The 453,534-nt window shown below is 72.0% G+C and carries 398 protein-coding genes, 19 pseudogenes and 1 riboswitch (1 of these 418 only partly in view); of the genes and pseudogenes, 208 read left to right on the forward strand and 209 right to left on the reverse strand.

What is annotated here, in order from left to right; genetic code table 11:
• Positions 1-88: 88 nt before the first annotated feature.
• The 3 genes from ACFYXA_RS07185 to ACFYXA_RS07195 form a co-directional block, all read right to left on the reverse strand.
• A complete protein-coding gene (locus ACFYXA_RS07185) occupies positions 89-367 on the reverse strand; it encodes an orotate phosphoribosyltransferase (RefSeq protein ID WP_389031586.1) in 279 nt (92 codons plus the stop codon).
• 28 nt (positions 368-395) lie between these two features.
• A complete protein-coding gene (locus ACFYXA_RS07190; RefSeq protein WP_389029163.1) occupies positions 396-1,061 on the reverse strand; it encodes a hypothetical protein in 666 nt (221 codons plus the stop codon).
• Between the two features lie 112 nt (positions 1,062-1,173).
• A complete protein-coding gene (locus tag ACFYXA_RS07195) occupies positions 1,174-2,367 on the reverse strand; it encodes a protein kinase (RefSeq protein ID WP_389029166.1) in 1,194 nt (397 codons plus the stop codon).
• 314 nt (positions 2,368-2,681) lie between these two features.
• Here ACFYXA_RS07195 and ACFYXA_RS07200 point away from each other — a divergent pair, with 314 nt between their 5' ends.
• Complete coding sequence (locus ACFYXA_RS07200; protein WP_389029169.1) at positions 2,682-3,179, forward strand: YfbM family protein; 498 nt, start codon at positions 2,682-2,684, stop codon at positions 3,177-3,179.
• 34 nt (positions 3,180-3,213) lie between these two features.
• On the opposite strand, the gene ACFYXA_RS07205 is transcribed toward ACFYXA_RS07200, so the two are convergent.
• The 3 genes from ACFYXA_RS07205 to ACFYXA_RS07215 all read right to left on the reverse strand — a co-directional run bounded on the left by ACFYXA_RS07205 (position 3,214) and on the right by ACFYXA_RS07215 (position 4,991).
• A complete protein-coding gene (locus ACFYXA_RS07205; RefSeq protein ID WP_389029172.1) occupies positions 3,214-3,777 on the reverse strand; it encodes an AAA family ATPase in 564 nt (187 codons plus the stop codon).
• A complete protein-coding gene (locus ACFYXA_RS07210) occupies positions 3,774-4,574 on the reverse strand; it encodes a DUF6042 family protein (RefSeq protein WP_389029175.1) in 801 nt (266 codons plus the stop codon). The genes ACFYXA_RS07205 and ACFYXA_RS07210 overlap by 4 nt, the downstream gene beginning before the upstream one ends.
• A 63-nt stretch (positions 4,575-4,637) precedes the next feature.
• Entirely contained in the window at positions 4,638-4,991 is a 354-nt protein-coding gene (locus ACFYXA_RS07215; RefSeq protein ID WP_352246186.1) for a hypothetical protein, read from the reverse strand.
• A gap of 41 nt (positions 4,992-5,032) precedes the next feature.
• Between ACFYXA_RS07215 and ACFYXA_RS07220 the strand changes: the two are divergent.
• A pseudogene (locus ACFYXA_RS07220) lies at positions 5,033-5,851 on the forward strand (IS5 family transposase).
• 167 nt (positions 5,852-6,018) lie between these two features.
• Here the strand turns inward: ACFYXA_RS07220 and ACFYXA_RS07225 are convergent.
• The 5 genes from ACFYXA_RS07225 to ACFYXA_RS07245 all read right to left on the reverse strand — a co-directional run bounded on the left by ACFYXA_RS07225 (position 6,019) and on the right by ACFYXA_RS07245 (position 8,914).
• Entirely contained in the window at positions 6,019-6,507 is a 489-nt protein-coding gene (locus tag ACFYXA_RS07225) for a GNAT family N-acetyltransferase (protein WP_389029180.1), read from the reverse strand.
• A complete protein-coding gene (locus ACFYXA_RS07230) occupies positions 6,501-7,385 on the reverse strand; it encodes a protein kinase (protein WP_389029183.1) in 885 nt (294 codons plus the stop codon). Before ACFYXA_RS07230 ends, ACFYXA_RS07225 begins: the two co-directional genes overlap by 7 nt.
• Positions 7,301-7,999: a DUF6875 domain-containing protein gene (locus tag ACFYXA_RS07235; protein WP_352246182.1), complete on the reverse strand. Its 699-nt coding sequence runs from the start codon at positions 7,997-7,999 to the stop codon at positions 7,301-7,303. The genes ACFYXA_RS07230 and ACFYXA_RS07235 overlap by 85 nt, the downstream gene beginning before the upstream one ends.
• Positions 7,996-8,400: a hypothetical protein gene (locus ACFYXA_RS07240; protein ID WP_352246181.1), complete on the reverse strand. Its 405-nt coding sequence runs from the start codon at positions 8,398-8,400 to the stop codon at positions 7,996-7,998. Before ACFYXA_RS07240 ends, ACFYXA_RS07235 begins: the two co-directional genes overlap by 4 nt.
• A gap of 115 nt (positions 8,401-8,515) precedes the next feature.
• The gene (locus ACFYXA_RS07245) at positions 8,516-8,914 is read right to left on the reverse strand and encodes a DUF6415 family natural product biosynthesis protein (protein ID WP_389029187.1); all 399 of its coding nucleotides are present in this window, start codon (positions 8,912-8,914) and stop codon (positions 8,516-8,518) included.
• 181 nt (positions 8,915-9,095) lie between these two features.
• On the opposite strand from ACFYXA_RS07245, the gene ACFYXA_RS07250 reads away from it, so the two are divergent.
• From ACFYXA_RS07250 to ACFYXA_RS07260, 3 genes are all read left to right on the forward strand, one after another.
• Positions 9,096-10,307: a helix-turn-helix domain-containing protein gene (locus ACFYXA_RS07250; protein WP_389029190.1), complete on the forward strand. Its 1,212-nt coding sequence runs from the start codon at positions 9,096-9,098 to the stop codon at positions 10,305-10,307.
• Entirely contained in the window at positions 10,211-10,738 is a 528-nt protein-coding gene (locus ACFYXA_RS07255; RefSeq protein ID WP_352246177.1) for an HD domain-containing protein, read from the forward strand. Before ACFYXA_RS07250 ends, ACFYXA_RS07255 begins: the two co-directional genes overlap by 97 nt.
• A gap of 303 nt (positions 10,739-11,041) precedes the next feature.
• A complete protein-coding gene (locus ACFYXA_RS07260) occupies positions 11,042-11,437 on the forward strand; it encodes a hypothetical protein (RefSeq protein WP_352246176.1) in 396 nt (131 codons plus the stop codon).
• Positions 11,438-11,486: 49 nt separating this feature from the next.
• Here the strand turns inward: ACFYXA_RS07260 and ACFYXA_RS07265 are convergent, their stop codons facing one another.
• Entirely contained in the window at positions 11,487-12,014 is a 528-nt protein-coding gene (locus ACFYXA_RS07265) for a hypothetical protein (RefSeq protein WP_352246175.1), read from the reverse strand.
• A 1,198-nt stretch (positions 12,015-13,212) separates the two neighbouring features.
• Here ACFYXA_RS07265 and ACFYXA_RS07270 point away from each other — a divergent pair.
• The 3 genes and pseudogenes from ACFYXA_RS07270 to ACFYXA_RS07280 all read left to right on the forward strand — a co-directional run.
• On the forward strand, positions 13,213-14,487 hold the full coding sequence (locus ACFYXA_RS07270; RefSeq protein ID WP_389029194.1) for a sensor histidine kinase: 1,275 nt from the start codon (positions 13,213-13,215) through the stop codon (positions 14,485-14,487).
• Positions 14,475-15,125 carry a response regulator gene (locus ACFYXA_RS07275; protein ID WP_389029197.1) on the forward strand — a complete coding sequence of 217 codons (651 nt, stop codon included), beginning with the start codon at positions 14,475-14,477 and terminating at the stop codon, positions 15,123-15,125. The genes ACFYXA_RS07270 and ACFYXA_RS07275 overlap by 13 nt, the downstream gene beginning before the upstream one ends.
• A gap of 77 nt (positions 15,126-15,202) precedes the next feature.
• A pseudogene (locus ACFYXA_RS07280) lies at positions 15,203-16,423 on the forward strand (IS701 family transposase); the annotation flags it as partial.
• An 863-nt stretch (positions 16,424-17,286) separates the two neighbouring features.
• On the opposite strand, the gene ACFYXA_RS07285 reads toward ACFYXA_RS07280, so the two are convergent.
• The 6 genes and pseudogenes from ACFYXA_RS07285 to ACFYXA_RS07310 all read right to left on the reverse strand — a co-directional run bounded on the left by ACFYXA_RS07285 (position 17,287) and on the right by ACFYXA_RS07310 (position 20,017).
• Complete coding sequence (locus tag ACFYXA_RS07285) at positions 17,287-17,937, reverse strand: hypothetical protein (RefSeq protein WP_352246171.1); 651 nt, start codon at positions 17,935-17,937, stop codon at positions 17,287-17,289.
• Positions 17,938-18,410: 473 nt separating this feature from the next.
• Positions 18,411-18,788, reverse strand: a complete 378-nt coding sequence (locus ACFYXA_RS07290) for a fic family toxin-antitoxin system, toxin component (protein ID WP_389029201.1) — start codon at positions 18,786-18,788, stop codon at positions 18,411-18,413.
• A complete protein-coding gene (locus ACFYXA_RS07295; RefSeq protein WP_352246207.1) occupies positions 18,788-19,027 on the reverse strand; it encodes a hypothetical protein in 240 nt (79 codons plus the stop codon). Before ACFYXA_RS07295 ends, ACFYXA_RS07290 begins: the two co-directional genes overlap by 1 nt.
• A gap of 51 nt (positions 19,028-19,078) precedes the next feature.
• Positions 19,079-19,171 (reverse strand): annotated as a pseudogene (locus tag ACFYXA_RS07300) (IS5/IS1182 family transposase); the annotation flags it as partial.
• Positions 19,172-19,399: 228 nt separating this feature from the next.
• Positions 19,400-19,624 (reverse strand): hypothetical protein, encoded by a 225-nt coding sequence (locus tag ACFYXA_RS07305; protein WP_352246169.1) that lies wholly within the window; start codon positions 19,622-19,624, stop codon positions 19,400-19,402.
• Positions 19,625-19,786: 162 nt separating this feature from the next.
• Entirely contained in the window at positions 19,787-20,017 is a 231-nt protein-coding gene (locus ACFYXA_RS07310; protein WP_352246167.1) for a hypothetical protein, read from the reverse strand.
• Positions 20,018-20,248: 231 nt separating this feature from the next.
• Between ACFYXA_RS07310 and ACFYXA_RS07315 the strand changes: the two genes are divergently transcribed.
• A complete protein-coding gene (locus ACFYXA_RS07315; RefSeq protein ID WP_352246166.1) occupies positions 20,249-20,602 on the forward strand; it encodes a hypothetical protein in 354 nt (117 codons plus the stop codon).
• A 242-nt stretch (positions 20,603-20,844) separates the two neighbouring features.
• On the opposite strand, the gene ACFYXA_RS07320 is transcribed toward ACFYXA_RS07315, so the two are convergent.
• Complete coding sequence (locus tag ACFYXA_RS07320; RefSeq protein ID WP_389029206.1) at positions 20,845-22,203, reverse strand: glycoside hydrolase family 43 protein; 1,359 nt, start codon at positions 22,201-22,203, stop codon at positions 20,845-20,847.
• Complete coding sequence (locus ACFYXA_RS07325) at positions 22,200-22,421, reverse strand: hypothetical protein (protein ID WP_352246164.1); 222 nt, start codon at positions 22,419-22,421, stop codon at positions 22,200-22,202. The genes ACFYXA_RS07320 and ACFYXA_RS07325 overlap by 4 nt, the downstream gene beginning before the upstream one ends.
• 456 nt (positions 22,422-22,877) lie before the next feature.
• Here ACFYXA_RS07325 and ACFYXA_RS07330 point away from each other — a divergent pair, with 456 nt between their 5' ends.
• From ACFYXA_RS07330 to ACFYXA_RS07345, 4 genes and pseudogenes are all read left to right on the forward strand, one after another.
• Positions 22,878-24,302 carry a family 43 glycosylhydrolase gene (locus ACFYXA_RS07330; protein ID WP_389031591.1) on the forward strand — a complete coding sequence of 475 codons (1,425 nt, stop codon included), beginning with the start codon at positions 22,878-22,880 and terminating at the stop codon, positions 24,300-24,302.
• A gap of 173 nt (positions 24,303-24,475) precedes the next feature.
• A pseudogene (locus ACFYXA_RS07335) lies at positions 24,476-24,664 on the forward strand (PRC-barrel domain-containing protein); the annotation flags it as partial.
• 216 nt (positions 24,665-24,880) lie between these two features.
• Complete coding sequence (locus ACFYXA_RS07340; protein ID WP_389029209.1) at positions 24,881-25,450, forward strand: hypothetical protein; 570 nt, start codon at positions 24,881-24,883, stop codon at positions 25,448-25,450.
• A 143-nt stretch (positions 25,451-25,593) separates the two neighbouring features.
• Positions 25,594-26,007, forward strand: coding sequence for a DUF4383 domain-containing protein (locus ACFYXA_RS07345; RefSeq protein WP_389029212.1), 414 nt, complete (start codon positions 25,594-25,596; stop codon positions 26,005-26,007).
• Positions 26,008-26,136: 129 nt separating this feature from the next.
• On the opposite strand, the pseudogene ACFYXA_RS07350 reads toward ACFYXA_RS07345, so the two are convergent.
• The 3 genes and pseudogenes from ACFYXA_RS07350 to ACFYXA_RS07360 form a co-directional block, all read right to left on the reverse strand.
• Positions 26,137-26,282, reverse strand: a pseudogene (locus ACFYXA_RS07350) (IS110 family transposase); the annotation flags it as partial.
• Between the two features lie 855 nt (positions 26,283-27,137).
• Positions 27,138-27,302 carry a hypothetical protein gene (locus ACFYXA_RS07355; protein WP_389029215.1) on the reverse strand — a complete coding sequence of 55 codons (165 nt, stop codon included), beginning with the start codon at positions 27,300-27,302 and terminating at the stop codon, positions 27,138-27,140.
• A gap of 90 nt (positions 27,303-27,392) precedes the next feature.
• Positions 27,393-29,033 (reverse strand): carboxylesterase/lipase family protein, encoded by a 1,641-nt coding sequence (locus tag ACFYXA_RS07360; RefSeq protein WP_389029218.1) that lies wholly within the window; start codon positions 29,031-29,033, stop codon positions 27,393-27,395.
• A 221-nt stretch (positions 29,034-29,254) separates the two neighbouring features.
• Between ACFYXA_RS07360 and ACFYXA_RS07365 the strand changes: the two genes are divergently transcribed.
• From ACFYXA_RS07365 to ACFYXA_RS07410, 10 genes and pseudogenes are all read left to right on the forward strand, one after another.
• Complete coding sequence (locus ACFYXA_RS07365) at positions 29,255-30,175, forward strand: MerR family transcriptional regulator (RefSeq protein WP_389029221.1); 921 nt, start codon at positions 29,255-29,257, stop codon at positions 30,173-30,175.
• 111 nt (positions 30,176-30,286) lie between these two features.
• A complete protein-coding gene (locus ACFYXA_RS07370) occupies positions 30,287-30,499 on the forward strand; it encodes a hypothetical protein (RefSeq protein WP_389029224.1) in 213 nt (70 codons plus the stop codon).
• Positions 30,500-30,597: 98 nt separating this feature from the next.
• Entirely contained in the window at positions 30,598-31,044 is a 447-nt protein-coding gene (locus ACFYXA_RS07375; protein WP_389029227.1) for a hypothetical protein, read from the forward strand.
• A 283-nt stretch (positions 31,045-31,327) separates the two neighbouring features.
• Positions 31,328-31,753: a DUF3592 domain-containing protein gene (locus tag ACFYXA_RS07380; protein ID WP_389029230.1), complete on the forward strand. Its 426-nt coding sequence runs from the start codon at positions 31,328-31,330 to the stop codon at positions 31,751-31,753.
• Between the two features lie 347 nt (positions 31,754-32,100).
• Positions 32,101-33,054 carry a hypothetical protein gene (locus ACFYXA_RS07385; RefSeq protein WP_389029233.1) on the forward strand — a complete coding sequence of 318 codons (954 nt, stop codon included), beginning with the start codon at positions 32,101-32,103 and terminating at the stop codon, positions 33,052-33,054.
• Between the two features lie 223 nt (positions 33,055-33,277).
• A pseudogene (locus ACFYXA_RS07390) lies at positions 33,278-33,331 on the forward strand (transcriptional regulator); the annotation flags it as partial.
• A 264-nt stretch (positions 33,332-33,595) separates the two neighbouring features.
• The gene (locus ACFYXA_RS07395) at positions 33,596-33,835 is read left to right on the forward strand and encodes a hypothetical protein (RefSeq protein WP_389029236.1); all 240 of its coding nucleotides are present in this window, start codon (positions 33,596-33,598) and stop codon (positions 33,833-33,835) included.
• A 48-nt stretch (positions 33,836-33,883) separates the two neighbouring features.
• A pseudogene (locus ACFYXA_RS07400) lies at positions 33,884-33,997 on the forward strand (IS5/IS1182 family transposase); the annotation flags it as partial.
• 190 nt (positions 33,998-34,187) lie between these two features.
• Positions 34,188-35,475 (forward strand): annotated as a pseudogene (locus tag ACFYXA_RS07405) (MFS transporter).
• 10 nt (positions 35,476-35,485) lie between these two features.
• Positions 35,486-35,746 (forward strand): transposase, encoded by a 261-nt coding sequence (locus ACFYXA_RS07410; protein ID WP_389029239.1) that lies wholly within the window; start codon positions 35,486-35,488, stop codon positions 35,744-35,746.
• 26 nt (positions 35,747-35,772) lie between these two features.
• Here the strand turns inward: ACFYXA_RS07410 and ACFYXA_RS07415 are convergent, their stop codons facing one another.
• The 3 genes from ACFYXA_RS07415 to ACFYXA_RS07425 all read right to left on the reverse strand — a co-directional run bounded on the left by ACFYXA_RS07415 (position 35,773) and on the right by ACFYXA_RS07425 (position 39,457).
• Positions 35,773-36,345 (reverse strand): DUF4240 domain-containing protein, encoded by a 573-nt coding sequence (locus tag ACFYXA_RS07415; RefSeq protein ID WP_389029242.1) that lies wholly within the window; start codon positions 36,343-36,345, stop codon positions 35,773-35,775.
• A 392-nt stretch (positions 36,346-36,737) separates the two neighbouring features.
• Positions 36,738-38,276, reverse strand: a complete 1,539-nt coding sequence (locus tag ACFYXA_RS07420; protein WP_389029245.1) for a hypothetical protein — start codon at positions 38,274-38,276, stop codon at positions 36,738-36,740.
• A complete protein-coding gene (locus ACFYXA_RS07425) occupies positions 38,276-39,457 on the reverse strand; it encodes an FAD-dependent monooxygenase (RefSeq protein WP_389029249.1) in 1,182 nt (393 codons plus the stop codon). Before ACFYXA_RS07425 ends, ACFYXA_RS07420 begins: the two co-directional genes overlap by 1 nt.
• A 366-nt stretch (positions 39,458-39,823) precedes the next feature.
• Here ACFYXA_RS07425 and ACFYXA_RS07430 point away from each other — a divergent pair, with 366 nt between their 5' ends.
• Positions 39,824-39,949 carry a hypothetical protein gene (locus tag ACFYXA_RS07430; protein WP_352246148.1) on the forward strand — a complete coding sequence of 42 codons (126 nt, stop codon included), beginning with the start codon at positions 39,824-39,826 and terminating at the stop codon, positions 39,947-39,949.
• Between the two features lie 55 nt (positions 39,950-40,004).
• Here the strand turns inward: ACFYXA_RS07430 and ACFYXA_RS07435 are convergent, their stop codons facing one another.
• Both ACFYXA_RS07435 and ACFYXA_RS07440 read right to left on the reverse strand, forming a co-directional pair.
• Complete coding sequence (locus ACFYXA_RS07435; protein WP_389029254.1) at positions 40,005-40,208, reverse strand: WhiB family transcriptional regulator; 204 nt, start codon at positions 40,206-40,208, stop codon at positions 40,005-40,007.
• Between the two features lie 12 nt (positions 40,209-40,220).
• Entirely contained in the window at positions 40,221-40,577 is a 357-nt protein-coding gene (locus ACFYXA_RS07440; RefSeq protein WP_389029257.1) for a hypothetical protein, read from the reverse strand.
• Between the two features lie 259 nt (positions 40,578-40,836).
• Here ACFYXA_RS07440 and ACFYXA_RS07445 point away from each other — a divergent pair, with 259 nt between their 5' ends.
• The 11 genes and pseudogenes from ACFYXA_RS07445 to ACFYXA_RS07495 form a co-directional block, all read left to right on the forward strand.
• Positions 40,837-42,807 carry an ATP-binding cassette domain-containing protein gene (locus ACFYXA_RS07445; RefSeq protein ID WP_389029260.1) on the forward strand — a complete coding sequence of 657 codons (1,971 nt, stop codon included), beginning with the start codon at positions 40,837-40,839 and terminating at the stop codon, positions 42,805-42,807.
• Positions 42,808-42,854: 47 nt separating this feature from the next.
• The gene (locus ACFYXA_RS07450) at positions 42,855-43,436 is read left to right on the forward strand and encodes a class I SAM-dependent methyltransferase (RefSeq protein WP_389029263.1); all 582 of its coding nucleotides are present in this window, start codon (positions 42,855-42,857) and stop codon (positions 43,434-43,436) included.
• A 29-nt stretch (positions 43,437-43,465) separates the two neighbouring features.
• Positions 43,466-44,251, forward strand: coding sequence for a class I SAM-dependent methyltransferase (locus ACFYXA_RS07455; RefSeq protein ID WP_389029266.1), 786 nt, complete (start codon positions 43,466-43,468; stop codon positions 44,249-44,251).
• Complete coding sequence (locus ACFYXA_RS07460) at positions 44,248-44,538, forward strand: hypothetical protein (RefSeq protein ID WP_389029269.1); 291 nt, start codon at positions 44,248-44,250, stop codon at positions 44,536-44,538. Before ACFYXA_RS07455 ends, ACFYXA_RS07460 begins: the two co-directional genes overlap by 4 nt.
• A gap of 249 nt (positions 44,539-44,787) precedes the next feature.
• Positions 44,788-45,561 (forward strand): PIG-L deacetylase family protein, encoded by a 774-nt coding sequence (locus tag ACFYXA_RS07465; protein WP_389029273.1) that lies wholly within the window; start codon positions 44,788-44,790, stop codon positions 45,559-45,561.
• Between the two features lie 150 nt (positions 45,562-45,711).
• A pseudogene (locus ACFYXA_RS07470) lies at positions 45,712-45,939 on the forward strand (ISAzo13 family transposase); the annotation flags it as partial.
• A 220-nt stretch (positions 45,940-46,159) separates the two neighbouring features.
• Positions 46,160-47,140, forward strand: a complete 981-nt coding sequence (locus tag ACFYXA_RS07475) for a helix-turn-helix domain-containing protein (RefSeq protein WP_389029276.1) — start codon at positions 46,160-46,162, stop codon at positions 47,138-47,140.
• 160 nt (positions 47,141-47,300) lie between these two features.
• A complete protein-coding gene (locus tag ACFYXA_RS07480) occupies positions 47,301-47,786 on the forward strand; it encodes a rhodanese-like domain-containing protein (RefSeq protein ID WP_351095657.1) in 486 nt (161 codons plus the stop codon).
• Positions 47,780-48,064, forward strand: a complete 285-nt coding sequence (locus tag ACFYXA_RS07485) for a GNAT family N-acetyltransferase (protein WP_389029281.1) — start codon at positions 47,780-47,782, stop codon at positions 48,062-48,064. The genes ACFYXA_RS07480 and ACFYXA_RS07485 overlap by 7 nt, the downstream gene beginning before the upstream one ends.
• 276 nt (positions 48,065-48,340) lie before the next feature.
• Complete coding sequence (locus tag ACFYXA_RS07490; RefSeq protein ID WP_389029284.1) at positions 48,341-48,589, forward strand: winged helix-turn-helix domain-containing protein; 249 nt, start codon at positions 48,341-48,343, stop codon at positions 48,587-48,589.
• A 1,054-nt stretch (positions 48,590-49,643) separates the two neighbouring features.
• A pseudogene (locus tag ACFYXA_RS07495) lies at positions 49,644-50,293 on the forward strand (IS5 family transposase); the annotation flags it as partial.
• 471 nt (positions 50,294-50,764) lie between these two features.
• On the opposite strand, the gene ACFYXA_RS07500 reads toward ACFYXA_RS07495, so the two are convergent.
• Both ACFYXA_RS07500 and ACFYXA_RS07505 read right to left on the reverse strand, forming a co-directional pair.
• On the reverse strand, positions 50,765-51,991 hold the full coding sequence (locus ACFYXA_RS07500) for a glycoside hydrolase family 64 protein (protein WP_352246135.1): 1,227 nt from the start codon (positions 51,989-51,991) through the stop codon (positions 50,765-50,767).
• Between the two features lie 1,651 nt (positions 51,992-53,642).
• Complete coding sequence (locus ACFYXA_RS07505) at positions 53,643-54,665, reverse strand: helix-turn-helix domain-containing protein (protein ID WP_389029288.1); 1,023 nt, start codon at positions 54,663-54,665, stop codon at positions 53,643-53,645.
• A gap of 279 nt (positions 54,666-54,944) precedes the next feature.
• On the opposite strand from ACFYXA_RS07505, the gene ACFYXA_RS07510 reads away from it, so the two are divergent.
• From ACFYXA_RS07510 to ACFYXA_RS07535, 6 genes are all read left to right on the forward strand, one after another.
• Positions 54,945-55,292 (forward strand): hypothetical protein, encoded by a 348-nt coding sequence (locus ACFYXA_RS07510; RefSeq protein WP_352246133.1) that lies wholly within the window; start codon positions 54,945-54,947, stop codon positions 55,290-55,292.
• A gap of 42 nt (positions 55,293-55,334) precedes the next feature.
• Positions 55,335-55,754, forward strand: coding sequence for a DUF2690 domain-containing protein (locus ACFYXA_RS07515; RefSeq protein ID WP_389029292.1), 420 nt, complete (start codon positions 55,335-55,337; stop codon positions 55,752-55,754).
• 88 nt (positions 55,755-55,842) lie between these two features.
• Positions 55,843-56,376, forward strand: coding sequence for a hypothetical protein (locus tag ACFYXA_RS07520; RefSeq protein ID WP_389029295.1), 534 nt, complete (start codon positions 55,843-55,845; stop codon positions 56,374-56,376).
• A 508-nt stretch (positions 56,377-56,884) separates the two neighbouring features.
• Entirely contained in the window at positions 56,885-58,168 is a 1,284-nt protein-coding gene (locus tag ACFYXA_RS07525) for a hypothetical protein (RefSeq protein WP_389029298.1), read from the forward strand.
• Between the two features lie 269 nt (positions 58,169-58,437).
• Positions 58,438-59,016: a transposase gene (locus tag ACFYXA_RS07530; RefSeq protein ID WP_389029301.1), complete on the forward strand. Its 579-nt coding sequence runs from the start codon at positions 58,438-58,440 to the stop codon at positions 59,014-59,016.
• Between the two features lie 2 nt (positions 59,017-59,018).
• Positions 59,019-59,225 (forward strand): hypothetical protein, encoded by a 207-nt coding sequence (locus ACFYXA_RS07535; RefSeq protein WP_352246127.1) that lies wholly within the window; start codon positions 59,019-59,021, stop codon positions 59,223-59,225.
• Positions 59,226-59,296: 71 nt separating this feature from the next.
• On the opposite strand, the pseudogene ACFYXA_RS07540 reads toward ACFYXA_RS07535, so the two are convergent.
• A pseudogene (locus ACFYXA_RS07540) lies at positions 59,297-60,205 on the reverse strand (FAD-dependent oxidoreductase); the annotation flags it as partial.
• A 105-nt stretch (positions 60,206-60,310) separates the two neighbouring features.
• On the reverse strand, positions 60,311-60,514 hold the full coding sequence (locus ACFYXA_RS07545) for a ferredoxin (RefSeq protein ID WP_352246126.1): 204 nt from the start codon (positions 60,512-60,514) through the stop codon (positions 60,311-60,313).
• Between the two features lie 295 nt (positions 60,515-60,809).
• Between ACFYXA_RS07545 and ACFYXA_RS07550 the strand changes: the two genes are divergently transcribed.
• From ACFYXA_RS07550 to ACFYXA_RS07560, 3 genes are all read left to right on the forward strand, one after another.
• Complete coding sequence (locus ACFYXA_RS07550; RefSeq protein ID WP_389029306.1) at positions 60,810-61,385, forward strand: CGNR zinc finger domain-containing protein; 576 nt, start codon at positions 60,810-60,812, stop codon at positions 61,383-61,385.
• A gap of 242 nt (positions 61,386-61,627) precedes the next feature.
• Positions 61,628-62,020: a hypothetical protein gene (locus ACFYXA_RS07555; protein WP_389029309.1), complete on the forward strand. Its 393-nt coding sequence runs from the start codon at positions 61,628-61,630 to the stop codon at positions 62,018-62,020.
• Between the two features lie 287 nt (positions 62,021-62,307).
• Entirely contained in the window at positions 62,308-62,943 is a 636-nt protein-coding gene (locus tag ACFYXA_RS07560; RefSeq protein ID WP_389029311.1) for a LysE family translocator, read from the forward strand.
• Positions 62,944-63,236: 293 nt separating this feature from the next.
• Here ACFYXA_RS07560 and ACFYXA_RS07565 read toward each other — a convergent pair whose 3' ends face one another.
• The 3 genes from ACFYXA_RS07565 to ACFYXA_RS07575 are packed head-to-tail and all read right to left on the reverse strand — an operon-like array spanning position 63,237 to position 67,173.
• The gene (locus ACFYXA_RS07565) at positions 63,237-65,072 is read right to left on the reverse strand and encodes a GMC family oxidoreductase N-terminal domain-containing protein (protein WP_389029314.1); all 1,836 of its coding nucleotides are present in this window, start codon (positions 65,070-65,072) and stop codon (positions 63,237-63,239) included.
• Positions 65,069-66,490, reverse strand: a complete 1,422-nt coding sequence (locus tag ACFYXA_RS07570; RefSeq protein ID WP_389029317.1) for a hypothetical protein — start codon at positions 66,488-66,490, stop codon at positions 65,069-65,071. Before ACFYXA_RS07570 ends, ACFYXA_RS07565 begins: the two co-directional genes overlap by 4 nt.
• Positions 66,487-67,173, reverse strand: coding sequence for a FadR/GntR family transcriptional regulator (locus tag ACFYXA_RS07575; RefSeq protein WP_389029320.1), 687 nt, complete (start codon positions 67,171-67,173; stop codon positions 66,487-66,489). Before ACFYXA_RS07575 ends, ACFYXA_RS07570 begins: the two co-directional genes overlap by 4 nt.
• A gap of 228 nt (positions 67,174-67,401) precedes the next feature.
• On the opposite strand from ACFYXA_RS07575, the gene ACFYXA_RS07580 reads away from it, so the two are divergent.
• Positions 67,402-68,796, forward strand: coding sequence for an acyl-CoA dehydrogenase family protein (locus ACFYXA_RS07580; RefSeq protein ID WP_389029323.1), 1,395 nt, complete (start codon positions 67,402-67,404; stop codon positions 68,794-68,796).
• An 84-nt stretch (positions 68,797-68,880) separates the two neighbouring features.
• Here ACFYXA_RS07580 and ACFYXA_RS07585 read toward each other — a convergent pair.
• Positions 68,881-68,999, reverse strand: a pseudogene (locus tag ACFYXA_RS07585) (IS5/IS1182 family transposase); the annotation flags it as partial.
• Between the two features lie 371 nt (positions 69,000-69,370).
• Between ACFYXA_RS07585 and ACFYXA_RS07590 the strand changes: the two are divergent.
• Positions 69,371-70,369, forward strand: coding sequence for an STM4015 family protein (locus ACFYXA_RS07590; RefSeq protein ID WP_389029326.1), 999 nt, complete (start codon positions 69,371-69,373; stop codon positions 70,367-70,369).
• Between the two features lie 342 nt (positions 70,370-70,711).
• Here the strand turns inward: ACFYXA_RS07590 and ACFYXA_RS07595 are convergent, their stop codons facing one another.
• Positions 70,712-71,998 carry an ROK family transcriptional regulator gene (locus tag ACFYXA_RS07595; RefSeq protein ID WP_352246117.1) on the reverse strand — a complete coding sequence of 429 codons (1,287 nt, stop codon included), beginning with the start codon at positions 71,996-71,998 and terminating at the stop codon, positions 70,712-70,714.
• A gap of 163 nt (positions 71,999-72,161) precedes the next feature.
• Between ACFYXA_RS07595 and ACFYXA_RS07600 the strand changes: the two genes are divergently transcribed.
• From ACFYXA_RS07600 to ACFYXA_RS07615, 4 genes and pseudogenes are all read left to right on the forward strand, one after another.
• Entirely contained in the window at positions 72,162-73,478 is a 1,317-nt protein-coding gene (locus ACFYXA_RS07600; protein ID WP_389029331.1) for an ABC transporter substrate-binding protein, read from the forward strand.
• A 5-nt stretch (positions 73,479-73,483) separates the two neighbouring features.
• On the forward strand, positions 73,484-74,479 hold the full coding sequence (locus ACFYXA_RS07605) for a carbohydrate ABC transporter permease (protein ID WP_389029335.1): 996 nt from the start codon (positions 73,484-73,486) through the stop codon (positions 74,477-74,479).
• Positions 74,480-74,507: 28 nt separating this feature from the next.
• Positions 74,508-75,347, forward strand: a complete 840-nt coding sequence (locus tag ACFYXA_RS07610; RefSeq protein ID WP_389031594.1) for a carbohydrate ABC transporter permease — start codon at positions 74,508-74,510, stop codon at positions 75,345-75,347.
• 59 nt (positions 75,348-75,406) lie between these two features.
• Positions 75,407-76,759, forward strand: a pseudogene (locus ACFYXA_RS07615) (GH1 family beta-glucosidase); the annotation flags it as partial.
• A 622-nt stretch (positions 76,760-77,381) separates the two neighbouring features.
• On the opposite strand, the gene ACFYXA_RS07620 reads toward ACFYXA_RS07615, so the two are convergent.
• From ACFYXA_RS07620 to tap, 3 genes are all read right to left on the reverse strand, one after another.
• Positions 77,382-79,154, reverse strand: coding sequence for a coagulation factor 5/8 type domain-containing protein (locus ACFYXA_RS07620; RefSeq protein WP_389029338.1), 1,773 nt, complete (start codon positions 79,152-79,154; stop codon positions 77,382-77,384).
• Positions 79,155-79,497: 343 nt separating this feature from the next.
• Positions 79,498-80,055, reverse strand: coding sequence for a telomere-protecting terminal protein Tpg (gene tpg, locus ACFYXA_RS07625; RefSeq protein WP_389029341.1), 558 nt, complete (start codon positions 80,053-80,055; stop codon positions 79,498-79,500).
• 6 nt (positions 80,056-80,061) lie between these two features.
• Positions 80,062-82,326, reverse strand: a complete 2,265-nt coding sequence (tap, locus tag ACFYXA_RS07630) for a telomere-associated protein Tap (protein ID WP_389029344.1) — start codon at positions 82,324-82,326, stop codon at positions 80,062-80,064.
• A 727-nt stretch (positions 82,327-83,053) separates the two neighbouring features.
• On the opposite strand from tap, the gene ACFYXA_RS07635 reads away from it, so the two are divergent.
• Positions 83,054-84,292 (forward strand): choice-of-anchor Q domain-containing protein, encoded by a 1,239-nt coding sequence (locus ACFYXA_RS07635; RefSeq protein WP_389029348.1) that lies wholly within the window; start codon positions 83,054-83,056, stop codon positions 84,290-84,292.
• A gap of 128 nt (positions 84,293-84,420) precedes the next feature.
• Here the strand turns inward: ACFYXA_RS07635 and ACFYXA_RS07640 are convergent, their stop codons facing one another.
• The gene (locus ACFYXA_RS07640; RefSeq protein ID WP_389029351.1) at positions 84,421-85,083 is read right to left on the reverse strand and encodes a TetR/AcrR family transcriptional regulator; all 663 of its coding nucleotides are present in this window, start codon (positions 85,081-85,083) and stop codon (positions 84,421-84,423) included.
• Between the two features lie 116 nt (positions 85,084-85,199).
• Here ACFYXA_RS07640 and ACFYXA_RS07645 point away from each other — a divergent pair, with 116 nt between their 5' ends.
• A complete protein-coding gene (locus ACFYXA_RS07645; RefSeq protein ID WP_389029354.1) occupies positions 85,200-85,583 on the forward strand; it encodes an aldo/keto reductase in 384 nt (127 codons plus the stop codon).
• A 95-nt stretch (positions 85,584-85,678) separates the two neighbouring features.
• Here the strand turns inward: ACFYXA_RS07645 and ACFYXA_RS07650 are convergent, their stop codons facing one another.
• From ACFYXA_RS07650 to ACFYXA_RS07665, 4 genes are all read right to left on the reverse strand, one after another.
• Positions 85,679-86,203 (reverse strand): hypothetical protein, encoded by a 525-nt coding sequence (locus ACFYXA_RS07650; RefSeq protein ID WP_389029357.1) that lies wholly within the window; start codon positions 86,201-86,203, stop codon positions 85,679-85,681.
• 431 nt (positions 86,204-86,634) lie between these two features.
• On the reverse strand, positions 86,635-86,991 hold the full coding sequence (locus ACFYXA_RS07655; protein WP_389031597.1) for a lamin tail domain-containing protein: 357 nt from the start codon (positions 86,989-86,991) through the stop codon (positions 86,635-86,637).
• Positions 86,992-87,124: 133 nt separating this feature from the next.
• Positions 87,125-87,628, reverse strand: coding sequence for a hypothetical protein (locus ACFYXA_RS07660; protein ID WP_389029360.1), 504 nt, complete (start codon positions 87,626-87,628; stop codon positions 87,125-87,127).
• A gap of 5 nt (positions 87,629-87,633) precedes the next feature.
• On the reverse strand, positions 87,634-88,023 hold the full coding sequence (locus tag ACFYXA_RS07665) for an RHS repeat-associated core domain-containing protein (protein WP_389029363.1): 390 nt from the start codon (positions 88,021-88,023) through the stop codon (positions 87,634-87,636).
• A gap of 10 nt (positions 88,024-88,033) precedes the next feature.
• Between ACFYXA_RS07665 and ACFYXA_RS07670 the strand changes: the two genes are divergently transcribed.
• From ACFYXA_RS07670 to ACFYXA_RS07685, 4 genes are all read left to right on the forward strand, one after another.
• The gene (locus tag ACFYXA_RS07670; RefSeq protein ID WP_389029366.1) at positions 88,034-88,393 is read left to right on the forward strand and encodes a hypothetical protein; all 360 of its coding nucleotides are present in this window, start codon (positions 88,034-88,036) and stop codon (positions 88,391-88,393) included.
• 91 nt (positions 88,394-88,484) lie between these two features.
• On the forward strand, positions 88,485-89,747 hold the full coding sequence (locus tag ACFYXA_RS07675) for an MFS transporter (protein WP_389029369.1): 1,263 nt from the start codon (positions 88,485-88,487) through the stop codon (positions 89,745-89,747).
• Between the two features lie 272 nt (positions 89,748-90,019).
• A complete protein-coding gene (locus ACFYXA_RS07680; RefSeq protein WP_389029372.1) occupies positions 90,020-90,232 on the forward strand; it encodes a hypothetical protein in 213 nt (70 codons plus the stop codon).
• Positions 90,233-90,607: 375 nt separating this feature from the next.
• Complete coding sequence (locus tag ACFYXA_RS07685) at positions 90,608-90,970, forward strand: hypothetical protein (RefSeq protein ID WP_352246103.1); 363 nt, start codon at positions 90,608-90,610, stop codon at positions 90,968-90,970.
• Between the two features lie 336 nt (positions 90,971-91,306).
• Here the strand turns inward: ACFYXA_RS07685 and ACFYXA_RS07690 are convergent.
• Positions 91,307-91,592 (reverse strand): annotated as a pseudogene (locus ACFYXA_RS07690) (helix-turn-helix transcriptional regulator); the annotation flags it as partial.
• Positions 91,593-91,597: 5 nt separating this feature from the next.
• Between ACFYXA_RS07690 and ACFYXA_RS07695 the strand changes: the two are divergent.
• Positions 91,598-92,104 (forward strand): annotated as a pseudogene (locus tag ACFYXA_RS07695) (ATP/GTP-binding protein); the annotation flags it as partial.
• A 321-nt stretch (positions 92,105-92,425) separates the two neighbouring features.
• On the forward strand, positions 92,426-93,322 hold the full coding sequence (locus ACFYXA_RS07700; RefSeq protein WP_389029376.1) for a ketopantoate reductase family protein: 897 nt from the start codon (positions 92,426-92,428) through the stop codon (positions 93,320-93,322).
• A 173-nt stretch (positions 93,323-93,495) separates the two neighbouring features.
• Here ACFYXA_RS07700 and ACFYXA_RS07705 read toward each other — a convergent pair whose 3' ends face one another.
• Together ACFYXA_RS07705 and ACFYXA_RS07710 are read right to left on the reverse strand one after the other, a co-directional pair.
• Positions 93,496-93,966, reverse strand: coding sequence for a DUF4232 domain-containing protein (locus ACFYXA_RS07705; protein WP_389029379.1), 471 nt, complete (start codon positions 93,964-93,966; stop codon positions 93,496-93,498).
• A 783-nt stretch (positions 93,967-94,749) separates the two neighbouring features.
• Positions 94,750-95,373: a TetR/AcrR family transcriptional regulator gene (locus ACFYXA_RS07710; RefSeq protein WP_389029381.1), complete on the reverse strand. Its 624-nt coding sequence runs from the start codon at positions 95,371-95,373 to the stop codon at positions 94,750-94,752.
• 169 nt (positions 95,374-95,542) lie between these two features.
• Between ACFYXA_RS07710 and ACFYXA_RS07715 the strand changes: the two genes are divergently transcribed.
• The 7 genes from ACFYXA_RS07715 to ACFYXA_RS07745 all read left to right on the forward strand — a co-directional run bounded on the left by ACFYXA_RS07715 (position 95,543) and on the right by ACFYXA_RS07745 (position 106,630).
• Positions 95,543-97,747 (forward strand): MMPL family transporter, encoded by a 2,205-nt coding sequence (locus ACFYXA_RS07715; RefSeq protein WP_389029385.1) that lies wholly within the window; start codon positions 95,543-95,545, stop codon positions 97,745-97,747.
• Between the two features lie 40 nt (positions 97,748-97,787).
• On the forward strand, positions 97,788-98,504 hold the full coding sequence (locus tag ACFYXA_RS07720; protein ID WP_389029388.1) for a DUF2993 domain-containing protein: 717 nt from the start codon (positions 97,788-97,790) through the stop codon (positions 98,502-98,504).
• A 138-nt stretch (positions 98,505-98,642) separates the two neighbouring features.
• Positions 98,643-99,599: a cyclase family protein gene (locus ACFYXA_RS07725; protein ID WP_389029391.1), complete on the forward strand. Its 957-nt coding sequence runs from the start codon at positions 98,643-98,645 to the stop codon at positions 99,597-99,599.
• 155 nt (positions 99,600-99,754) lie between these two features.
• On the forward strand, positions 99,755-102,598 hold the full coding sequence (locus tag ACFYXA_RS07730; RefSeq protein ID WP_389029394.1) for a SpoIIE family protein phosphatase: 2,844 nt from the start codon (positions 99,755-99,757) through the stop codon (positions 102,596-102,598).
• Positions 102,599-102,702: 104 nt separating this feature from the next.
• Positions 102,703-104,250, forward strand: a complete 1,548-nt coding sequence (locus ACFYXA_RS07735) for a sugar ABC transporter ATP-binding protein (RefSeq protein ID WP_389029397.1) — start codon at positions 102,703-102,705, stop codon at positions 104,248-104,250.
• Positions 104,247-105,392, forward strand: coding sequence for an ABC transporter permease (locus ACFYXA_RS07740; protein WP_389029400.1), 1,146 nt, complete (start codon positions 104,247-104,249; stop codon positions 105,390-105,392). Before ACFYXA_RS07735 ends, ACFYXA_RS07740 begins: the two co-directional genes overlap by 4 nt.
• A 68-nt stretch (positions 105,393-105,460) precedes the next feature.
• On the forward strand, positions 105,461-106,630 hold the full coding sequence (locus ACFYXA_RS07745) for a substrate-binding domain-containing protein (protein WP_389029404.1): 1,170 nt from the start codon (positions 105,461-105,463) through the stop codon (positions 106,628-106,630).
• Positions 106,631-106,735: 105 nt separating this feature from the next.
• Here the strand turns inward: ACFYXA_RS07745 and ACFYXA_RS07750 are convergent, their stop codons facing one another.
• Together ACFYXA_RS07750 and ACFYXA_RS07755 are read right to left on the reverse strand one after the other, a co-directional pair.
• Complete coding sequence (locus ACFYXA_RS07750) at positions 106,736-107,476, reverse strand: GNAT family N-acetyltransferase (RefSeq protein WP_389029407.1); 741 nt, start codon at positions 107,474-107,476, stop codon at positions 106,736-106,738.
• A gap of 403 nt (positions 107,477-107,879) precedes the next feature.
• The gene (locus tag ACFYXA_RS07755; RefSeq protein ID WP_389029410.1) at positions 107,880-108,857 is read right to left on the reverse strand and encodes an AsnC family transcriptional regulator; all 978 of its coding nucleotides are present in this window, start codon (positions 108,855-108,857) and stop codon (positions 107,880-107,882) included.
• A gap of 116 nt (positions 108,858-108,973) precedes the next feature.
• Here ACFYXA_RS07755 and ACFYXA_RS07760 point away from each other — a divergent pair, with 116 nt between their 5' ends.
• From ACFYXA_RS07760 to ACFYXA_RS07800, 9 genes are all read left to right on the forward strand, one after another.
• Positions 108,974-110,428 (forward strand): carboxylesterase/lipase family protein, encoded by a 1,455-nt coding sequence (locus ACFYXA_RS07760; RefSeq protein ID WP_389029413.1) that lies wholly within the window; start codon positions 108,974-108,976, stop codon positions 110,426-110,428.
• A 14-nt stretch (positions 110,429-110,442) separates the two neighbouring features.
• Complete coding sequence (locus tag ACFYXA_RS07765) at positions 110,443-110,697, forward strand: hypothetical protein (protein ID WP_352246091.1); 255 nt, start codon at positions 110,443-110,445, stop codon at positions 110,695-110,697.
• A 407-nt stretch (positions 110,698-111,104) separates the two neighbouring features.
• Positions 111,105-111,728 carry a TetR family transcriptional regulator gene (locus tag ACFYXA_RS07770; protein ID WP_389029417.1) on the forward strand — a complete coding sequence of 208 codons (624 nt, stop codon included), beginning with the start codon at positions 111,105-111,107 and terminating at the stop codon, positions 111,726-111,728.
• Positions 111,729-111,847: 119 nt separating this feature from the next.
• Complete coding sequence (locus ACFYXA_RS07775; RefSeq protein ID WP_389029420.1) at positions 111,848-112,021, forward strand: hypothetical protein; 174 nt, start codon at positions 111,848-111,850, stop codon at positions 112,019-112,021.
• Between the two features lie 49 nt (positions 112,022-112,070).
• Positions 112,071-112,646: an NADPH-dependent FMN reductase gene (locus tag ACFYXA_RS07780; RefSeq protein WP_389029423.1), complete on the forward strand. Its 576-nt coding sequence runs from the start codon at positions 112,071-112,073 to the stop codon at positions 112,644-112,646.
• Between the two features lie 68 nt (positions 112,647-112,714).
• Complete coding sequence (locus ACFYXA_RS07785; protein ID WP_389029426.1) at positions 112,715-113,086, forward strand: nuclear transport factor 2 family protein; 372 nt, start codon at positions 112,715-112,717, stop codon at positions 113,084-113,086.
• Between the two features lie 194 nt (positions 113,087-113,280).
• Complete coding sequence (locus ACFYXA_RS07790; protein ID WP_389029429.1) at positions 113,281-114,900, forward strand: amidohydrolase; 1,620 nt, start codon at positions 113,281-113,283, stop codon at positions 114,898-114,900.
• 358 nt (positions 114,901-115,258) lie between these two features.
• Positions 115,259-116,386, forward strand: a complete 1,128-nt coding sequence (locus tag ACFYXA_RS07795; RefSeq protein ID WP_389029432.1) for a MerR family transcriptional regulator — start codon at positions 115,259-115,261, stop codon at positions 116,384-116,386.
• A 322-nt stretch (positions 116,387-116,708) separates the two neighbouring features.
• On the forward strand, positions 116,709-117,833 hold the full coding sequence (locus tag ACFYXA_RS07800) for a cellulose binding domain-containing protein (protein ID WP_389029435.1): 1,125 nt from the start codon (positions 116,709-116,711) through the stop codon (positions 117,831-117,833).
• 66 nt (positions 117,834-117,899) lie between these two features.
• On the opposite strand, the gene ACFYXA_RS07805 is transcribed toward ACFYXA_RS07800, so the two are convergent.
• The 5 genes from ACFYXA_RS07805 to ACFYXA_RS07825 all read right to left on the reverse strand — a co-directional run bounded on the left by ACFYXA_RS07805 (position 117,900) and on the right by ACFYXA_RS07825 (position 124,275).
• Positions 117,900-119,117 (reverse strand): cellulose binding domain-containing protein, encoded by a 1,218-nt coding sequence (locus ACFYXA_RS07805; RefSeq protein ID WP_389031600.1) that lies wholly within the window; start codon positions 119,115-119,117, stop codon positions 117,900-117,902.
• A 63-nt stretch (positions 119,118-119,180) separates the two neighbouring features.
• Positions 119,181-120,611 carry a glycoside hydrolase family 43 protein gene (locus ACFYXA_RS07810; RefSeq protein WP_389029438.1) on the reverse strand — a complete coding sequence of 477 codons (1,431 nt, stop codon included), beginning with the start codon at positions 120,609-120,611 and terminating at the stop codon, positions 119,181-119,183.
• Between the two features lie 58 nt (positions 120,612-120,669).
• Positions 120,670-122,250 carry a glycoside hydrolase family 27 protein gene (locus ACFYXA_RS07815; RefSeq protein ID WP_389031603.1) on the reverse strand — a complete coding sequence of 527 codons (1,581 nt, stop codon included), beginning with the start codon at positions 122,248-122,250 and terminating at the stop codon, positions 120,670-120,672.
• A gap of 439 nt (positions 122,251-122,689) precedes the next feature.
• Positions 122,690-123,142 carry a DUF5707 domain-containing protein gene (locus ACFYXA_RS07820; RefSeq protein ID WP_389029441.1) on the reverse strand — a complete coding sequence of 151 codons (453 nt, stop codon included), beginning with the start codon at positions 123,140-123,142 and terminating at the stop codon, positions 122,690-122,692.
• Between the two features lie 287 nt (positions 123,143-123,429).
• Entirely contained in the window at positions 123,430-124,275 is an 846-nt protein-coding gene (locus tag ACFYXA_RS07825; RefSeq protein ID WP_352246079.1) for an oxidoreductase, read from the reverse strand.
• Between the two features lie 107 nt (positions 124,276-124,382).
• Between ACFYXA_RS07825 and ACFYXA_RS07830 the strand changes: the two genes are divergently transcribed.
• On the forward strand, positions 124,383-125,300 hold the full coding sequence (locus tag ACFYXA_RS07830; protein WP_389029444.1) for a LysR family transcriptional regulator: 918 nt from the start codon (positions 124,383-124,385) through the stop codon (positions 125,298-125,300).
• Between the two features lie 116 nt (positions 125,301-125,416).
• On the opposite strand, the gene ACFYXA_RS07835 is transcribed toward ACFYXA_RS07830, so the two are convergent.
• Genes ACFYXA_RS07835 through ACFYXA_RS07850 form a run of 4 tightly spaced genes read right to left on the reverse strand, consistent with a single transcriptional unit; the run spans position 125,417 to position 130,429 of the window.
• The gene (locus tag ACFYXA_RS07835) at positions 125,417-127,060 is read right to left on the reverse strand and encodes an ABC transporter ATP-binding protein (protein ID WP_389029448.1); all 1,644 of its coding nucleotides are present in this window, start codon (positions 127,058-127,060) and stop codon (positions 125,417-125,419) included.
• A complete protein-coding gene (locus tag ACFYXA_RS07840) occupies positions 127,057-127,872 on the reverse strand; it encodes an ABC transporter permease (RefSeq protein WP_389029451.1) in 816 nt (271 codons plus the stop codon). Before ACFYXA_RS07840 ends, ACFYXA_RS07835 begins: the two co-directional genes overlap by 4 nt.
• Positions 127,869-128,894 carry an ABC transporter permease gene (locus ACFYXA_RS07845; protein WP_389029454.1) on the reverse strand — a complete coding sequence of 342 codons (1,026 nt, stop codon included), beginning with the start codon at positions 128,892-128,894 and terminating at the stop codon, positions 127,869-127,871. The genes ACFYXA_RS07840 and ACFYXA_RS07845 overlap by 4 nt, the downstream gene beginning before the upstream one ends.
• A complete protein-coding gene (locus tag ACFYXA_RS07850) occupies positions 128,879-130,429 on the reverse strand; it encodes an ABC transporter substrate-binding protein (protein ID WP_389029457.1) in 1,551 nt (516 codons plus the stop codon). Before ACFYXA_RS07850 ends, ACFYXA_RS07845 begins: the two co-directional genes overlap by 16 nt.
• Positions 130,430-130,694: 265 nt before the next feature.
• Between ACFYXA_RS07850 and ACFYXA_RS07855 the strand changes: the two genes are divergently transcribed.
• Genes ACFYXA_RS07855 through ACFYXA_RS07875 form a run of 5 tightly spaced genes read left to right on the forward strand, consistent with a single transcriptional unit; the run spans position 130,695 to position 136,576 of the window.
• Positions 130,695-131,684 carry a TauD/TfdA family dioxygenase gene (locus tag ACFYXA_RS07855; RefSeq protein ID WP_389029460.1) on the forward strand — a complete coding sequence of 330 codons (990 nt, stop codon included), beginning with the start codon at positions 130,695-130,697 and terminating at the stop codon, positions 131,682-131,684.
• A complete protein-coding gene (locus tag ACFYXA_RS07860; protein ID WP_352246072.1) occupies positions 131,681-132,703 on the forward strand; it encodes an ornithine cyclodeaminase family protein in 1,023 nt (340 codons plus the stop codon). Before ACFYXA_RS07855 ends, ACFYXA_RS07860 begins: the two co-directional genes overlap by 4 nt.
• Entirely contained in the window at positions 132,700-134,061 is a 1,362-nt protein-coding gene (locus tag ACFYXA_RS07865; protein ID WP_352246071.1) for a Y4yA family PLP-dependent enzyme, read from the forward strand. Before ACFYXA_RS07860 ends, ACFYXA_RS07865 begins: the two co-directional genes overlap by 4 nt.
• Positions 134,062-134,074: 13 nt before the next feature.
• Entirely contained in the window at positions 134,075-135,133 is a 1,059-nt protein-coding gene (locus ACFYXA_RS07870) for a cysteine synthase family protein (protein ID WP_352246070.1), read from the forward strand.
• Positions 135,134-135,175: 42 nt separating this feature from the next.
• Positions 135,176-136,576, forward strand: a complete 1,401-nt coding sequence (locus ACFYXA_RS07875; protein WP_352246069.1) for an MATE family efflux transporter — start codon at positions 135,176-135,178, stop codon at positions 136,574-136,576.
• A gap of 22 nt (positions 136,577-136,598) precedes the next feature.
• Here the strand turns inward: ACFYXA_RS07875 and ACFYXA_RS07880 are convergent, their stop codons facing one another.
• The gene (locus ACFYXA_RS07880) at positions 136,599-137,207 is read right to left on the reverse strand and encodes a dihydrofolate reductase family protein (RefSeq protein ID WP_389029466.1); all 609 of its coding nucleotides are present in this window, start codon (positions 137,205-137,207) and stop codon (positions 136,599-136,601) included.
• 365 nt (positions 137,208-137,572) lie between these two features.
• Between ACFYXA_RS07880 and ACFYXA_RS07885 the strand changes: the two genes are divergently transcribed.
• Positions 137,573-138,034: a hypothetical protein gene (locus tag ACFYXA_RS07885; RefSeq protein WP_351098156.1), complete on the forward strand. Its 462-nt coding sequence runs from the start codon at positions 137,573-137,575 to the stop codon at positions 138,032-138,034.
• 122 nt (positions 138,035-138,156) lie between these two features.
• Here the strand turns inward: ACFYXA_RS07885 and ACFYXA_RS07890 are convergent, their stop codons facing one another.
• Together ACFYXA_RS07890 and ACFYXA_RS07895 are read right to left on the reverse strand one after the other, a co-directional pair.
• The gene (locus ACFYXA_RS07890) at positions 138,157-138,918 is read right to left on the reverse strand and encodes a class I SAM-dependent methyltransferase (RefSeq protein WP_352246200.1); all 762 of its coding nucleotides are present in this window, start codon (positions 138,916-138,918) and stop codon (positions 138,157-138,159) included.
• A 75-nt stretch (positions 138,919-138,993) separates the two neighbouring features.
• Positions 138,994-140,118 (reverse strand): lipase, encoded by a 1,125-nt coding sequence (locus tag ACFYXA_RS07895; protein WP_352246067.1) that lies wholly within the window; start codon positions 140,116-140,118, stop codon positions 138,994-138,996.
• 378 nt (positions 140,119-140,496) lie between these two features.
• Here ACFYXA_RS07895 and ACFYXA_RS07900 point away from each other — a divergent pair, with 378 nt between their 5' ends.
• Complete coding sequence (locus tag ACFYXA_RS07900; protein WP_352246066.1) at positions 140,497-140,685, forward strand: hypothetical protein; 189 nt, start codon at positions 140,497-140,499, stop codon at positions 140,683-140,685.
• Here the strand turns inward: ACFYXA_RS07900 and ACFYXA_RS07905 are convergent.
• The 3 genes and pseudogenes from ACFYXA_RS07905 to ACFYXA_RS07915 form a co-directional block, all read right to left on the reverse strand.
• Positions 140,669-141,525, reverse strand: a pseudogene (locus tag ACFYXA_RS07905) (universal stress protein). The gene ACFYXA_RS07900 and the pseudogene ACFYXA_RS07905 sit on opposite strands and share 17 nt — an antisense overlap.
• Before the next feature lie 175 nt (positions 141,526-141,700).
• On the reverse strand, positions 141,701-143,248 hold the full coding sequence (locus ACFYXA_RS07910; protein WP_389029471.1) for a phosphodiester glycosidase family protein: 1,548 nt from the start codon (positions 143,246-143,248) through the stop codon (positions 141,701-141,703).
• 2 nt (positions 143,249-143,250) lie between these two features.
• Positions 143,251-144,006, reverse strand: coding sequence for a peptidase inhibitor family I36 protein (locus ACFYXA_RS07915; protein ID WP_389029474.1), 756 nt, complete (start codon positions 144,004-144,006; stop codon positions 143,251-143,253).
• 404 nt (positions 144,007-144,410) lie between these two features.
• Between ACFYXA_RS07915 and ACFYXA_RS07920 the strand changes: the two genes are divergently transcribed.
• Positions 144,411-144,635: a hypothetical protein gene (locus tag ACFYXA_RS07920; RefSeq protein ID WP_389029478.1), complete on the forward strand. Its 225-nt coding sequence runs from the start codon at positions 144,411-144,413 to the stop codon at positions 144,633-144,635.
• Positions 144,636-144,701: 66 nt separating this feature from the next.
• On the opposite strand, the gene ACFYXA_RS07925 is transcribed toward ACFYXA_RS07920, so the two are convergent.
• The 4 genes from ACFYXA_RS07925 to ACFYXA_RS07940 all read right to left on the reverse strand — a co-directional run bounded on the left by ACFYXA_RS07925 (position 144,702) and on the right by ACFYXA_RS07940 (position 148,510).
• Positions 144,702-145,508: a maleylpyruvate isomerase family mycothiol-dependent enzyme gene (locus ACFYXA_RS07925; RefSeq protein ID WP_389029481.1), complete on the reverse strand. Its 807-nt coding sequence runs from the start codon at positions 145,506-145,508 to the stop codon at positions 144,702-144,704.
• A gap of 211 nt (positions 145,509-145,719) precedes the next feature.
• Positions 145,720-146,523, reverse strand: a complete 804-nt coding sequence (locus ACFYXA_RS07930) for an SDR family NAD(P)-dependent oxidoreductase (protein ID WP_389029486.1) — start codon at positions 146,521-146,523, stop codon at positions 145,720-145,722.
• Positions 146,520-147,527 (reverse strand): NADP-dependent oxidoreductase, encoded by a 1,008-nt coding sequence (locus ACFYXA_RS07935; protein WP_352246058.1) that lies wholly within the window; start codon positions 147,525-147,527, stop codon positions 146,520-146,522. Before ACFYXA_RS07935 ends, ACFYXA_RS07930 begins: the two co-directional genes overlap by 4 nt.
• A gap of 155 nt (positions 147,528-147,682) precedes the next feature.
• On the reverse strand, positions 147,683-148,510 hold the full coding sequence (locus tag ACFYXA_RS07940; protein ID WP_352246199.1) for an alpha/beta fold hydrolase: 828 nt from the start codon (positions 148,508-148,510) through the stop codon (positions 147,683-147,685).
• Positions 148,511-148,587: 77 nt separating this feature from the next.
• Between ACFYXA_RS07940 and ACFYXA_RS07945 the strand changes: the two genes are divergently transcribed.
• Positions 148,588-149,187 carry a sigma-70 family RNA polymerase sigma factor gene (locus ACFYXA_RS07945; RefSeq protein ID WP_352246057.1) on the forward strand — a complete coding sequence of 200 codons (600 nt, stop codon included), beginning with the start codon at positions 148,588-148,590 and terminating at the stop codon, positions 149,185-149,187.
• Positions 149,188-149,295: 108 nt separating this feature from the next.
• Here the strand turns inward: ACFYXA_RS07945 and ACFYXA_RS07950 are convergent, their stop codons facing one another.
• Positions 149,296-149,688 (reverse strand): SgcJ/EcaC family oxidoreductase, encoded by a 393-nt coding sequence (locus tag ACFYXA_RS07950; RefSeq protein ID WP_352246056.1) that lies wholly within the window; start codon positions 149,686-149,688, stop codon positions 149,296-149,298.
• Between the two features lie 129 nt (positions 149,689-149,817).
• Positions 149,818-150,426 (reverse strand): histidine phosphatase family protein, encoded by a 609-nt coding sequence (locus ACFYXA_RS07955; RefSeq protein WP_352246055.1) that lies wholly within the window; start codon positions 150,424-150,426, stop codon positions 149,818-149,820.
• 180 nt (positions 150,427-150,606) lie between these two features.
• On the opposite strand from ACFYXA_RS07955, the gene ACFYXA_RS07960 reads away from it, so the two are divergent.
• The 3 genes from ACFYXA_RS07960 to ACFYXA_RS07970 all read left to right on the forward strand — a co-directional run bounded on the left by ACFYXA_RS07960 (position 150,607) and on the right by ACFYXA_RS07970 (position 153,907).
• The gene (locus ACFYXA_RS07960) at positions 150,607-151,563 is read left to right on the forward strand and encodes a helix-turn-helix domain-containing protein (protein ID WP_352246054.1); all 957 of its coding nucleotides are present in this window, start codon (positions 150,607-150,609) and stop codon (positions 151,561-151,563) included.
• Between the two features lie 110 nt (positions 151,564-151,673).
• Entirely contained in the window at positions 151,674-152,672 is a 999-nt protein-coding gene (gene gap / locus ACFYXA_RS07965) for a type I glyceraldehyde-3-phosphate dehydrogenase (RefSeq protein WP_389029495.1), read from the forward strand.
• 233 nt (positions 152,673-152,905) lie between these two features.
• Positions 152,906-153,907 carry a DUF6215 domain-containing protein gene (locus ACFYXA_RS07970; protein ID WP_389029498.1) on the forward strand — a complete coding sequence of 334 codons (1,002 nt, stop codon included), beginning with the start codon at positions 152,906-152,908 and terminating at the stop codon, positions 153,905-153,907.
• A 267-nt stretch (positions 153,908-154,174) separates the two neighbouring features.
• Here ACFYXA_RS07970 and ACFYXA_RS07975 read toward each other — a convergent pair whose 3' ends face one another.
• Positions 154,175-155,143 carry a TIGR01777 family oxidoreductase gene (locus tag ACFYXA_RS07975; protein WP_389029501.1) on the reverse strand — a complete coding sequence of 323 codons (969 nt, stop codon included), beginning with the start codon at positions 155,141-155,143 and terminating at the stop codon, positions 154,175-154,177.
• Between the two features lie 133 nt (positions 155,144-155,276).
• On the opposite strand from ACFYXA_RS07975, the gene ACFYXA_RS07980 reads away from it, so the two are divergent.
• Together ACFYXA_RS07980 and ACFYXA_RS07985 are read left to right on the forward strand one after the other, a co-directional pair.
• Positions 155,277-155,819, forward strand: a complete 543-nt coding sequence (locus tag ACFYXA_RS07980) for a hypothetical protein (RefSeq protein ID WP_389029504.1) — start codon at positions 155,277-155,279, stop codon at positions 155,817-155,819.
• Between the two features lie 64 nt (positions 155,820-155,883).
• Positions 155,884-156,543, forward strand: a complete 660-nt coding sequence (locus tag ACFYXA_RS07985; RefSeq protein WP_389029507.1) for an MSMEG_1061 family FMN-dependent PPOX-type flavoprotein — start codon at positions 155,884-155,886, stop codon at positions 156,541-156,543.
• Positions 156,544-156,630: 87 nt separating this feature from the next.
• Here ACFYXA_RS07985 and ACFYXA_RS07990 read toward each other — a convergent pair whose 3' ends face one another.
• On the reverse strand, positions 156,631-156,990 hold the full coding sequence (locus ACFYXA_RS07990) for a hypothetical protein (protein WP_351098134.1): 360 nt from the start codon (positions 156,988-156,990) through the stop codon (positions 156,631-156,633).
• Between the two features lie 172 nt (positions 156,991-157,162).
• Between ACFYXA_RS07990 and ACFYXA_RS07995 the strand changes: the two genes are divergently transcribed.
• The gene (locus ACFYXA_RS07995) at positions 157,163-157,714 is read left to right on the forward strand and encodes a hypothetical protein (RefSeq protein WP_389029511.1); all 552 of its coding nucleotides are present in this window, start codon (positions 157,163-157,165) and stop codon (positions 157,712-157,714) included.
• 47 nt (positions 157,715-157,761) lie between these two features.
• Here the strand turns inward: ACFYXA_RS07995 and ACFYXA_RS08000 are convergent, their stop codons facing one another.
• Both ACFYXA_RS08000 and ACFYXA_RS08005 read right to left on the reverse strand, forming a co-directional pair.
• Complete coding sequence (locus ACFYXA_RS08000) at positions 157,762-157,974, reverse strand: DUF4287 domain-containing protein (RefSeq protein ID WP_389029514.1); 213 nt, start codon at positions 157,972-157,974, stop codon at positions 157,762-157,764.
• Between the two features lie 273 nt (positions 157,975-158,247).
• Positions 158,248-158,649: a VOC family protein gene (locus tag ACFYXA_RS08005; RefSeq protein WP_389029517.1), complete on the reverse strand. Its 402-nt coding sequence runs from the start codon at positions 158,647-158,649 to the stop codon at positions 158,248-158,250.
• Between the two features lie 250 nt (positions 158,650-158,899).
• Here ACFYXA_RS08005 and ACFYXA_RS08010 point away from each other — a divergent pair, with 250 nt between their 5' ends.
• Positions 158,900-160,303 carry an alpha/beta hydrolase family protein gene (locus ACFYXA_RS08010; RefSeq protein ID WP_389029520.1) on the forward strand — a complete coding sequence of 468 codons (1,404 nt, stop codon included), beginning with the start codon at positions 158,900-158,902 and terminating at the stop codon, positions 160,301-160,303.
• Positions 160,304-160,372: 69 nt separating this feature from the next.
• Here ACFYXA_RS08010 and ACFYXA_RS08015 read toward each other — a convergent pair whose 3' ends face one another.
• A complete protein-coding gene (locus ACFYXA_RS08015; RefSeq protein WP_389029523.1) occupies positions 160,373-160,936 on the reverse strand; it encodes a GNAT family N-acetyltransferase in 564 nt (187 codons plus the stop codon).
• Positions 160,937-161,077: 141 nt separating this feature from the next.
• Here ACFYXA_RS08015 and ACFYXA_RS08020 point away from each other — a divergent pair, with 141 nt between their 5' ends.
• From ACFYXA_RS08020 to ACFYXA_RS08030, 3 genes are all read left to right on the forward strand, one after another.
• Complete coding sequence (locus ACFYXA_RS08020; protein WP_351098128.1) at positions 161,078-161,263, forward strand: DUF1737 domain-containing protein; 186 nt, start codon at positions 161,078-161,080, stop codon at positions 161,261-161,263.
• A 220-nt stretch (positions 161,264-161,483) separates the two neighbouring features.
• Positions 161,484-162,296: a TNT domain-containing protein gene (locus tag ACFYXA_RS08025; RefSeq protein ID WP_389029527.1), complete on the forward strand. Its 813-nt coding sequence runs from the start codon at positions 161,484-161,486 to the stop codon at positions 162,294-162,296.
• A gap of 30 nt (positions 162,297-162,326) precedes the next feature.
• Complete coding sequence (locus tag ACFYXA_RS08030) at positions 162,327-162,764, forward strand: hypothetical protein (protein WP_389029530.1); 438 nt, start codon at positions 162,327-162,329, stop codon at positions 162,762-162,764.
• Between the two features lie 9 nt (positions 162,765-162,773).
• Here ACFYXA_RS08030 and ACFYXA_RS08035 read toward each other — a convergent pair whose 3' ends face one another.
• Positions 162,774-163,169: a RidA family protein gene (locus tag ACFYXA_RS08035; RefSeq protein WP_389029533.1), complete on the reverse strand. Its 396-nt coding sequence runs from the start codon at positions 163,167-163,169 to the stop codon at positions 162,774-162,776.
• 145 nt (positions 163,170-163,314) lie between these two features.
• On the opposite strand from ACFYXA_RS08035, the gene ACFYXA_RS08040 reads away from it, so the two are divergent.
• Together ACFYXA_RS08040 and ACFYXA_RS08045 are read left to right on the forward strand one after the other, a co-directional pair.
• The gene (locus ACFYXA_RS08040; protein WP_389029536.1) at positions 163,315-164,295 is read left to right on the forward strand and encodes a helix-turn-helix transcriptional regulator; all 981 of its coding nucleotides are present in this window, start codon (positions 163,315-163,317) and stop codon (positions 164,293-164,295) included.
• A 221-nt stretch (positions 164,296-164,516) separates the two neighbouring features.
• Complete coding sequence (locus ACFYXA_RS08045) at positions 164,517-165,395, forward strand: hypothetical protein (protein ID WP_389029539.1); 879 nt, start codon at positions 164,517-164,519, stop codon at positions 165,393-165,395.
• Between the two features lie 3 nt (positions 165,396-165,398).
• Here ACFYXA_RS08045 and ACFYXA_RS08050 read toward each other — a convergent pair.
• Positions 165,399-165,943 (reverse strand): annotated as a pseudogene (locus ACFYXA_RS08050) (FAD-dependent monooxygenase); the annotation flags it as partial.
• Positions 165,944-166,116: 173 nt separating this feature from the next.
• On the opposite strand from ACFYXA_RS08050, the gene ACFYXA_RS08055 reads away from it, so the two are divergent.
• On the forward strand, positions 166,117-166,491 hold the full coding sequence (locus ACFYXA_RS08055; protein WP_352246035.1) for a hypothetical protein: 375 nt from the start codon (positions 166,117-166,119) through the stop codon (positions 166,489-166,491).
• A gap of 145 nt (positions 166,492-166,636) precedes the next feature.
• On the opposite strand, the gene ACFYXA_RS08060 is transcribed toward ACFYXA_RS08055, so the two are convergent.
• The gene (locus ACFYXA_RS08060) at positions 166,637-167,182 is read right to left on the reverse strand and encodes a hypothetical protein (RefSeq protein WP_389029542.1); all 546 of its coding nucleotides are present in this window, start codon (positions 167,180-167,182) and stop codon (positions 166,637-166,639) included.
• 242 nt (positions 167,183-167,424) lie between these two features.
• On the opposite strand from ACFYXA_RS08060, the gene ACFYXA_RS08065 reads away from it, so the two are divergent.
• Together ACFYXA_RS08065 and ACFYXA_RS08070 are read left to right on the forward strand one after the other, a co-directional pair.
• Positions 167,425-167,847 carry a hypothetical protein gene (locus ACFYXA_RS08065; protein ID WP_389029546.1) on the forward strand — a complete coding sequence of 141 codons (423 nt, stop codon included), beginning with the start codon at positions 167,425-167,427 and terminating at the stop codon, positions 167,845-167,847.
• Positions 167,848-167,983: 136 nt separating this feature from the next.
• Positions 167,984-168,253 carry a hypothetical protein gene (locus ACFYXA_RS08070; protein ID WP_352246032.1) on the forward strand — a complete coding sequence of 90 codons (270 nt, stop codon included), beginning with the start codon at positions 167,984-167,986 and terminating at the stop codon, positions 168,251-168,253.
• Between the two features lie 30 nt (positions 168,254-168,283).
• Here the strand turns inward: ACFYXA_RS08070 and ACFYXA_RS08075 are convergent, their stop codons facing one another.
• Positions 168,284-169,621: an MFS transporter gene (locus ACFYXA_RS08075; RefSeq protein ID WP_389029550.1), complete on the reverse strand. Its 1,338-nt coding sequence runs from the start codon at positions 169,619-169,621 to the stop codon at positions 168,284-168,286.
• Positions 169,622-169,885: 264 nt separating this feature from the next.
• Between ACFYXA_RS08075 and ACFYXA_RS08080 the strand changes: the two genes are divergently transcribed.
• A complete protein-coding gene (locus ACFYXA_RS08080) occupies positions 169,886-170,449 on the forward strand; it encodes a putative immunity protein (RefSeq protein ID WP_389029553.1) in 564 nt (187 codons plus the stop codon).
• Here the strand turns inward: ACFYXA_RS08080 and ACFYXA_RS08085 are convergent.
• Entirely contained in the window at positions 170,418-171,518 is a 1,101-nt protein-coding gene (locus ACFYXA_RS08085) for a hypothetical protein (RefSeq protein WP_389029556.1), read from the reverse strand. The two genes, ACFYXA_RS08080 and ACFYXA_RS08085, sit on opposite strands and share 32 nt — an antisense overlap.
• 202 nt (positions 171,519-171,720) lie before the next feature.
• On the opposite strand from ACFYXA_RS08085, the gene ACFYXA_RS08090 reads away from it, so the two are divergent.
• A complete protein-coding gene (locus ACFYXA_RS08090) occupies positions 171,721-171,891 on the forward strand; it encodes a DUF5670 family protein (RefSeq protein ID WP_011113206.1) in 171 nt (56 codons plus the stop codon).
• Between the two features lie 65 nt (positions 171,892-171,956).
• Here the strand turns inward: ACFYXA_RS08090 and ACFYXA_RS08095 are convergent, their stop codons facing one another.
• The 5 genes from ACFYXA_RS08095 to ACFYXA_RS08115 form a co-directional block, all read right to left on the reverse strand.
• Entirely contained in the window at positions 171,957-175,946 is a 3,990-nt protein-coding gene (locus ACFYXA_RS08095) for a CHAT domain-containing protein (protein ID WP_389029560.1), read from the reverse strand.
• Positions 175,943-176,944: a hypothetical protein gene (locus ACFYXA_RS08100; protein WP_389029563.1), complete on the reverse strand. Its 1,002-nt coding sequence runs from the start codon at positions 176,942-176,944 to the stop codon at positions 175,943-175,945. The genes ACFYXA_RS08095 and ACFYXA_RS08100 overlap by 4 nt, the downstream gene beginning before the upstream one ends.
• Before the next feature lie 4 nt (positions 176,945-176,948).
• Positions 176,949-177,872: an AAA family ATPase gene (locus ACFYXA_RS08105; protein ID WP_389029566.1), complete on the reverse strand. Its 924-nt coding sequence runs from the start codon at positions 177,870-177,872 to the stop codon at positions 176,949-176,951.
• A 7-nt stretch (positions 177,873-177,879) separates the two neighbouring features.
• Positions 177,880-179,145, reverse strand: coding sequence for a toll/interleukin-1 receptor domain-containing protein (locus tag ACFYXA_RS08110; protein WP_389029569.1), 1,266 nt, complete (start codon positions 179,143-179,145; stop codon positions 177,880-177,882).
• Positions 179,146-179,215: 70 nt separating this feature from the next.
• A complete protein-coding gene (locus ACFYXA_RS08115; protein ID WP_389029572.1) occupies positions 179,216-180,463 on the reverse strand; it encodes a hypothetical protein in 1,248 nt (415 codons plus the stop codon).
• 199 nt (positions 180,464-180,662) lie between these two features.
• Between ACFYXA_RS08115 and ACFYXA_RS08120 the strand changes: the two genes are divergently transcribed.
• A complete protein-coding gene (locus ACFYXA_RS08120) occupies positions 180,663-181,604 on the forward strand; it encodes an alpha/beta fold hydrolase (RefSeq protein ID WP_389031607.1) in 942 nt (313 codons plus the stop codon).
• Between the two features lie 32 nt (positions 181,605-181,636).
• Here ACFYXA_RS08120 and ACFYXA_RS08125 read toward each other — a convergent pair whose 3' ends face one another.
• The 6 genes from ACFYXA_RS08125 to ACFYXA_RS08150 all read right to left on the reverse strand — a co-directional run bounded on the left by ACFYXA_RS08125 (position 181,637) and on the right by ACFYXA_RS08150 (position 189,620).
• On the reverse strand, positions 181,637-182,329 hold the full coding sequence (locus ACFYXA_RS08125; protein ID WP_389029575.1) for a response regulator: 693 nt from the start codon (positions 182,327-182,329) through the stop codon (positions 181,637-181,639).
• The gene (locus tag ACFYXA_RS08130) at positions 182,326-183,546 is read right to left on the reverse strand and encodes a sensor histidine kinase (RefSeq protein ID WP_389031610.1); all 1,221 of its coding nucleotides are present in this window, start codon (positions 183,544-183,546) and stop codon (positions 182,326-182,328) included. The genes ACFYXA_RS08125 and ACFYXA_RS08130 overlap by 4 nt, the downstream gene beginning before the upstream one ends.
• Before the next feature lie 95 nt (positions 183,547-183,641).
• A complete protein-coding gene (locus ACFYXA_RS08135; RefSeq protein WP_389029578.1) occupies positions 183,642-185,873 on the reverse strand; it encodes an MMPL family transporter in 2,232 nt (743 codons plus the stop codon).
• Positions 185,874-186,127: 254 nt separating this feature from the next.
• Entirely contained in the window at positions 186,128-186,385 is a 258-nt protein-coding gene (locus ACFYXA_RS08140) for a hypothetical protein (protein ID WP_389029581.1), read from the reverse strand.
• Between the two features lie 236 nt (positions 186,386-186,621).
• Complete coding sequence (locus ACFYXA_RS08145) at positions 186,622-188,793, reverse strand: TerD family protein (RefSeq protein WP_389029584.1); 2,172 nt, start codon at positions 188,791-188,793, stop codon at positions 186,622-186,624.
• Between the two features lie 65 nt (positions 188,794-188,858).
• Complete coding sequence (locus ACFYXA_RS08150; protein ID WP_389029587.1) at positions 188,859-189,620, reverse strand: alpha/beta fold hydrolase; 762 nt, start codon at positions 189,618-189,620, stop codon at positions 188,859-188,861.
• Between the two features lie 62 nt (positions 189,621-189,682).
• Here ACFYXA_RS08150 and ACFYXA_RS08155 point away from each other — a divergent pair, with 62 nt between their 5' ends.
• Both ACFYXA_RS08155 and ACFYXA_RS08160 read left to right on the forward strand, forming a co-directional pair.
• The gene (locus tag ACFYXA_RS08155) at positions 189,683-190,090 is read left to right on the forward strand and encodes a MarR family winged helix-turn-helix transcriptional regulator (protein WP_389029590.1); all 408 of its coding nucleotides are present in this window, start codon (positions 189,683-189,685) and stop codon (positions 190,088-190,090) included.
• 299 nt (positions 190,091-190,389) lie between these two features.
• Entirely contained in the window at positions 190,390-190,917 is a 528-nt protein-coding gene (locus tag ACFYXA_RS08160) for a DUF1062 domain-containing protein (RefSeq protein WP_389029593.1), read from the forward strand.
• Between the two features lie 195 nt (positions 190,918-191,112).
• On the opposite strand, the gene ACFYXA_RS08165 is transcribed toward ACFYXA_RS08160, so the two are convergent.
• Both ACFYXA_RS08165 and ACFYXA_RS08170 read right to left on the reverse strand, forming a co-directional pair.
• On the reverse strand, positions 191,113-191,481 hold the full coding sequence (locus ACFYXA_RS08165; RefSeq protein WP_389029596.1) for a hypothetical protein: 369 nt from the start codon (positions 191,479-191,481) through the stop codon (positions 191,113-191,115).
• Positions 191,482-191,484: 3 nt separating this feature from the next.
• On the reverse strand, positions 191,485-198,861 hold the full coding sequence (locus tag ACFYXA_RS08170; protein ID WP_389029599.1) for a ricin-type beta-trefoil lectin domain protein: 7,377 nt from the start codon (positions 198,859-198,861) through the stop codon (positions 191,485-191,487).
• A 162-nt stretch (positions 198,862-199,023) separates the two neighbouring features.
• Here ACFYXA_RS08170 and ACFYXA_RS08175 point away from each other — a divergent pair, with 162 nt between their 5' ends.
• Complete coding sequence (locus ACFYXA_RS08175) at positions 199,024-199,302, forward strand: hypothetical protein (RefSeq protein WP_352246019.1); 279 nt, start codon at positions 199,024-199,026, stop codon at positions 199,300-199,302.
• A gap of 113 nt (positions 199,303-199,415) precedes the next feature.
• A complete protein-coding gene (locus ACFYXA_RS08180) occupies positions 199,416-202,595 on the forward strand; it encodes a DNRLRE domain-containing protein (protein WP_389029602.1) in 3,180 nt (1,059 codons plus the stop codon).
• Between the two features lie 80 nt (positions 202,596-202,675).
• Here ACFYXA_RS08180 and ACFYXA_RS08185 read toward each other — a convergent pair whose 3' ends face one another.
• The 4 genes from ACFYXA_RS08185 to ACFYXA_RS08200 all read right to left on the reverse strand — a co-directional run bounded on the left by ACFYXA_RS08185 (position 202,676) and on the right by ACFYXA_RS08200 (position 205,909).
• Positions 202,676-203,650, reverse strand: a complete 975-nt coding sequence (locus ACFYXA_RS08185; protein ID WP_352246017.1) for a teichoic acid biosynthesis protein C — start codon at positions 203,648-203,650, stop codon at positions 202,676-202,678.
• Positions 203,651-203,887: 237 nt separating this feature from the next.
• Positions 203,888-205,033: an RNA polymerase sigma factor gene (locus ACFYXA_RS08190; protein ID WP_389031613.1), complete on the reverse strand. Its 1,146-nt coding sequence runs from the start codon at positions 205,031-205,033 to the stop codon at positions 203,888-203,890.
• 8 nt (positions 205,034-205,041) lie between these two features.
• Positions 205,042-205,449 (reverse strand): YciI family protein, encoded by a 408-nt coding sequence (locus tag ACFYXA_RS08195; protein WP_351331965.1) that lies wholly within the window; start codon positions 205,447-205,449, stop codon positions 205,042-205,044.
• A gap of 214 nt (positions 205,450-205,663) precedes the next feature.
• Complete coding sequence (locus ACFYXA_RS08200) at positions 205,664-205,909, reverse strand: DUF2283 domain-containing protein (RefSeq protein WP_389029606.1); 246 nt, start codon at positions 205,907-205,909, stop codon at positions 205,664-205,666.
• A gap of 169 nt (positions 205,910-206,078) precedes the next feature.
• Between ACFYXA_RS08200 and ACFYXA_RS08205 the strand changes: the two genes are divergently transcribed.
• Positions 206,079-206,516 carry a glutaredoxin domain-containing protein gene (locus tag ACFYXA_RS08205; RefSeq protein WP_389029609.1) on the forward strand — a complete coding sequence of 146 codons (438 nt, stop codon included), beginning with the start codon at positions 206,079-206,081 and terminating at the stop codon, positions 206,514-206,516.
• On the opposite strand, the gene ACFYXA_RS08210 is transcribed toward ACFYXA_RS08205, so the two are convergent.
• The 5 genes from ACFYXA_RS08210 to ACFYXA_RS08230 form a co-directional block, all read right to left on the reverse strand.
• The gene (locus ACFYXA_RS08210; RefSeq protein WP_389029612.1) at positions 206,517-206,909 is read right to left on the reverse strand and encodes a GntR family transcriptional regulator; all 393 of its coding nucleotides are present in this window, start codon (positions 206,907-206,909) and stop codon (positions 206,517-206,519) included. It lies immediately after the preceding gene.
• A 6-nt stretch (positions 206,910-206,915) separates the two neighbouring features.
• Entirely contained in the window at positions 206,916-207,860 is a 945-nt protein-coding gene (locus ACFYXA_RS08215; protein WP_389029615.1) for a DUF1648 domain-containing protein, read from the reverse strand.
• 78 nt (positions 207,861-207,938) lie between these two features.
• On the reverse strand, positions 207,939-208,931 hold the full coding sequence (locus ACFYXA_RS08220) for an Acg family FMN-binding oxidoreductase (RefSeq protein WP_389029618.1): 993 nt from the start codon (positions 208,929-208,931) through the stop codon (positions 207,939-207,941).
• Positions 208,932-209,137: 206 nt separating this feature from the next.
• Complete coding sequence (locus tag ACFYXA_RS08225; RefSeq protein WP_389029621.1) at positions 209,138-210,151, reverse strand: 2-hydroxyacid dehydrogenase; 1,014 nt, start codon at positions 210,149-210,151, stop codon at positions 209,138-209,140.
• Between the two features lie 139 nt (positions 210,152-210,290).
• Positions 210,291-211,187, reverse strand: a complete 897-nt coding sequence (locus ACFYXA_RS08230) for a YhjD/YihY/BrkB family envelope integrity protein (protein WP_389029624.1) — start codon at positions 211,185-211,187, stop codon at positions 210,291-210,293.
• Between the two features lie 181 nt (positions 211,188-211,368).
• Between ACFYXA_RS08230 and ACFYXA_RS08235 the strand changes: the two genes are divergently transcribed.
• Complete coding sequence (locus tag ACFYXA_RS08235; protein WP_389029627.1) at positions 211,369-212,052, forward strand: GAP family protein; 684 nt, start codon at positions 211,369-211,371, stop codon at positions 212,050-212,052.
• Between the two features lie 10 nt (positions 212,053-212,062).
• Here ACFYXA_RS08235 and ACFYXA_RS08240 read toward each other — a convergent pair whose 3' ends face one another.
• The 4 genes from ACFYXA_RS08240 to ACFYXA_RS08255 form a co-directional block, all read right to left on the reverse strand.
• Positions 212,063-212,884, reverse strand: coding sequence for a methyltransferase (locus tag ACFYXA_RS08240; protein ID WP_352246008.1), 822 nt, complete (start codon positions 212,882-212,884; stop codon positions 212,063-212,065).
• A gap of 139 nt (positions 212,885-213,023) precedes the next feature.
• Positions 213,024-213,362, reverse strand: coding sequence for a VOC family protein (locus tag ACFYXA_RS08245; RefSeq protein WP_352246007.1), 339 nt, complete (start codon positions 213,360-213,362; stop codon positions 213,024-213,026).
• Positions 213,363-213,391: 29 nt separating this feature from the next.
• On the reverse strand, positions 213,392-214,888 hold the full coding sequence (locus tag ACFYXA_RS08250) for an NAD(P)/FAD-dependent oxidoreductase (RefSeq protein WP_352246006.1): 1,497 nt from the start codon (positions 214,886-214,888) through the stop codon (positions 213,392-213,394).
• Between the two features lie 44 nt (positions 214,889-214,932).
• Complete coding sequence (locus ACFYXA_RS08255) at positions 214,933-215,943, reverse strand: patatin-like phospholipase family protein (RefSeq protein WP_389029632.1); 1,011 nt, start codon at positions 215,941-215,943, stop codon at positions 214,933-214,935.
• A gap of 220 nt (positions 215,944-216,163) precedes the next feature.
• Here ACFYXA_RS08255 and ACFYXA_RS08260 point away from each other — a divergent pair, with 220 nt between their 5' ends.
• Positions 216,164-216,766: a TetR/AcrR family transcriptional regulator gene (locus ACFYXA_RS08260; protein ID WP_389029635.1), complete on the forward strand. Its 603-nt coding sequence runs from the start codon at positions 216,164-216,166 to the stop codon at positions 216,764-216,766.
• 114 nt (positions 216,767-216,880) lie between these two features.
• Positions 216,881-219,307, forward strand: a complete 2,427-nt coding sequence (locus tag ACFYXA_RS08265) for a SpoIIE family protein phosphatase (RefSeq protein ID WP_389029638.1) — start codon at positions 216,881-216,883, stop codon at positions 219,305-219,307.
• Between the two features lie 36 nt (positions 219,308-219,343).
• Here the strand turns inward: ACFYXA_RS08265 and ACFYXA_RS08270 are convergent, their stop codons facing one another.
• Positions 219,344-221,812 (reverse strand): SpoIIE family protein phosphatase, encoded by a 2,469-nt coding sequence (locus tag ACFYXA_RS08270; RefSeq protein ID WP_389029641.1) that lies wholly within the window; start codon positions 221,810-221,812, stop codon positions 219,344-219,346.
• Between the two features lie 112 nt (positions 221,813-221,924).
• The gene (gene cobN / locus ACFYXA_RS08275) at positions 221,925-225,512 is read right to left on the reverse strand and encodes a cobaltochelatase subunit CobN (RefSeq protein ID WP_389029644.1); all 3,588 of its coding nucleotides are present in this window, start codon (positions 225,510-225,512) and stop codon (positions 221,925-221,927) included.
• 52 nt (positions 225,513-225,564) lie between these two features.
• Positions 225,565-225,642: riboswitch (cobalamin riboswitch) on the reverse strand.
• A gap of 101 nt (positions 225,643-225,743) precedes the next feature.
• On the opposite strand from cobN, the gene cobG reads away from it, so the two are divergent.
• The 3 genes from cobG to ACFYXA_RS08290 are packed head-to-tail and all read left to right on the forward strand — an operon-like array spanning position 225,744 to position 229,185.
• Positions 225,744-227,030 carry a precorrin-3B synthase gene (gene cobG / locus ACFYXA_RS08280; RefSeq protein ID WP_389031616.1) on the forward strand — a complete coding sequence of 429 codons (1,287 nt, stop codon included), beginning with the start codon at positions 225,744-225,746 and terminating at the stop codon, positions 227,028-227,030.
• Positions 227,027-227,698: a precorrin-8X methylmutase gene (locus tag ACFYXA_RS08285; RefSeq protein ID WP_389029648.1), complete on the forward strand. Its 672-nt coding sequence runs from the start codon at positions 227,027-227,029 to the stop codon at positions 227,696-227,698. The genes cobG and ACFYXA_RS08285 overlap by 4 nt, the downstream gene beginning before the upstream one ends.
• Positions 227,695-229,185, forward strand: coding sequence for a precorrin-2 C(20)-methyltransferase (locus ACFYXA_RS08290; RefSeq protein WP_389029651.1), 1,491 nt, complete (start codon positions 227,695-227,697; stop codon positions 229,183-229,185). The genes ACFYXA_RS08285 and ACFYXA_RS08290 overlap by 4 nt, the downstream gene beginning before the upstream one ends.
• A 523-nt stretch (positions 229,186-229,708) precedes the next feature.
• Here ACFYXA_RS08290 and ACFYXA_RS08295 read toward each other — a convergent pair.
• The gene (locus ACFYXA_RS08295) at positions 229,709-230,473 is read right to left on the reverse strand and encodes a cobalt-precorrin-6A reductase (RefSeq protein WP_389029654.1); all 765 of its coding nucleotides are present in this window, start codon (positions 230,471-230,473) and stop codon (positions 229,709-229,711) included.
• A gap of 18 nt (positions 230,474-230,491) precedes the next feature.
• On the opposite strand from ACFYXA_RS08295, the gene ACFYXA_RS08300 reads away from it, so the two are divergent.
• Entirely contained in the window at positions 230,492-231,649 is a 1,158-nt protein-coding gene (locus tag ACFYXA_RS08300) for a cobalt-precorrin-5B (C(1))-methyltransferase (protein WP_389029657.1), read from the forward strand.
• A 21-nt stretch (positions 231,650-231,670) separates the two neighbouring features.
• On the opposite strand, the gene ACFYXA_RS08305 is transcribed toward ACFYXA_RS08300, so the two are convergent.
• The 6 genes from ACFYXA_RS08305 to ACFYXA_RS08330 form a co-directional block, all read right to left on the reverse strand.
• Positions 231,671-232,039, reverse strand: coding sequence for a glyoxalase superfamily protein (locus ACFYXA_RS08305; RefSeq protein ID WP_389029660.1), 369 nt, complete (start codon positions 232,037-232,039; stop codon positions 231,671-231,673).
• On the reverse strand, positions 232,033-232,782 hold the full coding sequence (cobM, locus tag ACFYXA_RS08310) for a precorrin-4 C(11)-methyltransferase (RefSeq protein ID WP_389029663.1): 750 nt from the start codon (positions 232,780-232,782) through the stop codon (positions 232,033-232,035). Before cobM ends, ACFYXA_RS08305 begins: the two co-directional genes overlap by 7 nt.
• The gene (gene cbiE, locus ACFYXA_RS08315) at positions 232,779-234,056 is read right to left on the reverse strand and encodes a precorrin-6y C5,15-methyltransferase (decarboxylating) subunit CbiE (RefSeq protein WP_389029667.1); all 1,278 of its coding nucleotides are present in this window, start codon (positions 234,054-234,056) and stop codon (positions 232,779-232,781) included. The genes cobM and cbiE overlap by 4 nt, the downstream gene beginning before the upstream one ends.
• A gap of 140 nt (positions 234,057-234,196) precedes the next feature.
• The gene (locus ACFYXA_RS08320) at positions 234,197-234,934 is read right to left on the reverse strand and encodes a flavodoxin family protein (RefSeq protein ID WP_389029670.1); all 738 of its coding nucleotides are present in this window, start codon (positions 234,932-234,934) and stop codon (positions 234,197-234,199) included.
• Positions 234,935-235,063: 129 nt separating this feature from the next.
• A complete protein-coding gene (locus tag ACFYXA_RS08325; RefSeq protein ID WP_389029673.1) occupies positions 235,064-235,519 on the reverse strand; it encodes a hypothetical protein in 456 nt (151 codons plus the stop codon).
• A gap of 44 nt (positions 235,520-235,563) precedes the next feature.
• Positions 235,564-236,820 carry a molybdopterin-dependent oxidoreductase gene (locus ACFYXA_RS08330; protein WP_389029676.1) on the reverse strand — a complete coding sequence of 419 codons (1,257 nt, stop codon included), beginning with the start codon at positions 236,818-236,820 and terminating at the stop codon, positions 235,564-235,566.
• Positions 236,821-236,933: 113 nt separating this feature from the next.
• Between ACFYXA_RS08330 and ACFYXA_RS08335 the strand changes: the two genes are divergently transcribed.
• The 4 genes from ACFYXA_RS08335 to ACFYXA_RS08350 all read left to right on the forward strand — a co-directional run bounded on the left by ACFYXA_RS08335 (position 236,934) and on the right by ACFYXA_RS08350 (position 240,813).
• Positions 236,934-238,295 (forward strand): hypothetical protein, encoded by a 1,362-nt coding sequence (locus ACFYXA_RS08335; protein WP_389029679.1) that lies wholly within the window; start codon positions 236,934-236,936, stop codon positions 238,293-238,295.
• A gap of 112 nt (positions 238,296-238,407) precedes the next feature.
• Entirely contained in the window at positions 238,408-239,409 is a 1,002-nt protein-coding gene (locus ACFYXA_RS08340) for an NAD-dependent epimerase/dehydratase family protein (RefSeq protein ID WP_352245990.1), read from the forward strand.
• Positions 239,410-239,491: 82 nt separating this feature from the next.
• Positions 239,492-240,205 carry a glycosyltransferase family 2 protein gene (locus ACFYXA_RS08345; RefSeq protein ID WP_389029683.1) on the forward strand — a complete coding sequence of 238 codons (714 nt, stop codon included), beginning with the start codon at positions 239,492-239,494 and terminating at the stop codon, positions 240,203-240,205.
• A complete protein-coding gene (locus ACFYXA_RS08350) occupies positions 240,202-240,813 on the forward strand; it encodes a DUF2064 domain-containing protein (protein ID WP_389029686.1) in 612 nt (203 codons plus the stop codon). Before ACFYXA_RS08345 ends, ACFYXA_RS08350 begins: the two co-directional genes overlap by 4 nt.
• Here ACFYXA_RS08350 and ACFYXA_RS08355 read toward each other — a convergent pair.
• The 4 genes from ACFYXA_RS08355 to ACFYXA_RS08370 form a co-directional block, all read right to left on the reverse strand.
• Entirely contained in the window at positions 240,806-241,777 is a 972-nt protein-coding gene (locus ACFYXA_RS08355) for an anti-sigma factor RsbA family regulatory protein (RefSeq protein ID WP_389029689.1), read from the reverse strand. The genes ACFYXA_RS08350 and ACFYXA_RS08355 overlap by 8 nt on opposite strands.
• The gene (locus ACFYXA_RS08360; protein WP_389029693.1) at positions 241,774-242,613 is read right to left on the reverse strand and encodes an MEDS domain-containing protein; all 840 of its coding nucleotides are present in this window, start codon (positions 242,611-242,613) and stop codon (positions 241,774-241,776) included. The genes ACFYXA_RS08355 and ACFYXA_RS08360 overlap by 4 nt, the downstream gene beginning before the upstream one ends.
• 207 nt (positions 242,614-242,820) lie before the next feature.
• Positions 242,821-243,180 carry an STAS domain-containing protein gene (locus tag ACFYXA_RS08365; RefSeq protein ID WP_352245985.1) on the reverse strand — a complete coding sequence of 120 codons (360 nt, stop codon included), beginning with the start codon at positions 243,178-243,180 and terminating at the stop codon, positions 242,821-242,823.
• On the reverse strand, positions 243,177-244,505 hold the full coding sequence (locus tag ACFYXA_RS08370; protein ID WP_389029697.1) for a PP2C family protein-serine/threonine phosphatase: 1,329 nt from the start codon (positions 244,503-244,505) through the stop codon (positions 243,177-243,179). The genes ACFYXA_RS08365 and ACFYXA_RS08370 overlap by 4 nt, the downstream gene beginning before the upstream one ends.
• A gap of 177 nt (positions 244,506-244,682) precedes the next feature.
• Here ACFYXA_RS08370 and ACFYXA_RS08375 point away from each other — a divergent pair, with 177 nt between their 5' ends.
• From ACFYXA_RS08375 to cpt, 4 genes are all read left to right on the forward strand, one after another.
• Positions 244,683-248,891, forward strand: a complete 4,209-nt coding sequence (locus ACFYXA_RS08375; protein ID WP_389029701.1) for a SpoIIE family protein phosphatase — start codon at positions 244,683-244,685, stop codon at positions 248,889-248,891.
• Positions 248,891-249,187 carry an STAS domain-containing protein gene (locus tag ACFYXA_RS08380; protein ID WP_352245984.1) on the forward strand — a complete coding sequence of 99 codons (297 nt, stop codon included), beginning with the start codon at positions 248,891-248,893 and terminating at the stop codon, positions 249,185-249,187. The genes ACFYXA_RS08375 and ACFYXA_RS08380 overlap by 1 nt, the downstream gene beginning before the upstream one ends.
• A gap of 65 nt (positions 249,188-249,252) precedes the next feature.
• Positions 249,253-250,353 carry a magnesium/cobalt transporter CorA gene (gene corA, locus ACFYXA_RS08385; RefSeq protein WP_352245983.1) on the forward strand — a complete coding sequence of 367 codons (1,101 nt, stop codon included), beginning with the start codon at positions 249,253-249,255 and terminating at the stop codon, positions 250,351-250,353.
• Between the two features lie 60 nt (positions 250,354-250,413).
• Positions 250,414-250,935 carry a chloramphenicol phosphotransferase CPT gene (gene cpt, locus ACFYXA_RS08390; RefSeq protein WP_389031619.1) on the forward strand — a complete coding sequence of 174 codons (522 nt, stop codon included), beginning with the start codon at positions 250,414-250,416 and terminating at the stop codon, positions 250,933-250,935.
• 91 nt (positions 250,936-251,026) lie between these two features.
• Here cpt and ACFYXA_RS08395 read toward each other — a convergent pair whose 3' ends face one another.
• Positions 251,027-251,668 carry a superoxide dismutase gene (locus ACFYXA_RS08395; protein WP_352245982.1) on the reverse strand — a complete coding sequence of 214 codons (642 nt, stop codon included), beginning with the start codon at positions 251,666-251,668 and terminating at the stop codon, positions 251,027-251,029.
• Between the two features lie 453 nt (positions 251,669-252,121).
• Here ACFYXA_RS08395 and ACFYXA_RS08400 point away from each other — a divergent pair, with 453 nt between their 5' ends.
• Both ACFYXA_RS08400 and ACFYXA_RS08405 read left to right on the forward strand, forming a co-directional pair.
• On the forward strand, positions 252,122-252,550 hold the full coding sequence (locus ACFYXA_RS08400) for a sortase (protein WP_352245981.1): 429 nt from the start codon (positions 252,122-252,124) through the stop codon (positions 252,548-252,550).
• Positions 252,551-252,665: 115 nt separating this feature from the next.
• A complete protein-coding gene (locus ACFYXA_RS08405; protein WP_389029707.1) occupies positions 252,666-253,460 on the forward strand; it encodes a class F sortase in 795 nt (264 codons plus the stop codon).
• Positions 253,461-253,486: 26 nt separating this feature from the next.
• On the opposite strand, the gene ACFYXA_RS08410 is transcribed toward ACFYXA_RS08405, so the two are convergent.
• From ACFYXA_RS08410 to ACFYXA_RS08420, 3 genes are all read right to left on the reverse strand, one after another.
• Positions 253,487-254,611, reverse strand: a complete 1,125-nt coding sequence (locus ACFYXA_RS08410) for an AI-2E family transporter (RefSeq protein ID WP_389029710.1) — start codon at positions 254,609-254,611, stop codon at positions 253,487-253,489.
• A gap of 91 nt (positions 254,612-254,702) precedes the next feature.
• The gene (locus ACFYXA_RS08415; RefSeq protein ID WP_389029713.1) at positions 254,703-255,428 is read right to left on the reverse strand and encodes an SDR family NAD(P)-dependent oxidoreductase; all 726 of its coding nucleotides are present in this window, start codon (positions 255,426-255,428) and stop codon (positions 254,703-254,705) included.
• A gap of 195 nt (positions 255,429-255,623) precedes the next feature.
• Entirely contained in the window at positions 255,624-256,175 is a 552-nt protein-coding gene (locus ACFYXA_RS08420; protein WP_389029716.1) for a YciI family protein, read from the reverse strand.
• Between the two features lie 87 nt (positions 256,176-256,262).
• On the opposite strand from ACFYXA_RS08420, the gene ACFYXA_RS08425 reads away from it, so the two are divergent.
• The 3 genes from ACFYXA_RS08425 to ACFYXA_RS08435 all read left to right on the forward strand — a co-directional run bounded on the left by ACFYXA_RS08425 (position 256,263) and on the right by ACFYXA_RS08435 (position 258,397).
• The gene (locus ACFYXA_RS08425) at positions 256,263-256,856 is read left to right on the forward strand and encodes a YdeI family protein (RefSeq protein ID WP_389031622.1); all 594 of its coding nucleotides are present in this window, start codon (positions 256,263-256,265) and stop codon (positions 256,854-256,856) included.
• Between the two features lie 19 nt (positions 256,857-256,875).
• Positions 256,876-257,724 (forward strand): class I SAM-dependent methyltransferase, encoded by an 849-nt coding sequence (locus tag ACFYXA_RS08430; protein ID WP_389029719.1) that lies wholly within the window; start codon positions 256,876-256,878, stop codon positions 257,722-257,724.
• 70 nt (positions 257,725-257,794) lie between these two features.
• On the forward strand, positions 257,795-258,397 hold the full coding sequence (locus ACFYXA_RS08435; RefSeq protein ID WP_389029722.1) for a VOC family protein: 603 nt from the start codon (positions 257,795-257,797) through the stop codon (positions 258,395-258,397).
• Between the two features lie 224 nt (positions 258,398-258,621).
• On the opposite strand, the gene ACFYXA_RS08440 is transcribed toward ACFYXA_RS08435, so the two are convergent.
• The 5 genes from ACFYXA_RS08440 to ACFYXA_RS08460 all read right to left on the reverse strand — a co-directional run bounded on the left by ACFYXA_RS08440 (position 258,622) and on the right by ACFYXA_RS08460 (position 264,317).
• The gene (locus ACFYXA_RS08440; RefSeq protein WP_389029726.1) at positions 258,622-259,023 is read right to left on the reverse strand and encodes a hypothetical protein; all 402 of its coding nucleotides are present in this window, start codon (positions 259,021-259,023) and stop codon (positions 258,622-258,624) included.
• Between the two features lie 137 nt (positions 259,024-259,160).
• On the reverse strand, positions 259,161-259,994 hold the full coding sequence (locus tag ACFYXA_RS08445; protein ID WP_389029729.1) for a VOC family protein: 834 nt from the start codon (positions 259,992-259,994) through the stop codon (positions 259,161-259,163).
• A gap of 52 nt (positions 259,995-260,046) precedes the next feature.
• Positions 260,047-261,792, reverse strand: coding sequence for a VanW family protein (locus ACFYXA_RS08450; RefSeq protein WP_352253184.1), 1,746 nt, complete (start codon positions 261,790-261,792; stop codon positions 260,047-260,049).
• Between the two features lie 170 nt (positions 261,793-261,962).
• Entirely contained in the window at positions 261,963-263,492 is a 1,530-nt protein-coding gene (gene glpK, locus ACFYXA_RS08455) for a glycerol kinase GlpK (protein WP_389029733.1), read from the reverse strand.
• A gap of 57 nt (positions 263,493-263,549) precedes the next feature.
• Positions 263,550-264,317, reverse strand: a complete 768-nt coding sequence (locus ACFYXA_RS08460; RefSeq protein ID WP_351089612.1) for an IclR family transcriptional regulator — start codon at positions 264,315-264,317, stop codon at positions 263,550-263,552.
• Between the two features lie 199 nt (positions 264,318-264,516).
• Here ACFYXA_RS08460 and ACFYXA_RS08465 point away from each other — a divergent pair, with 199 nt between their 5' ends.
• Positions 264,517-264,942: an ATP-binding protein gene (locus ACFYXA_RS08465; protein ID WP_389029738.1), complete on the forward strand. Its 426-nt coding sequence runs from the start codon at positions 264,517-264,519 to the stop codon at positions 264,940-264,942.
• A 36-nt stretch (positions 264,943-264,978) separates the two neighbouring features.
• Here the strand turns inward: ACFYXA_RS08465 and ACFYXA_RS08470 are convergent, their stop codons facing one another.
• From ACFYXA_RS08470 to ACFYXA_RS08505, 8 genes are all read right to left on the reverse strand, one after another.
• Positions 264,979-266,181, reverse strand: a complete 1,203-nt coding sequence (locus ACFYXA_RS08470) for a PP2C family protein-serine/threonine phosphatase (protein ID WP_389029741.1) — start codon at positions 266,179-266,181, stop codon at positions 264,979-264,981.
• A gap of 159 nt (positions 266,182-266,340) precedes the next feature.
• Positions 266,341-267,099 carry an IclR family transcriptional regulator gene (locus ACFYXA_RS08475; RefSeq protein ID WP_352253192.1) on the reverse strand — a complete coding sequence of 253 codons (759 nt, stop codon included), beginning with the start codon at positions 267,097-267,099 and terminating at the stop codon, positions 266,341-266,343.
• A 302-nt stretch (positions 267,100-267,401) separates the two neighbouring features.
• Positions 267,402-268,541, reverse strand: coding sequence for a pyrroloquinoline quinone biosynthesis protein PqqE (gene pqqE / locus ACFYXA_RS08480; RefSeq protein ID WP_389029745.1), 1,140 nt, complete (start codon positions 268,539-268,541; stop codon positions 267,402-267,404).
• Positions 268,529-268,798, reverse strand: coding sequence for a pyrroloquinoline quinone biosynthesis peptide chaperone PqqD (pqqD, locus tag ACFYXA_RS08485; RefSeq protein ID WP_352253196.1), 270 nt, complete (start codon positions 268,796-268,798; stop codon positions 268,529-268,531). Before pqqD ends, pqqE begins: the two co-directional genes overlap by 13 nt.
• Positions 268,798-269,547: a pyrroloquinoline-quinone synthase PqqC gene (gene pqqC / locus ACFYXA_RS08490; protein WP_389029749.1), complete on the reverse strand. Its 750-nt coding sequence runs from the start codon at positions 269,545-269,547 to the stop codon at positions 268,798-268,800. The genes pqqD and pqqC overlap by 1 nt, the downstream gene beginning before the upstream one ends.
• The gene (pqqB, locus tag ACFYXA_RS08495) at positions 269,544-270,458 is read right to left on the reverse strand and encodes a pyrroloquinoline quinone biosynthesis protein PqqB (protein WP_389029752.1); all 915 of its coding nucleotides are present in this window, start codon (positions 270,456-270,458) and stop codon (positions 269,544-269,546) included. Before pqqB ends, pqqC begins: the two co-directional genes overlap by 4 nt.
• 9 nt (positions 270,459-270,467) lie before the next feature.
• A complete protein-coding gene (gene pqqA / locus ACFYXA_RS08500) occupies positions 270,468-270,608 on the reverse strand; it encodes a pyrroloquinoline quinone precursor peptide PqqA (RefSeq protein ID WP_389029755.1) in 141 nt (46 codons plus the stop codon).
• Positions 270,609-270,672: 64 nt separating this feature from the next.
• The gene (locus tag ACFYXA_RS08505; RefSeq protein WP_389029758.1) at positions 270,673-271,830 is read right to left on the reverse strand and encodes a PQQ-dependent sugar dehydrogenase; all 1,158 of its coding nucleotides are present in this window, start codon (positions 271,828-271,830) and stop codon (positions 270,673-270,675) included.
• 649 nt (positions 271,831-272,479) lie between these two features.
• Between ACFYXA_RS08505 and ACFYXA_RS08510 the strand changes: the two genes are divergently transcribed.
• The 4 genes from ACFYXA_RS08510 (at position 272,480) to ACFYXA_RS08525 (ending at position 276,181) form a co-directional block, all read left to right on the forward strand.
• Positions 272,480-273,118, forward strand: a complete 639-nt coding sequence (locus ACFYXA_RS08510) for a hypothetical protein (RefSeq protein WP_389029761.1) — start codon at positions 272,480-272,482, stop codon at positions 273,116-273,118.
• A 195-nt stretch (positions 273,119-273,313) separates the two neighbouring features.
• Positions 273,314-273,541: a ferredoxin gene (locus ACFYXA_RS08515; protein ID WP_351089594.1), complete on the forward strand. Its 228-nt coding sequence runs from the start codon at positions 273,314-273,316 to the stop codon at positions 273,539-273,541.
• The gene (locus ACFYXA_RS08520) at positions 273,531-274,922 is read left to right on the forward strand and encodes an NAD(P)/FAD-dependent oxidoreductase (protein ID WP_389029765.1); all 1,392 of its coding nucleotides are present in this window, start codon (positions 273,531-273,533) and stop codon (positions 274,920-274,922) included. The genes ACFYXA_RS08515 and ACFYXA_RS08520 overlap by 11 nt, the downstream gene beginning before the upstream one ends.
• Positions 274,923-274,945: 23 nt before the next feature.
• Positions 274,946-276,181 (forward strand): cytochrome P450, encoded by a 1,236-nt coding sequence (locus ACFYXA_RS08525; RefSeq protein WP_352253212.1) that lies wholly within the window; start codon positions 274,946-274,948, stop codon positions 276,179-276,181.
• A gap of 98 nt (positions 276,182-276,279) precedes the next feature.
• Here ACFYXA_RS08525 and ACFYXA_RS08530 read toward each other — a convergent pair whose 3' ends face one another.
• The 3 genes from ACFYXA_RS08530 to ACFYXA_RS08540 form a co-directional block, all read right to left on the reverse strand.
• Complete coding sequence (locus ACFYXA_RS08530; RefSeq protein WP_389029769.1) at positions 276,280-277,401, reverse strand: enoyl-CoA hydratase/isomerase family protein; 1,122 nt, start codon at positions 277,399-277,401, stop codon at positions 276,280-276,282.
• Positions 277,398-277,535, reverse strand: coding sequence for a hypothetical protein (locus tag ACFYXA_RS08535; protein ID WP_352252535.1), 138 nt, complete (start codon positions 277,533-277,535; stop codon positions 277,398-277,400). The genes ACFYXA_RS08530 and ACFYXA_RS08535 overlap by 4 nt, the downstream gene beginning before the upstream one ends.
• 85 nt (positions 277,536-277,620) lie before the next feature.
• Positions 277,621-278,313, reverse strand: a complete 693-nt coding sequence (locus ACFYXA_RS08540) for a chaplin family protein (RefSeq protein WP_389029773.1) — start codon at positions 278,311-278,313, stop codon at positions 277,621-277,623.
• 307 nt (positions 278,314-278,620) lie between these two features.
• Between ACFYXA_RS08540 and ACFYXA_RS08545 the strand changes: the two genes are divergently transcribed.
• Positions 278,621-280,240 carry an alpha/beta hydrolase gene (locus ACFYXA_RS08545; RefSeq protein ID WP_389031625.1) on the forward strand — a complete coding sequence of 540 codons (1,620 nt, stop codon included), beginning with the start codon at positions 278,621-278,623 and terminating at the stop codon, positions 280,238-280,240.
• A gap of 143 nt (positions 280,241-280,383) precedes the next feature.
• Entirely contained in the window at positions 280,384-281,781 is a 1,398-nt protein-coding gene (locus tag ACFYXA_RS08550; protein WP_389029776.1) for a phosphatase PAP2 family protein, read from the forward strand.
• 22 nt (positions 281,782-281,803) lie between these two features.
• On the opposite strand, the gene ACFYXA_RS08555 is transcribed toward ACFYXA_RS08550, so the two are convergent.
• The 5 genes from ACFYXA_RS08555 to ACFYXA_RS08575 all read right to left on the reverse strand — a co-directional run bounded on the left by ACFYXA_RS08555 (position 281,804) and on the right by ACFYXA_RS08575 (position 302,345).
• The gene (locus ACFYXA_RS08555; protein ID WP_351089584.1) at positions 281,804-282,583 is read right to left on the reverse strand and encodes an alpha/beta fold hydrolase; all 780 of its coding nucleotides are present in this window, start codon (positions 282,581-282,583) and stop codon (positions 281,804-281,806) included.
• Positions 282,584-282,651: 68 nt separating this feature from the next.
• A complete protein-coding gene (locus ACFYXA_RS08560; protein WP_389029780.1) occupies positions 282,652-283,794 on the reverse strand; it encodes an alpha/beta hydrolase in 1,143 nt (380 codons plus the stop codon).
• A complete protein-coding gene (locus ACFYXA_RS08565) occupies positions 283,791-286,346 on the reverse strand; it encodes a thioester reductase domain-containing protein (protein ID WP_389029784.1) in 2,556 nt (851 codons plus the stop codon). The genes ACFYXA_RS08560 and ACFYXA_RS08565 overlap by 4 nt, the downstream gene beginning before the upstream one ends.
• 77 nt (positions 286,347-286,423) lie before the next feature.
• The gene (locus tag ACFYXA_RS08570; protein ID WP_389029787.1) at positions 286,424-300,481 is read right to left on the reverse strand and encodes an SDR family NAD(P)-dependent oxidoreductase; all 14,058 of its coding nucleotides are present in this window, start codon (positions 300,479-300,481) and stop codon (positions 286,424-286,426) included.
• 154 nt (positions 300,482-300,635) lie between these two features.
• Positions 300,636-302,345 (reverse strand): fatty acyl-AMP ligase, encoded by a 1,710-nt coding sequence (locus tag ACFYXA_RS08575; protein ID WP_389029790.1) that lies wholly within the window; start codon positions 302,343-302,345, stop codon positions 300,636-300,638.
• Positions 302,346-302,702: 357 nt separating this feature from the next.
• Between ACFYXA_RS08575 and ACFYXA_RS08580 the strand changes: the two genes are divergently transcribed.
• Together ACFYXA_RS08580 and ACFYXA_RS08585 are read left to right on the forward strand one after the other, a co-directional pair.
• Positions 302,703-303,797, forward strand: a complete 1,095-nt coding sequence (locus ACFYXA_RS08580; protein WP_389029793.1) for a chemotaxis protein — start codon at positions 302,703-302,705, stop codon at positions 303,795-303,797.
• A 111-nt stretch (positions 303,798-303,908) separates the two neighbouring features.
• Complete coding sequence (locus ACFYXA_RS08585; protein ID WP_389029796.1) at positions 303,909-304,922, forward strand: Gfo/Idh/MocA family protein; 1,014 nt, start codon at positions 303,909-303,911, stop codon at positions 304,920-304,922.
• A gap of 29 nt (positions 304,923-304,951) precedes the next feature.
• Here ACFYXA_RS08585 and ACFYXA_RS08590 read toward each other — a convergent pair whose 3' ends face one another.
• Positions 304,952-305,374 (reverse strand): SsgA family sporulation/cell division regulator, encoded by a 423-nt coding sequence (locus tag ACFYXA_RS08590; protein WP_352252518.1) that lies wholly within the window; start codon positions 305,372-305,374, stop codon positions 304,952-304,954.
• 435 nt (positions 305,375-305,809) lie between these two features.
• Between ACFYXA_RS08590 and ACFYXA_RS08595 the strand changes: the two genes are divergently transcribed.
• Positions 305,810-307,252, forward strand: coding sequence for a PP2C family protein-serine/threonine phosphatase (locus ACFYXA_RS08595; RefSeq protein ID WP_389029801.1), 1,443 nt, complete (start codon positions 305,810-305,812; stop codon positions 307,250-307,252).
• A gap of 33 nt (positions 307,253-307,285) precedes the next feature.
• Here the strand turns inward: ACFYXA_RS08595 and ACFYXA_RS08600 are convergent, their stop codons facing one another.
• Positions 307,286-308,788, reverse strand: a complete 1,503-nt coding sequence (locus ACFYXA_RS08600) for a hypothetical protein (RefSeq protein WP_389029805.1) — start codon at positions 308,786-308,788, stop codon at positions 307,286-307,288.
• A 232-nt stretch (positions 308,789-309,020) separates the two neighbouring features.
• On the opposite strand from ACFYXA_RS08600, the gene ACFYXA_RS08605 reads away from it, so the two are divergent.
• Both ACFYXA_RS08605 and ACFYXA_RS08610 read left to right on the forward strand, forming a co-directional pair.
• On the forward strand, positions 309,021-310,160 hold the full coding sequence (locus tag ACFYXA_RS08605; RefSeq protein WP_352252512.1) for an aminoglycoside phosphotransferase family protein: 1,140 nt from the start codon (positions 309,021-309,023) through the stop codon (positions 310,158-310,160).
• A gap of 249 nt (positions 310,161-310,409) precedes the next feature.
• The gene (locus ACFYXA_RS08610; RefSeq protein WP_389029810.1) at positions 310,410-312,383 is read left to right on the forward strand and encodes an N-acetylmuramoyl-L-alanine amidase; all 1,974 of its coding nucleotides are present in this window, start codon (positions 310,410-310,412) and stop codon (positions 312,381-312,383) included.
• 47 nt (positions 312,384-312,430) lie between these two features.
• Here ACFYXA_RS08610 and ACFYXA_RS08615 read toward each other — a convergent pair whose 3' ends face one another.
• From ACFYXA_RS08615 to ACFYXA_RS08650, 8 genes are all read right to left on the reverse strand, one after another.
• Complete coding sequence (locus ACFYXA_RS08615) at positions 312,431-312,928, reverse strand: hypothetical protein (RefSeq protein WP_351089562.1); 498 nt, start codon at positions 312,926-312,928, stop codon at positions 312,431-312,433.
• Between the two features lie 79 nt (positions 312,929-313,007).
• Complete coding sequence (locus ACFYXA_RS08620) at positions 313,008-313,610, reverse strand: CGNR zinc finger domain-containing protein (protein WP_389029814.1); 603 nt, start codon at positions 313,608-313,610, stop codon at positions 313,008-313,010.
• A 35-nt stretch (positions 313,611-313,645) separates the two neighbouring features.
• Positions 313,646-314,557 (reverse strand): universal stress protein, encoded by a 912-nt coding sequence (locus ACFYXA_RS08625; RefSeq protein WP_389029817.1) that lies wholly within the window; start codon positions 314,555-314,557, stop codon positions 313,646-313,648.
• A 180-nt stretch (positions 314,558-314,737) separates the two neighbouring features.
• Entirely contained in the window at positions 314,738-314,980 is a 243-nt protein-coding gene (locus ACFYXA_RS08630; protein WP_352248499.1) for a DUF397 domain-containing protein, read from the reverse strand.
• 82 nt (positions 314,981-315,062) lie between these two features.
• Positions 315,063-316,229, reverse strand: coding sequence for a thiolase domain-containing protein (locus ACFYXA_RS08635; protein WP_352248497.1), 1,167 nt, complete (start codon positions 316,227-316,229; stop codon positions 315,063-315,065).
• On the reverse strand, positions 316,226-317,314 hold the full coding sequence (locus tag ACFYXA_RS08640) for a thiolase domain-containing protein (protein WP_352248495.1): 1,089 nt from the start codon (positions 317,312-317,314) through the stop codon (positions 316,226-316,228). Before ACFYXA_RS08640 ends, ACFYXA_RS08635 begins: the two co-directional genes overlap by 4 nt.
• On the reverse strand, positions 317,311-318,252 hold the full coding sequence (locus tag ACFYXA_RS08645; RefSeq protein WP_389029823.1) for a Zn-ribbon domain-containing OB-fold protein: 942 nt from the start codon (positions 318,250-318,252) through the stop codon (positions 317,311-317,313). Before ACFYXA_RS08645 ends, ACFYXA_RS08640 begins: the two co-directional genes overlap by 4 nt.
• A gap of 9 nt (positions 318,253-318,261) precedes the next feature.
• Entirely contained in the window at positions 318,262-319,062 is an 801-nt protein-coding gene (locus tag ACFYXA_RS08650) for a crotonase/enoyl-CoA hydratase family protein (RefSeq protein WP_352248491.1), read from the reverse strand.
• A 165-nt stretch (positions 319,063-319,227) separates the two neighbouring features.
• On the opposite strand from ACFYXA_RS08650, the gene ACFYXA_RS08655 reads away from it, so the two are divergent.
• On the forward strand, positions 319,228-320,838 hold the full coding sequence (locus tag ACFYXA_RS08655) for an acyl-CoA synthetase (RefSeq protein ID WP_389029826.1): 1,611 nt from the start codon (positions 319,228-319,230) through the stop codon (positions 320,836-320,838).
• A gap of 49 nt (positions 320,839-320,887) precedes the next feature.
• Here the strand turns inward: ACFYXA_RS08655 and ACFYXA_RS08660 are convergent, their stop codons facing one another.
• Positions 320,888-321,736: an alpha/beta fold hydrolase gene (locus ACFYXA_RS08660; protein ID WP_389029829.1), complete on the reverse strand. Its 849-nt coding sequence runs from the start codon at positions 321,734-321,736 to the stop codon at positions 320,888-320,890.
• A gap of 75 nt (positions 321,737-321,811) precedes the next feature.
• Positions 321,812-323,308 carry an acyl-CoA synthetase gene (locus ACFYXA_RS08665; RefSeq protein WP_389029832.1) on the reverse strand — a complete coding sequence of 499 codons (1,497 nt, stop codon included), beginning with the start codon at positions 323,306-323,308 and terminating at the stop codon, positions 321,812-321,814.
• A gap of 155 nt (positions 323,309-323,463) precedes the next feature.
• On the opposite strand from ACFYXA_RS08665, the gene ACFYXA_RS08670 reads away from it, so the two are divergent.
• Positions 323,464-325,953 carry a penicillin acylase family protein gene (locus tag ACFYXA_RS08670; protein ID WP_389029835.1) on the forward strand — a complete coding sequence of 830 codons (2,490 nt, stop codon included), beginning with the start codon at positions 323,464-323,466 and terminating at the stop codon, positions 325,951-325,953.
• Positions 325,954-326,044: 91 nt separating this feature from the next.
• Here ACFYXA_RS08670 and ACFYXA_RS08675 read toward each other — a convergent pair whose 3' ends face one another.
• The 5 genes from ACFYXA_RS08675 to ACFYXA_RS08695 form a co-directional block, all read right to left on the reverse strand.
• The gene (locus ACFYXA_RS08675) at positions 326,045-327,670 is read right to left on the reverse strand and encodes an acyl-CoA synthetase (RefSeq protein WP_389029838.1); all 1,626 of its coding nucleotides are present in this window, start codon (positions 327,668-327,670) and stop codon (positions 326,045-326,047) included.
• Positions 327,667-328,776, reverse strand: a complete 1,110-nt coding sequence (locus ACFYXA_RS08680) for an NAD(P)H-dependent flavin oxidoreductase (protein ID WP_389029841.1) — start codon at positions 328,774-328,776, stop codon at positions 327,667-327,669. The genes ACFYXA_RS08675 and ACFYXA_RS08680 overlap by 4 nt, the downstream gene beginning before the upstream one ends.
• 124 nt (positions 328,777-328,900) lie before the next feature.
• Positions 328,901-329,092, reverse strand: coding sequence for a DUF2795 domain-containing protein (locus tag ACFYXA_RS08685; protein WP_389029844.1), 192 nt, complete (start codon positions 329,090-329,092; stop codon positions 328,901-328,903).
• A gap of 72 nt (positions 329,093-329,164) precedes the next feature.
• Complete coding sequence (locus ACFYXA_RS08690; protein WP_389029847.1) at positions 329,165-330,769, reverse strand: phytoene desaturase family protein; 1,605 nt, start codon at positions 330,767-330,769, stop codon at positions 329,165-329,167.
• Positions 330,770-330,825: 56 nt separating this feature from the next.
• Positions 330,826-331,284 (reverse strand): PPOX class F420-dependent oxidoreductase, encoded by a 459-nt coding sequence (locus ACFYXA_RS08695; protein ID WP_389029850.1) that lies wholly within the window; start codon positions 331,282-331,284, stop codon positions 330,826-330,828.
• Between the two features lie 382 nt (positions 331,285-331,666).
• Here ACFYXA_RS08695 and car(A) point away from each other — a divergent pair, with 382 nt between their 5' ends.
• Both car(A) and ACFYXA_RS08705 read left to right on the forward strand, forming a co-directional pair.
• On the forward strand, positions 331,667-333,322 hold the full coding sequence (gene car(A), locus ACFYXA_RS08700) for an ABC-F type ribosomal protection protein Car(A) (RefSeq protein WP_389029854.1): 1,656 nt from the start codon (positions 331,667-331,669) through the stop codon (positions 333,320-333,322).
• Positions 333,323-333,475: 153 nt separating this feature from the next.
• Positions 333,476-334,327 (forward strand): NUDIX domain-containing protein, encoded by an 852-nt coding sequence (locus ACFYXA_RS08705; RefSeq protein WP_389029857.1) that lies wholly within the window; start codon positions 333,476-333,478, stop codon positions 334,325-334,327.
• 12 nt (positions 334,328-334,339) lie between these two features.
• Here ACFYXA_RS08705 and ACFYXA_RS08710 read toward each other — a convergent pair whose 3' ends face one another.
• Entirely contained in the window at positions 334,340-335,182 is an 843-nt protein-coding gene (locus ACFYXA_RS08710) for an oxygenase MpaB family protein (protein WP_389029861.1), read from the reverse strand.
• A 173-nt stretch (positions 335,183-335,355) separates the two neighbouring features.
• Here ACFYXA_RS08710 and ACFYXA_RS08715 point away from each other — a divergent pair, with 173 nt between their 5' ends.
• Both ACFYXA_RS08715 and ACFYXA_RS08720 read left to right on the forward strand, forming a co-directional pair.
• A complete protein-coding gene (locus tag ACFYXA_RS08715; protein ID WP_352248515.1) occupies positions 335,356-335,787 on the forward strand; it encodes an NfeD family protein in 432 nt (143 codons plus the stop codon).
• 4 nt (positions 335,788-335,791) lie between these two features.
• Positions 335,792-336,829: an SPFH domain-containing protein gene (locus ACFYXA_RS08720; RefSeq protein ID WP_351089524.1), complete on the forward strand. Its 1,038-nt coding sequence runs from the start codon at positions 335,792-335,794 to the stop codon at positions 336,827-336,829.
• Positions 336,830-336,842: 13 nt separating this feature from the next.
• On the opposite strand, the gene ACFYXA_RS08725 is transcribed toward ACFYXA_RS08720, so the two are convergent.
• The 5 genes from ACFYXA_RS08725 to ACFYXA_RS08745 all read right to left on the reverse strand — a co-directional run bounded on the left by ACFYXA_RS08725 (position 336,843) and on the right by ACFYXA_RS08745 (position 341,545).
• Positions 336,843-337,913 carry a zinc-dependent alcohol dehydrogenase family protein gene (locus ACFYXA_RS08725; RefSeq protein WP_389029864.1) on the reverse strand — a complete coding sequence of 357 codons (1,071 nt, stop codon included), beginning with the start codon at positions 337,911-337,913 and terminating at the stop codon, positions 336,843-336,845.
• A 216-nt stretch (positions 337,914-338,129) separates the two neighbouring features.
• Positions 338,130-339,050 carry a DUF1918 domain-containing protein gene (locus ACFYXA_RS08730; protein ID WP_389029867.1) on the reverse strand — a complete coding sequence of 307 codons (921 nt, stop codon included), beginning with the start codon at positions 339,048-339,050 and terminating at the stop codon, positions 338,130-338,132.
• 58 nt (positions 339,051-339,108) lie between these two features.
• Complete coding sequence (locus ACFYXA_RS08735; protein WP_352248462.1) at positions 339,109-339,714, reverse strand: hypothetical protein; 606 nt, start codon at positions 339,712-339,714, stop codon at positions 339,109-339,111.
• 87 nt (positions 339,715-339,801) lie between these two features.
• Positions 339,802-340,980 carry an acyl-CoA dehydrogenase family protein gene (locus tag ACFYXA_RS08740; RefSeq protein WP_352248461.1) on the reverse strand — a complete coding sequence of 393 codons (1,179 nt, stop codon included), beginning with the start codon at positions 340,978-340,980 and terminating at the stop codon, positions 339,802-339,804.
• 190 nt (positions 340,981-341,170) lie between these two features.
• Positions 341,171-341,545 carry a ferredoxin gene (locus tag ACFYXA_RS08745; RefSeq protein WP_351089453.1) on the reverse strand — a complete coding sequence of 125 codons (375 nt, stop codon included), beginning with the start codon at positions 341,543-341,545 and terminating at the stop codon, positions 341,171-341,173.
• A 98-nt stretch (positions 341,546-341,643) separates the two neighbouring features.
• Here ACFYXA_RS08745 and ACFYXA_RS08750 point away from each other — a divergent pair, with 98 nt between their 5' ends.
• The gene (locus tag ACFYXA_RS08750) at positions 341,644-342,009 is read left to right on the forward strand and encodes a DUF6479 family protein (RefSeq protein ID WP_389029872.1); all 366 of its coding nucleotides are present in this window, start codon (positions 341,644-341,646) and stop codon (positions 342,007-342,009) included.
• Between the two features lie 80 nt (positions 342,010-342,089).
• On the opposite strand, the gene ACFYXA_RS08755 is transcribed toward ACFYXA_RS08750, so the two are convergent.
• The gene (locus ACFYXA_RS08755; protein ID WP_389029875.1) at positions 342,090-342,944 is read right to left on the reverse strand and encodes a fructosamine kinase family protein; all 855 of its coding nucleotides are present in this window, start codon (positions 342,942-342,944) and stop codon (positions 342,090-342,092) included.
• 135 nt (positions 342,945-343,079) lie between these two features.
• On the opposite strand from ACFYXA_RS08755, the gene ppk2 reads away from it, so the two are divergent.
• Both ppk2 and ACFYXA_RS08765 read left to right on the forward strand, forming a co-directional pair.
• Positions 343,080-343,883, forward strand: coding sequence for a polyphosphate kinase 2 (ppk2, locus tag ACFYXA_RS08760; RefSeq protein WP_389029878.1), 804 nt, complete (start codon positions 343,080-343,082; stop codon positions 343,881-343,883).
• 119 nt (positions 343,884-344,002) lie between these two features.
• Positions 344,003-345,931 (forward strand): PAS domain S-box protein, encoded by a 1,929-nt coding sequence (locus ACFYXA_RS08765; RefSeq protein WP_389029881.1) that lies wholly within the window; start codon positions 344,003-344,005, stop codon positions 345,929-345,931.
• On the opposite strand, the gene ACFYXA_RS08770 is transcribed toward ACFYXA_RS08765, so the two are convergent.
• From ACFYXA_RS08770 to ACFYXA_RS08790, 5 genes are all read right to left on the reverse strand, one after another.
• Complete coding sequence (locus ACFYXA_RS08770) at positions 345,921-346,940, reverse strand: RimK family alpha-L-glutamate ligase (RefSeq protein WP_389029884.1); 1,020 nt, start codon at positions 346,938-346,940, stop codon at positions 345,921-345,923. The genes ACFYXA_RS08765 and ACFYXA_RS08770 overlap by 11 nt on opposite strands.
• Positions 346,941-347,226: 286 nt before the next feature.
• Positions 347,227-349,611 (reverse strand): phosphoketolase, encoded by a 2,385-nt coding sequence (locus ACFYXA_RS08775; protein ID WP_389029887.1) that lies wholly within the window; start codon positions 349,609-349,611, stop codon positions 347,227-347,229.
• A gap of 177 nt (positions 349,612-349,788) precedes the next feature.
• A complete protein-coding gene (locus ACFYXA_RS08780) occupies positions 349,789-350,238 on the reverse strand; it encodes an RpiB/LacA/LacB family sugar-phosphate isomerase (RefSeq protein WP_352248447.1) in 450 nt (149 codons plus the stop codon).
• Between the two features lie 10 nt (positions 350,239-350,248).
• Positions 350,249-351,280: a DMT family transporter gene (locus tag ACFYXA_RS08785; RefSeq protein WP_389029891.1), complete on the reverse strand. Its 1,032-nt coding sequence runs from the start codon at positions 351,278-351,280 to the stop codon at positions 350,249-350,251.
• A complete protein-coding gene (locus tag ACFYXA_RS08790) occupies positions 351,277-351,888 on the reverse strand; it encodes a TetR/AcrR family transcriptional regulator (protein ID WP_389029894.1) in 612 nt (203 codons plus the stop codon). Before ACFYXA_RS08790 ends, ACFYXA_RS08785 begins: the two co-directional genes overlap by 4 nt.
• A 171-nt stretch (positions 351,889-352,059) precedes the next feature.
• Here ACFYXA_RS08790 and ACFYXA_RS08795 point away from each other — a divergent pair, with 171 nt between their 5' ends.
• Positions 352,060-352,740 (forward strand): hypothetical protein, encoded by a 681-nt coding sequence (locus tag ACFYXA_RS08795; protein ID WP_389029897.1) that lies wholly within the window; start codon positions 352,060-352,062, stop codon positions 352,738-352,740.
• Between the two features lie 75 nt (positions 352,741-352,815).
• Positions 352,816-353,556, forward strand: a complete 741-nt coding sequence (locus ACFYXA_RS08800; protein ID WP_389029900.1) for a DUF1775 domain-containing protein — start codon at positions 352,816-352,818, stop codon at positions 353,554-353,556.
• A gap of 189 nt (positions 353,557-353,745) precedes the next feature.
• Here ACFYXA_RS08800 and ACFYXA_RS08805 read toward each other — a convergent pair whose 3' ends face one another.
• Complete coding sequence (locus ACFYXA_RS08805; RefSeq protein ID WP_389029903.1) at positions 353,746-354,735, reverse strand: hypothetical protein; 990 nt, start codon at positions 354,733-354,735, stop codon at positions 353,746-353,748.
• A 188-nt stretch (positions 354,736-354,923) separates the two neighbouring features.
• Between ACFYXA_RS08805 and ACFYXA_RS08810 the strand changes: the two genes are divergently transcribed.
• The 3 genes from ACFYXA_RS08810 to ACFYXA_RS08820 all read left to right on the forward strand — a co-directional run bounded on the left by ACFYXA_RS08810 (position 354,924) and on the right by ACFYXA_RS08820 (position 357,491).
• The gene (locus ACFYXA_RS08810) at positions 354,924-356,327 is read left to right on the forward strand and encodes a Tat pathway signal sequence domain protein (protein ID WP_389029906.1); all 1,404 of its coding nucleotides are present in this window, start codon (positions 354,924-354,926) and stop codon (positions 356,325-356,327) included.
• 52 nt (positions 356,328-356,379) lie between these two features.
• Positions 356,380-356,733, forward strand: a complete 354-nt coding sequence (locus ACFYXA_RS08815) for a VOC family protein (RefSeq protein WP_389029909.1) — start codon at positions 356,380-356,382, stop codon at positions 356,731-356,733.
• 185 nt (positions 356,734-356,918) lie between these two features.
• On the forward strand, positions 356,919-357,491 hold the full coding sequence (locus tag ACFYXA_RS08820; protein ID WP_352248433.1) for a dihydrofolate reductase family protein: 573 nt from the start codon (positions 356,919-356,921) through the stop codon (positions 357,489-357,491).
• Positions 357,492-357,568: 77 nt separating this feature from the next.
• On the opposite strand, the gene ACFYXA_RS08825 is transcribed toward ACFYXA_RS08820, so the two are convergent.
• Positions 357,569-358,873, reverse strand: coding sequence for a DUF418 domain-containing protein (locus tag ACFYXA_RS08825; protein WP_389029913.1), 1,305 nt, complete (start codon positions 358,871-358,873; stop codon positions 357,569-357,571).
• Positions 358,874-359,003: 130 nt separating this feature from the next.
• Between ACFYXA_RS08825 and ACFYXA_RS08830 the strand changes: the two genes are divergently transcribed.
• The 12 genes from ACFYXA_RS08830 (at position 359,004) to ACFYXA_RS08885 (ending at position 370,834) form a co-directional block, all read left to right on the forward strand.
• Entirely contained in the window at positions 359,004-359,666 is a 663-nt protein-coding gene (locus ACFYXA_RS08830) for a response regulator (protein WP_389029916.1), read from the forward strand.
• Positions 359,666-360,781, forward strand: a complete 1,116-nt coding sequence (locus ACFYXA_RS08835; protein WP_389029919.1) for a sensor histidine kinase — start codon at positions 359,666-359,668, stop codon at positions 360,779-360,781. The genes ACFYXA_RS08830 and ACFYXA_RS08835 overlap by 1 nt, the downstream gene beginning before the upstream one ends.
• A 114-nt stretch (positions 360,782-360,895) precedes the next feature.
• Entirely contained in the window at positions 360,896-362,182 is a 1,287-nt protein-coding gene (locus tag ACFYXA_RS08840) for an APC family permease (RefSeq protein ID WP_389029922.1), read from the forward strand.
• A 348-nt stretch (positions 362,183-362,530) separates the two neighbouring features.
• Entirely contained in the window at positions 362,531-363,706 is a 1,176-nt protein-coding gene (locus ACFYXA_RS08845) for a glutathione-independent formaldehyde dehydrogenase (protein ID WP_352248424.1), read from the forward strand.
• Between the two features lie 207 nt (positions 363,707-363,913).
• The gene (locus tag ACFYXA_RS08850; protein WP_389029926.1) at positions 363,914-364,852 is read left to right on the forward strand and encodes an SRPBCC family protein; all 939 of its coding nucleotides are present in this window, start codon (positions 363,914-363,916) and stop codon (positions 364,850-364,852) included.
• Positions 364,849-366,024 carry a zinc-dependent alcohol dehydrogenase gene (locus tag ACFYXA_RS08855; protein ID WP_352248420.1) on the forward strand — a complete coding sequence of 392 codons (1,176 nt, stop codon included), beginning with the start codon at positions 364,849-364,851 and terminating at the stop codon, positions 366,022-366,024. The genes ACFYXA_RS08850 and ACFYXA_RS08855 overlap by 4 nt, the downstream gene beginning before the upstream one ends.
• A 266-nt stretch (positions 366,025-366,290) precedes the next feature.
• Positions 366,291-366,842: an RNA polymerase sigma factor gene (locus tag ACFYXA_RS08860; protein ID WP_352248418.1), complete on the forward strand. Its 552-nt coding sequence runs from the start codon at positions 366,291-366,293 to the stop codon at positions 366,840-366,842.
• Complete coding sequence (locus ACFYXA_RS08865; protein ID WP_389029931.1) at positions 366,839-367,663, forward strand: zf-HC2 domain-containing protein; 825 nt, start codon at positions 366,839-366,841, stop codon at positions 367,661-367,663. The genes ACFYXA_RS08860 and ACFYXA_RS08865 overlap by 4 nt, the downstream gene beginning before the upstream one ends.
• A 2-nt stretch (positions 367,664-367,665) precedes the next feature.
• Entirely contained in the window at positions 367,666-368,490 is an 825-nt protein-coding gene (locus ACFYXA_RS08870) for an ABC transporter ATP-binding protein (RefSeq protein ID WP_389031628.1), read from the forward strand.
• A complete protein-coding gene (locus ACFYXA_RS08875; RefSeq protein ID WP_389029934.1) occupies positions 368,487-369,875 on the forward strand; it encodes a hypothetical protein in 1,389 nt (462 codons plus the stop codon). Before ACFYXA_RS08870 ends, ACFYXA_RS08875 begins: the two co-directional genes overlap by 4 nt.
• The gene (locus ACFYXA_RS08880) at positions 369,872-370,453 is read left to right on the forward strand and encodes a hypothetical protein (protein WP_389029936.1); all 582 of its coding nucleotides are present in this window, start codon (positions 369,872-369,874) and stop codon (positions 370,451-370,453) included. Before ACFYXA_RS08875 ends, ACFYXA_RS08880 begins: the two co-directional genes overlap by 4 nt.
• Before the next feature lie 120 nt (positions 370,454-370,573).
• Entirely contained in the window at positions 370,574-370,834 is a 261-nt protein-coding gene (locus ACFYXA_RS08885) for a hypothetical protein (RefSeq protein WP_352248408.1), read from the forward strand.
• 76 nt (positions 370,835-370,910) lie between these two features.
• Here the strand turns inward: ACFYXA_RS08885 and ACFYXA_RS08890 are convergent, their stop codons facing one another.
• The gene (locus ACFYXA_RS08890) at positions 370,911-372,770 is read right to left on the reverse strand and encodes a helix-turn-helix domain-containing protein (protein WP_389029938.1); all 1,860 of its coding nucleotides are present in this window, start codon (positions 372,768-372,770) and stop codon (positions 370,911-370,913) included.
• A gap of 118 nt (positions 372,771-372,888) precedes the next feature.
• Here ACFYXA_RS08890 and ACFYXA_RS08895 point away from each other — a divergent pair, with 118 nt between their 5' ends.
• Positions 372,889-373,089 (forward strand): hypothetical protein, encoded by a 201-nt coding sequence (locus tag ACFYXA_RS08895; protein ID WP_389029940.1) that lies wholly within the window; start codon positions 372,889-372,891, stop codon positions 373,087-373,089.
• A 52-nt stretch (positions 373,090-373,141) separates the two neighbouring features.
• Entirely contained in the window at positions 373,142-373,639 is a 498-nt protein-coding gene (locus ACFYXA_RS08900; protein WP_389029942.1) for a hypothetical protein, read from the forward strand.
• A 34-nt stretch (positions 373,640-373,673) separates the two neighbouring features.
• Here the strand turns inward: ACFYXA_RS08900 and ACFYXA_RS08905 are convergent, their stop codons facing one another.
• Complete coding sequence (locus ACFYXA_RS08905) at positions 373,674-374,687, reverse strand: LacI family DNA-binding transcriptional regulator (RefSeq protein WP_389029944.1); 1,014 nt, start codon at positions 374,685-374,687, stop codon at positions 373,674-373,676.
• Positions 374,688-375,010: 323 nt separating this feature from the next.
• On the opposite strand from ACFYXA_RS08905, the gene ACFYXA_RS08910 reads away from it, so the two are divergent.
• Together ACFYXA_RS08910 and ACFYXA_RS08915 are read left to right on the forward strand one after the other, a co-directional pair.
• Positions 375,011-375,976: a glycoside hydrolase family 6 protein gene (locus ACFYXA_RS08910; protein WP_389029946.1), complete on the forward strand. Its 966-nt coding sequence runs from the start codon at positions 375,011-375,013 to the stop codon at positions 375,974-375,976.
• A 240-nt stretch (positions 375,977-376,216) separates the two neighbouring features.
• Positions 376,217-376,672: a hypothetical protein gene (locus ACFYXA_RS08915; RefSeq protein ID WP_389029948.1), complete on the forward strand. Its 456-nt coding sequence runs from the start codon at positions 376,217-376,219 to the stop codon at positions 376,670-376,672.
• Between the two features lie 57 nt (positions 376,673-376,729).
• Here ACFYXA_RS08915 and ACFYXA_RS08920 read toward each other — a convergent pair whose 3' ends face one another.
• Positions 376,730-376,888, reverse strand: coding sequence for a hypothetical protein (locus ACFYXA_RS08920; RefSeq protein WP_389029950.1), 159 nt, complete (start codon positions 376,886-376,888; stop codon positions 376,730-376,732).
• A 34-nt stretch (positions 376,889-376,922) separates the two neighbouring features.
• Positions 376,923-377,522 (reverse strand): aminotransferase class III-fold pyridoxal phosphate-dependent enzyme, encoded by a 600-nt coding sequence (locus tag ACFYXA_RS08925; protein ID WP_389031631.1) that lies wholly within the window; start codon positions 377,520-377,522, stop codon positions 376,923-376,925.
• A 68-nt stretch (positions 377,523-377,590) separates the two neighbouring features.
• Between ACFYXA_RS08925 and ACFYXA_RS08930 the strand changes: the two are divergent.
• The 4 genes and pseudogenes from ACFYXA_RS08930 (at position 377,591) to ACFYXA_RS08945 (ending at position 381,480) form a co-directional block, all read left to right on the forward strand.
• Positions 377,591-378,417: pseudogene (locus ACFYXA_RS08930) on the forward strand (NAD(P)/FAD-dependent oxidoreductase).
• A gap of 928 nt (positions 378,418-379,345) precedes the next feature.
• Entirely contained in the window at positions 379,346-380,338 is a 993-nt protein-coding gene (dhaK, locus tag ACFYXA_RS08935) for a dihydroxyacetone kinase subunit DhaK (protein ID WP_352248396.1), read from the forward strand.
• Between the two features lie 81 nt (positions 380,339-380,419).
• Entirely contained in the window at positions 380,420-381,019 is a 600-nt protein-coding gene (dhaL, locus tag ACFYXA_RS08940; RefSeq protein ID WP_352248394.1) for a dihydroxyacetone kinase subunit DhaL, read from the forward strand.
• Positions 381,020-381,069: 50 nt separating this feature from the next.
• Entirely contained in the window at positions 381,070-381,480 is a 411-nt protein-coding gene (locus tag ACFYXA_RS08945) for a PTS-dependent dihydroxyacetone kinase phosphotransferase subunit DhaM (protein ID WP_389031634.1), read from the forward strand.
• A 173-nt stretch (positions 381,481-381,653) separates the two neighbouring features.
• On the opposite strand, the gene ACFYXA_RS08950 is transcribed toward ACFYXA_RS08945, so the two are convergent.
• The gene (locus ACFYXA_RS08950; protein ID WP_389029954.1) at positions 381,654-382,367 is read right to left on the reverse strand and encodes a glycoside hydrolase family 75 protein; all 714 of its coding nucleotides are present in this window, start codon (positions 382,365-382,367) and stop codon (positions 381,654-381,656) included.
• Positions 382,368-382,681: 314 nt separating this feature from the next.
• Here ACFYXA_RS08950 and ACFYXA_RS08955 point away from each other — a divergent pair, with 314 nt between their 5' ends.
• Complete coding sequence (locus ACFYXA_RS08955; protein ID WP_351089390.1) at positions 382,682-383,221, forward strand: hypothetical protein; 540 nt, start codon at positions 382,682-382,684, stop codon at positions 383,219-383,221.
• A 19-nt stretch (positions 383,222-383,240) separates the two neighbouring features.
• Here the strand turns inward: ACFYXA_RS08955 and ACFYXA_RS08960 are convergent, their stop codons facing one another.
• The 4 genes from ACFYXA_RS08960 to ACFYXA_RS08975 form a co-directional block, all read right to left on the reverse strand.
• Positions 383,241-383,798 (reverse strand): PadR family transcriptional regulator, encoded by a 558-nt coding sequence (locus ACFYXA_RS08960; protein ID WP_389029957.1) that lies wholly within the window; start codon positions 383,796-383,798, stop codon positions 383,241-383,243.
• A gap of 30 nt (positions 383,799-383,828) precedes the next feature.
• Entirely contained in the window at positions 383,829-385,844 is a 2,016-nt protein-coding gene (locus tag ACFYXA_RS08965) for an FAD-dependent oxidoreductase (protein ID WP_389029960.1), read from the reverse strand.
• Between the two features lie 95 nt (positions 385,845-385,939).
• The gene (locus ACFYXA_RS08970; protein ID WP_351089384.1) at positions 385,940-386,308 is read right to left on the reverse strand and encodes a hypothetical protein; all 369 of its coding nucleotides are present in this window, start codon (positions 386,306-386,308) and stop codon (positions 385,940-385,942) included.
• Between the two features lie 136 nt (positions 386,309-386,444).
• Positions 386,445-387,323 (reverse strand): hypothetical protein, encoded by an 879-nt coding sequence (locus tag ACFYXA_RS08975; RefSeq protein WP_389029963.1) that lies wholly within the window; start codon positions 387,321-387,323, stop codon positions 386,445-386,447.
• A gap of 261 nt (positions 387,324-387,584) precedes the next feature.
• Between ACFYXA_RS08975 and ACFYXA_RS08980 the strand changes: the two genes are divergently transcribed.
• Positions 387,585-389,669 carry a SpoIIE family protein phosphatase gene (locus ACFYXA_RS08980; protein ID WP_389029966.1) on the forward strand — a complete coding sequence of 695 codons (2,085 nt, stop codon included), beginning with the start codon at positions 387,585-387,587 and terminating at the stop codon, positions 389,667-389,669.
• A gap of 7 nt (positions 389,670-389,676) precedes the next feature.
• On the opposite strand, the gene ACFYXA_RS08985 is transcribed toward ACFYXA_RS08980, so the two are convergent.
• Entirely contained in the window at positions 389,677-390,534 is an 858-nt protein-coding gene (locus ACFYXA_RS08985) for a putative protein N(5)-glutamine methyltransferase (RefSeq protein WP_389029969.1), read from the reverse strand.
• A 224-nt stretch (positions 390,535-390,758) separates the two neighbouring features.
• Here ACFYXA_RS08985 and ACFYXA_RS08990 point away from each other — a divergent pair, with 224 nt between their 5' ends.
• Entirely contained in the window at positions 390,759-391,256 is a 498-nt protein-coding gene (locus tag ACFYXA_RS08990) for a MarR family winged helix-turn-helix transcriptional regulator (protein WP_389029972.1), read from the forward strand.
• A gap of 14 nt (positions 391,257-391,270) precedes the next feature.
• On the opposite strand, the gene ACFYXA_RS08995 is transcribed toward ACFYXA_RS08990, so the two are convergent.
• Complete coding sequence (locus ACFYXA_RS08995; RefSeq protein WP_352248376.1) at positions 391,271-391,972, reverse strand: GNAT family N-acetyltransferase; 702 nt, start codon at positions 391,970-391,972, stop codon at positions 391,271-391,273.
• A 919-nt stretch (positions 391,973-392,891) separates the two neighbouring features.
• Here ACFYXA_RS08995 and ACFYXA_RS09000 point away from each other — a divergent pair.
• The 5 genes from ACFYXA_RS09000 to ACFYXA_RS09020 all read left to right on the forward strand — a co-directional run bounded on the left by ACFYXA_RS09000 (position 392,892) and on the right by ACFYXA_RS09020 (position 397,293).
• A complete protein-coding gene (locus tag ACFYXA_RS09000) occupies positions 392,892-393,497 on the forward strand; it encodes a sulfite oxidase-like oxidoreductase (protein WP_352248374.1) in 606 nt (201 codons plus the stop codon).
• Positions 393,490-394,254: a ferredoxin reductase gene (locus tag ACFYXA_RS09005; protein WP_389029975.1), complete on the forward strand. Its 765-nt coding sequence runs from the start codon at positions 393,490-393,492 to the stop codon at positions 394,252-394,254. Before ACFYXA_RS09000 ends, ACFYXA_RS09005 begins: the two co-directional genes overlap by 8 nt.
• 110 nt (positions 394,255-394,364) lie before the next feature.
• Positions 394,365-394,946 (forward strand): hypothetical protein, encoded by a 582-nt coding sequence (locus ACFYXA_RS09010; protein ID WP_389029978.1) that lies wholly within the window; start codon positions 394,365-394,367, stop codon positions 394,944-394,946.
• 101 nt (positions 394,947-395,047) lie between these two features.
• The gene (locus tag ACFYXA_RS09015; RefSeq protein ID WP_389029981.1) at positions 395,048-396,016 is read left to right on the forward strand and encodes an acetylxylan esterase; all 969 of its coding nucleotides are present in this window, start codon (positions 395,048-395,050) and stop codon (positions 396,014-396,016) included.
• A gap of 110 nt (positions 396,017-396,126) precedes the next feature.
• Positions 396,127-397,293, forward strand: coding sequence for a serine hydrolase domain-containing protein (locus ACFYXA_RS09020; RefSeq protein WP_389029984.1), 1,167 nt, complete (start codon positions 396,127-396,129; stop codon positions 397,291-397,293).
• A gap of 50 nt (positions 397,294-397,343) precedes the next feature.
• Here the strand turns inward: ACFYXA_RS09020 and ACFYXA_RS09025 are convergent, their stop codons facing one another.
• Together ACFYXA_RS09025 and ACFYXA_RS09030 are read right to left on the reverse strand one after the other, a co-directional pair.
• Complete coding sequence (locus ACFYXA_RS09025) at positions 397,344-398,084, reverse strand: class I SAM-dependent methyltransferase (protein ID WP_352248364.1); 741 nt, start codon at positions 398,082-398,084, stop codon at positions 397,344-397,346.
• 75 nt (positions 398,085-398,159) lie between these two features.
• Positions 398,160-398,912, reverse strand: a complete 753-nt coding sequence (locus ACFYXA_RS09030) for a class I SAM-dependent methyltransferase (protein ID WP_389029988.1) — start codon at positions 398,910-398,912, stop codon at positions 398,160-398,162.
• Positions 398,913-399,045: 133 nt separating this feature from the next.
• Between ACFYXA_RS09030 and ACFYXA_RS09035 the strand changes: the two genes are divergently transcribed.
• Positions 399,046-399,444 carry a nuclear transport factor 2 family protein gene (locus ACFYXA_RS09035; protein ID WP_352248360.1) on the forward strand — a complete coding sequence of 133 codons (399 nt, stop codon included), beginning with the start codon at positions 399,046-399,048 and terminating at the stop codon, positions 399,442-399,444.
• 28 nt (positions 399,445-399,472) lie between these two features.
• Here ACFYXA_RS09035 and ACFYXA_RS09040 read toward each other — a convergent pair whose 3' ends face one another.
• The gene (locus ACFYXA_RS09040) at positions 399,473-400,387 is read right to left on the reverse strand and encodes a hypothetical protein (RefSeq protein WP_352248358.1); all 915 of its coding nucleotides are present in this window, start codon (positions 400,385-400,387) and stop codon (positions 399,473-399,475) included.
• A gap of 370 nt (positions 400,388-400,757) precedes the next feature.
• Between ACFYXA_RS09040 and rho the strand changes: the two genes are divergently transcribed.
• Both rho and ACFYXA_RS09050 read left to right on the forward strand, forming a co-directional pair.
• Positions 400,758-401,900: a transcription termination factor Rho gene (rho, locus tag ACFYXA_RS09045; protein ID WP_352248356.1), complete on the forward strand. Its 1,143-nt coding sequence runs from the start codon at positions 400,758-400,760 to the stop codon at positions 401,898-401,900.
• A 107-nt stretch (positions 401,901-402,007) separates the two neighbouring features.
• Entirely contained in the window at positions 402,008-403,189 is a 1,182-nt protein-coding gene (locus tag ACFYXA_RS09050) for a D-alanyl-D-alanine carboxypeptidase family protein (RefSeq protein WP_389029993.1), read from the forward strand.
• Between the two features lie 143 nt (positions 403,190-403,332).
• Here ACFYXA_RS09050 and ACFYXA_RS09055 read toward each other — a convergent pair whose 3' ends face one another.
• The 12 genes from ACFYXA_RS09055 to ACFYXA_RS09110 form a co-directional block, all read right to left on the reverse strand.
• Complete coding sequence (locus ACFYXA_RS09055) at positions 403,333-404,271, reverse strand: glutaminase (RefSeq protein WP_352248352.1); 939 nt, start codon at positions 404,269-404,271, stop codon at positions 403,333-403,335.
• Between the two features lie 58 nt (positions 404,272-404,329).
• Positions 404,330-405,757 (reverse strand): aspartate ammonia-lyase, encoded by a 1,428-nt coding sequence (aspA, locus tag ACFYXA_RS09060; RefSeq protein ID WP_389029996.1) that lies wholly within the window; start codon positions 405,755-405,757, stop codon positions 404,330-404,332.
• 121 nt (positions 405,758-405,878) lie between these two features.
• Positions 405,879-406,889 carry an asparaginase gene (locus tag ACFYXA_RS09065; protein WP_389029999.1) on the reverse strand — a complete coding sequence of 337 codons (1,011 nt, stop codon included), beginning with the start codon at positions 406,887-406,889 and terminating at the stop codon, positions 405,879-405,881.
• Positions 406,890-406,978: 89 nt separating this feature from the next.
• A complete protein-coding gene (locus ACFYXA_RS09070; protein ID WP_352248346.1) occupies positions 406,979-408,418 on the reverse strand; it encodes an amino acid permease in 1,440 nt (479 codons plus the stop codon).
• A complete protein-coding gene (locus ACFYXA_RS09075; protein WP_351089347.1) occupies positions 408,415-409,146 on the reverse strand; it encodes a FadR/GntR family transcriptional regulator in 732 nt (243 codons plus the stop codon). The genes ACFYXA_RS09070 and ACFYXA_RS09075 overlap by 4 nt, the downstream gene beginning before the upstream one ends.
• Positions 409,147-409,245: 99 nt before the next feature.
• On the reverse strand, positions 409,246-410,082 hold the full coding sequence (locus ACFYXA_RS09080; protein ID WP_352248344.1) for an undecaprenyl-diphosphate phosphatase: 837 nt from the start codon (positions 410,080-410,082) through the stop codon (positions 409,246-409,248).
• Between the two features lie 91 nt (positions 410,083-410,173).
• Positions 410,174-410,539 carry a fluoride efflux transporter CrcB gene (gene crcB, locus ACFYXA_RS09085; protein WP_352248342.1) on the reverse strand — a complete coding sequence of 122 codons (366 nt, stop codon included), beginning with the start codon at positions 410,537-410,539 and terminating at the stop codon, positions 410,174-410,176.
• 16 nt (positions 410,540-410,555) lie between these two features.
• Entirely contained in the window at positions 410,556-411,062 is a 507-nt protein-coding gene (locus tag ACFYXA_RS09090; RefSeq protein WP_389030005.1) for a fluoride efflux transporter FluC, read from the reverse strand.
• 75 nt (positions 411,063-411,137) lie between these two features.
• Complete coding sequence (locus tag ACFYXA_RS09095; RefSeq protein ID WP_352248338.1) at positions 411,138-412,100, reverse strand: SMP-30/gluconolactonase/LRE family protein; 963 nt, start codon at positions 412,098-412,100, stop codon at positions 411,138-411,140.
• 121 nt (positions 412,101-412,221) lie between these two features.
• Positions 412,222-412,509 (reverse strand): ArsR family transcriptional regulator, encoded by a 288-nt coding sequence (locus ACFYXA_RS09100; protein WP_351089339.1) that lies wholly within the window; start codon positions 412,507-412,509, stop codon positions 412,222-412,224.
• Between the two features lie 227 nt (positions 412,510-412,736).
• The gene (locus ACFYXA_RS09105; protein WP_389030010.1) at positions 412,737-414,296 is read right to left on the reverse strand and encodes an arabinogalactan endo-beta-1,4-galactanase; all 1,560 of its coding nucleotides are present in this window, start codon (positions 414,294-414,296) and stop codon (positions 412,737-412,739) included.
• Between the two features lie 124 nt (positions 414,297-414,420).
• Positions 414,421-416,442 (reverse strand): beta-galactosidase, encoded by a 2,022-nt coding sequence (locus tag ACFYXA_RS09110; RefSeq protein ID WP_389031637.1) that lies wholly within the window; start codon positions 416,440-416,442, stop codon positions 414,421-414,423.
• Positions 416,443-416,662: 220 nt separating this feature from the next.
• On the opposite strand from ACFYXA_RS09110, the gene ACFYXA_RS09115 reads away from it, so the two are divergent.
• From ACFYXA_RS09115 to ACFYXA_RS09135, 5 genes are all read left to right on the forward strand, one after another.
• Positions 416,663-417,988, forward strand: a complete 1,326-nt coding sequence (locus tag ACFYXA_RS09115) for an ABC transporter substrate-binding protein (protein ID WP_389030013.1) — start codon at positions 416,663-416,665, stop codon at positions 417,986-417,988.
• Positions 417,985-418,959: a carbohydrate ABC transporter permease gene (locus tag ACFYXA_RS09120; RefSeq protein WP_389030016.1), complete on the forward strand. Its 975-nt coding sequence runs from the start codon at positions 417,985-417,987 to the stop codon at positions 418,957-418,959. The genes ACFYXA_RS09115 and ACFYXA_RS09120 overlap by 4 nt, the downstream gene beginning before the upstream one ends.
• Positions 418,956-419,861 carry a carbohydrate ABC transporter permease gene (locus ACFYXA_RS09125; RefSeq protein WP_389030019.1) on the forward strand — a complete coding sequence of 302 codons (906 nt, stop codon included), beginning with the start codon at positions 418,956-418,958 and terminating at the stop codon, positions 419,859-419,861. The genes ACFYXA_RS09120 and ACFYXA_RS09125 overlap by 4 nt, the downstream gene beginning before the upstream one ends.
• Entirely contained in the window at positions 419,858-420,892 is a 1,035-nt protein-coding gene (locus ACFYXA_RS09130) for a LacI family DNA-binding transcriptional regulator (protein WP_389030022.1), read from the forward strand. Before ACFYXA_RS09125 ends, ACFYXA_RS09130 begins: the two co-directional genes overlap by 4 nt.
• A gap of 104 nt (positions 420,893-420,996) precedes the next feature.
• On the forward strand, positions 420,997-421,386 hold the full coding sequence (locus ACFYXA_RS09135; protein WP_389030025.1) for a MarR family winged helix-turn-helix transcriptional regulator: 390 nt from the start codon (positions 420,997-420,999) through the stop codon (positions 421,384-421,386).
• Between the two features lie 76 nt (positions 421,387-421,462).
• On the opposite strand, the gene ACFYXA_RS09140 is transcribed toward ACFYXA_RS09135, so the two are convergent.
• On the reverse strand, positions 421,463-421,861 hold the full coding sequence (locus tag ACFYXA_RS09140) for an SseB family protein (RefSeq protein ID WP_351089329.1): 399 nt from the start codon (positions 421,859-421,861) through the stop codon (positions 421,463-421,465).
• Between the two features lie 126 nt (positions 421,862-421,987).
• On the opposite strand from ACFYXA_RS09140, the gene ACFYXA_RS09145 reads away from it, so the two are divergent.
• Positions 421,988-422,239, forward strand: coding sequence for a hypothetical protein (locus ACFYXA_RS09145; RefSeq protein WP_352248325.1), 252 nt, complete (start codon positions 421,988-421,990; stop codon positions 422,237-422,239).
• An 83-nt stretch (positions 422,240-422,322) separates the two neighbouring features.
• Positions 422,323-423,777, forward strand: coding sequence for a glyceraldehyde-3-phosphate dehydrogenase (locus tag ACFYXA_RS09150; RefSeq protein ID WP_389030030.1), 1,455 nt, complete (start codon positions 422,323-422,325; stop codon positions 423,775-423,777).
• Between the two features lie 83 nt (positions 423,778-423,860).
• Here ACFYXA_RS09150 and gndA read toward each other — a convergent pair whose 3' ends face one another.
• On the reverse strand, positions 423,861-425,303 hold the full coding sequence (gene gndA / locus ACFYXA_RS09155) for an NADP-dependent phosphogluconate dehydrogenase (RefSeq protein WP_352248323.1): 1,443 nt from the start codon (positions 425,301-425,303) through the stop codon (positions 423,861-423,863).
• A gap of 287 nt (positions 425,304-425,590) precedes the next feature.
• On the opposite strand from gndA, the gene ACFYXA_RS09160 reads away from it, so the two are divergent.
• A complete protein-coding gene (locus ACFYXA_RS09160; protein ID WP_352248321.1) occupies positions 425,591-426,100 on the forward strand; it encodes a hypothetical protein in 510 nt (169 codons plus the stop codon).
• A gap of 28 nt (positions 426,101-426,128) precedes the next feature.
• Here the strand turns inward: ACFYXA_RS09160 and ACFYXA_RS09165 are convergent, their stop codons facing one another.
• The 3 genes from ACFYXA_RS09165 to ACFYXA_RS09175 all read right to left on the reverse strand — a co-directional run bounded on the left by ACFYXA_RS09165 (position 426,129) and on the right by ACFYXA_RS09175 (position 429,117).
• A complete protein-coding gene (locus ACFYXA_RS09165; RefSeq protein ID WP_389030034.1) occupies positions 426,129-426,773 on the reverse strand; it encodes a YcxB family protein in 645 nt (214 codons plus the stop codon).
• A 73-nt stretch (positions 426,774-426,846) separates the two neighbouring features.
• Positions 426,847-428,130 (reverse strand): MFS transporter, encoded by a 1,284-nt coding sequence (locus tag ACFYXA_RS09170; protein WP_389030037.1) that lies wholly within the window; start codon positions 428,128-428,130, stop codon positions 426,847-426,849.
• Between the two features lie 423 nt (positions 428,131-428,553).
• Positions 428,554-429,117: a hemerythrin domain-containing protein gene (locus tag ACFYXA_RS09175; RefSeq protein ID WP_352248315.1), complete on the reverse strand. Its 564-nt coding sequence runs from the start codon at positions 429,115-429,117 to the stop codon at positions 428,554-428,556.
• Positions 429,118-429,545: 428 nt separating this feature from the next.
• Here ACFYXA_RS09175 and ACFYXA_RS09180 point away from each other — a divergent pair, with 428 nt between their 5' ends.
• The 10 genes and pseudogenes from ACFYXA_RS09180 to ACFYXA_RS09225 form a co-directional block, all read left to right on the forward strand.
• The gene (locus tag ACFYXA_RS09180; protein ID WP_389030042.1) at positions 429,546-430,562 is read left to right on the forward strand and encodes an NAD-dependent epimerase/dehydratase family protein; all 1,017 of its coding nucleotides are present in this window, start codon (positions 429,546-429,548) and stop codon (positions 430,560-430,562) included.
• Positions 430,563-430,595: 33 nt separating this feature from the next.
• Positions 430,596-432,230 carry a carbamoyltransferase gene (locus tag ACFYXA_RS09185; protein ID WP_389030045.1) on the forward strand — a complete coding sequence of 545 codons (1,635 nt, stop codon included), beginning with the start codon at positions 430,596-430,598 and terminating at the stop codon, positions 432,228-432,230.
• Positions 432,227-433,264 carry a glycosyltransferase family 2 protein gene (locus ACFYXA_RS09190; RefSeq protein ID WP_389030048.1) on the forward strand — a complete coding sequence of 346 codons (1,038 nt, stop codon included), beginning with the start codon at positions 432,227-432,229 and terminating at the stop codon, positions 433,262-433,264. The genes ACFYXA_RS09185 and ACFYXA_RS09190 overlap by 4 nt, the downstream gene beginning before the upstream one ends.
• Positions 433,261-433,842, forward strand: a complete 582-nt coding sequence (locus ACFYXA_RS09195) for a D-glycero-alpha-D-manno-heptose-1,7-bisphosphate 7-phosphatase (RefSeq protein WP_389030051.1) — start codon at positions 433,261-433,263, stop codon at positions 433,840-433,842. Before ACFYXA_RS09190 ends, ACFYXA_RS09195 begins: the two co-directional genes overlap by 4 nt.
• Complete coding sequence (locus tag ACFYXA_RS09200; RefSeq protein WP_389030054.1) at positions 433,839-434,846, forward strand: glycosyltransferase family 9 protein; 1,008 nt, start codon at positions 433,839-433,841, stop codon at positions 434,844-434,846. Before ACFYXA_RS09195 ends, ACFYXA_RS09200 begins: the two co-directional genes overlap by 4 nt.
• A gap of 2 nt (positions 434,847-434,848) precedes the next feature.
• Positions 434,849-435,811, forward strand: a complete 963-nt coding sequence (locus ACFYXA_RS09205) for a glycosyltransferase (protein WP_389031640.1) — start codon at positions 434,849-434,851, stop codon at positions 435,809-435,811.
• Complete coding sequence (locus tag ACFYXA_RS09210; RefSeq protein WP_352253663.1) at positions 435,808-437,061, forward strand: glycosyltransferase; 1,254 nt, start codon at positions 435,808-435,810, stop codon at positions 437,059-437,061. The genes ACFYXA_RS09205 and ACFYXA_RS09210 overlap by 4 nt, the downstream gene beginning before the upstream one ends.
• Positions 437,058-437,693, forward strand: a complete 636-nt coding sequence (locus tag ACFYXA_RS09215; protein ID WP_389030057.1) for an SIS domain-containing protein — start codon at positions 437,058-437,060, stop codon at positions 437,691-437,693. The genes ACFYXA_RS09210 and ACFYXA_RS09215 overlap by 4 nt, the downstream gene beginning before the upstream one ends.
• Positions 437,690-439,186: a D-glycero-beta-D-manno-heptose 1-phosphate adenylyltransferase gene (gene rfaE2 / locus ACFYXA_RS09220; protein ID WP_389031642.1), complete on the forward strand. Its 1,497-nt coding sequence runs from the start codon at positions 437,690-437,692 to the stop codon at positions 439,184-439,186. The genes ACFYXA_RS09215 and rfaE2 overlap by 4 nt, the downstream gene beginning before the upstream one ends.
• A gap of 29 nt (positions 439,187-439,215) precedes the next feature.
• Positions 439,216-439,866, forward strand: a pseudogene (locus tag ACFYXA_RS09225) (glycosyltransferase family 9 protein); the annotation flags it as partial.
• On the opposite strand, the gene ACFYXA_RS09230 reads toward ACFYXA_RS09225, so the two are convergent.
• Complete coding sequence (locus tag ACFYXA_RS09230) at positions 439,818-439,964, reverse strand: hypothetical protein (protein ID WP_389030060.1); 147 nt, start codon at positions 439,962-439,964, stop codon at positions 439,818-439,820. The pseudogene ACFYXA_RS09225 and the gene ACFYXA_RS09230 sit on opposite strands and share 49 nt — an antisense overlap.
• Before the next feature lie 17 nt (positions 439,965-439,981).
• The gene (locus tag ACFYXA_RS09235; protein WP_352253709.1) at positions 439,982-440,491 is read right to left on the reverse strand and encodes a DUF1360 domain-containing protein; all 510 of its coding nucleotides are present in this window, start codon (positions 440,489-440,491) and stop codon (positions 439,982-439,984) included.
• Between the two features lie 499 nt (positions 440,492-440,990).
• Here ACFYXA_RS09235 and ACFYXA_RS09240 point away from each other — a divergent pair, with 499 nt between their 5' ends.
• The 6 genes from ACFYXA_RS09240 to ACFYXA_RS09265 form a co-directional block, all read left to right on the forward strand.
• Positions 440,991-443,285 carry a VWA domain-containing protein gene (locus ACFYXA_RS09240; RefSeq protein WP_389031645.1) on the forward strand — a complete coding sequence of 765 codons (2,295 nt, stop codon included), beginning with the start codon at positions 440,991-440,993 and terminating at the stop codon, positions 443,283-443,285.
• 84 nt (positions 443,286-443,369) lie between these two features.
• Complete coding sequence (locus ACFYXA_RS09245; RefSeq protein WP_389030064.1) at positions 443,370-446,504, forward strand: tubulin-like doman-containing protein; 3,135 nt, start codon at positions 443,370-443,372, stop codon at positions 446,502-446,504.
• On the forward strand, positions 446,501-449,146 hold the full coding sequence (locus ACFYXA_RS09250) for a hypothetical protein (RefSeq protein ID WP_389030067.1): 2,646 nt from the start codon (positions 446,501-446,503) through the stop codon (positions 449,144-449,146). Before ACFYXA_RS09245 ends, ACFYXA_RS09250 begins: the two co-directional genes overlap by 4 nt.
• Positions 449,147-449,366: 220 nt before the next feature.
• Positions 449,367-450,398, forward strand: coding sequence for a hypothetical protein (locus tag ACFYXA_RS09255; RefSeq protein ID WP_389030070.1), 1,032 nt, complete (start codon positions 449,367-449,369; stop codon positions 450,396-450,398).
• A complete protein-coding gene (locus ACFYXA_RS09260; protein ID WP_352253723.1) occupies positions 450,398-451,531 on the forward strand; it encodes a hypothetical protein in 1,134 nt (377 codons plus the stop codon). Before ACFYXA_RS09255 ends, ACFYXA_RS09260 begins: the two co-directional genes overlap by 1 nt.
• 3 nt (positions 451,532-451,534) lie before the next feature.
• Positions 451,535-453,534, forward strand: partial view of a hypothetical protein gene (locus tag ACFYXA_RS09265; RefSeq protein ID WP_389030073.1) — the 5' portion only. The gene runs 253 nt beyond the window's last position; the window shows 2,000 of its 2,253 coding nt (coding positions 1-2,000); its start codon is at positions 451,535-451,537; its stop codon lies beyond the right edge, outside the window.

A 453,534-nucleotide genomic window follows, 5' to 3' on the forward strand; every position in this document is an offset into this window, starting at 1 on the left:
AGCAACCACAGCCCCGTCCTGCACCCCCTACCAGGACATCCACCCCGCGATCCCGCTGACGCCCACCCACTGCCACCCCACCGCCCACTCACACCAGGACGCACACGGCTGTGCCCACCAGCGCTCCGCCGATGCGCAGTAGGCGGGCGCTGCGCAGGAGACTGGTGCCGCTGCGGGCGGTGTCGTCCAGCAGGGCGGTTCGCCGGCCTCTCGGGTCGGCGCCCTCGATCTGCTGCAACGTGCCGTGGTCTTTCGGTGCCGGGCGCAGGAAGGCGGCGGGCAGACCGGTGTGCAGGGATACCGCCGTGACCAGCGGGACCCCGGCCAGCGCCGGGCCGGCCAGGGCCTCGGTGTCGTCGGGCAGCAGCTCCGCGAGTGCGGCTGCGGGGTGCGGGTCATGCCAGTCCTTCCTCGTGCTGCTGGTAGGCGCGGTACGCGGTGATTTCCTTGGTCAGCGAGTCGGTGACGTGCGGGGCGATCCGCTGCGCGAGGCGCACGATGCGGTCCAGGGCGTCGTCGGCCTGCGCCACGATGGGGACCGGCGGGCTGGTCAGCGCCTCGGTCAGCTCGGTCAGGCACTCTCGGCCGGTGGCGGTGCGGCCGACTTCGTCGGGCAGGTGGTACCAGCCGTGGTGCCGGGAATGCGGGACCAGCGCGGTGCGGATGACGTCCCGGCAGGTGGCGTTGAGGTCGTGCAGAAGGCCGTAGGCGATGTACTGCTGGCCCCGGGCCAGGCGCTTGCGGAGCATGGCGTGCAGCACCATCGCCTGGACCAGCAGTTGGCCGCAGTCCGCTGGCGCCTGTGCCGCGCGGGCGAGGTGCTGCGCCGTGCGCTGCTGGGTGACCGGGTCGGCGGTGTCGTCGGCGCCGGGGCCCCGCCACAGCAGGCGGGGGCCGATCCTGCGGCGCAGCGCCCCGACGGCGCTGGTCGGGCACAGGTACAGGTCGAGCTGGAGCAGGTGGCCGTCGTGCGGCAACAGGTAGACGAACCCGGCACCGCCCAGATTGCCGACGATGGTGTCCCGCCAGCCCGGCAGCAGCGTGCCGAAGGTGGTGGACATCAGCGCGTCCAGACTGCCCATCAGGGCGGGCAGCCAGTCGTCGCGGACGGCGACGACCAGGTCGACGTCGGTAGGTTCACCGGGGTGGCGGCTGGAGCGCGAACCTGTGCGATCACAGCCCCCCTGGAGCCACTAGCGCAACCACAATGGCCGTCAGGAGGAAGAGAACCACTCCTCCGTGAAGGACTATGGCGACAGTCGTCTTGATCTTGACGGCCTGGCTCCGTGGTGTGCCGTGCCGCAGCGCCGCCCAGCACGACATCCACAGCCCCGGCAGTCCGACGATGACGGCCCCTAGGGCCCCGGACACCGCCAGCCAGGCCGCATACGTCTGGGCTCCTAGCAGCCATGCGAGCAGGCAAACTGCTTGGGCGATGAGTAGCCGGCGGGCGCGTGACAGCCGGCCGCGGGGGACGACGGGCCGCGGGGGCTGATGCGGTCGCGGGGGCACGAAGGGTGGCTGTTGCGCCCGTGCAGGTTGTTGCAGCGCCGCACGCATCGCTTCCGCGTCCGGGTAGCGGTGGGCGGGCTCTTTCGCCAGGGCGCGGGCCAATACCGCCTCCACCGCTGGGTCTACCGCGATGCCCAGGGAGGCGAGGGTGGGCGGGACGGCTGTGAGGTGCAGGTAGCCGATCGCATAGTGGGAATCGGCCTCGAAGGGGAGTCGCCCGGCGAGCATCTGGAACAGCATCACACCGACCGAGTAGAGATCGGAACGGCCGTCGATGTCGGAGCGGCCCCGGACCTGCTCTGGTGACATGTAGTGCGGGGTGCCGATCATCCGGCCGGTTCGCGTGAGGGCCGTCCCCGCCCCTTGGGCGGCACGGGCGATCCCGAAGTCCGCCACCTTCGCCGTCCCGTTCACCGTGAGCAGCACGTTTCCCGGCTTGATGTCACGGTGGACCAGCTGGTGCACGTGGGCCACTGCGAGCCCGGCCAGCACCTGCGAGGCAAGATCGAGAGCCTGTGCCACCGGCAGAGCGTGCCGTTCGAGCAGTAGATCGGCGAGGCTGCGACCGTTGACGAGCTCCATCACGATGTACGGGACGGGCTCCTCCCCCATGTCGTGGACCGACACCACATGCGGATGGCTGATGGCGGCCATGGCCTGCGCCTCACGCCGGAACCGGGCCGGATACCCGTCATCAAACGACAGGCCGTTCCGCATCGCCTTGAGGGCGACCATCCGGGCGAGCTTCGTGTCGTAGGCCCGAAAGACGTCGGCCATGCCGCCGCTGCCGAGCTTTACCTCGATCCGGTAGCGGCCACCGGCCAGCACTGCTCCGGGTCCTAATTTGTCCCTCACCGGGCCGATTATGGCGCAAGTCACGTAAGTGCCGGCGGAGTCGGGCATTTCGTCCCGGAGGAGCCTGTTGATGCGATAGGGAACCGCCCGGTGTTGTGACCGCATCGACTCGCGCTCTAACCGCCAAACCGGTGAACCTATGCGGTCACGGCCCTAGCTAGCACCCCGCCACGAGGTCGGGCGAGTCCTCGCCACCGGCGAGGCATACGCCCGGCCAGCCCACGACAAGAAGGGCACCAAGCCCCGACGAACAGAGTGACCTGCGGCCTGGGGCCCAGCCCCGCTGCCAGATCTGCTCCGTATGCTGCGGCCCCATGAGCATGAACGGGGAGTACCTACGCGTCACACCTGCGGAACTGGACCGTGCCCTCAAGAATCCCGAATGGGCTCTGGACCTCGCCGAGAAGATTCAGGACGCGCAGGAGGAGCACGAGCCAGCACCGAACGAGGCTCGGCACTTCACCACGCACCAGACATGGGATCTGCTCGGCTTCCTCCTGCGACGCTCCGCCTTCCCGGTCGACATCGTCCACGGCGAGGAGCCCCTCGTTGCCGACGACTGGGGCTACGGACCGCCGCAATACCTGACTCCAGATCGGGTCCGGCTGACCGCTGACACCCTGCGCCAGACGACGTATGACCAGCTCATCCAGGGTGTCGATCCCTCCGAACTCGCCGAGGCCGAGATCTACCCCCGAATCTGGGACTCGCCCACCTCACTGGAGTGGGCACGCGACCTGTTTACTCCCCTGACAGAGTTCTTCCAAGATGCCGCATCCACCGGTCACGCAGTGCTGATCTGGCTCGACTGAGCCACCTCCGGCGGCCAGACGTTAAATGACAAGCTCAGCGGTCGATCGGGAGAATGCCGTCCAGGCCGCTCTCGGAGAGGATCTGTTGGACCGTGTCATCCAGGGTGCTGGCCGCGTCAACGACAGTCTCCAGGCCGTCGGGGAGCAGGTCCTGCTCTCGGTACCAGTCCCGTAGGTGGCCCTCGTGGACGTGCGCAAGGTACTCGGCATCTGGTTTCGTCGCGTGCCGGAGCACCGTCTCATCGAAGGGCACGTGGAGGTAGTAGCAGCGTGTGACGCCCTGATGGGCGCGCACCAGGTCCTGGAGCATCGCGCCGTAGCGGTCGGCGTACAGGATGCCCTCCAGGACGACGTGGAAGCCGTTGTCCAGGGCGTAGCGGGCGGTGAGGTCGATCAGGCCGATGTTCGCAGCCCCGGGCCGGTCACGTTCGCGCAGCACGATGCGGCGCAGGTTGTCCTGGGCGACGATGGCGAGGTTGCGGCCGAACTTCTCGCGCAGGCCGGCCGCGACGGACGACTTGCCCGAGGCGCTGTTGCCGCGGAGCACGATCAGACGCGTGTCGCCGGTCCCCACGGTGCCGTGCACGGCCTCAGTCACCCGCGGCTGACCTGGATGCGGTTCTCGTGGAAGTGCTCCCAGTCCATGACCAGGCGGAAGCGGCGGTGGGCCTCCAGGCGCTCCGCGTCGGCCGGCTCCTCGCCGCGCTGGACACGGGCGTCGCCGGATTTCACGAGTTCCGCGAGAGCGAGCCGGACGTCGTCGACGTCCTGGCCCGTAGCTGCCGCCAGCCGGTCCAGGGAGGTGAGGGTCTCTGCCGGTTCACCCAGATCGTCGACCAGGTGGTCGATGAGGGTGTCGAGCAGCGGACCGGTGCGCATCGTCCAGCGGATCCCATCTAGGCGCTCGGTGAGTTCAGGGTCCAGGGGCAGCAGGTCGCCGGGCAGCGGCAGCGCGGCGGGCATCGACCACCGGGTGCCGTCCGGCGTCTCCTCGCGGCGGGCCAGGCCCCACGTCAGGTAGAGCTCGGACAGATCCCGCACGGTGGTGGGCACCGGGAAGCCGGCGGCCGTCAGCATGGTGCTGAACTGCTCCCAGCGGGCCGCCTCGCATGCCTCGCGGCCCTCCGGCGCGGCCTCGTAGTCCCATTCCTCATCCGGCCAGGAGAAGGTGAGCGCGCCGTCGAGGTCGCCGCCGATCATGTCCCAGTGCCCGTCGAAGAGCTCGTGCACCAGGTCGGCCAGTGAGCCGGTGAAACCGGGCTGGCATGCCGTCCCGATCAGCATGGTCAGCGGGAAGCCCTGACGCGGCAGGACGTGCTCCCAGCCCGACACCCACCAGTCGTTGTGCATCGCCAGGTCCCGGCGCGGCCCGGGCACAGACGCCTTCTCAGTCATCCGCAGCTCTTCCTCGAAAACACCTCGGTGCTCGCAGCGTACGCAGCGAGACGCGGCAGGTTCTCACGAACGTCCCACCCACGCCTGGTGGTGCGGGGCGACGCGCAGCTGCTCGCGGAGGCGGCCGCACAGCACTCCGACGCGGGTGCGGCCCTCCAGGACCTGCAGTCCGCTGTCCGCCGGGTCCAGGAGGCGCCGGTCGATGAGGAGCGGCGGGCGCAGCCACGTCCCGTGGTCATCCCAGTGCCGGCCGACTTCCGGGGGCCGCACCTTGACCCAGTGCACCGGGTCGGCGGCGTAGCTCTCAATGCAGCCGGCGTCGCTCTCGCCGGTCGGCATGGTGGGGAAGGCCGCGGCCGGGATCGTCTCCAGCTTCCAGGTGATGGCGCGCAGATCGACGTGTCCGTAGTCGTGCACTAAGACCGCGTCCTACGTGGTGAGGGCTCGTTGACCTCGGTATGGGGCGGGGTAAGTGGAGTTGGATTGTTCCGGACGGGCTGTGGGAGATCGCGAAGCCGCTGATCCCTCCGTCGAGGGTGCGGCCGCAGGACGGCGGAACGCAGGACACGCCTGATGAGACGCTGTTCGCGGCCATCGTCTACGTCCTGATCCGCGGCTGCACCTGGCGGCAGCTGCCGCCCTGTTTCGGCATATCGAAGTCGACGGCTCACCGCCGCTTCCTGATCTGGTCGAGAGCCGGTGTCTGGGGGCGGCTGCACGAAGCCGTGCTGCACCAGCTCGACGACGCCGGCCTCGTCGATGTCACCCGCGTCGTCCTCGACACCGCCCATGTCCGCGCTAAAAAAAGGGGCGAACACACAGGTCCGAGCCCCGTGGACCGGGGCTAGCCGGGTTCCAAGATGCACGTCCTGTCAGACGCGAACGGACTGCCCCTCCTCGTCGGCGTCTCAGCCGGCAACACCCACGACAGCGAAGGGCTGAAGCCCATGATCGAGGGTCACCAAACGAGACACGACCCCGATCGCGGCCGCCACTTCAAGCCCCAGCGCCTCCACGCGGACAAAGCCTACGACCGCGCCGACCTGCGGAAATGGTTACGCGGCAAGCGCATCGGAGTACGGATCGCACGCAAAGGCATCGAGTCCAGCGAACGATTGGGCCGCCGCCGCTGGGTCATCGAGCGGACGATGTCCTGGCTGTCCGGCTACCGCAGACTCAGCCCCCGCTACGAACGCGATCCCCGCAACTACCTGGCCTTTCTCGGCCTCGCCGCCGCCCTCTGCTGCTACAAACGACTCGTCCGCCTCACCACGTAGGACACGGTCTAAGTGGCCGTTGTCGCCGTGGTCGAAGAGGAAGTCCCACCAGGACGTCGTTGGGCCATTGCAGGGCGGCCAGTGCCGGGTCTGCGCGGAAGCGGTCGAAGCTGAGGCCGCCGTCTTGGCGGCGGGCCATCAGCGGGCCGAGGTCGTTGAGCTTCATGTCAGGCACCGCTTTCCAGCGCGTACAGCTCGTAGGGGACGGTTCCGGTCTCGGTGTCTCGGTCGGCCGTGCCGATGCGGGTGAACCCGGCTTTGGCCAGGACGCGGCCGGAGGCGGGGTTGTCGGGGTGGTGCATGGCCTCCAGCCGGTTGAGGCCGGCGGTGGTGAAGGCGGCGGTGATGACCTGGTGGGCGGCGTGGGTGGCGTAGCCGTGGCCCCAGCTGTCGTCCCGGAGGATGTAGCTGATGGTGCCCATGGTCGGGGTGCGTCGGCGCAGGGAGATCAGGCCGATCACGTCGTTCTCGTGGAGAATGCCCCAGCTCCACTGTGCGCGCGGGGTTTCGGCGGCTCGGGCGAGGGCCGTGCGGATCTTGTGGTGGGCCTGTTCGAGGGTGAGGGGCTTGCCGGTGGTGTGCCGGATGGAGGCCCCGCTGTAGATGCGGGTGAGGGCGGGGGCGTCGTCGAGGGCCAGGGCGCGCAGGGTCACCATGCGGCTGTCAGCTCCTTCGCGGTGGGCCGGTCGGCGGGGTCGGGGGCCAGGCACGCGGTGATGGCGTCCTCGAACTCGGGGAAGGGCCATGGCCGGACGTCGTGCAGCGCGGTGGTGGCGCCCCGGGCGATGACGGCCAGTTTCTCCAGCCGGTCGAGGTCGTCGTCGTAGGCGACGGGGCGCTGTCCGGTCCAGCACCAGAACAGGGAGGCGCCCAAGCTCCAGATGTCGGCGGAGGGTTGTGCCTGGATGTGGGTGTCGGCGGGGGTGTCGAGGATCTGCGTGGCGAGCTCGGGGGCGGTGGTGTGGGTGAGGGCTCCCCGGTAGGGGACGCGGCGGTCGTCGCCGGGGCCGCAGGCGAGGGCGTAGTCGATGACGGCGGCGTGGCCGTCGTGGGTGACGAGGGTGTTGGTCGGCTGGACGTCGGCGTGGGCCCACCCGGCGGCGTGCATGAGCGCGAGCTGCTCTGTCCAGGTTCGGGCGATGCCCGCGAGCCAGGGACGGACCGAGGCGCGGTCTCCTTCCGGGCCGCGGGCGAGGGCGAGGGCCCGCCACAGGGGCACCCCGTCGATCCAGTTGACGGCCAGCCACCGGCCGCCTTCCCATGTTCCGGCGCTCACCCGGTAGTCGGGGCTGAGGGCGCCGGCGGCGGTGAGGCGACAAAGGTGGTCGTCCTCCTGGACCATCTCGGCGGCCTTGTCGCGGGCGTTGTCGCCGTCGGGGTTGTTGGCCTTCAGCGCGACGGCGCGCTTGGGGCCCTGGAGTTTCCAGGCCCGGGAGCCGCGCCGGTCGCTCAGGACGTGGATGGCGGTGGGCTCGCCGGTCTGGCCGGTGAGGAGGGCGACGGCTTCGCCGGGGGGAGCAGGTGTTGTGCCCATGTGCGGATCTCCATCCACTCGGTGGGGATGTGCTCGAACACGTCGCGGCCGTCGTCGTCGGCCGCGGCGAGCGCGGCAGCCAGGTCGGGGGTCGCGCTCAGGAAGCGGGGGTCGCGGCGACGGACGGCGGCCCTCACGGGGAGGAACGAGGCGGGGGCGGCCGGGATCCGGTGGCCAGCCGCGGTGACTTCCTCTTCTCCCGCATAGAACTTGCCGAACATCACCCCGACCGGGCCGTAGAGGTTCTTCAGCACCCAGTGCGGCCAGGCCATCAGGTCACGGTGCCGGGCACCGGGTACGTCGCCCAACAGGACGATGTTCTCGCACCGCAGGAGGCCGTGCGGCCGGTTCAGCAAGGGTCTCAGCCACTCCGCTGCCTGAGCGCCCGCGTGGAAGAGCTCCGCCTGGACGGCTTCGGCGTCGCCGTCGGCGCGGTAGACCGTCCAGGTCGTCAGACCCTGTTGGAGGGAAGGGGCGAGGTAGGGGCAGTGGGCGGTCATCTGCCGCGCGTAGCCGCTGATGTCCACGGAGGTCGGCCGGGTGGTGCTGGCCTCAACGAGGCGCAGCGCCCCGGCGGTGGGCCGGAGCGCTGCGCTGGTGCGGCCGGTGGTCACCGGCGGGCGGTCTCCGGCTGGTCGGGCGCGACGTCGTCGCCGTCGCCGCCGGCGGGGCCGCAGTCCCACTCCGCGACCACGGTGCCGGTCTGGCGGTAGCGGGCGACGGCGTCCTGGTCGACGTTGCCGTCGGCGTCGGTGAACCAGATCTCCGGCAGCGGCCCGTACGCCTCTTCGTAGGCGGCGACCCAGGCGATCGGGCCGTGGCCGTTGTTGGGGACGTGACGGATCGGCTGGCCGGCGGTCTCCAGGCACAGGGCCTCGTAGGCCGGGGTGCCGATCATCTCTTGCCACGCCTTGTCGACGGCCGGGGAGAACATCTCGGGTGCGGACTGGCCGGTGGTGAAGCGCTGGCCGGTGATGGTCAGGAACCGGCGCAGCTCGGTCGTTGCGGTACTCACGGTGGTGCCCCTCTCGGTGTCGAGTGGTGCTCGCCCGGCCCGGGTTGGGCCAGGCGGTGGTGCCGGTGCGCCGCGCACTCGGAGGGATCTGGTCCCGGCCGGGTGCGCGGGGGTCTCAGGGGGCCGTGACGGCCTGGGGTGCGACGCTCGCGAGGCGGTCCAGGCGCTCGTACAGAGCGCGTACGAGCCGGGCGTGGCTCTGGGCGCAGTGCGCGGTGCACTCCGCCGGGACGGACAGGCGCCGGTCGGCTTCCTCGAGGACGACGTCGGCGAGGGCGCGGGCGGCGTGGTCTTCAGGCAGCAGGTCCGCGGCGCGACGGACGTCGGCGGCGACGGTGCGAGCGGCGCCGGTGAGCAGCAGGGCGATCTGCTGGAGGTCCGCAGGCGGAAGACCGGGGTTGCCGGTCCACCCGAGCACGGCTCTGACCAGAGCTTTGTGGAGCTCCCGGTCGAGGGGCAGTTCGGTGTCGAAGCGCCCGTCGGAGTCGTGGAAGACCAGGTGTGTGCTGCTCATCGGGGCCTCGCCGGGTCGGTGGTCGCGGGCGGCACGGTCTCATTCGTCGGACATCGACCGCATCCCGACGGTAGGGGCGGGCCCGATGCGGTAGGACTGACGGTGAGTACGGGTTTCGGTGCGCAGGGCGACCGGGGAGCAGGCCGGTATGGGCAGGCCCAGGCGAACATCAGCAGGTGTGGTGAGCGGATTCGTGCTGCGCCTGGTCCGCGAGTCGATCCCGTGCACACAAGCCAGCCTGGCGGAGGCCCTGGGCGTGGATGTGGAGACGCTTCAGGGCTGGGAGTCGGGGCGGCGGCCGCTGGCGAACATGCGGGCCGGGGCGCTGCTGGAGCTCCGGCGGCGGCTGCCGACGCTCGGTGCGGACGTGGCGCTGGTGCCGTGGCTGGACGCGGCGATGGACGCGGACCGGATCATCGCAGCCGGACTGGAGGATGAGGCCGGCGGGCCGCACCCGCTGGCCGGGTGGGTGCACACCCGGGACACCGCGCACATGCTGGCCTGGGCGCTGAACGGCACCGTCCCGCCGGCGCTCGCCGGACGATTACCCCGCCCCAGGCGCGGCCCGGTCGCCGCCGCGCCGCAGCTGGCGACCGCGGACCGGGCGGTGTTCTTCGACCACCTGCGGAGCACGACCGAGGCGGCGGCCCGGCAGGGCGAGGGCGGGGTGCTGCTGCACCGCCAGGCGCTCTACCTCGCCTCGTACGACCGAGGCCCGGACGCGGCCGCGTGGACCGCGCACACCCTTCACCGCCGCCAGGATGTGCTGGCCCGGCGGGGCTGGTCCCCGCACTGGGCGGAGGCCCGCTCCACCGCCACCGCGCTCGCACGCCTCGGTGATCCGCAGCCGCTGCTGGACTTCATCGACCGCGCCCTGGCCGACGACGACACCGCGGAGGCCGCGAACCTGAACTACTGGGCGCTGTGGCTCGGGACGCTGCCGCTGCCGCAGCCGGACGACGCGTTCATGCGCAACCGGGACCTGTCGGGGTGGGATCCGGTGACCCTGCTGCGGGGACTTGCCCGCGGGCTGCACCTCGCGCCCGGCTACGTCGACCTGTACGGGCACTCGCTGTGGGCGCTGCTGACCGCTTTCCCATGGCTGGCGCAGGCCGCCGGGCCGCTCGCGGACCCGTTACGCGAGCAGGCCGGCCAACTCCTGGACGGGACCGCTCTGTCCGCGAGATCGCGGCGCGAACTGGCCCGCGTCCATTACGTTTTCGACCACAACCGCCGACACCGGAGGACCGCATGGCCGACGACACTCACAAGGGCACCGCGAGCTTCATCTCCGAGATGGGCGTGCTCAAGCGCGTCGCACGGACCGGCTGGTGGTTCACCGGCAACAAGGCCCCCGAATCCGTGGCGGAGCACTCCTTCCGCGTCGGGGTGATCGGCTCGGTACTCGCCATGATGGAAGGCGTCGACCCGGCCCGGGTCGCGCTGATGTGCCTCTTCCACGACAGCCAGGAGACCCGGGTCGGGGACATCCCGCACATCGGCCGGAAGTACATCAAGGCCGCCCCGAACAGCGAGGTGACCGCCGACCAGGTCGCCAACGCGCATCCGGCCGTGCGCACCGGGGTACAGAGCGCGGTCGACGAGTACGAGGCCGGCGAAACCCCGGAGGCGATCGTCGCCCGCGACGCCGACAAGCTCGAATGCCTGGTGCAGGCGGTGGAGTACCGGGAGCAGGGCTACAGCCTCACCCAGAACTGGATCGACACCAGCCTCGCCTCGCTCAAGACGCCGTCCGCGAAGGCCCTCGCCGACGCCGCGCTGAGCATGGACTCCCTCCAGTGGCAGCAGAACTTCCTGCCCTGACCAGCCGCCGTCCCTGGCGATGCCCCTGGCGGTGCCGGGGGCCTCTTGCCGTTCAGGCCTGTGCTGCTGCGTCCGGGTGAGCGAGTGGCCGTGACAGCGGTCTCCGGGTGCGCGGCCCCTTTAGCGTGCGGCCATGGAACACACTCCGATGCCCGAGCCGATGCGCCGCGCGGTCAACCAGCTGGTGTATGAGGCTGTCGAGCGCTGCCAGGAGGTCCTGAGCTACGCGGCCTCGGACGTCGCCCGGGACTGGAAACGGAGACGCTGTACCGGGCCACCGACGCGGCCGACACCATGGACAGCGTGGCCATGCTGATTGCCGCGTACTGCGAGCAGGTCGGCGTGGACCCGGAGACCCTGAACGGCTACCTCCAGATCAACCAGCAGCAAAGCCGGGCTGACGGACCGCAGGAGGACGACCGGGCGCACCTGGCGGGCCTGCTCGGTCAGGCGGCGCCCGCAGGCACCAACGAGCTCGGGACCGTGCGGATGATGTACGGCCGCGGGCAGCGCCAGGCGGAGGCTGCGCAGCGGCCTGAGGACCATCCGGAGGTGCTGTTCACGATGGCGTGCCTGCACGGGCTGCGGGCCAAGCTGTGCGACGACCTCGGATCGCTGGACCGGTTCCCGCCGGAGGTGGCCGCGATGGCGCGCCGGGTCGCGGAGTGCCTCGAAGTGCCGGAGCCGGCCACCGCGTGAGCTACGGGACGGGAGGGCGGGACGTCCACGCCGGTGTCCCGCCCTGCCGTCACCGCCCGGCGCGCTCGTAGCTGACGATGGCCTCGCCCAGGCGGCGCTTGAGCTGTGAGGGCAGATCGCCGTTCGACGTGTCCAGGAACGAGCCCTTCGTGAGCGGGTCCGGGGCGTAGGAGGACACATACTCCCCTTCGCGCTGGGGGCTGATGTCGTTGTCCAGCCAGAAGCGGCCCGCAGTGCCGTCTGCCAGCAGCAGGATCGGCGATTCCATCCAATCGTCTTCCATCTGGCCGTCTTCACCGCGCCGACGGCCGGAGAGGCGGGAGAGCTGCCAGCAGCGCTGTCGTGCGAACTGGCGGAAGCGCTGGCCGTTGGCGGTGTACTCGCCGCGGAACAGCGCGGGCTTCACCTGGACGAAGACCTCGGAGCCGTACGGCCTCAAGCGCTCTACCGCTTCTGCCAGGAGCCGCTGGACCTCCGCTGCCTCGCCCTGCTCCCGCTCGGCTCGCCGCTGGTCAGCGTTCGCCCAGGAGTCGGCGCGGGCGCGTGCTGCTCGGATCTCGTCATCAAGGCCACCCATGACCGGCAGCGTATCGGCAGGAACTGCCGTGCAGGAGATGGCGAGTTGGGCGCATGACAGGCCTCCTGCACGGTCGCTCCACCCGCTGATTCTTGCCGGCGTCGTAGCTCTGACGGCGGTCACCGATGGCGTCGTAGCTGAAGGTCTGCCAGTGCGAGCCCGCGGCGGTGGTGAGGGTGCCGGACGTGAGCGGGTTGGCGGCGCGGTTGTCGTTCGTCGGTTAGTCGGTCGAGGGCGTCGTAGCTGTAGTACTACTGGTCGGTGAAGGTGTGGCCGGTTTCCGACTGCTGGTCGGTGACGGAGGTCGGATTGCCGGAGGAGTCGTAGGCGTACTTGGCGTCGTTGACCGTCGGGCCGGGTGCCTGGGTCCCTTGGATGACACGGTCGGTGAGCCTGAGGGGTCTGGTCGTCTAGCCGTAGGTGGCTGGGGCCGGGTTGGTCGAGGAGCGACCTGGGGCAGGTACCGTAGGCCGTGTAGACGGTCGCGCTGACGTAGTTGTCGGCGCTGCTGCTGTGCGACATCCCGTGGGTTGCTCTGAGGGCCACTGAGTCCGCGACCTCTCAACGCCCGCAGCGCCAGCCGGCCGCACAGCGCGGCGAGCGGCAGCTCGGCGCCGAGCGCCATGGCGACCGCGGTGGCGATGTCGCCGCCCGGGGCGGCGGTCGTGGTGTCGAACCAGGCGTCCACCACAAGCAGCGTTGCGGTCGCGGCGGCTGCCAGGGCGTGCCGCCGGTCGCCGCGGACGGCGAGGAGGCCGGTGGCGATCAGGCCGAGCGCCTCCAGCGCGTCGAGCCCGACCCAGGCGACCGGCCAGTGCGCCGTGGTCGCGGTGGCCTGCAGGCCGGTGGCCAACACGTACAGCCACGGCAGCAGGGCGAGCCCGCAGGCGACCAGCAGCCACCCGACCCGCCGCACGCCCCGCACCGGGCGCGACTCCTTCGCCTCTTCGTGGAGCGGGATGACCTCGGCACCGTCGAAGCCCTCTCCACCGGCCAACTCCTCATCGCAAGCAACCAGTTGACGCATCGTCTTCCCCCGCTCCCCGCCGGCTCTTCCCTTCACGTGCTCCACCCTCCACCGCACACCAGGGCGCCGTCAGTCACGCAGGGTTCCGAGCTGGGGTGGAGATAAGTGCACCCCCGAACCGGGCGGGAGCGTCATGGCACGGGGATGGCCTGCGGCTTTACCGTATGGCGCATGCAACTCACGACGCGGCTGAAGCTGGTGCTGGGCCGGCCGTTCCGCAGGGCGGGACACCGGACCGCGCTCGTCGCCGCCGGCCTGCCGCTCCACTTCGCCGTGGTGCCACTGTGGCTCTGGCTGCTCGGCACGATGGCGGCATTGGTGCGCGCGCCCGCCGCGGTGGCCGTGACTCCGCTGCCCGTGCTGCTCACGCTCGTGGTGACACCCCTGCTGACCGTCGGACAGCGGCGACGCTACTGGGCGCTCGTCGGCAAGGACCTCCCGCGCCCTGCCGTACCTGGGCCCGGAAGCAACTGGAAGTCGGCGGTGCGCCGGTTGACCACGAGGGCCTTGTGGCGGCAGGTCTGCTACCACGCCGTGGCGGGCCCGCTGCTCGCCGTCCTGGACCTCGCCGTCCTCGCCGTCTGGGCCGCCGCTCTCGTGGCCGCCTCCATCTACGTGTGGATCTGGGCGCTGCCCCCGCAGTGGCGGGTCACCGACCTCGGGTACACCACGCAGGCCGCGTACATCACCGCCGGCGGCCTCGCCCTGCTGTTCCTCGGGCCCCGTCTGACCGGCGCTCTGGTAGGGCTGGAGACCCGAGCGGCCGAAATCCTGCTCGGCCCCAGCCGCACGGAGAAGCTGGCCCGCCGGGTCGTCGACCTCGCCGAGAGCCGGGCCGGCGTGCTCGACGCCGCCGACGCCGAGCGGCGGCGGATCGAGCGCGACCTGCACGACGGCGCACAGCAGCGCCTCGTCTCACTCGCCGTCAACCTGGGCCTGGCCAGGGCCACCCTCGGCGACCTGCCGGAGGACGCCCGCAAGGTGATCGACGAGGCGCACCGCGAGGCGAAAGAGGCGATCGCCGAGCTGAACAACCTGGTGCGCGGCCTGCATCCGGCCGTCCTCGAGGACCGCGGCCTCGACGCCGCGCTGTCCGGGGTCGCCGCCCGCCTCCCGATCCCGGTAGGTGTGGCGGTGGACCTGCCGCAGCGCCCCTCACCCACGGTCGAGGCCGTCGCGTACTTCGTGGTCTCCGAAGCCCTGACGAACGTGGTCAAACACGCCCAGGCGACCCGGGCGGACGTGACCGTGGAGCGGATCGGGGAGACACTGCTGGTGGTCGTCGCGGACGACGGCGCGGGCGGCGCGGATCTTGCAGCGGCCGGCGGTGGCACCGGGCTCGCCGGGCTCGCCAAGCGCGTCGCGTCCGTCGACGGCACGTTCTTCTGCCGCAGCCCCGCCGGGGGCCCGACCGTCATCACCGTGGAGCTGCCGTGCGCGCCGTGATCGCCGAAGATTCCCTCTTGCTGCGCATCGGCGTGGTCAAGGTGCTGGAGGCGGCCGGGTTCGAGATGTGCGCGCAAGTCGCCGACGCAGAAGGGCTGGTGGCAGCCGTCGAGGAGCACCGGCCCGACATCGCCGTGGTCGACGTGCGCATGCCGCCCGGCTTCACCGACGAGGGAGTGCGCGCCGCGCTGGTGATCCGCCGCCAGTACCCGCATACCGCCGTGCTCCTGCTGTCGCAGTACGTGGAGGAGCGGTACGCCGCCGATCTGCTCGCCGCCAACACCTCGGGCGTCGGCTATCTGCTCAAGCAACGGGTCGCCGACGTCGAGGAGTTCGCCGAGGCGGTACGCCGGGTGGCGGCCGGCGGCACCGCGCTGGACCCGCAGGTCGTCGCGCAGCTGCTGGTGCGCCGGCACAGCGATCCGCTCGACCGGCTGACACCGCGCGAGCGGGAGGTGTTGGAACTGATGGCAGGCGGCCGGTCCAACGCCGGCGTCGCCGCTGAGCTGGTGGTGAGCGAGAGCGCGGTCGCCAAGCACATCAACAGCATCTTCACCAAGCTCGACCTGCCCAAGGCCGACGCCGATCACCGTCGCGTCCTAGCGGTGCTGCGCTTCTTGGGCGTTGCGACTGCATAGTGCGCGGTCACGCCCGCGTGCCTAGTAGTGCTTCGTTACGTTGAGTGATCTCGGCTGATTGTGGGCAGCTTCCTGGAGTGAGGTTGGGGGAAGTGGAACGGCTCCGGGGCGAGTTGGCGGAGTTCGTTGCCGATGTGTTGGGGTCGTTTCCGCGGCGGGATCAGCGGCGGCGGGGCGAGTGTTATCTGCGGGGCCTGATGCTCGACGGGCGGCGCAAGTCCATCCAGCCGATGGCCGGGCGTCTGCCGGACGGGAACATGCAGGCCCTGCAGCAGTTCGTGAACCAGTCGCCGTGGGATCCGCTGCCCGTCAGGCAGCGGATCGCCGAGCGGTTGTGCGAGGCCATTCGCCCTGAGGTGTGGGTGATCGACGACGTGTCGTTCCCCAAGTGCGGCAAGGCGTCGGTCGGGGTGGCCCGCCAGTACTGCGGAGCGGTCGGCAAGCGGGCGAACTGCCAGGTCGCGGTCAGTGTCCATGCCGCCACCGACACCGCCTCGTGCCCGTTGGAGTGGCAGTTGTATCTACCGCGTGAATGGACCGACGAGCCGGACCGATGCCGCAGGGCAGGAGTCCCCAGCGACGACATGGTGCACCAGGAGAAGTGGCGTCTCGCGCTCGGCCTCCTGGACACACTCGCCGAGCGGCAGTTGAAGGCGCCTGTCGTGGTCGCCGACGCCGGCTACGGCGTCAGCACCCCCTTCCGGCTCGGTCTCCAGGAGCGAGGACTGTCCTATGTCCTGGCCCTGAACGGGAAGGAAGTCGCTCACCCGGAGGATGCCCAGCCGCACCAGCCTGCCTACGGCGGACTGGGACCGCCCACCCTTCCCCGCTACCGCACCCCACCGCGAGCCGTCTGCGTCCTCGCAACGCAGGCGGGTGCGCAGCGGTTCACCGAGGTGACCTGGAGGCAGGGCAGCAAAGGCGCGATGACCTCGCGGTTCGCGGTGCTGACGGTGCGACCCGCGGGCAAGCAGTCACTGGCCGCAGCGCAGGAGGCGGGCGGCGGCCGCAACCAGTGGGACGGCGTCCTGCCCGCCCAGACACTCCTCGTCGAATGGCCAGAGGGCCAGGACGCTCCCACGGACTACTGGATATCGAACCTGCCCGCCACCACACCGGCCGCTGACCTGGTGCGGTGGGCCAAGATGCGCTGGCGGATCGAGCACGACTACCGCGAACTCAAGCATGGCCTGGGGCTGGACCACTTCGAGGGCCGCACCTGGCGCGGCTGGCACCACCACGTCACCCTCGTCACCGCCGCCCAGGCATTCCTCACCCTCAGGCGGCTCGACCCAAAAGTCCACCTGTACGGCGCCGAGGGCTCCTCGCAGGCACAGCACGAGGGGCCGGTCCGGCCCGGCGGTGCCGAGGTCGGTGACGTACACGCGGGCCCGGGCCAGGCCGGTGGCGATCTGTGCGAGGCGCTCCAGCTCCGGCCAGTACAGGGCAGCAGGACGTCCTCCAGCACGGCGTGCGGGGCCGGCTGCCATGACGCAGCCCGCGGGCTGCTGTCCTCCCGGCTTATCCGTACGCCGATCACCGGCCAGGGCCCGCCGATCAACGCCGGGTGGCCGATCTCGTCTCTCGCCACGTAGTCCTCCGCACCGCATCGCCTCCCCGCAATATCCGCCGCGTCCCGCGGTGTTGGCCGTGGTCGCGGCGGCGCAGTGGCTCTGCAGCCCGTGGACAGGTCTTGCTCGCTTGTGGCAGTTGGGCTGCGACGTTGCGCCGGAGACGGAAAGGACGTCGCGTCCGGGCACCATCCGGTGGAGGTCGCGGGGACTGGGCAGGTGCTGCCACCATCGGCTCATCGCGCCGGACGCACCCACTGCCGGCCAGCCGCCGTGTCGATCGTCTCGGAAGGTACTGCTTCCTGCAGTGGGCCGGGCCGAGCGCCATGGGCACCCGCTGTTCCAGGTCAGCGGCCCGCTCCCCAACACCAGATGGGCCGGCTGTCACACGGAGACCTCGACGCCTGGTGCCCCGTCCTCTCCTGCACGGCGGCGGCCACAGGAACGCCCCCGTCAACCGGGCAGCCCTGCCGATGGGCGCCACTGCGACATCGGAGTCGCCCGCCCACCGCGCGAGCCGGCTTCATCCGCACCACCGTCTCGGCAGCCGCAACGACACGTACGGCGCCAGCGCTCCGCAGGGCGGTCGATCAGGTGAGTTTGAAGAAGAGGGTGTCCTGGGTGTACCAGCCGATGTTCTTCGTGGCGTACTCCCACTCGTTGTGCTCGGTCTCGAGCTTTTCGATCAGCTCTTGCACGTCGTACTGGAAGTCCGCGGGCATCCGGTCGAGGACGGCGCGGTAGGCCTCGGCGGCGGGCTTGGTCCTGGCGAGCGGCAGATGGCCGATGGCGGGGTAGCCGTCCACCGGGTGCGGTATGAACGGGAAGCCGTCGGGCAGCCCGCCGTAGAGGTAACCGTGGGGCAGCAGGTCGGCGGGGACTCCGAGGCGTCGCATCTCGTCGTCGACCAGGCCGAAGAACGTCGAGGGCTTGGAGTAGGTGCCCAGGTGCATCGGGTCGGACGCGTTGTGGTCGATGACGTGCTGCACAGCGCAGTGGTAGGCGTTGCCCGCGCACGGTGCGTCCGAGTCTGCGCGCCCGGCAATGAGGTGGTCGAGGGCGTCGGGGACGGACAGGCCCCAGTCGACGCCCTGGCGGTCAAGGTCGTCCTGGGCGGCCTGCGCCGCCTTGCGCATCGACTCCAGGCGGCGCAGTCGGTCTGCGCTCAGATTGCCGTTGCTGCCCAGATAGGCCAGGACGTCGGCCTTGTCCGCGGTGGAGTACGCGATGTTGTGACTCATGATCGCCATCGTGCCAAACGCCACTGACACCCGCTGATGCGTGCACCCGGTGCTCTCGCGTGGGCCTGCCTGGGCAGACCTGCGGGTGTGCCCCGCAGTGCGGCTCACGACGTCACTGGAGCGGAGGGCGCGGGCCGGCGGGTGCCTAATTTCGTGGCCGGACGGGGAACATCTGCGGGGCCAGGAAGCCGCATAACGGAAAAAATAGTATGCCTGGGCCGGGCGGCCGGAGCCGGGAGCGTGGAAGGCTGTGTGCCGCGCAGCCCGCTGCGCGGCAGGGCCAACTGCCTTGCGGGCTGTGCCACTTTGCGACCAGAGCCCGGGCCCCCCTGGACGGAGTCCTGCGCACCATGAGCCATGTCCCCCTCCCCCGCCCCGCCGGTCCCGTTGCGGCCTGCGCCTGTGTCACCGCCCTGCGCGAGCGGGCTGCGCCCGCCGCCCGATCCTGGGACTCGGTGGCGTGCCTTGGGACGTCAGGTGGTGGTCGGCCAGGTCCGCAGTAGAGCGGCGATCTTCCCCGCTGTGCAGGCGGGATCGAGGAGCAGGTCCTTCAGGGCGATGGCGTCCTCGCGGCCGGGCTTGACGGAGATCCCGGCGGCTTCGAGGTACATGAGGCCAGAAGCGGCGGCGACGGCCATGTTGGAGCGCTCCAGCCAGCGGCACCGGCCCAGGGTGTGCACCAGGGCGGCGGCCTTGGCGTAGGGGCCGTCGTACAGGGGGTGCTCGAACAGCTCGGCCCGGTGGCGGGCGACTGCCGAGACCGGGACACCGTAGTCGTCGGGGGCCGGGTCGTCCGCGCCGGCGGCCTCGGCGACCTGCAGGATCCAGGGAACGTCGATGTGCAGGTCCATCAAGCCGCGCGCGCTCCCCGGGGTGCCTGCTGGGCCTGTTCGGCCTCGTCGAAGACCGCTTGGTGGTCGGCCAGGAAGCGGGCGGCCGCCGCCACCGCTCGGGCGCGCAGCCCACTGGCGTCGTCCTGCACCAGCCGCGCGAGGTAGTCCCCGATACTCAGTCCCAGGTCGGCGGCGCGCTTTTTCGCGAGTTCCGCAATGTCCTCGTCCACGCGGGCGCCCAGTTGTGTCTTCGCCATGCCAGCATGGTAACAGCTGTTACCCACATGGGGGCCGCCTCCGGAACGGTTGTCCGCGTGGAGGCGCTGGGGCTTGAAGCGGCGGCCGCGAGCGGGGTCGGGTCTCGATTGGTGCCCCTCAGTCATGGGCTTCAGCCCTTCACTACGGAGGCCCGCAGCCGCTTCGGAGCTGACAGACTGCGAACGGTGGGACCTCGGATGCACCAGACCCCACCGCGTAACTGCGTTTTCGCTATTCTGCTAATGCTTGTCCCGTACCACCTGACCGCAGTTGAGATTTCTTCGGCATGCCTGCCTCCATGACCTGCTTCTCGAAGCTGAGGTTCTGCAGGTAGTGGCAGCTGCGGTCGGGCAGGGCGGATGCGGATCAGCTCAGGGCTCGAACGAGTCCTTCGTGCTGGGCCGCCGAGGGCGTTTGACACCGCTGCACGCCAAGAGCTCGGTCCCGGTGGCGTCGAGGTACAGCGCGGCCTCCGAGTCCTCCTGCACGAACAGGAGGTACGGCACGAGGACAGCGGGCACACCGAGCAGCAGACCAGTTGCGGTCCAGCGGCGGCGGTGACGCCCGCGGCGCCCACCGTTCGTGGGGTGGTTCATGGGGAGGCGTTCTCCTTGCGTGCTGTTCACGTGTACATCCGGATCCCAGCCACCGAACTGGCCGGATCCAATCCCTTGTGGTCACAGGCCGCGCAAAGGGTTGCCGTGATCCTGATGCTCTTTGGGTAGCCCGAGTCGTTGGGGTGCAGGGGTCGGCCGTGGTCAGGCTGCTCGTGTCGACGACGTGGGCGACGTGTCTGCCCGCCGCTTCCGCCTCGCTGACGATGTGGCGAGTGGCCTGGTCAGGCCTCCCCGGAACTGCTCCTTCTGGCTGTTGGTGGACACGACCAGGGAGGCGACGACGACGGTTGCGTCGGGGACGTCGACGGTGATCTGGTTGACCAGCGACTTCAGCCGGGCGATGGCGGTGTTGCATCTGAAGTTGCCGATCACGGGTCTGGCATGAGTCTCGGGAGAGTTACTCGTGCTGGTCGTCGACCGGTGTCCACTGTGAAGATCGTCTGACTTGCCGTTCGGCAAAGCCACATGCGGCCAGATCATGACGTGCACCGACCTGGACACGTTCCGCACCTGGCTCACCCGGGACCTGACGACCGGCTCAGCCGATGAGGTGTTCCCGGAGGGGGCGCCTGACGGACAGGGCCCCGTGCCTACGCTGAGGGCATGACAAGTGAAGGCGCTCAAAGCAGCAAGGGCTGGATGAGGAAAGCAGGTTGGGGGGCTCTGGCACTGTTCCTGATCGCCTTCGCGGGATTCGAGAGCGTCAAGTACGGCCTCCCGACGACAGCTGCCGCGCTGGTGTTCTTCGCGCTGCCCGACATGGCCCGGCTGGCGGGGGTCCGCCCACCGGGTCTCCTCTACCAGTCGGTGCATCGCGTATGGATCCCGCTGGTGGTACTGGTCGGCTACTCCGTCGGGCCGGTCGTATGGCCACCGCTTTTCACCGCGGGCCTCGGCTGGCTCACTCGGGTCGCCATCGACAGAACGCGCGGCAAGCGACCTTCCGCCGGACCCTGATCCGACGTGACGGCTCCCGGGAGATGCCGGCCGCCCACTGCGCGGGCGGCATCGCGCATTGGTGTGCCGACTGCTGACGGATCGTAGGCGGGAGGGGGTCGCGCAGCCGAACCCGCAATCCGCCGGAAACCCACCAGAGTCACCGACGCCGTCACCGTCATGCCGTGCTCCCCCCTCGCGCGCCTGTAGGTGTTCCGATTGGCGGTGGGTGGGTTCCGCGACGCCACGGCGGGGATGGACAGTCAGGCCCAGGGGGTGACCGCGGTGAAGGAGCTGTCGGCGCGGAACGTGTCGGTGTTCTGGTAGGGGTCCACGCGCAGCGCGTAGTTGTAGTGGCGCAGATAGCGGCCGGGGTAGTTGTAGGACTCCAGGCGGACGGAACCTGCGGTTGTGCCCGGGCGGGCGCAGTAGGTGGCGTCCTTGTTGAAGGTGGCGGTGCCGTTGCTGCTGTCGAAGCGGATCCGGAAGTCCCAGTGGCGCAGATAGCGGCCGGAGGAGTCGCGGAACGAGTAGCAGTTGGCGTCGGCGAGGCCCGGTACGACGGTGAAGGTGGCGCTCTGCTTGACGGCGATGCCGCTGGCGGAGCTCACCGGGTCGATGTAGCCGAGGTTGTCGGAGCGCACCACGGCATACCGGTCAGGGTAGTTGACCGACCCCAGTGACCTGGTGGTGTTGGTGGGCAGGGTGACACCGCCGGGGACCGTCTCCTTCAGCACGGTGGCGTGGCGTATGAAGCCGGACAGCCCGGGCACCTCGGTGCGCGTGGACCAGGTGGCGAAGTTGTCGTAGCTGTCGCTGTACCAGTACTTCCCCTCGCGGTAGCCGTCGAAGTAGATGCGCCAGCCACCGTTGTCCAGCTGGACGAGGGCCGGGCCCTCGACCCAGCTGCCGAATCCGGCCCAGTCGCCCGTCTTCAGGATGGTGTAGGGACCGGTGAGGCTGGAGGCGGTGGCGTACTCGATGTACTTGGTCGTCTCGTTTTTAGTGAACGCATGGTAGGTGGATCCGACCCTGACTACGAAGGTGTCGATGTTGTTCGGCCCGATGCCGGCCAGCTGGGTGGGCGCGGACCATGCGGTCAGCGCGGAGTTGGTCGCCGTGATCTTGTAGGCGGTGAAGTGGGTGGCGGTGCTCGCCGTCGTCAGGGACACGATGACGTTGACGCTGCCGTCGGTGTCGATGAACCACTCAGGCGCCCAGGTGCGGGTCAGCCCGCTGATCGGGATCGTGTAGTCGTACAGGAACGTCCAGTTCACCCGGTCGGTGCTCCGGGCGAAGCCAATCGTGTTCCCGGTCCAGTCGGTGGTGTAAGTGAGGTAATAGGAGCCGTCGGTGTGCTTGAAGATGCTGGGGTCGCGGATCAGAGCGGACGGCGGGGTGTAGGCGGGGCCCTTCCGCAGAGTGAATCCGGTGGCGTCCGGCGAGTCGTACACATACATGTTCGACTCACTGCTGTTGGTGAACGCGGTCATCGTGTATCGCGTGGCCTGCCCCGCCGGCGGGGCGGCGGCGGAGGCGGTGCCCTGAAGGGCGGGAACACCCAGCATGACCAGCAGCAGCGGGCCCAGCAGGGCGAGCAGCGTTCTTACGGTTCTTTTCAACTCTTCCTCCGGGGCGGGCATCGCGAGACGGTGAACATTTTGTGGCCGGCGCCGTCGAACGGGCGTTGTTCCAACGGGTCGCCCTGGGCACTGCCGGCGCTGAAGTAGAGACCGCGGTGGCGGTTGAGGAGCCGGACACGGCCATTGCCCGCGTCTTCCGCCAGCCATTCGTCGTTGGTGCTCGCGTTGGCTTCGTACGGGTACTGGACGGCCTTCACACATCTCCTGTCGTTCTGCCGTGGCGACGGCGGGGCCGGAGGGTGCGGTCGGCTGATCCGAGCACGGATGGCCGCTGCGCAGCAGGACGGTTGGCGGTTCCCGGCGACACCTGTCGGCTCGGCGGCGTTCCCTCCTGGCGGTCGGCCGGGAAGCCTCTGCAGCCAACTCGCCGTCCCGCCAGAGTTGTTCGACATATAGAACGATGTTCGTAAGATCGGGCAGACAATAGGTGGGTGAAACAGGGTGCGTCAATACATCCGACCTGACCGAACCCGTACGCCGGAATCTCCGCCTCCGCCACCTTCCAGACCTCGGACCGCCTTTTGCGACAGAAGCGTTGACCCGGGCAGGTGCAGGATCTATGTTCTGGCCGAGTTTGCGAACAGCGTTCGAAATATCGGCACCATAGGGAGTCCTCCGTGAGACCTGCGCTCACCCGTCGAACGGTCCTCGGCCTGATCGCCGGCTCGGCCGCCGCCACCGTCACCGGCGTCTCGGCCGGTACCGGCCACGCCGCCGTGCCCGCGTCACCCGGTGCGACGTACACGAACACCCTCGCCGAGCAGCGGGCGGACCCGCACATCTACAAGCACACGGACGGCTTCTACTACTTCACCGCCACGGTGCCGGCGTACGACCGGATCGTGCTGCGCCGGGCCACCACGATCCAGGGCTTGGCGTCGGCCGCCGAGACGACCATCTGGACCAAGCACGCCACCGGCGAGATGGGCGCCCACATCTGGGCCCCGGAGATCCACTTCATCGACGGCACGTGGTACGTCTACTTCGCCGCCGGCACCGCGAACGACATCTGGAGGATCCGGCCCTACGTCCTGGAGTGCACGGCCGCGAACCCGATCACGGGGGCCTGGACGGAGAAGGGGCGCATCGCGCTGCCGCTGGACACCTTCTCCCTGGACGTCACGACCTTCGTCGTGAACGGCGCCCGCTATCTCGCCTGGGCGCAGAACGACCCGGCCGTGGGCCGCGGCACCAACCTCTACATCGCGCGGATGTCCAGCCCGTGGGCCATCACCGGCACACCCGTCAGGCTCAGCAGGCCGACCGCCTCGTGGGAGACGGCCGGAGGCGAGACGGTCAACGAGGGCCCGGCAGTGATCCAGCGGGGCGGCAAGGTCTTCCTGACCTTCTCGGCCAGCGCCACCGACGCCAACTACTGCATGGGCATGCTGACGGCGTCCTCATCGGCCGACCTGCTGAACGCCTCGTCATGGGCCAAGAGCACCGGCCCGGTCTTCGCCAGCTCCGCCGCCACCAGCCAGTACGGCCCCGGGCACAACCAGTTCACGGTCTCCGAGGACGGCAAGTCCGACATCCTCGTCTACCACGACCGCGGCTACAGGGACATCAGCGGCTCCCCGCTCAACGACCCCAACCGCCGCACCCGCGTCCAGAAGATCTACTGGAAGGCCGACGGCACACCCGACTTCGGCATCCCCGTCGCCGACGGCCTCACCCCGATACGGCTCTCCTCCTACAACTTCCCCGACCGCTTCATCCGGCACTGGGAGTACCGCGCCAGGATCGAGGCGAACGTCGCCCCGCTGGCCGACTCACAGTTCCGCGTGGTCACCGGCCTCGCCGGCACCGGCACCGTCTCCCTGGAGTCGGCGAACTTCCCCGGCTACTTCCTGCGCCACAAGAACAACGAGGTGTGGGTGGAGAAGAACGACGCAACAGCGCTGTTCGCCGCTGACGCCTCCTTCACCGCCCGAGCCGGTCTCGCCGACTCCGCCGGGGTCTCGTACGAGTCGCACAACCTGCCGGGCCGCTACATCCGCCACTACGACTACCTGCTGTACGTCCAGGCTGTCAGCACGACGACCGCCCGGGCCGACGCCACCTTCTACACCCAGTGAGCCACCACTGCTGCCCTTTACCCCTAGGGCGGCTTCGCGGCCCGAAGTCAGAGCACCTCCGGGACGCACTTGCCGCTTCCCGATTCAACATGCTTGTCCGGTTCCACACCCTTTGTGGTGGTGAGCCGGACATGAAGCGAGCCGCACGCGAGAAGAGAGAGGGTGAGCAGACGGTGATTACCCGAGAGCAGATCCCGACTGTGCTCGACCACCCGGTCTACGCTACGGACGGCAACAAGATCGGCGATGCCAAGCACGTTTTCCTCGACGACGCCAACGGCCAGTCCGAGTGGGTCAGCGTCAAGATCGGCATGTTCGGCACCAGCGAGTCCTTCGTACGGATCCACGACGCGTCCATCGTGTAGGACCATCTGCTGAAACGGGCCTGACAGCTCCGCATCGGCTGGGCACCCAGCGGAGAGGTCGGCGCGGAGCGGGCACCGAGGAGAGCGCGTCCGCACCAGGCCGCTGGCGCGGGTCTCGGGGGTTGTGACGTAGGTCTGCGTCGGTCAAGCCCCTCCCCCCGCCTTGAAGCCCTCGGTAGATGGCGAGGGTGGGAAGTGCTGAGGAGCTCCGCCATGTCTGAACGCAACACCGTCATCCGCAGTCTGCACGATCTGGGTCTGGCGGCCTGGTTCGGTGGCTCGCTGATGGGGGCGGTCGGCCTTAACGGTGCGGCCGAGGACGAGGGCGGCACGGAGGCGACCCGGGACCGGATCTCCTCGTCGGGGTGGGCCAAGTGGGTGCCGGTCAACGCCGCCGCGATCGGCGCGCACCTGTTCGGCGGTGGCGGGCTGCTCGCCGTGAACGCGCACCGTGTCGCCACCCAGCAGGGCGTGGCCGCCTCCACCACGGCCAAGACCGTCGTCACCGCCGCGGCTCTGGCCGCCACCGCCTACGCCCGCGTCCTGGGCAAGAAGGTCGAGCTGGCCTCCTCCACCGACCCGGATGACGCCGAGAAGGCGGCCAAGCACCCGGCGGACTTGGAGAAGGCGCGGCGGCAGCTGCACCTGGCGCAGTGGACGGTGCCGGCCCTGACCGGATGCCTGGTGGTGCTCAACGCCCTGCACGGCGAGCAGCAGCGGCCGAGCGAGCAAGTCCCCGGCATGTGGGAGCGGGCCCGCTCCGTGACCCACCTGATGCCGTAAAACCCCACGGTAGGCAGGGGAGACAACTGGCAAGCCACAGTGCCTGCACCTGTGCGCTCCTGGTGGCTGTCGTGACATGTCTACGGCTAGGGGCACTCGCGCAGGGGTAGGGCGGACCGAACAGCCGAGGCCTGCCTCCGAACGTGCAACAGGCCGCCCTGGTCGTGGGCGCGGTCCTCCTGGTAGGAGTCCTCGGCTTCATTCCGGGCATCACCACGAACTACGACACCATGGAGTTCGCCGCCCACCATTCCGAGGCCCAACTGCTGGGCATCTTCCAGGTGTCCGTCCTGCACAACCTCGTGCATCTGGCCTTCGGCGTCGCCGGACTGGCACTGGCGCGCACCGCGGCGCCAGCACGGCTCTACCTCCTGGCTGGCGGCGCCATCTACCTGCTCCTGCGGCTGTACGGGCTGATCATCGATCATGACAGCGCCGCGAACTTCGTCCCGGTCAACACCGCCGACAACTGGCTCCACCTCGTACTCGGCCTAGGAATGATCGCGCTGGGCGCACTGCTCACCCGCAAGCCGACCCGGACACGAACTGTTGGCTGACCGGCGCAGGCACCTGATCACACTCATGAGCTACGCCATTTCGACGCTGCTCCATGCCGCGTCACGCCCGAAGCAGTGTTCTCCCCAACGTCCCGGTGAAGGCTGCACTCCGGCGGCCATGACAATCTCCAGCCCATGCTGGTCGAGGGCGGATGTGAGCGAGCCGGCCAGGCTCGGGACGATCAGCGCGGCGGCGTCCGTGCCGGGAACGACCCCGGTTGCTCGTCCAGCGCGGTGAAGATCTCTTCGACCAGTCGCTCGGCCATCCGTGGTGAGATCCGCCGCCGGTACAGGCCGCTGTCGGGGTCGGATTCGGCTCCGTCGTCCAGGCAAGGCGGTGAAGGGCACAAGGGTGGCTCCGCGCGGAGCGGAGGAGAAGACGCAAGCGGCGCTGGGGCGGCTGACCAAGGTGGCGGCTCGCAAGCTCATCACGGCGCTCGTCGGGCCATAGACGGAGGAAAGTCGCGCCGCTGAGCGGGCTCCGTCCGTGCGTGGGCACCCCTGAGAGGCGAATTGCCTCAAGCAGGTTCTGAGTCGCCATCAAGTTGTTACGCACTGTGTAGGTCCGATGCGTCGAGCTTTCGCGCACATAGCCACAGGCTCGTACCGAAGCGCACCTCGCTCGATTTCTGAAGTCTGCGAATTCCGACCGACACCGCGCGCCATGCAGCGCTCGCCCAGGCACCAAGGCCGTTGAACGGCACCGCCGCAGACTCGTCAGCGGCGGTGCAGCTCGTCGGAAGCGAAGTTGGTCTTCGAGGGCGAGGTTGTCGCCGCGGGCCACGTCTGGACCAGGATGGTGCACACGGTGGCTCCAGCGGCGGGAGCAGCAGGACTGCCCAGGACGGGGGAACACAAAGCAGCGGACTGAGCAGGGTCTTCCTGAGGAGGCACCGAGCCTGCCCCTGCTGGCCTGGCTGACTGGCCCGGCATTACCTGAAGCGGGCTATGTATGGCCGAGCCTCGTTCGCCCTCCTTTGGCTCCGGGTTCTGACCCAACCACGAGGGCTGCGACCCACGCTCGCCTCATGCGACGAGCCTGGTGGTAAAGGCCGCTGACAGGGTGTCCGCCCTCAGCAGCAGCTCAGGGTTGGAAGTTCCCGCCACGCGGACAGAAACCTCATCGCCGCCTACGCCTTGGCAAGGTGCACTGCCTCAAGACCGAGTTCGACCGCCTGCCAGTCGGGGCCCTGGATGGCGTAGTCGGCGTATCGCGCCAAGAGAGCCAAGAAGGGCTGGACGTTCTCGTTCCGGATCCAGCCCTCTACCCCGCGTTCCCCGTCGCTCTCCACCATCCGGTCAGAGTGCCACGTGCGGCACGTCCGCTCCCTGCCACATATCCGTTCACGGAACTGCGGACAGAGCCAGAATCCGGGATCCGCATCTCATTGGGCCAGGTGGTCCCAGAACGAGCATTGGTGTGCGGAATACGCGTCGACAGGGTGGATCCCGCCCGGTTCCGGAGCCAGTGACTGGACCGACGGCGCGTGAGGTGACGAAGCGCGGAGGGCGGGCCAGGGTGGGGCGTCGTTGGTGTTCGGGTTTCCGGTGCGGGCGAAGTTCGTCCAGTAGCCGACCATCCGGTCCGACAGGGCGCGCTGGACTTCGTTCAGCGGTCGTTCGGTGGGGAACGGAGTGAACAGGAACGGCATCTCGAAGCCGTGCGCCGCGCCGTAGGGGAAGCCCGGGTTCGCCGGCAGGCCGGCGAGGACGGGAGCGTGCGGATCGTTGAACTCGTAGCCGTAGAGGGAGAGGCCGGGGGCGTGCCCCGCGATGGCCCGGCCGGCTGCCAGCGTGGTGCATGTGAAGGACCGATCGGTCAGCACCGCCGCCCAGGCCAGCGCGGGAGAGGGATGGTGTGCTGCCCGATACCGCGCCTCGACGGCTGAGGCCGCGGCCCCGAGGGCCTCCTCCAAGCGAGCTCGGTAGTCGTTCTCGGTGCGGATCGGGAACGCGGCGAGCGACAGGCCGACGAACATCCGCATCTCGTCGTGGTTGGTGCCCAGGATGACCGGCAGGCGGTGGAAGCGTCCCGACGCCAGCGCCTGGGCAGGTGCCACGGGCAGCAGTCCGTTGCCGAAGGCGGGCCGGTTGAAGGACTGCATCAGCTGTGCGGTGGCGAGACGATCCGTGCTCCGCCCGCGCAGGCACGCCAGAACCTCGTCGCTGCCGCCCTCGGTACAGCCCAGTTGCCGGGCGGCTTCCGCACCGGCCGTCTGCACATCGGCTTGTGAGGCAAACGGCTCGTACGCCGGTGCTCCGGGGGCGAGCGCGCCGCGCGGGAAGGAGGTAAGGCAGGAACCGCTCTGGAGGACGGCCCGCTGGAAGAGTCCGGCGGCTGTCGGCGAGGTGAGGTGGGCACAGATGCCGAGGGCGCCCGCGGACTCACCGAACAGCGTGACATTACGCGGATCGCCGCCGAAACGCCCGGCGTTCGCCCGCACCCAGCGCAGGGCGGCCTGCTGGTCCGCCAGGCCGAACGGCGGGGCGGCGCCCAACCCGGAGTGGCCGAAGTAGCCGAAGATCCCCAACCGGTAATTGACCGTGACGACGATGACGTCACCCTGGACCGCGAGACGTTCGGCGCTGTAGTCACTGCCGGAACCGCCCAGGAACGCACCGCCGTGCATCCACACCATCACGGGCCGCTTCCTCGCAGCCTGCTCGGCCGCCGGCACGGTGACGTTCAGGTAGAGGCAGTCTTCCGAGCCGGTGACCCCGCTCGCACCCGGTGGCGGCATCTGCACACACCGTTCAGCCGGCCTCGTCGCGTCCCGGACACCCTGCCACGCAGTGGCGGCCACCGGAGCACGCCAGCGCAGCGGTCCGGTCGGCGGCGCGGCGTATGGAATGCCGCCGAAGGTGGTGTACCGGCCATGGGACACGCCCCGTACCGGGCCCTGTTCGGTCCGTACAACCGTACGGTCCTGTCTCTGGGAGTCAGGAGATTCCGGGACTGCGCCGACCGCGCGTGCGGCGGTGGCCGACACCAGCGCCACCGCGCACAGCAGGGGGAGGAGCGCCACGCGGAGTCCGACCTTTCGGTACGGACGCGGTGCTGACGTGGTCGGGGGCATAAGTACCACCGTTCTTGGTCGGGGAGGGAACGGGACGGGAAGCCACAGGACGCCGCGGCACGCGGCCACACCGGCTCAGGAGTCGGCAGGAAATCTGAGCTGCGAGAACGGACCGACCCGCCGGCGATCAATACGCTAGAACCTCCCGTGCACTGGAGGTTCAAGGGACTGTGACGCAAGACACGTGGAGCATCGGTGAACTCGCGGCCGCGACGGGCCTTCCCGTCAAAACGCTCCGCTACTACTCCGACGCCGGTCTGCTGCCGGTGGCCGCTCGCAGCACCGGCGGTCATCGGCGCTACGGCCCCGAGGCGTGGGAGCGGATCCGGCTCATCAGACGCCTGCGGGCGCTGGACACCCCGATCGCAACGATCACCCAGGTGGTCACGGGGGAGTGCACACTCGGCGAACTGGTGGCGACCGAACTCGAAGCGGTGCAGGAGCGACTGTCCGAACTGCGGTGGCGCGAGGCCACGCTCAAGGCACTGGACGACTGCCCGGGCGAGGAACGGCTCCGGCGCCTGGAGATACTCTCCCGCGTGCAGCGGCTGCCGGAGGCACACCGCACACTCACTGACCACTGGTACCGCGAGCTGTCCGCGGCCATGCCCCAACCTCGACTCGACATCATGGTCGCCATGCTGGCCCCCGCCCCACCGCAGGACCCCGCCCCCGCCTCGGCCCTGGCCTACGCCGAGCTGCACCTGCTCATTTCCACCCCCGATTTCACCCGCTGGACCCAGGACCACTACGAAGAGATGAGGGACGGCCCGGCCTTCTACGCCGAGATCGACGAAGCCGCCACGCTGACGGCCGCCGCTTTGGCCCAAGGCCTGCCGCCCGGCGCCGGGGACGCGGTGGACGCATTCGTATCCGCCCACGCCCGAGCCCGACGGGAGTCGGACACCCCCGCCTTCCGCGCACACCTCCACGGACTGGTGTCGCGGTCATCCGGCTTCGACCCCCGACTGGAGCGGTACTGGGCCCTGATCGGCACCGCCTCGGGCGGGCGCGTCCTGAACATGACCGTGGCGCACCGATGGCTCACCGACGGCCTGTCCACGTCGATCGCCGCAACGAATACCCAGTAGTGCTGTGACCCCCGCCCACTCCAACCTCCCCCTCACCGCCCGCGACCGCACGGGAATGCAGGACCACCCCGACGGCGGTCCGGGCCGGCCGATAGCAGCTGATCCCGGTATGTGCCCACCGGCGACGACGCCCTGTCCGTCGAGCAGACGTTCTTGCGTCGGCTCCGCGCCGCCGGGCAGGACATCTTCCTTACCACCGCCCACATGCCCAACGGCTGGACCGAGACGTTCGACGCCGCCCGCGTGACGCCCACGCACCTGCGGGACTCCATCCGGGAACACCAGACCACCCCGCCCCTGCCGCAGCCCCTGACCCTGTTCTAGGCCCCGCCCCTCAGGCGGTATCCACCGTTGCGGCACCATGATCTACGGTCTGCTATTGGACCAGCATCGATCAGTTCAGCCAACGGGGAAGTATGCACATGCGCAAGACAGCAACCCTCACCATCAGTCTGCTCGCAGCGGCGGTCCTGGTGACCGGGTGCGGCAGTGAGAAGGACGCCAGCCCGGCTAAGGCGAGTGAAACCTCGACGAGCGGCGAGGCGAAGGGCTCGTCCTCGGGGAAGAAGGGTGTTCCGCATCAGGTGGTCTTTGAGGTGGGCGGCACGGGCGCGGCTCAGGTCATGTGGAACGGGAACAGCAACCACTTCGAACAGGTGACGCTGCCCTGGACCAAGACGGAGGCCATGCAACTGGAGGGCGCCGAGCTGAAGGTCGGCGTCACGGTGTCGGTGGTGCCCGGCTCGGTCAAGGGCTCGGACGGGATGCTCAAGCCAGCCCCGTGCACGATCAAGGTCGACGGCAAGCAGGTCGCTGACAATCAGGACGGCAAGTCGGCCAAGCCCTGCGAGTACAAGCTCAAGGACTGACAGCCGGCACGCGCTTCGCCTCGATCCGGCGAGGCGTCTACGTATGCTCCGCCGCACCGCGGGCTGTAACCGCCCGCGATGTGGCGGGGGTCGGTCAGCCCCGGCGCTCGAGCGCGCAAGCGACTTCCATGAGGTTCCATCGAGCCGGCGAACCGCGTGACGGTCAGCAGGGCCCCATAGCACCGCACTGATCGCGGCAAAAGCCATGCCCATGCTCGAGTGCGACAGAGAGAGGGAGACCTGCCGCAGCAACCAACGAGGGCACTCAGGCGTCGAACACCACATGGAACGCGAATGGCTCTTCTCGCTCATACCGTTGCTGGTCGGGGTGAGTTTCCTTTGCGTTGGCGTGTACGGACTCCGCCGCGCCAGCGCGCTCCGCCGCAGCGGAATCACTACGGTGGGGCGAGTCCTGCGTCACGACAGCAGGCGGGACGACGACGGAGCCAAGTACCACCACCTGGTCGTCGCCTGGACGACCCCGGACGGGAGCGAATGCACATACCCCTCCGTGTTCGGCCGCGGCACAGTTCCCTCCGGCTTCGGCATCGGTAACTCCGTCACGGTCCTGTACGAGGCGGAGAATCCCTGCCGCTTCGAGATCCGAGGCTGGGATTCCAAGTCGCTCTACCTGGTATTCGCCGGGGTCGGGACGGTGCTCACAGCAGGCACGTTGTCGGTCCTCGTTGTCTTGCTGATCACCGTTTAATCACCTTGGGTTCCTCTCATCGCGCTTCTCTTCCGGAGGCCACATCCACCGCTCGGTCGGCGGCCAAAGCGGCACGGCATCGGGGAGCTCCTCGAACTTGTTCAGCCGCCTGTCGCCGGGTAGGCGCATCGAGCACACCAGGAGCCCGAAGTGCCCCAGGCGCAGAAACCCGACGATGCCCCTGGGGCTGACTGACTTGCGCACAATCGGGCGGCTCCTTGTGCTCCAGCAGTTCTATGTGCTCCCGTCGGCTGATTCCCACTCCTCCTGAGTGATGACGTGGATGCGCCCAGCGGTTGACGCCCGTGGGGGCAGTGATGAATCAGACTTGAACTCCGCTGTCTGAATTGGGAGTTCAGGTAGATCGGTGGGATCGGGTCGGGCGGGTCGCCGCGTACGGGGCAGCGCTGGCGCTGACGCCCTACTTGCTGATCAAGGTGTCGTGGGTGGTCGGTTCGCTCTTGGGGCTACTGCCGGTCGGGACCGGGTTCGGCAAGGTGGAGTGGGCAGTCCTCAACAGCGCAACGATCGGTATGGCGGGGATCGGGATCGCGGTAGCGCTCGCGCTGGTGCGGCCATGGGGGAAGCGCATACCGGGAGCGCCGTTGGCTTTCTGCGCTTGGGTGGGGACGGGGTTCCTCGTCCCGGTGTTGCCGTACGCCGTTCTCAGTTCGCTGCTGGGCTCGGCGGATGGCAATCCGAAAAGCGGGAGTGACGCCGGCCCGTCGATGCCGGTATGGGAGGCCGCGCTGGTTCAGATCGGGTTTGTAGGCATGGGGCTGGGTCTGGCCATCGCGCCGCCCACGTACTTGCGGCGGCGTTGGCCGGACGCGTTCGCGGGCCGGCTCGGGGACGGTGGGGAGGGCTCGCCAAGGGTGCTGCCATGGATGGTCGTGGTCGGCGCCGCAGTCGGTCTCATCTGGCTGTACTGGGCGGTGGGCGGCACCGCAGGTGTCGCCCACCGCGGCGAGCGGGACCTCGCTTGGTACGTGTTGTCTGGAGTCTTCGGGTTTTGGGCGTTTGTGGCGTCCGCCGCCACCTGGGCTGCCGTCCGAGGCCGGCCCGCACGGGTCCCACGGTGGGCCCCGATGGTGCTCGGCTGGCTCGGCTCGGGCTCGATGTTCGCCTGGAGCGGCTGGAAGCTTCCGTTCACCCTGTACCTGGCGGTCGCGCAACCGGCCGATGCGGCCCTGCCGGAAAACCTCGCGCTCGCGGCAGTCCTGCACCTCGCAGCGATGGGGGCGGGCGCCGCGATGCTGCGAGCTCTCGTTCGTAGGCGGCTGGTGTCATCGAACACGTAGCCGCCTCTCTCCCGTCACTCGACGGGTTGAGCGCTTCAACGGACGAAAGGCGCCGTGTGAAGGCGGCCAGGGTGCCGGAGAAGCGCGCACCTACGCACCGCGGGCGGAAGCGGTGGGGAACGGGGACGGCTAGCGTCGATCATCGGTTCGCCCAGTAGCCCCAGGACCTGAAGAAGAACGACTTCGGCACGAGTGTCCACGCACTGGCGCAGGAGACGGCCGCTCCTACGGAGGCGTGCACCGCCTGCTTATCGATGCCGGGGTCACCTTCCGCTTCCAAGGGCGGAGACCCACGCAGCGCCGAGTCCTGACCGCGGAGCCGGGCGTACGGTGGGGGTGTGGCGAGGTGGGAGCCGACCTACTTCGAGGCAGAGGACATCGCGGTCCGGCGCCTGATCTCCGCGCACCCCGAGGAGTACGAGCGGCTCCTGAGCGAAGCGAACGCCGAGTTGCCGGCCGAGTCCTGTCGAGAGTGCACGTACCTGGGCGCTGCGGCACTGGAGCTGGCCGATCTGCTCGGCCACGACAGCAGGGCCACCAGGTGCAGCGAGCCCTGTGGTCCCACCAGATCCGCAGCGTGGCGGCCCTGCTCACCGCCCTCGACGGCGACCTGGGCCTGTACTACCTCCACGGCCAAGGGCTGGGGACTGACGGCCTGGAGCGCGTCCACGACCGGGTACGCCAACTGGAACGTACCGCCCGCGTCGGGGACCCAGCCCCCCTCACTCTCCAGGAGCTGCGGCCGCGCACTGCACGCCCGCGCGGCGGTGCCTGCCCGTAGCACTGGCACGCTCAGGATCCCTGCCATGTACTGCTCTGCGGCCTGTCATACCTGTTCGTGGACACCAAAGGGCTGCCACTCTCCGTCAAGGCCACCCCCGCTGACATGACCGACCGCGAGGCGGCCAAGGAAGTGCTGTTCCGGCTGCGGCTGACGCGGCCAGTTCACGCTGGATCGCTTCGGTCGGGGCACAGGGATATTCCGCCCCAGTTCGGCCGCTGCACGCCAGCGCTTAGCGATCAGACCGCTCGAGAATGTCTATGAGAACTGGCAACGCTGGCGCATGGTTGCCGTCGTGGGGTGACCTGTTCCGGCATCGTCTGTCGGTGATCTTCACTGGTACGGTCCGGTCATGCCGCGCCTAGTGGAAGTTCCTGGGTACGTACGCTTCTGGACCGCCTCGGCTGTGTCTGCTTTCGGTTCTCAGGTCACGGGGCTGGCCTTGCAGATCCTCACCGCCGTGACTCTGAGCGCGTCCGCCACGGAGGTCGGCGTCGTCAACGCCGCCCGCTGGGCTCCGTATCTACTCTTCGGACTCGTAGCCGGCGTCGTCGTGGACCGCTGCCGGCGCAAGCCGATGATGGTCGGCACAGATCTCGCAAGGGTAGTGCTGCTCGGTGCGATACCCCTGCTGTATGCCCTGGATCAGCTCAGCATCCCTGCCCTGTGCTTGTTCGTCTTCGCGTTCGGGGTGCTGTCGTTGCTGTTCGAAGCGGCGAACCAGTCGTACGTGCCGCAGCTGGTGCCAAAGGAGCTCCTCAACGCGGGTACGCCCGAGTGGAACAAGCCGGTGCGGTGGCCGGCTCGACCGGCCCTCTGATCGCGGGGGTACTGATCAAAATCATGGGTGCGCCGCTTGCCGTGCTGGTGGACGCCCTCACCTACTGATATCCGGCCTGCTCCTAGCCTCGGTGAAGGCACCCGACGCCGTCCCTAATCGAGGCACACGACGCAGCCTGGCCGACGAACTGCGCGAGGGGCTCGCCTGGGTCTACCGGCATCGCACGCTGGCGTCCATCGCGCTGACCTCGCACGCGATGCTCCTCTTCAACAGCTTGGTGAGCACGGTCTTCGTGGTCTTCGCCCTACACGAGCTCAAGATCGGCGAATTCGGCCTGGGGGCCACCTACGCCTTCGCCAGTGTCGGCGCAGTCCTCGGCGGTGCGCTCTCCGGACGCGTGGCCAAAAGGCTGGATGTCGGCGCCACCCTGATCGCCTTCCGCCTGCTCGCCGCTATCGGCTGGCTGCCCCTGGTCCTGGCCGAGCGGGGACCGTGGGCGCTCGCCTCCGTGTTGCTCGCCTTCTTCCTCGTGTCGCTGGCCATCGGCATCGAAAGCCCGGTGGAGATGAGCTACCGCCAGGCGGTGACGCCCACCCGGCTGCGCGGGCGGATGAACGCGACGATCCGCTCGATGAACTGGGGAATGGTAGCGGTGGGGGCGCCACTTGGCGGAGTACTCGCCGACCAGGTCAGCTATCGCTTCGCCCTGTGGATCGGACTGTCCGGAGCAGTCATCCAAGCACTCGCGCTGGCCGCTTCTCGTACCCGCAGGGCCCGCACCACCGACGAGCTCAGTTGCTCGACATCCGACCTGGCACCTGACAGAGCAGAAGCCACGGGCAGGGAGAGTAAGGATTGATCAACTCGCGATGACGTCCTGGGCTCGGGCCGAGCGCGGATACCTGCTACTGGAGTGGATCCGACAGGCCGAGCAGGACGCACCGAAGTCCATGAAGGGCTTCGCCGGCTTCCTCCGCCAGGACCTCGACGCAGTGACCGCCGGCCTGACCCTCCCTTGGAGCTCTGGAGCCGTCGAAGGAAACGTGAACCGGGTGAAGACACTCAAGCGGGCAATGTACGGCCGAGCCTCGTTCGAACTCCTACGGACCCGCATCCTCACCCAGTCCTGAGCATCACCGACCTGCGGGAGTCCCTTTCAGGGGCTGGCGCCAAGGAACAGGGCGGCCAGACGTGGAAGCCGACGGCTCATCTCTCTGTCGTCGTCGAAGTCGAAATCCTCACCCATATCAACTGCGTTGTCGCTCTTTGTATCGGCCCCGCGGAAGCTGCGCCAGGCATCGTAGAAGGCATCCTCATCACCCGTTACCCGTTCGAACGCCCCGCTTGCTGCATAGTTCACGTCCTCGTAGAACAGCGCCTCGGAACGGTCCCGGACGTTCGCAGCCTGACCGACATCAGGGTGCGCAGCGAGGCTGTCAGGGTCAGCGGCCACGCGCTGGTACCACTGACAGCCCAAGGCGATCACACCGGCGCGGAAGTCCATGAAACTGTCGTCGGAGCACCCGCCCCCGATGGGGTAGGCAGCTGCCCACACATCCCAGCGATACAGGGCGTCGTGCAACTCATCGAAGCGTTCCGCATACTCCAGGATCTCCTGCCGCGGTCTCTCCGCGAGCTGCTTGACGAGAACCTCGTCAAAAGGCTCGCCCGTCGCGGCAGCCCCGGCTTGCGCGGCTTCGATGACGTCCCAGAACGTGTCGATCTCCATGACCGCGCACTCTGCCACGACCCGATGACATTCGATCCTGGCCACCTGCCGACGTCTGGCCGTTTCACGGAACTGCGGCCAGAGCCGATTTCAAAGAGCGTCATCAAGGCTCCGCGAGAACCCTTCAGGAGGTGTCATGGCGAAGGTCACCCTCAGCCTGAACAGCGATTTGGCCATCGAGGTCATGCTGCTGGCCGGCACCAGGAGTCCGCAGGATGCTGTCGAGTCGATCATCCGGGACTACCTGCACGCGGCCACCGCACCGAGGCTCGTGCCGGTGACGCCGCCGGCCAGAGCGCCTCACCGACCGGCGGTCGGCGCCAGAAGAGGGCCGATGAGCACACAACTGCCAGGCCGTGTATCGGTGGTGGAACGCTTGCCGGGGCGGCCCGTCAGTCCTTCGACCTCGCCGACGCCTTGGCACAGAGGTACGGATGCGCGAGCAGCAGGCCGGTCCCGGTCATGGCGATGCCGATGTAGACCGGCGCAAGGTGGATGAAGTCGTTGTAGTGGATCGCGACGTGTACCACGACAGTCGGCAGGAAGCCAGCGGCCGCCGCCACGGCCAGGGTCCAGAACACCCAGGCCTCGCCCCGCCGCCAGCCCCACGCGCTGAGCAGAATGATGGCTACCGCGGCGGCCATCAGCGCGCCGCCGAACCCGGCGCGGTCGTGGGCGATGAACGGCACAAGCCGGGGATTGACGGTTTCGAGCATCTGCGGGCTGGTGCCCAGGTAGGCCAGGTCGGTCGGTACGAAGACACCGGTCAGACCGACCAGTGAGATCACCGCTCCGCCGATGAGCAGCCCCACTCCCGTGACGATCAGCAGCAACTGGCCGACCAGCGCCCGTCGGCGCTCCGGCTCCGGTCCCTCGGGTGCCAGGCGCCATCGCGGTGCGTGCGGGGTCCGGCGGACCGCGGCCACGAACATCGGGAACAGCATGATGGTGGTGGCCGTGTGCAGTGGTTCCACGAAGCCGGTGGCCAGGAAGTAGAACAAGGTGGGGAAGCCGATCGCCCCCGAGAGCAGGTACACCTCGCGCGCCCAGGGCCAGCCGCGTCTGATCCCGCCCACGGCGAGGCCGGTGTAGAGGACGCCGATCGCTACCATCGTGCCGGCCATGGTGATCCGGTCGTGCTGGAGGAAGTGCACGAGGTGGTGGTTCGCGGCATGCAGTTCATGCAACGTCATGCCGAGATAGTCGCGGTCGTACCAGAGCAGCACGGGCCCGAGCGTGATCGCCGCGGCCCCGAGTCCGGCGCCCGTCATACCGAGCCCGACGAGCAGCGCCCACCACCAGGCGGGCCAGCGGCGCGGATCGCGCCCGATGTTGCGTAACGCTGGGGCGGGCTCGGTGGGCGTGGCTGCCTCGGTGACCCGTGCGAACCAGCCGGGTCCGGCCGCGACGAGCACCCCGGGCCGGGCGAGCACGACGGCGCCTGGATCCTCGAGCGCGACGGCCGCGGCCGTGGCCGACGGGTCGGACACGTGGACGACGTGCGGGTCATCGCTGCTGGTGAACCCGTCGACATAGGGCTTGAGGGCTGTCTCGACGTCCGCGTCGCAGGCGCGGACAACCAGCGGGATCGAGCGGTCGGCAGCAGCCTCGCGTACGGTCTCCGCGTCGGCCGCCGAGACGGGCGCCACCTCGACGACACCGGCCCCGAGCGGGGGCATGGCGCGTACCGCTTCGTGGGCGAGCGAGGGCGGGACGGATATACCGAGGCGGACGGCCACGGGCACGCCGGCGATCTCACCGGCGAGTCGCTTGGGCGGATGGCGATGGCCGAACCCTCGGGCGATCAGCCGCGCGCCAGCGGGACGTGAGCCGATCGAGGCCAGTAGCCGCAGCGCTGTGCGCTGCGAACGGCGCCGGCCGAGGACGGCAGCCGCCAGGCCGCGCAGCGGGTGATAAGTCCAGTCCGGCATCAGCGGCCCTCGCTGTTCGTCGTGGTCACCGGGCCACCGGGCGCGGTCCAGCCGAGCACAGGCTTCATGGAACGCAGCGTCAACCGGGTCGGCGTCAACCGGGCAGCCGTGTCGCGCAGCAGCACCGCCGGCGGCCACGACAGTTGGCCGACTGCGCCGAGCCGGGCGGAGCGGCGTGTGATGGCCTGGGTCCGCGAGCGGCGCAGCAGGTCGTACGAGCGCAACGCGGCGGCCACGTCCGGGGTGCCGCCGAGGCAGTGGGCGAGGGTGACCGAGTCCTCCAGCGCCTGGCACGCGCCCTGGCCCAGATTAGGGGTCATGGCATGGGCCGCGTCGCCCAGCAGCGCGACACGGCCGCGGACGAAGGAGGGGAGCGGCGGCAAGTCGTACAGGTCGTGCCGGAGCACCGCGCCCGCGGGAACGGCGGCCAGCAGGGCGGGGATGGGATCCGGCCAGGACCCGAAGCGGCGCAGCAGTTCGGCGTACTCGGACGAGCCGAAGGCTGCTCCCGCCGGCAGAGACGCCGTCGCGAAGCAGTACATCCGCCCGCGCGGGAGCGCCGTGTAGCCGAACCTCGCCCCGCGGCCCCAGGTCACCGCGCCCTCGCAGGGCGGCTCGGCGAGGGGCTCGGTGACCATGCGCCAGGCGGTGTAACCGGCATACCGGGGACCGGCCTCACTGGACCACAGGGCGCGGCGGACCGTGCTGCGCAGCCCGTCGGCGCCGACCACGAGATCCGGCCGGGACTCGCCCCTGCGGTGAACGACGACCAAACCGTGGCCGTCATCGCGGACCGCGGACACCTCGCAGCCCGACCGCAGACTGTCAGCGGGCAGCGCCTCGATGAGCGCACGCAACAGGTCCGCACGGTGCAAGACCACCAAGGGATGGCCGAAGCGGCGCGTCAGCTCCGCGTTGTCCGTACGGGACATCCAGCGGCCCCGTAGGTCGCGTACGCCACCTACGGCCTCGACTGCTCCGAACGCCCGGACGGCACCGGCCAGGCCGAGCACCTCAAGCGCGTGCAGCGCGTTCGGCCACAGGGAGATGCCGGCGCCGATCTCAGTGAACTCCTTGGCCCGTTCGAGCACCTCGACGCGCCAGCCCTGGCGATGCAGGGCAACGGCCGCCGCGAGACCGCCGATCCCGCCACCGACAATGGCCACGGCGCGCTGCGACATGAGTCCTCACTCTGGGTTCGGGGACGCCGTCCCGGTCAAGTGGCCGTCGATCCGTTGCCCGAGCGGCATGCGACGCGACGCAGGTCCGGCTGACCAGCGCTCATGGCAACATCTTGACAGACGCCTGTCAGGGACCGAAGGGGACCGGCCAGGTCGGTACCGGCCCATCACCGCCGCGCTGTTGCCTCTGCGCGCACTTCCTCGATGACGACATGGAGGGTGCACTGAGCTGCCGTGGCAGCGTCTGAGGTCGGGCTGTCGGCGCCGTAGTCGCATCCATGGTCGCGCCCGTGGCCAGGGGCCCTGGTCAGACCTCGATGTACGCCACGATCACCGGCCTCACCAACGACGGCGGGACCGTCGCGGATGGCGGTCACCATCACGGCCGCGCCGGCCATGGGCCGAGCGGAGCGCCAGAGTCTGCTGCGGGAGGTGCTGGTGCACATGGCCCGCGAGTTCGGGTACGTCGACGCGGAGGTGGAACGGCTGTAAGCCGGGACTCAGCCGCGCCGGTGCCGGGAGAGGAAGCGGCGGGACAGACCGGCTTTCATCCTGCGACGTCCGAAGCCTGTCCTTCGTCCGGAGCGGCGAGACGTTCGTGTTCCGACCGGGCGGCTTCAAGTAGGCGTCGCCAGGACGTGACCAGGGGGCGCCGTCGTAGGAGGGCCCGCCGTTCACGCTCGGTCATGCCGCCCCAGATTCCGTGCTCGATGCGGTGGTCGAGAGCATAGGCGAGGCATTCGGTACGCACCGGACAGCCGGTTCAGAGGGCCTTGGCGCTGTTCTGGGCCGCGCCGTCCACGAAGAGCTTGTCGGGATCAGCGGTTCGGCAGACCGCTCGCTCACCCCACGTCTCCTGATCGCCCCCCCCCAGTTCCAGGGGCAGTCCGTGCTCCGGGTCGGTGAGTGTCTGCACCAGCTCGGCCCGGCGCAGGCCGGTCTCGGAGTCGTGGTCCAGCTCCAGGATCCACCACTCCCCCAGCCGGGCCTCGTGACCGGTGACGACCTGCGGGACGGCGACGGTGTGCAGGAGCCGAGTCGCCGCAGCAGCCCGCTGGGGAGTCAGGCCGCGTCGCGCCAGGTGGATTCGTACGTGATCGGCTGGCGCTCGTCCTCCCACCGCCGCTCGTGGGCGGTCCAAATGTTGCCGGCCAGCCAGCTGGCCTCCCTCACCGCCAACCATGCACGAGGTCGTTAGCCGGCCCCGCCGGAGCGACCCTCGGCGATTCGGCCAACTACGCGACTCGGCAGACCCGTTGTGCCGGACCGGTCCATGCATCTTCCACGCGCCGCCACCCGCTCTATCTCGGGAAATCCGGAGCGGCTGAAACACGTCAGTTCGATATCACGGCTGGCTCGTTGAGCCTCACGGTTCAGCCATGACCGACAGATCAGGGGGCAGCTTGAGCAGGGGCAGTACATCCGCGCAGCAGGGCAAGGACGTATCGGAGGCGAGTCCTCCCCAGGACGCTGTGAGCACGCCGCAGGAGGAGGAGTTCCTCTACCGGGACGCCTCTCGGCTTCAGGCCGGGGCGCAGATGACGACCGTCACGATGGCGCGGCGCCTGCCCGCGCTGGTGCTGCGCTCCTTGAAGATGGCCTGGCGAGTGGACCGGGTCGCGACGGCCGGTCTGCTCGCCTGCCAGGTGGGCACCGGCGTGCTCGCGGCCCTGGGTCTGCTGGCCGTCACCGGGACCCTGACCGCGCTGATTTCCTCCGGCGAGATCTCCGACCGGCTGTGGGAGGCGGCCCCGCAGCTGGCCGTCATCGCCGCGGCGACCGGCCTTCGCGCACTGCTGGGCATCACGGTGACGTGGCTGACCGGGCGGCTGCGGCCTTTTCTGGCCCGGGCTGCGGAGCTCACCATGATCGAAGCCGCGCTCGGCGCCGAGCTCGCCGCGAACAACCAGCCCGGCTACAACGACTTCTACGACATCGCCGACCGCGGCTCCCAGGTCACCCCCGATCTCGTGGAGGAAGCCCAGGACGTGCTGGCCGCCACCGCGACCCTCACGGCCGGAGCCACCGTCCTCGCCGTGATCCATCCGCTCCTCCTGCCTCTGCTGCTGGCGTGTCTGCCGCAGGCAGCTGCGTACGTGCGAGCCGCGCGCGTGGTGTACCTGGCCGGGCTGGAAACCTCCGGCCGGCGCCGGATGCTGCACAAACTGCGCTGGCACATGGCTTACATGGAGTCCAGCGAGGAGATGCGGGCCTGCCTGGCCGGCCCGTTCCTCCTCGGCCGGTACCGGCGGCTCGCCGCCTCGGTCAACGCCGCCGAACGCAAGGCCGCGGACACCGGCGCCTGGATGGGACTGGCGGGCGCGGCCGCCGGTGGGGTGGCCTCGGCCGCGGTGTGGGCCGCGCTGCTGTGGCTTCTGGCCTCCGGGCGCATGGACCTGGCGGCCGGCGGCGGCGCGGTCTTCGCCCTCCAGACCGCGACCGGATCCGTCCGCGGGATCATCAACGGTGGTGCCCGGCTGGTGCGCACCGGCTGGTACGTGCAGGACTGGCAGAACTTCCTCGACAACGCCCACGGCCAGGCCATGACCGGCTCGCGCGGTACGAAGACGCTGTCCGCGGCCCCGGAGCGGTTCGAGGTCCGCGACGTCACCTACCGCTATGACGGCGCCGACCGGGACAGCCTGAGCGAGGTGTCGCTGCGGGTGCGGCGCGGGGAGATCGTGGCACTGGTCGGGGAGAACGGATCGGGGAAGTCCACTCTGTCGCGGCTGATCTGCGGCCTGCTCCTGCCCACCTCCGGCGAGGTTGCGTGGGACCACGCCACCACCGCCCAGATGGAGCCCTGGGAGGCGTGGAAACACGTCGCCCTGGCCCCGCAGCGGTACACGTACCTGCCGCTGACCTTGCGGGACAACATCACCTTCGGGCAGGGCGACAGCAGTGACGCCGCTGTCCTGGCGGCCTGTGCGGCGTCCGGAGCCGCCGACATGCTGCCCGCTCTCCGGTCCGGTCTCGACACGCTGTTGACCTCCGAGTGGTTCGGCGGCCAGCAGCTGTCCGGCGGGCAGTGGCAGCGCGTCGTGCTCACCCGGGCCTTCCACCGCGACGCGGCCCTGCTGGTGATGGACGAACCCACGGCCGCCCTCGACGCCCGAGCTGAGCACCACGTCTTCACCGGGCTGCGGGAGCTGGCCAAGGACCGGGCCATCCTCCTGATCACGCACCGGCTCGCCAACGTCGCCGTAGCCGACCGGATCGTCGTCCTCGACCAGGGACGCCTGGTGCAGGAAGGGACCTACACGCAGCTCACCCGGGAGCCGGGCCTGTTCCGGTCCCTGTGGGAACTTCAGCAGCGCACCGGCAGTGGCGAGGCGGGCGACACCGCGTGATTTCCAGTCCGCACGGCCGTGCCGCCCGCCCGCGAAGGAGCTCCTTCATGGCCACCTCGTCCACCGCAGCCGCGACCTACTGGGAGCCGCTCTGGTCCCAGGGCCGCCGCTACCGGCAACTCGACGACACCGAGAACCGGTTGCTGGAAGACCGACTCGGCCCCGGTCGCGACCGCCCCGCCCTCGACATCGGCTGCGGCGAAGGCGCGCTCGCCCGGCACCTCGCCGAACTCGGCTACCGCGCCACCGGCATCGACTGCTCCCCCAGCGCCATCGCGCTCGCCGCCGCCCAGGACGCGGGGCCCGGTCACGAGCCGGTGTGGCGGTGCATGGACGTCACCACCGACGACCTCCGTGCCCTGCCCGAGCCGGCGTACGCGGTCGTCACCTGCCGCCTGGTCTACCGATGGATCGACGACAAGGCCGCCTTCCTCGACCGCGTCCGCCACCTCCTTGCCCCGGGCGGGACCTTCTGGGTGGTCACCGAGATCGCCGGGCGCCGCCCCGATACCGACCCTTTGCAGAGCCTCGGCATCACTCCCGCCCAGGCGGAAACCCTCACCGCGGGCTGGTCCGCCGTCCGGACCGCCGACCTCGACGTCCTGCGCTGCTACGCCCTGCACCCCTGATCCGCTCCGGCTACAGGATGGAGACCTTGGTGACCACCGAATCGGACACCGTCGCAACCTGGAACGTCTACGGCGCCCACCAACTGGCCAGAAGGCTGGAGCTGCCCGAGCTGGACCGGTGGGACTGGGGCATCCCCGACATCGGTCCCGGCATCGAAGCCCTCGGCGACGTGAACGGGCTACGCGTCCTCGACGTCGGCAGCGGCCTTGGCCGGCATGCCGCTTACCCCGCCCCCCGGGGCGCCGACGTCACAGCCGTGGATGCCTCCCCCGCCCAGCACCAGCGCACCCTCACCCGTTACCCGGACACCCTGGGTCTGCACCTGGTGTGCGCCGACGCGGTGGCCCACCTGCGCGACACCGATCCGTACGACCTGATCTACTCCGTCGGCTCCATGCCCTACCTGGACCCCGACCGGCTGCTGCCAGTCCTGGCCAACGGCCTTGCACCGGGAGGCCGACTGCCCTTCTCGGCGCTGCACACCAACTCCGATGGCACCGGGCCGTCAGCTGAGTTGATGCTCCGCCCCGAGATCCTGCGGCTGCCCGGTACCACCGAAGACCACCGAGTGAACATGTGGGTTCTCACCCCGTACCTGTGGGAGGACCTCTTGGTGCAGCACGGGCTCAGAATGGAGGCGGCCACCGCGATCCACTCCCCGAAACCGGACAACCACGTTTCCTATCGGCTGTACGCAGCCCGGCGCCCGCAGCGGATACCCAGCCCGGGCGGTCACGCCGGGCCAGTCCACCGGAACGACCACCGAGCCGTCGACCGGAAGCCGACGGCGGTTCCAAGGGACGCGACGTCGTGATCGCGGTGACGGACGATCCCCGCTTCGCCGCGACAACGTTCGTGGAGATCGACTTCGAGGACCTCACCCCGGCAGGACGGCCCGCCGAGCTGATCGAGGTCGCGGCACCGGCGCTGCGCCCCCTGGAAGGCCGACTGGTGGAAACCGGCCGGTTCGAGGATCTGATGCGACCGCCTGCCGACGCGCCCGTGACCGCGCGGGACGTCCAGCTCAAGGGCATCACCCAGCGAATGCTCACCTCGGCCGCCCCCGCTGCCGAGGTGATGGCGCAGCTCAACGCGCCCTGACTACGCCGCCATACGGACTGGTCGCCCACCGCGCTTCCACGGAAGCCGGAATCGTTGCCCGCCAGGCGTGCGGCGCCCGGACCGCCGTCGTCACCGCAACCCGGGCGCCGGACACGGATTGCAGCCCACCCGACCGCCCCCGGCCCGGACGCGGAACAGGGAGCCCTGTTCTGACCGGCGGCCTTCCGCAGGGGGATGTCGCGCGGTTGGCGCCACCCCGGAACCACACCCATAAGGAGACTCTTCACCATGAACGTCCCGAACCTGCCTTCGCTGCTGGGGGTGTTCGCGCACCCGGACGACGAGAGCCTCCTGGCCGGCGGCGTGCTCGCCCAGCATCACGCCTCCGGCGCCCGTACCGCCGTCGTCACCGCAACCTGGGCGCCGGACAGCCGCCGCACGCCCGAACTCACCGACGCGCTATGTGTCTTGGGCGCCGGCGCCCCACGCCTGCTCGGCTACAACGACGCACGCAACCACGAGGCCGCGCCCGGTCAGCCCCGACTCGTCGACGCTCCCCTCGACGAAGCAGTCAGCCGCCTCGTCGCCCATATCCGGGATTTCCGACCCGACATCGTCGTCGGACACGACGCCCTGGGCCAGCTGACCGGCCACCCCGACCACGTACGCACGCACCAGATCACCTTGCTCGCCGTCGAAGCGGCCGGCCTGGCCCACCTGTACCCCGAAGCCGGCCCGCCCTGGCAGCCGACCGCCCTGTACGCGGCCACGCACCCCGAGTCCGGTGTCGGCCTGCTCGGCCCGCTGCTGCAAGGGGTGGGCAAGACCATCCTCGCGGTACCGGACTCGTACGTGACCACCAGCGTCGACGTCACACCCTGGGCCGACATGAAGTGGCGGGCGATCCTCGCGCACGGCGGCGAAGTCGCCCGCGAGCGGTCCCTGCCCGGCATCCTCGCCCGCCTCCCCGAAGCCGACCGCAACCGGATCATCCAGACCGAGAACTTCACCCGCCTCACCCCCGGCCCAGCAAAGGGCGACCCGGCCCAGCTGACCCACTGACACCTCACCCTGCGCCGGCCACCCTCGAACCCACGAGCCAGCACCTATCCATCGGAGAGCGATGACGACGACTTCCGCCCCCGACGAACGCCTCAGCGTGGCCCTGACGGCTCTTCCCCGGCCGCCAGCCCGTACAGCCGATGATCACCCGACGCGGGCGGCTCGAACGGCTACCGCACCCGGGCCTGGAAGCTCGAACTCGCCCGGCTCGCGGCCGAAACAGGACTGACGATCACCCTCTGTCACCTGCCGCCGGGCACATCGAAGTGGAACAAGATCGAGCATCGGCTCTTCTCTCACATCACCATGAACTGGCACGGCCGCCCGCTGACCAGCCATGAAGTCATCGTCCAGTCCATCGCCGCGACCACGACCCGCAAGGAACGATCTTGACCCTCGCTGAAGGTGGTGGGCAGTTGGTCGCTTGCGACGCCACAAGTGCGCTGGTCCGTTTCTTGGGTTCGCGCAGCATCCGCATCACGGTTGCCGGTGATGGATGCTGGCCCTTTAGGGCCCTGGCTGGGCCCCCTGCCCAGTCGCCCCATCTCACCGCCACGCGCCGTCATGGCTGGATCTTGATGATTATTAAGATGCAGCCATGGCGAAGACGCATGTAGTGGCCGTGCTGGCGTTCAATGGGATGGCACCCTTCGAGCTGGGCGTGGTGGTGGAGGTCTTCGGCCTGTCCCGGCCCGAGTTGGGAGACCTGCCCTGGTACGAGCTGCGGGTATGCGCCGAGGAGCCCGGCCGGGATCTGCGGGCGGTCGGCGGGTTCACTGTGCGCGTCGAGCACGGGCTCGATGCGCTGGCCGCGGCGGACACGGTGATCGTGCCGGGGGTGGCCAAGGCCGGGGCGGAGGTCTCGCCCGCCTTGGTGGACGCGCTGCTGCGGGCACATGCGCGGGGGGCTCGCCTGGTGTCGATCTGCTCGGGTGCCTTCGCGCTGGCCGCTACCGGACTGCTGGAGGGCCGGCGCGCCACCACCCACTGGCGCTACGCCCGCACGCTCGCCGAACGGCATCCCCAGATCGAGGTCGAGCCCGACGTGCTGTACGTCGACAACGGCGACGTCCTCACCAGCGCGGGCAGCGCGGCCGGCATCGACCTGTGCCTCTACCTCGTCCGGGCCGATCACGGTGCGGCCGTCGCCAACGCGGTGGCGCGCCGCTTCGTCGTCCCCCCACACCGCGAGGGTGGACAGGCCCAGTTCATCGAGGCGGCGGTGGGAGACGTCGGCCCCGAGGACGACGGCGTCATGCAGAGCATGAACTGGGCGCTGCGTCATCTGCACACGCCGCTGTCCGTGTCCGCCCTGGCCCGGGCTGCGCGCATGTCGGAACGCTCGTACTTGAGGCACTTCACCCGCCGCAACGGCGTGAGTCCCATGCGCTGGGTCATCGCACAGCGGGTGGCTGCCAGCCTGCCACTGCTCGAGTCCGGCGAGGGCACCGTGGACGAGATCTCCGCCGCGGTCGGCTTCGACAGTACCGCGACGTATCGGCACCACTTCACCCGCCGGATGCGTACGACACCGACGGCCTACCGCAAGACGTTCACCAGCGCCCCCGTGCACCCATAAGGGTCGCTCCGTACGACTGGCGGAAACTTGGAGACTTCAGGCGTTCACGCCACTCGTAGGGCGGGCTCAGGGATCAGAGGATGGAGTCGTCGCCGGCCGGGGAAACCCGGCACGGCTCACCAGACCCCGTCCCGACCAGCAACAAAGAGGTACCCGCCCTATGTCTGCCACCGCTTCCGCCGAGATCACCAGTGCTGTCCTGAGCGTGCCCGCCGCCGCTCCGGCCGAGGCCGCCGCCCACTACGCCGCCCGTCTCGCCTTCGAGGCGGATGTCTCCGACGTCCACGCCGACCTGGAATCCGGCGCCCCCGGCGTCGTGGTGGTCGACACCCGCAGCAGTGCCGGCTGGGACCAGGGCCACATCCCCGGCGCCCTTCACATCCCCACCGCGCAGATTGCCGAGCTGGTGCCGCAGCTGATCGATCCGGGCCAGACCGTGGTCACCTACTGCTGGGGTCCCGGCTGCAACGGCGCGACCCGCGCGGCGCTGGCCTTCGCCCGCCTCGGCTACCAGGTCAAGGAAATGCTCGGCGGCTTCGAGTACTGGGTACGCGAGGGCTTCGCCTACGACTCCGCCACGGGTGTCGAGCAGCGCCCTGTCGACGACCTGACCGCCCCGCGCTCCGGTATCTCCTGCGCATGCTGAAGAACACCGCACGGCCGGACGGCGTGATCCGCCCGGCCACCACGGCAGACCTGCGGGCGATAGCCCGCCTGTGCGCCGCCCACGCTGCCTTCGAGCGCGCCGAACCCGCGCCCGCTGATCTCGCCACCCGCCTGGAGCCCGTGCTGTTCTCGGCACATCCGAGAGCATGGGGCCTCGTGGTCGACCACGGCGAACTGATCGGCTACGCCACCTACAGGAAAGATGCTGCTGACTCAGAGGATCTAATGAGGTTGAACTCGTGGAGTCGTAGGGGCTGACGGCTCGTCGCCCGTGCGATTTCACCGGGGATGCGGGATTCACAAGCGGGCGGGCTGATCGCCGAACGGCAGCAGTTCCGCTCCGCGGGGAGTCATGGTTCCAGGCGGCCGAGAGGTTCGCCCAGAGTGAGGCGAGTTCGGTGATCGCCGAGGAGCTGCGGGTCGGTGTCCGCTTGGTGCACCGGTGGCGGCAGGTGTGGGACGAGGGCGGCTCCCGCGCTCTGCGGTCGCAGGGGCCTGCGTCGCTGCCGAGCTGAGCGAGAGCTGTTCGCGCAGTTGGAGGCGGAGCTGGCCAAGAGGCTGGCCGCGCACGGCTGGGAGGACCAGCGGTGGACGCTGCTACGGGTCAGGACGGTGATCGGCCGGCGCTTCCATCTGACGTACACGATCCAGGGCGTGCGCAAGCTCCTGGTGCGTAATGGCTGGTCGTGCCAGGTCCCGGCTCGACGTGCGATCGAGCGGGACGACGAGGCGGTGGCCGGGTGGGTCAAGGAGGTGCCGGCCGTCAGCCACCCACTGGCGTGAACATGCCAGCCGGCCGGAGCATGCTGCAGCAGCCCGGCGGGCTCACCACGTGCGTCGTGGAGTCCTCGCCGTGGACCGATGAGGTCAGCCAGTCCTCGAAGTCCTGCACGGCGACTCTGCGGTAGGCGCGCCATACGGCCGTGCCTCCGCGTCCTGTCCAGTCGTAGGCCATGTCATGCAGCAACATCACAGGCCGCGCAGCGGCCTGGAGAGCGTCCTGGTAACCGCTCCTCCCAGGCCGGCCCCTGCTCGTAAAGCATCTGCGCGCCCGCCGTGGCGTCCGGGCCGGCAAGCAGTCGGTGGGCCAGGACGGCGGTCGTCTTGAAGCGGGCTGGGGAGTGCCAGCCCACCTCGTCCTCCAGGGCCTCGGCCGCCAGGAGCAGCTGCCGCGCCGCCGCGTCCGTCTCTGCCGGGGTCTGCCAGGCCGGGCCCGAGCGGATGTCCTCGGCCGCGATCAGCAGCTCCCGCTCGGGGCCGGTGCTGGCCCGGGCAGTGGTCAGCCGCCACAGTCCATCGCCGCCGCGTCCCAGGCCGGACTGCCGTTCCGGTCACCGCCGGTCCCACCGGCTCGTCTTGGGAAGCGAGAAGGCGTCAGAAGTGTTCGCCGCGGCGCGGGTGCACGTCGATTCCGATGCCGGGCACCCACAGCTCGCCGTTGTCGCCGGCACTGATGTCCCAGGCACTCACTTGTGGGCTGGCCGCTACGCGCGACGATGGTCTCGCAGAGGGGCCGCAGGGCCTCACGTCGTTCGATGAGGCTGCCTGTCTGGCGGTGGGTCAGGATCGTGAACTGCCGTTCCAGGTCGGCATCGTCTTGAGTGAGGAGGCTTTCCGCGGGATCCGCCGCATCGTGGCGGACCATCCCCGTGGTGTCGGTCATGACGGTCATCCTGGCAGCCGCCGCCGACACTGCCTTCGGCCCGGCACAGGCCCCAGCAGGCCGGAGACGACGAACCCAGGAGCGAAGCAGCACGCAAACGACTGGCTGAATTGCGCAGACGTCACCGGGCGAGGCCATAGATGTGGCTACCTGACCGTAGAACCGGGCCGGGGGCCCCAGGAGCTCGGCTTCGGGTCAGGAATGACCTGCTGGCGACGCCTCGTGGCCTGGAACGAGGCCGGCGTCTGGGACCAGCTGCACCAGCTCCTGCTGAACAAGCTGCGGTCGAAGAACCAGCCGGACTGGTCGCGGGCGGTGATCGACTCCTCCCACGTCCGGGCCGCCCGCAGGGGCCCAAAAGCGGGCCCAGCCCGGTCGACCGCGCACGGCCGGGCAGCAAACACCACATCATCACCGACGGCCAGGGCATCCCGCTCGCGGTGTCGCTGACCGGCGGCAACCGTAACGACGTCACGCAGCTGCTGCCCCTGCTGGACAAGATCCCGGCAGTAGCTGGGGGCGCCGGCTGGCCGCGCAGGCGGCCCAACACGCTCTTCGCGGACCGCGGCTACGACCACGACAAGTACCGTCGCTTCCTGCGGCAGCGCGGCATCCGGCCCGCGATCGCCGAACGGGGACAACCGCACAACAGCAGCCTGAGCACCTTCCGCTGGGTCGTCGAGCGGACGATCTTCTGGCTTCACGGCTTCCGCCGCCTGCGGATCCGGTGGGAACGACGCGACGACATTCATGAGGCCCTCCTCGGACTCGCTGTCTGCCTGATCACCCATCGACACGTCCGGAGGCTTTGTCAGGGCCACTAAAGGGCTGTCCCACAAAGATCTTGGCTCCGAGTGCACGAGCAGCCTGAAGAGCTAGCGAGGTGCTCAGCCGGTGGTTCGTGAGGTGTCCAGAGACCGGGCGAAGTCGGCGAGCGGGTGGAAGTGCCGCATGACAGAGCGTGCGCCTGGGCCGGAGCTCCGTGGAGGAGGCCCGCATCAGGCGCACGCTGTTCCGCGAAGGGGGTGGCAGTCTTCCGTCAAGGTGATCGACCGGGCAGTGCCGGGCCATCAGGCCTTCAGGTCGATCCCGCCCCCGTTCCGCACCGCCGTCGAAGACAGCCAGGCAGACCTGTCCGAGCTGGCCCCACCCGAGCCCTCCCCGCCATGTTCTCGGACCGCCTACGCAGCCGCCCGAACTGATCGACCGGGCGTCGGTGAACGTCTACCACCCACACGCCGTCGCCCCTCACGCCACAGGAAAAATGCGCTGATCAGGGCCTCCGGCAACAGCCTTCAAGAGCCGACAGACAGGGTGAAGCGCCGTGGGTTCGGGTCGTGGGCCGCGCCCGAGACGTCGGGGCGCCCGTCCGGGCGCACGTCATCGTAGGGGAAGGCGTAACCAATCGGGGTGTGTTCATGGACCAGGCGGGCCCAGTGGTTCGTGGAGGAGTCGCGGTAGTAGTCGGACGGCGTCGGGCCGTTCGGCTGATCGGGGTGGGTCAGGAGAGTGGAGCGGTTGAAGCCGGCCGCCAGCCGGGCCAGAAGTGCCTTCCGGTCGTCCGAGTCGGCGGGGTTGTTGGCGAAGGGGCCGTGATTGCAGGTGAAGACGTCCTTGGAGGTCGGCTTGGTGAAGGTGTGGCCCCCGGTGAAGGTCAGCACGTCGCCGTTGACCCGTCCGGTGCGTACGCCGCGCCCGCCCTGCAAGTCGATGCGCAGGTCGGCGGTGCGGTACTTCTGCCAGACGCGGTCGATGTAGCCGCTGAAGGCGTTGCGGAAGGGCATCTGGTCGGGTCGGTCGAAGTAGGGCGCCATGTGGTTCTGCGGGGAGATCACTCGCAGCACGGAGCCGTTGGAGCGGATGACCAGTTTGTCCCAGGGCTGCCCGTCACGTGCCGCCTGTGCGACCAGCCCGTCAGATATCCGCTGGAGCGCGCCGGACGGAAGCGGAGCGACGGTGTGCGTGGCGTTGCCCCTGAGGGTGAGGCCGATGGGCAGCGCTGTCACGAGGTCGACGTAGCTGATGTTGGCGTACAGCTGTGAGGGGTTGAACGTGAACTCGGCGAAGGACCACACGCGGTTGAAGTTGGGGTCCGCTGGCGTCGCGAAGGAGGGTTCCACCAGCGCGGGGCCGGGGTTCAGGAAGAAGTCCAGCTTGTCGTTGCGCACGAAGTAGACGCGGGCGCCGTACATCTGTGGCAGCGTCAGGACAACCGGCCCTGCGCCCGCCGCGCGCAGGGGGATGGCGCAGTCGACGGGCAGCGGCGTCAGCGGGCGGGAAGGGGATTCCGGGCGGTACACACCGCCGCCCGGACGCAGCAGCAGCCAGCGGCCGGTGCCCTGCTCCAGTCCGGTGACGTAAGCGTGGACGGTACCGGGCAGCGACCGGTTCTCCAGGGCAAGTTCACATGTTGCGGCTGCGGCCGCAGCGGAGGCGGAACTCACGGCGGCCGTGGCCGCGACGGCGGCGGTGCCTGCGAGGAACGCACGACGGGTGAAGCGGCCTGGCTCGAACTCGGGCATGGCGGACTCCTGCCGGTGTGGGGAGTGGAGTGGCGCACACTCTCCTGGCGTCTGCAGGGCCCGTCAATACATCGCGTTGAGAGCGCTCTCAGAACTGCGATGTCTTCACAAGTTGACGGCGGGATTCAGCAGGCTTGCGGTAGACGGCCGTAGCCTTCGCACCCGTGCGAGGCATGGAGCGGACCTTTGCCGGCGGGCCCTGCAGGCGTCCACGTCGACCTGCATGCCGGCAGGGAAGGTGGCGCCCTGGCCGCGGTTGAGGCCCTGCCAGGCGGTAGAGGCCGCCACGGTTCGATGACGTAGTACACGGCGATCTCCGGGGTGGGGGCGCAGAGACGCTTCGACATCCGTCTTTCCTGCTCTTTTTGCGGCAGCGTCAGTCCAACGGAAGAGACGCCCTTGCGCGTTGCTCAAACAGGTATAGGGCTGCCGATAACAATTCGGCCGCACGGCGAAGGAAGCGCTTGGATTACTTGTCAGTAGTTCTCTCAGATGCACCTCTGCGGAGCGCGAGGAGCGCTTGAGGAATCCCTGACAGACGTCGCGAAGTGGTCATTTGCTCCGCCTGCGATGCCGCAATCCTCGCCGCAGTCGCCTTCATGCGAAATTTCGGCAGCGCCAACCGCAGGTCGGGCCCCGTGTACGGCTGGCGGCCAGCGCTGCTGAACTCCGTCATGCGCATCGCGCTCGAGTGGGACGCCACCGGTAGGGCCCAGTCGTTGCACCCGGGCCTGCGCACAGGCGGAAACCATCCGCACCCCGCGCATGGGATCCATCCGCCGGACAGCCGCCGTCTGCTGAGCCGTGCCTTTCACCAGTTGCCGGAGCTCGCCCAGTGCCTGTTGTGGCACACAGTGGTGGAAGGCGAGGACATCAGTGGGCCTGCCGCCTTGGTGGGCCTTGACAGGGAGCGCGCTGACCACGAGCTCGACCGTGCGCTGACGCTCCTGCGCGTCCTGCGTTCAGGCCCACCTCACCCTTGCCACCGACGCACTCTGCCGCCGTTACAACCGGCTCATCAAGGCCGTCACCCGCACAAGCCACCTGGACCACCTCCCTGACCTGCGCCGCACAGCCGCCAGTGCTCCCACTGCCGGCATGCGCTGGACCAGCTGGACCACTCACCGCAACAACTGCCCCTGCTCCTCTCCGAAGCTGTATTGGACTGGCGGGCCGGCGACTACCTCGCTGCGCGGCGCAACCGCCCATCCGAAGTCCTGCGCCCCGCCGGGCGGCGGCACCCGTTCTCCGGCGGCCCGCGACGAAGAAGGGCGATACCCGGCTGTGGAGCCGTTCCATGGCGTGGGCGGCGGCCACAGTCATTCTGTTGGCCGCAGCAGGCATCACGATCGTGGCGCCCTCGACGAGCGGAACAGCGATACACGCGTGGAGTCGGACCACGATGGAGACTCACCCCTCAGCGCGCCGCCGCCGGGCACCCCGAGTGCCGTGCAGCGGAAGCAGCCGAAAACCCGCGTCGCCGGAGCTGACAGAGCGCCCCTCCATGCCACCGTCCAGCGACCCCATCCTCGGCGTTCACCCACCTCACGGTATGACCACCCCCTGAGGCAGATCGCGCCTCGGACGGATTCTCGCGCTGCGGGACAGCGCCGGGGCGTGTTCGCGTCCCGTCCCCGGGATGTCCGTGCGGTCAGGTGGGGCGTATGACGAACCGCTGGTCGGCCGCGTCGGTGCAGCGTTCCTCGGTGGCCTCGGCCCCCTCGGCGGTGTCGTCGCCGGCGATGCCGACGCACCTGCTGCTGTCCGACGGGCGGATCCGGTAGCTCTCGCTGCCGGAGGGGGTGCGTTCCAGCCGGAACAAGGTGGCCCGAGCGCAGTCGTTGCGGGGCTCCAGCATTCCCCGCACCGGGCCCGTGCCGATGACGGTGAGGCATCCCTTGCCCTGCTGCGGGTGGTGCCACTGGATGCGGTACAGGCCTTCGCCGGCGGGCTCCAGGTAGGTGCGCGGCACGGCGGCCCGGGAGCAGGCGAGCTGGACGGCGACGGCACTGGCATAGGCGCCGTCGCGGTCGCGTCCGTCGGTCAGGCACAGTTCGGTCGTACGGGCGGGTCGGATGGTGACCCAGCCGTCGACGGGGGCCTGCGTTCCCGGACCGGCGGAGCCGCCGGGGAGCAGCACCCAGGCGACTGCGGCGAGGAGCGCGGTCACGGCTCCGGCCGCCAGTGCGAGCGTACGGGCCCTGCGCCGGCGTGACCGTGCGACCCTGCCGGCACCGGCGACTGGCAGAACCCCGGCCGTCGTCTCATCGGCCTCGAGTCCGGGGCGCAGCGCCGTCACTTCAGCCGGGCCGGAAGCCGTATCCGGAGCCAGACCGGAAGACGTGCCCGAAGCCAGGTGGGAAGCTGGGCCGGGAGGCGGGGCGGTGGCGGTGGCGTCCGCCGCGATCCGCTCCCGGGCGTGCAGCCAGGCACCGAGCCGCCGGCCCTCCCCGCAGGCGCGGACGAACGCGGCCAGGACGTCGGCCCGCGGCAGGCTCGTGCGTCTGAGGATGTCGGCCAGCGTGCTGCGCGCCAGCACGTCACCGTTGCGGTGCGCCCGCCGCTCCAGTTCGCGATACGTCAGCCCCGAGCGCTCCTTGAGCCGCTGCAACGCCTTGACGAAGTCGGCGGCGTCCCGGGCCTCGTCGGGCGATGGCTCCCCCGGGTTCCCCATGAAGTCATCCTGCTGCGGTCGCAAGCCACGGGACAACGGTGGATTCGGCCATGCCCTGCTGTCCGAGACACAGCCGGACAGGGCTCTGACCAGCCCGGACATGTTGTCGCTGTCCGGGACGGCCCGCTGTTGTTGCTGCGGACTGCGGGCGGTCGCCAGTCTCTGGAACACCCGCCGGCCGATCCGCCGGCACCGGACGGTGACACCACGTCGAGGGGTTCCGCGGGCCATGCCCACCCGTCGATCACGCGGTGTCCGAGCCGAAGGAGTAGGACGACGTTGAAGTCATGCACACGGTGGCTGACCGCGTCGGCCGCGGCCCTCACGCTGGGCCTGGCCATGAGCGGTAGCGCCTCCGCCGAGGACCTCGTACTGAGCACCGGATACGCCGACGGCGGATTCGTCAGCAACGGGGACAAGGTCTGGGTTGAGCACTTCGAAAGCGGCTACAGCACCATGTTCTGGTCCACCGACTACGGACGGACGGGAAAGTGCACGGGCACCGCTCTCGACGTGCCGAAGTGGTGCGACTACGACATGCGCGAAACGGGTCGCATCACCATGAAACTGTGCTCGTACCCCGTGGGCGGGTGTACGGAGCCGAGGACCGTCCGCATCAGTGACTGATCCGCTCAAACCGGGAGGGACTCCTTGAAGGCGAACCGACACATGACGCACCGGCTCGTGGGGACGCTGGCCGCCGTCGGCCTGTCCCTGGCGGGAATCGTCGCCGCGGCACCCAGCGCCCACGCCGCCACCTGCTACGCCGATGGCTGTCACCACAAGAGCCCCACCACCACGGGCTGCAATGGCGACGCCATCACCGCCCGTTCGAAATCCGCCCCGGACGGCACGATTGTGGAACTGCGGTACAGCGCCACGTGCCGCGCGGCCTGGGGCCGCGTACGCAACTCCCGCGTGGGGGCCGAGGCGTTCGTGGAGAACACCCAGGGCCGGTACGACAGCCAGTTCGTCAGCACCGGCAGGGACGTCTTCACACTGATGGTCAACGACAGGGGCGTCCAGGCTCGCGCCTGCTACGCCCCGAACGGCGGCTCCGACTTCACCGCATGCACCGGCTGGTACTGACGGAGGCGCTCATGCGCGCCTGCCCGGGTCACGACGGCCGGCGCCAGCCGTCACCACTGCGGAGCCACCACACTAAGGGGAGGGAACAGTGAGGAAGACGATCAGGAAGTTCGCCCTCGCATCGATGACGACGGGCATGGCGGCAGCCGGCCTGCTGCTCGGGGCCGTCACACCGGCGCAGAGCGCCACGGCGCACGGCTCCGTGCCGGCGGCCCCGATCGCCGCGCGGAGCGGCCAGGCGCCGGGCGTCGCCGCACCCGCGGTCGGTCCGGACCCCGGGGGCGTCTACATGAGCGGCGGCTACTGCCACTTCGGCAACTGGGGAGGCAGCTTCTTCTGCCAGGGATCGGGTCTTCACTTCGTCGCCTGGAAGAAGCCGGACGGATACATCCAGGTGTTCGTCATCGGCACCAACCGGCACGTGTTCACGCGCTGGGCCTCCGCTTCGGGGACCAGCGGCTGGCTGGACATGGGCGGAGTGTGCAACCCCGACTACGGCATGGACGCCGCGAGCAGTGGGTGGTCGATCAGCGTCGCGTGCGTGGGCACGGACGGCAGCTGGTGGCACAACACCAGGGCCACGAGCGGCAGCTGGTCGGGCTGGAAGAAGGGCGGCGTCTGAGCCGGAAGTCCTCCGTGGCCGCGACACCGAGGCGGCCTCCCGCTCCCCGGCCCACCCCGGGCTCCGGGGGGCGGCTCTCCGCTCCGCCCTGCCGCGCCTGCGCCCGGCCCCTGCGCCCCGGCCCCTTTCGGCCCCTACACCCCCGCCCTCTGTTCCCCTGCCCTCCGCACGGTTCCTGCCGACAGGGCAGACTGACCGGCCGGGCATCGTGTCCGGGGCCCGCGATCGAGGGCGGGTGACATCGGCCGCAAGGCAACGGGAGGTCCCTGTGCCGCAGTCATTCGTGTCGATGGCCGCGCAGTCCAACTCGGCTGATCCATCGTGTGATTGCCTCGCGCACGTGTAGGGCAACGCAGCCGACTGGCCCGGGCGGCAGCGCCGGTATCCGTCGGACATGACGGATGCGGAGTGGGTGGCCATCCGGCCGCTGCTGCCGGTGCCGGTACAACTCTGCGGCTCGGCTGAGGGTCTGATGGGCGTAACGCCTTAACCTGGAGAAGGGCCCGGGATGTTCACTCTCCGCACCGACCGCAAGCGACGCCGCAGGCCGACGCCGAAGCGTGCCATGGGCGCGCCACTCGCGGTTGCCGCGGCGGTGGTCCTGGCCATCTTGGGAGCGGCGGGTCCCGCGGCGGCGGAGCCCGCCGGACCCGACTACGGGATCTCACTGGAGCAGCGCTACCTCACCAGTGACGTGGGCGGGACCGTCGCCGTGCGGCCCGAGGTCTTCACCAGCCGGCCGGACGGTTCGCGTGTCCATGTGCCGGAGGGTGCGCCTGTCGGGGCGGGCATGATGCTCGAGTATGACCTGCCCTTGAACATCTCACCCGTCGGCCTCGGCGAGCACGAGAGCTGCCGCGTGGTGAAGAGCACAAGTGATCCGGGACGTCAGCACATCAGATGCGACACCGTGGTCGCGCTGACGATCCGCGTCGACAAAGCCTTCATCGCCCACGAGGGCCGCATCGATTTCTTCCCCCGGCTGGCACCGGACGAGAAGACGAACCGGCGGGACGACTCGGCGGGCTTCCTCGTCACCGCCCCGGCGCCCCGGGAGGAGGGCGAGACGGAGGACAGTCGAGCGCGCCGGGAGACCGTCGGTGCCGCGCTGCTCGGCGTGGCCGGCGGTTTCGTTGTTCTCACGGTTCTCGCACTGTTTCTGACCCGCGCCCGTGCACGCCGGACGGTGTGGGCGTCGTGCACCGCGGCTGTCCTCTGCGCGGGGCTGGGCACCTGGAGCATGGTGCACGGCCCACTGCTCGGTGCGAAGACCGTCGTCCGGGGGTATCCGGCCGGCCCGCCCGTCCTCGAGACGCCCGAAGCGATCTGGGACACCTCCCGGATTCTGGAGGAGAAGCGGCCGGACTATGTCCCGGCCATCGCCACGGCGCCGGATCCGGGCCACGAGAGGGTGACGGAGGTGTCCGCCTTCTACTCGGCGGAGGCGGCGGGAGCCTCGTCTGACCTCTGGGTGACTCTGGACGGGGCTTACGGCCGGATCGAGGACCCGCGGCGGGCCCGGAACCACATGCTGGAGACGGCCGCCGGGGCGCCAGGGGCGAAGGTGGTGAAGGAGCCGCAGTTGATCGTCCTGCGGGACGGCAGCGATGAGAAGCACCCCGTGCTCTTCAAGTGCCAGGCGCTGTCCATCCGGGAACAGACCGTCGGCATGTGTGCCTGGGCCGACAGCGGTGTCCGGGCCCTGGTCACCTCCCACGATGACGACCTGCTCAGGGCGGCGGGCACCGCCAGTTCGCTGCGTGCTTATGTGCAGATGGGCGAGGGGTTCTGAGAAGTCGTATCTCAACCGATCTTGGAACGTGCAGATCGAACGGAGTTCCTGGTCGGGTGATCTTCAGCCGGTACGCGCATGAAGGCAGGGCCTCCTGGTAGCTCGGGGGTGCGACCCCATTCCGAGCGGTTCCCGGAGGCCCTGTTGTCGTTGTTGTACGCGCCGAGCCCGTTGACTTCAACTCGCCTGCAGTGTCGTGCGATTGCCTCGCGCACGTGTACGGCAATGCGGCCGATCACCCCGATCAGGTGCGGCGGTATCCGTCGGACATGACGGACGCGGAGTGGACGGCCATCCGGCCGTTGCTGCCGGTGCCGGCCTGGCTTCAGGGGCGTGGCGGACGGCCCGAGAGCTACTGTCACCGGCAGCCGCTGGACGCGATCCGTTACCTGGTCGCGGGCGGGATCTCGTGGCGGGCGATGCCTGCGGACTTCCCCGGCTGGGGCCGGGTTTACGCCTTCTTCCGCCGCTGGCGCGAGCACGGGATGGTTGCCGAATTCCACGACCGGCTGCGCAGGAAGGTCCGTGAGCGCGAGGGCCGCGAGGGCCGAGCCCACGGCCGGGATCGTCGACGCGCAGTCGATGCGGGCCGCCGCGGCGGTGCCGGCCGCCTCACGCGGCTACGACGGCGGGAGAAGGTACCGGTCCGCAAACGCCACATCGTGACCGACACTCACCGTCTGCTCCTGGTCGTCGCGGTCACCGCCGCGAACATCGGCGACCGGGACGCCGCGGCGGGCCTGCTGACCCGGGGCTGCGCCGCCTGCACCGCGACATCACCCTCGTCTGGGCCGACGGCGGCTACACCGGCGGCCTCGTCGGCTGGTGCCGGGACAAACTCGCCCTGACCTTGGAGATCGTCGGGCGCACCGACGACATGACAGGGGTCGCCACCCACCTGCACCGGCGCACCGGCGGCTACATGAAAGCACTGTCCTGCCTGATCTGCCAGGCCGCCCAGGAAGCCATCGAAACCGGCATCGAATCGATCACCAAGGAACTGCTGGACAACCAGCTGGTGGGGCACTTCGACGACGATCCGATTCTGCAGTTCTGACTCGTGTCCGGGCAGATCCCCTCGCTGTTCGGCGTCCTCGCCGGTTCCCTCGAACCTCCAGCCGAGTCGCTTCAGCGCGATTTCAGCGACTGCAGAAGCTTGATGTATATGCCGTTGAAACGAGCGCCCTTGTCCATATAGGCGGCCCCGACCGCCACACTGCCGCGGAGGAACCGGACGAGCACCCCCTGGTCCGGCTGATCCAGGTCTCCGCACACGATCTCCGTGGAGTCGGCCGTCCTCGGGTTGCCGGCGATCTGGATGCGCAGCCCGAACACTTCGGTGGCCATGCTGGGGAAGTATCCGATCCGGGAGGTCCTCGCCTCGTGCCCCAGAGAGGACACCAGGGATCTGCCCGCGAGATCGCCGGTGTCGATCGCGTTCTTCCAGAACTCCATACGCGTATGGCTGCCGGCCGTCCACGGGGCTGGGTAGCGAGCGATGTCCCCGGCCGCGAAGACGTCCGCGCAGTCCGGCACGCGCATGTATGCGTCGACCCGCACCCCGTCGGATAGATCCAGACCGTTCCCGTGCAGCCATTCGACGTTGGGAACACTTCCGATCGCTTCCACGTAAAGAGAGCGATCCGACGCCTCGGGGCCGCGGCCGCAGAGCAACTCCCGCGCGGAATCGCCTGTCACAAACCTGACACCATGCTGAATGATCCAGCGCCTGAGCGCATGTGAGACAGGCCCACCCAGAAGGCTCTCGAGCGGCCCGCTGCGAAACACTTCCAGCATGAGCACTTCACAGCCGTACTCCGTGTCCAGCGAAGCAAGTTCGCAAGCGACGAAGCCGGCAGCCACTATCGTGACCTTCTCGGCCTTCCGCAGTTCTTCGTGGACGTGTTGCGCATCGTCCAGATCGCGCAGGGTCCCATGCATGTGAGAACTGCACTGCCTGCCACTCTCGACCGAGGTGCGCGGGCGCACTCCCGTGGCAATCACCAGGCGGTCGTATGCGTAGTTCTCGCGATCTCGTCTCCGAAGATGACGATCCTTGCGTCAGCCTTGCTTTTGAGTATCGCGTTGGCCGCCCGCAGCCCAGCGATGCCGGAACCGACTATTCCGACGACCGGCTCGCCGTCAGTCATCCGCGGTCTCGCGGTTCAGGTGGATCGCCTGCAGAGGGCAGGAGTCGATCGCATCCTCGATGTCGTCGAGGTTTTCCTCGTCGAACGATTCCTGGTATTGCAGCTCCCCGTTGCCGTCGAGCTCGAAGTTGGTCGGAGCCGAGATGGCGCAGTGTCCATGGTTCTGGCACTTGATCGTGTCAACGAAAATCTTCATGATCCCTGCTCCTTCATCGCGCTCGCGATTTCGCTGGATCGTCTCGATTGATCACGAGCCTATGAGCCTGGGCGTGGCCGAGGAAGAAGCGACGGGTGGCCTGAATCGGCCGCGGCCTGTTCAGGCCTCGGCGTGTGCCGGCCAAGGATCATGCCGAGCCGGGTTGCCGCAACGGGGAGCCGGGTACCCGATGCCGGCTTTGGAGGGTGCCACGAGGTCACCGACCCGCCGAGGAACCGGTTCACCAGGTTCCGTCATGCTTGTGTCAGCTGTCGTAACCACCTAAGTTGGTTCCATGGTTGTCGTGTATTTCCCTGAGTTCCGTCTCGGCAAGGTGCTGGCGACTAACTTCACGGGGACCCTGTCGGAGCGGTACGGCGAGGCGGCGGAGCGTATTCCGGTGCCGTCCCGGCTCGTGGACTGGCTGGCGATCCATGGGCTCGAGGTCGATTCCTGCACCCCGTCCCAGCTCGACCACGCCCGAAAACTGCGGGAAGCGATTCACGCAGCCGCCACCGCCGTGGCGAAGCAGGACCCGCTGCCCCCCTCGGCCGTCCAGGTCATCAATGACTGCAGTGCTCACGGCCTGGCCTCGGCGGTCCTGACGGCCGAGGGCGGTAGGGAGTGGCGCCTGGGTTCCGCCTCTGTGGAGGACGCACTCAGCGTGATCGCCGCGGACGCGATCCGTCTCCTGGCGGGAGAACGAGAAGGAAAGATTTCCCTGTGCGCATCACCCACGTGCCGAGCCGCGTTCTTCGACACCAGCCGGGGCTCCACCCGCAAGTGGTGCGACATGAACACCTGCGGCAATCGTGAGAAGAAGGCGCGCTTCCTCGCCAACAAGCGCAAGAACTCCAGCCTTGCCGGCTGACCACCCTCCCTTATACGCCGCAGTCTCTGCGGCGCTGACGGTGCGATCGCCTTCGGCCGGGTCGCCGCCGCCCACCGACCGGCGGCACCGCCGACCGGATCGGAGTTCACCCAGGACGACCGGGACGAGTTGTACCGCCTCAACGGGGTCGAGCGCGTCCGCGACTATATGGCGACCCTGTACGGCGAGGTCGAGGACGAGCTGCCGACATTCGCCCCGGGGGCGCCCAGACGGCGGCCAATGTGCGCAGTTCGCGGCCGCTCGCCGAGGGCCTGCTGGATCGCAATGTGCGGCTGCGCACGCTGTATCTGGACAGCGCCCGTAACGACCCCGCCACTGTGGCCCACACCGATCGGCTGGCCGCGCTCGGCGGGCGGATACGTACCGTCCCCTCGTTGCCGAACCGCATGATCATCTGCGACCGGAGGATCGCCGTCGTCGCCGTCGACAGCGACGACACCGCCGCCGGCGCCGTGGTCCTGCGGACGGCAGGCGTGGTCTCATCGCTCTACGCCCTGTTCGAGAGCGTCTGGCAGTCCGCCCCGCCGATGGGCACGACGGCCTCACACTGCCTGATTCCGAAGCACCGGTGCGAACAAGCTGCCGATCACCTTCACCCGGCGGGCCTGAACTGAAACGACGGAGTTCCTGGTGGATGGGTACCCGATCGTGCTCACCAGGAGCTCCGCGTGCTTCCGGACCTTGCATCACGAGATGGAACCACCTCAGCCGGTTGCTTCATGAAGTGCAAGCATGGTAGAACCGCCATAGGTGGTTCTGTGTCGACTCGGAGATCTCATGACATCCACCAAGGCCAGCACAGGTGACCCGGCCGCCGGCCACGGTGATCCAGCGGGGGGAGCGGTCACCAACAGCCCTGCGAAGTCCTCCCGCACCACGCCTGGACCGGAGGTCGGTGACGATGGTGGATCTGACGGTACTGCCGAGCTACATCGCGGTGATCCTGCTCTTCCTGGGCCCGCCCGGGCCTGATATGGCCTACATGCTCGCCGTGGGCCTCGAAGGCGGCCGCCGGGCCGCGCTGAAGGCCATTCTCGGCATCGGAACGGGCATGAGCGTGTACGCCGCGGCCGCCGTCGCCGGAATCGGCAGGATCGCCGAATCACACCCGTTGATATTCGATACGGTGCGCATCCTGGGTGCCGTGTATCTGCTGTGGGTGGCCTACGGCACGCTGCGCAATGCGCGTCGTGCACTCCATGGGCACAGCGATATCGAGACGGGTCGATGGTATGTGCGGGGCATGCTCGTCAGCCTGACGAACCCGAAGATCATCCTGTTCTTCATCGCGATACTTCCTCAGTTCATAGGAAGCGCGGAGAACCCTGAGGTACAGATGGCGATACTCGGTGCCATCGACATTCTGATGGAGATCATTCTCTACGGAGGCATCGGAGTGCTGGCGGGATTCTTCCAGGCGCGCCTCGTCGGCGCGACAAAGGCGACGGCTGTCCTGAACTACATCGCGTGCGCCGTTTATGTGGTCCTCGCGGTGACGATCTGCGGCGAAATCGTGGTGACCCGTACGGTCGCGTAGCGGGGGCGGCGCGGTGACGGCTCATTGTGTCAGCCGCCGTGAGAGGCAGGCCGGCTGCCTTCAGGGATGTACGGCTTTCGACGCCGGGGGCGCCGCCGGCCGCCGCGCTGCCCGGCGCCGGCTGTGGGGCTGCCTTTCTCGGCAGGGGCCCGAGGGGGCTATGGGCAGCCCTGCGGTTGCGGTTATCTGTGATCGATGGCTGCGAGTGTGCCGAGGCGGGGTCACTGGACCGTAATGTGTCTCAGGATGAAGGGCAGGGCGGCCAGGTACCGGCAACTGCTTCCTCCTGGGGCTCAGCCGCGCAGGTGCTCTTCCGTGATCGCCAGTGCCGCCGCCATGATGCTCAACTGCGGGTTCACCTGGGGGCAGCTGGGAAGGACCGAGGCGTCCGCGATCAGCACTCCCCGTACCCCGCGGAGCTGGCCCACCGGGTCGGCCGGGAAGTGCTGGGAGCTCGCACCCGCCGCGACCGTGCCGGTGGGGTGGTAGGCCGAGAGGTGCAGCTGCCGGGCGCTCGTGCCGGCCAGTACGGCGTCCAGTTCGGCGAGGTCTCGCACGCGAGGGGCACGGGGTATTCCGGTGAGCACTTCCTCAGCGCCCGCAGCGAACAGCAGCTCGCCCATGGCGCGCACGGCCCGGATCAGCCGGCTCGCGTCGCGGCGGTCGACGTCGTAGCGCAGGAGCGTGCGGTCGCGGCCGAGGACACGGCCGGAGGGACGGTCGGCGATCATCGCGCCGAGCGTGGCGAGCCGGTCGGCACCCTCCAGCTCACGCCGCAGCTCGCCGCCCAGTCCGGGAAGGACGAAGGAGCCCATGCCGGGCGGGGTGGCGGTGGCCTCGATGAGGACTCCGTCGCTGTGGTGCTCTTCCACTCCGACGCTCTGCAGCACCCCTTCCCAGGCGGTGACCGGATCCGCGAAGCGGCCCGCGACGCTCGTCGCCGGGTGGACGCTGAGGTTGCGGCCGAGGCGCGGATGGCCACCGAGGCCGGAGCGCCGCAGCAGCGGCGGGGACTGCAGCGCGCCCGCCGCTACGACGACCAGAGGGGCGAGGATCTCGAAGCCGCCGTCGGACCGGCGTACGCGCACGCCTGAGGCACGCGGGCCTCCGGGCCGGTCCGAGTCGACAAGGACGCGTTCCACCCGCGCGCCGGTGACGATGCGGGCTCCCGCCGTGCAGGCGTCGGGCAGCACGGAGAGCTGCACGCTCTGCTTGGCCCCGGTGGGACAGCCCACCACACACTGGCAGGAGCCCTGGCAGCCGGGGGCGTTGCGCCGCAGGGGTGCAGCCTGCCATCCCAGTTCACGGGCACCGGCCAGCGCAACCCAGCCGTTGCCGCCGAGCACGTCCAAGGGCTGGGTGGCGACGCGCAGGGTGCGTTCCACCTCATCCAGATGCCGGTCGAAGCCGTCGGCGAGGGTGAAGCCGAAGCCCTTGCTCCACTGGGACAGGACGTGGACCGGAGTGCGGTAGGAGGTACCGGAGTTGACGACCGTGGTGCCGCCGACGGCTCGGCCCACCGGCAGCAGCAGGGGCGGTGTGCCCACCGCGACCGTGGCTCCGCCGTCCCGGTAGAGGTCGGTGAACCGCTCCAGGGGCGGGCGCCGACCGAACGACTCGGTCGAATGGTGCTGGCCCTCTTCCAGGACGACGACGTCCAGCCCGGCCCGTGCCAGGGTTCGCGCGGCCATCGCCCCGCCGGCGCCGGAGCCGATCACCACGGCGTCGGCGGTGGAGCGGGCGGGCCAGGCGTGGGCGGGAGTCAGGTCGAGCGGCGGATCCTTTCGCAGGAGTGTGTGTGGCGCCGAGCCGCCGTCCTGGAGCATCAGCTCCGTCCCGGCCGACAGGAGGACGGGGACTTTGATCAGGTCCAGGAGCGGGAGGAGTGCGGGCCGTGCGGCCAGTTCGCCCAGTACGGACTCGCGTTCGCCCGCAGTGAGCGCGGCCAGGGTGCGTCCGGTACGCGCCGTGGCGTAGGCGTCGATCCCGTGCGCCGCCGCGCGCAGGCCGACGCGGGCGGCGAGCGGCATCGTGGCGAGGAGCGCGTCCAGTCGGGCGGGAACGCGCCGGGGCCAGTCGGCGGTGTCGTCGTCGGCGAGGAGGGCGGCCACCAGGCCGTCGAGGCTCATCGGGTGCCCACCTCCGCGTGGGCCGTGCCGTCCAGCGTCCAGGCGGCCTCGGGGCGCCAGCCCCCGAAACACCACCGCTCGACAAGGACGTGGGCGTCGGCGCGTTCGCTGTTGCGGCACGTCGCATGCCCGCCGTCGGGGTCGGTGTAGTCCAGGACGAGGGAGCGGTCCGGAGGCTGGGTGACCTCCACCCGGATCCGGCGCAGACCGCAGCGGCCGATGACCGTCCATGTGGGGAGAGCGATGTCGGCCCGGAAGCGGCCCGCTCCCGCCCACCCGAGGGCCGACCGCTCGGGGCGGCGGGGCCAGGTGCGGCCGTGCCGGCGCAACCGCAGGAAGACCAGGGGCGGAAGCCTGCGCAGCCCCGGGCGCGTGGAGACGGCGGCGACGATCTCCAGGACGTCCCCGCCGCCCAGGTCGGCGTGCAGCCAGGCCCAGCGGCGGGCGTTGCCGTGGCCGTAGATCCGGGCCGACGCGCCGGGCGCGGCGGTGAGCTTGAGCGTGCTGCCGTCATGGGTGACGGTGCCGTCGTAGAAGGCCCGCGCGGCCGGGAGCATCTGGGCGGCGGGCAGCAGCGGCCGGCGCCAGGACCAGCGGGGGAAGGTGAACAGGGGCTGGTCCTCGGGACGTTCGGCGAGGTCCCAGCGCAGGGCTCCGTCCTCGGCCGAGCCGGTCAGGCGGCCGGGCCGGACCGTTGCCCCGCCCCCGCTGAAGCCGGACTCGCCGCGAGTCCACGGGGCGGGACCGAAGCGAGCGTGGCGCACGGGTCCGTCCTTGAGGAACACAGCGGCCCAGCCGTGTCCGTAAGGTTCGGATCCGTCGGCGGGGGCGATCAGTTCGTGGTGCAGCCACAGGCCGGTGCCGGTGGCCGGGTCGGTGACGGTGGTGTACCAGACCTCGGTACGGCCCGGCTCGCCGCGCCACCGTGGCGAAAGGTGGGCATCGGGGTTCTCCTGCCGCGGGAAACGGAAACTCGCGAGGAACGGCAGGAGTTGTGCAGGAAGCGAGAACCGCAGGGTGCCGGTGCCGATCCGCGCGCCGTCCTCCCAGAGGGTGTAGGGCAGCACGGTCATCGAGGCGACGGGCCTGCGCCAGGTGACGGCCTTCCAGCCGTCGAGAGTCAACCGGCGGCCGCCGGCGGTGAACGTGATGCGGTAGCGGATACGGCGTCGCGCCCACGGTGATATCTCCAACTCGCCTTCGGCGCGAGGATCGTCGGCCCACCCGGCGATCCGCATCCGGCCGGCGGCACGGGCCTCGGTCGTGCCGGACAGCCGCAGGAGGCGGTCGGCGGTGACCGTCAGATCGAGGCGGACGCGGCGCGTGCGCTCCTCTGCGTCGAGCTGCAGTGTGCCGAGCATCGTCTCGCGGAAGACGGTGCCACGAGCGGCCGCCGCGGGGGCGGTGTCCACGCTCATGCCAGGCTCTCCAGCATGATCCGCTCGGTCGCCGCCAGATACCCCTCGGCGGCCCGTCGGGCGCCCGCCTCGTCACCGTCCACCACCGCGTCGACCACCGGCTCGAGCCGCTCGCATGCCACCTGGGCATCCGTGAACGGCGCCCTGAGTGCGGCGCGTACCGGCAGGTAGGCGTTGAAGAGGGTGTTGGTCAGCAGGACATAGACGCGGTTGCCCGTGGCGCGGGCCAGGGCCCGGTGCACCTCGATGTCCGCGAGCTGCACGGCGTCGGCGTCCGGCGCGTCCCCCACGGCCGTCAGCAGCGTGCGCAGCTCGGTTCGTTGCCGGTCGGTCGCCCGGGCCGCGGCACGCTCGGCGATCAGCGCTCCGATACTGCACCGCACTTCGAAGATCTCACCGATCCAGTCGGGGCTGTGCCGTACGAGCATCGGCAGCAGGTCGGCTCCCCCGAGGCGGAGGTAGTCGCGCACGCGGGTGCCGACACCGTGCCGGGTCTCCAGCAAGCCGGCCTGCATGAGCCGTCCGAAGGCGTGCTTGAGGGTGGTGCGGGTGACGCTGTATCCGTCGGCGAGCGTGCGCTCGGGCGGCAGGTAAGCGCCGACCGGGTGGCGTCCGCTGAGGATGTCCTCACGCAGTCGGTTCTCCAGAACATCGACGATCGTTTCGCGGGGCAGTGCCTCCACGCCGTCCTCCCAGTGGCTCAGTGGATGAGCCACTCAACCAACAAGCGTGCGCGCAGTCAACGGGTCCGGCACGCCCAAGTCCCGTTCTCCGCCCAGTGATCCGCCACTCCCCCACCTCGCCACTGGCACGGCTGCTTGAGCATCACAGCCGCGGGCGGGGGGTGGCACTCGGCGCCGTCCGGTCTGACGCAGTGCGGTGTGGGCCCTCCAAACGATCAGTTCGACACAGTGAACCTGTCGTCGAAGCCGACGGAAGCGAGGATCGACGTCTGGGTTCCCGACGGCGGAGGTCCAGGATCCTGGGCGCCGCTGATCAGAGGGCGTGGGGCGGGGTTCGGCGGAGACGCCGTAGACATTGCCGCCGCCGGGCGCACGGAGTCCGCGCAGCACGTACTGCTTGGTGAGCAGGCCGACCGCTCGCGCGCCGGCAGCCGGCGCTACCTGAGGAATAGATGTAGATCATGGAACGTTGCCTGGCGCATGACGACCAAAAGTACCGACGGCGCGTCCGTCCCCTTGCTCGATGCCGCTCGTACGGCGGCGAAGCAAGCAGCGGTCGAAGCCGCAGCGACCGAGCGAGATCGGCGGATCACCGGCGTGAGTGCCGCCGCTGCTCGGGCTGCGGGCGCATTCGCCTTAGGCGTCCGCCGATCCGATGGAGGGATCGAGGCCGATCTCAGCACGAGGGTCCGGTTCCTGGCCGAGCTCGGACGGGGCTGCCCGTCGACGGCCTGGGTCGCGGCCACGAACCTCGAAGCGAAGCGGGTGTTGCAGATCGGTACGTCAGACGAAGCATACGCGGATGCGTTTCGCGATGTCGACAGCGTAGTGTGCTCGTCTGCTCGGCCGGGGACGGCCGTCCGTGAGCCCGGCGGGCTGCGCATCTGCGGCCGATGGTCGTACGCTTCGGGATGTGAACTCGCCGAATGGGCGATACTTTCCGTGCAACTGCCTGGGGAGGGTGACCGCCCGCCGCAGCCGGCTGCGGTGTTCGCCCGCACCCGGGACCTGACCATCGACCGAGACTGGCACATGGCGGGACTGTGCGGCACCGGAAGCCATACTCTCGTCGGCGACGACGTGTGGATCCCCGATTCTCATCGGCTCGACTTGCCCCGGATCGCCGCTGCGCTGTCCAACATCGCGATAGCGGTCGGGCTGTTCGCTCCCCTGTGGGGTTCCGCACGCGGCGCCCTCGACATCGTGGTCGATGTCCTTGCCAAGCGAACGTCACCGAACCCCGCCCACCCCACGCTGGCCGACTCTCCCGGTGCCCGGAGGAACCTCGCCGTCGCCGCGCACAAGATCGACACCGCTGAGCGGCGCATGCTCGGGATCGCCGCCGCAGTCGACGCCACGCAGCCCGGTGAGGTGCTTGCGGCCGAAGAGCGTGCGCGGCTCCGAATGGATCTGATCGCCGCTGTGCGGGAATGTCGTAGCGCACTGGAGGACTTGCTGGACCTGCACGGATCCACCGGTCTGGAAAGCTCCAACCCATTGCAGCGGTACTGGCGGGACTTCGCAGTGGGGTCGCGGCACGTCCAGTTCACCTCCCACGTCGTCGAAGAGGATTACGGCGTGCTTCTCCTCGGCATCAACGAAGCACCCTCCGCGATGCTCTGAGGACTTGCCGGACAGGAGGAGGCTTCTGGGAACGTCGAGAGCTATGTCTACCGGCGGCGTCCTTGGGCCTCTATTCCGGACTATGGAAGGAGTGTCCCAGCGGCCCCAGTAGGGAGCCGGACCATGCTCCCGGCGCCTCGGTATCCCTTGTCCGCCCAGCACGGGATGCCGGCTTCGGCGAGGGTGTCGATGACGCCGTGCTCAGGCACACACTTCCCCCAGCTCGCCCCCGACCGCGCCGCCCGCCAGGCCGTACGCTGACTCCATCAGCCAGCGTGACCTGGACGCATCACAGTCGTACTCATCGAATTTCACGTTGCTTTCGGGTCAGACTCCTTCCAGACGAGCACAGGCCCGACCGTGCTGGCGACGGTGACAGGCTGACAGCTCTGCAGGGGCGTCCTGCTCGCGTGCCTGCATGCGCAGCTCGAAGCAGACACCGTAGAGCCCCAGGGCCGACCGGCGCCCCGGAAGGGTGAGCCTCGGCGTTGTCACTTGCGGCTGGTAGAACTGCCGTGCAGATCAAGGGCGCTGGACGCGCCGGATACCTCGTACGGCGGGAGCAGGCAGGCACATGCGAACCAAGGACGAGCACCTCACCGAGCTCTACGGGCTCCCCGCCTTCACGTTCCCCGAGGAGCGGGACGCGGCCGGCGTCGTGCTGCCCGAGGCCGACGCCGTGGCCTGGCGGATCGGATACGACCGATGGACCACCGGCGAGCGGTGGAAGGACACCTTCGAGCGGCTGTGCGCGGCCGTGGACAGCGCGCGCATCCGCGCGCTGATCATCGGCATCTGGGGAGACCCGGAGGACACCGAACCCGACGAGGTCATGGAGGCGTTCCTGGGCGCGCGGGACCGGCTGACCGGGCTGCGATCCCTCTATTTCGGCGACATCACCGACGAGGAGTGCCGGATCGCCCGGATCGGCCAGACCGACGTCACGCCGCTGCTCGCGAGCTATCCGGCCCTGGAGGAGTTCTCGGTCCGGGCCGGCGAGTCCTACGACATGAAAGGGCTGCACCCGCTCAGGTTCCCCCGCATACGCCACGACGCGCTCCGCAGGCTCGTCGTCGAGAGCGCGGGGCTGCGCGGCCACGTCCTGCGCGGGGTGGGCGAGAGCGAGCTGCCCGCGCTGGAGCATCTCGAACTGTGGCTGGGGGCGCGCGAGGACGGAGGCGACGGCGAGATCGCCGACCTCGCGGGGATCCTGTCCGGAAACCGACTGCCGCGGCTGCGGAGCCTCGCCCTGCGTAACAGCGAGATGCAGGACGCGGTCGCGGCGGCCATGGGGGCCGCGCCCGTCGTCGCCAACCTCGACGTGCTCGACCTGTCGCTCGGCACACTGACCGATACCGGCGCCGAGGCGCTGCTCAGCGGGCAGCCGCTGACCCATCTCAGGAAACTCGACCTGCACCACAACTACCTGAGCGAGCCGATGAGACAGCGTGTCCGGGACGCGCTCGAACCGGCCGGCGTCGAAGTCGACCTCGACCCGTCCGACGCCGACGCGGACGAGGACGAGAACGGCATGCCGGTACCCAGCATCAGTGTGGGCCCGCTCACTTACTGACCATCCTGCCGGGCGCATTACTGGCCCGGATCCGTCCGGCGTCGCCCTGGCGTTCCGGCCAGTCCGGGCACGCCAGGAGACGGGCCGCCCCTACGGAGGCGTGCACCACACCAGGCCAGCAAGCCCGCGACCCCCAACAAGCCCCCCTCCGAGCGTCAACACGCACACGAGCGGACCCGTCGGCCTGAACGTGTTCGCAGGGAGGGCGGTGTGCCAGGACACGTACGCGAAGGAGCTGTGACCGCTGGTCAGGCCGGGCTGCGGCGATGACGGCAGGCGCTCCACGCTCAGACAATGGGTGGGGCCCCGTCTTGCGCTGCCTCCTCTTCGCAGCAGGTGCTGTCAGCGCGGGGTCCGTTCCTCCAGCGCCGTGAGCCAGGCCGGTGCCGGTCCCTCGCTCACGGGCTCGGTGCGCTGCCCGCCCCGGGCGAAGAAATCGGCGAGGGGCAGGATCGCGGCGCCGACCGTGACCGCGTCCGGCCCCAGTCTGCCGAGGTCGATGCAGACGCGTTCGGCGGGGTAGCCCAGGGCGTACGCGGCGGCGTACCGGCGTACGTCGGGCAGGAACCGGGTGCCGAGCTGCAGGCCTGCCCAGCCGCCGATGAGGATGCGTTCGGGCTGGAAGAAGTTGATCAGGTCGGACAGGCCGGCGCCCACGTACTCGGCGGACTCCTGCAGCACGGAGACTGCCACCGGGTCGGCGTCGGAGCCTTCGGGCGGGTAGGCCGCGGCGATCATCGCGGTCAGCGCGGTTTCTTCGTCCGTGCCCTTAGGCGGGCGTCCGCCGCCCTCGCGCCAGCGGTCGAGGAGCGCCTGCGCGCCCACGTACGCCTCCAGGCAGCCCCGGGCGCCGCAGCGGCAGCGGCGTCCCCTGACTTGGACGGTCACATGACCCCACTCCAGGGAGCGGCCGTGCTCCACCTCGGGTGTGACGAGGCAGGCGTTGACGCCGGAGCCGAAGAGGGCGACGACGGCGTTGTGGGCGCCGCGCCCGGCGCCGAACCACATCTCGGCCTGGCCGAGCGTGCGGGCGCCGTTGTCGATGAAGTACGGGACGGACTCGGGCAGGTCGCACGTCGAGCGCAGCAGTGATTCGAGCGCGACGGCGTCCCAGCCGATCGTGGGGCCGTGGACCACGGCCCCCTGGTCGGTGCGAGCCACTATGCCGGGCACGCCGATGCCCACGCCCAGCAGCCGTTCGAGGGCGAGGCCCGTCTGGGAGAGGACCTCGGCGACGCCGTCGCGGATGTGGCCGACGATGACCTCGACGTCGTAGCCGTGATGCTCCAAGGGACGTTCGGCGCGGGCGAGCTCGGTCAGGGTGAGGTCGAAGAGCTCGACGCGTACGCGGGTCTCGCCGACGTCGACGCCGATCATGTGGCCGCTGGCTGGGGCGACGCGCAGCAGGATGCGGGGGCGGCCGCCGTCGGACTCGACGCTGCCGGCCTCCTCGACCAGGCCGTCGGCGACCAGCTCGGCGACCACGTTGCTGATGGAGCCCGCGCTCAGTCCGGTGGCCGGGCCCAGCTCGAAGCGGCTCATGGGCCCGTCGAAGTACAGCCGTTGCAGTACGACGGTGCGGTTGCCCCGCCGCAGGTCACGCACCGTCCGCCCGCTCCGCCCCGCCATGTGGGTCTCCTTCCGGCCCTGAGTCGCTGTGCAAGATACCGATGCGCGATCCCTTGACGGGACTTTACCCCCCCGGCTTAAATCACGCCGTGAATTATCCCATGGGCGCGGTTCGCGGTGAACCCGATCCTGGGTCCGTCTTCCGGAAAGGGACGCCTGAGCCATGCGCAGAACCCGAGCCGCGGCCGCTGGTGCGGTCACCGTCTGTCTGCTGACCGCCGTGACCGCCTGCGGCGGCGGCTCGTCGACGGGGGGCGGCTCCAACGACTCGCCGAAGACGCTGACCTACTGGGCGTCCAACCAGGGCGCCAGCGTCGAGGTGGACAAGAAGGTCCTCCAGCCCGAACTCGACAAGTTCGAGAAGCAGACCGGCATCAAGGTCGAGCTCGAGGTCGTGCCGTGGTCGGACCTGCTGAACCGGATCCTCACCGCCGCCACCTCCGGCCAGGGCCCCGACGTCCTGAACATCGGCAACACCTGGAGCGCCTCCCTGCAGGCCACAGGCGCGCTGCTGCCCTGGGACGCGAAGAACTTCGCGAAGATCGGCGGCAAGGACCGCTTCGTCGACTCCGCGCTCGGCTCCACCGGCGCCCAAGGCCAGGACCCGGCCGCCGTACCGCTGTACTCCATGTCCTACGCCCTCTACTACAACAAGGAGATCTTCGCCGACGCCGGCATCTCCAAGCCGCCGGCGACGTGGGCCGAGCTGGTCGCCGACGGCAAGAAGATCCAGGCGAAGGGCAAGTCGGCGCTCGGCGCCGAGGGCTCGAACCCGTCGGAGAACGTCCACCACGTCTTCGTCTTCGCCCGGCAGCACGGCGCCGACTTCTTCACCGCCGACGGCAAGCCCGACTTCACCAGCGACAACGTGGTGGCGGCGGTCAAGCAGTACGTCGATCTGATGGCCAAGGACAAGGTCATCCCAACCGGCAACGCCGAGTACGCGCAGAACCAGTCGGTGAGCGACTTCGCCCAGGGCAAGACCGCCATGCTGCTGTGGCAGTCGGCGGCCGCCAACCTCACGTCCCAGGGCATGAGCGAGGACGAGTACGGCATCGCGCCCGTCCCGGTGCAGTCCGGCGCCCCCGGCGTCGGCGCCCAGGTCAACTCGATGGTCGCCGGCATCAACCTGGCCGTCTTCAAGAACACCGACAACCTCGAGGGCGCAACGAAGTTCGTGAAGTTCATGACCAGCGACGCCGAGCAGAAGATCCTCAACACGGCGTACAGCTCCATACCGCCGGTCAAGGCCGCCCAGGCGGACCCCGCCTTCAGCACCGGAGCCGACAAGGTGCTGAAGGACACCCTCGCCACCAGCGCGATCGCACTGCCGCAGGTCGCCGACGAATCCCAGTTCGAGACCGCGGTCGGTACCGCGGTCAAGGACCTGTTCGCCGACGCGGCCGCCGGACGTGCGATCACCGCCTCCTCGGTGAAGGCGGCGCTGGAGAAGGCCCAGCAGCAGATGCCGGCGAAGTGAGCACGATGACCACCACCGCACCCGCAGAGGCTGCCGTGCACAAGAACCCCTCCGGGGCGGCGCAGCACCCAGGTCCCCGCCGCCGCCCCGGAAGGATCCGCCGCATCGCACTGCCCTACCTGCTCCTGCTGCCCGCTCTGCTCCTCGAACTCCTGGTCCACCTGGTGCCGATGGTCATCGGCATCATGATGAGCTTCAAGGAGCTCACGCAGTTCTACATCCGTGACTGGGGCGCCGCGCCCTGGTCCGGCATCGCCAACTACAAGGTGTCGGTGGACTTCGACGCTCCCGTCGGCGAGGCCCTGCTGCACTCCTTCCTGGTGACCGTCGCCTTCACGCTGCTGTCGGTCGGCCTGTGCTGGCTGATCGGCACGGCAGCGGCGATCTACCTGCAGGACGCCTTCCGCGGCCGCGGCCTGCTGCGGACGCTGTTCCTCATCCCGTACGCGCTGCCCGTCTACGCGGCCGTCATCACCTGGGTGTTCATGTTCCAGCACGACAACGGCCTGGTGAACCACGTCCTGCACGACCAGCTCGCTCTCACCGACAAGCCGTCCTTCTGGCTCATCGGCGACAACAGCTTCTACGCGCTGCTCACCGTGTCCGTGTGGAAGGGCTGGCCCTTCGCCTTCCTCGTCATCATGGCCGGCCTGCAGAACATCCCCGGCGAGCTGTACGAGGCGGCCGCCCTCGACGGCGCCGGCATGTGGCAGCAGATCCGCCGCATCACTGTGCCGTCCCTGCGCCCGGTCAACCAGGTCCTGGTCCTGGTGCTGTTCCTGTGGACGTTCAACGACTTCAACACGCCGTACGTCCTGTTCGGCAGATCGGCCCCTGAGGCGGCGGACCTCATCTCCGTCCACGTCTACCAGGCGTCCTTCGTGACGTGGAACTTCGGCACCGGCTCGGCCATGTCCGTCCTGCTGCTGCTCTTCCTGCTCGTGGTGACGGGCGTCTACCTCCTGCTGACCTCGCGAGGAAGGAAGCCGGCCGATGTCTAGCACCACCTCTCGGGCGCCCCGGTCGCCCATGGCTCCGCCCCGGTCCTTCTTCTGGTCCCGGCGGATCTTCCTCACGCTGCTGACCGGCTTCGTGCTCCTGCCGGTGTACGTCATGGTCTCTAGCTCGCTGAAACCGCTCGCCGACGTCACGGGCGAGTTCCGCTGGCTGCCGAGCCGGCTGACCATCCGCCCGTACATCGACATCTGGTCGACGATCCCGCTCGCCCGGTACTTCGTGAACTCGCTGATCGTGGCGGGCGCGGCGACCGTCTGCTCGGTCGTCATCGCGGTGTTCGCGGCGTACGCCGTCAGCCGTTACGACGTGCGCGGCAAGCGGGTCTTCACGGTCACCGTGCTGTCCACGCAGATGTTCCCCGGCATCCTCTTCCTGCTCCCGCTGTTCCTGATCTACGTCAACATCGGCAACGCCACCGGAATCGCCCTGTTCGGCTCGCGCGGCGGCCTGATCCTGACGTATCTCACCTTCTCGCTGCCGTTCTCGATCTGGATGCTGATCGGGTACTTCGACTCCGTGCCGAAGGACCTGGACGAGGCCGCGATGGTGGACGGCTGCGGGCCCCTCGGCGCGCTCCTGCGGGTCGTCGTACCGGCCGCGATCCCCGGCATCGTCGCGGTCGCCGTCTACGCCTTCATGACCGCCTGGGGCGAGGTGCTGTTCGCGTCGGTGATGACCGACGACAACACCCGCACCCTCGCCGTCGGACTTCAGGGCTACTCAACCCTCTACAACGTGTACTGGAACCAGATCATGGCCGCCTCGCTCGTCGTCAGCGTGCCGGTGGTCGCCGGATTCCTTCTGCTGCAGCGTTATCTCGTCGCCGGGCTGACGGCGGGAGCCGTCAAGTGAGCGCCTCTGCGACCTCCGCCTCTGCGACCTTCGGCCCGTCTGTCTTCGAAGGGATCCCCGTGACCATCGACCTCGCCGCACTCCCCGACGACTTCCTGTGGGGCACGGCCACGTCGGCCTACCAGATCGAGGGAGCCGTCGCCGAGGACGGCCGCTCCCCCTCCATCTGGGACACCTTCTCCCACACCCCCGGCAAGACCGACAACGGCGACCACGCGGACGTCGCCTGCGACCACTACCACCGCTGGCGCGAGGACATCGGCCTGATGCGCCGCCTGGGCACCAACGCCTACCGGCTGTCCATGGCCTGGCCGCGTGTGCTGCCGGGCGGCGACGGCCCGGTCAACGCCAAAGGGCTCGGCTTCTACGACGCGCTGATCGACGCCCTGCTGGAGGCGGGCATCACGCCGTCCGTCACCCTCTACCACTGGGACCTGCCCCAGGTGCTCCAGGACCGGGGCGGCTGGCCCTCGCGGGACACCGCCCAGCACTTCGCGGCGTACGCGGCGGTCGTCGCCGAGCGCCTCGGCGACCGCGTCACCCACTGGACCACACTCAACGAACCGCTGTGCTCGGCCTGGATCGGCCACCTCGAAGGAAAGATGGCCCCGGGGATCACCGACCTCACGGCCGCAGTCCGCGCCTCCTACCACCTTCTCCTCGGCCACGGCCTGGCCGCACAGGCCGTCCGCGCCGCCGCCTCCGGTGCCCGGGTCGGCATCGTCAACAACCTCTCCACCATCCACGCCGCCACCGACCGGCCGGAAGACCACGAAGCCGCCCGCCGCATGGACGGCCACACCAACCGCTGGTGGCTCGACCCGGTCCACGGCCGCGGCTTCCCGACCGACATGCGCGAGGTCTACGGCGTCGAGCTGCCCGAACAGCCCGGCGACCTGGAGACCATCGCCCAGCCCCTGGACTGGCTGGGCCTCAACTACTACATGCCGATCCCCGTCGCCGACGACCCCACCGGACCGGCCCCACGGGCCCGTCAGGTTCCCCGCCACGGCGTGCCCCGCACCGGCATGGACTGGGAGATCGACGCCTCCGGCATCGAGACCCTCCTGCTCCGCCTGACCCACGACTACGGCGCCCGCCGGCTGTACGTCACGGAGAACGGCTCCGCCCACCCCGACGTCGTACGCCCCGACGGCACCATCGACGACCCCGAACGCCAGGACTACCTGATCAGCCACCTGGCCGCCTGCGCTTCCGCCGCCCGCAAGGGTGCCCCCCTGGCCGGCTACTTCGCCTGGTCCCTGCTCGACAACTTCGAATGGGCCTACGGCTACGACAAGCGCTTCGGGCTGGTCCACGTCGACCACCGGACACAGAAGCGCACCATCAAGGGCAGCGGCCACCGGTACGCCGACATCATCCGCGCACACGGCAAGGCGGCGCAACGCAGCCTGAGCCAAGAGACGGTCGACTCCGCCGGGTACCAGGGTCAGGGACGGGGCGAGCGCGCCGACGGTCATGCGGCGCCGACTGGGTGAGCTTCTCGTCCAGCCTGCGCGCTCCCCCGCCCGTTCCTCCTCGGGAGGAAAGCAAGCGGGTGCCGGTAGGGACCAGGCGGTGCGTCGGCCGCGTCCGCACCCGTGTGCTCGGCTCGAGCCCTGTCAGACGGTGCTGTCGGGCAGGGGCGACCTGCATCCGGAGACCGCGATGCAGGAAATCCGCTGCACTTCAGGGCCGGAAGTCGGTCTGCGAGGTCACGGTCACAATGCCCGAGGCTGCCGTCGGCGATGTGCCCGGCGACCTGACGGCGCCGCCGGGTCACGGGTTCCGGCTCGTACGGCAGTGGCGGCGCCCACCGCCACCGTGCCGCCGGCCGAACTGCTCGGGCTGCGCGACCCGATGCGATGCCGGACGCAGGACCGGGCGCCCTCACGGCCCGGCCCACGGGTTGCGCGCCGGCTCCGGCGGCGACTTCGTCGCGGTAGCCGCAGGGCGTCCGGCCCGGTCGGCAGGTCGCGCCACGTCCTGCGACAGGTGGTGGCGCGTCCCGCCCGGGGCCGCGGTAGCGGGCCGTCAGGGATACGACACCACCGTGGACGGCGTCGTCGACGTGCCCTGCGTCGGCGACCCGGAGTCGTTGATCACGTGCTCGTACTGGCCGTTGCCGCCGAGCGAGACGACCAGCAGGCCATGGAAGCGCACCCCCGGCCGGACGGGGGCGGCGAATCCATGGTGCTGCACGATCGTGGGGTCGACGTTGTAGAAGCAGTAGCTGCCCAGCCCCCAGCCCTCGTGCGAGGTCACGCCGTCGCCGACCTTGTAGGCGGGGTAGCCCTTGACCGAACCGTTCTGGACGGCGGCCTGGTTCGGGGCGTCGTACGCCTTCTCGTTCTGGAAGAAGATCGTGCGGCCGCGCTCGCCGTACCACTGCACGTCGTACTTGTTGAAGTGCTCCACGAACAGGCCGGTTGCCAGGACGTCGTGACCGTTGACGACGACGCCGTGGTCGGCGCGATTGGTCTCCCAGCCGACTCCCTCACCGTGGTCGGCCCGCCAGACCCATGTGTGGTCGACGATCGTGTGCCCACTGTTGATCACCATGCTCGTGGTGGCCTTGCCGGGGCCGGCGCCGCCGATCCGGATGAACACGTCCTGCACCGTGGTGGGGTTGGCGCAGTGGTCCCGGAACGCCCCCTGCGGGCCGACTTCCAGCAGGGTCGGGGAGTTGACCGGGCCGGCGTCGATCATGAACCCGGCCAGCCGTACGCCGTCGACGTCGGCCACCTTCATGGCCGTGACGCCGTTGTCCGGAACGAGCGTGGCGTAACCCAGGCCCAGAACGACCGTGTTCGGCCGGTTCACCTCGACTGGCCGATCCAGGTGGTAGATCCCCGGCGTCAGCAGCAGGTGCAGCCCCTGGGCGAGCGCCTGGTTGAGCGTGGCCGCCAAGACGCCGGGCCGGGCGACGTAGAACCGCGTGAGCGGCAGCGAGGTGCCGCGCGGCGTGCCACTGCCCCAGGTGACACCACGGGCGTTGGTCCGCTTCTCCGGCAGGAAGACCCGGTAGTCGTCGCCCTGGAGGTACAGGAAGGGCTTCTCGCGGGACACGGGGGTCGTGTCGAGCGTGGTGTACGGCGGGTAGGGGAAGCTCTGGGCGGGGGCGCCCTCGACGCCGGAGAACACCATGTTCCAGACGGCGTTGCGCCAGCCGCCGATCGCACTGTCGCGGGTGTACCACTGTTGCTGCGAGTACGGCCCGACCTGGCCGTCGATGCGGCTGTCGGCGATATAGCCGCCACTCGCCCAGCCGTAGCCCGAGGGCGCGAGGTTGAGGTCGCCGCGCACGTGCATGCGCCGGAACGGCGCCGCCTGCGAGACCGCCCACCGGTTGGTCCCGTTCGCCGGGACCAGAGCCAGGTTCTCCGCCGAACGCCAGAAATTCTGCGTCGCGTTGCCGTTGAACCAGCCGGCGTCGACCGTCACATCGCCGTAGATGGTGGTGTCGTCGGGAGAGAGCCCCAGGCCCGCGATGGAGGTGTAGAAGCCTATCTGCGCATTGAGGCCGTGATACGTGCCCGGCTTGAACAGCAGCGCGAAGCGGCCGGTGCCGAACTGTGCCGACTCCTGCTGCCGGAACACCTCATCCAGCCTGGCCTGAATGTTCGGCGTCGACGGATCGAAGACGAGGACGTTCGGGCCGAGGTCACCGCCGCCGGGCAGCCGGCGCGGCCCTTTCCCGACCGACGAAGCGGCGGACGCGGGGGCGGACAGGCCCGGCACGACGGTTGAGGCCGAGGCAGCCGCGGCGGCCAGGACGGCTCGCCGGCCGATGGAGGGCAGGGGCATGGGCGGCTCTCCTGTTCAAGGAGGGAACGGGGTCAGCCGGTGAGCGCAGTCCCGTCTCGACTCACGGCTTAATTTAGGTCATGAGTTAATCCTCGCGTGATGTGCTCGTCAAGGGGTGCGGCAACGCTCGTGACATCCGGTCCACCTGCTGACGCGCCCGTTCGGACAGTGGAAGCTCACCCATGCCTGCTTCTGTGCGGGCGCCCTGGTGAACCACGACTGCCCCGAGGAGTGACGCAAGGGGTGACATCGCCTCCGCTGTCGTGGAGATCGAGTCCGGGGCGGGCCGGCCGGCTGTGACCACAGCATGATGCTGCCGACGGGGTTCGCGGATGGTCGAGATCTACAGGTCGAACTCGAGGTGCTCGATGTCCGTGAACCGGACTTCCTCCAGCTGGCCGGCGCGGCGGCCGCCGTCCTGGAAGTACACCTCCTTGAGCGCCTCGGCCGCGAGCTCTTGGAGACGCTGCTCGGTGGCGCCCTGCTCCTGGGCCTCGAAGAGGCGCGCCGCGTACTGCGGTGGCAGCGCGACGGTCAGGTGCCGGATGCGGTCCTGGTCCGTCGACCCGATCGGCGCGGTGTAGCCGAGCCGGGCGCGGGTGTCGATGACGATGCCGCCGGTCGTCGCCGCCCGCTCCTTGGCCCTGGCGCGGATCTGCGGCTGCCAGCGGGCCTTCACCTCGCGCTCCAGGCGCGCGGCGAGGTCCGGGCGCGGCTTCTTGATCTGGTCCTTCACATACCGTTCGACGGTGCGCTGGGAGATCCGCAGCATCTGGGCGACCGCCTTGGTGCCCTTGAGCTGCTTGACCAGGTAGCGCATCTGCGCTGGCGCGCTCTTGGGTGCCGGGCGGGTGAACGCCCGCTGCACCGCCTGGTCCAGGCCGTCTCCGAACAGGGTCATCGCCTGCTACTCCCCGCTGTCCTTGTCCGTGACCTGCCCGTCCTTGATGTACCGGGCCAGGTTGAGCTCCGGGGCGTCGAACCGCTCACGGACCTCCTCGCCCCACAGGACGCTCTGGGTGCCCTCGTGCTTGACCAGGCCGGGGTTGATGCCCAGCTTGAAGCCGCCCGGCAGCGGCTTGCCGTCCCGGTAGGGCAGGAAGTCCAGCGGGCTGGCGCCGCCTGCCGCGTAGACCACGCAGTCGGACAGGACCGCGACCGGGTACTGGCCGGTGAACGCCGCGTGCTTGACGATTTTGCGGTGCAGGTTGATCCGGGTGCGGGAGATGACCGCCGCGCGGATGTCCGGCCGCCATGTCGGACGGGACAGCGCCCGCCACGGCTGCCCGGGCTTCCAGCCTTCCCCGCGCGGGCGCTCGCGCAGCTTGCCCAGACCTCCCTTGACGGTCGCCTTGATGGCCGAGACGACGATCGCCAGCTCCGGGTCTCGGTCGCGGTAGCCGTCCATCGCGGCCAGGAAGTCGGCCGGCTCCATGTCCGCGTGCACGCCGAGGTCGGCCATCGTGGCGAGGTAGGCGTCGCGCAGCCGCTGGTACCAGCCGTCGAGGTAGCGGCCGTTGTCATAGCGGACGTAGGCCTCGATCGGGCTGACGTCGTAGCCGAGCTCCACCGCGTACGCCACAGTGGGCGTCGCGTACCAGGCCGGGCCCTCCGGGCGGTCGCCCTTCGGCGTGAACGGGCTCGGCAGCAGACTCGCGTCCAACTCGGCCCACTTGTCCTTGCCGACCTTCACCCGCGACAGATCGACGTGGGAGAGGTCGACCAGCCAGGAGCCGGGCAGCTTCGCGTCGAACGCCGGCGCCTTGACGGGCGTCGGTGCGCCGAGGCCGACGGTCAGGCCGTTGGCTCCGGCGGCGAAGGCCATGTTGACGTCGATGCCGACCAGGTGCCGCAGGGTGCACTCGGCATCGGTCATCGGCCGCGCCCAGTCGTAGGCCTCCTCGAACAGCTTCTCGCCGGGGCCGCGGACGTGGAAGCGCGGCAGGTCCGCCAGGAGCGGGTGCCCGTCGGGGGCCTCGCACGGCGCGCAGTCCACCGGGTCCTTGCCCAGGCTGCCGGGGTTGCGCTCGGAGTGCCGGCGGCCGTCGGCGTCCGGCTCGGATGCGCGGGTCGGCGGGTGCAGCGCGGTCATCAGCTCCAGACCGGTCACCGCGGTCGAACCGCGCGGCGTCATCACGCGGGAGGCGTACACGCCCAGCACCCGGGCGAGTTCTGACGGCGGGAGCTGTGCGGCCTCGCCCCAGTGGCGGGAGTCCAGCGCGTTCCACGACGGGATGCACAGCTGCACGCACTGGCGGTCCGAGCCGGTGGCGGGGCGGTAGATCCGCGTCCACGGACCGAACCCGCGCTTGGTCAACTTCCAGTCGGCACGCGCCAGCTGCTTGACGACCTTGTGGCCTTCCGGGATCCGCCCGGCGAGCCGCTCCTCATCGGTGAGGGCGGCGGGGAGGCCGTAGCGCTTCAACGCGGCCTCGGTGAGGACGAGCAGCGGGTCGGCGTCCTTGCCGGGGCCGGACAGCTTCGGCGCCCCGAGCTTCGCCTCCTTCAGCGTCCACTCCACCAGAGCGGGCAGGGACTTGGCGGGCACCTCCAGGACCAGGCCGCCGGTGCAGTAGGCGACGACCTGGCCGTCGTCGTCGATGTCGACGACCGCCAGCGGACCATTTTCGAACCGCAGGTCCGTGCCGCCCGCCGGGGTACCGGCCGGGGTGTTCGCCGGGGCGGCCTTTTTCGCAGCCGGGCGGCGCGACGCGGACGTCGGCGACTTGGTGGCGCGCGTCGGACGGGGCGCGGCAGCCGGAGGCACGGCGTCGGCGGCGGGGCGGGTCGGGGTGTTCCGTTCGATCGTCGCGGCCGCAGCCTCGGGCGCCGCGTCTGTGGGCATAGGCCGCGCCTGCGCAGCCGGGGCGGGAGCGCTCGAGAAGGACTCCGGAACGGGCATGCCCTCCACGGGCACCGTGGCGTTGGGATCGGCGGGGTAGAGCTCCGCGAGCTTGCCGAGCAGTCGCGCGTATGCCTCGCGCTCCGGCGGCCGCGGCTCGGTCTTACCGGCCTCCCAGCCGCTGACGGTCGCACGCCGAACGTCCAGGGCCGAGGCCACTTCGTCCAGCGTCAGACCGTGCGCTTGGCGCAGCCGCTTGCGCTCCGGAGGCGGCGGCAGCGCAGACCGGGACGCAACCAGCGCGTCAATCCGATCGAACAACTCGGACATGGAACACCTCCGGAGCCACAGTCTAGCCCAAGAACCGTACGGATAGCATACGTTTACCGTACGGATAGCGTACGAAGTGCGTTACCACAAGGCGTCGGACCGTGGCGGCTGCGCTGTGCCCGCCTGCGTGCTGCGACCTCGCGGAGCCGTCCGGCATCGAGCGGAACGCGGCCGACTCCGCCGCCGATCGGGACGTACGGCACATACGCGACGGTCGTGTGATCCTCATAGCCCCTGGCTTCGGGCCGCACCGACGAAGCGGCGGCCAAACGGCGCGGCGTCTGACTGCGCGCACCCACCGGCGGCGAGTGGCCGAGCTGATGGCCGACTCCCGCTCCCAGGCCGGCCTGCGGCAGGCGAGCCGGGGCCACCCCGCTGAACCACGGTGATCGCGGCCTTCAGCGGCCCGGTCGGACGCTTGCCGGACCGGAGCATGCCGTCGCCGGCGCACCTCCCCGCTCCGTGGGGGCAGCGTCCCATTCGGCCATTTCCGAGTGCGCCGGTGGACACGAGCCAAGTCTGAATGGAACGCTCCCTCCAGAGCGCCGAGCGATACCCGGAAGGCGCGCCTCCGGCCGTTGCCCGGATACCCGGAAAGCGTCTCCGGCCGCCCTGATGCCGCTCCCCGCGCGAACCGCGCATCGCTCAACGGCACGAAGTGCTCCACGAAGTCCTCGCAGAAGCCGAGTCCGGGCATGCCCGGACGCCTTGCCGAGAGGGGTTCCAGATGAAACGCACGGTCGTCACGGCCGCCACCGCCTCCGTCCTCCTCGCCACCGCCGTACTCCCCGTTGCCCATGCCGCCGCTCCCGTGGACTCCGGTCCTGCGGAGTTCACCGTGGACACCACCTCCGACGCGGTGGACGCCGACGGCGCGGACGGTCGGTGTCTCACCGCCTCGGGCCGGTGCAGCCTGCGTGCCGCGGTGATGGCCGCCAACGCCCGGCCGGGCAGCACGATCACGCTGCCTCCCGGCCACTACCGGCTGACGATCCCGCCCGACCCGCGGCTGATCATCGGCGACAACCCCGACCCCACCACGGGCGACCTCAACGTCGCCGCCCCTGTCACGATCAAGGGCAGCGGCGCACGGACCACCGTCATCGACGCCAACCGCCTGGACCGGGCCTTCCGCATGCAGGCGGACTCCCGGCTGTCCGATCTGACGATCACCGGAGGAGTGACCAGGCAACGCGAACTCCCCATCACCGACACCGGTGGCGGCGCGATCGCCAACGGACATCACATGACACTGCGACGGGTCACCGTGACCGGCAACTCCGCGGGCTACGGCGGCGGCGTCTTCAACGTCCCGAACTCCCACCTCGATCTGATCGACAGCACCGTCAGCGGGAACACCGCAGGAGAGGCCGGCGGCATCAGATTCGATGACACCGGCACCGTGACCAACTCCACGATCGCGGACAACCGGGTGACGAACCCCGGCAACCGCCCCGGCAGCCTCGCAGGATACGGCGGAGGCATCGACATCCGGGGAACCGGAGCGGTGGAGATCCTCAACTCCACGATCACCGGCAACCGTTCGAGCGACGGCGGGGGCGGGATCAACATCGCCCCCGCCTACCTCGACAGCCTGCCCGCGCCGATCCCCGACATCGTCGATCTCCCCCTGGGACGCCTGACGCTGCGCAACTCCGTCATCGCGAACAACACGGTCGACGGGGCGCCCGCCGACTGCAAGAAGGCGTTCGCGACCATCGCGTCACAAGGCCACAACCTCGACGGCGACGGCAGCTGCCGACTGACCGCAGCGGGCGATCTACCCAGCCGCACGCCCCTGATCGGACCGCTGACGGACAACGGCGGCCCCACCGACACCGTCGCTCTGCTCCCCGGCAGCCCCGCCCTGGACGCGGCCGACGGCTGCACCGACACCGATCAGCGAGGCGTCACTCGCCCCCAGGGCGCAGCCTGTGACATCGGCGCCTACGAGGCCGTCTCATGATCGCGCGCCACACCTCCCGCTGACGCAGACGCTCGAGGCGGCCGGGGCGGACCGGAGCCACCGCCGCGTCCGCAGCCGACCGCCACTGCCCGTTGCGCTCCCGTTCCCCGAGGAGCGGTGCGAGGACCTCACGGAGCGGGCATGGCCGTGACGCCGCCAAAGCCGTCCTCCCCAGGGACGCCCCGCACGGCAACGCCGTGGTGGGCGGCCAACGCCAGCAGTGCCACACGCACCGGTTCGGTCTCCAGGACCGCATCCGGCTCGAACCAACGGGCCACCGCGGTTCCGGTCGCCATCCTCAGGGTGAAGCGCGCCAGCTCGTCCGCCACCTGGGGGCGGTCATGCAGGGCGAAGACGCAACTGACGCAATCCCGGGCCCAGGCCACCAGGGCGTCGCGGTAGTGACGCACCTCGGCCAGGGCGGCCGCGCTGGCCTCCTTCTGCACCGCGCCCAGCCCCAACAGCAGCCTCACACCCCGCGGGTGGCGCCGCAAGGCGCCCGCCAAGTCGGTGAGGAAGGTGTCCAGACGCTGCGCCACGTCGGCGCCCGGCACCTCGGCCGGGGGCAAGGCGGCCAGCAGCGCGGTCCTCGCGCGCTCCAGCACCGCGACGTAGATCCCGTCCTTGCTTCCGAAGTGCCAGTAGATCGAACTCACCGGCAGACCGCATGCGGTGGAGATCATCGAGATGGACGTGGCGGCGTAGCCGTGACGCGACATCAGCTCACCGGCGGTGTCCAATATCGCGTCACGGGACCGTGCGCCGCGGCCCAGGGCCGATGCCTGCGTCATAGGGGCGACTCTAATGCCGTGACCGCATACGTTCACCGCCTTGACGAACCGTGGCGCCAGGAGTTGAGCTTCTACAGTGAGGCGCACAGCTCAGCGGCAAGTACAGCCTGGACGACGTGACCGCGACGGGCGCGGGCACCGGCGACGGCATCCGCAGGGGCCTCAGCCTCGCCCTGGGCACGCTCACCGAACGCAACCTGACCGTGACCGGAGCCGGGGTCGCCCCGGAGGTCACCGCCGAGCCGGGCCGCACCCCCGCCCAGGTCGCGCCGGCCTGGACACTGCGCAACCCGGGCCTGACGACCACGCTGATCGGGGCCCGCACTCCCGCCCAGCCGGAGGAAACCCTGGGCGCCCTGCAGATCGAGTTCACTCCCGCCCAGCCGACCCGCCCGGACACGGCGAGCGCGATCGAGCTCGGCCAGCCGCACGACCTGCGCGCGAGCGACCACATCCGCCGGGTGACCACCGGCGGCCTGCGGATCGAAACCCGCGGCTGACGGCCGGCCGTCAGCCGCGGGAGCCGCCGAGGTCTGCTCGCCGTCCGAACGAACGACGGGGCGAGGGCAGGGACACCGCTGCCCCCGGGCCGGGGTCAGTGGTGATGCTTGTCCACTGCCCGGAAACTGCCGACAAGCGCGAACGGCACCACGGCCCCATCGAAAACCACCGTCCCGGGGATTGCGTTGCTGGAATCTCCGCGCCCGATAGTCGCAATCGCAGCACCGTTGTCGCACGTAATCCCGGCGAAGAATTCCACCCTAGTGTCAGTTTCATTCCGGACGTTGAAACTGGTCGCCGGACTACTGATCACAGCGATGCACTCACCCCCCTCGACCGAATACGTCCGCTCGTTGACATAAACCCGTCCGCGATCGTCCGAACGGTCGCCGTACCTCGCCTGCCCGCTCCCTCCCGTCTGCCCGTTCCCGCCCGTCTGGCCGTAGCCGCCCGTCTGGCCGCTTCCTCCCACGTCCGCTCCTCGAGGCAAGGAGGCGGCAGCCTCCTGCACCGACGGGGCGGACGTGGAATTCGAAGCCGACGCATAGTCCACGGTGGTCACCGCCACCACCGTGACACCCACCGACAAAGCGATCCCGACCACGGTACGCGTCCGCATTCCGAATCTCCCTCTCGCAGGCATTTCACTCCTCCATCTCCCAGGGATGCCAGCCGACCCGGCCGCCTACGAACGAACCTGGCTCACACCGAAATCTGCCGCCACTTCAGAGATCCACCAGCGACACCGAAAAGGGGCCGATCGGGCGCTCAAAAGTCCCGAGCGGGGCAGGTGACGAATCGTCACAAAGCGAGAAGGGAAGCGACTTGGCTCAAGGCTGGGCCATAAGGGGGACATCACTGACACCCCGTCACGCTTGTGCGCGCGTGTCGGGCATTGACAACACCCCGCACGACGACAAGGACGCCACCCTCGGACACCGGGACCCGACCTGGTCAGCGCCTCACAACAGCAAGCCTAGCGGGCGCACACACCCGCCAGGGGACAGACCTGCCCAAACCCGCCGCACACCGACCGCAGGGTGGCGGGTGTCAGCGGCGGTGGCCGCCCCAGGTCTCCTGGTCGACGAAGCGACGGCGGTCGGTGCGCAGGGTGGCGGTGTCGCGGTCGTTGTTCCACACGCAGTGGCGGCGGTTTTGGTAGAGGTCGTCGGTGCGGGTGTCGCGGCCGATGCCGGTGTGGATGCGGACGGTGGCGCGGCTGGCCAGGCGGTAGTGCTCGAAGGTGTAGGTGTGGCCTTGATCGTCCACCCACTCCTTGTTCAGCGAGCGGTTGGAGCGGTCGTCGCGTCCCGGGGAGTCGTCCTGGACGGCCGAGATCTCCGCCTTCGGACGCTCGGTTCGGACGACTGGGCCAGGACGCGGACGCCACGGGGGCTGTAAGCGCAGGTGTTGACCTTGTTACCGTCCTCGTCCGCTGGGGCTACCACACGTGCATCGGTGAGGTTGCGGCGTACGACAACCGGACCACGGTCGTCTGATGGTGGGGGTGGCGCCTTCTTCTGACAGGCGCCACCCTCCCCTACACTTGCCTTTTTGCCGCTGCTCGCGTGGCGATGACTGCCCCGCCCCAGAAGAGGACGGTCATGGCGAGGACAGTCAGTCCGCCAGTGATCATGCCCATGATCAAAAGCGCGGCTGAGAGTACGACGCCGAGCACGCCGAAGACATGCGTCGTGGTCAACAACCGCTTCGCCAGCGCTTGGCGCTGTAGTGATACTCCGACCTGGCGCACCCTGCGTCTCCCTTCACTGCCACCGGCTTGCACCGATGGGCAACAGGTCCAGCTGAACGGCATCTGTGCTATCTGACTTCCCGCCCAGCCGGCCGCATAGCAACCGACGGCGAATCCCAGTGAGGTGCCGAGCGTCAGCGGAGCGGCTGCAATCGCGTTCGCACGCCCCACCGCAATACCGCCTCCCACGACGGCTCCTGCTACGTCGCCCCACAGCGCCTTGGTGTCTCCCCGGGCCAGGTGCACGTCGGCCTGGACCAGGTCACCGGCCGGGCCGAGAGCATCGGCCACCCCACTCAGGTTGAGCGTGCCCTGCGGATCGATGCAGTTGACGGGGTCGCCTTGGGCGTAGAGGTGTAGGGGTTCTTCTCCTGGCCGGAGGGATCGGGCTGGGTGAAGCGGCCGATGTTGGCGTCGTAGTACCGGGCCTGAAGGTGACAAAGGCCCGTGGGGTCCTGGAAGTTGCCCGCGAAGCGGTAGGGCTGGGCGACCGGTTCGGACGACTGCGCCAGGATGCGCACACCGCGAGGGCTGTAGGCGTAGGTGTTCACCTTGCTGCCGTCCGCGTCCGCCAGGACGGTTTCCGGCTGATCGAAGTCAACCCGCGGCTCACCGGGGGTGCCCTGCCCGACTCCATCAACGCGGTGGCCGACCGCGACATCTTCGCACTCCTGGTCGACCTTCACCTCGGCGTCGGTGAACCCCTGCGACCTCCGGCTGAGGGCGGCGGCCTCGCACACTTTCCTGGCCGCCGCCGAGGACTGCACCGCGCCGGCCGACCTGCCCCCGGACTGGTTCGACGCCTTCCTGCCCCGCCTCCACTCCGGCTGGGCCCGGGTGACGGTCCGTCAGCCGCTGCCCAGGATGACGGTGAACTTCGACTCGTTCGGCATGGTCCGCGCCGTCGGCGGCGACCTCGCCGACGCGGACGCCGTGTGCGCCCGGACACGCCACGCTGTCGGCGAAGCGCTGGGCATCCCCCTCACGGCCGAAAATCCCAGCAAGATGTTTGCGCCGGGGCACGCCGGTGATCCGGCTGTCGCGCCCCGGTCCTGAACCCAAACGGCGCAGGAAGCCGCCCGGCTTCCCCGCACCCTTCAACGCCCCTCAGGACAAGGGCTCCTGCGGGTGAACGAAAGGCACGTTCATGGGTGACACGCACGTCGGTGACACGCCTGCGCGTCGGCACCGGTCGCTGCCGCTGGCCCTCTACCTGCTCTCGGCCGTTCTGGTGCGCTCCGCCAGCGGCGGTGCGTCCGTCGGCCTGGTGACCCTGACCGTCGGTCACTCCGGAGCGGACGGGGGAGCGACGGTGGGCGGTGTGCTCGCCGCACTCCTGATCGTGCCGAACGTCGCCGGCCCATGGATGGCGCGCTGGCTGCAAGGGGCGAAGGACGCCCGCCTCGCCCTGGCGAGCGCGTTCGCCGCCTTCGGCGTGGCGCTCGGCGGCGCAGCCCTGCTCTACGGCCGGGTCGCCCTGCTGCTCGTCGCCCTGCTGATCACCGTCGGCGGGGTGTGCGGCCCTTTGATGACCGGAGGACTCAGCAGCAGGCTCGCACTGATCGTCGGGGAGGACGACCGCATGCAGCGGCGGGCCGAGGGACTGGACTCGGCCACCTACGGCATCGGCAACATCGCCGGTCCCGCCGCCGTGGCCGCGCTGGCCGCGGCGACCAGCCCGGCCACGGCCCTGGTGGTGCTCGCTCTCGCCGCCGTCGTCGGCGGCCTCCTGCTGTTCCTGCTGCCCGCCGCCCTCGCCACCCCCGACCGCGCCGGGCCGGCCATGGCGGTCCGCGACGCCCTGAAGGTGGTGGTGCGCCGCGGCGCCCTGCGGCGCGTCATGGTCGCGACGATGCTCACCTCGGTGAGCACCGGCGGCGTCATGGTCGTCGCGGTGGTGCTCGGCACCCAGTTGCGCGACTCCGCCGGCGCGGGCGCCGCCCTGGGCGCCGCCTACGGAGTGGGCAACCTCGCAGCGGCCCTCGCCGTCGGCGTCTTCCCGCTGCGGGGCGAGCCCGAGAGGCTGACCCTGCGCATGATCGCCATCAACGCGGCCACCATCGCCCTGTGCGCCGTGGCGCCGAACTACCCGCTGGCCGTCGTCACCTTCGCCCTGGCCGGAGCCAGCAGTTCGGTCCTCTTCACCGCCACCCTGGCCGTCCGCTCGCAGTACTCCCCGCCCACCGCACGCGCCCAGGTCTTCGTCATCATGGCCGGATTCAAGATGGCCATGTCCGCCGTCGGCACCGCCCTCGCCGGAGCGCTGTCCGGCATCAGTCCCCGACTGGTCCTGGCCCTCGGCGCGCTCATCACCTGTACGGCCGTCGGCGTCGCCCTGCTCGACCGCCGCTACGTCACCACCACGGCACCCGAGACGACCGAGGACCCCGCCGTCGTCCGAAACCCCTGACCGGCGCTCTCGCGTCAGGGCGCCCCACCCGGTCCCGAACCTTCCCAACCCTCCTCCCGGACACCGCACCCCCAGAAACGGAGAACTCGCCTCCCCGCAGGCCGGGACCATCGCCGGCGCCTCGCTGTCCGCCTACCTCGGGACGGCCTGGACGAGGCGATGGGCGCACTGCGTCTGGCCTACGCGATGATGCTCGACCGCGAAGCCCGCTACCGCTCCCCCGCCTCCCCTTCACCGACCCGCCGGTCCTGGTCATCATCGACGAGGCGGACATGCTGCTGTCGGCCGCCTCGCCGTACCACCTGGAGGCCAAGGCGATCGTGGAGCAACTGACCCGCCGCTCCCTCAAGAGGGGCATCGGCGTCGTCCTGACCACCCAGACCCCGCCGGCCGAAGACCTCGGCAACTCCACCGTCATCCGCTCCCAGCTCCGACCTCCACGTGGTGCTGGCCCCCGGCGTGCCGTCCCACGGGTGGGTGGATGATCCGGGGTCGATGCCGTCGCAGCAGGAGCAGCCCGAACTCCTCGAACGCGACGGCCTTCCACCACCTGGGACGCAGAGGAACGAGCAAGCAGGGCATGCAGGTGTTGTCGACCGCCGCCGCCCGGGACGCCGACCCGAACCGGTTGCCCCGTCGGCGCTCTCGAACTCCTTGCGAACGCAGGTCCGAGAAAATGGGCCGGTGTGAGGATAAATAGAACTGATCATCACGGCTGCGTATGGAATGACCCGCACCTCCTGTGCTGCCCCCTCACACATGCATGATCGGTTCAGGGCCGTGATCTGTTCCGCGCGGCTCGAAGACGACGGACATCGGCAAGTTGGGGCGGGTGCATGGTGAAGACAAGACTCAAGAGGTTGTCCGTTGTGCTGTCGGTGCTCGGGCTGGCCTTCAGCGGTGTGGCCGCCACTCAGGGGACTGCGCAAGCAGCCGGCTACGGCTGGGTGTACATCTCCTTCCCGAAGTGGCTCGGGAACTGCCCGAACGCCACCGTCAAGGGCGTCCAGGCATACACGGACTACTGGAACACCAACTGGGACATGGGTGATGACCTGGTGTACGGCAAGGTGGCTCTCGGCCAGCGGAACACCATCATCGGCAACCTGTTCTGCAAGCGGCCCACCGGCGGTTACTACCAGGCCGTGGCCCGCTATGACGTCGTCCCGACGCGCAGCGGGCAGACCGTCTGGGTCGGCCCTGGGGGATGGACCCGCAACTGACGGACGTACCGGATGAGCGGAGGCCCCCCGCGCATAGGCGTCGGGGGCCTCCGGCCGTCAGCCGCACTCCTGCTCGCTTCCTGCTTGCGTCATCGGGACCGCCGAGTGGGGTGCTCTCCCGACTGAGGGACGCCTCCGGATGTGTCCGGGAGTCCGCGCCGTCCGCCGCGCCGGATCTGACGCACAGCGCAGCGCCTGCAGCTGCAGCTGCGCACGTTCATCGGGGCACTCTGAAAACCCTTGGCGTGCGCCGCGCTCACCCTGGCCCACTGACTGGCCCGTTGCATCTCGGCATGCCGACGGCGGCGCGGCTCGCTCGGTGCTCGGCCAGGAGGCTGCGCGCTCCGGGTCGCTGTCGGGGGTGTCCTCGCGGTGCAGGAAGGTGTCCAGCAGGTCGCCGACGGGGGTGGTCGGCCTCGGCTGGGTGGCGCAGAGCGACGGTGGAGTCGATGGTGTAGCGGTTGCGGCGGCCCACCCGGGTTCGCGTGAGGTGACCGGCCGCTTCCAGGTCGGCGACGATCAGCTGCACGGCACGTTCGGTGATGCCGCTGGCGTCGGCGACGTCTCGGCCCCGTGCTTCCCGATCCCGGGCGAGAGCAATCAGGACCCGGGCGTGGTTCACTGCCCGAAGGCTTCAACACCATCGTCTTCGCCGACGCCTTGTACCGCCTGGAGCCGTTCCTGAAGCGTCTCTCGCAGGCCCGGGAGGCCGACCTCGGGCCCGACGGCAGCACCGGCTTGGGCGACCTGTGGCTGGTCCGCCGCTTCTTCGGCCCGGAGATCCTGCCGCTGTGGCGGTGGCGACCCGGCTCGGACCTGGTGATCGGCCGGGACCGCGTCGCGGAGATCCGCCTCGGGCAGCAGTACCTCACCCTGGCCTGCCGCGACGACGTCGACGGCCAAGGAGACTTCGGCTTCGACGTCCTGCTGTCCTGCCCCTTCGATGCGGAGTGCGCCGGGCAGGCGTGGGCGCCGGTCTACTCCGTCACCGACCTGCACAAGGCGCTGACCGGCGCCATGGACAGCGACCCGGACATCGTCTGCACCGCCCACGGCGACAGCGTCGACGACGACCAGGACGACGACCCCGAAGACCGTGCCGATCCCGAGGCACAGTACGCGGACGCGGTGCGAAGGCGCTTGCCGCAACAACGCCACGACCTGACCCCGCGCCTACCACGGGCCGGCGCTCCTGCCTGCGACTCCATGAGGACTCGATGCGTCCCAGGACCGGGACCACCCAAGCTTTAGCCTGGGTCTACTTCAGTAAATCCGTGGATTGACTTGGGTCGGAGCAGCTTTGATGATCGTTCGGGGCCCAGGTCGGCACCCTCCCCGCCGTCTCCGCCGCGATCCCAAGTGGTCCTGACGGGGGCGGCTGTCGACCCGTCACGGGCCTGGCCGTTCTCGACTCCGGCCGTGCGATTCCACGGCCTCCCTGGGACAGGAGCACATATGAGCACCGGCAAACTGACTGTGGCCGTTCTCGGCCCGGGTGGAGTCGGCGGCCTGATCGGCGCGTTGCTCGCCCGCGCCGGACACCGCGTCGTCTGCCTGGCCGGAGAGCAGACCGTCGCCGTGCTGCGCCAGGACGGACTGCGCGTCGACAGCGACCAGTACGGGGAGTTCACCACGGCGGTGGAGGCCGACACCGAACTGCGCGAGCCGGTGGACGCGGTCTTCGTGACGGTCAAGCAGACCATGCTTGCCGAGGCCCTCGACCGCATCCCGGTCGACATGGTAGGCGCGGGCACGGTCGTGGTTCCGCTGCTCAACGGCCTCGACCACATCGCGGTGCTGCGCGGGCGCCTCCCTTCGGCCCGGGTCGTCGCGGGCACCATCCGGGTCGAGGCCACCCGCGTCGCACCCGGCCGCGTCACCCACACCAGTCCGTTCGCCAACCTCGAACTTGCCGCCCCCGTAGAGGACTTCGCGGAAGTACTGCGGCAGACCGGCCTGGGAGTGACCCTGCGTGAGGAAGAGGGCGCGATGCTCTGGGACAAGCTGGCCTTCCTCGCTCCGTTCGCCTTGCTGACCACCCGCCACCAGGCTGACGTCGGCACCGTCCGTTATCGGCACCGTGCCGAACTGCTCACCGTCCTCGACGAGGTCGCGGCCGTGGCCCGCGCCGCCGGCACGTCGGTGAGCGCCGAGGGATTGCTCTCCTTCTTCGACCGGGTCCCCGGGACGATGAAGTCCTCGATGCAGCGCGACGCCGAGGCCGGCCGCCCGCTCGAACTCGACGCCATCGGCGGAGCCGTCCTCCGCGCCGGAGTCGCCCACGGCATCGCGACCCCGGCCACGGCCCGGCTGCTCGCCGAAGTGGCCGAGGCTGAACGGCGGGTGGCCTGACGGAGTCGTCTGATCCGCGTCATGGCCCACCTGCGAGGTTGACGGCCTTTGGGGTGTCGCCGAGATATGCGGCGCACCCGCCAGTGCTCGGCGTTCAGCCGGGCGGGTTGCGGCGGGTGTGCAGGGCGACCAGTGCGGGGTGATAGGTATGCACGCCCTGCGCCTGGAATCGGTCAAGAAGGCCTGACCGCCGATACGGCGGTGACGGTCACGGTGTCGTCGCACTCGGCGAACTGCCCGTCGTCCAGGGCCACCTGGTGTGCCCCGGACCCCGGCAGCCGGACGACCATCGTGGGGTACACCACGGGCGCCGAACCGGACACGCAGTACCCGTCGGCCTCTCCTTGCACCTGCACGAACGTCAGCTTCACCCACGCCTTGCCGCCGGGGGCCACCTTCACTGACGCCGCGGCTCCGGTCGGCTTGACGGTGAGCGGCACGTTCATCTCGGGAGAGCCGTTCCCAGCGCCGGCCACCGAGGGGTGCCCCTTGAGCAAGCACGTCCGTCCGGACACGTTGGTGAACTCGACGACGGCCGCCCCGGTCCCCGTGCCGGCCGGCCGCACGACGGCCTGACGGGCGGTCGCCTCCAGACTGCCTGCGGAACAGGGCGCCGCCGAACCGCCCGGAGCGGGTGCGGACAACGAAGGTGCGGAGGCGGAGGGCGCGGAGGACGCGGGCCGGGAGGCGGAGGGCGTCGAGGTGCCGGAGGGCGTGGAGGAACCAGAGGCGGAGCTGCCGGGTTCCGGGGCACCGGGCGTGGAGGAGGAGGCCGCTGAGCTGACGGCCCCGGACGGGGTGGCGCCGCCGTCTGTAGTGTCCGCACCGCCCCCACCGGGCTGACATCCTGCCACCGCCAGCGTCGCCGAAGCCACGACGACCGCCACCGCCGAACCGTGCATTCCGTTCACGTACCGCATGCTGTCCCCCGAGTCCCAGTTGTCCGGAGCGCGGCTCCTCGCCGCCCACGTCGAACCAGACAAAAACGTGGAGCCGGCAGTTCTCCTGCACTCCGACCTGTGACGCACCGGTGACGAAATCCGGCCACAACCACCGTGGAACGCCCCGGACAGGCCAGTTGTCGGCGTACTCGCAAAAGCGCTCACATAAGTACGATGAATGTGCTCAGGCGGATGTTCGCCTTTGGGCTCGTCAGCAGCCATCGTGCGGTGGAGAGTTCAATCGGACCACGAGGTCAGGTCGTGCGTCGTCGCGACGGGAACGTCGGACGGAGCGGCGGCCCGTGCGTCAGCGTCGAACCACCGGACTGGACGGTGTCGTGCTTGCCCGGCAGCGGCTGCAACGTGATCGGCGATGATCTGCTGACGCTCCGGGCGCCCCAGCGCGACGACCGCGTACCCGGGTGAGCCCGGCCTTTCGCCGAGCCCACCACGCCGATTCCTCGTGGCCCGACGGCCTGAGGTCGTTCACAGTTGGTCGTGAGAGCCGATCTCGCGGAGGATGTCGAAGGCTTGCGGCAAGGGTGCGGGGTCGTCGTCCGTGATGCCGGACGCGCGGCGCGCCCGTCGCGTCCGCAGCACCGCACGCACCGCGGACAGCGCGGCGCAGGCGATCACGGCCGCCTTGAGGTCGGCGTCCGGCGTGTCCCGAGGCAGCCTGCGCCGGACCAGGGCGGTCAGCCGCTCCTCGAAGTCGGAGAAGGCCTGCACGAGGCGGGTCGTGATGACGTGCTCCAGGCCTTCCAGCGGGTGGCTGAGGGCGGTCAGGGTGGAAGCGGTGAACGGCTTGACCGCTTCGAGCAGGGCGTTGCACACCGCGTCCAGCGGCTCTTCGTCCGCCGGACGGCGCTCCAGCGCGTTCTCGACGTAGGTGAAGACCTCGAGGCCGTCGGGCAGCAGCAGCGCTTCCTTGCTCTCGAAGTAGCGAAAGAACGTACGGACGGACACGTTCGCGTGGGCGGCGATGTCCGCGACGGTGGTGTCCTCGAAACCGCGCTCCTTGAACAGCCGGGCGGCCCCTTCCAGCAGGAGGCGTCGCGTCTCCTCCTTTTTGCGTTCACGCAGTCCGGCGGGGGCGGTCTCACTCGGCATGCACCGAAGCCTCGGCCATGGTGTCGCCCCTGTCAATCGGCGCCCGGCACCACGCTGAGCTGTGCGGATGCGCGATGCCCCCGAGAAAATGTCACGACTGACAATTGTCATGCGTGACAGTTCTGCTCTAGTGTGCGCCTCGTTGACGAACCTTCCCTGGGAGCCCACCGTGCCCGGACCCGCACAGCACCCCTCGGCGCCGACGGCCTCGCCGACCGGCACGGGATCACCGGACGACCGCGTTCCGCTGTCCAGCGCACTCGGCCGGCTCGGTGGCTTCTGCGCCCGGCATCCGGCCGCGGTCATCGCCGGCTGGCTGCTGATCCTCATGGCCTCCCTGGTGGGGCGGCATCTCGCCTCGCCCACCTTCAGCGACCAGGTCGACCTGCCCGGCACCGCCTCCGACCGGGGCGCCGAGCTCCTCGCCGCTTCCCTGCCCGAAGCGGGCCGGCCCAACGGAAAGATCGTCTTCCATGCCGGCACCGGCACCCTCACCGACCGGCGCTCAGCCGTCGACCTGACACTGGCCGACCTGCGCGGCCTGCCGCACGTCACCGCCGCCTCCCCTCCCGTGACCAGTGACGACGGGCGTACGGCGTACACCACCGTCTCCTTCGACGTGCAGTTGAAGAACCTGGGCCACGACTACACCGACCGGCTCGACACCGCCACAGAGCCGGCCCGCGCGGCCGGACTCGGCGTCGCCTACGGCGGCGACCTCGAACAGGTGGTCCGGGAACCGGCCGACGACAAGCTGAGCGAGGGCGTGGGCCTCGCCACCGCCCTCGTCATCCTCCTGCTTGCCTTCGGCAGTGTCCTCGCCGCGCTGCTGCCGCTGGTCACCGCACTGATCAGCGTGGGGGTCGGGCTCAGTCTGGTGGGCCTCGTCGCGGCCGTCCTCTCCTTCGCCACCTCGTCGATGACCCTCGCCGGCATGATCGGCCTGGGCGTCGGCATCGACTACGCCCTCTTCCTGACGACGCGCTTCCGCCAGGACCTCGTCGACGGGCGCGATCCGGTCGACGCCGCGGCCCGTACGGCGCACACCAGCGGGCGCGCCGTCCTCATCGCCGGCGCGACCGTGGCCGTCGCCATGCTGAGCCTGTACGCGTCAGGGCTGGACTTCATCGGCAGGATCGGGCTGGCGGGCGCCCTCGCTGTCGCCGTCACCGCCGGCGCCGCCGTCACCCTGGTCCCGGCGGCCCTGGGCCTGGTCGGCAGGCGTATCGATCGGCTGCGGCTGCGCCGCCCCGTCGCCGAGAGCGGAGGGAGGCACGACGGCTGGCAACGTTACGCGTGCCTCGTCTCCCGACGTCCGTGGACGTTTCTGGCCGTCGGTCTCGCCGTACTCGGCGTCTGCTCCGTACCGATGCTGTCGATGCGCCTCGGGCACGTCGACGCGGGCGCGGACCGGCCCGGGAGCAGCACGCGGACCGCGTACGACTGGATCACGCAGGCCGAGGGACCGGGCTTCGGTGCGGGAGCGAACGGCCCGGTCCTCGCCGTGGTCGACGTCAGCGGCGCGCGGACGCCCGTCGCCCGCATCCGCGACGACGTGACCGCCGCCTTGAAGGACACGCACGGTGTCGCGTCCTTCTCCCCCGTCAAGGCCAGTGCCGACAAGAAGATCCTCGTCACCACCGTCATCCCGGCCACGGGCCCGCAGGACGCCGCGACCGGCGTCCTGCTCGACACCCTGTCCGGACAAACCCTGCCCCGGGCGCTCCACGGCACGGGCGCCCACGCCTACCTCACCGGCGCCGTGGCCGGGCAGGCCGACTTCCGCGACACGGTCGGCGACAGGCTGCCGGTCATCGTCGCCACCGTGCTGATCCTGGCGTTCCTGCTGCTGATGACGGTGTTCCGCAGCGTCGTGATCCCCCTCAAGGCCGTCGTCCTCAACCTCTTCACCACGGCCGCGTCCTACGGTGTGCTCGTCGCCTGCTTCCAGTGGGGCTGGGGCGACTCACTGCTGGGGGTGTCGGAGCCGGTGCCCATCGAGTCGTACGTCCCCATGATGATGTTCGCGATCGTCTTCGGCCTGTCGATGGACTACGAGATCTTCCTTCTCTCCCGCATCGCCGAGGCCTGGCATCGCACGGGTGACAACCGGCTCGCGGTGGGAGAGGGACTGTCCGCCACCGCCCGCGTGATCTCCGCCGCCGCTTTCATCATGACGGCGGTGTTCCTCTCCTTCACCGCGTCACCGACCGTGGTCGTGAAGATGTTCGCCCTCGGGCTGGCGATCAGCGTGATCCTCGACGCCACCGTGGTGCGCCTGGTCCTGGTGCCGTCCGCCATGTTCCTGATGGGCCGGGCCAACTGGTGGATGCCCCGCCGGCTCGACCGCGTACTCCCCCGTCTGCACGCCTGATTCTGCGACCCCACCGACCGATCGGAAGCCAGTGAGCCGAGTGACATCTGACCGCCGGAAGAAGACGCGTCTTCTCGTCACGACGGGCGTGGCCCTGGCCGCCCTCGTCCTTGCGACCGACCTCCTGGTCGAACACCGGGCCGAGGATCGCATCGCCGCGCAGGCGTCGCGCCGACTGAAGCCGGAGGGGCCGGTGCAAGCCCGTCTCACCACCCCGCTCGCGGGGCTGCGCACTCTCGGGGGAGAGGTCGGGGACGTACGGGTGAGCGCCGACGGCGTGCACCGTCAGCACGCGGTGATGGACGTGAGCATCCACTTGAAGGACGTCACGACGGACGGTGTCAGCGCGGGCGGCACAGGGACCGCCACCGTCGGGTACGACCAAGTCACCCGGCGACTGGGCGCGCTCGGTGACGGCCTGACAGCCGGCGGGCAGGACGGTGACCTCATTCTCAGCGGCAGCGTCGGGCGTCTGGGACTGCCGGTGAGTGTGCGCGCCGTGCTGTCCACGACGCCGGACGCCTTCACCATCACGCCCACGACGGTGAACGTCCTCGACCGCAGCGTGACGGCCGACGACCTCGCCGCCCTGCCGACCGCCACCGGGCTGCGGGACAGGCTCGCACCCCGCACCGTGCCTCTCACCGGGCTGCCCCACGGGGTCGCGCTCACTTCCGCGTACGCCGCGAGCGACGGTCTCGTGCTCGCCTTCTCGATAGCCGCGGGCCCGACACCGGGGGGCCTGGAGGCGACCTGACGCCGAGTACAGGAGGCGGGCCGGCGGTCGCGACGAACCGCACGTTCGTCGACAATCGGTAGTCAGGCGAGGATGCGCGCGCTCGGCTGTTCGAGGCGGCCGCCGACGCGCCGGCACCCTAGGGATCGGTGAGGACAGATGAGCTCGGTTTTCGCCCGGGTCCCGGACCCCGAGCCCAATGGTCCTGCCGTGTCCCGTGAGCAGTTCGACGCACTCTTCGAAGCGGTTCGCGCATGGGGGCGGTGGGTCCCGGCCGACCGTGGCGCCTGGAACCGGGTGACCTCGGAGCATGTACGGCGGGCCACGGCCTTGGTCCGGTCCGGGACTGTCGTCCCGATGGCGCTGCCCTGGAACACCCGGCCCGGTCCCGACAACCGCAGACCGGCCTTGCACCACATGACCGATCTGGGCGAGGTGGAAGCCCCCGAACCCTCGACCTACAAGGACTTCATCGCTGCCGACTACCACGGCAAGGGAGTCACCCATCTCGACGCACTGAGCCACATCGCCTATCAGGGGCAGCTCTACGACGGCCGGACGGCGAGCAAGGTCGTCGACGCCGCCGGCGCCCGCTTCGCAGCGGTGTCGATGCTCGGCCCCCTCGTCACGAAGGGGGTGCTTCTCGACCTCCCGGCCGTCCGGAAGGTCCGTTGGCTGGAGCCGGGGCTGGCGGTCCACGCGAACGACATCATCGAGGCGGAGAAGACGCTCGATGTGACGATCGGCGAGGGCGACGCGTTGCTGCTGCGCTCCGGACAGGTCCGCCGGCGTAGGGAACTCGGTGCCTGGGACCCCGACACAGCGAGCGCGGGCCTCCACGTGGACGCCGTACCGCTGCTGGCCGAACGTGGTGTCGCGGTGCTGGGAGGAGACGGCGACAGCGATGTGCGGCCCTCACCGGTGGACGGTGTGCATTCCCCGGTTCACGCCCTGGCCGTGGCCGCGATGGGGGTGCCGCTGCTGGACAACCTCGACCTGGAGGCGCTCTCCGCGGCGACCGCCGAGGCGGGGCGGCATGAATTCATGCTCGTCGTGGCGCCGTTGAACGTCCCCGGCGGGACCGGCTCACCCGTCACCCCGGTCGCGGTCCTGTGACGACGCCCCCGTCCGGCTACTCTGCGTGACGGGCTCCGGGAATCGTACCCCTCTCCCCTGATGTCCCGTATTCTCGTCAATGCCAGATATTTCCGCAGATCAGGTTATTGAAGGCGGGAGTGAGGCGCAGCGTGGTTCTGCCCGGCGGGGAGTCGATGTCTTCGGGGCCTGCGATGGACGGCGCAGGGCTCGCCCGTTCTCGTGAGCGGTTTCTGCAGGGAGAGCCGGTCGATACGGGCGTGCGAGCGTCGATCTTGAAATCATGGCAGCGTTGCGGGTCTCTGGGGCTCTCGCCGGACCAGGACGACCTTCCGTACCGGGATGATCTCGATCCGGACGGGCCGATCGTGCGGGCAGCCGTGCCCGTGCTCGACCGGCTGCAGTACCGGTTCTCCGGCAGGCCGATGAACATTTCCGTCGCCGACGCGAGCGGGACGGTCCTCCTGCGCCGTTTCGGAGACGCGTCCCTGGCCACAGCGCTCCCGGCGATTCAACGCGTTCCGGGATTCGTGTTCTCCGAGAGGGTCGCCGGCACCAACGGCATCGGTCTGGCCCTGGCGGAGCGTCGGCTCATCCGGGTCTACGGCGCCGAGCACTTCGCCGAGCGTTCCCAGGAGAGCGCCTGCCGCGCGCTCCCCGTCCGGGACCTGCTGAGCGGCCGTATCGAGGGTGTCCTGTGCTTCGGTTATCCGCGCAGCGCCGAGGACCCGGCGCTGGCCACCGTGATACGCGAGGCGGCGGAGGCCATCGAGCGGCGGCTGCTCGGGCAGAGTTCCGCGCGGGGCCGCGCTCTCCTGCGGGCCTGCCTGGACGCCGGGGCCGGAAACGCGGCCGGTCTCCCCCACCGCGTCGGGGTGACGGAACTGGCCCTCGAACTGCGCCCCCGGGACAGCGCCGTCCTCATGGGGAAGGCCACCGAGCTGATCTCCGGAGGGGATCCGGCCACCGTCGACGTGCACCTGTCCGACGGCCGGCGGGTCACACTCGTGAGCCGTCCGGTGACGAGTGCCTCCGGGGTGGCGGGCATCGCCGTGGAGGCCCTTCTTGCCGACCGTGTTTCCGGAACGTCCCGTACCGCCCCGCATCAGGCCGGCGAGCCGCTGAGCCTCTCCCCTGGGCTTGCCGACGTCCACGGCGTCGAGCTGTCCGGGGCGCTGCATGCCGCCCCGGCGCCCCGGCACGGATCCGTCAACGCATCGTCCCGGCATCTGCGCGTGGTCGAATCCGGCCGGGGCGGCACGACCACCGACGCCGACGGGGCGACGGACCGGCGCCCCGGCTCTCCGTCCCCGGCGCGAGGGCTTGTGCTGGTGGGGGAGCCGGACGTGGGGAGGCACGCCCTGGCCGCGCGACGCCGCCTGGAGCTGCTCTCCGAAGTCGGCGCCCGCATAGGCACCACCTTGGACGTACGTCGCACCGCCGAGGAACTCGCCGAGACGGCGGTGCCGCGACTGGCCGACTTCGTCACCATCGACCTGCCCGAGGCCGTACTGCGCGGTGAGGAGTCCGCCGTCGCCGGCACCGACCTGCGCCGCACAGTGGTCCACGGCGTTCGCGACGGCCTTCCCTTCAGGCCGGTCGGCAAGCGGGTCGAGTACGGCCCGACGACGCCCCACCTACGGTGCCTGACCGACGGACAGGCAGTGCTGGAACCGGACCTCGAGGCCGCCGCGGGCTGGCTCGCGCAGGACCCCGAGCTCACCGAGCAGCTGCTGAGCCACCTGCACTCCCTCATCGCGGTGCCCTTGGTCGCCCGCGGTGTCGTGCTGGGCATCGCCGGCTTCTACCGAGGGCGGGACACCGCGCCCTTCGGCGACGACGATCGCAGACTGGCCCAGGAACTGGCCGTCCGGGCCGCCCTGTCCATCGACAACGCCCGGCGCTACACGCGCGAACGCACCATGGTCCTGGCCCTGCAGCGCAGTCTGCTCCCGCACGGTCTGCCGGATCAGGGCGCCGTCGATGTCGCGCACCGCTATCTGCCCGCCGAATCCGACGTCGGCGGAGACTGGTACGACGTCGTTCCCCTCTCGGGTACCCGTGTCGGCCTCTTCGTCGGGGACGTCGTCGGCCATGGCATGCTCTCCGCCGCCACCATGGGCCAACTGCGCACCGCCGCACGCAGCTTCGCCGAACTCGACTTCCCTCCGGAGGACGTCCTCACGCACCTCGACAACCTGGTGGGACGCCTGGACCGGGAGGACCCGGCCTCCGACGGCGGCGGCGTCATCGGCGCCACCTGCCTGTACGCGATCTACGATCCGACATCGCAACAGTGCACCATGGCCCGCGCAGGCCATCCTCCGCCCGCGGTGGTCCACCCCGACGGCACGGTGTCCTTCCCCGAACTGCCCCCCGGAGCTCCTCTCGGTCTCGGCGGCCTGCCCTTCGAGGCCGCCGACTTCCACCTTCCCGGGGACAGCCGGCTCGTGCTCTACACGGACGGACTCATAGAGGACCGGCAACGCGACGTCGACGTGGTCCTCGACCAACTGCGGGGCGCCCTGGCCCACTCGGGGCGCACGCCGGAGGAGACCTGTCAAGCTGTCCTGGACACCGTCGCGCCCGCTCATCCCTGCGACGACATCGCCCTGCTCGTCGCCCGGACCCACGCCCTGGATCCCGACCGGATCGCCACCTGGGAACTGCCCGCCGACCCGGCCCTGGTCAGCGAAGTGCGCGCCGCCGCCGTCCGGCAGCTCGCCGACTGGGGACTCGACGAGGCCGCGTTCGCCGCGGAGCTCGTGATCAGTGAGCTGGTCACCAATGCCGTCCGCCATGGCGCCGGGCCCATCCGGGTACGGCTGCTCCATGCCCGAACCCTGATCTGTGAGGTCTCCGACGCCAGCAACACCGCCCCGCACCTGCGTCGAGCGGCCGGCACCGACGAGGGCGGCCGTGGCCTGTTCCTCGTCTCGCAGCTGTCACGGAGCTGGGGGACGCGCTACCTCCCGCGGGGCAAGGTCATCTGGGCCGAGTGCGGGCTCGCCGGTGTTTGACGGCAATGCCTCATATGCGATGGCCGAAATGTCATGATCTGATCTGTCGGTGCCGCTCATGAAAGTCGGGAAGAACGTGCCACGCCGAGCCCGGGGAGATGCCCGTGTACGACGCTCCCGACACCTCTGACCAGTCGACTCCGCTCCCCGGAGCGGAACCTCTGGTCCGGATCCGCGGGCTCCGCAAGAGGTTCGGCGGGACCGTCGCGCTGGCCGGGGTCGACCTCGACGTCCACGCCGGCAGCGTCCTCGCCCTCCTGGGCCCCAACGGCGCCGGGAAATCCACGCTCATCAAGGTGCTCTCCGGCGTCCACCGGGCCGACGAGGGGCGGATCACGGTGGACGGGCATCCACTGGGAAGTCATGCCGCATCGCACAGCATGTCCTTCATCCACCAGGACCTCGGCCTCGTGGAGTGGATGTCGGTCGCGGAGAACATCGCCCTGTGCACCGGGTACGCGCGCCGCGCCGGACTGATCTCATGGCGACGGACCCGCGAGGACTGCGCGGAAGCCTTGCGGATCGTCGCAGCGCATCTCGACCCCGACACACCGATCGCCCGCCTCTCCCCCGCCGAACGCTCCCTGGTCGCCATCGCCCGGGCCCTCGCGTCGCGGGCGAGGCTCATCGTCCTCGACGAGCCGACCGCCCGCCTCCCGGCCGCTGACTGCACCCGGCTGTTCCGGGTTCTGCACGCCCTGCGCGACCGGGGGCACGCCATCCTCTACGTCAGCCATCGCCTGGACGAGGTGTACGAGGTGGCCGACGCCTTCGCGGTTCTGCGCGACGGACACCTCGTCGGGCACGGCCGGCTCGCCGACCGCAGCCGTGCCCGCCTGGTGCACGACATCGTCGGCGAGGAACCGGCGGAGCGCCGTCCCGCCCGTGTGATCGCCGACGGCCCCGCCGTCCTGACCCTTGAGGGCGTACGGACCGCGGGCGCGGGGCCGGTCAGCGCGGAACTCAAGGCCGGAGAGGTCCTGGGCATGGTGGGCCTCTCGGGCGCCGGGCACATGGACCTGGGGCGAGCCCTCGCCGGCGCCCGGCCCGTCCTCGACGGGACGGTACGCCTCGGCGGCCGACCGTACCGCCCTCGTACGGTCGCCGACGCCGTGGGTCTGGGTGTCGGCCTGGTGCCCGGGGACCGACAGCGGGAGGGCTGTCTCGCCGGGCTGACCGTGCGGGAGAACCTCCTGGCCAATCCCCGTGCAGGCGGTCCGCCGACACCGCGGTGGATGAGCCCCCCTCGCGAACGCGCCGAGGCCACCGCCCTCATGGAGCGGTTCGCGGTCCAGCCCCAGGACTGCGAGGCCCCCGTCGCCACCCTGTCCGGAGGCAACGAGCAGAAGGTGATGATCAGCCGATGGCTCCGGGTGAACCTGCGCCTGCTGATCCTCGAGGAACCCACGGCGAGCGTGGACGTGGGAGCCAAGGCCGCGGTCTACCGGTTGCTCGACGAGGCGCTGGCGGACGGCCTCGCGGTCCTGCTCATCTCCACCGACTTCGAGGAGGTCGCAGACGTGTGCGGGCGGGCTCTGGTCTTCGTCGGCGGATCCGTGACCTCGGAGCTGAGCGGACCGGACCTCACCGTCGCCGGGCTCACCCGGTCGGCTTCGGCGTTGCCGCCTTCCGGAACCACGACGAATCCATGACCGCCTCGCCGTCACCCTCCTCGCCTCGGCCCCGACGGCAACGAACGCGCGCGCTGAGCCGGCTCGGCCGACTGGGCAGGCCGCGGAGGACGGGACGAGGCGGTCACCTCATCGGGGCCTACGGCCTGCTGGTCCTCACCGGCGTGCTCTTCCTGATCTTCTCCCTCACCCTGCCGCGTACGTTTCCCACGTCGGCCACCGTCGACTCGATCCTGTCCAACCAGTCGATCCCGGCCGTCCTCGCGCTCGCCGCTATGGTCCCCATCGTGACCGGTGCGTTCGATCTCTCGATCGGCTACGGCCTGGGGCTCGCACACGTCATGGTGATGCAGCTCATCGTCGATGTCGGGTGGCCCTGGCCGCTCGCCTGTCTCGCGGTGATCGCCGGAGGGGCGGCCGTCGGCGTCGTCAACGGAGTCATCGTCGTGTTCGGCCGGATCGACTCCTTCATCGCCACCCTCGGAACCGGCAGCATCATGTACGCCGCGACGGGCTGGGTCACCGACGGCGGCCGGATCGTCCCCGGAGCGCAGGGCCTGCCCGCGGCGTTCACCGACATCTACGACTCCACGTTCCTGGGCCTGCCCGTCCCCGCCTTCTACGTGTTCACGCTCACGGTCGTCCTCTGGCTGGTGCTGGAACGGCTGCCGCTCGGCCGGTACCTGTACGTCATCGGGTCGAATCCGCGCGCCGCCGGCCTGATCGGCATCCCGACTCCGAGGTACACCGTCTACGCGTTCACCGCGTCGGGACTGATCGTCGGCTTCGCCGGGGTGCTGCTCGCGGCACAGCAGCAGATCGGCAACCCCAGCGTCGGGCTCGACTACCTGCTGCCCGCCTTCGTCGGCGCGCTGCTCGGCGCCACGGCGATCAGGCCCGGCCGGCCCAACGCCCTGGGCACCGTCGTCGCCGTCGCCGTCCTGGCCGTCGGCCTCACCGGCATCGGCCAGATGGGAGCCGACTTCTGGACGGTCCCGCTGTTCCACGGAGCCACCCTGCTCCTCGCCGTCGGACTGGCCGGCTACTCCGCCCGTCGTCGACTGCGCACCGGCGCTGCGGCCCCCCGCGCCTCGCCGGCCGGACCGCCGGACCCGCCGTTCCCCCCGACGCGGGACGGTGGCCGTGAAGGAACCGCCCCATGACCCACGCCACGGGCGCCGCCTCCCTGTCCGGCCACGTCCTCTCGCCCATGACTCCGTGAGGAGCTCGCGTGCACCGCAACGGCAACCGCAAGGCCACCGTCGCCGGCCACCGGGTGCGGCCCGCCGCCTGCGCCCTGCTGGCGGCGGCAGCCGTCCTCACGGGCTGCGAACGCGGTTCGCAGATCGGAGCTGACGAGTCCACCGGAGGCCCGAGCGGCTGCCCCGCGGTCCTCGCCGGGGCTCAGGCCGCTGTGAGCAGGGCGGAGAAGAAAGAAGCGATCTGGAACGGGCCGACCACCGGCCCCGCCGCTGCCCCCGGCAAGACCATCGTCTATGTCGCCCAGACCATGACCAACCCCGGAGTCGCCGGCGCCGCGAACGGGGTACGGGAAGCGGCGCGGGTCATCGGCTGGAACGTCCGGGTGATCGACGGTGGGGGCACCCCGGCCAGCATCCAGGCGGCCATGAGCCAAGCCGTGGCGGTCAGGCCCTCCGGCATCGTCGTCGGCGGCTTCGACCCCGACTCCACCTCACAGCAGGTCGCCCGGGCCGACGCGGCGGGCATCCCGCTCGTCGGCTGGCACGCCGTGGCCGCTCCCGGTCCCAGCCGCCGGCCCGAGCTCTTCACCAACGTCACCACTCGGGTCGAGGACGTCGCCGGAATCAGCGCGCGGTGGATCATCGCGCACTCCCACGGTCGAGCCGGAGTCGTCGTCATCACCGACGCCTCCATCCCCTTCGCCAGGCACAAGTCAGACCTGATCAGAAAGGAGCTGGCCACCTGTTCCGGCGTGGAGCTCCTGGCGTACGAGAACATCCCGATCCCGGACGCGAGCAGCCGCACCCCTCAGGTGATCGCCTCTCTCCTCTCCCGCTTCCGGAGCAGGTGGACCCACTCCGTCGCCATCAACGACCTGTACTTCGCCGACGCGGCCGCCGCGTTCCGCGCGGCCGGCGAGAAGGGCTCCGGTCCGCCGTTCAACATCGGCGCCGGCGACGGCGACCCCTCCGCCTTCCAGCGCATCGACGACAGGCTGTACCAGGCCGCCACCGTGCCCGAACCGCTGTCCCAGCAGGGCTGGCAGATCGTCGACGAGTTCAACCGTGCCTTCTCCGGCCGACCCGCCAGTGGCTACGTAGCCCCCGTGCACATCACCACGGCCGGCAACAGCGACGGCGCGACGACGTGGGATCCAGCGGGCTACCGTGAGGCGTACCGGAGGATCTGGGGCAAGTGACGGCGGCGTCGGTCTCGTACCGCGCGAGCAGCTTCGGCCATGTGCGACGGCCCACCCACACGGGGCGTGTGCGCCGGCCCCGGGTGCGCAGTACTGCACCGAACCTCAGAGCGCCCGATCCGCGCCGGGGTTCGCACCGGCGGCGCGTACAGCGGACAGGGACTGCCGCTGCCGGCCGTCCGCATCGAAGTTGTCGGGCGAGAGCCACTCCCGAAGTGCCTTTCCGACCTGTGGCCACTCGGAGTCGATGACGGAGTACCAGGCGGTGTCCCGGTTGCGGCCCTTGTACACCATGGCCTGGCGGAAGATCCCCTCGAAGGTGAAGCCGAGCCGCAGTGCCGCCTTGCGCGAGGGCGCGTTGAGGCTGTCGCACTTCCACTCGTAGCGCCGGTAGCCGAGTTCGTCGAAGACGTAGGACATCAGCAGGAACTGCGCCTCCGTCGAGACCGGAGTCTGCTTGAGCAAGGGCGAGAACGCCACGTTCCCCACCTCCACGACGCCGTCGGACGGCTCCTGGCGCATCAAGGAGAGGGTGCCCACCGCCTTGCCGGTGCCGAGGTCGACGACCGCGTAGTGCAGGGGGTCGTCCGTCTGTGTCATCGCCACCGCATGGCTGCGGTAGTCGTCCTGGTCGGCGAACGGACCGGCCATCATGTACGTCCAGTCCCTGCCGTCCGCCGCCAGGGCGTAAGCGTGGTACAGGTCGTCGGCGTGGCGGTCCACGTCAAGAGGCTCCACCCGGCACAGGCGGCCGTCGAGGGTGACCCGGGCGGGCACCGGACGCTCCGTCCAGTCGGGCAGCGGTTGGCCGATGGGCTGACCGTGTTCGTTCCTACCTGCAGACATGCTCTTCTCTCGCATCGTCGACTGCTGCCGGACCAGCACCCAGTAGACCACCGAAAAGATCCACTGCGCAGCCATCCCAAGGGCCCGCAGCCCGACTTCCGCCGGCATGAGCCACACTCCAGCACGCGCGGCGGACAACCCCCGCACCGCCCTGGCCGGCGGGGACCGCGGCGACTTCTCGCCTGGCCCTCATCGCTCTGTGGCAGTTCCTGCGGGACCGCCTACGAGACGTAGTAGAAGACAAAACATGCGGTGCTTGCCGCCCGTCTTTCTGACCGTTTCAGAATGAGCTGGACGTGGGATGCGACATCACACCTGCTCGTGAGAGCAGTTACAGCACGTGTCAGGAGCCTACTGAAACGATCAGTTATATGAGGGCCTGCCTGACCGGAACTTGTGGGAGTCAGAGGCTGCCGGGGCGGACCAGACCGGTTCTCTTCACTCCGGTCAGGATGGGGGTGACTTCAAGGGTGGTGATGTGTTCGAGGGCGCCGATGGTGTCGCTGAGGAAGTGATACAGCGCGTTGAGGTCGGTTGCCGCGACGGCCACGAGGAGGTTGGCGTGGCCGGTGGTGGCGGAGGCGAAACGGACCTGCGGGTGGCGGCTGAGCTGGAGGCCGGTCTCCTCCAGTTGGCCGGGTGTGACGGTGACCCATAGGAGGGCTTCGGTGCGGATGCCGAGCCGGGCCAGATCGACTTCGGTCGCGAGCCTGAGGACCTGGCCGCCCACCAGTGCCTCTACCCGGCGGCGGGCGGTGAGGGCGGTGGTGTCGGCGCGGCGCGCGAGGTCGGTGTAGGGGGCTCGGCCGTCCTCGGTCAGTGCGGTGATCAGCTGGTGGTCGAGGGGCTGGAGGACGGGGCGGGTGGGTGCCGCGGGCATGTCCGGCCGCAGGCTGGTCAGTTCGGTCTGCGTCAGCAGGCCGCCGCTCCAGTCGAAGGCGGCCGGGAAGACCCGGAGCAGGACGTGTGAGGTCCAGGACTGGACCGCGGGGGTGGCGGGCAGATCGCGCAGCAGCAGGTTGTTGCGGGCGTCCGGGCCGTCCAGGAACAGGATGGTGCAGATCTCGTCGCCGCCGCCGAGGACGTCCACCCAGATGGTGTCGGGACGACGGGCGAGGGTGGCGGCGATGGCGCTGATCCGGTTGGGCTTGCACCGGATGCGCAGGGCCAGCGGGATCAGCTCGGGGAAATGCACGGGGTTGCGTACGGCCGTGGCCCGCAGGGTGCCGTCGCCGAACAACGGTGCCGCTCGGCGTACGACGGTGCGCTCCGAGATGCCCAGGACGCGGCCGACCGTGCGCCAGGAAGCACGCGGTGCGGCCAGCATCGCGGCGGCGATCCGACTGTCCGTTTCATTCAGCTGGTGGCGCACTTTCTCCATGGAGCACGATTCTATGTCTTCCTTTCTCGTTTCAGGCGGCTGATTCTGGCTCAGATGCTCACTCCGCCCTAGAAAAGTCTCAGAGCAACCGAGACGAGAGAAAGCGGGTGGGCGCGATGACCGGCATCGAGCACACGGTCGTGGACACCGACCGGGGCAAGGTCAGGGGAATCACGGAGGGCGAGGCGGTGTGCTTCCGGGGTGTCCCGTACGCCGCGTCGCCGGTCGGAGAGCTGCGGTTCGCCGCGCCGCAGCCGCACCCCGGCTGGACGGACGTGCGGGACGCGGCCACGGCCGGCCCGTCCGTGCCGCAGGCGGCCTCCCGGCTGGAGAAGGTGCAGGGGCAGCGCGTACCGGACTGGAACGAGGACGGCAGCCTGACCGTCAACGTCTTCACTCCGCGCCGGGCGCTGGAGGACGGCGCCGCCCGCCCGGTGCTGGTGTGGTGGCACGGCGGCGGCTTCACCAGCGGTTCCGGCGGCTGGGACTGGTACGACGGCGGCCGCCTCGCCGCACTGGGCGACATCGTCGTCGTCACCGCCAACTACCGGGTGGGACCGCTGGGTTACCTTTACCTGCCCGAGATCGGCGCGGCCAACCTCGGTCCCCAGGACCAGGCCGCCGTGCTGTCCTGGGTGCAGGACAACATCGCCTCCTTCGGCGGCGACCCTCGTACGGTCACCGTCGGCGGGCAGTCCGCAGGAGCGTACTCGGCCCTGTCGCTCGCGCTCGACCCCGCGACGAACGGATCCGTCACCCGGGTGCTGCTGCAGAGCGGACCCTTCGGCCTGAACCCGCAGGATCCGCACCAGGCCGCCGAGAACGCCGACGCCTACCTGCGCCTGCTGGGCATCCCGAACGGCACGGACACCGCGAAGGCCCTGCGCGCCCTGCCGGCCGAGCAGTTGCTGGACGCCTACGGCCGCCTCTCCGCCCAGCTCGCGGCTCCGGGCAAAGCTGCTCCGCCGATGTCCCCGGTCCTCGGCGCCCCCGGCATGCCCCGCACCCGGCAGCAGGCCCTCACCGACGGCGCGCTGGAGGGCAAACCGCTGCTGATCGGCACCACCCGCGACGAGGCGACGGCCTTCTTCGCCTTCGACCCCCGCATCCAGAACCTCACCGGCGAGGCCGCCCTGGACATGCTCACCGCCCAGGTCGGCCGGCAGACCGCGCAGGACGTCTACCGGCAGCACGCCGCCCGCCTCCCGCAGGCGACACCGGCGCAGATCTTCACCTCGGTGCAGACCGACGGCCTCTTCCGCGACGGCTCGCTTCGGATCGCCGACCACCATGCGGCCGGCGGCAACACCACCTACGTCTACCAGTTCGACTACGCCCCCGCCGAGGACCCGTACGCGCTGGGCGCCACCCACTGCGCCGAACTGCCCTTCTTCTTCAACACCTTCGACGCCTACCCCGGAAGCCCGGTCCTCGCCGGTGCCGGCGAGGCCCAGCGCGCTCTGGGCCTTGAATTCGCCAGTGCCGTCGCCGAGTTCGTCACCACCGGAACGACCGGCGACTGGCTGCCTTACGCCCCCGCGACCGCGGCCCGCATCCGCCACTTCGGCTGAGAGAGGTGACCGTCGTGAAGCACATCTTCCGCACGCCGACCATGCCGCACTGGGCCGAGTTCCTCACCCTGCTGGTCACCATCTACTTTTCGGACCGGCTGTACTCGCTGACCATCGCCGACCGGTTCGCGAACTGGAACCAGTGGGTGCGCCCGCTCCCCTTCACCCTGGCCTCCATCGCACTCCTCGTCTTCTGCGTGATGCCGGGCGCCGGCCGGCTCTGGAAGACCCTGTACGCCAAGGCTCTGCACGCGGCCGCCGCCCACTGAATCCCAACCGGACCCCGATGTGTGCTGGGCTCACATGTCGGGGTTCGAGCTTTCCTGCCCGCCCTGCATCCAGTCCGCGTCGGCCACGTTCGTCTCGGCTCATCAAGGAAGGCTCATGGGGAGACCGCCCCGGATTCAGCAGCGGTCGGTCCGTACGGCGCGGCCAGGGGCCACACCCTGTGCGTGACCGCCGTCCCCGCGGTGCACCGCCAGCTCCTTGCCCCCTGCCAGCAGTTCGACGGCGCCCAGGGCGTCCCCGACGGTCCCGGCTCAGCGCAAGGCCCGGCGCGAGTACGAGAGCCAAGTCGACGGCCACCCCTGGTGGGCGCGTCCGGCTCGTGCCCCCCGGCACTGCCGTCGCTGCCGACTGCTTGACATTGAAGTCAAACAGTCGTTTGAGTTCTCATGTGAGCCCAGAGAAGACGGACCTTCGCCGTGAGGCCGGTCGGCGAACGCGCGACGATCTGCTGGCGGCCGCCCTTGAGCTACTCGCACAACGCGGACAGGAGGGCGTGACCCTCCGCGAGATCACCCAGAACGCCGGAGCCAACGTCGCCGCGGTGAGTTACCACTTCGGATCGCTGAAGGCTCTGTGCGAGGCGACGATCGAGCACGCGTTGGAGCGGTACCTGGACGCTCAGATCCGGGAACTCGATGCCCTGGGCGGCGCCGCGACGCTGAGCGAGCTGGCCGAGGCGTTCGCACGGCCGATGGTGAGTGCGCTCGCGGCCGGTGGGCGGGATCTGGCGGTGATACGGCTCGTGGCGCGGGTGGGGATCGAGCCGCCCGAGGGGTGGGAGCGGCTGGCCGGGAAGTTCGAGCTGGCCCGACGGCAGGCGGTGCGAGTGCTGGCCGTGAACCTTCCCGACGTCGACAGGCACGAGCTCGACTTCCGGGTCCGCTGCGCGGCCGGGATGCTGAACTGGCTCGCGCTGGCACCCGTCGGGGCCGAGTTGGCCGCAGAGCCTGCTGACCGTATCGAGCGCATGCTCGTCCCGGTGGTCGCCGGCGCCTTCCGAGGGGCGCGATAAGCATCTGACGTGCGCGACTGCGCCGCGCCGACTCTACTTGCGACGGGATTCGGTCGTCTGCTTGACAGGACGTCCGAGTCGCGCTCTACAATTTCAATCAAAGGTTTGAATGGAATCTCATGGACCTGTTCGCCGAGGACGGCGTCTTCAACAACGTCGTCGCCGGCGAGAGCTACCGCGGTGAGCACCTCGGCGACCTCGTCGCCTTCATGGGGGGGCTCGCCCCCGCCCAGCTCGGCGTGCAGCCCGACTTCGCCGCCGCCGTCACCGCGTCGGCCACCGTCCCGGGCTGACCGAACCGGCTCCGGGCAGCACAAGCAACCACGAAGAAGCAGGCCCGCCATGCCCACCATCGGCATCATCCTCGGCAGCACCCGGCCCAACCGCGTCGGCGACCAGGTGGCCCGCTGGGTCCTGGAACACGCCTCGCGCCGGACCGACGCGAGCTTCGAGCTGCTCGACCTGCGCGAGCACCCCCTCCCCCACCTCGACGAACCGATGCCACCGTCCCTCGGCCAGTACCAGCACGAACACACGCAGCGCTGGGCCGCGACCATCGCCGCGTACGACGGATTCGTCATCGTCACCCCCGAGTACAACCACGGCGTCCCCGGCGTCCTGAAGAACGCCTTGGACCACCTCTACGCCGAGTGGAACAACAAGGTCCTCGGCCTGGTCTCCTACGGCGCCGCGGGCGGCGTACGCTCCGCCGAGCAGCTGCGCCTGGTCGCTGCGGAACTCCAGATGGCCGACGTACGCCAACAGGTCACGCTCTCGCTGCACACCGACTTCGAGGACTTCAGCGTCTTCAAGCCCGGCGACCACCATCTGCCTGCGCTGGACGCGATGCTCGACCAGGTCATCGCCTGGACCACGGCGCTCGCCCCGCTGCGAACGGCTCCGGTCGGCGCCACCTGACCCACCCGGCCGCGCGGAGCCGCAGACCTGCGCACAGCGACCGACCGATCCACACGACGGGACTCACCATGAACGGATCCCCCGCCGCTCTGATGCGGGTCAACCTGCTCGAGGTGTTCAACGAACCCGACCCGGACCGCAGGGCCGCGGTCATCGCGGAGAACTACGCCGAAGACGTGGTGTGGCACGAACCGGACCGCGTCAACCACGGGCGCACGGAGTTCGTGCGCCGCGCCACGGAGTTGCTCGCCGGAAACCCGGACTGGGTCTTTCGGCCCGCCGGCCCCGCGTCGGAACTCGACGACATCGGCCACCTCGGCTTCAAGTGGGGCCCCTCCGACGGCCGGCTACCGATGATCAGCGGCATGGACATCGCCCGCACCAGCGACGGCGTCATCATCGAGCTCTACACGATCATCACGGAGATCCGTTCGGAGTAACCCCGGTCCCGCACAACCTCATGTCCTCGTCGGTCCCGCCCGCGTCGATGATGGCGCATGATCTGCACGATTCCGTGCATGCCTGACGTTTTTCCTGCGCGGCCGATCCGAGTATGGCGGCGAATTGCCGAACGGCTTCTACAACAGTCTCGTCAGCGACACCTTCGAAACGCTGCGAGCTGAAGGAGAAGACGATGACCGACCACGGAGCCGACCTGCTGATCCGCGCCGGCGCGGTGTACACCTTGGCCTCCGGCCAGGCCCCGCAGCGGGCCCTGGCCGTACGCGGTGACCGGATCACGGCCGTGTCCGCCGACCCGTACGGCCTCGACCACCTGGTGACCGGGCAGACCGAGGTCCATGACCTGCCCGGCGCCACCGCGCTCCCCGCTTTCGACGACACCCACACCCACCTGATCTTCGCCGCGCTCGGCGCCCAGGACGTCCCCGTCCACCAGGCCCGCACCATCCCCGAGTTCCTCGACCTGATCCGGCAGCGGGCCGCCGTCACCCCGGAGGGTGAGTGGATCCGCACTACCACCAACTGGCAGGAACTCAACCTGGCCGAGCGCCGCATGCCCACGGCGGCCGAACTCGACACCGCCACCGACCGGCACCCGGTCCTGGTCAAGCGCGGCGGCCACAACGACGTCGTCAACACCCACGCGCTGCGCCTCGCGGGCATCACCGAGGACACCCCCGTGCCGCCCGGCGGAACCATCGGCCGCGGTGCTGACGGCAAGCTGGACGGGCGGCTCATCGACAACGCCCTGCACCTGGTGGAGCGTCTGGTCCCGGCCCCGGACCGGGCCCAGCGCATCGAGGGACTGCGCATCGCCACACGCGACTACGCCGCCACCGGCATCGGCACCGTGCGGGACTGCGCGGTCGCCCCCGAGGACTACCGGGTGCTCCGCGCCGCCCGCGAGGCGGGCGTGCTCAGCGTCCGGGTGCGCGCGCTGATCTCGGCGCTGGGCATGACGAGCGCGACCCAGGTGGAGAACCTGCTCGACACCATGGAGGAGTGGCGCGACACCTCCGACCCCTGGCTGTCGGTGTGGGGCGTGAAGTTCGGCCTCGACGGCGGTCTGGAGGCCGGGGCCACCGAGGAGCCGTACGCCTGTGACCACTCCTTCTCCGGGATGCTGATCTGGGAGCCGGACGCACTGGTCGAGGCGGTCGAGGCGGTCATCCGGCGCGGCTGGCGGGTCGGCACGCACGCGTACGGCGACCGCGCCGTCCGCACTCTCCTCGACGTCTACGAACGCGTCCTCGACCGCAACCCCGGCCTGCCCGCCGGCACGCTGGTGATGGAGCACGGCGGTCTCGCCGGCCCCGAGCAGCGCGCCCGTGCCGTCGCGTTGGGCATCCCCGTCACCATCCAGCAGCCGCTGCTGCATGACACCGCCGAGGTCGAGGAGGGCTTCTGGGGTCCGGAGCGGGTCGCCCGGCTCTTCCCGGCGCGCGGCTGGATCGATCTCGACGCCCAGGTCAGCGCCGGCTCCGACTTCCCCGTCGGCCAGTTCGGTGCGATGCGCTCGGTGTACGGCATGACGACGAGGCAGACCGTCATCGGCGTCAAGGGCCCCGAGCACGCGATCACCTACGACGAGGCCCTCACCCTGCACACCACCCAGGCGGCCCACCTCACGGGCGAATCCCATCTGCGCGGCACCCTGACGCCGGGCCGCTGGGCCGACTTCACGATCTGGGACCAGGACCCCGCCCACTGCCCTGGTGACGCCCTCCGCGACCTCCACCCCACCCACACCTTCGTCGGCGGCCGCCTGATCGCCCCCACCGGAACGCGGTGAGCGGGATCGGGTGTCGGCCCGGAAGTCGCGGCCACCGCCGGCAGAAGCGCTCGCGGTAGCCAACCGCCCTTGGCGAGCAGTCCAGGCCCTTGAAGTCGGCCTACAGCAGTGACACAAGGCCCGGCGGGACGGAGGAGGCACGGCTCCGGCCTCACGTGGGCCGAGCGCCAGGGCGACATCGGGGTCGCGCCCCCGCACCTACGTCGCGGCCTTTTTCGACCTCCACCTACGGGGCATTCCGGTGAGTTTCCACGCGCGCCGACGGTACAAGGAGCGCAACGCGTCGAACGGGCCGTCAACAGGTCCCAGAACTCCCGGCCGGAGTGCAGCGCTTGACCCTCACGTGGCGTCATGCCGCATGGTCGGTGGCGTGGAAGAACACCTGACCGTGGGACGCGTGGCCGAGTTGTCCGGCGTGAGCGTCCGCACGCTGCATCACTACGACGAGATCGGCCTCGTGCGACCGTCCACGCGGACCGCGGCCGGGTACCGGGCCTACTCGGCGGGCGACGTGGAGCGGCTGCGGGAGGTGCTCGCCTACCGGCGGCTGGGCTTCGGATTGCGCGAGATCGCCGATCTGGTGGACGACCCGGCCACCGACGCGGTCGCGCACCTGCACCGGCTGCGCGGCCTGCTGCAGGAACAGCGCGACCGCGCCGCCGCCATGGTGACGGCCATCGACAAGGAACTGGAGGCACGAGCCATGGGGATCAGGACGACGCCGGAGGATCAACTGAAAGTGTTCGGCGCTCAATTGTACGAAGCCATCGGGTCCGCTTACCCGGCGACGCGGCGCACCGAGCCGCGGATCGCCGCGAGGATCTGGGATGCGCTCGGGGACGCCCGGACGGTTCTGAACGTCGGGGCCGGCACCGGCTCCTACGAGCCCCCGGACCGCGAGGTCACGGCCGTGGAACCGTCAGCAGTGATGCGGGCGCAGCGTCCTGCGGGTGCAGCCCCGTGCGTGGCCGCCAGTGCGGAGCGCCTGCCGTTCGCTGACCAGTCCTTCGACGCCGCGATGGCGGTCAGCACCGTTCATCACTGGCCGGACCCTGTTGCCGGGCTGCGGGAGATGCGGCGGGTGGCCCGCCGCGTGGTGGTGTTCACGTACGACGCCAGTACGACCGGCTGGCTTCAGCGATTCTGGCTCACCCGCGACTACCTGCCCGAGTTCGCTGACCTGCTCACTGGCTGGCCTTCACTGGCCGACATGACCAGCGCGATCGGGGGCCACGCGGAGCCGGTGCTCATCCCGTGGGACTGCGCCGACGGCTTCTTCGAAGCCCACTGGCGCCGGCCTGAGGCCTACCTGGACGAACAGGTCCGCCGCGCGGTATCGGTGTGGACCAGAGTCGGGCCGCAGGCCGAGCAGCGGGCGGTGGACAGTCTCCGCGACGACCTTTCCTCGGGCCGGTGGGCCGAACGCAACCGGGACCTCGTCGCCCTCGACGCGGCAGAGCTGGGCCTGCGGCTGCTCGTGGCCTGAACCATCGTGCGGGAGGACGTCCGCCGGTCAACCCGTCATGGCCGACTGCCAGCCGCTGGCCTGCCGCAACACTCCCACCTCCGCCAACAGGCAAGCCGCGACCGTCTGGCCCCCTACATCCGTCACCGCCTTACGGAAACAGCACCACGCCCTGCTTTAGCTCCGGAGTCTGGGTGATGCGAAGCCGCCCGCAGGGTTGTCGGGTACATGCCTGAGCCCTACAGTCCGAGCAAGCGAAGCATGGGAGCGCTCCCAAACGGGGGGTGGCGGGAGCGCCGGCACGACACCGAACACAGGCCGTACCTCCGGAGAGAGGCCCCGCATGCAACCTTCACCGCGCCTTCTTCCCGCCCTGCGCGGCGCGTTGGGCGCCCTGGTCACCGCGCTCGCCGTCATCGCCGCACTCTTCGCCGCCACCCCGGCGGCCCAGGCCGACACCACGGTCTGCGAAGAGTTCGGCTCGACCGTCATCCAGGGTCGCTACGTCGTCCAGAACAATCGCTGGAACACCAGCGCCACGCAGTGCGTCACCACCACCGACACCGGCTTCCGGGTCAGCCGGGCCGACGGTTCCGTGCCCACCAACGGCGCACCGAAGTCGTATCCTTCCGTCTTCAACGGCTGCCACTACACCAACTGCTCGCCGGGAACCAGACTCCCCGCGCAGCTCGCCGGCATCTCGAGCGCGCCGAGCAGCATCTCCTACGGCTACGTCGGCGATGCCGTGTACAACGCCTCGTACGACATCTGGCTGGACCCGACGCCCCGCACCGACGGTGTGAACCAGACCGAGATCATGATCTGGTTCAACAAGGTGGGCCCGATCCAGCCGATCGGCTCCCAGGTCGGCACGGCCACCGTGGGCGGACGCTCCTGGCAAGTCTGGTCGGGCAGCAACGGCACCAACAGGGTGCTGTCCTTCGTCGCCCCCTCGGCGATCGGCAGCTGGAACTTCGACGTGATGGACTTCGTCCGGCAGGCCGTGACCCGTGGGCTGGCACAGAACAACTGGTACCTGACGAGCGTCCAGGCCGGTTTCGAGCCCTGGCAGAACGGCACGGGGCTGACCGTGAACTCGTTCTCGTCGACCGTCAACACGAACGGTGGACCGGGCGGACCGGGCGGTGCCACGGCTTGCACGGTGTCCTACGCCACGAACGTGTGGCAGGGGGGCTTCACCGCGAACGTCACCGTCGCCAACACCGGTTCGGCGCCCGTCGACGGCTGGCGCCTCGCTTTCACCCTGCCCTCCGGACAGCAGATGACCAGCGCCTGGAACGCCTCCGTCGCCCCGTCCTCGGGAGCCGTCACGGCGAGCGGCCTGGCGCACAACGCGAGCATCGCCCCCGGTGGCAGCCAGACCTTCGGCTTCCAAGGCGGCTACAGCGGGACCTTCGCCGCGCCGGCCGCGTTCAGCCTGAACGGCACTGCCTGCACCATGGCGTGAGGGGACCGGCGCCGGGTACGCACGTGCGCGCCCGGCGCCGGGAGCCGCCATGGTGGCCGCCTCAGCTCACGTGGCCGTGCAGGCTGTGCCGTTGAGGGTGTAGGAGCCGGGCGGGGCGGTGTTGCCGGTGTGGGTGGCCTGGAAGCCGATGTCGACGGACGCACCGGGGGCGACGGTGGCGTTGTGGGCGACGTTCCTGGCCGTCACCCGGCCGGAGACGGGCGAGTAGTCCGCGTTCCAGCCGGACGTGATGCGCTGGCCGTCGGGCAGGGTGAAGGCCAGGGACCAGCCGTCGATGGCGGTGGTGCCGGTGTTGGTCAGGGTGATGTTCGCGGTCAGACCGCTGCTCCACGCGCTGACGGCGGCGGTGACCCGGCAGGTGCCGGTCCCCGGCGACGGCGGCTCGGAGGTCTGGAACTGCGTGAAGAACTTCCACACCTCTCCCGGCACCCAGGTCCTGCCGCTGTCACCGGGCGCCCCGTCCTGGGGAGCGGCTATGTGCCCTTCGTCGAACGCGGCCCACGCGACCGGATGTCCGGCCGAGCAGCCTGAGTAGGCGGTGACCCGGTGGGTCAGGCTGCCCTGCGCGGGCTCGGGCGGGTTCTGGGGGGTGCAGCCGTTGTTCCTGACGAACCTGTCCCGCAGCGCCCTTCCGCCGGAGATGCCGAGGACGTTGTCCCTGAGGCCGTGCACTCCGAGGTAGGCGATGGGCTGGGTTCCGCCGCTGCATCCGCTGAGCTGCCCGCCGCTCTGCACCGCGACCGCGCGGAAGACGGTCGCGCGGGAACACGCGAGTGCGTACGACATGGCGGCCCCGTAGCTGAATCCCAGAGCGAAGCGCTGGGTTGTGTCGACGCACAGGTCCGACTCGATGCGCCGCATGATGTCGTCGACGAGGGCGACGTCCTCACCGCCGTTGTTGGCCCAGCCGTTGTTGAGGCCCTGGGGGGCGACGAAGACGGCGCTGTTGTTCGCCAGTCGCTGGAGCCCGTAGTAGGCCCAGGTGCCCGTCTCCACGGTGCGGCCCGTGGCGACGTCGGTGGAGGTGCCGCCCAGCCAGTGGAACCCGAAGACCAGCCGGTAGGCGCGGTTGCGGTCGTAGCCGTCCGGGACCCGCAGGATGAAGCTCCGGTTCTTGCCGCCGCTCTGGATCGTGTACGTACCGCTCGTCAGGGTGGGTGCCTTGCCGCATCCGGGGCTCGCGGCGGCGGCGCGCGAGGGGGCGGGGTGCTCGCCCTGGCCGAGACCCAGTGCCGTGCCGCCCATGCTCAGGACGACCAGCATCGCGACCAGGGCGGGCCATAAGAGGGATCTTGTCCTTGTCATCGTGTGACTGCCCTTCCGTGGTTACCGCGGTGCCTTCGCGGTGGTGCCGGGGGTGAACTGCCACCAGTTCATGTTGAGCAGGTAGCCGCTGCCGCCGCTGAACCGCAGGTAGAGGTCCTGGGTTCCGGCCGCGCCGGCGACGGGGCAGGTCACCGTCGTCCAGGTCTGCCAGCCCCCGGTGTTCGGCACGGCGCACCGGCCCACGACCGTCCCGCTCGGCGAACCCAGGCGCAGTTCGACGGTGCCGCCGCTGCTGCCCGAGGCCACGCGCGCGGTGAAGGAGGACGCTCCCGGCCCGAAGGCCACGCCCTTGACCTTGATGTAGTCGCCGTTGTCGATCCAGCCGACGTTCATTCCGCCTTCGCCGGCCGGTTCGGTCTCGATCCCGGATCCCCAGGCGAGCGTCTCGGCCTCCTGGCGTACGTACGGGTTGAGCGTGCCGTTCTGGGGCGCGCCGCCGCTCGTCATGTTGATCACCGGGAGCGTGCCGTCGGCGTTGTACGCGAACTTCTCCACCGCCACCGAGCGGGTGAAGCCACCGCCGCCCGGGAGTGCGCCGTTGTGGTAGAAGAAGTACGAACCGCCCTTGAAGTCCACGATCCCGGGGTGGTTGGTGAAGCTGCTGCCCTGGGTGGGCATGACCGTCCCGCGGTAGGTCCAGGGCCCGGTCGGGCCGGGCGCCGTGGAGTACGCGATGAACTCCGAGCAGCACTTGGCCGCGAACACCATGTAGTACAGGCCGTTCCGCTTGTAGACCCAAGGGCCCTCCTCGTACAGCGTGGGACGGTTGGCGTCACCGGTGCGGGTGCCGAAGCCCGCGGTGGTGAGCGGGATCCTGGTGGGGCTGCCCGAGTAGGACGTCATGTCGGCGTTCAGCCTGACGTACGTCAGATTCGGGTTGCCCCAGTACAGGTAGGCCTGACCGTTGTCGTCGATGAAGACGGTCGGGTCGATCTCCCCGTTCTCCACCAGCGGACGGCCGAGGGCGTCCCGGAACGGGCCGGTGGGGCTGTCCGACACCGCCACGCCGATGGCCATCCGGCCGGTCGCCCGGTTCTTCACGGGTACGTACCAGTAGAACCGGCCGTTACGCTCCACGGCCTGTCCGGCCCACGCGTCGGCGGACGCCCAGCTGAAGGTGGTCAGGCTGAGCGGTGAACCGTGGTCGGTCCAGTTGACCATGTCGGCGGAGGACCACACCCGCCAGTCCTTCATGGTGAAGTAGGTGGAGCCGTCCTCGTCGTGCCCGGTGTAGAGGTAGACCCGCCCGTTGTGCACCAACGGGGCCGGGTCGGCGGTGTAGACGTGCTGGACGATGGGGTTGTCGGCCCGGGCCGCGGTGGGACCGACCGCGGCGGGGACGACGGCGAACGCCAGCAGCAGTCCCAGGGTCCAGGCGACTGCCCGGGTGAGCCTCGTGCCGGCGGTGGGTGCAGGCCGAGCCGGGATCATCGGGGCCTCCGGGGGACGTCGACGGGCGGACGAGCCGGCGACGGGTGCACTGCGTCCCTCATATGCGGCTCCACTTCTGGGTGGTCTGGCCGTTGCAGCTCCACAGCACCAGCGGGGTTCCGTTGGCGGTGGCGGACCCGTTGACGGTGAGGCACCGCCCCGCGTGGACGTTGCGGACGGTTCCGTCGGAGCCGACGGTCCACTTCTGATTGTCCTGGCCGTTGCAGGGCCAGATGATGACCCGCGTGCCGTCGGCGGTGCCCTGGTTGGAGGCGTCCAGGCACTTGTCGCCGTAGACGCGGATCTCGCCGCCGGCCCAGGTGGTCCACAGCTGGTTGGCGGCGGTGTGGCAGTCCCAGATCAGTGCCGTCGCCCCGGCCGCGGTGGAGGCGTTGTCGACGTCCAGGCAGCGGCCGGAGGCGTTGCCGCGCAGCCGCGAGGTGGTGGCGGCCAGCGGACTGCCACCGGTCACCCGGAACACCGCCACACCATGCGCGGGGACGCTCGCCGAGATCTGCCCGGACGTGCTCGACGTGCCGCCGGTCCACAGGTCGGTGAGGCTGAACGAGCCGCCGGTCAGGCCTACTTGCGCGGCCGTGGTGGTTACCGTGGCGGTGCCTGACCCCCGGTTGAACAGGCCGACCGCGACCGAGCCGTCGGACAGGGGCTTGGCGAACACCTCGGTGTTGCCGTCGTCGCGCACCCTGCGCCCACCGGCGGCCAGGGAATCCTGGTTCACCGCCAGCAGCCGCGGGTTGCGCAGGATCGCGCTCACGTCGGCGGACATGGTGCGGATGTCGTTGCCGGCCATGAGCGGGGCGCCGAGCAGTGCCCACAGGGCGAAGTGGGAGCGGGACTCCGTCAGTGAGAGGCCGGGGCGGCCGACGACCAGCATGTCGGGGTCGTTGAAGTGTCCCGGGCCCGTCTGCGCCGCCAGCGGCGCGGTGACGTCGAGGACGTTGCCGACGCCCATCGGATAGCTGTTGGTGTTGCCGTTCTGCCAGATGTCGAGCAGGTCCTCGGTCGTCCGCCACAGGTCGGCGACCTCACCCCAGTTGTAGGTGGAGCCGGTGATGGCGTGGAAGCTGTTGGGGTTGATGCTGTAGACGATCGGCCGCCCGGTGGCGCGCAGGGCGTCGCGCATCACCGTGAAGCGAGCGACCTGTTCGTCACGGGTGCCGCTGGAGGAACACCAGTCGTACTTGAGGTAGTCGACGCCCCACGACGCGAACGTGGCGGCGTCCTGGGCCTCGTGGCCCCGGCTGCCCGTCGACCCCGGATACGCGCCGCTGGTCTGCGCGCACGTGCGTTCGCCCGGCACCTGGTAGATGCCGAACTTCAGGCCCTTGCCGTGGATGTAGTCGCCGAGCGCCTTCATCCCGCTCGGGAACTTGGACGGGTTGGCGCGCAGGTTGCCCGCCGCGTCGCGCTGGGGGTCGAACCAGCAGTCGTCGACCACCACGTACCGGTAGCCGGCGTCACGCATGCCCGAGGACGCCATCGCGTCGGCGGCCTGGCGGACCTGGGTCTCGGTGATCCCGCAGCCGAAACTGTTCCAGCTGTTCCAGCCCAGGGGCGGCGTGAGCGCGGGACTGCCGGGCGCGGCGGCCGAAGCGGCGGAGTGGACGGAGGCCGTCATGGTCGCGGTGACCGTGAGTGCGGCGGCCGCGAGGAGTTGGAGCAGTCGTCGTCCGCCTGATCGTCTGGGTCTGCGCACCGGGGCTCCTTTGCGGGAGGGGGGTGTCACGTCCATGACACCCATGGGGGGTACCGTGCTCGCACTTTCGATGCGTCGTTCGGAAAGTCAGGCGTCACGGATACTAGAGAGACCCTCCAGCATGTCAACATCCTGGGACGTCCGGGCTCGGCGGCGCGCCTCTCCACTTCCGGACGCACGCCGCTGACCTGCGAGAGTCGGCTGCCGAGTCACGGAGCCCGACCTCGATACTGCCTCGAAATATTTCGACTGAGACGACGATTCATGCGATGGAGGTCTTCCACCGGCCTGACCTCAACCCCGGACAAGCGGGCGCACTTCGTCCTGAACTGGACAGGTGCTGCGATCGCATGAGCGTGGATCACATCACGGTGAACTCCGCCGCCTTGGTGTTCAGCGTTGTGTCGCCGTCCTTCGCGGTGGCCAGGACGGCGACGTGCCACAGACCGCGCGGAGACGCCTCGGCATCGGCGGGCGCCACGGGGACCCTGTAGGTGCAGCGCACTGCGTCCCAACCGGCCGGCCTGCACACCGCCGTCTCCGCAGCCGCCATGTCCTCGGCGGTCAGCCCCTTCTTCGCGAACGTCGACTTCGCCGGCCAGGCCAGGACCTTCAGGCTCTTCACACCGGAGGGCGCCGTGACATCAGTGGTGAAGGTCAACGAACCATCCCGATCGCCTTCGGGGGCGGCGTAACGAGCCGTGCCGTGCGCCAGCACCGGAGACCGGCCCCCGGCGTGGGCGAGAGCGAGGGCCCCGGCACCGCCCAGGACGACGACACCGGCGGTCAGGGACAGAACGATACGACGCGACACGAGAAACTCCCCCAGCGGATCAGCTGCATCAGACCGGCGCTCCTTGCTGCGCCGCTGTACGAATCCTGCTCGCGCCAGAAGCACCAGGCATGAGCGCACGTACTCAACTGCCGCCTGAGTAAGCTCAGTTCATCGCGGCGGAGGGCCGTGAGGACTTCCCCCTCGGCGGGCGAAGGGGTGGCACACCAGTGGAGGACGCAGGATCCTTCCCTGCGTGGACACGTTGCGCGGCGAAGGAGACGAGGTGCCGGTCACCGACGCCTTACTCCGGTAGCAGCGTCAGCCAGTTACTGTGTGTCGAAGTTCGTCCCCCGGGAGACCTTCTCCCATTCAGCGAGTTCGGCGCGGACCGAGTCGAGGTGTCCCACCAGGAAGTCCACCGCGTCGCCGCCGAGGGCGAGCCTCAGTGGGGTGTGCTCCGCGTCCAGGGCCAGCCGGATCGCGGCGGCCGCCTTCGCAGGGTCCCCGGGCTGGGCGCCGTCGCCGTCGCGCACCTGCTTCCTGGTGGCGCCGACCTTCTCCGCGTACGCCGGGTGCTCCGCGGAAAAGTAGGCCGCACCCTTGCCGAACAGGTTGGTGCGGAATGCGCCGGGCTCCACGATCAGCACCTTGATGCCGAACGGCGTCACCTCGTCTGCCAGGCCCTCCGACAGCTGCTCCAGCGCCGCCTTGGTCGCGCTGTACGCGGAGAAGCCTGCGAAGGACAACTGGCCGCCGAAGCTGCTGATGTTCACGATCGATCCGCTGCCCCGCTCCCGCATCTGCGGCAGGAGCGCTCGAGTCAGCCGCGCCGGGCCGAACACGTGCAGCTCGAACAGGTCGCGCAACTCCTGGTCGGTGGTCTCCTCGAAAGCCCCCACCTGGGTGCGCCCGGCGTTGTTCACCAGCACGTCCACCCGGCCGTAGCGCGCCAGGACGTCGGCGGCCACCGCGTCGATCCGCCCGCCGTCGGTGACGTCCAGGTCCATCGCCTCCACCAGGTCGGGGTGTCCGGCGACCATGTCGGCCAGCGCCTCGGGCCGCCGGGCCGTGCCGATCACCGTGTCGCCGGCGGCGACCGCGGCCTCGGCGATGGCCCGTCCGAAACCGCTGCTGGCCCCGGTGACCAGCCAGACCTTGCCGTTCTCAGCCATCTCTTCGTCCCCCTCGTCGACTGCCGTTCGGGGTGTCCCCGCCGGCAGCTCCCATCCTTCGCCGGAGCCGGGGCCACGTCCAAGATCTGCTGTGACAGCCATGGGTTATGGACGTCCATATGCGCGATCTACGCTACTTCACGGCGGTCGCCGAGGAGTTGAACTTCACCCGGGCGGCTGAACGACTGTTCGTCTCCCAGCCCGCGCTCAGCAAGCAGATACGGATGCTGGAGAAGCACGTGGGCGCCCCTCTGTTCGATCGGGACCGGCGGGCGGTGCGGTTGACCGCCGTAGGGGAAGCGCTGTTGCCGCACGCCCGCGGGGTACTGGCCGCCTGGCGGGCCGCCGAGGCGGTTGTGGAAGAGGCGAGGAACGCCGAGCGGCAGACCCTCGTCATCGGCATGTCCACGAGCCCGGGCCGTGGGTTGCTGCCCGCGCTGCGCAGCCGGCTGCGCTCTCGGCATCCGGACGCCCGGACCGTCCTGCGACAGGTCAACTGGGCTGATCCCAGCGCCGGGTTGAGAGACGGCTCCAGCGATGTCGCCTTCGTCTGGCTTCCGATCCCGGACGCCGATCGCTACCGGTACTCGGTGGTGGCCGAGGAGCCGCGCCTTGTGGCTCTGCCCCATGGGCACCCCCTGGCCGCGCGTGCCGCAGGCGATCGCGAAGGAGCGCTGGATTTCGCCGATCTCCTGGACGAGACGTTCCTGGCACTCCCCCCCCCGGAAGCGGGTCCGTTGCGGGACCACTGGCTGGCCCTGGACGCCCGGGGCGATCGCGCTCCTCGGACAGGCGGCGTGGTGGCAAGCGCCGAGGAGACCCACGAGGCAGTGGCCAACGGCCAGGGTGTGGCGCTGCTGGCCGCCGGCAACGCCCCCCTGGCGGTCCGGGACGAGGTGATCGCCGTACCGGTCCGCGGTATCGGTCCGTGCCGTCTCGCGGTGGCCGCCCACCGGGACGACGAACGGCCCTTGGTACTGGCGTATTCGGCCGCGGCCGCGGAGGTGGCGGTCGGCAGCTCGTGATTCCCCTCGGTCCGGCCGGGACACCTCGGTCCGGCCGGGACACGTCAGGCCGTGGAGCGGAAGCGGCCGCGAGGACCTGCACTCGCCCTGGGGGCGTGGTACGGGAGCATCCCCCTTCAGGTCCTCGGCGAGCCGAACGTGGTGGAGGTCGGCCGTCGCGCCGCGGGCGAGGCGCTTGACGGGGGTTCGTCGTGACCAGGGTGCGTGGCCGCCTCCTGGCGGGACTCGGCCGGGGTTTGCAGGAGCGCCCGCGTCGCCGGGTGGCTTGGCTCGGTGAAGACAGTTGGCGTTGGCCCGGATTCCACGGTGCGGCCGGCGTCGAGGACGGTGACCGTTTCGGTGCGGGCGGCGATGAGAGGGAGGTCGTGGCTGATGAGGACAAGGGCTGTGCCGCGTTCCTCTCGGAGCCGGGCCAGCAGGTCCATGATCGCCTCGGCGGTGGCGGGGTCCAGCGCCGAGGTCACCTCGTCGCAGATCAGTACGTCGGGATCGGCCGCCAGGGCTCGTGCGATGGCGACCCGCTGCCGCTGCCCGCCGGACAGTTCGTGCGGGTAGCGGGAGGCGAACTCCGTTGCCAGGCCCACCTGTTCCAGGAGACCGGCGACCTGGGTCCGTACCTCACCGGACGTACACCGCCGGTGCAGCCGCAGCGGCCTGCCGACCGCGGCGCCCACCGTGCGGCTGGGGTTGAGCGCGCCCAGGGGGTTCTGCGTGACGAGCTGGACACGGCGTCGCTGTTCGCGGGCGCGGCCGCGCAGACCGGTGCTGAGCGGTACGCCGTCGAGGCGGATCACGCCGGCACTGGCCGGTTGGAGTCCGACCACGGCGCGGACGAGTGTGGTCTTTCCTGAGCCCGAGGCGCCGACGACGCCGGTCGCCGCCCCAGGGGCGACGGACAGCGTCACGCCCTCCAGTACCGGGGCGTTCGTGCGTCGGCCGAAAGTGACTCGGAGGTCGCTCACGTCGAGCACGGGTGCGTAGGCGGGTCCGCTCTCGTGCGGCCCAGGTGCCAGCGGGTCCGTGCGGGGTGTGGCGGTCCCGCGGGAAGCGGGCGGTCGTACGGGCTGCGTGCGCAGTTCCACCACCTCGTCCGCGATCTGCTCGACGAGTTCGGGGTCGTGGCAGGACAGCGCGACGGCCAGCTGGTGCTCGCGGACCAGATGGCACAGCAACTCGCCTATCTCGGAGCGCAGTTCGGGGTGCAGGCCGGCGGTCGGCTCGTCGAGGAGGAGGACTCGGGGGCGGCGGGCCAGGGCGCGGGCGAGGGCAACGCGGCGCTGCTGTCCGCCGGACAGGGCCGCGGGCCGCCGCAGGGCGAGGCGGCCGTCGTCCGGGAGCCGGACCTCCGCGAGGAGTGCCCGTACCGCCTCCGGGGTGCGGTCGCCGGAGAGTTCGCGCAGGAGGGAGCGGACACGCATCCGGGGGTTCAGCCCCGAAGCGGGGTCCTGGCCGACGTAGGCGAGCCGTTCGCGGCGCAGGGCCCGCAGGTCCCTTTCGGGCAAAGCGAAGACGTCGCGGCCGAGTACCTCGACGTTCCCGGACGTGCGCTCGGTGCCGGGCGGCAGGAGTCCGGTGATGGCGCGCAGCAGCGTGGTCTTGCCCGAACCCGAGGGGCCGGTCAGCGCCACCAACCGGCCCGGCCGCAAGGTGAGTTGCGCGTCCTGGAGCAGGATCCGCCCGCCGGGGGCGGCCACGGTGAGGTCCGTGACCCGGGCCGCGGCGGTGGCCGGCACGGTTGGCCGGTCGGTTGTGTGGCTCACAGGACGGTCACCGCCTTCCGGCCGGTCTGGGGAGCGAGGGCCGCCGCAGCGAGGTTGACGCTGAGGGCGAGGAGGCCGATGGCAAGGCTGGGGGCGACGACGGACCAGGGGTTGAGGAGGATGCCGGAGGAGTTCTCGCGGATCATCAGTGACCAGTCGGCGGCGGGAGGCTGGGGTCCCACCTGGAGGAAGCCCGCGGTGGCGAGGAGGTAGACGGCGGCGACGAAGCGCAGGCCGAAGAGGGCGAGGAGGGTGGCGCGCAGGTTGGGCAGGATCTCGCGCAGCACGAGATGCCACAGCCGTTCGCCGCTCGCCGCCGCGGCCTCGACGTAGCCGGAGGCTGCCACCGGCGCCGCCGCGCCGGCCGCGAGCCGTACCGCGTAGGGCACGCCGAGCACGACGGCCGCGGCGATCACGGCGAGCCGGCCTCCGTCCGGCCAGGACAGGGTGACGAGGAGGATGCCGAGCACGGCGGGCAGCAGCATCAGCACGTCGGCGGTCCGTTCCACCAGGCGTCCGACGCGAGGGCGCAGGGCGCCGATCGCGCCGAGCACCGCGGCGCTGCCGGTGACCAGTGCCGCGACGAGCAGCGAGGAGAGGACCAGTTCGCGCCCGCCGGCCAGCAGTCTGCTCAGGACGTCCCGGCCCAGTTGGTCACCGCCGAGCAGGGCGTCCCCGCCGGGTTCCGCGTACGGCGCGGTGACGGGGGCGTCGATGGGATGCGGAGCGAGCCAGGTCCCGGCGAGGGCGAGGCAGACCAGCAGTATCGCGGGCAGTACGCGCAGGGCCGTGCCCCGTGGCCGGGTGCTCATCGGCGTGCTCCTGCCGTCAGGTCCCGTACCAGGTCGGCCAGCAGCAGCACGCCCGTGAGGACCGCGCCCGACAGGGCCGTCACGCCGGCGATGACGGGGCTGTCGCGGTCGGTCACGGCGGAGGCCAGGACCGAGCCGACGCCGGGGTAGTTGAAGATCGTTTCGACCACGACGGCGCCGCCGAGGAGCATGCCGGTGGAGGTGGCGAGGCCGGCGGCGATGGTGGGCAGGGCGCCGGGCAGGACATGGTGGGTGAGGATGCGGTGCGGCGGGAGTCCGTCGAGGACGGCGGCCTCCACGTGCGGGGCGCGGGCCTCGTCGGCGAGGGCGGCTCGCACGATGCGTACGTTCCAGCCGGCCTGCGGGATGGTCAGGGCGAGCACGGGCAGGATCAGCATGGTCCAGTCCGCGGGGGTTCCGTCGGCGCCGGTGAGGGTGACGGCGGGCAGCCAGCCCGTCCACAGCGACAGCACCAGGACCAGGGCGACGGCGACCACGAACTCGGGCAGGGCGAGGACCGCGGTGGCGGTGCCGGAGATCAGGCCGTCGGCGCGCCCGCCGGGCCGGAGCGCGGCCCAGCAGCCGAGGGCCAGGGAGACCACGGCGGTCAGCAGCAGCGCGAGGCCGCCGAGGAGGAGGGTGTTGGGGAACGCCGACGAGACCAGGTCGGTGACCTGCTCGCCGCGTGCCGACACTCCCAGGTCCCCGGTGGGAAGGCCGCTCATCCAGTCCCAGAAGCGTTCCACGACCGGCCGGTCCAGGCCGAGCAGTCTGCGTCGCGCCGCGGTGTCGGCGGCGCTCTCCCCGCGCTCGGAGGTGGCGTCGGCGGCGTCGCCCGGCAGCAGTTCGACCGTGCCGAAGACCAACGCCAGGAGCACGGCGAGCAGCACCGCACGTTTCAGTACGACGAGGCCGGCCCGGGCGGCGAGCAGCGTGACGGGAGCACGCGCCCGCGGGGCCTTGTCCACGCCGGGAGGAGGCCCCGCGGGCGCGGCCGTGTCAGCGGTCAACGGGCCAGCCATGCCCGCTCGAGCTGGACCCTGCCGTAACCGGGCAGTCTGGGGAGCCCGTTGACCTTGGCCCCGGCGAGGTCGATGCCGTCGGCCATGCCCCACAGGAGGTAGCCGGACCTGTCGTGCTCGATCCGCTGGAGTTCCTTCAGCAGATCGGTGCGCGCGCTCGCGTCGGCGGTGCCGATGGCCTTCTCGTAAGCCGCGTCGAAGGCCTGGTCCTTCCAGCCGGCCTCGTTCTGGCCGCTGTCGGAGACCAGCGTCTTGCTGGCGAAGAACACCACCGAGTCGTTGGTGCCCCAGTAGGTGGTGTAGAGGTCGCCCTTGAGCCAGGTCTTGTCCCAGAAGGTGGCCGACTCCTGCTTGACGACCTTGACCTTGACGCCGGCTTCCCGGACCTGGGTGGCGAAGAGGGTGGCCGACTCGGCGAGGCCGGCGATGTCCTCGGTGGTGTACAGCTCGTAGGTCTTCGAGGTGTCGAACCGGGCTTCCCGCAGCAGTTGCCTGGCCTTGGCGAGATCGCGGGCACGCTGCGGGACGCTCTTGTCGTAGGCGGGGTCGCCGGTGCCGAGGATGTCGTTGGCGACGGTGCCGTAGCCGGACAGGACCTGCTCGACCATGGCCCCGCGGTCGACGGCCAGGCGCAGTGCCTGGCGGACCCTGGCGTCGGCGAACGGGCCGCCGGAGGTGCGCATGACGAGGGGCATGGCCATGTCGTTGGGGCGGCGGACGGTCTGGATGTCCTGGCGGCTCTCGGCGGTGCGCGCGGCGACGGCGCCGACGTTGGAGGCGAGGTCGATCTGGCCGGCGAGCAGGGCGCTCGCCATGGCCTGCGGGCTCTCGAAGATCTTGACCTCGATGGCGTCGAGGAGGACGTCTCCGCCGTACCAGTCGTCGTTGCGTACGAGGCGGGCGTTGCCGCCGCGGAACCAGTCGAGCTTAAAGGGGCCGGTGCCGGGGGCTTTGGCTATGTCCTTGTCGGTGGTGCCCTTGGGGATGACGAAGGTGGTGAGCCGGACCAGCAGCGGCAGTTCGGCGTTCGCGTAGTCGGAGACGATGACGACGGTGTCGTCGCCCTCGGCGGAGATGTTCTTCTCCTGGATGCCGGGCAGCCGGGAGGCGCCGGCCGGGGTGGCGCGCAGCCGCTTGAGCGAGAAGACGACGTCCTCGGCGGTGACGGGGGAACCGTCGTGGAACGCGGCGCCCTTGGCGAGGGTGAACCGCCAGGTCTTCAGGTCGGCCGAGGCCTTCCAGCTCGCGGCCAGGCGGGGGACGGTGTTGGGCTTGACGCCGGGCACGGTCAGGGTGTCGTAGAGGAGGCTGATGATGAGGTAGTCGCTCTCGTTGGCCTGGGTGCCGTGCGGGTCCCGGGTGAGGGCGCCGGCGCGGCCGAGTGCGCCGACCCGCAGGGTTCCGCCCTTGACCGGCTTGGCCGAACCGCCGGTGGCGGATGCGGTCGGCTCGTCGCCGCCACCGCAGGCGCTGAGCAGAGCGCTCGCCCCGATCGCACCGCCCGCCCAGAGCACATGACGTCGCGTCAGCTCCACTTGTCCCTCGTTCTCCCGCAGTTGGCCGAGATTTGCTTAGCCTTACCTATCCTGCAGGGCTCCTCCGTGACAAGACCGCCTCCCTGTGGACTAGATCCTAATTAGGCAAGCCTTGCCTATTCTCCGGCGGCTGGCTATGTTGCCGCAGGGCCCCCGGCCACCGCGCTCCGATCACGCGGCTCGCTCCGGCGGGCCTTCTCCCCCATGCCCGTAGACCACTGCAACGCGCCCCGCACGCCCCCGCACTGGAACGGACAGATCGCCCATGCCCACGGGAACCGCACCCGTACGCCTGCTCGATCCCGACTCGGCGGCCAGGCTGACCGCCGCCGCCCGCAGCCTCCTCGCCGAGTTCGACGGCTCGTCCACCCACCCCGGCCTGCTGGCCGAAGTCCCCACCGTCGCAGCCTCGTTGGGCGAAGCGATACGCCACGCCTGCCGCCCGGTCGACACCGCCGACGGCCTGTTCGTACTGCGCGGTCTCACCGTCGACGACACCGAGATCGGCCCCACCCCCGGCCACTGGTCGACCGCCGGCGAGGCCGGCGCCGTGCACGACGTGATCGTGCTGCTGCTCTCCACGGTGATGGGCACGCCCATCGCCTGGGAGGGCCAGCAGGAGGGCCGCTTCGTCCACAACATCGTGCCGTCCGCGGGCCACGAGGAGGAGCAGACCGGCGCCAGCAGCACCGTGCTGCTCAGCCCGCACACCGAGGACGCCTTCCACCCCGGCCGGGCCCACCTCCTGGTCCTCGGCTGCATGCGCAACCACGACTCGGTCGCCACCACCGCCGCCAGCGTCCGCAATGCCGAACTCACCGCCTCGGACGTCGAGTTGCTCAGCCGCCCCGTCCTGCCGATCCTGCCCGACGACGCCTACGCGGCGGCCCGGGGCTACACGGGCGCGCCCCCGGCCGTACCCACGCTGTGGGAGTCGGAGGAGGGCCTCACCCTGCGCTTCGATCCCGCCTACACCCCGCTGCACCGGGCGCCCGCGGACCACCGCGCGGCCTACGCCCGACTGGAGCGGGAGCTCGCCCGCGTGAGCGTGGCGGTGGTCCTGGACCCCGGTGAGGTCCTGGTCGTGGACAACGACCTGGTCAGCCACGGCCGGGTGCCCTTCAAGGCCCGCTACGACGGCACGGACCGCTGGCTGAAGCGGTCCTCCGTACGGGTGGAGGGCCGCCGCACCCGGCCGCCCGCCGAGGAGGCGGAGCACGGTTACGGACAGGCCGTCGTGGAGGCGTACGCATGACCCGCATCGACAACCAGGAGGAGGCGGCCGTGATGCCCGACGACAGGACCCTGCGGATCCTCAGCACCAGCGACGTGGCCGGCATCGACATCACACTGCCCGATGTGGTCTCCGTGGTCGAACAGGCCTACCGCACGCTCGCCGACGGCCGCTCCGACAACCCGCGCAAGCTCACCGTGAAGCCCGAGGACGGCCACTCCGTCGCCTATGCGATGCTCGGCCGGGACGGGGAGCGCGGGGTCGTCGCGATCAAAACCTCCTACAAGCACGGACTCCACGAGGACCGCGACAAGCAGCACTACTACACGACCCTGACGTTGTACGACGACGAGACGGGGCTGCCGGTCGCGATGCTCGACTGCGGCCGGATCGGAGCCCTGCGCACCCCGGCGGTGTCCGCGCTGCTCGCCCGGGAACTCGCCGCGCCGGGCAGTCGCAGCGCCCTCGTCATAGGCACCGGCACCCAGGGCCGGCTCGCCCTGCCGTTCCTGCTGACCACGCTGCCGGGCCTGGAGCGGCTGATGCTCTTCGGCACCCATCCGGACGGCATCCGCGCCGTGCGCGAGCAACTGCACGCGTACTTCCCCGAGCGCGAGTTGGAGGTGGTGACGGACCTGCGGGCCGCCGCCGGGGACGCGGACGTCGTTCTCGCCACCGCGGGGCCGGGCACCCCCGCCTCCGTCGAGGCCGAGTGGCTCAAGCCGTCCGCGCTGTCGGTGCTGGTCGGCTACGGCATCGCCCCCTCCACCCTGCACACCGCCGACCGGATCGTCGCCACCAGTGAGGCCCAGATGCGCGTCACGGGAACGGACATGGCCGACGCCGACGGTCAACTCCGTGACGTACACGCCGAGTTCCCTCAGGTGCTGGCCGGCCGCGCCGCAGGGCGAACCGACCCAGGACAGCGGATCTTCGCGTACAACAGCGGCCTCGTCGTCACCGACATCGCCCTCGGCCACCGGTTCGCACAACTCGCGCTCGCTCAGGGGCTGGGCACGGCGGTTCCGCTGTGGACGTGAGCACCGCCCTCCCTCCGCACACCACCGAGGAGACGCGCGCGCTCCTCGCCCCGCCCGGCGGTGCTCTCCTGCACGAGCTGCGCGACGGCCTCGGCGGGCCCTACCACCTGCTGTTCCCACAGCGGTTCGACGCGAACGCCGCCGCTTTCCGGCGGGCGTTCGCCGAGGCGGGCGTGGACGGCCGGATCTACTACGCCAAGAAGGCCAACAAGGCCGCCGTCTTCGCGGAGCGGGCGGCTGTCGCGGGCCTGGGCGTGGACGTGGCGAGCCATGGGGAGCTGCGCGAGGCGCTGGCGGCCGGGGTGCGGGGTACGGACCTGATCGTCACCGGCCCGGCCAAGGACGACCATCTGCTGCGCGTCGCCGTGCTGCACGGCGCGCTCGTCGCGGTCGACGCCCTCGACGAGCTGGACCGCGTCCTCGCGCTGGCGGGCGAACTCGGCCGAACCGCGCAGACGTTGCTGCGTCGCCTTCCTCCCGGACAGCCGCACAGCCGCTTCGGGCTGGACGACGGCGAGATGGAGTCGGCGCTGCGCCGCTGCCGCACCGAGCAGGTGGTCATGGCGGGCTTCAGCTTCCACCTCACCGGCTACGACATCCGTGAACGGGCCGATATGGCCGCCGAGTTGCTACGGCTGTGCACCCGCGCCCGTGCGCTGGGGCTGCGGGCCGACCGGGTCAGCGTCGGCGGCGGCTTCGCGGTGGACTACGTGGACGCGCAGGACTGGCGCCGGTTCCACGAGAGCACCCGCCCCGAGCACTTCCACCAGCACAAGGCCTTCTCCGGCTACTACCCGTACCACTCCCCCGTCGCCGGAGCCGGCGCCCTCGCCGCCCTGCTCTCGACGACCCCGGCGGGCGAAGAGTCCAGCCTGGCCGACCTCGTGCGAGCGGCCGGGGTGACCCTGCTCGTCGAGCCTGGCCGGGCGCTGCTGGACCAGGCGGGCTGCACCGTCATGCGCGTCCAGGGCGTCAAGGAACGCGACGCCTACGACATCCTCACCGTGGACGGCAGCAGCCTCAGCCTCTCCGAGCAGTGGTTCGGCAGCGAGTTCCTGCCCGACCCGGTGCTCGTCCCGGCCGACCGCGCGGACCGCGACGAAGCCGGCCCGTATCCGGCCTGCGTGGGGGCCGCCACCTGCCTGGAGTCGGACATGCTCTCCTGGCGCAAACTCCCCTTCCCCGTCCGCCCGGCCGTCGGCGACCTGATCGTCTACCACAACACGGCGGGCTACCAGATGGACTCCAACGAGTCGCCGTTCCACGAACTGCCGCTGCCGCCCAAGGTCGTCATCGAGCCGTCCCCGCACGGCTCGGCCTCCGCCCGCCCCCGCTGGCGTCTGGACCGCCACCCGTAGGGAGTTCTCAGCCATGAGCCATCTGGACGCCCGACCCCCGCAGCACCCGCCCGTCGTCCGCCGGGTCTGCGAACTCATCGGCAGCACACCCCTGTTCGAGCTGTGCCGCACGGAGAGCGATGCCCGGCTGCTGCTGAAACTGGAGCAGTTCAACCCGACCGGGACGGCGAAGATACGTATGGCCCTGCAGATGGTCCTCGACGCCGAGGAACGCGGACTGCTGCGCCCCGGCGGCCGGATCATCGAGTCCACCTCCGGCAACACCGGACTCGGCCTCGCCGTGGTCGCCGCCGAGCGCGGCTACACGTTCACCGCGGTCGTCGACCACCACGCGGCCAAGGACAAGCTGCGCGCCATGAAGGCCATGGGCGCCGAGCTCGTCTACGTGGCCGACGAGGGCGACGAGGACCTCGCCACGGCGGCGCGCGAGGAACTGGCGGAGCGGATGGCCGCCGAGTCGGACAACGCGTACTTCACCGAGCAGCACAACAACCTGGCCAACGGGGTCGGCTACCACCCGGTCGCGCATGAGTTGCACGCCGCGCTGGACGGCCGTATCGACGTCCTGATCGGCGCCGTCGGCACCGGTGGCGGACTGTTCGGCACCGGGGGCGAGCTGCGCCGGACCGTGCCGGAGGTCCGGATCGTCGGGGTCGAGCCCAAGGGGTCCATCGCCTTCGGGCCGCCCGCCCACGACTACCACCAGTCGGGCACCGGCACACCCGAGGGTGCGACGATCGGCGCCATGGTGGACTACTCGCTGCTCGACGAGGGCGTCAAGGTCGGCGACGTCGAGGCCTTCGCCACGGCCCGGGCGGTGGCCCGCCGCACCGGGCTGATGCTCGGGGGTTCGGCGGGCGGAGTGGTGTACGAGGCGCTGACCCGGATGTCCTCGTCGGTGCCGGGGACCACCACGGTCGCCCTGGTCAACGACGGTGGCGAGAAGTACCTGGACACCGTCTTCGACGACGACTGGATGAGCGCCCGAGGCCTGCTCGCCCCTGACGTCGAACGCGAGGTCGACGAGCTGCTCGCCAAACTCCGCCGCGTCGCACCGGAGGCCCGGGGGTAGCACCCCGTCGTACCGCCCTCCCCTCCCACAGGAACGGAACCGATGCAGCCCGCCCTCGCCCGACTCCTCGGCGACAGCCGCGCCCTCGCCGCACTGGCTGTGCCGTTGGCGCTCACTCAGCTCGCCCAGGTCGCCCTCACCACCACCGACACCGTCATGATGGGCCTACTGGGCACCGAGGCCCTGGCCGCGGGCGGCCTCGCCATGGTGATCTTCAACCAGTTGCGCACCATGGGCGTCGGCATGGTCACCGCCGTCGGCAACCAGGTCGCTGCGGCCGACGCGCGGGCGGAATCGGCCGAGCCGTCGGGGAGCGCCCAGGAGGAGGTCCGTGACCTCGTCCGGGCGAGTCTGCTGCTGTCGACCCTGGTCGGTGTCGTGGGCGCCGTGCTGATGGTGCTCATCGGGCACGCCGTGATCTGGCTCGGCCAGGACCCGGAGGTGGTCCGGGCCGCGAAGCCCGTTCTCTACAGCATGGCGCCCGGACTGGTCCCGTGCCTGTGGTTCCAGGCGATACGGCAGTTCACCGTCGGCATGCGCCGGCCGCAGGCCCTGCTCCGCATCACCCTCGCCTCCATCGCCGTCAACGCCGGCCTCAACTGGGCCTCCGTTCACGGCACCTGGTTCATCCCCGAGCTGGGCCTGCCCGGCATCGGCCTGTCCACCAGCCTGGTCTACGCCCTGTCCTGCGTGGCCCTGTACCTCTCGGCACGGCGCGACGCCCGGCTCGCCCCCGTACTGTCGCTCAGCATCTGGAGGACCCGCCCGGCCACCCTGCGCAGACTCACCGGGCTGGGTACGCCGATCGCCGCCACGTACGGCTCCGAGGCGGGGTTCTTCTTCGTCGTCGCCCTCTTCGCGGGCAGCTTCGGCACGTCGGCGCTGGCCGCGCACACCGCCGTCAACCAACTCGTCTACATCGTCTTCCAGATAGCCGTCGGCCTCTCCCACGCCGCGTCCATCGGGGTCAGCCGGGAGCTGGCGCTGCACAATCCGGCCGCTGCCCAGCGGCTGAAGACCACGGCTCTGGCCTGCGCGGCGGCCGTGATGGCCGTGGTCGGCCTGGTGTACGTGACCGCCCCCGGCCTGGTGCTGGCACCCTTCTTCGACAGCGGTGACGGCAGGGCGGTCGAGATCGCCAGTCAGCTGCTGCTGGTCGCCGCGGCGCTGCAGTTCTTCGACTGTGCCCAGAACATCGGCGTAGGGCTGCTGCGGGGCCTCGACGACACCAAGGGCGGCTTCCGCGTCACCCTCGTCGGCTACTGGCTCGTCGGCCTGCCGGCCGCGGCCCTCCTCGGCGTCGCCGCCGACGCGGACACCCTCGGCATCTGGCTCGGCCTCCTCATCGGCCTCGCCACCACCGCCCTACTCCTGCTGCGCCGCTTCAGCCGGTCCCTCGGCCGACTGCCTCAGCCGGCGGAACCGGCGCAGGCCCCGCTCTGATGTCACCGTCCGCTCTCAGGCGTCATGAGTAACTGTCGTAGCCGGGCCGACCGTTCGGCCGGTAGACGCCGAGGACGGTGCCGCCCTTCGTCGTCGAGACGCTGACCGGCTCCAGCGCTGTGGGGATCGCTCCGTCGGCGAACAGCCGCTTGCCGCTGCCGATGATCACCGGATGGACGGTCAGCCGGTACTCGTCGACGAGGTTGTGCCGCATCAGGGTCTGGGCGAGGTCGCCACTGCCGACGACGTTGATGGTGCCGCCGTCGGACGCCTTCAGCTTCCGTACGGCTTCGACGACGTCACCCTCCAGCAGCGTGGAGTTCTGCCACTCGACGGACTTCAGGGTCCGGGACGCCACGTACTTGTGCATGCTGTTCATCCGGTCGGTGAACGGGTTGTCGGGGTCGGCGGTCGGCCAGTACGACGCGAAGATCTCGTACGTCTTGCGGCCGAGCAGCATCGCGTCGGAGGGCTCGTACCAACCGGCGATGGCCGCGCCGACCTCTTCGTCGCTCACCGGCTTCTGCCAGCCGCCGTGCTCGAAGCCGCTCTCGTGGTCCTCGTCCGGGCCGCCCGGGGCCTGCATGACGCCGTCCAGCGTCAGGAACGTGCAAACGATGATCTCGCGCATGGTGCGCTCCTTTCGTCGACAGGTAGACCGCGCGACCGCCGGAAACTCATCGGTGGACCGGCCGCGGTGCCGCGCCGCCGTGGCAGTGTCCCTCCTATTGCTGCGGGGCGTGCCTTCGACGCACCGTGAGCGCTGCTCTGCCCACGGCTGTCCGCCGACCGGGCCGGCCCGGGCAGGGGCTCTCGCACGGGGCAGCAAGGATCACAAGGTTTTCACAAGGTCCGTGAAGCACTATTCCGGCGGGCGAAGCGGAACCCCGCTGAGCGGAACCGAGAGGCCGATATCCGTCATACGGCGGGAACTCGGCCTGTTCCGCGCGGCGGCAGCTCCCCCAGCTTTATCTGTCCTCCGACAAAGGAACCCGTGTGAAGAAGTCTCGTATGGGCCGCGTGGTCGCGGCCTCGGCCGTGCTGATCGGCAGCGGCGCCGTGGTCTTCGTCCCCGCGACGGTGGCCTCGGCCACCGAGGACGACTGCGACGGCATCGCCGTCGTCGGCCGCTTCCGCGCCGTCGAGTCCGGAGCGTCGTTCGACTTCCGTGGCCGCCGCGTGGAGCTGCAGAACGAGTCGGCGCTCGACCGCTACAGCCGCGCCGAGATCAAGTCCGGCCGCCAGGCCGGCGACCGGCTGTGGGTCGACCGCAGCAAGCGCTCGTTCCCCGACTTCAAGGGCATCGTCAGCGACCAGGACGCCAAGCGCGACGGCTGGAAGATGTGCGGCCCCTACACGGGCAGCCGCACGCAGTCCGTCTACAACTCCAACTACGCGGCACGCGCCTGCGGCGAGTTCGACGGCATCACCAAGTGCGGCAAGTGGTACGTGGACTGACCTGTCCCGGCGGTGGGGCGCCCTGGCGGCGCCCCACCGAAGGCGGGCGGCCTGGGCGCGGCGTCGTCCGGTTCCGGGTTCCGCAACCGTCGAGACCGCCTCGACACGTCGTGCGGCGTTCTTCAGGCTGCGGCGTGAAAGACGTACGCCGTCATCGGGGCGGTGACCGGTTCCGGGCCCAGACGGGTCGTCATCTCCTCGACGACGGTTGCCCGGACAGCTGGTGAGTCGCCGCGCGCCTCGACGGCCGCGCGCACCGGGGTCCCGGTGAGGTACGCCGTGGCAAGCTCGGCGATCGACGCCGCCCGGCCCTGAAGCGTCAGCTCCTGCTCCTCCTCGACGGCGAACCCGGCGGCCGTCAGATCGGCGACCGCGGCGGCGGGGTCCGCGTAGCCGTGCGGAACCGTCGGGAAGAAGCGCGGTGGGTCGACCGGAAAGGCCCGCTCCAGCCCTGCCTGCAGCGCGGCGTCGAAGGCGTGCGTCCCGAGCGGGCCCCAGGTGCTGAACAGGAAGCGGCCGCCCGAGGCCAGGGTTCGCCGGACCTCGGTGAAGGCCGCGACCCGGTCGGGAAAGAACATCACGCCGAACTGGCAGACCCCCAGGTCGAAGCCTCCGTCGGGGAACGGCAGCCGCTGTGCGTCGGCCTGCCGCCACACCGCGCCCGGCGCCCGGGCCGACCCGAAGGCGACCATGGCCTCGTTCAGGTCGGTGGCCGTCACTTCCGCCGCCGGTGCTGTGGCGAGCAGCTGCGACGTCAAGGCGCCTGTTCCCGCCGCCAGTTCGAGGATCCGTCGGGGGCGGAGCGCCGCCGCCTTCGCGGCCATGGCCTCGGCGAAGGGCCGGAAGACCACCGGTACGAGGTACTGCTCGTAGACCGCCGGCATGGAGCCGGACCACCGCTGGTCGGCATCGTTTCCCGTCACACCATGACGCTACTCCTCACCGGGTTCCGCGGCGCCTCACCCGACGAACCGCACATCCGGGTGGAGCGGCGAGGGGCCGTCCAGCAGCGGACGGTGGCGGCCGCGGAGGTGCTGGTCGAAGAAGGCGGTGAGGTAGGCCCGTCGGCTCACGGTGAACCGTTCCGCATCCACGGTGCCGGTCATGCGGGACGGCAGCCCGCTGGGCAGCGTGAGCCGCTCGGCGAGGCCGGGGAGGATCGTCTGGTAGTCGGTGAACGAGTTGTGCTCCGCCGCCTCCGTCCACAGATCGCGCTTCCAGCCGGCGGAGTTCCGCCACATCGCCCGCCAGGACGCGGAGTGCTCGTGGGTGTGCGGAAGCCTGCCGGACGGGACCGCGAGCCACGCCCCCATCTGCAGGAACGGCCGGTCCAGCCCGGTGCGGGCCACCGGCAGCAGCAGTTCGGGGTCGGTCCAGTCGTAGCCGAGCGGCCCGTCGAGGTTGGCCCCCGCGCGGATGCGGCGGTCCACGCGCATCGCCTCGGCGGTCGTCATCCCGCCGAGCGAATGCCCGAACATGCCGGTGCGCGCGAGGTCGATGGCCTCTCCGAGGCCGCGCGGCAGCGGGCGCTTCCCGGCGTCGGGGTTACCGCCGCGTGCCAGCACGGCGAGCTGGTCGAGGACGAACGGGATGTCGGCGACCCGTACCTCCAGGGCCGCCCTGGACCGGTCGGCGCCCGCCTCGATGGCGGCGAGCCCTGACGCCGGCTCGATGACGCGGCCGTCCGGGAACTCGACCGCGTGTGCCTCGTGGACGGGGTCGACGGTGACCACTACGTATCCGTGGCTCGCCAGCTCCTCGGCGGCGGTCGTGTCGAGCGTGCGCTCGTTGTACATGCCCGGCGAGTACAGCACCACGGGCGCACACCCGGCCCTGGAGACCGCGGGCACGCCGACGCGGGCGTGGGTGCGGAATCCGGCCCAGTCGACGGCCTCCCGGTCGACCTGGAGGATCTTCGCCGCGCCCGCCCCGAAGACCGCGGCCGCGCCTTCACGCATATAGGGCGCCGGAGGGCCGTCCTCCGCCGTGGCACGGTCGGCCGGGTACCAGACGCTCACCATGAGCTCCCGTAACTCCCCGGCCGCGTCGCCCGCCCACCACGGGCCCCGACGTGTGCGATCCACCAGGCGCAGTTCCGTGACGCCGAGGGGGCAGGGCCCGGCGGGACGAGGGAGTTCGAGCCGTACGGGCTCGGCCGGGGGCGTCGGTGCGGCGGACGCGCGTGCGGTCGGGGCGAGGGCCGATGTGGTGCCCCACGCGGCCAGCGCGCCGGCGCGAGCCAGCAGTCGCCGCCGTGAAAGGGACGGAGTCGAAGACTCAGCCGCGTGGGGGGTGCGGGAGGAGCCCGAGGTGCTGGAAGCGCTTGTGAATCGCATGACGTCATCGTGGTCGCGCGCCGGTCCCGGAACCATGGGGCCAGCCGGATGGTGTCCGCGGCACCCACCCGCCTAGGAAGTGGCACGTAGGAGCCCTGGCTCCATGCGTCCCGGGGGATCCGTTGTGTGGCTGACCCGCGTAGGTCGGCTGTCGAGTATGTACTGCCGTGGAACACCTCGCCGACCGGCCTCTACGAGCGTGCGGGCTGCCGCACGGTACGCGACAAGCAGGACAGCCATCGCCGTGTCCGCTGCGACCGGCTGGCCCCGCTGACGTTCCGCGTCGACAAGGCGTTCATCAGTCGTGTGCGATGACGGTGACGGGGGCGGTGGCGTGGTGGAGTACCGCGTGTGTGACGGGGCCGATGTGGGCTCCGAGTGGGTTGCGGCGGATGCGGCGGCCCACGACGACGAGGGACGCCCGGGGGATGCGTCGACCAGGTGGACCGCGGGGCTGCCGGGACGCGACTCCTCGATGACTTCGACGGCCGGGTACTTCTCCTTCCAGCGGTGCAGCAGCTCGGACAGCGTGGCGGCGTCCTGCTTGCCCAGTGCGGCGTCGAGCTCGGGGTCCACGGGCACGCCGTAGGCGAAGTAGGGGGGCAGGTTCCAGGCGTGCACGACCCGCAGGGGTGTGACGCGGCGGGCGGCCGCCTCGAAGGCGAAGGTGAGCAGCGTGTCGTCGGGGCGGTCGGTGTCGAGCCCGAGGACGACGGGCCCGTCGGCGGCCTGCTCGACCGCACGGACCAGGATCACCGGCTGCCGGGTGCGCGTGACGACGGCCTGGCCCACGGAGCCGAGGAGGAATCCTCCGATGCCGCTCAGCCCTCGGGAACCCAGGACCACCAGCTCTGCGTCCTCGGCCTCCCGGGTCAGCTCTTCGGCGGGACGGCCGGGGGTCTGCTCCACCGCAACGTCCAGTCCGGGGTGACGCTCCCTCAGACCTTCGACCACCTCGCGCAGGAGACGCTCGCTCCGCTGCGGCCGCGTCTCGGCACCGAGGAACTGTGCCAACGCCATGGGCTCGGGGACCGCCTCCACGACGTGGACGAGCTTCAGCGGCAGAGAGCGGCGCTTCGCCTCGCCGGCCGCCCACTCCGCCGCGGCACGGCTCTCGGCCGAGCCGTCGAGACCTACGACAACACTACGCATCATGAGTTCTGCCTCCTCGTCCGGTCCTTCGATCCCAGACTCGGGCAGCGGTGGGTCGGTGGTGCAGGGGCCATACGTCCTCGACATGGGCCGGTGGTCCCTCCACTCGTGGACCTCAAGTTCGGCGACCTCGAGCCTCACCGGGGGAACGGAGGAGGCCCGAGGTGCAGCGGGCGTGTCAGCCGGTGGCAGGCAGGCCGTGTCCGCCTCGTCCGGCGTAGACGCTGTCGTAGACGGGCCTTTCGACCCCTCCCGGGTCGGAGACCACGTTCTTGACCTGGCCGTCGACCACGAACGTGGTGGAGCCGCCACCGTCCAGGTTGAGCGCGTCCACGGCTCCCAGGTCCTGCATGATCTTCGCGAGGTCGTGGATGGGCACACCGAGGCGTTCGCCTTCGGTCTTCGACGTGACGACGACGAGGAGCGTTCGGCCTGACGCGTCCGTGCCGATCGCGGTACGCGGGTCCGGTTTCTCGTTGCCGCCTTCCTCCGGGGCCACGACCTCGTTGTCGCGCATCAGAAGGTGGGTGCCGTTGACGACGTCGACGGACGGGTGGGCGGGATCCAGGGCGAGGTCTTCGTCGTCGGCAGGGTCGGTGTTGAAACCGATGTCGGTGACCTGCTGCGTCCTGACCAGTTTCGTTCCCACTTTGGCGTGGTCGTCCAGCCACTTGGCTCCGGCCTCGTCGCCGCTCTGCGTCGAGCCGATGCCCTGAAGGACCATGCCGTTCGCGGGAATGGCGGTGCCGCCTCGCTTGGCCGTCTTGCTGATGACGTAGCCCTCGGCGTCGACGGCGACCTCGACGCCCTCGGCGTTGTCCGCCCTCACGAAGGGCGTGTGGTCGGGGTACGGCGTCCGCTGGCCGTAGCCGGAGGTGAAGACGACGATCTCGCCGTCGTCCTCGTAGTAGGTCCCGTTCTTGATCACCCTGCCCTTCTCGTCCACATACTGGATCTTGCCGGCGGCGTCACGGACCGGCTGCCCGTCGGCGTCCTTGAGGAAGGGAAGGTTCCTGTCGTCGGTGCCTTGTCTGCAGAACGGGATCCAGCCCGGGTACCGGTTGACTCCGTCGACCGTGCGTGTCGCGTCGTCGGCGTCGCCCGCGGCAGGCCCGAGGGATGTGATCTGCAGGGTGGTCGTGATCCGGGTGAAGTGCGGTCGGTTGTGCTGGAGGACGACGGCGTTCTGTCCGCTCGTGCAGGAGGCTCCCTGTACGACGTCCTCCTGGACCGAGGCCACCATGGGGATCGACCGTTCCTCTTGGATCCCGTGGCCGTCGGCGTCCTGGTCCTTGTAGGCGACGGAGTAACCGCCGTTGACGCCGACATGGGGTTTGCCGGCCACCGTGGTGCCGACGGTGTCCAGCATCCGGGTGGTGGCTTCCTTCACGCCGACTGCCGCGCCCACCGTGCTGCGTACCGAGACCGCGCCCTTGTCGGGGTCGATGACCGCGACACGGACGACGAGGGGCGAGGAGTCGGCGGAGTACGTCGTCCGCTCGACTCCGTCGGCCACGACCAGGTGGTGGGGCGTCAGGTCGTCCAAGATCGAAGTCACGGGGTCCGGCGCGGGGGTGGCGGTCGCGGTGGCCGCGGACTGGGTCAGCACGAGGGTCGCCAGGGCGACGGGCAGGGCCGCGACACGGCGTACTCGCTGTGCACGGTTCCGGCGGCCGATGGCGTCCGCGGGGGCCGAACCGCGTGTGATGCTCGATGTGTTCGCCACGGTCAGCACTCCGACTCGGCGTTGGCGATCTTGTGGGAGCTGAACTTCGCGCGCAGCGGCGCGGGAAGGGTCGTCTCCTCGCCGGGCAGCAGGACGTAGGCCCGGAAGGCCGTCCCCTGGTCCTGCCACCTCCCGGTGTAGCCGGGCTCCAGGTAGAAGCAGGCGACCTTCTCCGACCGGTTCGAGACGGACACGACCGCCTCGTCCCAGGCCGTCGAGTAGTCCCTGTTGCCGAACACCCCGTTGCCCAGGTCGTCCGGCTGCGTGGTGACGCCGGCCGCACCGCGTCCGCTGGGGCCCTTGAAGATGCACACGCGCGTGGCCGTGCAGCGCTCGAAGCCGGTTCGGCAGGCCGACTGCGACTTGACGAACTTGTGCGAGGCAGGGGTCATGTTCGAGAAGTCGGCGCCGGGCGTGGCGTCGCCGGGGCGCTCGGGCGCGACGGCCTGCATTGCGGCACCGCCGTAGTGGGGATCGTCGTAGAGACAGCCCCACAGGCCGGTACGGTTGCGCACCGACCGGAAGGTCTTGCCCTGGAGGTGTGCGTCGGTGGCGTAGTCGAGTTCGACGCCCGGCGAGATCTCGACCATGTCGCCCTTGCCGCCGGGCTCGGTGTACAGGCAGAACGCCGCCGCCTCACAGTCGGCGTAAGCGGCCTGCGCCGATCCGGTCTGCAGCAATACGAGGGACGCGGCGAGGGTGATCACCGCCAGGCCTGCCAGAGACAGGCGGTTGAATAAACGTCTGGTCGTGTTCATGGGCGTGAACGATATAGGGGTTCGACCGCCCCTCGCCTACGGCGCCGTCCGCGATCGCATCGTCCAAGTCGTCGGCAGGTCAACGTAGTTGGCCGGGTCCATCAGGAGCGGTGCGCTCCAGTCGGAGGGGCCACCGACCGGACGACCTTCGGAATCGATCACCGAGAGGAGGATCGGACGGTCGTCATGTGTCATCGAGGGACGGTATGGAGCCCGGCCGGGTCGATCACGAGGCACCCGCTCAGCTCACTGTGCCCGCGCCTGGGCCTGAGGGGCGGATTCCGCGAAGGGAGAATAGCCTTTGTGAGTGAGACCGCACTCCGGGACCGCGCCGCGGATTGCGTGCGGGACGCGGCCACCGTCTTGTGTGTCGGCGACGCGTGAGGGGTGGAAGGAGCAGACCAATGAAAGCACAACGCGTGAGGCGTCTCTTCGCGGCCTCCGCGGTCGGAGTTCTGATGGCCGGGGGTGCCACGGTCGCCGCGGCGGGTACGGCCTCGGCAGCCGCCCCGGCCCACCCTTCGCCCCTGGTCAACCGTGACTGGTGCGAGCACCACCGTTGGTGGAACGACTGCGACTTCCACGACGACTTCAACGACGGCTCTGTCGTCGTGATCGTGGTGGTCTGAAACCGAACCGAGACGGAGCACGTCCGAGGGCCGCCGCTGCACTGCAGACGGCGGCCCTCGACTCTGTCAGAAGGAGGAGTTGGCGGACCAGTGGGACAGCAGTTCCTCGTCTCCCTCGCGGGTCAGGGCCTCGGCGTCGTGGGGCACCCGGCCGTAGAGGAGAAGGAGCAAGTCGGCTGCGGTTCCCCGTACGGTCGCGTCGGCGGCGGCCTCGGCGGGGTGGGCGGTGTCGAGGCCGAAGCCGTCGGGCCGTAGGCGGATCACCCAGGCGTCGTCACCGTCGGTCGTGTGGAAGCGGATGGTCCTGTCGGGGCCGCGCAGGTTGGCCACCTTGGGGGCGAAGAAGGCGGCGAAGGGCAGGTTGACGAGGAACTCGTCGATCCCGTCGACCGCGGCCGCACGGTCGACGGCGGGCCGCCGCCCGAGTGCGAGCTCCGCGTCGGCCCGGTGCACGAGGGTCTCGAAGAGCATCCGGCGTGCCCAGAACCGGGCGTGCTGGTCGGCGCCCCACGCCCACATCGGCAGGTCAGGGTCGGTGGCCGCGAAGGCGTCCGCGGCCACCGTCGCGCTCTCGGCCAGCCAGTCGGCGTATCCGTCCTCATGGTCCGGGAGGCGAAGGTCCACTTCACGGGTGCGCGGAGGTTCCTGTATGCGCGCCCGCAGCAGGACGGAGAACCAGCGCTGCACGCTGCCCGCGTGCTTGACCAGGTCGGCCAGCGTCCAGCCGGGGCAGCCGGGCACCGCTGTGCCCATGTCCGCGTCCTTGATCACTGCCACGAAGCGGGCGGTCTCCTCCGCGACCGCCGCGCGGTGGTCGATCCTGGAGGCGACGGGCGCGTGGTGTGTGGGGTCGGACGGCTTCATCGTGAGCATGCCTTTCGGAGAGATCGCGCGTGGACTACATGGTGGCCTCCGCGCGCGGGAACCTCACGACCGGGGTGGCGACGCCACGGCGGTGGAGGGCGGCTCATGTACCGCAACGGTGCAGGGCGGCTCGCCGTGGAGGGTGAGCCGCCCTGCGCCGTTGCCTGCCCCGCGGTGTGCCCGGTCCGTCCGGTGCGGCCGGACATGCCGCATCCTCCGCTCAGACGTCGGCGGTTCGGCCCGGGCCCGGAACCGTACGGAACCGGAACGGTTCCGGCTCGCGGCCGGGCTGGATGAACCAGCACTCCCCCGTGCCGTCTCCGGTGACGATCCGCAGCACCGTGTCCGCCACGACCTCGGCCGGGATGATCGGCAGTCCCTGACCGGAGAGCATGTCGCGCAGCGGGTCGATGATCCGCGACTCCGCGAAGCCCGGGCAGACGGCGTTGAAGCGCACGTTCTCCGGCGCGAGCGCCGGTCCCAGGGAGCGGGCGAGTCCCACGACCGCGTGCTTGTTGGCCGCGTAGAGAGGGTCGAGCGGTACGGCCGTCAGGCCGGCCAGGGACGCGGTCGCCACGATCGATCCGCCGCCGCGGGCCCGCAGCGCCGGCAGCACCGCGTGCGTACCGAAGACCACGCCGTCGAGGTTGGCGCCCATGGCGCGACGGTAGCGTGCCAGGTCGAAGTCGTCGCCGACGCCGCATCCGGTCGCCACCCCGGCGTTGAGCACCGCGATGTCGATGCCGCCGCACTGCTCCAGGGCGAAGTCCACGAGCGCGCGGTTGGCGTCGGGGTCGGAGACGTCGCAGGAGGTGAAGTGGCCGCCGACCAGGTCGGCCACCTCGCGGCCGCCTCGCTCGTCGAGGTCCGCGACGACCACGCGGGCGCCGGCCTTCGCCAGCGTCAGCGCCGTGGCGCGGCCCAGGCCGGAGGCGCCGCCGGTGACGACGGCCACCTTGCCGTGGAGCGCGGCGCCGTCCGCGGGCCCCGGCCGGGCGGCGGCTTCGCTGTCGACGGCGCTCATGCCAGTTCCAGGACGAGCTTGCCGACGTTCTCGCCGCGGAAGAGCATCCCCAGCGTCTCGGGGAAGTCGTCCACGCTTCCCGTCACCACGTGTTCCTTGACCTTGATGCGGCCGGCCGCGATCCAGGCGGAGATCTCCTGGGCGGCCTGTGCGTAGCGCTTGGCGTAGTCGAAGACGACGAAGCCCTCCATGCGGGCGCGGCGCACGAGCAGCGAGAGGTAGTTGGACGGGCCCTTGACCGGCGTGGCGTTGTTGTACTGGCTGATCGCACCGCAGATCACGACGCGGGCGTGCATCGCCAGACGGGTCAGCGCAGCGTCGAGGATGTCCCCGCCGACGTTGTCGAAGTACACGTCGATTCCGTCGGGGGCCTCGCGGCGCAGCGCCTTCCTGACGTCCTCGGCGCGGTAGTCGATCGCCGCGTCGAATCCGAGTTCGTCGGTGAGCATGGCGCACTTCTCCGGCCCGCCGGCGATGCCCACGACCCGGCAGCCCTTGGCCTTGGCGATCTGGCCGGCGATGGTGCCTACCGCTCCCGCCGCGCCCGACACGACGACGGTCTCGCCGTCCTTGAGGGCTCCGACGTCCAGCAGGCCGAAGTAGGCGGTCATGCCGGGCATGCCCAGCGCTCCGAGGTACGTCGAGGGCGGGGCGAGGGAGGTGTCGACCTTCAGTGCGCCCTTGCCGTCGGAGACGACGTACTCCTGGACGCCGAAGGTTCCGACCACGTGATCGCCGGGCTGGTAGTCGGGGTGGTTGGAGGCGGTGACCTCGATGACCGATCCGGCGCGCATCACCTCGCCGAGGCCCACCGGCGGCAGGTAGGAGGGGCGGTCGTCCAGCCAGCCCCGCATGGCCGGATCCAGGGAGATGACGCGCGTCCGGCCGGCGAACAGGCCCGGGCCCGGCTCGTCGGCGGGCTCGGAACAGTGCTGCCAGTCTTCGGGTTTGACCTCGCCCACGGGGCGGGCTGCCAGACGGATCTGGCGGTTGGTCGCAGACATCGCGTCTCCTGTCGCTCACGGCTTCGCCCTCGCAGGGTACCGACCGGTAGGTATGTCTCGGTGCGTGACCTTCGCCACAGACCATGTCGGCGCCTCGTTCGCCCGGACGGTCTTCACCCCCGGCCACGTCGGCTCCTCGTTCGCCCGGGCGGTCTTCACCCCAGGAACGCCGCGGTGGCCGCCACGAACCGGTCGGCGTCGTCGACCCACGGGTAGTGCCCCGCGCCGGACTGAACCACGAGGCGCGCGTCGGGGAACAGCGCCGCGAACTCTGCCGCCGACCGAGGGGGGCTGTTCATGTCGAACTCTCCGGTGAGCAGCAGCACGGAGGCCTGGAGGTCGGCGAGTGCCGCACGCGTGGACTTCGGGTCGAAGGCGCCTTCGGCCGCGAAGAGCGCGACGGCTTCCGCGTTCTCCGGTCGGCCGGCCGCGTGGAGGCGCCGGGCCGCCGCGTCCCAGCGGCCCCAGAAGAAGGGAGCGACGGCTTCCCAGTCGCTGCCCGTGCCCCCGGCGATCGCCTCCAGGGCGGCGAAGGCCTGCGGGAACCACGGCTCGTGCTCACGGAGCAGCGCGAGCTCGCGCCGTGTCCGCGCGCTGACCGCGATGCCGACGGCCCGCGGGCTGGGGCCGACCAGGGCGAGCTTGCCGACGTTCTCCGGGTAGCGAGCCGCGTACTGCGTCGCGATGTTCGTACCGGCGGAGTGGCCGAGCAGGTCCATCCGAGGGAGCGCGAGGTGTGCCCGCAGAGCCTCGACGTCCTCGACCAGGTGGTCGCAGCGGTAGGTGGAGGTGTCGTCGGGGATCGCGGACCGCCCGGTGCCTCGGAGATCCATGATGATCAACTGACGGTGGGCGGACAGGCCGCCCAGGTCTGCGAGGTAGCGGGAGTCGGCGGGGCCGCCCGGGAGGCAGACGAGCGGGTCGCCGTCCCCTGCCACGCGGTAGGCGAGCCGGGTGCCGTCGGGTGCGGAGAAGGTGGGCATGACGCGGATCCTGTCAGTCATAACCGAGTTGTACAACTGGGTTATGACACCAGGTGCGTCGGGTGTATAACCAGGTCATGGCAGGCGAGAAGGACGCACACCACCGGCCCGTGACGCTGACCGAGGAACAGGCGAAACGCATGCTCGCCGACATGAACGAGGTCATCCGCGCGGGCGAGGAGATGCGGAAGCTGCGCGCCGAGATGGTCAAGCTGTTCGCCGACTTCGGCTGGACGCAGGACAGGATCGCGCGGCTCACCGAGATGAGTCAGCCCGCCGTGTCCAAGCAGGTGATGAAGTACAGGACGGGCGAGCCGCTCCCTCCGACGACGCTTTCTCTCGACCAGTACGACGTGCCCTGGCTCGAGGGACGCCTGTGGGGCCTCGCCGAGGAGATCTCCGAGAACCACGACGGCGCCCGCTGCACGCGCTACCTCCACGCCCTCGCCAGAGGCAAGAAGCACTTCACACCCCAGAACGTCGATGAGTTGCGGCGCCTCGTCGAGGAGGACCTGATGGCGCACCGGACAAAGATGCCGAGCGGTTACCGCAGCGCATACGACGAGATCAGCCGCGGACTCGACATCCCCGCCAGGGTCACAGCCACCGGGCCGGCCTCCGTGCGGCGTGCCCTCGCCTGCCGGCTCCAGCGCGACCGGCTCAAGGACGACCGCTGAGCGGGTGCGCCGAGTGCGCTCCACCAGCGGCCGAGCCGTCGGGACGGCCGGACCCACCACCGCCGGTACGGTCCTGCGGCGGCGGGTCGAAGACCTGCGGGCCGGCCGCTAGCCGGCCCGCACCTCGGTGTTCTGGCATGCGTGCAGCAGCCACCTGCCGTCGTCCTGCTTGGTCATGACGTAGAGCGGAGCGCCTTCGGAGTCGCCCTCTGCCGAGCGGTAGACCTGGCGGACCTTGACGGCCGCCACGTCGGGCCGCAGGAACTGCGTGTGCACCGCCTCGTAGGTGACCTCACCGTCCCAGCTCGCGGTGGGCAAGACGGTGCGGGTGAACGCGGCGATCGCGTCGAAGCCGATGAGGACCTTGCCGTGAGCGGTGGTCCACAGGGCATCGGGGTGGAACAGCGCAAGAAAGCCGTCCACGTCCTTGGCGCGCTGGGCGCGCTCGACGGCGGCGACTACCTCTTCGATGGCTTTGATGTCTGCGGTCTCGGTGGTCATGCAGGCCACTTTGACACCTCGAGCGAGGTTGAGGTCAAGGGCCGCTGCGACAGTGATCCGGCACACAACTCCGTTTGCAGTCAGGGTAGTTGCGACGGGGACACCGCGGCATCGCCGGACGCCGACCCGTCAGACGTGGATTCCTTGATGGCTGACCACGCCGGGCGCGGTCAGCGTGGTGAGGGGGACGGACGGTGACTGACGAAGGTCCGGGACGGAGGACACGTAAGCCTTCCGGATGTTCCAGACGCCGTCACGGCATGCGAGATCGACCGTGCGCAGGGGCGGTACCGGGAGTTTCCAGAATGCCCGCAGCGGTGCGGACAGGGCGTGGACGAGCACGGCCTGCATGACGGGTGCTTCGACGATGGCCAGGGTGCGGGGGGTGTCCGGCGGCAGGCTGTCGAGCCAGCATCCGATCCGCTCGCAGAGCCGGCGTGTGGTTTCGCCGCCGTGCGGGGCCGCGTCCGGGTCGGTCAGCCATCTGCTGTATCCGTACGGTTCCGCGGCGACGACGTCGGCGACCGTGCGGCCACACCAGGCGCCGTAGTCGAGGTCTCGCAGTGCGGGCTCCACCGCGGCCTGCAGTCCGAGGGCCGTGGCGACCAGCGCGGAACCGACCGAAGGGGACATGAGGGCCGCCGGGTGCGCGGGAAGCGACGCCAGGTATGCGCCCGCGCCGTCGAGGTCACGCTCGCTGAGCGGGGCGGGGCCGAAGGTGGTGTGCGTGGGACGCACGCACAGAAGTGTCAAGCGGATCGTCATGCGGACGCCTCCTAGTCGGCCCGGTGCCGTGGCGACAGTGCAACGCCATGTACTCCAGCGTTCGGGCACGGACCTGCGGGGGCAATCCGCCAGGAGACGGGAACACCCCCGCCGACCGGCGTATCGACGTCACCCCCGACGTAGTCTCTTTGCGTGCCGACCTCCCCTCTCCATCGTGTCGCCGTCCTCGTGCTCGAGGGTGCCAAGCCGCTCGATGTCGGGATCCCCGCGCAGGTGTTCACGACCCGTGCGAGCATGCCGTACGAGGTGCGGGTGTGCGGGGCGACGCCCGGTCTGGTGACCGGCGGAGACGGTCTCGCGTACCACGTCGGCCACGGTCTCGACGCACTCGCGTGGGCCGACATCGTCTTCGTCCCCGGCTACCGGTCCCCGGACCGCGACGACCCGCCGCGGGCCGTCGTCGACGCCCTGATCGCCGCCCACGCCCGGGGCGCGCGGCTCGCCGCCATCTCGACGGGTGCCTTCGCGCTCGCCGCAACGGGTCTGCTCGACGGCAGGCGCGCCACGACGCACTGGCATTACACGCATGCCCTCGCGGCCAGGCATCCGCTCGTCCGGGTCGACGAGAACGTGCTGTTCGTCGACGAGGGCAGTGTGCTCACCTCGGCCGGCGCCGCCTCCGGGATCGACCTGTGCCTGCACATCCTGCGCGGCGACCTCGGGGTGGCCGCGTCCAACCACGCGGCCCGGCGCCTGGTCGCAGCTCCCTACCGCAGCGGGGGCCAGGCCCAGTACGTGCCGCACAGCGTCCCCGAACCGCTCGGCGAGCGGTTCGGCGCCACCCGCGAGTGGGCGCTGCACCGGCTCGGCGAGCCCCTCACCCTCGACCTGCTGGCGCGGCGGGCGGGGGTCTCGCCGCGCACGTTCTCCCGGCGCTTCGTCGAGGAGACCGGTTACACCCCGATGCAGTGGGTGATGCGCGCCCGTGTCGACATGGCCCGCGAACTGCTGGAGAGCTCGCAGCGCGGCGTCGAACAGATCGCCGCCGACGTCGGGCTCGGCACCGGCGCGAATCTGCGCCTGCACTTCCAGCGCATCCTCGGCACCACGCCGAGCGAGTACCGGCGCACCTTCACGCTGGGTGAGTAGCCCGAGCGAGCGCCGACCGTGGCGGGATCCTTTTGAACCGTGGCGATCACGCCACTGTCAGCGGTGGCGGCCGCGCAGGAGTCTGGTGGCGAAGGGAAGGGACACCACTCATGACTCGCATCGCCATCAACGGATTCGGCCGCATCGGGCGCAATGTGCTGCGTGCGCTGCTGGAGCGCGACAGCGCCCTCGAGATCGTCGCCGTCAACGACCTCACCGAGCCCGCCACTCTCGCCCGGCTGCTCGCGTACGACAGCACGGCCGGCCGGCTGGGGCGCCCGGTGACCGTCGACGGGGACGCGCTCGTCGTCGACGGCCGTCGGATCACGGTGCTGGCCGAGCGCGAACCGGCGCAGCTGCCGTGGGCGGAGCTCGGTATCGACATCGTCCTGGAGGCCACCGGCCGCTTCACCTCGGCGAAGGCAGCCCGCGCGCACCTCGACGCGGGCGCGAAGAAGGTGCTCGTCAGCGCTCCGTCGGACGGCGCCGACGTCACGCTCGCGTATGGGGTCAACACCGATGCCTATGACCCGGCCGTGCACACGGTCGTGTCGAACGCCTCGTGCACCACCAACGCGCTCGCGCCGCTGGCCGCGGTCCTCGATCAACTCGCGGGTATCGAGCACGGGTTCATGACGACGGTGCACGCCTACACGCAGGAGCAGAACCTGCAGGACGGCCCGCACCGCGACGCCCGTCGCGCCCGGGCCGCCGGGGTCAACATCGTGCCGACCACGACCGGCGCCGCCAAGGCGATCGGCCTGGTGCTGCCGAACCTCGACGGCAAGCTGTCGGGCGACTCGATCCGCGTCCCGGTGCCGGTGGGCTCGATCGTCGAACTCAACACGACCGTCGCACGTGATGTGACGCGCGACGAGGTGCTGGCGGCGTACCGCGCCGCCGCCGACGGGCCGCTGGCCGGGGTCCTGGAGTACTCGGAGGACCCGCTCGTTTCGTCCGACATCACGGGCAACCCGGCATCGTCGATCTTCGACTCGGCCCTCACCCGCGTCGACGGCCGCCACGTGAAGGTGGTCGCCTGGTACGACAACGAGTGGGGCTTCTCCAACCGGGTCATCGACACACTGGAGTTGCTGGGCGCCCACTGACCGGACAACCCGGGCTTCATCCGGGCGGACACCTCGCGGAGCACAGCGGCGGCCGCCGTGCTCCGCGAGACGGTCGCCGGGGTGTCGGGGGCGGGCCGGTCACGCCGGCGGGCGGTGTCCTGCCGGCGGCCTGGTGGACTCGCGGCGCACGTGACCTTTCCGCGCGCCCCTGCCTACCCGGAACTGTGGCTTCCACCACGGCGGATGTGGTGTTGTGCTGCTGAGATCGCGGGATGCTCGGTTTCCTCATCCGTCGCCTGCCCTTCTGGGTCCGCGAGCCCCTGCTCATCGTGCTCGGGTCCGTTCTCGGCGTACGCATCATGTTTCTCGCCGTCCGGGACCACGACCGGATCGCAGCCGGTATCGGCCTGGTGTTCCTCGTGTTCACCGCAGTACGCGTCCATACGGTGTTCCGCGCTCTGCGTGCGCGCCGGAACCCGCCTCCGGCAGCAGTCTCCGCCGGAGTCGTGGTCGCCGATGCCGTCGCGCCGGTTGGGCCTGTGACCGGGCTGCACCCCGTCCCGGCCGTCGCGAAGAAGGAGCCGAACGCATGGGGCCAGGCCGTCGCGGCCGTGGCCGTGGTGGGGGCACTCGCGGCCGCGCTGTGGGTCGTCCCAGGGGCGATGCCGTCCGACGACAAGTCCCCGCAGCCCGCGTCTTGTTCGGACGGTACACAGGAGGAACTGCCGAAGGCCTACACGCGGACGCCCCGGCCCGTGACCGGTGATGAGCTGTGCGAGGTGCTCAACCGGCCGGACCTGGCCCAGCTCCTCGGAACGCCCGGAGAGACCGCGACCACCGTTTCCGGGACCAGCAACACCGCTCCTTTGACCGACGGGAGGGTCCCCCAACCGGAGGCCGAGGTCGCTTTCGACACGTACACCGTGAACGTCTCGGTGACGTACAACAAGCTGTCCATCGACCAGTACGTGAAGCTGATGAGGTACGGGAGTGAGAGGGACATCAGGACGGTCAGGGTTCTCGGTCGGCCTGCGGTCTTCTCCTCGGATCACACCATGCAGTTCCAGATCGATCTCGGGGGCGGCGGGTCCGGCGGGCCGGTGGAACAAGGTCCCCTGGCGAGGACACTGACCGTGGCGCTGGACCGTGACGACGGGGGCGGCTACTGCGACATCAGTGTGTGGAGCCGGTCCGGAGCCCTCCCGAACGACAGCGGTCTCCTCGACATCGCCGCGAAGGTTCTTCCGGGAATCCCCGAGCGGCCTGCTCGATAGTGGGGAGGGTTGTGTCGGGTTTGCTGACGTTGCGTCAGTCGAGGCACGGCAAAATCCCCGTCATGCCGTTGTGCGACTACCTCTCCGCCGCTGACGATCAGGCCGCCGTCGCCGGCCTACAAGCCCTGGCCGGTCCGGCTCAGCGCGCTCACGCCTGCGGCCGGCGGCTGTACTGCTGGTGGGCTCTCTGACTCACCGACGTCCGGCCCGTGGCCGCCGGCCACGGGCCTGCGAGGCGGCCGGGCCGGCCATCGTCCTGCCACCCGTTCACCGGCGTGTAGCGGAAACGCCTCCGCCGTGTTTGCCCATCCTGCGCACCAGCTCATCCGCCGCCTGGGGCCACTCGGCGTACTGAAAGTCGAAGCCTTCCTCGGTCAGTCGGCCTGGGACGACACGTCGGCTCTTGAGCAGCAGTTCGGTGTCCGAACGCAGAGCGAACGCGCCGACCTCGGCCATCCACTTGGTAGCGGGGAGACCCACCGGCACGCCCCACGCCGAGCGCAGTGTGCGCATGAAGGCGCGCTGTGGCAGAGGATGGGGAGCCGCCAGGTTCACCGGCCCTGTGATGTCCTCCCGGTCGATCAGGAATTCCACCGCGCGCACGAAGTCGTGTTCGTGGATCCACGACACGTACTGCGCTCCGCCGGCGACCGGCCCGCCGAGACCCAGGCGGGCCAGTCCCAGCAGGACGGCGAAGACCCCGCCGGGGTCCGGGCTCATCACCATGGCCGAGCGCAGTGCGACCTTGCGCGTGGCCGACGTTTCGGCCTGCTGCTGAGCCTGCTCCCAGGCCTTTGCGATCTCGACGCTGTAGGCCCAGTAGTCCGGCACGCCCGGCTCGGTACCGCCGATCACGCCGGTGGCCTCGTCGTTGGGGGCGTCAAAGCGGTGTGCGTACACCGTGGCGGTGCTCATCTGCAGCCAGACCCGGGGCGGGCGGGCAGCACCCGCGATCGCGGCGCCCACGACACGGGTGGAGTCGACCCGGGAGTTCATCATTTCACGCAGATTGGCCGCCGTGTATCGGCAACTGACACTGCGTCCGGCCAAGTTGACCACGACATCGCTGCCGTCCACGACCGCCGCCCATGGCCCCAGGGTCCGACCGTCCCATTGGACCTCGCCCTCGCGCCTGGGGCGTCTGGTGAGGATCACGACCTCGTGGCCTGCGGTTTCCAGTGCGCGTTTCAGGACCGCGCCGACCTGTCCGGTACCCCCGGGCATCACGATCTTCACCGGCTACCCCTCCTTCGTCCGGAGTGAGCCTAGACCAAAGAGCTGAACATGTTCAAAACCGCTTCGTGGACGATCCCCTTGCCGTCTCGCGGCGAACTGCCTCGCTGCCGGGGGCCTTGTCTACGCTGGCGGCATGACCTTGGTGTGGGTGACGGGCAACTCCGGGACCGGGAAGTCCACGGTCTGCGGGATGTTGCGAGAGCGTGGCCACGTCGCGCTGGACGCCGATGAGGACGGCTTCAGCCGCTGGATCGATCGAGCCGACGGCAAGGTCGTGACCGATCCTCCCTGTCCGGTTCCCAGGGGCTGGCTGGATCGATACGGGTGGGTGATCGTCCGCGAGCGTGTTGAGGCCCTCGTCGATGAGTCTCGTTCCGGAGTCGCGTTCTTGTGCGGGTCGGCCGAGAACGAGGCCGACGTCATCGACCTTTTCGACCTCATCGTGTGCCTGGTGATCGACGAGGCCACCCTTCGCCACCGACTCGCGACCCGCACCACGAACACGTTCGGTCAGCATCCCGAAGAGCTCGCGGCGGCGCTGAAGTGGAATCCTCGGATGCGACCGATGTACGTAAGCCGTGGGGCGACGATCATCGACGCATGCAAGCCGGTGACCGAGGTGGTGGACAGCGTGGTCGACGCAGTCCAGGGGCTGGGGGCGATGCCTAGGCGTTGACGTGGTCGGCTGCGACCTCACATCGACCAAGATCAGGCGTAGTTCTGCCCAGTAGGGTCGGAGCATGACGACATCCCTTGCCGGAAGTGCCTTCGACTCGCTCCAACTCGACGCCGTGCGCGATCAGGACGCGCTGCGCAGGGCCTACGAGCTCCCCGGCGACGCGGCCATGCGCAAGCAGATGACCGAACTCACCGAGCAGACGCGGCGGTTGATCGGCTGCTCGTCGCTGGTTCTGGTCGCCAGCGCGGACGCCGAGGGCAATTGCGACGTTTCCCCGCGCGGTGGCCCTGCCGGGTTCGTCGCGGTCCTGGACGCGCGGACGGTGGCCATACCGGACGCGACCGGCAACAAGCGTCTCGACACCCTGCAGAACATCGTCGCCACCGGGCGGGCCGGGCTCTTGTTCATCGTTCCGGGGCGCACCACGACGCTCAGGGTGAACGGCCGGGCGTGCGTCTCCACCCGCCCGGAGCTGCTGTCACAACTGACCGCCGTGGGCAAGCCGCCGGCCAGTGCGCTGGTGGTCGGGATCGAGGAGGTCTACCCGCACTGCCCCAAGTCGCTGCTGCGCAGCGGGGCTTGGAAGCCTGAGCAGTGGCTGCCGACCGATGCCCAGCCGACCTCGGCCGAGGTCACGCTGGCGCAACTGCGGATGCCGGGGCTCACGATCGCCGACATCGAGCAGGCCGAGGCGGATTCGCTGAAGTACCGGTACGAGTGACGACGTGGCGGCCTTCCGGCTGGGGCGGCGGCAGGTCGCCGTTCCCGTTCCGGGTGGCCGCCGGCGGCACCGCCCGGGCCGGCGGATCTAATGATCGGAATAGCTGAAGTCGCCCACTGTCCAGGCGCTGACGTCCTCGATGGCGACGCGGTACATCCCGCCTGTCTCCGGGATACCCACGGTGCCCTGCAGGATCCGGGCGACGTGGAAGTGCAGATGGGTGGGCGGCCCGTCCCCTTTCGTTGCGGCGTCGAAGACCGCGGAGAACTCGCCCAGATCGGCGGAGTCCGTCAGCACCTCCGAGACCCTCTGCCTCCACATGGCTTCTGGGGCCAGCCGACCGGTGATGACAGCACCACCGGTGACCACGGTCAGAGACATCTGACTGCTCTGCCCGGACTCCACAAGGGCGGCGATGTCAACGATCAGCTCGTCAGGCTTCGACATGAGACCTGATTCTATATACCCGCCCGGCGGGCGGCTGCGGCAATGGCGCTGAGCCGAGGAGCACGCCTGTGCGTGGCTCCGCCACGCAGGCGGCCGCAATCCGCGAGCGGCGCGCGGACAGCGCACGTTACGCTCGCACCGCCCCGACCTGGCCGCCACAGGAAGGACAGCAGTGGAGCGTCCCCTTCTGTACCTCGACGTCGACGGCCCGCTCAATCCGTACGCCGCGAAGCCCGAGCGACGGCCCGAGGGCTACGCCACGTACCGGATGAAGCCCGAGGGGTGGATCGCTCAGCATCCGGGCGAGCCCCGCGCCTATGTGAAGCCGCTGCGCGTGTGGCTCAACGGCGATCACGGCACGGGGCTGAGGAAGCTGAGCGAGCGGTACGACGTGGTGTGGGCGACCACGTGGGAAGCGGAGGCGAACACCTTCATCTCGCCCGTGCTCGGCCTGCCGGAACTCCCCGTCGTCACTTGGCCTTCGCCGCCGGAAGCGGAACCGGACGGCACGTTCTGGAAGACGCGCCCTCTGCTCGCACATGCCGGCGGCCGGCCTTTCGCATGGGTCGACGACGAACTGGGTGAACCCGACCGGGCCTTCGTCGCCTCGCACCACCGTGCACCCACGCTGTTGCGGCGTATAGACCCCCGGTACGGGCTCCGCGACGACGACTTCGCCGCCCTTGAGGCCTTCGCCTGCCGTCTGGCTGCTCCGACCGAGTGACCACGGCTTGGTCGCCGCGGACTGATCGGGTGAGTGCCTCCCGCTCACTACTTGCCGGCGTCCTCCGCGAGGGTGTGGGCGACGAGGGCGTTGGCGTGGCCGTGGCCCAGGCCGTGCTCGGACTTCAGCCAGTTGACGAGCTCCATGTGCTTGCTGAGCGGGGAGTTGCGGATGAGTTCCTTCCAGTCGGCGATCGGACGGCCGTACTTCTTCTCGATGGAAGGGAAGTAGCTGGCGGGGCCCTTCGCGGCGGTGGCCATGGATGTTCTCGCCTTCAGTTCGGGTGAGCGTGATGTGTGCGTCGAGTCTTTCGTCTATTCGACCGGTGGGGGTCAGCGAATTCATCGCTCCCTGCGGCGTGTTCTGCGTCACATTCCGTGCCTTTCCGTGGTCGCTCGGAGCTGGGCACGGTCGGTCTGCGCGTGCAGCAGGTGCTGGCCGCCGTTCGACCGGAGCAACCCGTGGTCTGGGGAGCGGATCCCGGCCGCCCGCGTACGCGGTTCCTTCCCGTTCGGCGGCCTTCCGCTTGTGCGTCAATCCTTCGCGATCGGTGTGAGGAAGATCCACACGTGGCCGAACGGGTCACGCAGAGTGGACTGACGCGCGCCGTAGGGCATGTCGGTCGGCGTGGTGAGCAACTCGGCACCGACGGCCACTGCTGTCGTGGTCAGGCTGTCCACGTCCGGGACGTAGACATGCAGCGCAACCGACGTCGCAGCCCGGTCGGGAGCCGAGAAGGAAGCATCGGCGTCTCCGAGCATGAGCGTGGAGCCGTGGATGCGGATCTCGGCGTGCGTGATCCGCCCAGCCTCGCCTTCGAGCCGGAAGAGTTCGACCGCGCCGAACGCTTTCGCATAGAACTCGATGGCCTCAGCGGCGCCATGGACCATGATGTGGGGGATGACAGCCTGCTTGTGGTGCTCGGGTATCTCCATGGCGATCACGGTAGGGCCGGCTGCGGCGCCGGAGATCGGGCCGCGGCCTCACCCTGCCTAGGACCTTGGGCTTAGGGTCTCGCTCAAGTGAGCTCCTGATGAAGGCATGGCACAGCGGCCTCGCCTCAGCCGATCGCACCGGCCGCGCCCGGTTGCGTGCGCGGACGAAGCCAGGGGTGGCGGGCCATTCGGGGCAACGGCGGGCGTCGTACGGTGAGGCGCGGGGGGCGCGGTCCTACATTGGGGCGTCATGACAGACGTACCGCCTGATCACGCTCTCGGCCCGGGACGGCGCAGCGCCCTTTCCGGGATCCTCGGCGTGGCGGGGGCCACCGTGTTGGCCGCGGGATGCACTCCCACGCGGGCCTCCACCGCGCAGGCTCCCACCCGGAGCTCCGCCTCCGTCGCCGCCGGTGGGCCGACGCCCGGCGCGATGACGCTCTTCGACGACCCGGAGTTCAATTTCGGCGGGCTTCTGGCGCTCGGTGGGGCCGATCAGGGCAGCGCCGACGTGGGCGAAGTTCTCACCGCGGTGAACACGATCAACAAGGCGGGGCTGTCGGCGCAGAGCTATGTCGACACCTTCAGCAAGCTGGGCGACCGGCTGATGAAGGCGCCCGAGGGCGGGCGTCCTGACCGGGAGACCACGCGCTTCCGGGCGTTGAGGGCGTCGCAGTACTACGCCCAGGCGCTCTTCTTCGTCCTCGGTTCCCGGGACCCCGGTCGCGAGGAGGGCCTGTACAAGGCATGCCGCGGCGCGTGGGACACCTTCTGCAGGCTGTGCGACCCGGCACCGGTGACGGCGAAGGTCGCGTACGGGAAGACCTCCATGCCCGTATGGCTCTTCCGCCCCGACACTTCAGGGCGGCGCCGACCCACCGTGATCCTCACCAACGGCAGCGACGGGCAGAACGTCGACATGTGGACGTACGGTGTCGCGGCCGCCCTGGACCGGGACTTCAACGCCCTGGTCTACGACGGTCCCGGCCAGGGCCAGATGATCTTCGTGGACCAGGTGGTGTTCAGCCCGCGCTGGGAGACCGTGGTCACGCCGCTCGTGGACTGGCTGACGGCTCGTTCCGACGTGGACGCCGACAAGATCGCCCTCACCGGGCTGAGCATGGGCGGCGACCTGGCTCCCCGCGCCGCGGCCTTCGAGCAGCGGATCGCGGCGTTGGCGGCGATGCCCGGATGCCTGAACCCGTGGCTGGGGTTCGGGGAGCTTCAGAAGGTGCTCACCCCTGACAAGGAGGAGACCAACACCATCTGGAACAAGGAAGTCGCGCCCCAGCTGTCATCTGCCGAGGCCGCGACGGTGAAGAAGCGCTTCGAGCCCTTCTCCGTGCCGGCGATGCTCGCCGCCCGCCAGGGCAAGATGTTCACCGACTTCTACACGCCGGCCAAGCTCATCCAATCGATGGACATCACGGACGTGGTGGGCCGGATCAAGGCGCCCACTCTGGTCCTCGACTACGACTTCGAGCAGTTCTATCCCGGCCAGCCGCGCCAGATGTTCGACAAACTGACGGCCCCCAAGGAGTACCTGAAGCTCACCGCGGCGACCGGCGCGCAGCTGCACTGCTCGCCGATGGCTCCCAGGCAGCACTGCGAAGTCGTCTTCGACTGGCTGCAGGAGACACTCAAGGGCGGCTGACCCCCGCGAGCGGTGCCGGGACGGGCTGCATTCCCCCATCCCCCCGGCACCCGGCCGTTCCCGCGACGGCTACCGCTGTTCCCACTGTTCCTTGGTGATCTCGTAGCGCACGCCGCCGTGCTCGGAGCCCTCGACCGTCATCATGTCGGGTGGAGTGGGGATGATGTCCGCGAGCGTCATCGCGAGCTTCTCCATGACATTGCGCGAGCCGTGGTTCACGGCCATCGTCTCAGCCCAGACCATGCGCAGACCGAGTTCTGTGAAGGCCTTGCTCAGCAGGGCCCGCGAGACTTCGGTGGCGTAACCCCGGCCCCAAGCCGCCTGCCGGAGCCGGTAGCCGAGTTCGGCCTCGTCCAGTGGGCCCTGCCGCTCGGGGCGGAGACAGAACCAGCCGATGAACGCTCCGCCGTCCTTCTCGTGCGCGGCGAACAGTCCGAGGTCGCCCCGCCACCTCTCGTAGCCGGCGATGATGCCGGGAAGATGGCTCTCGCGGATGACCTCCGGGGCGGTCGGAGTGCCCCCGGTCAGGAAGCGCATCACCGCGGGGTCGCTGTCCAGCTCGATCAGCAGGTCCGCGTCGGCGGCGGTGAAGCGGCGCAGGGTCAGGCGCTCGGTCTCCAAGTACATGTCCACGGAGTGGATGATGGCCAAGGTCGGTCGTTCGGATCAACGGGTTTGACGGTGCCTCGGCGAACCTCGCGATGCCCGGACCGTCACGTGCCGAGCTTCCCGTACGCCTATGGACAGCCGAAGTCATCCTGAGATCATGCCCCTATGAGCACACCACCGGACGGGTTGCCCGCCTACCGAGTTCTGACCGGCCCTGACGACGAGACGTTCTGCCGACGGGTGAGTGAGGCGATCGGGCTCGGCTACGAGCTGCATGCCGGCCCCGCCGTGACGTTCGACGGCGAGAGGGTCGTCGTCGCTCAGGCCCTGGTGTGGCCGACACGGTCATGACTGCCGTCACGCGCGACGTCCTGCACATGGTCCGCGTGTTCGTCGGCTGATCATCTTGTGTGAATCGGTTGCGTCCGTTCGGACGCAGTTGTGGTGTGTCCCCTCGTGCCCGCTCCTCCCCGTGGTTTGAGTGATCCCGTCTTTCCGGTCGATCCGCCGCGCCGTTTTCCGGCGGGCTGGTGGGATCGCCGGGTCCGCCGGGGTGCTTGTGGGAGGTTCAGTGAAATCGTCGAGGTGGTGTGCCGGCGTCGTTGCCGCCGTCGGGCTGTCCGGTTCGCTCGTCATGGGCGCGTCCGCCCCGTCGGCCGCGGCCGGCCACGGCGGTGGAGCGGAGACCCCCGGGGCGGCCCGGCCGAGCGTGTCGGCGCCCACCCCGGTCGGTTCGGCAGCCGGGCACGACGGGTACGGTGAGCCGCGCGCGTGCAAGGGGCTGGTGCCGTATCCGATCCTGGAGGCGTACCGCCGGTACTACTTCTGCGGTGACTGGCGGCTCGGCCCCCGGCAGTTGCCGGACCGCGGCCCGGTGGGTGACATCCTCAAGGGCTACAACCGGCTCGGCGGACTCACCGCCGTGGAGTTCCTCGACCGGTGGTGGAACCCGGCCGCCGATTCCGGTCAGGGCGACTGGCGCTATCCCGTGGACGACGGCTTCGCGCACAACGCCCAAGGCGGTGTGATCGCGGCGGCGTTGGTACTCCACGCGGGGCAGGACATGATGCTCGACCGCTTCGGCAACGAGGCGGGCCGCTTCCTCGCCCCGGCGGGCACGAAGTACGGGCTGCGGGCCCTTCCGCCGTCGAACCTCAACACCTCGGACCCCCGCTACCCGCACGACTACCACCTGTACCGGCTCGCCAAGGACGTCACCGTGTGCGCGGGCCCGCAGGCGCCGGCGTTCGAACAACCGGGCACCGGCACCCAGTACGTGACGTCGAGCAAGTTCTGCCCGGACATTCCGCCCACGCGCGTGATCGACCTGGTGAACAACGGCACCCTCGTACGGCTGAAGACCACGCAACCGTCCACGCCGTGATCGCGACGCTCCCAGGGGGAGAATCGCTCCATGGACCGGTTCGAATTGTGCCGCGCGCTTCGGGCGGCCGGGGTGCCGGAGGCGCACTACGAGATCCAGGACTGCCATCGCGCACCTCATCCGACCGACCGCTACTTCCTCGAGGAGCGCGGTGGCATGTGGGTGGTGGGCGTCCACGAGCGGGGTTCGCGGGACGTGCTCGAACGGTTCACGGACGAGGACGGGGCGTGCCGGTGGCTCCACTCCCGGCTGACCGAGGAGGGGCCGCCGCCCGTCCCGCCCACTGCCGAGGAGATGGATCAGCTTCTGCACGACAGTGAGGGGATTCAGCGCCGGGCGCGGGAGGCGCTGGAGCGGGCTCTGGCCGAGTCCCGAGATCGGCCCGCCGAGGGGCCTCCCGCTGAGAAGCCTCGCACCTCCGAGCCTCCCGCCGACGAAGGTCGTACACGACCCCCGTCGGCGGGATGACACCATCCCTCACGCGACCGCGGTGCCCTCGAGTTCGACCATCAGGGTGGGGATCGCCAGCCGCGTCACCCCGAGCATCGTCGTGGCCGGCGCCACCCGCGCTGCGCCCAGCCGCGCCGCCAGCACGCCGTAATGCTGGAAGAGCAGATCGACGTCGGTGGTGTAGACGTTGAGCCGGACCAGATGTGCGAGGGACATGCCGGCCTCGCTGAGCACCGCCTCCAGATTGTCGATGCTCAATGTCAACTGCGCGGCCATGTCGGCGTCGTGCCGGGGCTTGCCGTCGGCGCTCATCGCTGTCTGCCCCGAGATGTACAGGGTGCGGCTGTGCCCGGAGACCACCTCACCCTGGTTGAATCCCAGCTCCGTCGACCACGTCACCGGGTTGACCGCAGTTCGTTCCATCGCCACTTCAGCTCCGTTCATGTCATGAGAAGTAGGAGCACGCGTCCGTCAACTCGTGCGTCAGCCAACGGTGTTGACGTCGTGCGGTATGAGCCTTCCGCCGAATCACGACATCCTCTGTCAGGTATCTCGCTAGTGTTCTCGCATGCGAGCCGACCGGTTGGTCTCACTTGTGCTGCTGCTGCGCCGGCACGGCAGGCTCACCGCGGACACGCTGGCCCGCGAGTTGGAGGTCTCGACCCGCACCGTGCTGCGTGACATCGAGGCGCTGTCCGCGGCAGGTGTGCCCGTCTACGCCGAACGCGGCCGGCACGGCGGTTACGCGCTGCTGCCCGGTTTCCGGACGGAGCTCACCGGGCTGAACCACGACGAGGCCCTTGCTCTGCTGACGGCCGGATCGGGGCGCGGCGAGCAGGTGCTCGGCCTCGGCTCGGCGCTGGCTTCGGCGATGCGGAAGGTGTTCGACGCGCTGCCCGAGAGCCATCAGGCGACCGCGAGCGACGCGGCCCAGCGTTTTCTCTTCTCCCCGGAGAGCGACCTGCTCTCGCGCCGGCTGGTCACCGACGAGGTGCCGGACGCCACCATGATGGAAGTGCGGCGCGCGGTGCTCGCCGGACACAAGCTGCGCATCCGGTACGCGGCCACGGGTCAGGCGCCCCGGTGGCGCACGGTCGACCCGATCGGCCTGGTCACCGTGCGCGACCGGGGCTACTTGCTGGCCACGAGGTCCGGCGAGGACCGCACCTATCGGCTGTCGCGGCTGTCGGCCGCCGAGGAACTTCCCGAGGCGGCGCAGCGGCCGAACCGGGTCGACCTGGACCGCGTCTGGCGGGAACGCTCCTCCGGGTTCCTCTCCGATGGCGACCACATCACCGTGCTGCTGCGGGTGAACCCCGAGTGGAGGGAGGAGTTGCTGGACACCGCGCTCGCCGTCCGCGCGGAAGAACCCGGCGCGGACGGTTGGCTGCGGCTCGAGGTGACGTTCCAGGACGCGCGGCACGCCGAGTGGGCGCTGTGGCAGCTGGGTACGGACGTGGAAGCCCTCACCCCGGGGTCGCTGCGATCCGCCCTTCGTGATCGGGCGGCCGCCGTTGCCGCCCTCTACACGGACTCGCCCGGCGAGTGAGAAGCCGCCTGTTGACGCTCCTTGTTGTCCGCGTATCGGAAGCGCAGCGCTGAACTCGCCTCACTGGCCGGGCTCTTGCTCTAGGAGTTCGTTGTTCGACCACCAGTGGGCTCTTCGCAGCGGGGACTCATGCGGTCGAACAGGGGCGAAATGCCCGTCATCTGCTGTCGCTTCTGGCAGAGTCGGCGCTTGTTCGAGGGCTGCGAAGCCAGGAGTGTGCCATGCGCGACGTACGAGGCGGTTGCGGCCGGGACCGGGGGCGGGGCGTCCCGGGCGCCGAGGGCGCGGGACCGTTCACCACGCGGCTCACCTGGCGTCTTCCCGGGGGCGGCACGGCTGTGTGGGAGTCACGGGCCGCCCGGCGGCGGGGCGTCATCGCCGTGCGCGAGCCCGGCGCGCCCACCGGTCGGCACGCCACCGCCGACGAGGTCTCGGTCCGCCGTCTGCGCCGGCTCAACGCCGTCGCCGCGACCGCCTTCGTCATCGGCGGAGCGCTCTTCGCGGCCGGGGCCGGCATTGCCCAGTTCGGCTCAGGGGACGCCGTCTCGGCCGCCTCGGTCTACTTCGCAGGCGGCTTGTTCTTCAACACCGGCGGCTATGTCTCGCTGCTCCAGGTCGTCAACGCCCCCCGCCATGTGCCCGGCGGCACGGGTCTGCTCGTCACGCGCGACTGGCGCTGGTGGAGTTACGAGCCGACCCGGGTGGACTGGCTGAGCGCGTTCGTCCTGTTCGCCGGCACACTGGTGTTCGCCGTCGACCTGCTGGACTCCTTCCTACAGGGTTTGAGCGTCCGGCAGGTCAACCGTTTGATCTGGGCCCCGGACGTGATCGGCTGTGTGCTCTTCCTCGTCTCCGGTCATCTCGCGTTCGTCGAGATCTGCCACGGCCGGGGCCACTGCGTGCGCCTGCGCGATCTCGGGTGGTGGATCGTCGCCGTGAACCAGTTCGGCTCGGTTCTCTTCATGGTCTCTGCTCTCGCCGCCTACACCCGTCCCGTCACCGGCAGCATGATCAACGCTGATATCGCCGACTGGGCCACCCTTCTCGGTGCCGTGTGCTTCTCTCTCGGAGGCGTTCTCCAGCTCTTCGAACGCCCGTGACGGGGGTGGTGTCCAGTCCGCGTGCCTCAGGACGGCTCGGACGGTCACGCTGGAGGGGGCCAGTCGGAGGGCCGTGTTGCGCAGGGCTACAGCCAGGGGGTGCGTCAGCTGCCGGCCCGTCCGGCCCGCCTGGCGTGCCGCCCTGGCCACGGCCTCGGTGCGGGGGCGGCGTTCGGCGTCGTATCGGATGAGCGTCGCTTCGACGGTGGGTTCGGTGGCGAGCGCGGCGGCCAGGGCCCGCGGGATGCCGACGCTGGGCGTGCCCAGCTTGCGCTCCAGCACGGCTCCGGCCATACGGGCCAGCCAACTGCCGCCGGGTGTGCGGGTGCCCCCGGTGTACTGGGGGCACGCGGTGGCGCGCGCCGCTCGGCCGACGCCGAGGACGTCCAGGGCGCGGAGGCCGTTGGCGTGCAGTGAGATGCCCGCACCCACGTCGGCCAGGACCGGGCCCGTTCGACGGCCGTCACCTCCCAGCCGGCCCGGCGCAGGCCGATCGCCGCGGCCGGCCCGCCGATACCGCCCCCGACCACCACCGCGCTGCGGCCCATGCCAGACCTCTTCTCCAGGATCCTGCTCCTTCCGCCCCAGGCCTCTTCGGCGAAGCACCGGCGGTCGGCCGATATCCGTGCGCATCTGGCCACAGTCAGCCGACTCGCGAGCAACAGCAACCCGGCATGCCCCACCGTGTACTTGCCCCATTGCCGAACTCAAGGAGATCACCATGAGAACGAAGCTGAGGGCACTGCTGGGTGCCTCCGCCGCCACGGCGACGGTCGTCGGCACCATGCTGGCGGGAGCCGGAACGGCCCACGCCGCCACGCTCTACGGCTGTCCGTCCGGCGCCGTCTGCGTGTACGCCCAGGACCAGCCCGCGAGCAGCAGCACGCTGACCCATGCCTATTACTCCTACGGAGCTCACAACCTGTCCAACCAGGAAGGTTGGCACTGGGTGATCAACAACCAGACCGGTGGGGCCAGCGCGACCATGTGCTACGGCTACAACGGAGGCAACTGCACGGGCACGACGATCGCGGCGGGGAGCTGGTCCGCGGAGAACCTCTCTCCCATCAACTCGATCAGGCTCAACCGACCGTAAGGCCCGGGTACATCGAGCCACGGGAAGCTGTCCGCTCCGCGAGTTCCTCGCGTGGGGCGGACAGCTTCAGGTGATCCCGGCGGGTACGTAGTGACAGGTCGGTCCGCTGTTCCTGTGTGACGGCGATCCACCTCGCGCCGTTCAGTCAGCCCGAGCCGCCTTCGTCCGATCTGGTGAGGGCCTCGGTGATCAAGCGGGTGGCGAAGTCGTGGTCTCCGGCGATCCTGTTGATGCGTTCGGCGAGCAGGACGGCCGTGGCTTCCAGGGCGTTCGTCTCGTCGTCGGTCCAGGGGCCGTACTGCGCGCGCCAGAGGCTGGGGCTCAGGCCGGTGCCCGCGGCGACGAGCAGGCCGGCCATGGTGGGGACGACCTCCGGGCGGAAGGTCTTGGGCATCATGCGCATCGTGGCCACGTGGGTGGGCAGCACGTACTCGATGACCTCTTCGTCGTGGTCCTCGCAGACCTTTCTGAGCCACTCCATGAACGTGTAGATGAGTGTGCACGTGCCGTCCAGCAGCGCTTCGAAACCCTCGGGGCCGAGGGACGCGGCGAACTGCTCGACGAGGCGCTGCTGTTGCGGGTCGGTCTCCGTCTTGCTGTCGTAGAGGGCTTTGAGCCGTGAGTCGATCATCATGAGCGCTGCGCTCACATCGCCGGCGGAAGCGTACTCGGGGTCACAAGGCGATGACACGGGACTCCTCTTCGTACGGCCGCGTCGGACGGCGCGGCATGTCGGTACGGTAGCCCTCCGGCCGGTGGCGGGCGGGGCGAATGCCGTTGCGCAGCCGTCCTGCGGCCACGTTCGGGTACGCGGCCGCGCGGGGTTCGATATGCCGGTGCTGTCCGGGTCCTCGCGGCGGTACATTCGGCGCGGTGCGTGACGGGGAGAAGGCTCCAGGCTCCTGGGGCCGGTCACGCCGGGGGGCGATGCCGATGATGTTCGGGTCTGCGGACGAGTGGTGGGTGCTGTTGCTGTACCCGGCAGTGCTGTGGGTGCTGTTCGGGCCGTTCGCCATGGTCTCGCTGGGAGTGTGGTCCGCCTCCAGGCCGGGCCCACGGGCCTGGCTCTGGTCCGTGCTGGTCCCACTGGTGCCGGTGGTGACCTCGGCGATCCCCATGATCTTCCCCCTGAGCCGGTGGGACCGGCCGGTGAGGGTCGACGGCACCCTGGAACCGCCGGGGCACCTGTACGACTTCCTCGGCTACCTGGCGGTGTACGTCGGGGGCATCACGGTGCTGCCGTGGCTTCTCGGCTACGGCGGCACGCGCCTGCTGCGCTTCCTACGGGCTCGCCGGACAGGCCCCGGGAAGCCGGGCGGCACGGGGCGCACGGCGGCGGAGGGGGAGCACGCGTAGACGTGGATGCCGGGTGGATGCCTGTGCACCGGCGTCGGATGCGTTCCGGTCCGGTCCCGGTGTGGGGTCTGGGCCGGCGGAGCCGCCGGTTCCGGGGGACGCTGCCGCCGTGAAGGACGTGAGCAGACGGTGGGCGATGAGTGCCACGGACGTGACCCTGGCGGTGGTCCTGGTCGGAGGCGAGGCGGTCGCCTGGCTCGCGGCGGTGCTCCTGTCGATGCTCTTCGCGGTCGACACCGAGCCGTGGGTCCCCCCGGCGTGCCTGGGTGCCTTCGCCGTGTGTTCCGGGCTCATCGCGGCGGGGGCATGGAGCCTTCGCCTGTGGGTCACCACGGCGGTGCAGGCGCTGGTCGCCGGGTGCTGCCTGGTCATGCTGCTGATCGGCCTCTACGACGGCGTCGTGTGACGAGTCGGCCGTGCGCTGCGACTGGCGCCCTCACTCGGGTGGGGCCGGGAGTGTTCGTCCGAGGTGGGTGAGGGGGGACAGGGCCATCAGGGCCGGTGACAGCAGCATGCCCGCTGCTGCCGCGAGGAGGCTCGTGCGCGTTCCCCATGTTTGCGCCAAGAGGCCGCCGACCAATGAGCCGAGCGGCGTCAGACCCATGCCCACGAAGTTGATCGTCGCGGCCGCGCGGCCTTGCATCCCGTCGGGAGTGACGGCCTGCCGGACGGCCATGATCGTGACGTTCACCAGCTGACCGAAGGTGCCGAAGACGAAGTTGATCGCGAGGACCGCGGCGACCGTCGTCGCGGAGGAGCCGTGCAGGGCGGGCACCAGCAGGAACACGCCGTCGCCGAGCGCCGCCGCGGACACGAGAACAGTGCCGTGTCCGAAACGGCTCGGCAGGCGGGCGGCCAGCATTGAACCCAGGAGCGCGCCCGGTCCCGTCGCCGCGAGGGCCAGGCCGACGACGGTGCCCGACAGGTGCAAGTCCCGTGGCAGGAACAGCAGATAGACGGTCATCACGGCCGCGAAGAAGAACTGGAAGGCGGCCGACGCCAGGCACACGGTCCGCAGGGTCGCGTCACCGACGACGAAGCGGAGGCCGGCGTGGATCCGCCGCCAGACCCGAGCTGGACGCTCCGAGCGCTCCAAGTGCCCTGCGCTTCCTGGGCGTTCCGGAATGTACTCGGGGCGGCGGATCCTTCGGATCGACAAGAACGACAACGTGAAGAACACCGCGCCGGACGCTGCGGCGATCGGGGCCGACAGCGCGGACACCAACACGCCGCCGAGAGCGGGCCCCCCGATCTGCGCGGCGGACCGGCTGCCCTCAAGTGCGCTGTTGCCCCGTACCAGTTGATCGCGTGCCACCAGCCGTACCAATGACGTCTGGTAGGCCACGTCGAAGAACACGGACAGCGCGCCGACGGCGAAGGCGGCCACGACAAGCGCCGGCAGACCGAGTCCACCGAGGAGACCGGCCACGGCGACGGCGCCCAGTGCCAGGGCCCTTCCCGCGTCGGTCAGCACCATGACCGTGCGGGTCCGCCGACTGTCGACCCACGCGCCGGCGAAGAGCGACAGCAGCAGGATCGGCGCCTGCCCCACCGCACGCAGGACGCCCAACTCGCCGGCTTCGACGTCGAGCATCAGAACGGCGAAGAGCGGCAGGATCACCAGGCAGGTGTGTTCGCCCAGTTGGGAGACCGTCTGGCCCACCCAGAGCCGGAGGAAGTCGCGGTCCCGCCACAGGCCGGGCGCGGCAGGCCCGCCGGAGTGGGGCGCAGCGGAGGAACCGGGGTCGGACGCAGCGGGACGGGAGGACGGCACAGTGGACCCCTCGGGGATGGTCGAAGACGAGTCCCGCCGCCCGGCGCACGCGGGGGCGCGCCGACTGTGTTTCAGGCAGCGGGAAGGAAAGGCTCGCTGTGCCGCACTTCAAGGGCAGCACGCGATGACAGGCCGTTCACGGCCACCAACGTCAACGCGTGCTCTTACGACCGACCATGTCTTCGCTCCTCCTGAAAGTCACTCCACGAGACATCGGGCCCCGAGCCGTCCCCAACGCCCAGGGCGATCAGGGAAGATGGGACGATGACCGCGGAAGCAAGCGAGATCGTTCTGAGCAAGCAGGACCTTCGTGAGGTCGCCGCGTTCGCCGCAGCGTGTGCCGAGGGGGCGCTCGACATATTCGAGGCCGATCAGCCGGGCGACTCACGGCCCCGAGACGCCGTCACCGCCGCGTGGGAGTTCGCCCGGGGCGGCGAACGCGGGAAGGCTCTGCGCGACACGGCGTCGGCGGCTCTCAAGGCGGCCAAGAGCGTGGACACGGCGGCCGCGCGCGAGGCAGCCTGGGCGGCGATGTCCGCGGCGGGCGCCGCCTACCTGCACCCGTTGGCCAAGGCCACCCAGGTCAAGCACATCCTCGGAGCCGGTGCGTACGCGGCGAGAGCGGCCGAACTCGTCGCCGGCGACGATCGCGGCGTCGCCGCCGGGCACCTTCAGCAGGTGGTGCGGTATGCGACGCCCGTCGTGGTGGACGTGCTCACGCGATTCCCCTCGGCGCCGGGCGGCGGCGGACGGGTCGGTGAGTTGATCCGCACGCTGGACGCCGACCTTCGTGCACTCAGGCACGGTCCCCCGTCAGGCGCAGCGTAGCGAGGGCCGCCAGTCCCGCGAGCATGCCGATGGTGAGGGCGGCCGGGGTGCCGTTGCCGAGGGCGGAGAACAGGTGGGTCGGGCCCCAGACGGCGACCGTGTCGTCCATCGTCATGTGCAGCACCTGGCTCGCCAGCAGCCCCAGTACGGTGGCGCAGATCGCGCCCACCGCCATCGCCGGGGCGGTGGTGCGGGTGAGCAGTCCGGGCAGCAGCCGTAGCGCCCACCACACCACCGCCAGCGTGACCACGTCGGCGGCCCGGTAGAGCAGCCAGTCGCCGAAGGGTGCGGTCGACGGGCCCGCCCAGCCGCCGAGGAGCAGCCACTGGCGCAGCAGGTCCCCGGGCTCGGACAGCAGTCCCGCGCCGCTGAACGAGGTCTGGATCCATGCCGCGACGGAATCGTAGGACAGGACGATCAGAGACAGCGCGATCACGCCGGTTCCGACGCTCGCGGCCAGACGGGCGGCACGCGGCGGCACGCTCCGGCGGGGCACCGGCTCCGCCCCCTTGACGGCGGCACGCGCCACGAGCAGTGTGACGCCGGCGGTCACCAGCGCCGCGAACACCACGACCGGGCCGCTCGACGCGACCACCCCGGCCAGCTGCGGCAGGATGCGGTAACTGCCGCGCCCTCTCGACGCGATCAGCCACGGCGCGGAGACCGTGACGGCCAGCGTTCCGGCGACCGGGCCCCACGCCAACAGCGCGAGCAGCATGGCCGGGGTGCGGCCCTGCGTGGGCGGGATCCGCCGGGCCAGGAGGAGTGCGCCGGCGACGAAGAACGCGAAGACCGCGAAGAACCTGATCTGCAGGGCCGTGTGGTAGAGGTCGGAGTACTGTCCGGCCGCCCTCAGGGCTGGGTCCCCCTCCGATGCGTCGTACAGTTCCGGGGGGTCGTACGACCACGGGGCGAGCCATCTCCGGAGTTCCGAAGCGGACTCGATGCTGAACACGGTCGACGCGCCGCGCAGTTGGAGTGCTTGTGCGCTCGCACCCGCCCACCACAGCAGTAATGTCATCAGCACTCCCCCGACCAGTGCCGGTATCACCGCGCGTCGATACGTCATGTGTCTGTCCCCCGCCTCGGCCCGGCCTCGGTGGCCGTTGATCGTCGATCAACCGAAGAGTAGGTGATGAGGTCTCCGGCGTGTGCACCCGTTTCGATGGAGAAACAGAGCCCGATGCCCGCCAGATCGGTGAAGAAACCAGGGAAATTCGTTGTGTGTTCTTCTATTTGCCGGGCACCAGAAGCGTCGGAGGTTGATAACTATGGTTCCTTTGCTTCTCGTTCTTCTGCTGGCTCTGATCCTCTTCGGCGCGGGCTTCGCGCTGAAGGCTCTTTGGTGGATCGCCGTCATCGTGCTGGTCGTCTGGCTGCTGGGCTTCGTGGTGCGCACCGCGGACTCGGGCGGTCGCAAGGGTCGTTGGTATCGCTGGTAGCCGACCCGCCGATTGACAAGCCTGTGGGCCCCGGGAACATCCGGGGCCCACAGGCTTGTCTCGTCTCAGGGGCCCAGGTGCACCATGGCCGCGCGGACGAGTACCGCTTCGGGAGGGGGGACGATCGACTCCACGCGGCGTACCGCACTGTGCAGGGCCAGTGCGGTGCGTTCGGGGTGCAACCCTCCCCCGGAATCGGACATGCTCAGGTAGAAGCGCTCCGCGACCTGAGCCGCCATGAAGTCGTCGAGGGTGCCCAGCATGGCGATGACATGGGCGTACCCCGCGGTCTGGAAAGCCGTAGCGGTCGACATGTCTCCGCCGTGGCGCGACGCGCGTGGAGTGGCTGTGTCCGGACCGGACAGGTAGGCCAGGGCTCCGTCGACGGGCAGGTTCAGCGGCAGCCGCGGCCGAAGCCAGTCGAACGGTTCGGTGCCGGTCCTTCTCGAAGGCGCATCGTCTGCGGCAGCAGGGCCGATGAAGTGGACGCATGGGTGATCACTGAGCGCCTGGCTCACTCCGGCCGGCGTGGCATCGCTCGCGGCGAGAAACGTCGCCGCGGGGATGTAGTGACGGACCTCGTTCATGCGTGCGGACGCGGACCTCGTGCCGTCCGCGACGATGACGAGCACCCGAGCGGTGGTGACGCCGCGGAGCCGGATCGTCCTTGACCGAGCAGCCTTGAGCGCGCGGATGCTCGGCGTGTAGGAGTGCACGGCATGATCCATGGCCGTGATGGCCTCTTCGGCAGGGACAAACCTGGTGCCCTCGCCTGCGGCATGCAGCGGCAGTGAGGCGAAGGGGCCGGTGGGGCACCACCACATCCTCGGCAGATCCGTTCCCGAGTGCCGTGAGGAAGGGGTGCCCGGAGAGTGGTCGGGCCGCGAAGAGGAGGAATCGGTGTCCCGCGTGATCAGTCCGGCCGTCGACATCACCGGTTCCACCGTCGTGTGCCACAGCCATGTGAGAAGGTGCGATGTCTCCTCGGCCCGGTCCCGCGGATCGTGGTGCGCGCTGTGATTGCGGTGGTGCTGCGCCCGTCTGGTGACGTTGTCCCACTCGGGCAGGGGCAGGGAAGAGACCCCGTGACGTGTGGCGATGAGCGCGTCGCAGCGGCGCGCGGCGGCGTTCAGCACGACGATGGGCCCCTCGGAGGCGGCCGCGATCATGTCGTCCGCGGTCATCGCGGTGAAGAGGTGCTCGAAGCCGGGTGTGGCCCGAAGCGTCCGGAGCAACCCGTCCACCTGGGCCGCCACATCATGCCGGCGCAGCAGCACCGGTGGTTCGGCCGCCCCGGTTTCCAGGTCGAGCAACGCCCACAGCCACCGCAGTTCCCCCGCGAGGCCGGAGGCAGCCTCGGTGAGCCGGTCCATACCGGTGCGGGCGAACTCGGAGTGTGCGGACAGCAGCGAATTCCGCTGCTCCACGAACTCCAGTGCCCGGCCCGGCTGTCCCGTCTCGACCGCGCAGGCGGCGGCCTCGCCGGTGCGTTCCGCCCATTCGCGCACGATGTCGTCGTGGTCGTGTCCGGACAGCAGCATGAGCGTGGGGATGCCCCGGGTGACTTCCTCGTGGCTGCGGATGAAGTCGTCGAGGGCGTCGAACCGCCTGGCCAGGCGGCCCTGGAGCAGCGCCGCCCGCAGGCGTGTGACGGGCGGCACCCCGGGACTCCGGACGACATCTGCCAACGCGGCAGACGTGTCACGAAGGAGCGACGGAGACGTGAAGGGGTCGTCCGTCTCGGCGAGCACGGCCATGGCCGTGGACACCGCGAGCAAGGCGTCCTCCGTGTACGGAAGGCCTTCGAGCGTCTCCGGCTGAGCCTGGTCGAAGAGGTTCAAGGCCAGCTGGGCGTCCGTCGCCGAGTCCCGTGGCTCACCCGGCCCGGCCATGATCGCCCAGGCGAGGTCGACGACACACGCCCTCCGCATGGAGGGCGTGACACCCAGAGTCATGTTGATGAGGGAGTCGAGGACGTTGATGGCCGCCTCACGCTGCGCAGCCCCACCTGTCATCTTGAACTTGCGCATCAGAGTGTCGGCGAGACGGGCCTTGGCCAGGGGCGTGTGCGGGAAGGCGTGCGGACCGCTCGCGGCCGACCTCGCCGCCTCGACGGCTTGGTCGAGGTCGGCCGTTCGTCCGAACTCGCGGCCGGAGTCGACCAGGCAGCGGTTGAGGCTGACGAGCGCGGCCTGCCTCCACACCGACGCTTCCGGTGCCAGATCGACGGCCTCGAAGGCAAGACCCCGTGCCTCGTCGAGATCCGCCCCGCTGCCGACGAGGCGGAACCCCAGGCGCAGGGCGTCGGCGAGGTCGATCAGCAGGCTGACTCGTTGCGGCAGGGCATTCGGCGACACCATGAGGACGGCGCTGCGCAGCAGGGACGTCGCTGCGTCCAGGGCCCAGCGTTCACCCGTCGAGCGGAATTCGGCCATGGCCACCATCGCGCGCACGGCCTGCGTCTCGGTGTCTTCCGATGCACGGCTGCTCTGCGCGAGCCTCTCGGCCTGTCGGCGGTCGGCCTCGTCCTGCGTGGTCTCGTAACGTGCCAGGTGGATGCGGGCGAGCGGAAACGTCACGGTCGCCGCCATCCCGTCCCGGTACATGTCCCGGCGGCGTGCGGTGTCCAGGGCTCGGTCCAGGTGTTCCGGGCGGGCGTCCGACTCGAACAGGGCCAGGCAGGTGCTCAGCAGCTCGGCGGCCGTCCGATCCGAAGGCGTGGGCTCCCACGGCAACGGCTTCCGGTCCGCCTCCAGCTGCAGGATGGTCAGAGCCAGTTCCAGGTCCGACAGGTTCCCGGTGTGCGCGAACCGTTCGCGATGGGCGGCGCCACGCGTCGTCGCGGCATGTCGACGCATGGGGCCGTCAGAACTGTGGACCGCCTCCACCTGGCTGCTGAGTTCGATGGCCCGGTCCAGCGGCGCGCGAGTGCCGGAATGCGCGCCGTGCAGATGGTGCGCCAGAGCCGCCTCCGCGCCGAGGCCGGGATAGCGCCGCGGTGAGTAGCCATTGCGCACGGCGTGTTCAGCGAGGCGGACCGCCTCGGTCAGCGCATGTTCCTCAGCCGTGTCGAGGAAGTGCCTGGTGAGGTCTCGAAGCTCGGTCAGGGTTCGCGCCGCCAGCTTGTCCGCGGGCTGTCCCCGTTCGAGCAAGCCGTACAAGTCGTCCCGCCGCTCCCCCTCCCCCACGTCCCGGCGGGGTTCGGCCGTGTGCGGGCCGATCGCGTAGACATCGCCCGCGCCGGTGCGCAGACGGACCGTGCCGTGCCCGACCTCGGTGTCGACGACGGTTCCGCTCGCGATCTGGACAGGCCTACGACCTCCGTCGGTGACGACCTCGACGACCCTGGGGTTGGTGTCGGGGACGAGGATGGCCACGGCCCCGGGGCCGTCGACGTCTCCGAGCAGCAGGCCGCCTTCCTCGGTCCGCCGCACGCCCAGGCGAATCCTGTCCACGGCCTGGGCGATCGGGCGGACCGCATCGAGGGAGAGGTCCGGCAGCGGGCCGGGGTCGAGCGCGGGGGCGTGGGCACGGGACGCGTTGGCCAGAGTCCAGGCGCCGGCGGTCGAGCGGAGCTCCTGGGGCAGTCGGGGCCATGACTCGGCGAACCATCCGGCCAGACCCGTCCGGTTCTCGGCCACCAGCGCGTGCAGAGCGCGGTCGAGCTGGCGGGAGGCGGCGGCGGTGTCGCCGTTGAGGCTGAGCCAGGTGACCTGCTCCTCCAGGAACAGCGCCGGTGACAGGTCTCGGTGGAACTCGGTGACGACGTCGATGACGCGCCGCAGGCCGGGATCGTCCGCGAGCTGGAGCACCAGGCTGGCCCGCAGGGAGGGCAGGCATTCGGGGAGCAGGGAGATCGCGTGGGGGGTGCGGGCGGCCACCCAGTCGCAGAACCAGAGGTCGGCCTCGTCGGCGGCGTCGAGGTGCGGCAGGACGCGCAGGCGCACGGCCCTGATCAGCTCGGGTTCGATGCGGGTCGCGAAGCTCAGCGCCGTGGCCAGTTGCACGGCGCCGTCCGGGGGCGGGGGCGGCAGCTCGGGCAGCGTTTCGCTCATCGCGTTCTCGCCCGTACGACGGCCCGGGTCCGGCCTGTGGTGGTGGAGCGGTCCCAGGTCAGCTGGGGCAGCAGGTGTGCCGTCCAGTCCGGTCTGCGGTTCGGCGGGTAGGGGGTCAGCGCCACGACGGGGCAGCCGGCCCTCGTGACGAGGCCGACGAACTCCTCCCAGTCCTCTAAGTCGGGCGCGCTGTCGTGCGAGCGGGCGCCCACTCCGAGGTCGGAGAGGAGCATGACGGGTGTGCCGCGGGCGGGCGGCTCGTAGGGGGTCGGCCGTCGGCGGCGGCCGGGGCCCGTTCCGTGGTGGGGAACGCCCGAGAAGTGGACGACGTCGACGAGGTCGGTGCCGACGACCTCGCGGATGCGGGTGACGAGGTCGTCCTGGTCGCGGCGGAAGGGCTGCATACCGACGCTCCGGTCGACGAGCACCTGTGCTCCGTGGCGCAGGGTGGGCACGGGCCTGCGTGGGAGCCGGGTGACGGGGCGGCCGTGCGCGAGCGTGTCGATCAGGGCCGGGATGTCGACGGGGCCCTCGTCCACCTGCCGGGACAGGGTCGTCCGCAGGATGGCGCTCGTCCAGCGAGGGGTGAGGAGGGGCAGGTGCGGTAGCGTCGCTCGCCGGCGGGCGGCCGGTTCGGCGAGGGGTTCGTCCGGTGCGGGCGGCGCGACGGGCGGGTCGGTGCGCACGGGGTCGAGCAGGGGCAGTCCGGCCGTCGCGGCCGTCGGTTCCGGGTGGTGCGCCTCGTCCCCGGGCGGTTCGGGCTCGGTGTCGTCGTCGGCCGGGGAGGGCGGCTCGTCGAGGCAGTCGTCTTCGGTGTGGTGGGCTGCCGGGTGGCTGCCGGGCACGGACGGCCAGGGGCGGGCGGGCCGGTGCTCGTCTGCGGGTGCCGTGGGCGTGGCTTCATACCCCAGCAGGCGAAGGATCTTCGTCTCCTGTTCCGCGTTCTGCGCCACGGCCAGGGCGCGGACGACGTCGCCGATCCACACGCGCGGACGCACCGGGTCAGCCACCGCTCTGCCGGGGCTTGAGCAGGGTGAGGTTGCGGAGCAGGTGCCACTTGGGGTGGCCCGGACGCAGGCCCATGGTGCGGCAGGCGCGCAGCGCGTCCAGGAACTCGGCCGTGCTGGGCAGACGGTCGCGGCTGACGTTCTTCTCCTCGCGTGCCTTGGTGAGTTCCTCGGCGAGGAGCATCACGATTTCCATGGTCTCGTCGTCCATGGCCACGTTCTCGTGCGCCAGGTGCAGTTCCGCGATGCGCACGAGGCTGTCCTCGGTGGGCGGTGGCAGTTCGAAGGTGATGCAGCGGCGCAGGAACGCCGGCGGGAGTTCGCGTTCGCCGTTGGTGGTGATGACGACGAGGTACGGGTCAACGCCGTCCTCGCGGCATACGGTGGCGCCGGTCTCGGCGATCGTGAACTCCTGCGAACCGAGCGGTACGAGAAGGCCGTTGGGCATGTCCGGGTCGGCCTTGTCGATCTCGTCGATGAGGACGACGGCTCCCTTGGCCCGTTCCTGACGGTAGAACCGCTCCAGCGGATCGAGGCGGTCGGGCGGCTTGAGCAGACCGCCGCGGGTGCGCGCGGACTCGGGGGCCAGGGACCACCACAGGACGCCGGGCTGGAGGTATCCGCCGTCGTTGCCGTGCATGCGGTGCGCCTGGGCGTCGGCGAGGCGGCGCACGCTGTCGAACGTCCAGAGCAGGTCGGTGGCCTGGGTCCGGGAGGTGACGACATGCTCGTAGTAGCGTAGGTGCCTCTCGTGGGCGAGGAACGGCGCGAGGGAGGACTTGCCGGAGCCCGGGTCGCCGCTGAGCAGCAGTGGCCGCTCGGTGGCGAGCGCGACGTCGACCGCGAGGCGCAGGTCCTCCGTCATGTCGTAGGGGCGGCCGTCCCTGGGGTCCGGGCCGTGCGAAACGCGTGCGGTCACAGGACTCCTAGTCGACATGGAGCAGACGCTCGGGCAGTTTCTTCAGGCGGCCGACGCGGGCGCGCGCGGTCGCCTCGGTGGAGGCGGTGAGCAGCGGTTCCAGCAGGACGGGGTTCTCGAAGGAGGCGCACGCGCCGGCTTCGGGGGCCGATTTGCCGGTCGTCACCATGACTATCAGCCAGGAGAAGAGCCGGTGGAGGCGAGCGACGGCTTGGGCGAACTCCGGTTCGGGCGGGAGGGCTTTGTCGATGACCAGGTAGTGGGTGCGCTCGTCGAGGTCGTCCGGGAGGATGCGGTCCTCGTCCGCCACGACGCCGAAGAACTGCTCCCACACGGCGTTCTCCCAGTCCTCGACGCGCTCGCCGACCCGGTCCTCGCCGGTCGGCAGGTCTCCCACCGACTCCACCTCGTAGCCGTAGGTGGCGCCACAGGTGGCGCGTTGGATGTAGTGCTCGGCGGTTCCGCTCCGGGAGGCGTTGAGCAGGAGGGTCATGTTCCGGGGACGTCGGCCGGGTGGGGGCAGTGTCGGGCGGGCCGCCTCCTCGTCCACCCAGGTCGTGGCCAGGTCGCGGATCAGCCCGCGCAGCGCGGTCTGCGGCAGCGCCGGGGCCAGGACGTGCAGCGCCTTCTCCATCTTGTCGGGCGGTGCGAGCAGGAACTGGCGTGCGAGGAAGAGGCAGCCGCCCTGTCGGCGGGTGACTTCGGCTACGTGCTTGTGGTCGAGTCCGAGCTCGGTCGCCGCCTTGCTGAGGGCGCCTTGGCGGGTCACTTCGGACAGGCGCATCTCGAGGCGTTCGAGCCACTCGGTCATCGGGCCGTCGTCGGGGGCGGGTTCGGGGAGTTCGGCGAAGCGTTTGAGCACCCGGGTGGCGAGCGTGTCGGCGTCCTGCTCGGACTGGTTGTGGACGCGAGCGAACTGAATGGGCCTCAGTTCCTCCAGTCCGGCCTTCTTGACCATGCCGGTCGAGGGGACGCCGAGCAGGACCGGAACCACGTACACGGGCGAGCCCAATGCCCGCCGCCACATGAGGACGTTGACCTCGCGCCGTACCCAATGGGACTCCAGGGCTGCGTCGTTGAGCAGGATCACGGCTGCGTGGCAGCGGGCGAGCCAGTCGACGACTTCGGGGAGCCATTCGTCGCCCGGCGGGAGGTCCTCCTGGTCCACCAGGGGAGTCCAGTTCGCGTCGCGCAGCCCGGCGGCGATCTTTTCCAGCACGGTGGTGGCGAAGGCGTCGCCGCGCGTGCTGTGGCTGATGAAGGCCTCCCTCACACCCCGATTGTGATCCATTGTGCGCCGTCGTGCGAGGGAGTCCGCCAAAATGCCCGTGTGCACGGGCTGTTCACAGTCCGGCGTCGAACTCGGGCTTGGCGACGATGATCCGCCACCGGCGGTGTTCCTCGGTCAGTGTCGATTCCACCGCGAGGGCGAGGGCGCGGAAGGCGGCGCCGCGGTCCTCGGCGGTGTGGTCGGCGATGAGCCGGCGCAACGTGTTCTCGTGGCCGAGGAGTTCCTGGCGGGTCTCGCGGTACGACACGGAGAGCCGCTGGAAGGCGAGCAGGTTCTGCACCGCGAGCACGCTGTTGCACAGGGGCGGCAGTCCCGCCGCGAGCAGCGCGATGACCAGTGACACCGTCGGACGTGCGGTTCCGGGGGCCAGGGTGAGGAAGACGGCGTAGCCGAGGGCGACGGCGACCGCGGTGACGACGGTGCCCTTGGCGACGGCGCCGAACCTGAGCTCGGCGCGGTCGCATTTGTCGGCGGCGAGCCGGAAGTAGCGGGCCTGACGGCGGATGCGGTGGTCGAGGTAGGTGCGCATCCGTTCGACGGTGTCGGCGTCGGCGGGGCCGGGGCGCCGCCAGACCTCGTCGCGCCAGTGCCGCTCACTGCCGTCGTCGTCGCGGTGGCGCAGGTACAGGAGTTGGTCGAGCCGGGCGGGGTCGGAGGCGGCGATGAGGCTGAGCCGGGCGTCCCGTGTCCGTGGCACGTCGTCGGGGGCCAGGCCTAGGTAGGGGCCGGCCTGCGCCACGATGAGGAACATCTCGCGGCGGAACAGCTCGGTCCTGGTCCGGCTGACCACCCACGGGCGGGAGGGCTCCTGTCGTCTCCACACTGTCCAGATCATCGCGAGCAGCAGCAGGACCTCCGCGAGGACGAAGCCGCGGCCCAGGTCGCCGCCCTGCGGGAGCAGCACGGTCTGCACCGTCAAGAACGTCACCGCGAGGGCGGGCAGCACGGCGAGGCGGATGCCGGTGGCACGGTAGCGTCCCTGCAGGTCGACCGGTTGATGGGCGTTCAGGGTTCCGGCGGCGGGGCGACGGATCACTCCGGGGTGGTCGAGGGGGCGGCGCACCTGCGGCGGCGGGGTCCACGCCTCGCCCGAGGAGGCGTCGGCACGGCGGCGCCGGCGGTGGGCCCACTCGCGGCCGAGCAGGTAACCGCTGTCCAGCACCACCAGCAGCCACAGGGCGCCGAGCACCGGCGCGCCCACGACCAGCGCGGGTGTCCCGGTCGACGCCGCCGCCGTGCTCCAGGCGGCGGTGACCGCCGTGGTCGCTGCGACACCTGCGGCCCGCCCCGCGTTCGGCATGCTCCGATCCCTCCTGAAGGCAGCGAGGCGACGTTAGCGGCAACCGAGGCCTCTCAGGGGGCTGTTCGGCGCTGAAGGCACGAGGCGGCGGGGCCTCGACAGTCATGGGCCGGCCTGTCTCGGGTCGAGGGCCGTGCCTGGCCCGTCGGGTGGGGGGACGGGGACGGCGCGTACGCTCGGGCGCATGGCTGAGCATCGAATGGTCGACGTGAACGGAGTGCGGCTGCACGTGGTCGAGGAGGGCGAGGGGCCGCTGGTGGTCCTTCTGCACGGCTTTCCCGAGTCGTGGCACTCCTGGCGGCATCAGCTGGGGCCGCTGGCCGACGCCGGCTTCCGTGTCGTCGCCCCGGACCAGCGTGGCTACGGGCGCAGCGACGCTCCGGCCGACGTAGAGGCGTACACCATCCTGCATCTGGTCGGCGACGTGGTCGGGCTGATCCGGGCCCTGGGCGAGGAGACGGCGTACGTCGTCGGGCATGACTGGGGGGCGCCGGTCGCCTGGCACACGGCGCTGCTGCGGCCGGACATGGTGCGGGGCGTGGCCGGTCTGAGCGTGCCGCCGCCGTCCCGGGGCGCGGAGCCTCCGCTGGTCTCCATGGAGAAGCAGTTCGACGGCCGTTTCTACTGGAACTACTTCGCCCGTCCCGGTGTCGCCGACGCCGAGTTCGCCGCGGACACCCGCACCACGCTGCGCAAGTTCCTCTACTCGGCCTCCGGTGACGTCCCCGGCGAGATCAAGCAGCCGCTGGTCGATCCCGGGCGGGGCTGGCTGTCGGCCATGCCCGATCCGCAGGTGCTGCCGCCGTGGCTCACCGAGGACGACCTCGACGCCCTCACCGAGAGCTTCTCGCGGGGCTTCACGGGAGCCCTCAACTGGTACCGCAACCTCGACCGCAACTGGGAGCTGACCGCGCCCTGGGACGGCGCCGCCGTCACCCCGCCCGCGCTCTACGTGTACGGCGACCGCGATCCCGTGCCCGCTTTCCCCGGCACGCCCGAGTTCATCGCGACCCTCGCCGACCGCATGCCCAACCTGCACCGCCCGCCCGTCGAGCTGGCCGGCTGCGGGCACTGGACCCAGCAGGAACGGCCGGACGAGGTGAACGAAGTCCTCGTCGACTTCCTGCGCGCCTGTTCCTGACCCGGCCCGTTCCGGGCGGGACGCCGCTTTCCTCAGCCGGCGGGGGTTCCGGGTCGCGGCGGGGGTTTCACCAGGCCGCTCTGGTAGGCGATCACGACGAGCTGGGCGCGGTCGCGGGCGTGCAGCTTGGTCATGGACCGCTGGATGTGGCTGCGGACGGTCAGCGGGCTCAGCACGAGCCGGTCGGCGATCTCCGCGTTGGACATGCCGTGCGCGGCGAGGGCCGTCACCTCGCGTTCGCGGTCGGTCAGGGCTTTGACGGCCTCGGGCAGGGTGAGGAAGCCGTCGGTGTCCGGGGTGGCCAGGAAGCGGGTGATGAGCGCTCGGGTGGCGGCGGGTGAGAGGAGGGAGTCGCCGGCCGCGACGGTGCGGATGCTCGACAGCAGTTCCTCGGGGCGGACTCCCTTGCCGAGGAAGCCGCTCGCGCCGGCGCGCAGGGCCTTGGCGACGTTCTCGTCGTTCTCGAACGTGGTGAGGATGAGGATGTGGGTGTCCGACAGCTCGGGCCGGGCGCAGATGTCGGCGGTGGCCGCGACTCCGTCGAGGTGGGGCATGCGGATGTCCATGAGGACCACGTCGGGGCGGTGCGCGGCGGTGAGTTCGACGGCTTCGCGTCCGTCGGCGGCCTCCGCGACCACGGACATGTCGTCGACGGAGTCGATGAGGATGCGGAAGGTGGCCCGCAGCAGGGTCTGGTCGTCGGCGAGCAGGACGCGGACAGTCATGGGGCGGGGCTTTCGTCGTTTCCGGGGAGCGCGGGATCGTCGCCGCCGGTGAGGGGCAGGGTGCAGGCGACCTGGAAGCCGCCCTGCGGCCGGTGGCCGGCGTGGAAGGTGCCGCCCGCGGCCGTCGCGCGTTCGCGCATGCCGAGGAGGCCGAAGCCGCCGCCGGTGGAGCGGCGTGGGGCGGCGGGCCGGCCGGGCGGGGTGTCGTTGGTGACGGTGAGGGTCAGACAGCGGCGGGTGTAGGCGAGGCGGACGTGCGCGGTGCGGGTGGCGGCGTGCTTGCTGACGTTGGTGAGTGCTTCCTGGAGGATCCGGTAGGCCGTGAGGTCGAGCACGGGGGTGAGCGGGTGCGGCCGTCCGTCGGTGGTGACGGTCACCTCCAGTCCGGCCGCCGCGCAGGCGGCGACCAGGTCGGGCACCTGCTCCAGGCCCGGCGCGGGGGCCAGTTCGTCGCCGGGGTCGCTGTCGTGGCGCAGGAGTCCCACGGTGGCCTTGAGTTCGCGCAGGGCCGCCGCCGTCGACTCGGGGAGCCTGGCGACGATCTCGAAGGCCTTCTCGGGGTCGGTGCGGGAGAGGTGGGCGGCGGCGCCGGCCTGGGCGTCGGCCAGGGTCAGATGGTGGGCGACGACGTCGTGGAGTTCCCGTGCGATGCGCATGCGTTCCTGGACGACCCGGTGGCGTGCCTCTTCCTCGCGCTCACGGGCGGCGTGCTCGGCGCGGGCGACGGCGTACTCGCGGCGTACGCGGACGTAGGCGCCGAGGGCGGCCGACAGCAGCACCCAGGCCGCGGGGTTGACGACGACGAGCACGACGGAGTCGTGGTAGGAGCCGAGGGACAGGCCGGCGACGATCATGCCGGCGGTGGCCGCGGCGGCCGCGTTCCAGCTGGTCCGGCGAGCGGTGCGCACGCTGACGGCGTACTGGGCGGCGAGGAGCGGGAGCATCATCCCGGGCGTCAGGAGGTAGCCGAGGACGCCCTGCGCCATCACGCATACGAGGGTGACGGCGAGGACGGGGAGGGGGTGCTCGCGGCGCCGGAGGAGGGCGGCGCAAGCCGCGACGGCGAGGGCGACGCCGGGCCACAGGGCGGGCGCCACGGGCATCAGCCCCCGGGTGAGGAGGGCGCTGGCGACGGTGGCGGCCGGCAGCAGGACCGAGGCGGCGACCGCGACGGCTGTGGGCCGGGTGGCTGTCCTGCGCTGCCAGTATGTGCTCATCACGCTCCGAGACGGTTCCCAGGGCAGGGTACCGGTGCGTGCGGGAGCCGCGGCGCCGTCGTCGCCGGCGCCGCGGCCGAGGGGCGGGGTCCGCATCAGACGCGGGCCGGTTCCTGGCGCGTGTGCTCGCCGCCCGCCTGCCCGGTGTCGTGCGTGCCGGGCGCGGTGAGGCCGGCGCCCTCGACGTCGACGCGGGGCAGCAGCCGGTCGAGCGGGCCCGGCAGCCACCAGGCCTTGTCGCCGAGCAGGGCCAGTACGGCCGGCACCAGCGCCATCCGTACGACGAAGGCGTCGAACAGCACGGCGACGGCGAGCCCGAAGCCGATCGTCTTGATCATGGACTCGGCGGCGCCGATGAACCCGGAGAACACCGCGATCATGATGACCGCAGCGGCGGCGACGACCCGGGCGCTGTGCCGGAAGCCGGAGACGACCGCCTGGGGAGCCCGGTCGCCGTGGACGTAGGCCTCCCGCATGCGGGCGACGAGGAACACCTCGTAGTCCATGGCCAGTCCGAACACGATGCCCACCAGGAAGATCGGCATCAGGCTCATGATCGGGCCGGGCTGCTCCACGCCGAGCAGGCCCGCGCCCCAGCCCCACTGGAACACGGCGACGACCGCGCCGAGCGCCGCCAGCACCGACAGCAGGAACCCGAAGGCCGCCTTGACCGGCACGAGCACGGAGCGGAAGACCACCAGCAGCAGGATCAGGGCCAGCGCGATGATCACCGTCAGGTAGGGCACGAGGGCGTCCTTCAGGGCCTGCGCCACGTCGATGTTCATCGCGGTGCTGCCGGTGACCTCGAAGGTCGCTCCCGTCCGCTGTTCCAGAGCGGTGCGCTCCGAACGGATGGACTTCACCAGGTTCTTGGTGTCCTCGGTGTTCGGGCCGGCGCTCGGGACCGCGGAGAACAGCGCGGTGTCGCCGTCGGGGTTGAACCGCGCGGGAGAGACGGACACGACCCCGCGCGTGGCCCCGATCTGTTCGGCTATCTCGCCCGCCGCGGACTTGGGGTCCGCCGCGCCCTCGGCGTCGACCACGATCGTCAGCGGGCCGTTGAAGCCGGCGCCGAAGCCGTCCGCGAGCGCGTCGTAGGCGCGTCGTTCGGTGGAGGAGACCGGCTTGGACTCGGCGCCCGGCATGCCCATCTCCAACCCTGAGACGGGCAGTGCGAGGGCGCCCAGGCCCGCGACGCACACGACGAGGACGGTCAGGGGGCGGCGGAGCACGAAACGGGCCCACCGGGAACCGGCGTTGTCGGTACCGCCGCCGGCCGCACCGTCAACGGTGCTGCCCCGCTTGCGGGTTGCGCGTGAGAGCACGGCGTTCGGCCACATGCCGAGCAGGGCCGGGACCAGGGTCAGGGCGATGAGTACGGCGACGACCACGGCGGCCGCCGCGCACAGGCCCATCTTGGTGAGCATCGGCACGCCCACCACCGACAGGCCCGCCAGCGCGATGACCACGGTCAGACCGGCGAAGACCACGGCCGAGCCGGCGGTGCCGGCGGCGAGACCGGCCGCCTCACGCGGTTCGTGGCCGTTGGCGCGCTCCTCCCGGTAGCGGGAGACCACGAACAGGGCGTAGTCGATGCCGACGGCCAGCCCGAGCATCGAGGCCAGCGTGCCGGTGGTCATGGAGAGCCCGAAGACGCTGCCCAAGGCCATGATCGCGGCCATGCTGACGCCGACGCCGACGACGGCGGTGAGCAGCGGCAGACCGGCGGCCGCGAGCGATCCGAACGTGATCAGCAGGACGACGGCGGCCAGGGCGATGCCGATGGCCTCGGCGGAGCCGCCCGCCTCCGGCTGCTCGGCGAGCGCGTCACCGCCGACCTCGACGGTGAGGCCGCCTTCACGGACCTTGTCGACGGCCGTCTCCAGCGACGACTTGTCGGCGTCGGTGAGATCGCCGGCTTTCACCTTGAAGTTGACCGTGGCGTAGGCGGTGGAGCCGTCCCCGCTGACCGCACCCGCCTTGAACGGGCTGACGGCACCGGCGACTTGGGGTTCGCCGGCGGCCTTCGCCACGAGCGCGTCGATGGCGGCGCGATGGCCGGGCGCGGTCACCTTCTCGCCGCCGGGGGCGACGAACACCAGGCGCGCGGAGGCGCCCTTTGCGTCCGTGCCGGGGAAACGCTCCCCGATGAGGTCGAACGCCTTCTGCGCCTCGATGCCGGGCATGAAGGACGTGCCGTCGTCGGAGGCCGCGGGGGCCTTGGCGGCGCCGAGGCCGACGGCGCCGAGGACCACGGCCCACAAAAGCGCTGTGAGCCAACGCCGCCGAAAGGCGGTCCGGCCCAACCGGTAGAGGAAGGTAGCCACGAGAAACGGGTCTCCAGGTCTGGTTCGGGTGGATCACCAGCCTGGCCGGGAGGGGCGCGTCGGGGCATCGTGCCCGTGCTGGCAGTCCGGCTTGATGCCGCTGCACGAGGCCACCGGTTCGGGTCGTCCCTGAGGAGGAGTCGCGGGTACGACGTGGGGTGGACATCGTTCTGCGCGCCGGGCCGTCGTCCGCCGTGCGCGGGTGCGTCTGTGGCCCGCACGGGTCCGCGCGGGCCACAGGCGTCCGGTTCACGTCAGTCGGCGCCGCGGACGGCCAGCACGCCGCAGACGCTGGTCACACTCTCACACTCGGCGTTTCCGGCGGCCGGCACGGTGCGGGTGCCGGGGACCCCTTCGACGTCGAAGACCGTGCTCCCCGCACTGGTCGAGGTGAGGTCCACCGGAAGCTCCTCGTCGGTCCAGGCGTGGCCGTCCCAGCGGGAGAGCAGCGTATGGCTGCTGCTGCCCTGGGGCGCCCAGCCGGCGCCCCACACGTTCCCCGATCCCTCCACGCCCGGGGACGGTCCTGACCGTCCAGCGCCGGCCGCCGAAGCGGTAGACGGTGATCCTGGCCGGCGGCTGGGGATCGGGCGGAGAACCGGGAAAAACGGCGCGGGCGGCGCTCGCGTGGTGTGCGCGGGCGCCGCCCGGGGCGACGTGAACGGCGAGGAAAGCGAAGGAACTTGTTTCGTTACAGGAAGTGAGAAGGAAGCCCCTTCATGGCCTCGCCGTGGGGCAACGCTAGCACTCAGGCGGGGATCACGTCGCGCAGGTTTTCGAGGGTGATGACCCGGGAGTCCGGGTGGAGCCCTTCGGGGCGTTCGAGACCGATGTAGGTGACGGGCTCGTCCGGGACCTGCCCGCCGTCCCACAGGTCGACGGTCGTGGTGGCGTCGGACATCAGATCGACCAGGTGCCGTACGGTGAGCTGCTCGCGTTCCACGACGGCGCGCACGACCTTGGACACCGACGCCTGGTTCTCCTCTACCCGGTTGGCCGCGGAGACGCCCCTCAGGTACAGGTGCAGCCACTTCGCGCGCCAGCGGCCGTCGTCCTCGCGCCGGAACACCAGCGGCAGCGCCACTCGGCCCACTCCGCGCAGCTCCGACTTCATCCGCACCGTGCGCGGCTCGAAGGGCCGGCCCTTCTGCTCGCCGTCGCGGAGCATGAAGCCGAAGAAGGACTCCTCCACGTCGTCGAAGCTCTCACCGGCGTAGATGTTGACCTGCGGGGCGATGAAGGTGCTGCGTACGCGGTCCAGGGTCAGGTCGATGAACTCGGAGGCGCCGTCGGGCGCTTCGGTGACGTCACCCGAGTGTGTGCCCCCGACCGTCTTGAGGGAGGTGTAGGAGAGCCAGGAGTCGGTGCTGTAGTCGGAGTGCAGCAGCAGTGCCGAGAGGTCGAAGTCGGTCCGGTGCTCGCTCTCCTTCCAGTACACGAAGAAGCGCAGCTTCTCGCCGTCGACCGCCGAGGTGGAGCCGCGCGGCAGGACCCCGAGCCCGGCCGCCGTCGCCCGGCCGCTCAGCGGGAGCGCCACGTCGAGGACGCCGGGGTCGAGCAGCAGCCGGCCCGGCGTCGGGAGGCGGCGGCGGGTCTCCGCGTCGAGGGCGGCGATCAGTCGGTCGCGGTCGGCGGCCGGCACCGGCCGCCGGGAGTCGGGGGCGACCCAGGCGCGGCCGCGGCGGTTGACGAAGATGCGGGGCTCGGCGGTCTCCCGCTCCCGGTTGTGGAAGTGCTCGCGCACCGACAGCACGACCCGGCCGGATACTTCCGGCGCGACCTCGATCGCGGCGGCCACCACGGCGTCCCGCTCCTGCTGGTCGGCGGCGAGGCGCAGCAGGTGGTCCAGGGCGCGGAACAGCTTGCCCGGCGCGGACGTGAGCAGCCGCACCGCGCCGGGCACGTCGGCGTCGTCGAGCAGCTTCTCGACGCGGCCGTCGAAGGACCGCGCCTCCTTCTCGCCCCGCGCCACGGCGAACACGTCGGCGGCGTGCGGCCAGCGCGGGTACTCGTGCGGGTGGAGGCGCTCGCCGAGCCGCTTGAAGGGCTCGCGGTGCAGGTGGACGTCGGCCAGCTTGGCGGGGTTCGCGGCGACCACGGTGTCGAGGGCGGCGAGCAGCGCACGCCGGACCGGCCGGGGCAGGGCGCAGAACCGGGTGGGCTCCTGCAGGGTCACGTCGCCGCCCGACAGTGCGCAGGCGAGCCTCAGCACGTCGGTGACGGTGTCGAGCATGAGGTCCCCGCCGGCCTGCAGCCGGGCCGCGTTGACGACCGCCCTGTTCTCCCGGACGGGGATCGACTGCGGCTGAGGGCCGAGCGCGAACCGTCCGGCGAGGGTCGCGAGGTCGAGCAGGTCCTCGTCGCCCAGCGGGGTGGTGCTGCCCGCCAACGCCAGGTACAGGTCGCTGAGTTCGTCGTCCAGGTCGCCGCCGAGGTGCAGTACGGTCACCCGGTCGCCCGCCGCGGCGATCAGCTCGTCCTGCGCCGCGAGCATCTCCTCGTAGGTGTGCTGGTAGCGGCCGTACGTGGGCAGGCTGAGCAGGTCGAGGACGCCGTGCGCGAGTTGCGTCAGCACGTTCGCGCGCGACTTCTCGTCGGCCAGTGCCTTCGCGACGCACCGCATCCAGAACTCTTCGGTGTCCGGCACGTTGGCCGGGAAGTCGATGAAGTACGTGTTGTGCCGGACGTGGTCGCCGACCATCTCGCGCACGTTGGCCAGCGTCCGCTTGGCGGTGTACAGGACCGCGGCCTCGGACAGCCCCGACAGCCGCCGCAACAGCTCCGCCGAGAGCTTGAAGCCGACGGAGGTCAGCGCGGCGTCGAACTGCCGCGCGGCGGCGCTTCCTTGGCCGGCGGAGCCCTTGGGGGACGGAAGGCGGTGAGTGTGCCGGATGACCAGCGATTCGAGACTGTGCGCCATTCGGGGATGATCGCAGAGGTGTACGAGCCGGCGCACAGGGGTTTTTCCGCCCGTGGACACGCCGTTCAGCGACCTCCGGGACGCGCGGCGAAGGCGTCGAGGAGGGCGAAGGTGCGGGCGGGCTGTTCGAGGTGGGGCAAGTGGCCTGCTTCGGGGACGACTTCGAAGTGGGCGTCGACGAGCGACGCGGCGTACTCCTTGCCGTAGGCCGGGGTGGCGATGCGGTCGCTCTCCCCCCATAGGACGAGGGTCGGGACGGTGAGAGTCGCGAGGCGGGGGCGCAGGGTGGGGTCGCTCATGGCGGGGCCGCCGGAGAAGACGCGCAGGGCGGCCATGTTGGCCCGGATGACGGCGAGCCGTTCGGCCGGGACGCTCGCGGGGTCGACGTAGAAGCGGTCGGAGTCGTGGTAGGCGTACTCGGCGACGCCGCGCGCGTCGAGGGCGAAGAAGTCGCGGATCGGTTCGCCGTCGACCTCGATGCCGACCGCGTTCATGAGCACGAGCCCGCTGATGAGGCCTTCGGTGTCGGCCGCCGCCAACTCGGCGGCGATCCAGCCTCCGAGGGAGGAGCCGACGACGAGGACGTCGGTCAGGCGGCGGTCGCGGAGGAGGCGGAGGTAGGCGGCGGCGAGGTCGGCGACGGTGGCGCAGTCGTCGGGCCGGGGGGTGCCGTTCCAGCCCGGGTGGGTGGGCAGCAGGGTGGGGGCGGTCGCGGAGAAGTGCTCGGCGATCGCCGCGACGGTGTCGGGGCCTCCGCCGCCGTGCAGGACGAGGACGGGGCGGCCGGTGGTGGGGCCGGAGGAGGTGAGCGTCAGTTCGGAAGTCATGACCCGACTCTAACTAAGGATGTTTATATAAACAAGCTTGGTCAGGGTGTTAGTCTGGGGTCATGGCCGTTCACCTGCAGATCCTCGGGAGGGCCGTGAAGGCCGCCCAGTACCGCCAGCACCGAGCGCTCGACAGCCGCCTCGCGTCGGTCGGCAGCACACTCGCGCAGTGGGACGCGCTGCGCGCGATCGGCTGGACGCCTGGCGCGAGCGCGCGGGAGTTGGCGGCGGCGACGTTCCAGAGCGAGCAGGCCTTCGGCACGCTCGCCGGCCGGCTGGTCGCGCAGGGGCTCGTCGACCGGCGCCCGGGACACGGCCGCCGCATCGAGCACCACCTCACCGCTGAGGGGCAGCGGGTGCTGACGGCGGGACACGAGGTGGCGGACTCGGTGCTGGCGGAGTGCTTCGAGGGGCTGGAGGAGGCCGAGCGGGAGGCGCTGTTGGGGCTGCTGCGGAAGCTGGAGGGGTAGCCGGCGGGGGCGGCGGACGGCGGGGGCGTTGACCCGCTGAGGGTTGCCCGTCGGACCGGCCGGTCCGCCTCCATGCCTGTCGGTGGGGCTCGCGAAAACCTGTGGAACGGTGTGGCTGTGCGGCACTACCGTGCTGCCGCACCTCCAAGTCGTCGAGTCGAAGGCCGGCCGTTGTACACCCTGTGAGATTTCCCGAGCGCTGATCTGTCGCGCGTCGCGCCCATCGTGCGCCGCGCTCCTTTCTGCTGCGGTCTTCTCACTGAAACCGGTGTACTTCTGTGCTCAACACCTGGGTGGTCATGCCCACCTGTCTTCCGCTCGTCATCCGCCGTTGCCACACGTGCGCGTCCATGCGCTTCCGGGCGAGCGGCAAGTTCCGCGTCAACGCGAACCACAAGCTCCTCGACGCCTGGCTCCTCGTGCTCTGCACCGGGTGCGGGGAAACGGCGAAGCTGACGGTCCTGGAGCGGATGAACGTGCGCTCCTTCCGACCCGAGCTGCTGGAGCGTATGCACGCCAACGACCTCGGTCTGACAGCCGAGTTGCTTCAGGACCCGGTCCTGCTGCGCCGCAATCGCGTCGCCCTCGACTGGGACGACGCCTGGCGTCTCGACACCGGCGGACGGGATCACCTGGACCGCGAGGTGATCGACGTATCGGTCCGCTTCACGGCGCGCATTCCTGTCCGGCCGGTGCGGCTCATCGCTGAAGGGTGCGGTCTGTCGCGGGCCGAGGTGGAGCGACTGATCGCGGAGGAGAAGCTCGTGTCGGCGGTCCGCCTGCGGGGCAAGCTCGCCGGCGACTTCGGCTTCACGCTCAAACGCTGAGCTCACCCCTCGACGCGCCGCATGCCTGTCCGGTGCGGACCACCGGGCAGGCATGACCACATGGGCGCGGCTCAGTCGTCGACGGGGTCCAGGCGAACGGGGTCGGCGCTGCCGAGGTAGAGCATGCATCCCGCGTCCTCGTCCTCCAGAAACCAGTGCTGCCCACCGGAGACGGTCCGGTGGGCAGCACTGTTCTCAGGCGTCCTGGGCGCCCTGCTCGAAGAAGGAGCCCTTCTTCAGCCTCTCGTAGGCGGGTTCGGCTCTCGCCATCCACGCGTCCACGTCAGCCGCCATCGAGGGGAACCTCTCCTTGAGCGGTTCCGCCAGCTCGGCGATCGCCTCCCAGGAATCGGCCAGGTACGTCTCGTTCTCCAAGCCGATCGCGACGGCCACGCGGAACTGGTCGTCCGACCTCAGCCACCGTTTGGCCACCTCGATGATGCGCGCCACGTCGTCGGCGTCGATGATCCACGACATGGAGAGGAGCTGCTCGGAGACATAACCCGGAACGACGTTGGGCGCCCTGTGATCGACCAGGAAGTCCATGACGTCTTCCACTTGCATGAATCACAACCTCCGGTACACACGGTACTCATAAGCGGTCTGGGTCGGATCGATGGGACCGCCGTCAGCACGCCTCATTGTTCCGAATGTGTGAGAGGGGTGCACACCCGTCCCGCTCTCGACCAACTCGAAGCCCGCTGCCGTCATGTCCTCCTCGCTGATCTTGCGGTACTTGTTTCTCTTGGCAGCCGACACGACCAGGGTGCCGCCTCTCTCCATCACACGTGCCGTCTCCGCGTTCACCGGGTTGAACCCGAACGGGTTGACAGCGTGCACAGTGCTGAACGTCCCGTCCTCGAAGGGGAGGTCGTGCGCGTCGGCCTGCCTGACGTCCGGGTGCCCCGGGTTCAGGTCCACGTTGTCGGCACCCGGCATCGGGTTGTCACCCGCACCGAGATTCAACGTTCGGCCGCCCTCACCGCCGTCGCCGTCCGCCTTGCCGGTGCCGCCGCTGCCGCTGGATCCGCCGTGGCTCTTGGAGGAGCCACCCGACGAGCCGCCAGGCTTGGAGCCGCCGGGCTTGCTGCCGGCCGACTTCGAGCCGCCGCCCTTTCCGCCGCCGCCGCTGTGGGACGAGACCTTCGGGGCTGCCTTGGCCTGGGCCTGCTTCTGGACTCGGTTGCCTGTTTTCCTGGCTGCCGCTGCGGCTCTGTCCGCTGTGCGTTTGGCTTGTTCGGCTGCCTTCTTCTTCGCTCGCTGCGCCGCCAGTTTCTTGGCTCGCTCGATCGCGGCCTTCTTCGCTCTCAGCGCCGCCGCCTCGGCCGCCTTCGCGGCCTTCAGGACGAGCTGGGCCGCCTTCTTCGCGGCCTTGAAGGACTCGATCGCCTTGATCGTGCGCTTCACGGCCTTGATGACGGACGGGATCTTCCCGAGCTTGGTCCACGGGATCGCGTCGACCGCGATGCCGACACAGGACCACATGTCGCCGCCGAAGCACGCCATCGCGTCGTTGATGCCGATGAAGTCCTTCAGCGTCTCCCACGCCACGGCGAGGATCACCGAGGTCATGGACTTGCCCATCATCGACTGCGCCTGCGCGACCTGCGCCGCCGACAGACCCGCGCCGGCGAGGGCCGCGGCCCGCTCGGAGGCGGTCAGCGAGATGGCCAGACCCGTCGGGTCGGACATCGTCACCGGGTTGTTGTGCGCGTAGGTGTAGCCGTTGGACTGCAGGGCGTCGTTCAGGTCCAGGACCGGGTCGGCGGACAGGAAGCGTCCGACGACGGGGTCGTAGAGGCGGGCGCCCAGCGGCTGGTAGCCGGAGGCGTCGTCCTCGGTGGCGCCGAGGAACCCGGTGTGCGTCTGCATGTTGACGCCGGTCGTGCTCGCGGCACGCTGGTTGCCGAACGGGTCCTGCTTGCGGATCCGCACCGGCATCTCGCCGCTGAGGGCGATCTCGGCGTAGGCGCTGCCCTGGTGGTCGGTCGTGATGGCGACCAGGCTTTCCGCGCCGGCGCCGTAGGCGTAGCGCATGACCGCGCCGCCGGGAGCGGAGTAGGTGCGCTGGGTGTTGACCAGGACGCCGCCCTTCTGGACGGTGACCTCGGCCTCGCCCAGCATCAGCGTGGCCTGCTTGCCCTTGATGGTCAGCAGACGCGAGCCGTCGGGGCCGTAGATGTGACGGGTGTCGTTCTGCGGCGACCACTGCTGTTCGGCCTTGGTGGCGTCACAGGCGGCCAGCGCGAGCGGGGTCGAGTTCGCCGAGTTGGCGTCCTTGACCGCGACGCACAGGCCGGAGGCGACGTGGGTCAGCTGACCGGAGGCGGCCCGCTTCAGCTCCTGGGCAGCGGAGCCGTCGCACTTCTGGAGCTGGAGCGCCGATCCGGCCGTGTTGGCGGCCGGCTGCACGCACCAGTTGTCGTAGACGTTCAGCGTTCCCCGGTTGGGGTCGGTCTGCGTGGCGCCCGGGGTGGTGCTGAAGCGCCAGTTCTGCGCCGGGGAGGCGTTGCAGGAGTACAGCTGGAGTGCCTGCCCTGCGGCGGCCAGACCGCTCTTGAGGTCCAGGCACTTGTCGGCGAGGCCCACGTACGGGGTCTTGCCGCCGGTGCCCTGACCGGTGATGCGGTCGACCTTGCCGTCGTACGTCCAGCTCAGCGACTGCTTGTCGCCGTTCTCGACGGAGGTGACGGTCTTGGTCTCGCCGGTGAGCTCGTACAGCCGCTCCGCCTCGGCCTTGACCTGCGCGCCGGCCGGCGTGGTGTAGGTCTTCGACACCTTGGTCAGCGTGTGCGGCTGGGTGCCGTCGGCCTTGCCGTAGGCGTAGGTGGTCGTGGCGTCCTTGGCGGTGTCGCCGGTGATGTCCTTCTCGGTCAGCTTCTTGCGGTTGCCGAGCAGGTCGTACTCGTACTCCTGCCAGTAGCCGGAGCTGTCCTTGCCGGCGGCCACGTTGAGCGTGCCGTCGCTGTTCTTCGGGCCGGTGCAGGCGGTCTGGTCCTTGGCGGTCCAGGCCGACTTCAGCTGGCCCAGCGGGTCATACGTGAAGCACTGCCGCTCCTCGATGCCGAGGGAGCCCTCCTGGATGGAGGTGACGTTGCCGGACGGGTCGTAAGCGTAGGAGCGCTGCGAGACCAGCCACGGGTTGTCGGGGTTCTTCCCGACGAGGGAGGTGTCGCCGGGCTTCTCGCGGAAGACGGACTGCTGCTTGAGCTCGCCGCTGGACTCGTCGAACGTGTTCTGCGTCCACACCCGGTAGGGCTGGGCGCCGAGCGTGGAGCGCAGCACCTGGCCGTAGGGGTCGTAGACCGTCTCGGCGCCGTACCAGTCCTTGCCGGAGATGGAGAGCGGCTTGCCCTCCTTGTTGTAGCGGACGACGAGCTTCTCGGCGTCGAGCTTGCCGACCTTCGGCAGCGTCGACTCCTCCAGGACGCCGTTGTCGCTGTACTTGTAGGAGTACGTGTACGACGTGTCCAGGCCCCAGGTGTCCTTGAGGGACTGCGGCAGGGTCAGCGTGGTCGAGGTCGGCTGGTAGTCCTTGTCGTAGCCGTTGACCTGCTGGGTGTAGGCCTCGCCGTCGGTGTAGCGGGTGGCGGTGTGGGGCATGCCCTTGCCGCCGGGGGCCAGGTCGTAGGTGAAGCCGGCCAGGAGCGGGCCGTCAGCGGTGTTGAGGTGCTGTTCGGTGGGCCGGGACAGCAGGTCGTAGCTGTTCCAGACCTCGGTGCCGCGGGCGTTCCTGGTGTGCAGTACGCGGTCGTACTTGTCGTACCAGGTGGTGGTGGTGCCGCTGTCGGGGTCGGTGGCGGTCTCCTGGCGGCCGCGCTTGTCGTACGTCCACGTCCACGGGTGGGCGGTGTCGGCGGAGTTGGTCGCCTTCACCAGCTGGCCGCGGGTGTCGTAGTCGTACTTCATCGAGGTGAAGCCGCCGGGCGCCGCCGCGTTGAACGTGTCCACGCGCTTGGTGCGGCCGAGGGCGTCGGTGTAGACGCGGTAGTCGGAGGTGCCTTCCGGGTTGTCGACCTTGGACCAGTCCAGGCCGTACTCGTAGCGGGTGGCCCGCGCCGGGACCGGCTCCGACTTCGACTCGCCGGTCAGCGGGTCCGCGACCTTGAGGACCGGGGTCTCCTGCAGCACGCGGCCGGAGCCGTCGTAGGTGTAGCGGGTGATGTTCGGGACCTCGGTGTCGCTGACCGGGCTGAACAGCTCGCCGGGCTTGGCCTCGAACGTCAGGTAGGCGTTGTTGGTCTGCCACACCTCACCTGAGCTGTTGTACAGGGTGTCGGTGATCAGGTGGCCGCCGCCGTCCGCCTGCTCCTGCGTCTGCCGCTCGCGGCCGAGTCCGTCGTAGAGGGTGACGGAGGTCTCGACGCGGTCGTTGTAGCCGCGCGAGTAGGTGGTGACGTAAGGGGGCTTGCGGTCCTCGCCCTCCTTGTACTCGGGGATGGTGTAGACGGCCCGGAAGTCCGGCACGGCCGAGTCGGAGGGGGCGCGGTCCGCCGCCCAGGCCTTCACCAGTCGGCCCAGGGGGTCGAACTCGGCCTGTGTGACGTGGTTGTTGGCGTCGGTGGTCTTCAGGGTCGTGCCGCGGCCGGGTTCGACCTCGCGCGTCTCGGCGTGGCCGAGTGCGTTGGTCTCCACGACGGTGAAGACCTGACCGATCGCCGGCTTGTAGGTGATGGTCCCGGAGGTCTTGTAGTCCATGTCGGTCATGCGGGTGACACGGCCGACGTCGTCGAACTCGGTGGTGCCGCCCGTCTGCCAGCCGGTGCCGGCGTCGTTCAGCGACCAGGACTCGGTGGCCTCGCCCTTGGTGGCGGCGGCGAGGGCGGCTCCGTAGGTCTGGCCGTCGTAGGCGGTACGGGCGCCGCCGGTGAGCGTTGCCAGGTTGCCGAAGTCGGCGGCCGCGCAGGTGGTCGGGGAGACCAGGACCTGCTTGGTGAGGCCGATGATGTTCTTGGCGGTCTGGTGGACGTACTCCGACCTGGTGCAGGACTCGTCGCCGGTCTTGCCGGTGTCGCCGAGCGATTCCACCAGGGTCGGCAGACCGTACTCCGGTTCGTACGTGGTGCTCGTCTTGACGGTCCGCTCGGTGCGGGGGTCGTCGGGGTTGGTTCCGGAGGACTTGGTGTACGCGATCTCGGTGGGCTCGGTGACGCGCCAGGCGTACAGCGGGTCCAGGCCGTCGTCGCGGTCGCGGTGGGCGAGTTCGGTGGCGGCGGGGACGGTGACGCTGCGGGAGACCCAGTCGGTGTCGGCGTCGCCCGGCTCGTTGTAGTCGAGTTCCTCGGCGATGCGGCCCGCGAACGCCTCGCGGTCCTTGGCGATCTCGGCGCCGGTGATGTCCTTCATCGACACGGTGTCGCCCATGCCGCGGAAGAACCGGGTGACCGACTTCGACCGCTTGGAGCCGATGTCGGCGTTGTCAGCGCCGGTGATGACCGTGGTCTGCTCGACGCCGGCGAACTGGGAGTAGGTCCGCGTGGACTTCTTCGTGAACTCCGCGTCGGCGAGCTTCCAGCCGGGGTTCTTGTACCGGTACTCCGTCTTCGTCGCGAACGCGCCGTCGACGTTGGGGAGTTCCTCGATGGTGTCGACGACGTACTTGTGGAACCAGTCGATGTCCTCGGCCTCGGGGTCCGGGGACCAGAACATCGGGTAGCACAGCCGGGTGTTGGCCTTGAGCCCGGCCTTGTCCTTCTTGTCCGGCAGGCCGGTGCCGGTGGCGCAGTCGCCCTCGGCCGGCTTGTAGGTGACGACGGTCTCGCCGCCGTACTCGTTGATGACGCGGCCGATGCGCAGCCGGGAGAAGCCGGGGCGCGGGTCGTTCGGGCGCATCACCCGGTTGGGCATGTTCTCGGCGTTGGACTCGAAGCGCACCGCGTTGACGGTGGCGCTCTTGCCCGCCCGGTCGTAGCCGGTGCGCTGGACCGACTCCAGCCACAGGGCGGTGTTGGGGCCGGTCTTCAGAACCGGGAAGTTCTGCTTGAGGGTGTGCTTGTCGACCGTCTGACGGGCGGTGGTACTGGTGAGACGCTGCGCCTCGGTGGTGATCTCCGTCAGGCGCTTGCGGCTCCAGAACGACGGGCCGGCGTTCCAGCACTTCCTGGTGTAAGTGGAGGTGACCGCTTTGCAGTTGAGGTCGGCCGGGGTGTCGTACCAGATGCGGTACTTGCCCGGGTCCTTGTCCTCGAAGTTGGCGTCCGAGCAGGCCAGGCCGCCTTCGGGCAGGCACCGCTCCTCGACCTTGAACTTCACACTGGCCGGGGCGGTCGCGGTGAACAGGGTGTTCGCGCGCTGACCGTAGTCGATGTGGTCGAGCCAGCCGTCACGGTCGTAGGGGACGGGCTTCTTGAAGTCGAAGTTGCGGGCGTAGTAGTTCCGGTCCTTCTTCCACCACAGGGACATGGCGTTGCCGTGGACGTCCTCGACGTAGTCGAGGTTCCAGCGCCAGGCCTGGGTGCAGGCGGAGCCCTTCCAGTCGCCGGCCTTGTAGCAGTCCTCGCCGTCGTGGTTGCCGTACACCGGTACGGTCAGCACGGAGTCGGTGACCGGCCGGCCGCTGTCCCAGCCCGGCAGCTTGTGCTTGCCGAAGTGGTACTTGGTGCCGTCGCGGGTGGTGACGACCCAGTACTCGCCCTTGTAGGCGCCGTTGCCGGACGTGTCGTCGCGGACCCGCTCGATCTTCGAGCCGTCGCCGTTGGCGGTGAACCACTCGCCCTTGCCCTGGTTCTTGTCCTTGTCCCAGACCAGTTCGGTGGTCATCCCGCCGAGCGAGAGGGTGGCGTTGTCGGAGCCCCAGCACAGGTCCGCGGTGCGGTGCGTCTTGTTGTTGGAGCCCTCCTTCTTGGAGTCCTGGCGGCAGTTGGCGTACGTCCGGGTGATGGAACCCGGGTTGTAGTCCCAGCCGTCGCCGATCCAGGAGGCCTGGTTGTTGGAGGCGGAGGTGCGGCCGTCGACGGACTGCGAGGAGTAGCCGAGGGACACCTTCGGCATGAGGCCGCCGGCGGTCTCGGGCACCTGCACGTCGTAGGAGTAGGTGAACGCGCCGGAGGAGGAGCCGGCCGACCAGGAACCCGACGACAGCAGCGGCGAGGCGGTGAAGTCGCCGGAGGCGGAGGCGCCGGTGTCCATGGCGCCGACGACCTGCGGTCCGGAGGCGTCCACGACGGGCAGGACGTCGCCGCTTCGGAAGGAGGCCGTGCGCGCGGAGGCGCCGGACGTCGTGCCGCCCGGGTTGCCGCCGAGCAGGTCGGAGACCGGGACGGAGCCGGTGAGGATCTTCCGGGTGGCGGCCTTCCTGGCGGCGGTGGTCCTGGTGGGCGCCTTCTGCGCCGGGACCACCTGGACCGAGCTGCGCAGCCGCTCGGGCTGCTGCTCGTCCTTGCCCGACATGGTCGTCGTACCGCTGTCGGGAGCGCAGTCGCCGCTGTCGGGCGCGTCCATGACGCAGTTGGGCAGCAGGACGAGGCCGAAGCGGTCGGCGGCCTGCGGGCCGTAGAGGTCGGCGAAGCCGGTGGTGTCGACGGCGAGCGCGACCTGCGCGGCCGGGTCGGCGGTGGCCGGCGGCGTGACCTTCATGATCAGGCCGGAGACGTTCGCGTCCTGGGACGTGCTGGGCGCGGCCAGGTCGACCTTCCACTCACCGGCGAGCGCGGCCGGGTCGGCGCCCGCGGGGACGCCGACGGCGATCGGCAGGTCGTCGACCGGGACCGTGGTGCCGGGCGCGGTGTCCGCCTTCAGGGTGGCGACACCGGTGTCCTTCACCCAGGGCGTCACCGCGGTCGGCGCGTAGGGGTCGACGGGGACCTCGGGCGCGGTGGTGAGGTTCTTCTCCGCCTCCTCGTCGGCCGGGAGGGCGGTGCTCTTCGGCAGATCGGGGAGCTTGACCTGCTCGCGCGTCATGCCGGGGCCGGGTATCGCCCAGGCCTGCGCGCTGAGGGTGCTCACCAACAAAGCCGAGGACAGCAGTAGGACGGTCGCCGCACGGCTTCGCCGGCGGCGCCGTCGTTGTGACTCCGTTCTGACCGGGCGCGAACGCACCGGCCACGACGGCGGACTTTGAGCACGCATACGCGTCGACCCCACCAAGGCATGCAAGAAGAAAGACAGATGGCGATCGCACCCTCTGTCATCACCCGCACACAGTTCAACGCCGTTCCGGGGAGGGTTCCTGAGGCCGATGTGACCTGCCCCACGGGACAAGAGGTGACTGATCGTCAACTCTGTTTCCAAACAGACCAGATGACCGAAGACCGCTCTTATGGCCGCACTTCAGGTGAGCAAAAGCCGCAAGTCGCGACACGATCAACAACCGCCAAAACACTCACCATTGCATCGTCACAGCTTCCTAAAATCTTCATATGTGGACCTCTTGAGCAGATCGTGTGATCGTGTCCGCGCCCCTGCCCCGCGCCGACCGGGGCCGTACGTGCTGTCCGCATCGTTTGCGTTGTTCGCGTTCGTTTCCATCCGCCTGGTTCACACGGGAGTAGACCGTCGCCGTGTCCGCGCCGCCTCGTTTTCTCAGCCCCTTCGTGCGCACGCGCACCAGGTTGGCTCTCAGCCTCGGCCTCGTACTGGCCGCCCTGACCACCGCGCTGCTGCCGTGGTGGCATCCTGACGATCCGTCACCTCCACAAGCCCGCAAGGCGACCGACGCCCGACAGGCCGGCACCGGCCCGCGCGACCAGGCGGCCGCCCAGGCCGAGGCCCGGCGCACCCGCAAACCGGTGCTCGTCGACACCGCCACCACGGCCGACTCCCAGACCTGGGCGCAGCCGGACGGACAACTGCGCACCCGGATCACCGCCCTCCCCCAGCGGGCGAAGAACGCCGCCGGCGTCTGGGCGCCGATCGACAACCGGCTGCGGCGGGTGAAGAACGCCGCCCGCGGTCTGGGCGTCCAGCCCGTCAACCCCGCCCGGCCGGTCCGCTTCGCGAGCGGCAGCGCGGACAAGGACACCGCCCGCGCCGACCGCTCCTTCGCCCGGCTGCCGCTGACCGACGGCCCGCGGGCGCAGGAGACCGTGCTCGCCGAGGTGGACGTCGACGGGCACACCGTCGCCTACACCTGGCCCGGCGCGCTGCCCGAGCCGGTGCTCGACGGCCCGCGCGCCCTCTACTCCGAAGTGCTCCCCGGCGTCGACCTGTTGCTGGTCGCGCGTGAGGAAGGCGGCTTCGCCCAGCTGCTCGTCGTCAAGAGCGAGGAGGCCGCGCGGAGCGAGGCGCTGGCCACGGTGGCCTACGGGCTGCGCTCGACGACGGCGGTGTTCCGCGAGGACAAGGGCAGCACCCGTGTCGTGGTGCAGGACCGCTCCGGCAAGGAGGTCGGCTCCATCCCGACCCCGTTCGCCTGGGACTCCAGCGGCCGCGACCCGGAGCTCGACGAGGACCGGGGCGCCCCGCGCACCTCGGTCGCAACCCCCGCCGACGTGCTGAAGCTGTCCGGCCTGAGCGGCATCGAGCCGGGCGCGCACAGCGCCCCGGTGCCCGTCCGGCTCACCGGCGACGGCACCGGCGCCGCCCGCCTGGACCTCCAGGCCGCGCGGAGCGGCCTGTTCACCGACGCCGACGTGAAGTACCCGGTGTTCGTCGACCCGCCGCTCAACACCGGCTGGGCGGCGTGGACCGTGGCCTACAAGCCGTACCCGAACAGCAGCTTCTGGAACGGCACCAACTTCAGCTCCGGCACCTCCGACGCGCGCGTCGGCCGTGAGAACGACACCAACGGCACCGCCCGCTCCTTCTGGCGGATGAAGTTCAGCAGCAGCCTGAAGGGCGCGGACATCTCCAGCGCCACCTTCAAGGTGCTCAACAACCACTCCTGGTCGTGCACCAAGCGCGAGTTCCAGCTCTGGCTGACCGGCGCGATCTCCTCCGGCACCACCTGGAACAAGCAGCCGAGCTGGTCCTCTGAGATCCAGCGCAAGTCGTTCGCGCACGGCTGGTCCTCCTCCGAGTGCAAGGACGAGTACGAGGCCTTCAACGTCGAGTCGGCCGCCCAGAAGGCGGCGAACGGCGGCTGGTCGAGCATCACCCTCGGCATGCGCGCCACCAGCGAGTCCGACACCCAGACCTGGCGCAAGTTCCAGGCGACCAGCGCGACGCTGGAAGTGGCCTACAACCGGCCGCCCGCCACGCCGAGCAGCGTCACCAGCAAGCCCGGCGGCGCCTGCAACCAGACCGCGGCAGGGGCGACCGTCGGCAAGACCAACCTGGTCCTGTCGGCGAAGTCCTCCGACCCGGACGACAACCTCAAGGGCCTGCGGTTCCGCTTCTGGAAGTCCGGCGCGACCGCCCCGACCGGCACCCTCGTCACCAACCTGTCGAGCGGCAAGGGCAGTCTGACCGTCGCCGCGAGCACCCTGGTCGACAAGGGCGTCTACTTCTGGGACGTGCGCGCCGAGGACAGCAACAACCCCACGGCGGTGTCCGCCTACTACCCGACCAGCGGCAACCGCTGCACCGTCACCGTAGACGGCTCCGGCCCGCCGCCGCCCGACGTGGACAGCGACACCTTCCCCGAGGCCGCGCCCGACGCCCAGACCTGGGCGAAGGTCGTCTTCGGGCAGAAGGGACCGGTCACCTTCACCTCGGAGGGCGCGACCAAGTTCCGCTGGTCCATCGAGGGCAACGACCCCGTCGAGGTCCCCGCCACGAACAACACCGCCACCCTGTCCGCCTTCGAGCCGGCGCACGCGGGCCCCAACACCCTCCAGGTGTACGCGTACGACTCCCTCGGCAACCCCAGTAAGCGCACGGACTACACGTTCTACGTGCCGCCGCGGGACAAGGCCGACGGCCCGATGGACACCGGCGGCGACGGCGTGCCCGACCTCCTGCTCGTCAACGCCGACGGCAACCTGCGCACCTGCGTGGGCGGTGACAACGGCGACCTGTACAACTGCCTCGCCGCGTCCTACGACGCCGCGAAGAAGCCCGACCCGCAGGGGCACTGGTTCGATCCGGCCACCGGCAAGGCGGCCCTGATCGCCCACTACCAGGACACCTATCCCGGTGACGGGGCCACGGACCTGTTCGCGGTCTCCCCGGCCGGTGACTTCTGGCTCTACCCGGGCGACGGCTACGGCAGCTTCGACGTCACCGACCGGATGGAGATCCGCCTCCCCGCGAACGCCCCGGCGCCCTCGACGTGGACGCAGATGAAGGCCGTCGGCGACATCACCGGCGACAGGCTGCCCGACCTGGTCCTGCGGGCCGGCCCCGCGCTGTGGGTGCTGTCCGGTTACACCGGCGCGACGTTCCAGACGGCCACGCAGATGAACTCGGACGCGTGGACCCGCCGTGAGGTCGTCAACGTCGCCGACATCAACGGCGACAACACGCCCGACCTGCTGTGGCGTAACCTGGACAACGGCAACATGTACGACCGCCAGGGCAAGCCCGGCGCGGTCGCCGGCAGCGTCGACCTCAACTCGCTCAAGCTGGCGTCCGACTCGCTCACCGGCAAGGACGAGCCGTACGGCACCAGTTGGACGGAGGCCAACGTGCCCACCGCCATCGGCATACCCGACGTCAACAAGGACGGCATCCCCGACATCTGGGCCCGCCTCGCCTCCGACGGGTACACCCGGATCTACAACCCGTCGCGGACGAACACCAACGCCCCGGTGAAGGTCGTCCTGACGGTGAACTGGAACACGGTCAAGGCCTTCGGCTGAGCCGAGCCGCACGACAGCCGGGCCCCGGCCACCCTCTCAAGGGGTGGCCGGGGCCCGGCTGTTGGATCCGCCGCCGATCGTCAGACCAGGTCGTTCTTGTAGAAGATGCTGGAGCGGCGGTCGCCCTCCTCGCCGGTGGCGAAGCCCAGGAACAGGCGCGACTCGCCGGCGTCGGTGCGGTAGATGGCGAGCCCCTCGGGCTCCCGGTAGGTCAGCGTGGAGCCCGCCTTGGTCAGCGTCGGGCCCTGGGCTATCGCACCGGTGTTGACGTTGATGCTCGTCAGGTAGGTGTTGCCCGGGTCCTTGTTGGTGTCGGAGTAGGCGGTGCCGGTGAGGAAGTACATGTACGAGCCGTAGAGCGTGTATCCCTGCGGCGTGCCGGAGATCGCCGGCGGGGTGAACTTGACCAGCGGGCTGCTGAAGTCGCCGCGGTCGGCGTCGGCGACGTCGTAGACGGCGATGTGCTTGCCGCCGTCCTTGTGGTAGCGGACGATCATGCGGTTGTAGACGGGGTCGATGGAGCAGGTGTACTCGGTGGCGCCCGAGATCGGCTGGAACCGGCCGAAGCTGGTGGAGGAGGCGTCCAGGGTGGTGCCGGCGCTGTACTTCACATAGGCGAGCTTGGTGCCGTAGCCGTTGCCGTTGGCTTCCGTCTCGATCCACAGGTAGCTGGAGGAGCCCGACGGGCGGACGCCGAACGCGACACCGTGGCCGAAGCCGTTGAGGTGCATGTAGGAGACGTAGTTGCCGTCGAAGTCGAGCTGGCTGATGCACAGGTCGCCGGCCTCCTCCGCGCTCCCCGAGCGCTTGGCGGCCACGAAGAGGCGCTTGTTGACGGAGTCGAAGGCGAAGCTCTGCTGGACCCGCACACTGTGCAGCTGCTTGCTGCGGAACAGGTCGTAGGACGGCTGCGACAGATCGAACCGGGCGCTCCCCGGGACCGCCGCGGACGCGCTCTGGGCGCCGTACCCCAGTCCGACCGCGGCGAGACCGGCTCCGGCGCCGGTGCGCAGAAGTCCTCGACGGGACAGGGGCGAACGGAAGGCTTCGGTCATGGCGCAACTCCTGAACTGCGACGAGCGATGAGATCAACATCAACGACGGTACGCAGCGCGGCGGGTGCGACCGTGCGATGGTCAGGGGACCTCACCCGCTTCTCCCCCATCCCTCCACAGGGCGGGCACCGGGGGGACACATCGCTTGAACGCTGCTGTGCACGACCGTTGTTGACGAGGCGTCGGCACGCGGTCATGCGAGGGCGGTGCAGGCCGGGGCTTCCCGGAGCGGCGCGTTCAGTGACGCGGGTGGGAGTTCAGGCGGGCTGCCTGGCGGGTCAGGTGGTCGCGTTCGGCGAGGTCGTGGGCCTTGCGGGCGGCCTCGGCGTACAGCCGTGCGGCGGTCGTCGGGTCGCCGTCGCGCTCGTGGAGGTAGGCGGCGACCGCGGTGTGGCGGGGCAGCGCGGCGTCCAGTTCGGCGAGTGCCGCGAGTCCGGCGCGCGGGCCGTCCGCCTCGCCGACGGCGACGGCGCGGTTGAGGCGGGCGACGGGGCTGTCGGTGAGGCGGATGAGTTCGTCGTACCACTCGACGATCTGGACCCAGTCGGTCTCCTCGGCGGTGGGCGCGTCGGCGTGGAGGGCGGCGACGGCCGCCTGGGCCTGGTACTCCCCCAGCCGGTCGCGGGCGAGGGCCTTCTGCAGCACGGTGACTCCTTCGGCGATCGCCTCGGTGTCCCATCGGCCGCGGTCCTGCTCGGCGAGCGGCACCAGGCTGCCGTCGGGGGCGGTGCGCGCGGCGCGCCGGGCGTGGTGGAGCAGCATCAGCGCGAGCAGGCCCGCGACCTCGGGGTGGTCGATCTCGGCCGCGAGCTGCCGGGTGAGCCGGATCGCCTCGGCGGCCAGGTCGACGTCCCCGGAGTAGCCCTCGTTGAACACCAGGTACAGGACACGCAGCACGGTGGCGACATCGCCGGGACGGTCGAAGCGCACGGTGGAGACGGTGCGTTTGGCCCGGCTGATCCGCTGGGCCATGGTCGCCTCGGGGACGAGGTAGGCCCGGGCGATCTGGCGGGTGGTGAGTCCGCCGACGGCGCGCAGGGTGAGGGCGACGGCGGAGGACGGCGTGAGCGAAGGGTGGGCGCACAGGAAGTACAGCTGGAGGGTGTCGTCCTCCGCGGGCGCGGGGCCTGGCGCGGGCTCCTCGTCGACGAGGTCCTCGCGCCTGCGGCGGGCGGTGTCGGCGCGGGCTGCGTCGAGGAACTTGCGCCAGGCGACGGTGATCAGCCAGCCCTTCGCGTCGCGCGGCGGGTCGGCCGGCCAGACGCGGACCGCTTCGACCAGGGCTTCCTGTACGGCGTCCTCGGCCGCCGCGAAGTCGGCTCCGCGGCGGACGAGGACGGCGAGGACGCTCGGGGTGAGGCTGCGGAGCAGGGCCTCGTCCATCGGCCAGGTCACTCGGTGATGGTGGGCGGGGCGGCCAGGAACGGGCGCACCTCGAGCCACTCGTGGATGGGCTTGCCGCCCGCGCCGGGGGCGGCGGACAGTTCGCCGGCCAGCTCGACGGCACGCTCGTGGCTGTCGACGTCGATCACCATCCAGCCGGCGATGAGGTCCTTGGTCTCGGCGAACGGGCCGTCGGTGACCGGCGGGCGTCCCTCGCCGTCGTAGCGGACCCAGGTCCCCTCGGGGGCGAGGGCCTGCCCGTCGACGAACTCGCCGGTGCGCTCCAGGCGGGCGGCGAAGTCGTTCATGTACTGCACGTGGTCCGAGATCTCCTGAGGGCTCCACTGGTCCATGGGGACGTCGTTCACCGCCGCCGGGGCGCCGCGGTAGTGCTTGAGCAGCAGGTACTTGGCCATGGTGCTTCTCCTCGGTGCTGATGCGCCCCATTGTGGTCGCGTTCACGGCGGGGACGGAGCGGAGCGGGGATTCTCGACACGGTCGGCGGAACTTTTTCAAACTGCCTCGGATCGGTGGCGGCGGCGACTTTCGAGGTGCCGTGGATCGGTGGCGGCGGCGACTTTCGAGGTGCCGCGGACGGGGAGCGGGCTCCGACCGGTGGGACCCGCCGTTTCAGGCGCTTTCGGTGTCCGGGTGCTGCGCCGACCTGAGCAGAGACTCGGGCAGTTTCGAGCCGGCGGCCAGGATCTCGATGCCGATCAGGCGGCCCTGCTCGTCGAAGTCGAGGTTGATCACGCCGTCGACGTCCACCGGATCGCAGGCGTACATCCGCGCGGAGGGCACGCGGTCCTGCGGATCGGTGAAGTACACGTAGGCCGCGTCGGCGGCCTCGTCGTAGGTGACTTCGAGCTCTGCCATCGTGAGTCGACTCCTTATGACGCTCGGTGGCCGGTGCTCCTCCCGGGCGTCAGGCGGGCCCAGGCACCTGCCCCAAACCGTCCAGCGGATGTGCGAGTTCCATGAGGCACATGGTGCCAGGCGGGTCCGACACCGGGTCGGAGGAGTCGCTGTGGGTAGGCTGCCCGGCATGGTGCGCAGGTGGGGTCTGGCCGTCGTGTGGGTGGTGTGCGGGGTGTTCGCCGCTGCCGGAATCGGGCTGTGGGGAGGTCCCGGGGTGGCCCTCGTGGTGATGGTGGTGTGCTTGGGGGTCGCCGGTGTGCATTCGCCGCTGGTCTTTCCGCGGTCGGTCGGGGCTCTGGAGGCGCAGCGCCGCAGCGCTCTCGACGGGCGGCCGGTCGTCTACTGGCGGCCCGGGTGCGCGTACTGTCTGCGGCTGCGCCTGCGGTTGGGGCGTGAGGCGAGCCGGCTGCACTGGGTGGACATCTGGCGTGACCGGGACGGTGCGGCGGTCGTGCGGGCGATCAACGACGGGAACGAGACCGTGCCCACCGTCATCGTGGACGGGCGGCCGCACACCAATCCGGATCCGGGGTGGGTGCGCAAGGTGGTCCGGACCGACGTGTGATCAGGGCGTGCCGGCCGCGCCGGAGTCGGGTGCGCCGGTTGTCAGGCTGTTGTCGACCAGGGCCCGGAACTCCTCGTCGCTCAGGCCCAGTTCGCGTGCCTGGGTGATCAGGGCGTGCACCGCCTCGGTGAGCCGGGCCTGGTCGGCGACGCCGGGCGCCGCGGCGATCACCGCTCCCCTGCCGCGGCGCAGTTCGATCAGGCCCTCGTCGCGCAGTCGTCGGTAGCCGCGCAGCACCGTGTGCACGTTGACGCCCAGCGACCCGGCGACCTCGCGGGCGGGCGGAAGCCGCTCGCCGGGGGCCGCGGCGCCGCGCGCGATCGCCCCGCGGACGCAGGCGGCGATCTGCTCGCCCAGGGGGACGGGAGAGCCGGGAAGTACGCGGAAGAGCACGCCGGTTCACGCTCCCGCCGTGCGCCGGTCCACCAGGCCGTTGAGCAGCGCGGCCGCGGTGGCGGAGTCGTCGACGGTGATCACGTAGTCGCGTCCCGCCGCCGTGCGGACCGAGAGCGCCTCGCCGGAACGCAGCACCACGCCCCGCCCGTCGGGCCGTATCCGGTAGCCCCAGCCGCCGAAGTCGCCCATGGCGTCGACCTGGACGCCGGCGGCGCTCACGATGTCAGGGAGCGGCACGGCGAGTCTGGGCCTGGGCAGGACCGTCGAGGCGACCGTGAGCCCGCGTCGGTCGACGGTGACCCGGACGCCGGCGAACGGCGCGCAGAGCAGGCCGAGGACGAGCGCCGGCAGTCCCGCCCGCCACGAGCCGAGGGCGATGGCGAGCACCGCCCCGGCGACGAGCGCGCCGGCCGTGAGCAGCAGGGCTCGGGAGGTGACGGTGCGGCTCCAGGCCACGACCTCGCCTTCGGCCAGCGTCATCGAGGGACCCGTCAGTGCGGGCTCGGGACGCGCTCCGGGGCCCGCCAGCCGCCAGGCGAGCGCGCCGGCGGCCACGCCGGCGAGCAGCAGGACGGCGACGTGCCACATCGGAAGGCTCACTTCGGCCGAGTCCCGGACGTCCCTGTTGGCCAGGACGGTGAGCACCAGCGGGTAGCCGAGCGTGGCGGCCGTGCCGGCGCCGGATGCGGCGGTCAGCCTCGCTCCCGGGTCCCTCTTGGAGAGGGCGGTCAGGACCGTGAACAGCAGGGCGAGTCCGGTGAGCATGCCGACGCCGGACCAGAGCGCGGCGGTCCGGCTCATGAAGTCGTCCGCCCTGCCGTCCGCCGCGAAGTGGGTGGCGATGCGCGAGGGCAGCCGGTCCCGGCTGACCAGGAAGGTGACCGTGTAGACCGCGATGGCGACGGCGAACGGTACCGCTGTGAGGACACTCCTGCGGATGACCGGCATCTGACTCCCCCGAGCCCGTTGTTCGCATTGAGATAGAACAAATGGACCTTATTGGGGGAGCCGTTCGTTCCGCTCTCTTCAGGTGAACTCCAGTACGTCCCGGACCGGCCGGCGGGGCGTGACCGGGCCCCGGGGGCCGTAGCCGAGACGCAGGACCATCTGCACCTGACCGGCGCCCGAGAGCGGGTCGCGGGTCAGCAGGCGCAGTTCGGGGGTCTCCAGGGCGTGCGAGGTCAAAGAGGTGGCCAGGTCCTCTCTGGTGGCCGTCAGCAGGACGCGTTCCAGGGCCTGCCCGGCGCGCAGCCAGTCCTCGGTCGCGTCACCGGGGGTGCTCAGCAGGGCGAGGTGCGGGGTGTGCTCGAACGTGGTGGTGCCACGGTCGGCGACCGGGCGGTGGGCGGCGAAGTTCCGTACGGGGGCCTTGCCGTCCCACTTGCGGGGGCCGAAGGCGTACTCGGGGACGCCGTCGACGGCGGCGCCCGCGTCCGTGCCGAGCCGGGTCCAGCGGACCAGGTCCTCCGCGGCGTCCGGGTCCAGAGCGTCGCGGCTCTCCGCGTCGCGGACCAGCCCGAGGACGGTCTCGGAGTGCCACGGGCCGGGGAACACCAGCGTGGCGCCCTCGCTCTCGGCTGCGTCCTGGAGGGCGGTGCGTACGTCGTCGGGGATGTCCTTCTCGGCGAAGGGGTGGCGGCTGGTGTGCCGCTCCCGGATCGCCGGGTACAGCCGCGCCAGTTCCGCGTCCCGCGTGTCCTCGGGCGCGTCGGCGAGGTGGACGGCGGCCAGGAGCCGCGGGTCCTGGGGATCGGGCAGGAGTGTCGCCTCGGCGGTGAGGTGTGCGTCCGCGGCGGCGACGCGCAGGTTGAACAGGGCGGCCCCGCAGCCGATGTGCAGTGCCCGGTCGCCCGGGTCGGAGCGGATCATGGCCCGCTCGGGGTCGCCGCGCAGCAGCAGTACCCGGTCACCGGCGAGGTAGCGAAAGCGCCAGGGCTGGGCGTTGTGCATGGACGGGGCGGTGGTGGCGGCCGCCACCAGCATGCTGATCGTCTTCTCGTCGAGTGGGCGCTCGGCCATGGCGTCCTCCTTCTGTGGTGACGCGGAGGGGAAGGGCGAGGACGGCGGCCAGGGGGTTCGCCGTCGGCGCCCTGTGGTCGGGGACGGGCGCCGACGGTCCCGGGCCGGGTTGCCGGTGGGACGGTACGGAAACCACCTCCTTTCTGGGGCACCGTCACGGCGGCTCCACGGCGTGACCCCGAGGGCCTGTCCGGACGGGCCGGGGCTCAGCCCGAGGGCGGCCGGGTGAGCATGTTGCCGCTGGGCCGGCCCGTCAGGTAGGCCGTGACGTTGTCCGCGGTCGTCTCCGCGATCTGGGACACCGCATCGCGGGTGAAGTACGCCTGGTGGGACGTGATCAGGACGTTGTTGAAGGTCATCAGCCTCGCCAGCCGCTCGTCGGTCATCACCTCCAGGGACTTGTCGAGGAAGAACACCCCCGCCTCCTCCTCGTACACGTCCAGGCCCACGCCGCTCAGCCGACCGGCGCGCAGCGTCTCCAGCAGCGCGTCGGTATCCACCAGGCCTCCGCGGCTCGAGTTGACGAGGATCGCGTCGTCCTTCATGAGGTCGAGGGCCTTGGCGTCGATCAGGTGGTGGGTGTCCGGCAGCAGCGGCACGTGCAGGCTGACCAGGTCCGCCTCGGCGAACAGCTGCTCCCGCTCGACGTACCGCATGCCGAGGGCCGCGCAGTCGGCGTTCTCGGCGACGTCCCAGCCCAGCAGCCGCATGCCGAAGCCGTGGGCGATCCGGGCGAACGCGGTGCCGATCTTCCCGGTGCCCACCACGCCTACGGTCCTGCCGTGCAGGTCGCGGCCCATCAAGCCGTCGAGCCGGAAGTCGAACTCACGGGTGCGGTGGGCGGCCCGCACGACGCGCCGGTCCACGGCGAGCGCGAGCGCCCAGGCGAACTCTGCGACGGAGTAGGGCGAGTACGACGACACCCGGGCCACCGTCAGCCCGAGTTCACGGGCCGCGGTCAGGTCGATGTTGTTGTGGCCGGTGGCCCTCTGGGCGATCATCCGGGTGCCGCCCTCGGCGAGCGAACGCAGCACCTCGGCGTCCAGGGTGCAGTTGACGCTGCTGAGCACGACCTCGTGGCCGGCGGCGGTCGGGAAGGTGTCCTGGTTGAGGAACAGCCTCAGGCAGCGCAGCCGGTGCCGATCGGCGAGGGCGTCGCCGAACGCCTGCCGCAGCAGCGGCTCCTCGTCCGTGAGGACTCCGTACGCGGCGATCTCCACGTGCTCCCCTTTCCTGGACCTCTCTCGGACTCGTCCCTGGACCGGACGATCACCCCTTCACCGTAGGACGACGGCCGCGGTACGGGTCAGGGCCGTCCGGCCCTGGGCGCAGGGACCTACGGGGTGTGTTCGCCGGCGGTCACGACCTGGGAGCGAGGCGGTGGGCCAGAAAGGGTTCACGGCTGAGGACGGCGCCCGTGGTGACGCCGACGGTGATGGCGACGCACACCACGATCAGCCAGGACAGCAGGACGAACACCGAGCCGGCGGAACCGTAGTCGGCGAGAGCCCGGTTGAGCGCCCGGGGCATGTAGATCCGCGCGGCCAGCGACAGCGCCGTGACCGACACCGCCGTGATCACCGCGCCCGGCAGGAGGGGGGCCCAGGGGACGACTCCGCCCATGAGCAGGTGCTGCGTCCACCACCACAAGGCCGTCTGCGTCAGGAGGCTGAGCGGGATGCCCAGCCACATTCCGAGGCCGAAGCCGTCGCGCAGCGGGCCCTGGACCAGCAGGAAGCCGACCCAGAGCACGATCCAGGCGAGCCAGCGCCAGGGAGCGACGCGCGCCTCTGACCGGGGGATCGCCCACGCCCGTCTGCACAGCCGCTGCATCGCACGGCTGACGGCGGTCGCCGAGATCAGCACCATCAGGGTGCCGATGATGCCGGTGGCCTGCTGGAGTTCGTCGTCCGGGGGCTGGAAGGCGTGCTCCAGCTGGGCCTTCGCCTCACCGGTCAGGCCGAAGGCGTCGCTCACCGACGCCACGAGCTGTTCCTGCACCCCCGTCGGGGCGTACGCGCTGAGGACGAAGAGCAGGGGCACGGCGGTGAGGAAGCACTGGGCGGCGAGGCGGGTCGCGGAATCGAGGATGTTCACCGCCGCCATCCGGTCCACCAGGCGGGTGATCACCGGCAGCCGGATCTCCAGACGCCTGTGGAACGCCTCGGCCCGGGCGGTCAGCTCCGCGGTCCGCAGACGCCACCAGGACGGACTCAGCACGCGGGGCGCTCGGCGACACGTGCCGGAAGTCTCCATCGGCTCGCTCCTTCCTGTGACCAGGGTGCGGGAAGCGGCCCTCCTCGGCACGCGGCGACTCGCCCGCCGGCACGCGGCGGCGCACGTCGGCACGCGGCACGGCAGCGCGCGGCACGGCGGAGATGCGGTGCTTGATCCCCGTGCATAGGCTCGACGCGTCGCTGCACGACGGGATCCCGCCATGGTCTTGGACCTGCTGCTCATCGCCTTGGCCATCACCCTCGACCCGCTTCCGCTGATGGCCTTCGTGCTGGTCGTGGCGTCGCCACGAGGGGTGTGGAAGGGGTTCTCCTTCGTCCTGGGCTGGCTGGCGTGCTTCGTCGTGGTGATCGTCGCGGTGTTGTCGCTGACCGGGGGCCAGCCGCCTCCGCCGAAGTCGCCGCCGTCCACGGCGGCACTGGCGGCGAAGCTCGCGATCGGCGTGGGGCTGGTCGTGTACGGGGTGTACCGGCACCGACGTGGTCCTGCCCGGCCCGGCTCCCCCCGCCGTTCGGGTTCGTCGCGCCGGGAGCGGGCCCGCTCCCCCGGGGACGGGCGTCGGGGGCGCGACTCGATCGCCGCGGCGGCCGGCCTGGCGGTGCTCCTCCAGCCGTGGGGGCTGGTGGCGGCGGGCTCGCTGACCGTCCTGGAGGCGGACACCTCCCACTCCTCGACCTGGCTGGTGCTCGTCACCTTCTGCGTGCTCGCCACGGCCAGCCTGCTCGCCGCCCAGTCCTACGTGGTGTGCGCGCCGACGTCCGCGCAGCACCGGCTCCTCGCCCTGCGCACCTGGATGCGGAGCCGCGAGGAGCAGGCCGTCGTCCTGGGCAGTCTCGTGCTCGGTCTGTGGCTGATCGGGAAGAGCGTCTACGAGCTGACCGGATGACGCGCCCGGATCAGGGCCGCCGTCCCCACGCCATCGCCATGCCCGGGCCCAGTTCGGCGAGTTCCGGTGCGGCCAGATAAGCCAGCGCCTCGTCCAGGGCACCTGCGTGGTCCGGGCCGGCCCTCTCCAGTTCGGGCCGCATCCGGCTCCAGGTCTCCCGCCAGAAGCGGGCCGCGGGGCCGCCCGCGACCAGGGGCGGGCAGTACAGCTCCGCGGCGACGTCGCACAGCCCCTCCTCCCTGAGGAAGTGCGGGTACGCCGGCACGGAGGTGATGTCGGTGCCGATCGTCTCCCTCAGCGCCCGCCACATGGCGTCCATCGTGCGCCGGTAGGCGGAGGAGCCGTCCAGGACGTCGGGCACGTCCACCGCGTCGCCGAGCACCAGCCGGCCGCCCGGGTTCAGCCAGCCGGCGAGACGCGAGATGAGCCGGCGCCGTCCGGGCAGGTGCATCAGGACGAACCGGGCGTGGATCAGGTCGAAGCCGCCCGGACGCAGACTCTCGTCCGTGAGGTCGGCGGCGAGCGTGCGCAGCCGGGGGCCTTCGAGGTGGGCCAGGGCGCCGGTGTCCCTGTCCAGGGCGACCACCTCCTCGACGCCCGCCTCCTCCACCAGCCAGCGGGCGACCGTTCCCGTACCTGCGCCGACCTCCAGGCAGCGCAGGCCCGGACCCGCGCCCAGTGCCCGCAGGCGGCGGACGGTGACGGGGTCGTAGACCAGCGCGGCGGCGTCGATCCGCTCGGCCTCGCCGGGGCGCTCCGGCTCGAACAGGTCCTCTCCGTATCGGCCGCCTGTGCCGGCCCGGGCCTCGCCCTGCGGTCGTGGAGCCGTCATGACGACCTCCTTCGCGTACGGACGGGCCACCGGACTCCCCGTCGGGATGCTCCCCCCTCAACTGTGCCGCCCGACGCTCAGCGGCGCCGCTTCACCGCGTTCGGCATCGGGCGCGGCACCCGTGTACGGTCTGCCCGCGTCAGCCCGCGACGCAGAACTCGTTGCCCTCCGGGTCCTGGAGGACGGTCCAGGTCAGGGGGCCCGCGGAGTGCTCGCCGACCGCCGTGGCGCCCAGCGCCGTCAGTCGCTGCACCTCGGCCTGCCGGTCCTCGGTGTGGTAGTCGACGTGGAGCCGGTTCTTGCCCGCTCTCGGCTCGGGCACCTTCTGGAAGCCCAGCGCCAGCGGCTCCGCGCCGACGATGACGAACTCCCCGCCGAAGTCCTGGGCGATCTTCGCGTCCAGGACTTCGGCCCACCAGGCGGCGAGTTCACGCGGGTCGGCACAGTCGACAGTGATCATTTTCGGTTCCAGGGTCATACGGCACACCCTAGAGAACGGCACCCCCGTCAAGAGGTGGTCGTGTAGGCCTCCGCGTCGAACCGGTCGAGGCGGCGGCGCATACGACCGGTCGACCAGGGCCAGCTGAAGCTGTTCACGCCGTTGGCGTCGAGGTAGTAACTGGAGCAGCCGCCCGCGTTGTAGACGGTGGTGGGCAAGGCCTGCTGGACCTCGGCGCGGAAGGCGGCCTGGACTTCGGGGCGTACGTCCATGCTGGTCCAGCCCGCCGACCGGCTATGGCTCACCGCCGCTGCCACATAGGCGAGTTGCGCTTCGAGCACCATGAACGCCGAGGAGTGCCCGGTGCCCAGGTGCGGACCCAGGAGGACGAACGCGTTGGGGAATCCGCTGACGGTGGTGCCCAGATAGGCGTCGGGGCTGCCCTTCCAGTGGTCGTCGAGGCTGGCCCCGTCGGCGTCGAACACGCGGGCGGCGATGGGCATGTCGAGGATGTGGAAGCCGGTGCCGAGGATGATGGTGTCCACCTCGGCGGTGCTGCCGTCCGCGCCCACGACCCGGTTGCCGCGGACGCTGGCGACCGCTGTGGGGTGCACGGTGACGTTGGGCCGGGTCAGCGCCGGATAGTACGAGTTCGACAGCAGCAGGCGCTTGCAGCCCAGGGTGTAGTCGGGGGTCAACGCCCGCCGCAGTGCGGGGTCCTTGACCGTCGCCCGCAGGTGGAGGCTGCCGATCCTCTGGACCGCGCGCAGGAGGGAGGGGTGGCGGAATCCGAGGCCCAGGGTTTCCAGCGCCGCGTACTCCGCGTTGCGCAGGGCGCGTTGGGCCGCGGGGAAGCGTCGCATGAGCCGGCGTTCGACGCGCGGGACGTGATGGTCGGGCTTGGGCAGCACCCATTGGGCCGTGCGCTGGAACAGGTGCAGTCGGCTCACTCGCGGTTGGATCGCCGGGACGAACTGCACGGCTGACGCCCCGCTGCCCACGACCGCCACCCGCGCGCCGTCGAGGGGGTGGTCGTGACGCCAGCGGGAGGAGTGGAACACGGGGCCGGGGAAGTCGGCGAGGCCGGGGATGTCGGGGGTGCGCGGCTCGTGCCAGGGGCCCGCTGCGGAGACGAGGAAGCGGGCGGTGTACCGGCCCCGGCCGGTGTCGACGTGCCAACGGGCTTCGTCCGGCTGCCACTGCGCCCGGGTGACCTCGGCGCCGAAGTGGATGAGGGGCGTGATGCCGTACCGGGACGCGGTGCGGGTGAGGTAGGCACGGATCTCGGCCTGGCCGGCGAAAGCGCGCGTCCATTCGGGGTTGGGTGCGAAGGAGTAGGAGTACAGGGCGGACGGCACGTCGCAGGCACAGCCCGGGTAGGTGTTGTCCCGCCAGGTGCCGCCGAGCCGGTCCGCCTTCTCCAGGAGCACGAGATCGCGTACGCCCGCCCGGCGCAGTGCGACGGCGGCTCCGATGCCGCTGATGCCGCTGCCTATGATCAGCGCCTCCACGTCGAGGGGTTCGGGCGTGGGCCGGGTGTCCTGGGCGTCGTCGGGTCGAGGCACGGCGAGGGCTCCTGTCGCGGGGCGGCGGGGACGGTGACGTGAACTCAGCTGCGCGGTGCGGGCGTTGCCGTGAGGGCGTCGCGGACCGTCGCTCGTGTCGTGCGCAGCGCTGTCTCCAGCACCGCCGGGCGGCGCCGGGGGTCCATGAAGTTGCCGCCCATGGTGTCCAGGTCGGCGGCGGTGGGTTCGACGCGGATCACGCGGGTGCCGGCCGCTCGCAGTGCGGCGCATTCGGCGTTCAGCACGCCGGTCATGACGCGGCGCAGCACCGCTTCCGCCCGGCCCAGTCCGGTACGGCGGCCCGGAGCGGCCGAGCTCATCGGCGCGACGACGTACACCTCGTCGAGTCCGCGGTCCGCCAGCAGGTCCGCGGAGGTCGGTGAGCTGATGCCGCCGTCGGCGTAGAGGCGGCCGTCGACGCGCACCGGGGGGAACCAGCCGGGGATGGCCCAGGACGCGCGGAGTGCGTCGCGCAGGGCGGCCTTCGGGGCGTCGGGGTGACCGAAGAGGGTGCGGCGGCCGGTGTCGAGGTCTGTCGCCGCCAGCCAGGTCGCGGGGTGGCTCACCCAGGCGCCGTCGGGCGCGAGGCGGTCGGCGAGGGCGGCCAGCCAGGTGGCGTCGCCGCGGCCTCGGGGCAGCAGGCCGGTCAGGGCGGGCACGGCACCGGTGAGGGCGCGTGCGGCGAGCCGGGGCGCTCCCAGCATGAGTGCGGGCCGCGGTGGTGTCCGGCGGGGCGGGTGTGCGAAGTGCCGTACCAGGTCGGGCCGGGCGGAGGCGGTGGCTGGTGCCGCGGCAGGCGACGTTCGCCCGAACGTCGCCTGCAGGGGCACCAGCTGTGCGGCGAGGAGTTCGTCGACGCCGACGCCCGCGCCCAGCAGGGCCGCGAGTTCCGCGCCGGCCGAGGTGCCCACCAGGACGTCGGCGTCGCGGGGGTCCCATGCGGTGGCCTGCCGCAGCGAGTGCAGGGCGGCGACGGTCCAGGCGGTGCCGAGGGTGCCGCCGCAGCCCAGTACCAGGCCTCGGGAGGGTGGGGTCTGCGTGCCGTGCGCGGTCACTGGCCGCTCCGCTCTTCGGTTCTTCGGTCGGGACGCGGTGGCGCGCCGGTGCGCCACCGGCCGGGCGCCGGGAAGGCACCGGCGGGATACCGTCGGAATCCGGATACTAGCGGTATTGGAAACCCGGGGACAGAGCGCGCGGGGATAGGATTCGTGAGCCAGTCGGAGAGGCTTCCCGGGAAGCCGGGCAGGACGGACCAAGGGGAGAAGGACACAGGACATGGCCCGCCTCAGCCGCGTCGAGAGCCAGGAGCTCACGCGCGAGCGGCTCGTCGCGACCGCGCGGACGCTGTTCCTGCGCAAGGGGTACGCGGCCACCTCGCTCAGCGACGTCGCGGAGACGGCCGGCTATTCCAAGGGCGCGGTGTACTCGAACTTCCGCAACAAGGACCGCCTCTGTCTCGCCGTCCTCGACGACATCCGTGCCGAGCAGCTGGCCCTGCTCACCGAATCCGTGATGGGCACGGGGGCGGTGGAGAGCCGTCTCGCCGCGTTCACGGCCTGGGGCGAGGCGCACATCGGCGACGAGGCGTGGACGACGTTCGAGGTCGAGTTCCTCACCAGGGCGCGTCATGACGACGAGCTGCGGGGGGAGATGACGGCCCGTGCGGAGATGATCCGCGAGGTGCTGGCCGGGCTTCTCGAAGCGCTGGCCGAGGAGGCGGGCGTCCGGCTCGCCGTGCCCGCCGACCGGGCGGCGACGATGCTGCTGAGCCTCGGCATCGGGCTCGGGGTGCAGCGGGTGGCCGACCCGTCGGTCCCCACGGCGGTGCTGACCGACACCCTGCGCCTCGTTCTGGGGCTGGACTCCGGGCGGTCCTGAAACCCTGTGCGGGCGGGGCACTTCCGTGCGGCCGGCCGCCCGCTCCCGGCCGTCCTGCGCGGCGTCGGTGTGAGAGTCTGGGGACAGGGGCCTGTCTGTGGATGGGACCGGGACATGGGTGCTGTGGGCGTGCCCTCGGACGGCGGCTGGGGCGATCCGCTGGGCCTGTCGACCGTCGCGCTGGCGGTCGTGGACGCGGACGGGTGCGTCGAGTACTGGAGCGCGGCGGCTGAGGACCTGCTCGGTCATAAGGCGTCCGACGTGCTGAGCCGTCCGGCGCTGTCCCTGCTCGACGACGAGGCCGCGGCCGCCGTCCGGCGGTTCGGACGGCCGGCGGACGGCCACTGGGCGGGGAAGGTCTCGGTGCGTCACCGCGAGGGTCACCGGGTGGAGCTGGCGCTCGAGGTCCGCGCCCTGCCTGCGGACGGCGGGCGGGACGGCTGGCTCGTCGCGGCGTGCCCCGCCGCCAGTCAGCGTCAGTGGGATCTGCGCCAGGCGGCGGTACGGGGTCTGCTCCACGGTTCCCCGATCGGGGTGGCCGTGCTCGACACGCAGTTGCGCTGCCGTTGGGTGAACGGCCTGCTGGCCGGCATGGAGGACGTCCAGCCGTCGGAGCAGGGGCTCGCGCCGCGTCCGGCGGGCGTCGGCGGGCAGTTGGCGCCGGCAGTGGAGCGGCAGGCCAGGCAGGCGCTGACCGCGGGTGAGACCGTGTCGTCGTTCGAGCATGTGACGCCGTCGCCCGGATCACGCCTGCCTCTGCAGGCCCGGCTGAGAATGCGGTCGTCCGTGCCGCTGCGCGACGGGTCCGGCGCCACCGTGGGGGTGTGCCAGAGCGCGGTCGACTTCGACGACCAGGACCGCGCGCGCCAGCGGCTGCTGCTGGTGAACGAGGCCAGTGAACACATCGGGAGCACCCTGGACCTGGAGCGCACCGTCGCGGAACTGGCGGAGATCCTGGTACCGCGGGTCGCCGACTTCGCGGCGGTGGACCTGCTCGACGGCGTCCGGGACGGTCGGGAGCCCGTGCCGCCCGGTGACCGGAGCGGTCATGGCGGTCTGGTCCGCGCCGCCCACCTGTCGATCCGCGCCGATCACCCGGAGGTGGTCGTGGACGTCGGCGCCGCGACCCGGTATCCGGCGTGGTCGCCGCAGAGCCGGTGCCTGGCGTCGGGCAGGTCGGTGCGGACGGCGGCGGTGACGCCTTCGACGCGCTGGCTGAGCGACGATCCGCTGCGGCGGACCGCGTTCGTGCGGATAGGGGTGCACTCCCACATGGCGGTGCCGCTGCGGGCGCGGGGTGTGACCGCGGGGGTGGTGACCCTGCTGCGCTGGGAGAACCCCGATCCGTTCGACGAGGACGATCTGCTCCTCGTCGAGGAGTTGTCCGCCCGGGCGGCGGTGTGCGTGGACAACGCCAGGCGGTTCGCCCGCGAGCACAGCGCGGCACTTGCGCTCCAGACCAGTCTGCTGCCCCCCGCGCTGCCCCATCACACGGCCGTCGAGGTGGCGTACCGCTATCTTCCGGCGGACGCGGAGGCCGGCGTGGGCGGGGACTGGTTCGACGTGATCCCGCTGTCCGGGGCGCGGGTCGCCCTGGTGGTGGGGGACGTCGTGGGGCACGGCATCCACGCGGCGGCCAGCATGGGGAGGCTGCGCGCGGCCGTGCAGACGCTCGCCGACATGGACCTGCCTCCCGAGGAACTGCTGGCGCACGTCGACGACCTCGTCCTGCGGCTGGCCGAGGAGGCCGAGGCGAGCGCCGAGGGGCCGGTGGTGGTCGGCGCGACATGCGTGTACGCGGTGTACGACCCCATCGTGCACAAGCTGTGCCTGGCGCGCGCCGGGCATCCGAGCCCGGGGATCGCGCACATGCGCGAGCCCGTCGGGTTCCTCGACGTCCCCGCCGGTCCCCCGCTGGGCCTCGGGGGCCTGCCGTTCGAGTCGGTCGAGATCGAGCTGGAGGAGGGGAGCGTCCTCGCCTTCTTCACCGACGGGCTGATCGAGGCGCACGACCACGACGTGGACACGGGGCTGGAGCGGCTGTCGTTCGCGCTGGCGCATCCCGACCGGCCGCTGGAGGAGATCTGCGAGACCATGGTGCGCACTCTGCTGCCCGACCGCCCCCGGGACGACGTGGCCTTCCTCGTGGTGCGGACGCGCACCCTGAGCCCCGACCGGGTGGCCTCCTGGGACGTGCCGTCCACTCCGTCGGCCGTGGCGGAGGCCAGACGCCGGGCCATGGCGCAGCTGACCCGGTGGGGGCTCGCCGATCTCGCCTTCACGACGGAGCTGATCGTCAGTGAGCTGATCACCAACGCGATGCGGCACGCGCACGGTCCCATCTCGCTCCGGCTGATCCACGACCGCGTCCTCACCGTCGAGGTGTCCGACGCCGGCAACACCTCGCCGCGCATGCGGCGGGCGGGCCACACCGACGAGGGCGGGCGCGGGCTGTTCCTGGTGGCGCAGGTCGCGCAGCGCTGGGGCACGCGCTACACGCCGCAGGGCAAGACGATCTGGACGGAGCAGGCGCTGACGTAGCCCGTGGTGGGACGGACGCCTTCGCGGGGACTCCTGCTACTTGGGCAGTCCGATGAGGAGCAGGGTCACGTCGTCGTCGTGCGCCGAGGTGTCCGGGATGAGGGTGTCGACCAGCAGGGCCGCCGCCCGGTCGAGCGTTCCCGGGTCCGCGGCCGGGCAGGTCAGCACGTTGCCCAGGGTGTGCGCGAGGACGTCGATCTGGGCGTCGAGGTCAGTGCCGGGCCGTTCGACCAGTCCGTCGGTGTAGAGGGCGAGCGCGGTGCCCGGGGGCAGCGGGTGCGTCGTCACGCGGTACGGCGCGCCCTCGCCGCGCACCTCGTTGGCGCCCAGCGGCACGTTCACGTGGGTCGCCAGCGGGCGGGCGGCGTCCTCGGGGCGCAGCGCGATGACGGGCAGGTGTCCGGCCGAGCACAGGGTGGCCTGGTGGGCGTCGTGGTCGATCACCAGGTAGAGGCAGGTGACGAGCTGGTCGGCCAGGTCGCTGACGAAGGCGTCCAGTCCGCTCATGAGCCGTCCGGGCGGGATGCCCGTGCGGGCCAGCGCGTGGGACGCCGCGCGCAGTTGCCCCATGACGGCGGCCGCTTCCAGCCCCCGGCCCATCACGTCGCCGATGACGACGCCCGTGCGGGTCTTGTCCAGCGGGATGATGTCGAACCAGTCGCCGCCGACCCCGGGGTCCTGCGCGGACGCCAGGTACCGGTGGGCGCTGGGCAGCCCGGGCAGTCGGGGCGGCTCCCCCATGAGGCTGTGCTGCAGCGTGTAGGCGATGCGCCGGTGCTGTTGGTAGCGTTCGGCGCGTTCGCGCTCGATCTGCCTGCGTTCGGTGATGTCCCGCACGGTGAGGAACACCAGCACTTCCCGTTCCGCCTGGAAGGTGCTGACGCTCACCTCCACGGGGAAGGCCCGGCCGGCGCTGTGCAGTCCGTACAGGCCCGTGCCGAGCACGGCCGGCCGGGGGCGGCGCGCCCGGAGGTAGCGGCGCAGCAGGGCGTTGTGCCGTGCGCGGTGCGGGCCGGGCACGAGTTCGTCGACGCTGGCTCCGACGAGGTCGACCGGCAGACGGCCGAACATATGTTCGGCTTGGGCGTTGGCCATGACGATGGTGCCGTGGCCGTTGGTGATCAGCGTGGCGTCGGGGCCGGACTCCAGGAGGGCGAGGAAGCGCCGGTTGGTGCGCTCCGCCTCGTGCTGGGCGGCGACGCGTTCGGTGACGTCGGTGACGACTCCGCACACGGCGTAGGGCGTGCCGTCCGGTTGCCTGAGCGGGAAGAGGCTGGTGAGGACGTCGCGCGGGCCGCCCGGCAGCACGATGCGTTCCTCACGCTGCACGGGGGATCCGCTTTCGAGCATGTCGAGGTCGGCGGCCCGTGCCCGGTGCGCCGCTTCGGACGGGAAGACGTCCTGGTCGCGGCGGCCCAGGACGTGCCGGCGGGGCAGGCGGGTGCTCTCCTCGAACGTCGTGTTCACGGCGAGGTAGCGGCCTTCGAGGTCCTTGACGAACACCGTGGCGGGGGTGTGGTCCATGATCGCCTGCAGCAGTTCGTTCTGCCTCACCTGCCACTGGGCGCGCTCGTGCGCCACCTCGGTGCGGGCGCCCACGGCCAAGGTCGCGAAGATGACCACGGTGAACACGACGACGTGGCCGCAGACCAGCAGCGCGGTCCCCATACGCGGCCCGTACAGCCCGGCGTCCTCCCCCGCCAGGGTCGCCATGCCGAGCAGCAGCGGGGCGACGACGGTGGTGACGATCAGCCGGCGTCCCAGGGCGCCGGTGGCGCCCGCGTTGGTCAGCAGCGCGGCCGATCCTTCGCCGGGCCGGGCCAGGAAGGAGGCGACGCCCAGCAGCACCAGGGCGAGCGCGGTGTGCAGGGCCATGCGCGCGTAGTCGCCGAACCGCTCCAGTTGGGGCACGCGGTAGGCGAACCCGTAGAGGCGCATCATTCCGGCGGCGGCCACGACCAGACCCGGGATCTGACTCGTCCAGGCGGGCAGCCGGGGCGCGCTCGCGCACAGTGTCGCCGCGCTCGCGAGGAGCAGGGCGACGAGCGTGTTCGGCGCCATCCGCCCGGGCGCCGCGATTCCGTCGGGCGCCCTCTCCTGGAAGAGGAGTTCGTCGATGCGCAGGTTCGCCCCGGTGAGGTACTCCACGGCGGTGAGCACGCAGATCACCACGACCAGGACCACGGCGACACGGGCCGCGGCGGTCATCCTGCGGTCGACGGGTCTTCGGATGACCGCGGCGAGGGAGAGCCCCAGCGTCGTCAGCGCCACGGCGGTGTTGGGCTTCATGGACGCGTGGGCGGCGGGGAGGGCGGTTTTCAGCAGGTCGCTGCCGATCGTCCAGCCGACCAGGCCCATCATGCCGAGGGCGGCCGCCACGAGAGCCGCGCCCTGGGCCGCGGCGCGGGCGGCGGCCAGTCCCTGGGCGTGGAAAGGCAGCGCCCCGGTCTGCACGGCCTCGTGCGTGCCGTGCAGACCGCGAGTGCGCCACTTGCTGTCTGCCACAGGTTCCCGTCCTCATGGGCGACGTCCCGCCAGCATGAATCAGCTTAAATGCTGACGACAGCGGCAGGTCGGCGACCACGGTCCCCCATGGGGCGGCGCGCGGTGACGACGGTCAGTCGTCGCCCTCCAGGTCGCCCTCCGTCTCCAGGTACACCTGGCGCAGCGCCTCCAGCACCGCCGGGTCGGGCTTCTCCCACATGCCCCGCGACTCCGCCTCCAGCAGCCGCTCGGCGATGCCGTGCAGCGCCCAGGGGTTGGCCTCCTGGAGGAACTCGCGGTTGGCGGGGTCCAGGACGTAGGTCTCGGTGAGCTTGTCGTACATCCAGTCGGCGATCACGCCCGTCGTGGCGTCGTAGCCGAACAGGTAGTCCACCGTGGCGGCCAGTTCGAAGGCGCCCTTGTAGCCGTGGCGGCGCATCGCCTCGATCCACTTGGGGTTGACGACACGGGCGCGGAAGACGCGCGAGGTCTCCTCGACGAGGGTGCGGGTGCGGACCGTCTCGGGCCGGGTGGAGTCGCCGATGTAGGCCTCGGGGGCGGTGCCGCGCAGGGCGCGGACGGTGGCCACCATGCCGCCGTGGTACTGGAAGTAGTCGTCGGAGTCGGCGATGTCGTGCTCGCGGGTGTCGGTGTTCTTCGCGGCCACCGCGATCCGCTTGTACGCCGTCTCCATCTCCTCGCGAGCCGGGCGGCCGTCCAGTTCACGGCCGTAGGCGTAGCCGCCCCAGACGGTGTAGACCTCGGCGAGGTCGGCGTCGGTGCGCCAGTCGCGGGAGTCGATGAGCTGGAGCAGGCCGGCGCCGTAGGTGCCCGGCCGGGAGCCGAAGATACGGGTGGTGGCGCGGCGCTCGTCGCCGTGCTCGGCCAGGTCCGCCTGGACGTGGGCCCGCACGTGGTTGGCCTCGGCCGGTTCGTCCAGCGCGGCCGCCAGGCGCACCGCGTCGTCGAGCAGGCCGACGGTGTGCGGGAAGGCGTCGCGGAAGAAGCCGGAGATGCGCAGGGTGACGTCGATGCGGGGCCGGCCCAGCTCCTCGGCGGGGACGGCTTCGAGGCCCGTCACACGGCGGGAGGCGTCGTCCCAGACGGGGCGGACGCCGAGCAGGGCGAGGGCCTCGGCCACGTCGTCGCCGGCGGTGCGCATGGCGCTCGTGCCCCACAGCGACAGGCCGACGGAGGTGGGCCAGTCGCCGTTGTCGGCGCGGTAGCGCTCCAGGAGCGAGTCGGCGAGGGCCTGACCGGTCTCCCAGGCGAGCCGGGACGGGACGGCCTTGGGGTCGACGGAGTAGAAGTTGCGGCCGGTCGGCAGGACGTTGACCAGGCCGCGCAGCGGGGAGCCCGAGGGGCCCGCGGGGACGAAACCGCCGTTCAGCGCGTGGACGGCGTGGTCGAGTTCGCCGGTCGTGGCCGCCAGTCGCGGGACGACCTCGCGGGCGGCGAACTCCAGGATGGCGGCGACCTGTTCACCGTGCTCGGCGGGGACGGCGGCCGGGTCCCAGTGGGCGTCCTCCATCGCCTGGACCAGGGCGCGGGCCTGCTCCTCCGCCTGGTCGGCGGTGGTGCGGGTGGCGGCCGACTCGTCCAGGCCGAGGGCCTCGCGCAGACCGGGCAGGGCGCTGGCGCCACCCCAGATCTGGCGGGCGCGCAGGATGGCGAGGACGAGGTTGACGCGGTCGGCGCCGGCGGGCGGGGCGCCCAGGACGTGCAGGCCGTCGCGGATCTGGGCGTCCTTGACCTCGCAGAGCCAGCCGTCGACGTGCAGGAGGAAGTCGTCGAAGCCGTCGTCGTCGGGGCGGTCGTCCATGCCGAGGTCGTGGTCGAGCTTTGCGGCCTGGATGAGGGTCCAGATCTGGGCGCGGATCGCCGGCAGCTTCGCCGGGTCCATGGAGGAGATCTGGGCGTACTCGTCGAGGAGCTGCTCCAGGCGCGCGATGTCGCCGTAGGAGTCGGCGCGGGCCATCGGCGGGACGAGGTGGTCGACGAGGGTGGCGTGCACGCGGCGCTTGGCCTGGGTGCCCTCGCCGGGGTCGTTGACGAGGAACGGGTAGATCAGGGGGAGGTCGCCGAGGGCGGCGTCGGGGCCGCAGGCGGCGGACAGTCCGGCGTTCTTGCCGGGCAGCCACTCCAGGTTGCCGTGCTTGCCCAGGTGGATCATGGCGTCGGCGCCGAATCCGCCGTCGTCCGCGCGTGCGGCGATCCAGCGGTAGGCGGCCAGGTAGTGGTGGGACGGCGACAGGTCGGGGTCGTGGTAGATGGCGATGGGGTTCTCGCCGAAGCCGCGCGGGGGCTGGATGAGGATCAGCAGGTTCCCGTAGCGCAGGCCGGCGAGGACGATGTCGCCCTCCGGGTTGCGGCTGCGGTCGACGAACATCTCACCGGGCGGCGGACCCCAGTGCTCCTCGACCGAGGTGCGCAGCTCCTCGGGGAGCGTGGCGTACCAGCGGCGGTAGTCGGCCGCTGGGATGCGGACGGGGTTGCGGGCGAGCTGCTCCTCGGTGAGCCAGGCCTGGTCGTGGCCGCCCGCCTCGATCAGCGCCCGGATCAGCTCGTCGCCGTCGCCGGAGGCGAGGCCCGGGATGTCGGCGCCGCCGAAGTCGTAGCCCTCCTCGCGCAGCCGGCGCAGCAGGGCCACCGCGCTGGCGGGGGTGTCCAGGCCGACGGCGTTGCCGATCCGGGAGTGCTTGGTCGGGTAGGCGGACAGCACGAGCGCGAGGCGCTTGTCGGCGTTGGCGATGTGGCGGAGTCGCGCGTGGCGTACGGCGATCCCGGCGACGCGGGCGGCGCGCTCGGGGTCGGCGACGTAGGCCGGGAGTCCGTCCTCGTCGATCTCCTTGAAGGAGAACGGGACGGTGATCAGACGGCCGTCGAACTCGGGTACGGCGATCTGGCTGGCCGCGTCGAGCGGGGAGACGCCCTCGTCGTTGTCCGCCCAGTCGGCGCGCGAGCCGGTCAGGCACAGGGCCTGGAGGATCGGGACGTCCAGCGCGGTGAGCGCGCCCGCGTCCCAGGACTCGTCGTCGCCGCCCGCGGAGGCCTCGGCGGGCTTGGTGCCGCCGGCGGCGAGGACGGTGGTGACGATGGCGTCGGCGGCGCGCAGTTCCTCGATCAGCTCGGGCTCGGGGGCGCGCAGGGAGGCGACGTACAGGGGCAGCGGCCGGCCGCCGGCGTCCTCGACGGCGTCGCACAGGGCGCCGACGAAGGCGGTGTTGCCGCTCATGTGGTGGGCGCGGTAGTAGAGCACGGCGACGGTCGGGCCGTCGCTCTCCCCGGCCTCCCGGGGCAGCGGGCCCCAGGTGGGGGCGGCGGCGGGGGCGTCGAAGCCGTGGCCGGTGAGCAGGACCGTGTCGGAGAGGAACCGGGCGAGCTGCTCCAGGTTGGCGGGGCCGCCGTGGGCGAGGTAGGCGTGGGCCTCGGCGGCGATGCCGACGGGGACGGTGGAGGCGGCCATGAGCTGGGCGTCGGGGGCCTGTTCACCGCTGAGGACGACGACCGGGCGGCCGTCGGCGAGGAGCAGGTCGAGCCCCTCCTCCCAGGCGCGCAGCCCGCCGAGGAGGCGTACCACGACCAGGTCGACGCCGTCGAGGAGGGCGGGCAGGTCGTCCAGGGGCAGCCGGGCGGGGTTGGCGAAGCGGTAGCGGACCGGGCCGTCGGCCGCACGGGCGCTGAGCAGGTCGGTGTCGGACGTCGACAGCAGAAGGATCATGCGTCGTCTGGCCTTCCTCGGGGTCCGCGCCCCGGGCGGTGTCGGACGGCGGGAGTTCCTGACTCGCCCGGCCTGTCCGTGGCCGGGCTCACAGTGGCGGGACCGCGCCGGATTCGCACCGGGCTTCCTCCCCTGTCGCCGTCTTGGCGTGAGCGGATCGGGTGATCCGCCAAGGAGCATAGTAGGGGGCGGGGCAAGAGGGCCCCGGGTGCATCGTGCCTGATGGTGGGTATGCTCGCCGCCATGTCCACGGCTGACCTTCGTTCATCGCCCCAGGCCCCGCCGGCCTCACGCGAACGCGGTGACGCCTGCCCGGGTTCGCTGCGGCTGCACACGGCGGACGACGGCGCGCTGGCCCGGATCCGTGTCCCCGGCGGCGTTCTGACCGTACGGCAGGCGCGGACGCTCGCCGAGGCGTCGGCCCGGCTGGGCGACGGCGAACTGCACCTGACCTCGCGGGGGAACGTGCAGGTGCGAGGCCTGGGAACTGACTGCGGCGGGGAGTTGGCCGCACTGCTGGACACCGCCGGGCTGCTCCCTTCGCCCGGTCACGAACGGGTCCGCAACATCGTCGCCTCCCCGCTGTCCGGTCTCGACGGACGCGGCCGGCTCGACGTACGGCCGTGGCTGACGGCGTTGGACGCGGCGCTGTGCGCGAGCGAGCCGGCGCGGGCGCTGTCGGGGCGTTTCCTGTTCGCGCTCGACGACGGGCGCGGGGACGTGGCCGGGCTCGACGCGGACGTCACGCTCCGGGCGACGGCGGACGGCCGCGCGGAACTCGGCCTCGGGTCGGCCCGCGAGGCGCTGCTGGTGTCCGCCGAGGACGCGCCGCGTGCCGCACTGGCGGCCGCCGAGACGTTCCTCGAGACCGTGCGGGCGACGGGGACCGGCGTCTGGCGGGTGGACGAACTCCCCTGCTCGGACGGCTCGTTCGTCGATCTCGTCGGCCGTCGGCTCGCGGGCGAGGGCATCGGTCACGAGCGGTGCCCCCGGGACGCCGGCCGTACCGGCGGGCCGCCTCCCGGAGCCGCCGGCGCCGGGCTGTCCGCGCACGTCCCCTTCGGTCGCCTCGCGGCCCGTCAGTGGCGGGAGCTGACCGATGTCGCCGTCGGCGAGCTGCGCCTCACGCCCTGGCGCGGTGTGGTTCTTCCCACACCGCGCGCGGACGTCGACGCCTCCCTCGCCCGTCTCGCGGCCGCCGGACTCGTCACGGATCCCGGCTCGCCCTGGATGCGCGTCGGGGCCTGCATCGGCCGGCCGGGATGCGGCAGGTCCCGGGCCGACGTGCAGGCCGACGCGACCGAGGCCCGCGCGGCCCTCGCCCCGGCCGGCCTCCCCCTGTACTGGTCGGGGTGCGAACGCCGTTGCGGACATCCCCGGGGCGACCGGATCGACGTGGTCGCCGCACCCGGGGGCGGCTATCTGCTCTCCACCGCCGTGACCGGGCAGGAGCCCCGCACCACCACCCTGGACCATCCCTCCCGACTCGCCACCGCCCTGGCAGCGATCACCGCATGAGCCGCACGACGACCGAGAGCAGTGAGAAGAACACCGTGACGAAGTACGAGTACGAGAAGGACGGCGCGGCCATCTACCGCCGGTCCTTCGCCACCATCCGGGCGGAGGCCGACCTCGAGGGTCTGCCCGCCGACGTCAGCCAGGTCGCGGTCCGGATGATCCACGCCTGCGGCATGGTCGACCTCGTACGGGACCTGGACTGCACGCCCACCGTCGTGGCCCGCGCCCGTGAGGCCCTGCGCTCGGGCGCGCCCATCTTCACCGATGTGCAGATGGTGGCCAGCGGAGTGACCCGCAAGCGGCTGCCCGCCGGCAACGACGTGCTGTGCACCCTGTCCGACCCGTCCGTGCCGGGGCTCGCCGCAGAGCTCAGCACCACCCGCACCGCCGCCGCGATGGAACTGTGGCGGGACCGGCTGGAGGGCTCGGTGGTCGCCGTCGGCAACGCGCCCACCGCGCTGTTCCGGCTGCTGGAGATGATGGACGAGGGCGCGCCCCGGCCCGCCGCCGTCATCGGCGTGCCCGTCGGGTTCGTCGGCGCCGTCGAGTCCAAGGACGCGCTGGCCGCGCACCCGTCCGGCCTGGAGTACCTGGTGGTGCGCGGGCGCCGGGGCGGCAGCGCCCTCGCCGCCGCCGCGCTCAACGCGATCGCGAGCGAGGAAGAGTGAGCGGGAAGCTTTACGGCGTCGGGCTGGGCCCCGGCGACCCGTCCCTGATGACCGTCCGGGCCGTCGAGGTCATCGCCGAGGCAGATGTGATCGCCTATCACAGCGCCCGGCACGGCCGGTCCATCGCCCGCTCGATCGCGGCGCGGCACATCCGCGCCGACCACGTCGAGGAGCCGCTGGTCTACCCGGTCACCACGGAGACCACCGACCACCCGGGCGGCTACCCGGGCGCCATCGACGACTTCTACGCCGAGGCGTCGGCCCGGCTCGCCGCGCACCTGGAGGCGGGGCGGACCGTCGCGGTCCTCGCCGAGGGCGACCCCCTCTTCTACGGCTCCTACATGCACATGCACAAGCGGCTCGCCGACCGCTTCGACACCGAGGTGATCCCCGGGGTCACCTCGGTGTCGGCCGCCGCCGCCCGGCTGGGCGCGCCCCTCGTCGAGGGCGAGGAGGTGCTGACCGTCCTGCCGGGCACGCTTCCCGAGGAGGAGCTGGCCGCGCGGCTCGCCGCGACGGACGTGGCGGTGGTGATGAAGCTGGGCCGCACCTTCCCCAAGGTCCGCCGGGCGATGGAGAGTTCCGGCCGGCTGGGTGAGGCCCGGTACGTGGAGCGGGCCACCATGGCCGGGGAGCGGGTCGGTGAACTCGCCGACGTGGACGAGGAGTCGGTGCCGTACTTCTCGGTGGCCGTGCTGCCGAGCCAGGTCGACGCGGAGCGGCCGGCAGCGCGTGAGCGCGGCGAGGTGGTCGTCGTCGGGACCGGGCCGGCCGGACCGCGGTGGCTGACGCCCGAGACGCGGGGCGCGCTCGCCGCCGCCGACGACCTCGTCGGCTACACCACATACCTGGACCGGGTGCCGGTGCGGGCCGGGCAGGTGCGGCACGGCTCGGACAACCGGGTCGAGTCGGAGCGGGCCGAGTTCGCGCTCGACCTGGCACGGCGGGGACGGCGGGTCGCCGTCGTCTCCGGGGGCGATCCGGGGGTGTTCGCCATGGCGACGGCCGTCCTGGAGGTCGCCTCGCAGAAGGAGTACGAGGACGTCGCGGTGCGCGTGCTGCCGGGCGTGACCGCCGCCAACGCGGCCGCCGCCCGCGCGGGTGCGCCGCTCGGGCACGACTACGCCACGATCTCGCTCTCCGACCGGCTCAAGCCGTGGGAGGTCATCGCCGAACGGCTGCGCGCGGCGGCCTCGGCGGATCTGGTGCTCGCCCTGTACAACCCGGGCTCGCAGAGCCGCACTTGGCAGGTGGCCAAGGCCCGCGAGCTGCTGCTGGAACACCGCGACCCGGACACCCCGGTCGTGGTCGCGCGGGACGTGGGCGGCTCCGGGGAGAGCGTGCGGATCGTGCGGCTCGCCGACCTGGATCCGGCCGAGGTCGACATGCGGACGATCCTGCTGGTCGGCTCTTCCCAGACGCGCGCCGTGCGGCGCGGCGACGGCGAGCAGATCGTCTGGACGCCTCGCCGGTACCCGGAGGCATGAGGCGTGCGGCGCCGGGCGCGTGCGGTCGACACCGGCTGCTCACGGCCGGCGCCGGCTGCTCCGGGTCGGCGCCGGCCTTTCCTCGCCGGCGCGGGTTCCGGGCCGGTGTCGGCCGCATCCCGCCGGTGCCGGATACTTCCGGCCGGTGCCGGGCGCTTTCAGTCGGCACCAGCCGCTCCCAGCCGATGCCAACCGTTTGCCGCCAGCACCGGATACTTTCGGTCGGCGTCCGCCGGGTGCCGGGCGTGTCCGACCGGCGCCGGACGCCACCGGCCGGCGCCAGCCGCTTCCGCCGTGGGCACCAGCCGCTCCCAGCCTGTGTCACCCGGATCCCAACGGCGCGGGACGCCTCCGGCTGCGGCGGCCGTTTCCCGTCTGTTTCGGCTGGTTCCGGTCGGTGCCAGCCGCTCCCGGTCGCTTTCGCCCGTTTCCTCGTCGGCATCGGATGCAACCGGCCCGTACCGTCCGGCAGGCGGTCGGACGTCAGGGCGGCCGGGGCCGGACGCCCCGGGGCGCGCGGACGTCAGGACGGCCGGGGGCCGGGGGACCGGCCGAGGCGTTCGGTGACCCAGCGGGCCGCCTGCTCCGGAGTCGTCGCCACCGGGACTCCCTCGGGGGACTTCGGGCGCCGGACCACCACCACCGGAACTCCCGCCTCCCGCGCCGCCGCCAGCTTCGGCGCGGTGGCCGCTCCCCCGCTGTCCTTCGTCACCAGCACGTCGACCCGGTGCCGGCGCAGCAGTTCGCGTTCGCCGTCCAGGGTGAAGGGGCCCCGGTCGAGCAGCATCTCCATACGGGGCGGATGCGGCGGCTCGGGCGCGTCGACGGAACGGACGAGGAACCACAGGTCGGCGAGGTCCGCGAAGGCGGCGAGGCCCATGCGCCCCGTGGTCAGGAAGACCCGCTCCCCCAGCCCGGGCAGCAACCCCGCCGCCTCCTCAAGCGAGGAGGCCTCGTGCCAGCGGTCGCCCGCCACGGGGACCCAGCCGGGGCGGCGCAGCGCGAGCAGGGGAACATGGGCGGTGGCGGCGGCTCGCGCCGCGTGGAAACTGATGGTCCCGGCGAAAGGATGGGTGGCGTCGATGAGCGCGTCGACGGCGTTGTCGCGCAGCCACGCGGTCAGGCCCTCGGTCCCGCCGAAGCCGCCGACGCGGACCTCGCCCGGCGGCAGCCGGGGACTGGCGACCCGCCCCGCGAGGGAGCTGGTCAGCCGCAACCCGGGTGCGCCGTGCAGCAGTTCGGCGAGGCGGCGGGCCTCCGTGGTGCCGCCGAGGATCAGTACGTGCATGGAAGTCCAGGTCCGTTCATGAGCGAGTCACAGAGCACCGGCGAGGCCGGGGCGCAGGGCGTCGGCGAGGCGAAGGGCGGTCGCACAGCGCAGCTGAAGCACACGGGGCTGCGGCCCGGCTGGACCACCGGCGCCTGTGCGACGGCGGCCACGACGGCCGCGTACACCGCGCTGCTGACCGGCGAGTTCCCCGACCCGGTGACGATCACGCTGCCCAAGGGGCAGACGCCGTCCTTCGCGCTGGCGGCCGAGGAGCTGACGGAGGCGTACGCGATGGCGGGGATCGTGAAGGACGCGGGCGACGATCCGGACGTCACGCACGGCGCGCTGGTGCGGGCCACGGTCAGGCGGCTGCCCGCGGGTTCCGGGGTCGTCTTCCGGGCCGGCCCGGGGGTCGGGACGGTCACCCGGCCCGGTCTGCCGCTGCCGGTCGGCGAGCCCGCCGTGAACCCGGTGCCGCGCCGGATGATGTGCGACCACGTCGCCGAGGTCGCCGCGCGGCACGGCGGCACGTCGGACGTGGAGATCACGGTCTCCGTGGACCACGGCGAGGAGATCGCCCGCTCCACGTGGAACCCCCGGCTCGGCATCCTGGGCGGTCTGTCCATCCTGGGCACGACCGGCATCGTCGTGCCGTACTCGTGCTCGGCGTGGATCGACTCCATCCGGCGGGGCGTGGACGTGGCGCGTGCGGCGGGGCGCACGCATGTCGCGGGGTGCACCGGGTCGACGTCGGAGCGGACGGTCGTCGCGGAGTACGGCCTGCCCGAGGACGCCCTGCTCGACATGGGCGACTTCGCGGGGGCGGTGCTGAAGTACGTCCGCCGGCACCCCGTCGACCGTCTCACGGTGTGCGGCGGCTTCGCCAAGCTCTCCAAGCTGGCCGCGGGCCATCTCGACCTGCACTCGGCCCGCTCCCAGGTGGACAAGGGCTTCCTCGCCGAACTGGCCCGGCGCGGCGGCGCGGACGAGGCGCTGGCGGCGGAGGTCGCCGACGCCAACACGGGGCTCGCCGCGCTCCAGCTGTGCCTGGCGGCCGGGGTGCCGCTGGGCGACCTGGTGGCGACGGCGGCCCGCGACCAGGCGCTGGCCGTGCTGCGGGGCGCGCCCGTCGCGGTGGACGTCGTCTGCATCGACCGGGCGGGGACGGTGGTCGGCCGCAGCACGGTCGCCTGACCGCTCCCGGCGGCGGCCGGGTCAGTCACCGGCGACGACCGGGCCGACGCGCAGGCGGTTGCCGTCCGGGTCCGTCAGGCACAGCTCGCGCCCCCACGGCGTCTCTTCGGCCCGTACGCCGAACTCCGCGGCCACCGCGTCGAGATCGCCGACCCGCAGGTACAGCAGGGTGTCGGGCCGGGCGTCGCCCTCGTGCTCCGACAGGTACAGCCGGACGCGTCCGCGGGCGACCTCGGTGAACACGGGCAGGCCGGGCTCGAACCGGTGCTCCCACTGCTGCCGGAAGCCCAGCCGCGCGTACCAGCCGACGGCGGCCGCCGCGTCCTGCACGCGCAGGATCGGAACGACCTCTTCGTGCCGGCCGCCCGCGTCGCTCCCGTCGCTCAGCATGTGTGGCGGTCCCGGTCCGGGGAGTAGAGGTGGCTGTCGCGGAAGTGCTCGGCGGCGAGGGTGCGGCCGACCATGATGACGGCCGTGCGCAGGACGCCGGCCTCCTTCACCTTGCCGGCGATCTCGTCGAGCGTGCCGCGGATGACGAGTTCCTCGGGGCGGGAGGCGTAGGCGACGACGGCGGCCGGGCAGTCGGCGCCGTAGTGCGGGAGGAGTTCGCCGACCACGCGGTCGACGTAGCGGACGGCCAGGTGCAGCACGATGAGCGCGCCGCTGCGGCCGAGGGTGGCGAGGTCCTCCCCCTCGGGCATGGCGGTGGCCTGCTGGGCGATGCGGGTGAGGATGACGGTCTGGCCGACGGTCGGCACGGTCAGTTCCCGCTTGAGGGCGGCCGCCGCCGCGGCGAACGCGGGCACGCCCGGTACGACCTCGTACGGCACGCCGGCCGCGTCGAGCCGCCGCATCTGCTCGGCGACCGCGCTGAACACCGAGGGGTCCCCGGAGTGCAGCCGGGCCACGTCGTGGCCCTCCTTGTGCGCACGGACCAGTTCGGCGACGATCTGGTCCAGGTCGAGTCGCGCGGTGTCCACCAGCCGTGCGCCGGGCGGGCATTCGGCGAGCAGCTCGCGCGGGACGAGGCTCCCCGCGTACAGGCAGACCGGGCTCGCGGCGAGCACGCGGGCGCCGCGCACCGTGATCAGGTCGGCGGCGCCGGGGCCGGCGCCGATGAAGTACACGGTCATCTGTCTGCTCCTGAGGACGGGTCGGGGGTCTTGTGCACGGCCCACTGGGTCACCGGCATCGCCTGCCGCCATCCGGTGAAGCCGCCGACGGGCACGGCGTGCGCCACGGCCAGTTTCACCAGCTCCCCGCCGTGCCGCCGGCAGGCGCCGGCGAGCAGGGCCTCCGACTCCAGCGTCACGGTGTTGGCGACGAGCCGACCGCCGTCGGGCAGCGCCTGCCAGCACGCGTCGAGGAGGCCGGGGGCGGTGAGTCCGCCGCCGATGAACACGGCGTCGGGCGGCGGGAGTTCGGCGAGGGCGGCGGGCGCGGCGCCGGTGACGACGCGCAGCCCGGGCACGCCCAGCCGGTCGGCGTTGCGGGTGATGCGGGCGGCGCGCACGGGGTCGCGTTCGACGGTGATCGCGCGGCACGAGGGGTGGGTGCGCATCCATTCGACGGCGATGGAGCCGGAGCCGCCGCCGACGTCCCACAGCAGTTCGCCGGGTGCGGGGGCGAGGGCGGCGAGCGTCGCGGCGCGGACGTGCCGCTTGGTGAGCTGCCCGTCGTGTTCGTACGCCTCGTCGGGGAGCCCGGGGACGGCGCCGAGCCGCAGGGCGCCGGGGGCGCGGCGGCATTCGACGGCGACGATGTTGAGGGGGTCGCCGGGCGGCCGCGGCTCCTCCCACGCGTCGGCGGTGGTCTCGCCGTCCATGTGCTCGCGCGGGCCGCCGAGTTGCTCCAGGACACGGACGCGGCTCGGTCCGAAGCCGCGGTCCCGCAGCAGGGCGGCGACCTCGCCGGGGGTCCGGGCGTCCGCGCTGAGGACGAGGAGACGCCGGCCGTCATGCAGGGCGGCGGCGAGGCGGGCGGCGGGGCGGCCGACGAGCGTGACGACCTCGACGTCCTCCAGGGGCCAGCCGAGGCGGGCGGCGGCGTGGGAGACGGAGGAGGGGTGCGGCAGGACGCGCAGGGCGTCGCCGCCCGTCTCCTCGGCGAGGGCGCGTCCGATGCCGTAGAACATGGGGTCCCCGCTGGCGAGGACGGCGATGCGGCGGCCCGCGTGCGCGGCGAGGAGTGCGGGGACGGCCGGGCGCAGGGGCGTGGGCCAGGCGACGCGCTGTCCGGCGCACCGCTCTGGCAGCAGGTCGAGCTGGCGCGGGCCGCCGATGAGCACCTCGGCCTCGTCGAGCGCGGCGCGCGAGGCGTCGGGGAGCCCCGCCCATCCGTCGGCGCCGATCCCGACGACCGTGACGGCGGCGACGGCGGGCGGCGGTCCTGGTCGTGCGGGGTTCACTGCGCTTACCTCGTGGTTCGGGGGCAACAGGGGCGCACTCTACTGGGCGGTGCAGGGCCCCCACCTGCTCGGGGGCCGCTTCGCACGGCTTTCCGCCGCCCCGGCGCGACGGTCGTGGCGTCCCCGGCCGCCCGCGCCGCTCAGCGGTGTTCGGGGTTGTCCGCGCCCGGCCGGCAACCGGCGTCCCACTCCGTGCGCTGGTTGCCGTGGGCCGGGACTCCCCCGGCGCGTTTGAGCAGGGCCGCCAGGTGCATCAGGTTCCAGGTCATGAAGGCGGTGTTGCGGTTGGTGAAGTCGTTCTCCGGGCCGCCCGAGCCGGGGTCCAGGTACGAGGGGCCGGGTCCGGCCGCGCCGATCCAGCCCGCGTCGGCCTGCGGCGGGATGGTGTAGCCGAGGTGCTGGAGGCTGTAGAGCACGTTCATGGCGCAGTGCTTGACGCCGTCCTCGTTGCCGGTGATCAGACAGCCGCCGACACGCCCGTAGTCGGCGTACTGGCCGCGGGAGTTGAGCAGGCTGGAGCAGCTGTAGAGGCGTTCGATGACGCGTTTGGTGACCGAGCTGTTGTCGCCGAGCCAGATGGGCCCGGCGAGCACCAGGATGTCCGCGGCCAGTACCTGCTCGTACAGGGCCGGCCAGGCGTCGGTGGCGATGCCGTGCTCGGTCATGTCGGGGTAGACGCCCGTCGCGATGTCGTGGTCGACCGCGCGGACGAGTTCCGTGGTCACCCCCTGCGCTTCCATGAGGGACCGGCTCATGTCGATGAGCCCCTGGGTGTGGCTGAGTTGGGGGGACGGCTTCAGTGTGCAGTTGACGAAGAGCGCGCGCAGGTCGTCGAAGCGGGGGCCGTCCTCGGTGGACGGGGCGGGCGATGCTGTCACGGATGGCTCCGGGGGGAGAGCGAACAGGTGGGGGTGCCGGTGTCAGCGTCTCCCGGGGCGGGGGCGCCGCCCGGTTGCGACGCACCTCCATCCGGGCACCGGCCGCGGGCGCCCGCCGGTGAGGCCGCGTCAGCGCACGGTGGGCGGCCGCCGCTTCGCCGCACCCCGCAGTCTCAGCAGGAGCAGCAGCGCCGACCCGCCGAACAGGACGGCGGTGATCAGCAGCCAGCGGGTGAGGAAGCCGTCGGCCGGCAGGCCGGTGGAGGACTCGTAGCGCTGAGCCGTCCGGCCGCTGATCAACGGGAACCACACCAGCAGCAGAAGGCCGGACAGGACGGCCGGCACCCGGATGTACATCGTCCGCTCCCGGTGGCCGGCCGCGCCGAGGACGCCGGTGAGGGCCCTGTCCGCGGACGCGTACAGCGGCAGCAGGACGAGGTCGTGCAGCACCGCCGCGCCCACGAACCACAGTGCGATGCCGAGCCGGTCTCCGGACAGCAGGCGCACGCCCGCGTATCCGGCGAGTGCGAACGAGCAGACCAGGAGCAGGATGTGGAGCGGGCTTCCGAGCGGAGGTCTTCTCATGGCAGGGCCCTTCTTCATGTCGTCACCGGGCTCGCTTCCGTTCGTCACAGGTCCCCGAAGGTCAACTCGGCCACCCACTTGGTGTTCAGCACGCCGGGCGCGGCGGGCACGATGATCCGTGCCGGGTAGCCGTGGTCGGGGGTCAGCGGCTCGCCGTTGACGTCGAGGGCGAGCAGGGAGCGGGGGTCGCGCACCTGGTTCGCCCGCAGGGCGGCCGTACGGAAGGCTCCGTGCCGTTGGAGGGACTGCACCAGGACGTCGGGCGCCGTGTGCTCGTCGTACCCGGCCAGGACGGCGAGGTCCCGCAGGCGCACGCCCCGCCACCACTGGTCGGAGGTCGACCAGCCCTCGACACAGGCGATGGGCAGGGCGGCGCTGTGCAGCGGGAGGGCCAGCAGGTCGGCGCGGCTGAGCCGGACGGTACCTGCGGGCCCGGTGACGGCCAGCCGCCACACCTCCTCGCTCGTCTCCCACGCGGTGATGCCGCGCGACGCGGCCGTCTTGTTGATCTGGAAGCCCCCGGGGCCGCTGCCCGGGTCGGCGCCGTGCGGCGCGAGCAGGGCCGTACGGCGCAGGAAGCCGTCCGTGTTCTGCCCCACGGTGGTCGCGAACAGCAGGAGCGAGCCGCCGCCGACCAGCCACAGCGCCCCGCGCCGTGACACCGTGGCGTCGGCGGGCCGCGGGGTGACCAGCGGGAAGTCCGGCTCCCCGCCCGCCTCCTCCTGTGCCCCCTCCCCCTCCCGCATGCGCCGCACGTTGCGCAGGGCGGCCGGCGCCCGGAGCGCCACGTGCGCGAGGAACGCGGCGAAGAACACCCAGGCGCCGTAGAAGTGCAGCGGGTAGAACGAGCCGGGGAAGACGTAGTCCAGCTGCACGTTCAGCAGGCCGGTCACGAACTCGAACAGCGCGCCGCCGACCAGCAGGAGCAGCGAGACCCGCTCCAGGGCGTGGGCGAGCGAGCGGACCGGCGGCAGCGCGAACAGCTTGGGCACCACCGACCAGAGCTTGGCGAGCAGAACGGGGACGAGAGTGACGCCGAGGGTGACGTGGACGCCCTGGGTGAGCCGGTACAGCCAGGGCGGGTCGGTCGGCCAGGGGAAGAGGTAGAAGCCGAGGAGGCCCTTGCCGGGGGTCTTGTCGTTCACCGGCGACAGGCCGGGGTTGTAGGCGGCGTACGACAGCAGCCCGGTGAGGAACAGCACGATGATGCCCGCGAGCAGCACCAGGCCGAGCACCGAGGTGAACCGGGGGCCGCGCACCGGGCTGCGCCAGAAACCGGGAGAGGAGGGGAACCGTGCCATGCGCCGACCGTAGGCGCGGAAGGGGCGGTGCGGGGGTGTGCGACTCATGACGAAACGCTGACGTCGCCGTCCCGGGCGACCGTCGCGCCGTCTTCCGGCCCTAGCGTTCCGGTGTGACCCGCACTTCTCAGCGTGACCTCGCCGCCGTGGCTGCGGCCGTCGTCCTCGTCGGCACGGCCGTCGTGGTCGGCCGGTACCTTCAGGACACCCATGGCACCCTGCTCGTCGGCAACGCCCCGCTCTACGGGCGCTGGGGGCCGCATGCCGGTCCGGGCACCCCGGCCGCCCTGGCGACGGCCGCGGCGGTCGTCGCGTACGGTCCGCCGCTCGCCGCTCGTCTGCCCTGGCGGGCCCTGCTGTGGGCGGCCTGGGGCGCCGCCCTGGCCTGGACCTGGTCGCTGGCCCTGGTCGACGGCTGGGAGCGGGGCGTCGCCCGGCGGCTGACCACCCGTCACGAGTACCTTCAGGTCATCGACCGCTTCCACGACATCCCGGCCGCGCTGCGCGACTTCGACCGCCACATCCTGCTCCACTCGCCCGACAACTGGCCCGCGCACGTGGCCGGTCACCCGCCGGGGGCCACGCTCACGTTCGTCCTGCTCGACCGCGTCGGTCTGGGCGGCGGGGCCTGGGCGGGGGCCTGGTGCATCACCGTCGGAGCCACGGCGTGCGTCGCCGTGCTGGTTGCGGTGCGCGCACTGGCCGGGGAGGAGCGGGCGCGCAGGGCCGCCCCGTTCCTGGCGATGATGCCCGCGGCGGTGTGGATGGGGACGTCGGCCGACGGCTACTTCGCGGCGGTGGCCGCCTGGTGCCTCGCGTTCCTGGCGCTCGCCGTGACCGGGCGCCGGCCGCGGCTCACCGGTTTCGCCGCCGGACTCCTCTTCGGCCTCACCTGCTATCTCTCCTACGGCCTCACCCTCTTCGCGGTGATCGCCGGCGCGGTCGTGCTGCTCGGCACGCGGCGCGTGAGGCCGCTGCCGTACGCCTTGGCGGGAGCGGCGGTCGTGCCGCTCGCGTTCACCCTCGCGGGCTTCGACTGGTGGGCGGCGTACCGTCTGCTGGTCGAGCGCTACTACGAGGGGGCCGCCGGGGTACGCCCCTACGGCTACTGGGTGTGGGCCAACCTCGCCTGCACGGTGCTGATCGTGGGCCCCGCGACCGTGGCGGGCCTGCGGCGGACCGGCGCGACGCTCCTCGCGGGGCGCGGGCGCCTGCGCGCGAGCGTCCTGACCGGGCCGGACGCACCCGGGGTCCGTGCCGACGTCCGCCTCGCCTTCCTGGTCGCCGCCGCGCTCGTCGCGCTCCTGGCGGCCGACGTGTCCGGGATGAGCAAGGCGGAGACCGAGCGCATCTGGCTGCCGTTCGCCCAGTGGCTCGCGGCCGCGTGCGCGTTCCTGCCCCGCCCACGCGCCTGGCTCGCCGCTCAGGCGGTGCTGGCGCTGTTGCTCAACCACCTGTGCCTGACGGGATGGTGAGGCGGCGAGGGACGGTGTCCCGTACGGCGGGGGCCTGCGACCCCTTACGGAAGAATGACGCGGTGGGCGTGGCCCTGCCCGCCGACGGGACGGCGCGCCTAGCCTGCGGTCCATGCGAGTACTGGTCACCGGCGGCGCCGGTTTCATCGGGTCCCATGTCGTTGAGGCACTGCGGGCGGGCGGGCACGAACCCGTGGTGTTCGACCTGCGGGAGGGGACGGGCCGTGACGTGCGGGACGCCACGGCGGTCTCGGCGGCACTGGCCGGCGTAGACGCCGTGTGCCACCAGGCGGCGATGGTGGGCCTGGGCGACGGCGTCGCCGACGCGGCGGACTACGTCTCCCACAACGACCTCGGGACCGCCGTGCTGTTGTCGTCCATGGCCGGGGCGGGGGTGCGGCGGCTGGTGCTCGCCGGTTCGATGGTGGTGTACGGGGAAGGGCGGTACACCTGCGCGGACCACGGGGTGGTCCGGCCGGGGCCGCGTACGGCGGCCGACCTGGCACGGGGGCGCTTCGAGCCGCTGTGCCCGGTGTGCGGGGCGGAGCTCTCGCCCGGGCTGGTCGGGGAGGACGCGCCGGCCGACCCCCGGAACGTGTACGCGACGACCAAGCTGGCGCAGGAGCACCTGGCCGCCGCGTGGGCCCGCTGCACGGGCGGATCGGCGGTGTCGCTGCGCTACCACAACGTCTACGGGCCGAGGATGCCCCGGGACACGCCCTACGCCGGCGTGGCCTCCTTCTTCCGTTCCGCGCTGGCGCGGGGTGAGGCCCCGCGGGTGTTCGAGGACGGCCGCCAGCGGCGGGACTTCGTCCATGTCGAGGATGTGGCGCGGGCCAACGTGGCGGCGCTCACGGCCGGTTCGGCCGGAGGTGTGCTCACGGTGTTCAACACCGGCAGCGGTGAGCCGCACACCGTCGGCGAGATGGCGTCGGCGCTGGCCTCGGCGTACGGCGGGCCGGCCCCGGTGGTGACCGGTGAGTTCCGGCTGGGCGACGTCCGGCACATCACCGCGGACTCGACGCGCCTGGGCGCCGAGCTGGGCTGGAAGCCCGTGGTGGGGTTCGAGGAGGGCATGCGGGAGTTCGCGGCGGCGCCCCTGCGCGGGGAGTGAGCGTTGCGTCGGCGGGCGACGTCCGCGTTTCGTAAGGAGCGGACACCCGATTCGCACCCTTTGTCTCCGTAGGGTGAGTGACGTGACCAACCCTTCCCGAGCACCGCTCGTCGACGTCGTCCTGCCCTGCCTGAACGAGGCGGAGGCCCTGCCCTGGGTGCTGTCCCGGATCCCGCCCGGGTGGCGGGCCGTCGTCGTGGACAACGGCTCCACCGACGGCTCCGCGGACATCGCCCGCGGCCTCGGCGCGACCGTCGTCGACGAACCGCGTCGCGGCTTCGGCGCGGCCTGCCACGCGGGGCTCGCCTCGGCCACCGCCGACGTCGTCTGCTTCTGCGACTGCGACGCCTCGCTCGACCCGACGTCCCTCCTGCCCTTCGTCGAGGCGGTCCGGTCCGGCGACGCCGACCTGGTGCTCGGGCGGCGGCGGCCGCGGGCCCGGGGCGCCTGGCCGGTCCACGCACGGGTGGGCAACCTGGTGCTGGCGCGGCTGCTGCGCCGGCGCACCGGCCTGCGCCTGCACGACCTCGGTCCGCTGCGGGCCGCCCGGCGTGAACCGCTCCTGGAACTCGGGCTCACCGACCGGCGCAGCGGCTACCCGCTCCAGATGGTGGTGCGCGCCGCCGACGAGGGCTGGCGGATCGCCGAGCGCGACGTGCCGTATCTGCCCCGGACCGGGGTTTCCAAGGTGACCGGCACCTGGCGCGGCACCTGGCAGGCCGTCCGCGACATGAGCCGGGTGCTCGCCGAACCGGCAGCGTCCGCCCACGCCGTACAGGAAGGAAGCCCTCGATGACCACTCTGCTCGTCATCGCCAAGGAGCCGCGCCCGGGGCGGGTGAAGACCCGCCTCACCCCGCCGTTCAGTCCCGAGGAAGCCGCGGCTCTCGCCGAGGCGGCGCTCACCGACACCCTCGCGGCGGTGGCGGCCGCTCCGGCGACCCGCCGGGTCCTCGTCCTGGACGGGACCCCGGGGCCCTGGCTGCCGCACGGCTTCGAGGTGGTGCCCCAGTGCGCGGGCGGCCTGGACGAGCGGCTCGCGGCCGCTTTCGCGGGATGCGACGGCCCGGCCCTGCTGATCGGGATGGACACCCCGCAGGTGACGCCGGACCTGCTCGCCGAGGACTTCGCCGACTGCGACGCGTGCTTCGGGCCCGCCGAGGACGGCGGCTTCTGGGCGCTCGGGCTCGCGGACCCGGATCCGGACCTGCTGCGCGGGGTGCCCATGTCGACCGCCGCCACCGGAGCGTTGCAGCGCGGCAGGCTGGCGGCGGCCGGGCTGCGGGTGAGGGACATGCCGCGCCTGCGGGACGTGGACACGGCCGCCGACGCCGAGGCGGTCGCGGCGGCGGCGCCGCACAGCGCCTTCGCCGCGCTGCTCGCCCGGCTGACGGTCCTCAGATGAGCCTGATGTGGAGGCGTACCGTCGTGCTGTCGTGGTCGGTGTGGACCTCGAGCAGGTCGCACAGCTGCCGTACCACCCACATGCCGTGGCCGGACCGCTGGTGCGGGTCGGGCGGGAGGTAGCCGAGGTACCAGTCGGCCTCGTTACGGCCGGTGCTGGCGACGTCGCAGACCACGCGCCCGCCCGCGCGGCGGACGACCACACGCCCGTCGCCCGTGCCGTGCTGGACGGCGTTGGTGGCGACCTCGTTGACCGCGAACACCAGGCGTTGCGCGGTCTCGCCGGAGAGCCCGAGGGCGGTCGCGGCCTCGGCGACCGCCGTGCGCACCGGTGCCAGGTCGGCTCCGAAGGGCATGACCGTTTCCTGTCCCTCGGCGACGACGGGCGCGAGCGGCCGGCGCCAGATGTCGCCCGCCGTCGGCTCCGCGTAGCGCTCACTGGGGCGGCCGGCGCCGTCCACCGCGACCTCGGGGTGAGTACGCCGGGCGTCGGCGAGGACGCCTTCGGGCAGGGTGCGGGTGTCGTAGGGGCAGATGATCGAGGCCGCGCAGCCGGCGAAGGCGACGTTGACCGCGGACTCGTAGCGCGTCCACTCGGCGGTCTCCAGGGCGTCCTTGCCGTGCCAGACCGGCTCGCCGATGAGGCGTACATGCCGGTCCGGCGCGCCGGCCGTGCGCCGGTCGACCCATCGGTGGTAGGCGCCGAGGGTGCTGCCGGGCGTCCGGTACCAGTCGGCGGCGTCGGCGAACTCGATCCGCTGCGACGCCTTGCCCAGGGCCCGGCGCAGCAGGTCGATGTTGGCCGGTGTAGTGACCGCGAGTATGGCGTCGTCCCGCGCGAGTCCCTCGCGGCAGAAGGGGACGGTGGTGGCGAGGAACTCCTCGCCACCCGCGTAGAACAGCCCTTGATGGGTGAGTTCGCCGCCCGGGGAGGGCAGCGCGCTGTCGGTGAGGGCGGCGGTCATTCGGCGGCCTCCCGGGCGGCGACGACCAGGGCCGGTGTGGCCTCCTCGAAGCCGACCATGTTGATCACCTGGCACAGCAGGGGCGCGAGTTCCACGACGTTCAGCCGCCGGCCGTCTGCCAGCCGGGCGGCGGCGCGGGCCAGGACGCGCACCCCGGCGAGGTCGATGAACTCCAGTTCCCGCATGTCGACGCGGACGTCTCCCGGCCAGGCCAGCGTGGCGTCCAGGGCGGCCGCGAGGGTGTCGGTGTTGCGGTGGTCGACGCTGCCCACGACGCGCAGGGCGCGCCGCCCCTGCTGGAAGGCGGGGATCAGCCGCAGGGTGCTGTCGCTGTACAGCGGCTCGCACTCGACGACCGCGCCGTGGCAGCGCTGGAGGGCGTCCAGCCGGTCGGCGGGGAAGCGCCGGGCGTCGTACTGGCAGACGGCGGAGGCCGGGTGCCCGGAGAAGACCTGGTTGACCTTGGTCTCGTACTCGTGGAGCCGGTCGCCCCCGGGGACGTCGCGCAGGGCCCAGCCCATCTCGCCGCTCACCCGGAAGCCGGTGCAGCCGGCGGCCAGCGAGTCGGCGACCTCCTTGCGGAGTGCGGCCACCATGCCGTCGGGGTCGAACGGGCCCGCCGCGAGATAGCTGTCGTCCGCGGTGGTCACGACGAGCCGGCCCGCGTCCAGGGCGGGGCGCGGGTCCGTGCCGGAGGCGGACAGCCAGCCGAGGACGTCCTCGGGGCGGGTCCGGTCGGCGAAGTACATGACCCGCTCGCGCCGTCGCAGCCCCTCGGACAGGAAGGCCGTCACCACGCGCCGCTGTTCGCCGTCGTCGGCGAACGCCAGACACAAGTGATCACCGTGATCCATATCCTGGATCCGGCGTTCCGTGCCCTCGTACGTGATCACCTCAGCCCTCAGCCCCTCCCCTGCCGACGCCGTCGGCGATGTCGAACTCAAGCCGCTCTCGCCACTGTTCGCGGTGGGCCGAGCCGGTTACGCGCGGTCCCACTCTAGCCAGTGCGGCGACATGCCGGTACGGCGGCCGGGCGGCTGCCGTCAGCGGCTCAGCGAGGCCGCGGCCTCCTCGACGGTGGCGTGGAAGGTGAAGACCTGGTCGAGGCCGACGACGCGGAATACGCGCATCTGGTCGGGGTTGGCGCCGGCGAGGCTGAGCGGGGAGCCGGTGGCCTCCGAACGGTGGTAGGCGGTGACGAGGACGGTGATGCCGGTGGAGTCGCAGTAGGTCAGCCCGGACAGGTCGATGACCACGCCGCTGGCGTCGAACGGCGCGTCCTTGACGGCCCGGGTGAGCAGCGGGGCGGTGTGGTGGTCGAGTTCGCCGCTCACCTGGAGGACGAAGGGCCCCGGGTCGTCGTGCCGCGAGGTGACGGTCAGCGGAAGGTCGGATTCGGTCACCGGTTCTCCTGGATGCGGGTGTCGGGGTGAGCGGGTACGGACAGGGCGAGCAGGGCGGTGTCGTCGCTGACGCCGTCGCCGAGGCGGTGCAGCAGCGCCTCGACGGAGCCGAGCAGGCCGTCGGCCGGGCGGTCGCCGGTGTGGGCGGCCGCGGACGTGAGATGGCGGACGAGTCCCTCCTCGCCGAGCATGGCGCCGTCCGCGGTGCGCGCCTCGGTGAGGCCGTCGGTGTACAGCAGGAGGCTGTCGCCCGGGTGCAGCCGGGTGGTGGTCCGCACGAAGCGGGGGTCGGGCAGCATGCCGATGAGCTGGCCGCCGGCGGTGGAGATCGCCTCCACGGTCCCGTCCGCCCGGACCGCGAGGGCCGAGGGGTGGCCGCCGCCGGCGAGGGTGACGGTGAAGGAGCCGTCGGGCAGCCGCTGGAGCACCCCGAACACGGCGGTGCAGTAGCGGGGACGGCTGCCCTGCTGTTCGCCCTTGAGGACGGTGTCGAGGTTGGTGAGGGCGGCGCACGGGTCGGGGTCGTAGATCGCGGCGGCGCGCAGCGTGTAGCGGGTCAGCGAGGTCAGGGCGGCGGCGTCCGCTCCCTTGCCGCACACGTCGCCGAGGAAGAACGCCCACCGGCCGTCGTCCAGGGGGAAGAGGTCGTAGAAGTCGCCGCCCACCTCCTGCGGGGAGGCGGTGTGGTAGGCGGCCGCCGCGTGCAGCCCGGGGACGTCGGGCAGCGCGGGCGGCAGCAGGGTGCGCTGAAGGGTGCGGGCGAGTCGTTCCGCCTCGGTGCGCCGCTCGCGTTCGGCGGCGACCGTGCGGATGGCCGCCAGCCGCAGCTCCAGTTCGTCGATGACGAGGTCGGCGAGGTCCCGCAGGGCGTCGAGCTGGGCGTCGGTGGGCCGGCGGGGCCGGGTGTCGAGGACGTTGACCGTGCCCAGGCGTTCACCGTCGGCGGTGGTGATGGGGGCCGCCGCGGAGAAGCGGACGCCGAGGCCACCGTGGAGGAGGGGGTCGGCGAGGGCGCGGGCGTCGGTGACCGCGTCGGTGATCACCCAGGGCTCGCCGTGCAGGAAGGCGGAGGCGCTCAGCCCCGGGTCGCGGCTGATCTCGGTGAGGCCGCTCAGCCCGTGGGCGGCCTTGAACCAGACCCGGTCGGTGTCCACGATCGCCACGGTGGCCATCGGCGCGTCGAAGATGCGGGCCGCGAGGGCGGCGATCCGGTCGAAGGTGCCGTCCGGGGGCGTGTCGAGTATGCGGTAGCGGCGGACGGCGGCCATCCGGGCCTTCTCGTCGGCCGCTTCCGGCGGGGACGCCTGCGCGGATCCCGTCGTCATCTGCTTCCGCCCCCGCCGCTCTGTTCGGTTCTCCGGTCTTGATACCACCCGTGGCCTGGTGCCCGGTTACGACTGGCTTATCCTACGAAGCTGCCAGCGCGGGCGGGCCGGTTCCGCGGGGCTGCCGCGAGGCGCACGGCGTGTCCGTGAGGTCGGCGGCCGAGCGAAGGGGTGTCAGTGGCGCGTTCGCAGGACGCCGGGCACGAGCCGTCAGGGGCGGCCGCCGAGGCCGACGTGTCCACGGCCGGGATCGGCCTGTTCGCCGCCGAGGCGGGGGTCGGCCGCGATCTGGCCCGGGTGGACTGGCGGGCGACCCCGCTGGGCCCGCCGGCCACGTGGCCGCAGAGTCTGCGCACGGCGGTGAACATCCTGCTGCCGTCCCGGTTCTCGATGTGGATGGCGTGGGGCCCGGAGCTGACGTTCTTCTGCAACTCCGCCTACCGGCGCGACACGCTGGGCCGCAAGTACCCGTGGGCGCTGGGCCGGCCGGCGCGCGAGGTGTGGGCGGAGATCTGGGACGACATCGGCCCGCGGATCGACACCGTGATCGCGACGGGAGAGGCGACCTGGGACGAGGGGCTGCTGCTGTTCCTGGAGCGGTCCGGCTACCCGGAGGAGACCTACCACACCTTCTCCTACAGCCCGTTGCGCGACGACGACGGCACGGTCGTCGGCATGCTGTGCGTGGTCAGCGAGGACACCGAGCGCGTCATCGGCGAGCGGCGGATGGCGACCCTGCGCGACCTGGGCTCCGACCCGAGCGTGGTGCGCACCGAGCAGGAGGTGCTGGCCTTCGCCGGCCGGCAGTTGAGCCGCAATCCGTACGACCTGCCGTTCACGCTGACCTACCTGTTCCAGCCGGACGGTTCGGCCCGGCTGGCGAGCGTCAGCGGGCTGCCCGCCGGGCACCGGGCCGCACCCGCGTCGATCCCGGCGGCCTCCGACGACGCGGGCGAGATGGCCGACGCCGCCGGCCGCCCCTGGCCCGTCGAGCCGCTGACGCGGGGCGAGTCGGCCCTCGTGCCGCTGAACGGCGCGGCGTTCGCGGAGCTGCCGTCAGGGGCGTGGCCCGAGCCGCCGACGCAGGCGCTGGTGGTGCCGCTGCTGCAACAGGGCAGCGCGCCCTGCGGGTTCCTGGTGGCCGGGCTCAACCGGTACCGGGTCCTGGACGACGGCTACCGCGGCTGGGTCGACCTGGTCGCCGGGCATCTCGCGGGGGGCATCGCCAGCGCCCGCAGCTACGAGGCGCAACAGCGGCGGGCCGAGGAGCTCGCGGAGCTGGACCGGGCCAAGACCGCCTTCTTCTCCAACATCAGCCATGAGTTCCGCACCCCGCTCACGCTGATCATGGGGCCGCTGGAGGAGCTGTGCACCCGCCTGGCGGACGCCGACGGCCAGGTGCGCGAGGAGCTGGAGGTCATCCACCGCAACGGGCTGCGACTGGGCAAGCTGGTCAACTCCCTGCTGGACTTCTCCCGCATCGAGGCCGGCCGGACGCAGGCCCGCTACGAACCGGTGGATCTGGCCGCGGTCACCGCCGAGTTGGCGAGTGTCTTCCGCTCGGCCGTCGACAAGGCGGGCCTGGGTTTCCACATCGACTGCCGTCCGCTGCCCGAGGAGGTGTTCATCGACCGCGGCATGTGGGAGAAGGTGGTCCTCAACCTCCTCAGCAACGCGCTGAAGTTCACCTTCGAGGGCTCGATCCGTGTCACGGTGGGCGCCGAGGAGGGGTGCGCGGTCGTCGCGGTCGCCGACACCGGCATCGGGGTGCCCGCCTCGGAGGCGCCCCGGCTGTTCGAGCGGTTCCACCGCATCGAGAACGCCCGCGCCCGCTCCAACGAGGGCAGCGGTATCGGGCTGGCGCTGGTGAAGGAGCTGGTCGGGCTGCACGGCGGGGTCATCACCGCCGACAGCGTCGAAGGCGAGGGCACCTGCTTCACCGTACGGCTGCCGTTCGGCGCGGGCCATCTGCCCGCCGACGCCCTGGTGCCCGCCCAGGACACCGGCGTCGGATCTGCCGCCGACCCGTATCTCCAGGAGGCGCTGCGCTGGCTGCCGGGCGGGTCCGGTGACGCGGACGCCGAGCAGGCCTCGTCCGGCGTCCCGGGCTCGGCCGGCGGTCCCGCCGTCCCGGCGCGGGTGCTGGTCGCCGACGACAACGCCGACATGCGGGAGTACCTCACCCGGCTGCTGCACGGCGCGGGCTACCGGGTGGACGCGGTGAACGACGGCCTGACGGCTCTGGAGGCCGTCCGCGGCGACGCGCCCGATCTGGTCGTCAGCGATGTCATGATGCCCTGCCTCGACGGTCTCGGGCTGGTGGCGGCGCTGCGCACCGATCCGCGCACCGCGTCGGTGCCGGTGCTGCTGCTGTCGGCGCGCGCCGGGCAGGAGGCGTCGATCGAGGGGCTCCAGGCGGGCGCCGACGACTATCTCGTCAAGCCGTTCGCCGCGGCCGAACTGCTGGCCCGGGTGCGGGCCAACGTCGAGCTGGCCCGGCTGCGCAACCACCAGGCCCGCTGGCGCACCGCGCTGGTCGACTCCCTCCAGGAGGCGTTCTTCGTCTGCGACGAGGACGGCGCCGTCATCGAGATCAACACCGCCTTCACCGACATCCTCGGCTTCGGCCCCGAGGGTCTGCCCTACCGGCCGACGCACCCGTGGTGGCCGGATCCGGACTCCGACCCCGAGGCGCACCGCCAGGTCGCCGACGCCTTCGGGCGGCTGCTCGGCGACCGGAAGGGCTCCTGCACCCTTCCCGTCGTCCACCGCGACGGGCGCCGGCTGTGGGCGAACGCGATGTTCAGCCGGGCGGCCGATCCCGACACCGGTCGCCGGGTCGTCGTCGGCACCTTCCGTGACGTCACCGCCGAGCACTACGCGATCCAGCGCAAGAGCGCGCAGGCCGCGCTGGGCCTGCGGATGACGCAGGCGACGAACCTGGCGGACACCCTGTCGGGGGCGCTGGCCGAACTGAGGCAGCTCTGGCACGCCGAGACGGTGCTGGCCGTCGTCTCCACGCCCGACGGGCCGCCCTCCGTGACGGCCACCGAGGCCGGGCTGAGCTGGGAGGACCTGCCCGCCGAGCGCCGGGACAAGCTCACCGGCTGGCTCGGACAGCCCCTCCTCACGCCCGTCGACGACGGCACCGGCGCCGCCGTGGCCATCCGCCACCCCGAGGGTTCGATGGTGCTGTGGCTCGACTTCGGGCAGCACCGCCCCTTCAGCGACGAGGACCAGCTGCTGCTGTCCCTGCTCGCGGGCCAGCTCGCCCAGGGTCTCGCCCGCGCCCAGCAGATCGACCAGCAGCGGGAGACGGCCCTCGCGCTGCAGCGCTCCATCCTCGGTCCGTCGCATCTGCCCGAGGGGTTCGCCGTCCGCTACGAGCCCGCCACCCGGCCCCTGGAGGTGGGCGGCGACTGGTACGACACCGTGCGGCTCCCGGACGGGCGGATCGGCATCGTGGTGGGCGACTGCGTCGGGCGCGGCCTCGAAGCGGCCACCGTGATGGGGCAGTTGCGCAGCGCGTGCCGTGCCCTGCTGCTCCAGGACGCGGGTCCGGCCCAGACCCTGATGGCGCTGGACCACTTCGCCGCCGGCCTTCCCGGCGCGATGTGCACCACCGTGTTCTGCGGCGTCCTCGACCCCGAGTCGGGTCACCTCACCTACTCCAGCGCCGGGCACCCGCCGGGCATCCTCGCCCGACCCGACGGCACCACACGCCTGTTGGACGAGGGCCGTTCGGTGCCGCTGGGCGTGCGGCCCGGCCGGGCGCGGCCGGAGGGCGCGTGCACGGTGCCGGGCCGTGCCACCCTGCTGCTCTACACCGACGGTCTGGTGGAGCGCCGGCGCCGCCCGCTGACCGCGGGCATCGACCAGGCCGGCGAGGCCGTCCAGGCGGGCCGTGACGTGGCGGTCGACGAACTCGCCACCGAGGTCATGGCGCGGCTCGCGCCGAGCGGCGGCTACGACGACGACGTGGCACTGCTGCTCTACCGGCATCCGGCCCCGCTGGAGATGGCCTTCCCGGCGGAGTCGACGCAACTGGCGCCGGTCCGCAAGGCGTTGCGCAGCTGGCTCGACCGGTGCGAGCTGCCGCCGGACACCGTGCAGAACATCCTGGTGGCCGCCGGAGAGGCGTGCGCCAACGCCATCGAGCACGGGCACCGGCACACTCCGGGCGACCCGGTCCGCCTGCGTGCCGAGGCCCTCGTCGACGACCTGTGTCTGACCGTCGCCGACACCGGCCGGTGGAAGACGCCCCAGCCCGAACTCAACACTCACCGCGGCCGCGGCGTGGCCCTGATGCGCGCTCTCATGCAGCAGGTCACCATCACCTCGAGCAGCGGCGGCACCACTGTGAACATGCATACGAGGATCGCCTGATGACCACTTCGCTCACCCTGACCCCCGGCCGGCGGCCCGACGGCGCCGCCGTGCTGACGGTGGTCGGCGAGATCGACATGAGCAACGCCGGGGAGCTGGACAAGGCCATCGCGTCCGTCGACGGACCCGTCGTCGTCGACCTGACCGCCGTCGAGTATCTCGACAGCGCGGGCCTGAGCGTGCTGTTCCGGCACACCGACCGCGTCGAGGTGGTCGCCACGCCGCTGCTGGCGCCGGTGCTGACCATCTCGGGGCTCGCCGAACTGGTCACCGTCCACGGTCTCGGGGCCGGCTGAACGACTCGTGCCGCGCCGGCCTGGCACACTGTCCGGATCCGTCGGTCCGGTGAGGGAGGATCCGCATGTCCATGGTCGGCAACCTGCGCAAAGTCGCGGACCTGGCGCGGCGCAGCCGTCGTCGGCGCGTGGATCTCAGCCATCCGGCCCGCTCCCCGCTCGGCTCGACGGTCGTCAACTGCGTCGTCTACCGCGACGGGGTGCGGCGGTCGGGCACGGACTCGGTGGAGGAGGCCGTACGGCAGGCCCGCAAGCACCGGGGCGGGTTCGTGTGGCTGGGGCTGCACGAGCCCGGGGCGGAGGAGTTCGCGGGGGTGGCGGAGCTGTTCGGGCTGCACCCGCTGGCCGTCGAGGACGCCGTCCACGCGCATCAGCGGCCCAAGGTCGAGCAGTACGGGGAGGTGCTGTTCGCCGTGTTCAAGACCGTCACGTACGTCGAGCACGCCGAGCTGACCGCGACCAGCGAGGTCGTCGACACCGGTGAGCTGATGGTGTTCACCGGGCCCGACTTCGTGGTCACCGTCCGCCATGGCCGGCACGGCTCGCTGGGGCCCGTGCGCGAGGATCTCGAGGCGCAGCCCGAGCAGTTGGCCAAGGGCCCCTCCGCGGTGCTGCACGCCCTCGCCGACCATGTCGTCGACGACTACGTCTCGGTCGCCGACTCGGTGCAGAGCGACATCGACCAGGTCGAGACGGACGTCTTCTCCCCGCACAGCCCGCGTAACGCCGACGCCGGCCGCATCTACCAACTCAAGCGGGAGCTCCTGGAGTTGAGGCGGGCCGTGGTTCCCCTCGCGCGCCCTCTCGACCGGCTCGCCACCGAGCCGCGCTCATGCGTCGACAAGGAGATACAGGCGTACTTCCGGGACGTCGCCGACCATCTCACCCGCGTCACCGAGCAGATCACCGCCTACGACGCCCTGCTGGACTCCATCCTCCAGGCCCATCTGGCGCAGGTGACCGTGGCCCAGAACGAGGACATGCGCAAGATCACCGCCTGGGCCGCGATCATCGCCGTCCCCACCATGGTGTGCGGCGTCTACGGCATGAACTTCGACCACATGCCCGAACTCCACTGGCGCTTCGGTTACCCCCTGGCCCTGACCGTCATCGCCGTGGCCTGCTATGTCATCCACCGGGGCTTCAAACGCAACGGGTGGCTGTGAGGCGGCCGCTGCCGTGTGTCATGGCGAGGGGCGGGTGGTTAGGGTGGTGCGGTGACTCAGGTGATCGTGGTCAACGGGGGTTCCAGTTCAGGGAAGTCGGGCATCGTGCGGTGCCTGCAGGCCGTGTTGGCCGAGCCCTGGCTGGCGTTGGGGTGTGACACGTTCGTGGACGCGCTGCCGGCGCGGATGCGGGCGTCGGACGAGGGGATCGTGTTCGAGGCCGACGGCGGGGTGAGCGTCGGGGCGGAGTTCCGGGCGCTGGACATCGCCTGGGCGCAGGGCGTCGCGGCGATGGCCCGGGCCGGCGCGAGGATCATCGTCGACGACGTGTTCCTCGGCCAGGCGGCATCCCAGCGGCGGTGGGAGGAGGCGCTGGACGGCCTGGACGTGCTGTGGGTCGGCGTGCGTTGCGAGAGCGCGGTCGCCGCGGGGCGTGAGGTCGCGCGGGGCGACCGTCCCGTGGGTATGGCGGCGCAGCAGGCCGAGGCGGTGCATGTGGGCGTGCGCTACGACCTGGAGGTGGACACCACGCACACCGAGTCCCTCGTGTGTGCGCGAGCCATCGCGGCCCGCGTGAGCTGACCGGGATCGCGCGAAGGGCTCCCGGCACGATGTGTCCCGGGAGCCCTTCGCCATGACGTCCCCGAGCGGAACGCACCGGGGGGCTACGCCGTCACGGCGCGAGCAGCAGGGTGTCGCCCCGCTCCTTCGCGGCGGCGTAACGGCGGGCCACGTCCTGCCAGTTGACGACGGCCCACATGGCCTCGATGAAGTCGACCTTCTGGTTCCTGTACTGGAGGTAGAAGGCGTGCTCCCAGGCGTCGAAGACCAGGATCGGGGTGGAGCCCTGGCCGACGTTGCCCTGGTGGTCGTAGACCTGCTCGACGATCAGGCGACCGCTGAGCGGCTCGTAGGCCAGGACGCCCCATCCTGAGCCCTGCGTGGTCGCCGACGCCTTGGTCAGCTGGGCCTTGAAGCCCGCGAACGAGCCGAAGGACTCGGCGATGGCGTCCGCCAGTTCGCCCACGCCGTCCTTCTCCAGCGGCTCGCCGCCGCCGTCACCGGTCATGTTGTGCCAGTAGATGCTGTGCAGGATGTGCCCGGAGAGATGAAAGGCCAGGTTCTTCTCCAGGCCGTTGATCGACCCCCACGACTCCTTGTCCCGCGCCTCGGCGAGCTGCTCCAGGGTGTCGTTCGCGCCCTTCACGTACGCCGCGTGGTGCTTGTCGTGGTGCAGCTCGATGATCTCCGGGCTGATCACGGGGGCGAGCGCCGCGTAGTCGTACGGAAGCTCCGGGAGCGTGTAAAGCGCCATGTGCAATGCCCTTCACGTTGTTGCGAGTGATATGCAGCTGCACGTTAACAGTAGAAGCGACTGGTTGCCGATCAGACCTTCGACCGAGGACTCCGGCACCGCAGCCGGAACGCCCGGCCGGTCTCCTGACGCCCCGTCGCCGAGCGGGCGCGGTCACCTTCCGGTGGGCGCCGTTAGGCTGTTCGCCGACTTCTGACGGAGCGTCCGTCGCGGTGGGCGTCGTTTCGTTGAGCTGCGCGAACGGCCGTGCGCGGGGGGTTCGTGGGTCTGGGCGGGTGACGCGTCCGGTGATGCGTCATGTTGCGGAGTCGGCGGGGGGTCTGTTGCCTCGTCAGTGGCGTACAACGGAGGCGCCGCCAGACAGGCCGGACGCTGCTTCACTGGAGGGTTCCCTTGCGTAAGACACACTTTGGCGTTGGTATCGGCCTGGTCGTCGGTGCCCTGGCTCTGCAGATGCCCGTCGCCGCCGCCGACGACTCGGGGCTCGACATCCGCTCGCGCAGCGGCTCGTCCGGCTCCACGGTCACGGTCAGCACCAAGGCCTGCGGCGAGGACGTGACCTACGGCAAGGGCGAGTCGGAGGTGGCGGGGTCGTTCCACATGTTCGAGGGCGAGAGCAAGGGTGAGCTCACCGGGGAGTTCACGGTGCCCGAGGGCACGTCTTCCGACAGCGACACCGTCACCATCAAGTGCCCCCCGCGGATCAAGATCACGGACACCTACGACCTCTCGGCCCGCCGGCCCGACGGCGCGGTGGAGGCGGGGTTCGGGGACGCGCAGGGGTCGACCGGTCAGCTCGCCCTGGGCGGGGCGCTGGTCGCCGCCGCTGCCGCCGGGTGGACGGTGAGGGCGCGTCGCCGCTCCGGCGCGGGCCGGATCTGAGCGCAGGGGCACCGCAGAACGGACCCCGGCACCGGCTCGGCGCCGGGGTCCGTGCGGGAATGAAGCCCGCTCCCCTCCCGATTCCCGCCCGCCGCAAGCAAGAGGCCCCTCCGCGATGGCACCCGGGCATGACTCCGACCCCACCCCGCCGACGTACACCCCTTCGGCCAAGCTGCTGACCTGGACGCTGCTGAGCGGTGTCCTGCTGATCACGGGCGCGCTGCACGCGGGTGATCCGCCGCCGCAGCCGTCGCCGGGTCAGGCCTTCCCCGCCCCGGCGGGCCCGGCGGGGACGGCCGGACCTCCGACGTCACCGGGATCGCCGGGGCCGGCCGGCCCGCCGGGGGCACACGACGTGGCGGGGTCCCCCGTTCCGGCCGGGTCGCCGGGGTCGCCCGGTTCCGCGTCCGGCGGCGGTTCGCCCGCGGCGCGTTCCGGCGTCCAGCCGTTGCCCCGCTCGGCGCCGCTCCGCCTGCGGATCCCCGCCATCGGCGTGGACGCCCCGCTGGCGAAGTTGGGCCTCGACGGATCCGGGGCGCTGCGCCCCCCGCCGGGCGACCGCCCCGACCTCGCCGGCTGGTACGCCGACGGCACCGCGCCCGGTTCCGCCGGGACCGCCGTCACCGCGGGGCACGTGGACCTGCCCGGAGGCAGACGCGGTGTCTTCTACGCGCTGGGCGCGCTGTCCAAGGGCAACACCGTCGAGGTCGACCGGGCGGACCGGCGTACGGCCGTCTTCACCGTCGACGCGGTGGAGGTCTACGACAAGCGGAGGTTCCCCAGCGAGAAGGTGTACGGCAGCTCCGGCCGCCCCGAACTGCGGGTCATCACCTGCGGCGGCGGCTATGCGGCGACCACCGGCTACCAGGGCAACGTCGTGGTGTACGCGACGCTCACGGCGGTGAGGTAGGCCGGGACGGCCGGGTCCGCGGGGTGCTACGGATCCGCCCGGAGCTCCCGCAGTGCCTGCAGGACGGACCATGCCACGGCCACCAGCGGTACGGCGACGACCGCGCCGACCACGCCCGCCGCCACCGCTCCGCCCACGACCGACAACGCCACCACCACCGGGTGCAGCCGGACCGCCCAGCTCATCACCACGGGGTGCAGTACATGCCCCTCGATCTGCCCGATCACCACGATGAGCACGACGACCAGCACGGCGGTCAGCACACCCTTGGACGCCAGCGCGACCACGGCGGCGACCGCGAGCGCGATCGGGGAGCCGATCAGCGGGATGAAGGCTGCGAAGAACTCCAGCAGCGCCAGCGGCACCGCGAGCGGCACGCGCAGCGCGGCCAGGGCGATGCCCACCAGCACCGCGTTGGTGGCGGCCACCAGCAGGATGCCGTGGGTGTAGCCGGTGAAGGTCTGCCACGCGGCTCCGCCCGCGACCGAGACCCGCTCGCGGCCGGCGGAGGGGATCTGGGCGCAGAACCAGCGCCACTGCCGGTCGCCGGAGTGGGTGAAGAAGACCGCGCAGAACACGGCGAGGGCCAGCACCGTCAGCACTTCGAGGAGCCGGCTCGCCCCGCTGAGCGCCGTGCTGATGACGGTGGAGCGGTGGCTCGACAGCAGTTTGCCGATGCGGGACTGGACGTCGTCGAGCGCGCCCGGGTCGAGCCGGAACGGCGGCCGCTCCAGCCGGTGTTCGATCCGGTCGATGCCGGAGACGAACTCCTTCTCCAGCCCGGCCCGTTGTCCCGCGACCGTTTCGCCGACCAGGGCCAGCACGCCGAGGACGAGGGCGATGCCGGCGACGAGCGCGACGGCGACGGCGAGCGGGCGGGGCAGGAGGCGGGCGAGGAGGTCGGCCACGGGGCGCAGGACGGCGGTGACGACGAGTCCGAGGAAGACGGCGACGGTAATGCGGTGGAACTGCCCCAGCACGGAGAAGACCGCCTGCACGACGACGCCGACGGCGATGAGGCGCCAGGCGTAGGCGGCGGCGAGGCGCAGCAGGCCCGGCACCCGGGGCTGGGCGGCGCCCGGTCCGCTGGTGCCGCCGCCTGTGCGCCCGGTGGGCGGCACGGGCGGATCGGAGTGTGTGGACATCCTCATGCACGTACCACCGGCCGCCCGGGGCGTCGCCGGCCGGGCGCGTGATTCGCCCGAAGGGCCGCGCGCCGGACGTCCGTCGTGCGAGGGCCGCTCAGAGGGCCGTGCCGGTCTCCTCGGCCAGGGCGTGCAGGAGGCGGTCCTGGAACGCCTCGTCGTGGACCGCCCGGTGCGGCTCCTGCCGCTCGCGGTGGTACCAGTACCCGCCGCTCGTCAGGGCCTCGGGATCGTCGCCGGCGGCGAGCCACACCTGCGTGCGGTGGCCGAGCTCCAGGTCGTCCGGTGCGCCGGGCCCGCCCATCTTGGTGGGGACCCAGCCGGGGTCGACGGCGTTGCTCAGCACCCCGGGCCGCAGACGGGCGACCGCCGCGGCGAGCGTCGTGACGAACAGCTTGCTGTCGGCGTACGATCCCGCGCTCCCGCCCCGCCAGTCGACCCCGGTGAGCGAGGGGCGCCCGCCGTAGTGCGAGCCGCTGCTCAGGTACACCAGCCGGCGCGGGCCGGGCAGCAGGGCGGTGAGCAGGTAGGGGGCGACGATGTTGACCGGCATGACCGCCGGGCCGCTCCACACGCCGGCGTTGTGGACGACAGCGTCGAGGGGTTCGGCGTCGGCCAGTTCGACGGCGACGCGGCGTACGGCGTCCCGGTCCGCGAAGTCGCCGACGACGAGCTGCGCCCCGCGGTCGGCCAGTGCGGCGAGGTCCGCCGCGCGCCGCTCGTTGCGGGCGTGCACGACCACCTCGTGGCCGTCGGACAGCAGCGCGTCGGCCGCGGCGCGGCCGAGGCCGTCCGCGGAGCCGGTCACCAGGATCCGGCTCACGGTCGCACCACCTCTCGTCCTGCGCCGTGCGTGACTGCTCCTCGCATGGCAGTGCCTCCTTGCGGTTCAGCGGCTGCGGGGCGGCCGGTCCTGCCCGCCGTTGACCTGAGCCGACCCACCACAACATGCGCCCGCCCCACCCGCCCCCGCAAGTCACCGCACCCCGACCGGCCCGCCGGTACCGCTGAGGCCCGGCTAGGACGGGCGCCCGCCGAACTGCCAGTGGTGCACCTCGACGTCGGCGTACCGGTCCGGGGTCAGGACGGCGCGGGCCCGGCCCGGGTCCGGCGCCCGGACCAACGCGGCCGTGCCCAGCCAGGCGGCGCCGTCGTCGGACAGCAGCGGCCCGTACGCGATCAGCTCGTCCCGCCCGACCGGCACGACGAGGTCGACAGCCCCGCCCGCGCCGAGCCCGAGCACCAGAAACCGATCGCCACCGCTGCGCCCTCCGGGGAAGTCCCACATGGTGCGCCCCAGCAGGTTGCGCCACCGCCGCAGCAGCACGTCGCGGTAGACGCCGGCCTGGTAGTTGGGTTCGTCGAAGGCGAACGCGCGGGCGGCGGCTGCATCGGGCAGATCGACGATGTGCACACTCCCGGTGGGCGTCTCACCGTCGTCGGCGAGGGTCGGGCCCCGGGCGATCATCTCCTTCACGTACCGGTCCATGTAGGACCAGTGCGCTTCCAGCAGTTCGTCGCGCAGCGGCAGGGAGCCGGGGCGGTCGCGGTGGTAGCAGAGGAACTCCATGCCGCGAGGATCTCGTCCACCGGGTGAGCCGGTCGAGCGGGTTTCGCGGATCTTCGGGTGTCCGAAAGCCTCGTGACGGTCGGCTGGGTGTGGTTCGCTGCTGGGGTGACTCAGGAGTTGGAGACCGTCGCGTTCGAATCCGCCGAGGCGTTCCGGGCCTGGCTCGGCGAGAACCATGCCGTCTCGCCCGGCATCTGGCTCAAGCTGCGCAAGAAGGGTGCCGGAATCGTCGCGCTGGACTACGCCCAGGCGCTCGAAGAGGCACTCTGCTACGGCTGGATCGACGGCCAGAAGGCCAAGTTCGACGACCAGTGGTGGCTCCAGCGGTTCACCCCGCGCACGCCACGCAGCAAGTGGTCCAAGATCAACCGGGACAAGGCGGACGCCCTGATCAAGCAGGGCCGGATGCGTCCGCCGGGGCAGGCGGAGGTCGACCGCGCCAAGGCGGACGGCCGCTGGGAGGCGGCCTACGAGGGCGCGAAGGCCGCCACCGTGCCGGACGACCTCAGGGCCGCCCTGGCCGCCGACCCGGCCGCGTCCCAGTTCTTCGAGACACTGGACCGCCAGAACCGCTACGCGATCCTGTACCGGATCCAGGACGCCAAGAAGGCCGAGACCCGGGCACGCCGGATCGAGAAGTACGTGGAGATGCTGGCGAAGGGCGAGAAGCTGCACTCATAGCGACGGGGTGGTGGTGGGCGTGGTGGACGGGTGGGAGTGGGACGAGACGCTGTTCTCGGGTTCGGCGGTCCACTACGCGCGAGGACGGCTGCCGTACGCCCCCGGGCTGGTGGACGTGCTGACCGAGGCGCTGGGACTGGACGGGCGGGGGCGTCTTCTGGACGTGGGGTGCGGGCCGGGCACGCTCGCCCTGCGCCTGGCACACCGGTTCGGCGAGGTCGTCGGCGTGGATCCGGACGGCGGGATGATCGCCGAGGCGGAGCGCGCGGCGGCCGCGACGGGGGTGGCGGCCGGGAAGGCGCGGTGGGTGCGGGCCCGGGCCGAGCAACTCCCCGCCGGGCTGGGCGAGTTCACTGTTGCCGTGTTCGGCCAGTCGTTCCACTGGATGGACCGCGACCTGGTGGCCGCGACGGTGAGGGACATGCTCGTGCCCGGCGGGGCGCTGGTGCACGTCTCCGACCTGAAGGCGGAAACCGGAAGCGCCGACGGTCTGCCGTGGCCGACGGTGCCGTACCCGGGCATGGAGGAGTTGGTCAAGCGGTACCTGGGACCGGTCCGGCGCGCAGGTCAGGGCATGCTGCCGCACGGAACGCCGAGCGGCGAGGCGGCCGTCTTCGCGCGGGCCGGGTTCCACGGTCCCGAGCGCCATGTCGTCCCCGGCGGACAGGTGTGGGACCGCACGGTCGACGACGTCGTCGCCGGGATGTTCTCCATGTCGTACGCGGCCCCGCACCTCTTCGGCGCCCGCCGCGACGACTTCGAGGCGGACCTGCGCCGCCTGCTGCACCGAGCCTCCCCGACCGGCCGCTTCAGCGAACGCCTGCCCAGCACAGAGGTGTTCGTATGGTGGCGTGACCACCGCCCCTGAGTCATCGGTCCGGCCGGGCCGGCGTCGACCATGATGAGCGGGACGGGTTGGCCGGCTCGAGGGGGACGGGATGCTGACAGGGATCGTGATCGACGCGCTGGACGTCGCGCGCATGGGCCGCTTCTGGCAGGACGCGACCCGGGGCCGGACGGGCGGCCTGCGGTTGCGGTTCACCCCGACCGCCCGTCCGAAGCCGGCGCGCAAGAACCGGCTCCACCTCGATCTGGCCGGCGGGCCCGACTGGGAGGCCGAGGTGGCGCGGCTGCTCACACTCGGTGCGACGCGGGCCGACATCGGTCAAGGGGACGTCCCGTGGGACGTTCTGGCCGACCCGGAGGGCAACGAGTTCTGTGTGCTCCGTCCCGGTCACCCCGGCGTGCTCGCCGGCTCCGGCCTGGTGGCGGTCTGCCTCGACGTGGCCGAGGAGGACCGCGACGCGCAGACGGCCTTCTGGCGGGCCGAGTCCGACTGGCACGCGGTCGAGCACGAGGCCTGGGGCGTGCGGCTGCGCCGGGAGCCGGCCGACCCGGTCGCGCTGGTGATGGGTCCGCCCGCGGCACCGAAGGCGGGACGGAACAGGCTGCGCCCGGAGGTCACCCGGCGCGACGGCGAACCCGGCGAGTTCCTGGACGCGGGCGGCAACGAGTTCCACGTCGCGCCGCCCACCGGCTGACCCGGTTCGGGGGGCCGCCGCCCGTCGGCGGGGATGATGCCCGTTCGGGTGCGGTCGGCTCGCGGGCCGGCGGTGGGTGCGGTCAGGTGGTCAGGGATGCGCGCCGACGGGTCGCGTCCGGGCGGTGCGGGCTTCCAGCCGCGCGGGGCGGCGTCGCCACCGGCGGGGGCGGCACGGCGGGCGGCGTGAAGCGGCCGGCATGACGGGCCGGCAGCCCCTGCGCGTCAGCAGGAGCTGCTGCCGCAGGAGGACGACGAACTGCCGCACGAGGACGAGCTCCCGCACGACGACGAACTGCCGCAGGAGGAAGAACTCCCGCCGCAGGAGGAGGAGTTGCTACCGCAGGAGGAACCGTTCGACGAGTCGTCGCAGGACGCTGTGGCGGCGTACCAGGACGCCATGTCGTCGGTGCCCGCGAGCGGCGCCGCGCTCCCCGAGCCGGCCCTCGAGCGGCGCCGGTGGGCATCGTGAGCGTTGCGCGCACGCTGGGCCGCGGCGTCCGCGGACAGGCGTCGGGCGAGCCCCTCCCCGTCGCGCCGCAGGGCCCGAGCCGTCGCCCGTACGCTCCAGGTGACCACTCCCGCCACGACCAGCACCACACCCACGACGACAAGCACCGTCACCATGTTCGTTCTCCCCCCTGGCTGCCGGACGTCCGGTTCACGCCGACTGCTGGAACTGTGCCCCGCGGCAGAGCCCCCTGAAGCCCTTCTTGAGCAAGTCCAGAGGTTGCGGCGGGACACGGGTTCCGGCGCGGGCGGGCTCAGTTCTCGGACGGGGTGAGCAGCACGAACTCGGCGTTCGAGGGGTCGAGGCAGACGGCGAGCCGGCCGACGCCCTCCGCGTCCTGCGGGCCCATCCGCACGCTGCCGCCGTTGCGGGTGACCTCGGCGACCGCCGCGTCGCAGTCGGTGACGGCGAAGACCGGGTGCCAGTACGGCCGTCCGCCCGTCAGCGAGAGGTTCTCCTCGCCGATCTCGATCACGCCGCCCTGCATGCGGTCCTCGGCGAGGCCGGCGGGGGTGATGAGGTGGTAAGGGCCGCCGCCGCCCGGCAGGTTCATGTCGCTGTAGCTCCATCCGAAGACGGCGCCGTAGAACTCCTTGGCGGCCCGGGCGTCGGTGGTGCACAGCTCGGTCCAGGACAACGAGCCCGGCGCGTCGGCCAGTTCGAAGCCGGTGTCGGCGCCCGGCTGCCAGGCGGCGAACTGGCCGCCGAGCGGGTCGCTGTACTGCGCCATCCGGCCCCACTCGCCGAGGTCCCGGGGCGCCACCCGGACACTGCCGCCGGCCCGCCGTACGGCCTCGGTCGTGGCGTCGGCGTCGGTGACGGCGAAGTAGAGCATCCACGCCGAGCGTGCGCCCTCCTCGGTGAGCGTACCGAGGCCGGCGACGGTCTTGCCGTCCTTCTTGAGCACTCCGCCTTCGGGGGACTCGCCGTCGCCCGCCTCGCCCTCGTCGCCCCCGTCGCCCCCGTCGCCCATGGGCTGGTACTCCCAGCCGAGCACCGCCCCGTAGAAGGCGGCCGCGGCACGGACGTCGGGAGCGCCGAGGTCGAGCCAGCAGGGTGAGCCGGGAGCGGCATCGGTGGTGATCACGGCGGGGCCCCTTTCACAGGTTCTGGACCACCACCCTGACATCCGGCCCCGGTTATCGCCCGTCGGCCGTGGGCGTGGGACTGGCGCTGGGCTCGGGTTCGCAGGTGATCTCGTCGCGGGGGTTGTAGTGGGTGCGGAAGGGCTCCCGCTTCACCACCTTGCCGTCCCGGTAGAAGACCCGTTCGACGGTGACGTCGAAGCCCTCCAGCGGGGTCTGCGGCACGCACTCCTTGTCGGTGCTCACCTTGTGCTCGGGCTGCACCACATCGGTGCGCGGTCCCTTGACCGACTTGACCGCGTCGTACTTCCTGGTGCCGAGGAAGGAGACGGTGATGGAGGTGTCGGTGGCCTTCGCCTGGATGTAGACGGCGTGGCCGGAGTCGTTGGCGAACCTGAGGTCGAGGGAGCCCCAGGCGACCGTCGCCTCGCGGCCCTCCGGGTAGCGCTCGATGTAGAAGGAGTGGGCGCCGTGCTCCAGCGGCTTGACCCCGGCGAAGAACAGCGCGTTGTAGACGGTCGTGGCGACGGAGGAGACCCCGCCGCCGGGTGCCTTGGCGAACTGGTTGTCGAGGATCATGATGCCCTCGACGAACCCGTTGGCCTCGGTGCGTTCGCCGACCGTGCGGTTGAAGCTCCAGGTCTTGCCGGGCATGACGAGGGAGCCGTTGATGAGCTGTGCGGCCCGGCCGATGTTCTTGGTGCGGTACGGGGCGCGCTCGAAGTGGACGGTGAAGGAGGACATCTTCTCCGTCAGGCCGAGCCGGGGGGCGTTCCCGCGGGTCAGCTCGGGCTGGGTGCGGCGTACGGCGACGTCCCCGGTGCGGGCGGCGGGCCCCGACCCGGTGAGCAGCGGCATCACGGCCTTGCCGAGCGCCTTGTCGGTGACGCGGACGCCGGTCCGGGCGTCGCGGGCGACGGCGACCCGGTCGCCGTCGAGGCGCAGTACGGCGTTGCGGGGGGTGGTGGTGATGCCGGCCAGGGGGCGGGACACCGCGGGGGCGGCGCGCAGCCCCGCGACGTCCAGCTCCGGCCGCAGAGTGCCGGCCGCGTCAGGACGCATGCTGAGGTGCTCGCCCAGGACGGTCGGGCGGACGGTGAAGCGCCTGCCGTCGGCGACGAGGGTGATGGGCGCGGACATCGCCGGCCGCGCGAAGTCGCGTACCGCCCGCCGCACCTCGGCCGCGGTGACCTTGGGCCGGGTCTCGTGGACGGGGAGGGCGGTGACGGTGTGCGGGCGGCCGCGCAGGAAGGAGGCGCGCAGGGCGGGCACGGAGGCGTCGACGTCCAGGGCGTAGCCGTCACGCGGGGCGGTCTGCCGTACCGTGCCGCCGGCGAAGGAGACCGCGCCGTCACGGACCTTCTGATCGAGGTCCTTCGCGAGGTTGCCGAGCGCGGCGCGGGCGCGCGGCTCGTCGAGGCGTACGACGGGCTCGACGGCGCTGCCTTCGCGGAAGAGGCCGCTGACGGCGTCGAGGGGGCCGGAGCCGGTGCTTTCCGCCTGGTCGACGGTCTTCTCGGCGTCGAAGGAGAGCCCGGCCCGCTTCGGATCGAGGACGGCGGTGCGGTCCCCGACCTTGACGGTGAGTTCCTGGGAGCCGAGGGCCGTCAGGTACCGGTCCAGTTTGGCCACGGCCTCCGTGCGGCTGAGGCCGCCGATGTCGACGCCGCGCACGGTCGTGCCCGGTTCGATCTGGCCGCCGGTGAGCAGCGAGCCGGTCAGGTACAGGGCCCCGACGCCGACGGTCAGCGCACCGCCCGTCAGAGCGAGGGACGGCACGGCGGGGGTTCGGGCGCGCATGAATCTCCAGGAGGGGGCGATCGGCGGGCGGTGCACCCGGTGACACGGCACACCGTCAACCGGGCAAGGAAGCCCAAGTTACCCAAAACGGGTGATGAGTGAGTATGTCGAAAAACACGTATGGCGACATGTGCTGGTATGTCCCGCATCACGTCAGGCGGCGGATGCCCTCACATCCGGGGGTCGGGCGGGTGCTCCGTGGGCTGGATCCAGCCCACCGCGCGCTCGACGGCTCGCCTCCAGTTGCCGTACTCCGCCTCCCGTCGGCCGGGGTCCATGTCCGGCAGCCACTGGGCGGCGCGGTGCCAGTTGCGGCGCAGCACCTCCAGGTCCGTCCAGTACCCGGCGGCGAGCCCTGCGGCGTAGGCGGCGCCGAGCGAGACCGTCTCGGCGACCATGGGCCGCACCACCGGCACGTCGAGCACGTCGGCCACGAACTGCATGAGGAGGTTGTCGGCCGTCATGCCGCCGTCCACCTTGAGCTGCCGCAACGCCACGGGGAAGTCGGCGTTCATGGCGTCGACGACCTCCCGGGTCTGCCAGCCGGTGGCCTCCAGCACGGCCCGGGCCAGGTGCCCCTTGGTGATGTACGAGGTCAGGCCGACGATGACGCCGCGCGCGTCGCTGCGCCAGTGGGGGGCGAAGAGGCCGGAGAAGGCGGGGACGATGTAGCAGCCGCCGTTGTCCTCGACCGAGCGGGCCAGGGTCTCGATCTCCGGTGCGCTGTTGATGAGCCCGAGTCGGTCGCGGAACCACTGCACGAGCGCGCCGGTGACGGCGATGGAGCCCTCCAGGGCGTAGACCTGCGGCTGGTCCCCGATCTTGTACGCGACGGTGGTGAGCAGTCCGTGCTGGGAGCGCACGACCTCGGTGCCGGTGTTGAGGAGCAGGAAGCCGCCGGTGCCGTACGTGCACTTCGCCTCGCCCGGCGAGAAGCAGGTCTGGCCGAACAGGGCGGCCTGCTGGTCGCCGAGGGCGGCCGTGATGCGGATGCCGGGCAGCACCGAGCGGGCCACGCCGTAGCTCTCGGCGGAGGAGCGGATCTCGGGCAGCATCGGGCGGGGCACGCCGAAGAAGGACAGGAGGTCCTCGTCCCAGGTCAGCGTGCGAATGTTCATCAGCATGGTGCGGCCGGCGTTGGTGGCGTCGGTGATGTGCAGTCCGCCGTCCGCTCCCCCCGTGAGATTCCAGATCAGCCAGGTCTCCATCGTGCCGAAGAGCACCTCGCCGTCCTTGGCACGCTTCTCCAGGCCGGGGACGTGGTCGAAGAGCCAGCGGATCCGCAGCGCCGAGAAGTACGTGGAGGGCGGCAGGGCACAGCGCTGGAGGAAGAACTCGTCGCCGGGCCGGCGTCCCAGTTCTTCGACGAGCGGCCCGGTGCGGGTGTCCTGCCAGACGATGGCCCTGCCCAGCGGGGCGCCGGTGCGCCGGTCCCACAGCACGGTCGTCTCGCGCTGGTTCGCGATGCCGACGGCGGCGACCTCCTCCGGGCCGATCCCTCCGTCGGAGAGCGCCTCGGGCACGACACGCTGGAGGTTGCGCCAGATCTCGACGGCGTCGTGCTCGACCCATCCGGGTCTCGGGAAGTACTGCTGGTGCTCCCGCTGGGCGACCGTCACCAGCCGGCCGTGATGGTCGAACAGGATGCATCGGGTGGAGTTGGTGCCCTGATCGATGGACATTACGTACCGTGCAACCATGATCGGGTCTGCCTTCCCGTGTACCGATGTGCCGATGTGCTCGGGCGGGCGGCGGGGTCACCAGCGTGTCGCGCCCAGGTCTCTGGAGATGGCGCGCGCCGCCTCGCGCAGGAGGGTGATCAGGCTCGGCCGGGGGTGGCCCTGGGCGTCGCAGATCCGCTCGACGGGGCCGGACAGTCCGATGGCGCCCACGACGAGGCCGCCGTGCCCCCTGATCGGCGCGGCGACGCCGGCCTCGCCCATGCTCAGCTCCTGGACCTCGCCGGCCCAGCCCACTTCGCGGATGTCGGCGAGCGCCCGGGTGAGCTGTTCGCGGGTGACCAGGGTGTGCCGGGTGTACGCCTCCAGCCCGGCCTCCACGGCCGTCTGCAGGGGTGCGGTGCCGAAGGCGAGCAGCACCTTGCCGAGGGAGGAGGCGTGCAGGGGCAGCAGCGAGCCCACGTCCAGGGTCTGGAGCGTGTCGTCCGGCCGGAAGACATGGTGGACGACGAGGACCTGGCCCTCCAGCGGGGTGCCCAGGCGGACCGCCTCGCCGCTGCGGGCGGCCAGGGCGTCGGCCCAGTTGATGGAGCGCGAGCGCAGTTCGTTGACATCCAGGTAGCTGGTGCCCAGGTGCAGGAGCGCGGCGCCGAGCTGGTACTTCCCCGTCGCGGCGTCCTGCTCGACGAAGTCGACGTGCTGGAGCGTGCGCAGTATGCCGTGCGCGGTGCCCTTCGCCAGCCCGAGCGAGGCCGCCACCTCGCCCAGCCCCAGCCGGCGCGGCCCGCCGGCGAGCAGACGCAGGATCGCCGCCGCCCGTTCGATGGACTGGACTGGGCCGGCCATGTAGCGAGCCTAGTACCGCCGAGGGCGGCCCGCCGTACGGGGAAGAGGGCGGTTTCGGCACCGGGTCGGCGGATGCGTTCGGCAATGCCGACCTTCGTTCATTGACTACCGCTTCGTCCGCTTCGTAACGTGCATCGTGGCCGGGCATGCGCGCCACGGCCGGCGCCCGGTCACTCACCGCTCATCGGAGGACAAGCAGATGCCGCTGGAGCTGAACAGGATGGTCCGGGAGGACGTCGCCCAGGTGTGGCGGCTTCCTCCCGTGACCGGCGCTGTGTCGAGCGTGCGCCGACGGGCCGGGGCGGTGCTCGCCGAGTGGGACGTCTCCGCGTCGCTGGCCGAGGACTCCCTGCTGGTCGTGTCGGAACTGCTGACCAACGCGTTCGTCCACGCACTGCCCCCGGCGGAGCTGCGGCTGTCGCTGCAGCGCAGCGGCGGGCTCAGCACCCTGCGGGTGGAGGTGACCGACGCGGGGCCGGCGCTCGCCGCGGGCGGGACGCTCACGGACGTCGACCCGGACGAGCACGGCCGGGGCGAGCACATCGTGCACGCCCTGGCGACCCGGCACGGCGTACGCGTCCACCGCGACGGGGTCACCCGGTGGGCGGATCTCGTGGCGGTGTGACGGACGCGAGCGGGGGCTGCGGCTTCAGGAGCCGCGTCAGGACGCCACAGAGGCCGCGCCGCAGGAGTCCGGGCCCGCCTCCCTGACGGCCGCGGCGGCGAGCGGCGGCTTGCTCAGCAGGAGCAGCGCGGCGTCGTCGTGCAGACGGCCGCCCACATGGGCCAGCAGTTCGTCGTGGAGCGCGCTGAGCGTGCGTGCCGGCTCGTCGCCGACGTGGCGCTCCAGGCCTTCGGCGAGCGGATAGAACTCCCGGTTGTGGTCGCGGGCCTCGGTGACGCCGTCGGTGTAGAGCAGCAGTTGCTCCCCGTCGGCGAAGGGCAGCTCCTGCAGCACCGGCGCCTCTCCCGACAGGGCCCGCAGTCCCAGCGGCGGGGTCGGCCGGGCGGGCTCCAGCGGGACGACGTCGCCGGTCCGGCTCACCAGCAGCGGCGGGGCGTGTCCGCAGTTGACCACTTCCAGCCGCCCGGGCCGCGGGTAGCCGGCGACCACGGCGGTGACGAAGTCGTCGCCGCCCAGGTTGCGCGCGAGGCTCCGCTCGATCCGGTCGACGACGGCGAGGAGGCCGGGCTCGTCGTACGCGGCCTCGCGGAAGACGCCGAGCACGAGCGCGGCGGTCCCCACCGCCGGGAGTCCCTTGCCGCGCACGTCGCCGACGATCAGCCGGACCCCGTACGGCGTGGGCACCAGGGCGTAGAGATCGCCGCCGATGCGGGCCTCCGCCGCCGCGGCGCTGTAGCGCACGGCCGCCCGGAACGGGCCGACGGTCTCCGGGACGGGCTTGAGCAGCGCGTGCTGGGCGGCCTCGGCGACGGAGCGGACGTCGGCGAGGACCCGCTCCCGGCGCCGGCGCAGCGCACCGGTGAGGGCGCTGGACAGGGTGACGGCCACGACGGCCGACAGGACGGCGAGGAGTTCGCGGCCGTGCACGGCGTCGCGGATGCCGAGCACGGTGCTCAGCGCGGCGGCGAGAAGTCCGACGCAGAGGACTCCGCGCGGCCCGCTGGTGGTGGCGGCCAGCGCCGGTCCGGCCGCGAGGAGGGGCAGCCAGATCAGGCCGGCTCCGCCGACGAGGTCGACGAGCACGACGGCGGCGACGACGAGCACGGGCAGGAGCGGCAGCAGGGGCCGTCGCGGCAGGGTCCTCGGGAACCGCAGCATGGTCCTCAGCTGCCGCAGTGTGGTCCTCGGGAGCCGCTGTATCGGGCCGTGGGCGTCACCGTGGTCTCGCGCGTGACTCATGTTGTGCGGTGGTCCTCACCTGTGTGCGGGTGTACGGGGGTGCGCATCCCGGATGTCGGCCTGACTCACCTGACACGCCAGGCATGTCCGGTTTTGGTGCTTTTCATCCGTTGTATCCAGCAAAAAGGGTGCGGCCCCGTCGCCACAAGGAGAGGGTTTTCAGATAGTGAGCGAGAGGCTCCTGGTCACCCGGCTCGCGGTGGGGATCAGCCGGCGGCGCACCTCTTCGAACCGCGAGAGCCGGTCGGCCGGCAGCGAGACGCCGAGCGAGCCGATGATGTCCCCGCTGTAGACGGGGACGGCGACGCACACCGTGCCGAGCGCGTACTCCTCCAGGTCCGTCACGGCCGGGGCGAGGGGGGCGACGTCGAGCCGCCGGAGGAGCTCTAGGCGGCTGGTGATGGTCCGCGGGGTGAGATCGGCGAGGTGGTGCCGGGAGAGGTAGTCCTCGCGGGCGTCGGCCTCCATCTCCCGCAGCACGGACTTGCCCAGCGCCGTGGCGTGTCCGGCGTCCTCGAACCCCACCCACAGGTCGACCCGGGGCGTGCGCGGGCCGTCGACGATCTCCGCGACCCGGATCTCGCCGTCCTCGTAGAAGGTGAGGTAGGCGGGGGCGGACAGTTCGTCGCGCAGCGCGGCGAGCGTCGGCCGGACCCGGCTGAGCAGGACCTGACCGCGGCCGTCGGTGTGCAGCGCCCTCAGCTTGTCGCCGAGGACGAACACGCCGTCGTCGAGCTTGCGCACGTATCCGTCGTGGACGAGCGTGCGCAGCAGGTGGTAGGCGGTGGCCAGGGGCAGGGCGGTCTCCCGGGCCAGCTGCTTCGCCGGAGCGCCGTTCTCGTGCGCGCCCACCGCCTCCAGCAGACGGAACGCGCGCTGGACGGAGGTGATGAGCGTGGGGCCGTCTTGAGCACCCATACCCACAGGGTGCGCCGGGCCGGCCGCGCAGGCAAGAGGCACGCACAGCGCGGCGCGCGTGAGCGGCGCCGGCGTCCCAGGCCCTTCAGGGGAGGGAAGAGCGCTCGAGTCCGCCATCGGGACCGGGCGGGTCCCGGTGAGCATCAGTGACATGGCGACCGCTGTCGCACCCGGCACGTGCGGGGTTCTCCGGGATCGGCACCGCAGTCCGGCTTCCCGAGGCAGGGTCGACGACCTGCTCCCTTCTGGAGCAGGGGACGGCCGCCCCGGCCGACTACGGACGGAGGGGGGCTCGGTGGCCCTCAGTGGGCTTGCGGTACCGCTCCGGGGCGGCGGTAGACGTACGGGGGCGGGTCCTGGGCCGGGCCCTGGTCGACAAGCGTGCGAACGAGGTGGTGGTCGGGGGACAGCCCGCACGCCGGGTCCGTGCGGGCGGCGTCACCGGTGAGGGCGTACGCCTGGCAGCGACAGCCGCCGAAGTCCTCCTCCCGGCGCGGACAGCCGCCGCACGGGCCGCTCATCCAGTCGGTGCCGCGGAAGCGGTTGAAGGCCGCGGAGTGGTCCCAGATCCAGGCGAGCGAACGGTCCCGGACGTTGGGTGCGTCGAGGCCCGGCAAGGACGCGGCGGCCGGGCAGGGCAGGACGGTGCCGTCGGGTGCGACGGTGAGCGAGACCGACCCCCACCCGCCCATGCACGGCTTGGCGACGCCGTCGAAGTAGTCGGGGACGACCCAGACCAGGTCGAGACGGCCCGCGAGCTGCTTCCGCCGGCGTTCGACGGTCTCCCGGGCCCGGACCAACTGGTCGTGTGCGGGCAGCAGCGCGGCACGGTTGAGCAGGCCCCAGCCGTAGAACTGGGCGTTGGCCAGCTCGATGCGGTCCACGCCCCAGGCCACGCCCAACTCGATGAGTGCGTCGACGGCGTCGAGGTTGTCACGGTGCAGCACCACATTGAGACCGAGGGGAAGCCCGGACCCGCGCACGAGTGCCGCTGCCCGCTCCTTGGCCGCGAAGGAGGACGGGCGTCCGGCGATCCGGTCGTTCGCCTGGGCGTCCGCGTGCTGCACGGAGAGCTGAACACTACGGAGCCCCGCCGCGCACAACGCGCCCAGCCGGGCCTCGTCCAGACCGGTGCCGCTCGTGACCAGCTGGGTGTAGATCTCGGCGGACGCGGCAGCAGCGACGATCTGCTCGAGATCGGGGCGCAACAGCGGTTCGCCACCGGAGAGATGAGCCTGCACGACGCCCAGCGCCCCGGCTTGGCGCATCAGGTCCGTCCACTCCTCGGTGCTCAGTTCGCCCGAACGGCGCTTCAGTTCCAGCGGGTTGGAGCAGTACGGGCAGTGGAGCGGGCAAGCGTGGGTGAGTTCGGCGAGCAGAGCCCAGGGGCGTGGCGGACGTACCGGGTCAGTGGAAGCCTGGGGAACGGTCACGTGAGCCAACCCTCCTGGTGCAGGCGGTCGAGGAAGGAGGGGATCTCGGCGGCCACCGGGGCGCCCGGATAGCGCTCGGCCAGTGCGCCGACGATTCCGCGGACGGTGCGCGTGCCGTCGCACAGGCCGAGGACCTGGCCGGCGTTTCCCTCGAGGACGACGACGCGTTCCGGCAGGAGCAGCAGGTCCGTGCCCCGCACGTGGTCGTGCCGCAGCATCAGCGCGGGGGCGAGGGCCGGACGCCACGGGCTCTCGGGCTCCGGCATCACATCTGCCCTCGCCGGCCGGACGGCTGGTCGTCCGAGTGCTGCCCGGCCTGCTGCACGGCGTCGAGCAGGGCCCACAGCACGTCGCACTTGAAGGTCAGCGCGGCCACGGCCCGCTGTTGCTCTTCGCGGGTACGGGCCCACTCCAGGACGAGGGCGAGGGCCTCGTCGCTGTCGCGCCGCCCCTGGTCGACCCGGGTGCGGAAGTAGTCGAGTCCGGACGGCTCGATCCAGGTGTAGTGGCTCTCGAAGGCGTCGATGCGCAGGCGCATCAGGTCGGGAGCCGTCAGCTCGGTGAGCGATGCCGCGACCGCCTCCAGCGGCGGGCGCAGGCGGCAGAAGTTGACGTAGCCCTCCACCGCCAGCCGCACGCCCGGCAGTACGGCCTCACCCGTCTGCAGGGTCGCGCGGTCCAGGCCGGCCGCCTCGCCCAGCCGCAGCCAGCGCTCGATTCCCCCCTCGCCTTCCCGACGGCCGTCGTGGTCCTCGATCCGCCGCACCCACATGCGCCGCAGCCGCGAGGAGTCCAGCTTCGCGGTGATCAGCGCGTCCTTGACGGGGATGTGGCGCTGGTAGTGGAAGCGGTTGACGATCCAGCGGCGGATCTCCGCCGGGCTGAGGTCGCCCTCGTGCATGCGCACGTTGAAGGGGTGGCGGTCGTGGTAGCGCTCCTGCCCCACCGTACGCAGGCGGGCTTCGAACTCGACGGGGCTCCAGGGCTCCGTCGGGGCGGCGAGTGCCGTGGTCACAGCTCGATCACCATCTCGTCGTCGGCCACCTCGATGCCCAGTGCCGCGAGCCGCTTGTGCTGCGCCGCAGTGGGATCGACAAGGGGGTTGGTGTTGTTGAGGTGCGTGTAGAGGCAGCGGGCGGACAGTGTGCTCAGGATGCGGGCGGTGCCGCCGGGTCCGTCGATGGGCAGATGCCCCATGCCGGTGGCGGTGCGGGAGGAGACACCGGTGCGGCGCGGCTCTTCGTCGTCCCAGAAGGTGCCGTCGACGATGACGCAGTCGGCCTCGGAGGCGACGCGGTGCAGCACCTCGGACCAGGCGGCCACGGCCGGGGCGTAGACGGCCGTCTTGCCGGTGGCCGGATCGTACAGGCGCAGAGCCACCACCCAGGCGTCGTCCTCGGGGGCGTCGGCGGCGTAGCGGGGGCGCTTGGCGGACACGGGGACGGCGCTGATCCGCACCCCTCGGCCGGACGGGCCGACGGCGTCGCCACTCAGCGGCTGCATGCCGTGACGCGGCAGTTCACGCCACGTCAGGGCGGTGTAGGGACTCAGTACGTCGCCGAGGCGCAGGCGGTCGTTCAGGGCCTGGCGGACCGGGTCGGTGGAGAGGATCTCCACAGCCTGCGCCTCACGCAGCCGCGCGACGCCCAGGGTGTGGTCGAGCTCGGCGTCGGTGAGGACGACACCGGCGATCGGTGTCTGCCGGGGGCCGGGCCCGGGGTGGAGCGCCCGGTGGGCCTCGATCTGGTCGCCGACGTCGGGGGTGGCGTTGACGAGGTACCAGCGGTCCTCGTCCGTGCGGATGGCGAGCGACGCGTGACGGCGGCGCCGCTCCGGATGCGCGCGTGCCCCGGAACACCCGGGGCACGCACAGTTCCACTGCGGGACGCCGCCGCCGGCCGCGGTGCCGAGCACCTGCAGCAGCATGGCGGCAGACTAGCGCGTGGAGAGGGAGTAGGCGGTGACCTCCAGGGCGGTGTCGACGACCGTGTACCCGGGCGTCTGCCAGGGGGTCGTGTCGGCCTGCTCCGTGGTGGTCACGGCCGCCTGCTCGGGCTGCTCCATGGTGGTCGTCATGTGCGTACCTTCCTTTCGGGGGTGGTGAGTTCACTCCTGCGTGAGGAGTCGGTGGAGGGGGAGGTCACTTGACGCTGATCTTGAGGATGCGGTCCTTGTCGTCTCCGCGGTCGGTCGTGCCGACCCACAGCTCGTCGCGGCCGGGAACCTTGGCGATGGCACGCAGCCGGCCGTAGGCGCCGTTGTAGTACGACTTCGCCGTTCCGACGTTCTTGCCGGTGCTGTCGATCGGCAACGCCCACAGCCGCTGGCCGAGGAGCGTGGAGACGTAGATGACGTCGCGCTTGATCGCGATCTGGGCGGGCACGCCTCCTTGGTCCGGGTGCCAGACCTTCTTGGGGTTGGTCATGCCCGCTTCGGCGCAGGTCCCCTCGCAGGTGGGCCAGCCGTAGTTCGCCCCCGGACTGATCAGGTTGAGCTCGTCCCACGTGGACTCGCCGATCTCGGTCTCCCACAGCCTGCCCCGGGCGTCCCAGGCGAGGCCTTGGGGATTGCGGTGGCCGAGGCTGTAGACGCGGTTGCCGAACGGGTTCCCGGGCGCTGCCGCGCCGCTCTTGGTGATCCGCAGGATCTTCCCGTTGAGCGAGTTCCGGTCCTGCGCGAGAGTCCCCCGGAGGGCGTCGCCCACGCTGACGTACAGATAGCCGTCGGGGCCGAAGGCGATCTTGCCGCCGTTGTGGTCCCCGCCGCGTGTGATCCCGCCCAGCACGACGGTGTAGTGGCTGAGGGAGGTGCCGTCGAAGTGCATCTTCACGACCCGGATGTCGGCGGCGGCCGTATGGACGAAGAAGACGTCCTTGTCCGTGGTGCCGTTCCAGGTCGGCGAGGGGGCCACGCCCAGCAGTCCGCCGCTTCCGATCCTGCGGGCGGGAGAGGGGACCACGGTGTTCGGCACCGCGCCCACCTTCTTCTTGGACCCGTCGCTGTTCTGGACCCAGACCGTGGCGCTGCGGCGCTCGGTCACCAGCGCCCTCTTCCCGTCGGGCAGGAAGGAGATGGCCCAGGGCCTCGTCCACTTGTCGGAGAGCACGGACACGCCGGCCGGGGCGCTGCCGTCGGCCCGGGCACCCGCCCCGACCGCCGCCTGCGATGCAGGGTTCTCCGCCACCGCGGTCGCTGTCGTCGGCTGCAGGACGCAGGCGCCGAGCAGAGCGGTGACGGCAGCGATCGCGGCTCTGCCCGGACGGACCCGGTGCAGCGCCGAATGCGCCAAGCGTGACATGTGATGCCTTTCCTGTCGTGGCGGACGACGGCTGCGTTCCGAAAAGGGACCCGCCGTCGAATCAATACCGAGACGCCCATTCCTGCGCCGCATGGTGATGCATCCTCGGAAAAAGGAATGGGGCGCGGGGCATGGCCATGTCTTCTGTGGAGAGTATTGAGCCGGAATTTCCGCGCGGGCCACCTGAGTTCCCCCATCGGGCTGACGGCCCGACTCGGTTCACGACCGAAGCCGGCGGCGTACTGGGCTACCCGTTCTCGCTCCCCGTCGAACTCGACGTCACCAAAGGCAGGGTTGGGCAGATCTGATGTCGTGTCATCCATTCGGGAACCCGTCCACCATGCCCGGTGCCCCCCGCACGGTCGCGTCTGTCCGGGTGGCGTCGGCCCGGCGGCGAAGCGACTCGGGCCCGGCCGGCGTTGAGCAGGACCCATCCGTCGTCACCGCCGAAAGGTCTCCCCATGCGACGCACCGTCCTGTTCACCGTCTGCGCCCTGATCACGGCCGCCGCCACCGGTTTCTTCACCACGAGCGCCATCCGCAGCCGCTGAACCGCCCCTGGGCGCGGCGCTCCCGGTGGCGGGACGGCTCGTGATGCTGCTGGCTGTAGGCAGGAGTACGGACGGCAGCGGAGAGAAAGCGAGCAGCGATGGCGCGCAAGCAGGAGCGCCTGGGGACGCCCCGGGCCGCCGGGATCGCCGGGATCGTCTTCGCGGTCCTCATGGCGGCGGCGATCGTTCTGATGCGGACCGCCCTGCCGGGCGGGGCCGGCGGGGACGAGGTCGCCGTCAGCGAGGGGCAGCGCGGCGCCGTGCGCTCGGCGCTGGCGCTGGTGCCGTTCGCCGGGATCGCCTTCCTGTGGTTCATGGGGGCGCTGCGCCAGCAGGCGGGCGACGGCGAGGACCGGTTCGTGGCCACGGTGTTCCTGGGCAGCGGTCTGGTCTTCGCCGCCACGCTGTTCGCCAGCGCCGCCGCGGCGGCGACGGTGCTGGACGAGAGCCTGCAGCCGTCGGCGTTCGGCCGCCACTTCGCCTACGCGCTGCTCACCACATACGCGATGCGGATGGCGGCGGTGTTCATCTTCACGACCTCCGCCATCGGCCGCCGCCTCGGCGTCTTCCCCCGCCCGCTGATCCTCGTCGGCTATCTCGCGGGGCTGACGCTGCTCGTGGTGGGGGCGGACGTGCCCTGGTCGGAACTGGTGTTCCCGGCCTGGGCGCTGATCATCAGCGTGTCCGTGCTGCGGGGGCGGCGCCCCGCGCCCGCGAAGACCCCCGAGACGGTCTGAGCGGCGCGCCCGCTCGCCCTCACCCGCTCACGCCGCCCGCTCGCCCCTGCCCCCGCTCATGCGACCGCACCGCGAAGGCGCCCCGCCGTCCGCGCCCGTCACTCCGATGGGCGGCTCCTCGTCGCCGCATCCCCGGCGGGCGCGGAGGATGGTCGAGCGGGGGGTCCGCGGCCACTGGAGAGGACCGATCCCTTGGTGAGGCTAGTCGTCGACCTGAACCGCTGTCAGGGGTACGCGCAGTGCGCGTTCCTCGCCCCCGACGTCTTCGCCATGCACGGCGACGAGGGTCTGCTCTACGACCCCGAGGCCGACGAGGCGCAGCGCGAGAAACTGGCCCAGGCGGCCGCCGCCTGCCCCGTGCAGGCCATCCTCGTCGACTCGGTGGACACCGCCCCGGCCGAGGCGGTGTCCGGTGAACGGTGACGGATCCCTGGAACAGCTCCGGCGCGAGGGCCGGATCGTCGTCGTCGGCGCCTCGCTGGCAGGGCTGCGGGCCGCCGAGACCCTGCGGGAGAAGGGCTTCGCCGGGTCGCTGACCATGGTCGGCGACGAGCCCTACGAACCGTACGACCGGCCGCCGCTGTCCAAGCAGGTGCTGCTGGGCAAGGCCGCCGCCGAGCGCACGGCCCTGCCCAGGCGCCGGGCGCTGGACGCGACCTGGCGGCTCGGCTCGGCGGCGACCGGCCTTGACCTGGCGGCCCGGCGGGTGCGGCTGGCCGACGGCGACGAGGTGCCGTACGACCGGCTGCTGATCGCCACCGGGGTGCGGGCGCGTCCGTGGCCGAACCCGGCCGAGGCCGAACTCGACGGCGTGTTCGTGCTGCGGACCCGCGACGACGGCGCGGCGCTGGCCCGGCGGCTCGCCGAGGGGCCCCGGCGGGTCCTCGTCATCGGCGCCGGGTTCACCGGCTCGGAGATCGCCTCCGCGTGCCGGGAGCGCGGGCTCGCCGTCACCGTCGCCGAGCGCGGCGCGGCGCCCCTGGTCGGCGCGCTGGGCGGGGTGGTCGGGGCGGTCGCCGCCGAACTGCAGCGCGAGCACGGCGTGGACCTGCGGTGCGGGGTCATGGTGACCGCGCTGGAGGGCGACGCCTCAGGGCGGGTGCGCGCCGCGCACCTGTCCGACGGATCCGTCATCGAGGCCGACGTGGTGGTGGTCTCGCTGGGCGCCACCCGCAACACCGAGTGGCTGGCGGGGTCGGGGCTCGGCGCGGGCCCGCGCGGCATCGCCTGCGACGCGGGCTGCCGTGCCTTCGACTTCCGCGGCATCGTCACCGACGACGTCTTCGTCGCCGGGGACGTCGCCCGCTCCCCGCACGCCCTGTTCGGCTACCAGTTCCTGTCCCTGGAGCACTGGGGCAACGCCGTGGCGCAGGCCGAGACGGCGGCGCACAACATGCTCAGCGCGAGCGCCGACCGCGTCCCGCACCTGTGGATGCCGGCGTTCTGGTCCTCGCAGTTCGGCGTGAACATCAAGTCGGTCGGCGTGCCGACGCTGGGCACGGACATCGTCGTGTCGCAGGGTTCGCTCGCCGAGCGCCGGTTCGTCGGCGTCTACGGCTACCAGGGGCGCGTCATCGGCGCGGTCACCTTCGACCACGCCCGGTGGCTGTCGTTCTACGAGCAGCTGATCGAGACCACGGCGCCGTTCCCGCCGCCGTTCCCCACCGTGGACCGCCGCGCGGACGGACAGCGGCCGGTGGACGCGGACTTCCCCGACCCGTCGGTCCCCACCCACGGGCCCACGGTGACCCTCAGCGGCTACTCGCCAACCGACCGCCGGCTCACGTTCCAGCCCGCGCACTGACCGCACGGCCCCGAGGACCCGCCATGACGCAATCCCTGCTGCACCAGATCCTGGACTACTCCAACCGCCCCGACCCGTATCCCATCTACGAGGAGCTGCGCAAGACGCCGGTCCTGCACGAGGAGGACGGGCCGTACGTCGTCAGCACCTACTACGAGATCCGCAGTCTGCTGCACGATCCGCGGATCAGCTCCGACGCCCGCAACCTGGCCTCGACGACCCGCGATCCGCTGGCCGAGTCGTCCGAGGACGAGGGTGCGCTGCCGCCGAGCTTCCTGCGGCTGGACCCGCCGGAGCACGACCGGCTGCGCCGGATGACCAACCGGCCCTTCGGCCCGCCGCACTCCCCCCACCGGGTCGACGGGATGCGGGGCGAGCTGCGCGACATCGTCTCCGGCCTCATCGACGGCATCAAGGAGCCGGGGCGGATCGACCTGGTGGACCAGTTCTCGTATCCGTTCCCGGTGACGGTGATCTGCCGGCTGCTCGGGATCCCGCGCGAGGACGAGGCGCGCTTCCACTCCTGGGCGGAGACGATCGCGGCGAGCCTGGACCCCGACCCGGACGCCGATCCGAGCCAGCGGGGCAAGGAGTCGCACGAGGCCCGTATGCAGCTCGGCATGTACCTGGCCGGGCTGATCGAGGAGCGCCGCAAGAAGCCCGGCGACGACATGCTGTCCGCGTTGGCCACGGCCAAGGGCGAGGACGGCGCGATGACCACGATGGAGCTGCTCAGCACGGCGGCGCTGCTGCTGATCGCGGGCCACGAGACGACCGTCAACCTGGTCACCAACGGGATGCTGACCTTGCTGCGCCACCCCGACGTGCTGGAGCGGCTGCGGGCGGATCCGCGGCTGGCGGTGCCGATCGTGGAGGAGCTGCTGCGGTACGAGCCGCCGGTGCAGCTGGTGCCGCAGCGCACGACCGTCGCCGACATCGAGCTGCACGGCGTCACCATCCCCAAGGGCGCCTCGCTGTGGCTGGTGCTGGCCTCCGGCAACCGGGACCCGCGGCGCTTCGACGACCCGGACCGCTTCGACCCGGACCGCCGGGACGTGCAGCACCTGGGCCTGGGCAGCGGGATCCACAGCTGCTTCGGCGCGCCGCTGGCCCGGCTGGAGGCCCAGTTCGCCCTGGCCGAGCTGGCGCGCCGGCTGGTGAACCCGCGCCTGCTGGAGGATCCGCCGCCCTACCGGAGGAACGCGGTGCTGCGCGGACCGCGCCACCTGCCGATCGCCTGCGACGACATCCGCCCCTGACGCGCCCCACGCCCCCACGCCGCCCTGCCCGGGCCCCGGCCCCGTGCGGCCGGGGCACCCGACGCGATCGGCCGAGTGGCGGCTCCCCGTAGGGCCGTTCACTCAGGGGCGGCCGCCGTGCCGGGTCCCGAGAGGCCGAGTTCGTGCTTGCCGAGCGGGGTGAAGAAGCGCTCCACGTCGGCGTCGGTGACGTCGGCGAGGCCGGCCGGGGACCAGCGGGGGGTGCGGTCCTTGTCGACGACCTGGGCGCGGATGCCCTCGACCAGGTCGTGCGTGCTCAGGGCCGCGCAGGACACGCGGTACTCCTGGTCCAGGACCCGCTCCAGCCCGCCGAGCCGCCGGGCGCGGCGCAGGGCCGCCAAGGTGACCTTGAGCGCGGTGGGCGACCTGGTCAGCAGGGTCCGCGCGGTCTCCTCGGCGGCCGGATCGCCGTGCGCGAGCAGCCTTCGTACGATCTCCTCGACCGAGTCGGCGGCGTAGCAGGAGTCGATCCACTCCCGCCGCCCGGCCAGCACCCCCGGCGGCGCGTTCTCGGTGTGCCGGGCCAGGGCCGCGGGGACGGGCAGGTCGGCCAGGTCGTCGAGGAGGCCGGGGATCGCGCCGGACGGCACGAAGTGGTCGGCGAGTGAGCACAGCAGCGCGTCGCCGGCGCCGATCTGCGCGCCGGTCAGGGCGAGGTGGGTGCCGAGTTCGCCGGGGGCGTGGGCGAGCAGGTGGGTGCCGCCGACGTCGGGGACGAAGCCGATGCCGGTCTCGGGCATGGCGACGCGGGACCGCTCGGTGACGACGCGGACGCTGCCGTGCCCGGAGACGCCGACGCCGCCGCCCATGACGATCCCGTCCATGACGGCGACGTACGGCTTGGGGTAGCGGGCGATGCGGGCGTTGAGGCGGTACTCGTCGCGCCAGAAGGCGGCCGAGGCGCTGCCGTCGCCGTCGCGGGCGTCCGCGTGGATGCTGCGGATGTCCCCGCCGGCGCACAGGCCGCGCTCCCCCGCGCCGGTGATGACGACGGTCTCGACGGCCGGGTCGTGCTCCCAGGCGGTGAGGGCCTCGTCGATGCGGCGCACCATGGTGTGGCTGAGGGCGTTGAGGGCCTTCGGGCGGTTGAGGACGAGGTGGGCGGCGCGGCCGCGGGTGCGCAGCAGCACGGGTTCCTCGGCCGCCGTCCCGGGGTCCGGTTCCGCTGCGGGGCCGGTGCCGTTCCCGGGGCCGGTCATCGGGATGCCCCCGTCGGGCAGCGGGCCGCTATGACGTGCATGATCTCGTCGGTTCCTTCCAGGCGGGCGGACACTGTGTCGTGGACGATCTTCTCGCTGCCGTCCTCGCCGAGATGCCCTGCCCCCCTGGTCACGCCGCGGAGCCGGCGGGGCGGGGGTTGGCGCGGAGTGTTCCGCGCCTCGCCGCACCGCCCCGCCGCAGGCGGTGTGCCGTGCGGGTCAGCGCCCCGCTGCCGGCCGGTAGCGGCGGTACAGCACCGCCCCGCCCAGGACGAGGGCCGCGCTGCCCGCGAGGGCGGCCGCGGTGGTTCCCGCACCGGTCTCGGCGAGGGAGGCTTCGGTCCGGGGTGCGACGGCGTGCGGCTTCGGCTGCGGCGCCTGGGGAGCCCGCGCCGGCGGGACGGCCTTCGTCGGGCCGGGCTGGGACGCGGCCGGCGGGGTGTGCCGGACCGGCGGCTCGGGCTTGGGCTCGGCCCGGGGCGGCTGCTCCTCGTCCGTGGTGTTGACGGAGGTGTTGCCGAACGTCGGATTCAGCACGCCGCCGGGGTTGACGCTGTTGCCGCTGGCGTTGACCGGGAGGTCGACCGGCAGCTGGAGGCCGTTGCCGGAGACGGCGCCCGGCGAGCCCTTCGTGACGCTCGACGCCGCCGAGCCGCCGCTGTTCTGCGCCGCACCCTCGGCCGTCTCCGGGCGCGAGCCCTTGTTGACGCAGGTGTTGCCGAAGGCGGGGTTCAGTGCTCCCACCACGCTCACGGTGTTCCCGCAAAGGTTCAGCGGGATGTGCACCGGCACCTGGACGTTGTTGCCGGAGACGACTCCGGGCGAGCCTGCCGCCAGGGCGTCCGCCCCGGAGTCGGCGAACGCGGGCAGTGTCATGGCCATCGCGCCCGAGGCGGCGGCCACGGCGATCACACCGTTTCGGGTAACCCGTTTCATGGGTCCCTGCCTTCCAGACATGGTCGCGGGCACTCGCCCGCACCGGGTAGAACGCCGACGAAACCTCTCGCGTTATGGCCCCGCGTTCTTTCACCCCATCGGACGGCACCGCCGTCGGAGTAATAGCAAGGGTGAAGAAATGAAGATCAGGCGGGGGCCGCGGGGGCCTGCGGCAAGGCCCGCCGTGCTCCTCGGGCCGCTCCGGAGGCAGGTGTTCCGTGGCCCGCCTATCGTGGGCGACGACGCCGTCCCGGTCCGCTGCGGGGCGTCCCTGGAGGCACTGATGCTGGCCAAGCTGTCGAGGGGGACCGCACGGCGGCGCGGCGCGCTCGCCGCGGCCGCCGCGCTGGCCCTGCTGGGCGCGGGGCTGCCGGCGGCCGTCGCCGCCGCTGACACGGACCCGGCCCCGGGGATGGCCCGGTTCTACGCGCAGAAGGTCGTCTGGGGGCAGTGCGGGATCGAACAGTGGCCCGACGACCTGCAGTGCGGCAAGGTGACCGTCCCCCTGGACTACGCCCACCCCAAGTCGGGCAGCCTGGACCTGGCGCTCGCCCGGTACCGGGCGACGGGCGACCGCCGCGGCTCGGTGCTGCTGAACTTCGGCGGGCCCGGCGGCCCGGGCGTTCCCCAGCTCGCCGTGGGCGGCAAGGAGTTCATGGAGCTCACCGACCGCTACGACGTGGTGACCTTCGATCCGCGCGGCGTCGGCCGGTCCTCCCCGGTCAGCTGCGGCGACGGCGAGAGCAACGCGTTCACCGCCCTGGACGACGAACCGGCCGACTTGCACGACCCGCGCGCGATGCTGGACCTGCTGAAGCGGGCGGCCGCCAAGTGCGCCGAGCACTCGGGGCCGGTGCTGCCGCACATAGGCACGGTCGACGCGGCCCGCGACCTGGACGTCATGCGGCAGGCGCTCGGCGACGACAAGCTCAACTACCTCGGCTTCTCCTACGGCACCCGGCTCGGCGCGGTCTACGCAGCCCAGTTCCCGCACCGGGTGGGCCGGCTGGTCCTGGACGGCGTGGACACGCTGACCGAGCCGCTCGCTGAGCAGGGCATCGCCGGCGCGCGGGGCCAGCAGACGGCGCTGGACGACTTCGTCGACTGGTGCGCGAAGGACATCGCCTGCCCGTTCGGCCAGGATCCGCGCAAGGGCAGGGAACTGGTCGAACAGCTGGTGCGCTCACTGGACAAGGACCCGGTGCCGACGGACTTCGGCGAGCCCTTCACCGGGCAGGACCTCGTCGGCGCCATGGGTCAGGGGCTGTACAGCAGCAAACTGTGGCCGTCGCTGGAGCGGGCGCTGGCGCAGCTCGTCGAGAGCGGCGACACCAGCGGTGTGATGGCGTTCGCCACGGGCGGCCTGGCCCTCCCGGTCAAGGGCGAGCCCGGCAGCACCCGTTCGGGGGACGACGACCCGGACGGCGGGCTCGTGGACCCCGAGGACGTGCCCCTCGACAACCTCCCGGCGGCGCTGATGGCGGTCAACTGCGCCGACGATCCCGACCGGCCCAGCGCTCAGCAGGTCACCGCCGACCTGAAGCGTCTGCGCGCCGACTACGAGCAGGCGTCGCCGATTTTCGGGCAGTACCGCCTCACCCAGGTCCTGCTGTGCTACGGCCGCCCCAAGGGGACGGACTACATCCGCGACCACGTCAAGGACCTGCACACGGCGAAGATGCTGCTGGTCGGCACGCGCGGGGACCCGGCGACGCCGTACCGCTGGACGGTGGAGACGGCGAAGCGGCTCGGCCCGTCCGCCGTGGTGCTGGACAACCGCAGCGACGGTCACACCGGGTACGGCTCGTCGAAGTGCGTGCACCGGAAGATCGACGACTTCCTGCTCTTCGGCACCCTGCCGCCGAACGGCAGCTCCTGCGGGGAGGAAGAGGAGGACGACTGAAGGGCCCATGCGACGGCCGCGGCGAATCCGGCTGCTTCCGCCTGACCGATCAATCAGCTCCGTTAGCATGTTCGAACCTGTCAACGACTCACACATCGGCCACACGCACATTGAACAGCACAGCAGCGCGGGTGTTCTCGCACATGAAGGACGGCATCGGGTCCGCCGCGCGGCGGCCGAGGACGATGCTGTGGGCCACGGCCGGCGCGGTGGCCGTCGCGTTCCTCGTCGTGCTGGAGATCGCCGCGCGTCACTACGGTCTGCCGGGGCCGATCACCACGCAGGCGCAGGAAGTGGTGTTCGCGCCCAAGTCGGGGTTCCTGCTGTACGCCGGCATGGCGCTGACGATGGCGGTCCTCACCTGGCGGCAGCGGATCATCGCGTTCGGCGCCGCCGTCGGCATCGACGTCGTCTTCGCGCTGACGCGGTGGGCGCTCGGCATCGAGGTCACCTCCGGGAACCCCTTCGGCAACGGCGCGCTGTGGGTGATCCTGGGGTGCGCGGTGGTGGCCGTCACGCGCCGTACCGGCCCCGAGCGCGTGCTGCTGCTGAAGGGCGTGGGGCTGGGGCTGCTGCTGGTGGCAGGCCGCAAGACCGGCGACACCTGGCTGCTCATCACGTCGAAGACCCGCCCGACGGTGCTCGACCAGTACGTGGTCACCGCCGATCACGCGCTGGGCAACCCGTCGTGGCTGGCCGGCCGGCTGGTCAGGGCCACCGCCCCGGTGGGCCCCCATCTGCTCGACTGGGTCTACGCCCAGCTCGCGGTGGCCGCTGTCGTCGTCGCGCTGTACCAGCTGCGCCGCGTGGCGGCCGAGCGCCGCTTCCCGCGCCACCACCTGGTGCGCACCTTCCTGGTGATCGGGCTGCTCGGGCCGGCCGTCTACATGGTCTTCCCGGTCGTCGGACCGGTCTTCGCCTACGGCACGGGCGCCTTCGGCACCGGCGGCGGGCACTGGGCGTGGGCGGACATCTGGCCGGACACACCGCCCCCGCTCGGCGTCCCCCGGCCGATGCCGTACGACGACGTCACCCCGCGCAACTGCATGCCCAGCCTGCACACCGCGTGGGCCACCACGATCTTCCTCCACTCCCGCAGGGGACCGCGCGCCCTCCGTTTCGCGGGCGTCTTCTGGCTCGCCGCCACGCTCGGGGCGACGCTGGGGTTCGGCTACCACTACGGCGCGGACCTCATCGCCGGCGTGGTGTTCGCACTCACCGTCGAGGTGGGACTGCGCACCTTCGACCGCGGCTGGGACCGGTCGGGTATCCGGTTCGTCGCGCACGGGGCGACCGTGTTCGTCGCGCTGCTGGCGTCCTATCGCTGGCTGCCGCTGGAGATGGCCGACCACCCGTGGGTGTTCGGGCCGCTCCTCCTCCTGGCGACGGCCTCGGTCGTGTACGGCTATGTCCGCACGATCCGGCTGTGGGACGCGCGGGACGCCGCGGCGCCGGGGCCGGACGCTCCCCCCGCGCCGGACGGCGCCGCGCCGGGGGTTCCGGCGCAGACGCGGAGCGAGGCGTCCGAGATCGTCCTGTGAGCCGAGCGCCCGCGCGGGCGCTTCAGCGGGCGGCGGTCACGAACGCGTCGATCGCGGCGGTCAGCTCGGCGGGCTTCTCCACGGGCAGTTCATGGCCGGCGTCCAGGACGCGGACCGTGGCGTCCGGGTAGGCCTTGGCCATGCGCAGCATCTGCCGCAGCGGCAGCTGGACGTCGTGGTAGCCGTGGATCATCAGGGTCGGGGTGCTGATCTCCCCCGCCCGGTCCAGGAGGTCGAAGGACCGCATCGCGCCGTACAGCGTCATGACCACCTCGCGCGGGGTGTCCGCGGAGGACTTCACGTACGAGCGGATCTCGTCGCGGGGGTAGCCGGGCGCGAAGGCGCGCTGGATGTTGGCGGCGACGAACAGCTTGAACGGCACGAGGGTGGAGACGGCCATGAGCAGGCCTCTGCCTCTGCTGTAGACCATCCGGCCGATCGAGTTCACCAGCACCATCCGCTCGACCCGCTCCGGGTGGGCGAGGGCGATCGTCTGCGAGATCATCCCGCCCATCGAGTGGCCGACGAGGACGAACCGCTCGACCCCGAGGTGGTCGAGGAGGGCGAGGACGTCCTCGGCCAGCTCGTCGACGGTCTTCACGCCCGCCCCGCTGCTCTCGCCGTGCCCGCGCAGGTCGAGCCGGATCACCCTGCGCCGCTCGGAGAAGTGCGCCACCTGGTGGTCCCAGCGGTGCCGGTTCGCCGTCCAGCCGTGCACGAAGACCAGGGGCGCCGCGTCGCCGTCGCGCGGGCCCTCGTCGTCGTACGTCAGTGCTGCGCCGGCGACTTCGAGCTGCGGCATGGTGCCCTCCTGCGGTGCGGTGCTCTCTGGTTACTGACGCGTACCGTAACCGGCCGCCGGGGTCGGCGTCACCGGCGTTCGCCGAGGAAGTCGAGGATGTGACCGAAGACGTCGAGGGCGGCGCCCCGGCCGATGAACGTGTCGAGGTGGCCGTAGCCCGGGATCTCGGTGTAGCGCACGTCGAGCTGGGGCTGCCGGCGGGCGAGGACGTCGTGGCAGAGCCGCTGGGAGTCGAGCCAGAGGCCGTTCTCGCTGCCGGCGAGCAGCAGCACGGGCGTGTCGATGCGGGCGGCCGCGTCGAGCGCGTTGGGCGGCAGCGCCCGGTAGCGGTGGTCGGTGTCGTGCCAGCGGACCACGGTGCGCGCGAGCTCGATACGGCGCAGATGGGGCAGGATCCACAGCGGGGCCGGTCCGAGCAGGTCGGCGAGCCGGTCGTGGGTGGCGTCGGCGAGGTTCTCGTGGACGAAGAGGGAGGCGCCGGTGCCCCAGGCCGAGTGGTGCAGGATCTGGCAGGTGGGGTCGGGGCAGTCCGCCTTGCGTGCGGCCAGCGCGAACAGGGGGGTGTAGCGGGAGCGGAGGCCGACCTTGCGGAAGTCGACGGGGATGTGGTCGATCCGCGTCTTCAGCAGCTCCCCGGCGATCGTCATCCGCAGGGAGGTGCGGCCCGCCAGCTTCGGGGTGAGGAAGACGCCCTGGGAGACCACGCCGGCGAGGCCGGGGACGAGGCCGGCGGTGAGGGAGAGAGACAGGGTCAGGGAGCCGATGCAGTGGGCGACCGCGAACAGGGGGCGGTCGCCGATGCGCCCGCGGATGTGGTCGACGGCCGCGGGGATGTCGTACAGGGCCACGTCGTCGTAGGTGTAGCGCTGACCGGTCTCGTTGTAGGGCAGGCGGCAGCTGCCGCGCCAGTCCAGCAGCCACGGCTCGTAGCCGTCGTCGAGGAGGGCGTCGACGAGGTTGCGGGTCTCGGGGAGCAGGAACATGTCGGACGACGCGGTGTGTCCGTGCAGCAGGAGCACGGCGGGCCGGTCGGTGTCGCCGGCGCGGCCGTCGCCGATGCGGGTGAGGCCGAGGCGGACGCCGTCCGGCGCGCGGAACGGGATCTCCTCAACGCGGGCCGGGTCGAGGCGGTGGCGCAGCGGGCGCAGGGCGGGGGCCGTCCTGACCCTGCGCAAGGGCCGGCGGGGGGCTGGAGGCGTTCTGAAGATCATCGGTGGTGCTCCGTGGTGTTCGGGGTGCGGCGCAGGTCGAGCAGGTCGGCGGCGGCGCGGGCGAACGGCCCGAGCAGGCCGCGGCCCATCTCCAGGCCGAACCAGGCGAGCCAGGTCAGCTTGGCGGCGCGTTTCTCCCGTGCTGTGAGGTGGGGGGCGACCTGGATGCCGTCGATCTGGTCGCGGACGTAGGAGTCGGCGGGGACGACGACCTCGCCGGTGAGCGTGGCCGGTTCGCCCTCGCGGCCCAGCTCGACGGTGAGGGCGCGGGTCTGGCGCCAGACGTCGCGGCGGGCCTGGGCGTGCTTGTGGCCCTCCAGCCACCACACTCGGCCGTCGGCGTCACGCAACCGCAGCCGGTAGCGCAGGAGTCGGTGACGCATGCCGTGCTGCTGCGGGATGCCCTCCTCGGGGCGGACCCAGACGTCTCCGTGCTCGACGGTGAGCGGTGCGGGGTGGGCGGCGGGGCAGACGACCTCGCCGGTGACGTCCACGCGGCGCTCCTTGACGAGTTGGTGCATGCTCGCGATGGAGAGGGTGAGGGACATCGAGCAGGGCGATCGGGTGCCGTCGGCGGCGGTGCCGCCGGGGAGGGCGCGCACGCTGCCCTCGGTGGTCTCCGAGAACCACAGGTAGGGCTGGTCGTTCTTGTCCGGGAGCCGGGCGAGGCCGTCGTCGGCGAGCTTCTCGAACGTCTTCAGCTGGGCGCGGGCGTCGTAGCGGGCGGCGGGCGGCAGGCCGAGGGCCTCGACGAGGGCGTCGGTGCGCTCGGCGATCGCGGCCGGGCCGGTGAGCGTGGCCTCGCACAGCTTGAGGGCGGTGGGGCTCTGCAACACCCGGCCGAGGAAGGTCAGTTCGGGGACCGGCTCGGCCTCCAGGCGGGCCAGGGTGTCACCGCGCCACTCGTCCCAGTCGTGCACGCGCACGTGCATGCCGCCGAAGGCCATGTCCCGGACGACGTCGTCGAGGGTGTTGGGCACGCCGGTGAGGTTGTAGTCGAAGCCCCAGGCGTCGGGTTCGCAGACGACGGCCGCGGCGACCCGGCTCACCCAGTCCACGGGGGCCACGTTGAGGTTGCGGAACGCCGGTACGGTGCGGAAGCGGCCGAACGCCGAGATCAGGCCGCTGCTGAGGTCCAGCGGGTTGTGGGCGCCGGTCTTTGTGTGGCCGCCGATGCCGCCGGGGCGCAGGGCCGATACGACCAGTCCGTGGTCGCGGGCGCGGCGCAGGGCGACCTCGGCGGCCCACTTGGACTGGTCGTAGCCCGCCACGAGGTTGTCGACGTGGGCGAGGGGGTCGTCCTCGCCCATGGAGGTGATGCCGACCTCGTTGAAGACGGCGATCGAGGAGATGTGGTGCAGCGGCTTCGGGCGTCCGGCGGCGGCGAGTTCGGCGAGGGTGAGGGCGCCCAGGACGTTGCTCGTCCGCAGCGACTGGTAGCCGCGCAGGAAGTCGACGGCCGCCGCGACGCCGACGACGGCGTCCAGTTCGTGGGCGAGGGTGTCCCACAGTTCCTCGGACAGGCCGAGGCGGGGGCGGCGGATGTCACCGGGCAGGACGGTGACCCGGCGGCGGACCTCGGCGTTCCACGGCAGCAGGTAGCCGCGCAACTGCTCGGCCAGGCGCGCGGTCGCCGCCTCCTCGTCGGCGCCCCGGACCAGGCAGTACACGTGCGCGTCGCTGTGCCGCAGCAGGTCCAGCAGCAGGTGGCCGCCGAGGAAGCCGGTCGCCCCGGTGAGCAGGATCCGGCGGGGCGGCAGGGGCTCGGGCGAGCGGACGAAGGGGAGACGGTCGGCGAGGGCGAGATCGGCCAGGATCTGGTCGAGGTCCTCGGGGCGGGCGGAGGTGCGGCCGGAGTGAGGGGTGGGGGATGTCGGGCGGGGGGACGCTGCGGGGGCGGGGGCCGGCCGCGAGGTGGAGGCGGGGGCGGTCTGCGCGGCGAAGGCCGAGGTGGCTTGCGGGGCGAGGGTCGGGGCGGCTTGTGCGGCCGGGGCGGCGGCGGTCTGCGGGGCCGAGGCCGGGGCGGCTTGCGGGGCGGGGGCGGACGGGCGTGGTGGGGCCGCGACGGCCGGGTGCGGTTCGTGGCCGGGGTTCGTCCGCAGCCAGCGCCGGGCCAGGCTGAGGGGGCGGGCGTCGGCGAAGACGTCGTCGAGGTCCAGTTCCACGCCGAGGTCCCGCTCCAGATCCGCCGCGAGTTCGACGGCGTGCACGGAACTGCCGCCCGCGTCGAAGAAGTCGGCGTCCGGGGCAAGGCGGCCCTCGGGCAGATAGCGGCCGGCCGCTGCGGCGATGGCGTCGGCGAGGGCGTGGACGTCCAGGGTGGGAGTGGCCAGGGCCTCCGGGGCCTCCGGGGCCTCCGGGGCCTCCGGGGTCTCCGGGGTCTCCGGGGTCTCCGGGGTCTCCGGGGGCAACTGCCGCTCCTCCCCCGCCGGTTCCCGGGTCGCCGGCATGACCAGGGTCAGCAGTTCGGTGACGCCGAGCCCGCTCCCGCCCCGCTCGATGGCCTCGGCGGTCGCCCGCTGCCCGGCGTTCGTCGCCGCGTCCTCGTTCATGTCACGCATCGGAGCCCTTCACGGTGTGCACGGTCCTTCCTCTTCCGCGCCGCACACGGAGCGGCGGCGCGGAGTCCTCACTGTTCCCAGGAACGGAACGCCCGCAGGTGTTCCGGTGCGACCACGGCCTCCAGCCGTTCGTCGTCCGGCCGGCCGCCCCCGAGGGCGGCCACGATCCGGCGGGCAGGCGCGTTGCGCGGAGTTCGCTCCGCCGTCAACCGGACCTTCGCGCAGCCCAGTTCGTCGGCGCGGTCGGCGAGCCAGCCCAACAGCCGTTCCTCCACGCCCCGTCCGAGAGCGCGGCAGCTCATCAGCCAGGCCAGCACGTCGAGTCGGTCGCCCTCGGCGCGCACGGCGAGCAGTCCGATCTGCCCGTAGTCGCCGAAACGGTCCCGCGCGGCGGCCGTCCACACCTCGCCGCGCTGCCGCCACCGTTCGAGGTCGCCGCCGTCGGCCGACCGGGCGCGCAGGGTGAACTGGTTGGTGCGGTGCACGAGTTGATCGGCCCGCCGTACGTCGTCCTCGCCCAGGGGGCGCACGTCGACCTCGAGTTCCAGCCCCTCCAGGAACTCGGCGAAGCCGGCCTGTTCACGGACGGCGTCCCGTTGGCGTTCCTGGTCGTAGAAGCGGGCCCGCAGCGCGTCCTCGGCCGTGGCCGCGGCCGGCACGAGCGGCCACAACCGGCGTACGAAGCTCTCCAGTAGGTCCTCGGGCGGGACGGTCACCGACAGCACCTCGGGCAGCGCCGCGCGCATCTTGCCGATCTCGGCCGGGTTGTCGTCCAGGAACAGGAAGCTGTCCACGCCGAGGCCGAGGGAGCGCGCAGCCTCCGTCAGACGGGTCGACTTGGGACCCCAGGCGGCGGAGAGCACGCTGAAGTGGCCGGGCTTGAGCAGGCTGTCGGGCCGGTCGAGGACGGCGCGGACGGTGTCCTCGTCGTTGTTGCTGACGAGCGCGAGCAGCGCGCCCGCCTCGCGCCAGGCGAGCAGACGGCGGGCCAACAGGGCGCGCGGCCCGGACAGGCCGACGGCCCCGGGGCCGATCTCCCCCGCCACCCCGCTCCACAGCGTCTCGTCGCCGTCGACGGCGATGACCTTCGGGGCGGGCCGCAGCACCGCCCGGACCGTCTCGGCGAGGGTCAGGGCCATCGCCGCCTGGAAGGGCGGGGTGAAGGGCAGGTGGGCCAGGCGCTCGGTGCGCTCGTCGAAGCGGTCGTCGACGGTGTGGTGGCGGGTCCAGTCGTCGGGTCCGAGCACCGCGATGCCCGGAAGGCCCGTGAGTTCCTTCGCGATCGCGCGCTCCCAGCGTGCGAGGCGGTCGTCGCCGCCGGCCGACGGCGGGAAGCCGACGATCAGCGGCCTGCGGGTGCGCTCGGCCAGGGCGCGCAGCGCTGCCGGGTACTGGGCGCGCAGTTCGGCAAGGAGGGAGTCGTCCACCGGGCCGAACCGCTCCAGGTCCCGGGCGCGCAGGAGCACGACGCCCGCCGCCGTCGCCGGATCGGCGAAGACGCCCGAGGGGTCGCGCAGGGCGGCGAGCACCTGGTGGTACGGCGCTTCGGCGACCGTGAGTCCGACGGGCGCCCCGCCGCTCGCGAGGGCCGCCTCGCACATCGGCGGGAGGTGGCCGAGGGCGAAGGTGGCGGCGAGGGCGAGGGAGCGGGGCCGCTCGGCGAGCGAGGACACGGCGGGGGTCCGTTCCGGCGCGGCCTGCGCACTCCCGGCGGGCGGTGCGCCCACCGGCCCGGACGGGTCGTCCGCCGCCTCCCCGAGCAGCCGCAGGAACCGCTCCCCCAGTCCGCTCGCGGCCCGCGCGTCGATGATGTCGAGGTTGTGGTCGAGCCGGAGCCGGTCGGCGTCCGGGGTGAGGGTGACCATCAGGTCGAGGTCGGAGTAGCCCGTCCCGGCCGGCAGCACGTCGAGGTTGCTCAGGCGGCCGCCGTGGCGGACGAAGTTGAAGTAGACCTCCACCAGCGGAGCGTTCGCCCTGTGGAGGCCCTGGCGGGCCAGGGTGGCGAGGACGTCCGAGAACATGGCGCCCTTGGCCAGCAGCCGTTGCAGCCGGCCGTCGGTGCGGCGCAGCACGTCCGCCACCGGCTCCGCCGGCCGCGCCTCGGCCGGGAAGGGCACCGGCACGCCGAAGAAGCCCACCGCGTCGAAGGCGTCGGCGTGGACGCGGGTGTCCACCGGCACGGCGAGCGCGAACCGCTCCCTCTGCCGCTCGCGCGCGAGCAGCACGGTGAGCGTGCCGAGGCAGAAGGCGGCGGGTGTGACAGCGAGGCGGCTCGCGGCCTTCGACACCCGGTCCATGAGCCCGTCGGGCAGCGCAAGGGTGACGCTTCCGGCGCGGTAGGAGCGCCGGTCCGGGCGGGGCGCGGAGAGCGTCAGGTCGAGCCGTTCGACGCCCTCGAAGGCCTCGCGCCAGTCCTCGCTCACGGCGCCCTCGCCGTCCCCTTGGGCGGCGAGCAGGAGGTGGACGTCCCGGTTGACGGGGTCGCCGCCGAGCAGGACGCCGGCCAGTTCGGCGTCGATCTCGCTCGTCACCAGCAGCAGGGACTGGAGGTCGCTGACGGCGTGGTGGGCGCCGAAGACGAGCGTCTGGCCCCGGTCCCCGGCGTCCAGCAGCTCGAACCGCCACAGGGGCGCGGTGGCGAGGTCGAACGGCGGCTCCAGCAACTCCCGCAGCCGGTCAGCCGGTTCGACCTGCGAGGACACGGCCGTCCAGCGCAGCAGCGGCTGTTCCGGCTCCCGGACGACTCTCAGCTCCCGCCCCGCGGCGCCGGTCACGACGGCCGTGCGCAGGGCGGCATGGCGGGCGGCGAGGCGGGCGACGATGCCGGTGAGCGTCTCGCGGTCGGTGGGCGTGGTGAGGCGTACGGCGAGACCGACCGCGTGCGCGGCCTGCGGCATGCCGGGTGCGGCGCTGCGCAGCAGGCGTACGACGTCACGGGTGGCGGGGTGGGTCTCGCTCTCCGGTACGCCCGCCTCCTGGCCGTCGCCCGGGCGGGCCCCCGCACCGGCGGCGGTGCTCGGGCCGGCGGCGGTCGGGTCGGCCGCCCGGTCGGGCAGGGCGGCGGCCAGGGTTCGTGCGAGGCTCCGGACGTCGGCGGCGGCGAACATCTCCGCCGTGGGCAGTTCCACGCCGAGTTCACGGGCGAAGGCGTTGCGCAGCCGCACCAACATCAGGGAGTCCAGGCCGAGTTCCTTGAGCGCGGTGGTCGCGGAGGTGTCGACCAGGCCGCCGGAGACCTCGCCGACGCGGGCACGGACGTATGCCTCCAGCCAGGTGACGCGGTCGGTGTCGGTCGTCGCGGCGAACACCTTGCGCACCAGGCCGTCCGCGTCACCGCTCGCGGTGGGGGCGGTGACCAGCCCGGCGAGGACCGGCCGGGTGCGGACGACGTCCGGGTCCAGTTCGAGGAGGGTGAAGTCCAGTGCCATGGGCGCGAGTTGGCGGCGAGAGGTGTCCAGTACGCGGTCGAACAGCTCGGCGCCCTCCTGCGGGGAGAAGGCGATCAGTCCGGAGCGCCCCGTCGCGGCGGCGCGGACGTCGGACTCGGCGGCCATGCCGACGCCGGACCAGGCGCCCCAGTCGAGGCTGAGCGCCCGCCGTCCGGTGCGCGCGAGATGGTGGGACCAGGCGTCGAGGAACGCGTTCGCCGCCGAGTAGGGGCTCTGGCCGGGCGAGCCGAGCAGCCCGGCCGCCGACGCGAACAGGATCAAGTTCTCTGCATCTGGCATGAGTTGGGTGAGCAGCGCGGTGCCCAGCACCTTCGGTGCCAGGACGCGCAGGACCCGCTCGTCGGTCAGGTTCGCGAGCGTCGCGTCATCGAGGACGCCGGCCGCGTGCACGATGCCCACGACGGGTCCGGCTTCACGTCGTACGGCGTCCAGCGCTGCCGTCAGTTGCGCGCGGTCGGCCACGTCGGCGCGGGCGAGGTGCACGGTGACGCCGCGCTCTTCCAGGCCACGGATCCAGTCCTGGGCCTCCGGGGCGGGGGCGCCGCGGCTCATCAGGGCGAGGCGGCGGACACCTCGCCGGACCAGCCGTTCGGCGACGACGCGGCCGAGGCCGCCCAGGCCGCCGGTGATCAGATGGACGCCGTCGAGGGTGACGCCGGGCCCGCCGTCGCTGTCGGGGCGGGTGCGGGCAAGGCGGGGCACGAACCGGCCCCGCTCCCGCAGCGCGACCAGGCGTTCGTCGTCGGCGTGCCGAAGCTGGGTCCACAGGGAGTCGGCTCCGCCGGCCGGTGGCAGGTCGACGAGGGTGGTCGACAGCTCGGGGTGCTCCTGCGCGACCGCGAGGCCGAAGCCCCAGGCCAGCGCCTGCTGCGGGTGGGTGACCTGTTCGCTGTCCCCGGCGGCCTGGCTGCCGCGGACCACGACGAACAGGCGCGGGACGCGGCCCCGCGGGTGGTCGGTGAGCGCGCGCACGAGGTGCAGCGTGCTCAGGCAGCACCGCCGGGCCGCCTCCTCGGCGCTCGGCCCGTCGGCGACGGCCGGGGCGTCGAGCGCGCCGAGCTGGACGACGTGGGCCGGCGGGGCCTCGGGGAAGGCCTCGTCGAGCAGACGGGCGAGGTGGGCCGGGTCGGCGGGGTCGAGGATGTACCGCCCGGGACCCTCGACGCCGAACTCGGCGCCTCGGCGCGCGAGGACGTACGGCACGGAGGACGCGGCGAGGCGGGCGGCGAGATCCTCGGCGACGGCGGCCCCGTCCGTCACGGTCCTGCCGGGCACGATCCCCTCGGCCGCAGTCCCGCTGGTCACGATCCCGTCGGTCGCCGTCCCGCCGTCGCCGGTCGCACCGGTTCCTGCCGCCTCGGCTCCCGTCCCGTCGACCAGCAGCAGCCAGCCGCCCTCGGCGGGCGCGGCCTGAGCTGCCGGGCGGGACTGCCAGCGGGTCTCGAAGAGGGCGCCGTCCAGCGGAGAAAGGGCGGTGAGGCGGAAGTCGGTGACGTCCAACAGGAGTTGTTCGTCGGCGTCCCACAGTCGCAGGTCGACGGTGGCGGTGTCGCCGGTCACCGACCGCAGTTCGCAGCTCGCCCAGACGGGTGTGCCACGGCGTCCGGTGGCGCGGACGCGGCCGAACCCGGCCGGGACGAACGCGCGTCCGTCCGGCGCGTCCGCGGGCAGGGCGGCCGTGTGGAAGGCGGCGTCCAGGACTGCGGGGTGGAGGAGATGCCCCGCCGCGGGCCGCTCGGCGAGGCGGCCGACTGCGGCGGCAGGCCCGCGGTGTGCCGATTCCAGGTTGCGGAAGGCGCTCCCGTAGTCGATGCCGAGGGAGCCCAACCGGGCGTAGACGTCGTCGAGTCGGACGCTCTCCGGGCATGCGGCGCGCGTCTCTTCGAGGCGCGGCACGGGCACGGTTTCGGTGCCGGTGACCGTGTCGGCCACGATCCGGCCGGTGACGTGGGTCTCCCAGCGTCGCCCGTCGACGTCGGCCGAGGAGATCGTGAACTCCCGTGCGTCGTCCTCCTCTTGTGGCCGAAGGACGAGCTGCAACCGGACGGGGGTGTCCTCGTCGAGGCGCAGGGGTCGCACGAACCGCACATCGGCCAGGCGTACTTCGTCGCCGTCGCCCACCGACGCGGCCGCTTCCACGGCCATGTCGAGGAAGGCGGCGGCGGGCAGCCAGACCTCGCCGCCGACCTTGTGGTCCGTGAGATAGGCGAAGCGGCCGTCCCGCGGGTTGAGTTCGGTCTGGAAGAAGTGCCGGCCCGGTTCGTCGCCGGCCTCGATGTGCATGCCGAGCAGCGGGGAGCCGCCGGACGGGGTCGCCGGGGCGGGGGCGATCCAGTGGCGTTCGCGGGTGAAGGCGTAGGTGGGCACGTCGAGTCGGCGGCCGTGCGGGAACAGCGCCGGCCAGTGGGGGGTGTGCCCGGCGGTGTAGAGCTCGCCGACCCGGCGCAGCAGGACCGCGTGGCCGTCCTGCCGACGGCGCAGTGAGCCCACGGCGACCGCGTCGACACCGGCTTCCGCGGCGGCGGCCTCGACGGCGGCGGTGAGGGACGGGTGGGGACTGAGTTCGACGAAGCGGCGGTAGCCGTCGTCCAGCATGCGCCGCACGGTGTCCGCGAAGCGGACCGGCTGACGGAGGTTGCCGTACCAGTAGGCGGCGTCGAGGCTGTCGCCGGGCACGGGTGCGGCCAGGACCGCCGAGTACAGCGGGGTGTCCGAGGGGGCGCCCCGGACGGCGGAGAAGCGGTCGAGGAGTTCGTCGCGCAGCGGTTCCATGAGCGGGCTGTGCGAGGCGAACGGGGTCGACAGCCGGCGGACGGTGACGTCCCGCTCGCCCAGCAGCCGCTCCAGTTCGGCCAGCGCGCCGGCCTCTCCGGAGACGGCGGTGGAGCGGGCGCTGTTGACGGCGCCGACGAACAGCCGTCCCGTGTACGGGGCGAGGAGTTCCTCCACTTCGTGGTGCGGCAGGTCCACCGCGAGCATGCCGCCGTGTCCGACGTGGGGGACGACGGCCTGGGCGCGTCCGGTCACCACGGTCACGGCCTCGTCGAGGGTGAGGGCGCCGGCGTGGTAGGCGGCGGATATCTCGCCGAGGCTGTGGCCGACCACGGCGTCCGGGGTGACGCCGAGCGCGCGCCAGGCGGCGGCCAGCGCCGAGTTGACCGCGAACAGCGTCGGCTGGAGGTACTCGGTGCGCTCCAGCGGGGAGAACTCCTCGGGTGCGCGCAGCACGTTCAGCACCGACCAGCCGACGTGCCGCTGCACGGCCGCGTCGATCCGGTCCAGCTCCTCCCGGAACGCCTGCGACTCGGCGTACGACTCCAGTCCCATGCCCGCCCACTGGCCGCCGTGGCCGGGGAAGACGAACGCGACCTTTCCGGCGCCTTCCTCGCGGGGCGCGGCCAGCGGGGCCCGCCCGGACGCCAACGCGCCCAGTGCGGTGCGCAGTTCGTCCCGGTCGCCGGCGACGACGGCCGCGCGCCGCTCGAAGTGGCTGCGGTGCCGGGCGAGGGTGTGGGCGAGGTCGGGCAGCGGGGTGTCCTCGGTGAGGTACGCGGCGAGCCGCGCGGCCTGCGCACGCACCGCTGCCTCACCGCGCCCGGACAGCACGAACAGCCTTTCCGGGGAGCGGACTTCGAGTCCGGCGTCGGCGTCAGGGGCGGTGCCGGCCGAGGTGCGGGCCTCGACGGGAGGCGCCTCCTCCACGATCACATGGGCGTTGGTCCCGCTGATGCCGAAGGCGCTCACACCGGCCCGCCGGACCCGCTCCGCCGTCGCCGGCCAGGGCCGGGCCTCATGGAGGAGCCGCAGCCCGCTGTCGTCCCAGTCGACGTGGCGGCTCGGGGTGTCGGCGTGGAGGGTGGCCGCAAGGGTCTCGCGGCGCAGTGACTGCACCACCTTGATCAGACCGGCTACGCCCGAAGCGGCCTGGGTGTGGCCGATGTTGGACTTCAGGGAGCCCAGGTGGAGCGGGCGGTCCGCGGGTCGGCCGGCGCGGAAGACCTTCGAGAGGGCGTTGGCCTCGATGGGGTCGCCGAGGGTGGTGCCGGTGCCGTGCGCCTCGACGAGGTCGATGTCGGCGGGCGTCAGCCCGGACAGTTCCAGGGCACGGCGGATCACCTGCTCCTGTGCGGGGCCGTTCGGGGCGGACAGGCCCTGGCTGCGGCCGTCCTGGTTGACGGCCGTGCCGCGCAGTACCGCGAGCACCTCGTCGCCGTCGCGCCGCGCGTCGCTCAGCCGCTTCAGGACGAGCATGCCGGCGCCCTCGGCCCAGATCGCTCCGTCGGCGTCGTCGGAGAAGGACCGGCACCGCCCGGTCGGGGACAGTCCGCGCAGCCGGCTGAACTCCACGAACGTCTGCGGTGTCACCATCAGGGTGACGCCGCCAGCGAGCGCGAGGTCGCACTCCCCCGCCCTGAGGGCCTGGGCGGCGAGGTGGGTGGCGACCAGGGAGGACGAGCAGGCGGTGTCGACGGTGAGGGCGGGCCCGTGCAGGCCGAGCGCGTAGGCGAGCCGGCCGGAGGCCACACTGAGCGCGGAGCCGGTGCCGACGTACCCGTCGAGCTGGTCGAGGCGGGTGCCGGCCAGGTAGTCGCTGCCGAACATGCCGACGTACACGCCGGTGGTGCTGCCGGCGAGGGCGGCGGGCACGAGCCCGGCGCGCTCCAGCGCCTCCCATGTGATCTCCAGGAGCAGCCGCTGCTGGGGGTCCATGGCGGCGGCCTCCTTCGGGGTGATGCCGAAGAAGCCGGCGTCGAAGGAGCCGATGTCGTCCAGGAAGCCGCCGTCGCGGGCGTAGGACTTGCCGGGGGCGTCGGGATCGGCGTCGTAGAGGGACTCCACGTCCCAGCGGTCGGCCGGGAAGGGGCCGACGGCGTCCCGGCCCTCCGCCACGAGCCGCCACAGTCCGTCCGGGTCGTCGACGCCGCCGGGGAGCCGGCAGGCCATCGCCACAACGGCGACCGGCTCGTCGGCCGGCGGTGCGGCGGCCGGGGCCGGTGTCGTCCTGGCGGCTCCTGTGCCGGCCGTCTCACGGCGCCGGCCGTCGAGGGCCTCGTCGATCAGGTGGCGGGTCAGGCGGTCCGGTGTGGGGTGGTCGAACAGCAGGGTGGCGGGGAGCTTGACGGCCAGGCGGGCGCCGATGCGATTGCGCAGTTCGACCGCCGTCACGGAGTCCATGCCGAGGTCGCGCAGCGGCCGGTCGGGCGGCACGGCCTGAGCCGAGCGCAGGCCGAGGGCGCGGGAGGCCTCCTCGCGGACCAGGGCGAGGACGCGGTCGGCGCGCTCGGGCTCGGGCAGCGCGGCCAGCCGGTCGGCGAGGCGGGCGTCGCGGCCGGTGGCGCGGGGCGCGGGCAGCAGCGAGCGCCACAGTGCGGCCCCGCCGCCGTCGGCGACCGTCTCGCGCAGCCGGGTCAGGTCGAAGGCGCAGGCGACCAGATGCGGTGCGCCGCGCCGCAGGGAGAGCTCGACCAGGTCACGGCCCTGGACGGGGGTGAGGGCGCGGTGACCGAGGCGGGCCATGCGGTTCAGGTCCGCATGTTCGGCGGCCAGTCCTTCACCGGCCCAGGCTCCGAAGGAGACGGAGGTGCCGGGCAGCCCCTGGGCGCGCCGGTGGTGGGCGAGCTGGTCGAGGAAGACGTTGGCGGCGGCGTAGTTGGCCTGGCCGGCGGCGCCGAGGACGCCCGCGGCGGAGGACACCAGCAGGAACATCTCCAGCGGGAGCCCGGCGGTGAGCCGGTGCAGATGTGCGGCGCCGTCGGCCTTCGGCCGCAGCACCCGTGCGAGCCGCTCGGGGGTCAGCTCGGCGATCACCCCGTCGTCGAGGACGCCGGCGCAGTGGACCACTCCGCGCAGCGAGGTCCCGACGCCGGCGAGGACGGCGGCCAGCGCGTCGGCGTCGGCCACGTCGCAGGCGACCACGTCCGCCGTCGCACCCAGGGCGGCGAGTTCGGCGATGGCCGAGGCGGCACGCGGATCCGACTGCCCCTGACGTGAGGTCAGGAGCAGCCTCGGCACGCCGCGTTCGGCCAGCAGGCGGGCGATGTGACGGCCGACGGCGCCGAGGCCGCCGGTGATGAGAACCGTGCCGTCGACGGGCAGGGCGCCCCCGTCCACGGCGCGCGCACGGATCAGCCGAGGAGCCAGCAACTCCGAATTTCGGGCGGCGAGTTCCGGCTCCTCCGGGAGAGCCGCGGCGGCTCGGAGGGTCGCCACCGCGTCAGCGTCCGGGTCGAGGTCGAGCAACGTCAGCCCGAGGTCGGGGTGTTCGGCCCGGGCGCTGCGCGCCAGTCCCCACAGCACCGACTGCGCGAAGCCTGGCACGGGGTCCGACTCGCCGGTCGCGACCGCCCCGCGCGTCACCCACACCGTCCGGGCGGGCGCCTGCCCGGGCGGGAGGGTGAGGAGCGCCTGGATCTCGGCCAGGGCGGTGGCCGCCGACTCGTGTGCGGCGGCTGCCGGTCGCGTACCGTCCCCTGCGGAAGGCCAGAACCGTACGGCGATGTCCGCGCCGGTGTCGCCGACCCGCAGCCCGGCTGCCTCCAGCGCCCGTACGGCGCCGGGTTCGCCCACGACGGCCCAGGCGGCGTCCGCCGGGCCGGGCGTCGCGGGCTCGACGGCCGTCCACGCCACCTCGTACAGGTGCCGCGCGTTCTCCGAGCCGGCGCTGAGGTCCGCCGGGGTCACCGCGCGCAGGCGCACGTCCTCCAGCCGGCCGGCGGGGAAGCCGTCGGCGTCCCACAGGGTGACGTCGAGGGTGAGGTCGGTGTCCGTCCCGCCGGTGCGGCGGACGGCCGCGGTCAGGTCGGCGGCCCCGCCGGGCGGCAGGGAGCAGCGGCCCACGGCGACGGGCAGCAGCACCCGGTCGTCCCGGGCGTCGAGGGCGGCGGCGACGTGGAGGGCGGCGTCCAGGAGCGCCGGGTGGACGGGGTAGGGGTCGCTCACGTCACGGGCGGCGGAGGGCAGGGAGAGCCGGGCGAGCAGGCGTCCTTCCCCGGCCGGCGTCGCCTCCCGTACGCCGCGGAAGGCGGGGCCGTAGCCGAGTCCGACGCCGGTGAGGCGCTCGTACGCGTCCGGGGTCCAGGCCTGTGCCGCGTCCTCGGGCCAGGCCGGGGGCCGGTCCCCCGTCTCCGGGGCCGGGTCGGCGCCGGACGCGGTGGCGTGCAGGGTCCAGCCGGCGCCCTCCTGGCCGCGGGGGCGGCTGTGCACGGTGACCTCGGGCGCGGGGCCGTCGGCGGTCACCTCCACGGACACCTCGACGGTGCCGGCCGCGGGCAGGACGAGGGGGGCGAGGAGGAGCAGGCCGGTGACGTCGCCGGGGCCGTCGGGGCGGGCCTCGGCGAGGGCGGCGCGGCACAGTTCGAGCAGGGTCGTGCCGGAGACGACGGTGCGGCCGAAGACGGTGTGGTCGGGCAGCCAGTCGGCGGTGGCCGGGGACCACTCGCCGCGGAAGGTCCAGCGGGTCTCGTCCGCGGACCGGAGCCGGATGCCGAGCAGCGGGTGCTCGGCGCGGTCGAGGAGCCCGGCGGGGCCGGTGGCGCCCTCGGGTTCGGTCCAGTGCCGTTCGGCGTCCCAGGCGTAGGTGGGCAGCCGGGCGGGGCGCGCCTCGGGCAGGACGCGGCGCCAGGCGATGTCCCGGCCGTGGACGTGGAGTTCGGCCGCGGCCCGGTCCAGGCAGGCGGGCCCGTCGGCGTCGCGGCGCAGTGAGCCGACGGCGAGCAGGTCGTGGCCGGTCTCCTCGCCGACGGTGCGCACAGCTGTCGACAGGGAGGGGTGCGGACTCAGTTCGACGAAGCAGCGGTAGCCGTCGGCGGCCATGCGTGCGACGGTGGGCGCGAAGCGGACGGGTTCGCGCAGGTTGGCGTACCAGTAGGCCGCTTCCAGTTCACCGGCGACCGGTTCGCAGGTGACCGTGGAGTACCAGGCGACGGAGGTCGGGAGGGCGGTCACGCCGTCGAGTTCGTCGAGGATGCCGGTGCGGACCGCTTCGACCTGGGCGCTGTGGGAGGCGTAGTCGACGTCGAGGCGGCGGACGAACACCTGCGCGCGGTCGAGTTCGTCGAGGAGTGCTTCGAGGGGAGCCACTTCGCCCGCGATCACGGTGGAGCGGCCGCTGTTGACGGCGGCGACGGACACCCGGCCGTCGAGGTCCGCGAGCTTGGCCTCGACCTCGCTGTGCGGCAGGGCGACGACGGCCATGGCGCCGGCGCCGGACAGGGCGGTCAGGGCCTGTGAGCGCAGGGCGACCACGGCGGCCGCGTCGTTGAGACTGAGGGCCCCGGCGACGCAGGCGGCGGCCACCTCGCCCTGGCTGTGCCCGACGACCGCGTCCGGTCTGACGCCCCGGGCCCGCCACACGGCGGCGAGGGACACCATCACGGCGAACAGGACCGGCTGGACGACGTCCACGCGGTCCAGGGACGGGGCGCCGGTGTCGCCGCGCAGGACGGCGGTGACGGACCACTCGGTGAAGGGGCGCAACGCGCCGTCGCAGCGGTCGAGTTCGTCGGCGAACACGGGGTCGCGGGTGAGCAGGTCGCGGGCCATGCCGGTCCACTGGGAGCCCTGGCCGGGGAAGACGAAGGCCACCTTGCCGGGCGGGAGGGTGCCGCGCGGGCCCGCGGTGCGCTCCGGGTCGGGCCGGCCGTCGGCCAACTCGTCCAGGGATGCGAGAAGTTCGCGGTGGCCGTCCGCCTGGAGGACGGCGCGGTGCTCGAAGTGGGTGCGGTGGTGGGCGAGGGTCGCGGCGACGGCGGCCAGGGGCGTGCCGGGGTGCTCGCGCAGGGCGTCGGCCAGCCTGCGGGCCTGGCCGTGCAGGGCGGGGAGGCTGCGGGCGGACAGCGGGAAGAGGAGTGCCGTCGGGGAGTCGGGGGACTCCGCTCGCGCGGGCCGCTCGTCCAGCGGCGCCTCCTCCAGCACCACGTGGGCGTTGGTCCCGCTGATCCCGAAGGCGCTCACGCCGGCCCGCCGCACCCGGTCCGCGCTGCGCGGCCATGGCACGGCGTCGGTGGTCAGGCGCAGCCCGCTGCCCTGCCAGGCGATGTGCTCGGTGGGCGTGTCCGCGTGCAGGGACGCGGGCATGCGTTCGTGGGTGAGGGCGAGCACCGTCTTGATGACCCCGGCGATGCCCGCCGCGGCCTGGGTGTGCCCGAGGTTGGACTTGACCGAGCCGACGCCGAGGGGCCGGTCGGCGGGGCGGCCGGGTCCGAAGACGGCGGCGAGCGCGCCGCCCTCGATCGGGTCGCCGAGCCGGGTGCCGGTGCCGTGGGCCTCGACGTGGTCGATGTCCTCGGGGCGCAGTCCGGCGGCGTCCAGCGCGGCCCGCAGCACCCGTTCCTGGGCGGGCCCGTTGGGGGCGCTGAGCCCCTGGCTGCGGCCGTCCTGATTGAGGGCGGTGCCCTTGACGACGGCGAGGACCCGGTCGCCGTCCCGGCGTGCGTCGGCGAGCCGCTTGAGCAGCACCAGCCCGCAGCCCTCGGCCCACACCACGCCGTCCGCGTCTGCGGAGAAGGGGCTGCACCGGCCGGACGGCGACAGTCCGCGCAGCCGGCTGAACTCGACGTGCGCGCGCGGGGTCACCAGCAGGGTCGCGCCGCCCGCCAGGGCGAGGTCGCACTCCCCCGCCGCGAGGGCCCGCGCCGCGAGATGCAGGGCGACCAGGGAGGAGGAGCAGGCGGTGTCCACGGTGACCGCGGGCCCCTGGAGGCCGAGCGTGTAGGCGATGCGTCCGGAGGCCACGCTCGCGGCGGAGCCGGTGCCGACGTGCCCGTCGAGCTGTCCGAGAGAGGCCGCGGAGAGGTATCCGCTGTCGTAGAGGCCGACGTAGACCCCTGTGGAGCTGCCGTCGAGGGTGCCGGGGACGATGCCGGCGCGTTCCAGGGTCTCCCAGGCGGTCTGGAGCAGGAGGCGCTGCTGCGGGTCCATCGCGGCGGCCTCGCGCGGGGAGACGCCGAAGAAGGGGGCGTCGAAGCGGTCGATGCCGTCGAGGTAGCCGCCGCGCAGGGTGTAGGCCTTGCCGGTGGCCTCCGGGTCGGGGTCGAGGAGGTTCCGGGTGTCCCAACGGCCGTCGGGCGCTTCGGAGATGACGTCCTGGGCGGTGTCGAGGAGCCGCCACAGCGCCTCGGGGTCGTCGGCTCCGCCGGGGAGCCGGCAGGCCATGGAGACGATGGCGATGTCGTCGCCCGTCGCGGCGGGCGACGGCCGCGCGGTCGCGTTCTCAGCACTCTTCGCGTCCGAGGCGGCGGGCCGTGCGGGCCGCTCGTCGAAGAGGGCGTCGGCGAGTTCCGCGATCGTGGGGTGGTTGAAGACGAGGGACGGGTCCAGGGTGCGGCCGGTCCGCTCGGCGAGGGCCGCGCCCAGAGCCACCAACTGTCTGGAGCCGAGACCGAGTTCGGCGATCGGGCGGTGTGCGCCGACGACCGCTGGGTCGAGACCGGCGGCCTCGGCCACGGCGGCCGTCAGCCACGCGCGCACGCCCTCGGCGGTCGACACGTCGTCCACTCTCGGCGTCGCGCCCTCGGCGGTCGACACGTCCACGGCCGGCGTCGTGCCCCCGGCGGTCGACACGTCGTCGATTCTCGGCGTCGTGCCCCCGGCGGTCGACACGTCCACGGCCGGCGTCGCGCCCCCGGCGCTCGTCGGAAGCGGCTCGGGGGTCTCGGGCTGGGACGGGTTCGCAGGCATCGGGAAGGGAGTCCTCGGGAAACTCGGGAAACTCGGCAAAGGTGTGCGCGGCGGGAGGCGCACCCCGTGAAGGGCGCGGGCCGGGGCAAGGGGCGGACCGCGAAGGCCGGTCGGGCGCCGCCGGTACGGGCGAGCCGTCCGGCGGCGGCCGTCGTCATCCGGCGGCGGGTGCGCCGATCACGGAGAGCGCGCCGTCCAGGTAGGCCGTGCGGGTTGCCCGGCGCTGGATCTTGCCGCTGGAGGTCTTGGGGATCGTGCCGGGGTGGACCAGGACGACGTCGTGCACGGACAGACCGTGGGCGTCCCCGATGGCGCCCCGGACCTGGTCGACGATCTTCTCGGCCTCGCCGGCCGCGTCGGGGTCCACCTCGGCGACGAGGACGGGGAGTTCACCGTCGACGCCGCTGTCCACGGAGAAGGCGGCGGTGCAGCCGGGCCGCAGGGCGGGGTGGGACATCTCGGCGGAGAGCTCCAGGTCCTGCGGGTAGTGGTTGCGGCCGTCGATGACCATCAGGTCCTTCCTGCGGCCGGTGACGAAGAGTTCGCCGTCGCGCAGGAACCCGAGGTCGCCGGTGCGCAGGAAGCGGCCCTCGTGGCCGGGGAGGGTTGCGCGGAAGTGCTCGCGAGTGGCCAGGGTGTTGCGCCAGTAGCCCTTGGCGACACTGGCGCCCCGCACCCAGATCTCGCCGACCTCGCCCTCGGGCAGTTCCCGCGGTCCGTCGGGGTCGGCGACGACGACGGTGAGGCCCGGGCCGGGCCGGCCGCAGCCGACGGCGGAGCCGTCCGTGTCGCCGTCGGCCGGCTCCAGCAGGACGGGGCGGGCCGCGACCGTGCCGCCGGTGACCATGACGGTGGCCTCGGCCAGGCCGTAGCACGGGTAGAAGGCCTCGCGGCGGAAGCCCGCCGGGGCGAAGGTCTCGGTGAACCTGCGCAGAGTGGCCGCCCGGACCGGTTCGGCGCCGTTGAAGGCCACCTTCCAGGAACGGAGGTCGAGTTCGTCGACGAGTTCGGGGGTGGCGTGCCGAAGGCACAGTTCGTAGGCGAAGTTGGGGGCGCCGCTGGTGTGCGGGCGGTAGCGGCTGACGGCTTTGAGCCAGCGGTCGGGGCGCTGGAGGAAGTGCAGGGGGGAGAAGAGGGTGGCGGTGACGCCGAGGTACACGGCGTTGAGGACCGGGCCGATGAGGCCCATGTCGTGGTAGACCGGCAGCCAGCTGACGAACAGTTCGTGACCGTACTCCTCGATCACGTCCGGGGTGTGGCCCATGCGTTCGGCGATGACCCGCTCGTTGTCGAGCAGGTTGCCGTGGGTGATCACCACACCGCGGGGAGCGGAGGTGGAGCCGGAGGTGTACTGGAGGAAGGCGACGGAGTCGGCGGTGAGGTCGGGGGCGCGCCAGGACGCGGCAGCCTCGTCGGGTATGTCCTCGGTGGCCACGCGGGTGATGCCGTCGAGTTCGGGGAGGTCCCCGGTCATCGCGGCGAGCGCGTCGACGACCTCGCGGCCGCCGAGGATGACCTTGGCGTCGGAGTCGGCGATCAGGCGCTTGGTCCGGGTGAGGGCCCGGTGGTTGCGGGAGCGCCCCAGCGGGGGCACGCCCGGCACGGCGACCACCCCGGCGGCGAGGCAGCCGAGGTATCCGCTGATGAAGTCCAGGCCCGGCGGGTAGAGCAGCATCGCGCGGGAGCCGGCGAGTCCGCGGTCCTGGAGCCAGGCGGCGACGGCCAGGGAGCGGGTGGCGAGGCGGGCGTAGGAGATCTCCTGGACCTCTCCGTCCGGGTCGCCGGTGAGGAGGTAGCGGTAGGCGGTCCGGTCGGGCTGGTGCGTGGCGTGCGTGGTCAGCAGATCGACCAGGGAACGAACCATGTTGACGAATCTCACCTGTCTGAATGAGGGGCGAGGGGGCCGGAGTTCGGGATGCGGGCGTCGCACCCCGCTCACACGCGTGACCTCGATCCGCCCCCGTCGCCGGACCGTTGTCCTCCCCCGCCAGGCCTGCTACTGGCGAGTAACACCTTAACAAGCCGTCACGTGCGAAATGTCGAACGCGTGTAAACCCTGCGTATCCAAACACAGTTGACCGCACCTGCGCACGAACGCCTCCGAGCCGGAACCGCGCGGAAGCTGGAACCTTGAAGCATCTTCCCGCCGCCCGCGGAACTCCGCGCGCCCGTCGCCGGCAGCCGCCATGCCCCGGGCGCGAATCGGACCTATCGTGCTGATATGGAGCACGCACTCAGCCACGCGACCCTCTCCGAACTGCGCCGCCCCCGGCCCTATCCCGCGGTGTCCGTGCTGACCCCGACGCACCGCCGCGAGCCCCTGAGCGCCGAGGACCGCGTGCGGTTGCGCAATGTCGTGTCCGAGGCGAAGAAGCAGCTGGAAGCCGACCCGTCGGTCACCCGGGAACGCCGCGCCGACGTCGGCGGCCAGCTCGACCGCGCGCTGGCGGAGGTGGACCTGTCGCACACCGAGGACGGTCTGGTGATCTTCGCGGCGCCCGGCGAGCACCAGGTGTGGTCGCTGGCCAGACCCGTGCCGGAGCGCGTCGTCCTGGCGGACACCTTCCTCACCCGCAATCTCGTCTCCGCTCAGGCCGCCGGGCGGCCGTTCTGGGTCCTGTCGGTCTCGGCCGACCGCGTCACGCTGTGGAACGGCGGCGTCGACCGGGTCGTCGAGGAGCGCCGGGGCGGGTTCCCGCTGGCCAGACGCCGGGAGAACTTCGACGCCGAGCGCAGGGAACGCGTCGGCGACGTGCGCAGCGCCTTCCGCGACGAGGCCACCCGGCACTTCCTGCGTGACGCCGACACCGCCCTCGGCCGGTTGCTGCGCGAGAACCCGCGGCCGGTGTACGTCACCGGCGAGCCGGCCGCGCTGTCCCTGCTGGACGAGTTCGGCGGGGCCGCCCGCGAGGCGGTGCACATCGCGCACGGCGGGCTGGCCCACGCCTCCCCCGACGCCGTGTGGCAGGCCGTGCGTCCGGTGCTCGACGCGCAGGCCCGGCGGGAGGCCGCCGCGGTGAAGCGCGAGCTGGACTCGGCGCGGGGCCACAAGAGCTTCGCGGCCGGCGTGGACGAGCTGTGGCAGAACGCCCGCGAGGGCCGGATCCGGCTGCTGGCCGTCGAGGAGAACTACCGGATCACCGTGCGCGACGACGGCGGCCACCTCATCCCGGCCGAGAGCGGCGACCTGGACGCCCGCGAGGACATCGTGGACGAGATCGTCGAGCAGTGCCTGGAGACGGGCGCCGACGTGCGCTTCCTCCCCGACGGCACGCTGGGCGACGCGGACGGCATCGCGGGGGTGCTGCGCTACTGAAGGCCCCGAGCACTCCAGACCGCCCCCGGCTGTCCGCCCGCCCGCGTGGTTCTCCGCCCGCCGCGTACCCTACGGCGTGATCACCGCCGTGGGCCGGGAGGACGGACGTACATGGGCGAGCTGCTGGGCGTGGCCGTACTGGGCGCCGGACACATGGGCGCCGACCATATACGTCGCCTAGACCGTGTGGTGAGCGGCGCCAGGGTCGCCGCCGTGGCCGATCCCGATGAGGCCCGTGCGCGGGAGGCCGTCGCGGGCGTCGAGGGGGTCGTCGTGCACGCGGAGGCGGAGGCGGCGCTCGACGCGCCCGGCGTCGAGGCCGTCCTGATCGCCTCGCCCGGACCGGCGCACGAGGAGGCGCTCCTCGCGGCCTTCGCCCGCGGTCTGCCCGTGCTGTGCGAGAAGCCCATGGCGCCGGAGTCCGCGGGCGCGCTGCGGGTGGTGGAGGCGGAGGCACGGCTGGGGCGCCGACTGGCGCAGGTCGGGTTCATGCGGCGCTACGACGCCGAGTACCGGCGGCTCAAGGCCGTGCTGGACGACGGCGGGCTCGGCCGGCCGCTCATGCTGCACTGCGTGCACCGCAACGTCTCCTCCCCTCCCGGGTTCACCAGCGCGATGCTGATCGACAGCTCGGTCTCGCACGAGATCGACGCGGCCCGCTGGCTGCTGGGCCAGGAGCTGACCGCCGTCACGGTGCTGCGGCCCCGCCCGTCGGCGGGCGCGCCGCGGGGGCTGTGGGATCCGCAGTTCGCGCTCTTCGAGACCGACGGCGGCGTCCTGGTCGACGTGGAGGTCTTCGTGAACTGCGGTTTCGGTTACCAGGTGCGCTGCGAGGCCGTGTGCGAGTCGGGCAGCGTGCGCGTCGGCGACGACCGGGGGCCGCTGGTGACGGCGGGCGGCTCGGCGGCCACGCCGGTGCCCCAGGACTATCTGGTCCGGTTCGCCGAGGCCTACGACCGCGAGGTGCAGGCATGGGTCGACGCCACCCGGCGGGGCCGGGTCACCGGTCCGACGGCCTGGGACGGCTACGCTGCCTCCGCGGTGGCCGAGGCCGGGGTCCGCGCCCTGGAGACGGGCGCGCGCGTCACGGTCGGCCTCGCCCCGCGCCCGGCGCTCTACGCCTGAGCCGGGACCGCGCAGGCCGGCGTGCGGGCTCAGAACTTGCCCAGCAGGGCGTCGAGCCCGCGGTCGACCGCACTCGTGAGGTCCTCGCTGCCCGGGGCGACGACGGCGTGGCTGCGGAGCAGGAAGCGGCGCAGGGCGGCGGAGTCGAACTGGAGCAGGGCGAGCCCCATCGGCGAGTGGAACTCCACGACGGTGCGCTCCGGTCCGCACGGCCAGATGTGCACGTCACCGCCGCCGGCCGGGCCGTTCAGCCCCTCCTCCAGCAGTGCGCGCCCGAAGGTCCAGGTGACCGGCTCGCCCTGGAGCGCCGCCTCGGGCGGGAAGTCCAGGTGCACGGCGAGCGGGTCGGCGGAGGTGTAGCGCAGGGTCGCGGCGACGGACACCTCCCGCTCCTCCTCCGTGAAGAGCCGGGCTCGGGCGGACTGTCGGACGGTGACGTGAGCTAGGTCCATGGTCGGTCTCCGCAGCGGTGAGAGAGGTCGGCCGTTTCGGCGTGGTGCTTGTAGGACTTCGCAAGGGGCCTCCGCATTACGCGGAATCGACGGCGAATTGATGTGACCTGCGTCACGCACGGGTGTTCCCCGGGGCCGGAATCGCCGACAGGCCGCCGTCCTGCGGCGCACCCGCGAACGCATGGTCGTCGAACACCTGCGCACCATCCGTCGCACACCTATCCACATCCACCAAGTCACGTACCCGGACTACGACTTGCCCCTCATCTCGAGTACACCGTTCGCACCCCATGACCTGGACATGAAGACCCTGGCATATGCCAGGCGCATCACCGGATCGGGTGTTGCCAAATCCCTTACACCGCGTGGCGGGCTGTGCCAGAGTCGTAACGGCCCCTCCCGCCCCGGCCGTCCCGTCCCCCATCGGAGTGCGTCATGCCGTCCCCCCTCTCCGCGGACCGCCCCGCCGCCCAGCCGCCAGGGCGTGGCAGGGTCGACGCTCTGATCAAGCAGACGCGACGGCTCACGGGCGAGGTGGACGCCGTACGACGGGACACGCAGGGCGACGGGTCCGACCCGCAGGGCCGATGGCAGCGCGCGCTCTACGACCTCGCTCTACGCCAACTCGGCGACCTGCACGCACACTTGGCCCAGCTACGGGACGGCCCCTCCCCCGCGGGGGAAGCCGCGCCCGCGCCCGCCGCACCTCCCGCCGGCGGGCGGGACGCCCTGATCGGCCCGGTCGGCAGCGCCGAGTGGAACCTGCTCACCGACGACGCCCTCTGGTCGGCGGAGCTGTACCGCCTCCTCGGCCGCGACCCGGCCGCGCCCCCGCTCACCCTCGACGAACTCCCCTCGCTCGTCCTGGAGGAGGATCGCCGCGCCCTGACGGCGATGGTCACCGCCTGCCTGGTCGACGGCCGCCCCATCGACGGGGAGTTCCGGATCGTCCGGCCGGACGGCGAGACCCGCGCCCTGCACATGATGGGCGAGCCCGTGGTCGACGCCGACGGCGGCACCTGCGCGATGTGGGCCGTGCTCCGGGACGTCAGCGTCCTGCGGCACGGCAGCCGAGAGGTGAGCGAGAGCCGCGACTCACTGCGCCTGCACCGTCAGGCGGCCCGCGCCGAGCACCGGTGGGCGACCGAACTCCGGCAAGCCGGACCGCCGCCCGGGCAGGGCGCGCTGCGGCTGCCTCACTCCGGCCCCCGCGGTCTCGACCTCGCCGTCCTCCGTCTCCCCGCCCGCACGGGTTCACCGCTCGGCGGGGACTGGTACGACGCCCTCGAACTCCCCGACAGTGAGACGCTGTTGAGCGTGGGCGGCCTCACCGGGCAGAACCCGGCCGTCGCCTCCACCATGGCGATGCTGCTGGGTGCCCTGCGCGGCATGGCCATGGCCGGCACCCACCCGGCCCAACTGCTGGCCTGGCTCAACCAGTTACTCGAATCCGACGCCCAGCCGGCCCTGGGCAGCGCCCTGTGCTGCCGCTATCTCCCCGACCGCCGCACCCTGTTGTGGGCGCGGGCCGGGCACCCCGCCCCGCTGCTGTTCCGCGCGGGGACGGGGCGCCGGCTGGCCGGACCGGACGGCGTCCCGCTCGGCACCACCCCGGGCGCCGCCTACGGTCAGGCCGAGGAGACACTCCAAGAAGGCGACCTGCTCCTGCTGCACACCGACGGGCTGATGTCCGGGGGCGGCACACCGGCCGACGCGGAGGACCGCCTCCTCGGCCTCGCCCCCCGGCTGCACGGCACGCACACCGCACAGGACTGCGTGCGGCTGGTCGTCGAAGAGTGCGGCGAGAACGGACCCGAGGACGACGCCTGTCTGCTCGTCGCCCGGGTGACCGCTCCCGACCGCCCCGGCACCCCCTGAGCGGCCGTCTTCCCCGCCGCTTCAACGGCCGGCTCACAGCCAGGCGCTGTCGCCGCTGCCCCCCTTCGCCTTCGTCCTCGGCAGCGCCTGGCGGATCTCCTCCCGCAGCTCGCCGATCCTCGGGGAACCGCTGTACTCGGCCGTGAGCCGGTACATCTGGCGCAGCCGGTCCCAGGTGCGGCGCGAGGAGTTCTGCCCCATCGACACCAGCGCCAGGCGCGCGAACCGGTCCGCCTGCTCGGGGTCGTCGGCGATGAAGCACGCCGAGGCCATGGAGAGGAAGTCGAAGATCTTCGACCGCTCCTGGGCGTCGGCCCGCAGCGCCAGCGCCTTGTCCGCGTAGTGCTGGGCGTGGACGGCGGCGCCCGGCTCGAACTCCGCCAGCGTGCGGTAGGCCAGGGCCTGCATGCCGTACAGATCCGCCTCGTTGAACAACTGCATCCAACTGGGCGGCGGCACATCGCTCTTGTCGGAGACGAACAGGTCCTCCGCCTGGCCGAGGGTGCGGCGCACGGCCTGGCTCTTGCCCATCGACGCCTGCGCCCAGGCCTCGATGGTGTGGAACATCGCCCGGGTGCGCGGCAGTACCTGGTCGCCGGAGCCGGACTGGGCGAGCTTCATCAGGTCCAGGGCGTCGTCGGGACGGCCCAGGTGGACCATCTGCCGGGCCGCCCGGGACAGCGCCTCGCCGGCCCGGGGCCGGTCGCCTCCCTCGCGCGCGGCGTGGGCGGCGATGACGAAGTACTTCTGCGCCGTGGGCTCCAGGCCGACGTCGTGCGACATCCAGCCCGCGAGGACGGCCAGGTTGGCGGCGACGCCCCACAGGCGCCGCTGCAGATGGGGCGGGTGGCGGTAGGCGAGCATGCCGCCCACCTCGTTGAGCTGGCCCACCACGGCCTTGCGCTGGAGTCCGCCGCCACGGGCGGCGTCCCAGGCCCGGAACACCTCCACGGAGGACTCGAGTTCGTCGACCTCGGCCGCCCCCACGGGAGCGGCCTCGTAGCGGTCGTAGCCGGTCGGTTCGGCCTGGACGAAGGAACGGCCGACGACAGGAGCGTCGGCGGAGAGGATGGGGTCGGTGTGCAGCCAGTCGTACATGGCGCTGCTGAGTGCTGATCCCGCGGCGAGCACGGCACCCGCGCCCACCAAGCCGCGTCGGTTGAGCATGAGGTCCATTCCCGTGAATTCGGTGAGGACCGCGGCGGTCCGTTCGGGCGCCCACGGCACGCCGTCGGGATGTTCCTCACTCCCGCCGCCCCGCCGTTTCCCCGCACGCCCGTGCCGTACCAGACCGAGGTCCTCGATGGTCACGACACGGCCGAGACGCTCGGTGAACAGAGCCGCCAGCACCCGCGGCACCGGATCGCGCGGGATCTCTCCCATGTCGATCCACCGCCGCACCCGGGAGGTGTCCGTCGCCAGCTGCGGGTGGCCCATGGCCGCCGCCTGCCGGTTGACCAGCCTCGCGAGTTCCCCCTTGGACCAGCCGGCCAGGCCGAACAGGTCCGCCAGGCGGGTATTGGGTTGTCCGCTCACGTCAAGCCCCCAGGTTCTCGGCTGAGTTGACAGTAGCCCGCAAAAGTTGCCGGGCGACTATTCGCCAGGGTTTCGCCAGGGTGCGCCAGATGGTGTGCCACTGGGCGACGGGTGTCAGGTAGGAACGCGCCACCCCGACCCGGTCGCCGAGGGACATTCCCCAGGGTGCACCCGCAGGGGCCGGTCGGGGCAGCGCCGTCACGTCCGGCACACGAAGGGATCTGTCTCTCCCATGTACGCAGCATCGTCCTCCGTGTCCGCACCGCCCCGGTCGCCGCGCATCCGTCCGGGCGGCGGCGGCCCGTACCTCGATCCCGCCCGGCCCACGCCCCCCGTGCTCGGCGCGGGCCGCGGCCGGCGCCCCGGAGTGCTCGGCACGCAGCCGCTCAGCGGGCGACTGGACCTGTCCGGCCCCCAGGGCGCCCAACTGCGCACGGCGATCGCGTCGGTGCACCGGATCTGCCCTGAGTTCGCGCCGGTGCAGGTGCTGCGCCGCAGCGGCCGCTCCGTGCTCCTGGTCGGCACGACGGGACGCAGCACGGCCGTCGCCAAGTGTTTACTGGACCACTCCCCGGTGTGGTCCGAGCGGATCAGGCACGAAATAGTGGCATACCGCACGTTCGTCCGGCACCGCCCCCCGGTGCGGGCGCCGAGACTGATCGCGGCGGACCCGGACAACTGCACCCTGGTCGTCGAGCGGATGCCCGGCCGGGTGGCGGCGCTCCAACGGCATCCGGTGGAGGCCCCGCCGAGGGCCGACATCAGGGCGGCGCTCGGCGCGATCTGCCGCCTCAACGCCTGGCGGCCCCCGGCGGGCACGTTCGACGCCCCGCTGGACTACGCGGCCCGGATCTCCCGCTACCACGAGCTGGGGCTGCTCACCGACCGGGATCTGGGCGACCTCCAGAAGCTCCTGCACGGCATCGCGGCGAGCGCAGGCCGGCAGGGCATGGGCCAGTTCTGCCACGGCGACGCCCTCCTGTCGAACATGCTCCTGTCACCGGCCGGTCCAGTGCTGGTGGACTGGGAGCACGCGGGCTGGTATCTGCCGGGCTACGACCTGGCCACGCTGTGGGCGGTCCTCGGCGACGCGCCGGTGGCGCGCCGTCAGATCAGCCAGATCGCGCAGTCCGCGGGCCCGGCCTCACGGGACGCGTTCCTGGTGAACCTGATGCTGGTGCTGACCCGCGAGATCCGCACCTACGAGACGGCCGTGCAGCGTTCCCTGCACGACGCGGCCCCGACGGCCCCGGGGGCGGCCCACCCGGGCGCCGTGCCCTCCGGGGAGGAGCAGCGGCTGCTGCTGCGACGGCTGCACGACGACTGCCAGCTGGCCCGGCGGGCCGTCCGGGCGGCGGTCGGCACTCGCTGAGGGTCCCTCACCGATCCCGGCGGACCAGAAGGCCCGCGGTGCGCCAGAGCGGCGGCGCACCGCGGGCCTCTGTGTGCGTCCGCCCCTGACCGCCCCTTCCCATCTGTCGGCGCGAAACGCCCCGAACCCCCTTGACAAGGGAAAGCGTCCTCCTTTGGGCATGATTGACGGACCGTCGGCAAGCCGGTACGACTGACGCACGTTCGGCCCCGCACGCCCCGCCCCGCTCGCCCGTCCCAGGAGGCCGCATTGCGAGGATCCGTCCCCGCCCCCCACACCCCCGCCGGACAACGACGCGCCCGAAGAGCCGCCGGCGCCGTCGCCTCGGCGGCCCTGCTCATGCCCCTGCTGGGCGCCGGTCCGGCCCCCGACCGGGCCTCCCCCGCCGCGGCCTCCCCGGACACGCTGCAGCAGGCGTTCGCCGCCGCGGCCGAGAAGTACCGCGTGCCGCAGAGCGTGCTGCTCGCCGTCTCCTACCTCCAGTCCCGCTGGGACGCGCACAGCGGCGCGCCCAGCGTCACCGGAGGCTACGGGCCGATGCACCTCACCGACGCCCGCACCGCCCTCGCCGAGGCCCCGCACCACAGCGAGGGCAGGGAGGACTCACGCGGCGACGACGCCCGCCCGGCGCTGCGACCGCGCCCGGCCCACGTCGACGCCGTCGACCTCCCGGCGCGGCTGCGCACGCTCGTCAAGGCCGCCGAGCTCACCGGCATGAGCCTGGAGCGGCTGCGCACCGACCCGGCGGCCAACATCACCGGCGGCGCCGCCCTCCTCGCCTTCGCCCAGCGCGACCTGGGCGCGCCGCTGAGCGCCGACCCGGCGGACTGGTACGGCGCGGTGGCCGGCTTCTCCGGCGCCGAGGACAGCGGGACGGCCGCCGCGTACGCCGACGACGTGTTCGACGTGCTCCGCACCGGCGAGGAGCGCACCACCGACGCCGGGCAGCGGGTCGCCCTGTCGCCGCAGCCGCGTATGGCGCCCAAGAAGGGGCAGCTGAGGCAGGCCGGTCTGCGTGCGGCCGCCACCGAGGGCACCGAGTGTCCGGCGGGCGTGTCCTGCGAGTGGATCCCGGCGCCGTACCAGCAGTTCGGCGACAACGACTACGGCAACCACGACCTGGGCGACCGCCCGGAGTCCCAGTCGGTCAAGTACATCGTCGTCCACGACACCGAGGGCGGCTGGGAAGGAGTCATCAACCTGGTCCAGGACCCGACGTACGTGTCCTGGCAGTACTCGCTGCGCTCCACCGACGGCCATATCGCCCAGCACGTGAAGGCGAAGGACGTGGCGTGGCACGCGGGCAACTGGTACGTCAACGCCAAGTCGATCGGCCTGGAGCACGAGGGGTTCCTCGCCAATCCGGACTCCTGGTACACGGAGGCGATGTACCGCGCGTCGGCCCGTCTGGTGACGTACCTGGCGGACAAGTACGGCATTCCGCTGGACCGGCAGCACATCCTGGGCCATTCCAACGTGCCCGGTCCGACGTCGGCGGCGGTGCCGGGGATGCACACCGACCCGGGGCCGTACTGGGACTGGGCGCACTACTTCGAGCTGCTGGGCCGTCCGGTGAAGGCCACGGCCCGCCGGAACAGCGCTGTGGTGACGATCCGTCCGGACTACGCGGCCAACCGGCCGGTCTTCACGGGCTGCGTCACCAAGGACGAGCCGTGCGCGGCGCACGGCTCCAGCGAGGTGCGGCTGCACTCCGACCACGACGAGAAGTCCCCGCTGATCCAGGACGCGGGCCTGGGCACCGTGCCGGGCACCGGGGTGAACGACATCTCCTCGCGGGTCTCCACCGGTCAGCAGTACGCGGTCGCCGAGCGGTGGGGCGACTGGACGGCGATCTGGTACCTCGGGCAGAAGGCCTGGTTCCGCAACCCGCCGGCGCAGCCGACGGCGGTGCCCGCGAAGGGCGTGGTGGTGACGCCGAAGGCGGGGCTGGACAGTGTGCCGGTCTACGGAAGGGCCTACCCGGAGGCGTCGGCCTATCCGGCGGGGGTGCCGGTCCAGGCGGTGTCGCCGCTGCCGTACCGGCTGCCGAAGGGCCAGCAGTACGTGGTCGGTGACAAGGTGCCGGGCGAGTACTACTACGCGGTCGGCTTCGCCACCGACACGCACAAGGTGGTGGTCGGCAAGGACGAGTACTACGAGATCCAGTTCGGGCACCGGGTGGCGTTCGTCCGCGCGGCGGACGTGACGGCGTCCGCCTCGTAGCCGTCCGGCGTGAGCGCCCGGCCCGTGACGGACGGCGGGGCGGGTGCTCAGCCCTGCTGGAAGAGCTCCGCCGGGAGCGGCTTCAGCAGCGCGTACAGGTCGTCCGTGATGGGGCGGTCCCAGGCGGCGATGGTGACGAGGACGTTGTCGCTGCGGTCGAACTGCACGCAGGAAATGCGGCTCTCGGAGAGCTTGAGGCGGCGCACGATCAGGAGGTTGTCGCCCTGCATCACCGGCATGTCCTCGGTGCCGACGACGGTCACCTCCTCGTCGTTCTCCAGGGCGAGCAGCAGCTGGGCCACCTCGAAGGGCACCTCGCCCTCCTCGACGTCCCGGGCCGGGGAGCCCTCGGGGAGGTTGCCGATGATCATCGCGGGGCCGCGGCCGCCGAAGAGGTCGTAGCGCAGGAAGACGCCCTGGCAGGTGCCGTCGGGGGCGGGCAGCAGGCCGGCGCCGAGGTTGCCGGGCCAGTCGCCCGGATCCATGGCCAGGACGTCGAAGTCGGGCCCGGCGGGAGTGGCGCTGCGGCGGCGGAGGAACGACATGCCGCAATGGTACGGGGTGCCGTCCGGCGGTGGCGCGGTAGGAGCGGCGCGCGATCCGGTTCGAAGCGGGCGTCGGCTGTCAGGTCGCCGGCTGCTTGTGGCGTTCGTGGTGGCGGGCGACTCTCGCCCTGTTGCCGCAGGACGGTTTGCACCACTCCTGGCGGGGGTGGTCCTTGAGGAAGTAGCGCACGCAGCGGGGGGCGTGGCAGGCGCGCAGGCGGTGCCGGTCGGGGCCGGTCAGGAAGGCGATGGCGGCCTGGGCGAGGGCGCCGGCGAGGTCGCCGGCGCCGGGCGCCGGGCGGCGGTCGCTCACGGGGCCGGCGTCCGGCGTCCAGTGCAGGACGGGCACGGTGGGGATACGGGCGGCTGCCGTGTTGAGGCGGTCGAGGGCCTCGGGCACGGGCAGCAGCCGGGCGGCGTCCGCGGGGCTGGGCTCGCCGGGGCGCACGGCGTGGGCGAAGAGGGCGCGGACGGCGGCGCGCACGTCACGGACGGCGGCGAGGTCGCCGGCGTCGGGGAGGTGCCCTGCGGTGTCCGGGAGGTCGTCGGCGTGGCCTCGGATCCAGGCGGCGAGGCCTTCGGGGCCGGCGAGGTCGTCGGCGATCCCGCCGTGGCCGTCGTGCCGGACGGTGAGCGCGAGGTCCAGGGCGAGGCGGGTGTCGGCGGGCTGCGCGGGCGGCATGCGCCTAATGATAGGCCCCGCGTGTGCCATTAGCCTCAAGAGGTGTCTCGTTCCTCCGCGGGGGCGGGCGGCACCACCGCGACCGGGCTCGCCGCGTGCAGCAGGACCGCGTGGGTGACCGAGCCGAGCATGCGGGCCGGGGCCAAGAGGCGGCGGCGGTGCCGGCCCACGACGACCAGGGCGGCGTCCTTGGAGGCGGCGACGAGGTGGGCGGCCGCGTCGCCGGGGACCGGCCACGGCTCCACCCGGACCCCCCGGTAGCGGTCGCGGTGGGCGGCGAGGAAGCCCTCGGCGAGGGCGCGGGTCTCGCGTTCGACGACGTCCTGGTCCACGGGCGGCGCCTGGAGTTCGCCGGGGGCGGCCCAGGTCTGGACGGGCCACGGGTAGGCGGCGACCACCTGGAGGCGGGCCTCGCGCAGGGCGGCCTCGGTGAAGGCGAAGGCGAGCGCGGCGTCGTCGGGGCTGTCCACGTGGAGGCCGACGACCACGCGGGGCCCGGGCTCCTGTTCCGGCCCGTCGACGTCGCGGTCCGGCCGGGGGACGATCACCACCGGGCACTCGGCGTCACGGGCGGCGCTCATGCCGTTGGAGCCGAGCAGCAGGCGCGCGAAGCCGCCCCGCCCCCGGGAGCCGAGCACCAGCAGTTCCGCCTCGGCGCCCAGTCCGGGCAGGAGCGCGCCCGGCGCCCCGTCCAGGCCGACGTACTCGGTTCCCGTCGGGCCGGGCCGGCCCTCCAGGCGGGCGCGGGCGTCGGCGAGCACCGGGTCGCCGTCCGGCGGCGGGGGCATGACGACCGGGCCGCCGGGCGGGGTCCAGACGGCGTACTGGCGCACGTGCGCCACGCGCAGCGGCGCCACGCGCCGGCGTGCGGCCTCGACGGCCCAGTCCAGGGCGCGCCAGCTGTCGTCGGAGCCGTCGACCGCCGCGACGACCGGCAGGGTGCTCATGGCCCTCACCTCCGGGATACGACCTTCGTCCTGCTGGGCCCAGCCTGGCCCAGCGTGCGGCGCGGGCGGGGTCGCGTGGGTCGCGTGTCCGGAATCGGCGGCGGAACACCGCCGGTTCGGCCTGTCGCGGCGGGTCCGGGGGCGGCTTCCGACATGGCTCGGCGGGGCTGCCGGGCTCGCTCAGGTGAGGTCGAACTCCCCTTCCCGGGCCCCCGACACGAACGCGCCCCACTCGGCGGGGGTGAAGATCAGGGACGGGCTCTCGGGGCGGCCGCTGTTGCGCATCGCGACGAACCCCTCGACGAAGGCGATCTGGACATCCCCCCGGCCCCGGCTGCTGGACTGCCACTCGGCCCTGCTGAGATCCAGCTCCGGCTTGTCCCAGCTCGCGAACGGCTGCTGTTGGATGGTGCTCTCGGCCACGTCCGTGCTCCTCCCGGTTCGTCGTCCGCGGCCAGCCTAGCGACCGGTCACCGACCCCGACAGAGCACCTGAGGGGGACCTTTCAGGACACGGGCGGCCGCGCCCCCACGAGCCACATGGAGAAGAACTGCGAGCCGCCGCCGTAGGCGTGGCCGAGTACCTTCCTCGCCCCGTCCACCTGGTGCTCGCCCGCCTGGCCGCGCACCTGGAGCGCCGCCTCGGCGAAGCGGATCATGCCGGAGGCGCCGATGGGGTTGGTGGAGAGCACGCCGCCCGACATGTTGACGGGCAGGTCGCCGTCGAGCTCGGTGACGCCGGCCTCGGTGAGCTTCCAGCCCTCGCCCTCGTCGGCGAAGCCGAGGTTCTCCAGCCACATGGGCTCGTACCAGGAGAACGGTACGTAGATCTCCGCGGCGTCGATGTCGCGGCGCGGGTCGCTGACGCCGGCCTGGCGGTAGACGTCGGCGGCGCAGTCGCGGCCGGCCCGCGGGGAGACGAAGTCCTTGCCGGCGAAGAGCGTCGGTTCGCTGCGCATCGCGCCGCCGAGCATCCAGGCGGGCGGCCGCGGTGAACGGGCGGCGCCGGCGCGGTCGGTGAGGACCATGGCGCAGGCGCCGTCGGAGGAGGGGCAGGTCTCGGAGTAGCGGATCGGGTCCCACAGCATGGGGGACGCCTGGACCTTCTCCAGGGTGATGTCGTGTTCGTGGAGGTGGGCCCAGGGGTTCTTGAGGGCGTTGCGGCGGTCCTTGTAGGCGACGAGGGAGCCGATGCTGTCGGGCGCGCCGCTGCGCCGCATGTACGCGCGCACGTGGGGGGCGAAGAAGCCGCCGGCGCCGGCGAGGAGGGGCTGCTGGAAGGGGACCGGCAGGGACAGGCCCCACATGGCGTTGGACTCGGACTGCTTCTCGAAGGCCAGGGTCAGCACGGTGGCGTGGACGCGGGCGGCGACGAGGTTCGCGGCGACCAGCGCGGTGGATCCGCCGACCGAGCCGGCCGTGTGGACGCGCAGCATGGGTTTGCCGACGGCGCCGAGGGCGTCGGCGAGGTACAGCTCCGGCATCATGACGCCCTCGAAGAAGTCGGGCGCCTTGCCGATGACGACGGCGTCGATGTCGGCCCAGGTCAACTCGGCGTCGTCGAGGGCGTGTCGGGCGGCCTCGCGGACCAGGCCGGCGATGGAGACGTCCCGTCGGGCGGCGACGTGCTTGGTCTGTCCGATGCCGACGACGGCCACGGGTTCCTTGCTCATCGCGGATCCCCTTCGAGTACGGCGACCAGGTTCTGCTGCAGGCACGGGCCGGAGGTGGCGTGGGCGAGGGCGCGGTCGGACTCGCCGCGGTGGATGCGGGCGGCGGCCTCGCCGATGCGGACGAGTCCGGCGGCCATCATCGGGTTGGCGGCCAGGGCGCCGCCGGAGAGGTTGACGCGCACGCTGTCGTCGAGGCGCAGCGCCTTGCGCAGGACGATCTCCTGTGAGGTGAACGGCGCGTGCAACTCGGCTGTGTCGACGGGGCGTTCGAAGGCGCCGGCGCGTTCGGCGGCGAGGCGGGCCGAGGGCGAGTCGGTGAGGTCGCGCACGCCCAGGGAGTGGGCCTCGGTGCGGTGGTCGACGCCGCGGATCCAGGCGGGCCGGGAGCACAGTTCGCGGGCCCGGTCGCCGGCCGCGAGGATCACGGCGGCGGCGCCGTCGCCGACGGGCGGGCAGTCGCCGGTGCGCAGGGGCCGTACGACGTAGTCGCCGTGGGGGGCCGAACCCCTGGACTGGGCGTGGCGGTTGAGGGTGGCGGCGCGCCGGCTGCGGGCGCCGATCTCGGCGAGGGCCGGTTCGTCGGCGTCGCCGGCGTCGATCAGGGCCTGGGCCTGGAGGGCGGCGAGGGCGACGGAGTCGGGCCACAGGGGGGCGACGTAGTACGGGTCGAGCTGGCGGGTGAGGACGTCGCGCAGCGAGCCGGGTGAGGACTTGCCGTAGGAGTAGACGAGGGCGGTGTCCGCGTCGCCGGTGAGCAGTTTGGTCCAGGCTTCGTACAGGGCCCAGGCGCCGTCCATCTCGACGTGGGACTCGGAGATCGGGGGCCAGGCTCCGACGCCGTCGAGGGCCAGGGTGAAGGAGAAGGCGCGGCCGGCGAGGTAGTCGCTGGAGCCGGAGCAGGTGAAGCCGATGTCGGCGGTCTTCAGGCCGGTGCGGTCCAGGACCTCGTGCAGGACCGGCATGAGCATCTCGACTTCGGACAGCTCGTCAGTGGTGCGCAGGACGTCGGTCTGGGCGAAGGCGACGACGGCGATGTCGCGGACGCCGGGCGCTTCCTCGGGGACGGCCGCGTCCGAGGGGTTCATAGCAGCTCCTTGTAGGCGTCGTAGTCCGCGTCGGGTTCGCCGGTGGGCCGGTAGTGGTCGGGGTAACGGCCGCCGTCCGTCCACACGGGTTCGACGCGCAGGCCCATGCGCACCTGGTCGTAGGGGATGCCGCCGATGCGTCCGTGCAGGGCGAGGCCGGCGCCGTCGAGGGCGATGTGGGCGTAGACGTAGGGGACTTCGATGTCCAGGTTCTTCGCCTTGATGTTGACGATGCAGAAGGTGGTGACGGTGCCGCGGGGGCCGACCTCGACCTGTTCGGCGGTGGGGACGCCGCAGGTGGGGCAGGCGCCGCGGGGCGGGACGTACACCTTGCGGCAGGAGGGGCAGCGTTCGCCGACGGTGCGGCGTTCGGAGAGTGCGGCGATGTAGGCGCTCTGGGCGCGGCCCGGGGAGTAGGTGTAGTCGAGGCGGGCGTGGGCGACGACGCCGGTGACCCGGTCGTCGAACTCGCCCGTGTGGCCGTCGGGTTCGGCCGCTTCGCCGTCGTAGGGTTCGAAGCAGGCGATGTCGGTGATGGCGCCGGTGCGCTCCTCGGCCCAGCGGATCCGTACGCGCATGCCGGTGTGGACCGCGTCGGGCCCGGGAGCGTCCAGGGCGTGCAGCAGGGCGGTGTCGGCGCCGTCGAGGCGGACGAGGGCCCAGGCGAAGGGGGTGCCGAGGGGCTGGCCTCGGCGGGGCTCGTGGTTCCAGGCCCAGGTGGTGACCGTGCCGGTGGGGGCGACTTCCACGAGGTCGCCGATCTCCTCGGCGGTGACGGGGTCGTACTCGACGGGCGGGACGAGGGTGCGGCCGTCGGCGGTGCGCACTCCGAGGACGACGCGTTCGCGCAGGCCGGTCAGGAAGGCGCTCTGGACGGGGCCGAGGGAGCGGGTGAAGGGGAACTCGACGACCAGGGGCGCTTTGAGCACTTCGGGCACGGGGACTCCTCAGGCACGCTGGTAGACGGGCGGTCGTTTCTCGGCGAAGGCGCGGGCGCCTTCCCTGGCGTCCGCCGTGTCGAAGACGGGCCAGCCGCGGGCGAGTTCGGCGGCGAGGCCGTCCCTCTCGCTCATCTCGGCGGTGTCGTACACCGACGCCTTGACGGCCTCGACGGCTAGCGGGCCGCAGGCGTTGATCTGTTCGGCGATCTCCAGGGCCTTGGTGAGGGCCGTGCCGTCGGGGACGACATGGCCGACGAGTCCGATGTCCGCTGCCTCGCGGGCGCTGTACGGGCGTCCGGTGAGCAGCATCTCCAGGGCGTGGGTGCGTGGGATCTGGCGCTGGAGGCGGACGGTGGAGCCGCCGATCGGGAACAGGCCGCGCCTGACCTCGAAGAGGCCGAAGGTCGACGACTCTCCCGCGACGCGGATGTCGGTGCCCTGGAGCATCTCGGTGCCGCCCGCCACGCAGTGGCCCTCCACGGCGGCGATCACGGGCTTGCGGGGGCGGTGGTGGCGCAGCATCGCCTTCCAGTGCAGGTCCGGGTCGGCCTTGAGCCGGTCGCGGTACCGTTCCCCTTCCATGCCCTTGCCGGCGAGGGCCTTGAGGTCCATGCCGGCGCAGAACGAGCCGCCGGCGCCGGTGAGGACGATCGAGCGGACCGTGTCGTCCGCGTCGGCCTCCAGCCAGCCGTCGTACAGGCCGACGAGCAGCGCGATCGAGAGCGCGTTCTTCGCTTCGGGCCGGTTGAGCGTGAGCACGAGTGTGGCGCCCTCGCGCCGCACGGTGAGGTGTTCCGTACCGCCCATCACCCATCTCCCCTCTGACAGAACGAGAACAGGTTGCAGGAGGCGGTGAGGCACTTCAAGGGTTTTCTGACACACAGTCAGATTTATTGGCGCGGGCCCTTCCCACTTGCCGCGCCCTTTGCTCTGATGACCGGCGAACGAGGGGCAGCGAGGTCAGGAGGAGCGGTGGAGTACAACCTTGCCGACCTGTTCGAGTCGGTGGCCGACGTGGTGCCGGAGCGTGAGGCGCTCGTCTACGTGGACCATCCGGGCACGGGCGCGGAGCGCCGGCTGACGTACGCCGAGCTGGACGCGGCGGCCAACCGCATCGGTCACCATCTCCTCGACAGCGGGATACGCCCCGGCGAGCACCTCGGGCTGCACCTCTACAACGGCATCGAGTACCTGCAGACGGTGCTCGGCTGCCTGAAGGCGCGCATCGTGCCGGTCAACGTCAACTACCGCTACGTAGAGGAGGAGTTGGTCTACCTCTATCGGGACGCGGACCTGGTCGCCCTCGTCTTCGACGCGGAGTTCGCCCCCCGGGTGGCGGGGGCGCTGCCGCAGACCCCGGCGCTGCGTCATCTGATCCGGGTGGGCGAGTCGGTGGGCGGCGTGACCGCCGTGCCGTTCGCGGAGGCCGAGGCGGGCGGCTCCGCCGATCGGGGGTTCCCGGAGCGCTCGGGGGACGACCAGTTCATCATCTACACCGGGGGCACGACCGGGCTCCCGAAGGGCGTGATGTGGCGTCAGGAGGATTTGTTCTTCGCGGGTCTGGGCGGTGGCGCGCCGACCGGTGAGCCGGTCAGGAAGCCCCAGGAGCTCGCCGAGCGGGTGGCGGCGGGCGGGTCCGGGATCACCTTCTTCCCCACTCCCCCGCTGATGCACGGCACGTCCACGCTGACCGCGTTCATCGGCTTCAACTTCGGTCAACGCGTCGTCATCCACCGCAAGTTCGTGCCCGAGGAGGTGCTGCGGACGATCGAGAAGGAGAAGGTCACCAGCATCTCCCTGGTCGGCGACGCCATGCTCAGGCCGCTGATCGACGCGCTGGAGGGGCCGATGAAGGGCGTGGACTGCTCGTCGGTGTTCAACGTCTCCTCGTCCGGGGCGATCATGTCGGACACGGTCCGCCGCCAGTTCCGGGCGCTCATGCCGAACGCGATGCTGCTGAACAACTTCGGCTCCTCGGAGTCCGGTTTCAACGGCACGGCGACGGACGACTCCGGTCCCGAGCGGGGATTCCGCGTCCGCGTCAACTCCCGTACCCAGGTGGTCGATCCGGTGACGCACGAGCCGGTCGCGCCCGGTGAGGTGGGTCGGGTCGCGCAGCGCGGGCACGTGCCGCTGGGCTACTACAACGACCCGGTGAAGTCGGCCGAGACGTTCTTCGAGAAGGACGGGGAGCGCTGGGTGCTCCTCGGCGACATGGCCACCGTCGACGCGGACGGCGTGGTCGTCGTCCTCGGCCGCGGCTCGCAGTGCATCAACACCGGCGGCGAGAAGGTGTACCCGGAGGAGGTCGAGCAGGCGCTCAAGGCCCACCCGGACGTGTACGACGCCTTGGTCGCCGGCGTCCCCGACCCGACGTGGGGCAACCATGTGGCGGCCGTGGTGCAGCTGCGCGGCGGCGCGCGGTCGCCCTCACTGGAGGACATCCAGACCCACTGCCGCACCCGCCTCGCCGGCTACAAGATCCCCCGCCAGTTGGTCGTCACGGAGTTCATCCGCCGCTCCCCCAGCGGCAAGGCGGACTACCGCTGGGCCCGGGACGTGGCAGCGGCGTCGGACCACTGAGCGCCGGCGGACGCGGGGGCTGCGGCCGGCCCGCCGGCGCGGTGGGCGCTCAGGCGGCGTTCAGGAAAGCGGCCGTACGACGGGTGAACCATCGCGGGTCGTCCAGCCACGGGTAGTGGCCAGCGCCGGGCTGGACGGCGAGTTCGGCGTTCGGCAGGGCGTCGGCGAGGAGGCGGGCGACTGCGGGGCACGGGCCGCCGTCGGCGCCGCCGGCGAGGACCAGTGCGGGGGCGGTCACCTCGGCGAGGGCGGCGCGCAGTGCGGGCGGGTCGTAGGCGCCGGGCCCGTGGAAGCGCTCCTCCGCCTCGACGTCGGCCCGCGCCTCCATGCCGGCCGCGTGGGCGCGGGCGGTGTCGTCCCAGCGGCCGTAGAAGAAGCCGCCGAACGCCGCGAACTCCTCGTCGGTCACCTCCTCGCCCGCGAGCCAGGCCCGGAACGCCGGGAAGACGTCCTCGAACCACGGCTCGTCCTTGCGCAGCAGCGCCGCCGCCAGCCGTTCCTCGGGCGTGGCAGGCCGGCCCAGGGCCCAGGGGATGACCGTGACGAGCGCCAGCCGGGCCACCCGCCGGGGGTGCCGGGCCGCGTACAGCAGGGCGAGGTTGCCGCCCGCCGAGTGGGCGAGCAGGTCCATGCGGTCCAGCCCCAGCCGGACGCGGAGCGCTTCCACGTCGTCTGTCTGCCGGTCGCAGCGGTAGGTCGCCGGGTCCGCCGGGACGGCGGAGTCGCCGGTGCCGCGCAGGTCGAGCAGGATCAGCCGGCGGTGCGCGGTGAGTCCGCCCAGGTCCCCCAGGTACTCGGAAGCCTGCATGGGGCCGCCGGGCAGGACGACGAGCGGCTCGCCCTCGCCCCGGACGTGGTAGGCGAGTTCGGTTCCGTCGGACGCGGTGAAGGTCGGCATGCGCCGATCTTCACCGCAGGCCCGGTCCGCGCGCAACGCGGTTGCGTGGCACGCCGGTCGGACCGGCCTCACCCGTTACCGGGCGAACCGTTCACGGAGTTCACGCTTGAGGATCTTGCCGCTGGCGTTGCGCGGGAGTTCGTCCACGAACAGCACCCGCTTGGGCGCCTTGAAGGCGGGCAGCTTCTCCTTGGCGTGGGCGACCAGTTCGTCCTCGGTGACCTCGCCGCGCGCGACGACGACCGCGGTGACCGCCTCGATCCACTTCTCGTCGGGCAGCCCGATCACCGCGGCCTCGGCGACCGCCTCGTGCGTGTACAGCGCGTCCTCGACCTGCCGTGAAGCGACCAGGACGCCACCGGAGTTGATGACGTCCTTCACCCGGTCGACGATCGTGAAGAAGCCGTGGGCGTCGCGCACGGCGAGGTCCCCGGAGTGGAACCAGCCGTCACGGAAGGCCGCCGAGGTCTCCTCGGGTTTGTCCCAGTAGCCCTCGCAGAGCTGCGGGGAGCGGTAGACGATCTCGCCGGGCTCGCCGTCGGGGACGTCCTCGCCCTTGTCGTCGACCACGCGCGCGTCGACGAAGAGCACGGTCCGCCCGCACGAGTCCAGGCGGCCATTGTGCTCCTCGGGGGCCAGCACGGTGGCGAGCGGGCCGATCTCGCTCTGGCCGAAGCAGTTGTAGAGGGCGAGCTTGGGAAGGCGCTCACGCAGCCGCTCCAGCACGGGCACCGGCATGATCGACGCCCCGTAGTAGGCCTTGCGCAGCCCGCCGAGGTCGCGGTCGGCGAAGTCGGGGCGGTTGGTGAGGGCGATCCACACGGTGGGCGGGGCGAAGAGGCTGTCGACGCGGCCGGCTTCGACGAGGTCGAGGAGCGTGTCGCCGTCCGGCGCGTCGAGGATGACGTTCGTCGCGCCGGTGGCGAGGTAGGGCAGCAGGAACACGTGCATCTGCGCCGAGTGGTAGAGCGGCAGCGCGTGCGCGGGGCGGTCGCCGGCGCTCAGGTCGAGGGCGGTGATGGCGCTGAGGTACTCGTGCACCAGGGCGCGGTGGGTCATCATCGCGCCCTTGGGCAGGGCCGTCGTGCCGGAGGTGTACAGCAGCTGGACCAGGTCCTCGCTGCGCGGTTCGGGGCCGTCGTACGGGGCGGCCTCCGCGAGCCGGGCGAGCAGCGAGCCCTCGGCGTCGCGCAGCGGCAGGGTGGGGACGCCGTCGGGGAGCCGGCCGGCGAGGTCGGGGTCGGCGAGGACCAGGGAGCTGCCCGACTGGCCGAGGATGTAGGCGAGGTCGTCGCCGGTGAGGTTCTGGTTGACGGGGACGTGCACCAGCCCGGCGCGGGCACAGGACAGGAAGCCGACGAGGTAGGCGTCGGAGTTGTGGCCGTAGGCCGCGACCCGGTCGCCGGGGGCGAGGCCCCGGCCGAGCAGGACGCTCGCAGCGCGGGAGACCGCCTCGTCGAGCTCCTCGTAGGTCCAGGTGCGGTCGCGGTACTCGACCGCGACGCGTGCCGGGGTACGGCGGGCGCTGCGCCGCAGCACGCCGTCGACGGTACTGCCGTGTCCGGGGGTCATGGCACAAGATCCTCGGACGCCGGCCGGGACGGGTCAAGTCGCGGCGCGGCCGGCGTCCGGCGGGACCCGGTCGTGTCCCGGCAGGACGCACTGACACCGGACATACCCGTTGGTACGCTCAACCGCCCTTTCCCTCAACACAGTTGGGAGGCACCATGCGTATCCGCACGAAGCGTCCGGCTCACACGCGTGCGAAGCGATCGCCCCGCGCCCGCGCGAGACCGTTCACCCGCTCCCGAGCCGGAAGGCTCGCCGTCGCCGCCGTCGCGCTGCTCACCGCCACCGCGGCCCTGCCCGCGTCGGCGGCCGAGCGGCAGGCCGCGCCGGACCGGCCGGAACGCCACTCCTCGGGCGGTCTGTCCGCCGTCATCCGCTACACCGAGTACGGCATCCCGCACATCCTCGCGCGCGACCACGCGAGCCTCGGCTTCGGCACCGGGTGGGCGCAGGCCGCCGACCAGATATGCGTGCTCGCCGACGGATTCGTGACCGTGCGCGGGGAACGGTCACGGTACTTCGGCGCCGACGCGGCGCCCGACTCCTCGCTCTCCTCGGCCGCCCGGAACCTCTCCAGCGACCTGTACTTCCGCGGGGTGCGGGAGGCCGGCACGGTGGAGCGCCTGCTCGCCCGGCCCGCCCCCGCCGGCCCGAGCCGTGCCGCCAAGGACCTGATGCGGGGCTTCGCCGCCGGCTACAACGCCTGGCTGCGGCAGAACCGGATCACCGACCCGGCCTGCAAGGACGCCGCGTGGGTGCGTCCGATCACCACGCTCGACGTGGCCGCGCGCGGCTACGCGCTCGCCGTCCTCGGCGGTCAGGGCCGCGCCGTCGACGGCATCACCACCGCCCAGCCGCCCACCGCCTCCGGCGCCGCCCCGTCCGCCGCGGTTCCCGACGCCGGGGCAGCCGCCCGCGCCGCCGCCGAGCTCTTCGCCTCCGACACCGCCGACATGGGCTCCAACGCGGTCGCCTTCAGCGGCGCGACCACGGCGAACGGCCGCGGCCTGCTGCTCGGCAACCCGCACTACCCCTGGCAGGGCGGCCGCCGCTTCTGGCAGTCCCAGCAGACCATCCCGGGCCGGCTGAACGTCGCGGGCGCCTCGCTGCTCGGCACGCCGACCGTGTCCATCGGGCACAACGACCGCGTCGCCTGGAGCCACACCGTGGCCACCGGCGTCCCCCTCAACCTGCACCAGCTGACGCTGGATCCGGCCGACCCGACGGCGTACCTGGTCGGCGGCACGTCCGAGCGCATGACACGGCGGACCGTGACCGTCCCCGTCCAGGACGGGCCGCCGGTGACCCGCACGCAGTGGTGGACGCGGTACGGCCCGGTCGTCACCGGTCTCGGGCCCGCCCTGCCGCTGCCCTGGAGCACCACCACGGCCTACGCGCTCAACGACCCCAACGCCACCAACCTGCGCGCCTCCGACACCGCGCTCGGCTTCAGCACGGCCCGCGGCACGGCCGACGTGCTGGCCTCGCTGCGCCGCACCCAGGGCCTGCCATGGGTGAACACCGTCGCCGCCGACTCCGGCGGCCACACCCTGTTCACCCAGTCCCAGGTGCTGCCCCGTATCACCGACGAGCTGGCCCAGCGCTGCTCCACCCCGCTCGGCAGGGTGACCTATCCGGCGTCCGGGGTGGCGGTCCTCGACGGCTCGCGCGGCGACTGCGCGCTCGGCCGTGACGCCGACGCGGTCGAGCCGGGCGTCTTCGGGCCGGCGAAGCTGCCCACACTGACCGACGCCCCGTACGCGGAGAACTCCAACGACAGCGCCTGGCTCGCCAACGCGGACCGGCCGCTCACGGGCTACGAACGCGTCTTCGGCACGACGGGCACCGTCCGCTCGCTGCGGACCCGGGGCGCGATCGAGGACGTCGCGGCGCTGGCCCGGCGCGGCGGTCTCACCGTGGCGGACCTGCAGCGGCAGCAGTTCGCCGACCGGGCGCCGGCCGGCGAACTGGCCGCGGCCGACGCGGCGAAGGCGTGCGCGGCGCTGCCGGGCGGCACGGCGACCGGCAGCGACGGCAAGACGGTCGACGTGGGCGAGGCGTGCGCGGTGCTGGCCGCCTGGGACCGCACCACCGACCCCGGCAGCCGGGGCGCGCTGCTCTTCGACCGCTTCTGGCGGAAGTTCCCGGTGGCCCAGCAGTGGAAGGTCCCGTTCTCCGCGGCTGACCCGGTCCGCACCCCCAACACGCTGAACACCGGCTCGCCCGCCTTCACTTCGGCTCTCGCGGACGCGGTCGCCGAACTGCGCGCGGCGCGCATCCCGCTCGACGCGCCGCTCGGCGACCACCAGTTCGTCGTACGCGGCGGGCAGCGCGTCCCGGTGCCGGGCGGCACCGAGGGGCTCGGCGTGTGGAACAAGGTCGAGGCGGTGTGGAATCCGGCCGGCGGCGGCTACACCGAGGTGTCGACCGGCTCCAGCTACATCCAGGCTGTCGGCTGGGACGGCAGCCGCTGCCCGGTGGCCCGGACGCTGCTGACGTACTCCCAGTCGTCGAACCCCGCCTCGCGGCATCACGCCGACCAGACCCGGCTGTTCTCGGCGCAGAAGTGGGTGACGTCCCGGTTCTGCGAGCGGGACATCCTGCGCTCGCCGGCGCTGAGGGTGGTGTGGGCGGGAGAACGCCGCTGACCCCGGGCCGGGGGCGGGCGGATCACGCCGCCCGCCCCCGGCCAGAAGGGTCAACCCCCGCGTCGTACCGCCCCTGGACGGCCGGGGTGTCTCAGACGGCCTTGTCGCGGCCCTCCCAGTACGGCTCGCGCAGGCGGCGCTTGTAGAGCTTCCCGTTGGGGTCGCGGGGCATCTCGGCGATGAAGTCGACCGTCTTGGGGCGCTTGTAGCCGGCGAGGCGCTCGGCGCAGTGGGCGAGCAGGGCGGCGGCGAGGGCCGGGCCGGGTTCATGGCCGGGGGCCGGTTCGACGACCGCCTTGACCTCCTCGCCCCAGTCGTCGTGCGGGATGCCGAAGGCTGCCGCGTCGGCGACGGCGGGGTGGGCGAGGAGGGCGGACTCGATCTCGGCGGGGTAGATGTTGACGCCGCCCGAGATGATCAGGTCGATCTTGCGGTCGCGGAGGAAGAGGTAGCCGTCCTCGTCGAGGCAGCCTAGGTCGCCGACGGTGAAGAAGTCGCCGATGCGGTTCTTGCGGGTCTTGTCCTCGTCCTTGTGGTAGCTGAAGCCGCCCGTGGTCATCTTCATGTACACGGTGCCGAGCCGGCCGGGGGGCAGCCGCTCGCCGTCGTCGTCGAAGATCGCCAGTTCGCTGATGGGCCAGGCCTTGCCGACCGTGCCCGGCTTCTTCAGCCAGTCCTCCGCGGTGGCGAAGGCGCCGCCGCCCTCGCTGGCCGCGTAGTACTCCTCCACGCAGTCGCCCCACCAGTCGATCATGGCCCGCTTCACATGGTCCGGGCAGGGCGCGGCGCCGTGGATGGCGTGCCGCATGGACGAGACGTCGTACCGCGCGCGCACCTCCTCGGGGAGGGCCAGGAGGCGGTGGAACTGGGTGGGGACCATGTGCGTGTGGGTGCAGCGGTGGGCGTCGATGAGGCGGAGCATCTCCTCGGGGGTCCACTTGTCCATGACGACGAGACGGTGGCCGATGTGCAGGGACGCGCCCGCGAACTGGAGGACCGCCGTGTGGTACAGCGGCGAGCAGACCAGGTGCACGTTGTCGTCGAAGGGCCGGACGCCGAAGATGCCGAGGAAGCCGCCGAGGTACGCCTCCTCGGGGGGCTTGCCGGGCAGCGGACGGCGGATGCCGCGCGGGCGGCCGGTCGTGCCCGAGGTGTAGTTCATGACCCAGCCGAGCGTGCGGTCGGCGGGCGCCGACTCCGGTTGCCCGGCGAGGAGTTCGGCGTACGGGCGGAAGCCGTCGACCTCGCCGACGGCGTACCGGTGGCCGGCGGGCAGGCCGGCCTCGTCGGCGGCGCGGGCGGCCTGCTCGCCGTAACGCTCGTGGGCGAGAAGGACCTTGGCACCGGAGTCGGAGACGATCCAGGCGATCTCGGGGCCGACCAGATGGTGGTTGACGGGGACGAGGTAGAACCCGGCCTGGGTGGCCGCGAGGTAGGCGGTGAGGAACTCCGTCGAGTTGGGCAGGACGACGGCGAAGGCGTCGCCGCGTTCGAGGCCGGCCGCGCGCAGACCGTGCACGAGGCGGTTGGCGTCGGAGTGCAGCCGCCCGGCGGTCCATTCCTCGCCGTCCGGCGCGATCAGGACGACGCGGTCGGGGTCGGCGGCGGCCTGCGCCCAGAAGCCGGCGGGGGGCGCGCTCGGCGTACCCGGCGTGTTCGGCGTGGTCGTTGCGTTCGGTGTGCTCGGTGTGTTCTGTGTGTTCTGTGTGTTCGTCACTGGCCGCTCCCTCCGGCGATGCGGTTCACGCGGTCGACGGCCTGCTCGAAACCGCGGGTGAGGTCGTCGAAGACGGCCCGGACGCTGCGGACCTCGTTCATCCGCCCGACGATCTGGCCGACCGGCGTGCCGAGCAGGGGGTCGACCTCGTACTTCTGGATGCGCGAGACGGCGTCGGCGACCAGCAGTCCCTGGAGGGGCATCGGGAGGGTGCCGGGTCCGTCCGCGGCGTCCCAGGCGTCGGTCCAGTCGGTGCGGAGCTGACGCGCGGGCTTGCCGGTGAGGGCGCGGGAGCGGACGGTGTCGCCGGAGCCGGCCGCGAGGAGCTTGCGGGTGAGCGCGGGCGAGTGCAGGTCGGCCTCGGCGGTGGTGAGCCAGAGCGAGCCGAGCCAGACGCCCTGCGCGCCGAGGGCGAGGGCGGCGGCGATCTGCCGGCCGCTGCCGATGCCTCCGGCGGCGAGCACGGGCAGCGGGGCGACGGCGTCGACGACCTCGGGGGTGAGCACCATGGAGGCGATCTCACCGGTGTGGCCGCCGGCCTCGTATCCCTGGGCGACGACGATGTCGATCCCGGCGTCCCTGTGCTTCTCCGCGTGCCGGGCGCTGCCGGCGAGCGCGGCGACCAGCACGTCCCGTTCGTGCGCGCGGGCCACGACGTCGGCGGGCGGGGAGCCGAGGGCGTTGGCCAGCAGCCGGATCGGGTAGTCGAAGGCCACGTCGAGCTGGCTGCGGGCGACCTGCTCCATCCAGCCGGTGATGCGCCACCCGGACGCCTCGCCCTCGGGCAGCTCGGGCACCCCGTACTTGGCGAGGGTCTCCCGCACGAACTGCCGGTGCCCGTCGGGGATCATCGCCTCGACGTCGGCCTCGGTGACGCCTTCGACCTTCTTCGCCGGCATGACCACGTCCAGGCCGTAGGGGCGGCCGTCGACGTGCGCCTCGATCCAGTCGAGGTCGCGTTTGAGGTCGTCGGGGGCGGTGTAGCGGACCGCGCCGAGCACGCCGAAACCGCCCGCGCGGCTGATGGCCGCGGCCACGGCGGGGAACGGCGTGAAGCCGAAGACGGCATGCTCGACTCCGAGTTGGTTGCTCAGCTCCGTCTGCATGGGCGCAGGATGCCGCAGCCGCCCGGACGACGGAAGAGCTTTCCTGATGCTCCGTCAGATTTCTGTTCGGACCGGCCCGCCGCCCCGGCCCTCCGGCCGGAGCGGGCGGATCCCGCAGGTGCGACTACTCGTTGAAGACGGCCTTCTGCACCTCGTTCGGCCCGTCGAAGTGGTCCTGCTTCAAGTGGTCGAGGCGCCTGACCACCTTGTCGTCGGCCTTGTTCTGCCGGGCGCGTTCCACCAGGTGCTGCTTGTCCGTCGGGTAGTCCATCCCACTGAGGGCTTTTTGCAGATCGATGGGGTTGAGGTCCGCCATGACAGCCTCCTGTCATAGGTGGGGTCGGATGTCCGACCTGCCGCAGTACCCCTCCCCGGCCCCTGCGATGCGTCAGTCATCTCCCTGGTCCGCTCCCCCCTCCAGCACGGCCATCGCCGCGTTGTGCCCAGGGACCCCGCTCACCCCTCCCCCGCGCACCGCGCCCGCGCCGCACAGCAGGACGTTGGCGTGCCGGGTCGCCACGCCCCAGCGGCCGGCGCCCTCCTGGGCGTAGGGCCAGGCGAGTTCCCGGTGGAAGATGTTGCCGCCGGGCAGACCGAGGTCGTGTTCGAGGTCCAGCGGGGTCTTCGCCTCGATGCAGGGGCGGCCGTCGGCGTCGGTGGCCAGGCAGTCGGCGAGGGGTTCGGCGAGGTGGGCGTCGAGCTGGGCGAGGGTGGCCCCGAGCAGTTCCTCGCGGACGGCGTCGTTGTCCCGGGCGAAGAGGCGGGCCGGGGTGTGCAGTCCGAACAGCGTCAGTGTCTGGTAGCCCCGCGCGACCAGGTCGGGGCCGAGGATGCCGGGGTCGGTCAGGGAGTGGCAGTAGATCTCGGACGGCGGCGCGGCCGGCAGCGAGCCGGCGGCGGCCTGCGCGTGGGCGGCGGCGAGCTGCTCGTAGCCCTCGGCGATGTGGAAGGTGCCGGCGAAGGCCTCGCGCGGGTCCACGGAGGTGTCCCGCAGCCGGGGCAGCCGCTTGAGCAGCATGTTCACCTTGAGCTGGGCGCCCTCGGCGGGGGCGGGCGGCTCGTCGCCGGTGAGGGCCGCGAGTGCCTGCGGGGAGGCGTTGACCAGGACGTGCCGGGCGGCGACGACGCCCTCGCCGTCGGCGCTGCGGTAGGCGACCTCGGCGCTGCGGCCGTCGGTGGTGATCCTCACGGCCTCGTGGCCGGTGGCGATCACGGCGCCCGCGTCCCGGGCGGCGGTCGCGAGGGCGTCGGTGAGGGCGCCCATGCCCCCGACGGGCACGTCCCAGGCGCCGGTGCCGCCGCCGATCACGTGGTAGAGGAAGCAGCGGTTCTGCTTCAGGGAGGGGTCGTGGGCGTCGGCGAAGGTGCCGATCAGCGCGTCGGTCAGGACCACGCCCCGCACCAGGTCGTCCGTGAAGCGTTCCTCGATCGCCGTGCCGACCGGCTCCTCGAAGAGGGCCCGCCAGGCCTCCTCGTCGTCGACGCGCCGGCGCAGCTCCTCCCGGGTGGGCAGCGGTTCGGTGAGGGTCGGGAAGACCCGTTCGGCGACGCGCGCCGTCATGCCGTAGAAGCGCTGCCAGGCCGTGTACTCCCGCTCGCCGCCGGTCAGACGGGCGAACGCCTCCCGGGTGCGCTCCTCGCCGCCGCCCACGAGCAGTCCGGTCGGCCGCCCGCCCCGTTCCACGGGCGTGTACGAGGAGATCGTGCGGCTCTGGACGCGGAAGTCCAGGCCGAGGTCGCGGACGATCTTCCGCGGCAGCAGGCTGACCAGGTAGGAGTAGCGCGACAGCCGGGCGTCCACCCCGGCGAACGGGCGGGTGGAGACGGCGGCGCCGCCGGTGTGCCCGAGCCGTTCCAGCACCAGCACGGACCGCCCGGCCCGCGCCAGGTAGGCGGCGGCGACCAGCCCGTTGTGGCCGCCGCCGACGATGACGGCGTCGTAGGCGCGGCGGTCGTGACGCGGAGCGCGATCGGGTCCCTCGTGAGCAGGCATGGTTCTTGGTAACACGAGGCGATCAAGGACGGCCAGGGGTGCACACCCGCTTCGTCCTAGCCGTTGATGTCGAGTGCCGTTCCGTACAGCCGGTCCACCTTCAGCCGGATGACCACTCGGCGCTCGGCGACCAACTGCTCCAGAAACGCGTCCTCGTTCTCCGGCTTCGCGGCCTGCGGGATCATCGCGAGCAGTTCCCGACCGACCGCGTCGCCGGGAACCGTCGTGATCTCGGAGACCTCGGCCTCGCCTTCGGCGACGGCGAACGACCACACGTCGCCACCCTGCACATGGAGCGCCACACGCGGGTCACGCCGCAGATGCCCGACCTTGACCCGGTCGGCCGTCGTCGAGAACCGCACCATGCGGGCTTCGGGGTCCCAGCTGTAGAGCATGGTGGTCAGGTGCGGATGGCCGGTGCGCTTGACGGTGGCGAGCGTCCCGAACTGCTGCTTGCCGAGCAGGTCGGAGAGGGCTTCGTCGGACAGGGTGCGAGGCGCTTGTCCTTGAGTCATGACGTGATCAACATCCTTGGCCGTCCTACTATTTCGCGCACGCTGTGAGCCCCGTCCCCACTTCCGCGGACCCGGCTCTCGCGCGGCTCCGGCCTGACCGGTTGCTGGTGCAGCTTCGTGTCGTCTACGGTGGCGCTATGGGTTCCCTGTGATCAGTACGTGCGGTTCACAAGGGCGTGGGACGTCGAGCCTGGCTCCGTCACCGCGTCCGGCCGTGCACGCCTGAGGAGACGGACGCGCTGCGATTCCTTCGCCATGCGCTGTTTCCGCCGGACGGAACCGATCCTGACAGTCTGAATTCTCCGACTGCCTGCGGTTCCTGACGCTTTGCTGTGTGCGCGGCGACATCACTCGACCCCGTGCTGATCAGGAGGACTGCTGCATGTCGACAGCGCAACTCGCCCTGCATGACATCACCAAGCGTTACCAGGACCACGTCGTACTCGACCGGATCGGCTTCACCATCAAGCCGGGCGAGAAGGTCGGCGTCATCGGGGACAACGGTTCCGGCAAGTCCACGTTGATGAGGCTCATCGCCGGGCGGGAACAGCCGGACAACGGTGCGCTGACGGTGGTCGCGCCCGGTGGCGTCGGCTATCTGGCCCAGACACTCGAGCTGCCGTCGGATGCCACGGTCCAGGACGCCGTCGATCTGGCCCTGGCAGATCTGCGGGAGCTGGAGGAGGGCATGCGCCGGACCGAAGCCCAGCTGGCCGAGCGGCCCTGCCAGGGGGACCAGGACCCCGAACTCACCGGCCTCCTGGAGAGTTACGCCGCGCTGGTCGACCGGTTCCAGGCCCGCGGCGGCTACGAGGCCGACTCCCGGGTGGAGATCGCGCTGCACGGGCTCGGCCTGCCCGGGCTGGAACGCGGCCGGCGGCTGGGCACCCTGTCCGGCGGCGAGCGGTCGCGCCTCGCCCTGGCGGCCACGCTGGCCTCGGAACCCGAGCTGCTGCTGCTGGACGAGCCGACCAACGACCTGGACGACCGGGCGGTGGCCTGGCTCGAGGAACACCTGCGCAAGCACCGCGGCACGGTCGTCGCGGTCACCCATGACCGGCTCTTCCTCGACCGGCTCACCACCACGATCCTGGAGATCGAGTCGGGAAAGGTGATGCGCTACGGCAACGGTTACGAGGGCTACCTGGCTGCCAAGGCGGCCGAACGGCAACGCAGGCTGCTGGAGTACGAGCAGTGGCGCGCCGAACTGGACCGCAGCCGCGAGCTGATCGCGTCCAACGTGGCGCGCCTGGACGCCATTCCGCGCAAGCTGCCCTTCGCCGTCTTCGGCGCCGGGCAGTTCCGCATGCGCGGGCGGGGCCACGGGGCGATGGTGCGGATCCGCAACGCCAAGGAACGGGTCGAGCGGCTGACCGAGAACGCGGTCGCGCCGCCGCCCGAGCCGCTCACCTTCACCGCGGAGATCACCACCGAGGCCGCACAGACCCTGGAGACCGTGGCCGAACTCACCGGCGTCCGGGTCGGCGACCGGCTCGGCATCGACTCTCTGCGCCTCGGGCCCGGTGAACGTCTGCTGATCACCGGCCCCAACGGGGCGGGCAAGACGACGCTGTTGCGGGTGCTCTCCGGGGAGCTGGCGCCCGACAGCGGTTCGGTGAAGGTGTCGGGCCGGGTGGGACACCTGCGGCAGGAACAGGCGCCGTGGCAGAAGGGGATGACCGTCCTCAAGGCGTTCAGCAGTGGACGGGTCGGCGACGTCGACGAACACACGCAGGCACTGCTCTCCCTAGGGCTGTTCAGCCCGGACGACCTTCGGCATCGGGTGCAGGACCTGTCCTACGGGCAGCGGCGGCGCATCGAACTCGCCCGGCTGGTGACCGAGCCGGTCGACCTGCTGCTGCTGGACGAACCCACCAACCATCTGTCGCCCGCGCTCGTCGAGGAACTGGAGGAGGCGCTGACCGGCTATCAGGGCACGGTCGTGGTGGTCACCCACGACCGGCGTATGCGGTCCCGCTTCGCCGGCGCCCACCTGACGCTGCGGGACGGACACGTCGCCGAGTTCACTCCCGCCTGATCGGCGGAGCCGTAGCTGGCGGTTCATCTGCCGCCGGCGCTCGTCTCCGCTCGCATACGATCACCGTGACCTCAAGTGCCGTCGAAGACATGCGACTTCGCAAGGAGCCGCCCGGTCCGTGCGAGGCGCGCACGCGCGAACGAAGGGGACAGCGTGGACACCGAGCCCACTCACACCGCCGCACTCCTGGTGAACCGGCGCGGGCAGTACCTGCTCCATCTGCGCGACGCGCACAAGCCGATCTCCGACCCCGGTGTCTGGTCGCTGCCGGGCGGCGCACTGGAGGGGGACGAGACACCGCGGGAGGGCGTCGCGCGGGAGCTCATGGAGGAGGCGGGGATCGTCGCCGACGGCTTGACGCCCTTCACCGTCATCGAGAACACCCGGGTTTTCCTGGGCAGTTGGGATGGCGACCCGTCGCGGCTGGCGGTCACCGAGGGGATCATGTTCGCCTTCTTCGACCTCGCGACGACCGCCCGGCTGACGATGGCGCCGTGGGCGGCGGAGGTGCTCGCCCGGCACCGGGCCGACGGCGCACCGGTCCCGCCGCAGCGCACGCACGGCGCGGGTGCGGTGGCGAACATCGTCGGCGTGCACCTTCTACTGGAGCGCGACGGCGAGGTCCTGCTGGGCCTGCGCCACTCCGACTCCGCCTTCGCGCCCCTCGAGCACCACTTCCTGGCCGGACACTGCGAGCGGGAGTCGGCGGTGTCCTGTCTGATCCGGGAGGCCCGGGAGGAAGCCGGACTGGTGATCGCTCCGGAGGACGTCGAGTTCGCGCACATTGTCCATCTCCAGCACACGCCGGGCACCCGGCCCCGCCTTCAACTCGTCTTCCGGGCAAGGAAATGGGCGGGCGAGCCCCGCGTGCTGGAGCCCGACAAGTGCGTCAGCTGGGACTGGTGGCCCCTCGACGCGCTGCCGGAACCGCTGGTCGACTACACCCGGGCGGCGCTCGACGGCATCCGAGACGGGCGGTTGTACACGGAGTCGGGCTGGAGGTGACGGCTGGGCCGGTCACCGGGCTCTGCTCGGGGCGGGGCGGGCGTCGGGGCCGAGGCGGGCCATGGCGCGCAGGACGTGCTTGGGCGGCAACTGCCACCGCACGCGTGCCGGTACGGCGCGCAGGAGGGCGCCGGTCGCGCGCAGCCGCCGGGTGACGGCGGCCGGGCGCGGGGCGCTTCTGCCGTACAGCTCGTGGGCGTACGGCGGAAGGGAGTCGTAGGCCAGGCGCGCCACGTGCCGCCACAGCAGGGCGCGGGCCGGGACGAGCAGCGGGTGCACCGGCGGGCGGAGCAGGAAGTCGTCGACCGCGCGGGCGTCGGCGCCGGCGGCGAGTTCGGGGCGCATCTTCTCGAAGTAGGCCGCCATGTCCGCCCGGTCGGCGGGCACCGCGTCGGGGTCGAGGCCCACCAGGCGGGCGCTGACCCGGTGTTCGGCCAGATAGCGGTCGGCGGCCGCGTCGGTGAGGGGGTAGCCGGAGCGGCGCAGGACGTGCAGATAAGAGTCGATCTCGGCGCAGTGCACCCAGAGCAGCAGCTCGGGTTCGTCGACGCCGTACCGCTCGCCGGTGTCCGGGTCGGTAGCGGAGAGCATGCGGTGGATCCTGCGGACGCGGGCGCCGGCCTTCTCGGCGGCCTCGGTGGTGCCGTAGGTGGTGGTGCCGACGAAGTTCGCGGTGCGCATGAGCCGGCCCCAGGCGTCCTCGCGGAAGTCGGAGTTCTCCATGACGCCGCGCATGGCACGGGGGTGCAGGGCCTGGAGGTAGAGCGCGCGGATCCCGGCGACCCACATCATGGGGTCGGCGTGCAGCTGCCAGGTCACGCTCGCGGGGGTGAACAACCCCGGGTCGGCCGTCATAGGGGCAGTATGGCGAGGCCCTGCGGTGGACGACAGGGTCAGCGGCTCGCGCACCGCCAGGGGGCACGATCCATCGACCGTGCCGAAAGCTATAAAATATGGACAAAGCCTGCGGTGTCACGCGCCGCAGGCGCATCCTCCTCACACCGCACCCTGGTGAGAGCGGGCACGTCATGGATCCGTGGCTGATATGGCTGATCATCGCGGCCGTCCTGGCCGTGGCGGAGATCTTCACCCTCACCGCCGCGCTCGGGATGCTGAGCGCTGCCGCGCTGGCCACCGCCGGCCTCGCCGCGGCAGGCCTCCCGCCGGTCCTCCAACTCGTCGCGTACGCCCTCGTCGCCGCCGTCAGCCTGCTCTTCGTCCGCCCTGTCGCGCTGCGCCACCTGCTCCCGCCGCAGGGGCCGCGCTTCGGCATCGACGCCCTGATCGGCAAGACCGCCCTCGCGGTGTCGGAGGTGACGGGCACGGGCGGCAGGGTCCGTATCGACGGCGAGGAATGGTCGGCTCGCTCCTACGACGACACCCTGGTCATCGCGCCCGGGACCACCGTCGACGTCATGGAGATCAGCGGTACGACAGCGTTCGTCTACCCCCGGGACTGAAGCCATGTCTGCGTCACTCATAGCCGCTCTGCTCGTCGCACTGTTCGCGATCTTCACCGTCGTCCGCGCGGTGCGGATCGTGCCGCAGGCGCGCGCCCGCAACGTCGAACGGCTCGGCCGCTACCACCGGACCCTCACGCCCGGCCTGAACCTCGTCATCCCCTACATCGACCGGGTGCACGCGCTGATCGACCTGCGTGAGCAGGTGGTCTCCTTCCGGCCGCAGCCGGTGATCACCGAGGACAACCTGGTCGTCGAGATCGACACCGTCCTGTACTTCCAGGTGACGGACCCCCGCGCCGCCTTCTACGAGATCGCCAACTTCCTCCAGGCGGTCGAGCAGTTGACCGTCACCACCCTGCGCAACGTGGTGGGCTCCATGGACCTGGAGAAGACCCTGACCTCCCGCGACACCATCAACAGCCAGTTGCGCGGGGTGCTCGACGAGGCCACCGGCAAGTGGGGACTGCGGGTCAACCGGGTGGAGATCAAGGCCATCGACCCTCCCCAGTCCATCAAGGAGGCGATGCAGAAGCAGATGCGGGCCGAGCGGGACAAGCGGGCCGCCATCCTGGGCGCGGAGGGGCAGCGCCAGTCGCAGATCCTCACCGCCGAGGGGGACAAGCAGGCCGCCGTCCTGCGCGCGGAGGGGAACAGGACGGCAGCGATCCTCCAGGCGGAGGGCCAGTCGCGGGCGATCGACGAGGTTTTCCAGGCCGTCCACCGCAACGACCCCGACCCCAAGCTCCTCGCCTACCAGTACCTCCAGGCCCTGCCCCAGCTGGCGCAGGGCTCGGGCAACAATTTCTGGGTCATCCCGAGCGAGATCACTTCCGCGCTGCACGGTGTGTCGAAGGCGTTCAGCGAAGTCCTTCCGCCGTCGCCGGCCACCCTCGACGAACCCCCGCGGGCCGACATGGCCGCGCAGGCGGCCGACGACACGGCCCAGGCGGCGCGGGCGGCGGCCGAAGCCCTGGCGGACGCCGCCGAGGCCGACGGCTCCCCGTCCCCGGGCGGGCCGCCTCGCCGGCGCACCGGTTGACGCGCTCTCCGGCTCAGGCCGCGACGACGGCGAGTTCGTCGTGCGGCGGGCCGCCGAGCACCACCTTCAGGGCGCCGGTGTCGGCGGCCCGGGAGAAGACGTCGTACGCCTCCTCCATGTGCTCCATCGGGAAGGTGTGGGTGACCAGGTGCCCGGTGGGCAGCCGGCCGGCGGCGGCCATCCGCAGCAGGGTCGGGGTGGAGTGCGTGTCCACCAGCCCGGTGGTGATGGTCACGTTCTTGATCCACAGGTCTTCAAGGTGCAGCGTGGCGGGCCGGCCGTGGACGCCGATGTTGGCCACGTGGCCGCCGGGCCGGACCATGCGCGTGCACAGTTCGAAGCTCTCCGGAGCCCCGACCGCCTCGATGACCACGTCCGCGCCGAGCCCGTCGGTGAGATCGGCGATCAGCTGCTCCGGGTCCTCGCCCGCGTCGGCCACCGCGTCGGCGCCCAGCCGCCGGGCGGCCACCAGCCGGGACGCGGCGAGGTCGACGGCGACGATCCGCTCGGGGGCGAGGAGACGGGCCGTGACGATCGCCGCCAGCCCGATGGGTCCGGCGCCGACGACGGCGACGGTGTCGCCCGGGCCCACGCGGCCGTTGCGGACGCCGACCTCGTACGCCGTCGGGAAGATGTCCGCGAGCAGGACCGCGTCCTTGCTCTCCACGGCCGCCGGCAGGGCGTGCGCGGACAGGTCGGCGAAGGGGACGCGGACGTACTCGGCCTGGGTGCCGTCGACGAGGTGGCCGAGGATCCAGCCCCCGCCGCCCCGGCACTGGCCGTACACGCCCTCCCGGCAGAAGCGGCAGCGGCCGCAGGAGCTGATGCACGACACCAGCACCCGGTCACCCGGACGCACGGTCCGCACATCGCCGCCGACCTCCATGATCTCGCCGACGGCCTCGTGGCCCAGGACCGTGCCCGGGCGCACCTCGGGGACGTCGCCCTTCAGGATGTGCAGATCCGTGCCGCAGACGGTGACGGCGTCGACCCGCACGATCGCGTCGGTGGGTTCCTTGACGGCCGGGTCCGGGACGTCCTCCCAGGCGGACTGCCCGGGGCCGTGGAAGACGAAGCCTTTCATGATCTTCCTCATCCTTCGCGGTCCGGTACGGTATGCCCCCTACATCCAGCTTGTCCCGTCCTGAGGAGTTCCGCTCGGGCCGTCCGGCCCCCGGGCACCCGCCTGCCGGCCCCTCCCGCGCTCAGCCGAGGCAGGCCGGCAGCGCCATCGTCCCGGCCGATGGACAGCCGCGCCCGCGAGGGCCGCCCGAGCCGCCGGGAGTTGCGGGCGCGGGCTTCACTCCGGCCTGCGCGGCTGCCGATCGGCCGAGGTGATGCGCCGGCCCGTCAGGCGAGTGGGACGGATCGACACCCACATGTCGCGTCCACCGCCCGCCCAGGGCGTGGAGCGGGCGCGCAGGGCGAGCCCGCGAACGGCCTCGGGCTCGGTGACGACGCCGGCGGGGCCCACTGCGAGCACGCTCCAGCCTTCGCTCATGACCTCGTCCACGTGGTCGACCTCGAAGGCGACCTCCGTGCCGACGGCCGCCGCGGCCACGGAGTCGGGCGCGGTGCGGAAGACGATGTCGCCGTCCACGACGTCGTAGTTGACCGGGACGACCGCGGGGTGCCCGTCGGGCGCCGAGACCGCGACCCGCCCCACGCCGTGCGTGGACAGCAGGCGGCGGCACTCCTGCGGAGCGAGGTCGCGCAGCTGGGGGTGCGGCAGCGCCTGCCCCTGTCCTGGCGGCAGTTCGACGTCGGCCCCGCGCAGGGCCGTGGCGGTGGTGCCCAGCGCGGCGGCCAGCGCGAGGAGGGTCGCCGCGCTCGGGTCGGCCGGCTGTTCCTCCAGGTAGGCCAGGTAGGCGGACGAGATACGGGCGCGGCGGGCCGTCTCGTCCCGGCCGAGTCCCCGCCTGCGGCGTTCGGCGGCCAGACGCCGGCCGATGTCGGCGGGGTGCGGGGCCCCGGCCGGCCGGGCGGCCGCGGCACCGGCCGCGCCCGGCGGGGAGGAACCGCCGGCGGCCCCGTGCTCCGTGTGCCGGACGTGGGCGTCGGGCCCGGGGAACACGAGGGTCACCTCGTCGGTGTCCGACCAGCGCACGTCGTAGGGAGGTGTTCCGTCCTCGTGGCGGAGTCCGACGATCTCGCCGTCGCGCCCGGTGATGCCGGTCGCCGGGCTGTCGACGACGAGACGGTCGCCGAGGTGAGCTCGCATGGCCGTCGCCCCTCTCGTTGAAGTCGTGGAAGCGGTGCGGCATCCGTCAGCGGGTCCGTCACCGGCGGAAACGCGCGGACCACTGGGGTTCCACCGTGTTCCACTCGGCGTCCCACTGGGCGTACCTCCTGCGGTCCAGCAGCCGGCGCATGCCGGACTTCGCCACGAGGTACACGGCGGCCACGCCGGCCGCCGCCATGGCGCCCACGAACCAGCCGGTGGTCGTCGCGTTGAGCTCGTTCATCGGCGCGCCGGTGAGGCTGCCGTCGCGGTCCACCCACACCTGCAGGGCGGCGCCCTTGGACGTCCCCGACTCCACCAGGGTCGTCCCCGTACGCACCGCGCCGTCGGCGGACGTCCAGCGGACCAGGGCCTGCCGTTTCCCGTCGGCGGCGTCGCCCTTGACGTCGTCCGTCACCCTGGCGGTGACCTCCTGCCGCTCCGCGGACTGGATCCGCACGGTGCGTATCGACGCCTCGTACGCCGTCAGCCCCGCGCTGATCGCCGCCGCCGGCAGGCCGAGGACCAGGAGCAGAGTCACCAGGCCCCGGAACCAGGACTCGAACCTGTCGGACGTGCGCCGCAGGGGATTCGCCCTCTTCGGCACGCGCTGCGGGCGCGGTGGGGGCGGACCGGACGCGTGCGGCGCGTTCTGTGCACTCATGACTCGGCCTCCAGCAGGTCGCCGGCGTCATGTCCAGCTTGGTACGAGACGGAGCCCGCCGCCACGCCACACGATGGGAGCCGCCGGTCAGCGCCTCACGCGCGGCATCCCGAGGCCGATCCACGAGATGATCTCCCGCTGGATCTCGTTGTTGCCGCCGCCGAAGGTGAAGATGACGGCGGAGCGGTAGCCGCGTTCCAGTTCGCCGTGCAGGACGGCGCCCGCCGAGCCCTCCTGGAGGGCGCCTGGGGCGGCGACGATCTCCATCAGCCAGGCGTAGGCGTCCCGCCGCGCCTCGGAGCCGTAGACCTTGACGGCGGAGGCGTCCTGCGGGGTGAGCGTGCCGTTCTGCAGCGCCCCCACCATCTGCCAGTTGAGCAGCTTGAGCGCGTCGAGTCTGACGTGGGTCTGGGCGAGCCGGCGCCGCACCCAGGGCAGGTCGACGACGCGGCGGCCGTCGGCGAGCTTGGTCTCCGTCGCCCAGCGCTGTACGTCGTGCAGGGCGCGGATCGCCATGGTGCCGTGGGCGGCGAGGGTGACGCGTTCGTGGTTGAGCTGGTTGGTGATCAGCCGCCAGCCCTGGTTCTCCGCGCCGACGCGGTGGGTCACCGGGACGCGGACGTTCTCGTAGTAGCTGGCGGTGGTGTCGTGGCCGGCGAGGGTGTGGATGAGGGTGCAGGAGTAGCCGGGGTCGGTGGTCGGCACGAGGAGCATGGTGATGCCCTTGTGCGGTGGGGCGTCGGGGTCGGTGCGCACGGCCAGCCACACCCAGTCCGCGGTGTCGCCGTTGGTGGTCCAGATCTTCTGGCCGTTGACGACGTACTCCTCGCCCTCGCGCACCGCACGGGTCTTGAGGGACGCCAGGTCGGTGCCCGCGCCGGGCTCGCTGTAGCCGATGGCGAAGTCGATCTCGCCGGAGAGGATCTTCGGCAGGAAGTACGCCTTCTGCTCTTCCGTGCCGTACCGCATGATCGTCGGACCGACGGTGTTGAGCGCCATCAGGGGCAGCGGTACGCCGGCCTGGGCGGCCTCGTCGAAGAAGACGAACTGCTCGGTGGGGGTCAGGCCGCGGCCCCCGTACTCCTTCGGCCAGCCGACGCCGAGCCAGCCGTCGGCGCCGAGGCGGCGGATGACGGCCCGGTAGAAGCGTTTGGCGCCGACCGGGTCGGAGTGCCGGGCGTAGGCGTTGTGAGGCACCAACTCGGCGAAGTAGGCGCGTAGTTCGGTGCGCAGCCGGAGCTGCTCGGGGGTGTGGTCGAGGTGCACGGCGCCTCCTGGCTTCCCAAGGCCGGTGTCCTGACGGCGCACACCGTAGAACGTGTTCCAGAAATTGGGAATGGGCGGCGCGGGGTGCGCCGCACCGGGGGCGCAGGGGGCTGCCGAGTGGGCTCAGGGGCACGGTCGCTGCGGGCCGCACTCACGGGTCGGGCTCAGTTCGGGGCGCGCTCGGGGTGCGCTAGTTCAGCGTGGCGAGGAAGTCCGTGCAGGCCTTGGCGCAGGCGCGGCAGGCGGCCGCGCCGTCCTCCGCGCCCGGCTGCTTGTCGAAGACGTGGGCGGTCTCCAGGCAGACGGTCCGGCACCACTCCAGCTGGACGCGGATGCCCGCCTCGTCCATCCGGTTGTCCTCGGACAGCACACGGCAGGTCGCGTCGCAGACCTCCGCGCACATGATGCCCTTGCGCCGCAGGAGTTCCTGCTGTTCCGTTCCGTCCGGATCCACGAGGCTCGCGCGCAGCGCACACGAGCGGGCACATTCGGTGCAGGCCTGGGCGCAAGCGAAGCGGTCCTCCAGGAACCGGAAGAGTTCCTGTTGGGATGCTGTGGTAGTCACACCAGGCGGGTTGCCGGGACAGGCCGGGCCAAACCATCACTCGGCGTCCGCAGCCCGGTCAGGGGGTTCGTGTCCGATTGCGGGGGTATTCGCCTGATATGTCTACCGCAACCTCGCAGCTGGCCGCGTCGAGCGGTCTGCTCAGCCTGGCGATGTTCCTGGTGGCCATGGTCCTCATGGCCCTGCTGGCGGGCAGTTTCTGGCTGGGAGCACGCGTCAAGCGGCGCGAACCTCCCCGGCCGCGTCCCGATGAGCAGCCGCACCTTCCACCGGAGGGGCCGGTGCACGAGATCCGCGAGAACCGGGAGCCGGACGACGTACCGCGGGTCTCCAAGGGCGGTCGCGCGCTCACTCCGTACGAGCTGACCAATCTGCAGACCCGGCCGAGCGACGCCAAGTCCCGGCCGCGCTGGAGCAAGGGCAGCAGCGGCTCGTTCGGCGGCGGCGGTCTGGGCGGCCACTGAGCCGGCGGGCGGGCGACCCGCGCGGAGGCTGGGACGTGTCGCCCACGCCTCACACCGCCCAGGTCGCGACCGCCCACCCCTCACACCGCCCGGGTCGCGATCTCCACCGCCTGCTCCGCGTACGGGCGGCCGAAGAGCACCGCGTGCACCAGCAGCGGGAAGAGCTGGTGGAGCCCGACGCGTTCACGCCATCCGTCGGTGAGCGGGGCCGCCTCCCGGTAGCCGTCGAGCACCCGCTCCAGGTGCGGGCAGCCGAACAGGTCGAGCATCGCGAGGTCGGTCTCGCGGTGCCCGCCGTGCGCAGCGGGGTCGATCAGCCAGACGTCGCCGTCATCGCCCCACAGGACGTTGCCGTTCCACAGGTCGCCGTGGAGGCGCGCGGGCGGCTCGGCGGGGCCGGCCAGCTCGGGCAGCCGCGCGCACAGGCGCTCGACGGCGACCGCCTCCGCGGGGAGCACGGCGCCGTCGTCGACCGCCCGGCGCAGGTACGGCAGCACGCGGTGCTCGGCGTACCAGGCAGGCCAGTCCGCGCCCGTCACGTTGCGCAGGGGTGCGAGCCCGATGAAGGCGTCCTCCGGCCCGCCGGGCGGCGGGGCGCCGAAGGCGGGAGCGCCCGCGGCGTGCAGGGCCGCCAGCGCCTGCCCGAACCGGCGGGCGGCCTCCGGGGACGGGCGGCCGCCCGGGACCCGGTCGATCACCAGCCGGCGCTCGTCATGCCCGTGCACGGCCGGCACCCGGACCGCACCGGCGTCGGCCAGCCACCGCAGCCCCGCGGCCTCGGCCCGCACCGCGCGCGGGTCGCCCGCGCTCTTGACCAGCACGGTCCGCCCGTCCTGGAGGACCACTTCCACGAGGTTCCCGGCCACCGCGTGTTCCCGGACGGCGACCCCGCCGGCGAACCGGGCGGCCACATGTCCCGGAGCTTCGTCAGCCATACCCATCCGACCCACCCTACGACGCCTGCCGCCGCGGCCCTTCGCGATTCGGCGGGCGCACACCGCGCCCGTGTCCCACCCCCCGCGTACCGTGGGAGCCGTAGGCGTTCCGCGGGCGGCGAGGGGACGGGCGGCATGGGCGAGGCGCGGTCGGCGAAGGTGCCGAGGAAGGCGTACGAGGAGGAACTGCTGCGGCTGCAGACCGAGTTGGTCAAACTGCAGGAGTGGGTGCGGGCCGAGGGGGTGCGCCTGGTCGTCGTGTTCGAGGGGCGGGACGCGGCCGGCAAGGGCGGCACGATCAAGAGGATCGCCGAGCACCTCAACCCCCGTGTCGCCCGGATCGTCGCCCTGCCGAAGCCGACCGAACGCGAGCGCACCCAGTGGTACTTCCAGCGGTACGCCGAGCAGCTTCCGGCCGGCGGCGAGATCGCGCTGTTCGACCGGTCCTGGTACAACCGGGCCGGGGTCGAGCGCGTGATGGGGTTCTGCACCCACGAGGAGCACCGGTTGTTCCTGCGCCAGTGCCCGATCTTCGAGCGGATGCTGGTCGAGGACGGCGTCCTGCTGCGCAAGTACTGGTTCTCGGTGAGCGACACCGAGCAGCAGGACCGGTTCCGCCGCCGCCTGGAGGACCCGCTGCGGCGCTGGAAGCTCTCGCCGATGGACCTGGAGTCGATCACCCGCTGGGAGGAGTACTCCCGGGCCAAGGACGAGATGATGGTGCACACCGACATCGCCGAGGCGCCCTGGTACATCGTGGAGAGCGACGACAAGCGGCGGGCCCGGCTGAACATGATCGCCCACCTGCTGGACTCGGTGCCGTACCGCAAGGAGCTGCCGCCCGTGCCGGACCTTCCGGAGCGGCCGCCGTCCACGGGATACCGGCGCACCCCGCGCGATCTGCAGACCTACGTCCCCGACCACGCGGCGCACCTGTGACGCACCCGGGACGCCTGTGGCCAGCTTCGGGCGTGAGCGGTCAGTAAACGACATCACCTGACGGCGGTGGCGGAAAAGCGCTGTGATGACCCTCATCGTCGCGCAAGGTGAGGTGGATCATGGCCGACTTGATGCAGGCGGAACCGGCGGCACGACAACGGTGCGACTGCCGCGTCCCGGTGCGCGAGGCCGGGGCCGAGGAGCGGTTCCGGGGGCTTCTGGAAGCCGCGCCCGACGCGATGGTCATCGTCGACGACACGGGCGCCATCAGGCTCGTCAACGCCCAGACGGAGGCGCTTTTCGGCTACGGCCGCGAGGAACTCCTGGGCCGTCCCGTCGAGTTGCTGATGCCGCACCGCTTCCGCGACAACCACACCGAGCACCGTGACGGATACGCGGCCAACCGCCAGGTCCGCCCCATGGGCGCCGGTCTGGAACTGCACGGACTGCGCAAGGACGGCACCGAGTTCCCCGTCGAGATCAGTCTGAGCCCGCTGGAGACGACGGACGGCCTGCTGGTGTCGGCGGCGGTTCGGGACGTCAGCGACCGCAAGGCGGCCGAGGCCCGCATCAACGAACTGGCCGCGCTGGTGGAGTCCTCCCAGGACGCGATCCTGGCCCACACCCTCGACGGCCGCATCACGTACTGGAACGCCGCCGCGCAGCGCCTGTACGGCTACACCGCCGAGGAGGTCATCGGCCTGAACGTGTCGCTGCTGGCGCCGCCGGACCTGCGCGGCGAGGTCAGAGCGCTGCTCAAGCGCCTGCGGAGGGGCCGCAAGGTGGAGCACTTCGAGGCCCTGCGGGTCACCCGCACCGAGGCGCTGCTCGACGTGGACGTGACCCTGTGGCCGACGCGCGACACGCACGGCACGGTGGTCGGGGCGTGCGCGATCGTGCGGGACATCAGCGACCGCAAGCGCGCGGAGGCCGAGCTCACCGCCCTGTACGAGCAGCAGCGGCACATCGCGCTGACCCTCCAGCGCTCCCTGATGGGCACCCCGCCCGCGCTGCCGGGCCTGGCCACCGCCAGCCGCTACCGGCCCGCGACCCAGGGCGCCGGCGTGGGCGGCGACTGGTTCGACCTGATCCCGCTGGGCGGCGACCGGGTGGGGGTGCTGATAGGCGACGTGATGGGGCGCGGTCTGGAGGCCGCCGCCGTGATGGGCCAACTGCGTTCGGCGGCGCACGCGCTGGCGAAGACCGGTATGCAGCCGCGGCAGTTGATGCGGGCGCTGGACACCTGTGTGGCCGACCTCGACGTGCCCGACCAGCTGGTCACCTGCTGCTACCTGGTGATCGCGCCGGACGCCGGCACCGTGACCGTCTGCTCGGCGGGCCATCTGCCGGTCCTGGTCGCCCGCGCGGACGACGGGATCCGGCCCCTGTCCTGTCCGGTCAACGCGCCCCTCGGCGTGGGCGACGTGCTGTACGAGCAGTCCAGTTCGGAGATACCTCCGGGCGCCACCCTGGTGCTGTACACCGACGGCCTGATCGAGACGCCGGGCAGTGACATCGAGCTGCGCATCGGCGAACTCAGCCTGCTTCTGGAGGACCTGCTCCTCGGCACGCCCTGTCTGGAGACCGCTGCGGACCAGGTGCTGGCCGGCCTGCTGCCCGACCCCGACAGCCACAACGACGACGTCACCCTGCTGCTGGCGCAGCTGCCGGCCGCGCCGCTGGCGGCGGTCACGACCGAACTCCCCGCCGTCGCGGCCTCCGTGCCGGAGGGGCGCGCCTTTCTGCACAAGGCGCTGACCTCTTGGAACTGCGCCGAGCACGCCGACGACGCGCTTCTGCTGCTGTCGGAGACGCTGACCAACGCCGTGCTGCACGCCGAAGGCCCGATCAGTCTGCGGCTGCACCGCACCGCCACCGACCTCACGATCGAGGTCGGCGACCGCAGCCCGCACCTGCCGCAGCCGCGCCAGGCGGCGGAGCACGAGGAGTGCGGGCGCGGTCTGATCCTGGTCCGGGCCCTCGCCGAGGACTGGGGTGTGCGGCCGACCGACGAGGGCAAGACGACGTGGTTCACGCTCAGGCTGTGAACCCTCCCGGGCGGGCGCCGAGCACCGTCCCCGCCGGGCGGGGCAGCCGGGACGCCCGGCCGGCGCCCCGGGCCGCCGCGTAGGCCTCCAAGTGGGCCCGGATGTACGGCACGGCCACGGCGTCGACCTCGATGTCGCCGTCGACGAAGGCGGGTTGGACGTTCACCTCGAAGACCACGCCGCCGTTCTCGACGGCGAGGTCGACGCCGGCGAACGGCAGCCCGACCGACCGTGTCGCGGCGACGGCGAGTTCGGCGAGGCGGGGCGGCAGGTCCGGCGGGGCGATGTGCACGGCGGTGGCGCCCCGGCAGGTGTTGCAGGGGGTGTCGGGGTCGGGCTGGAGGTGCTCGCGGGCGTGCACGACGCGGCCTTCGAGGACGAAGACGCGGAACTGGTGGCGCAGGCCGTCGGCGGTGATGTTGCCGGCGTCCCGGGAGAGCATCCAGTCGGTGCCCCGCTCGGCGTAGAAGGCCCTGGCCCGGGCGAGGCGGGCGGGGGTGGTGACATGGAAGGTGTCGTTGCCGCCGGTGCCGACGACCGGGCGGGCCCAGGCGTCGCGGTCGAGCCGTTCGAACGCGGCGGCCGTCTCCCTGGGCGACGGGCGGGACAGGACGAGGGTCTCCATCTGTGCGACGCCGTCCCGCTGGAAGCGCTCGACGGTGAGGTTCTTCTCGGTCGCGGCGCGCCAGGCGTCCGGGCCGGCGGCGAGGGTCGGCACGCCGTGGCGTCGCAGCAGGTCCTGGAAGGGGGCGTAGGCGCGGCGGCGGTGCGGCGGGATCTCGTAGAGCACGACGATGTCGGGCGTGAGGTCGACTCCCTCGTGCGGCACTCGGAGCCGTAACCGGTCTCCGTCGCGGATGTGGCGGCCGGCCCCGCCGGTCGCGAAGTGCCGGGAGTCGACCCGGACGGGCGGTGCGCCGGTGAGCAGTTCCACCGCCCGGGCGAGGTACTCCCGGCAGCCTTCGGGCGATGTCGGATCGGCGATCAGGGCGATGCACGGTCGAGACACGAGCGGCCTCCAATGGCTCACGACGCGTGTTCGGACCGCGGGCACCCGACTGCGGCCGAACGGCGTCACGGGATGGTGCCTGTCGCGCGGGCGGTCCTCGCCCCCGGCGGCCGGCGGCCACGACGGTGGTGAGGATCGGGCCCCGCCGGATCCTCGTCGCGGGGCCGGCCGAACACTGTAAGCGCCCGCGGGGAAGGCGGAACAGGGCGCACACGGGCCGGCGCCCTGCCCCTCACCCTGCGCCGCCCGCCCCCACCCGTGCGCCCTGCCCCAGCCGGCCGGCGGGTCAGCCGTCCCAGGACCAGTCGGCGACCTCGGGAAGGTCGGTGCCGTGGACGCGGATCCAGTCGTGGTGACGCAGTCGCGCGTCCTCCATCCGCTGGCGTACGCCCGCCGCGCGCACGGCGAGCCCGGGCACGCGGTCGATGACGTCCATGACGAGCCGGTAGCGGTCGAGGTCGTTGCGCACGACCATGTCGAACGGCGTGGTCGTGGTGCCGAACTCCTTGTACCCGCGGACGTGCAGGTTGGCGTGTCCGTTGCGGCGGTAGGCGAGGCGGTGGATCAGCCAGGGGTAGCCGTGGTAGGCGAAGACGATCGGCTTGTCGGCGGTGAACAGTCCGTCGAACTCGAAGTCGTTCATGCCGTGGGGGTGTTCACCGCTGGGCATCAGCCGGGCGATGTCGACGACGTTGACGACCCGAACGGCGAGTTCCGGCAGGTGCCGGCGCAGCAGTTGGGCGGCGGCCAGCACCTCCTGGGTGGGGACGTCGCCGGCGCAGGCGAGGACGACGTCCGGTTCGCGCGTGCCGGTCTCCGTGCCGGCCCAGTCCCAGATCCCGGCGCCGCGCGCGCAGTGGACGCGGGCCTGCTCCAGGCTCAGCCAGTCGAAGCAGGGCTGCTTTCCGGCCACGACGACGTTGACGTAGTCGCGGCTGCGCAGGACGTGGTCGGCCACGGACAGCAGGGTGTTGGCGTCCGGCGGCAGGTAGACCCGGACGGCTTCCGGGCTCTTGTTGAGGACGTGGTCGACGAAGCCGGGGTCCTGGTGGGAGAAGCCGTTGTGGTCCTGGCGCCAGACGTGCGAGGTGAGCAGGTAGTTGAGGGAGGCGATGGGTGCGCGCCAGGGCAGCCGGCGGGTGACCCGCAGCCACTTGATGTGCTGGTTGACCATGGAGTCGACGATGTGCACGAACGCCTCGTAGCAGGAGAACAGTCCGTGCCGTCCGGTGAGGAGGTATCCCTCCAGCCAGCCCTGGCAGGTGTGTTCGGAGAGGATCTCCATCACCCGGCCGTGCCGGTCGAGGTGTTCGTCGACCTCGAGGGTCCCCGCCTGCCACGCCTTGCCGCTGGCGCCGTAGACGGCCTGCAGGCGGTTGGAGGCGGTCTCGTCGGGCCCGACCAGGCGGAAGTCACGCCGGTCGGCGGTGGATCGCATCACCTCTTTGAGCAACTCGCCCAGGACGGCGGTGGGTTCGTGCTGGGTCGCGCCGGGCTTGTCGACGGGGACGGCGTACTGCTCCAGATCCGGCACGGGGAGTTCGCGCAGCAGCAGGCCGCCGTTGGCGTGCGGGGTGGCGCCGAGGCGGCGGGTCCCCTCGGGGACGCAGGCCAGCACGTCGGGCCGGGGCGCGCCGTGCTCGTCGAAGAGTTCCTCCGGGCGGTAGTAGCGCAGCCATGTCTCCAGTTGCCGCAGATGACCGGGGTCGTCGCGGACGGCGGCCAGCGGCACCTGGTGGGAGCGCCAGGTGCCCTCCACGGGGAGGCCGTCGACCTGTGCCGGGCCGGTCCATCCCTTCGGGGTGCGCAGGACGATCACGGGCCAGCGGGGGCGTTCGACGGCGCCGTCCTCGCGGGCGGCGCGCTGGATCGCGGCGATGCGGTCGAGCGCGGTGTCGAAGGCCTGGGCCATCGCACGGTGGACGGCGGCCGGGTCGTCGCCGGTGACGTGGAGCGGGTCGTGGCCGTAGCCGCGCAGCAGTTCGTCGAGTTCGGTCTCGGGGAGGCGGGCGAGGACCGTCGGATTGGCGATCTTGTAGCCGTTGAGGTGGAGGATCGGCAGGACGGCGCCGTCGTGGACAGGGTCGAGGAACTTGTTGGAGTGCCAGGACGCGGCCAGCGGGCCGGTCTCGGCCTCTCCGTCGCCGATCACGCAGGCCACGAACAGGTCGGGGTTGTCGTAGGCGGCGCCGTAGGCGTGGGAGAGCGAGTAGCCCAGTTCGCCGCCCTCGTGGATCGAGCCGGGCGTCTCGGGGGCGACGTGGCTCGGGACTCCGCCGGGGAACGAGAACTGCTTGAACAGGCGGGCCATGCCGGCCGCGTCCCGGGTTACGTCGGGGTAGATCTCGGTGTAGGAGCCCTCCAGCCAGGAGTTGGCGACCACGGCGGGCCCACCGTGCCCCGGCCCCCAGACGCACAGCGCGTCCAGGTTACGGGCGCGGATGACGCGGTTGAGGTGGGTGTGGACGAGGTTGAGGCCGGGTGAGGTGCCCCAGTGGCCGAGCAGCCTCGGTTTGACGTGTTCGGGGCGCAGCGGCTCGGTGAGCAGGGGGTTGGCCATGAGGTAGATCTGGCCGACGGACAGGTAGTTCGCGGCGCGCCAGTGGGCGTCCAGTGTCCTCAGCTCGTCGTCGGTGAGCCGGGTGGACGCCTGCTGCGTGTCGACGGACATCTCGGGTTCCCTTCCGGATCGGGTTCGGCGGGAGGTGCATGCCGGTGCGCACCTCCCCACCCTCTCCCGGCCGCCGGGTACCCGCCAGGGCCGAACGACCCCTCTGCGACGGAGCCGATCGGGCCGGCCGCCGGACCGCCCGGCGCCCCCGCAACAACGCGAGGGGGGGCTTCCGTCCTACCTGCGTCCGGCGTCCAGGCGCGCGATGTGGGTGATGTTGCGCAGGTCCTCGACGTCCTCGCTGGCGTCGCCGCCGAACCAGGCGTCGAGGATCTCCTTGAGGAGCGGCTCCGAGGTCAGGCGCAGTCCGAGGGCGAGGACGTTGGCGTCGTTCCAGCGGCGGGCGCCGTCGGCCGTGTAGGCGTCGGTGCACAGGGCCGCGCGCACTCCGGGCACCTTGTTCGCGGCGATGGACGCGCCGGTGCCGGTCCAGCAGCACACCACCGCCTGCTCCGACACGCCGTCGGCCACGTCCCGCGCCGCCGCCTCCGAGCACACCGCCCACTGGGGGTCCGCGCCGGGGCGCAGCGCTCCGTGCGTCACGACGTCGTGCCCGCGTCCGCGCAACTCCGCGACGAGGGCGCGGGCCACGGGTTCGTCCATGTCCGAGGAAACGGAGATCCGCATGCCTGGGAGCCTACTGAGCGGAAGGGTGCGCTGTCGCGCCGGTGGGCCGGCTCGGGGCGGCCCGCCAGGAGGCCGGGGCGGGTGCGCCCGGCGGGTTCTCCGGTTCCGCGGGCGTACGTGCGGTGCGGGACGGGGCGGTGAGGACGGCGAGGCAGGCGACGACCAGGGTTACGCCGAGCCAGCCCAGCGAGGGCAGACGTTCGCCGACGACCAGGACCGCGAGGACGGCGGCGACGGCGGGCTCCAGCAGGGAGAGCGTGGTCGCGGTGCTCGCCGGGACGTGGGCCAGGCCCCAGCCGAACAGGACGTAGCCGCCGAACATGGGCACCAGGGCCATGTAGAGGCCGACCGAGGCGGCTTGCGGGGAGTCGAGCAGCGGGGCTCCGGTGGCCAGCAGCACGGGCAGGAGCAGCAGTCCGCCGAGGCCGAAGACGGCGCCCATGGCCGCGCCGGAGGTGACCCCGCCGCTGATCAGGCGGTGCGCCGCCCACGAGTACAGGGCGTAGGTGGAGCCGGCCAGCAGGCCGAGCCCCACCCCGAGCACGGTCGACCCGACGGAGCGGCTTCCGCCGGCGGAGTGCGCCTGGGACGCCTCGGCCGCGCACAGCAGCACCGTCCCGGTCAGGCCCAGGGCCGCGCCGGCCGTCCAGCGGCGCGTCAGCCGCCGTCCGTCGACGGCCCGCTCGATGACGGCCGAGGCGAGCGGGGCGGAGCCGATGGACACGACCGTCCCGGCGGCGACCCCGGCCAGGTGCATGGAGCTGTAGAACGCCAGCGGGTAGGCCCCCACCGCGCCGGCCCCGAGCAGCACGACGGCGCGCCGCGCCCTCAGCGCGGGCGCTTCCCGGCGGATGCGGGGAGCGGCGACGAGGGCCTGGAGCAGTCCGCCGAGGCCCATGGCGACGGCCCCGATCGCGAGCGGGCCCACGTCCGGGGCGAAGGTCGCCGCGGTGCCCGTGGTGCCCCACAGCACCGACGCCACCAGGACGCACAGCGAGCCGATGCCCACCGAGGCGGAGGCCCGTCCGGAAGGCCCCCTCACAGCCGGTCCAGCAGGTCGGCCGCCATCGTGCGGGCGTGCTCCAGACGTGTTCCGGCGCCCTCCAGACCTGCGCGGGCCATGGCGCCCTCCAGCAGGAAGGCCAGATGCTCCGCCGCCGTACGCGCCTCCTCGGGACGCCCGGGCAGCAGGTGCGCCAGGTGTCCGGCGAGCAGCGCCTCGACCTCCTCCTTGTGCCGGCGCACCACCGCGCGCCCCGCGTCGCCCGCGGGCAGTTCGGCAGCCGCGTTCAGCAGTCCGCATCCCCGGAAGCCGCGCTCGTAGGCGGACGCCGCGTGGTCGGCGTACGCGTCGAAGACCGCCAGGACGCCGCTCCGGGCGTCCGTGGCCTCCTCCAGCCGGCGCCGGTAGAGGGACAGCCACTCCTCGTGCCGGGCGTCGAGGTAGGCGAGCACCAGGTCGGCCTTGGACGAGAAGTTGTTGTAGAGGCTCATCTTCGCCACGCCCGCTTCGGCGGTGATGGCGTCGATCCCGGTGGCCGACACGCCGTCGGCGTAGAAACGGCGCGCGGCGGCGGCGAGCAGCCGCTCCCGAGCGCTGCCCCGCCGTCGGCCGGGGCGGGGCGCGGCGGTTCCGGTCTCGCTGGTCACAGGTCCTCCGTCGCGGTGGTCACAGCTCTTACGGCGCAGCTCCGATAATAGGTAGGTCAGTCTACCTAATGAGCGCTGCTCAGGTAAGCGGCGGTGCCGGCGGGGGACGTATCGGTCTCTTTCCCCCACCGGCCGCCGACCGGGCGGGTGATGGCTCATGATGATCGGGCCATGCACCGACTCGTCACCACCTCCCGCGCAGCTCAGACGCGCCAGGCGCCCCTGGCCGTCCTGCGGGCGGCGGTGTTCGCCGCCGTCGGCACGGCGCTGGGCGCGAGCGCCCACCGTCTGCTCGCCGAGGAGCGGGTGCCGTGGACGCGGGGCTCGATCGCGGCCGTCGCACTGTTCGCGCTGGGTCTGGTCGGCGCGCGTCGCCCGCGGCGGCTCGTCACGGTCGTCGCCGCCAGCGTGGCCGCGCAGTCCGGGCTGCACCTGTGGCTGACACTGACGCCGCACGCCGTCCGCGCGCCCCAGGGCGCCGACTCGGTTATGAGCGGCCATGCGCACGGCGGACATCTCCACGCCGCCTGGTACGCGCCCGTGCACGACTCCCTCGCCATGACAGCGGCCCACGCTCTGGTCGCCGCGCTGGTCGCCTTCCTCCTGCACCGGGCGGACACGGCGTGCTGGACCCTGACCCGGGCACTCACGGCGGCGCTCGACGCCGTACGGGCGCACCTGCACACCGCCGCCGGCCTCGCGACCGCGCTCACGGGGCGGACCGGGACGGGACACGGAACGCCGACGGCCGTACCGGCGCGCGACGACCGACCGCCGTCGGCCCAACCGGTGCTCGCACACGCGGTGGTGCGGCGGGGTCCTCCGCCCACGGGAACGGTTCTCGCCAACTGACCTCGCCGGGACGGCCGTTCGGCCATGCCGCACGCCTCCCCCGGCCCACCCCGTCACCCGTGCCTGGAGACACCCATGTCCCGCAACACCCTGTCGCGCACCGCGCGGCGCCTCGCCGTCGCCACCGCCGCCGCGACAACCGCCGTCCTGCTCACCGCCGTTCCGGCCGCCGCCCATGTGGAGGTGACGTCGAAGACCGCTCAGGCGCTGGCGCAGAACGTCGAACTCACCTTCGTGGCCGAGTCGGAGTCCGCCTCGGCCGGCATCACCCAGCTGCGGATCATCCTGCCCAAGGGCATCGCCCCCACCGACGTGGTGTACGGCGAGGGCCCCAAGGGCTGGACGTTCACCGCGACCAACGACGGCTACGTCGTGAAGGGGCCCGCCGTGAAGGTCGGCGAGGACGCCGAACACTCCGTAGTCGTACGCCAGTTGCCGGACGCCAAGGAGCTGGTGTTCAAGACGCTCCAGACGTACGGCGACGGCAAGGTGGACCGCTGGATCGAGCTGGGCGAGTCGGAGGGCGAGGGACACGGGCACGGCAACCAGGCCCCCGTACTGAAGCTGAAGGCGGCGGCGCCCGGTGCGCAGTCGGCCGCCCCCTCCCCCAGCGCGCCGGAGACCTCGGCCGCGCCGGCGAGCCCCTCAGCGTCTCCTTCGCCATCCGCCGAGGACGCGTCCCCGCGGGCGGCGGCCGAGAAGGACGACGACGGCGGACTGTCGGCGGGCGCCTGGACGGGCATCATCGCCGCACTCCTCGCGGCGGCAGCGGCCGCGGTCTTCCTCGTACGACGCCGCGGCGGCTCGCAGCAGTAGCCGACACGGCCGACGGGAACGGGGGCCTGCCTCCGTGGGCGGTCGATCGGGGCGGGTGTCACCGGAGCGGCGGTCAGCTCGCCTGCGGGTCGCACGGTGACGGCGCCCCGGCGCACCGACGTCAGTCGGCAGTCCGGCTTCGGTGATCCGCGGCGGCGCCGGGGGCCGTGTGCAACCGGTGGCCGCCGGTCAGCGGGTCGACAGGCGGTCGACCTCCTCGGCCTTCTGGCGGGCCTCCCGCTCGGCCCGGTCGAGCGCCTCCTCGGCCTCGTGGCTCCGCTGTTCGGCCTCCTGGCACTCCCGGTCCGCCAGGCGGAGTTCCTCGCGCGCCTGACGCAGGTGCTCCTCGGCGGCCGAGGCCTGCCGGCGGGCCTCGTCGTGGCGGTCGTGCGCCCGGTCCAGTTCGGCGTCGGCGTCGGCTCGCCGGCGGCGCTCTTCGCGCAGTCGCCGTTCGGCTGCCTGGGCCGCCTTCCGGGCCTGCGTGAGCAACCTCTGCTTCTCGCGACGGCGCTCGGCCAGCTCGTCCTTCGCCCGTGCCCGCTCGGCGGCGGGCGGCGCGGTCGAGCGGGCGGGCCGGGGGCGCGCTCCGGCGGTGGCGGTGGGACCGGGGGTGAACTCCGAGGGCGGCGTGAGTGCGCTCTCCAGCCGGCCCGTGGCCCACTGATCGGCGGCCTGCGGATCGGCGAGCACGGCGTGCAGGGTCGACTCGATCTCCCGTTGCACCGTGCCCGACAGCCGCTCCCCCGCTTCCAGGGCGAGCCGCGCCGCCTGCCGGGTCAGCTCGGCGACGACGAGGCGGCGCTGGACGGACAGCTCCTTGATCCCGGCCCCGTCCAGCGTGCCGTACGCCTCCCGCAGCGCCCGCCCCAGCTCCAGGAACCGCCCGCTCTCCTCCGGCTCGGAGCGCAGCAGCAGGTTCGCCGCCCAGGCCGCCAGCGAGGGGCGGCGGGCTGCCCGGACACGCCGGGCGTCCTCGGTGCGACCGGCCGACCTGGCCGCCAGGGCCAGCTCCTCGCGGCGCGCGACGAAACGGGACGGCGGCGTGGTGTAGAGCGCGTCGAGCTCGGACTCCAGCTCGCCGCCCGTACCCTCGGCCTCGCCCTCGCGGTCCGGGCCGCCCGCATCCGCACCGCGCGCCCGCCTGCCGCCGCCACGCCCGCGCGCGCTCTCGTCTCGCACGGTGTCCACACTCCCCCGCGCCGCCCGGTCCCGCACATCGAGCACACCCGCCGCCGCGCTCACTCCCCCGGTCGGCTCAACCCGCCCTGATGTCACAGCCGTTGACCTGTCCCCCGGAGGCCAGCACAATGAGCCCGCGCTCCTGAGAGCGCTCTCAACCTCCCTTCCATCCCGCCCCTAGGAGCCCCATGACCGGCAGCCCCCGCCCGGCGCTCAGCCGCCGCGCCCTCATCGGGTCAGGACTCGCCGCCGGAGCAGCCGTCCTCGCGGCTCCGGGCTCCGCCTCCGGGTCCACGAGGGCTCCTGCGGCAGACCGTCCGTCCACCGCCCCGGCATCCGCACCACGCCGGGCGGGCGCCTTCCTGGCCGCGGCCATGGACGCCTACCCGGACCACGGCACCGTCCGGCTGGCCCAGAGCTACACCGACCAGGCCGGCCTGTTCAGCACCGCGTTCACCTACGACAACGCACTGACGATCCTGGCCGCCCTCGCCTCCGGCACGGCGGACGGCCGGTCCCGTGCCGTGGCGCTCGGCGACGCGCTCCGCTACGCCCAGGCCCACGACCCGGTGTACGACGACGGCCGGCTGCGGCAGGCGTACAACGTGGGGCCGTACACCTTCTACGACGGTTCGCCGCAGCCTGACGGGTTCGTCCGGGCGGACGGCACGGCCAACGTGGGGACGCAGTTCGGTTTCACCGGCACCGCCGTGGGCGACATGGCCTGGGCCGGGATCGCGCTCGCAGCGCTGGCCCGCCGCACCGGCGAGCGCCGGTTCCTCGACGCCGCCGTGAGGATCGGCGAGTGGATCGAGCGGGTGGGCCGTACGGACGAGCCCCTCGGCGGTTACAAGTTCGGTGTCGACGGGGCTGACGGGAGGCTGCCGTTCACCTCCACCGAACACAACACGGACCTGGTCGGGCTGTTCGGACAGCTCGCCCGGCTCACCGGCGACCGGGTGTGGCGGGAGCGGCGCGAACGGGCGCGTGCCTTCGTGGCGAGGATGTGGGAGCCGTCCGGCGGCTTCTTCTACACCGGCAGCAACGACGGCGTGACGGTCAACAAGTCACCGGTCCCCGAGGACACCCAGACCTGGACGCACCTCGCCCTCGACTCCCGCGCCCACTCCCGTTCGCTGGACTGGGCCGCCGCCGAACTGGCCGTCCTGGACACAGCCGACCGGCGCAACAGCACGGTTCCCGCCGGCCAGTCCTACGCCGGGGTCACGTTCAGTTCCGCCGCCCTGCTGGCCGACGAGGACGCCCCCATCGCCCCCGGGCAGCCCAAGCCCGACCGCGAGGGCGTGTGGTTCGAAGGGACGGCGCACCTGGCGCTGGCTCTGCGCACCCGGTGCGCCCGAGGGGACGAGGCCCGCGCCCGGCGGCTGCTGGCCTCCGTGGAGAGGGCCCAGGAGTCCCTGGGCGGCGGCCAGACACTCGGGGGCCGGGCGGTCACCGAGGGCTGCGGAGTCGTCTCGGCGAGCAGTCCGCTCCACACCGGATTCGGGTTCGGCTACTACCCGTACCGCCACACGGGCGCCACCGCCTGGTACGTGCTCGCGGCGACCCGCGTCAACCCGCTGGCGGCCTGAGGCGGCGTCGACAGCCCGGCGGCCCGCCGCCCGACTCTGACACCATGGCCCCATGGAACGTGTGCTCGGAATCGGTGGGTACTTTCTGCGGGCCGCCGACCCCGCCGCCCTGACCGCCTGGTACCGCGAGTGCCTCGGGCTGGACGCCGACGACGACGGCCTGTGGCGTCAGGATCCCGGGCCGACGGTGTTCGCGGCCTTCGAGTCCGGGACCGACTACTTCGGGTCCCGCGCGCAGCAGACCATGCTCAACTTCCGCGTCCGCGACCTGGACGCGATGCTCGCGCAGTTGCGCGCCGCGGGAGCGGAGGTGGACGAGGAGACGCAGGACATGGCGGGCGTCGGCCGCTTCGGCTGGGTCACCGACCCCGAGGGCAACCGCATCGAACTGTGGCAGCCCGCCTGAGCCCGCCCGGCTCCTGGAAACGCCCTGAGTCCCGAGAACTTCCCCGAGATCGCCGTGTCCGCCGATGAGTTTTCGCGTGTTCCTCCGTCAGAGTTCACGACTGGGGCGCCGCGGCCGCGAACGCGGGCGAGGCGCGCACTCACCGAACCGACCGGGAACCGGTCACGAGACCCCGAGGAACACCTATGCGAACCCTGATCAGCACCGCCTTCGTCTCGCTCGACGGCGTCGTGGAGGCCCCCGGCGGCGAGCCCGGTTACCGGAACTCGGGGTGGACGTTCAAGCACACCGAGTTCCTCCCCGAGGCCTTCGAGATCAAGGGCCGGGAGCAGAAGGAGGCCGCGGCGATGATGATGGGCCGGGTCAGCTACGAGGCGTTCAGCGCGGTGTGGCCCGACATGGAGGACTTCGCGGACTACAAGGTCATGCCGAAGTACGTCGTCTCCACCACCCTCGCCGAGGACGACCTCGTGTCGAACTGGGGTGAGACCACGATCCTGCGCTCGCTCGACGAGGTCGCCGCGCTGAAGGAGACCGAGGGCGGCCCGATCATCGTGCACGGCAGTGCGTCACTGAACCAGGCGCTCTCGGACGCGGGCCTGATCGACCGTTATCACCTGCTCGTCTTCCCGCTCCTGCTCGGCGCGGGCAAGCGGCTGTTCAGCGCCACCGACAAGGACGCCCAGCGGCTGAAGCTGGTCGAGCACGAGGCCTACGCCAACGGTCTGCAGAAGAACGTCTTCGACGTCCTCCGCTGAGGCGGACGTCCTCCGCTCGGGGAGGCGGCCGTACGCGACTCGGCCGCGTGTCCGTGGCTTCGTCGGGGGCGGCCCGGTCACCTGATGTGCCGGGCGAGCTTGGTCACGGTATTGAGGAGGTGTTCGAGGGGGCCGCGCCGGGAGACGCGGCTCCAGGCCCACGCCAGGAGCATGGCGACGGCGACGAAGCCCAGCAGCACAAGTGTCGCGGGGAGGTCCGAGTCGTCGACGCCGAGGACGCGGATGGCGACGATGTGCAGCACGTACGCGCTCAGGGACATCGCGCCGACCGCGCACACCGGCGTCGTCAGACGCGTCAGGCGTGGCATGCGGGCGGCGAGGACGAGGCACAGCCCGAGGACTGCCAGGGCGACGCCGGTGTTGCCGACCAGGGACGCGGTCGTCTGGCTGTGCGGCGCCGCCACCAGCAGCCAGGACGGGGCGTGTTCGACCGGATCGCCCACGGCGTCGGACCACCAGGCCGACGACGCCGAGCCGCCGTCCGAGGCCGCGGCGATCGCGGCGGTGGCGTGCGGCACGAGACGCAGGGCGAGCCAGGAGCCTCCGTAGCCGAGCACGGCGAGTGCCACGCCCGTCAACGCCAGGCCCCTGAGGACGGCGGTTCGGGTGAGGTCGAGACGGGCGACGGCCATGCCCGCGATCATGAAGGGCACCCAGGTCAGGACCGGGTACGCGCCGGTGAACAGGAGGTCGAGCAGGCCGTCCGTGCCGGTGATCCGCGCCAGCGGGTCCCACTCGATGACGGTGTCGGACCAGCTTCCCTCGTCGATCGCCTGCTGGATCACGTACAGCGCCTGGGGCAGGACGAGCGCGCCGGCGGCCGCGACGGCGGCCAGCGTCCTCGCCCGCAGCCGGCACAGCGGGAGAACGAGGAGGAAGGTGAGCCCGTAGTAAGCGAGGATCACGTCGATCGAGGTGCCCAGTGCGGCCAGGGCGAAGCCGATGAGGATCAGGACGAGCGCCCGCAGGACGACCCGGCCCGCCGCCTGCCGGCCCGGGCGGCCGGTCACCGGCTGGGGGCGGCCCGTGAGGATCACGAGGGAGAAGCCCGCGAGGACGGCGAACAGGGCGGACGACCGGCCCCGCGCCGCCTCCATCAGGAAACCCGTCGGCCCGCCCTCCGAAGGCTCCGGGCCGACATGGGCGGCGTACATCCCGAACATCGCCAGCCCGCGGGCCAGATCGACGCCGATCAGCCGCCGGGCCGACGGCTGAGTGCGGACCGGGCGGGTGCGACGGTCCCTCTCCCCGCCCCGGTCGTAACGCCTGGTCTCCCCGCCCCGGGTGGGACGGCCTGTCTTCCCGGTCGGCGGCGCGGACACCGCGACACGGGGTGCGGGCGAGGGGACGTCGCAGGCCATATCTACTTAGACTGTGCATTCCTCCTGTTGATGCACAACCCTCATGTTTCCTGACATTCCGTGCCGACCGGCGGGGGCCGCCCCGGTCACCCGGCGGGCCCCGTGCGAGCCCCGAGGAAGGGAGCCGCAGGTGATCCGGGTGCTGGTGGTCGACGACGAGGCCCTGATCCGTACCGGGTTCACGCACATCCTCGACGCGGCCGGCGACATCGCCGTCGTGGCGGCGGTGCCCGGCGGTCTGGCGGTCCGGACGGCCGAGGAGAAGCAGCCCGACGTGGTGCTCCTCGACATCAGGATGCCCGACGTCGACGGCCTCACGGTCCTCGCCGACCTGTGCGGGCTGCCGCACCCGCCGGTGGTCGCCATGCTCACCACGTTCGGCATGGACGAGTACGTGTCGACGGCTCTGCGCTCGGGCGCCGCGGGCTTCCTGCTCAAGGACACCGATCCCGAACAGCTCGCGCCCATGGTCCGCACCCTGGCCGAGGGCGGGGTCGTCCTGTCGCCCAAGGTCACGCGGACCGTCGTGGACGGCTTCCTGGACCACGAGACGAGCGAGCCCGCCTCCCGCGCCGTCGCGCGGCTGACCGACCGGGAGCGCGCCGTCCTGGTCCTCGTCGCCGAGGGGCTGTCCAACGGCCGCATCGGCGCGCGGATGCATCTCAGCGCCGGCACCGTGAAGGACCACGTCAGCGCCATCCTCACCAAGCTGCGGGTGGACAGCCGTGTCCAGGCGGCGCTGCTCGCCGAACGCGCGGGCCTGCTGAAGCTGCCGCGGGAGGGGGACAGGTGATGCCCTCACGTGCCGTCGCCGTCTCCGCGCTGCTCGACGGGGCGCTGATCGTGGCCGCGCTGCTGGACGTATGGGTCAACGTCGAGCCGACGGAGCGGCTGGCCCTGGCCTGCGGGCTGCTCGCCGCCGCGGCACTCGCGCTGCGCCGCCGGCTGCCCCTGCTCACGTTCGCGCTGACCCTGCCCGCCTCCCTGGTCACCGACGCGGTGTTCGCCACGCTGGTCGCGCTCTACACGGTCGCCTCGCAGACGCGCCGGCGTTCGGTGCTGGTCGGCTGCGCGGTCGCGTTCACGATCAGCGACGTCCTGCCCTGGCACTGGCCGCCGTCCCTGAAGGCGATCCCCATCTCCGACAGCTTTCTGCTCATCAGCCTGGGGTACACCCTGGCCACGGCGGCGGCTCTGGTGTTCCTCGGCCAGCTCGTCCAGACCCGGCGGGAGCTGACCGTGCGGCTCGCCGAGGTGTCCGAGGCGCGGGAGAACGAACGGCTGCTGACCGCCCAGTCGCTGCTGGCGGCGGAACGCGCCCAGCTCGCCCGCGAGATGCACGACGTGGTGTCCCACCAGGTCAGCCTGATCGCGGTACAGGCAGGGGCGCTCCAGATGGGCGCCCGGGACGCCGAGGTCAGAGAGACGGCTGGTGCGATCCGGCGCCTGAGCGTACGGACCCTCGACGAGCTGCGGCACATGGTCGGGGTGCTGCGCGCCGCCGGCAACCGCCCGACCGAGCTGACCCCCCAGCCGTCCCTGGCAGACCTGCCGCGCCTGGTGAGCGGCAGCGGCATCGAGACCGAGCTGCGGGCCGACCTGCCCGAAGGGCTCCCGCCGACCGTCCAGCGGGCGGTGTACCGCACGGTGCAGGAGGCGCTGACCAACGTCCGCAAGCACGCTCCTGGAGCGACGGCCACAGTTCACGCCGGGCTCCGGAACGGGGACGTCCGCGTCACCGTCACCAACACGGCCCCCACCAGGCCCGCCATCCCCCTGCCCGGCTCCCACCAGGGTCTGGTCGGTCTGCGTCAGCGAGCCGAACTCCTGGGCGGCACCCTCACGCACGGCCCCACAGCCGACGGCGGCTACTCGGTGAGCCTGGACATCCCGGCGGACGGGGCGTGAAGCCCGGGGCCGCTGTGCGCACGGGCGACGCCAAGAGCCGGGAGCGGCTCGCGTAACGTCTGCCCCTGTCGGGGTCCGTCACGCGGGCCGTCGCGTGCGTCGAGGGAGTGGGGCATGAGCCGGCCGGCCACAGCAGGGGCTCCGGGCGAGTTGCGTCGTGGGCTCGGGGTGACCGACGCCGTGATCGTCGGTCTGGGGGCGATGATCGGCGCTGGCATCTTCGCGGCCCTGGGGCCGGCCGCGCGGGCCGCCGGGTCCGGGCTGCTCATCGGGCTGGCGCTGGCCGCCGTGGTGGCGTACTGCAACGCCACCTCCTCCGCCCGGCTCGCCGCCCGCTACCCGGCCTCGGGCGGCACGTACGTGTACGGGCGCGAGCGCCTCGGCGCGTTCTGGGGCTGGCTCGCCGGGTGGGCGTTCGTCGTCGGCAAGACCGCGTCCTGCGCGGCCACGGCGCTCACCGTCGGCTCGTACCTGTGGCCGGGGCAGGCACACGCCGTCGCGGTCGCCGCGGTGGTGGCGCTGACCGCGGTGAACTACCGGGGGGTGCAGAAGTCCGCGCTGCTCACCCGGGTGATCGTGGCCGTGGTGCTGGCGGTGCTCGCGGCGGTCGCCGTCGCCACCCTCACCTCGGGCACGGCGGACGCGGCCCGGCTGGAGGTCGGCTCGGACGCCACCCCCGGCGGGGTGCTCCAAGCGGCGGGCCTGCTGTTCTTCGCGTTCGCCGGGTACGCGCGGATCGCGACGCTGGGCGAGGAGGTGCGCGACCCGGAACGCACCATCCCCAGGGCCGTTCCGCTCGCGCTCGGCATCGCCCTGGCCGTCTACGCCGTCGTCGCCGTCGCCGTCCTGTCGGTGCTCGGCCCGCAGGGGCTGGCGCTGTCCGAGGCGCCGTTGTCGGACGCGGTCCGGGCGGCGGGCGCGGAATGGCTGGTCCCGGTGGTGCGGGTCGGGGCGGCCGTGGCCGCGCTCGGGTCGCTGCTGGCGCTGATCCTCGGTGTCTCGCGCACCACGCTGGCCATGGCCCGGGACCGTCACCTGCCGCACGCGCTGGCCGCGGTTCACCCGCGGTTCAAGGTGCCGCACCGGGCCGAGCTGCTGGTGGGCGCGGTGGTGGCGGTGGTGGCCGCGACGGTGGACCTGCGCGGGGCGATCGGCTTCTCCTCCTTCGGGGTGCTCGCCTACTACGCGATCGCCAACGCCTCCGCCTGGACGCTCACCGAGCCCGACGGCCGGAACCGGCCGCACGGGCGGCGCCGGCTGGTCCCGGCCGTCGGACTGGCGGGCTGTCTGGTGCTGGCCTTCGCCCTGCCCCTCTCGTCGGTGCTCTCGGGCGCGGCGGTACTCGCCTTCGGCGCGGCCGCCTACGGCATCCGCCGGGCGGTGACGGCCCGTCGGCCGTAACCCGGGTGAACTGCCGTTACCTGGGGGAAGTGGTGAGAGGACTCGCCTCCTTGGCCGAACAGTTCGGGTCCTTGATCGGTAGCCGTCCGGTGCAAAGAATCGGCTGATTGATCGGTGAAGGATTGTTTGGGGTCGGAGGCCGACGGGGACCCGCAGCGCATGCCGTCGGGGCGCCGAAGCTCCGCGTGGCGGGCCGACGGCCCGACCCACCGTTCCACCCGATCCGGGTGAACGGCCCGGAGAGGCGGGAGCCACCGAGCCCGTCGTAGCACTTCCGAGCGTCAGGCCCTTTGCGCCGTCTCATCATCGCCGTGCCGCGGTCATGCCGTGACACCGAGGGAAGTCATCATGAAAGCAGCGGTATATGAAGGACCGCGAACGGTCACGGTGAAGGACGTGCCGGACGCGAAGATCGAGCACCCCTGCGACATCATCGTCAAGATCACCACCACCAACATCTGCGGTTCGGACCTGCACATGTACGAGGGCCGCACCTCGTTCGAGTCGGGCCGCACCCTGGGACACGAGAACATGGGCCAGGTCGTGGAGGTCGGCCCGGCCGTGCGCAAGGTCCAGGTCGGCGAGTACGTGGTTCTGCCCTTCAACATCGCCTGCGGCTTCTGCAAGCAGTGCGAGCGGGGGCTGACCAACTACTGCCTGACCATGCAGCCGGAACCGGCCCTCGCCGGAGCCGCCTACGGTTTCGCCGACATGGGCCCCTACCAGGGCGGCCAGGCAGAACTGCTGCGCGTGCCCTACGGCGACTTCAACGCGCTGCGTCTGGGTGAGGACGCCGCCGAGCGGCAGACCGACTACGTGATGCTCGCCGACATCTTCCCCACCGGCTACCACGCCACCGAGATGGCCAACGTCAAGCCGGGTGACCAGACCATCGTCTTCGGGGCCGGCCCCGTCGGGCTGATGGCGGCCTACTCCGCCGTGCTCAAGGGCGCCGGCCGCGTCTGGGTGGCCGACCACCAGCCCGACCGGCTGCGCAAGGCGGAGGAGATCGGGGCCATCCCGATCAACACCGCCGAGCAGAACCCGGCGGAGGTCGTCAAGGAAGCCACCCTCGGTCTGGGCGCCGACAACGGCTGCGAATGCGTCGGCTACCAGGCGCACGACCCCCAGGGACACGAGGACGCCAGCCTCACGCTCAACGGCCTGATCGACTCGGTCAGGTTCACGGGCGACATCGGCGTGGTGGGCGTCTTCCTGCCCCAGGACCCCGGCGGCGAAGAGGCCCAGGGCGAGCTGGAGGCACAGGGCAAAGTGCCGATCGACTTCGGCATGATGTGGTTCAAGGGCCAGCACATGGGGACCGGCCAGGCGCCGGTGAAGAAGTACAACCGGGCGCTGCGGGACCTGATCGCCGGCGGGAAGGCGACGCCGAGCTTCATCGTCTCCCACGAGCTGAGCCTGGACGAGGCCCCCAGTGCCTACGAGCACTTCGACGCCCGTGACGAGGGCTGGACCAAGGTGGTCCTGCATCCCGACGGACACGGCAACGGCCACAAGCAGTGAGAAGACCAGGGCCGTCAACCGCTCCAGCACCGGGCGAACGACGGCCGGCGTCCGGCCCCGGTTTCGGTCGGGGCCGGACGGGGCTTCCCCGCCCGCACCTCCCGCACTGCCGGGCATAGGGCGTTCGGCTGCCTCCGGCATCGCGGCAGCGGCACACCTTCCGTTCACCTCACCGTCCGTTCACCTCACCGCATGTGAGGAGCACTCATGACGACAGACACCCGCTCCACCTCCCGCCTGCGACACGATCCGCTCGTACGTGGCCTCGGCTGGGCCAGTGCGCTCCTGGGCGTGCCCCAGGTCGCCGCCCCCGCGGGCTTCGCCCGGGCCCTGGGCGTGGGCGACGCCCCCAGGCATCGAACGGCCACAACCGCCGTCGGCGTGCGCGAACTGGCGGCGGCGACCGGGCTGCTGGGACGGCCGCATCCCGTCTGGCTGTGGGGCCGCGTCAGTGGCGACCTCATGGATCTGACGATGCTCGCCCGGGCCTTGAAGAACCACGACGGTCGCGGCCTCGGACGCACCGTCGCTGCGACGGCCGCGGTCACCGCCATCACCGCCACGGACGTCTACGCGGCCGTGACCCGCACCCGTAGGAGCGCCTCCATGGAACTGACCGCGGCCACCACCGTCACCCGATCCCCGGACGAGGCGTACACCCTCTGGAAGGATCTGGAGCGGCTGCCGGAATTCATGGTGCACCTGGACGAGGTGCACGTGACCGGCCCGCGCACCAGTCACTGGCGAGCCAGCGCGCCGTTCGGCAAAACAGTCGAATGGGACGCCGAGATCACCCAGGACGTCCCCGGCCAGCTGATCGCGTGGCGGTCGGTGGACGGTGCCGACATCGACAACGCCGGCGAAGCCCGTTTCGTGCCTGCCCCCGGCGGCCGGGGCACGGAGATACGGGTGTCCCTGCGCTACGAACTGCCGGGGGGAGCGCTGGGCAAGGCTGCGGCGCGCTACTTCGGTGAGGAGCCGCACCAGCAGCTGGACGACGACCTTCGCCGCTTCAAGCAGATCGCGGAAACCGGTGAGGTCGTCCGCTCCGACGGCGCCCCCGGTGGCAAGCAGGCCCGGGGCGAGTTCCCGCAGCACCCGGCCCGACCGCTGACCGAGGACGAACTGAAGGAGGCCCTGGCATGAAGGCCAACTGCTGGACGGGACGCAACTCGGTCGAGGTGCAGGACGTCCCCGATCCGTCGATCCTGAACCGCCGCGACGCGATCGTGAAGATCACCTCGACGGCGATCTGCGGCTCCGACCTCCACCTGGTCGACGGCTACGTGCCCACCATGGAGAAGGGCGACATCCTGGGCCATGAGTTCATGGGAGAAGTCGTCGAGGTCGGCTCCGGCATCAGCGACGGCAAAGTGCGCGTCGGCGACCGGGTCGTGGTGCCCTTCCCCATCGCCTGCGGCGCTTGTGCGTCCTGCCGCGCGGAGCTGTACTCGTGCTGCGAGAACAGCAACCCCAACGCCGGCATCTCGGAGAAGATGTTCGGTCATCCCACCTGCGGCATCTACGGGTACTCACATCTCACCGGCGGCTTCGCGGGCGGCCAGGCCGAGTACGCGAGGGTGGTGCTCGCGGACGCCAACGTCCTCAAGATCGAGTCGAACCTGACCGACGAGCAGGTGCTCTTCCTGTCCGACATCCTGCCGACCGGTTACATGGGCGCCGACATGTGCGACATCGAGGAAGGTGACGTCGTCGCCGTCTGGGGTGCCGGTCCTGTCGGCCAGTTCGCCATGGACAGCGCCCGGGTCCTGGGCGCGGAAAAGGTCATCGCCATCGACAAGGAGGACTACCGCCTCGACATGGCCGCCGCCCAGGGCTACACCACCATCAACTTCGAGGACACCGACGTACGGTCCGCCCTCCTCGAACTCACCGGCGGCCGGGGTCCCGACAAGTGCATCGACGCGGTCGGCATGGAGGCCACACACGGCGCCTCCCACGTCCACCTCTACGACCGTGCCAAGCAGGCGGTCCGCTCCGAGACCGACCGGCCGCACGCCCTGCGCCAGGCCATACTGTCCTGCCGCAGCGGCGGCGTGGTGTCGGTCATCGGCGTCTACGGCGGGATGATCGACAAGTTCCCGGCGGGTGCCTGGATGAACAGGTCACTGACTCTGCGGACCGGCCAGTGCCACGTGCAGAAGTACATGAAGCCGCTGCTGGGCCTGATCGAGCAGGGCAAGATCGACCCCACCCGGATCATCACCCACCGGCTGCCCCTGACCGAGGCGCCGACCGGCTACGACCTGTTCAAGAACAAGAAGGACCACTGCGAGAAGGTCGTCCTCAAGCCGTGAGGACCGCGAGGGATCGCGGCACCAGGTCTCGCTGACGCCGACGAGCCGAGCGGGTCCTGCAGAGTGTGGGGCGCAGCGACGATCAGGGCGTCGCTGCGCCCCTCCCGGGTGTTCACCCTGCTCCGGGCGGGTCGGCGCCGGTGCGGGTAAGTCGGCTGTCAGCGTGGTGAGTTCGAGTCGCCGCCAACGGCGATGGCGGCGTGACGCGGATCACGCTGGTTTCAAAACCCGCCGTCCACCCCCGGCGTCTAGGGGGTGTGAGACCGATGAGGAAGGCACCGGGCGAACCGGACGAGGAAGGTCTCGTCCGGTTGGTGGCCAGGGGTGACCGTGCCGCGTTCGACGAGCTGTACCGGCGCACCGCACCATGGCTGGCAGTGCGTCTGCGGCGGCGCTGCGCCGACGAGCAGATCGTCGCCGAGGTGATGCAGGAGACGTACCTCGCGGTGTGGCGTGCGGCGGGCGCCTTCGCCGGAACGGCGGTCGGAGGCAGTGCCGTCGGCTGGTTGTGGACGATCGCGGCGCGCCGTCTCGTCGACGCGTTCCGGCGCAGGGCCCATCACGCGCAGCCGCCGCCCGCCGCGGCCGCGCCTCCCGTGGCGCCTGCCGCGGAGGAGGAGGCATTCGCGGCATCCGTCGACGGTGACGTCGGTGACGCGCTGCGCCGCCTGGCACCCGAACTCAGGCTGGTTCTGCAGGCCATGGTGCTCGACGGGCTGTCCGTCCGGGAGACATCGGTTCTGCTCGGCGTGCCCGAGGGCACGGTGAAGACCCGTGCCCGCCGGGCGCGGATCGCGATGCGGAGGGCCCTGACATGAGCGTGGAACACGCGGAGGACGAGCTCATCGACGCCTACGCGCGCGGTGAAACCGGTCTTGCCGTCGACCAGGTGTGGGCCCTGGAGGCCCATCTGGAAGTGTGCCCCACCTGCCGGGACCGGCTGTCGGCCGCCGCACCCGCCGTCGCGGCACTGGTGGCGGGCGTGTGGTCCGAGCTCGCGCCCCGCGTCGCCGCGACCGCCCCCATGCCGCGACGCCGGCGCTGGTCGGCACGGTGGTCCAGGTGGCTGACCCCCGCGATGGGGCCATGGCTGGCCATGGCCGTGAGCATGACCCTGCTGGCGCTGCTGCTCGACCTGGCCGACAGCCGCACGGGGCTGGGGGACGACCCCCGCCACGTGTCGTTGGTGCTGTTGCTCGCCCCGGTCCTGCCCGTGCTCGGCGTCGCGGCGTCGTGGTCGCGCGGCATCGACCCGGCGTACGAGCTGACGGCCTCGGCGCCCAGGGCCGGACTCCCGCTGCTGCTGCGGCGGACCGCCGCCGTGCTCACCCTGGTCGTGCCCGCCCTGTTCGCCTGCGGGTGGGCGACGGGGGTGACCGTCGCACAGTGGCTGCTGCCCTGCCTGGCCTTCACCGCGATGGCACTGGCGCTCGGCGGTGTCATGGGCGTGACCCGTGCGGTGGTGGTCCTGGCAGCCGCGTGGGTCGCGGTGATCGTGGCGCCGACCCTGGCCACCCACCGTATGACCTTCGCCCTGCAGACGGGTGGTCTGCCCGTGTGGGGGCTGATTCTCACGCTCGGCGTCGGCGTCGTGATCGCCCGCAGGGGCGCCTACTCCGTGCTGGGAGCCCATCAGTGACCATGAGAAGGGGAGTGCCGGTGCCCGCTCTGGACGCGGCCGACATCGCACCGACGTCCTACGCCTGGCAGGTCCGGGCCGTCGGGCTGAGGGTCAGGGTCGGCAGGAAACGGATGGCCGTCGACGGGCTCGACCTGTCGCTGGGAACCGGCGTACACGGGTTGCTCGGGCCCAACGGGGCGGGCAAGACCACCCTCATCCGGGCGCTGGCGACCGTGTTGCGCCCCGCCGGGGGCGCGCTGGAACTGCTCGGCGAGTCCGTCGGCGGTCTGGGCGAGCACCGCGCGCTGCGCCGCCGCATCGGCTACCTGCCGCAGGAGTTCGGGTACTACAAGCGTTTCACCGTCCGCGAGTTCGTCGAGTACATGGCCTGGCTGAAGGAGGTGCCCAAGGGGGACATCCCCGCTGCGGTGCAGCGCGCCGTCGAGCGAGTGGGCCTGGCCGATCGTGCCGACGAGAAGATGAAGGCTCTTTCGGGCGGCATGGTGCGTCGCGTCGGGATAGCCCAAGCCATCGTGAACGACCCGGCGATCCTGCTGCTCGACGAGCCGACGGTCGGCCTGGACCCGGCGCAGCGGCTGCGCTTCCGCGAACTGCTGCAGCGGCTGGGCACGGACACCTGCGTGGTCGTCTCGACGCATCTGGTGGAGGACGTGGCCGCCGCCTGCACCGATGTGGTGCTCTTCGCCGAGGGGCGGCTGGTCTTCAAGGGGACTCCGGACGAGCTGGCCGCCGCGGGCGGACCCGAGCACGTCGGCGACAGTCCGCTGGAGCGCGGCTATTCGGCGCTGCTCCAGGGGCCTGACGGGCAGGGAGGTTCCTGGTGAACACGCGCATCCTGCGCATCGAGCTGAAGCGCTCTCTCGCCCCGTGGGCCGCAGCCGCGGTCCTCACGACGGCGCTGGCCTTCTTGTGCCTCACATCGGGCGGCGACGGGCTGACCGTCGCCGGGTGGACCGACCAGTGGACGTCCATGGCCCTGACGGCCCGCGGGCCGCTCTACTTCATCTGGCCGCTGGCCGGGGGGCTCGGGGCCCTTCAGGGCTTGCGTGAGCGTCGCTCCAAAGCATCGGAACTGATCACCAGCACGCCCCGGCCCGCTTCCCACCGCGCTGCCGTGGTGTCGGGTGCGATGGCGATGGCACTGGCCTCCGCCTATGCGATGGTCGTTCTCGTCGGCGGAGTGCAAGTTCTCGCCGACACCCGCTATACACACGTCGGTTGGCTGCCCATATCGCTGGTCGGGGCACTGACCGCCGTCTCGGGGGCGATGCTGGGCATGGGAGTGGGGCGCACACTGCCGTACCTGCTCACCCCTCCCGCCGTGGCGGTGAGCATGCTGGTCTTCGGAGTGCTCGCGCAGTTGTCGACGGTCAAGGCCGACGCGACGACGGGGCTCACGAGGTGGGAACCGAGCGTGTTCTCGCTGCTGTCGCCGGCTTTGCAGGAGGCGCGCGATGTGCTTCTCACTCTCTCCGTGTCCGTGCACGTCGGTCAGGCGATCTGGCTGACGGGCGTGTCCGCGACCGGCTTCGCGCTGCTCGCCGCGGCAGGCCGGCGCGGCCGGCTCGTCGCGCTGACGCCGGTGCTCGCGGGCACGGTGATCGCCTTCCTCGTTCTCCCCTCCGACCCACGTCAGGTGTACGTCGTCGACGAGGCCGCGGCTCGGCTGGTGTGCGACGGCCCGGTGTGCGTGACCAACACGCACCGGGCACAGCTGAACGCTGTGGCGGGTCCCGGACGGGAGGCGCTGCGTTTGATGAGCGCCGCCCTGGGAGAGCGAGCGCCGAGATCGATTCACGAGGAGACCGCGGTGTGGCCGGACGGCTCCGGGCCGCGCCGGTCGAGCGGGATCGCTCTGTTCGACTTCGAGGATCACGCCGTCGCCGGCGCCCAGGGCACGGACCTCACCAGGGCTCTCATCGCCGGCAGTCTCGTACCGAAGTGCTCCGCGTACGCGGACACGATCAGCAGCAGTGACGTCTCGGCGCAGAGCGTCGCCGCGAGCTGGGTTCTCGGCGAGCCCGAGCCGGTCGGCAACGACATGGCCTACCTCTCGCGCGGCCGGCAGGAGGAAGTCCGCAAGGTGTACGGGGAGTTCAGGCGGCTCCCGCGTGCCGAGCAGCGCTCACGCATCGCCGCGATGTACCTCGACGCGGTCGCGTGCAAGGGGGATCCGTTCGTCACGCTGGGCGGCGGTGCGTCACGATGAGATGGCTGACGTTGTACGCACGCTCCCGTCACGTGCCCGCCTCGCTCACGGCGGTGCTGCTCAGCACGGTGTTCGTCCGGGCCATCACCCAGGGGACGGAGGGCGGTTCCGGCGATGCACGGATGCTTCCGCTCGTTCTCGGCGCGGGCGTGACGGCTGTTTCCGTCGGGCTGAGTGGGCAGGACCCCGCGCTGGACCGGACGGCGGCGATCCGGTGGATGCCCCGCCGAGCGGCGCATGTGCTCCTGGCCGGCACCTTCGTCGGCACGGCGCTGACCGTGGCGCTGGCCGTCAGCCGCGACGCGGTTCCTGCCGAACTCATAGTCCGCGACTGCGCGGGCTTGACAGGGCTGACAGCGCTGGGCGCCGTCGTCCTGGGCGGCCGGTACGCCTGGTCGATGCCGTTCGCCTGGCTCTCGTTCGCGTTCTTCGCCCCTCCGGCGACCGGCGTGCCCATGCAGGTGGTCACGTGGATGCTCCTGCCACCGGACACGGCGGCGGGGACCTGGACGGCGCTGGTCCTCCTGCTCCTCGGCACGACCGCATATGCCCTCACCGGTGCCAAAGGGGGTCGATGATCCGGCAGTTGACGCCCTCCCTCTCCGTCGTCAGGCACGGGGAAGCAACCTTGAAGCAGACCGCGGGGTCTTCCACCGCAAGAGCCGTGAACGGACGGCCGAACGCTGGAGGGTGTGCGCATGAGAAGTGAACCCGATCTCCACCTGATGGTGCCCGACGACTTCGACGATTCCGACGCGGATTCACAAGTGCACCCCGTGGGCAGGAAGTTCTTCTTCGGTTCGCGCATGGCGGAGCCCTTCGAGGAAGCCGCCGAGTGGATCGCGGCGCACGACGTCCGGGTGAGTGACACCGCCTGGGAGATCGCCCCCGCCGGTGAGGAGTTCCAGTACGTCTTGCGCGTGTACTTCACCTTCGAGGACGACGGCAAAGAAGACTGACCGCTGACCCAGGAGGTGCTGCTCGCCGCGTGGGGCGCGGCCGTCGGTGTCGGTCCTCGCAGCGTCGGCGGTCGTGTCATCGGATGTTGTTCAAGACGGACTGTGCCGTCCTGTGCCGCATGGCTTGGAGCTGGACGACCAAGGCGCCCAAGAGGTGCTGGTCCATTGCTCGGACGGCGGCGGGGTCCTCCGTCTTCTTGCGCAGGGCCTCGGCTGAATCGATGTCGCCGGCGTCTTCGTGCAGCATCGCGAGGGTGACCAGCGCCTCGACGGGGAGAGCACGTGGCCCATCGCCTCGTCGGCCGAGGAAGGTGGCCGCTCCCGACGTGTGACGAGCCCCTTCTCCGCTGATGACGCCCAGCCCTTCGGGGCCCAAGCGCTGCATCGTCAGTTCGGACAGCGCACCGGCGTGCCCGGCCAAGGCGGCGCGCCGCAGGAGAGGGTCGGCCCAGGCAGGTTTGTGGACCCGTGCAGCGACGGCGATGTTGTAGAGGTCGTCATGAGTGAGGTGAGTGAGCGAGGCGTCCCAGAACGAGGGGGGAGGACACAGGTCCCCCCGGATGTTGCGACCGTGCTGTTCCAGATAGTCGGCGAGCCGGAACACCGGTCCTGACGGTGGGCCGGGTGGGGTCGGGGGTACGGGGAAGATCATCCCTGACGTCGCTCGGCCCTCAGCCGGTTCGGGCTGGGGACTGCCCGGCAGGCGGTGCTGCGGACGGGTTCTCATCCGGCGCAGCGGCGCCTGCCTGCCGTGGACGGGACGGGCGAGGTCGGCGAGGGCTGCTTCTGCCCAGTCCTCGGTGAGATCGTCGTAGTCCTGGTCGCTGAGATAGTCGATCGCGGCGTCGATCAGGAAGGCGAGCGGAAGGTGGAGTCCCACGCCGAGACGGCGTGCGTCCATCGCGGCTTCCAGCACGGCTCTCACGGCCGGCGTGCCCTGATCGTAGCGGCGCCGGAGTTCGGGGGCTCCGGCGAGATCCTGCGTCACTCTCCCGTGGCCGCGAGCCCTCGTCAGGGCGGCGTGCAGCAGCCGGTCGCCGCTGACCGCGAGAGTGGCGGCTGTGTGCAGCGCCTCCTGGTCGAAGGTCTCCGGGACGGTGACGGTCCGTCCGGCGAGCAGTTCCCGCACCCGGCTGTGCGGATCCGGGGACCGCGGCGAGGGCAGCGCGGTGTACAGGTCCGCGTACTCCGGCCAGAGGGTGCCCAGGACGAGGACCGGGCCCCGCCCGGGTTGCGTGAGGAGGGTGTGGACGGCGGCCGCGATCTGCTCCCCCACGCGGGGGTCACCGAGGTAGTGCTGGGCCTCGTTGAGCCACACCACTGTGCGGGGCCGTACGCGCTCGAGGCCGTCCAATGCCGCGTCCGCCCGGGTGGGGTCGAAGGGGTGCCACAACCGCCAGCCCGGTGCCGCGAGCGACTGCACCGCCTCCCAGCAGGCTCGCGTCTTGCCGGTCGACGACGACCCGACCAGGACCACCATCCGGCTGCGGCCCTGCGCCGCGTCCAGCACCGCTCGAGCGAGGGTCTGGTCGTGGGCCCGCGCGACGTAGCCGGGCAGCACCGCCGTCAGCCCGGCGGACGGGCCCCCGGCCGTCGGCCCCGCAGGGTGGAGCTCCAGGTCGTGAGGGTCCCACTCCCCGATCGGCCTGCCAGGGCCCTGATCCTTCCCGCAGTCGGTACCGGATTCACCGGCGGCGATCCGTCGCAGCTCCAGCAACGGCTCGACCGGCACATTCAGGACATGTGCCAGCGCCGCGACCGTCTCGGCCGAGGGCACAGGTCCGTCGGCCCGCAAGGCCTGTTGCACGGTCGTGCGGCCGCGCCCGGCTCGGGCGGAGAGCTGCGTCTTGGTCAGCCGGGCCCGTGCCAGCCCGTCGGTCAGCCGCCTGCGCAGCTCGGTGAGCGCGGCATCGGGTTCCATCTGGTCGTCGTGCACCTGTCCGCTCCGGCTTGTCCTGTTCGCCGGTGTTCATCTTCGCGCGCCCGCACCGCGGTGAACACCGTTTTCACGACCCTCGGTCAGGTCAACATCCGACTGTCCGCAGGAGATTGCCGTGTCCAGTCCCGCCGTCGTGCTGCTCACCGCCGCGCTGGTCGTCGTGTTCGCGCTGATGGCCGCCGCTGCCGCGGCCAAACTCGCCCGCCTGGACGGCGCCTCGTACCCCGCCGCCCTCATGCGGGCCGCCTCCGCCTTCGCCGCGGTGCTCGCCCTCGCCGCCGCCGTGACGGGCGCACTCGCTCAGATCCTCCCCTGATGCCGGGGCGGGACGCACCGGCCGACGCGAACCGGCGGCCTGCGGGCGGCACGTGCTGTTCGAGGGGAACGACGTCGAGGCGCTGGACGAAGTGGTGACCGAGGAGTTCTCGCCCCACCGCCTGCGCGTCGGCCGGGGGCAGCGCGCGCCCGGCCGCTTCCGCCGTCTGCACCGGCGGGGCCTGGCGCTGTACGAGCTGGGGTGGGGCGCCCCGGTCGAGGTCGCGGCGGGCGAGCTGCCCGACTTCTACAACGTCCATGTCCCGCTCGCCGGTGACGGCACGGTCCGGGTCGCGGGCCGTGAGGTCATGACGCCGTGCTCGGTCGCCGGGCCCGGGACGACGCCGGGAATGTCCCTGTCGGCCGGCGGACACCCTCATCACTGCCGCGTGCCGTACGGCGGGCCATGGCGTACCGCGAGGAAGACGCGGGTGAGCCGGTGTCGGTCGCGGACATGGCCGCTACGGCGCGAGCGCCGCTCATTCGAGGGACCGTCACGGCGGTGCCTGCATCGTGTTTACGGCGGCGTCCCTCAAGACGGCCGGAAGTGAGCGGCCGTCCGCCCCCCCTTCGCCCTCGTGCCCGTCAGGCGCTCGAGCGGGTGACCAGGCGTGTGGGCAGGATCAACGGGGTGGGGTCCTGCCCGTTGATGACCGTGACGAGCATGCGCGCCATCTCCCGGCCGAGAGCTGTGACGGGCTGATGGACAGTGGTGAGGGGCGGATCGGCGACCTGGGCGACGGTCAGGTCGTCGAAGCCCACCACGGCGACATCAGCGGGGACCGCCCGACCGGCCGCACGCAGGCTGCGCAGCGCCCCCGCCGCCATGTTGTCGTTGGCGGCGAACACCGCGTCCAGGCCGGGGGTGTCGGCCAGCAGGACGTCCATGGCAGCAGCTCCGCTGGGCTCGGTGAAGTCCCCCTCCTGCGGCGGCAGTGGATCAAGGCCGGCCGACAGCAGGGCGTCCCGGTAGCCGCGGTATCGGGCGCGTCCGGCCTCGGTGTCCAGACGCCCGCAGATCGCGGCCACGCGAGTCCGGCCGAGCGAGACCAGGTACTCGGTCGCCGCCCGCGCGCCGCCGACGTTGTCGACGTCCACGTACCACCGGGGAACCGAATCCACGGGACGCCCTCCGAACACGACGGGCATCTCCGCCTCCTCGGCCGCAGCGGCCAGCGGATCGCCTTCCCGCAGTGCCATAAGCATGACCCCGTCGGCGCCCCTCGACCGCAAGAGCTCCTCCACCCGCTTGCGGCCCCGCTCGGAAGCGGCCAGGCACAGCATCAGATGCAGGTCGGCCTCCTCCAGTGCCTGTGAGGCCCCCACGATCACCTGGGCGAAGAACGGATCCGCAAAGATCGACGGATCCTCTCCCGAGACGACGAGGGCGGCAGCACCTGTCTGACGCCTGGCCAGAGCCCGGGCGATCGGATGGGCCACGTAGCCGAGTTGCCTGACAGCCCGTTCGACCGCCTCACGTTTGGAGGGGCTGACATGCGGGGCCTTGTTGAGGACGCGGGAGGCCACGGAGCGGGAGACGCCGGCACGTGCGGCCACCTCGTCGAGCGTCGGCTGCCGACGCGGCGCTTCTCCTGCCATGGACCACGCCCCTCTCCCTCATGACACGCCCCTCTCCCCCATCACCGCGCGGGGAACGTCTCACCCAGCGCCACGGCGCCTGCCGCCCGCCACCCGGACCATCGGGTGGGAGCGCTTCCGGTGATCGAGCCCGGAGCCCCGTTCGCGATGTGGAAGTGCGGTTCGTGCAGCGACTCTTGACAGCTCAAATGCCCAGTCACACCATACGGAACACACCCCCGACAAGTTCCAGTGCTGTTGGGACCGCTTCCAGTGGGAGCGCTCCCAGATCTGGCTGCATCACCGCTCTCGAGACACCCCCACCACGAAATCGAGGTTCCGTCATGCGCCGCAGACTCCGCGCCTTGGCAGCGGCTCTCTCCGCTGTGCCGCTGGCACTGGCCGCCGCACCGTCCGCACATGCGGCCGACCCGACCACCATGACCAACGGGTTCTACGCGGACCCCGACTCCAGCGCGAAGAGGTGGGTGGCCGCCAACGCCGGAGACGGCCGAGCCGCAGCGATCAACGCCTCCATAGCCAACACCCCGACGGCTCGCTGGTTCGGCTCATGGAGCGGAACGATCGGCGCCGCGACAGGGGCTTACACGGGTGCGGCGGACCGCGTCGACAAACTGCCGGTCCTTGTCGCCTACAACGTCTACAACCGCGACTACTGCGGCGGGCACTCCGCAGGCGGAGCCGCCTCGCCGTCCGCCTACGCGGCCTGGATCGCTCAGTTCGCCGGGGGGATCGCCAACCGGCCGGCCGTCGTCATCCTCGAGCCGGACTCCCTGGGCGACTACGGGTGCATGACACAGTCGCAGATCGACGAACGCAAGGGCATGCTCTCCGGCGCCCTCGCCCAGTTCAGCCGCCAAGCCCCCAACACCTGGGTCTACATGGACGCCGGCAACCCGCGCTGGGCCGACGCGGCGACCATGGCCAAGCGCCTCCACGAAGCCGGACTCCGCCAGGCCCACGGCTTCTCGCTCAACATCTCCAACTACGTCACCACGGCCGAGAACACCGCTTACGGCAACTCCGTCAACCGTGAACTGAGTTCCCGCTACGGCTACACGAAGCCGTTCGTCGTGGACACCAGCCGCAACGGGAACGGGTCCAACGGCCAGTGGTGCAACCCGTCAGGTCGTCGTATCGGCACCCCCACCCAGCTGGGCGGAGGCGCAGAGATGCTCCTGTGGATCAAGGTGCCGGGCGAGTCCGACGGCAACTGCGGCGTGGGAGCGGGTTCCTCGGCCGGGCAGTTCCTTCCCGAGGTCGCCTACAAGATGGTTTACGGCTACTGATGCCGTTCTGCCGTGGCCCGGCGCGCCCCATCACTGCGACCGGGCCACGGGCACGGGTGCGTCCCGGCGATCACGGCATCGATGTCCCGGGCCGTGCCCCGGACTCCGGGCTCCGGGCTCCGGGCTCCGGGCTCCGGGGCCCGTCAACAGCCGAAGGGGATCTACACGGACCGCAGGTACGGGACCACGACTGCTACCGCGGTCTAGACCTCTTCCTTTTTCGTCGGGCATGCTCGGGTCATGGAGAAAACGCACCTGCCGACCACCGAGGCCGCTGTCATGGCGATCCGTGACATCGCGGCGGAGTTGGAGCTGAGCATGTCGGTCACCGACGACATCGGAGCGGACCAGACGTCGCGCCGTACGTCGGCCGAGCTGTTCACGGCGTTCGATCCCGACGGCTCATTGCCGCACGAGGCGTTCGTGGAGCTGACGGGATCGCCGACGGTGAGCGTCCGGCTCTTTCCCGAGGACGATGCGAAGATCACCGTCGACGGTGTGGAGTTCCATGACGTCCCCCGCGACTCTGTCCCCGCGTTCCTCAGGTCCGTCTACGGCGGACTCGCCACCACGAAGGGGCGGCTGTTTCCGCCCGGCCAATGGCTCATCGTGCCGCTGCCCGGCGACGAGACGTACAGAGAACTGATCGTGGACCCCAACCTGACACCCTGGCTGGCCCGCAGCGCGCGCCGTTAGACTCCGGCCCTGGCGAGGAAGTAGCACGGTCTTCGCCTTGTCGAGGTGCTTTCCGACTCAGGCCGCGGAGCGGCCGTTTGTGGTGATGAAGTCGATCGGCTGGGAGGTGCGGCGCTCCAGGGCGAGGTCCGCGGCGATGCCGCCCATGGCGGGCGAGGGCTTGAAGCCCTGGCCGAAAAAGCCGGCCCGCGGGGCACTTCTCGCTTTCGCGGCCACTCTCGTTCACTGCCTCAGTAGGCGGTTGCCCGTCTCAGGACTGGACGGCCGAGCGCAGCTCAGGCAGGGACAGGACCTCGTCCAGCACGTCGACGTAGAGATCCACGTGCCCGCGACGGAAGGTCATGGGCGGTTTGATCTTCAGTACGTTGTCGTGCACGCCATTGGGGAAGACGATGACGCCTCGCTCTTTCATGAGCTCGGTGACCATGAAGGCCTGCTCAGTGGCCGGCATCTTGGTGGTGCGGTTGCGGACCAGTTCGACGCCGAGGTAGAGCCCTGCGGCCCGTACGTCACCGATGAGCGGTTGGCGCTGCTGGAGCTCGCGCAGCGACTGGGCGAAGTACCCGCCCACGCTCACGGCGTTCTCCCTCAGCCCGTCCTGCTCGACGATGTCGAGCACGGCCTCGCCGATCGCGCAGGAGACCGGGTTGCCGCCGAAGGTGTTGAAGTACTTCATGCCCGTGTCGAACGCGTCGGCGATCTCCCGAGTCGTGACCACCGCCGCGAGGGGATGCCCGTTCCCGAGCGGCTTGCCCATCGTGACGATGTCCGGGACCACTCCCTGGAGCTCGAAACCCCACCAGGGCCCGAGTCGTCCGACGCCGACCTGGACCTCGTCGGAGATGCACAGGGCACCCGCCCGCCTGGCAGCGGTGCGAGCAGCGCGACCTGGCCGACAGCTTCGGCCACGACACCACGCTGCTGAGCAAGAGCGATCTACGTGCCGAGCTGGGCTCCGACTACTACCACGGAGCCCTGCTCGACCCGCTCAGCGCGCACCTTCACGTCGGCAAATACGTCCATGGCCTCGCCGAGGCCGCCGAACGCGCCGGTGCTCAGATCCACGAACGCAACGCCGCCACCGCGCTGCACCGCCTCCCCGAGGGCGGTTTCCTCGTCGAGACCCTGCACGGCACCATCCGTGCCAAGCAGGTCATGGCGGCCACCGACGCCTACACCGACAAGTCGCTGGCCTGGTTCCGCAAGCGGCTGATCAACGTCGGCAGCTTCGTCATCGTCACCGAGCCACTGGGCGAGGAGCGGGCTCGGCGGCTCATCCCCAACAACCGCGTGGTCGTGTCCTCCAAGAACATCGGCCACTACATTCGCGTCACTCCGGACAACCGCCTGGCCTTCGGCGGCCGGGCCCGCTTCCCCCCTCGGACCCCGCCTCGGACGTCAAGAGCGGTGACGTCCTGAAGCGGGAGATGACCGAAATCTTCCCGCAGACGGCCGGGGTGAAGATCGACTATGTATGGGGCGGCATGGTCGGCTTCTCCTACGACCGCGTTCCGCACGCGGGCGAGGACAACGGCCTCTACTACTCCATGGGTTACTGCGGCCACGGCGTCCAGATGGCCACTTACATGGGCCGCGCCATGGCCGAGGTCATGGACGGCCACCCGGAGGCCAACCCTCTGCGCGGCTTCGGCTTCCCCAAGGTGCCGGTGCCGTTCTACAACGGCACCGCCTGGTTCCTGCCCTTCGCCGGGGCGTACTGCAAAGCCAAGGACCGGCTGCTCTGACCCACGAGGTGACTGCAGGTCTGGGACGACGCCGCACGCAGGCTGCGGCCATCAGCGCGACGTACATCGCCCTCAACGGACGTCGTCCGCTGGATCGGCGGTTCTGATCGCTCCGCACGGCCCCGCGCAGGCCACGCCGAATCCCGCGGCAACGCCCGTGTTCGCTCCCTGCAGTCGCGGGCCATTCGAGCATGATGGCAACCCGCGGCGGACAAGGTGTCGCGTAGTCGGTCTCCGCCGTCTGATCGGCGGGCCACCTCGGCTACGTGTGCGGTCCTGACGGCCCCGGCGGCCCAGCGCGCGGCACCGGCGGAACTGATGCCGAGCAGACGAGGAAGGATCGCGGACGGCATCTGTGTGCAGGGATCGACCAGGGCCGCGCATCGTCCGGGCTCGGCAGGAAGCCCGATCTTGCGGAGGCGTCGGCTCGCTGCCCAGTGGCTTGCCGGGCCTCTGAGTCGGAAAGAGCGCGTCGCTCGCGCCGACGCCGCCGTCGACGGTCCGGTGGCCTGATGCCCGTCCTCGGCGGCGGGGTCGGTGTCGCCGGCAGCGGCCCCACCTGCCAGGCAACCGGCTCGGCCAGGGCGGCCGCGCTGCTGTGGCAGACATCCAACAGCGTGGCGGGCAAGCGCGGCCGGGTCCGTCACGATCCGTTGAAGGGGCGCTACGCCACGGAACCTCGCCGTTGCAGGTGACCTTCCGTGCCGCAAGGTCGATACTGCCAGTAGACGGGACGGACGACCGTCTCCCCGGGTGCCCGTCAGCACCTGACGTCCCGTCACTGAAGTCAACAACGAGTCAGCGTCACACCTGCCAGGACCCGCCTCGGACCGCTGCGAAGCGCCGACATCGACAACTGTTCTCACCGCCGGTGACCTGCGAAGACACAGGGTCTGAGCCCTGAGGACAAGCTCGCGAGGAGATACCCATGAGGATGCTGATCAACGTCCCGGAAAGCGTGGTGGCGGACGCGCTGCGCGGTATGGCCGCCGCTCATCCCGACCTGGCCGTCGACGTGGAGAACCGGGTGGTGGTGCGGCGGGACGCGCCCGTGTCCGGGAAGGTGGCGCTGGTGTCGGGCGGCGGCTCGGGGCACGAGCCGTTGCACGGGGGGTTCGTCGGTCCCGGGATGCTCTCGGCGGCCTGTCCCGGGGAGGTCTTCACCTCTCCGGTGCCCGACCAGATGGCGCGGGCTGCGGCCGCGGTGGACAGCGGCGCCGGGGTGTTGTTCGTCGTGAAGAACTACACCGGTGACGTGCTCAACTTCGACATGGCGGCCGAACTCGCCGAGGACGAGGGCATCCAGATCGCGAAGGTGCTCGTCGACGACGACGTCGCCGTGACCGACAGCCTCTACACGGCGGGGCGGCGCGGCACGGGCGCGACGCTGTTCGTGGAGAAGATCGCGGGCGCCGCGGCCGAGGAGGGGCAGCCGCTGGAGCGGGTGGAGTCGATCGCCCGGCAGGTGAACGAGAACTCCCGCAGCTTCGGCGTGGCGCTCAGCGCGTGCACGACGCCCGCCAAGGGCAGCCCCACCTTCGACCTGCCCGAGGGCGAGCTGGAGCTGGGCATCGGCATCCACGGCGAGCCGGGGCGGGAGCGGCGCCCGATGATGACCTCCGGGGAGATCGCCGACTTCGCCGTCCACGCGATCCTGGAGGACATGCCGCCGCGCGACCCGGTCCTCGTGCTGGTCAACGGCATGGGGGCGACGCCGCTGCTGGAGCTGTACGGCTTCAACGCCGAGGTGCAGCGGGTGCTGGGCCAGCGCGGGGTGTCCGTCGCCCGCACGCTCGTCGGCAACTACGTCACGTCCCTCGACATGGCCGGCGCGTCCGTCACCCTGTGCCGGATCGACGAGGAGCTGCTGCGGCTGTGGGACGCGCCGGTGAAGACGCCCGGGTTGCGGTGGGGCATGTGACCGGCGGGCATACGCACCTGAGGCGTGTGCGCGCACCGGGGCGCATGGCCTTCTGACGTACCTACGAGGCAAGGAGTTTCCGTGCTCGACGCCGATTTCTTCCGCCGCTGGATGGCGGTGACGGCCGCGTCCGTCGCACGTGAGGCGGACCGGCTCACGGCTCTCGACTCGCCCATCGGGGACGCCGACCACGGCAGCAACCTCCTGCGGGGCTTCACCGCCGTGGCCGCCGCGCTGGAGAAGGAGGCGCCGGCGACTCCCGGCGCCGTCCTCGTGCTGGCGGGGCGCCAGCTGATCTCCACCGTCGGCGGGGCCTCGGGCCCGCTCTACGGCACGCTGCTGCGGCGGACGGGCAAGGCGCTGGGCGACGCGGCGGAGGTGAGCGAGGAGCAGCTCGCGCAGGCGCTGCGGGAGGGCGTGGACGCGGTGATGCAGCTCGGCGGGGCCGCGCCCGGCGACAAGACCATGATCGACGCGCTGGCGCCCGCTCTGGAGGCGCTCGGTGAGGGCTTCGAGGCCGCCCGTACCGCGGCCGAGCGGGGCGCGGAGGCGACGACGCCCCTCCAGGCACGCAAGGGCAGGGCCAGCTATCTGGGCGAGCGCAGCATCGGGCACCAGGACCCGGGAGCCACCTCGGCGGCGCTGCTCATCGCCGGGCTCGTGGAAGCCGGCGGGGAGTGAGTGGGGTGGGGGACCCGAGGGGCGGCGAGGCGGCTGACGGGCGTGCGGCCGTGGGCGGCGGCAAGCCGGTCGGGATCGTGCTGGTGTCGCACAGCGCGGAAGTGGCCGCATCGGTGGCCGAGTTGGCGCGCGGCCTGGCCGGGGGCGCGAGCGGTGTGCCGGTCGCCCCGGCGGGCGGCAACGAGGCCGGCGGGCTGGGCACGAGCGCGGAGCTGATCTCGGCCGCGGCGGCCTCCGTGGACCGCGGGGCCGGGGTCGCCGTGCTCACCGACCTCGGCAGCGCCGTGCTCACGGTGAAGGCGCTGCTCGCCGAGGGCGGCGAACTGCCCGACGGGACGCGCCTGGTGGACGCGCCGTTCGTGGAGGGCGCGGTGGCCGCGGTCGTCACGGCGGCCACGGGAGCCGGCCTCGACGCGGTGGAGGCGGCGGCCGTCGACGCGTACACCTACCGCAAGGCATGAGGGTGGACGCGTACACCTACCGCAAGGCATGAGGGTGGACGCGTACACCTACCGCAAGGCATGAGGGTGGACGCGTACACCTGTCCGCAAGGCATGAGGGTGGACGCGTACACCTGTCCGCAAGGCATGAGGGTGAGGGGAGCGGCCGCGTCCCGCGTCCGCTCCCCCGTCCCTCACTCCGCGTCCGTCCCGACGAACGCGCGTGCCAGTCGCTCGCCGGTCGTGACGGCGGACGCGTGGCTTTCGATGGGGGTGGCCCGGGAGTTCTTGAAGACGATGTACGTCACGCCGGAGGCCACGCCGCCGGTGCGCGGGTCGGGGTTGACGCCGAGGGCCTGGGCGGTGGCGTAGGACGCCTCGCCGATGATGCCGCTGGGGCCGACGTCGCCGACGACTGCGTACTGCACCCGGTCCTGGTGGACGACGGCCACGACGGAACCGCCGGACACGCCGTGCGCGCGGTAGTCCCAGACGGCGCTGGGGGCGGGCACGACGACGTACGGCAGGTTCTCGGCGCTCAGGTAGCGGCCGTCGGACTGCTGGAACGCCGTGGCGGAGGTGAACGACGGGTCGTTGGCGCTGTTGCAGCGGGTGCCGGCGCGGCCGTCGCAGTCGATGTCCATGTCGGCCTTCCAGAAGACGACGCCGTCGGCGCCGCAGACCGGGATGGTGGCGGCGGCCCCGGCGTCGCTGCGGTAGTTCCCGTGGGAGACGGGGGCGCAGTCGCGTACCCGGGCGAGCAGGTCGGCGGCGGACACGGCGCCCTCGTAGCGCTCGGCCGGGCCTCGCGGGAGGCCGGAGGCCGGTCGGGCGGGGGCGGCGAGGGCGGCGGCCGGGGCCAGCAGGGCGAGGCCGGCGGCGGCCAGCGTCAGGGTGGGGAGGCGCACGATGGGGACCTTCGTTCGGGGGATGATGCGAACACCCGACCTAATGTGGTGTCGGCCGTGCCCGGCGGCCACCCACGTGCGGCCGTCCGGGGCACCCGCCCGCACGGCCGGCACGAGCACCCCGAACTGCGGCGGCGCGCATCCCGGGTGAGCCGTCCGGACGATTCCGCGGGGCCCTGTCACCTGGCCGGGGGCCGCCGGGATGCGCGCCCGGCCCGGGGCACGTTGGCTGCCCCTGAGGCAGCACGGGCGTACCCGACCCTCGGCGGCGCAAGGGATGTACCGCCAACCGTGCCGCCGCCGGAGGACATCCGATGCGCATCTCCCGTCTCCTCGTGCAGGGCGGACTGACCGTTGCGGCCGCCGCCGCGCTCCCGCTCGCCGTGACCGCCCCGCCCGCCGCTGCGCGGGTCTCGGGCATCTCCGTCAGCACGACCGGTTCCACGGTGTCCGTGGTGACCAGCTCGTGCGCCCAGATCAACGGCAGCTGGGGCACGGCGGCGCTGCTGACCAGCGGCCAGTCGAGCTTCGCCCAAGGGCGCCAGGTGGCGCTGTCGGGCACCACCGTCAGCCAGTCCGCCGCCTGGTCCGGTGTCGTGCCGGGCACGTACACGGTCACCGTGGTGTGCGCGAGCGGCTCGACCGCGGGCACCCAGTCGGTGATCGTGTCGACCGCGTCCACGCCGACGATCTCCAGCACCGCCGCCCCGTCGCGGGGCGTCATGGGCGGCATGGGCGGCACCGTCCGCGACTTCGGCCCGGTGACCCTGGTGCTGGGCGGCGCGCTGGCGGGCTCCGGCGTCATCGGCGCGGCCTGGTTCCTGCGCAGCCGCTCGAAGCCGTACCGCTACTGATCACGCCGCCCGAGCGGCTCTAGGCTCCGCCCTCCTCCGGCTCCGGCAGCTGAGGGAGTTGTTCCACGGCCTCGGCGAGCCACTGGGTCCAGAAGGTCTCCAGTTCGATGCCCGCGCGCAGGACCAGGTGCTGGAGCCTGGCCTGCGCGCTGTCGCGTCCGGGTGGGAAGTCGCGCTGCTCGATCTTCTCGTACTCGGCCAACTGCCGCCGGTGCAGGTCGAGATGGCGTCGCAGGTCGGCTTCGAGGCCGGCGGTGCCGACGACGGCGGCGGCGCGCAGGCGCAGCAGCAGGGCGTCGCGGTGCGGCTTGGGGTCCTGCGCGGCGGCGGTCCACCGGGCGAGTTCGGCGCGGCCCGCGGGCAGGACCTCGTAGCTCTTGCGCTGCCCGCGGGCCGGCTGCCGCGCCGGGAGGGCGCGGATGTGGCCCTCGGACTCCAGTCTCCCCAGCTCGCGGTAGATCTGCTGGTGCGTCGCCGACCAGAAGTAGCCGATCGACTTGTCGAACCGGCGGGTCAGATCCAGCCCCGACGACGGCTTCTCGAGCAGGGCGGTGAGGATCGCGTGCGGGAGTGACATGGAGGTCATCCTAGGGAGGCGGCGGGCCGCCTACAGTGCCGCCGCCAGCTCGGTGCCCTGCTTGATCGCGCGCTTGGCGTCTAGTTCCGCGGCCACGTCCGCGCCGCCGACGAGGTGCGCGTTCACGCCTGCGGCGAGCAGCTCCTCGTACAGGTCGCGGCGCGGGTCCTGGCCGGTGCACAGCACGATGGTGTCGACGTCGAGGACGGTGGACTCCTCGCCGACGGTGATGTGGAGCCCGGCGTCGTCGATGCGGTCGTAGCGGACGCCGGGGACCATGGTGACGCCGCGGTGCTTGAGTTCGGTGCGGTGGATCCAGCCGGTGGTCTTGCCCAGGCCGGCGCCGACCTTGCCGGTCTTGCGCTGGAGGAGGTGGACGGTGCGCGTGGGGGCGGGCCGTTCGGGGGCGGCGAGGCCGCCGGGCGCGGCGTAGTCCATGTCGACGCCCCAGTGGCGGAAGTACGTCGCCGGGTCCTCGCTCGCCTTGTCGCCGCCGTCGGTGAGGAACTCGGCGACGTCGAAGCCGATGCCGCCCGCGCCCAGGATGGCGACGCGGTCGCCGACGGGCGCGCCCTCGCGCAGGACGTCCAGGTATCCGACGACGCTGGGGTGGTCGACGCCGGGGATGTCGGGGATGCGGGGGCTGACGCCGGTGGCCACGACGACCTCCTGATAGTCAGTCAGATCGCTTGCGCCGACGGGAGTGTTCAGGCGTACGTCGACCCCGTGGGCGTCGAGCTGGTGGCGGAAGTAGCGCAGAGTCTCGTCGAACTCCTGCTTGCCGGGGACCTTCCGGGCGACGTTGAGCTGGCCGCCGATCTCGCTCGCGGCGTCGAACAGCGTGACGTGGTGGCCGCGTTCGGCCGCGGAGACCGCGCACGCCAGGCCGGCCGGCCCCGCGCCCACGACCGCGACGCGCTTGCGCAGCCGGGTCGGGGCGAGGGTCAGTTCGGTCTCGTGGCAGGCGCGCGGGTTGACCAGGCAGGAGGTGATCCGGCCGCTGAACGTGTGGTCCAGGCATGCCTGGTTGCAGCCGATGCAGGTGTTGATGGCCTCGGGCGTGCCGGCGGCGGCCTTGTTGACGAAGTCGGGGTCGGCGAGCATCGGGCGGGCCATCGACACCATGTCCGCGCAGCCCTCGGCGAGCAACTGCTCGGCGAGTTCGGGGGTGTTGATGCGGTTGGTGGTGACGAGCGGGATCGTCACCTCCCCCATGAGCCGCTTGGTCACCCAGGTGTAGGCGCCGCGGGGGACGGAGGTGGCGATGGTGGGGATGCGGGCCTCGTGCCAGCCGATGCCGGTGTTGATGATCGTCGCGCCGGCGGCCTCGACGGCCTTGGCGAGGGTGACGACCTCCTCCAGGGTGGACCCGCCGGGGACGAGGTCGAGCATGGACAGCCGGTAGACGACGATGAAGTCCTCGCCGACGGCCTCGCGGACCCTGCGGACGATCTCGACGGGGAAGCGCATCCGGTTCTCGTACGAGCCGCCCCAGCGGTCGGTGCGCCGGTTGGTCTGCGCGGCGATGAACTCGTTGATCAGATAGCCCTCGGAGCCCATGATCTCCACGCCGTCGTAGCCGGCCTGCCGGGCGAGGCGGGCGGTGCGGGCGTAGTCGTCGATGGTGCGCTCGACATCGGCGTCGGTCAGCTCACGGGGCTGGAAGGGGCTGATCGGGGCCTGGAGCGGGCTAGGGGCGACGAGGTCCGGGTGGTAGGCGTAGCGGCCGAAGTGCAGGATCTGCATCGCGATGCGGCCGCCCTCGCGGTGCACGGCGTCGGTGACCGTCCGGTGCTGCTCGGCCTCCTCGTCGGTGGTGAGCTTGGCGCCGCCCTCACCGGGGCGTCCCTCGTCGTTGGGGGCGATGCCGCCGGTGACGATGAGGCCCACTCCCCCGCGGGCCCGGGCGGCATAGAACGCGGCCATGCGTTCGAAGCCGTGCTCGGCCTCTTCGAGGCCGACGTGCATGGAGCCCATCAGGACGCGGTTGGGCAGTGTGGTGAAGCCCAGGTCCAGCGGGCTCAGCAGGTGCGGGTATCGGCTCAAGGCAGGCCTCCGTGCGCGGTGTCGTCACCTTCCGTTCTAGACGACCGCGCACGGTTTATGCAACTAGTTGCACAACAGCCCTTGTGTGCCGCTGATCACCGGCTCTCGAGCAGGACGTGCAGCTCCCGCTCCTGGTCGCCGGAGGCCGAGGCGAGGTCGCGCACGCTGAACAGGGAGTCCAGCGTCGTGCGGAGCCGTTCGATCGCCCAGTAGCTCCCCTGGGCGTCCGCTTCCACCGACGACGACAGCCGGACGGGCTTGGCGCACTCCTGCACTTCGGTGACCTCGAAGGTGCCGAGCCAGACCATCGGGCGACTCTCGTGGATCTGTTCCGGCACGTCCTCGGCGCACCGGTCCGACTCGAAGCACGCGCACAGCGCGTCGAACACGACCCGGGCGTCCTCCTTGCTGCATCCGCTGATCTCGACGGAGACGGACTCCTCGTGCGGTCGCTCACGATCCATCGTGTTCGCTCCTCTCATGACGGTGGCGCGGTTGCGCGAGTTCCCCGCGAACCGCGCCACATCCCAAGAAAAGCACCACTTTCCAGCCGTGGGCGCTCCGAGCCGCCCGCAGCCGGGCCTCAGGGCCCTCGGCGGTTCAGCTCCGGGTGAAGCGGTAGGTCTTGCTGTCCGTCAGCACGCAGAAGCCCGGCGACACGACGATGACCCGCAGGGTGCCGGAGCGGCGGTCGTAGTCGACGCCCTCCGTCTCGAACGTGCCCGAGCAACCGCTGCGCAGGGGCAGCTGACGCAGGGCGGTGACCCGGCCGGTCACGTCCGAGGCGCCGTTCGGCGGGGCCGACAGGTCGATCTGGAGCAGGGGCTTGGTGATGCCGAAGAGGGTGCCGGCCGGGTCGTCGGAGGAGCACAGCAGGGTGGTCGGCCCGGTGAAGTCGCAGCCCTGGACGTCGCGCACCGGGCGGTCGAGGTGGACGGTGGCGGCCTGCGGGAGGTTCGCCGAGGGCGAGGTGCCGGGATTGACGCCGGGGGTGGGGAAGACGAGCAGCCGGGTCATGGTGCCCCACTCCCCCGCCAGCATCCACTGGCCGCCGGGCGTGACAGCCACCCAGGAGTTGTTGGAGGCCTCGCCGGGACTGAGCGCGTGGACGTACTCCGACCAGGCGCCGCCGGGCGCCTGCACGCGGAACATCTTCGCGCCGCCCGAGTCGCGCTGGTAGGGCTCGACGTAGTAGCCGTCGTAAGAGGCGTCGGGGTCGCCGACGTGGTTCCAGCCGCGCATGCTCACGCCGATCGGGATGGTGCCGATGCCGGTGTAGCGGTTGGCTCTGTTGGCCGGGACCTCCACCGAGGTCAGGCCCTGGCTCTCGGTCAGCGGATCGGCGCGGTCGGAGCCCACCTCGGTCCAGGTGTCGGCCGCCGCGGCGGGCGGGGCCGCGGAGAGGGCGGTGACGGCCGCGGTGGCCAGCGCGACCAGGGCGGCGCGGACCGGGCGTCTGCGGGCAGCGCGCAGGGGCATGGGACTCCTCTACGGGGGTGTGGTGCGCGGTCGGCTCTACGGGTGGCGCAGTCGGCGGACAGTCTGGCCCCCCGGTGACGGTCATGTACAGACCAAGTCAGGAACGAACGCGGCCGGTGAGGAGAACGGCGGACGGGGCCGTACTGGAGGAGCATGGAAGTCGGTGCCCCGGACGTGGGAGAAACGGTTGTGCGCGGTGGAGAAGGGGGAGTCGGCACGGGGGACGGTGTGCCGCGTGGACGTTCGGAGGCGATGCGTGGCATGAGTGCACCCGAAGCGGCCGAGAGCGGCGGCTCCACGGGCCCCGCGGGAGTCGACGGCGGCCCCACGAGTCCCAGCGGGCTCCTGGACGTGCTGAACGTGGCGTCGGTGGTCCTCGACACCGACGGCCGCATCGTGCTGTGGAGCCCGCAGGCCGAGGAGCTGTTCGGCTACCCCGCGCGAGAGGCCCTGGGCCGCTACGCCGCGCACGTCATGGTGCACGAACGGCACGTCGACCTCGTGGTGAAGCTGTTCGCCGACGTGATGGAGACCGGCCAGAGCTGGGCCGGGGCGTTCCCCGTCCGGCGCAAGGACGGCACGACGATTCTGGTGGAGTTCCGCAACATGCGGCTCGTCGACGACGAGGGCGACGTCTACGCCCTCGGTCTGGCCGCCGACCAGTCCACGGTGCGCCGGCTGGAGAGGGACGTGGCGCTGTCCACCCGGATGGTCACCCAGTCGCCGATCGGGCTCGCCGTGCTGGACACCGGGCTGCGGTTCGTCACCGTCAACCCCGCGCTGGCGCGGATCAGCGGCGCCCCCGTGGATCAGCACCTCGGCCGCACCGCCCGCGAGGTGCTCCCGCTGCTCGACCCCGACGGTCTGGAGGAGGCGGCGCGCCGGGTGCTGCGCACCGGGGTGCCGATCGTCGACCGCTCCACGGTGGGCCGCACCCCGGCGGACCCCGGCGCCGACCACGCCTGGTCGGTGTCGCTGTACCGCCTGGAGGACAGCCGGGGCACGGTGCTGGGCGCGGCCTTCTCGGTCGTGGACGTCACCGAGCAGTACCGGGCCGGCGTCGAGGCGGAGACCGCGCGCCGCAGACTGGCCCTGATCGCCGACGCCTCGGCCCGCATCGGCACCACACTGAACCTGGAGCGGACCGCCTGCGAACTGGCCGAGGTCGCCGTGCCCGAGCTGGCCGACGTCGCCGCCGTGGACCTGCTCGACGCGGTCGTCGCGGGCCGGCGCAGCAGTCTCGGGCCGGGCGAAGCGGCTCTGATCCGCGCCCTGGCGGTACGGACCTCCGACGCGCCGGACGTGCCCTGCGAGGCCGACCCGCCCGGCCGGGTGGCCCGTTACGCGCCCGACCGGCTCGTCACGCAGTGCGTGCGCACCGGCCGGCCCGTGATGGTGGCCCAGGTCAAGGACGAGGACCTGGAGCGCATCGCCCCCTCGCCCGAGGCGGCCGGTCTGCTGGCCCGCGCCGGCGTCCACTCCTATCTCGCGGTGCCGCTGATCGCGCGCGGCGAGGTGCTCGGCGCCCTCGACCTCAAAAGGACGCGCAACCCGCTGCCGTTCGGTCAGGACGACCTGTTGCTCGCCCGGGAGCTGGCCGCCCGCGCGGCCGTGCAGATCGACAACGCCCGCTGGTACCAGAACGCCCGCACCACCGCGCTCACCCTGCAGCGCAGCCTGCTGCCCAGCCACCCGCCGGTGACCGGCGGCCTGGAGGTCGCCTCCCGCTACCAGCCGGCCGGGGCCACCACCGAGGTGGGCGGCGACTGGTTCGACGTCATCCCGCTGGAGGGCGGCAAGACCGCGCTCGTCGTCGGCGACGTGATGGGCAGCGGCATCGACGCCGCCGCCACCATGGGCCGGCTGCGCACGGCGACGACCACGCTGGCCTCCCTCGACCTCGAGCCGTCGGTGCTGCTGGAGCACCTCGACCGCATCACCTCGGGCCTGGACCACTCGATCGCGACCTGTGTCTACGCCGTCCACGATCCCGGGCTCGGGCGGTGCCGGATCGCCAACGCCGGGCACCTGCCGCCCGTCCGCGTACGCCCCGGCCACGCCCCGGAGTTGCTCGACCTGCCCACGGGGGTGCCACTGGGCGTGGGCGGGGTGGAGTTCTCCACCACCGACGTCGACTTCGCACCCGGCGACGAACTCGTCTTGTACACCGACGGGTTGGTCGAGACGCGCCGGCACTCGCTCGACGAGCGCCTGGACGCGCTGCTCGCCCTCCTCGACGGTCCGGAGCGCCCGCTGGAGGAGCTCTGCGACCATCTCCTGAGCGCGCTGCACCATCCGGACAACCATGACGACGTGGCCCTGCTGGTGGCACGCGCCCGCGAGTGACTCTCCGTCAGGTGCGAGCTCGTATCGGGTTGTTGTTGCTTCCGATCACCACATGGGCGTACAGCTCCTCGTCCAGGGCCAGCCGGGCCGTCAGCCCGCAACGGGTGAACGCCTCGACGGCGGCGGGGGCTTGGCCTTCACTGGTCTCGACGAGGAGGCAGCCGCCCGGCGCGAGCCAGTCCCCGGCATCGGCGGCGACCCGGCGCAGCACGTCGAGTCCGTCGGCGCCGCCGTCGAGGGCGGTCAGCGGCTCGTGCTCGCGTGCCTCCGCGGGCAGCAGGGGCACTTCACCGGTGGGGACGTACGGCACGTTGGCGGCCAGGATGTCGACGCGGCCGCGGAGCCGGCCCGGCAGCGCCTCGAACAGGTCACCCTGGTGGACGTGTCCGCCGTGGGCCGCCAGATTGCGGCGGGCGCAGCCGACGGCCGCCGGTTCGATGTCGGCGGCGTGCAGTTCGACTCCGCCGAGCCGCGCGGCGAGGGCCGCGCCGACCGCGCCCGTGCCGCAGCACAGGTCCACCACGACGCGGGCGTGCGGGGCGAGGGCGAGGGCCCGGTCGACGAGGAACTCGGTGCGGCGGCGGGGCACGAAGACGCCCGGCTCGACGATGACGCGCCGGCCGTGGAACTCCGCCCAGCCGACGACGACTTCGAGGGGATGGCCGGCCGCCCGGCGCTCCACCATGACGGTGAGCTCGTCCGGGGTGCGGGCGGCGTCGAGGATCAACTCGGCCTCGTCCTCGGCGAAGACGCACCCGGCGGCACGCAGCGCGAGGACGACGGCGTCAGGGGAGGAGGACGGGGAGGGAGCCGGGAAGGGAGACCTGGACCGGGTTCGGGACGACGGGGAGGGAAGTGGGGGCATGAGAGCCGAGAGCCTTTCGGGGAGCCGAAGGGCGCTCTCGCGGTCGCCTACCGGCGGCGGTCCGCGCCGTTCCGAGGTGAGAGCACCCGACCTGACACAGCGGTAATGGGTCTCACCTCCTCGGTCGTTCACGGCCGGGAAGCTCCTCGGCCGACGGTCACCCTACCCGAACCTCCGCACGGGCGGGCCGATCCGGAGACGATTTGCAGTTGTACGCTACACCTATGAGTGCGAGGGAGGATTCGGGCGACGCCGGCCCGGCAGCGGCTCAGGCCGTGGAGACCATTCAGCGCGAGATGACGGCCTTCGCGCGGCGCGCCCGCGCGGCGGCGGGCCGGCTGCACCCCGAGCTGTCGCTGGTGTCGTACACCCTGCTCGGGCACCTGGAGGAGCAGGAGGAGGCGTACGGGGAGGGCGGCGGCTGCCGCGCCACCGATCTGGCCGCGCACTACGCGCTGGACAAGTCCACCGTCAGCCGCCAGGTCGCGGCGCTGGAGCGGGCCGCCCTGATAGAGCGCCGCCAGGCCCCGGGCGACCACCGCGTCCAGTTGCTCCAGCTCACCGATGCCGGCCGCCGCATCCTCGCGCAGGTCACCGAGAGCCGCCGCGTCGCCTTCCGGGAACGGCTCGCGCCGTGGCCCGCGGAGGATCTGGAACGGTTCGCGGAGTACCTCGTCCGCTACAACTCGACGGTGACGGAACCTCCTTCGCCGTCCGGCTGAGCGCGCGCCGCTCGTCACGCGACCGGCGCCGCCTCCCGCTGGGGCGCCCGCTCCGGCACCCGCGCCGCCAGGAACGCGGTCCTGCGGCGGAGGCGGAAGCCGAGGGACTCGTAGAGGCGGATCGCGTTGACGTTGGCGGCGGCGGTGTGGAGGAAGGGCGTCTCTCCGCGCTCCCGGATGCCGTGGGCGACGGCGAGGATCAGCCGGGTGGCGAGGCCCTCGCCGCGGACGGCGGGGTCGGTGCAGACGGCGCTGATCTCGGTCCAGCCCGGCGGGTGGAGCCGCTCGCCGGCCATGGCGACGAGGACGCCGTCGCGGCGGATGCCGAGGTACTCCCCGAGTTCGACGGTGCGGCGCTCGAACGGGCCGGGCTGGGTGCGGGCCACCAGGTCGAGCATCTCGGGTACGTCGGCGGGGCCGAGGCGGACCGCCTCCGCGTCCGGGGCGGCGGCCAGGCCGTCGTCGACGAACTGCACGCCCTCGACGCGCATCGTCACCTCCCAGCCCGCGGGGACCTCACCCCGGAAGCCGGGCAGCGGCACCTCCGCACCGGGCCCGGCGAGCGCGGCGAGGTCCGCCCAGTCGCCGGCGTCCGGCTCGTCGGGCAACGCCAGCCAGGGCGACACGTCCACGGGGTAGCGCAGGACCCGCCCCCGCCGCTCGGCGAACCGTGCGTGCGGCCCGGTGAGAGAGGCGAGAGCGGGGTTGTCGAGCACGTGCCGCCCGGTGGGCGAGGCAGGAGCCGGGTCACCGGCCCGGTGCCGGTCGGCGGGCGAAGCCACAGCCCAGTCGCCGGGGACCTGCCGCCCGATGGGCGAGACCGGAGCCGGGTCGCCGGACACCTGCCGGCCCGTCGGCGAAGCCTCAGCCGGATGACCGGGCACCTGCCGCCTGGTGGTCGAGGCCGAAGCCAGGTCACCGGCCCGGTGCCGGTCGGCGGGCAAAGCCACAGCCCAGTCGCCGGGGACCTGCCGCCCGATGGACGAGACCGGAGCCACATCACCAGGCACACGCCGCCCCGTCGGCGAAGCCTCAGCCGGGTCACCGGAGGCGTGCCGCCCCGTGGGCGTGGCCGGAGCCGGGTCGCCCAGCACACGCCGCCCCGTGGGCGAGGCCGCAGCCCGGTCACCCGAAACACGCCGCCCGGCGGGCAAAGCCGCAGCCGCGTCGCCCGAGACGTGCCGCCCCGTGGGCGTGGCCGGAGCCGGGTCGCCCAGCACACGCCGCCCCGTCGGCGAAGCCTCAGCCGAGTCACCCGACACGTCCCGCCCGGCGGGCGAGATCGCAGCCGAGTCACCCGACACACGCCGCCCCGCGAGCGAAGCCGGAGCCGGATCGCCGGGCATCGGCAGGGAGTCGGGTTCCGGTTCCGACGCGTCGGGCTTCCGGTCGTCGTCGTGTGTGAAGACGTTCGCCTCCGCCATGTGCTCCCCACTCTCGTTCGTGCCGCCGGACCGATGGCCACCGCTGGTTCCGGATCGACACGTGCAAGGGGGATCGGCGGGCGGCTATTCCCACCGCCCGCGAGTGTTCATACGCGCTTAACGATCGCGGACGCCCCCGGGCGGCAGCGCCCCGTCGGCGGGCACGTACCGTGGGCGGTGCAACCGCCCGCCATCCTCACGCTGGACCCACATGAACGTCACCCGAGGCTTCACCGGACGCCCGCGCGTCCACAACCCCGGGCTGCCGCCCGGCCAGTACGACGCGGGCGACGACTGGCCCGTGCTGTCCGCCGAGGTCACCCCCGACCTCGCGCCCGCCGACTGGAGCCTCACGATCGACGGGCTGGTGGACGCGCCCCGCACCTGGAACTGGCGGCAGGCGCACGAACTGCCCGCCTCCGCGTACCGGGGCGACATCCACTGCGTGACCGGCTGGTCGAAGTTCGGCGTGACGTTCGGCGGCGTGTCGCTCGACGCCTTCCTGGACGCCGTCCGGCCGCGGGCCGACGCCACCCACGCCGTCGCCTACTCGCACACCGGGTACACCGCCGGCCTGCCGCTCGCGGACCTGACCGGCGGCCGGGCGTGGATCGCCTTCACCTACGACGGCGAGCCGCTCGCCCCGGAGCACGGCGGCCCGGCGCGGCTGATCGTGCCGCACCTGTACTTCTGGAAGAGCGCCAAGTGGATCGCCGGCCTGCGGCTGCTCGACCACGACGAGGCGGGCTTCTGGGAGCAGAACGGCTACCACGAGCGCGGCAACCCCTGGGAGGAGCAGAGGTACTCCGGTGACTGAGACCCTTCCCGCGTTCACTCCCCCGACCAGGTTCGCCGTACCCGGCCGCATCCCCGTGAGCGACCCGGCGGCGTCGGTGTGGCAGAGGGCCACGCTCACGGGCATCCGCCGCGAGACGCCGAACGCGTCGACGTTCCGCTTCGCGGTGCCCGCCTGGTCCGGGCACCTGCCGGGACAGCACCTGGCGCTGCGGCTCACCGCCGGCGACGGCTACACCGCCCAGCGGCACTACTCGATCGCCTCCGCCCCCGACGACTCGGGGCACATCGAACTGACCCTGGACCACGTGGCCGGCGGCGAGGTCTCCGGCTGGTTCCACACCGTCGCCGAGCCCGGTGACGAGGTCGAGGTGCGCGGGCCGCTCAGCGGCTTCTTCGCCTGGCCCGGCGACCGGCCCGCGCTGCTGATCGGCGCGGGCTCCGGGGTCGTCCCGCTGATGTCGATGCTGCGCCACCGCCGGGCCCGGGGGCTGTCCGTGCCGCTGCGCCTGCTGGTGTCCGCCCGCAGCCCCGAGGAGCTGATCTACGCGGACGAGTACGGCGCGGAGACCACGCCCGTGTTCACCCGGAGCGCGCCCGAGGGCACGGCCGTGGGGCGGCTCGCGGCCGGCCACCTGGCGCGGCTGGTCGCCGAGGCGCCGGCGGGCGGCTGGGAGGCGTACGTGTGCGGCTCGAACGGGTTCGCCGAGCACGCGTCGCGGCTGCTGGTCGCGGCGGGGCAGCCGGTGGATCGGATCCGCATCGAGCGCTTCGGCTGAGCGGACCGGAACGGCCGGGCCGTTCCCGGAAGCGTCCCGGTGAGCGATCTTCGCCCGAACGGGTATCTCCTGTTTGTGGTGACTCGTCCGTGTGACGGCGAGGAGGTCGCATGCGAACCCGGCTGCGCTGGCGCTGGCGGAAGAACCCGCTGCGGCGCCGCTCCGACGTCGTGGAGGCCTGGACGGTGCTGGTCGTGGCCCTCCTGCTGCTGATCGCCGCGCCCCTGGGAGGGGCGCTCGTCGGCCGGTGGGCGTACGACGAGGCGCGGGCCGTCGCCGCCGAGCAGCGGGCCGAACGGCACCTGGTGCGGGCGGAGGTGGTGAGCCGCCCGCCGGAGACGCTGCCCACCGCGGAGGGTGTGCGGGAGGAGGCGTACCGGGTGACCGTGCGCTGGACGGAGCCCGGCGGGGTGGTGCGGACCGCCCCGGCGCGGGTGGCGTCCGGCGCGGAGCGCGGCGACATGGTCGGCGTGTGGTTCGACGCGCGGGGTCGTGCCGTGCCCGCGCCCCCGGACGGCGCGGCGGTGTGGCAGCACACCCTCACGTCGGGCGTGTGCACGGCGGGCGGCGCGGCCGCCGCGGTGCTGCTCGGGCACGCGGTGTTCCGGCGGGTGACGCGGCGCCGCCGGCTGGACGAGTGGGGCAGGGAGTGGGCGCGCACCGGCCCCGAGTGGAGCGGGCGCCGGGCCTGACGACGGAGAGTCCCGAGCGGATCACGGTCTGGTGCGGGGGTCCCGACCGCACATACGGTGTGATCATTCGTTCGGGCACTTGACACAGAAGGCGGTTGTTCATGCCCCTGTTCGACCTGTCCCTGGAGGAGCTGCACGAGTACCGCAGCGCGTCCGCCGAGCCGGAGGACTTCGACGCCTTCTGGTCAAAGACCCTTCAGGAGGCCCGCGAGCACGACCTGGACGCCCGGTTCGAGCCGGTCGACACGGGACTGGCCACGGTCTCGGTGTACGACGTGACGTTCTCCGGGTTCGGCGGTCACCCGGTGAAGGGCTGGCTGACGCTGCCGGCCGGCGCGTCCGAACCGCTGCCGCTGGTCGTGGAGTTCGTCGGGTACGGCGGCGGGCGCGGGCTGGCGCACCAGCACCTGCTGTGGGCGTCGTCGGGCCGGGCGCACTTCGTCATGGACACCCGCGGTCAGGGCAGCGCGTGGGGCGGCGGGGGCGGCACGGCCGACCCGGTGGGCGGCGGACCGGCGTTCCCGGGGTTCATGACGCGGGGTGTCGACGCGCCGGAGCACTACTACTACCGCCGGGTGTTCACCGACGCGGTGCGGGCCGTGGAGGCGGCGCGTTCGCACCCGCTGAGCGACGCGGCGCGCACGACGGTGCTGGGCGGGAGCCAGGGCGGCGGTATCTCGATCGCCGTGGGCGGTCTGGTGCCGGACCTGTCGGCGGTCGCGCCGGACGTGCCCTTCCTGTGCGACTTCCCGCGCGCGGCGACGCTGACGGACCGTCATCCCTACCGTGAGATCGGTTTGTTCCTCAAGACGCACCGGGGCCGCACGCAGGACGTGCTGCGGACGCTGTCGTACTTCGACGGCGTCCACTTCGCCGCCCGCGCGTCGGCGCCCGCCCTCTTCTCGGCGGCGCTGGAGGACCAGACATGCCCGCCGTCGACCGTGTTCGCCGCGTTCAACGCGTGGGCGCACGAGGACAAGGCGATCGAGGTGTACGACTTCAACGACCACGAGGGCGGCGGCCCCTACCAGGAGGCGGCCCAGCTGCGCTGGCTGCGGTCGTACGCCTGACGGCCGGAGGCGCCGGAATCGACCTTCCCTCCTGTCCGACCAGTCGGTATGTTCGGGGTGCCCGGGCCGCGCTGTGGCGGTCCGGGGTTCCGGCGGATCACGGAGGGCCCATGTCCGAGCACGTGCCACAGGTCCACGGCCACTGCGACGAGCGGTTCGCGGCGGTGCGCGCCGCGTTCGAGGAGAACTTCCGGGAACGCGACGAACTGGGCGCGGCGGTGAGCGTCCTCGTGGACGGCACGCCGGTGGTCGACCTCTGGGGCGGCTGGGCGGACGCGGCGCGCACCCGCGCGTGGGAGCGGGACACGCTGGTCAACGTGTGGTCCACGTCGAAGGGACCGACGGCGCTGTGCGCGCACATCCTCGTCGACCGCGGGCTGCTCGACCTCGACGCGCCGGTGGCTGCGTACTGGCCCGAGTTCGCGGCGGCGGGCAAGGAGCGGGTCCTGGTGCGGCATCTGCTGTCCCACCGCGCGGGACTGGCGGGCCTGCGGGAGCCGCACTCCCTCGACGAGCTGTACGACTGGGAGCTGACCGTCGCCCGGCTGGCGGCCACCGAACCCTGGTGGGAGCCGGGCACCCGGTCCGGCTACCACGCCCTCACCTACGGCTTCCTGGTCGGTGAGGTCGTGCGGCGGGTGTCGGGTCTGCTGCCGGGCGCGTTCCTGGAGCGGGAGGTGACCGGGCCGCTCGGTGTCGACTTCACGATCGGGCTGCCGGAGAAGGAGGCCGGCCGCGCCGCCGAGATGGTGCACCCGCGAGCCGCCACGAGCAGCGAACAGGCCGCGGTCTTCAGCCAGTTGACGCCCGCCGCGCTCGCCGCCCTCACCAACCCCCTGGCGGGCGCCGACGAGGCGAACTCGCCTGGCTGGCGGGCCGCCGAGATACCGGCGGCGAACGGCCACGGCACGGCGCGGGCCGTCGCCGCGCTGTACGGCGTGATCGCCGGCCGGGGTGCGCTCGCCGGCCGCCGGGTGCTGTCACCGGAGGCGGCCGAGCGGGTCCGTGAGGGGCAGGGAGCCTGCCGGGACCTGGTGCTGGGGGCGGGTTTCGCACACGACACGGAGATCGGGCTCGGGCTGTGGCTGAGCGGCCCGAACGGCTGGTACGGACCCAATCCCCGGGCCGTCGGGCACGACGGCTTCGGCGGCTCCTGCGGCCTCGCCGACCCGGAGACGGGAGTCTCTCTGGGCTATGTCATGAACCGCATGGGACCCCACATCGCGGACGATCCCCGGAAGATGGCCCTGGTGCGGGCGGTGTACAGCGCCCTGTGACACGGGAGTGCAGTGGTGCGCCGGGGCTCGCCGGGGAAGGCCGGGCGGGCTCAGGCCGGCTTGCGCCACACGGAGATGTGCTTCGGGGAGTCCTGGGTGAACGGCGATCCGTCCCAGTCGGCGACGCGCCGTTCCAGTTCAAGCCCCGCGATCCGCGCCATCAGGTCGAGCTCCGCCGGCCACGCGTACCGGTGGCGGGAGTTGCCGCGCCGGTAACGGCCGTCCTCGCCGTCGCGGGTGAAGTGGTTCGAGACGAGGATCTGCTCGACCAGGTCGAAGGTGTCGAAGCCGAGGTGCCGCTCCGAGACGTCGAAGGGGACCGCGACCTGCCCGGGCGGCAGCAACCGCAGTGGAGGCACGCCCAGTTCGATGACGAACCGGCCGCCCGGGGCAAGGTGGCGGGCGGCGTTGCGGAAGCACTCGACCTGCTCGTCCTGGGTGAGCAGGTTCGTGATCGTGTTGTAGACGAGATAGACGAGGGTGAACTCGCCGGGGACGACGGTCGTGGCCATGTCCCCGATGGTCACCGGGAGCATGTCCTCGCCGATCTTGCGCCGCAGGACCGCGGCCATGTCCTTGGACAGTTCGATGCCCACGACGGGCACGCCGCTCTCGCGGAGCGGGACTCCGACTCGGCCGGTGCCGACGGCGAACTCGAGTGCCGGGCCGTCTCCGGCGAGTTCGGCGAGGAAGGCGACGGTCGGCCCCAGCACGGCGGCCGAGGACATCTCCGTCTCCTCGGCGTCGTAGCGGTCGGCGGTCGCTCGCGTCCACAGCTCACTGCTCGTCATCGGCATCACTCTGCCGGGCGGCGCGGAGAGTTGTCCACGTGTTTTGGACGCCCGCCCCGCGGTCGCGGCGCACGGTCAGGAACTCTCGGCGGGTCCCGCTCTGCGTGCCTCGACCAGCCGCAGGCGTGGACTCCCGTCGCTCCTCGTGCCGAACTCGGGGAGGGCGCGCAGGCTCACGTCGAATCCCGCGCGCTCCAGCTCACGACGTACCTCGCCGAGCCGGAACGCCCGGTAGTACATGACGAACGGCGGCCGCCACACGACGTTGCGCGCCCGCATCACGGCGTCGAAGCCGAGGAGCATCCAGTAGGCGCGGGAGGTCGCGCGGGGCGGGGCGACGACGGGGAAGGCGAAGCGTCCGCCGGGCCGCAGCGCGGCGTGCACCTGGGCGAACAGGCCGGGCAGTTCGCGCGGCAGGAAGTGCCCGAACGCGCCGAAGCTGACGACGAGGTCGAAGCGGGCGGCGGTGAACGGCAGGGCCCGTGCGTCCGCGCGCACCCAGGACACCCGGGGCGGTGCCGCAGGGTCCGCCTTCGTGCGCTCGCGGGCCACGTCGAGCATGCCCGCGCTGAAGTCGACGCCGGTGACGCTGCGCCGGCACAGCGTGGCGAGGACGTCGACGCCGGCGCCCGTGCCGCAGCACAGGTCCAGGCCGTCGTCGTAGGGACCGGTCCGGCCCAGCGCCGAACTCACCGCGTCCAGAACGGAGTCGGGCGTGCGGAACGGCGTGTGGTCGAACTTCGGCGCGAGCAGGTCGTAGCCGCGCTCGACGGACGACAGGGCCTGGGCGGCGAGCTCGCGCAGCGTGGGGCCTTCGGGGCTGAACATCGTCGCCAGCCTACCCGGGCGGGCCGGCGGCACGGCCGGCCGAGAGGCACAGGGGCCGGCCGCTTGTCCGGTGGCGGGTCACTGATTACTCTCCTCAGTGGCTAATCAACTAATTGACTATGAGGTGATCGGGATGCGTGCCTTCCGCGAGGCGGTCGAGGCCGGCGACATGGACGCCGCGGCGGACCTGCTGGCCGAGGACGTGGTGTTCACCAGCCCGGTCGTCTTCAAGCCGTACCCGGGCAAGGCGATCACCGCGGCGATCCTGCGGGCGGTGTCGCAGGTCTTCGAGGACTTCCGGTACGAGAAGGAGCTCGCCGGGGCGGACGGCCGGGACAGCGCGCTGGTGTTCACGGCCCGCGTCGGCGGCCGGGAGTTGAGCGGCTGCGACTTCATCCATGTCGGCGAGGACGGCCTGATCGACGAACTGACGGTGATGGTGCGGCCGTTGTCGGGCGCGCAGGCGCTTGCGGGGGCCATGGGCGCGCGGTTCGACGACATCGTCAAGGAGGCGGAGGCGCGGGCGGTGTGAGCGTGCCGCGCCTCCACGACGGGGGCGGTCAGTCGCCGAGCGCCCCCAGGGTGGCCCTGGTGTCCTTCTTCAGCCAGTCGACCACCTCGTCGAGCTCCGGCGGGTCCTTGTCGACGTCGTACGAGGAGAGGTAGAGGCTGTAGTCCATCGAGTACGTCACCCAGCCGTCCCGGACGGCGAGGGTGGCGTCGATGGAGCCGCTGCTGCTGGAACTGCCGGTGGTGTCCTGGCTGACGAGGTAGGCCTCGTCGCCGATGCCGGTGACGGTGTCCACGTCGTAACCGGTGCGGCTCTCCGCGTAGTTCTTCCAGCGGGCGGTGAACTCGGGGCCCGGGTCGGTCTTCTTGTGCAGTTGCAGCTGGATGGAGAGGTAGGCGTCGGTGTAGGTGGAGCCGGCCTTCTTCAGGCTGACGCTGCAGTAGCTGTCGTCGAGGGCGGGGTCCTCCAGCTCGTTGTGGGTCGGCGTGCCGGCGTCCCCGGTGTACTGCGCCTTGAACGACGAGTAGTCGGCGCTGGTGCACAGGTTCGCGGGCGCGGTGTAGCCGCGCAGGTCCGCCTCGGCTCCCCCGCCGTCACCGATGAGGAAGACGCCCGCCGCCCAGGCGGCGGAGGCCACGACCGCGCCGACGACGGCCCACAGCACGGCGCGTCCGGCGGCCTTTCCGCCGCCGCCGGACGGCGGGGCGGGCGCGGGGCCGTAGCCGGCGTGCTGGGCGTACGGGTTGCCCGGGTGAGGCTGGGTCGGGGGCTGCGCGGGCAGTCCGGCCAGGGTCGGCTGGTGGTAGAAGGCCTGCTGCCCCGGCTGCGGAGCCGGTGCGGCCTGCGGGTGCCCCGTGCCCTCGCCCGGGCCCGGCGACCGGGGGTGCGGGTACGGGTACGCGCTCGGCTGGACGGGCGCGTCGGAAGGCTGTTCCGGTTGCTGCGGCTGCGGCGGCGTGGACATGGCGTGACGATACCCATCGTTGGTGGTCAAGTCCCCTGTTGTCGCAGATCGTTATGGTCTGGGTACCTCGCCCTCGATCGCGGTTGCCCGAGCGGCCGACGCGAGGGCGTGCTACGCTGCGAATGGCATTCGTGGAGGCTGTTTCTTCGGCTACGGTGCCGTCTTCGTTCTCTCGCCGATCCGCCCGCCGTTCGACGGCATGGGCGCCGGCTTTCCCGCACTCCTCCTGAGCAGGCCATTCGCGCCGCACCCGAGGTGTGCCTTTCCCGCCGTCGGCAGGCGTGCGTTCCATCGCCCCTCCCTCTCGCGGCGACTCCCCTTCTCCACTTGGCTCTCCAGCCCTCCGTCCTTCCGAAAGGACTCCCACATCATGACCACCACTCTCGAACACCCCTCTGTCCGGCCGGAGTTCCCGGCCCAGCTCGCCGGCGGCGTCCTCGACGTCGACGGACACGGGAAGGGGCGGCTGCGCGCCGAGAGCCTGCTGCCCTCCCCCGCCGACGTCCAGGTCCCGGCCGCGCTGATCCGCCGGCTGGGCTTGCGCCGAGGCGACTTCGTGGAGGGGACGCACGGCGCGTCGCGCACGCTCACCGACGTGGCGCGCGTCAACGGCCGTACACCACAGGAGGCCCGCGCCCGCAGGGACTTCCGCGATCTGACGCCCCTGCATCCGCACGAGCGGCTGCGGCTCGAACATCCGGCGGCCGGTCTCGCCGGGCGGGTCACGGACCTGCTCGCGCCTGTCGGCAAAGGGCAGCGCGGGCTGATCGTCGCCCCGCCCAAGACCGGCAAGACCGTGCTGCTCCAGCAGATCGCCGCCGCCGTGGCCGGGAACCACCCCGAGGCACGGCTGATGGTGGTGCTCCTCGACGAACGCCCCGAGGAAGTCACCGACATGCGGCGCTCCGTACGGGGCGAGGTGTACGCCTCGACCTTCGACCGGACTCCCCGGCAGCACATCGCCCTCGCCGAGCTGGTCGTGGAGCGGGCCAAGCGGCTCGTCGAGGCCGGTGAGGACGTGGTGATCCTGCTCGACTCGCTGACCCGGCTGTGCCGGGCCCACAACAACGCGGCCGCCGCGGGGGGCCGCACCCTCAGCGGCGGGGTCGACGCGACCGCGCTGACCGGGCCCAAGCGGTTCTTCGGCGCGGCGCGGGCGGCGGAGGAGGGCGGCTCGCTCACCGTGCTGGCCACCGCCCTGGTGGAGACCGGGTCCCGCGCCGACGACTTCTTCTTCGAGGAGCTGAAGAGCACCGGCAACATGGAGCTGCGTCTCGACCGGGAGCCGGCCTCCCGCCGGGTCTTCCCCGCCGTCGACGTCGACGGCTCCGGCACCCGCCGCGAGGAACTCCTCCTGACCCCGGGCGAGTTGGCGGCCGTGCGGGGGCTGCGCCGGGCCCTGCGGACCCGGGACGGCCGGGCGAACCTGGAGACGCTCTTGCAGCGGCTGCGCGACACCCCGGACAACGCGGCCTTCCTGCGCCGCGTCCAGCCCACGCTGCCCGCCGGCTGACCCCGCCGCATCCCCCAGGACCCCTGAGGTGCGGCATCCGGGTGGCTCGTGCGCGCGTCGGGCACCGGCAGCGCCGCAAAGCGCGGGAGAGTTCCTAGTTTGATCACATGACGATCGGATTCTCCTCTCGGACGGCTGCGCAGGCCTGCGCGATCTGTGTGGCGGGCGTGCTGACCCTCGGGCCCGCCGCCGTCGCCGCACCCGCCGAGCCGGACCCCGGTCCACACGGCGGAGCGCGGGCCACGCTGCCCCGGCCGGCCCTGCTGTACCGGGCCGGCACACAGGTGCGGCCGCACCCGGGAGCACCCGGGCTGCCGGACGTCTCCGCGCTGTCCTGGGTGGTGGCCGACGCCCGCACCGGCGAGGTGCTCGCCGCGTCGAACGCGCACCGCCCGCTGCCGCCCGCCAGCACCATGAAGACCCTGTTCGCCCTCACCGTGCTGCCGGTCCTGCCCGGCGGCATCCGCCACCGGGTCGCCGAGGAGGAGCTCATGGGGATCGGTGCGGGCAGCAGTCTCGTGGGCGTCGTCGAGGGCGAGACGTACTCGGTCGACGACCTGTGGCGGGGGGTGTTCCTCAGCTCCGGCAACGACGCCGTGCACGTCCTGGCCTCGCTCAACGGGGGCTGGGAGACCACGGCGGCGCGGATGCGGGCCAAAGCGCGTTCCCTGGGGGCCCTGGACACGCACGTGGTGTCGCCCGACGGGTACGACGCGCCCGGCCAGGTGTCGTCGGCGTACGACCTGGCGGTGTTCGGGCGGGCGGGACTGCGCAACGCCGACTTCGCGCGGTACTGCGCCACCGTGCAGGCGCGGTTCCCCGGCCGTGACGGCCGGTGGTTCGGGATCGCCAACACCAACCGGCTGCTGAGCGGCGAGGACGGCGTCGAGCCGTACCAGGGGCTGATCGGCGTGAAGAACGGCTACACGAGCGAGGCCGGCCACACGCTGGTGGCCGCCGCCCGCCGCGAGGGGCGCACCCTCGTGGTCACGGTGATGCACCCCCGGACGGGCGGCGCCCACGCTGTCTACGAGGAGGCGCGCAACCTGCTGGACTGGGGGTTCGAGGCGGCCGGGCAGGTCGATCCGGTGGGCTCGCTGGACGGGCTGCGCGAGCGGCGGCGTCCGGCGCCGGGCCCCGAGGTCGTGCCGGTGGCCGCCGCGTCGGCCCCCGCCGACGGACCCGGCTGGGCGGACGCGGCCCTGATCGCGGGCGCGGCCTTCCTCGGTGCGGCCGTCATGGCGCTGGTCCTGCGGCCGAGGAGACACCGCCGGCCGTCAGGCATGTGAAGGGCCTCGCAGGGGGGCGTCTACGACCTCCCCGAGGGCAAGAACATCGGCGTCACCATCTGGCTGGGTCCGGACCGCAGGAGCCAGACGCAGCACTACTACAAGAACGACCACTAGCCGACGCGTCGTCCGGTCTGTCGGGGTCAGAACACCGACAGGCCGGTCAGTGTGGTGAAGCGGTCCAGGGCGGCGACGCCCGCCACCGAGTTGCCGCGCTCGTCCAGGCCCGGGCTCCACACGCACAACGTGCAGCGGCCGGGGACGACCGCGATGATGCCGCCGCCGACCCCGCTCTTGCCGGGCAGGCCGACGCGGTAGGCAAAGTCGCCGGCCGCGTCGTAGGTGCCGCAGGTCAGCATGACGGCGTTGACCTGCTTGGCCTGGCTGCGGGTGAGCAGCCTGCTGCCGTCGGCGCGGACGCCGTGCCGGGCGAGGAAGCCCGTCGCCAGGGCGAGCCCGGCGCAGGAGGCGGTGATGGAGCACTGGCGGAAGTACTGGTCGAGCAGGACCGGCACCGGGTTGTCGATGTTGCCGTAGGACGCCATGAAATGGGCGAGGGCGGCGTTGCGGTCGCCGTGCGCTGACTCGGAGGCGGCGACGTCCAGGTCGAAGTCGAGGGCGGGGTCGCCGCTCTCGGCGCGCAGGAACGACAGCAGCTCGCCCGCCGCGTCCGACGTACGGGTGTGGAGGCGGTCGGTGACGACGAGGGCGCCCGCGTTGATGAACGGGTTGCGGGGGATGCCGTTCTCGTACTCCAGCTGGACCAGGGAGTTGAAGGCGTTGCCGGAGGGCTCGCGGCCCACGTGCTCCCAGAGTTCGTCGCCCTCGCGGGCGAGGTCCAGGGCGAGGGTGAACACCTTGGTGATGGACTGCGTGGAGAACGGCTCGCGCCAGTCCCCCACGCCGTACACCGTGCCGTCCGGTTCGGCGACGGCCATGCCGAAGCGGCGCGGGTCGCGGGCCGCGAGCGCCGGGATGTAGTCGGCGGGCCGACCGCGGCCCGGGGTGCGCTCCATCTCCTCGGCGATGCGCTCCAGGACCGGGCGGAAACCGGGCGAGGACGTCGTCGTCATGATCGCCATTGTGCCTCTCAGGGTTTCCCGGCGCCGGTCCGGGAGCGTCGCCGCGGGCCGGAACGGATCAGGTCAGGGACTGCGGGGCGAGCGGCGAGCCGCTGCCGGCGAGGATCTCCGGCCGGAGCAGCTCGGTGAGCCGTTCGGCGGGCAACAGGCCCTTCTCCAGGACGAGTTCGGCGACTCCTCGGCCGGTGGCGAGGGCCTCCTTGGCGATGTCGGTGGCCGCCGTGTAGCCGATGTGGGGGTTGAGGGCGGTGACGAGACCGATGGAGTTCTCGACCGTCGCGCGCAGGGTCTCGGTGTTGGCGGTGATCCCGTCGACGCAGCGTTCGGCGAGGGTGAGGCACGCGGCGCGCAGGTGGGTGATCGACTCCGACAGGGAGTGCAGGATGATCGGCTCGAAGGCGTTGAGCTGGAGCTGTCCGGCTTCGGCGGCCATGGTGATGGTGACGTCGTTGCCGATCACCTCGAAGGCGACCTGGTTGACGACCTCGGGGATGACCGGGTTGACCTTGCCCGGCATGATCGACGAACCGGCCTGCACGGGCGGCAGGTTGATCTCCCCCAGACCGGCGCGGGGCCCGGAGGACAGCAGGCGCAGGTCGTTGCAGCTCTTGGAGAGCTTCACGGCGATCCGCTTGAGGACGCCGGACATCTGGACGAACGCCCCGCAGTCCTGGGTGGCCTCGACCAGGTTGGCGGCGGTCACCAGCGGCAGCCCGGTGATCTCGGCGAGATGGCGGCGGGCCGACTCGGCGTAGCCGGCGGGGGCGTTGAGGCCGGTGCCGATCGCGGTGGCGCCGAGGTTGATCTCGTGGATCAGCTCGGCGGCCTCGGCGAGCCGGCTGCGGTCCTCGTCCAGCATCACCGCGAACGCCGAGAACTCCTGTCCGAGCGTCATCGGCACGGCGTCCTGGAGCTGGGTGCGGCCCATCTTCAGGACGCCCTCGAACTCCACCGCCTTGCGGGCGAAGGCGTCCTGGAGGACGGCCATCGCCTTGAGCAGTCCGCGCACCGCGAAGACCGTGGCGACCTTGACGGCGGTCGGGTAGACGTCGTTGGTGGACTGTCCGAGGTTGACGTCCTCGTTGGGGTGCAGGAACGCGTATTGGCCCTTGTCGTGGCCCAGCAGCTCCAACGCCCGGTTGGCGACGACCTCGTTGGCGTTCATGTTGGTCGAGGTGCCGGCGCCGCCCTGCACGACGTCCACCACGAACTGCTCGTGCAGACGGCCGGCGCGTATCTCGCGGCAGGCGGCGACGATGGCGGCGGCCTTCTTCGGGTGCAGCAGGCCGAGTTCCTCGTTGGCGAGGGCGGCGGCCTCCTTCACGGCGGCGAGGGCGTCGATGAGGTGCGGGTAGGCGGAGATCGGGGTGCCGGTGATGGGGAAGTTCTCCGTCGCCCGCAGGGTGTGCACACCCCAGTACGCGTCGGCGGGGACGTCCCGGTCCCCCAGCAGATCGTGTTCACGGCGGGTGGCTGCGGCGGTCATGGAAGTGCGGGTCCTCTTTCTGAGGGGGGCGGGTACCGGGCGCCTTCGAAGGGGCGCGGGGCGTGGTGGATGCGCGGCTGCCGCCGCGGACGAAGGGGACGTCGAAGAGGTCGGTGACGCCCTAGACGCGAGCCGAGACCGGGTCGAGGGCCCGCGCCGGTCGCACGCTTCCCACGGGCTCGCCGCCGCCGAGCAGCGGCTCGCCCGCGAACGCGGTGAGGAGGGCGGGGTCGACGCCGGCGCGGGCCAGGGCGGCCGCCGCGACGGGGACGCGTGCCCGGTCGGCGCCGTCGGAGATCTTGACGGCGATCGCGCGGCCGTCGGGCAGCGCGGCCACCTCGACGCCCTCGAAGCCGTCCTTGGCGAGCAGCCCGGGCACCGCCCGCATCAGCTCGGCGACGTCCCGGCCGGCGCCGGAGGCCATCTCGGGGTGCTCGCGCATCGCGTCCGCGACACGGGACTCCGGGGTGCCCGGGACGGCCGTGGTGATGCGGGCGGCGGCGCGGGCGAGGCCGTGCAGGGAGACGGAGAAGAGGGGCGCGCCGCAGCCGTCGACGGTGGTGTGGGCGATGCGCTGTCCGGTGAGGTCCTCGACGATCTCGGCGATCGCCTGCTGGAGGGGGTGCCCGGGGTCGAGGTAGCCGTCGAGGGGCCAGCCGTTGAGCTTGCAGGTGTAGAGCATGGCCGCGTGCTTGCCGGAGCAGTTCTGGGTGAGGCGGGAGGGCCCGCGCCCCTCGCGGATCCAGGTGTCGCGGACCGGCCGGCCGAACGGCATGTCGGGGACGTTGCGCAGGTCGTCCTCGGTGAGTCCGGCCTCCTCCAGGATGCGCCGGGCGCCGGCGAGGTGGCGTTCCTCGCCGGAGTGGCTGGCCGCGGCGAGCGAGAGCAGCTCGCCGTCGAGCGGGAGCCCGGCGCGCACCATGGCGACGGCCTGGACGGGCTTGAGCGCCGAGCGCGGGTAGAAGGCCACCTCGATGTCGCCGAGCTGGAAGGCGACCTCGCCGTCCGTGCCGAGGACGACGACGGAGCCGTGGTGGACGCCTTCGGTCACCCCGCCGCGGACGAGGTGGGCGACGGGGGCGTGGAGGGGTTCGCGGAGGGTGGGCGCCTGGGCGAGGGAACTGCTGTACATCACTGCCTGATCACTGGTGGGTGGGCATGGGCCGGCGTCGGCTTGCGGGAGCCTCGTGCCGCGCCCGGGCGGGCGCGGCGCGAGGTTCCTCAGGCGTCGGCCCGGGGCGTGGAGCGGGCGAGGCGGCCGCGGATGGCGTACCAGCCTGCCACGAGCGCGGCGACGATCAGCGGCAGGCACAGCACGGTGGTGCGTCCCGCGCCGCCGTCGGCGTACATGAGGACCAGGACGGAGGCGAGGAACGCCAGCGTCACGACTTCGGTCCAGGGGGAGCCCGGCAGTCGGTAGCCGGGGCGGGTGAGCTCGCCCTTCCGGGTCTTCTGCCAGAAGAGCAGGTGACAGAGCATGATCATGCCCCAGGTGGCGAGGATGCCGATCGCCGCGAAGTTGAGCACGATCTCGAAGGCGTCGGCGGGCACGACGAAGTTGAGGCCGACGCCGAGGACGCAGATGCCGCTGGTGAGCAGGATGCCGCCGTAGGGGACCTGGCTGCGGCTCATCACGCCGGTGAACGCGGGCGCGGAGCCGGACTTCGCCATGGAGCGCAGGATGCGTCCGGTGGAGTACAGACCGGAGTTGAGGGAGGACATGGCGGCGGTGAGGACGACGAGGTTCATCACGCCGCCGGCCGCAGGGATGCCGACCTTGGACAGGACGGTGACGAACGGGCTCTCCCCTGCGGTGTAGGACGACCAGGGCAGCAGCATCGACAGCAGGATCACCGAGCCGACGTAGAACAGGCCGACGCGCCACATGATCGAGTTGATGGCCTTGGGCATGATCTTCTCGGGGTTCTCGGTCTCGCCGGCGGCGACGCCGACCAGCTCGACGGAGGCGTAGGCGAAGACGACGCCCTGGACGATCAGCAGCATGGGCAGCAGGCCGTTGGGGAAGATGCCGCCGTGGTCGGTGACGAGGCCGGGACCGGGGGTGACGCCGTCGACCGGGTGCTGGGTGACCAGCAGGAAGATGCCGATGCACATGAAGACGACGAGCGCGCCGACCTTGACGATCGCGAACCAGAACTCCAGTTCGCCGAAGATCTTCACCGAGATCAGGTTCACGGTGAGGACGACGGCCAGGGCGACGAGCGCGATCACCCACTGGGGTATGTCGGAGAACATGCCCCAGTAGTGGGTGTAGGTGGCGACGGCGGTGATGTCGGCTATGCCGGTGGTGGCCCAGTTCAGGAAGTACATCCAGCCGGCCGTGTAGGCGCCCTTCTCGCCGAGGAACTCCCGGGCGTAGGACACGAAGGCGCCGGAGGAGGGGCGGTAGAGGACGAGTTCGCCGAGGGCGCGCACCACGAGGAAGGCGAAGACGCCGCAGACCGCGTAGGCGATGAAGAGGGAGGGCCCGGCGTCGGCGAGCCTGCCGCCGGCGCCGAGGAAGAGGCCGGTGCCGATGGCTCCGCCGATGGCGATCATGTTGACGTGGCGGGACTTGAGGGACTTGCTGTACCCCTCGTCGCCGGCGTCTACATGACGGGAGGTGGGGCGCGTCTCGTCTTTGAGGTGCTGTTCGCTCACGCCTCGGTACCGCCTTCCGTGGTGCTGTCCGTGCGCGCGGAGCGCACGATGTCGGTGAGGGTCGTCTCGACGCGGTCGAGGTGGTGGCTCATGGCCTCCACGGCGTCGTGTTCGGAACCGTCGATCAGCGCTTCGACGATGGCCCGGTGCTCGCGGTTGGACTGCTCGCGCCGGCCGCCCAGCTCGTTGAGGAAGGCCGACTGACGCGCCAGTGCGTCGCGGATCTCCTCGATGACCCGGCGGAAGACCGGGTTCTGGGCGGCTTCGGCCACCGCGAGGTGGAAGAGGGAGTCCATCGCGACCCATGCGGTGGTGTCCGTCTCCCGCTCCATGCGGTCCAGCAGGTGGGCCAGGTGGTCCAGGTTCTCCGGGGTGCGGCGCAGGGCCGCGTACCCGGCGACCGGGATCTCGACGTGGCGGCGCACCTCCAGCAGGTCGCTGGCCGCGTAGTCGCCGAAGGTGGGGTCCTCGACGGTGTTCGCGATCACGAAGGTGCCCTTGCCGGTCCGCGACATGGTCAGGCCCATGGTCTGCAGGGCGCGCAGGGCCTCCCGCAGGACGGGGCGGGAGACCTCCAGCGTGCGGCAGAGCTCCGCCTCGGAGGGGAGCTTGTCGCCGATGGCGTACGCGCCGCGTTCGATGGCGTCGCGGAGGTGGCCGAGGACCGCTTCCATCGCGCTGACGCGACGGGGCACCGGACCACCTGTCTGGCTGTCTGACAGGTTCACGGGACCCGATGCTCCGGGAGGCCCGGGACGATGTCAAGGGGCGGACCGGAATGCGGACCGTCGGCGGCCCTGCGGCGACGATCCGCCCCCCGGAGCGGCTCAGCCGTGCAGGACACCGGTTCCGAGCAGGCCGAACAGCAGCACGCCCACCGCGAGCCGGTAGATCACGAAGGCGTTGAAGGAGTGCTTGGCGACGAAGCGGAGCAGCCAGGCGATGGAGGCGTACGCCACGGCGAAGGAGACGGCGGTGCCGACGATCAGGGGGGCCGCGCCCGCTCCGGTCCCGAGGGCGTCCTTCAGCTCGTACAGGCCGGCGCCGGTGAGGGCCGGGATGCCGAGGAAGAAGGACAGCCGGGTGGCGGCCACGCGGTCCAGGTCGAGCATGAGGGCGGTGGACATGGTGGCGCCGGAGCGGGAGAAGCCGGGGAAGAGCAGCGCGAGGATCTGCGAGCCGCCGACGAGCATCGCGTCCTTGAGGGAGGTGTCGTCCTCGCCGCGCTTGTGCCGGCCCATGCGGTCGGCGGCCCACATCACGCCGCTGCCGGCGATGAGCGAGCCGGCGACCACCCAGAGGGAGGCCAGCGGTCCCTGGATGAGCGGCTTGGCGGCCAGGCCGACGACGACGATCGGGATCGTCGCGAAGACCACCCACCATGCGAACTTGTAGTCGTGGTGGTAGCGCTGCTCCTTGTCGGCGAGGCCGCGCGCCCACGCGGAGACGATCCGCGCGATGTCCTTGCGGAAGTAGACGAGCACGGCCGCGATCGCCCCGACCTGGATGACGGCCGAGAAGCCGACGACCGCGTCGTCGTCGACCGGGATGCCCATCAGGCCCTCGGTGATCTTGAGATGGCCGGTGGAGGAGACGGGGAGGAACTCGGTCACTCCCTCGACGGCTCCGAGGACGACGGCTTGGCCGACGGAGATGGCGCTCATGGGATCCAGTTCTGCCGGTGGTTCTACGGGCGGTGCCCAGTCCTACCAGGCGCGGGCATGGATCCGTCTCATTCCCGCGCCGACGGTGACTTCAAGGCCATACGGCCTGTCCCAGGGCGAAGCCGGCGAATGCCGCGGCGAGGCCCGCCGCGACGCTGCCGAGGACGTTGGCGGCGGCCTGGGGTGCGGCGCCCGTCTCTGTGAGCCGCAGGGTCTCGTAGGAGAACGTGGAGTAGGTGGTCAGGGCGCCGCAGAGCCCTGTGCCGAGGAACAGCCGCAGGTCGGGGCCGAGGGCGGCGGCACCGGTCAGCGCGCCGAGGAGGAGGCAGCCGGCGACGTTGACCGCGAAGGTGCCCCAGGGCAGGACCGAGGCGTGCCGGGACTGCACGAAGCGGTCGGTGAGATAGCGCAGTGGGGCGCCGATCGCGCCGCCGACGACGACCAGCAGCCAGTTCACGTCGACCTCTTACCTTTCACGACTTCTCATGCCGGACATGTCGGGTCTCTTCCTCGACCGGGTCGTCCGGGCCGGGGGTGCTCGGGGTGGTGGGCCGCACCAGGTGCAGGGCGCGGCGGGTCGCCGTCGCGGTGAGCCACACCGCGGTGAGTGCGACGAGCGGGGTCGCGGCCAGATAAGCGAGGGCGGTGCGCGTCCGGCCGGTGTGGAAGAGCTGCTGGAGGTCGACGGCGTACGTCGAGAAGGTGGTGAAGCCGCCGAGGACGCCGGTGCCGAAGAAGGGGCGGACCAGTCGGTGGACGGTCAGCTCCTCGGTGATGACCACCATGAACAGCCCGATGACGGCGCAGCCGGCGGTGTTGACCCAGAGCGTCGTCCAGGGGAAGCCGCCGGCCGGCGTGGGCCAGTGCAGCGCGGCGGCGTACCGGGCGGCGGCGCCGAGTCCGCCGCCCGCGGCGACCGCGGCGAGCACCGGAAGCGATCCCGCGCCGCCGGCCCTCTTCCCGGCCTCCGGGACTGTCATGTCGTACGTCTCCCGCCTGCGACTTCGTGACCCCCTCTCCGGTGGGTCACGGCTGGTCGACAGGGTAGCGCCGGATCACTTCGGCGCCGGGGCCTCGCACACCGCGATGCCGCGTTCCCACAGGCTGCCCAGGACGAGCCGGCCGCGGGCCTCGCAGACGCTGGTGACCATGCGGAAGCCGGAGCGCCGGCGGGTGAGGTGGTGCACGGTGCGGCCCTCGTCGTCCACGGCGAGCACGCCGACGGAGCCGGTGGGGCGGAACGGCGCGCGCACGGCGAGCCGGGCCGCGCGCCGGCGGACCTCGGGGGACGCCCGGTGCAGGAGGTCGAGCGGGGGGACCCGCGGTCCGGCCAGGGCGACCCAGATCGGGCCGTCGGGGGCGCCGCGCCACAGGTTGTCCGGGAAGCCCGGCAGGTCCTCGACGAGGGTGTCGGCACGGCCCGCGCCGGGGCCGGTGAGCCGGTAGCGGGTGAGGCGGCGGGCGCCGGTCTCGGCGACGACGAGCGCGCCGCCGTCGGCGCTGAGGGCGAGGCCGTTGGCGAACTGGAGGCCTTCGAGGAGGACTTCGGGTTCCTCCTCGCCGGGTGCGAGGCGCAGCAGGCGGCCCGTGCCGGTGTGTTCGACGAGGTCGCCGATCCAGTCGTGCAAGGGGTGGACCTGGCTGGAGACGGTGAAGAAGACGGTCCCGTCGGGCAGGGCGACGACGTTGCTGCAGAACCGCAGCCGCTCCCCCGCCGCCCACTCCGCGAGGACGCGCGTGCGGCCGGTGCGGGTGTCGACGCGCAGCAGCGCGCCGTCCGCGTCGCACACCAACAGGTCGCCGTCGGGGAGGAGTTCGAGGCCGAGGGGGCGGCCGCCGATCACGGCGAGCTCCTCGACCCGGGCGCACACGGGGTCGTCGAGGCCGTCGACGCGCAGGATCCGGCCGTCCGCGAGTCCGGTCAGGACGCGGCCGTGCGGGTCGGCCACGACGTCCTCGGGGCCGGAGCCGCCGAGGGAGAGGTACCTCACGGGGACGAGATCCGAGGGTCGGTGCATGAGTGGGGTCTGCCCTTCGCTGGTGGGGTTCGGTGCCGGGACGCGGGGCGCGTGCGCGGTGTCGCCGTCGGAGGGGGCCGTGCCGGTGGGGCTCACGGGGGTGCGGGTTCCCCGCGGGCCGTCACCACCCTTTCTCGAACATCCGGGCCACTTCCGCGATGCGCATCTCGTCGCGCCGGTAGTGGGTGCGGCGGCGGATCCGCTTGGCGCGCAGCAGACCGAGGTCGGCGAGCAGGGTGAGGTGGGTGTCGGCGACTCTGCGGCGCACGCCCAGTTTCGCCGCGAGGGCGTCCGCGCTCACACCGTCCTCGACGAGGTCGCCGTGCCGTTGCGGCGGGAAGTGCCTCTCCGGATCCTTCAGCCACTCCAGGATGGCCAGACGCCGTTCGCTGACCGGAGTCCTCAGCATGTCGTCCCCTCCGTCCTAGTGGGACCGGGCTCCTAGGGCGTGTTGCGAAAGCAGCGCCTGCCCCGTTTCCTCCCACTGTCGCGCAGCGGGGGCGGCCGTGTCCTGGACTCCGCCACCCTTGGCCAGGATGCAACGCCACCTGCCCATAAAGCGGTTCGGGGGCGTCATGGAGGACGGGAAGGGGCCGCCCGCGTGGCGCGGCCGGCCCCTTGACTGCGTGTCGGGTGTCAGCGGTGGCTGAACCAGGACATCGAGGACAGCGCCCTGTCGTCGTAGCCGAACAGGGCCTGGTTCTCCCAGCCGTTGCCGGAGGCGGCGTCGGCCGGGTCCCAGCCGTTGCCCGCGACGGCGGTCCAGGTGGACTCCCAGTGGAACAGGCCGAGGCCGCGTCCGTTCGGGACGGCCTCGACGATGCTCGCCACGTCCTTCATCCACCGGGTCTGGCCGGCGACCGTGGCCGGGTAGCCGGGGACCAGTTCGCCGGGGACGTCGATGATGTTCTCGTGCGCGTCCTTGCTGTCCAGCCGGAAGGGGTAGGCCGTCTCGGCGACGAAGACCGGCTTGGCGTAACGGGAGGCCGCGTCGTCCAGGGTGGTCTGGAAGTCGGCGAGCGTGCCGTGCCAGTAGCCGTAGTAGGACAGGCCGACGACGTCGAACCTCACCCCGTGGGAGACGGCGTTGTCGAACCACCAGCGGGTGCCGGCCAGGTCGCCGCCCTTGGCGAGGTGCAGGGCCACCGCCGTGCGGGAGTCGACGGCCTTGACGGCGTCGTAGCCGGAGTTGAGCAGTCCGGCGAGCCGGGTCCAGTTGTCCGTGGAGCCGGCGGGCCACAGCGTGCCGCCGTTGATCTCGTTGCCGACCTGCACCATGTCGGCGGTGGTGCCCTGTGCCTTGAGGGCGCGCAGGACGTCCGAGGTGTGCCGGCTGACGTCGGCCTTGAGCTGCTCGTAGGAGTGGCCGGACCAGCGGGCGGGCACCTTCTGCGCGCCGGGGTCGGCCCAGGTGTCCGAGTAGTGGAAGTCGACCAGCAGCTTCATGCCCCGCGCCTTGACGCGCTGGGCGGCCGCCAGCACCCGGGCCTTGTCGTTGTAGCCGTCGGCGGGGTCCACCCAGACCTTCAGGCGCGCCCAGTTCTGCCCGGCGTTCCTCAGGATGGCGAGCGCGTCGCCCCTCGCGCCCGAACCGTCGCGGTAGACGCCGCCCTTGGCCTCGCTCTTGATGAGGGAGGAGACGTCGGAACCCTTGACGGTGAGGCCCGTGGAGCCCGGGGTGAGGGTCAGGTCGTCGACGTTGATCCAGTTCCCGGCGTCGGCGTCGGAGGCGACGCTGATCGTGCACTGGTGGCGGGTGACGGCGACGGAGGCGACGACGCGGATCCAGCCGCTCGCGGAGACCGGGATGTCGGTGCGCTGTTCGGGGCCGCCGCAGTTCTTCAGGCCTATGGAGGCGGAGTTCTGGCCGCCGCCGGAGCGCACCCAGGCGGTCAGGGTGTAGGCGCCGTCGGCCAGCCCGGACAGCCGCTGGTAGGTCTCCACCTTGTAGGGGGTGGACGCCCAGTGGGACAGGCGCAGGCTGCCGCCGTGGCCGCCCGCCTCGGTGAACGAGGCGGCGCTGTCGCCGCTCTCCGACCAGCCGGCGGGCACGGCGGTCCCGGAACCGTCGGCTTCGAAGCCGCCGTTGGCGAGCGGGGCGGCGGCGTGCGCGCTCTGCGCCGGGAGCGCGGTGAGGGCGAGTCCCGCGGCGAGCGGCAGCAGCAGGGCCCTGAGGGTGCGTCTGGGATGGAACATCGTCGTCCGTCGTCCCTTCGACGTGGTGGAGGTGGGGGGTGGCTGCCACAGGGAGGCGGTCTCACCGTGGCGAAGGCCTCCCTCGCCCGCGGCTCGTGGCTCCACGGGCGAGGAAGGAGCTGGTTCAGCTGTCGAGTCGTACGACCCGTACGGCTCCCGCCGGTACCGCGAGGCGGCCCGCGGCGTGTTCGCCGGTCAGCAGTTCGGTGCCGGGGGTGTCCAGCGGCACCTTGGCGTCGGCGCCGGTGTGGTTGATCGCGAACAGGTAGGCGCCCGTCTCGCCGGAGCGCCGGACGACCTCCAGGTCGCGCGGCAGTCCGGTGCGCGGGGCGAGCCGTGCGTCGTCGGCGGCCCGCTCCAGCAGGGCGGTCAGGCCGTCGTGGCCGAGGTGGGTGGAGACGTACCAGGCGGCGCCCTCGCCGAGGCGGTGGCGGGTGACGGCCGGGTGGCCGGCGGTGAGGCCGTCGGCGTATGTCCAGACCGTCTCCGCGCCGCGCGGCACGACGAACTCGCTCCACACGTCGCCGCTCAGCTCGACGCCGTCGGGGCCGGTGACCCGGACGCTCTCGCCCTGGAGCAGCGGGGAGAACTCCTCGACGGTCAGGCCGAGGACGTCGCGCAGCGCGCCCGGGTGGGGGCCCTCGTGGACGGCGTCGTGCTCGTCGACGATCCCCGAGAAGCAGGAGACGACGAGGGTGCCGCCGGCCTCGACGTATCGCGTGAGGTTGCGCCCGGCCGCCTCGGTGGTGAGGTAGAGGGCGGGCACGACGACGAGGGGGTGGGCGGACAGGTCGGCTTCCGGGTGGGCGAAGTCGACGGTGAGGTGGAGGTCGTAGAGGGCCTCGTAGAAGGCGTCGGCGCGTTCGCGGGCGTCGTGGTCCTCGCTGGGGCGCCAGGCGAGGTTCTGCGCCCACCAGGACTGCCAGTCCCACAGGACGGCCACGTCGGCCTCGGTGCGGGTGCCGCGCAGGACGCTCAGGGAGTCGAGGGCGGCGCCGAGTCGGACGACCTCGCGCCACACGCGGGTGTCGGTGCCGCCGTGCGGGACCATCGAGGAGTGGAACTTCTCGGCGCCGCGCCGGGACTGCCGCCACTGGAAGAACATGGCGCCCTCGGAGCCGCGGGCGACGTGACCGAGGGAGTTGCGGGCCATCTGGCCGGGGGACTTGGCTGGGTTGCGGGGCTGCCAGTTGACGCCCGAGGTGGAGTGCTCCAGGAGGATCCAGGGGGCGCCGCCGGCGACTGAGCGGGTGAGGTCGGCGGCCATGGCGAGGTTCACGTGGGTGCGGCGGCCGTCGGTGATCAGGTAGTGGTCGTTGGTGACGATGTCGACCTCGCGGCCCCAGGCCCAGTAGTCGACGGAGTCGCACTGGCTGAGGGCGGTCATGAAGTTCGTCGTGACCGGGACGCCGGGTGAGAGGCGGTGCAGGATGTCCCGCTCCGCGCGGAAGTTCTCGCGCATGGTGGCGTCGGCGAAGCGCTTGTAGTCGAGGGCCTGGCCGGGGTTGCCGACGGTGGGGGTGGTGCGCGGCGGGTCGATGTCGTCGAAGCTCGCGTAGCGCTGGCCCCAGAAGGCGGTGCCCCAGGCCTCGTTGACGGCGGCGACGGTGCCGTACGTCGCTCGCAGCCAGCGGCGGAAGTGGGCGGCGCAGGAGTCGCAGTAGCAGGCGGAGACGGGGACGCCGTACTCGTTGTGGACGTGCCACATCGCCAGGGCGGGATGGTCGCCGTAGCGTTCGGCGAGCCGGGTGGTGATGTTCGCGGCGGCCGTGCGGTAGTCGGCGTCGCTGTGGCAGATCGCTCCGCGGGAGCCGAACGCGAGGCGCACGCCGTCGGGGGTGACGGGCAGCGCCTCGGGGTGCGCGCGGTAGAACCAGACGGGCGGGCAGACGGTGGGCGTGCCGAGGTCGACGCGGATGCCGTTGTCGTGGAGCAGGCCGAGGATCCGGTCCAGCCAGCCGAAGTCGTACACACCCGGCTCCGGCTCCAGCAGCGCCCAGGAGAAGATGCCGACGCTGACCATGGTGACGCCGGCCTCCCGCATCAGCCGGACGTCCTCCTGCCAGACGCTTTCCGGCCACTGCTCGGGGTTGTAGTCCCCGCCGAAGGCGAGCCTGGTGAGGCCCCTGGGGGTGGTCTCCGGCATGGGCTCCGGCATGGGTGTCTCCCGTCGGATCGATCATTTGGGACCGTGCACACCACGGATCATGGGAACGTGCACACACCAGATCAGCGGTGCGAGGCCAACATAACCGCACAGCAACAATCATTGACAAGTGTCCAGGATGTTTCTCTACTGTGAACGCTCACAGAAGCACGGCAGGTTCTCGCAGCAGGTGGGAACCCAGGTCAGGGGAGAAAGATCCATGCCCAACGCGAAGCGCCGCCGGCTGTTCAGAGTCACGGCCGCCGCCGTCGCCGCCACCCTCGGCGGCACCGCCCTCGCCGCGTGCGGCTCGTCCGACGAGAGCGACACCCAGTCCGGACCGGTCTCGCTGACGTACTGGAGCTGGACGCCCGGCATGGACAAGGTCGCAGACCTGTGGAACGAGGGGCCCGGCAAGAGCGCGCAGATCACGGTCACCGTGAAGAAGCAGGCGTCGGGCGACGACCTGGTCACCAAGATCCTCACCGCGCACAAGGCCGGCAAGGCGCCCGACCTGGTCCAGGCCGAGTACCAGGCGCTGCCCACGCTGGTCAGCAACGACGCGCTGGCGGACATAGCGGGGGACGTCGGCGACGCCAAGGGCAAGTTCGCCGAGGGCGTCTGGCAGCAGACGACGCTGGGCACGGACGCGCTGTACGCGGTGCCGCAGGACATCGGGCCGATGATGTTCTACTACCGCGAGGACCTGTTCAAGCAGTACGGCCTCACGGTCCCCACCACCTGGGAGCAGTTCGCCCAGACCGCCCGCGCGCTGAAGAAGAAGGCGCCGGACAAGGACCTGACCACGTTCTCCGCCAACGACTCCGGACTGTTCGCGGGCCTCGCGCAGCAGGCCGGCGCCAAGTGGTGGACGGCCTCCGGCGACAAGTGGAAGGTCGGCATCCATGACGCGGCCACCAAGAAGGTCGCCGACTTCTGGGGCGGCCTGGTCAAGGAGGGCGCTGTCGACGACCAGCCGATGTACACCCCGGCCTGGAACAAGGCGCTCGACACCGGCAAGCAGATCGCCTGGGTGAGCGCCGTGTGGGCGCCCGGCACCCTGACCACCGCCGCGCCGGACACCAAGGGCAAGTGGGCCATGGCCCCGCTCCCCCAGTGGTCGCAGTCAGAGAACGTCACCGGCAGCTGGGGCGGCTCCTCCACCGCCGTCACCACCGACTCGAAGCACAAGGCGGCCGCGGCGAAGTTCGCCGCCTGGCTGAACACCGACGGCACGGCGCTCAACGCGCTGGCCAAGGAGGGCGGCATCTACCCGGCCTCCACCTCCGCGCAGCTCAGCGGCGCCTTCACCACGCCGCCGGCCTACTTCTCCAACCAGCCGGACTTCTACACCAAGGCCGCCGCCATCGCGAAGACGACGGCGCCCTCGGCCTGGGGCCCGAACGTGAACGTCGCGTACACCAGCTTCAAGGACGCCTTCGGCGCCGCCGCGAAGAACAAGTCGGACTTCTCCGCCGCTCTGGACACGATGCACGCGGCCACCGTCGCCGACCTCAAGAAGAACGGCTTCGGGGTCTCCGAGTGACCAGCGCACACGGCACGCCGTACGGGGCCGGGAAGGCCCCGTACGTCCTCCCCTCCCGCGCCGCGCGCCGCGAACGAGCGCGCAGCGCCCCGTACTTCTTCCTCCTTCCCGCCACGGTGCTGTTCGTGCTGTTCTTCGCGCTGCCCATCGGCTACGCGGTCTGGCTCAGCTTCCGCAAGGTGAAGGTGTCCGGGCTGGGCCTGGGCGCCGGGGCCCGCAGGGAGGTCTGGGCCGGCCTGGAGAACTACACGGCCGCCTTCACCGACGACGAGTTGCTGAACGGCGCGCTGCGCGTGCTCGGTTACGGCTGCATCGTGGTCCCGGTGATGCTGGGCCTGGCGCTGCTGTTCGCGCTGATGCTGGATTCCGAGAAGGTGCGGCTGTCCCCGTTCACCCGGCTCGCGATCTTCCTGCCGTACGCCATTCCCGGCGTGGTGGCGGCGCTGCTGTGGGGCTTCCTGTACCTGCCGGACGTCAGCCCGTTCTACTTCGTGCTCGACGCGCTGGGCCTGCCGCAGCCCGACCTGCTGGACGGCGGGCCGCTGTACCTGGCCCTGTCGAACATCGCGGTCTGGGGCGGCACCGGCTTCAACATGATCGTCATCTACACCGCGCTGCGGGCCGTCCCGGGTGAGGTGTACGAGGCGGCGAAGCTGGACGGGGCCACCCCGCTGCAGATCGCGCTGCGGATCAAGATCCCGATGGTGGCGCCGTCCCTGGTGCTGACGTTCTTCTTCTCGATCATCGCGACGCTCCAGGTGTTCAGTGAGCCGATGACGCTGAAGCCGCTCACCAACTCCGTTTCCACGACGTGGAGTCCACTGATGAAGGTGTACCGGGACGCGTTCCGCACGGGCGACGTCCACGGGGCGTCCGCGCAGGCCGTGATCATCGCGCTGGCCACGCTGCTGCTGTCCTTCGGGTTCCTGCGGGTCGCGAACCGCCGTACCGAGGGGGAGGCGACCCGATGAGTTCCCTCGCCGTCCACGAGGCGGCCGCCGCCGCCGGCGCCCGGGGCGCGGACCGCGGCCGCCCGCCGCTGCGCGCTCGCATCGCGTTCGTCCCGACGCTGACGCTGCTGTTCGGCGCGGCGTACTGCCTGCTGCCGGTGGCGTGGGTGGTGATCGCCTCCACCAAGTCGGGGCGTGAGCTGTTCTCCACGTTCACGTTCTGGCCGGGGACCGGCTTCGCCGGCAACATCGCCGATCTCAACTCCTATCGAGACGGCCTGTACTGGAGGTGGATGGGCAACTCCGCCCTGTACGCCGGCGCCGGCGCCCTGCTGTCGACGTGCGTGTCGGCGGTCAGCGGCTACGCGCTGGCGACATACCGCTTCCGGGGCCGGGAGACGGTGTTCAACGTGCTGCTGGCGGGCGTGCTGATGCCGCCGGTCATCCTGGCCGTCCCGCAGTACCTGCTGCTGGCGCAGGCGAACCTCACGGACTCGTACTGGTCGGTGCTGCTGCCGCAGGTCCTCTCCCCCTACGGCGTCTACCTCGCGCGCGTCTACGCGGCGGCGGCCGTGCCGGCCGACGTGGTGGAGGCCGGGCGGATGGACGGGGCGGGCGAGTGGCGGATCTTCACGCGGATCGCGCTGCCGATGATGGCGCCGGGACTGGTGACGGTGTTCCTGTTCCAGTTCGTGGCCGTGTGGAACAACTTCCTGCTGCCGTACATCATGCTCAGCGACGACGAGCGGTTCCCGATCACGCTCGGCCTGCACACGCTGCTGGAGCAGGGCTCCAACACGCCCGCGTTGTACACGCTGGTGATCACCGGCGCGTTCCTGGCGGTGATCCCGCTGGTGGCGCTGTTCCTGGTCGTCCAGCGGTTCTGGAGCCTGGACCTGCTGTCCGGGGCAGTAAAGTCATGACGATGAGCAATGGCGCGGGGGGCAGGCGCAGACCGCCGACGATCCACGACGTGGCCCGGGAGGCGGGGGTCTCACGGGGCACCGTCTCCCGGGTGCTCAACGGCGGGCACTACGTCAGCAAGTCCGCCCGGGAGGCGGTCGACGCGGCCATCCGCAGGACGGGTTACGTCGTCAACCGGCACGCCCGTTCGCTGATCACCGGGCGCTCCGACTCCGTCGGCTTCCTGCTCACGGAGCCCCAGGAGCGGTTCTTCGAGGACCCCAACTTCAACGTCCTGCTGCGGCACTGCACCCAGGCGCTGGCCGCGCACGACATCCCGCTGCTGCTGATGCTGGCCGGCACCGAGGACGAACGGCGGCGCATCACCCGGTACATCACCGCCGGGCACGTGGACGGTGTGCTGCTGGTCTCCAGCCACTCCGGTGACCCGATCGCCTCCGAGCTGCGCGAGGCGGGGGTGCCGCTGGTCGCGTGCGGCAAGCCGATCGGGCTCGGGTCGAAGGTGAGTTACGTGGCCGCCGACGACCGGGACGGCGCGCGGGACATGGTGCGCCATCTGCTGGGGCTCGGCCGGCGCCGGATCGCCGTGGTCACCGGCCCGCTCGACACCCCGGGCGGGGTGGAGCGGCTCGCCGGTTACAAGGAGGTGCTGGCCGAGGCGGGCGTCGCCTACGACGAGCGTCTGGTCGTCTCCGGCGACTACAGCCGGGCCAGCGGCGAGGCGGGCGCGGAGCGGCTGCTGGAGCGGGCGGCCGACCTGGACGCGGTGTTCGTGGCGTCCGACCTGATGGCGCAGGGCGTGCTGACGGTGCTGCACCGGGCGGGCCGGCGCGTCCCCGATGACGTGGCGGTGGGCGGTTTCGACGACTCCCCCGCGGCGACGGCGGCCTCGCCGGCGCTCACCACGATCCGCCAGCCCTGGGACCGGATCAGCGCCGAGATGGTGCGGGTGCTGCTCGCCCAGATCGGCGGCGAGGACCCGGCGGCGGTGATCCTGCCGACGGAGCTGGTCCGACGGGAGTCGACGTGAGGGGTCCGTCGACGTGAGCGGCGGGCCGACGCGGGGCGAGCACTTCTTGCACCCGCACTAGTTGCACGGTAAACAATGGGCGTCGACAGTGTTACCGTGCGGGTATGGCAGCGAACACGGTCGAGACGGGCCTCGAAGAGCGGTGGCGGGACATCCTCTCGGTGCACGCGCGCACGATGTGCGAGATCGACCGCGCGCTGCACCCCCACGGCCTCGGCGCGAGCGACTTCGAGGTGCTCGACATCCTCGCCGCCGAGGCGCCCCGGCAGGGTGACCAGTGCCGGGTGCAGAACCTCGTCGGCCGGGTGCACCTCAGCCAGAGCGCCCTGTCCCGTCTGATCGGCCGGCTGGAGAAGGACGGCCTGGTGGAGCGCTCCGTCTGCGTGGAGGACCGGCGCGGCGTCTGGGTCGCCCTCACCCCCAAGGGGCGCGACCTGCACACGGAGGTCCGGCCGCTCCAGCGGGCGGTGCTGGAGCGGATGCTGGGCGGCTGAGCACACCGGCAGGCGCCCACGCGGAACAGCGCGGGCGCCTGCGGGAACGTCCGGGGCCCTCGGGGGTGTGGTCAGGTCACCTGGCCAGCAGTGTGCGGACCCCCTCCGAGGTGAGGGTCAGGGGGTGGTCGCCGGCCGCGTCGATGGAGAGCGAGAGCTCCCCTTCCGGCCACTGGTGGGCGAGCGCGCCCAGCGGCACCAGGCGGTAGCGGGCCACCTCCGGGAGGAGGTCGACCATCTCCGGCTCGGAGGTGAAGACAGGGACCACGTGCGCGCCGCCGGGCTGCTCCAGCACGGGGAGCGCCAGCGTGGCGGGATTGGTGACGTCCTCGTCGGTGGCGTCGTCGGGGACGGGCACCAGCACGTCGCAGTGGGCGAGGGTGTCCAGGGCCTCGGTGTCCCCCGTGTCCTTGGCCAGCGCGTCCAGCGCTCGGGCGGCGGGGGTCGTGTCGGGCTCGTGGGCGGGTGTTTCCATGGCTCTTCCCCAGACGGGCGGCGGATGGGCGGTCCGGCCTCGCGTACCCGCTCGCACCGCGCTCAATCGGGGTGCGGTCGCCGTTTCGTGGATACCCGGGTCCTTTCCACGACGCTGGAGGGACACGTGAAGCACCCGGAGCCACCCCCTGTCACCGAGCGGCACGAGGAGGTCCTGCGCGCGCTGGCCGCGGCCGAGGAGCGCGGTGGCGGCGAGCCGGTCCATCTGGAGGAGATCTCGCGCGGGGCCGGGCTCGGCACGGACGAGACGCAGATCCTGCTGGACGACCTCAGGCGCGTCCACCACCGGGTCACCGAGCTCGCGGGCAGCGACCGCCCCGACCTCGGCCCGCGCTTCGGCACCGCGCCGCGGTTGTGATACCCGCAGGTAACGGCCCCCCTGAAGGAGCGTGGAACGAGCGGGTTATCGTATGAGCGCTGCCTAGCTCGAAAGAGAAACCTGTGACTGTCAACGACGACTCGTTCACCAACTGGAAGAACCGCGAGGAGATCGCGGAGTCGATGATCCCGATGATCGGGAAGCTCCACCGGGAGCGGGACGTCACCGTCCTGCTGCACAGCCGCTCCCTGGTGAACAAGTCGGTGGTCAGCATCCTCAAGACCCACCGCTTCGCCCGGCAGATCGCCGGCGAGGAACTCTCGGTGACCGAGACGCTGCCCTTCCTCCAGGCCCTCACCACGCTGGACCTCGGCCCGTCCCAGATCGACATCGGCATGCTCGCCGCGACCTACCGGGCCGACGACCGGGGTCTGTCGGTGCTGGAGTTCACCGCCGACGCCGTATCCGGCGCCACGGGTGAGAACAAGATCGAGCGCCGTGAGCCGCGCGACGTCGTGCTCTACGGCTTCGGCCGCATCGGCCGGCTCGTCGCCCGGCTGCTGATCGAGAAGTCCGGCTCCGGCAACGGTCTGCGGCTGCGCGCCATCGTCGTGCGGGGCGGCGGTGAGCGGGCCGGCGAGGACATGGTCAAGCGCGCCTCACTGCTGCGCCGCGACTCCGTCCACGGCCAGTTCCAGGGCACGATCACCGTCGACGAGGCGAACAGCACGATCGTCGCCAACGGCAACGAGATCAAGGTGATCTACGCGAACGACCCCTCCGAGGTCGACTACACCGCGTACGGCATCAACGACGCCATCCTGATCGACAACACGGGCAAGTGGCGTGACCGCGAGGGCCTGTCGAAGCACCTGCGGCCCGGCGTCGGCAAGGTCGTGCTGACCGCGCCCGGCAAGGGCGACGTGCCGAACATCGTGCACGGCGTCAACCACGACACGATCAAGCCGGACGAGGACATCCTGTCCTGCGCCTCCTGCACCACGAACGCGATCGTGCCGCCGCTGAAGGCGATGGCGGACGAGTACGGCGTGCTGCGCGGCCACGTGGAGACCGTCCACTCGTTCACCAACGACCAGAACCTGCTGGACAACTACCACAAGTCCGACCGCCGGGGCCGTTCCGCGCCGCTCAACATGGTCATCACCGAGACCGGGGCCGCCTCCGCCGTCGCCAAGGCGCTGCCCGACCTCAAGGCGCGGATCACGGGCAGCTCGATCCGCGTCCCGGTGCCCGACGTGTCGATCGCCATCCTCAACCTCCAGCTCGCCCGGGAGGCCGAGCGCGAGGAGGTCCTCGACTACCTGCGCCATGTGTCGCTGACCTCGCCGCTCAAGCGCCAGATCGACTTCATCAGCGCGCCCGACGCGGTCTCCAGCGACTTCATCGGCTCGCGGCACGCCTCGATCGTGGACGCCGGCGCGCTGAAGGTGGAGGGCGACAACGCGATCCTCTACCTCTGGTACGACAACGAGTTCGGCTACTCCTGCCAGGTCGTCCGCGTCGTCCAGCACGTCTCCGGGGTGGAGTACCCGACGTACCCGGCGCCCGGCGCCTGACCGCCGGGCGCCCCGCGCCGCGTACGGCCCCGTTCCCGCGTGCAGCGGGGGCGGGGCCGTACGGGTTTCCGCGTGTGCGGGGCTCAGTCGGAGACGGTCTCCGGGCGGCCCGGCTCCGACCAGTGGGTGTGGAAGGAACCGGGGCGGTCGGTGCGGCGGTAGGTGTGGGCGCCGAAGTAGTCGCGCTGCCCCTGGAGCAGGGCGGCGGGCAGCCGGCCGGCGCGCAGGGTGTCGTAGTGGGCGAGCGCGGCGGAGAACGCCGGCACGGGGATGCCGCGCCGGGCGGCCGACGCGACGGTCTCGCGCCACGGGACCTGCGCGGCGGCGATCTCCCGGGAGAACTCCTCCTCGGCGAGCAGGCTGACCAGCTCGGGGTCGGCGGCGTACGCGGTGCGGATGCGGTCGAGGAACGAGGCGCGGATGATGCAGCCGCCGCGCCAGATCTTGGCGACCTCGCCCAGGTCGATCTTCCAGCCGAACTCGCCGGCCGCGTCCTGGATCATCTTCCAGCCCTGGTCGTAGGCGACGACCTTCGACGCGTACAGGGCGTGCTCCACCTGCGAGGTGAAGCGTGCGGCCTCGGTGCGGCTGAGCTCGGGCGCGGTGCCGCCGGGCAGTCCGGCGTAGGCGGCGCGCAGGTCGCTCTGGCCGGAGGCGGCGCGGGCGAAGGTGGCCTGGGCGATGGCGGTGACCGGGGAGCCCAGGTCAAGGGCGGTCTGCACGGTCCAGCGGCCGGTGCCCTTCTGGCCGGCGGCGTCCGCGACGATGTCGACGAACGGCCGTCCGGTGGCGGCGTCGGTGTGGGCGAGGACCTCGGCGGTGATCTCGATCAGGTAGGAGCCGAGCCGGCCGTCGTTCCAGGTGCGGAAGATGGACGCGATCTCGGTCGGGGTGTAGCCGGCGACCTGGCGCAGCAGGTCGTACGCCTCGGCGATGAGCTGCATGTCGGCGTACTCGATGCCGTTGTGGACCATCTTGACGAAGTGCCCGGCGCCGTCGGTGCCGACGTGGGCGGCGCACGGCTCGCCCTCGATCTGCGCGCCGATCTTCTCGAACATCGGGCCGAGCACGGCGTACGACTCGGTGGAGCCGCCGACCATGATCGACGGCCCGTTGAGGGCGCCCTCCTCGCCGCCGGAGACGCCGGTGCCGACGAAGTGGATGCCGCGGGCGCGCAGGGCCTCCTCACGGCGGCGGGTGTCGGCGAAGTGGGCGTTGCCGCCGTCGATGATCATGTCGCCGGGCTCCAGGAGCGGGGCGAACTCGTCGATCACGGCGTCGGTGACCGCGCCCGCCTGCACCATGATCATCAGTCGGCGGGGGCGCTCCAGGGCGGCCACGAACTCCGCGGCCGTCTCGGCGGGCACGAACGCGCCCTCGTGCCCGTACTCGTCCACGAGCGCCCGGGTGCGGCCCGCGCTGCGGTTGTGGACGGCGACGGTGTAGCCGTTGCGGGCGAAGTTCCGCGCGAGGTTGCGGCCCATCACTCCGAGGCCGGTGACGCCGATGGCAGCGGTTGCGTTCATGAGGTACGTCCCTTGGATCGATCCGCGAGAGGGGCGCGCGGCCCCTCGTTGCCGACAGGTACGGCTCGGAAGGCGGATCTTCTCGACGAGGACGGAAGAAAGGTGCCTCGGCCCGCCCGCGGGGTGTCCCCGAGCGGCCGGAGCACCGCGGCGGAGGGGAGCGCCTCGCCTTCCCTGTGGCGCAGGCCACGTCGGCTGCGGGGGTGCGGGCATGTCGCCGGGCGGGGGCCGCGGGCTACCGTTTCAACGGCTCCCTGTCCCCCTCTTCGCAGTCCGGACGGCTTTCAGTGCGCGCAGACCTCTCCCCTGTCATAGCGGCGACCGCCCAGTGGCTGACCCGGTCGTATCCGGCGTCCGGCGGGGCGATGGCCTCGGCCCTGTGCGAGGCGCAGGCCCGGCAGGCGGTGACCGTCGCGGCCTGGTTGCGGTACCCGACGGTGATGGACGCCGCGCTGGTGGACGTGGCCGGCCCCGGGGGCTCGGCGCGCCTGGACCGGGTCAGCGGCGCGAAGGCCGACGACGCGGCCTGGCGCAGCTGGGTGGACGAGGTGGTCGCGAGCTGGGCGGCCTGTCTGCTGACCGACCCCGAGCTGGCCGCCCTGGCGGTGGCCGGCCTGGACGGCGGCGACCACACCACCGGCCTGCCGATGAGCTTCGGCCGCCTGCTCGCCCCGGACGCCCACGACCGCCGGGCGGCGGCCCTCCTGCGCCACCCCGACCTCCTGGCCCCGGTGTCCGACCTCCACCGCCGCCAACTCGTGAACCACTTGCACCGGGGCCAGGCACTCATCGCCTGAGCCCGGGCACTTCCGGGCCGGGCTTCGCTCAGGGCCCGGACGCCCGCCGCAGCGCGACGCGCGACGCGACGAGCGCCCGCAGCATGTCGACGTCCGCTCCCCCGCGCAGCCCGCGCTTGGGCACCAGCACCATGCCGCCCACAGTGTCGTCGACGACCAGGACGAACAGGTTCGCGGTCTCGATGCCGTGGCGGAAGGATGTCCAGGGGATCCGGGTCTCCATGAGCGAGGTGGCCGCCTGGACGCCGTTCCCGTTCACCCACATGACGTATCCGCGGTCACCCGCGACCCTGGTCAGCTGCCGCGCCCGCCACCAACGGTTCGCCCTGCTGCCGAACAGGCCTCCGAGAACCCCGGACGGGCCGATGACGCCCACCCCGCCGATGACGTCCGCAGGCGCGGCGCGCCAGGCGAGGACGGCGACGGCGACTGCCGTGCCCAGCAGGAGGAACGCCGGGACGGCCCATGAGGTCCGGCCGGTGCGTGCGCGCAGCGCCTCGGCGGCATCGGCCCGGGTCGGCACATAGGCCAGCTCCACGACGGTCGGCGCCGGATCCGGTTCCCTGAGGGCCGGCGCGGAGGCCGGCTCCGGGGCAGGGGCCGCCAGGGTGGGCGCGGGGGCCGGACGGGCGTCGGTGGGCGTTGCGGTGCTCGGCCGTTGTTCGTCCTTCACGGGAGGAGATCATACGAGCGCGGGTGAGCCGCGTTCGTCGCGTCCTCGCAGGTCGTGGCGGTGGCCGGGGCGCTCAGGCTGCCGTTCGGAGGGATTCTCGGGCGGGGTGGTCGTCGTCCGGGTGGCTGGGGAGGGGGTGGAGTGGGGGTGTGTGGGGGCGGCGGCCGTGGAGGACGAGGCCGGTGGTGATCGTGGTGGCGATCAGGAGGCCGCTGGTGACCAGGGCGCCGCGGGCTCCCGCGAGTTCCATGAGCAGGCCGAGGGCGGGCGGGCCGCCCAGGCCCCACACCGTGCCGACGCTGCTCCACACACCGAGGACGCGTCCGCGCATGTGGGCGGGCGGGTCGGTCTGGAGGACGGCCGTTCCGGCGGTGTCGGAGACGGACTCCACCACCGCCATGGGCAGGACCAGGACCAGGAGCACGGCCAGGGACGGCGACAGTCCCGCCACGACCTGGAGCAGCCCGCCCGCCGCCGCCAGCGCGCCCACCGCCCGCACCGAGGGCTTGCGCAGCCGGGCGCCGAGGACCGCGCCGAGGATCCCGCCGACGGCGAGGACCGTGGAGACCGTGCCGAACGCGCCGGGGCCGCCCGCGAGGGGGCCGGTGACGAGCACGGCGAGGGTGAGACCGTAGTTGCGGCCGAAGACGCTGCTGACGCCGGTGATGCCGGCGAGAGCGACCAGACGGGGGCGGCGGGCGAAGAAGAGAAGGCCGTCGCGTGCGCTCGTCGCGGCCCGCCGGTCGCGCTGCTGTGGGACGAGGGGCTTGCCGGCGGCCCCCCGCCCGGCCCGGGCGACGACGCTCGTGCCTCGCGCGGGTTTCAGGAACGGGATGACGGCGGTCACGAAGAGGAAGGACAGGCCGTTGGCCACGTAGGCGGCGGCCGTGCCGAGGAAGCCCACGGTCACGCCGGCCAGCGCCGCGCCGGCGAGCCGGCCCGCGTTGTGGACCAGCGCGCCGACGCCGATCGCGGAGGGCACGTCCTCCGCGGGCACGAGGTCGTTGCCCAGCAGGGCGCAGGCCGGGCCGTCCACGGTGGCGATCGTGCCGGTGACGGCGGCCAGCACCATCAGGGACGTCATGTCGAGCCGGTCCAGCGCCACCAGCACCGCGGTCGTGAAGGCGACCGCGCCGAGGAGGGCCTGGCTGACGGCGGCGGTCAGCTTGCGGGGCCAGCGGTCGACGGCCGCGCCGCCCAGGACGCTCATGAAGAGCGCCGGGGCGGCCTGCACCGACATGGACAGGCCGGTCGCGGCGGCGGACCCGGTGATCTGCAGCACCAGCAGGTTCTGGACCGTGAGCTGCATCCAGGTGCCGGTGTTCGACAGGAGGTTCGCCACGGACCACCAGCGCATGCCGCGGTGTCTCAGCGACCGCCACGGCGAGCGGGACTCCGCCCCCGCGAGGGCGGGGGCGGTGTCGGGGGCAGGGCGAGGCGCGGGGGCGGCGGGGATCGTAGGCACAGTGGGGAACCCGAGGGGCGAGCGGCGGTCACAGGGGCAGCGAAACCTGGGAACGCCGGCTTCGCTGCACGGCCACTCCTCCTGGGGCCTGGTGCGGGCCCCGTCGGTCACGGCGCGGACCATCGTGGCAGACGGGGTGGGGTGAAGCGGCCGAAGCGCCTTGGGCGCACCGCCGCGCGTCGCCTCAAGTCCCGCCGGACCAAAGATTTTTGCCCCACTGAGTGTGCTTGCTCACAGGCCTTTCTGGAGCCGGGCGCGCCGAGGGGCCCGTCACCGTGTGACGGGCCCCTCGGCAGTGTCCCTCGTCGGGGGGGATCAGCTCTTCTTGCCCCGCCCCGTCAGCGCGTCGCGCATGCGATCGACCATGCCCATGCCCGGCGCCAGCATCTTGTTGGCCGGCGGCTTGTCCGGGGCGGTCGGGTGGGGCCGCGTCGGCGCCGTCTTCTTCGCCGTGCGGACCTTGTCGCCCAGCTCGTCCAGGGCGCTCTCGGGGCAGGCCGCGCGCAGTTTCGGGAAGAGGTTCTCCTCCTCGTCGGCCACATGCTCGCGGATCTCGCTCATCAGCGAGCCGACCAGGCGGTCGAAGTCGGCGTCGTCCGCGGCGCAGCCCTCCAGGTCCTTCATGAGCTGCTCGGCCTTGGCGTGGTCCTCCAGCTCCTTGTCCGCGAGGGCGTCCCCGCCGGCGACGTGCTCGCGCACCGCCGGGTAGAGGTAGGCCTCCTCGGCCACCGAGTGCCGGACCAGTTCCATCGTGACCTGGTCCGCGTACAGCTTGCGGTCCTTGTGTCCGGACGGCAGCGCCTCGATCTTGCCGAACAGTTCTTCCACCTCGCGGTGATCGGTCACCAGTTCGTCGATGACGTTCCCACCATGACCCATGTCCTTCACCTCCAGCCTGGGACGGCTCCCGGGCGGATCCGCCAGGGGGCCGAGTGCCCCGCTGCGCAAGGTCGACACCGCCCGGCGAGCGATGCCCCGGAGCCGGCACCACAAGCGGCAGATATCCGGACAACTCGTGCGCGAATGGGTGATTGAGCACAATGAGGAACGACCAGGGATCAACGTGTGAAACCAACTCGTTCGGGAACCCCGTCCACTACCGTCAGCGCTCAGCCGTCGGGAACACGGCGGCCGGCCCGGGACGGCGCTGCGGATCAGCGCCTCTCACGTCCCGGCCCTGAGCCCTCCCAGCGCCTGTCCCACCCCGTCCCTTTCCGCCATGTCTCCCCCCGCTGCACCGGATTGCGTGCACCGGGCCCCGTGCGCCGCACTTCCCGGCGCTTTCGACCGCGGCCGAAGGACGTTCCATGACCGATGCGACTCCCCGCCTGCCCTGGCGTCGTGCCCTGGTGACGGGCGGCGCCGGCTTCCTCGGCAGTCATCTGTGCGAGCGCCTGCTGGATTCGGGTGCCGAAGTCGACTGCGCGGACAACCTGGTGTCGGGTTCACACGAGAACATCGCCCATCTCCTCGGGCGGCCCGGATTCCGGCTCGTGGAATGCGACGTCTGCGGCCCCGACGCGCCGGAAAGCCTCGCGGGTCCTTACGACGTGGTGCTGCACTTCGCGTGTCCCGCCTCCCCCGCCGACTACCTGCGGCTGCCGCTGGAGACCCTCGACGTCGGCAGTCTCGGCACCCGCGCCATGCTGGCCGTCGCCGAGCGGGACGGCGCCCGCTTCCTGCTGGCCTCGACGTCCGAGGTGTACGGCGACCCCCTGGTGCATCCGCAGCGCGAGGACTACTGGGGCAACGTCAACCCCGTCGGGCCGCGCAGCGTCTACGACGAGGCCAAGCGGTTCGCCGAGGCCCTGGTCACCGCGCATGTGAGCGCCCGGGAGGCCGACGCCGGGATCGTACGGCTGTTCAACACCTACGGGCCGCGGATGCGCGCGCACGACGGCCGGGCCGTGCCCACCTTCGTCAGCCAGGCCCTGGCGGGCGAGCCGTTGACGGTGGCGGGCGACGGGAGCCAGACACGGTCGCTGTGCTACGTGGACGACACCGTCGAGGGCGTGCTGCTGGTGGCCGCGAGCCACTCGGTGCGGCCGGTGAACATCGGCGGCAGCGACGAGGTGACCGTCCGGGACATCGCCCGCCGGGTGGTGGAGCTGACCGGGTCCTCCTCCCGCATCGAGTTCGTCGACCGCCCGGTGGACGACCCGCAGCGCCGCCGCCCGGACACCACCCTCGCCCGCGAGCTCCTGGGCTGGTCGCCCAGGGTGCCCTGGGAGGAGGGCGTCAAGCACACGATCGCCTACTTCGCCGCGAAGCAGCCGGCGAGGGCGGCGCACGAGCCCGGCCGCGACCCCACCCCGCGGGCCTGAGACGTCTTCCCCACGCCGCCACGGAGGCCTTGTATGCGTGTCCTCGGAATCAACGCCCTCTTCCACGACCCCGCCGCCGCCCTCGTCCTGGACGGCCGGGTCGTGGCGGCCGCTGAGGAGGAACGCTTCAGCAGACGCAAGCACGGCAAGCGGCCCGTCCCCTTCTCCGCCTGGGAGCTGCCCGAGCTGTCCGCCCGCTGGTGCCTGGAGCACACCGGCCTCGACCCGGCCGACCTGGACGCCGTCGCCTACTCCTACGATCCCGAACTCGCGCTCTCCGCCGACCGGTTGGGCCTGGACGACCCGTTCGACCACCTGCGCCAGGAGTACGCGCGCCGCGCCCCGGAGTTCCTCGCCGATGCGCTGCCCGGACTCGACCCGGCCAAGGTGCGCTTCGTCCCCCACCACATCGCCCACGCCGCCTCGGCCGGCCAGGCCTCCCCGCACCCGGACTGCGCGGTGCTCGTGCTCGACGGGCGCGGCGAGTGCGGCTCCCATCTCGCGGGCCGCTACGCCAACCGTGAACTGACCGTGCTGGGCGCGCAGTCGCTGCCCCACTCGATGGGCCTGTTCTACGAGGAGCTGACCCAGCACCTCGGCTTCCTGCGCAGCAGCGACGAGTTCAAGGTGATGGCGCTCGCCTCCTACGGCAGGCCGCGCTTCCTCGACCGGCTGCGGGAGTACGTGACGCTCGACGGCCAGGGCGGCTTCCGTACCCGTCCGGTGCCCTGGGCGTCCCTCGTCCCGCCGCGTCCCGCGGGCGCCGCCTGGACCGAGGACCACGCGGACATCGCGGCCAGTGCGCAGGCCTGCCTTGAGGAGGTGCTGCTCGGACTGGCCCGGTGGCTGCACGACCGTACCGGCGAGGCCGTGCTGACGCTCGCCGGCGGGGTGGCGCTGAACTGCGTGGCCAACACCCGGCTGCACCGGGACGGGCCGTTCGAGCGGATCTGGGTGCAGCCGGCGGCCGGGGACGCGGGCACCGCGCTCGGCGCGGCCCTGCACGTCGCCCAGCAGAAGGAGGCGGTGGAGGCGATGCCGACCGCCGCACTGGGCCGCGGCTGGAGTGACGCGGAGCTGCGCGCCTGGCTGAAGCGGGCCGCCGTCCCGTACGAGGAGCCGGACGACATCGCCGAGACGGTCGCCGAGGAGCTGGCCCGGGACGGGATCGTGGCCTGGTTCCAGGGCCGCAGCGAGTACGGGCCCCGGGCGCTCGGGCACCGCTCGCTGCTGGCGCATCCCGGGCGGGCCGGGAACCTGGAGCGGCTCAACGCGGTGAAGGGACGGGAGGAGTTCCGTCCGGTCGCCCCGATGGTGCTGGCGGAACGGGCGGCGGAGCTGTTCGACGGGCCGCTGCCCAGCCCGTACATGCTGTTCGTGCACGAGGTCGCGGCCGGCTGGCGGGAGCGGATCCCGGCCGTCGTCCACGTCGACGGCACGGCCCGCGTGCAGACCGTGGACCGGGCGGAGGAGCCGCTGGTGGCGCGGATGATCGAGGGCTTCGAACGCCGCACGGGGCTGCCGGTGGTGGTGAACACCAGCCTCAACACCGCGGGCCGGCCGATGGTCGACGACCCGCGCGACGCCCTGGAGTGCTTCGGCTCGGCGCCGGTGGACCTGCTCGCGCTGGGCCCGTTCGCGATCCGCCGCCGGCGGGTGTTCGCATGACGCCGGCCTCGGGCAGGGGCCCTGAGCAGCCGCCGGTTCCGGCGGACGCCCCCGCCTACTCCGTCGTCGTGCCGACCGTGGGGCGGCCCTGTCTCGCCGACTGCCTGCGGGCGCTCGCCGCCGCTGCCGGGCATCCGCCCGAGGAAATCGTCGTGGTGGACGACCGGCCCGACGGCACAGGAGAACTGCCGCTCGCGGCGGCCGGTCCCCTGTACGGCCGGGTGCGCACCCTGCGCGCCGGTGGGCGCGGGCCCGCCGCGGCGCGCAACGCCGGCTGGCGCACCGTCGGCACGCCGTGGACGGTGTTCCTCGACGACGACGTCCGGGTCCTGCCCGACTGGTCCCGTCTCCTCGCGCAGGACCTGTGCGCGGCCGACGCCTTCACCGGCGGTGTGCAGGGCCGGCTGTCCGTCCCGCTTCCCGGGGACCGCAGGCCCACCGACTGGGAGCGCGGCACGGCCGGCCTGGAGGAGGCCGCCTGGGCCACCGCCGACATGGCCTACCGGACGGCCGCCCTGGTCGACGTGGGCGGCTTCGACGAGCGGTTCCGCCGGGCCTTCCGGGAGGACGCCGACCTGGCGTTGCGTGTCCGGGCGGCCGGCTGGGGCCTGTGCCGCGGGCGGCGCGCCACCCTCCACCCGGTCCGGCCCTCGGATCCCTGGGCGTCGGTGCGGGCCCAGCGGGGCAACGCGGACGACGTCCTGATGACGCGGCTGCACGGCCGCGACTGGTGGACCCGTGCCGAGGCGCCCCGCGGCCGGTTCCCCCGGCATGTGCTGGTGACCGCGGCCGCGCTCACCGCGTCGGTCTGCGCGCTGACCGGCAGGCGGCGCGCCGCGGCCGTCGCGGGCGCCCTGTGGTCGCTGGGCACGGCGGAGTTCGCCCTGGCCCGTATCGCCCCCGGCCCGCGGACGCGGCGGGAGGTCGCCACCATGCTCTGCACGAGCGTGCTCATCCCGCCGTCGGCCGTCCGCCACTGGCTGCACGGTCAGCTGCGCCACCGTGCGGCCGTCCCCCACGAGGGCACGCCATGACCCGCCGCCCCACCGGGAGCCGGGCCGTGGGGTGCGCGTCGCCGCGGCCTCCCGCCGCCGTGCTCTTCGACCGGGACGGGACCCTCATCGAGGACGTTCCCTACAACGGCGACCCTGCGTCGGTGCGGCCCGTGGCCGGGGCCGGGCGGGCTCTCGGACTGCTGCGGGCCGCGGGGGTGGCGACCGGCGTGGTCAGCAACCAGTCCGGCGTCGGGCGCGGCCTGCTCACGCACGACGACGTCCGGCGGGTGAACGACCGGGCGGACGCCCTGCTCGGCGGCCTGGACGTGTGGGTGTACTGCCCCCATCTGCCCGACGCCGGCTGCCCCTGCCGCAAGCCCCGGCCGGGGCTGGTGATCGAGGCGGCCCGCCGGCTCGGAGCCGATCCACGGGACTGCGTGGTCGTCGGCGACATCGGCGCCGACGTGGCGGCCGCGCTCGCCGCTGGCGCCCGGGGCGTGCTGGTGCCCACGCCGGCGACGCTGCCCGCCGAGGTGGCGTCGGCGCCCGCGACCGCTCCCGACCTGCTCACGGCGGTCGGCCGGCTGCTGGCCCACCCGGAGGGAGACCGGTCGTGAGGTCCCTGGTCGTACGCCTCGACAGCTTCGGCGACGTGCTGCTCGCCGGGCCCGCCGTGCGCGCCGTCGCCGCGCGCTCCCGTGGGGTGACGATGCTCTGCGGGCCGCGCGGCGAGCCCGCCGCCCGGCTGCTGCCCGGCGTGGACGACGTGATCGTGTGGGCGGCGCCGTGGGAGGGCGTGGACCCGCCGCCGGTGGCGGAGGCGGACGTCGAGGGGCTCGTACGGCGGCTGCGCGGCCGGGCGTACGACGCCGCGCTGATCCTCACCTCGTTCCACCAGAGCCCGCTGCCGACCGCCCTGGTGCTGCGGCTGGCCGGCGTCGGACGGATCGGCGCCGACAGCGTCGACGCCCCCGGCAGCCTCCTCGACGTGCGCCATCGGCGGCTGCCCGGGCGGCACGAGGCGCAGGCCGCGCTGGACACGGCCGCCGCGATGGGCTTCCGCCCGCCTCCCGGGGACGACGGCCGGCTGCGCGTCCTGCCGCCGCCCGACACCGTCGCCCTCACAGGCGACGGCCCCTACGTCGTCGTCCACCCGGGGGCCAGCGCGCCCGCGCGGGCGTGGAGTCCGGGGCGCTGCGCAGAGGCCGTGTCCCTCCTGGCGGACGCGGGGCACCGGGTGGTCGTCACCGGCGGTCCCGGCGAGCGGGACCTGACCCGGCGGGTGAGCGGCGGCACGGGCGTGGACCTAGGCGGCAGGACGCCGCCGCGCACCCTGGCGGGCGTGCTGCGCACCGCCGACGCCGTGGTGTGCGGGAACACCGGGCCCGCCCATCTGGCGGCGGCCGTCGGCACCCCGGTGGTGTCGCTGTTCGCGCCGGTCGTGCCGGCGGAGCGGTGGGCGCCGTACGGGGTGCCGTATGTGCTCCTCGGCGACCAGAACGCGCCGTGCGCGGACAGCCGCGCCCGGCGCTGCCCGGTGCCGGGCCACCCGTGCCTGGAGGAGGTCACGGGCCACGACGTGGTGCTGGCGGTGCGGAAACTGATCGAGGAGACGGCATGAGCATGAACATCCTGGTCTGGCATGTGCACGGCTCATGGCTGACGTCGTTCGTCCAGGGCCCGTACACCTTCCTGGTCCCGGTGACTCCCGACCGCGGGCCGGACGGGCTGGGGCGGGCCCGTACCTGGCGGTGGCCGGACACCGTGCGGGAGGCGACGCCCGGCGAGCTGCGCGACGCGCCGATCGACCTGATGGTGCTGCAACGGCCGCACGAGATCGAGCTCGCCCACCGGTGGACGGGCCGGCGCCCCGGCGTCGACGTGCCCGCGGTGTACGTCGAGCACAACTGCCCGGACGGCTCGGCCGTCGACACCCGTCACCCCCTCGCCGGCCGTACCGACGTCACGCTCGTCCACGTCACCCACTTCAACCGGCTGATGTGGGACAACGGCCGCGCCCCGACCACGGTGATCGAGCACGGCGTCATCGACCCCGGCCCCCTGTGGACCGGCGAGGAGCCGCGCGCCGCCGTCGTCGTCAACGAGCCGGTGCGGCGGGGCCGGACCACCGGCACGGACCTGCTGCCCGCCTTCGCGCGCGCGGCTCCGCTGGACGTCTTCGGCATGGGCACGGCGGGTCTCGCGGACCGTCTCGGGCTGCCGTCCGACCGCTGCCGCACCCGTGACCTGCCCCAGGGCGAACTGCACCCGGCGATGGCCCGCTGCCGGCTGTACCTGCACCCGGTGCGCTGGACGTCGCTCGGGCTGTCCCTGCTGGAGGCCATGTTCCTCGGCATGCCGGTGGTGGCGCTGGACGCCACGGAGGTGCGGGAGGCCGTGCCGGACGGCGCGGGAGTGGTCTCCAACCGGATCGACGTGCTGGAGGACGCCGTTCGCCGCTTCACCGCGGACCCGGCGTACGCCCGCGCGACGGGGGAGGCCGCCCGGGCCGCGGTCCAGGCCCGCTACGGAGAACGGCGTTTCCGGGACGACTGGGAGCGCCTGATCAAGGAGGTCACCCGATGAGCCCCAGCCAGCCGACGGCCGGCCGCGTCGCCATGGTCTCCGAGCACGCCAGCCCGCTGGCCGAGCTCGGCGGACCGGACGCGGGCGGACAGAACGTGTACGTGGCCCGACTCGCCGCACAGCTGGCCCGCCGGGGCCACGAGGTCCTCGTGTACACGCGCCGCGACGACCCCGGGCTGCCGGAACGGGTCACCACCGCGGACGGGGTGAAGGTGGTTCATGTGCCCGCCGGGCCTCCGGCCCCCATACCCAAGGACGAACTCCTGCCGTACATGCCGGAGTTCGGCGCATGGCTGGCGCGCGAGTGGGCGGCGGATCCGCCGGACGTGGTGCACGCCCACTTCTGGATGTCCGGGATGGCGGCGCTGGCCGGGGCACGCGAGCTCGGCGTGCCCGTGGTGCAGACGTACCACGCGCTCGGCACGGTGAAGAAGCGGCACCAGGGGGCCGCCGACACCAGTCCGCCGCAGCGCGTGGCGATCGAGACGGCGGTCGGACGGGAGTGCTCGGGCATCATCGCCACCTGCCAGGACGAGGTGACCGAGCTGGTCGCCATGGGGCTGCCCCGCGACCGGATCTCGGTGGTTCCCTGCGGCGTGGACCCCGAGCTGTTCGCCCCGGTGGCCGGCGCGCGGCGGCGGCCCGCGTCGGCGCCCCGACGGCTCCTCTCGGTCGGCCGGCTGGTGCCGCGCAAGGGCTTCGACCGGGCGATCCGCGCCCTGGCGGGCATTCCCGACGCCGAACTGCTCGTCGCGGGCGGGCCCGAGGCCGCCCTGCTGGGCGCCGAGCCCGAGGCGGAGCGGCTGCGGGCCGTCGCCGAGGAGTGCGGGGTGGCCGACCGGGTGACCCTGCTGGGCGGGGTGGGTCCCGCGCGCATGCCCCGGCTGATGTCCGAGGCGGACCTGGTGCTCTCCCTGCCCCGGTACGAGCCCTTCGGGATCGTCCCCGTCGAGGCGATGGCGTGCTGCGCGCCCGTCGTCGCCACGGCGGTCGGCGGGCAGCTCGACACCGTCGTGGACGACCTCACGGGCGTGCACGTCGCACCGGAGTCGCCGGACGGCGGCCACGACCGGGATCTCGTCGACACCGTGAACCGCCTGCTCGACGACCCCGAGCGGCTCGCCCGGTACGGCGCAGCCGGCCGGCGCCGGGTCCTGGCCCGCTACACCTGGGACCGCGTCGCCGACGGCGTGTCGCGGGTGTACGGCGCCGTGTCCTGCGTCCCCTCACTGTCGGGAGTGGTCCGATGACGCTCGCCGCCGGAGTCGCGCACTGCGACGACCTGATGAAGGCACTGGAAGGATTCCGCGAGTACGCGGCCCCGGTGGTGAGGCGCTGGGGAGGCGCCCTCGCCGACCGGCTGGGGGCGGGCTCGCGGCTGCTCGTCGCCGGGAACGGCGGGAGCGCCGCGCAGGCCCAGCACCTGACCGCCGAGCTGGTCGGCCGCTACCGCGACGACCGGCCGCCGTACTCGGCGCTCTCCCTGCACGCGGACACCTCCTCCACCACGGCCATCGCCAACGACTACGGCGTGCAGGAGATCTTCGCCCGGCAGGTCGGCGCGCACGGCCGGGCCGGGGACGTGCTGATGCTGCTGTCCACCAGCGGCGCGAGCGCGAACCTGCTCGTGGCGTCGAAGGAGGCGGGCCGGCTCGGGATGACCGTGTGGGCGCTGACCGGGCCGGCGCCCAACCCGCTGGAGGGGGCCGCGGACGACGCGCTGTGCGTGGAGGCGGCGGCCGCCGCCACGGTCCAGGAGCTGCACCTGGTGGCCGTGCACATGCTGTGCGAGGCCTTCGACCGGCGGGTGGAGCGTCGTACGGCGGTCGACGGCCGATGGAAGAACGGTACGCGGCCCGCGACGGGCGGGGGCGGCGGATGAGCGCCCGGGCGCCGCTGCTCGTCGTCGGGGACGCGCTGCTCGATCACGACCTGTGCGGGCGGGCTGAGCGGCTGGCCCCCGACGCGCCGGTCCCGGTCGTCAGCGGCGCCCGGCGCGTCTCCCGGCCGGGCGGCGCCGCGCTCGCCGCGCTCCTCGCCGCCGCCGACGGCCGGCCGGTCACCCTGGTCACCGCGCTGGGCGGCGACGAGGCCAGCGCGACGCTGGAACGGCTGCTGGCCGGCCGGGTGCGGCTGGTGAGGCTGCCGCTGGCGGGGGCGCTGCCCAGCAAGACCCGCGTCTTCGCGGAGGGCACGCCGCTGCTGCGCCTGGACGACGGCGAGGGCCTGGCCGGCGAGGCGACGGACGAGGCCCGCCACGCCGTCGCCGAGGCGGGCGCGATCCTGGTCGCCGACTACGGCCGGGGCACGGCGGGCGCACTCCGCGAGCCCCTGCGGTCGGCCGCCGCACGGATCCCCGTCGTCTGGGACCCGCACCCCCGGGGCGAACCCCCGGTGCCGGGCGTACGCCTCGTGACGCCGTCGGCGAGCGAGGCGCACGCGTTCGCCGCGCGGCTGGTGGACGCGGACGGGCCCGCTGCCGGGAGTGGCCGCCCGCGGGCGGCGGCGACGCCTCCGGCGGCCGGGAACGACCCGGGCCGCGGGCGGGAGCTGCGGGCCGCGGCCGGTGACGCCGATGTGCTGCTTCGCGCGTGGCGGGCCGTCTCCCTGGCCGTCACCCTCGGTGGACGCGGCGCGCTGCTCTCCCACGGCGGGACGCCGCTGCTGGTGCCCGCGCCGGTGACGGCCGAGGGCGACGCCTGCGGCGCCGGGGACCGCTTCGCGGCGACCGCCGCCGGTCTCCTCGCCGACGGTGAGCTGACCGAGACGGCGGTGCGTGAGGCGGTGCACGCCGCCACCCGGTACGTCGCCCAGGGCGGCGTCCGCTCGCTCGTCGAGACCGCCGCCGAGGCGGTTCCGACGGCCGAGGCGGCTCCCCCGGCCGCCGACGACGCCCTGCGGACGGCGGCCCGGGTGCGCGCGGCCGGCGGGACCGTCGTCGCGGCGGGCGGCTGCTTCGACCTCCTGCACGCCGGCCATGTCGCCCTGCTCCAGGCGGCCCGCCGCGCCGGCGACTGCCTGGTCGTGTGCGTCAACTCGGACGCGTCCGTGCGCCGCCGCAAGGGCGGTGGGCGGCCGCTGGTGCCGGTGGCGGACCGGGTCAGGGTGCTGCGGGCCCTGGAGTGCGTGGACGCGGTCGCCGTGTTCGAGGAGGACACTCCGGAGCGGCTGCTCGGCGAACTGCGGCCGGACGTCTGGGCTAAGGGCGGCGACTACGCGCTGGAGCGGCTGCCGGAGGCGGCCCTGGTGGAGAGCTGGGGCGGCCAGGTCGTCCTCCTCCCCTACCTGGACGGCCGCTCGACGACCGGCCTCGCGGAGCGGGCGGCGCTGTCCCCGCACCGGCCGAGAGGCTTCCGCGGGAGGCGGCGAGGGTAAGGGGGTGAGCCGCCGGGGCGTGCAGTGGCGCGTACGGCATCGCGGCCGACCCCGGCGACGTACGGCTGCCCCCGCCCGTCGCGGCCTCGCCGGCGCGGGGAGCCGTCGTCGTGCATCCCGGGACGGAGTCCGGTTCCCGGCGCCGGCCCGCCGAGCGGTACGCCGCGCTCATACGACGGCTGCGCGCCACCGGCCGGCGTGTCGTCGTCACGGGCGGGCCGGGAGAGGGCGCGCTGATGCGGGGCGTGGCGGGGCCGGCCGGGCTGCCGGCGCGGGACGTGTTGTGCGGAGGGGGCTGCCGTTCGGGGAGCTGTCGGCGCTGATCGCCGGGGCCGCGCTGCTCGTGAGCGGCGACACCGGGCTCGCGGCACGTCGCCGTCGCCCACGGCACGTCGCCGTCGCCCACGGCACGCCCTCCGTCACGCTGTTCGGGCCGGTCGCGCCCCGTCTGTGGGGGCCGCCGCCCGGGTCCGGGCGGCACCGCGCGCTGTGGAAGCCGGGGCCGCCCGGGGGATCCTCACGGGGACGTGCCCGGCCCCCGGCTGACGCGCATCGGCCTCGACGAGGCCGTGGCGGCGGCGCTCGACGAGGCCGTGGTGGCGGCGCTCGGACTGCTGGAGGGCGCCGGGGGTCAGGAGCCGCTGGTGTCCTCGGCGTCGTCGCGGTCGCCCTCGGCCTGAGAGGGCGTGGGCTGGTCCGGGGAGGACTGCTCGGCCGTGTCCCGGGCGTCCTGCTCCTCCCAGTCGCCCTCGGCCTGGGAGGGGGTGTGCTCGGTCATGGTGCTCACTCCTGACGTCAGTTCTCGGTGGTCTGCTGTGTCCAGGTCCAGGCGTACTGGAGCCAGTCCGCCAAGGTCACCGCGCCCAGGCCCGCGCAGCCCAGGCGGGTGGCCCGGGGCGCGCAGGCGTACGAGGCGACTGCGGCGCCCGCGACCCACACCGAGACGCAGAACGGGCAGGCGACCAGGTCCCCCACGGCGCGCCGCACGCCGGTACCGCGGGGCTCGTCCAGGATCTCGCCGGCCGGGGCGTCGGAGCCGCGGCGGGTGAACGGTGCCCGGACGAATCTGGTGATCTTGTCCCGGGACAGCAGCCGCGACGTCTTGTAGACCGCCGTCCCCATCAGGGCGACGTCCCACGGCGGCACCTCGTCCGGCAGCCGCACGCCCTTGCGCCGCGCCACGCCGGCGAAGACGGCGACGCTCGTGGCGAAGGCAGCGGTGAGCGCCGCGTACCCGCCGAGGGGCAGATCCTCCCGGCCGTCGCTGCGGTCCCGGTCCTCGTCGTGAGCGGCGTCCGCGGTCATGGCACCTCCTGTTGGTCCGCACGGCCGCCGTATCGATCGCGGCCTTGTCGATGGCGCGGGCCGAGTTCCCCCGCACCACGGCACCACACGCGTCCGAACCCTGACCGGGATACGGTACGGCAGCCATAAAAACCGATCACCATCGGTCAACAAACGCCGGGAAAGAATACGAAGGCGAGCGCCGGCAAAAAACTTCGACCACTGCCGTCATCGCCGTTCCGAGAAGTCGCCGACCCGCCTCAGGCACTTGACGCAACCCCTTGAACAGGCACGACACCACGACCGGCCACCCCGGGGAAACCGCGCGGGAATGTTTCGGATAAGCCTTCAGAAGGCAAGCACGATAATGCGCCGATCTCTTACGATGCGTCTTCTCGCGGTGCTACAAATGCGAGACAGTTCTTTTCCAGCGGGGGCCAGGGGGGATCCCATGCAGACGGACCGCCCTTGTGCCGGTTTCCCGGGTCGTGCCGGACGTCTCGTTCTGGCGTTGGCACTGATGTGCGGCCTTCCGCTGCTGCCCGGAGCCTCACCCAGCCGCGCGGCCCCGGCGCCCGCGCCGGACCCCGCGCCCGTCGACTTCGTCGTCCTCGTCGACGAGTCCGGAAGCCTCTCCCCCCAGGACGTCACCGCCGAGCGCGCGGCCGCCTCCATGCTCACCCTCGGCGAGTTCTCCCCGAGGTCGCGCGCCGCCGTCGTGGGCTTCGGCAGCCAGAGCGAGCGGGGGCGCCGCCCCGTGGACGTCGTCTGCCCGCTCACCAGGGCGGACACGGCGGGCCGGGAACGCCTGAGCACCTGCGTCTCCGGCATCCGGCCGCGCACCGCGGCCGAGGGCAACGGCACCGACTTCCCCGCGGCGATCACCCAGGGCCTGTCGATGCTCCGCACGACCGGGGACGCCGCCGCACCGGCCGCCCCGAAGATCCTCTTCCTGCTCACCGACGGCCGGCTCGACGTCCGCGACAGCCCCAACTACGGCCCCGACCGCGACCGGCGCAACGACAACGCCGCCAAGGCGCTCACCACCGCGGTGGCCCAGGCCCGGGCCGACAAGGTGCAGATCTGGCCGCTCGGCTTCGGCGACGGCATCGACCGGTCCCAGCTGGACGCACTGGCCGCCGGCGGCTACCAGACCCGGTGCGGGGCACTGCCGTCGGCCCGGCCGCGGGCCAGGGTCACACCGGACTCGGACGCGGTGTCGAAGGCCCTGCTGCAGGCGTTCGCGGGAGCCCGCTGCGCCCGCACCAGTCCGGACCAGGCACAGGGCACGGTCACCACGAGCGCCGATTTCAGCGTCACCATCCCTCCGGTGGCCAGCGACGGTTCCATCGTGGTGGTGAAGGAGCGCCCCGAGGCGGTGGCCGTCACCTACTACGACCCCGAGGGCCGCAAGGTCCCCCTGCGCGGCTCGGCCCACGGCTCCGCCTTCGAACTCGTCGGCCAGGACGGCCCGGTGGAGTCCCTGCGGATCCGCGACCCGCACCCGGGGACCTGGCGGGTCCATGTGGAGGTGCTGGGCGGCTCGGCCGGCCAGCAGGTCAGCGCCACCGCCCTGTGGCAGGGCGTGCTGCGCTCGTTCATCGTGCTCGATCCGCCGTCTCCCGCCCCGGGCCAGAAGGCCGCCGTGCACGTGCTGTTGCAGACCGCGCGGGACGCCCGCCTCGTCGACCCCGGGCAACTCGCCGGCATCGGCGTCTCGGTGAGCCTCACCGGCAAGGGCTTCCCCCCGGTCGAGACCCGGCTCACGGACGACGGGCGTTCACCGGACCACGCCGCGGGCGACGGGGAGTTCTCGGGCACGGTGACGGTGCCGGCGGCGGCGGACGGCGAGTTGGAGTTCGTGGGCCACATGGTGGGCGAGGGGATCACCGGCGACGAACGCCCCTACCGGACCACCCCGCCCGACCCGCTCTCCCCGCTCGCCGGGTCCGTCCAGTTCGAGGACCGCCGGGTGGAGCCCGGAGGGACGGCGCACGGGCTGGTCAAGGTGCACAACTCCGGCACCGCCGCCCGCACCGTGCGCGTGGTGCTCGGCGACGCCGGGGACCGGGTGTCCTTCACGATCAGCCCGCAGCAGGTGAGGGTCGGCGCGGGCCAGCAGATCTCCGTACCGCTGACGTTGCGCTTCGCCGAGGACGCGCCGACCGGTCCGGTGCCGGGCACGGTCTCGCTGCGGGACGAGCGGGGGCGTCCCGTGGCACAGTCCTTCCTGATCCTCCAGGTGGTGCCCCGGCCCGGGTTCCTGGAGCGCAACGCGCCCGCGGTGGGCGTCGGTTCGGCGGTGCTCGCCCTGCTGGCTCTCGTCCTCGCACTGCGCTGGCAGGGGCAGCGCAGGAGCCGGGACGTGTCCACCCTCCAGCTGATTCTCCATCAGCACGGCATGGAACGAAGCCGGTTGCGGGCGCCGGCCGGCGGTGGGGCCGAGTTCGGGTTCCAGGTGCGCTCGGCGGGCGGTGCGCCCCGCCTGTTCCTCGACGACTCCCCCGGCCGCTACCGGGTGCGGCGCTTCCGCGACGGCCTGGCCGTCAGGACACCCGACGGGGAGCGGCTCACCGTCCCGCGCGGGCGGACCGCCGCGCTGCGGGACGGGCTCGCGCTGGGTTTCGCCGACACCCGCTCCACGGCCCCCGCGCCCCGGCGCGGCCCCGGCCGCAGGTCCGCCGCCGCGACGGCCCAGGCCACTGCGGCGGCGGCCGCCCCGGACGGCCGGGGCCGGCGCCGGCGGTCCGGTGCGACGGGCGCGCCGGCGTCCTCGCCGATGCCCGCGAAACAGCCTTATGACGACGCTTTCTGACCCGGTGTCCGACCGCCGGGACGGCCGTGGACGGCCGCGCGACGGAGCCGGGCGCCCACACGGCCGCGCACGAGGGGGAGTTGGATGAAGATCTACCAGCCTATGTTGTTCGTGGGGCTGGGCGGGACCGGATGCCTCATCGGCGCCGAGCTGGAGAACCGGCTGCGGGAAGCGCTGTGCGGCCCCGACGGAACGGCACTCTTCCCCGCGCTGCGCGGCCGCCAACTGCTCCCCCACCAGCTGCCCGACTGTCTTCAGTTCGTCTACGCGGACCTGAACGAGGCCGAGTTGAGCCGGCTGCCGCACATGCGGGCCGACGGACTGCTCAAGGCCGCCTACGGCAGGACGGCCCGGGCCACGTTCGGGCTGCTGCCGCGCTTCGACTCCTACCCCGAGGTGGCCCGCAGTCTGCGCACCAACCTGCCCGGCCCGCTGTGCCGTTGGGTGCCCCCGCGCCAGGGCGAGCCGCGCGTCGCCCCGCTGATCCGGGGCGCGGGCCAGCTGCCCGCCGTCGGCCGGGCGGCCCTGTTCGAGACCTTCCGCGGCGGTCTGGGGCCCGCGCTGAACCCGCTGCGCGAGGCGATCTCCCTGATCAGCAAGTCCGGTGGCGACCTCACCTCGCTCGGCGGCTCGCTCGCCGACAGCTGCGACGTGTTCGTCGCCTTCTCCGTCGCCGGCGGCACCGGCGCGGGCATCTTCTACGACTACCTCCACCTGCTGGGGCACGCCTTCGAGGAGGCCCGCTACCGGGTGCGGATCTACCCGCTGGTGGTCATGCCGTCCGCCTTCGACGACGGGCGGGGCGGGGGCCGCGCGGCCCGTCTCAACGCGGGCCGCGCCCTGGTGGACCTGTTCCGTCTCGTCGACGACCAGAACGCGCCCGACGCCGACGACAACCTGGACGACGTGGGCAGCACCGGCCAGCTCTCCGTCGAGTACCCGGGCGGCGTCTCGGTGCGGATGCGGCCCTCCACCACGCAGACCGCGTTCCTGTTCTCCCGCACCTCCGGCATCGAACGCGAGGACCTGCACCGTTCCATCGTGTCGCTGGTGATGTCCCTGCTGGGCACGGAACTCGGCGAGGACGACAGCCGGATCCGCGACGGCGACAACCTGTACCAGTCGTTCGCCGACAGTTTCATCAACGCCAACGTGGAACGGGCCGCCGTCGCCCCGACCGGCATCGGCAACCGCGGTGTCTCCACGAGCCTGGTCGCCTCCATGGCGGTCCCCGTCGACGAACTGGCCGAACTGGTGGCGTCCCGGCTGCTGGCCACCGCGCTCAAGCGCCGCGCCTACCATCCGGCGACGCACGACGCGGCCCAACGCGACCTGATCCGCGAGTTCTTCGCCGCGTCCCACCTGGACCAGCTGTGGACGCGCCCGAGCCCGCCGTTCAGCGAGCCGCGCCCGGCCACCGGCGCGCGGGCCGTGCTGGAGGCGCTGGCGGCGCGGCAGAGCGCGATGGACGACGCGCTCGGCGACCTCGACCGCCAGTTGCGCCAGCAGGTCTCCGAACTCGCCACCGCCTTCGACCCGTTCCGGGGAGTGCGCGAACTCCTCGGCCGGGTCGACGTGCCGAGGCTGCGACAGGTCGTGCTGGGCGAGCCCGCCGCCAAGGACCGGCTGGCCCGGGCCGGTTTCGCCGGGCTGCTGCACAACCGCGGCCGGGAGCCGGAACGCCCGCCGGGCCTGAGCGTGGGTCCGCCGCAGCCGAGGAACATCAAGGACCGCATGGCCGGGCTGGTGAAGCTGAGATGGGGCGACGCCGAGGTCGTGCAGGCTCTCCAGGAGCAGGACGCCTGGTACCAGTGGGAGTGCCGGCGCGTCTGGCACCGGCACTGGGCCGACCACGCCCCGCGCTGGGACCGCACGCTGTCCGCGCTGCGCGCCGAACTGGACGCGCTGACCGGCGCGTTCCAGGAGCAGGCCGACGACGAGCAGGCCTCGTTCACCCAGCGGACGAGGCAGTTGTACCGGCCGCGCACCGGGGTGTCGTACCTGCTGCCGCCGCAGAACGACCTGGTCTCCTTCTACGAGGCCGTCGTGCACCGTCTGCTGCTCGCCGAGGGGCTGCGGGAGACGGACGGCGAGGAGGCGCTGCTCGGGCACCTGATCGGCGCCGAGCGGTGGCGGGCCGCGTTCACGGAGGCGCGGGTGGATCCGCGCCGGTCGGTGTCGATCGTCAAGGACCATCTGCAGAACCGGGTGAAGCGCCTGTTCGGGGAGACCGGCGGGGTGGGGCAGCGTCCGCTGCTGCCGTCGCTGGGCACACTGCTCGCGGCGTCGGCCGCCGGGGACGGGTTGCAGATCGGCGAGGACGCCGTGGAGCAGTGCCGGCACAAGCTGGCCTCGCTGCTGCCGGTGGGCTTCTCCCCCGAGGGGCGGGGGAAGCTGAAGGTGCTGATCGTCTACCCCGCCACGTCCACCGACTCCGCGGTGCGCCGTTTCCTGGAGCGGGAGATGCGGCTGCCCAGGGACAACGAGCGGGAGATCGAGTTCCGTCCGGTGTCCACCGAGTCGGTCACCGTCATCCTGTTCCGCAGCTCGATGAGCCTGACCGAGGTGCCGGAGGTGCGCGGCACGCTGACCCTGTGGGCGGAGGCGCTGGGCGCGGAGCAGCCGGGCGACCTGCTGCGCTGGCGGCACCGGCTGGGCCACGAGTCCGACTTCCTGATGGGGACGGCGCAGGACCGCCGGCACATCCTGCACCGGCTGCTGTGCGCGCTGTGGAACGACCAGGTGACCGTGTTCGGGGACGTGACCAGCCCGAAGCGGGTGCGCGTCGGTCTGCGGGACCGGGAGTCGGCGGCCATGGTGTGCGCGCTCCAGTCGCCCGGCCCCGGTCTGTCGAGCTGGGGCGGGCTGCTGCGCGCGTACGAGTCCTGGACGCTGGGGGAGGACAGCGGGGGCATCCGCGACGCGTTCTGCGAGCAGTTGATGGCCACCACGCCGCTGGGGCTCGAGGGCACTCCGGTGGCGCCGTCCGGGCTGTTCCGCACCCTCGTCGACAAGGTGGCGGCGCAGCAGGCGGAGCTGCTGGTCGGGCGGTCGCCCTGGCCGGTGGAACAGGATCCGGCGCACCGGGCGGAACTGCGCGCGTTCTGGACGGAGACCTTCCAGGAGGCTCTGGACCTGCCGTTCCCCCGGGCGCACCGGCTCCAGGGCTGGACGCTGCGCAAGCTGCACCACGCGCTCGGTGGGGAGGCCGGCCAGTGAGCACACCGCACCGCGACCGTCTGGTCGTCTGCATCGACCTGCGCCGGGGCCTGGACCACGTCGGGACCGCGGCGGCGCTCGACGAGCGCTTCCGGGAGACGATGCGCGAGGCGCGGGTGCGCGCGGCCGACGTCTCCCGGGTGCTGGTCATCGACACGGCCGCCGACCTCGTCTCCCACGAGGACGCCTACGAGCGCATCTGCTCCCACCCGGGGGTGTCGGCGGTGCTCTGTCTCGCGGTGGGCCCGCCGGCCGCCCGGTCGGCGGGCCCGGCGGCGGACCCCGCCGACGCCGCGGACGAGCCGTACCGGGAGTCGCATGTGCTGGCGCTGCCGGTGCAGTTGCGCCCGCCGCTGGCCGCGACGGTGTGGGTGGGGGACGTACGGGGCATCGGCTGGCGTCCCGGGCAGAGCGGGGCGCCCGCGCTGACCGACACGGGAGCCGCGGAGAACGACCTCGGCGGGCTGGACCCGCTCGTCGAGCTGCTCCAGGTGGCCGAGGTGTTCGACGAGACGGTGGGTACCCTGCACGAACTGCCGTCGGCGGTGGCGAGTCCGGCGCTGCGGCTGCTGATCCACGAGGTGCCGGAGGAGGAGCTGCTGCGGACGCAGGTGCAGGCCCTTGAGTACTGCACCGGCGCGCCCACCGCCGTGACGAGCCCCGCGCCGCCGGAGGGGCCGCTGGCCGTCCTCGCGGGGACCGCGGACCCCGAGGACCTCTCCTCGGAGGACTGTCTGCCGGAGGACAGCCCGCTGCGGCAGTCGCACCGGCAGACCGTCGCGGGCATGCGCCGGGCGGGGCTGTGTCTGGCGGAGCTGAGCGGCCGGCGGGGCTGGCTGGGGCGCGCCTCGGGCATGCGGGAGGCTCTCGGCGCGGTGCGGGAGGCCGGGCACCGGCTCGCCGAGCACCGGCGCACCATCGAGCAGACCTTCGAGTGGGTCGACGGCCGCGCGGGCATCGACGCGGAGGCGCGGGACCATCTGCTGCGGCTCGGCGTGCGGCTGCCGCTGGTCCCGGGCACCCGGCCGGAGGAGGTCGGGGCGGCTCTGCGGCAGCAGGTGCTGACCCGGCTGGAGCGCCGGCGCCCGCTGCCGGAGATCGTCTCCTGGCTGCGCGAGTTCACCAACTCGACCGTGCCGTCCGGGAGCGCGGCCCAGATCGAGCGGATCCAGCAGGTCTGCCCCGACGACGTGCTGGCCCCGCTGATCCGGCCGCCCGCGTTCACCGTGGGCGCCGGAGCCGGCCGGGCGGCCGGCTGGGCGGCCCTCGCCGCGTCGGCGGCCGCCGTCGCGCCGTGGTGGCCGCTGGTGTCGGGAGTGATGCTGCTCCTCCTCGCCGGCGCCGTGGGGTGGACCCTCGTCGCGGGCCCGGAGGACGAGGCGTCCGACGAGCCGCCGTGGGCCGCCCGGCTCCCCCGGCGGACGGTGGGCGTGCTCGCCGGCGGGTGGGCCGCCGGATGCGTCGTGGGCCTGTCCGCCCGGGCCGCGGTGGCGATGCCTTTCTGGTCCGTGTGGCTGCTCGCGGTGGCGGCCGGCGCGGCGGCCGTCCAGGCCGGTCACAGCCTGTGGGCGGCCGCGGTGGCGGACTGGCGGCGAGAGGTACGGCTCGACGCCGCCGCCCTCGCGGCCGAGCGGCTCGGCGAGGCGCTGGACGACGGGGTGTTCGAGTACTGGCTGCTCGCGGACGCCCGGGCGGCCGCGTCCGACCAGGCGCGGGCGGTCGCCGCGCTCCTGGAGGCGGGCTGTTCGACCCTCGCCGAGTTCGGCGAGCAACTGGAAGGCCGGGCCGGGCCCGACTGGGGTCCGGCGTCACGAGGGATCCCGCCGGGCGGCGGGACCGCGGACGGGCGGGGCGGCTCGCCGTACGCCGTCGAGCATGTGGGCCAGGCCGGGCAGGCGCTGCTCGACACGGTCATCGGCGACCTGTCGGACCTGATGGCCGAAGTCCTCACTCCCTACTGGCCGTTGGTGCTGCGCGACCCCTCCACCGTCACCGCGCTGCCGGTGGCCGCCCGCACCGGCGAGCTGATCTTCGAGTACCAGCACCAGCTGGCCCGGGTCGGCACCGCACCCGCACCCCGCTTCGCCCACACATCGGTGAGCCGGCCCGACCCGGCGAGTCTGGTCGGCGTGGACATGCAGCGCGTGGTCGGCGTGCTCCTGCCGGGCCATCACGACGACGCCCTGCATCTGTGCTCCCCCGGGCAGCTGCGGATGCTCGACCGGGCGCCGGACGCCACCCGGCACTTCGGGTTCGTGCCGCAGGCGATGCAGAGCTCGTTCTGGAAGGCCGTCGAGAACGCGCCGGGCGGCGCGCACGGGACGACGGGCGGGCGGGCCGAGCCGCGCACCCGGTGGACGAGCGTGCCGGACGCCGGACTGCCGGACATCGTGTGGACGGCCACGGGCCGCTTCGCCGGCCTGCTGCGCCTCGTCCCGCTCGCGGAGAGCTCGGTCCGCCTGTCCTGGTCCGACGGCCGCGAGTCGACCGGCGGGGCGGGGGGCGCTCCCCGGCCGGGCGGCCGGGAGGGCGGCCGGCTCCCCGGCGCCCGCGACGGCGCACAGCACGGCGGCGGCAGCCGCGTCCAGCCCGGCAAGCCCTCCGCACGCGGCGGGGGCGACACGACGGGCGGCGCCGGGTGAGCCCCGCGCCGCGCGAAGGGCGCGGAGGGGGCGGCGCGGGGTCGCCTTCCGGAAGCGGGGCCGTCCCCCTGGGGGGCGGGAGCAGGGTTGCGGGCGACGTGCGTTCGGCGGTCGCCGCGCCCCGGCGGCGGGTCGCCGGGAGGAGCGCGGGGGCCGGTGGGACTCGGGGGCGGCGCGGCGGGCTGTGCCGGGGTGCGGCCGGGGGCGGAAAGGTGCCTGAATGACCGACGTACTGCTGTTCGTGGACTCCACGGGCATGCCCGAGCGGGTGCGCGTGCTGCGGGCCGAACCGGACGAGCCGCACGCTCCCGGCTCCCCGTTCCGCACCCGGATGATCACGCTGGAGGACGGCCGGCACCTCTCCCAGCGGCGGATACACCCGGCGCACGCCGCCCGGCCGGAGGCCCTGGACGCCCTGGAGACGGAGATCCGGGCCGGGCTGCGGCTCGTACGGGCCTTCGGGCGCGAGGGCTACCCACCGGAGTTCACCCGGCTCGCGGGGTACGCCATCGAGGCGCCCGAGCCGTTCCTGCTGCTGGACCCGCTGCGCAAGGGCCAGCCGATGGCGGAGTTCGCGGGCCGTCTCATGGTGCGCGAGCAGCAGAAGTTCGAGTACAGCCTGTTCCGCACGCTGCGGCTGCTGGAATGGGCCTCGCTGGTGCACCGGTCGATCGGCCCCGGCACGGTGCGCTGGGACGGCTCCCGCATCCAGCTCACCCAGTTCGGCGGCGCCGAACTGGCCGGGCGGCCGCGCAGACGGCTGGGGGTGCGGCCGTGGGCCTCGCCGGAGCAGCGGGAGGGCTTCGGCGCCGTACATCCCCTGGACGACGTGTGGAGCGCCGGGCAGTTGGTCCACTTCGTGGCGACGGGCCGGGAGAGCGCGGGCGACCGCCCGCCGCCGGGGTCGGGGCAGGCCCTGACGGATCTGCTGCGCGGCGTGTTCGAGGAGGACCCCGACCGCCGCTGCGACGCCCGGACGCTGCTCAAGCGGATCTCGGGACGCGACCCGGTCGCCGACCTGGGCGAGGCGCCCGACCCGCTGCGCGCGGGCCGGCGGCGGTTCGACGAGCTGCTGGCCGCCAAGGGGCCGCACGCCTGGCCCCCGCGGCCGCGGCCCGAGCCGGCCCCGGCGCCGCCGAGGCCCGAGGAGCCGCCGCGCCCGGACGCCGGGCGCAGGGGCGCGGGCCCGGTGTGGAGCCTGCGCATCCCGGGCCGCAGTACGCACCATGACAGGACGGGAGAGAGCGGATAGTGGACGACGTACTCGCGGGCGAGCAGCCGCGGCCGATCCGTTGCCCGAGTTGTCTGGAGGACCTGTACTTCGACGCCCGGCGGCTGTTCCTGCCGGAGCCGCCCACCCATGAGCTCAGGCCATGGGATCCGGGTGAGGAGACGAACGAGATCCGGCGCCGGGACCTGCTCAACCAGGCCTTCCTGAAGTGCCCCAACGAGCGGCCGGGCGAGCACTTCCTGCCCGTGCCGTACCTCAGTCACGGCACTCCGCTGTCCATCGCGTTCGTGGGCCAGTCGGGCACCGGCAAGACGCATCTGCTCGCGGCGATGATGGCGGAGATCGGCCGCGGCGGTCTCGACCCGTACGGCATCCACTGCCGTTCGGTGAACACGGTCCGGCACCAGACGTTCCTGTCCCAGGCGGTGAGCCAGCTGGAGGCCGGCCTGGTGCTGCCGTCCACCGACCCCGTGTCGTTCGTCGAGTTCACCGACGCGCTGCTGGTGACCGTCAGGGGCAGGACCCGGCCGGTGGCGTTCTTCGACATCGCCGGCGAGTCCCTCACGCTCAGCGGTCAGAGCACCCAGTTCCTGCTGGGCGTGGACGCGCTGATCTTCGTGGTGGACACGATGCGGGCGCTGCGCATGCCCCAGCTGGTGCCGGCGCGGGAGAGCGCGGGCATCAGCCACGCGCTGGCCGGGGTGCCCGACCCGACGTTCTCCACGGTCCTGGACCGGCTGCCCCGGGACGGCGACTTCAGTGACGTGCCCTGCGCCGTGGTGCTCAACAAGTGCGACGTGCTGCGCTTCGAGGACCCCATCGACCAGTGGCTGCGCAACGGGCCGCCGGCCGGCGGGAAGACCGTCGATCCGCAGGAGGCGTACGAGGAGAGCCGGGACGTCTACGCCTTCCTCGCCCAGCACGGCGCGAGCGCGTGGCTGCGCCCGGCGCACGACTGCCGCCGGTGCACCCTGCACTTCGTCTCCGCCACCGGCATGTCGCCGACGGCCGTGCCGGGCCGGACCGATCCGCACGGTCCGCGCAAGGCGTTCGTCGGGGGCGTGCGGCCGCGCCGCGTCCTCGGCCCGCTGCTGTCGCTGTTCACCATGTGCGGCCTGCTCGATCCGCCGGTCCCGCAGCTGATGGGGGTCTGAACCATGCACACCGGTCCCACCGCCGATCAGATCACTTTCGTCCACGACCCGTTCAACATCTCCGAGAACCGGGGCTTCGGGCCGGTGGCCCATTCCTGCGCCGGTCCGCAGGCCGTGAGCTTCTGGCAACTGGCGGAGCGGATCGTCCGGCCGCCCGGGGCGTCCGCCGCGGGCCGGGACTCCCTCGCCTTCGCGACGGTGGCCGGCCAGGAGGTGATCGTGTGGCGGGTCACCGCGCGGGACGGCATGGACCGGGGCAGCCTGCGCTGTCACGCCCTGTTCGCGCCGTCGGGCCGGCTGACGGCCCCTGTCGCCCTCGGGCTGACGGGACGGGAGTGGTCGCGGCGCTCGGGCGCGCTCGACGCGGGTCTGGGCCGCACGCTCGACGTGCTGGACCTCGGTGAGTTGCGCCGGGAGGCGGAGCAGGGGGCGGACGTCCTCCGGGCGCAGGCGGCCGACCACGCGGACGTGCTGCGCCACCTGGTGTCCTGGGTGCTGTACGAGCCCGGACGGCAGCTGTCGATAGCCGAGGAGGATTGCGTCGGCGACAGTCCCCGCGCGCTGGTCCTGCTGGGCCTGGTCGAAATGCTGGAGCGGCTGGTGCCCGGCCCGTGGACCTTCTCCACGCTGGAGTACGAGGAGTCCGGGCCCTACCGTCTGATGATCATGCCGAAGTGGCCGACGCCGGGCCACTCCACGCATCGCAGGCTGCGGCTGCACGGTCAGGAGCCGCCCGCGGACTGGGCGCTGGAGGCGGCGCGGCTGCTGGTCGCCCGCTACGCCGAGTCCGGGACGCAGACGCTGGAGCTGGTGGGCCACCCGGCCCTGCGCTGGTCGGAGATGACCCCCGAGGAGCGGTGCCGTGAGCTGCTGTCGCTGCTTCGGCCGCGCATCGGCCCGGGCCCGGCCTCGCCCCCCGCCGAGGACGAGCACCTGCCGGACGACACCGCCGGGCCGGACGAGCGGCCGCCCGCCGGCCCGCCCGCCGACGGCGGCGGCGGCGCGGAGACGTCGTCCGGCGCCCCGTCGCCCGACGACGTGCCGGCCCTCCCCCGGGGCTGGCACGTGCGTGAGGCGTCGGACACCGGCCAGGCGCCCGCCCGTCCGGCGGGCCCGCCCGACGACATGGAGACGACCACGCACGAGCACGAAGCCGCCGCCTTCCAGCCGCTCCTTCCCTACGACCCGTACGACGACGACGCGTCCACCGGCCCGCCGGCTCACCCCCAGTCCCACCACGACCCCGGTCACGACACCCGGCACGACGCGGTTCACGGCGCCCACCACGAGTCGTCCTTCGTGACCGCGACGCGCCGGTCCGTCCTCGGACACGAGTCGTTCACCGCCCCCGCCGAACCGGCCGCGCCACCTTCGGACGGGATGGCCGAGCAACTGCCCTTCAGCCCCGCGGGGTTGCCCCCGTCGGTCGCGCACGGCTCCCCGGCGCAGCCCCGGGCCAAGAAGGGGGCGTGGACACCGCGCTGGTTCAGGGGCGAGGGGGCCCACGCCGCTCCGCAGCGGACCGAGGACCCGCCGGGCGCGGACGCCGTACGACGGGACGACGCCGCCCGGCCGCACGGCGGCCCACGTCAGGACGGCGACGCACCAGGCGAGGGTGATGCGCGGCGGGCCGAGGACACACGGCGGGACCGCGCGGGCGCGGAGTGGGCGAGCGCACTCGGCGACATGGAGCTGGTGGAGAGAGCGACGCGGTGCCGGACCCGCGACGAGGCGGACGCCCTCCGCCGTGAGCTGGAGAAGCGCACCGCGCACTGGGACGAGGCGACCGCCGACGCGGCGTGTGAGCTGGCCATCACCCAGGGGCTGGGCCTGACCCGGACGACCTCCGGCCGGCTCAAGCGGGTGTCCGTCATTTCCCCCGCCCACCTCCACTGGCTCTTCGTGCGCAAGCCCGTGCGCAGGCCCGGCCCCGCGCGCGTCTGGGCGACGTTCCTCGGGATGCACGGGTGGGCGCTCCCCGCGGAACTCTCCGGCCTCCTGCT

This window comes from Streptomyces sp. NPDC002566 (genome assembly GCF_042889585.1).
Lineage (GTDB): Bacteria > Actinomycetota > Actinomycetes > Streptomycetales > Streptomycetaceae > Streptomyces.

Excerpts from the sequence above, each read along its gene's own strand:
- ACFYXA_RS07190 (WP_389029163.1), bottom strand. The coding sequence starts at position 1,061 with ATGTCCACCACCTTCGGCACGCTGCTGCCGGGCTGGCGGGACACCATC.
- ACFYXA_RS07200 (WP_389029169.1), top strand. The coding sequence starts at position 2,682 with ATGAGCATGAACGGGGAGTACCTACGCGTCACACCTGCGGAACTGGAC.
- ACFYXA_RS07210 (WP_389029175.1), bottom strand. The coding sequence starts at position 4,574 with ATGACTGAGAAGGCGTCTGTGCCCGGGCCGCGCCGGGACCTGGCGATG.
- ACFYXA_RS07225 (WP_389029180.1), bottom strand. The coding sequence starts at position 6,507 with ATGGTGACCCTGCGCGCCCTGGCCCTCGACGACGCCCCCGCCCTCACC.
- ACFYXA_RS07230 (WP_389029183.1), bottom strand. The coding sequence starts at position 7,385 with ATGGGCACAACACCTGCTCCCCCCGGCGAAGCCGTCGCCCTCCTCACC.
- ACFYXA_RS07245 (WP_389029187.1), bottom strand. The coding sequence starts at position 8,914 with ATGAGCAGCACACACCTGGTCTTCCACGACTCCGACGGGCGCTTCGAC.
- ACFYXA_RS07255 (WP_352246177.1), top strand. The coding sequence starts at position 10,211 with ATGGGCGTGCTCAAGCGCGTCGCACGGACCGGCTGGTGGTTCACCGGC.
- ACFYXA_RS07265 (WP_352246175.1), bottom strand. The coding sequence starts at position 12,014 with ATGGGTGGCCTTGATGACGAGATCCGAGCAGCACGCGCCCGCGCCGAC.
- ACFYXA_RS07270 (WP_389029194.1), top strand. The coding sequence starts at position 13,213 with ATGCAACTCACGACGCGGCTGAAGCTGGTGCTGGGCCGGCCGTTCCGC.
- ACFYXA_RS07285 (WP_352246171.1), bottom strand. The coding sequence starts at position 17,937 with ATGAGTCACAACATCGCGTACTCCACCGCGGACAAGGCCGACGTCCTG.
- ACFYXA_RS07290 (WP_389029201.1), bottom strand. The coding sequence starts at position 18,788 with ATGGACCTGCACATCGACGTTCCCTGGATCCTGCAGGTCGCCGAGGCC.
- ACFYXA_RS07295 (WP_352246207.1), bottom strand. The coding sequence starts at position 19,027 with ATGGCGAAGACACAACTGGGCGCCCGCGTGGACGAGGACATTGCGGAA.
- ACFYXA_RS07305 (WP_352246169.1), bottom strand. The coding sequence starts at position 19,624 with ATGAACCACCCCACGAACGGTGGGCGCCGCGGGCGTCACCGCCGCCGC.
- ACFYXA_RS07315 (WP_352246166.1), top strand. The coding sequence starts at position 20,249 with ATGACAAGTGAAGGCGCTCAAAGCAGCAAGGGCTGGATGAGGAAAGCA.
- ACFYXA_RS07340 (WP_389029209.1), top strand. The coding sequence starts at position 24,881 with ATGTCTGAACGCAACACCGTCATCCGCAGTCTGCACGATCTGGGTCTG.
- ACFYXA_RS07355 (WP_389029215.1), bottom strand. The coding sequence starts at position 27,302 with ATGGTGGAGAGCGACGGGGAACGCGGGGTAGAGGGCTGGATCCGGAAC.
- ACFYXA_RS07375 (WP_389029227.1), top strand. The coding sequence starts at position 30,598 with ATGCGCAAGACAGCAACCCTCACCATCAGTCTGCTCGCAGCGGCGGTC.
- ACFYXA_RS07380 (WP_389029230.1), top strand. The coding sequence starts at position 31,328 with ATGGAACGCGAATGGCTCTTCTCGCTCATACCGTTGCTGGTCGGGGTG.
- ACFYXA_RS07410 (WP_389029239.1), top strand. The coding sequence starts at position 35,486 with ATGACGTCCTGGGCTCGGGCCGAGCGCGGATACCTGCTACTGGAGTGG.
- ACFYXA_RS07415 (WP_389029242.1), bottom strand. The coding sequence starts at position 36,345 with ATGGAGATCGACACGTTCTGGGACGTCATCGAAGCCGCGCAAGCCGGG.
- ACFYXA_RS07420 (WP_389029245.1), bottom strand. The coding sequence starts at position 38,276 with ATGCCGGACTGGACTTATCACCCGCTGCGCGGCCTGGCGGCTGCCGTC.
- ACFYXA_RS07425 (WP_389029249.1), bottom strand. The coding sequence starts at position 39,457 with ATGTCGCAGCGCGCCGTGGCCATTGTCGGTGGCGGGATCGGCGGTCTC.
- ACFYXA_RS07430 (WP_352246148.1), top strand. The coding sequence starts at position 39,824 with ATGGCGGTCACCATCACGGCCGCGCCGGCCATGGGCCGAGCGGAGCGC.
- ACFYXA_RS07445 (WP_389029260.1), top strand. The coding sequence starts at position 40,837 with ATGACCGACAGATCAGGGGGCAGCTTGAGCAGGGGCAGTACATCCGCG.
- ACFYXA_RS07450 (WP_389029263.1), top strand. The coding sequence starts at position 42,855 with ATGGCCACCTCGTCCACCGCAGCCGCGACCTACTGGGAGCCGCTCTGG.
- ACFYXA_RS07465 (WP_389029273.1), top strand. The coding sequence starts at position 44,788 with ATGAACGTCCCGAACCTGCCTTCGCTGCTGGGGGTGTTCGCGCACCCG.
- ACFYXA_RS07475 (WP_389029276.1), top strand. The coding sequence starts at position 46,160 with ATGGCGAAGACGCATGTAGTGGCCGTGCTGGCGTTCAATGGGATGGCA.
- ACFYXA_RS07480 (WP_351095657.1), top strand. The coding sequence starts at position 47,301 with ATGTCTGCCACCGCTTCCGCCGAGATCACCAGTGCTGTCCTGAGCGTG.
- ACFYXA_RS07485 (WP_389029281.1), top strand. The coding sequence starts at position 47,780 with ATGCTGAAGAACACCGCACGGCCGGACGGCGTGATCCGCCCGGCCACC.
- ACFYXA_RS07500 (WP_352246135.1), bottom strand. The coding sequence starts at position 51,991 with ATGCCCGAGTTCGAGCCAGGCCGCTTCACCCGTCGTGCGTTCCTCGCA.
- ACFYXA_RS07505 (WP_389029288.1), bottom strand. The coding sequence starts at position 54,665 with ATGGGGAACCCGGGGGAGCCATCGCCCGACGAGGCCCGGGACGCCGCC.
- ACFYXA_RS07515 (WP_389029292.1), top strand. The coding sequence starts at position 55,335 with ATGACGCACCGGCTCGTGGGGACGCTGGCCGCCGTCGGCCTGTCCCTG.
- ACFYXA_RS07525 (WP_389029298.1), top strand. The coding sequence starts at position 56,885 with ATGTTCACTCTCCGCACCGACCGCAAGCGACGCCGCAGGCCGACGCCG.
- ACFYXA_RS07530 (WP_389029301.1), top strand. The coding sequence starts at position 58,438 with ATGACGGACGCGGAGTGGACGGCCATCCGGCCGTTGCTGCCGGTGCCG.
- ACFYXA_RS07545 (WP_352246126.1), bottom strand. The coding sequence starts at position 60,514 with ATGAAGATTTTCGTTGACACGATCAAGTGCCAGAACCATGGACACTGC.
- ACFYXA_RS07550 (WP_389029306.1), top strand. The coding sequence starts at position 60,810 with ATGGTTGTCGTGTATTTCCCTGAGTTCCGTCTCGGCAAGGTGCTGGCG.
- ACFYXA_RS07560 (WP_389029311.1), top strand. The coding sequence starts at position 62,308 with ATGGTGGATCTGACGGTACTGCCGAGCTACATCGCGGTGATCCTGCTC.
- ACFYXA_RS07565 (WP_389029314.1), bottom strand. The coding sequence starts at position 65,072 with ATGAGCCTCGACGGCCTGGTGGCCGCCCTCCTCGCCGACGACGACACC.
- ACFYXA_RS07570 (WP_389029317.1), bottom strand. The coding sequence starts at position 66,490 with ATGAGCGTGGACACCGCCCCCGCGGCGGCCGCTCGTGGCACCGTCTTC.
- ACFYXA_RS07590 (WP_389029326.1), top strand. The coding sequence starts at position 69,371 with ATGCGAACCAAGGACGAGCACCTCACCGAGCTCTACGGGCTCCCCGCC.
- ACFYXA_RS07595 (WP_352246117.1), bottom strand. The coding sequence starts at position 71,998 with ATGGCGGGGCGGAGCGGGCGGACGGTGCGTGACCTGCGGCGGGGCAAC.
- ACFYXA_RS07600 (WP_389029331.1), top strand. The coding sequence starts at position 72,162 with ATGCGCAGAACCCGAGCCGCGGCCGCTGGTGCGGTCACCGTCTGTCTG.
- ACFYXA_RS07605 (WP_389029335.1), top strand. The coding sequence starts at position 73,484 with ATGACCACCACCGCACCCGCAGAGGCTGCCGTGCACAAGAACCCCTCC.
- ACFYXA_RS07610 (WP_389031594.1), top strand. The coding sequence starts at position 74,508 with ATGGCTCCGCCCCGGTCCTTCTTCTGGTCCCGGCGGATCTTCCTCACG.
- ACFYXA_RS07620 (WP_389029338.1), bottom strand. The coding sequence starts at position 79,154 with ATGCCCCTGCCCTCCATCGGCCGGCGAGCCGTCCTGGCCGCCGCGGCT.
- tpg (WP_389029341.1), bottom strand. The coding sequence starts at position 80,055 with ATGACCCTGTTCGGAGACGGCCTGGACCAGGCGGTGCAGCGGGCGTTC.
- tap (WP_389029344.1), bottom strand. The coding sequence starts at position 82,326 with ATGTCCGAGTTGTTCGATCGGATTGACGCGCTGGTTGCGTCCCGGTCT.
- ACFYXA_RS07635 (WP_389029348.1), top strand. The coding sequence starts at position 83,054 with ATGAAACGCACGGTCGTCACGGCCGCCACCGCCTCCGTCCTCCTCGCC.
- ACFYXA_RS07640 (WP_389029351.1), bottom strand. The coding sequence starts at position 85,083 with ATGACGCAGGCATCGGCCCTGGGCCGCGGCGCACGGTCCCGTGACGCG.
- ACFYXA_RS07650 (WP_389029357.1), bottom strand. The coding sequence starts at position 86,203 with ATGCGGACGCGTACCGTGGTCGGGATCGCTTTGTCGGTGGGTGTCACG.
- ACFYXA_RS07675 (WP_389029369.1), top strand. The coding sequence starts at position 88,485 with ATGGGTGACACGCACGTCGGTGACACGCCTGCGCGTCGGCACCGGTCG.
- ACFYXA_RS07680 (WP_389029372.1), top strand. The coding sequence starts at position 90,020 with ATGCTGCTGTCGGCCGCCTCGCCGTACCACCTGGAGGCCAAGGCGATC.
- ACFYXA_RS07700 (WP_389029376.1), top strand. The coding sequence starts at position 92,426 with ATGAGCACCGGCAAACTGACTGTGGCCGTTCTCGGCCCGGGTGGAGTC.
- ACFYXA_RS07710 (WP_389029381.1), bottom strand. The coding sequence starts at position 95,373 with ATGCCGAGTGAGACCGCCCCCGCCGGACTGCGTGAACGCAAAAAGGAG.
- ACFYXA_RS07725 (WP_389029391.1), top strand. The coding sequence starts at position 98,643 with ATGAGCTCGGTTTTCGCCCGGGTCCCGGACCCCGAGCCCAATGGTCCT.
- ACFYXA_RS07730 (WP_389029394.1), top strand. The coding sequence starts at position 99,755 with ATGTCTTCGGGGCCTGCGATGGACGGCGCAGGGCTCGCCCGTTCTCGT.
- ACFYXA_RS07740 (WP_389029400.1), top strand. The coding sequence starts at position 104,247 with ATGACCGCCTCGCCGTCACCCTCCTCGCCTCGGCCCCGACGGCAACGA.
- ACFYXA_RS07750 (WP_389029407.1), bottom strand. The coding sequence starts at position 107,476 with ATGTCTGCAGGTAGGAACGAACACGGTCAGCCCATCGGCCAACCGCTG.
- ACFYXA_RS07755 (WP_389029410.1), bottom strand. The coding sequence starts at position 108,857 with ATGGAGAAAGTGCGCCACCAGCTGAATGAAACGGACAGTCGGATCGCC.
- ACFYXA_RS07760 (WP_389029413.1), top strand. The coding sequence starts at position 108,974 with ATGACCGGCATCGAGCACACGGTCGTGGACACCGACCGGGGCAAGGTC.
- ACFYXA_RS07775 (WP_389029420.1), top strand. The coding sequence starts at position 111,848 with ATGGACCTGTTCGCCGAGGACGGCGTCTTCAACAACGTCGTCGCCGGC.
- ACFYXA_RS07780 (WP_389029423.1), top strand. The coding sequence starts at position 112,071 with ATGCCCACCATCGGCATCATCCTCGGCAGCACCCGGCCCAACCGCGTC.
- ACFYXA_RS07785 (WP_389029426.1), top strand. The coding sequence starts at position 112,715 with ATGAACGGATCCCCCGCCGCTCTGATGCGGGTCAACCTGCTCGAGGTG.
- ACFYXA_RS07790 (WP_389029429.1), top strand. The coding sequence starts at position 113,281 with ATGACCGACCACGGAGCCGACCTGCTGATCCGCGCCGGCGCGGTGTAC.
- ACFYXA_RS07795 (WP_389029432.1), top strand. The coding sequence starts at position 115,259 with ATGGTCGGTGGCGTGGAAGAACACCTGACCGTGGGACGCGTGGCCGAG.
- ACFYXA_RS07800 (WP_389029435.1), top strand. The coding sequence starts at position 116,709 with ATGCAACCTTCACCGCGCCTTCTTCCCGCCCTGCGCGGCGCGTTGGGC.
- ACFYXA_RS07805 (WP_389031600.1), bottom strand. The coding sequence starts at position 119,117 with ATGCTGGTCGTCCTGAGCATGGGCGGCACGGCACTGGGTCTCGGCCAG.
- ACFYXA_RS07810 (WP_389029438.1), bottom strand. The coding sequence starts at position 120,611 with ATGATCCCGGCTCGGCCTGCACCCACCGCCGGCACGAGGCTCACCCGG.
- ACFYXA_RS07815 (WP_389031603.1), bottom strand. The coding sequence starts at position 122,250 with ATGACGGCCTCCGTCCACTCCGCCGCTTCGGCCGCCGCGCCCGGCAGT.
- ACFYXA_RS07825 (WP_352246079.1), bottom strand. The coding sequence starts at position 124,275 with ATGGCTGAGAACGGCAAGGTCTGGCTGGTCACCGGGGCCAGCAGCGGT.
- ACFYXA_RS07830 (WP_389029444.1), top strand. The coding sequence starts at position 124,383 with ATGGACGTCCATATGCGCGATCTACGCTACTTCACGGCGGTCGCCGAG.
- ACFYXA_RS07840 (WP_389029451.1), bottom strand. The coding sequence starts at position 127,872 with ATGAGCACCCGGCCACGGGGCACGGCCCTGCGCGTACTGCCCGCGATA.
- ACFYXA_RS07845 (WP_389029454.1), bottom strand. The coding sequence starts at position 128,894 with ATGGCTGGCCCGTTGACCGCTGACACGGCCGCGCCCGCGGGGCCTCCT.
- ACFYXA_RS07855 (WP_389029460.1), top strand. The coding sequence starts at position 130,695 with ATGCCCACGGGAACCGCACCCGTACGCCTGCTCGATCCCGACTCGGCG.
- ACFYXA_RS07860 (WP_352246072.1), top strand. The coding sequence starts at position 131,681 with ATGACCCGCATCGACAACCAGGAGGAGGCGGCCGTGATGCCCGACGAC.
- ACFYXA_RS07870 (WP_352246070.1), top strand. The coding sequence starts at position 134,075 with ATGAGCCATCTGGACGCCCGACCCCCGCAGCACCCGCCCGTCGTCCGC.
- ACFYXA_RS07875 (WP_352246069.1), top strand. The coding sequence starts at position 135,176 with ATGCAGCCCGCCCTCGCCCGACTCCTCGGCGACAGCCGCGCCCTCGCC.
- ACFYXA_RS07880 (WP_389029466.1), bottom strand. The coding sequence starts at position 137,207 with ATGCGCGAGATCATCGTTTGCACGTTCCTGACGCTGGACGGCGTCATG.
- ACFYXA_RS07890 (WP_352246200.1), bottom strand. The coding sequence starts at position 138,918 with ATGCCGGCGGTCTACGAGCAGTACCTCGTACCGGTGGTCTTCCGGCCC.
- ACFYXA_RS07915 (WP_389029474.1), bottom strand. The coding sequence starts at position 144,006 with ATGAACACGACCAGACGTTTATTCAACCGCCTGTCTCTGGCAGGCCTG.
- ACFYXA_RS07920 (WP_389029478.1), top strand. The coding sequence starts at position 144,411 with ATGAAAGCACAACGCGTGAGGCGTCTCTTCGCGGCCTCCGCGGTCGGA.
- ACFYXA_RS07925 (WP_389029481.1), bottom strand. The coding sequence starts at position 145,508 with ATGCTCACGATGAAGCCGTCCGACCCCACACACCACGCGCCCGTCGCC.
- ACFYXA_RS07930 (WP_389029486.1), bottom strand. The coding sequence starts at position 146,523 with ATGAGCGCCGTCGACAGCGAAGCCGCCGCCCGGCCGGGGCCCGCGGAC.
- ACFYXA_RS07935 (WP_352246058.1), bottom strand. The coding sequence starts at position 147,527 with ATGTCTGCGACCAACCGCCAGATCCGTCTGGCAGCCCGCCCCGTGGGC.
- ACFYXA_RS07940 (WP_352246199.1), bottom strand. The coding sequence starts at position 148,510 with ATGCCCACCTTCTCCGCACCCGACGGCACCCGGCTCGCCTACCGCGTG.
- ACFYXA_RS07945 (WP_352246057.1), top strand. The coding sequence starts at position 148,588 with ATGGCAGGCGAGAAGGACGCACACCACCGGCCCGTGACGCTGACCGAG.
- ACFYXA_RS07950 (WP_352246056.1), bottom strand. The coding sequence starts at position 149,688 with ATGACCACCGAGACCGCAGACATCAAAGCCATCGAAGAGGTAGTCGCC.
- gap (WP_389029495.1), top strand. The coding sequence starts at position 151,674 with ATGACTCGCATCGCCATCAACGGATTCGGCCGCATCGGGCGCAATGTG.
- ACFYXA_RS07970 (WP_389029498.1), top strand. The coding sequence starts at position 152,906 with ATGCTCGGTTTCCTCATCCGTCGCCTGCCCTTCTGGGTCCGCGAGCCC.
- ACFYXA_RS07980 (WP_389029504.1), top strand. The coding sequence starts at position 155,277 with ATGACCTTGGTGTGGGTGACGGGCAACTCCGGGACCGGGAAGTCCACG.
- ACFYXA_RS07985 (WP_389029507.1), top strand. The coding sequence starts at position 155,884 with ATGACGACATCCCTTGCCGGAAGTGCCTTCGACTCGCTCCAACTCGAC.
- ACFYXA_RS07990 (WP_351098134.1), bottom strand. The coding sequence starts at position 156,990 with ATGTCGAAGCCTGACGAGCTGATCGTTGACATCGCCGCCCTTGTGGAG.
- ACFYXA_RS08000 (WP_389029514.1), bottom strand. The coding sequence starts at position 157,974 with ATGGCCACCGCCGCGAAGGGCCCCGCCAGCTACTTCCCTTCCATCGAG.
- ACFYXA_RS08005 (WP_389029517.1), bottom strand. The coding sequence starts at position 158,649 with ATGGAGATACCCGAGCACCACAAGCAGGCTGTCATCCCCCACATCATG.
- ACFYXA_RS08010 (WP_389029520.1), top strand. The coding sequence starts at position 158,900 with ATGACAGACGTACCGCCTGATCACGCTCTCGGCCCGGGACGGCGCAGC.
- ACFYXA_RS08020 (WP_351098128.1), top strand. The coding sequence starts at position 161,078 with ATGAGCACACCACCGGACGGGTTGCCCGCCTACCGAGTTCTGACCGGC.
- ACFYXA_RS08030 (WP_389029530.1), top strand. The coding sequence starts at position 162,327 with ATGGACCGGTTCGAATTGTGCCGCGCGCTTCGGGCGGCCGGGGTGCCG.
- ACFYXA_RS08035 (WP_389029533.1), bottom strand. The coding sequence starts at position 163,169 with ATGGAACGAACTGCGGTCAACCCGGTGACGTGGTCGACGGAGCTGGGA.
- ACFYXA_RS08040 (WP_389029536.1), top strand. The coding sequence starts at position 163,315 with ATGCGAGCCGACCGGTTGGTCTCACTTGTGCTGCTGCTGCGCCGGCAC.
- ACFYXA_RS08045 (WP_389029539.1), top strand. The coding sequence starts at position 164,517 with ATGCGCGACGTACGAGGCGGTTGCGGCCGGGACCGGGGGCGGGGCGTC.
- ACFYXA_RS08055 (WP_352246035.1), top strand. The coding sequence starts at position 166,117 with ATGAGAACGAAGCTGAGGGCACTGCTGGGTGCCTCCGCCGCCACGGCG.
- ACFYXA_RS08065 (WP_389029546.1), top strand. The coding sequence starts at position 167,425 with ATGATGTTCGGGTCTGCGGACGAGTGGTGGGTGCTGTTGCTGTACCCG.
- ACFYXA_RS08070 (WP_352246032.1), top strand. The coding sequence starts at position 167,984 with ATGAGTGCCACGGACGTGACCCTGGCGGTGGTCCTGGTCGGAGGCGAG.
- ACFYXA_RS08080 (WP_389029553.1), top strand. The coding sequence starts at position 169,886 with ATGACCGCGGAAGCAAGCGAGATCGTTCTGAGCAAGCAGGACCTTCGT.
- ACFYXA_RS08085 (WP_389029556.1), bottom strand. The coding sequence starts at position 171,518 with ATGACGTATCGACGCGCGGTGATACCGGCACTGGTCGGGGGAGTGCTG.
- ACFYXA_RS08090 (WP_011113206.1), top strand. The coding sequence starts at position 171,721 with ATGGTTCCTTTGCTTCTCGTTCTTCTGCTGGCTCTGATCCTCTTCGGC.
- ACFYXA_RS08095 (WP_389029560.1), bottom strand. The coding sequence starts at position 175,946 with ATGAGCGAAACGCTGCCCGAGCTGCCGCCCCCGCCCCCGGACGGCGCC.
- ACFYXA_RS08115 (WP_389029572.1), bottom strand. The coding sequence starts at position 180,463 with ATGCCGAACGCGGGGCGGGCCGCAGGTGTCGCAGCGACCACGGCGGTC.
- ACFYXA_RS08120 (WP_389031607.1), top strand. The coding sequence starts at position 180,663 with ATGGTCGACGTGAACGGAGTGCGGCTGCACGTGGTCGAGGAGGGCGAG.
- ACFYXA_RS08125 (WP_389029575.1), bottom strand. The coding sequence starts at position 182,329 with ATGACTGTCCGCGTCCTGCTCGCCGACGACCAGACCCTGCTGCGGGCC.
- ACFYXA_RS08130 (WP_389031610.1), bottom strand. The coding sequence starts at position 183,546 with ATGAGCACATACTGGCAGCGCAGGACAGCCACCCGGCCCACAGCCGTC.
- ACFYXA_RS08145 (WP_389029584.1), bottom strand. The coding sequence starts at position 188,793 with ATGGCGCACAGTCTCGAATCGCTGGTCATCCGGCACACTCACCGCCTT.
- ACFYXA_RS08150 (WP_389029587.1), bottom strand. The coding sequence starts at position 189,620 with ATGACTTCCGAACTGACGCTCACCTCCTCCGGCCCCACCACCGGCCGC.
- ACFYXA_RS08155 (WP_389029590.1), top strand. The coding sequence starts at position 189,683 with ATGGCCGTTCACCTGCAGATCCTCGGGAGGGCCGTGAAGGCCGCCCAG.
- ACFYXA_RS08160 (WP_389029593.1), top strand. The coding sequence starts at position 190,390 with ATGCCCACCTGTCTTCCGCTCGTCATCCGCCGTTGCCACACGTGCGCG.
- ACFYXA_RS08165 (WP_389029596.1), bottom strand. The coding sequence starts at position 191,481 with ATGCAAGTGGAAGACGTCATGGACTTCCTGGTCGATCACAGGGCGCCC.
- ACFYXA_RS08175 (WP_352246019.1), top strand. The coding sequence starts at position 199,024 with ATGGCGATCGCACCCTCTGTCATCACCCGCACACAGTTCAACGCCGTT.
- ACFYXA_RS08185 (WP_352246017.1), bottom strand. The coding sequence starts at position 203,650 with ATGACCGAAGCCTTCCGTTCGCCCCTGTCCCGTCGAGGACTTCTGCGC.
- ACFYXA_RS08190 (WP_389031613.1), bottom strand. The coding sequence starts at position 205,033 with ATGGACGAGGCCCTGCTCCGCAGCCTCACCCCGAGCGTCCTCGCCGTC.
- ACFYXA_RS08195 (WP_351331965.1), bottom strand. The coding sequence starts at position 205,449 with ATGGCCAAGTACCTGCTGCTCAAGCACTACCGCGGCGCCCCGGCGGCG.
- ACFYXA_RS08200 (WP_389029606.1), bottom strand. The coding sequence starts at position 205,909 with ATGGCAGAGCTCGAAGTCACCTACGACGAGGCCGCCGACGCGGCCTAC.
- ACFYXA_RS08205 (WP_389029609.1), top strand. The coding sequence starts at position 206,079 with ATGGTGCGCAGGTGGGGTCTGGCCGTCGTGTGGGTGGTGTGCGGGGTG.
- ACFYXA_RS08215 (WP_389029615.1), bottom strand. The coding sequence starts at position 207,860 with ATGCCGGTCATCCGCAGGAGTGTCCTCACAGCGGTACCGTTCGCCGTC.
- ACFYXA_RS08220 (WP_389029618.1), bottom strand. The coding sequence starts at position 208,931 with ATGGCCGAGCGCCCACTCGACGAGAAGACGATCAGCATGCTGGTGGCG.
- ACFYXA_RS08230 (WP_389029624.1), bottom strand. The coding sequence starts at position 211,187 with ATGGAGACTTCCGGCACGTGTCGCCGAGCGCCCCGCGTGCTGAGTCCG.
- ACFYXA_RS08235 (WP_389029627.1), top strand. The coding sequence starts at position 211,369 with ATGGTCTTGGACCTGCTGCTCATCGCCTTGGCCATCACCCTCGACCCG.
- ACFYXA_RS08240 (WP_352246008.1), bottom strand. The coding sequence starts at position 212,884 with ATGACGGCTCCACGACCGCAGGGCGAGGCCCGGGCCGGCACAGGCGGC.
- ACFYXA_RS08245 (WP_352246007.1), bottom strand. The coding sequence starts at position 213,362 with ATGACCCTGGAACCGAAAATGATCACTGTCGACTGTGCCGACCCGCGT.
- ACFYXA_RS08260 (WP_389029635.1), top strand. The coding sequence starts at position 216,164 with ATGGCCCGCCTCAGCCGCGTCGAGAGCCAGGAGCTCACGCGCGAGCGG.
- ACFYXA_RS08265 (WP_389029638.1), top strand. The coding sequence starts at position 216,881 with ATGGGTGCTGTGGGCGTGCCCTCGGACGGCGGCTGGGGCGATCCGCTG.
- cobN (WP_389029644.1), bottom strand. The coding sequence starts at position 225,512 with ATGATCCTTCTGCTGTCGACGTCCGACACCGACCTGCTCAGCGCCCGT.
- cobG (WP_389031616.1), top strand. The coding sequence starts at position 225,744 with ATGCTCGCCGCCATGTCCACGGCTGACCTTCGTTCATCGCCCCAGGCC.
- ACFYXA_RS08285 (WP_389029648.1), top strand. The coding sequence starts at position 227,027 with ATGAGCCGCACGACGACCGAGAGCAGTGAGAAGAACACCGTGACGAAG.
- ACFYXA_RS08295 (WP_389029654.1), bottom strand. The coding sequence starts at position 230,473 with ATGCACGTACTGATCCTCGGCGGCACCACGGAGGCCCGCCGCCTCGCC.
- ACFYXA_RS08300 (WP_389029657.1), top strand. The coding sequence starts at position 230,492 with ATGAGCGAGTCACAGAGCACCGGCGAGGCCGGGGCGCAGGGCGTCGGC.
- ACFYXA_RS08305 (WP_389029660.1), bottom strand. The coding sequence starts at position 232,039 with ATGCTGAGCGACGGGAGCGACGCGGGCGGCCGGCACGAAGAGGTCGTT.
- cobM (WP_389029663.1), bottom strand. The coding sequence starts at position 232,782 with ATGACCGTGTACTTCATCGGCGCCGGCCCCGGCGCCGCCGACCTGATC.
- ACFYXA_RS08325 (WP_389029673.1), bottom strand. The coding sequence starts at position 235,519 with ATGAGAAGACCTCCGCTCGGAAGCCCGCTCCACATCCTGCTCCTGGTC.
- ACFYXA_RS08330 (WP_389029676.1), bottom strand. The coding sequence starts at position 236,820 with ATGGCACGGTTCCCCTCCTCTCCCGGTTTCTGGCGCAGCCCGGTGCGC.
- ACFYXA_RS08340 (WP_352245990.1), top strand. The coding sequence starts at position 238,408 with ATGCGAGTACTGGTCACCGGCGGCGCCGGTTTCATCGGGTCCCATGTC.
- ACFYXA_RS08350 (WP_389029686.1), top strand. The coding sequence starts at position 240,202 with ATGACCACTCTGCTCGTCATCGCCAAGGAGCCGCGCCCGGGGCGGGTG.
- ACFYXA_RS08355 (WP_389029689.1), bottom strand. The coding sequence starts at position 241,777 with ATGACCGCCGCCCTCACCGACAGCGCGCTGCCCTCCCCGGGCGGCGAA.
- ACFYXA_RS08370 (WP_389029697.1), bottom strand. The coding sequence starts at position 244,505 with ATGACGACGGGATCCGCGCAGGCGTCCCCGCCGGAAGCGGCCGACGAG.
- ACFYXA_RS08380 (WP_352245984.1), top strand. The coding sequence starts at position 248,891 with ATGACCACTTCGCTCACCCTGACCCCCGGCCGGCGGCCCGACGGCGCC.
- corA (WP_352245983.1), top strand. The coding sequence starts at position 249,253 with ATGTCCATGGTCGGCAACCTGCGCAAAGTCGCGGACCTGGCGCGGCGC.
- ACFYXA_RS08395 (WP_352245982.1), bottom strand. The coding sequence starts at position 251,668 with ATGGCGCTTTACACGCTCCCGGAGCTTCCGTACGACTACGCGGCGCTC.
- ACFYXA_RS08400 (WP_352245981.1), top strand. The coding sequence starts at position 252,122 with ATGCCCGTCGCCGCCGCCGACGACTCGGGGCTCGACATCCGCTCGCGC.
- ACFYXA_RS08405 (WP_389029707.1), top strand. The coding sequence starts at position 252,666 with ATGGCACCCGGGCATGACTCCGACCCCACCCCGCCGACGTACACCCCT.
- ACFYXA_RS08410 (WP_389029710.1), bottom strand. The coding sequence starts at position 254,611 with ATGAGGATGTCCACACACTCCGATCCGCCCGTGCCGCCCACCGGGCGC.
- ACFYXA_RS08420 (WP_389029716.1), bottom strand. The coding sequence starts at position 256,175 with ATGGAGTTCCTCTGCTACCACCGCGACCGCCCCGGCTCCCTGCCGCTG.
- ACFYXA_RS08435 (WP_389029722.1), top strand. The coding sequence starts at position 257,795 with ATGCTGACAGGGATCGTGATCGACGCGCTGGACGTCGCGCGCATGGGC.
- ACFYXA_RS08440 (WP_389029726.1), bottom strand. The coding sequence starts at position 259,023 with ATGGTGACGGTGCTTGTCGTCGTGGGTGTGGTGCTGGTCGTGGCGGGA.
- ACFYXA_RS08450 (WP_352253184.1), bottom strand. The coding sequence starts at position 261,792 with ATGCGCGCCCGAACCCCCGCCGTGCCGTCCCTCGCTCTGACGGGCGGT.
- glpK (WP_389029733.1), bottom strand. The coding sequence starts at position 263,492 with ATGGTTGCACGGTACGTAATGTCCATCGATCAGGGCACCAACTCCACC.
- ACFYXA_RS08460 (WP_351089612.1), bottom strand. The coding sequence starts at position 264,317 with ATGGCCGGCCCAGTCCAGTCCATCGAACGGGCGGCGGCGATCCTGCGT.
- ACFYXA_RS08465 (WP_389029738.1), top strand. The coding sequence starts at position 264,517 with ATGCCGCTGGAGCTGAACAGGATGGTCCGGGAGGACGTCGCCCAGGTG.
- ACFYXA_RS08470 (WP_389029741.1), bottom strand. The coding sequence starts at position 266,181 with ATGAGTCACGCGCGAGACCACGGTGACGCCCACGGCCCGATACAGCGG.
- ACFYXA_RS08475 (WP_352253192.1), bottom strand. The coding sequence starts at position 267,099 with ATGGGTGCTCAAGACGGCCCCACGCTCATCACCTCCGTCCAGCGCGCG.
- pqqD (WP_352253196.1), bottom strand. The coding sequence starts at position 268,798 with ATGCCGGAGCCCGAGAGCCCGTGGCGTCCGGCCCTCGCCCCCGCGCTG.
- pqqB (WP_389029752.1), bottom strand. The coding sequence starts at position 270,458 with ATGCTGCTGCAGGTGCTCGGCACCGCGGCCGGCGGCGGCGTCCCGCAG.
- pqqA (WP_389029755.1), bottom strand. The coding sequence starts at position 270,608 with ATGACGACCACCATGGAGCAGCCCGAGCAGGCGGCCGTGACCACCACG.
- ACFYXA_RS08505 (WP_389029758.1), bottom strand. The coding sequence starts at position 271,830 with ATGTCACGCTTGGCGCATTCGGCGCTGCACCGGGTCCGTCCGGGCAGA.
- ACFYXA_RS08510 (WP_389029761.1), top strand. The coding sequence starts at position 272,480 with ATGGCGCGCAAGCAGGAGCGCCTGGGGACGCCCCGGGCCGCCGGGATC.
- ACFYXA_RS08525 (WP_352253212.1), top strand. The coding sequence starts at position 274,946 with ATGACGCAATCCCTGCTGCACCAGATCCTGGACTACTCCAACCGCCCC.
- ACFYXA_RS08530 (WP_389029769.1), bottom strand. The coding sequence starts at position 277,401 with ATGACCGGCCCCGGGAACGGCACCGGCCCCGCAGCGGAACCGGACCCC.
- ACFYXA_RS08545 (WP_389031625.1), top strand. The coding sequence starts at position 278,621 with ATGCTGGCCAAGCTGTCGAGGGGGACCGCACGGCGGCGCGGCGCGCTC.
- ACFYXA_RS08550 (WP_389029776.1), top strand. The coding sequence starts at position 280,384 with ATGAAGGACGGCATCGGGTCCGCCGCGCGGCGGCCGAGGACGATGCTG.
- ACFYXA_RS08555 (WP_351089584.1), bottom strand. The coding sequence starts at position 282,583 with ATGCCGCAGCTCGAAGTCGCCGGCGCAGCACTGACGTACGACGACGAG.
- ACFYXA_RS08560 (WP_389029780.1), bottom strand. The coding sequence starts at position 283,794 with ATGATCTTCAGAACGCCTCCAGCCCCCCGCCGGCCCTTGCGCAGGGTC.
- ACFYXA_RS08565 (WP_389029784.1), bottom strand. The coding sequence starts at position 286,346 with ATGAACGAGGACGCGGCGACGAACGCCGGGCAGCGGGCGACCGCCGAG.
- ACFYXA_RS08570 (WP_389029787.1), bottom strand. The coding sequence starts at position 300,481 with ATGCCTGCGAACCCGTCCCAGCCCGAGACCCCCGAGCCGCTTCCGACG.
- ACFYXA_RS08575 (WP_389029790.1), bottom strand. The coding sequence starts at position 302,345 with ATGGTTCGTTCCCTGGTCGATCTGCTGACCACGCACGCCACGCACCAG.
- ACFYXA_RS08580 (WP_389029793.1), top strand. The coding sequence starts at position 302,703 with ATGGAGCACGCACTCAGCCACGCGACCCTCTCCGAACTGCGCCGCCCC.
- ACFYXA_RS08585 (WP_389029796.1), top strand. The coding sequence starts at position 303,909 with ATGGGCGAGCTGCTGGGCGTGGCCGTACTGGGCGCCGGACACATGGGC.
- ACFYXA_RS08590 (WP_352252518.1), bottom strand. The coding sequence starts at position 305,374 with ATGGACCTAGCTCACGTCACCGTCCGACAGTCCGCCCGAGCCCGGCTC.
- ACFYXA_RS08595 (WP_389029801.1), top strand. The coding sequence starts at position 305,810 with ATGCCGTCCCCCCTCTCCGCGGACCGCCCCGCCGCCCAGCCGCCAGGG.
- ACFYXA_RS08605 (WP_352252512.1), top strand. The coding sequence starts at position 309,021 with ATGTACGCAGCATCGTCCTCCGTGTCCGCACCGCCCCGGTCGCCGCGC.
- ACFYXA_RS08615 (WP_351089562.1), bottom strand. The coding sequence starts at position 312,928 with ATGTCGTTCCTCCGCCGCCGCAGCGCCACTCCCGCCGGGCCCGACTTC.
- ACFYXA_RS08620 (WP_389029814.1), bottom strand. The coding sequence starts at position 313,610 with ATGCCGCCCGCGCAGCCCGCCGACACCCGCCTCGCCCTGGACCTCGCG.
- ACFYXA_RS08625 (WP_389029817.1), bottom strand. The coding sequence starts at position 314,557 with ATGAGCACCCTGCCGGTCGTCGCGGCGGTCGACGGCTCCGACGACAGC.
- ACFYXA_RS08635 (WP_352248497.1), bottom strand. The coding sequence starts at position 316,229 with ATGAGCAAGGAACCCGTGGCCGTCGTCGGCATCGGACAGACCAAGCAC.
- ACFYXA_RS08640 (WP_352248495.1), bottom strand. The coding sequence starts at position 317,314 with ATGAACCCCTCGGACGCGGCCGTCCCCGAGGAAGCGCCCGGCGTCCGC.
- ACFYXA_RS08650 (WP_352248491.1), bottom strand. The coding sequence starts at position 319,062 with ATGGGCGGTACGGAACACCTCACCGTGCGGCGCGAGGGCGCCACACTC.
- ACFYXA_RS08660 (WP_389029829.1), bottom strand. The coding sequence starts at position 321,736 with ATGCCGACCTTCACCGCGTCCGACGGAACCGAACTCGCCTACCACGTC.
- ACFYXA_RS08665 (WP_389029832.1), bottom strand. The coding sequence starts at position 323,308 with ATGACCCCCGGACACGGCAGTACCGTCGACGGCGTGCTGCGGCGCAGC.
- ACFYXA_RS08670 (WP_389029835.1), top strand. The coding sequence starts at position 323,464 with ATGCGTATCCGCACGAAGCGTCCGGCTCACACGCGTGCGAAGCGATCG.
- ACFYXA_RS08680 (WP_389029841.1), bottom strand. The coding sequence starts at position 328,776 with ATGCAGACGGAGCTGAGCAACCAACTCGGAGTCGAGCATGCCGTCTTC.
- ACFYXA_RS08685 (WP_389029844.1), bottom strand. The coding sequence starts at position 329,092 with ATGGCGGACCTCAACCCCATCGATCTGCAAAAAGCCCTCAGTGGGATG.
- ACFYXA_RS08690 (WP_389029847.1), bottom strand. The coding sequence starts at position 330,769 with ATGCCTGCTCACGAGGGACCCGATCGCGCTCCGCGTCACGACCGCCGC.
- ACFYXA_RS08695 (WP_389029850.1), bottom strand. The coding sequence starts at position 331,284 with ATGACTCAAGGACAAGCGCCTCGCACCCTGTCCGACGAAGCCCTCTCC.
- ACFYXA_RS08710 (WP_389029861.1), bottom strand. The coding sequence starts at position 335,182 with ATGACGGCCGACCCGGGGTTGTTCACCCCCGCGAGCGTGACCTGGCAG.
- ACFYXA_RS08715 (WP_352248515.1), top strand. The coding sequence starts at position 335,356 with ATGGATCCGTGGCTGATATGGCTGATCATCGCGGCCGTCCTGGCCGTG.
- ACFYXA_RS08720 (WP_351089524.1), top strand. The coding sequence starts at position 335,792 with ATGTCTGCGTCACTCATAGCCGCTCTGCTCGTCGCACTGTTCGCGATC.
- ACFYXA_RS08725 (WP_389029864.1), bottom strand. The coding sequence starts at position 337,913 with ATGAAAGGCTTCGTCTTCCACGGCCCCGGGCAGTCCGCCTGGGAGGAC.
- ACFYXA_RS08730 (WP_389029867.1), bottom strand. The coding sequence starts at position 339,050 with ATGCGAGCTCACCTCGGCGACCGTCTCGTCGTCGACAGCCCGGCGACC.
- ACFYXA_RS08735 (WP_352248462.1), bottom strand. The coding sequence starts at position 339,714 with ATGAGTGCACAGAACGCGCCGCACGCGTCCGGTCCGCCCCCACCGCGC.
- ACFYXA_RS08750 (WP_389029872.1), top strand. The coding sequence starts at position 341,644 with ATGTCTACCGCAACCTCGCAGCTGGCCGCGTCGAGCGGTCTGCTCAGC.
- ACFYXA_RS08755 (WP_389029875.1), bottom strand. The coding sequence starts at position 342,944 with ATGGCTGACGAAGCTCCGGGACATGTGGCCGCCCGGTTCGCCGGCGGG.
- ppk2 (WP_389029878.1), top strand. The coding sequence starts at position 343,080 with ATGGGCGAGGCGCGGTCGGCGAAGGTGCCGAGGAAGGCGTACGAGGAG.
- ACFYXA_RS08765 (WP_389029881.1), top strand. The coding sequence starts at position 344,003 with ATGGCCGACTTGATGCAGGCGGAACCGGCGGCACGACAACGGTGCGAC.
- ACFYXA_RS08775 (WP_389029887.1), bottom strand. The coding sequence starts at position 349,611 with ATGTCCGTCGACACGCAGCAGGCGTCCACCCGGCTCACCGACGACGAG.
- ACFYXA_RS08780 (WP_352248447.1), bottom strand. The coding sequence starts at position 350,238 with ATGCGGATCTCCGTTTCCTCGGACATGGACGAACCCGTGGCCCGCGCC.
- ACFYXA_RS08795 (WP_389029897.1), top strand. The coding sequence starts at position 352,060 with ATGCACCGACTCGTCACCACCTCCCGCGCAGCTCAGACGCGCCAGGCG.
- ACFYXA_RS08800 (WP_389029900.1), top strand. The coding sequence starts at position 352,816 with ATGTCCCGCAACACCCTGTCGCGCACCGCGCGGCGCCTCGCCGTCGCC.
- ACFYXA_RS08810 (WP_389029906.1), top strand. The coding sequence starts at position 354,924 with ATGACCGGCAGCCCCCGCCCGGCGCTCAGCCGCCGCGCCCTCATCGGG.
- ACFYXA_RS08815 (WP_389029909.1), top strand. The coding sequence starts at position 356,380 with ATGGAACGTGTGCTCGGAATCGGTGGGTACTTTCTGCGGGCCGCCGAC.
- ACFYXA_RS08820 (WP_352248433.1), top strand. The coding sequence starts at position 356,919 with ATGCGAACCCTGATCAGCACCGCCTTCGTCTCGCTCGACGGCGTCGTG.
- ACFYXA_RS08825 (WP_389029913.1), bottom strand. The coding sequence starts at position 358,873 with ATGGCCTGCGACGTCCCCTCGCCCGCACCCCGTGTCGCGGTGTCCGCG.
- ACFYXA_RS08835 (WP_389029919.1), top strand. The coding sequence starts at position 359,666 with ATGCCCTCACGTGCCGTCGCCGTCTCCGCGCTGCTCGACGGGGCGCTG.
- ACFYXA_RS08840 (WP_389029922.1), top strand. The coding sequence starts at position 360,896 with ATGAGCCGGCCGGCCACAGCAGGGGCTCCGGGCGAGTTGCGTCGTGGG.
- ACFYXA_RS08845 (WP_352248424.1), top strand. The coding sequence starts at position 362,531 with ATGAAAGCAGCGGTATATGAAGGACCGCGAACGGTCACGGTGAAGGAC.
- ACFYXA_RS08850 (WP_389029926.1), top strand. The coding sequence starts at position 363,914 with ATGACGACAGACACCCGCTCCACCTCCCGCCTGCGACACGATCCGCTC.
- ACFYXA_RS08855 (WP_352248420.1), top strand. The coding sequence starts at position 364,849 with ATGAAGGCCAACTGCTGGACGGGACGCAACTCGGTCGAGGTGCAGGAC.
- ACFYXA_RS08860 (WP_352248418.1), top strand. The coding sequence starts at position 366,291 with ATGAGGAAGGCACCGGGCGAACCGGACGAGGAAGGTCTCGTCCGGTTG.
- ACFYXA_RS08865 (WP_389029931.1), top strand. The coding sequence starts at position 366,839 with ATGAGCGTGGAACACGCGGAGGACGAGCTCATCGACGCCTACGCGCGC.
- ACFYXA_RS08870 (WP_389031628.1), top strand. The coding sequence starts at position 367,666 with ATGAGAAGGGGAGTGCCGGTGCCCGCTCTGGACGCGGCCGACATCGCA.
- ACFYXA_RS08880 (WP_389029936.1), top strand. The coding sequence starts at position 369,872 with ATGAGATGGCTGACGTTGTACGCACGCTCCCGTCACGTGCCCGCCTCG.
- ACFYXA_RS08885 (WP_352248408.1), top strand. The coding sequence starts at position 370,574 with ATGAGAAGTGAACCCGATCTCCACCTGATGGTGCCCGACGACTTCGAC.
- ACFYXA_RS08905 (WP_389029944.1), bottom strand. The coding sequence starts at position 374,687 with ATGGCAGGAGAAGCGCCGCGTCGGCAGCCGACGCTCGACGAGGTGGCC.
- ACFYXA_RS08910 (WP_389029946.1), top strand. The coding sequence starts at position 375,011 with ATGCGCCGCAGACTCCGCGCCTTGGCAGCGGCTCTCTCCGCTGTGCCG.
- ACFYXA_RS08915 (WP_389029948.1), top strand. The coding sequence starts at position 376,217 with ATGGAGAAAACGCACCTGCCGACCACCGAGGCCGCTGTCATGGCGATC.
- dhaK (WP_352248396.1), top strand. The coding sequence starts at position 379,346 with ATGAGGATGCTGATCAACGTCCCGGAAAGCGTGGTGGCGGACGCGCTG.
- ACFYXA_RS08955 (WP_351089390.1), top strand. The coding sequence starts at position 382,682 with ATGCGCATCTCCCGTCTCCTCGTGCAGGGCGGACTGACCGTTGCGGCC.
- ACFYXA_RS08960 (WP_389029957.1), bottom strand. The coding sequence starts at position 383,798 with ATGTCACTCCCGCACGCGATCCTCACCGCCCTGCTCGAGAAGCCGTCG.
- ACFYXA_RS08970 (WP_351089384.1), bottom strand. The coding sequence starts at position 386,308 with ATGGATCGTGAGCGACCGCACGAGGAGTCCGTCTCCGTCGAGATCAGC.
- ACFYXA_RS08975 (WP_389029963.1), bottom strand. The coding sequence starts at position 387,323 with ATGCCCCTGCGCGCTGCCCGCAGACGCCCGGTCCGCGCCGCCCTGGTC.
- ACFYXA_RS08980 (WP_389029966.1), top strand. The coding sequence starts at position 387,585 with ATGAGTGCACCCGAAGCGGCCGAGAGCGGCGGCTCCACGGGCCCCGCG.
- ACFYXA_RS08985 (WP_389029969.1), bottom strand. The coding sequence starts at position 390,534 with ATGCCCCCACTTCCCTCCCCGTCGTCCCGAACCCGGTCCAGGTCTCCC.
- ACFYXA_RS08990 (WP_389029972.1), top strand. The coding sequence starts at position 390,759 with ATGAGTGCGAGGGAGGATTCGGGCGACGCCGGCCCGGCAGCGGCTCAG.
- ACFYXA_RS09000 (WP_352248374.1), top strand. The coding sequence starts at position 392,892 with ATGAACGTCACCCGAGGCTTCACCGGACGCCCGCGCGTCCACAACCCC.
- ACFYXA_RS09010 (WP_389029978.1), top strand. The coding sequence starts at position 394,365 with ATGCGAACCCGGCTGCGCTGGCGCTGGCGGAAGAACCCGCTGCGGCGC.
- ACFYXA_RS09015 (WP_389029981.1), top strand. The coding sequence starts at position 395,048 with ATGCCCCTGTTCGACCTGTCCCTGGAGGAGCTGCACGAGTACCGCAGC.
- ACFYXA_RS09020 (WP_389029984.1), top strand. The coding sequence starts at position 396,127 with ATGTCCGAGCACGTGCCACAGGTCCACGGCCACTGCGACGAGCGGTTC.
- ACFYXA_RS09025 (WP_352248364.1), bottom strand. The coding sequence starts at position 398,084 with ATGACGAGCAGTGAGCTGTGGACGCGAGCGACCGCCGACCGCTACGAC.
- ACFYXA_RS09030 (WP_389029988.1), bottom strand. The coding sequence starts at position 398,912 with ATGTTCAGCCCCGAAGGCCCCACGCTGCGCGAGCTCGCCGCCCAGGCC.
- ACFYXA_RS09035 (WP_352248360.1), top strand. The coding sequence starts at position 399,046 with ATGCGTGCCTTCCGCGAGGCGGTCGAGGCCGGCGACATGGACGCCGCG.
- ACFYXA_RS09040 (WP_352248358.1), bottom strand. The coding sequence starts at position 400,387 with ATGTCCACGCCGCCGCAGCCGCAGCAACCGGAACAGCCTTCCGACGCG.
- rho (WP_352248356.1), top strand. The coding sequence starts at position 400,758 with ATGACCACCACTCTCGAACACCCCTCTGTCCGGCCGGAGTTCCCGGCC.
- ACFYXA_RS09050 (WP_389029993.1), top strand. The coding sequence starts at position 402,008 with ATGACGATCGGATTCTCCTCTCGGACGGCTGCGCAGGCCTGCGCGATC.
- ACFYXA_RS09055 (WP_352248352.1), bottom strand. The coding sequence starts at position 404,271 with ATGGCGATCATGACGACGACGTCCTCGCCCGGTTTCCGCCCGGTCCTG.
- aspA (WP_389029996.1), bottom strand. The coding sequence starts at position 405,757 with ATGACCGCCGCAGCCACCCGCCGTGAACACGATCTGCTGGGGGACCGG.
- ACFYXA_RS09065 (WP_389029999.1), bottom strand. The coding sequence starts at position 406,889 with ATGTACAGCAGTTCCCTCGCCCAGGCGCCCACCCTCCGCGAACCCCTC.
- ACFYXA_RS09080 (WP_352248344.1), bottom strand. The coding sequence starts at position 410,082 with ATGAGCGCCATCTCCGTCGGCCAAGCCGTCGTCCTCGGAGCCGTCGAG.
- ACFYXA_RS09090 (WP_389030005.1), bottom strand. The coding sequence starts at position 411,062 with ATGACAGTCCCGGAGGCCGGGAAGAGGGCCGGCGGCGCGGGATCGCTT.
- ACFYXA_RS09095 (WP_352248338.1), bottom strand. The coding sequence starts at position 412,100 with ATGCACCGACCCTCGGATCTCGTCCCCGTGAGGTACCTCTCCCTCGGC.
- ACFYXA_RS09100 (WP_351089339.1), bottom strand. The coding sequence starts at position 412,509 with ATGCTGAGGACTCCGGTCAGCGAACGGCGTCTGGCCATCCTGGAGTGG.
- ACFYXA_RS09105 (WP_389030010.1), bottom strand. The coding sequence starts at position 414,296 with ATGTTCCATCCCAGACGCACCCTCAGGGCCCTGCTGCTGCCGCTCGCC.
- ACFYXA_RS09110 (WP_389031637.1), bottom strand. The coding sequence starts at position 416,442 with ATGCCGGAGACCACCCCCAGGGGCCTCACCAGGCTCGCCTTCGGCGGG.
- ACFYXA_RS09115 (WP_389030013.1), top strand. The coding sequence starts at position 416,663 with ATGCCCAACGCGAAGCGCCGCCGGCTGTTCAGAGTCACGGCCGCCGCC.
- ACFYXA_RS09125 (WP_389030019.1), top strand. The coding sequence starts at position 418,956 with ATGAGTTCCCTCGCCGTCCACGAGGCGGCCGCCGCCGCCGGCGCCCGG.
- ACFYXA_RS09130 (WP_389030022.1), top strand. The coding sequence starts at position 419,858 with ATGACGATGAGCAATGGCGCGGGGGGCAGGCGCAGACCGCCGACGATC.
- ACFYXA_RS09135 (WP_389030025.1), top strand. The coding sequence starts at position 420,997 with ATGGCAGCGAACACGGTCGAGACGGGCCTCGAAGAGCGGTGGCGGGAC.
- ACFYXA_RS09140 (WP_351089329.1), bottom strand. The coding sequence starts at position 421,861 with ATGGAAACACCCGCCCACGAGCCCGACACGACCCCCGCCGCCCGAGCG.
- gndA (WP_352248323.1), bottom strand. The coding sequence starts at position 425,303 with ATGAACGCAACCGCTGCCATCGGCGTCACCGGCCTCGGAGTGATGGGC.
- ACFYXA_RS09170 (WP_389030037.1), bottom strand. The coding sequence starts at position 428,130 with ATGCGCTGGTGGTCCGTGGCGAACCTCCTGTCGAACACCGGCACCTGG.
- ACFYXA_RS09175 (WP_352248315.1), bottom strand. The coding sequence starts at position 429,117 with ATGGGTCATGGTGGGAACGTCATCGACGAACTGGTGACCGATCACCGC.
- ACFYXA_RS09180 (WP_389030042.1), top strand. The coding sequence starts at position 429,546 with ATGACCGATGCGACTCCCCGCCTGCCCTGGCGTCGTGCCCTGGTGACG.
- ACFYXA_RS09185 (WP_389030045.1), top strand. The coding sequence starts at position 430,596 with ATGCGTGTCCTCGGAATCAACGCCCTCTTCCACGACCCCGCCGCCGCC.
- ACFYXA_RS09190 (WP_389030048.1), top strand. The coding sequence starts at position 432,227 with ATGACGCCGGCCTCGGGCAGGGGCCCTGAGCAGCCGCCGGTTCCGGCG.
- ACFYXA_RS09195 (WP_389030051.1), top strand. The coding sequence starts at position 433,261 with ATGACCCGCCGCCCCACCGGGAGCCGGGCCGTGGGGTGCGCGTCGCCG.
- ACFYXA_RS09205 (WP_389031640.1), top strand. The coding sequence starts at position 434,849 with ATGAACATCCTGGTCTGGCATGTGCACGGCTCATGGCTGACGTCGTTC.
- ACFYXA_RS09210 (WP_352253663.1), top strand. The coding sequence starts at position 435,808 with ATGAGCCCCAGCCAGCCGACGGCCGGCCGCGTCGCCATGGTCTCCGAG.
- ACFYXA_RS09215 (WP_389030057.1), top strand. The coding sequence starts at position 437,058 with ATGACGCTCGCCGCCGGAGTCGCGCACTGCGACGACCTGATGAAGGCA.
- rfaE2 (WP_389031642.1), top strand. The coding sequence starts at position 437,690 with ATGAGCGCCCGGGCGCCGCTGCTCGTCGTCGGGGACGCGCTGCTCGAT.
- ACFYXA_RS09230 (WP_389030060.1), bottom strand. The coding sequence starts at position 439,964 with ATGACCGAGCACACCCCCTCCCAGGCCGAGGGCGACTGGGAGGAGCAG.
- ACFYXA_RS09235 (WP_352253709.1), bottom strand. The coding sequence starts at position 440,491 with ATGACCGCGGACGCCGCTCACGACGAGGACCGGGACCGCAGCGACGGC.
- ACFYXA_RS09240 (WP_389031645.1), top strand. The coding sequence starts at position 440,991 with ATGTGCGGCCTTCCGCTGCTGCCCGGAGCCTCACCCAGCCGCGCGGCC.
- ACFYXA_RS09245 (WP_389030064.1), top strand. The coding sequence starts at position 443,370 with ATGAAGATCTACCAGCCTATGTTGTTCGTGGGGCTGGGCGGGACCGGA.
- ACFYXA_RS09255 (WP_389030070.1), top strand. The coding sequence starts at position 449,367 with ATGACCGACGTACTGCTGTTCGTGGACTCCACGGGCATGCCCGAGCGG.